This window comes from Zhihengliuella flava, assembly GCF_015751895.1.
GTDB lineage: Bacteria > Actinomycetota > Actinomycetes > Actinomycetales > Micrococcaceae > Zhihengliuella > Zhihengliuella flava.
In genome coordinates, this window is sequence record NZ_JADOTZ010000001.1 from 2,399,131 (window position 1) to 2,860,503 (window position 461,373).

The 461,373-nt window shown below is 65.7% G+C and carries 409 protein-coding genes, 7 tRNA genes, 1 other RNA gene and 1 riboswitch (2 of these 418 cut by a window edge); of the genes, 252 read left to right on the forward strand and 165 right to left on the reverse strand.

Going from position 1 to position 461,373, the window contains the following annotated elements:
- From IW252_RS11065 to IW252_RS11085, 5 genes are all read right to left on the reverse strand, one after another.
- A protein-coding gene (locus IW252_RS11065; protein WP_196836602.1) for an AAA family ATPase crosses the window boundary here: on the reverse strand, positions 1-480 show its start. It extends 717 nt beyond the left edge of the window; the window shows 480 of its 1,197 coding nt (coding positions 1-480); its start codon is at positions 478-480; the stop codon falls past the left edge of the window.
- Positions 477-1,247, reverse strand: a complete 771-nt coding sequence (cpaB, locus tag IW252_RS13740; protein ID WP_196836603.1) for a Flp pilus assembly protein CpaB — start codon at positions 1,245-1,247, stop codon at positions 477-479. Before cpaB ends, IW252_RS11065 begins: the two co-directional genes overlap by 4 nt.
- Before the next feature lie 65 nt (positions 1,248-1,312).
- The gene (locus tag IW252_RS11075) at positions 1,313-2,344 is read right to left on the reverse strand and encodes a TadE/TadG family type IV pilus assembly protein (RefSeq protein WP_196836604.1); all 1,032 of its coding nucleotides are present in this window, start codon (positions 2,342-2,344) and stop codon (positions 1,313-1,315) included.
- Positions 2,332-2,727 carry a TadE family protein gene (locus tag IW252_RS11080; RefSeq protein ID WP_196836605.1) on the reverse strand — a complete coding sequence of 132 codons (396 nt, stop codon included), beginning with the start codon at positions 2,725-2,727 and terminating at the stop codon, positions 2,332-2,334. Before IW252_RS11080 ends, IW252_RS11075 begins: the two co-directional genes overlap by 13 nt.
- Positions 2,728-2,808: 81 nt before the next feature.
- On the reverse strand, positions 2,809-3,018 hold the full coding sequence (locus tag IW252_RS11085) for a Flp family type IVb pilin (protein ID WP_196836606.1): 210 nt from the start codon (positions 3,016-3,018) through the stop codon (positions 2,809-2,811).
- A gap of 710 nt (positions 3,019-3,728) precedes the next feature.
- Here IW252_RS11085 and IW252_RS11090 point away from each other — a divergent pair.
- Positions 3,729-6,653, forward strand: a complete 2,925-nt coding sequence (locus tag IW252_RS11090; protein WP_196836607.1) for a LuxR C-terminal-related transcriptional regulator — start codon at positions 3,729-3,731, stop codon at positions 6,651-6,653.
- Between the two features lie 37 nt (positions 6,654-6,690).
- On the opposite strand, the gene IW252_RS11095 is transcribed toward IW252_RS11090, so the two are convergent.
- Positions 6,691-7,041, reverse strand: a complete 351-nt coding sequence (locus IW252_RS11095; protein WP_196836608.1) for a hypothetical protein — start codon at positions 7,039-7,041, stop codon at positions 6,691-6,693.
- 451 nt (positions 7,042-7,492) lie between these two features.
- Between IW252_RS11095 and rplM the strand changes: the two genes are divergently transcribed.
- Both rplM and rpsI read left to right on the forward strand, forming a co-directional pair.
- Positions 7,493-7,936, forward strand: coding sequence for a 50S ribosomal protein L13 (gene rplM / locus IW252_RS11100; RefSeq protein ID WP_196836609.1), 444 nt, complete (start codon positions 7,493-7,495; stop codon positions 7,934-7,936).
- Between the two features lie 40 nt (positions 7,937-7,976).
- Entirely contained in the window at positions 7,977-8,474 is a 498-nt protein-coding gene (gene rpsI, locus IW252_RS11105) for a 30S ribosomal protein S9 (protein WP_196836610.1), read from the forward strand.
- A 216-nt stretch (positions 8,475-8,690) separates the two neighbouring features.
- Here the strand turns inward: rpsI and IW252_RS11110 are convergent, their stop codons facing one another.
- Positions 8,691-11,657 (reverse strand): glycosyltransferase, encoded by a 2,967-nt coding sequence (locus tag IW252_RS11110; RefSeq protein ID WP_196836611.1) that lies wholly within the window; start codon positions 11,655-11,657, stop codon positions 8,691-8,693.
- A gap of 128 nt (positions 11,658-11,785) precedes the next feature.
- Here IW252_RS11110 and IW252_RS11115 point away from each other — a divergent pair, with 128 nt between their 5' ends.
- Entirely contained in the window at positions 11,786-13,609 is a 1,824-nt protein-coding gene (locus IW252_RS11115; RefSeq protein WP_196836612.1) for a polysaccharide pyruvyl transferase family protein, read from the forward strand.
- 101 nt (positions 13,610-13,710) lie between these two features.
- Complete coding sequence (glmM, locus tag IW252_RS11120; RefSeq protein WP_196836613.1) at positions 13,711-15,066, forward strand: phosphoglucosamine mutase; 1,356 nt, start codon at positions 13,711-13,713, stop codon at positions 15,064-15,066.
- A gap of 69 nt (positions 15,067-15,135) precedes the next feature.
- On the opposite strand, the gene IW252_RS11125 is transcribed toward glmM, so the two are convergent.
- The 3 genes from IW252_RS11125 to coaA form a co-directional block, all read right to left on the reverse strand.
- On the reverse strand, positions 15,136-16,023 hold the full coding sequence (locus IW252_RS11125; protein ID WP_196836614.1) for a nucleotidyltransferase family protein: 888 nt from the start codon (positions 16,021-16,023) through the stop codon (positions 15,136-15,138).
- Positions 16,024-16,143: 120 nt separating this feature from the next.
- Positions 16,144-16,542 (reverse strand): large conductance mechanosensitive channel protein MscL, encoded by a 399-nt coding sequence (mscL, locus tag IW252_RS11130; protein ID WP_196836615.1) that lies wholly within the window; start codon positions 16,540-16,542, stop codon positions 16,144-16,146.
- A gap of 48 nt (positions 16,543-16,590) precedes the next feature.
- Positions 16,591-17,559: a type I pantothenate kinase gene (coaA, locus tag IW252_RS11135; RefSeq protein WP_196836616.1), complete on the reverse strand. Its 969-nt coding sequence runs from the start codon at positions 17,557-17,559 to the stop codon at positions 16,591-16,593.
- Positions 17,560-17,642: 83 nt separating this feature from the next.
- On the opposite strand from coaA, the gene glmS reads away from it, so the two are divergent.
- Genes glmS through IW252_RS11150 form a run of 3 tightly spaced genes read left to right on the forward strand, consistent with a single transcriptional unit; the run spans position 17,643 to position 21,439 of the window.
- Positions 17,643-19,517 (forward strand): glutamine--fructose-6-phosphate transaminase (isomerizing), encoded by a 1,875-nt coding sequence (gene glmS / locus IW252_RS11140; protein WP_196836617.1) that lies wholly within the window; start codon positions 17,643-17,645, stop codon positions 19,515-19,517.
- A gap of 6 nt (positions 19,518-19,523) precedes the next feature.
- Entirely contained in the window at positions 19,524-19,880 is a 357-nt protein-coding gene (locus IW252_RS11145; RefSeq protein WP_196836618.1) for a holo-ACP synthase, read from the forward strand.
- Positions 19,877-21,439, forward strand: coding sequence for an NAD(P)H-hydrate dehydratase (locus tag IW252_RS11150; protein WP_196836619.1), 1,563 nt, complete (start codon positions 19,877-19,879; stop codon positions 21,437-21,439). The genes IW252_RS11145 and IW252_RS11150 overlap by 4 nt, the downstream gene beginning before the upstream one ends.
- On the opposite strand, the gene IW252_RS11155 is transcribed toward IW252_RS11150, so the two are convergent.
- Complete coding sequence (locus tag IW252_RS11155) at positions 21,436-22,818, reverse strand: sugar transferase (protein ID WP_231365994.1); 1,383 nt, start codon at positions 22,816-22,818, stop codon at positions 21,436-21,438. The genes IW252_RS11150 and IW252_RS11155 overlap by 4 nt on opposite strands.
- A gap of 354 nt (positions 22,819-23,172) precedes the next feature.
- On the opposite strand from IW252_RS11155, the gene IW252_RS11160 reads away from it, so the two are divergent.
- Genes IW252_RS11160 through IW252_RS11170 form a run of 3 tightly spaced genes read left to right on the forward strand, consistent with a single transcriptional unit; the run spans position 23,173 to position 25,920 of the window.
- Positions 23,173-24,201: a glycosyltransferase family 4 protein gene (locus IW252_RS11160; RefSeq protein WP_196836621.1), complete on the forward strand. Its 1,029-nt coding sequence runs from the start codon at positions 23,173-23,175 to the stop codon at positions 24,199-24,201.
- Positions 24,202-24,208: 7 nt separating this feature from the next.
- Positions 24,209-25,240, forward strand: coding sequence for a glycosyltransferase family 4 protein (locus IW252_RS11165; protein ID WP_196836622.1), 1,032 nt, complete (start codon positions 24,209-24,211; stop codon positions 25,238-25,240).
- Between the two features lie 38 nt (positions 25,241-25,278).
- A complete protein-coding gene (locus IW252_RS11170) occupies positions 25,279-25,920 on the forward strand; it encodes a sulfotransferase family 2 domain-containing protein (RefSeq protein ID WP_196836623.1) in 642 nt (213 codons plus the stop codon).
- Positions 25,921-25,977: 57 nt separating this feature from the next.
- Here the strand turns inward: IW252_RS11170 and IW252_RS11175 are convergent, their stop codons facing one another.
- Genes IW252_RS11175 through IW252_RS11185 form a run of 3 tightly spaced genes read right to left on the reverse strand, consistent with a single transcriptional unit; the run spans position 25,978 to position 29,245 of the window.
- Positions 25,978-27,264 carry a lipopolysaccharide biosynthesis protein gene (locus IW252_RS11175; RefSeq protein ID WP_196836624.1) on the reverse strand — a complete coding sequence of 429 codons (1,287 nt, stop codon included), beginning with the start codon at positions 27,262-27,264 and terminating at the stop codon, positions 25,978-25,980.
- A gap of 8 nt (positions 27,265-27,272) precedes the next feature.
- On the reverse strand, positions 27,273-28,178 hold the full coding sequence (locus IW252_RS11180) for a glycosyltransferase family 2 protein (RefSeq protein ID WP_196836625.1): 906 nt from the start codon (positions 28,176-28,178) through the stop codon (positions 27,273-27,275).
- Entirely contained in the window at positions 28,175-29,245 is a 1,071-nt protein-coding gene (locus IW252_RS11185) for a polysaccharide pyruvyl transferase family protein (protein WP_331271520.1), read from the reverse strand. Before IW252_RS11185 ends, IW252_RS11180 begins: the two co-directional genes overlap by 4 nt.
- Positions 29,246-29,384: 139 nt before the next feature.
- Here IW252_RS11185 and IW252_RS11190 point away from each other — a divergent pair, with 139 nt between their 5' ends.
- The 3 genes from IW252_RS11190 to tsaE all read left to right on the forward strand — a co-directional run bounded on the left by IW252_RS11190 (position 29,385) and on the right by tsaE (position 33,222).
- Positions 29,385-30,749, forward strand: coding sequence for an O-antigen ligase family protein (locus IW252_RS11190; protein ID WP_196836627.1), 1,365 nt, complete (start codon positions 29,385-29,387; stop codon positions 30,747-30,749).
- Positions 30,750-31,529: 780 nt separating this feature from the next.
- A complete protein-coding gene (alr, locus tag IW252_RS11195) occupies positions 31,530-32,702 on the forward strand; it encodes an alanine racemase (protein ID WP_196836628.1) in 1,173 nt (390 codons plus the stop codon).
- The gene (tsaE, locus tag IW252_RS11200) at positions 32,695-33,222 is read left to right on the forward strand and encodes a tRNA (adenosine(37)-N6)-threonylcarbamoyltransferase complex ATPase subunit type 1 TsaE (protein ID WP_196836629.1); all 528 of its coding nucleotides are present in this window, start codon (positions 32,695-32,697) and stop codon (positions 33,220-33,222) included. Before alr ends, tsaE begins: the two co-directional genes overlap by 8 nt.
- On the opposite strand, the gene IW252_RS11205 is transcribed toward tsaE, so the two are convergent.
- Positions 33,219-34,976: a sigma-70 family RNA polymerase sigma factor gene (locus IW252_RS11205; RefSeq protein ID WP_196836630.1), complete on the reverse strand. Its 1,758-nt coding sequence runs from the start codon at positions 34,974-34,976 to the stop codon at positions 33,219-33,221. The genes tsaE and IW252_RS11205 overlap by 4 nt on opposite strands.
- Before the next feature lie 228 nt (positions 34,977-35,204).
- Between IW252_RS11205 and IW252_RS13745 the strand changes: the two genes are divergently transcribed.
- The 9 genes from IW252_RS13745 to tsaD all read left to right on the forward strand — a co-directional run bounded on the left by IW252_RS13745 (position 35,205) and on the right by tsaD (position 44,738).
- Complete coding sequence (locus tag IW252_RS13745) at positions 35,205-37,676, forward strand: helix-turn-helix transcriptional regulator (RefSeq protein ID WP_331271521.1); 2,472 nt, start codon at positions 35,205-35,207, stop codon at positions 37,674-37,676.
- A gap of 159 nt (positions 37,677-37,835) precedes the next feature.
- The gene (locus tag IW252_RS11215; protein WP_196836631.1) at positions 37,836-38,894 is read left to right on the forward strand and encodes a response regulator transcription factor; all 1,059 of its coding nucleotides are present in this window, start codon (positions 37,836-37,838) and stop codon (positions 38,892-38,894) included.
- Between the two features lie 42 nt (positions 38,895-38,936).
- A complete protein-coding gene (gene tsaB, locus IW252_RS11220) occupies positions 38,937-39,653 on the forward strand; it encodes a tRNA (adenosine(37)-N6)-threonylcarbamoyltransferase complex dimerization subunit type 1 TsaB (RefSeq protein WP_196836632.1) in 717 nt (238 codons plus the stop codon).
- Positions 39,650-40,183, forward strand: a complete 534-nt coding sequence (gene rimI, locus IW252_RS11225) for a ribosomal protein S18-alanine N-acetyltransferase (RefSeq protein ID WP_196836633.1) — start codon at positions 39,650-39,652, stop codon at positions 40,181-40,183. The genes tsaB and rimI overlap by 4 nt, the downstream gene beginning before the upstream one ends.
- A 215-nt stretch (positions 40,184-40,398) precedes the next feature.
- Positions 40,399-41,010: a SipW-dependent-type signal peptide-containing protein gene (locus tag IW252_RS11230; protein ID WP_196836634.1), complete on the forward strand. Its 612-nt coding sequence runs from the start codon at positions 40,399-40,401 to the stop codon at positions 41,008-41,010.
- Positions 41,011-41,012: 2 nt separating this feature from the next.
- Positions 41,013-41,639, forward strand: a complete 627-nt coding sequence (locus IW252_RS11235) for a SipW-dependent-type signal peptide-containing protein (RefSeq protein WP_196836635.1) — start codon at positions 41,013-41,015, stop codon at positions 41,637-41,639.
- Between the two features lie 53 nt (positions 41,640-41,692).
- Positions 41,693-43,120, forward strand: a complete 1,428-nt coding sequence (locus tag IW252_RS11240; protein ID WP_196836636.1) for a S24/S26 family peptidase — start codon at positions 41,693-41,695, stop codon at positions 43,118-43,120.
- Entirely contained in the window at positions 43,113-43,643 is a 531-nt protein-coding gene (locus IW252_RS11245; protein WP_196836637.1) for a hypothetical protein, read from the forward strand. Before IW252_RS11240 ends, IW252_RS11245 begins: the two co-directional genes overlap by 8 nt.
- A gap of 21 nt (positions 43,644-43,664) precedes the next feature.
- A complete protein-coding gene (gene tsaD / locus IW252_RS11250; protein ID WP_196836638.1) occupies positions 43,665-44,738 on the forward strand; it encodes a tRNA (adenosine(37)-N6)-threonylcarbamoyltransferase complex transferase subunit TsaD in 1,074 nt (357 codons plus the stop codon).
- Positions 44,739-44,780: 42 nt separating this feature from the next.
- Here tsaD and IW252_RS11255 read toward each other — a convergent pair whose 3' ends face one another.
- The gene (locus tag IW252_RS11255) at positions 44,781-45,233 is read right to left on the reverse strand and encodes a membrane lipoprotein lipid attachment site-containing protein (RefSeq protein WP_196836639.1); all 453 of its coding nucleotides are present in this window, start codon (positions 45,231-45,233) and stop codon (positions 44,781-44,783) included.
- A gap of 167 nt (positions 45,234-45,400) precedes the next feature.
- On the reverse strand, positions 45,401-46,543 hold the full coding sequence (locus IW252_RS11260) for a glutamate--cysteine ligase (protein WP_196836640.1): 1,143 nt from the start codon (positions 46,541-46,543) through the stop codon (positions 45,401-45,403).
- 65 nt (positions 46,544-46,608) lie between these two features.
- Between IW252_RS11260 and IW252_RS11265 the strand changes: the two genes are divergently transcribed.
- The 3 genes from IW252_RS11265 to IW252_RS11275 all read left to right on the forward strand — a co-directional run bounded on the left by IW252_RS11265 (position 46,609) and on the right by IW252_RS11275 (position 50,423).
- Positions 46,609-48,321, forward strand: a complete 1,713-nt coding sequence (locus tag IW252_RS11265) for a glycoside hydrolase family 3 N-terminal domain-containing protein (RefSeq protein ID WP_331271522.1) — start codon at positions 46,609-46,611, stop codon at positions 48,319-48,321.
- A gap of 9 nt (positions 48,322-48,330) precedes the next feature.
- Positions 48,331-49,143 carry a shikimate 5-dehydrogenase gene (locus IW252_RS11270; protein WP_231365995.1) on the forward strand — a complete coding sequence of 271 codons (813 nt, stop codon included), beginning with the start codon at positions 48,331-48,333 and terminating at the stop codon, positions 49,141-49,143.
- Between the two features lie 332 nt (positions 49,144-49,475).
- Positions 49,476-50,423 (forward strand): hypothetical protein, encoded by a 948-nt coding sequence (locus IW252_RS11275; protein ID WP_196836641.1) that lies wholly within the window; start codon positions 49,476-49,478, stop codon positions 50,421-50,423.
- A gap of 45 nt (positions 50,424-50,468) precedes the next feature.
- On the opposite strand, the gene IW252_RS11280 is transcribed toward IW252_RS11275, so the two are convergent.
- Entirely contained in the window at positions 50,469-51,725 is a 1,257-nt protein-coding gene (locus tag IW252_RS11280) for a THUMP-like domain-containing protein (protein ID WP_196836642.1), read from the reverse strand.
- Between the two features lie 108 nt (positions 51,726-51,833).
- Between IW252_RS11280 and IW252_RS11285 the strand changes: the two genes are divergently transcribed.
- From IW252_RS11285 to mmsB, 13 genes are all read left to right on the forward strand, one after another.
- Positions 51,834-52,184, forward strand: a complete 351-nt coding sequence (locus tag IW252_RS11285; protein ID WP_196836643.1) for a DUF6507 family protein — start codon at positions 51,834-51,836, stop codon at positions 52,182-52,184.
- Positions 52,185-52,277: 93 nt separating this feature from the next.
- Positions 52,278-53,537, forward strand: coding sequence for a hypothetical protein (locus IW252_RS11290; protein ID WP_196836644.1), 1,260 nt, complete (start codon positions 52,278-52,280; stop codon positions 53,535-53,537).
- 36 nt (positions 53,538-53,573) lie between these two features.
- Entirely contained in the window at positions 53,574-54,044 is a 471-nt protein-coding gene (locus IW252_RS11295) for a hypothetical protein (RefSeq protein WP_196836645.1), read from the forward strand.
- Positions 54,028-55,371, forward strand: a complete 1,344-nt coding sequence (locus tag IW252_RS11300) for a hypothetical protein (RefSeq protein WP_196836646.1) — start codon at positions 54,028-54,030, stop codon at positions 55,369-55,371. Before IW252_RS11295 ends, IW252_RS11300 begins: the two co-directional genes overlap by 17 nt.
- A 164-nt stretch (positions 55,372-55,535) precedes the next feature.
- Complete coding sequence (groES, locus tag IW252_RS11305) at positions 55,536-55,832, forward strand: co-chaperone GroES (RefSeq protein WP_196836647.1); 297 nt, start codon at positions 55,536-55,538, stop codon at positions 55,830-55,832.
- Between the two features lie 68 nt (positions 55,833-55,900).
- Positions 55,901-57,493: a chaperonin GroEL gene (groL, locus tag IW252_RS11310; protein ID WP_196836648.1), complete on the forward strand. Its 1,593-nt coding sequence runs from the start codon at positions 55,901-55,903 to the stop codon at positions 57,491-57,493.
- A 115-nt stretch (positions 57,494-57,608) separates the two neighbouring features.
- Complete coding sequence (locus IW252_RS11315) at positions 57,609-58,622, forward strand: LacI family DNA-binding transcriptional regulator (protein WP_231365996.1); 1,014 nt, start codon at positions 57,609-57,611, stop codon at positions 58,620-58,622.
- 95 nt (positions 58,623-58,717) lie between these two features.
- Complete coding sequence (locus IW252_RS11320) at positions 58,718-60,376, forward strand: FGGY-family carbohydrate kinase (RefSeq protein WP_196836649.1); 1,659 nt, start codon at positions 58,718-58,720, stop codon at positions 60,374-60,376.
- A gap of 70 nt (positions 60,377-60,446) precedes the next feature.
- A complete protein-coding gene (locus tag IW252_RS11325; protein ID WP_196836650.1) occupies positions 60,447-61,163 on the forward strand; it encodes an L-ribulose-5-phosphate 4-epimerase in 717 nt (238 codons plus the stop codon).
- A 17-nt stretch (positions 61,164-61,180) separates the two neighbouring features.
- Positions 61,181-62,692 (forward strand): L-arabinose isomerase, encoded by a 1,512-nt coding sequence (gene araA, locus IW252_RS11330; RefSeq protein WP_196836651.1) that lies wholly within the window; start codon positions 61,181-61,183, stop codon positions 62,690-62,692.
- A 190-nt stretch (positions 62,693-62,882) separates the two neighbouring features.
- On the forward strand, positions 62,883-64,052 hold the full coding sequence (chvE, locus tag IW252_RS11335; RefSeq protein WP_196836652.1) for a multiple monosaccharide ABC transporter substrate-binding protein: 1,170 nt from the start codon (positions 62,883-62,885) through the stop codon (positions 64,050-64,052).
- A 122-nt stretch (positions 64,053-64,174) separates the two neighbouring features.
- On the forward strand, positions 64,175-65,710 hold the full coding sequence (gene mmsA / locus IW252_RS11340) for a multiple monosaccharide ABC transporter ATP-binding protein (RefSeq protein ID WP_196836653.1): 1,536 nt from the start codon (positions 64,175-64,177) through the stop codon (positions 65,708-65,710).
- Positions 65,710-66,891 carry a multiple monosaccharide ABC transporter permease gene (gene mmsB, locus IW252_RS11345; protein WP_196836654.1) on the forward strand — a complete coding sequence of 394 codons (1,182 nt, stop codon included), beginning with the start codon at positions 65,710-65,712 and terminating at the stop codon, positions 66,889-66,891. Before mmsA ends, mmsB begins: the two co-directional genes overlap by 1 nt.
- Before the next feature lie 140 nt (positions 66,892-67,031).
- Here mmsB and IW252_RS11350 read toward each other — a convergent pair whose 3' ends face one another.
- Positions 67,032-67,889, reverse strand: a complete 858-nt coding sequence (locus IW252_RS11350) for an NAD-dependent epimerase/dehydratase family protein (RefSeq protein WP_196836655.1) — start codon at positions 67,887-67,889, stop codon at positions 67,032-67,034.
- A 170-nt stretch (positions 67,890-68,059) separates the two neighbouring features.
- On the opposite strand from IW252_RS11350, the gene IW252_RS11355 reads away from it, so the two are divergent.
- From IW252_RS11355 to IW252_RS11395, 9 genes are all read left to right on the forward strand, one after another.
- Positions 68,060-70,126, forward strand: coding sequence for an acyltransferase family protein (locus tag IW252_RS11355; protein ID WP_231365997.1), 2,067 nt, complete (start codon positions 68,060-68,062; stop codon positions 70,124-70,126).
- Positions 70,127-70,217: 91 nt separating this feature from the next.
- Complete coding sequence (gene guaB / locus IW252_RS11360) at positions 70,218-71,723, forward strand: IMP dehydrogenase (protein ID WP_196836657.1); 1,506 nt, start codon at positions 70,218-70,220, stop codon at positions 71,721-71,723.
- A complete protein-coding gene (locus tag IW252_RS11365) occupies positions 71,724-72,965 on the forward strand; it encodes a DUF4872 domain-containing protein (RefSeq protein WP_196836658.1) in 1,242 nt (413 codons plus the stop codon).
- Positions 72,962-74,107 (forward strand): GuaB3 family IMP dehydrogenase-related protein, encoded by a 1,146-nt coding sequence (locus IW252_RS11370; protein ID WP_196836659.1) that lies wholly within the window; start codon positions 72,962-72,964, stop codon positions 74,105-74,107. The genes IW252_RS11365 and IW252_RS11370 overlap by 4 nt, the downstream gene beginning before the upstream one ends.
- Before the next feature lie 3 nt (positions 74,108-74,110).
- Positions 74,111-75,892 (forward strand): glycerol-3-phosphate dehydrogenase/oxidase, encoded by a 1,782-nt coding sequence (locus IW252_RS11375; protein WP_196836660.1) that lies wholly within the window; start codon positions 74,111-74,113, stop codon positions 75,890-75,892.
- A 42-nt stretch (positions 75,893-75,934) separates the two neighbouring features.
- Entirely contained in the window at positions 75,935-77,182 is a 1,248-nt protein-coding gene (locus IW252_RS13750) for an SURF1 family cytochrome oxidase biogenesis protein (RefSeq protein WP_331271523.1), read from the forward strand.
- A 50-nt stretch (positions 77,183-77,232) separates the two neighbouring features.
- Entirely contained in the window at positions 77,233-78,819 is a 1,587-nt protein-coding gene (gene guaA / locus IW252_RS11385; RefSeq protein WP_196836661.1) for a glutamine-hydrolyzing GMP synthase, read from the forward strand.
- Positions 78,820-79,258: 439 nt separating this feature from the next.
- The gene (locus tag IW252_RS11390) at positions 79,259-79,765 is read left to right on the forward strand and encodes a hypothetical protein (RefSeq protein ID WP_196836662.1); all 507 of its coding nucleotides are present in this window, start codon (positions 79,259-79,261) and stop codon (positions 79,763-79,765) included.
- Positions 79,766-79,957: 192 nt separating this feature from the next.
- Positions 79,958-83,812: a DNA helicase gene (locus tag IW252_RS11395; RefSeq protein ID WP_196836663.1), complete on the forward strand. Its 3,855-nt coding sequence runs from the start codon at positions 79,958-79,960 to the stop codon at positions 83,810-83,812.
- Here IW252_RS11395 and IW252_RS11400 read toward each other — a convergent pair whose 3' ends face one another.
- The 3 genes from IW252_RS11400 to IW252_RS11410 form a co-directional block, all read right to left on the reverse strand.
- Positions 83,813-84,622, reverse strand: a complete 810-nt coding sequence (locus IW252_RS11400) for an RcpC/CpaB family pilus assembly protein (protein ID WP_196836664.1) — start codon at positions 84,620-84,622, stop codon at positions 83,813-83,815. It abuts the gene before it with no gap.
- Positions 84,623-84,734: 112 nt separating this feature from the next.
- Positions 84,735-84,932: an FmdB family zinc ribbon protein gene (locus IW252_RS11405; protein ID WP_196836665.1), complete on the reverse strand. Its 198-nt coding sequence runs from the start codon at positions 84,930-84,932 to the stop codon at positions 84,735-84,737.
- Between the two features lie 48 nt (positions 84,933-84,980).
- A complete protein-coding gene (locus IW252_RS11410) occupies positions 84,981-85,556 on the reverse strand; it encodes a 5-formyltetrahydrofolate cyclo-ligase (RefSeq protein ID WP_196836666.1) in 576 nt (191 codons plus the stop codon).
- A gap of 103 nt (positions 85,557-85,659) precedes the next feature.
- On the opposite strand from IW252_RS11410, the gene IW252_RS11415 reads away from it, so the two are divergent.
- From IW252_RS11415 to IW252_RS11430, 4 genes are all read left to right on the forward strand, one after another.
- Positions 85,660-86,271 carry a GNAT family N-acetyltransferase gene (locus IW252_RS11415; protein ID WP_196836667.1) on the forward strand — a complete coding sequence of 204 codons (612 nt, stop codon included), beginning with the start codon at positions 85,660-85,662 and terminating at the stop codon, positions 86,269-86,271.
- Between the two features lie 120 nt (positions 86,272-86,391).
- Positions 86,392-87,111: a hypothetical protein gene (locus IW252_RS11420; protein ID WP_196836668.1), complete on the forward strand. Its 720-nt coding sequence runs from the start codon at positions 86,392-86,394 to the stop codon at positions 87,109-87,111.
- Positions 87,112-87,162: 51 nt separating this feature from the next.
- The gene (locus IW252_RS11425) at positions 87,163-88,440 is read left to right on the forward strand and encodes an aminoglycoside phosphotransferase family protein (RefSeq protein ID WP_196836669.1); all 1,278 of its coding nucleotides are present in this window, start codon (positions 87,163-87,165) and stop codon (positions 88,438-88,440) included.
- Positions 88,441-88,559: 119 nt separating this feature from the next.
- Positions 88,560-89,018, forward strand: coding sequence for a hypothetical protein (locus tag IW252_RS11430; protein ID WP_196836670.1), 459 nt, complete (start codon positions 88,560-88,562; stop codon positions 89,016-89,018).
- 74 nt (positions 89,019-89,092) lie between these two features.
- Here the strand turns inward: IW252_RS11430 and IW252_RS11435 are convergent, their stop codons facing one another.
- From IW252_RS11435 to IW252_RS11450, 4 genes are all read right to left on the reverse strand, one after another.
- Entirely contained in the window at positions 89,093-89,767 is a 675-nt protein-coding gene (locus tag IW252_RS11435; RefSeq protein WP_196836671.1) for a response regulator transcription factor, read from the reverse strand.
- Between the two features lie 25 nt (positions 89,768-89,792).
- Entirely contained in the window at positions 89,793-91,238 is a 1,446-nt protein-coding gene (locus tag IW252_RS11440) for a sensor histidine kinase (protein ID WP_331271524.1), read from the reverse strand.
- Positions 91,239-91,242: 4 nt separating this feature from the next.
- The gene (locus IW252_RS11445) at positions 91,243-93,186 is read right to left on the reverse strand and encodes a tetratricopeptide repeat protein (protein ID WP_196836672.1); all 1,944 of its coding nucleotides are present in this window, start codon (positions 93,184-93,186) and stop codon (positions 91,243-91,245) included.
- A gap of 69 nt (positions 93,187-93,255) precedes the next feature.
- Complete coding sequence (locus IW252_RS11450; RefSeq protein ID WP_196836673.1) at positions 93,256-93,741, reverse strand: Lrp/AsnC family transcriptional regulator; 486 nt, start codon at positions 93,739-93,741, stop codon at positions 93,256-93,258.
- Positions 93,742-93,875: 134 nt separating this feature from the next.
- On the opposite strand from IW252_RS11450, the gene IW252_RS11455 reads away from it, so the two are divergent.
- The 5 genes from IW252_RS11455 to IW252_RS11475 are packed head-to-tail and all read left to right on the forward strand — an operon-like array spanning position 93,876 to position 98,860.
- On the forward strand, positions 93,876-95,132 hold the full coding sequence (locus IW252_RS11455; RefSeq protein ID WP_196836674.1) for an MFS transporter: 1,257 nt from the start codon (positions 93,876-93,878) through the stop codon (positions 95,130-95,132).
- A gap of 47 nt (positions 95,133-95,179) precedes the next feature.
- A complete protein-coding gene (locus tag IW252_RS11460; RefSeq protein ID WP_196836675.1) occupies positions 95,180-95,641 on the forward strand; it encodes an NUDIX hydrolase in 462 nt (153 codons plus the stop codon).
- A 50-nt stretch (positions 95,642-95,691) separates the two neighbouring features.
- Positions 95,692-96,657, forward strand: a complete 966-nt coding sequence (locus IW252_RS11465) for an ABC transporter substrate-binding protein (protein WP_196836676.1) — start codon at positions 95,692-95,694, stop codon at positions 96,655-96,657.
- Between the two features lie 18 nt (positions 96,658-96,675).
- Entirely contained in the window at positions 96,676-97,926 is a 1,251-nt protein-coding gene (locus IW252_RS11470) for a pyridoxal phosphate-dependent aminotransferase (protein ID WP_196836677.1), read from the forward strand.
- Positions 97,927-97,963: 37 nt separating this feature from the next.
- Positions 97,964-98,860: a PPK2 family polyphosphate kinase gene (locus tag IW252_RS11475; protein WP_196836678.1), complete on the forward strand. Its 897-nt coding sequence runs from the start codon at positions 97,964-97,966 to the stop codon at positions 98,858-98,860.
- 1 nt (position 98,861) lies between these two features.
- On the opposite strand, the gene IW252_RS11480 is transcribed toward IW252_RS11475, so the two are convergent.
- Together IW252_RS11480 and xseA are read right to left on the reverse strand one after the other, a co-directional pair.
- Positions 98,862-99,116 carry an exodeoxyribonuclease VII small subunit gene (locus tag IW252_RS11480; RefSeq protein WP_196836679.1) on the reverse strand — a complete coding sequence of 85 codons (255 nt, stop codon included), beginning with the start codon at positions 99,114-99,116 and terminating at the stop codon, positions 98,862-98,864.
- A gap of 80 nt (positions 99,117-99,196) precedes the next feature.
- Positions 99,197-100,492 (reverse strand): exodeoxyribonuclease VII large subunit, encoded by a 1,296-nt coding sequence (gene xseA / locus IW252_RS11485; RefSeq protein ID WP_196836680.1) that lies wholly within the window; start codon positions 100,490-100,492, stop codon positions 99,197-99,199.
- A gap of 106 nt (positions 100,493-100,598) precedes the next feature.
- On the opposite strand from xseA, the gene IW252_RS11490 reads away from it, so the two are divergent.
- Entirely contained in the window at positions 100,599-101,699 is a 1,101-nt protein-coding gene (locus IW252_RS11490) for a 4-hydroxy-3-methylbut-2-enyl diphosphate reductase (RefSeq protein WP_196836681.1), read from the forward strand.
- 40 nt (positions 101,700-101,739) lie between these two features.
- On the opposite strand, the gene IW252_RS11495 is transcribed toward IW252_RS11490, so the two are convergent.
- Positions 101,740-102,933, reverse strand: a complete 1,194-nt coding sequence (locus IW252_RS11495; protein ID WP_196836682.1) for a DNA recombination protein RmuC — start codon at positions 102,931-102,933, stop codon at positions 101,740-101,742.
- A 99-nt stretch (positions 102,934-103,032) separates the two neighbouring features.
- Between IW252_RS11495 and ychF the strand changes: the two genes are divergently transcribed.
- The 3 genes from ychF to IW252_RS11510 all read left to right on the forward strand — a co-directional run bounded on the left by ychF (position 103,033) and on the right by IW252_RS11510 (position 105,671).
- Positions 103,033-104,118, forward strand: a complete 1,086-nt coding sequence (gene ychF, locus IW252_RS11500) for a redox-regulated ATPase YchF (RefSeq protein WP_196836683.1) — start codon at positions 103,033-103,035, stop codon at positions 104,116-104,118.
- A 101-nt stretch (positions 104,119-104,219) separates the two neighbouring features.
- On the forward strand, positions 104,220-105,041 hold the full coding sequence (locus IW252_RS11505) for a siderophore-interacting protein (protein ID WP_331271525.1): 822 nt from the start codon (positions 104,220-104,222) through the stop codon (positions 105,039-105,041).
- Between the two features lie 273 nt (positions 105,042-105,314).
- A complete protein-coding gene (locus tag IW252_RS11510) occupies positions 105,315-105,671 on the forward strand; it encodes a DUF1801 domain-containing protein (protein WP_196836684.1) in 357 nt (118 codons plus the stop codon).
- A 23-nt stretch (positions 105,672-105,694) separates the two neighbouring features.
- On the opposite strand, the gene IW252_RS11515 is transcribed toward IW252_RS11510, so the two are convergent.
- The 3 genes from IW252_RS11515 to IW252_RS11525 form a co-directional block, all read right to left on the reverse strand.
- A complete protein-coding gene (locus IW252_RS11515) occupies positions 105,695-106,051 on the reverse strand; it encodes an iron chaperone (protein WP_196836685.1) in 357 nt (118 codons plus the stop codon).
- Positions 106,052-106,127: 76 nt separating this feature from the next.
- Positions 106,128-106,748 (reverse strand): response regulator, encoded by a 621-nt coding sequence (locus IW252_RS11520; RefSeq protein ID WP_196836686.1) that lies wholly within the window; start codon positions 106,746-106,748, stop codon positions 106,128-106,130.
- The gene (locus tag IW252_RS11525) at positions 106,745-107,941 is read right to left on the reverse strand and encodes a sensor histidine kinase (RefSeq protein WP_196836687.1); all 1,197 of its coding nucleotides are present in this window, start codon (positions 107,939-107,941) and stop codon (positions 106,745-106,747) included. The genes IW252_RS11520 and IW252_RS11525 overlap by 4 nt, the downstream gene beginning before the upstream one ends.
- Before the next feature lie 151 nt (positions 107,942-108,092).
- Here IW252_RS11525 and IW252_RS11530 point away from each other — a divergent pair, with 151 nt between their 5' ends.
- From IW252_RS11530 to IW252_RS11545, 4 genes are all read left to right on the forward strand, one after another.
- Complete coding sequence (locus IW252_RS11530) at positions 108,093-109,178, forward strand: ABC transporter permease (protein WP_196836688.1); 1,086 nt, start codon at positions 108,093-108,095, stop codon at positions 109,176-109,178.
- On the forward strand, positions 109,175-109,876 hold the full coding sequence (locus tag IW252_RS11535) for an ABC transporter ATP-binding protein (RefSeq protein WP_196836689.1): 702 nt from the start codon (positions 109,175-109,177) through the stop codon (positions 109,874-109,876). The genes IW252_RS11530 and IW252_RS11535 overlap by 4 nt, the downstream gene beginning before the upstream one ends.
- Before the next feature lie 99 nt (positions 109,877-109,975).
- Positions 109,976-110,233 (forward strand): toxin-antitoxin system YwqK family antitoxin, encoded by a 258-nt coding sequence (locus IW252_RS11540; RefSeq protein WP_196836690.1) that lies wholly within the window; start codon positions 109,976-109,978, stop codon positions 110,231-110,233.
- 9 nt (positions 110,234-110,242) lie between these two features.
- Positions 110,243-110,842, forward strand: a complete 600-nt coding sequence (locus IW252_RS11545; RefSeq protein WP_196836691.1) for a class I SAM-dependent methyltransferase — start codon at positions 110,243-110,245, stop codon at positions 110,840-110,842.
- Between the two features lie 36 nt (positions 110,843-110,878).
- Here IW252_RS11545 and arfB read toward each other — a convergent pair whose 3' ends face one another.
- On the reverse strand, positions 110,879-111,319 hold the full coding sequence (gene arfB, locus IW252_RS11550) for an alternative ribosome rescue aminoacyl-tRNA hydrolase ArfB (RefSeq protein WP_196836692.1): 441 nt from the start codon (positions 111,317-111,319) through the stop codon (positions 110,879-110,881).
- Positions 111,320-111,429: 110 nt separating this feature from the next.
- Between arfB and IW252_RS11555 the strand changes: the two genes are divergently transcribed.
- Positions 111,430-112,182, forward strand: a complete 753-nt coding sequence (locus IW252_RS11555; protein WP_196836693.1) for a sulfite exporter TauE/SafE family protein — start codon at positions 111,430-111,432, stop codon at positions 112,180-112,182.
- 53 nt (positions 112,183-112,235) lie between these two features.
- A complete protein-coding gene (locus IW252_RS11560; protein ID WP_196836694.1) occupies positions 112,236-113,285 on the forward strand; it encodes a squalene cyclase in 1,050 nt (349 codons plus the stop codon).
- A gap of 61 nt (positions 113,286-113,346) precedes the next feature.
- On the opposite strand, the gene IW252_RS11565 is transcribed toward IW252_RS11560, so the two are convergent.
- Genes IW252_RS11565 through IW252_RS11575 form a run of 3 tightly spaced genes read right to left on the reverse strand, consistent with a single transcriptional unit; the run spans position 113,347 to position 118,109 of the window.
- Positions 113,347-115,695, reverse strand: coding sequence for an arylsulfatase (locus IW252_RS11565; RefSeq protein WP_196836695.1), 2,349 nt, complete (start codon positions 115,693-115,695; stop codon positions 113,347-113,349).
- A 54-nt stretch (positions 115,696-115,749) separates the two neighbouring features.
- Positions 115,750-116,421: a GAP family protein gene (locus IW252_RS11570; RefSeq protein ID WP_196836696.1), complete on the reverse strand. Its 672-nt coding sequence runs from the start codon at positions 116,419-116,421 to the stop codon at positions 115,750-115,752.
- A complete protein-coding gene (locus tag IW252_RS11575) occupies positions 116,421-118,109 on the reverse strand; it encodes a SulP family inorganic anion transporter (protein WP_196836697.1) in 1,689 nt (562 codons plus the stop codon). Before IW252_RS11575 ends, IW252_RS11570 begins: the two co-directional genes overlap by 1 nt.
- Before the next feature lie 139 nt (positions 118,110-118,248).
- On the opposite strand from IW252_RS11575, the gene IW252_RS11580 reads away from it, so the two are divergent.
- On the forward strand, positions 118,249-118,929 hold the full coding sequence (locus tag IW252_RS11580; RefSeq protein WP_196836698.1) for a mismatch-specific DNA-glycosylase: 681 nt from the start codon (positions 118,249-118,251) through the stop codon (positions 118,927-118,929).
- Between the two features lie 6 nt (positions 118,930-118,935).
- Here IW252_RS11580 and IW252_RS11585 read toward each other — a convergent pair whose 3' ends face one another.
- Positions 118,936-119,769, reverse strand: coding sequence for an alpha/beta fold hydrolase (locus IW252_RS11585; RefSeq protein WP_196836699.1), 834 nt, complete (start codon positions 119,767-119,769; stop codon positions 118,936-118,938).
- Between the two features lie 47 nt (positions 119,770-119,816).
- On the opposite strand from IW252_RS11585, the gene IW252_RS11590 reads away from it, so the two are divergent.
- Positions 119,817-121,115 carry a condensation domain-containing protein gene (locus IW252_RS11590; RefSeq protein ID WP_196836700.1) on the forward strand — a complete coding sequence of 433 codons (1,299 nt, stop codon included), beginning with the start codon at positions 119,817-119,819 and terminating at the stop codon, positions 121,113-121,115.
- Positions 121,116-121,152: 37 nt separating this feature from the next.
- A complete protein-coding gene (locus tag IW252_RS11595) occupies positions 121,153-122,064 on the forward strand; it encodes an NADP-dependent oxidoreductase (protein WP_331271526.1) in 912 nt (303 codons plus the stop codon).
- Positions 122,065-122,116: 52 nt separating this feature from the next.
- Here IW252_RS11595 and IW252_RS11600 read toward each other — a convergent pair whose 3' ends face one another.
- Positions 122,117-122,461, reverse strand: coding sequence for a VOC family protein (locus tag IW252_RS11600; RefSeq protein ID WP_196836701.1), 345 nt, complete (start codon positions 122,459-122,461; stop codon positions 122,117-122,119).
- A gap of 256 nt (positions 122,462-122,717) precedes the next feature.
- Here IW252_RS11600 and IW252_RS11605 point away from each other — a divergent pair, with 256 nt between their 5' ends.
- From IW252_RS11605 to IW252_RS11635, 7 genes are all read left to right on the forward strand, one after another.
- Entirely contained in the window at positions 122,718-123,893 is a 1,176-nt protein-coding gene (locus IW252_RS11605) for a mechanosensitive ion channel (RefSeq protein WP_196836702.1), read from the forward strand.
- 462 nt (positions 123,894-124,355) lie between these two features.
- Entirely contained in the window at positions 124,356-126,104 is a 1,749-nt protein-coding gene (locus IW252_RS11610; RefSeq protein ID WP_196836703.1) for an ABC transporter family substrate-binding protein, read from the forward strand.
- 110 nt (positions 126,105-126,214) lie between these two features.
- Positions 126,215-127,735, forward strand: coding sequence for an ABC transporter permease (locus tag IW252_RS11615; RefSeq protein ID WP_196836704.1), 1,521 nt, complete (start codon positions 126,215-126,217; stop codon positions 127,733-127,735).
- Positions 127,732-128,778 carry an ABC transporter permease gene (locus IW252_RS11620; protein ID WP_196836705.1) on the forward strand — a complete coding sequence of 349 codons (1,047 nt, stop codon included), beginning with the start codon at positions 127,732-127,734 and terminating at the stop codon, positions 128,776-128,778. The genes IW252_RS11615 and IW252_RS11620 overlap by 4 nt, the downstream gene beginning before the upstream one ends.
- A complete protein-coding gene (locus IW252_RS11625; RefSeq protein WP_196836706.1) occupies positions 128,775-130,472 on the forward strand; it encodes an ABC transporter ATP-binding protein in 1,698 nt (565 codons plus the stop codon). The genes IW252_RS11620 and IW252_RS11625 overlap by 4 nt, the downstream gene beginning before the upstream one ends.
- 167 nt (positions 130,473-130,639) lie before the next feature.
- Entirely contained in the window at positions 130,640-132,547 is a 1,908-nt protein-coding gene (gene typA / locus IW252_RS11630; protein WP_196836707.1) for a translational GTPase TypA, read from the forward strand.
- A 140-nt stretch (positions 132,548-132,687) separates the two neighbouring features.
- Positions 132,688-133,113: a hypothetical protein gene (locus IW252_RS11635; RefSeq protein ID WP_196836708.1), complete on the forward strand. Its 426-nt coding sequence runs from the start codon at positions 132,688-132,690 to the stop codon at positions 133,111-133,113.
- Here IW252_RS11635 and IW252_RS11640 read toward each other — a convergent pair.
- A complete protein-coding gene (locus tag IW252_RS11640) occupies positions 133,110-133,619 on the reverse strand; it encodes a helix-turn-helix domain-containing protein (RefSeq protein WP_196836709.1) in 510 nt (169 codons plus the stop codon). The two genes, IW252_RS11635 and IW252_RS11640, sit on opposite strands and share 4 nt — an antisense overlap.
- Positions 133,620-133,702: 83 nt before the next feature.
- Positions 133,703-133,942, reverse strand: coding sequence for a hypothetical protein (locus tag IW252_RS11645; protein ID WP_196836710.1), 240 nt, complete (start codon positions 133,940-133,942; stop codon positions 133,703-133,705).
- Positions 133,943-134,077: 135 nt separating this feature from the next.
- Between IW252_RS11645 and fdxA the strand changes: the two genes are divergently transcribed.
- The 4 genes from fdxA to IW252_RS11665 all read left to right on the forward strand — a co-directional run bounded on the left by fdxA (position 134,078) and on the right by IW252_RS11665 (position 137,722).
- Positions 134,078-134,401, forward strand: coding sequence for a ferredoxin (gene fdxA, locus IW252_RS11650; protein WP_196836711.1), 324 nt, complete (start codon positions 134,078-134,080; stop codon positions 134,399-134,401).
- A gap of 3 nt (positions 134,402-134,404) precedes the next feature.
- Positions 134,405-135,523 carry a succinyldiaminopimelate transaminase gene (gene dapC, locus IW252_RS11655; protein WP_196836712.1) on the forward strand — a complete coding sequence of 373 codons (1,119 nt, stop codon included), beginning with the start codon at positions 134,405-134,407 and terminating at the stop codon, positions 135,521-135,523.
- 120 nt (positions 135,524-135,643) lie between these two features.
- The gene (locus tag IW252_RS11660; protein WP_196836713.1) at positions 135,644-136,927 is read left to right on the forward strand and encodes a citrate synthase; all 1,284 of its coding nucleotides are present in this window, start codon (positions 135,644-135,646) and stop codon (positions 136,925-136,927) included.
- A gap of 141 nt (positions 136,928-137,068) precedes the next feature.
- Positions 137,069-137,722 (forward strand): hypothetical protein, encoded by a 654-nt coding sequence (locus IW252_RS11665; RefSeq protein WP_231365999.1) that lies wholly within the window; start codon positions 137,069-137,071, stop codon positions 137,720-137,722.
- A gap of 18 nt (positions 137,723-137,740) precedes the next feature.
- Here the strand turns inward: IW252_RS11665 and IW252_RS11670 are convergent, their stop codons facing one another.
- Entirely contained in the window at positions 137,741-138,589 is an 849-nt protein-coding gene (locus IW252_RS11670) for a hypothetical protein (protein WP_196837249.1), read from the reverse strand.
- A 68-nt stretch (positions 138,590-138,657) separates the two neighbouring features.
- On the reverse strand, positions 138,658-139,605 hold the full coding sequence (gene dapD / locus IW252_RS11675; protein ID WP_196836715.1) for a 2,3,4,5-tetrahydropyridine-2,6-dicarboxylate N-succinyltransferase: 948 nt from the start codon (positions 139,603-139,605) through the stop codon (positions 138,658-138,660).
- 41 nt (positions 139,606-139,646) lie between these two features.
- Here dapD and dapE point away from each other — a divergent pair, with 41 nt between their 5' ends.
- Positions 139,647-140,783 (forward strand): succinyl-diaminopimelate desuccinylase, encoded by a 1,137-nt coding sequence (dapE, locus tag IW252_RS11680; RefSeq protein ID WP_196836716.1) that lies wholly within the window; start codon positions 139,647-139,649, stop codon positions 140,781-140,783.
- A gap of 92 nt (positions 140,784-140,875) precedes the next feature.
- Here the strand turns inward: dapE and IW252_RS11685 are convergent, their stop codons facing one another.
- From IW252_RS11685 to IW252_RS11700, 4 genes are all read right to left on the reverse strand, one after another.
- The gene (locus tag IW252_RS11685) at positions 140,876-141,793 is read right to left on the reverse strand and encodes an amino acid ABC transporter permease (protein ID WP_196836717.1); all 918 of its coding nucleotides are present in this window, start codon (positions 141,791-141,793) and stop codon (positions 140,876-140,878) included.
- Positions 141,790-142,470 carry an amino acid ABC transporter permease gene (locus IW252_RS11690; protein ID WP_408065772.1) on the reverse strand — a complete coding sequence of 227 codons (681 nt, stop codon included), beginning with the start codon at positions 142,468-142,470 and terminating at the stop codon, positions 141,790-141,792. Before IW252_RS11690 ends, IW252_RS11685 begins: the two co-directional genes overlap by 4 nt.
- Positions 142,471-142,561: 91 nt before the next feature.
- Positions 142,562-143,404 carry a glutamate ABC transporter substrate-binding protein gene (locus IW252_RS11695; RefSeq protein WP_196836718.1) on the reverse strand — a complete coding sequence of 281 codons (843 nt, stop codon included), beginning with the start codon at positions 143,402-143,404 and terminating at the stop codon, positions 142,562-142,564.
- Positions 143,405-143,443: 39 nt separating this feature from the next.
- Positions 143,444-144,166 carry an amino acid ABC transporter ATP-binding protein gene (locus tag IW252_RS11700; RefSeq protein WP_408065788.1) on the reverse strand — a complete coding sequence of 241 codons (723 nt, stop codon included), beginning with the start codon at positions 144,164-144,166 and terminating at the stop codon, positions 143,444-143,446.
- A gap of 168 nt (positions 144,167-144,334) precedes the next feature.
- On the opposite strand from IW252_RS11700, the gene IW252_RS11705 reads away from it, so the two are divergent.
- The 3 genes from IW252_RS11705 (at position 144,335) to IW252_RS11715 (ending at position 145,766) form a co-directional block, all read left to right on the forward strand.
- On the forward strand, positions 144,335-145,111 hold the full coding sequence (locus IW252_RS11705; protein WP_196836719.1) for an LOG family protein: 777 nt from the start codon (positions 144,335-144,337) through the stop codon (positions 145,109-145,111).
- A gap of 4 nt (positions 145,112-145,115) precedes the next feature.
- Positions 145,116-145,418: a DivIVA domain-containing protein gene (locus IW252_RS11710; protein ID WP_196836720.1), complete on the forward strand. Its 303-nt coding sequence runs from the start codon at positions 145,116-145,118 to the stop codon at positions 145,416-145,418.
- 180 nt (positions 145,419-145,598) lie between these two features.
- The gene (locus IW252_RS11715; RefSeq protein WP_196836721.1) at positions 145,599-145,766 is read left to right on the forward strand and encodes a DUF3117 domain-containing protein; all 168 of its coding nucleotides are present in this window, start codon (positions 145,599-145,601) and stop codon (positions 145,764-145,766) included.
- Positions 145,767-145,839: 73 nt separating this feature from the next.
- Here IW252_RS11715 and IW252_RS11720 read toward each other — a convergent pair whose 3' ends face one another.
- Positions 145,840-146,472: an O-methyltransferase gene (locus IW252_RS11720; RefSeq protein ID WP_196836722.1), complete on the reverse strand. Its 633-nt coding sequence runs from the start codon at positions 146,470-146,472 to the stop codon at positions 145,840-145,842.
- A 160-nt stretch (positions 146,473-146,632) separates the two neighbouring features.
- Between IW252_RS11720 and sigE the strand changes: the two genes are divergently transcribed.
- The 3 genes from sigE to IW252_RS11735 are packed head-to-tail and all read left to right on the forward strand — an operon-like array spanning position 146,633 to position 148,640.
- Entirely contained in the window at positions 146,633-147,220 is a 588-nt protein-coding gene (sigE, locus tag IW252_RS11725) for an RNA polymerase sigma factor SigE (protein ID WP_196837252.1), read from the forward strand.
- Between the two features lie 9 nt (positions 147,221-147,229).
- Positions 147,230-148,183, forward strand: a complete 954-nt coding sequence (locus tag IW252_RS11730) for a zf-HC2 domain-containing protein (protein WP_196836723.1) — start codon at positions 147,230-147,232, stop codon at positions 148,181-148,183.
- A 46-nt stretch (positions 148,184-148,229) separates the two neighbouring features.
- Positions 148,230-148,640 carry a sec-independent translocase gene (locus IW252_RS11735; RefSeq protein ID WP_196836724.1) on the forward strand — a complete coding sequence of 137 codons (411 nt, stop codon included), beginning with the start codon at positions 148,230-148,232 and terminating at the stop codon, positions 148,638-148,640.
- 27 nt (positions 148,641-148,667) lie between these two features.
- On the opposite strand, the gene IW252_RS11740 is transcribed toward IW252_RS11735, so the two are convergent.
- The 3 genes from IW252_RS11740 to IW252_RS11750 are packed head-to-tail and all read right to left on the reverse strand — an operon-like array spanning position 148,668 to position 151,653.
- Positions 148,668-149,771 (reverse strand): Mrp/NBP35 family ATP-binding protein, encoded by a 1,104-nt coding sequence (locus IW252_RS11740; RefSeq protein ID WP_196836725.1) that lies wholly within the window; start codon positions 149,769-149,771, stop codon positions 148,668-148,670.
- Positions 149,768-150,373, reverse strand: coding sequence for a DUF1003 domain-containing protein (locus IW252_RS11745; protein WP_196836726.1), 606 nt, complete (start codon positions 150,371-150,373; stop codon positions 149,768-149,770). The genes IW252_RS11740 and IW252_RS11745 overlap by 4 nt, the downstream gene beginning before the upstream one ends.
- A gap of 2 nt (positions 150,374-150,375) precedes the next feature.
- A complete protein-coding gene (locus IW252_RS11750; protein WP_196836727.1) occupies positions 150,376-151,653 on the reverse strand; it encodes a magnesium transporter MgtE N-terminal domain-containing protein in 1,278 nt (425 codons plus the stop codon).
- A gap of 120 nt (positions 151,654-151,773) precedes the next feature.
- Here IW252_RS11750 and IW252_RS11755 point away from each other — a divergent pair, with 120 nt between their 5' ends.
- The gene (locus IW252_RS11755) at positions 151,774-152,646 is read left to right on the forward strand and encodes a general stress protein (RefSeq protein ID WP_196836728.1); all 873 of its coding nucleotides are present in this window, start codon (positions 151,774-151,776) and stop codon (positions 152,644-152,646) included.
- Positions 152,647-152,769: 123 nt separating this feature from the next.
- Here IW252_RS11755 and IW252_RS11760 read toward each other — a convergent pair whose 3' ends face one another.
- Positions 152,770-154,317: an aminopeptidase P family protein gene (locus IW252_RS11760; RefSeq protein ID WP_196836729.1), complete on the reverse strand. Its 1,548-nt coding sequence runs from the start codon at positions 154,315-154,317 to the stop codon at positions 152,770-152,772.
- Positions 154,318-154,374: 57 nt separating this feature from the next.
- On the opposite strand from IW252_RS11760, the gene IW252_RS11765 reads away from it, so the two are divergent.
- Positions 154,375-155,223 (forward strand): PHP domain-containing protein, encoded by an 849-nt coding sequence (locus IW252_RS11765; protein ID WP_196836730.1) that lies wholly within the window; start codon positions 154,375-154,377, stop codon positions 155,221-155,223.
- Here IW252_RS11765 and IW252_RS11770 read toward each other — a convergent pair.
- Both IW252_RS11770 and IW252_RS11775 read right to left on the reverse strand, forming a co-directional pair.
- The gene (locus IW252_RS11770) at positions 155,220-156,101 is read right to left on the reverse strand and encodes a DNA-methyltransferase (RefSeq protein ID WP_196836731.1); all 882 of its coding nucleotides are present in this window, start codon (positions 156,099-156,101) and stop codon (positions 155,220-155,222) included. The two genes, IW252_RS11765 and IW252_RS11770, sit on opposite strands and share 4 nt — an antisense overlap.
- Before the next feature lie 2 nt (positions 156,102-156,103).
- Complete coding sequence (locus IW252_RS11775; RefSeq protein ID WP_196836732.1) at positions 156,104-157,669, reverse strand: DEAD/DEAH box helicase; 1,566 nt, start codon at positions 157,667-157,669, stop codon at positions 156,104-156,106.
- Between the two features lie 279 nt (positions 157,670-157,948).
- On the opposite strand from IW252_RS11775, the gene IW252_RS11780 reads away from it, so the two are divergent.
- The gene (locus tag IW252_RS11780; protein WP_196836733.1) at positions 157,949-158,578 is read left to right on the forward strand and encodes a ferritin-like fold-containing protein; all 630 of its coding nucleotides are present in this window, start codon (positions 157,949-157,951) and stop codon (positions 158,576-158,578) included.
- A gap of 73 nt (positions 158,579-158,651) precedes the next feature.
- Here the strand turns inward: IW252_RS11780 and IW252_RS11785 are convergent, their stop codons facing one another.
- The gene (locus tag IW252_RS11785) at positions 158,652-158,873 is read right to left on the reverse strand and encodes a DUF3107 domain-containing protein (RefSeq protein ID WP_196836734.1); all 222 of its coding nucleotides are present in this window, start codon (positions 158,871-158,873) and stop codon (positions 158,652-158,654) included.
- Positions 158,874-158,888: 15 nt separating this feature from the next.
- Positions 158,889-159,518, reverse strand: a complete 630-nt coding sequence (locus tag IW252_RS11790; RefSeq protein WP_331271528.1) for a TetR/AcrR family transcriptional regulator — start codon at positions 159,516-159,518, stop codon at positions 158,889-158,891.
- A 92-nt stretch (positions 159,519-159,610) separates the two neighbouring features.
- On the opposite strand from IW252_RS11790, the gene moeB reads away from it, so the two are divergent.
- Positions 159,611-160,786, forward strand: coding sequence for a molybdopterin-synthase adenylyltransferase MoeB (moeB, locus tag IW252_RS11795; protein ID WP_196836735.1), 1,176 nt, complete (start codon positions 159,611-159,613; stop codon positions 160,784-160,786).
- Positions 160,787-160,810: 24 nt separating this feature from the next.
- Here the strand turns inward: moeB and IW252_RS11800 are convergent, their stop codons facing one another.
- Positions 160,811-162,163, reverse strand: a complete 1,353-nt coding sequence (locus IW252_RS11800) for a glutamyl-tRNA reductase (protein WP_196836736.1) — start codon at positions 162,161-162,163, stop codon at positions 160,811-160,813.
- Positions 162,164-162,313: 150 nt separating this feature from the next.
- Between IW252_RS11800 and hemE the strand changes: the two genes are divergently transcribed.
- Genes hemE through hemL form a run of 8 tightly spaced genes read left to right on the forward strand, consistent with a single transcriptional unit; the run spans position 162,314 to position 170,828 of the window.
- Complete coding sequence (hemE, locus tag IW252_RS11805) at positions 162,314-163,387, forward strand: uroporphyrinogen decarboxylase (RefSeq protein WP_196836737.1); 1,074 nt, start codon at positions 162,314-162,316, stop codon at positions 163,385-163,387.
- Positions 163,384-164,793 carry a protoporphyrinogen oxidase gene (gene hemG / locus IW252_RS11810; RefSeq protein ID WP_196836738.1) on the forward strand — a complete coding sequence of 470 codons (1,410 nt, stop codon included), beginning with the start codon at positions 163,384-163,386 and terminating at the stop codon, positions 164,791-164,793. The genes hemE and hemG overlap by 4 nt, the downstream gene beginning before the upstream one ends.
- A 38-nt stretch (positions 164,794-164,831) precedes the next feature.
- Positions 164,832-165,539 carry a hydrogen peroxide-dependent heme synthase gene (hemQ, locus tag IW252_RS11815; RefSeq protein ID WP_196836739.1) on the forward strand — a complete coding sequence of 236 codons (708 nt, stop codon included), beginning with the start codon at positions 164,832-164,834 and terminating at the stop codon, positions 165,537-165,539.
- Entirely contained in the window at positions 165,539-166,702 is a 1,164-nt protein-coding gene (locus tag IW252_RS11820) for a ferrochelatase (protein ID WP_196836740.1), read from the forward strand. The genes hemQ and IW252_RS11820 overlap by 1 nt, the downstream gene beginning before the upstream one ends.
- On the forward strand, positions 166,702-167,673 hold the full coding sequence (gene hemC / locus IW252_RS11825; RefSeq protein ID WP_196836741.1) for a hydroxymethylbilane synthase: 972 nt from the start codon (positions 166,702-166,704) through the stop codon (positions 167,671-167,673). Before IW252_RS11820 ends, hemC begins: the two co-directional genes overlap by 1 nt.
- The gene (locus tag IW252_RS11830) at positions 167,674-168,495 is read left to right on the forward strand and encodes a uroporphyrinogen-III synthase (RefSeq protein WP_196836742.1); all 822 of its coding nucleotides are present in this window, start codon (positions 167,674-167,676) and stop codon (positions 168,493-168,495) included.
- 38 nt (positions 168,496-168,533) lie between these two features.
- A complete protein-coding gene (gene hemB, locus IW252_RS11835) occupies positions 168,534-169,517 on the forward strand; it encodes a porphobilinogen synthase (RefSeq protein ID WP_196836743.1) in 984 nt (327 codons plus the stop codon).
- Entirely contained in the window at positions 169,518-170,828 is a 1,311-nt protein-coding gene (gene hemL, locus IW252_RS11840) for a glutamate-1-semialdehyde 2,1-aminomutase (RefSeq protein WP_196836744.1), read from the forward strand. It abuts the gene before it with no gap.
- A gap of 68 nt (positions 170,829-170,896) precedes the next feature.
- Here hemL and IW252_RS11845 read toward each other — a convergent pair whose 3' ends face one another.
- The 4 genes from IW252_RS11845 to IW252_RS11860 all read right to left on the reverse strand — a co-directional run bounded on the left by IW252_RS11845 (position 170,897) and on the right by IW252_RS11860 (position 174,385).
- Entirely contained in the window at positions 170,897-171,730 is an 834-nt protein-coding gene (locus IW252_RS11845; RefSeq protein WP_196836745.1) for a MetQ/NlpA family ABC transporter substrate-binding protein, read from the reverse strand.
- 111 nt (positions 171,731-171,841) lie between these two features.
- A complete protein-coding gene (locus tag IW252_RS11850) occupies positions 171,842-172,522 on the reverse strand; it encodes a methionine ABC transporter permease (RefSeq protein ID WP_196836746.1) in 681 nt (226 codons plus the stop codon).
- Between the two features lie 3 nt (positions 172,523-172,525).
- A complete protein-coding gene (locus IW252_RS11855; RefSeq protein WP_196836747.1) occupies positions 172,526-173,515 on the reverse strand; it encodes a methionine ABC transporter ATP-binding protein in 990 nt (329 codons plus the stop codon).
- A 171-nt stretch (positions 173,516-173,686) separates the two neighbouring features.
- Positions 173,687-174,385, reverse strand: a complete 699-nt coding sequence (locus IW252_RS11860; RefSeq protein WP_196836748.1) for a 3'-5' exonuclease — start codon at positions 174,383-174,385, stop codon at positions 173,687-173,689.
- Between the two features lie 72 nt (positions 174,386-174,457).
- Here IW252_RS11860 and IW252_RS11865 point away from each other — a divergent pair, with 72 nt between their 5' ends.
- Genes IW252_RS11865 through IW252_RS11875 form a run of 3 tightly spaced genes read left to right on the forward strand, consistent with a single transcriptional unit; the run spans position 174,458 to position 181,496 of the window.
- Positions 174,458-174,811 (forward strand): MGMT family protein, encoded by a 354-nt coding sequence (locus IW252_RS11865; protein WP_196836749.1) that lies wholly within the window; start codon positions 174,458-174,460, stop codon positions 174,809-174,811.
- A 56-nt stretch (positions 174,812-174,867) separates the two neighbouring features.
- Entirely contained in the window at positions 174,868-178,131 is a 3,264-nt protein-coding gene (locus tag IW252_RS11870) for an ATP-dependent helicase (protein ID WP_196837254.1), read from the forward strand.
- The gene (locus IW252_RS11875) at positions 178,128-181,496 is read left to right on the forward strand and encodes an ATP-dependent helicase (RefSeq protein ID WP_196836750.1); all 3,369 of its coding nucleotides are present in this window, start codon (positions 178,128-178,130) and stop codon (positions 181,494-181,496) included. The genes IW252_RS11870 and IW252_RS11875 overlap by 4 nt, the downstream gene beginning before the upstream one ends.
- Before the next feature lie 14 nt (positions 181,497-181,510).
- Here the strand turns inward: IW252_RS11875 and IW252_RS11880 are convergent, their stop codons facing one another.
- Positions 181,511-182,950, reverse strand: coding sequence for a phosphotransferase (locus tag IW252_RS11880; RefSeq protein WP_331271529.1), 1,440 nt, complete (start codon positions 182,948-182,950; stop codon positions 181,511-181,513).
- A 181-nt stretch (positions 182,951-183,131) separates the two neighbouring features.
- Here IW252_RS11880 and nudC point away from each other — a divergent pair, with 181 nt between their 5' ends.
- Positions 183,132-184,181: an NAD(+) diphosphatase gene (gene nudC, locus IW252_RS11885; RefSeq protein WP_231366001.1), complete on the forward strand. Its 1,050-nt coding sequence runs from the start codon at positions 183,132-183,134 to the stop codon at positions 184,179-184,181.
- Between the two features lie 46 nt (positions 184,182-184,227).
- Entirely contained in the window at positions 184,228-186,348 is a 2,121-nt protein-coding gene (locus IW252_RS11890) for an ATP-dependent DNA helicase UvrD2 (RefSeq protein ID WP_196836751.1), read from the forward strand.
- Between the two features lies 1 nt (position 186,349).
- Here IW252_RS11890 and IW252_RS11895 read toward each other — a convergent pair whose 3' ends face one another.
- A complete protein-coding gene (locus IW252_RS11895) occupies positions 186,350-187,384 on the reverse strand; it encodes a hypothetical protein (protein WP_196836752.1) in 1,035 nt (344 codons plus the stop codon).
- A 100-nt stretch (positions 187,385-187,484) separates the two neighbouring features.
- Between IW252_RS11895 and IW252_RS11900 the strand changes: the two genes are divergently transcribed.
- The gene (locus IW252_RS11900) at positions 187,485-188,036 is read left to right on the forward strand and encodes a M48 metallopeptidase family protein (protein WP_196836753.1); all 552 of its coding nucleotides are present in this window, start codon (positions 187,485-187,487) and stop codon (positions 188,034-188,036) included.
- Between the two features lie 3 nt (positions 188,037-188,039).
- Here the strand turns inward: IW252_RS11900 and IW252_RS11905 are convergent, their stop codons facing one another.
- Positions 188,040-189,464, reverse strand: coding sequence for a zinc-dependent metalloprotease (locus tag IW252_RS11905; protein ID WP_196836754.1), 1,425 nt, complete (start codon positions 189,462-189,464; stop codon positions 188,040-188,042).
- A gap of 170 nt (positions 189,465-189,634) precedes the next feature.
- On the opposite strand from IW252_RS11905, the gene IW252_RS13755 reads away from it, so the two are divergent.
- From IW252_RS13755 to IW252_RS11930, 5 genes are all read left to right on the forward strand, one after another.
- Positions 189,635-190,684: a YlbL family protein gene (locus IW252_RS13755; protein WP_196836755.1), complete on the forward strand. Its 1,050-nt coding sequence runs from the start codon at positions 189,635-189,637 to the stop codon at positions 190,682-190,684.
- A gap of 147 nt (positions 190,685-190,831) precedes the next feature.
- The gene (locus IW252_RS11915) at positions 190,832-193,876 is read left to right on the forward strand and encodes a UPF0182 family membrane protein (protein WP_196836756.1); all 3,045 of its coding nucleotides are present in this window, start codon (positions 190,832-190,834) and stop codon (positions 193,874-193,876) included.
- A 139-nt stretch (positions 193,877-194,015) separates the two neighbouring features.
- Positions 194,016-194,089: transfer RNA gene (locus IW252_RS11920), tRNA-Met, on the forward strand.
- A gap of 294 nt (positions 194,090-194,383) precedes the next feature.
- A complete protein-coding gene (locus IW252_RS11925; protein WP_331271554.1) occupies positions 194,384-195,256 on the forward strand; it encodes a cytochrome b/b6 domain-containing protein in 873 nt (290 codons plus the stop codon).
- Between the two features lie 80 nt (positions 195,257-195,336).
- A tRNA-Met gene (locus IW252_RS11930) sits at positions 195,337-195,410 on the forward strand.
- Positions 195,411-195,475: 65 nt separating this feature from the next.
- On the opposite strand, the gene IW252_RS11935 is transcribed toward IW252_RS11930, so the two are convergent.
- Together IW252_RS11935 and IW252_RS11940 are read right to left on the reverse strand one after the other, a co-directional pair.
- Positions 195,476-196,249 carry a PspA/IM30 family protein gene (locus IW252_RS11935; RefSeq protein ID WP_196836758.1) on the reverse strand — a complete coding sequence of 258 codons (774 nt, stop codon included), beginning with the start codon at positions 196,247-196,249 and terminating at the stop codon, positions 195,476-195,478.
- A gap of 47 nt (positions 196,250-196,296) precedes the next feature.
- Positions 196,297-198,369, reverse strand: a complete 2,073-nt coding sequence (locus IW252_RS11940) for a TPM domain-containing protein (protein WP_196836759.1) — start codon at positions 198,367-198,369, stop codon at positions 196,297-196,299.
- A gap of 274 nt (positions 198,370-198,643) precedes the next feature.
- Between IW252_RS11940 and IW252_RS11945 the strand changes: the two genes are divergently transcribed.
- The 4 genes from IW252_RS11945 to IW252_RS11960 all read left to right on the forward strand — a co-directional run bounded on the left by IW252_RS11945 (position 198,644) and on the right by IW252_RS11960 (position 202,857).
- Entirely contained in the window at positions 198,644-200,149 is a 1,506-nt protein-coding gene (locus IW252_RS11945; protein WP_196836760.1) for a S1C family serine protease, read from the forward strand.
- A 172-nt stretch (positions 200,150-200,321) separates the two neighbouring features.
- Positions 200,322-201,134 carry an electron transfer flavoprotein subunit beta/FixA family protein gene (locus tag IW252_RS11950; protein WP_196836761.1) on the forward strand — a complete coding sequence of 271 codons (813 nt, stop codon included), beginning with the start codon at positions 200,322-200,324 and terminating at the stop codon, positions 201,132-201,134.
- A gap of 18 nt (positions 201,135-201,152) precedes the next feature.
- The gene (locus IW252_RS11955; RefSeq protein ID WP_196836762.1) at positions 201,153-202,097 is read left to right on the forward strand and encodes an electron transfer flavoprotein subunit alpha/FixB family protein; all 945 of its coding nucleotides are present in this window, start codon (positions 201,153-201,155) and stop codon (positions 202,095-202,097) included.
- Between the two features lies 1 nt (position 202,098).
- Positions 202,099-202,857, forward strand: a complete 759-nt coding sequence (locus IW252_RS11960) for a PIG-L deacetylase family protein (RefSeq protein ID WP_331271530.1) — start codon at positions 202,099-202,101, stop codon at positions 202,855-202,857.
- Here IW252_RS11960 and IW252_RS11965 read toward each other — a convergent pair.
- From IW252_RS11965 to IW252_RS11975, 3 genes are all read right to left on the reverse strand, one after another.
- Complete coding sequence (locus tag IW252_RS11965) at positions 202,854-203,402, reverse strand: anti-sigma factor (protein ID WP_196836763.1); 549 nt, start codon at positions 203,400-203,402, stop codon at positions 202,854-202,856. The two genes, IW252_RS11960 and IW252_RS11965, sit on opposite strands and share 4 nt — an antisense overlap.
- 140 nt (positions 203,403-203,542) lie before the next feature.
- A complete protein-coding gene (locus tag IW252_RS11970; protein WP_196836764.1) occupies positions 203,543-204,016 on the reverse strand; it encodes a tRNA (cytidine(34)-2'-O)-methyltransferase in 474 nt (157 codons plus the stop codon).
- 55 nt (positions 204,017-204,071) lie between these two features.
- On the reverse strand, positions 204,072-205,004 hold the full coding sequence (locus IW252_RS11975; RefSeq protein ID WP_196836765.1) for a J domain-containing protein: 933 nt from the start codon (positions 205,002-205,004) through the stop codon (positions 204,072-204,074).
- Between the two features lie 45 nt (positions 205,005-205,049).
- Here IW252_RS11975 and IW252_RS11980 point away from each other — a divergent pair, with 45 nt between their 5' ends.
- The gene (locus IW252_RS11980) at positions 205,050-206,048 is read left to right on the forward strand and encodes a diacylglycerol/lipid kinase family protein (protein WP_196836766.1); all 999 of its coding nucleotides are present in this window, start codon (positions 205,050-205,052) and stop codon (positions 206,046-206,048) included.
- Positions 206,049-206,065: 17 nt separating this feature from the next.
- Here the strand turns inward: IW252_RS11980 and IW252_RS11985 are convergent, their stop codons facing one another.
- Both IW252_RS11985 and folP read right to left on the reverse strand, forming a co-directional pair.
- Positions 206,066-206,806 (reverse strand): pyrimidine reductase family protein, encoded by a 741-nt coding sequence (locus tag IW252_RS11985; protein ID WP_196836767.1) that lies wholly within the window; start codon positions 206,804-206,806, stop codon positions 206,066-206,068.
- The gene (gene folP / locus IW252_RS11990) at positions 206,799-207,758 is read right to left on the reverse strand and encodes a dihydropteroate synthase (RefSeq protein ID WP_196836768.1); all 960 of its coding nucleotides are present in this window, start codon (positions 207,756-207,758) and stop codon (positions 206,799-206,801) included. Before folP ends, IW252_RS11985 begins: the two co-directional genes overlap by 8 nt.
- A 30-nt stretch (positions 207,759-207,788) precedes the next feature.
- On the opposite strand from folP, the gene IW252_RS11995 reads away from it, so the two are divergent.
- The 3 genes from IW252_RS11995 to mnmA all read left to right on the forward strand — a co-directional run bounded on the left by IW252_RS11995 (position 207,789) and on the right by mnmA (position 211,027).
- Positions 207,789-208,580, forward strand: coding sequence for a hypothetical protein (locus tag IW252_RS11995; RefSeq protein ID WP_196836769.1), 792 nt, complete (start codon positions 207,789-207,791; stop codon positions 208,578-208,580).
- 66 nt (positions 208,581-208,646) lie between these two features.
- Positions 208,647-209,885 carry a cysteine desulfurase family protein gene (locus IW252_RS12000; protein WP_331271532.1) on the forward strand — a complete coding sequence of 413 codons (1,239 nt, stop codon included), beginning with the start codon at positions 208,647-208,649 and terminating at the stop codon, positions 209,883-209,885.
- A complete protein-coding gene (gene mnmA / locus IW252_RS12005; RefSeq protein ID WP_196836770.1) occupies positions 209,882-211,027 on the forward strand; it encodes a tRNA 2-thiouridine(34) synthase MnmA in 1,146 nt (381 codons plus the stop codon). The genes IW252_RS12000 and mnmA overlap by 4 nt, the downstream gene beginning before the upstream one ends.
- A 4-nt stretch (positions 211,028-211,031) precedes the next feature.
- On the opposite strand, the gene IW252_RS12010 is transcribed toward mnmA, so the two are convergent.
- A complete protein-coding gene (locus tag IW252_RS12010; protein ID WP_196836771.1) occupies positions 211,032-211,415 on the reverse strand; it encodes a hypothetical protein in 384 nt (127 codons plus the stop codon).
- Between the two features lie 75 nt (positions 211,416-211,490).
- Here IW252_RS12010 and IW252_RS12015 point away from each other — a divergent pair, with 75 nt between their 5' ends.
- From IW252_RS12015 to secA, 8 genes are all read left to right on the forward strand, one after another.
- The gene (locus IW252_RS12015; RefSeq protein WP_196836772.1) at positions 211,491-211,892 is read left to right on the forward strand and encodes a chorismate mutase; all 402 of its coding nucleotides are present in this window, start codon (positions 211,491-211,493) and stop codon (positions 211,890-211,892) included.
- Between the two features lie 5 nt (positions 211,893-211,897).
- Entirely contained in the window at positions 211,898-212,962 is a 1,065-nt protein-coding gene (locus tag IW252_RS12020; protein ID WP_231366002.1) for a uroporphyrinogen decarboxylase/cobalamine-independent methonine synthase family protein, read from the forward strand.
- Positions 212,963-213,058: 96 nt separating this feature from the next.
- A complete protein-coding gene (gene mtrA, locus IW252_RS12025; RefSeq protein ID WP_196836773.1) occupies positions 213,059-213,736 on the forward strand; it encodes an MtrAB system response regulator MtrA in 678 nt (225 codons plus the stop codon).
- Positions 213,737-213,780: 44 nt separating this feature from the next.
- A complete protein-coding gene (mtrB, locus tag IW252_RS12030) occupies positions 213,781-215,394 on the forward strand; it encodes an MtrAB system histidine kinase MtrB (RefSeq protein ID WP_331271533.1) in 1,614 nt (537 codons plus the stop codon).
- Positions 215,391-217,118 (forward strand): LpqB family beta-propeller domain-containing protein, encoded by a 1,728-nt coding sequence (locus tag IW252_RS12035; protein ID WP_196836775.1) that lies wholly within the window; start codon positions 215,391-215,393, stop codon positions 217,116-217,118. Before mtrB ends, IW252_RS12035 begins: the two co-directional genes overlap by 4 nt.
- A gap of 315 nt (positions 217,119-217,433) precedes the next feature.
- The gene (locus tag IW252_RS12040) at positions 217,434-218,201 is read left to right on the forward strand and encodes a ComF family protein (protein ID WP_196836776.1); all 768 of its coding nucleotides are present in this window, start codon (positions 217,434-217,436) and stop codon (positions 218,199-218,201) included.
- A 110-nt stretch (positions 218,202-218,311) separates the two neighbouring features.
- Positions 218,312-218,983: a ribosome hibernation-promoting factor, HPF/YfiA family gene (gene hpf, locus IW252_RS12045; RefSeq protein ID WP_196836777.1), complete on the forward strand. Its 672-nt coding sequence runs from the start codon at positions 218,312-218,314 to the stop codon at positions 218,981-218,983.
- A gap of 163 nt (positions 218,984-219,146) precedes the next feature.
- Positions 219,147-221,879: a preprotein translocase subunit SecA gene (gene secA, locus IW252_RS12050; protein ID WP_196836778.1), complete on the forward strand. Its 2,733-nt coding sequence runs from the start codon at positions 219,147-219,149 to the stop codon at positions 221,877-221,879.
- 65 nt (positions 221,880-221,944) lie between these two features.
- Here secA and IW252_RS12055 read toward each other — a convergent pair whose 3' ends face one another.
- Both IW252_RS12055 and IW252_RS12060 read right to left on the reverse strand, forming a co-directional pair.
- Positions 221,945-222,430 carry an Rv3235 family protein gene (locus IW252_RS12055; protein ID WP_196836779.1) on the reverse strand — a complete coding sequence of 162 codons (486 nt, stop codon included), beginning with the start codon at positions 222,428-222,430 and terminating at the stop codon, positions 221,945-221,947.
- A 218-nt stretch (positions 222,431-222,648) separates the two neighbouring features.
- On the reverse strand, positions 222,649-223,500 hold the full coding sequence (locus IW252_RS12060; RefSeq protein WP_196836780.1) for a LysM peptidoglycan-binding domain-containing protein: 852 nt from the start codon (positions 223,498-223,500) through the stop codon (positions 222,649-222,651).
- 143 nt (positions 223,501-223,643) lie between these two features.
- On the opposite strand from IW252_RS12060, the gene IW252_RS12065 reads away from it, so the two are divergent.
- From IW252_RS12065 to IW252_RS12085, 5 genes are all read left to right on the forward strand, one after another.
- Complete coding sequence (locus IW252_RS12065; protein WP_196836781.1) at positions 223,644-224,186, forward strand: hypothetical protein; 543 nt, start codon at positions 223,644-223,646, stop codon at positions 224,184-224,186.
- A 112-nt stretch (positions 224,187-224,298) separates the two neighbouring features.
- On the forward strand, positions 224,299-224,955 hold the full coding sequence (locus IW252_RS12070) for a hypothetical protein (protein ID WP_196836782.1): 657 nt from the start codon (positions 224,299-224,301) through the stop codon (positions 224,953-224,955).
- Positions 224,952-226,217, forward strand: a complete 1,266-nt coding sequence (locus IW252_RS12075; protein ID WP_196836783.1) for an AAA family ATPase — start codon at positions 224,952-224,954, stop codon at positions 226,215-226,217. Before IW252_RS12070 ends, IW252_RS12075 begins: the two co-directional genes overlap by 4 nt.
- A 70-nt stretch (positions 226,218-226,287) precedes the next feature.
- Positions 226,288-231,120 (forward strand): NAD-glutamate dehydrogenase, encoded by a 4,833-nt coding sequence (locus IW252_RS12080; protein ID WP_196837260.1) that lies wholly within the window; start codon positions 226,288-226,290, stop codon positions 231,118-231,120.
- Position 231,121: 1 nt separating this feature from the next.
- Positions 231,122-232,579 carry a sensor histidine kinase gene (locus tag IW252_RS12085; protein ID WP_196836784.1) on the forward strand — a complete coding sequence of 486 codons (1,458 nt, stop codon included), beginning with the start codon at positions 231,122-231,124 and terminating at the stop codon, positions 232,577-232,579.
- A 98-nt stretch (positions 232,580-232,677) separates the two neighbouring features.
- On the opposite strand, the gene IW252_RS12090 is transcribed toward IW252_RS12085, so the two are convergent.
- Positions 232,678-234,621, reverse strand: a complete 1,944-nt coding sequence (locus IW252_RS12090) for a LysM peptidoglycan-binding domain-containing protein (RefSeq protein ID WP_196836785.1) — start codon at positions 234,619-234,621, stop codon at positions 232,678-232,680.
- A 220-nt stretch (positions 234,622-234,841) separates the two neighbouring features.
- On the opposite strand from IW252_RS12090, the gene IW252_RS12095 reads away from it, so the two are divergent.
- Positions 234,842-235,195 carry an Rv2175c family DNA-binding protein gene (locus tag IW252_RS12095; protein WP_196837261.1) on the forward strand — a complete coding sequence of 118 codons (354 nt, stop codon included), beginning with the start codon at positions 234,842-234,844 and terminating at the stop codon, positions 235,193-235,195.
- A gap of 8 nt (positions 235,196-235,203) precedes the next feature.
- On the opposite strand, the gene IW252_RS12100 is transcribed toward IW252_RS12095, so the two are convergent.
- Positions 235,204-236,301, reverse strand: coding sequence for a polyprenyl synthetase family protein (locus IW252_RS12100; protein WP_196836786.1), 1,098 nt, complete (start codon positions 236,299-236,301; stop codon positions 235,204-235,206).
- Positions 236,302-236,381: 80 nt separating this feature from the next.
- Between IW252_RS12100 and dinB the strand changes: the two genes are divergently transcribed.
- The 25 genes from dinB (at position 236,382) to nrdR (ending at position 265,317) form a co-directional block, all read left to right on the forward strand.
- On the forward strand, positions 236,382-237,578 hold the full coding sequence (gene dinB / locus IW252_RS12105; protein WP_196836787.1) for a DNA polymerase IV: 1,197 nt from the start codon (positions 236,382-236,384) through the stop codon (positions 237,576-237,578).
- A 211-nt stretch (positions 237,579-237,789) separates the two neighbouring features.
- The gene (locus tag IW252_RS12110) at positions 237,790-238,155 is read left to right on the forward strand and encodes a DUF3040 domain-containing protein (RefSeq protein WP_196836788.1); all 366 of its coding nucleotides are present in this window, start codon (positions 237,790-237,792) and stop codon (positions 238,153-238,155) included.
- A gap of 488 nt (positions 238,156-238,643) precedes the next feature.
- Positions 238,644-239,075, forward strand: a complete 432-nt coding sequence (gene mraZ / locus IW252_RS12115) for a division/cell wall cluster transcriptional repressor MraZ (protein ID WP_196836789.1) — start codon at positions 238,644-238,646, stop codon at positions 239,073-239,075.
- Positions 239,076-239,284: 209 nt separating this feature from the next.
- A complete protein-coding gene (gene rsmH, locus IW252_RS12120; RefSeq protein ID WP_196836790.1) occupies positions 239,285-240,328 on the forward strand; it encodes a 16S rRNA (cytosine(1402)-N(4))-methyltransferase RsmH in 1,044 nt (347 codons plus the stop codon).
- 5 nt (positions 240,329-240,333) lie between these two features.
- Positions 240,334-241,062, forward strand: coding sequence for a hypothetical protein (locus IW252_RS12125; protein ID WP_196836791.1), 729 nt, complete (start codon positions 240,334-240,336; stop codon positions 241,060-241,062).
- A gap of 79 nt (positions 241,063-241,141) precedes the next feature.
- The gene (locus tag IW252_RS12130; protein ID WP_331271534.1) at positions 241,142-242,935 is read left to right on the forward strand and encodes a peptidoglycan D,D-transpeptidase FtsI family protein; all 1,794 of its coding nucleotides are present in this window, start codon (positions 241,142-241,144) and stop codon (positions 242,933-242,935) included.
- Positions 242,936-242,938: 3 nt separating this feature from the next.
- On the forward strand, positions 242,939-244,576 hold the full coding sequence (locus IW252_RS12135; RefSeq protein WP_196836793.1) for a UDP-N-acetylmuramoyl-L-alanyl-D-glutamate--2,6-diaminopimelate ligase: 1,638 nt from the start codon (positions 242,939-242,941) through the stop codon (positions 244,574-244,576).
- Between the two features lie 2 nt (positions 244,577-244,578).
- A complete protein-coding gene (locus IW252_RS12140; RefSeq protein ID WP_196836794.1) occupies positions 244,579-246,048 on the forward strand; it encodes a UDP-N-acetylmuramoyl-tripeptide--D-alanyl-D-alanine ligase in 1,470 nt (489 codons plus the stop codon).
- Complete coding sequence (gene mraY, locus IW252_RS12145) at positions 246,045-247,154, forward strand: phospho-N-acetylmuramoyl-pentapeptide-transferase (RefSeq protein WP_196836795.1); 1,110 nt, start codon at positions 246,045-246,047, stop codon at positions 247,152-247,154. The genes IW252_RS12140 and mraY overlap by 4 nt, the downstream gene beginning before the upstream one ends.
- A complete protein-coding gene (gene murD / locus IW252_RS12150; RefSeq protein WP_196836796.1) occupies positions 247,155-248,690 on the forward strand; it encodes a UDP-N-acetylmuramoyl-L-alanine--D-glutamate ligase in 1,536 nt (511 codons plus the stop codon).
- 25 nt (positions 248,691-248,715) lie between these two features.
- Positions 248,716-249,891 carry a putative lipid II flippase FtsW gene (ftsW, locus tag IW252_RS12155; RefSeq protein WP_196836797.1) on the forward strand — a complete coding sequence of 392 codons (1,176 nt, stop codon included), beginning with the start codon at positions 248,716-248,718 and terminating at the stop codon, positions 249,889-249,891.
- A complete protein-coding gene (murG, locus tag IW252_RS12160) occupies positions 249,888-250,991 on the forward strand; it encodes an undecaprenyldiphospho-muramoylpentapeptide beta-N-acetylglucosaminyltransferase (protein ID WP_196836798.1) in 1,104 nt (367 codons plus the stop codon). Before ftsW ends, murG begins: the two co-directional genes overlap by 4 nt.
- A 20-nt stretch (positions 250,992-251,011) precedes the next feature.
- Complete coding sequence (gene murC / locus IW252_RS12165; protein ID WP_408065773.1) at positions 251,012-252,445, forward strand: UDP-N-acetylmuramate--L-alanine ligase; 1,434 nt, start codon at positions 251,012-251,014, stop codon at positions 252,443-252,445.
- Entirely contained in the window at positions 252,426-253,184 is a 759-nt protein-coding gene (locus IW252_RS12170; RefSeq protein WP_196836800.1) for a cell division protein FtsQ/DivIB, read from the forward strand. The genes murC and IW252_RS12170 overlap by 20 nt, the downstream gene beginning before the upstream one ends.
- 197 nt (positions 253,185-253,381) lie before the next feature.
- Entirely contained in the window at positions 253,382-254,635 is a 1,254-nt protein-coding gene (gene ftsZ / locus IW252_RS12175; RefSeq protein ID WP_196836801.1) for a cell division protein FtsZ, read from the forward strand.
- A 136-nt stretch (positions 254,636-254,771) separates the two neighbouring features.
- Entirely contained in the window at positions 254,772-255,476 is a 705-nt protein-coding gene (locus IW252_RS12180) for a polyphenol oxidase family protein (RefSeq protein ID WP_331271535.1), read from the forward strand.
- A gap of 6 nt (positions 255,477-255,482) precedes the next feature.
- Positions 255,483-256,241: a YggS family pyridoxal phosphate-dependent enzyme gene (locus IW252_RS12185; protein ID WP_196836803.1), complete on the forward strand. Its 759-nt coding sequence runs from the start codon at positions 255,483-255,485 to the stop codon at positions 256,239-256,241.
- Between the two features lie 68 nt (positions 256,242-256,309).
- A complete protein-coding gene (locus IW252_RS12190; protein ID WP_196836804.1) occupies positions 256,310-256,840 on the forward strand; it encodes a cell division protein SepF in 531 nt (176 codons plus the stop codon).
- Between the two features lie 16 nt (positions 256,841-256,856).
- A complete protein-coding gene (locus tag IW252_RS12195; protein ID WP_196836805.1) occupies positions 256,857-257,147 on the forward strand; it encodes a YggT family protein in 291 nt (96 codons plus the stop codon).
- A gap of 169 nt (positions 257,148-257,316) precedes the next feature.
- Positions 257,317-258,051, forward strand: a complete 735-nt coding sequence (locus IW252_RS12200; protein ID WP_196836806.1) for a DivIVA domain-containing protein — start codon at positions 257,317-257,319, stop codon at positions 258,049-258,051.
- A 63-nt stretch (positions 258,052-258,114) separates the two neighbouring features.
- Positions 258,115-258,726, forward strand: a complete 612-nt coding sequence (gene lspA, locus IW252_RS12205; protein WP_408065774.1) for a signal peptidase II — start codon at positions 258,115-258,117, stop codon at positions 258,724-258,726.
- The gene (locus IW252_RS12210) at positions 258,727-259,659 is read left to right on the forward strand and encodes an RluA family pseudouridine synthase (RefSeq protein ID WP_196836807.1); all 933 of its coding nucleotides are present in this window, start codon (positions 258,727-258,729) and stop codon (positions 259,657-259,659) included.
- 10 nt (positions 259,660-259,669) lie between these two features.
- A complete protein-coding gene (gene dnaE / locus IW252_RS12215; protein WP_196836808.1) occupies positions 259,670-263,230 on the forward strand; it encodes a DNA polymerase III subunit alpha in 3,561 nt (1,186 codons plus the stop codon).
- A gap of 79 nt (positions 263,231-263,309) precedes the next feature.
- A complete protein-coding gene (hisD, locus tag IW252_RS12220; protein ID WP_196837263.1) occupies positions 263,310-264,683 on the forward strand; it encodes a histidinol dehydrogenase in 1,374 nt (457 codons plus the stop codon).
- Positions 264,684-264,828: 145 nt separating this feature from the next.
- Positions 264,829-265,317 carry a transcriptional regulator NrdR gene (gene nrdR, locus IW252_RS12225; RefSeq protein ID WP_196836809.1) on the forward strand — a complete coding sequence of 163 codons (489 nt, stop codon included), beginning with the start codon at positions 264,829-264,831 and terminating at the stop codon, positions 265,315-265,317.
- 120 nt (positions 265,318-265,437) lie between these two features.
- Here the strand turns inward: nrdR and ppgK are convergent, their stop codons facing one another.
- Together ppgK and map are read right to left on the reverse strand one after the other, a co-directional pair.
- Positions 265,438-266,238: a polyphosphate--glucose phosphotransferase gene (ppgK, locus tag IW252_RS12230; protein WP_196836810.1), complete on the reverse strand. Its 801-nt coding sequence runs from the start codon at positions 266,236-266,238 to the stop codon at positions 265,438-265,440.
- Between the two features lie 60 nt (positions 266,239-266,298).
- The gene (gene map / locus IW252_RS12235; protein ID WP_231366004.1) at positions 266,299-267,174 is read right to left on the reverse strand and encodes a type I methionyl aminopeptidase; all 876 of its coding nucleotides are present in this window, start codon (positions 267,172-267,174) and stop codon (positions 266,299-266,301) included.
- Between the two features lie 105 nt (positions 267,175-267,279).
- On the opposite strand from map, the gene IW252_RS12240 reads away from it, so the two are divergent.
- The gene (locus tag IW252_RS12240; RefSeq protein WP_196836811.1) at positions 267,280-267,456 is read left to right on the forward strand and encodes an SPOR domain-containing protein; all 177 of its coding nucleotides are present in this window, start codon (positions 267,280-267,282) and stop codon (positions 267,454-267,456) included.
- A gap of 37 nt (positions 267,457-267,493) precedes the next feature.
- Here the strand turns inward: IW252_RS12240 and panB are convergent, their stop codons facing one another.
- On the reverse strand, positions 267,494-268,330 hold the full coding sequence (gene panB / locus IW252_RS12245) for a 3-methyl-2-oxobutanoate hydroxymethyltransferase (RefSeq protein WP_196836812.1): 837 nt from the start codon (positions 268,328-268,330) through the stop codon (positions 267,494-267,496).
- 242 nt (positions 268,331-268,572) lie between these two features.
- On the opposite strand from panB, the gene glnA (IW252_RS12250) reads away from it, so the two are divergent.
- The 3 genes from glnA (IW252_RS12250) to IW252_RS12260 all read left to right on the forward strand — a co-directional run bounded on the left by glnA (IW252_RS12250) (position 268,573) and on the right by IW252_RS12260 (position 274,874).
- A complete protein-coding gene (gene glnA / locus IW252_RS12250) occupies positions 268,573-269,913 on the forward strand; it encodes a type I glutamate--ammonia ligase (protein ID WP_196836813.1) in 1,341 nt (446 codons plus the stop codon).
- Between the two features lie 5 nt (positions 269,914-269,918).
- Positions 269,919-272,921, forward strand: a complete 3,003-nt coding sequence (locus IW252_RS12255; RefSeq protein ID WP_196836814.1) for a bifunctional [glutamine synthetase] adenylyltransferase/[glutamine synthetase]-adenylyl-L-tyrosine phosphorylase — start codon at positions 269,919-269,921, stop codon at positions 272,919-272,921.
- A 201-nt stretch (positions 272,922-273,122) separates the two neighbouring features.
- Complete coding sequence (locus IW252_RS12260) at positions 273,123-274,874, forward strand: BCCT family transporter (protein ID WP_331271536.1); 1,752 nt, start codon at positions 273,123-273,125, stop codon at positions 274,872-274,874.
- A 263-nt stretch (positions 274,875-275,137) separates the two neighbouring features.
- On the opposite strand, the gene glnA (IW252_RS12265) is transcribed toward IW252_RS12260, so the two are convergent.
- A complete protein-coding gene (gene glnA, locus IW252_RS12265; RefSeq protein ID WP_196836816.1) occupies positions 275,138-276,562 on the reverse strand; it encodes a type I glutamate--ammonia ligase in 1,425 nt (474 codons plus the stop codon).
- A gap of 308 nt (positions 276,563-276,870) precedes the next feature.
- Between glnA (IW252_RS12265) and IW252_RS12270 the strand changes: the two genes are divergently transcribed.
- A complete protein-coding gene (locus IW252_RS12270; protein WP_331271537.1) occupies positions 276,871-277,203 on the forward strand; it encodes an RDD family protein in 333 nt (110 codons plus the stop codon).
- Between the two features lie 79 nt (positions 277,204-277,282).
- Here IW252_RS12270 and IW252_RS12275 read toward each other — a convergent pair whose 3' ends face one another.
- From IW252_RS12275 to lipB, 3 genes are read right to left on the reverse strand one after another with little or no spacing between them, the layout of a single operon-like run.
- Positions 277,283-278,041: a DUF4191 domain-containing protein gene (locus IW252_RS12275; RefSeq protein WP_196836817.1), complete on the reverse strand. Its 759-nt coding sequence runs from the start codon at positions 278,039-278,041 to the stop codon at positions 277,283-277,285.
- A 12-nt stretch (positions 278,042-278,053) separates the two neighbouring features.
- Entirely contained in the window at positions 278,054-278,989 is a 936-nt protein-coding gene (gene lipA, locus IW252_RS12280) for a lipoyl synthase (protein WP_196836818.1), read from the reverse strand.
- Positions 278,986-279,684: a lipoyl(octanoyl) transferase LipB gene (lipB, locus tag IW252_RS12285; RefSeq protein ID WP_196836819.1), complete on the reverse strand. Its 699-nt coding sequence runs from the start codon at positions 279,682-279,684 to the stop codon at positions 278,986-278,988. The genes lipA and lipB overlap by 4 nt, the downstream gene beginning before the upstream one ends.
- 102 nt (positions 279,685-279,786) lie before the next feature.
- Here lipB and IW252_RS12290 point away from each other — a divergent pair, with 102 nt between their 5' ends.
- Positions 279,787-281,385, forward strand: a complete 1,599-nt coding sequence (locus tag IW252_RS12290; protein WP_231366005.1) for a serine/threonine protein kinase — start codon at positions 279,787-279,789, stop codon at positions 281,383-281,385.
- A 95-nt stretch (positions 281,386-281,480) separates the two neighbouring features.
- Here the strand turns inward: IW252_RS12290 and IW252_RS12295 are convergent, their stop codons facing one another.
- From IW252_RS12295 to IW252_RS12310, 4 genes are all read right to left on the reverse strand, one after another.
- Positions 281,481-281,837: a hypothetical protein gene (locus tag IW252_RS12295; RefSeq protein ID WP_196836821.1), complete on the reverse strand. Its 357-nt coding sequence runs from the start codon at positions 281,835-281,837 to the stop codon at positions 281,481-281,483.
- Between the two features lie 123 nt (positions 281,838-281,960).
- Positions 281,961-283,739 carry a 2-oxoglutarate dehydrogenase, E2 component, dihydrolipoamide succinyltransferase gene (gene sucB / locus IW252_RS12300; RefSeq protein WP_196836822.1) on the reverse strand — a complete coding sequence of 593 codons (1,779 nt, stop codon included), beginning with the start codon at positions 283,737-283,739 and terminating at the stop codon, positions 281,961-281,963.
- 49 nt (positions 283,740-283,788) lie between these two features.
- Positions 283,789-285,168 (reverse strand): dihydrolipoyl dehydrogenase, encoded by a 1,380-nt coding sequence (gene lpdA / locus IW252_RS12305; protein ID WP_196836823.1) that lies wholly within the window; start codon positions 285,166-285,168, stop codon positions 283,789-283,791.
- Between the two features lie 297 nt (positions 285,169-285,465).
- A complete protein-coding gene (locus tag IW252_RS12310; protein WP_196836824.1) occupies positions 285,466-286,986 on the reverse strand; it encodes a leucyl aminopeptidase in 1,521 nt (506 codons plus the stop codon).
- A gap of 291 nt (positions 286,987-287,277) precedes the next feature.
- Between IW252_RS12310 and IW252_RS12315 the strand changes: the two genes are divergently transcribed.
- The 3 genes from IW252_RS12315 (at position 287,278) to IW252_RS12325 (ending at position 291,168) form a co-directional block, all read left to right on the forward strand.
- On the forward strand, positions 287,278-288,192 hold the full coding sequence (locus tag IW252_RS12315; protein WP_196836825.1) for a PAC2 family protein: 915 nt from the start codon (positions 287,278-287,280) through the stop codon (positions 288,190-288,192).
- Positions 288,193-288,336: 144 nt separating this feature from the next.
- Entirely contained in the window at positions 288,337-289,497 is a 1,161-nt protein-coding gene (locus tag IW252_RS12320; protein WP_196836826.1) for a DUF4192 family protein, read from the forward strand.
- A 333-nt stretch (positions 289,498-289,830) separates the two neighbouring features.
- Positions 289,831-291,168: an RNA polymerase sigma factor gene (locus IW252_RS12325; protein WP_196836827.1), complete on the forward strand. Its 1,338-nt coding sequence runs from the start codon at positions 289,831-289,833 to the stop codon at positions 291,166-291,168.
- A gap of 174 nt (positions 291,169-291,342) precedes the next feature.
- Here IW252_RS12325 and IW252_RS12330 read toward each other — a convergent pair whose 3' ends face one another.
- A complete protein-coding gene (locus IW252_RS12330; protein ID WP_196836828.1) occupies positions 291,343-291,567 on the reverse strand; it encodes a DUF7455 domain-containing protein in 225 nt (74 codons plus the stop codon).
- Positions 291,568-291,790: 223 nt separating this feature from the next.
- On the opposite strand from IW252_RS12330, the gene IW252_RS12335 reads away from it, so the two are divergent.
- Entirely contained in the window at positions 291,791-293,896 is a 2,106-nt protein-coding gene (locus IW252_RS12335; RefSeq protein ID WP_196836829.1) for a DNA gyrase/topoisomerase IV subunit B, read from the forward strand.
- 60 nt (positions 293,897-293,956) lie between these two features.
- Here the strand turns inward: IW252_RS12335 and IW252_RS12340 are convergent, their stop codons facing one another.
- On the reverse strand, positions 293,957-294,889 hold the full coding sequence (locus tag IW252_RS12340; RefSeq protein ID WP_196836830.1) for a M56 family metallopeptidase: 933 nt from the start codon (positions 294,887-294,889) through the stop codon (positions 293,957-293,959).
- Positions 294,890-294,904: 15 nt separating this feature from the next.
- Complete coding sequence (locus IW252_RS12345) at positions 294,905-295,312, reverse strand: BlaI/MecI/CopY family transcriptional regulator (protein ID WP_196836831.1); 408 nt, start codon at positions 295,310-295,312, stop codon at positions 294,905-294,907.
- Positions 295,313-295,480: 168 nt separating this feature from the next.
- Here IW252_RS12345 and IW252_RS12350 point away from each other — a divergent pair, with 168 nt between their 5' ends.
- From IW252_RS12350 to cydC, 3 genes are read left to right on the forward strand one after another with little or no spacing between them, the layout of a single operon-like run.
- Positions 295,481-297,055 (forward strand): cytochrome ubiquinol oxidase subunit I, encoded by a 1,575-nt coding sequence (locus IW252_RS12350; protein ID WP_196836832.1) that lies wholly within the window; start codon positions 295,481-295,483, stop codon positions 297,053-297,055.
- A 20-nt stretch (positions 297,056-297,075) separates the two neighbouring features.
- Positions 297,076-298,101, forward strand: coding sequence for a cytochrome d ubiquinol oxidase subunit II (gene cydB / locus IW252_RS12355; RefSeq protein ID WP_196836833.1), 1,026 nt, complete (start codon positions 297,076-297,078; stop codon positions 298,099-298,101).
- Entirely contained in the window at positions 298,098-301,427 is a 3,330-nt protein-coding gene (gene cydC / locus IW252_RS12360; protein WP_196836834.1) for a thiol reductant ABC exporter subunit CydC, read from the forward strand. The genes cydB and cydC overlap by 4 nt, the downstream gene beginning before the upstream one ends.
- Before the next feature lie 4 nt (positions 301,428-301,431).
- Here the strand turns inward: cydC and IW252_RS12365 are convergent, their stop codons facing one another.
- Complete coding sequence (locus IW252_RS12365) at positions 301,432-304,065, reverse strand: DNA gyrase/topoisomerase IV subunit A (protein ID WP_196836835.1); 2,634 nt, start codon at positions 304,063-304,065, stop codon at positions 301,432-301,434.
- 87 nt (positions 304,066-304,152) lie between these two features.
- On the opposite strand from IW252_RS12365, the gene IW252_RS12370 reads away from it, so the two are divergent.
- The 3 genes from IW252_RS12370 to IW252_RS12380 all read left to right on the forward strand — a co-directional run bounded on the left by IW252_RS12370 (position 304,153) and on the right by IW252_RS12380 (position 308,741).
- Positions 304,153-306,888, forward strand: a complete 2,736-nt coding sequence (locus IW252_RS12370; RefSeq protein WP_196836836.1) for a bifunctional acetate--CoA ligase family protein/GNAT family N-acetyltransferase — start codon at positions 304,153-304,155, stop codon at positions 306,886-306,888.
- A 66-nt stretch (positions 306,889-306,954) separates the two neighbouring features.
- Positions 306,955-307,596 carry a DUF5998 family protein gene (locus IW252_RS12375; protein ID WP_196836837.1) on the forward strand — a complete coding sequence of 214 codons (642 nt, stop codon included), beginning with the start codon at positions 306,955-306,957 and terminating at the stop codon, positions 307,594-307,596.
- On the forward strand, positions 307,593-308,741 hold the full coding sequence (locus IW252_RS12380; RefSeq protein ID WP_196836838.1) for an alkaline phosphatase family protein: 1,149 nt from the start codon (positions 307,593-307,595) through the stop codon (positions 308,739-308,741). Before IW252_RS12375 ends, IW252_RS12380 begins: the two co-directional genes overlap by 4 nt.
- Before the next feature lie 16 nt (positions 308,742-308,757).
- Here IW252_RS12380 and sepH read toward each other — a convergent pair whose 3' ends face one another.
- Positions 308,758-309,930, reverse strand: a complete 1,173-nt coding sequence (gene sepH, locus IW252_RS12385) for a septation protein SepH (RefSeq protein WP_196836839.1) — start codon at positions 309,928-309,930, stop codon at positions 308,758-308,760.
- A 293-nt stretch (positions 309,931-310,223) separates the two neighbouring features.
- On the opposite strand from sepH, the gene IW252_RS12390 reads away from it, so the two are divergent.
- Positions 310,224-310,523, forward strand: coding sequence for a DUF4193 domain-containing protein (locus IW252_RS12390; protein ID WP_196836840.1), 300 nt, complete (start codon positions 310,224-310,226; stop codon positions 310,521-310,523).
- Positions 310,524-310,616: 93 nt separating this feature from the next.
- Here IW252_RS12390 and IW252_RS12395 read toward each other — a convergent pair whose 3' ends face one another.
- On the reverse strand, positions 310,617-311,102 hold the full coding sequence (locus tag IW252_RS12395) for a DUF3093 domain-containing protein (protein ID WP_196836841.1): 486 nt from the start codon (positions 311,100-311,102) through the stop codon (positions 310,617-310,619).
- An 85-nt stretch (positions 311,103-311,187) separates the two neighbouring features.
- Between IW252_RS12395 and dut the strand changes: the two genes are divergently transcribed.
- The 4 genes from dut (at position 311,188) to IW252_RS12415 (ending at position 313,617) form a co-directional block, all read left to right on the forward strand.
- Positions 311,188-311,655: a dUTP diphosphatase gene (gene dut / locus IW252_RS12400; protein WP_196836842.1), complete on the forward strand. Its 468-nt coding sequence runs from the start codon at positions 311,188-311,190 to the stop codon at positions 311,653-311,655.
- Between the two features lie 90 nt (positions 311,656-311,745).
- Positions 311,746-312,459 carry a DUF3710 domain-containing protein gene (locus IW252_RS12405; protein ID WP_231366007.1) on the forward strand — a complete coding sequence of 238 codons (714 nt, stop codon included), beginning with the start codon at positions 311,746-311,748 and terminating at the stop codon, positions 312,457-312,459.
- A gap of 4 nt (positions 312,460-312,463) precedes the next feature.
- Positions 312,464-312,901, forward strand: a complete 438-nt coding sequence (locus IW252_RS12410; protein WP_196836843.1) for a hypothetical protein — start codon at positions 312,464-312,466, stop codon at positions 312,899-312,901.
- Positions 312,898-313,617 carry a DUF3159 domain-containing protein gene (locus IW252_RS12415; protein ID WP_196836844.1) on the forward strand — a complete coding sequence of 240 codons (720 nt, stop codon included), beginning with the start codon at positions 312,898-312,900 and terminating at the stop codon, positions 313,615-313,617. Before IW252_RS12410 ends, IW252_RS12415 begins: the two co-directional genes overlap by 4 nt.
- A 27-nt stretch (positions 313,618-313,644) precedes the next feature.
- Here the strand turns inward: IW252_RS12415 and IW252_RS12420 are convergent, their stop codons facing one another.
- Together IW252_RS12420 and IW252_RS12425 are read right to left on the reverse strand one after the other, a co-directional pair.
- A complete protein-coding gene (locus tag IW252_RS12420) occupies positions 313,645-314,307 on the reverse strand; it encodes a potassium channel family protein (RefSeq protein ID WP_196836845.1) in 663 nt (220 codons plus the stop codon).
- Positions 314,304-315,029 (reverse strand): potassium channel family protein, encoded by a 726-nt coding sequence (locus IW252_RS12425; RefSeq protein WP_196836846.1) that lies wholly within the window; start codon positions 315,027-315,029, stop codon positions 314,304-314,306. Before IW252_RS12425 ends, IW252_RS12420 begins: the two co-directional genes overlap by 4 nt.
- A gap of 150 nt (positions 315,030-315,179) precedes the next feature.
- Here IW252_RS12425 and IW252_RS12430 point away from each other — a divergent pair, with 150 nt between their 5' ends.
- The 6 genes from IW252_RS12430 (at position 315,180) to IW252_RS12455 (ending at position 325,031) form a co-directional block, all read left to right on the forward strand.
- The gene (locus IW252_RS12430; protein WP_196836847.1) at positions 315,180-317,231 is read left to right on the forward strand and encodes an APC family permease; all 2,052 of its coding nucleotides are present in this window, start codon (positions 315,180-315,182) and stop codon (positions 317,229-317,231) included.
- Positions 317,228-318,667, forward strand: coding sequence for a class I SAM-dependent RNA methyltransferase (locus IW252_RS13760; RefSeq protein ID WP_196836848.1), 1,440 nt, complete (start codon positions 317,228-317,230; stop codon positions 318,665-318,667). The genes IW252_RS12430 and IW252_RS13760 overlap by 4 nt, the downstream gene beginning before the upstream one ends.
- 141 nt (positions 318,668-318,808) lie before the next feature.
- The gene (gene acnA, locus IW252_RS12440) at positions 318,809-321,517 is read left to right on the forward strand and encodes an aconitate hydratase AcnA (RefSeq protein ID WP_196836849.1); all 2,709 of its coding nucleotides are present in this window, start codon (positions 318,809-318,811) and stop codon (positions 321,515-321,517) included.
- 206 nt (positions 321,518-321,723) lie between these two features.
- Entirely contained in the window at positions 321,724-323,754 is a 2,031-nt protein-coding gene (dxs, locus tag IW252_RS12445; protein WP_231366008.1) for a 1-deoxy-D-xylulose-5-phosphate synthase, read from the forward strand.
- A gap of 17 nt (positions 323,755-323,771) precedes the next feature.
- Positions 323,772-324,455 carry a DUF402 domain-containing protein gene (locus tag IW252_RS12450; protein WP_196836851.1) on the forward strand — a complete coding sequence of 228 codons (684 nt, stop codon included), beginning with the start codon at positions 323,772-323,774 and terminating at the stop codon, positions 324,453-324,455.
- A gap of 9 nt (positions 324,456-324,464) precedes the next feature.
- Positions 324,465-325,031 carry a hypothetical protein gene (locus tag IW252_RS12455; protein ID WP_196836852.1) on the forward strand — a complete coding sequence of 189 codons (567 nt, stop codon included), beginning with the start codon at positions 324,465-324,467 and terminating at the stop codon, positions 325,029-325,031.
- A gap of 109 nt (positions 325,032-325,140) precedes the next feature.
- Here IW252_RS12455 and argG read toward each other — a convergent pair whose 3' ends face one another.
- A complete protein-coding gene (argG, locus tag IW252_RS12460) occupies positions 325,141-326,568 on the reverse strand; it encodes an argininosuccinate synthase (protein ID WP_196836853.1) in 1,428 nt (475 codons plus the stop codon).
- Between the two features lie 174 nt (positions 326,569-326,742).
- Between argG and IW252_RS12465 the strand changes: the two genes are divergently transcribed.
- The 5 genes from IW252_RS12465 (at position 326,743) to IW252_RS12485 (ending at position 332,008) form a co-directional block, all read left to right on the forward strand.
- A complete protein-coding gene (locus IW252_RS12465) occupies positions 326,743-327,714 on the forward strand; it encodes an aldo/keto reductase (RefSeq protein ID WP_196836854.1) in 972 nt (323 codons plus the stop codon).
- On the forward strand, positions 327,711-328,787 hold the full coding sequence (locus IW252_RS12470) for a nucleoside hydrolase (RefSeq protein ID WP_196836855.1): 1,077 nt from the start codon (positions 327,711-327,713) through the stop codon (positions 328,785-328,787). Before IW252_RS12465 ends, IW252_RS12470 begins: the two co-directional genes overlap by 4 nt.
- Positions 328,788-328,868: 81 nt before the next feature.
- Entirely contained in the window at positions 328,869-329,684 is an 816-nt protein-coding gene (locus tag IW252_RS12475) for an ECF transporter S component (RefSeq protein ID WP_196836856.1), read from the forward strand.
- A 6-nt stretch (positions 329,685-329,690) separates the two neighbouring features.
- Positions 329,691-330,476, forward strand: a complete 786-nt coding sequence (locus IW252_RS12480; RefSeq protein ID WP_196836857.1) for an energy-coupling factor transporter transmembrane component T family protein — start codon at positions 329,691-329,693, stop codon at positions 330,474-330,476.
- Positions 330,473-332,008 carry an ABC transporter ATP-binding protein gene (locus IW252_RS12485; protein ID WP_196836858.1) on the forward strand — a complete coding sequence of 512 codons (1,536 nt, stop codon included), beginning with the start codon at positions 330,473-330,475 and terminating at the stop codon, positions 332,006-332,008. Before IW252_RS12480 ends, IW252_RS12485 begins: the two co-directional genes overlap by 4 nt.
- On the opposite strand, the gene IW252_RS12490 is transcribed toward IW252_RS12485, so the two are convergent.
- Genes IW252_RS12490 through IW252_RS12505 form a run of 4 tightly spaced genes read right to left on the reverse strand, consistent with a single transcriptional unit; the run spans position 332,005 to position 337,008 of the window.
- Positions 332,005-332,439, reverse strand: a complete 435-nt coding sequence (locus IW252_RS12490; protein WP_196836859.1) for a Rieske (2Fe-2S) protein — start codon at positions 332,437-332,439, stop codon at positions 332,005-332,007. The genes IW252_RS12485 and IW252_RS12490 overlap by 4 nt on opposite strands.
- 52 nt (positions 332,440-332,491) lie before the next feature.
- The gene (locus IW252_RS12495; RefSeq protein WP_196836860.1) at positions 332,492-334,624 is read right to left on the reverse strand and encodes a 3-hydroxyacyl-CoA dehydrogenase NAD-binding domain-containing protein; all 2,133 of its coding nucleotides are present in this window, start codon (positions 334,622-334,624) and stop codon (positions 332,492-332,494) included.
- A gap of 49 nt (positions 334,625-334,673) precedes the next feature.
- Positions 334,674-335,762, reverse strand: a complete 1,089-nt coding sequence (locus IW252_RS12500; protein ID WP_196836861.1) for an NAD(P)H-dependent flavin oxidoreductase — start codon at positions 335,760-335,762, stop codon at positions 334,674-334,676.
- Between the two features lie 16 nt (positions 335,763-335,778).
- The gene (locus IW252_RS12505; protein WP_196836862.1) at positions 335,779-337,008 is read right to left on the reverse strand and encodes an HRDC domain-containing protein; all 1,230 of its coding nucleotides are present in this window, start codon (positions 337,006-337,008) and stop codon (positions 335,779-335,781) included.
- A 124-nt stretch (positions 337,009-337,132) separates the two neighbouring features.
- On the opposite strand from IW252_RS12505, the gene IW252_RS13765 reads away from it, so the two are divergent.
- Positions 337,133-339,244: an acyltransferase family protein gene (locus IW252_RS13765; RefSeq protein ID WP_196836863.1), complete on the forward strand. Its 2,112-nt coding sequence runs from the start codon at positions 337,133-337,135 to the stop codon at positions 339,242-339,244.
- A gap of 4 nt (positions 339,245-339,248) precedes the next feature.
- Here the strand turns inward: IW252_RS13765 and IW252_RS12515 are convergent, their stop codons facing one another.
- The 3 genes from IW252_RS12515 to msrB form a co-directional block, all read right to left on the reverse strand.
- Positions 339,249-339,884, reverse strand: a complete 636-nt coding sequence (locus tag IW252_RS12515; protein ID WP_196837267.1) for a DUF3000 domain-containing protein — start codon at positions 339,882-339,884, stop codon at positions 339,249-339,251.
- Positions 339,885-339,963: 79 nt separating this feature from the next.
- The gene (locus IW252_RS12520; RefSeq protein ID WP_196836864.1) at positions 339,964-341,052 is read right to left on the reverse strand and encodes a threonine aldolase family protein; all 1,089 of its coding nucleotides are present in this window, start codon (positions 341,050-341,052) and stop codon (positions 339,964-339,966) included.
- A 20-nt stretch (positions 341,053-341,072) separates the two neighbouring features.
- Complete coding sequence (gene msrB / locus IW252_RS12525) at positions 341,073-341,468, reverse strand: peptide-methionine (R)-S-oxide reductase MsrB (RefSeq protein WP_408065789.1); 396 nt, start codon at positions 341,466-341,468, stop codon at positions 341,073-341,075.
- 128 nt (positions 341,469-341,596) lie between these two features.
- On the opposite strand from msrB, the gene IW252_RS12530 reads away from it, so the two are divergent.
- Positions 341,597-342,910, forward strand: coding sequence for an alpha/beta hydrolase family protein (locus IW252_RS12530; protein ID WP_196836866.1), 1,314 nt, complete (start codon positions 341,597-341,599; stop codon positions 342,908-342,910).
- Between the two features lie 17 nt (positions 342,911-342,927).
- On the opposite strand, the gene IW252_RS12535 is transcribed toward IW252_RS12530, so the two are convergent.
- From IW252_RS12535 to IW252_RS12545, 3 genes are read right to left on the reverse strand one after another with little or no spacing between them, the layout of a single operon-like run.
- Complete coding sequence (locus IW252_RS12535; RefSeq protein ID WP_196836867.1) at positions 342,928-343,437, reverse strand: aminoacyl-tRNA deacylase; 510 nt, start codon at positions 343,435-343,437, stop codon at positions 342,928-342,930.
- A 2-nt stretch (positions 343,438-343,439) separates the two neighbouring features.
- Complete coding sequence (locus tag IW252_RS12540) at positions 343,440-343,871, reverse strand: SufE family protein (RefSeq protein ID WP_196837268.1); 432 nt, start codon at positions 343,869-343,871, stop codon at positions 343,440-343,442.
- Between the two features lie 12 nt (positions 343,872-343,883).
- Positions 343,884-344,795 (reverse strand): sulfurtransferase, encoded by a 912-nt coding sequence (locus IW252_RS12545; RefSeq protein ID WP_196836868.1) that lies wholly within the window; start codon positions 344,793-344,795, stop codon positions 343,884-343,886.
- 206 nt (positions 344,796-345,001) lie between these two features.
- Here IW252_RS12545 and zapE point away from each other — a divergent pair, with 206 nt between their 5' ends.
- Positions 345,002-346,039, forward strand: coding sequence for a cell division protein ZapE (zapE, locus tag IW252_RS12550; protein WP_196837269.1), 1,038 nt, complete (start codon positions 345,002-345,004; stop codon positions 346,037-346,039).
- Between the two features lie 131 nt (positions 346,040-346,170).
- On the opposite strand, the gene IW252_RS12555 is transcribed toward zapE, so the two are convergent.
- The 4 genes from IW252_RS12555 to IW252_RS12570 form a co-directional block, all read right to left on the reverse strand.
- Positions 346,171-346,247: transfer RNA gene (locus IW252_RS12555), tRNA-Gly, on the reverse strand.
- 60 nt (positions 346,248-346,307) lie between these two features.
- Positions 346,308-346,379 (reverse strand) — tRNA-Val (locus tag IW252_RS12560).
- A gap of 26 nt (positions 346,380-346,405) precedes the next feature.
- Positions 346,406-346,476, reverse strand: a tRNA-Cys gene (locus tag IW252_RS12565).
- Positions 346,477-346,542: 66 nt separating this feature from the next.
- Positions 346,543-346,616 (reverse strand) — tRNA-Gly (locus IW252_RS12570).
- A gap of 241 nt (positions 346,617-346,857) precedes the next feature.
- Here IW252_RS12570 and IW252_RS12575 point away from each other — a divergent pair.
- From IW252_RS12575 to IW252_RS12640, 14 genes are all read left to right on the forward strand, one after another.
- A complete protein-coding gene (locus tag IW252_RS12575) occupies positions 346,858-347,718 on the forward strand; it encodes a PD-(D/E)XK nuclease family protein (RefSeq protein ID WP_196836869.1) in 861 nt (286 codons plus the stop codon).
- Positions 347,719-347,830: 112 nt separating this feature from the next.
- Positions 347,831-348,418, forward strand: coding sequence for a peptide deformylase (gene def, locus IW252_RS12580; protein ID WP_231366010.1), 588 nt, complete (start codon positions 347,831-347,833; stop codon positions 348,416-348,418).
- Positions 348,415-349,395 carry a methionyl-tRNA formyltransferase gene (locus IW252_RS12585; RefSeq protein WP_196836871.1) on the forward strand — a complete coding sequence of 327 codons (981 nt, stop codon included), beginning with the start codon at positions 348,415-348,417 and terminating at the stop codon, positions 349,393-349,395. Before def ends, IW252_RS12585 begins: the two co-directional genes overlap by 4 nt.
- Entirely contained in the window at positions 349,392-350,912 is a 1,521-nt protein-coding gene (locus IW252_RS12590; protein ID WP_196836872.1) for an RsmB/NOP family class I SAM-dependent RNA methyltransferase, read from the forward strand. Before IW252_RS12585 ends, IW252_RS12590 begins: the two co-directional genes overlap by 4 nt.
- 39 nt (positions 350,913-350,951) lie before the next feature.
- A complete protein-coding gene (gene rpe, locus IW252_RS12595) occupies positions 350,952-351,626 on the forward strand; it encodes a ribulose-phosphate 3-epimerase (RefSeq protein WP_196836873.1) in 675 nt (224 codons plus the stop codon).
- 16 nt (positions 351,627-351,642) lie between these two features.
- A riboswitch (FMN riboswitch) is annotated at positions 351,643-351,780 on the forward strand.
- A gap of 87 nt (positions 351,781-351,867) precedes the next feature.
- Positions 351,868-352,581 carry a nicotinamide riboside transporter PnuC gene (gene pnuC / locus IW252_RS12600; RefSeq protein WP_196836874.1) on the forward strand — a complete coding sequence of 238 codons (714 nt, stop codon included), beginning with the start codon at positions 351,868-351,870 and terminating at the stop codon, positions 352,579-352,581.
- Positions 352,578-353,717, forward strand: coding sequence for a bifunctional diaminohydroxyphosphoribosylaminopyrimidine deaminase/5-amino-6-(5-phosphoribosylamino)uracil reductase RibD (gene ribD / locus IW252_RS12605; protein WP_196836875.1), 1,140 nt, complete (start codon positions 352,578-352,580; stop codon positions 353,715-353,717). The genes pnuC and ribD overlap by 4 nt, the downstream gene beginning before the upstream one ends.
- 28 nt (positions 353,718-353,745) lie before the next feature.
- A complete protein-coding gene (locus IW252_RS12610; protein ID WP_196836876.1) occupies positions 353,746-354,375 on the forward strand; it encodes a riboflavin synthase in 630 nt (209 codons plus the stop codon).
- The gene (ribB, locus tag IW252_RS12615) at positions 354,372-355,667 is read left to right on the forward strand and encodes a 3,4-dihydroxy-2-butanone-4-phosphate synthase (protein WP_196836877.1); all 1,296 of its coding nucleotides are present in this window, start codon (positions 354,372-354,374) and stop codon (positions 355,665-355,667) included. Before IW252_RS12610 ends, ribB begins: the two co-directional genes overlap by 4 nt.
- A gap of 36 nt (positions 355,668-355,703) precedes the next feature.
- A complete protein-coding gene (gene ribH, locus IW252_RS12620) occupies positions 355,704-356,192 on the forward strand; it encodes a 6,7-dimethyl-8-ribityllumazine synthase (protein WP_196836878.1) in 489 nt (162 codons plus the stop codon).
- Positions 356,193-356,300: 108 nt separating this feature from the next.
- On the forward strand, positions 356,301-356,564 hold the full coding sequence (locus IW252_RS12625) for a phosphoribosyl-ATP diphosphatase (RefSeq protein WP_196836879.1): 264 nt from the start codon (positions 356,301-356,303) through the stop codon (positions 356,562-356,564).
- A gap of 75 nt (positions 356,565-356,639) precedes the next feature.
- Positions 356,640-357,488, forward strand: coding sequence for an ATP phosphoribosyltransferase (gene hisG, locus IW252_RS12630; protein ID WP_196836880.1), 849 nt, complete (start codon positions 356,640-356,642; stop codon positions 357,486-357,488).
- A gap of 12 nt (positions 357,489-357,500) precedes the next feature.
- Positions 357,501-358,271, forward strand: a complete 771-nt coding sequence (hisF, locus tag IW252_RS12635; protein ID WP_196836881.1) for an imidazole glycerol phosphate synthase subunit HisF — start codon at positions 357,501-357,503, stop codon at positions 358,269-358,271.
- Positions 358,272-358,293: 22 nt separating this feature from the next.
- Positions 358,294-359,040 (forward strand): GNAT family N-acetyltransferase, encoded by a 747-nt coding sequence (locus IW252_RS12640; RefSeq protein WP_196836882.1) that lies wholly within the window; start codon positions 358,294-358,296, stop codon positions 359,038-359,040.
- Between the two features lie 31 nt (positions 359,041-359,071).
- On the opposite strand, the gene IW252_RS12645 is transcribed toward IW252_RS12640, so the two are convergent.
- Complete coding sequence (locus tag IW252_RS12645) at positions 359,072-359,713, reverse strand: TIGR03085 family metal-binding protein (protein WP_196836883.1); 642 nt, start codon at positions 359,711-359,713, stop codon at positions 359,072-359,074.
- 169 nt (positions 359,714-359,882) lie between these two features.
- On the opposite strand from IW252_RS12645, the gene hisI reads away from it, so the two are divergent.
- The 11 genes from hisI (at position 359,883) to pyk (ending at position 374,846) form a co-directional block, all read left to right on the forward strand.
- The gene (gene hisI, locus IW252_RS12650) at positions 359,883-360,290 is read left to right on the forward strand and encodes a phosphoribosyl-AMP cyclohydrolase (RefSeq protein ID WP_196836884.1); all 408 of its coding nucleotides are present in this window, start codon (positions 359,883-359,885) and stop codon (positions 360,288-360,290) included.
- Complete coding sequence (locus IW252_RS12655; protein ID WP_196836885.1) at positions 360,290-361,855, forward strand: anthranilate synthase component I; 1,566 nt, start codon at positions 360,290-360,292, stop codon at positions 361,853-361,855. The genes hisI and IW252_RS12655 overlap by 1 nt, the downstream gene beginning before the upstream one ends.
- The gene (locus tag IW252_RS12660) at positions 361,855-362,442 is read left to right on the forward strand and encodes a Trp biosynthesis-associated membrane protein (protein ID WP_196836886.1); all 588 of its coding nucleotides are present in this window, start codon (positions 361,855-361,857) and stop codon (positions 362,440-362,442) included. Before IW252_RS12655 ends, IW252_RS12660 begins: the two co-directional genes overlap by 1 nt.
- A gap of 108 nt (positions 362,443-362,550) precedes the next feature.
- Positions 362,551-362,814: an HGxxPAAW family protein gene (locus tag IW252_RS12665; RefSeq protein ID WP_196836887.1), complete on the forward strand. Its 264-nt coding sequence runs from the start codon at positions 362,551-362,553 to the stop codon at positions 362,812-362,814.
- Positions 362,815-362,816: 2 nt separating this feature from the next.
- On the forward strand, positions 362,817-363,644 hold the full coding sequence (gene trpC, locus IW252_RS12670) for an indole-3-glycerol phosphate synthase TrpC (protein ID WP_196836888.1): 828 nt from the start codon (positions 362,817-362,819) through the stop codon (positions 363,642-363,644).
- Positions 363,645-363,697: 53 nt separating this feature from the next.
- Positions 363,698-364,990, forward strand: coding sequence for a tryptophan synthase subunit beta (gene trpB, locus IW252_RS12675; RefSeq protein WP_196836889.1), 1,293 nt, complete (start codon positions 363,698-363,700; stop codon positions 364,988-364,990).
- The gene (gene trpA, locus IW252_RS12680) at positions 364,987-365,808 is read left to right on the forward strand and encodes a tryptophan synthase subunit alpha (protein WP_196836890.1); all 822 of its coding nucleotides are present in this window, start codon (positions 364,987-364,989) and stop codon (positions 365,806-365,808) included. Before trpB ends, trpA begins: the two co-directional genes overlap by 4 nt.
- Complete coding sequence (gene lgt / locus IW252_RS12685; RefSeq protein ID WP_196836891.1) at positions 365,805-366,839, forward strand: prolipoprotein diacylglyceryl transferase; 1,035 nt, start codon at positions 365,805-365,807, stop codon at positions 366,837-366,839. Before trpA ends, lgt begins: the two co-directional genes overlap by 4 nt.
- 330 nt (positions 366,840-367,169) lie before the next feature.
- Positions 367,170-371,783: a glutamate synthase large subunit gene (gene gltB / locus IW252_RS12690; protein WP_196836892.1), complete on the forward strand. Its 4,614-nt coding sequence runs from the start codon at positions 367,170-367,172 to the stop codon at positions 371,781-371,783.
- The gene (locus IW252_RS12695; protein ID WP_196836893.1) at positions 371,776-373,233 is read left to right on the forward strand and encodes a glutamate synthase subunit beta; all 1,458 of its coding nucleotides are present in this window, start codon (positions 371,776-371,778) and stop codon (positions 373,231-373,233) included. Before gltB ends, IW252_RS12695 begins: the two co-directional genes overlap by 8 nt.
- A 68-nt stretch (positions 373,234-373,301) precedes the next feature.
- Positions 373,302-374,846 carry a pyruvate kinase gene (pyk, locus tag IW252_RS12700; RefSeq protein WP_196836894.1) on the forward strand — a complete coding sequence of 515 codons (1,545 nt, stop codon included), beginning with the start codon at positions 373,302-373,304 and terminating at the stop codon, positions 374,844-374,846.
- A 132-nt stretch (positions 374,847-374,978) separates the two neighbouring features.
- On the opposite strand, the gene IW252_RS12705 is transcribed toward pyk, so the two are convergent.
- On the reverse strand, positions 374,979-375,581 hold the full coding sequence (locus IW252_RS12705; protein ID WP_196836895.1) for an ANTAR domain-containing response regulator: 603 nt from the start codon (positions 375,579-375,581) through the stop codon (positions 374,979-374,981).
- Between the two features lie 132 nt (positions 375,582-375,713).
- On the opposite strand from IW252_RS12705, the gene IW252_RS12710 reads away from it, so the two are divergent.
- From IW252_RS12710 to rpsA, 5 genes are all read left to right on the forward strand, one after another.
- Positions 375,714-375,795: transfer RNA gene (locus IW252_RS12710), tRNA-Leu, on the forward strand.
- A gap of 145 nt (positions 375,796-375,940) precedes the next feature.
- Positions 375,941-376,504 carry a dihydrofolate reductase family protein gene (locus tag IW252_RS12715; RefSeq protein WP_196836896.1) on the forward strand — a complete coding sequence of 188 codons (564 nt, stop codon included), beginning with the start codon at positions 375,941-375,943 and terminating at the stop codon, positions 376,502-376,504.
- Between the two features lie 136 nt (positions 376,505-376,640).
- Positions 376,641-379,265 carry a DNA polymerase I gene (gene polA, locus IW252_RS12720; RefSeq protein ID WP_196837270.1) on the forward strand — a complete coding sequence of 875 codons (2,625 nt, stop codon included), beginning with the start codon at positions 376,641-376,643 and terminating at the stop codon, positions 379,263-379,265.
- A gap of 32 nt (positions 379,266-379,297) precedes the next feature.
- Complete coding sequence (locus IW252_RS12725) at positions 379,298-380,596, forward strand: GNAT family N-acetyltransferase (RefSeq protein ID WP_196836897.1); 1,299 nt, start codon at positions 379,298-379,300, stop codon at positions 380,594-380,596.
- 210 nt (positions 380,597-380,806) lie between these two features.
- Positions 380,807-382,279, forward strand: a complete 1,473-nt coding sequence (rpsA, locus tag IW252_RS12730; RefSeq protein WP_196836898.1) for a 30S ribosomal protein S1 — start codon at positions 380,807-380,809, stop codon at positions 382,277-382,279.
- Positions 382,280-382,464: 185 nt separating this feature from the next.
- Here rpsA and IW252_RS12735 read toward each other — a convergent pair whose 3' ends face one another.
- The 3 genes from IW252_RS12735 to IW252_RS12745 are packed head-to-tail and all read right to left on the reverse strand — an operon-like array spanning position 382,465 to position 385,072.
- Positions 382,465-383,199, reverse strand: coding sequence for an ABC transporter permease (locus IW252_RS12735; RefSeq protein ID WP_196836899.1), 735 nt, complete (start codon positions 383,197-383,199; stop codon positions 382,465-382,467).
- 2 nt (positions 383,200-383,201) lie between these two features.
- Entirely contained in the window at positions 383,202-384,386 is a 1,185-nt protein-coding gene (locus IW252_RS12740; protein WP_196836900.1) for a class I SAM-dependent methyltransferase, read from the reverse strand.
- The gene (locus IW252_RS12745; protein ID WP_196836901.1) at positions 384,383-385,072 is read right to left on the reverse strand and encodes an IMPACT family protein; all 690 of its coding nucleotides are present in this window, start codon (positions 385,070-385,072) and stop codon (positions 384,383-384,385) included. Before IW252_RS12745 ends, IW252_RS12740 begins: the two co-directional genes overlap by 4 nt.
- A 62-nt stretch (positions 385,073-385,134) precedes the next feature.
- Between IW252_RS12745 and coaE the strand changes: the two genes are divergently transcribed.
- The 4 genes from coaE to IW252_RS12765 all read left to right on the forward strand — a co-directional run bounded on the left by coaE (position 385,135) and on the right by IW252_RS12765 (position 389,612).
- Positions 385,135-385,761: a dephospho-CoA kinase gene (gene coaE / locus IW252_RS12750; protein ID WP_231366012.1), complete on the forward strand. Its 627-nt coding sequence runs from the start codon at positions 385,135-385,137 to the stop codon at positions 385,759-385,761.
- Between the two features lie 16 nt (positions 385,762-385,777).
- Positions 385,778-386,131 carry a hypothetical protein gene (locus IW252_RS12755; RefSeq protein WP_196836902.1) on the forward strand — a complete coding sequence of 118 codons (354 nt, stop codon included), beginning with the start codon at positions 385,778-385,780 and terminating at the stop codon, positions 386,129-386,131.
- A 75-nt stretch (positions 386,132-386,206) separates the two neighbouring features.
- A complete protein-coding gene (uvrB, locus tag IW252_RS12760; RefSeq protein WP_196836903.1) occupies positions 386,207-388,324 on the forward strand; it encodes an excinuclease ABC subunit UvrB in 2,118 nt (705 codons plus the stop codon).
- 253 nt (positions 388,325-388,577) lie between these two features.
- On the forward strand, positions 388,578-389,612 hold the full coding sequence (locus IW252_RS12765; protein WP_331271539.1) for a TerC family protein: 1,035 nt from the start codon (positions 388,578-388,580) through the stop codon (positions 389,610-389,612).
- Positions 389,613-389,731: 119 nt separating this feature from the next.
- Here IW252_RS12765 and IW252_RS12770 read toward each other — a convergent pair whose 3' ends face one another.
- The 5 genes from IW252_RS12770 to IW252_RS12790 form a co-directional block, all read right to left on the reverse strand.
- The gene (locus IW252_RS12770) at positions 389,732-391,060 is read right to left on the reverse strand and encodes an alpha/beta fold hydrolase (RefSeq protein ID WP_196836904.1); all 1,329 of its coding nucleotides are present in this window, start codon (positions 391,058-391,060) and stop codon (positions 389,732-389,734) included.
- Positions 391,060-391,608: a GNAT family N-acetyltransferase gene (locus IW252_RS12775; RefSeq protein WP_231366013.1), complete on the reverse strand. Its 549-nt coding sequence runs from the start codon at positions 391,606-391,608 to the stop codon at positions 391,060-391,062. The genes IW252_RS12770 and IW252_RS12775 overlap by 1 nt, the downstream gene beginning before the upstream one ends.
- Positions 391,609-391,688: 80 nt before the next feature.
- Positions 391,689-392,645 (reverse strand): COX15/CtaA family protein, encoded by a 957-nt coding sequence (locus IW252_RS12780; protein WP_231366014.1) that lies wholly within the window; start codon positions 392,643-392,645, stop codon positions 391,689-391,691.
- Positions 392,646-392,648: 3 nt separating this feature from the next.
- Positions 392,649-393,416, reverse strand: coding sequence for an ABC transporter permease (locus tag IW252_RS12785; protein ID WP_331271540.1), 768 nt, complete (start codon positions 393,414-393,416; stop codon positions 392,649-392,651).
- Positions 393,413-394,369 (reverse strand): ABC transporter ATP-binding protein, encoded by a 957-nt coding sequence (locus tag IW252_RS12790; RefSeq protein ID WP_408065775.1) that lies wholly within the window; start codon positions 394,367-394,369, stop codon positions 393,413-393,415. Before IW252_RS12790 ends, IW252_RS12785 begins: the two co-directional genes overlap by 4 nt.
- Positions 394,370-394,566: 197 nt before the next feature.
- Between IW252_RS12790 and IW252_RS12795 the strand changes: the two genes are divergently transcribed.
- The 5 genes from IW252_RS12795 to IW252_RS12815 all read left to right on the forward strand — a co-directional run bounded on the left by IW252_RS12795 (position 394,567) and on the right by IW252_RS12815 (position 399,213).
- A complete protein-coding gene (locus tag IW252_RS12795) occupies positions 394,567-395,313 on the forward strand; it encodes a helix-turn-helix transcriptional regulator (protein ID WP_196837277.1) in 747 nt (248 codons plus the stop codon).
- On the forward strand, positions 395,310-396,770 hold the full coding sequence (gene sufB / locus IW252_RS12800; protein WP_196836905.1) for a Fe-S cluster assembly protein SufB: 1,461 nt from the start codon (positions 395,310-395,312) through the stop codon (positions 396,768-396,770). The genes IW252_RS12795 and sufB overlap by 4 nt, the downstream gene beginning before the upstream one ends.
- 2 nt (positions 396,771-396,772) lie before the next feature.
- Positions 396,773-398,050 carry a Fe-S cluster assembly protein SufD gene (sufD, locus tag IW252_RS12805; RefSeq protein ID WP_196836906.1) on the forward strand — a complete coding sequence of 426 codons (1,278 nt, stop codon included), beginning with the start codon at positions 396,773-396,775 and terminating at the stop codon, positions 398,048-398,050.
- A gap of 69 nt (positions 398,051-398,119) precedes the next feature.
- Positions 398,120-398,875: a Fe-S cluster assembly ATPase SufC gene (sufC, locus tag IW252_RS12810; protein ID WP_196836907.1), complete on the forward strand. Its 756-nt coding sequence runs from the start codon at positions 398,120-398,122 to the stop codon at positions 398,873-398,875.
- Between the two features lie 2 nt (positions 398,876-398,877).
- Complete coding sequence (locus IW252_RS12815; protein WP_196836908.1) at positions 398,878-399,213, forward strand: metal-sulfur cluster assembly factor; 336 nt, start codon at positions 398,878-398,880, stop codon at positions 399,211-399,213.
- 70 nt (positions 399,214-399,283) lie between these two features.
- Here the strand turns inward: IW252_RS12815 and IW252_RS12820 are convergent, their stop codons facing one another.
- From IW252_RS12820 to IW252_RS12830, 3 genes are read right to left on the reverse strand one after another with little or no spacing between them, the layout of a single operon-like run.
- Positions 399,284-399,952 carry an energy-coupling factor transporter transmembrane component T family protein gene (locus tag IW252_RS12820; protein WP_196836909.1) on the reverse strand — a complete coding sequence of 223 codons (669 nt, stop codon included), beginning with the start codon at positions 399,950-399,952 and terminating at the stop codon, positions 399,284-399,286.
- Positions 399,949-400,671 (reverse strand): energy-coupling factor ABC transporter ATP-binding protein, encoded by a 723-nt coding sequence (locus IW252_RS12825; RefSeq protein WP_196836910.1) that lies wholly within the window; start codon positions 400,669-400,671, stop codon positions 399,949-399,951. Before IW252_RS12825 ends, IW252_RS12820 begins: the two co-directional genes overlap by 4 nt.
- Before the next feature lie 24 nt (positions 400,672-400,695).
- Positions 400,696-401,334 (reverse strand): biotin transporter BioY, encoded by a 639-nt coding sequence (locus IW252_RS12830; RefSeq protein ID WP_196836911.1) that lies wholly within the window; start codon positions 401,332-401,334, stop codon positions 400,696-400,698.
- A gap of 123 nt (positions 401,335-401,457) precedes the next feature.
- On the opposite strand from IW252_RS12830, the gene IW252_RS12835 reads away from it, so the two are divergent.
- Positions 401,458-403,059: an ABC-F family ATP-binding cassette domain-containing protein gene (locus tag IW252_RS12835; RefSeq protein ID WP_196836912.1), complete on the forward strand. Its 1,602-nt coding sequence runs from the start codon at positions 401,458-401,460 to the stop codon at positions 403,057-403,059.
- Positions 403,060-403,086: 27 nt separating this feature from the next.
- Here IW252_RS12835 and IW252_RS12840 read toward each other — a convergent pair whose 3' ends face one another.
- The 3 genes from IW252_RS12840 to IW252_RS12850 are packed head-to-tail and all read right to left on the reverse strand — an operon-like array spanning position 403,087 to position 404,649.
- Positions 403,087-403,983 carry an SURF1 family cytochrome oxidase biogenesis protein gene (locus IW252_RS12840; protein WP_196836913.1) on the reverse strand — a complete coding sequence of 299 codons (897 nt, stop codon included), beginning with the start codon at positions 403,981-403,983 and terminating at the stop codon, positions 403,087-403,089.
- A 4-nt stretch (positions 403,984-403,987) separates the two neighbouring features.
- A complete protein-coding gene (locus tag IW252_RS12845; protein ID WP_196836914.1) occupies positions 403,988-404,260 on the reverse strand; it encodes a hypothetical protein in 273 nt (90 codons plus the stop codon).
- Positions 404,257-404,649 (reverse strand): DUF3099 domain-containing protein, encoded by a 393-nt coding sequence (locus tag IW252_RS12850; protein WP_196836915.1) that lies wholly within the window; start codon positions 404,647-404,649, stop codon positions 404,257-404,259. Before IW252_RS12850 ends, IW252_RS12845 begins: the two co-directional genes overlap by 4 nt.
- 147 nt (positions 404,650-404,796) lie before the next feature.
- Here IW252_RS12850 and fabG point away from each other — a divergent pair, with 147 nt between their 5' ends.
- Together fabG and IW252_RS12860 are read left to right on the forward strand one after the other, a co-directional pair.
- On the forward strand, positions 404,797-405,522 hold the full coding sequence (gene fabG / locus IW252_RS12855; protein WP_196836916.1) for a beta-ketoacyl-ACP reductase: 726 nt from the start codon (positions 404,797-404,799) through the stop codon (positions 405,520-405,522).
- Between the two features lie 128 nt (positions 405,523-405,650).
- Positions 405,651-406,418 (forward strand): SDR family oxidoreductase, encoded by a 768-nt coding sequence (locus tag IW252_RS12860; RefSeq protein WP_196836917.1) that lies wholly within the window; start codon positions 405,651-405,653, stop codon positions 406,416-406,418.
- Positions 406,419-406,528: 110 nt separating this feature from the next.
- On the opposite strand, the gene IW252_RS12865 is transcribed toward IW252_RS12860, so the two are convergent.
- Positions 406,529-408,259 carry a VanW family protein gene (locus tag IW252_RS12865; RefSeq protein ID WP_196836918.1) on the reverse strand — a complete coding sequence of 577 codons (1,731 nt, stop codon included), beginning with the start codon at positions 408,257-408,259 and terminating at the stop codon, positions 406,529-406,531.
- Positions 408,260-408,377: 118 nt separating this feature from the next.
- Positions 408,378-409,364 (reverse strand): phosphoserine phosphatase SerB, encoded by a 987-nt coding sequence (gene serB / locus IW252_RS12870; protein ID WP_196836919.1) that lies wholly within the window; start codon positions 409,362-409,364, stop codon positions 408,378-408,380.
- Positions 409,365-409,473: 109 nt separating this feature from the next.
- Between serB and IW252_RS12875 the strand changes: the two genes are divergently transcribed.
- From IW252_RS12875 to IW252_RS12885, 3 genes are read left to right on the forward strand one after another with little or no spacing between them, the layout of a single operon-like run.
- Complete coding sequence (locus IW252_RS12875; protein ID WP_196836920.1) at positions 409,474-410,256, forward strand: ABC transporter ATP-binding protein; 783 nt, start codon at positions 409,474-409,476, stop codon at positions 410,254-410,256.
- A 6-nt stretch (positions 410,257-410,262) separates the two neighbouring features.
- Positions 410,263-411,075, forward strand: a complete 813-nt coding sequence (locus IW252_RS12880) for a sulfite exporter TauE/SafE family protein (RefSeq protein WP_196836921.1) — start codon at positions 410,263-410,265, stop codon at positions 411,073-411,075.
- Positions 411,072-411,899 carry a TrmH family RNA methyltransferase gene (locus IW252_RS12885; protein ID WP_196836922.1) on the forward strand — a complete coding sequence of 276 codons (828 nt, stop codon included), beginning with the start codon at positions 411,072-411,074 and terminating at the stop codon, positions 411,897-411,899. Before IW252_RS12880 ends, IW252_RS12885 begins: the two co-directional genes overlap by 4 nt.
- On the opposite strand, the gene IW252_RS12890 is transcribed toward IW252_RS12885, so the two are convergent.
- Complete coding sequence (locus tag IW252_RS12890) at positions 411,896-412,333, reverse strand: VOC family protein (protein WP_196836923.1); 438 nt, start codon at positions 412,331-412,333, stop codon at positions 411,896-411,898. The genes IW252_RS12885 and IW252_RS12890 overlap by 4 nt on opposite strands.
- A gap of 194 nt (positions 412,334-412,527) precedes the next feature.
- On the opposite strand from IW252_RS12890, the gene IW252_RS12895 reads away from it, so the two are divergent.
- Positions 412,528-412,785 carry a type B 50S ribosomal protein L31 gene (locus IW252_RS12895; protein WP_196836924.1) on the forward strand — a complete coding sequence of 86 codons (258 nt, stop codon included), beginning with the start codon at positions 412,528-412,530 and terminating at the stop codon, positions 412,783-412,785.
- A 102-nt stretch (positions 412,786-412,887) separates the two neighbouring features.
- The gene (locus tag IW252_RS12900) at positions 412,888-413,955 is read left to right on the forward strand and encodes a lipoyl protein ligase domain-containing protein (RefSeq protein ID WP_196836925.1); all 1,068 of its coding nucleotides are present in this window, start codon (positions 412,888-412,890) and stop codon (positions 413,953-413,955) included.
- Positions 413,956-414,048: 93 nt separating this feature from the next.
- Here the strand turns inward: IW252_RS12900 and pepN are convergent, their stop codons facing one another.
- Genes pepN through glgC form a run of 4 tightly spaced genes read right to left on the reverse strand, consistent with a single transcriptional unit; the run spans position 414,049 to position 420,558 of the window.
- Positions 414,049-416,673: an aminopeptidase N gene (gene pepN / locus IW252_RS12905; protein WP_196836926.1), complete on the reverse strand. Its 2,625-nt coding sequence runs from the start codon at positions 416,671-416,673 to the stop codon at positions 414,049-414,051.
- Between the two features lie 7 nt (positions 416,674-416,680).
- A complete protein-coding gene (locus IW252_RS12910; RefSeq protein ID WP_331271541.1) occupies positions 416,681-417,760 on the reverse strand; it encodes a YeiH family protein in 1,080 nt (359 codons plus the stop codon).
- Positions 417,757-419,256 carry an SDR family oxidoreductase gene (locus tag IW252_RS12915; RefSeq protein WP_196836927.1) on the reverse strand — a complete coding sequence of 500 codons (1,500 nt, stop codon included), beginning with the start codon at positions 419,254-419,256 and terminating at the stop codon, positions 417,757-417,759. The genes IW252_RS12910 and IW252_RS12915 overlap by 4 nt, the downstream gene beginning before the upstream one ends.
- A gap of 57 nt (positions 419,257-419,313) precedes the next feature.
- A complete protein-coding gene (gene glgC / locus IW252_RS12920) occupies positions 419,314-420,558 on the reverse strand; it encodes a glucose-1-phosphate adenylyltransferase (RefSeq protein WP_196836928.1) in 1,245 nt (414 codons plus the stop codon).
- Between the two features lie 104 nt (positions 420,559-420,662).
- On the opposite strand from glgC, the gene glgA reads away from it, so the two are divergent.
- Positions 420,663-421,874: a glycogen synthase gene (glgA, locus tag IW252_RS12925; protein ID WP_196836929.1), complete on the forward strand. Its 1,212-nt coding sequence runs from the start codon at positions 420,663-420,665 to the stop codon at positions 421,872-421,874.
- On the opposite strand, the gene IW252_RS12930 is transcribed toward glgA, so the two are convergent.
- Both IW252_RS12930 and IW252_RS12935 read right to left on the reverse strand, forming a co-directional pair.
- A complete protein-coding gene (locus tag IW252_RS12930) occupies positions 421,871-423,931 on the reverse strand; it encodes an acyl-CoA dehydrogenase family protein (protein ID WP_196836930.1) in 2,061 nt (686 codons plus the stop codon). The genes glgA and IW252_RS12930 overlap by 4 nt on opposite strands.
- The gene (locus IW252_RS12935) at positions 423,924-424,619 is read right to left on the reverse strand and encodes a TetR/AcrR family transcriptional regulator (RefSeq protein ID WP_196836931.1); all 696 of its coding nucleotides are present in this window, start codon (positions 424,617-424,619) and stop codon (positions 423,924-423,926) included. Before IW252_RS12935 ends, IW252_RS12930 begins: the two co-directional genes overlap by 8 nt.
- An 85-nt stretch (positions 424,620-424,704) precedes the next feature.
- On the opposite strand from IW252_RS12935, the gene IW252_RS12940 reads away from it, so the two are divergent.
- The 3 genes from IW252_RS12940 (at position 424,705) to IW252_RS12950 (ending at position 428,281) form a co-directional block, all read left to right on the forward strand.
- Positions 424,705-426,024 carry an acetyl-CoA C-acetyltransferase gene (locus tag IW252_RS12940; protein WP_196836932.1) on the forward strand — a complete coding sequence of 440 codons (1,320 nt, stop codon included), beginning with the start codon at positions 424,705-424,707 and terminating at the stop codon, positions 426,022-426,024.
- Complete coding sequence (locus IW252_RS12945) at positions 426,021-427,358, forward strand: 3-oxoacyl-ACP reductase (protein WP_196836933.1); 1,338 nt, start codon at positions 426,021-426,023, stop codon at positions 427,356-427,358. The genes IW252_RS12940 and IW252_RS12945 overlap by 4 nt, the downstream gene beginning before the upstream one ends.
- A 158-nt stretch (positions 427,359-427,516) precedes the next feature.
- Positions 427,517-428,281: a MaoC family dehydratase gene (locus IW252_RS12950; RefSeq protein WP_331271542.1), complete on the forward strand. Its 765-nt coding sequence runs from the start codon at positions 427,517-427,519 to the stop codon at positions 428,279-428,281.
- A gap of 68 nt (positions 428,282-428,349) precedes the next feature.
- Here the strand turns inward: IW252_RS12950 and IW252_RS12955 are convergent, their stop codons facing one another.
- Together IW252_RS12955 and wecB are read right to left on the reverse strand one after the other, a co-directional pair.
- Entirely contained in the window at positions 428,350-429,654 is a 1,305-nt protein-coding gene (locus tag IW252_RS12955) for a glycosyltransferase (RefSeq protein WP_196836934.1), read from the reverse strand.
- A 146-nt stretch (positions 429,655-429,800) separates the two neighbouring features.
- Positions 429,801-430,931: a non-hydrolyzing UDP-N-acetylglucosamine 2-epimerase gene (wecB, locus tag IW252_RS12960; protein ID WP_196837280.1), complete on the reverse strand. Its 1,131-nt coding sequence runs from the start codon at positions 430,929-430,931 to the stop codon at positions 429,801-429,803.
- A gap of 247 nt (positions 430,932-431,178) precedes the next feature.
- Here wecB and wecC point away from each other — a divergent pair, with 247 nt between their 5' ends.
- A complete protein-coding gene (wecC, locus tag IW252_RS12965) occupies positions 431,179-432,411 on the forward strand; it encodes a UDP-N-acetyl-D-mannosamine dehydrogenase (RefSeq protein WP_196836935.1) in 1,233 nt (410 codons plus the stop codon).
- Between the two features lie 105 nt (positions 432,412-432,516).
- Here wecC and IW252_RS12970 read toward each other — a convergent pair whose 3' ends face one another.
- Positions 432,517-433,350, reverse strand: a complete 834-nt coding sequence (locus tag IW252_RS12970) for a serine hydrolase domain-containing protein (RefSeq protein WP_196836936.1) — start codon at positions 433,348-433,350, stop codon at positions 432,517-432,519.
- Positions 433,347-434,162: a YaaA family protein gene (locus IW252_RS12975; protein ID WP_196836937.1), complete on the reverse strand. Its 816-nt coding sequence runs from the start codon at positions 434,160-434,162 to the stop codon at positions 433,347-433,349. Before IW252_RS12975 ends, IW252_RS12970 begins: the two co-directional genes overlap by 4 nt.
- A 93-nt stretch (positions 434,163-434,255) precedes the next feature.
- Here IW252_RS12975 and rnpB point away from each other — a divergent pair.
- An RNA gene (gene rnpB, locus IW252_RS12980) (RNase P RNA component class A) lies at positions 434,256-434,627 on the forward strand.
- 207 nt (positions 434,628-434,834) lie between these two features.
- Complete coding sequence (locus IW252_RS12985) at positions 434,835-435,152, forward strand: hypothetical protein (protein WP_196836938.1); 318 nt, start codon at positions 434,835-434,837, stop codon at positions 435,150-435,152.
- Here the strand turns inward: IW252_RS12985 and IW252_RS12990 are convergent.
- The gene (locus IW252_RS12990) at positions 435,149-435,451 is read right to left on the reverse strand and encodes a hypothetical protein (protein WP_196836939.1); all 303 of its coding nucleotides are present in this window, start codon (positions 435,449-435,451) and stop codon (positions 435,149-435,151) included. The genes IW252_RS12985 and IW252_RS12990 overlap by 4 nt on opposite strands.
- Positions 435,452-435,541: 90 nt before the next feature.
- On the opposite strand from IW252_RS12990, the gene IW252_RS12995 reads away from it, so the two are divergent.
- Positions 435,542-435,748, forward strand: coding sequence for a helix-turn-helix transcriptional regulator (locus IW252_RS12995; RefSeq protein ID WP_196836940.1), 207 nt, complete (start codon positions 435,542-435,544; stop codon positions 435,746-435,748).
- A 15-nt stretch (positions 435,749-435,763) separates the two neighbouring features.
- A complete protein-coding gene (locus IW252_RS13000; RefSeq protein ID WP_196836941.1) occupies positions 435,764-435,940 on the forward strand; it encodes a hypothetical protein in 177 nt (58 codons plus the stop codon).
- Between the two features lie 15 nt (positions 435,941-435,955).
- Here the strand turns inward: IW252_RS13000 and IW252_RS13005 are convergent, their stop codons facing one another.
- Positions 435,956-436,300 carry a hypothetical protein gene (locus tag IW252_RS13005; RefSeq protein ID WP_196836942.1) on the reverse strand — a complete coding sequence of 115 codons (345 nt, stop codon included), beginning with the start codon at positions 436,298-436,300 and terminating at the stop codon, positions 435,956-435,958.
- A gap of 194 nt (positions 436,301-436,494) precedes the next feature.
- Between IW252_RS13005 and IW252_RS13010 the strand changes: the two genes are divergently transcribed.
- Positions 436,495-437,397: a DUF3800 domain-containing protein gene (locus tag IW252_RS13010; protein WP_196836943.1), complete on the forward strand. Its 903-nt coding sequence runs from the start codon at positions 436,495-436,497 to the stop codon at positions 437,395-437,397.
- A gap of 315 nt (positions 437,398-437,712) precedes the next feature.
- Here IW252_RS13010 and IW252_RS13015 read toward each other — a convergent pair whose 3' ends face one another.
- The 9 genes from IW252_RS13015 to IW252_RS13055 all read right to left on the reverse strand — a co-directional run bounded on the left by IW252_RS13015 (position 437,713) and on the right by IW252_RS13055 (position 448,637).
- Entirely contained in the window at positions 437,713-438,012 is a 300-nt protein-coding gene (locus tag IW252_RS13015; protein WP_196836944.1) for a hypothetical protein, read from the reverse strand.
- A 2-nt stretch (positions 438,013-438,014) separates the two neighbouring features.
- Positions 438,015-438,779, reverse strand: coding sequence for a peptidoglycan recognition protein family protein (locus IW252_RS13020; RefSeq protein WP_196836945.1), 765 nt, complete (start codon positions 438,777-438,779; stop codon positions 438,015-438,017).
- Between the two features lie 112 nt (positions 438,780-438,891).
- Entirely contained in the window at positions 438,892-439,605 is a 714-nt protein-coding gene (locus tag IW252_RS13025; protein ID WP_196836946.1) for a collagen-like protein, read from the reverse strand.
- The gene (locus tag IW252_RS13030; protein WP_196836947.1) at positions 439,602-439,886 is read right to left on the reverse strand and encodes a hypothetical protein; all 285 of its coding nucleotides are present in this window, start codon (positions 439,884-439,886) and stop codon (positions 439,602-439,604) included. Before IW252_RS13030 ends, IW252_RS13025 begins: the two co-directional genes overlap by 4 nt.
- Positions 439,887-439,896: 10 nt before the next feature.
- Positions 439,897-440,241, reverse strand: a complete 345-nt coding sequence (locus IW252_RS13035) for a hypothetical protein (protein WP_196836948.1) — start codon at positions 440,239-440,241, stop codon at positions 439,897-439,899.
- Positions 440,242-440,319: 78 nt separating this feature from the next.
- A complete protein-coding gene (locus IW252_RS13040) occupies positions 440,320-443,649 on the reverse strand; it encodes a hypothetical protein (RefSeq protein WP_196836949.1) in 3,330 nt (1,109 codons plus the stop codon).
- The gene (locus IW252_RS13045) at positions 443,646-444,740 is read right to left on the reverse strand and encodes a hypothetical protein (protein ID WP_196836950.1); all 1,095 of its coding nucleotides are present in this window, start codon (positions 444,738-444,740) and stop codon (positions 443,646-443,648) included. Before IW252_RS13045 ends, IW252_RS13040 begins: the two co-directional genes overlap by 4 nt.
- Positions 444,741-444,756: 16 nt before the next feature.
- Positions 444,757-445,530, reverse strand: coding sequence for a phage tail family protein (locus tag IW252_RS13050; RefSeq protein WP_196836951.1), 774 nt, complete (start codon positions 445,528-445,530; stop codon positions 444,757-444,759).
- On the reverse strand, positions 445,530-448,637 hold the full coding sequence (locus tag IW252_RS13055) for a phage tail tape measure protein (protein WP_196836952.1): 3,108 nt from the start codon (positions 448,635-448,637) through the stop codon (positions 445,530-445,532). Before IW252_RS13055 ends, IW252_RS13050 begins: the two co-directional genes overlap by 1 nt.
- Positions 448,638-448,681: 44 nt before the next feature.
- Here IW252_RS13055 and IW252_RS13060 point away from each other — a divergent pair, with 44 nt between their 5' ends.
- Both IW252_RS13060 and IW252_RS13065 read left to right on the forward strand, forming a co-directional pair.
- On the forward strand, positions 448,682-448,888 hold the full coding sequence (locus IW252_RS13060; RefSeq protein ID WP_196836953.1) for a hypothetical protein: 207 nt from the start codon (positions 448,682-448,684) through the stop codon (positions 448,886-448,888).
- Between the two features lie 69 nt (positions 448,889-448,957).
- Positions 448,958-449,188, forward strand: a complete 231-nt coding sequence (locus tag IW252_RS13065) for a hypothetical protein (RefSeq protein WP_196836954.1) — start codon at positions 448,958-448,960, stop codon at positions 449,186-449,188.
- 311 nt (positions 449,189-449,499) lie between these two features.
- Here the strand turns inward: IW252_RS13065 and IW252_RS13070 are convergent, their stop codons facing one another.
- The 16 genes from IW252_RS13070 to IW252_RS13145 form a co-directional block, all read right to left on the reverse strand.
- On the reverse strand, positions 449,500-450,099 hold the full coding sequence (locus IW252_RS13070; protein WP_196836955.1) for a hypothetical protein: 600 nt from the start codon (positions 450,097-450,099) through the stop codon (positions 449,500-449,502).
- Positions 450,100-450,202: 103 nt separating this feature from the next.
- Positions 450,203-450,712, reverse strand: a complete 510-nt coding sequence (locus IW252_RS13075; RefSeq protein WP_196836956.1) for a phage tail tube protein — start codon at positions 450,710-450,712, stop codon at positions 450,203-450,205.
- Positions 450,709-450,924: a hypothetical protein gene (locus IW252_RS13080; RefSeq protein ID WP_196836957.1), complete on the reverse strand. Its 216-nt coding sequence runs from the start codon at positions 450,922-450,924 to the stop codon at positions 450,709-450,711. Before IW252_RS13080 ends, IW252_RS13075 begins: the two co-directional genes overlap by 4 nt.
- Positions 450,925-450,936: 12 nt before the next feature.
- Entirely contained in the window at positions 450,937-451,350 is a 414-nt protein-coding gene (locus tag IW252_RS13085; RefSeq protein ID WP_196836958.1) for a hypothetical protein, read from the reverse strand.
- Positions 451,343-451,705 carry an HK97-gp10 family putative phage morphogenesis protein gene (locus IW252_RS13090; RefSeq protein WP_196836959.1) on the reverse strand — a complete coding sequence of 121 codons (363 nt, stop codon included), beginning with the start codon at positions 451,703-451,705 and terminating at the stop codon, positions 451,343-451,345. The genes IW252_RS13085 and IW252_RS13090 overlap by 8 nt, the downstream gene beginning before the upstream one ends.
- Before the next feature lie 2 nt (positions 451,706-451,707).
- Positions 451,708-452,124: a DUF6093 family protein gene (locus IW252_RS13095; RefSeq protein WP_196836960.1), complete on the reverse strand. Its 417-nt coding sequence runs from the start codon at positions 452,122-452,124 to the stop codon at positions 451,708-451,710.
- Complete coding sequence (locus IW252_RS13100; RefSeq protein ID WP_196836961.1) at positions 452,121-452,474, reverse strand: hypothetical protein; 354 nt, start codon at positions 452,472-452,474, stop codon at positions 452,121-452,123. The genes IW252_RS13095 and IW252_RS13100 overlap by 4 nt, the downstream gene beginning before the upstream one ends.
- A 45-nt stretch (positions 452,475-452,519) precedes the next feature.
- A complete protein-coding gene (locus tag IW252_RS13105; protein ID WP_196836962.1) occupies positions 452,520-453,602 on the reverse strand; it encodes a phage major capsid protein in 1,083 nt (360 codons plus the stop codon).
- Positions 453,603-453,616: 14 nt separating this feature from the next.
- Positions 453,617-453,964 (reverse strand): DUF2190 family protein, encoded by a 348-nt coding sequence (locus IW252_RS13110; RefSeq protein ID WP_196836963.1) that lies wholly within the window; start codon positions 453,962-453,964, stop codon positions 453,617-453,619.
- Positions 453,965-453,967: 3 nt separating this feature from the next.
- Positions 453,968-455,161 carry a hypothetical protein gene (locus IW252_RS13115; RefSeq protein ID WP_196836964.1) on the reverse strand — a complete coding sequence of 398 codons (1,194 nt, stop codon included), beginning with the start codon at positions 455,159-455,161 and terminating at the stop codon, positions 453,968-453,970.
- A gap of 176 nt (positions 455,162-455,337) precedes the next feature.
- Entirely contained in the window at positions 455,338-456,384 is a 1,047-nt protein-coding gene (locus tag IW252_RS13120; protein ID WP_196836965.1) for a phage minor head protein, read from the reverse strand.
- Positions 456,385-456,403: 19 nt separating this feature from the next.
- A complete protein-coding gene (locus tag IW252_RS13125; protein WP_196836966.1) occupies positions 456,404-457,927 on the reverse strand; it encodes a hypothetical protein in 1,524 nt (507 codons plus the stop codon).
- A 16-nt stretch (positions 457,928-457,943) separates the two neighbouring features.
- On the reverse strand, positions 457,944-459,449 hold the full coding sequence (terL, locus tag IW252_RS13130; RefSeq protein WP_331271543.1) for a phage terminase large subunit: 1,506 nt from the start codon (positions 459,447-459,449) through the stop codon (positions 457,944-457,946).
- Between the two features lie 11 nt (positions 459,450-459,460).
- Positions 459,461-459,652 carry a hypothetical protein gene (locus IW252_RS13135; protein ID WP_196836967.1) on the reverse strand — a complete coding sequence of 64 codons (192 nt, stop codon included), beginning with the start codon at positions 459,650-459,652 and terminating at the stop codon, positions 459,461-459,463.
- A gap of 480 nt (positions 459,653-460,132) precedes the next feature.
- Positions 460,133-460,903, reverse strand: a complete 771-nt coding sequence (locus IW252_RS13140; RefSeq protein ID WP_196836968.1) for a hypothetical protein — start codon at positions 460,901-460,903, stop codon at positions 460,133-460,135.
- A protein-coding gene (locus IW252_RS13145) for an HGGxSTG domain-containing protein (RefSeq protein ID WP_196836969.1) crosses the window boundary here: on the reverse strand, positions 460,900-461,373 show its 3' portion. Its footprint extends 171 nt past the window's final position; only the last 474 of its 645 coding nucleotides appear in the window; its start codon lies beyond the right edge, outside the window — the gene reads right to left on this strand; its stop codon occupies positions 460,900-460,902. The genes IW252_RS13140 and IW252_RS13145 overlap by 4 nt, the downstream gene beginning before the upstream one ends.

Genomic DNA, 461,373 nt, shown 5'->3' on the forward strand with positions numbered 1-461,373 from the left:
AGTGGTCTTGCCAACACCTCCCTTCGGGGACATGACGAGGACGACGTCGCCGCGGCGCCCACCGCTCTCCGGTTCGGTGCGCTGCCGGCGGCGTTCCGCGAGGTGGCAGGATCGTTCGAGCGCCACCCGGAGCTGGTCGCTGTCCACGCCCGCGGGGAGCACCTCGCGGATACCGGCGCGCATGGCCGACCGCAGCACGTCCGGGTCCTGAGCCGCCTCCGTCACGAGGATCACGGCCACGTCCGGTGCGATGCCGGTCAGTTCCGTGGCCCGCAGCAGCGCCGCCTCGAGCGGGACGTCCGCTCCCAGCAGCACGGCGTCGGTCGGCTCCCCGATGCTTCGGCGCAGGATGTCGGCGGCCGGCGCGGCGAGTGCGGAGGCGCTCAGCCGGTAGCAGGTGCCCGGGAGAACGCCGTCGGCGGCGTGGATGACGCGAGGCTCTAAGGTGTTCGAATCCGAGATGATGAGGAAGCGGCTCATCGGAGCACCTCCTGCACGTCCCAGTCCTGGACCTCGGCTTCCGACGTGCTCTCGCTCTGCTTGGTCAGCCACGTCAGGCCGAAGTCCTGCGTGAAGATGATGCGGCCAGCCTGATCCGCGTCGACCGCGAAGGTCACGAACGCAGAGCCGCTCGGCAAGGCGGACACGCCGTCTGGGGCCACCGCGTCCGTTTGCTGCGGCGTCGCGATCTGCACGCCCGTCACCAAGACCTGCTCCATGAGCAGGCTCGTCCGATCCACCGTCGTCGTCCCGTCCGCTTGCGTGTCCGATTCCTCGGCGTCGGTGATGCGGAGTTCGTAATTGCCGTAGATCGCGACCCGGTCCCCGGCGCGGATCTTGCCGCCGACCACGCGGGCGGGGTCGAGGACCACGGTGACCTCCTGCAGGCCCGCGGGGACCGACACCGTGCCGGGTTCCAGCTGCTCCTCGGGGTCCACCAGCTTGGTCTCCAGCAATTGTTCGCCGGCTAGCAGGGGGTGGGCGAGCACCAGGCCCTGCTGACCATCGAGGCTGCTCAGGGCTCCCTCCGCCACGGCCGTCGCCGGCAGCGTGGAGGCTTCGAGGTACTCGCCGAGATCCTCGACGGCGGTCCCCTCCGGGGCATCGACGACGGCGACAAGCACCTCCTGCGGGTCCAAGCCGTCCTGGGCGCGGCGGTCCGCTGCGCCCACGTAGGCGAAGAGCAGTACTGCGCCCACGACGGCTAAGACGAAGGCGGCGATGCCGCCGATGATTCTGCCGTTCACTGGTCCCCCTCAATGTTGGCGCCCTGCGGACGCGATGCTGGTTGGTGAGTCCTGGTGAGATGCCGTTACTCGATGAGAGCGGGCGGAACGGTGACGCCGTAGTCAATCCCGCCGCCTCCGCCCAGCTCGTCCGGCTCGTAGATCTCCACGAATTTTCCGTAGACGCCGCGGCAGCTGCCCGTGCACCCGGCGGGGAGGGAGGCGTTGTTGGGGTATTGGTCCGGCGATCCACCGCCGGAGAACTTCCACGCCTCGATCTCGAAGGCGGCCACGCCGGTGATTTCCCATTCGACGTTGGAGCCGGTGAGGCCGTTCGAATCGGAAATAACGGGGAAGTACACCGTGGTGGCGCCCGCGGCGTCGATGGCGGTGATCCAGTCCTCCAGCGTCTCTTGGCAGATGGCCTTGACCCCGCCCGAGGCCGGCATGGAGTTACCGGTGTCGCCGGGGTACATCACGCCGTCGTCCACGTCGATGTGGACCTCGCAATTGCCGTCCGGGTCCAGCCAGCCCCAGTTGCCCGGGATGGCGTTGCCGTGGGGGTTGCAGGGGCTGGCGGCGTACGTCAGCCAGCCGGCCGTGTCGCTTCCCGAGGCGAGGAAATCCGCTAGGGCGCACTCTGAAAAGGCGAGCGGAAACGTGAAGTCCCCGATGGTGGGGCCACCCCAGGCCGCGACGGCCCGGGCGCGGACGCCCACGGTGTCCGTGCCGAAGAGTTGACCGAACCAGACGGCGGACCCATTGGCGTCGGGGCCGCCCGCCTCGCGGGCCTCGGTCACCACGGTGACCGTCTGGGCGGACAAGTCGATGGTGGTCAGCGCGGCGGCGGCGCCGTCGGCAGCATTCGCCGCCGAGAGGGAGGAGCCTAACGCGGAGTCGGTGGTGCAGTCCGGTGAGGCGGCGTCGGCCGCGCAGGCGTTCGCGACGCCGAGGGCCGCTGCGTCGGCCCCATTCTGTAGCTCCGCGCGGTCCCAAAAAAGCTTGCCGACGTCGACCGCGAGGGCCACAAAAAGGAGCAGGATGATCATGAGTCCCGCGACCAGGACGGAGGATCCTCCGCGCTCGCCGGCCCACTCACGGTGCGTTAGCCTTCGCATTGCATGGCCCCCTTGGCGCCGATCTGTGCGGGTAAGGGGAAGAGCCCCAGCAGGGCGTCGTTGGCGCCCGCAATGGTCACCGTGACGGTGGTGCCGGCCGGGCATCCCGCGGTGGAGGCTACGGCGGAGTCGATGGTCAGGGTGGGGGAGCCGGCGTTGGCGACCGACAGTAGGTCAAAGCCGGGCTCGTCGTGATGGAGCACGTGGGCCCTCGCGGCAGCGCGCGCGCCCTGCGTGGCGGAAATCTGTTGGTTGAAGTACCAGGCGTACTCCAGTACCCCAAAAATCAGCGTGAGGAGAATCGGGACGATCAAGGCGAACTCGACGGCCGAGGCGCCGGATTCGGCGCGTGGCCGGCCGGTTCGGTGCTGTTGCGAGCCCATGATGCTCCTCACGCTGAAATGGGTCGGTCCCGGGGCGGGGCCATGGTTGGCCCCGGCCCAAGGGCCTGCGGTGTCGTTGACCTACGGGACGAGCGCATCCAGTTCTGCTCCGATGCGGATCCAAAGTTCATTGAGCGCTCCGGTCATGACTCCGGCGCCGATCAGGACGACCAGCGAAATGATGCCGATGGTTAGGCCGTATTCGACGGCGGTGGCGCCCTTTTCGTCGCGGCGCAGGCGGGAGCCCAGCGTCTCGAGCGCGAGGTAGATGTTGGCGAGGAACGTGTTCATGGTGCTAACCCCTGTCAATCGGTGGCGTCACTGCCGCGGCGCCGGTGGTGCGGATTCTGGATGAGGGGAGTTGCGGAGCCTTCCCGTTGCTGGGTGGCGCGTGACCTGGCTGGCCGGCCCGCACGGTCCCCGACCGCTGCGTCTGATTTGGGACAGTAGGAGTGTTCCGCGGGGCTGTCTAGGGATACGAGGGCTTTGGAATTTCTCACCAACAGGTTGTTTTAAGTAATTTGCGCGGAGAGGTATTGGTCGTGGATTATTCACGACATACTTCGGGAAATCTTGAGAATGTCGGAAACGCGCTTCAGTTGAAGGTTTATGTACTGGACGACAGGGATGACGATGCGGCCAGGCATCTGGCGCTTGCGGTGCTTGCCTGCCACGAGATTCCCCGTAGTTTATCCCGTACCTGCAGGTCATGCGGCCCGGGTGCTGGAGGGGAGGATGCCCTGGGGTACGGGGAAATGGGGCTCAAGTACGGGGAGATACGTGACGTTCTCTCGGGGGTACGTGAAGCTTCAATAATCTATTGATGTCGCTTCTTTTTGGGTTCACCGTTGGTTTTAGTCGCCTTTCATAGGCGGTCGCCCCTCGCTAGTTCAATCCGGAGTTTTCCCTCCCCCCCCGATGCCTTCGGGTTGAGCTGGCGAGGGGATTTCTCTGCTCTCGAACCTGTTTTTTGTTGGGGTCGATCACTACACTCTTGTGGCATGGGGGAGAGCATCGGGGATGGCAGGTTGATTGGCCGGGACAGGGCCGTCGATCAGCTCAGCGCTGCCGTCGCCAGCGTCGCCCGCGGCGAGCATCGCTTTGTGGTGGTTGAAGGCCACGCGGGCGTCGGTAAATCCGCCGTCGTTTGGGCTGGACTCCATGCGGCTCAGCATTGGCCGCGCAAGTATGCCTCGCTGGTGCCCACCGACCTCCATGAACTCGGTTCTGCAGCATGCAAGCTCATCCCCGGGATGACCCCGGAACTGGCGGCGGACGTGCCCGTCGCCGTTGACTTTGCCTTGTCCGTCCTCGGCACGTTCGACGAGCCGACCGTCATCATCCTAGAAAACGGTCAGTGGATCGACGCGATCTCCACGGAGATCATGTCGGGGATCCTGCCCTATCTCAGCAACTACCCGGTGTTGTTTATCGGCACTACACGCCCCTCGCTCGAAGATCCGGCGAAACGGTTGATTCACGCAGCGCTCGCGCCCGCGACCACGTCCTACATCGGATTGGCGCCCTTGACCGTCGACGAGAGCCGGGATCTGCTGGCCACACACCTCGGCGTGCCGCTCTCCCCAGCGCTGGCACACCGATTGCACCGCATCACCGGGGGCCTGCCGCTGCTCGTGGAAGACGTCGCCCGCCTGCTGCAGGGAAACCGCCACGACGCGTCCGCTGTCGCGGAAGTTTTCGACGTCTTTGCTGCGCGTTCCTCACGACGCGTTCGCGACTTTGACGCAACGGTGGCCGATGCGCTGACCTATCTCACGCCTGTGGGCCGTCATGTGGTGGAAACGCTCGCCGTGAGCCCGGTCGTCCTCACTCCTGCCCAGCTACGCGCCGCCTGCGGGGTAGAACGCCTCGATCAACGGGAACTGATTGCTCTGCAAGAGGCGGACTTCATCCGCTGGGACGCGCCGCAACGTGGGTTTCGCATTGCCCTCGAACCGATCGCTCAGGCAGTGCGGCAATGGGGCATGGCCCAGGACGAAGCTGTTCAGGGTGTTCTCGCGGCCATCGCCCCGCATCCGGCGGCGGAAGTGATGCGGTTTCTCGAGGGGCCCGCGACCGCGGGCGGCGTCACGACGATTCCCAGCGCCGTAGCGGAGCAAGCGCTCTCGCTCTTGGAGCGCCGTGTGCTCGACCCGCTCATGGAACTTCTGCAGGATTTGGTGCGCACGCACCCGGATGACGCCGTGTTGTCTCTTGTTCTTGCTGTCTGTTGGGACGAGCCCAGGGAGAGCTTCCGTGGCACCATCCGCTATGCGATGCGGGCAACGCGCAGCCCGTTCTTGGCTTCAGTGGCTCGAGCGCTCGAGAGCTTCACGAATGCCCGCTACGAGGCCGCGATCTCCTATCTGTTGGCGGCCGGTGATTCTAAACCGGACCACCCGGCCGCGGCCTATGCGTACCTCCGCGCCGTCGACCGCATCGCACGCACTGATGCGGTGCGCGGAACGCTGCACTTAAGCCACGAGCTGCGCCGGCTGGCCTCAGCACAGCTGCGACGGCTGGAAGAGGAGCTGAGGGCCTCGGATCAGACGGACCTCGACGGATACGTGACTCAGCCTCGGCTCGGTGCGTTGCGGGCGAGCCTTCGGCTGTGGGAAGAATTGGCCGAGCTGGGCCCCGAGTTGGGCCACGTGCGTCCCGGCGAGTTCGCTGACCTGTCCCGTCGCCTCGTCAAACGGCTCGAAGCGGCCCCACACATCGAGGACGATGTGCTGGCCGTGAGGGTGTTTACGGCGGCGCGGGCCCGCGACTTTGGCGATCGGTCTTCCGTCGCCGCCATCCTCGCGCATCGGCCCGTGCTCGAGAACGGGACGGAAGAACTGGTGGCCGACGCCTACGGTCAGTTGGCGTTGACGTACTTCGACGCCGGGCAGTTTGACGGTGCCCAACGGTTCGCAGAGCTAGCCCGGGAACAAGCGTTCGGGACGGGGAACGCGGAACTGTTGCTGACGATGGTGGCCTTGGACGCCCTGGTTCCCGGGACACAGTACGGTGTGGCTGCGGTGAAGCGTACGTTGTCGACAGCGGAACGTGATCCAGAGGTGCGGTGGTACCCCTTCGTGAATTTGGCGACGGCGTACGTGCGGGCTTGGGCGGCCACGGCCGACGGCGATCACGAGGAAGTCGTGGCGTCCCTCCTGCCCGTGTCCGACAACGTCCTCGGCTGGCAGCCCCTAGGCATGGCCGCGCTGACGCTCTTGGCGCGCTCGCAGTACTACGCCGGCGGAACGAGTGTCGCCACGGATTCACTGGGGCTTCTCCACAACCATCGCGTCGCGGCAACCGAGGCCGTCACTGCGTTCGTCACCGCCTACCTGCGTGCCCTGTCTACTGCGACGGACGATCCGCAGGCTGCAGCGCGGCACTACTCGATGGCGCTCGGTGCCTCCGCAGAGATTCCCAACATTGTGACGGAACAACCAGACGGGCGTGGTGGTGGCCTGCGTATCTACCGCGCGTTGGCGGCCTATGACTTCGGGCGCCTCATCGTGGAATCGGGCACAGCCCTGCAGGCCTACGCCAGCGAGGCCCTGCGGGGGGTTCTCTGCGCGGACCAGCTGTGGATCAGCTGTCATGCGACAACGCTTCGGGCCGGAAACTCGGCGCTGATCGGGCGGCTTCGGGAGCTAGCAGTTCATTCCACGAGCCTGGACGAGCCGTCCGAATCGAACGGGGTGGTTGCCGATGCACCCCAAGGATCGTCGGCAGATCTCACGGTGCTGTCGCGTCGCGAACGAGAGATCGGGACTCTCATTGGGCGCGGACTGATGAATCGGGAAATTGCAGATCGGCTCGTCATTTCTGTCAGGACCGCCGAGTACCACGCGGCCAATATCGCGAAGAAGCTGCGGGTCGATTCCCGGGCCGAGGTGCGGCAGATTTTTTCCGGGGGGCGGCGCCGGTGAACCGGTCTGTCATGTCACGCGACGAGCGTCGCGTCGGTTAACGGGAGCTCGGTTCGCTGGCGTCGTTCTGAGGCGACGGCGCGTCGTTCTGGCGCCCAGAAGCGGCGGCCTCGCTCGGGGTCACGCGACGGGGTCTGGTGCCCGGCAGGGTTTCCCGGTACGCACGGGATGCGTGACCAGCGTCGAGATGCTCGGTGATCAGCCGGCGCGCCCAGTCGATGTCCTCGGACCCCGCGCGTGGCACGCTGAGATGAAATTCGCAGGACTCGCAATGCACCTCGTAACGGGCTGCGGCAGCCCGCGCGCGGCGAGTGCGGACGAGGGTCCAGGCCAAGACCGTGACGGCGGCAATCGCAGCTGATCCCAGCAGAATGTCGAGTAGTCCCATGCCCTCATAGTGTCGGTACGGGAGCTTTCGTGACGCCGTCGCAGTCAATGCCCGAAAGGTTTAACCTCAAAATTCACCCCTTGCCGCCGCACAGTGTGATCGGCCCCATATCACCTGCCGGCCACACGGCACATGATCGCTATGCCTGTGGCGCTGCGATCTGGCCCCGTGTGGCGGGGGTCTCGAGTTGGGCTGCGAGCCGCGGGCTGCTAAGATTGAGAGCTGTTGTGCATACCCGTGCCTGACATCCCGCATTTCACGTGACGGCCTCGTTGCAGGGCCCTGGTCGGTGAAGTGTGCAGGCGTTATATGGGAACCGGTTGGAATCAGTCCTCACCTGATGAACTGGTTGAGCGCTACTCGTAACACAGTGCGTGTGTCACCCGACGGATCTCACAGCCGTCGCGGCAGGCGTACTTGACCAGTAACCAAGGAAACGAAGGCAATTACCGTGCGTACGTACACCCCGAAGCCCGGCGACGCAGATCGTCAGTGGCACGTCATTGACGCCACTGATGTCGTTCTGGGCCGTCTCGCCAGCCAGACCGCAACTCTGCTGCGCGGCAAGCACAAGCCGACCTTTGCTCCTCACCAGGACATGGGCGACTTCGTGATCATCGTTAACGCCGAGAAGGTCGCCCTGACCGGCGCCAAGCTCGAGCAGAAGCGCGCATACCGTCACTCCGGCTACCCGGGTGGTCTCAAGTCCGAGACCTACGCTGAGCTGCTGGAGAAGAACCCGGTGCGCGCCGTGGAGAAGGCCATCAAGGGCATGCTCCCGAAGAACAAGCTCGCCGATCAGCAGATGGGCAAGCTCAAGGTTTACGCTGGCGCCGAGCACCCGCACGCCGCCCAGCAGCCCAAGGCATTCGAAATCACCCAGGTCGCACAGTAGCGCTGGGCCCCGAACAAGAGACTAGTTTTCAAGGAGAATCGTGGCTCAGAATACTGAAGAGCTGAACGTGAACGAGGACACCCCCTCGACTTACACCACCGAGTCTGCCCCGGCTGAGGAGACCGTCGCCACGGAGCGTCCGGCCCTCACCATCGGCGGCTCCGCCGTCGGCCGTCGCAAGCAGGCCATTGCTCGCGTGCGCCTGGTTCCCGGCTCCGGCCAGTGGACCATCAACGGCCGTTCGCTGGAGGACTACTTCCCGAACAAGCTGCACCAGCAGGACGTCAACGAGCCGTTCAAGCTCCTCGGCCTCGAGGGCGCCTACGACGTGCAGGCCAACATCACCGGCGGCGGCGACTCCGGTCAGGCCGGTGCCCTGCGCCTCGGCATCGCCCGCTCGCTGAATGAGATCGACCGCGAGAACAACCGTCCGGCCCTGAAGAAGGCTGGCTACCTGACTCGCGATGCTCGCGTGATCGAGCGCAAGAAGGCTGGCCTCAAGAAGGCACGCAAGGCCTCGCAGTTCTCGAAGCGCTAAACCCGCTTTCGGCCGCCACTTCTTTGGCGGCCATCGAAGGCCCGGCAGTGGATTCCGCTGCCGGGCCTTCGCGCGTTGATACGCCGTGGCACTACCTCATCATCTGAAGAGTGCCAGCAGCGGATGAGATCCTTCAGCTCCCGTGCGGCAAAAGCGTTCAGGCCCTGGGGCACGCGCTGTGCGTGCCCCAGGGCCTGAACGCTTTCGTGTTGTTTGCTAGCGCGCCCCGTGAAGCTGCTCGGTCGCCTCGCCTTCCTCGGAGTCTGAGGATTCCCCTTCCTCGAGGGGATCGCGCTCGACGTCCTCGGCGGAGGCCGCCGAAGACCCAGCGGCAGGAACGTGGCCCAGCAGGCTGGTCAGCGTGCCTGCGGCTGCCGCGCGGGCATGTAGCGACTCGACGAGCTCGTCCCACACCTCTTGCAGAACGACGTATTCCGGTCGCCACGGTTTGGCAGGGCCTGCCCAGTGAATCAGCCACGGATCCTCTACCACTTCTTGCTGCGGTACGGAGTTCCACCGGATATCTAGCACGGTGCGCTTCGGGCCGGTGTAGCAGTTCAGGATTTCTTGGTCATTCATGCCGAACTCGCCCGCCATGCCGACGTAGCGGTGGCAGAAGTCATCCTTCCGCATATGAGCCAAGTCCATGACCAAAATGCCGGCGTTGAACGTTGTGAAATCGTACGGCATCATCTCGTGCATACCGCGGCGTAGTCGAGCCGCTGTCGTCCGGTCCAACCGGTTGGCGGCCCGGTAAACGTTGCCGAACCCTGACTCAGCCCAGCTGGCGCGCGACGAGCGCGCGGCAATTGGGTTTTCCCCGAGGTCGGTATTGTACAGGTCCGCGATATCGGCCAACGTCACCGCGTCAATGTCGTGATAGACCACGCGGTCAAGGTCGGGTAGCAGTAGTGGCAACAGCAGGCGGTCCATCGTTGAGACGGTGATGTGCTGCAACATGCCAGCGATGTCGCCGTACTGCACCCGGTCGCAGGGTAAGAAGGTGAATCGAGCCTGCGGGAAGGTCTCGGCCAGCGCGGCGAAGTAATCCGGGCGCAGGTCCCGCGTGAGGACCCAGAAGTGCACGGGCTGGGAGGCGTTCTTCAGAATCGACTCGACGACTACGGGTACCTCGTAGCGGAGGTTCGCGTCCGTCGCTAGGGCGACGTGGACGTCGTCGGGTTGGGCCGGTTCGGTGGTGGAAATGCCGGAGGCGAAGTCAGCCCGGCCCTCCAGAATGGTTTGGCACGCCGAGGCAACATCAAACTGCGGTTTCGGCAGCTCGAACGGCTGGGACGCGTACTCGTTCGCGGCCGCGACATCATCAGCGGTGAGTTCGCGCCAATGGGTGTATACGGCGTCCCGGTCCGCTCCAGAAAGAATCAGCCGATAGACCGACTCGAGCTTCGCCCGCAGACCGTTCTGGATCGCTGCCAGATCCGGCGAGCCAGGGGTGAGGCCATGGAGTCCATCAAACCGAACATCGCCGTCCCGCCCCGGCGTGAATTCCACCGTGCAGCCGAGCGCGGTGGCCGGCAGATAGCAGTGCAGGCGGGAGGTGATGACTTTGCCGTAGTAGCGGTAGCGGTCCAACAGTTCGAGGGCCTCGCGGACATTTGGCCCAAGAGGTGAGCGCCCGACTTCGGGGGAGGCCTGCGTAATGACGTCGACCGTGCTGCCGGCGGGCACCAATGCGCGAATGTCGCTGGTGAGGTTCTTATCCACGACGGCGACCCGCTCAGGGTCCTGCACGCCGGAGGGATCCTCGAAGACCGCATCCACCGTGGTGGTGAGGCAGCCGGAGAAGAACGCCTCAACGCCGACACCGCGCAGCAGGTAGACCGTGGTCCAGTCGCGGCAGCCGATGGGGCCGTGCTTCTTGAGGTAGGCAATCGCCGCGTCCGTCAGCATCTCGCGTCGCTGGATATGGAAGGAGACAAAAATCGGGTTCACGTTCTCGGCGAACGGAAAATTGAACTCACCCTTGAACGGCGGGTGCATGTACCAGCCGAACGCCAGCATCCACGTGTTATCCGGGATGTGGTTGTGGCCGGTGTCGTCCCGGTCCAGGCGTACCAAGTTGGCCTTCGCCGGTGTCTCGAGCTCCGAGCGGAACTCACCACGAGTGCGACTCTGTAGCAGCTCCGCGGTGGACGTCAGGTCCTCGTGGCCGTGGAACTCCAGATTCGTGAAGCGGGTGAGGTGGGTCATGGACCCGATGGTTTGGATGTAATCGCCGATGTTGGCCGATTGACGCGTAAAGTCTGCGTGCTTGTAGTCGAGGACGCCGATGTTGACGGCGTCGTCGTGCCACGCGGGCTGGCCTGCCGCCTCACGATCAGTCATCTCGAACCAAGACTGCAGCCACGCATACTCGTCCAGAGCGCGCGCGGAGAGCGCTGGGGCGTCTGCGCGGTCGGCACGCAACTGGTCATACAGAGTCCGCGCAAACTCGTCCTGATGCTCGCGCAGGGCCAGCGCCACGGCCTCAAACCGGAGCTCGTCCGTGGCGAGCAACTGCGCTGCATGTTCTTGAGTGGAGGCGACCGCGGCGGCCGGATCCCGACGGAACTGCACATCCATCCACTCAGCCGGGACCAACCGTGCGGCCTCGTCCGGGGTCAACGCATCGAAATGATGCTCCGCCAGTTCAATCAGGCTCTGGTACATGGCGACCAGCCCCACGGCGGCGTGGCCGAGGCCTTCAGTGCCTTCGTACTTCAGCAGCGAGTGGCCGATCGAGCGGGCACGCACGTGCTGCTTGTTTGCGAGGAGCTTGCGCACCATGCGCATGATCGCCACGTCGAGGGGATTGCCGTGCTCCAGTTCCTGCCCCAGCACGGCCTGACCCCCCAAGGACTTAATCGCCTTGAGCGCATGACGGCGTGCTTGGGCTGGAGTCTGGGTCCGGCTCAGAGGCATCTGGACTTGCGTGAGGCCGGAGGAGACCGCTGAGCGGAACAAGCGAGCATCCGCGAGCTGCTGCTGCAAACGCTCGATCTGCCCCTCAAGGCGGCGCACCTCGGCATCGCTGGGACGGCCGCCCTGCTGCTCGCGGGCTTCTTGGGCACGGTCGACACCGGAGGTGATTTTGTTGAGAGTAGCTCGGGCGAGACGCTTCCCCTGCGTCATGGCGGTGGCGCGCAGGCGCGCCAGCGGCAAGTTTTCCTGCCGGTCGGTCATGTGATGACTTCCTGTTCGTGGGCAACATCAACTTCGCGGGATTCTCCGCACAAGCGTTTGGATACCACGGTACCGCTCACGGAGGCTGGCACGTCGGATATCCCTCGAGGAGCGGTAAATTGGAGGCCATGACCATTTCCCCTGAGCTGGATGCTGCTGAGGATCGCAGTGCGCTACCGACGCTGGTGAGTTTCTACGCGGGAGACCGCTATTACTACGACGCCGCGGAGTCCCTACGCGCCGACTGCGAGCGGCTCGGCATGCCCCACCACATCGAAGAATTGCCTGCTGAGAATCTCGATTGGGGCGCCATCACGCGCCTCAAGATCGACTTCTACCGACGCATGCACGCCCAGTTCGGTGCCATTCTGTGGGTCGACGTCGATACGCGCTTGGTGCGGTTGCCACGGGAGCTCGCCGGTGGCGGGCTAGACCTCGTGGGTTTCGGCGGACGCTATCAGTACATCCGCAACTATGATCCTTTTCACACGACGCGATTTTGGGTTCCATCCTTCCTCTACTTTGGCAACACGCCCGGCGCCACGGATTTCTTGAACCTGATGGGGGATATCGAGGCGGAAACCACCGAGACCGTTACCGACGACTACGTCTTGCACGAGGCGTGGCTTCGCCACGAGGACATGCTCAACGTCGGATTCCTCGCCCCCGACCTCGTGGCGCGTCCGGCCGAGCCAATCAACGAGAAGCACGTTTTCGTGCACGGAGACAGCGGAAACGTCTCTTCTTTCCGTGGCAAAGTGGCACAGCACCAGCGCTCGGTGGACAACCCCGTGGTCCGGGCCCGTGTGTTCTGCGCCGAAGCCGTGGACGCGATGAAGGCCGGCTCACGCGCGGATGCGGTCTGGCTGAGCCGCCGCGCGCTGGCCACCAAGCCGGACGATTCCCCCGCAGCGATTCAGCTGTCCCGTTACCTCAAGATCGTCAAGCAGCCGCAAGAGGCGCTCGAGGTCCTAGAAGACCAGCTGGCTGACTACCCGCAACTGGATGCGTCTCGGCTCGAGCTGGTGTCTCGCCTCGCCGAGCGGCGCCGTTACGCCGAAGCGCGCGAGCAGTGCCGGCGCCTGATGCAGAGCGAGGATCCGACTGTGGCGGCGCGGGCGAGGTCGACTGACGACGACGTGGCGCGTGAAGAGCGGGCCGCAGCGGCCGGGCTCTCCGCGGCTGATCGTCCACGCATGTGGTGGATGAAGACGCCTTATCCGGGCAATTTTGGGGATGTGCTGAGTCCGTGGATGGTCGAGTGGGTCACGGGCAAGCCGCCCGTCTTCGGCCAGCGTGGTGACAGCCTGCTCGCTATCGGATCGGTCATCAAATTCGCCACGGCAAAGTCGATGGTGTGGGGAGCTGGCACGCCCCGGCGCGGTGACCCGCTGTCCCCGGAGGCGCGTTACGTGGCCGTGCGCGGCCCCATCACCCGGGAGGAAATCCTCGCCAACGGCGGGGACTGTCCGGAAGTCTATGGAGACGCCGGGCTGCTGTTACCCCGTTACATCCCCGCGGCGGCTGAGAAAACGCACGAGGTCGGCTTCATCCGCCACGTCACGCAGGAGAATCTGGAACTGGAGCTGGAGGGCGTCCTCGACATTCGCCTCGCGGGCGTGGGGGAGGACTTCCTGCGCAGCGTCGTTGAGCAGATCACGTCGTGCCGACGCATCATCTCGACGTCGTTGCATGGGGTCATCGTCGCCAACGCCTATGGCATTCCGGCGCGCTGGGCAGTCATCGGGGACGCGTCGGAGGCCATTGCCGGCGACGGGACGAAGTTCGAGGACTACTTCCGTTCGGTGGGTCTGGAATTGCAGACACCGTTGGAGCTCAGTCGTGAGACGCGAATCACTCCGGAGCTAGCGGCGGATCTCCCACCACGCGTCGAGCTCGATTTTGACGCTGAGGCCCTGATCAACGCGCTACGGTCAGGGCTGGAGCAGTAGGAGCTGACGGCCACCCGGGCGGTGGTGGAAGTGCCTCCAGCACCGCCCGCGGGGCCCAGAGGTCAGTATTTTTCAGTTGTGGGCTCTAGGATAGGCAAATCATGAGCAGACTATTTGGTACGGACGGTGTCCGTGGAAAAGCGAACGGGCTGATCACTCCGCAGCTAGCGATGTCGCTGGCGCAGGCGGCCGCCGTCGTGCTCGGTTTCAATCAGGTCGAGGCCGGCAAGCGGCCGGTGGCGGTCATCGCCAAGGATTCGCGCATTAGCGGCGATTTCATTTCGGCGGCGATCGAGTCTGGCCTCGCTGCGGCGGGCGTCGATGTGTACGACGCCGGAACGCTGCCAACGCCAGCGGCCGCCTACCTCGTGGCGGATCTGGACGCTGACTTCGGCGTGATGGTTTCGGCCTCTCACAATCCTGCGCCGGACAACGGTATCAAGTTCCTGGCCCGAGGCGGTCAGAAGCTGGATGACGCGTTGGAAGACGCCATCGAAGCTCAGCTGGAGCTTGAGCCACCGCGCCCCTTCGGCGGGGAGGTCGGGCGGATCCGGCGCTTTGCCGACGCCGAGGACCGGTATGTGGTGCACCTGCTGAGTACCATGCCGAACCGGCTGGGCGGGCTTAAAGTGGTCCTCGACTGCGCCCACGGCGCGGCCAGCGGCTGCTCACCGGAGGTGTTTAAGGACGCCGGCGCGGACGTGGTCGTCATCGGGGCGGATCCGGATGGCGTGAATATCAATGCGGGCTATGGATCTACCCATCTGGAAAAGCTGCAGCGGGCTGTCGTTGAGCAAGGGGCGGACCTCGGGATCGCGCACGACGGCGACGCGGACCGTTGCCTAGCCGTCGATCACGAGGGATCGGTCGTCGATGGCGATCAGATCATGGCGATCATGGCCACCACCTTGAAGGAGCAGGGCAAACTCACCAAGAACACGCTGGTGGCCACGGTGATGAGTAATCTGGGCCTCAAGCTCGCGATGGAAGCCGCCGGCATCGACATCGCGGAAACCGCGGTCGGCGACCGCTACGTGCTGGAGGCCATGCGAGCCCAGGGCTACAACTTGGGCGGCGAGCAGTCGGGGCATGTGATCTTCGCGGACCATGCGACGACGGGCGACGGAGTCCTCACGGGCCTCCACATCGCGGCCCGGGTGGCCGCGACGGGCAAGTCGCTCAAGGAGCTTGCGGCCGTCATGGAGGTCTTGCCGCAGGTGCTGATCAACGTCAACGACGTCGACAAGGCGGCCGTGGCGTCCAACGCCGTGGTGTCCGCCGAAGTCGCGGCCGTGGAAGCTGAGCTGGGGGACAACGGGCGCGTCTTGCTCCGCCCATCCGGCACGGAGCCCGTGGTGCGCGTCATGGTTGAAGCCACGGAGAAGCCGACGGCGGAACAGATGGCGCGGCGATTGGCCACCGTGGTCCAAACCGAGCTGGCGCTCGCCGGCGCCTAGGCAAGACAGCACGCGCAGGAGGGCGGCTCGAATCGGGCCGCCCTCCTGCGCGTGTGTAGTGTTGCGGGGCTAGCGCTGCCGGCGCTGTTCCATCCATTGTCGGCCCGCGGACGGCAGGCGCATGGCAAAGCGCGCGATGCGGCGAAGACGGGCGAGGGCGAGTGTTCGGGCCGGGGCATCGAGCAGGCGAAGGTCAGTCGCCGCGAGCTGCTCGCGGCTGGGGAAGAGTCCCTGCAGGACGTACTTGGGACGCCGAGCCCAGGGCAGTGAGTGCAGGTGCAGCAAGCGAAAGACCCCGGGCTCGGTGACTTCTGTGCGACGCAACCATTCCAAGCTCGGTGCGGGGAACGTGCCGCGATCGGCGTTGGGGTATGCCTCGCGAGCGAAAGCCCGCAGGGGGCCGAGAGAGCCGGTTCGCTGAGCCAGGTCCCGAAGATCTTCCCAGTCGGGTCGCGGGGCCTCTGAAATGAGAAAACGCCGCTCGGAGATGTTGATGGGCTTGTTGTGTTCCCGCAGGGCGTGCAGCGCCTGAATGAGGTACGTTGCGGTGGGATCTAGGGCCCACACGGCTCGCGCACCCAGTGTCGTTGAGCGTCGACGCTCCCAGAGCGCCTCAAAGACGCTCGAATCCTGAGATTCGAGGCCGGGATAGGCGTAGTGCACGTCAATATCGCTGGGCCACTGGGGGTGGTACATGGTGACCGAGTGCAGTGGATGCTCGCCGTCGTGCGTGGTCGGCCGTCGCCGCCAGCCCCGTTGGGAGAGTGCCTCGACCATGACGGGCAGCGAGTCGCGTTCGACGAGCAGGTCAACATCACTCGACGGGCGTTGAGACCGGATTCCGAGCTCGGTCGCGGGAGGGCCCTTCAGGATGAGAGCGCGCACTGCGTGATCCTCTGCCACGCGTGAGACCAGCGCGGCGGCGAGGGGAACGGCCTCGTCCATCCTGAGGTCCACGCGTCCTCCAACTCTTTCGGCTCAAGTTTCCCTCAGACTACCCGTGACCGGCGCCGCTGGCATGCAAAAAGGCTGGTGGGGCCGTCATGTGGCCCCACCAGCCTGGTGGTCAAGGGGTGGTTACTTCGCGGTTTTGAGGGAATCGCGGATCTCGGTGAGGAGGGCGACTTGAGGATCGACGGCCTCCTCCTCGTCGTCGAGGCCGATGCCCAGCCGGCGGTTGCGAGCCTCGATCATCTTGTTCATCGGAATGACCACCACAAAATAGATGGCTGCGGCGATCAGCAGGAAGTTGACGATGGCCGTCAGGACGGCACCGATGGCGATCTCATTGCCATTGAGGGTGACGAGGAGGAACTCGTCGAAGTTCGGGGACCCGACGAGCGCGGAAATCAGTGGCATCAGCACGCGCTCCACGAGCGCGGTCACGACGGCGCCGAAGGCGCCTCCGAGGACCACTGCGACGGCAAGGTCAACGACGTTGCCCTTCATGATGAATTCTTTGAATCCGTGAATCATGGTTCACAGATTACAGCGGCATAGACCGAACTCACTAGAGATACTTGGTTAAATCTTGCGTAAGAGCATTCTCCTGATGGAATGGTCCGCATCCTTGCTTAGGACCAGCTGGGCCCGTCCGCGGGTGGGCAGCACGTTCTCTCGCAAGTTCGGCTCGTTGATGCGCCGCCAAATATCGAGGGCCGTGGCTCGGGCCTCTTCATCCGTCAACGTCGAGTAGCGGTGGAAGTAGGACGCCGGATCAGCGAACGCGCCGCTGCGCAGCTTCATGAATCGCTTGACGTACCACTCCTCAATATCCTGCGTCCGGGCGTCAACGTAGAGGGAAAAATCGAAGAAGTCACTGAGCGCAAGTCCCGCCGTTCCATTGGTTCGGATGCGAGCCGGTTGGAGGACATTGAGCCCCTCGACGATGAGCACATCCGGCTTGCGGACCACCACCTCTTCGTCGTCAAGGATGTTGTAGGTCAGGTGGGAGTACATCGGGGCGCGAACTTCTTCCGCACCTGACTTCACCGCGGCAACAAAACGCAGCAGCGCACGGCGATCGTAAGACTCCGGGAAGCCCTTCCGGTGCATGATGCCGCGGCGTTCCAGCTCCTCATTGGGGTAGAGGAAGCCGTCCGTGGTGACCAACTGTACGTCCGGGGTGTCCGGCCAACGGCGCAGCAGCTCACGCAGCACGCGCGCGGTGGTCGACTTGCCGACGGCAACGGAGCCGCCGACGCCGATGACGAACGGGGTGCGCTGCGTGGCCTCGCCGAGGAAGGTGCTGGTCACGCGATGAAGGTGACCAGCCCCCTGCACGTAGAGATAGAGCAGGCGGGAGAGCGGTAGGTAGACCTCGCGGATCTCGGCCAAGCTGAGTTGTTCCCCCAACCCGCTGAGCCGATCCAGATCGTCCATATTTAATGGCTGCTCGATGGAATGAGCCAGACGCGACCACGTCTCGCGTTCGAGTTCGATGAAGGGGGAGACGCCGTTGTCATTTGCCCGGGAATCAGTCACCCGCAACATTCTGCCAAAGGCTCACGCGCACACTAAACCGTGTCGCAGATGCCCTCCCCGTGGGGACAATGAGGGGCGGTACCCTTGAGGGCATGTGTGGAATCGTTGGTTATGTTGGCGGTGCGTCGAAGTCTTCTGGTGCTCATGGTGCTGTGGATGTGGTGTTGGAGGGGTTGCGCCGGTTGGAGTATCGGGGCTATGACTCGGCTGGTGTTGCGGTGTTGGGTGATGGTGGTCTTGAGTTTCGGAAGAAGTCGGGCAAGCTGACGAATCTGGTGGGGGCGATTGAGGCCTCCCCGTTGCCGGTGTCGTTGACGGGTATTGGTCATACGCGGTGGGCGACCCATGGTGGGCCGTCGGATGAGAACGCGCATCCGCATGTGGCTGATGAGGGCCGGTTGGCGTTGATTCATAACGGGATTATTGAGAATTTCGCGGAGATCAAGCAGGAGTTGCTGGCCGCGGGCCACGAGTTCGCCTCGGAGACGGATACTGAGGTTGCTGCGGTATTGCTCGCGGAGGTGTATCGGGGTGAGGCTGCCGGGGATTTAACGCGTTCGATGGAGTTGGTCTCGCAGAAGCTCGAGGGTGCGTTTACGTTGTTGGCGGTGCATGAGGAGCATCCTGGTGTGGTGGTTGCTGCGCGCCGGAATTCGCCGTTGGTGGTGGGTTTGGGTCAGGGGGAGAATTTCCTGGGCTCGGATGTGTCGGGCTTTATTGATTTCACGCGGCGTGCGGTGGAGTTGGGTCAGGATCAGATCGTGACGATTACTCCGGAGTCGCATCGGATCACTGATTTTGAGGGCAACCCTGCTGAGGGTAAGGAATTCACGGTGGATTGGGATGCTGCGGCCGCGGAGAAGGGTGGTTTTGCCTCGTTCATGGAGAAGGAGGTCCATGATCAGCCGGCGGCGGTGGCGGATACGTTGTTGGGTCGGTCGGATTCTGAGGGCCGGTTGACTCTGGACGAGCTGCGCATTGATCCGGGCCAGCTTAAGCGGGTCAATAAGATCATTGTGTTGGCGTGTGGGACGTCGGCGTATGCGGGGTCGGTGGCGAAGTACGCGATTGAGTCGTGGTGCCGGATCCCGGTGGAGGTGGAGCTCTCTCATGAGTTCCGGTATCGGGAGCCGATCGTGGATGCGGACACGTTGGTGGTGTCGATCTCGCAGTCGGGCGAGACGATGGATACGTTGATGGCGGTCCGGTATGCGAAGGAGCAGGGGGCGAAGACCCTGTCGATTTGTAATACGAATGGGTCCACGATTCCGCGCGAGTCGGACGCGGTGCTGTATACGCATGCGGGTCCGGAGATCGCGGTGGCTTCGACGAAGGCGTTTTTGGCGCAGATTGTTGCGACGTACATTCTTGGCCTGTACTTGGCGAGCCTGCGGGGGAACCTGTTTACCGGTCAGATCCGGGACATCATGGCGGATCTGAATAAGATTCCGGGCAAGATCACGGACATCCTGGACCGCGAGGACGAGATCAAGGAGTTGGCTCGTTCGATGAAGGACGAGGCGTCGGTGTTGTTCCTGGGCCGGCATGTGGGGTACCCGGTCGCGATGGAAGGGGCGTTGAAGCTCAAGGAGATCGCGTACATTCACGCTGAGGGTTTCGCGGCGGGCGAGTTGAAGCACGGACCGATCGCGTTGATCGATGACGGGCAGCCGGTGTTCGTCGTGGTCCCGTCCAAGCGGGGCCGGGACTCGTTGCACGCGAAGGTCGTTTCGAATATTCAGGAAGTCCGGGCCCGTGGGGCACGCACTCTGGTCATCGCGGAAGAGGGTGACGAGGCGGTGCGGGAGTACTCCGAGTTCGTGTTCTATGTCCCGGAGACCCCGACCCTGCTCATGCCGTTGCTGACCGTGGTCCCTCTACAGATCTTCGCTTGCGAACTCGCCTCCGCGAAGGGCTACGACGTGGACCAGCCCCGCAACCTCGCCAAATCCGTCACCGTCGAATAATCGCCCATGATCGTCGGAATTGGTGTGGACGTGGTGCAGGTGTCCCGCTTCAAGCAGCAGCTCGAGCGGACCCCTGCACTGCGCGAGCGGCTTTTTGTCCCCGCGGAACGGGACCTGCCTCTGAGATCATTGGCGGCTCGCTTCGCCGCGAAAGAAGCCATTGCGAAGGCGCTCGGCGCTCCGGCGGGCATGAACTGGCAGCACTGTCAGGTGGTGAAGGACGACGCGGGTGACCCCCATGTTCTCGTCGATGGAACGGTGGCCGACGTGGCGGCACGGAAAGGCGTCCAGAAGTGGCATCTCACCATGAGCCATGACGGGGACTTGGCCACCGCCATGGTGGTCGCGGAACGCTTGTCATGAGGCCGGTCTTTACCGGAGCTGAGGTGCGTTCCGCCGAACAGCCTCTCCTCGACGCGGGGCTCGGACCTGAGCTCATGCGACGAGCGGCTCACGGCTTGGCCCAGCACGTCATCGAGGTGTTGAAGGGGACGGTTTCCGCGGGCCAACTCGCCGAATCCCGCGATCGCCGGGGGCGACGACGGCCCCACGCTGCCCGCATCTACGGCGCCCGCGTTGCCGCGTACGTTGGAACGGGAAACAACGGCGGCGACGCACTCTACGCGCTCGCTACCTTGCGTCGGCGCGGCGTGCACTGCGTCGCCCTGCTGACCGGCGAGCGGTGCCACGCGGCTGGACTCGCCGCATTGCGATCCGCCGGTGGCCGCGCACTGTCGATCAGCGATCCGGAGGCACCGGCTGTCCTAGAGCGAGCCGACGTCGTCATCGATGCCATGCTCGGCACCGGATCGCGCGTGACGGACGAGCCTCGCCCCATCGAGTTGATCGCACCCGCGGAGCACGTTCACATCGTTGCGTGTGATCTGCCCTCCGGTGTTGACGCCGCCACGGGCCGCGCAGAACCCGGGGCCCTGAGGGCGGACAGCACGGTGACGTTCGGTGCTGTGAAGTGTGGACTCGTGATGGGAGAGGGGCGACAACTCGCCGGCGAGGTGCGGGTGGTCGACATCGGGTTGAGGCCCTATCTCCCGGAGGCCCGGGTGCAGCACGTGGAGGTTCACACAGCGGCTTGTTCCGACTCCGCCCCACCGTGGAACGCGCACAAGTATTCTCGTGGTGTCGTCGGACTCATCGCCGGATCCGAACAGTATCCCGGAGCCGCGGTCCTCACCGCGCGCAGTGCGGTCAACGCGGGCATCGGGATGCTCGTGGCGTGCCCGCCGGAGGGTGCCTCGACAGTACGCCAACTGCTTTTGGGTGCACTGCCGGAGGTAGTGGTCTCGGAACACGCCGACGACGGCGTCAGGGAACGCATCAGTGCCTGGGTGCTGGGGCCGGGCGTGGGTGAGGACCAACGCCTTCGGGACGCCGTCGTGCAGGTCCTAGATTCGGGGGCGCCGGCTGTGCTGGATGCCAGCGGACTGGCCTACACCGGGCCCGGCGCTGCGGCGGGCCCGCTGCTCCTGACGCCGCATGCTGGGGAGCTGACGGCGCTGCTCACGCGGTGCGGAGAGCACGTGACGGCGGCTGACGTGGCAAAGGATCCGTTGCGGTGGACTCGGCGCGCGGCGGAAGCCTACGGGGCCGTCGTGTTGCTCAAGGGGCCGGAGACGGTGATTGCTTCGCCCGCTGGGCACTGCCGCGTGGTGACGGGAGCTCCTTCCACGCTTGCTACGGCGGGGAGCGGCGATGTCCTCGCAGGCCTTGCGGGTGCGGAAATGGCTCGGGATCGGGAGCTAGTGAACGGCCCAGGCACCGCTACCGATGAACGGGTGGCCGGCCGTCTGATGGCCGCCGCGGTCACGGCGACGGTGCGTCACGCGCGCGCTGGCCTCGCACTGGGCGCCCATGGATTCGCTGCTTCCGGCCTCGCGGCCGCTCTTGGTGCACCCTCGGCTTAGTACGCGCCGGACTTACTGAAGACCGCCTTGGCCGTCTTGAGAATGATGATGAAGTCCTGGGTCAGGGACCAATTCTCCACGTAGTAGAGGTCTAAGCGCACCGATTCGTCCCAGGTCAGGTCCGAGCGACCACTCACCTGCCACAAGCCGGTGATACCTGGAGTGACCATGAGCCGGCGATGGACGAAATCCTCATACGTGTCGACTTCTTGGGGTAGCGGAGGGCGTGGGCCTACCAGACTCATTTCGCCTCGGAGGACGTTCCAGAGCTGCGGAAGCTCGTCGATGCTGCAGCGCCGGATGAAGGCGCCCAGCTTCGTAATGCGCGGATCCTGCTTCATCTTGAACAGGACGCCGTTGCCTTCTGATGCGGCGCGTAGTTCGGCCAATCGCTGCTCGGCGTCCACCACCATCGAACGGAACTTGTGCATGTAGAAGGGGCGCCCATCGATACCGATGCGCCGCTGGTGAAAGAACACGGGCCCCGGGTCATCAAACCGGATCAGCACGGCCAAGAGCAGCATGAAGGGCGCCAAAATGACCAAGCCGAGCGCCGCGAAGAAGACGTCGAAAGCGCGCTTGGCGAACCGCTTGATGCCTTTCAGCTCAGGAGCCGAGACGTGGATGAGCGGTAGACCAGCAATGGGTTGGGTGTGGATGCGAGGACCAGCCACGTCCGTGAGTGCTGGCGCCATGATCATCTGCACGCCGCGGGCCTGAAGTTCCCAACCGAGCCGGCGCACGAGGGCAGGTGCTAGGGACGAACCGCTGGAAATTGCGACGGTGTCGGCGTACGCCTCATCGATAGACGTCAGGATGTCACTCAGTGTGGAGCCGCGACTGACGTACTCGAGATCTACGGTGTGGCTTTCGTCGGCGTCGTGCTGTGGCAAGAACGCGCCGACCGGGCTGTACCCGGCGCCGGCATCATCACGCAGGCTACCGGCGAGGTGATTGACGGCCTCGGGGCCACCAATGAGGAGGACCCTTCGCGAAAGCTTGCCGTGATTACGGGCTGCACGGATGTACTTTCTCGCGCCCCAGCGGCCGAAGAGCAGGAGGAGCAGCCCGAGAGGTAGAGCAATGCCCACGTATCCGCGGGCCGTGTCCACACGGGCGGCATAGGACAATATGGCCAGTCCACCGAAGAGGTAGAGGGAAGCTGCGGCCACGCGTTTGTACTCTTCGAGGCCGGCGCCGAGGAACCGATCGTCCCGCGTGTTCCAACCAGTGAGAGCAAGCCACCAGAGGGCCCCGATGGCAATCCCCAGTGCGGCGTAGGAAATGTCAAAGGTGAACGGGAGGGACTCAGAAACTGACGCGTTTGTCGTCGCCCCGAATCTGACCAAGTGGGCAACCACAACTGCAGCCGTGATCATGACTGCGTCAATGACTGCAAGCTGGCGACGCAGTAGAGCACGCCATTGTACGGCAGGCAGTTGAGTTAAGGCCCCCCACTTTGCGCTGCCAGCTATCTCTCTAGAGAGTGACATTCCGTTACCACCACTCGTAGTGCGCATTCCGTTGCTGGTCATCCTATAGCGATAGCGTGGTGCATCACACTTGTTCAACATTCGAGCCCTAGGACCGGAGACGGGCGTAGGGCATGAGCTACGGCTGGTTTAGGTTCCCACTGCTATCGGCCGCTGATCAGCTCGGATGCGTGGCGCCGGTTATGGAAGTGTTGGTCCATAAGCCGTATAGGCTGTTGTCGACTAGTGGAGGGGGCAGGCTTGAAGATTCTGCATGTGACCGAATGCTATGCAGGTGGCGTGAGCCGGGCCATCAACTCTCTGAGTGAAGCCACGAAACAGCATTCGCACTCGATTATCAAGCACGGCGTTGATCGTCCTGAGCCTGAATTATTTGACCGTGTGGAGGATCTCGGTAAAGGTCATCTTCGCCGCTTTCGAGCGGTCTACAGGGCGTTTCGAAGTTTCAGTCCGGATCTCGTGATCGCTCACTCAAGTTGGGCTGGATTCTATGCGAGGAGCACTTTGCCTCCACGGACTGTGCTCTATGAGCCTCACTGTTATGTATTCGATGACCCGGGACGCACCTGGATTGCTCGGCAGACTTACCGTGCGGCTGAGAAGCTATTCGCTCCGCTTTCCCTCGGTACGCTGGTGCTCTCAGAACATGAGGACCGCCTGGCCAAAGAGCTTCATCGACGAGGCAAGCGGTTCGCCCTGCCGAATGCACCCACTCTGCCCGTGCTTGAAAGTGCAGAGCGCCGTAAGACAATGCTCTCTTCGGGATACCTCAATGTCGTCATGGTGGGACGGCTTGCCCCGCAAAAAGATCCGGATTTTTTTGCGTCGGTAGCCCAGTTGGTGCACGGAAGCGGCATTCGACTGACGTGGATTGGCGATGGAGACGCAGCGTATCGGCACAAGCTGGAGGGCGCGGGAGTAGAAGTTACTGGCTGGCTCGACGCCGCTGCGCTTCAGGAGCGGCTGAAGGCGGCTGATATTTACTTCCACTCGGCGTCGTACGAAGGGTTCCCCCTGAGTGTCCTGGACGCTTGGGCGGTTGGGCTGCCCGTCTTCAGCCGCGACATTCCATGTTTTGCCGGTACCGGCGTGAAAACGGTGCAATCCGAGGCCGACGCTGCTCAACTGCTGGTCGGCCTCCAGGGTAATCCCCGGCTTCTCGACGACGCGTACGCTGCCCGGGACGAGGGGATGCGACGCTTTAACTTGCCAGCACAGGCTGCAGCATTTCAGCGTATGCTGAGCGAGCTCGGGTTTAGAACTGACTAAGAACGCTATGAAAATTTATATGCCGAGCCGGATCATCGATCGCCATGTTGGCGGCAACACGACGTATGCACGGAGACTGGCCAGCGGCTTAGTTTCCCGTGGATATGACATCGCCCGCATACCAGCTGGACGTCATCCGGCGCTGACGATGGTTAGCGAATCAATGTTCGGCTTGTTGCCGAAAGCTGGAAGCTCTGTCCTGCACTATGTCGCGGACACTGGCCCTTTGCTCCGCCAGCGTATGCCAACCGTGGTAACTGTGCACGGGGTGGCGAGCAATCGAATCTCGGGGGTGAGGAATCCTCGGGCCGAGACGATCTGGCGCGCCCGCGTGGGCCGTGCGATTGCCTCGACGGACGAAGTTATCACTGTTTCCGAGTCCAGCGCCCAAGACATTGTTGACGTTTTCGGCGTTGAACGGGACCGCATCAATGTGATCCGCCATGGCATGGAAACTCATCTGTTCTCGACCCCGCAGCGGCTCTCGGATCAGATGACAGCTAAAATCCCACGTGAATTCGTGTTGTATCTGGGCAACATCGAACCGCGAAAGAACGTCGACAACCTCGTGGCTGCATTCTCCACGCCAGAAGTAAGTGCGCTGGGCGTTCCCCTGGTCATTGCTGGTAAACCTGCTTGGGACGCCGACGACACCATGAAAAAAATCGAGGCAGCGGCCAACATCATCTATCTCGGTTTCGTGTCGGACGAGGACCGGGTGGCACTGATGCAACAGGCACAAGTCTTCGCCTTCCCCAGTCGATACGAGGGCTTTGGGTTTCCCGTGCTGGAGGCACTGGCAGCCGGAAGCGTTGTGATTACTTCCCGAGCAGGATCGCTGGCTGAGGTCGCCGGTCCCTCGTTAGTCTTTGATTCTTTGGACGTCGACGGCGTCGCTCACGGCATCGTGCGCGCTCTCACCGATACGGTGTCTCGGCATCGTGTCGAAAGGGAAGGCTTGGCCTGGGCCGAATCGTTCTCTTGGGAAGCTAGCATTACCGCGCACGAGTCCGTCTACAATCGTGCAAACATTCGCTGAATAAGCACTGAACTGACGCTGCCGTTCAAGGAGACCACATGCCGATATTTCGTAAACGAGGCAAGGCTGTCCTCTTTGCGCACGTCCCTAAAACCGGCGGCACATCCGTCGAACGACTTTTTCGCAGCTCCGGATGGGAAATATCTCTACTGTTGGAGAAGAACCTCGATGACAAAAGGCACCTCAATTATTATCGGCGTTCGAGCCCCCAGCACATGCAGGCTTCCTTGTTGTCCGAGCGCTTTCGTCTCGAGGCCTTCGATGTCATATTCATGATGGTTCGTGATCCATTGGAGCGATTCCGGTCGGAAATCGCCATGCGCCTGCCTCGAATCACTGATCCAGCGGACCCAGCCTTCAATTCCTTCGGTGATCAGCTACTTCGCGACTACATCGCAGACCCTTACGCATGGGACAACCACCTGCGACCTCAGGTTGATTTCTATTTACCTGGTGCATCGATCTTTAAGCTCGAAGAAGGGATGGGCACTGCAGTTACTTCCTTGCGCGAAGACTTAGGCCTTGACCTTGGCAAGACGGCACCGCATAACAAAGTGCGACGTAGCGCCTTGAAGTCTTCCGACATTGTTCTCTCACCATCACTCGAGCGCCGAGTTGTACAACTTTACGCTCAGGATTACACCACCTTTGACTATGCGCGTCCCATCATCACAAGCTAACGAAAAATAGATACATCACGCACCATGGTGGGGCGCAACGTCGGCCTGTCCGTTGCTTCACTGCCGCTTGAGGAAGGCACGAAATCCTTGGGGGAAGTCTCGAGGACGCGGGACGGCGTCCCATGGCCGGATACCGAGGGTGAGAAGGGCTCCAGCGAACGTGGTGAGGTAGCCCAGTGTCGAAGCCACCGCTGCGCCGGTGGCCCCCGCAATGGCTGTGGCCGGATAGAGCGCGCCGATGCCGACTGCGAGGCCGGCTAGCTGTACGGCGGTCATGCTTTTGCCGCGCTCAGAAGCCACGAGCGCCATGGTGCACACGTGATTTCCCGACAGCGCTACGCCGCCAAGTAGTGCAATTGCTGCGAGAGGTACAGAACCTTTGAACTCCGCGCCAAATAACCACGGAATGCCCCATATCGAGGCAAGCGCTAGGGCGATAGCAAGGCTAAGAGCGACGGCGATAGCCAAGCGGACGGCTTGGGTGTACTTAGCCTTCGATTGCTCAAGAACAAATTCGCGAAAGACGGAGGTGCCTAGGGCGAGTCCGATCGTGACTGGCAGGCTGCCGATAGTTGCTGCCACTGAGTAGAGACCAGTGGCGCCTGCGCCGATCAGCGGGAGGACCAGAAATTGATCGAGCCGGGCGCTAGCGACCTGACCGGCCTGACTGCCCCACAGGGTTGCCCCTTCTCGGAGCAGCGAGAGCTTCTGTGTGGACTGTCCTGAGGGCGTTCGCACCCAGAAGCGCCCGAGAAGGAAGGCCGCGACGGTGCCCGCCGCGTACGCGAAGAGTACGGAAGCGACACTGAGAGCATCGAGGATCCATAGGGTGAGGACGACGGCGAAGTATGCCACTGTTTGGATAGATCCGATCCAGAGAATCCTGAAGTACCGCTTTTCAGCGACCATGACATTGTGGTCGATAGACCAGGAAAACGTGAGTCCGGAAAGAGACATGGCGATGACAAACGCAATTTTGGCGATGTGGTCTAGCTGAGTTAAGACGGTGAAGAGTGGCGCAAGAGCTAATAGTCCTCCGAGGGGCACTGTGCACCAGGTCAGAATGCGCGCAGACCTGACGGCGTCATGACGTTGTGTCTCGTCCACAACGCGACGACGCACTGCTAGTGGCACTCCCAATCCGATAATGACACCCGTAATAGTTACTGCTGCAAGCGCGGCGGCGGTCAGGCCGCGGCCAGTGGGGCCAATGGCTTGGGCAATGATCGGTGCAGTGAAGAGCGAAAGCGATTGTGAACCCAGACGTCCCACGCTGAGGCCGGCCGGGGTGTGAAAGAGGAGATTGATTCGGGTGAGTGCCCAGCGTAAACGTTGCATGGCCATGATTCTTCTCACCGCGCCATCATGGTGGGCGAGAAACGTTCCACGGATCGGCGCAGGCCCCACCGCCTGAGTTCAGCCAGGCGGGCTAGCCGCTCTGTTCTAGGACTAGCACTTTTGGTTAGTGCAGTCCCTGCCAGCGTGACTATGAGGCTTTCAGCACGTGCCAGCAATGATGCCAGGTATCCGCGATGGATGGAGACCAGCCGGAGGTGCGCATCGATGCGGGCTCGTTCAACTAGATGCGAGGCCTTAAGAGATGACGTGCCAGCCTCGTGTTCAATGACAGCCGTCGGTATGAGAGCCAAGCTCGCGCCTCGAGCCTTCGCACGAAGGGATAGATCAACGTCCTCGCCGTAGAGGAAGAAAGCATCATCGAAAGGGCCCAACTCCGTGAGGAGGCGCCGCGGGCCAAACAATCCAGCTCCGCACAAGCGATCAACAGAAACCAGTTGGCCGGCCGTGATCCATTCGGCAAGTTGGGCTCGCCACCTTTTCTTTTTCAATGCAAGTGCGATGGAGCTGAACCACACGTTATAGGCATGCACCTGCGGCACACCATTGTTCACGAGCAAAGCGCCCGTCAGAGCGTTCGCGGTGAAAGGGATCTTGGAATTGATCAGTTGGGTGAAGAAATCGATTCTTGTGCGTGAATCAGGATTCATCAGCAGGATGTAGTCCCCGCTGGCGGCTGCCACGCCCTGATTTACAGCCTGCCCAAACCCAAGGTTAGTGCCGTCGCCGATGACGCGAGCGTCAAAATTTTGCTCGCTGCTGTCAATCAAGCCGCCGTTGTTCACGATGAGGATTTCCGTTGTTACCTCGGCGGCTTGTGCGGCGGCGCGTACGGATTCGATCGACGTAGCGATGAGCTCATGAGGTGTGTTATAAGCGACATAGATAACCGAAATATTCATGTGCTTTGCTGCCTATTAGCGGACGAAATCGCACGGATTTCTTCGAGAATCTCATTGCGGGCGTTAGCAATATTCGATGCGGAATCAGCCAGGCGGGCGTCATATGCGTCGCGCGCTGCGGGATTGGTCAGTAGTTCTTGCAGTTGAGCGAAGACTTTGGAAGGTGGAAAGCTGTTGACCGAATGGACCCAATCACTCAAACCGAGATCGCTGAAGGCGCCAAAGCCTTTTCGTTCGTAAGCGAGGTGGATGACGTAGTGTCCAGCGGCGAGTGCCATGAGCGCTGCGTGCAACCGAACAGCCAAGACGACTCGAGGTGTGCCACCACGAGTCATGAGTTCCTTCCGACTCACGAGACGTCGGGGGCAGAGCGTGGCGGTTGCCGGTCGGTCGTCGTTTCCCCGTGTTGTGCTCTGGATGTAGGCGTCGTAGGTGCCGAGCATTCTAGCTACGCGGTGGATGTCGGCTTTCACGGAGCCATGAACGTCACGAATTGAGAGAACTGGCGTGGGGTCTACCAAGCCGTTAGTTGGGCGTGAAGCTGATGCGGTGGCAGCTGCTAAATCCGGGAATCTCCGGACGTTGATGCCGGCGAACTCATTGAGTGATCGATCATCCCGAACATAGACGCGAGAGACGTTCTTGAGCAAAGTGCGGAAGAGAGCTTGAACGCCAAAGCGGGCTGGCCCAATACTCTGCGGGAGGTAGAACGTTGGTGTGTTTGCGCGTGAGGCGGCCAAGAGTTGGGGGCCGTGAACAAGGAGTGTTTTCAGCGTCTCGACAAGAGTTCCGGCTCTCAGGTAGCCACCGCCGACCGCTATGACGACGTCGAATTTGTTGATGTTCTTCAGCGTGGCGAGTGTTCGGCGATCCCAGCCTCGGACCGTGGGGACCGTGGGCAGCAACGTTGCGTTGAGGTGCCTAAAAGTCTCTGGCTGAGAGGCAAGAATGGTAATGCGGCACTCCCCGAGAGAGTCGGCAATAATTTCAAGTGTCTCGGACACGAGAAGACCGTCTCCGGCATTATGGGCTGAGTATCCGTGCAGAACTAGTACTTCTGGCGCCACTAGGCGTTCCTCCCCATCATGCCGTCATCGACCATGTCCTACCATACCGGGCTGACCATAGACCCGCCCGGTACAGTGCTACTGGAATAGATGCCGCGTGACAACTGCACGACCACGACGAGGAGCGTGACAGATCAACATGGTGAATGCACAGCTAGCTGTGGGCGACACGCCGCGTCGCTCGTTGCTCGCACCGGGTTGGTGGTCGCTCCGCTGGTCGGAGCGGCTGGTTTTCTTGTGTCTCGTCTTTTTGCCGCTTCAAAAGGCACTGACGATTGAAGCTGGTTTCCCGCTTAAAATCAGCGAAATACTACTGTTTTTTGCCCTCATCTCTCTCTGGAGCGGTCATAGCAAGTCTGGATGGCAGAGTTCACCCCGTCTGAAAACCATGACTTTGGTATTAGGTCTACTAGTTTCCGTGGTCTGCGCATCCGTAATGTGGAATTTGCTTGTTCCGTTGCCAAATGATGACTTTCCTGGCTTTGACCGCTCACTTACGCTGGACATCCTTCTCTACGGATTTTATTCAGTAATGGTTGCAATTTTTTGGTTAGTCGTATCGCGGCAGTCCTCGCGGGTTGTTGGAGTAGGGGTATCGTGGGCGACACGATTGGCGGCACTATTCTGTGCGGTACAAATCATCCTCTATAATTTCTCGGACTTTGACACGATGAGACTTCTCAATATGGAGTTGGTCGTTGGTGGGGCGTACGGTGAGCCTTTTCCTCGGAATGGGTCTTTTCACGAGGGAAATTACTTGGGCGCGTTTGCCGCCGCGGTCCTTCTGATTCTTCTGCGCAGGAGGGACTGGTGGGGCGCCCTGCTCGGTCTAGGAATGCTGATTTACAGTCAGTCCACCGGGGCTATTGTTGCCGTCATGGTCGGAATTTTGATCGCGTTCATGATGAGGCCACGCGCACTATGGCAACTTGTGGCAACAGGCATTACATTGATCGGACTAGCTCTGGCGTATGTCGTCGATCCAGTGCGTGAATATTTGGCATTTCAGGTTTCGAAGCTAACGACTTTGGGTGAAGATTCAGTAGCCGTCGGTGAGGCAGGTCGGTCGATCGTGATTCGTGAAGGCAAGTGGGAAACCGCCCTAAAAATTGCGTCAGATTCGCCAGTACTTGGTGTCGGCCCAGGGCGTTATGGTGTTTGGTTCCATGAGAAGTATGACGCATCATTGTTTCCGTCAGACTATCAATTTTCCAATGGTCGGGCAATTGCGGAGAATGCTTACGGCCAAGTTGTGGCTGAGCTCGGATTTATCGGTCTCTTAATATTTCTTGCCTTTTTGATCTTGCATCTTTTGGCGGGTAGCCGTTTGGGATTCTGGGAAGTTGCTGTCGCAGGTACGACCATAGTGACTTTGTGGACTGCTCCATCGTGGACGACCTTGACTTATTGGATGGCTCTGGGGGTACTGGCGGCCTACTATGGAGCAGCCAAGCGGCGAGCCGCGCCCTTGCGGGATCCTTCATCCGTGGCGGTCACTTCATAAACCTAGTTTCCCTGCGGCGTGTCAAAGTTAATCGAGCCATCTGGCAGATGCTAACTGATTTGCAATCAGGGATTTTAATTTGCCGTATGTGGTTTATATTTTATTTAGCCTGATTCTGACCATTGGGTGAATGAGTGTCCGAACTTTTTGGCTGTAACTTATTGTTTTAGAATGCGCAGACATCAATGCGAGTATTTATTTTTCAGGCAACCTGAAGGGGCGCACTATAACTGGTTAGCCTCAGAGTTAAATTTGATTTAATTTTGGATGGACGTACGGGGTGTTCTGGGTGCAGATTGCAGACTTTGAGAGCAGATAATCTGAATTCAAATTCGAGTACGCATGGATTTTGAGCACACTCGTGCTGATCGACTTGCCAAGATGCCGTGTCCGATTTAGATGTTTACATCGCCCCTGAATCAGCCCATCGGTGTGTCGAAACGATGGATATTATAGGTTGCCATTAAACGAATGATTATGATGATTTCGTGAATTTGGTCAAGGGTAATTCAGCATTCCCAGAATTTTGATTCTTGCGTGTCGATGTGAAAGTTATTCATTTTCAGTGAGCGGGGCAGTCAGGCCGCAAAAATGGTTCAGATGACAATCAGACGATGCATAGTCGGGCCATCGGTTTCTTCATTGATGCCGAAGAACAATATTTTGATGTGTAATGTCGCGTCTTTCCGCGGCGGTAGGATAAGCCAGCAGCCTAACTCGACTCTGGCAGAACTTCGCCGAGAATGCAGGGTCGCGCTGCCAACCTGACACAATAGTGCCGTGAGTTCTGTTGAAGAGGCCCGGTGGGAGCGCCGCGCCGTGATTGATCTTGACGCGATCGGCCACAACGTGCGGCACGTCGCCGACTTGGTAGCCCCCGCGATGGTCATGGCCGTCGTCAAGGCCGACGGCTACGGGCACGGCGCGCTGCCCGTGGCCCGCACCGCCCTCGAATCCGGGGCCACTTGGCTGGGCGTCGCGCACGTGAGCGAGGCGCTCGCCCTCCGCGAGGCGGGAATTAGCGCACCAATGCTGGCTTGGCTGCACACGCCGGGCACCGACTTCGCCGCCGCCGTTGAGTCCCACGTGGACTTGGGTATTTCCGGCTGGGAATTGGAGCACGTGGCCGCAGCCGCCCGCGCAGCCGAACAACCCGCGCGCGTGCACCTCAAGATCGACACCGGCCTCGGCCGCAACGGGGCCACGCTCGAGGCGTGGCCCGACGTCCTCGCGGCCGCCTCCCAACTCCAGGAGGAGGGCCTTATCCGCGTGGTGGGAGTCTGGACCCACCTCGCCGTGGCGGACGAGCCCGACCGTCCGCAGACCGATCACCAGCTGGAGGCTTTCCGGGCCGCGATTTCGGCCGCTGAAGAAGCCGGTTTTGAGCTTGAGCTCAAGCACGCCGCCAACACGCCGGCCGCGCTGTCCCGCCCCGATGCTCACTTCGACATGGTGCGGCTGGGACTGGGCATGTACGGGCTCAGCCCGTTTCGCGATCAGGACCATGAAGCGCTCAGCTTGCGGCCAGCCATGACGCTGTCCGCGCGCGTCGCCAACGCCAAGGAGGTTCCCGCCGATCAGGGGGTCTCCTACGGTCTCACCTACCGGACGCACAGCGCGACGACGTTGGCCTTGATTCCTCTGGGCTACGCCGACGGCGTGCCGCGGGTGGCCGTTGACGGGCCTGTGCAGATTGCCGGCCAGCGCCACGTATCCTGCGGCCGCGTCGCCATGGACCAGTTCGTCGTGGACGTTGGCCAGGTGCCCGCTCGCGAGCTCGTGGGTACAGAGGCCGTCCTCTTTGGGGCTCATGGGCCGACAGCCACCGAGTGGGCGGACGCAGCAGGCACCATCAACTATGAAATGGTGACGCGGATAGGCAGCCGCGTACCGCGCGTGTACACCGGTGAGGCGGCCGAGACCGTGGCCGCGGGGGAGGAGCGCCATGGGTGAGGCACCCCAATGGACCATTGAAGTCGAGGCAGCCGACGCACCAGCGACGCAACGCTTAGCTGCCGCGATGGCCGTCCAGCTTAGGCGAGGGGACGTGATCCTGCTTTCCGGCGAGCTCGGGGCAGGCAAGACGACGTTGACGCAAGGCCTCGGCCGAGGGCTCGGCGTGCGGGGCGGCATCATTTCTCCGACGTTCGTCCTCTGCCGCATTCACCCGGCGTTGGCCGATGGGCCGGATCTGGTGCACGTAGACGCCTACCGGCTTGGCTCAAGCGAGGAAATCGACGACATCGACTTGGAGTCCACGCTGGCTAGCAGCGTCACGGTGATCGAGTGGGGACAGGGCAAGGCCGAACACCTCAGCGATTCCCGCCTCGAAATTCACCTCCAGCGAGCCACTGGCGAGGACGCTGGCGATGAGATTGTCACCGATTTTGAAGAACGGGACGACGCCGATCCGCGCGTCGTGCGCATCAGCGGTTACGGGCCGCGGTGGGCCACACCCCTGAGCTGGGACTAGGGCAGCACCAACTCGACGCGGATCATCCAACCCTCTGGCTCTGCTGCGTCCTCGCTCTGCCCCGGCGGGCCGACCGTCTCCGCGGCACACCCCGGGGTGGGCTTCGGATGGCACGGATCGTGCCCTGGGGGAGTCTTGCCCGAGTCCGGCTCCTCAGCAGGAGCAGGCGAAGGCTCGAGCGGCACCGGCTCGACGACTGATTCCGCGGAGGCCTCACCCTCGGTGTCTGGACTCTCCGGGCTGGTCGCCTCGCCCGTTTCTGGGGGAGCGGTGGAAACAGTCTCGGGGGTGGACGGCAGGCTGGGTTCAGGTTCCGGTTCCGGTTCGGGAGTCGGCTCCGGCAGCGGGCTCGGTTCAGGACTCGGTTGTGGTGCGGGCGTAACCTCTGGCTGCGGAGTCACCGTGATACCGGCAGAGTGGGGTGCGGCCGGCTCAGGTGTCGGTTCAACCGTTGGTTGGGGCGTGGGCGGCGCGGCCAGCGTCCCTTCCGCAGACGCAGCGGGCGGTGAGGCCTGGCTGCGAGGTGTCTCAGGAACGGGCGTGGGCGTCGCGGCCGGAGCCTCTGCCTGCGCTTGGCGAGCGGGCGCCTCAGTCTGAGTGGTCACCTCAGCTAGGGGCGGCGCGACTGGAGCCGGGTCAGCCGCTGGAAGAGAGGTCGCCGGCGTGGGCGCAGCCTCGGCGGAGGGCGCAGGCGTCGTCACGACGTCGGGTCCCGACACCGCCGTTGAGTTCTGAGGCCTCTCACTGGGGCTCGCCGAAAAGGCGCCAGCCTCAGCTGGGCCGGACAGCGCCGTCGGAGCGACGGCGTCGTCGGCGGTCGGGCTGATCCAGCCGGCGGCAAGTCCCGTCACACCGAGCACGATCCCCGTCGCGGCCACGGCCCCGGCCGTGGCGAGGCCGGCGGACTGCCACCACGGTTTGGGTATCGCGGCACCGACCGCCGCGGCCCCGGCTGCCGCCCCGGCAGGGGTCAGCCACACGAACAGACCGGCCGAGCCCACGCCCACAAACAGGGGGCCAATCACGGACCGCATGGCCGAACTCACGTCCTCGAGGTGTCCGAGGGCGCTAAAGCACGCCGGGCAATCCTCAAGGTGTTGGCTGAACGCCGCCTGCTTCCGGGGCGTCAACGTGCCGCGGACGTACTTGGCAAACTGATCGGCTTGGGCGCACTCCTCACGCGTGGTTTCACTCACGTGCGCCTGTAGGTAAGCCGCCCGCAGCCCCTCCCGAGCGCGGACAGCCAGGGCCGACACCGCGTTGGGCGACGCGGCGCCGATCAGGCTGGCCACATCCGCGGGCTTTTCGCCCTCCAACTCCACGTGCCACAGCACGAGCTGCCACTGTTGAGGCAGCGACCGGAACGCCCGGCCCAACAGTTGCGATTCAAAGCCGTCCATCACCGGGTCTGCGTGATCCGTTCCGGATTCGAAGAGCTCGATCGAGTCCGTCTTGAGCTCAGCTTGAGACTTCTTCATCGCGGCAAGCGCCGTCCGGGAGACCACCGTCAAGAGGTATGGGCGGAATGCCTCGGTGGGTCCCTTGCCGCGGCGCAGTGTGGTGAGCATGCTGGAAAAAGCGTCGGCAACGACGTCGTCTGCCTCCACCGTGCTGCCCGCGTTCAACCGCCATTTGGCGGTCCTCAGGGCGGCGTGCTGGTGCCGGGCGTAGAGCTCGCCAAACGCCTCGTCATCGCCGGCGCGCACGGCGGCGATCAGCTCGGCGTCTGAGCGCTCCTCCTCGGGGAACAGCATGCGTGTCTTCCTCTCTGCAGCGGCGTCCTGCCGGTGCACCCGTGTGCGAGCATCCGGGGCCACCCTAGGAGGGGATTTTCTGCTCAGGGTTTGCACAATGCGCCGCTATCAAACAGTATCTCCAGCGGCTGGGCTCAGCTTAATGATGCATGATATGAGCACGTGAGTGTTAAAGCTCCGCGCTCCCCACAGATCGACCCTCGTCTGACCCCGCCGACCGGAGGACCCGTGCCCGCCCATCCCCGCCTCCCCGACGAGCCGGCTCACTCCCGCCCGGCCGGTTCGGCGAGCGGGTTGTCCCCGGCCGCGCAACGTCGGCGGTCCTCGAGCCCGGTTTGGGCCCGCGTCAGCGCTTGTGTGCAGGACGCTCGCTTGCTCGCCGTCCGGGCGCCGGCGGGAACGGGCCGGCACCGCCTAATTGCCGCATGGGGGCGCAGTCATGCCGCCCAGGAGCGGGACTACCGTGTTGTTGAGGCGCACGAGGTGCGCGCGGCGCTGCCGTCCGGGCAGGCATACGACGCCGGTGCGGCCGTGACGGCGGCCCTCGCGGCCGCACGTGAACAAGCACCACTGGCCGCGCTCGCCGTGATACTGCCGCCCCAGCCGGCCGCGGCCGACGCAGCGCGCGCCGCTGGCGCCGTCGTTGTGGAAGCTGGGGACCTGCTGCTGAACCGGGCCGAGGCCGCCGCGTATTGCGGCGGAGAGTCAGCATGGTTCGAAGCAGCGTGGGCGCAGTTCGGTGGATGGCTCCATGCCTGGGATACGTTGCTCGACGCGAACGACAGGACACCTGACCAGCAGGAGCACGGCGGCGTGAACGTCAGCGCGGTCGCCGACGAACTGCACCCCGCTGTGACGGACGCGTGGCTCACGTGGATTCAGGCCCAGCCCGCCGCGTTGGAGCTGGCGCGGATTGGACAGTTTCCCGTTCTCACGCGGGCGGCCCTAGCCCATGTCTCCTCGGGCAGCCTGGCCCTCGGACTTGACCCGGCCCAACGGGTCGGACTCGCCCAGCGCGAGGCTGATGGTCCCCGGGAGGGGGCGACGGCGTCGTCGTGGTCTGTCCCCACCAGCCTCCGGAGAGTGTGCGCGGCGCACCTTTATTCGGTGGATCCGGGCCGCGCACGCGAGGCCGTACGCGAGACGGCGCGCGCCCTCAACGCCTCGGGGCGGATTGCCGATGCCGTGCGCCTCGCCCGGACCGCCGGCGAGTGGGAGACGTTGACCCCAATCCTCTTGGGCGGGTGGGCCAACCTGTTGGACGGGAATCGGGACTTGATTGTGGGTAGCTTCCAGGCCATCCCGCCCGAGGCCACGCGGCTGCACCCGGCCCTGCGCGCTGGCCAGGTCCTGCTGGATCCCAGTGAGATCAATACGGCCATGCCGGTGAGTAACGTGCCCGATCAGTCGGCCATCCTCGAGGACTTGCGTCACCAACACGCGCGGACGGGGCGGCGGCAGGGTGCGGAGGCGCTAACGACGGCGATCGCGCTGATGGTCTACGAACGGCGGCTGGGACTGTATGAGACCGCCGGGATGCGGGCCGCCGAGGTCCTTCAACTCAGTGCCGCTGCGCCGCCGGAGGTGGAGTCCGCCTTGCATTCGGTCGCTGGTTTCGAGGTGGGGCTCTCCTCCTTGATGGCCGGCCAAGTGCAACAGGCGTTCGCCGGATACGAGCTGGCACATCGGCGCGCCGCGGCCGGGGACTACACCACCGGTGCGCTGATCTCCTGCGCCGGCCTGGCGTTGTTGCACGTGTATCGCGGCGAGCTGGCTGCCGCGCAGGCCTCTGTGGGGGAGGGGCGCCAGCATTTGGCCCGCTACGGGCCGCATTCGCGCGGTGCGGAGACGCTCACGATCGTCTCCGCACTCATCGCCCTGGAGCAGTTTGATGAACCGACGGCGGAGGCCGAGCTCGCGACCCTACCCGCGTTCCCCGCGAATTCCGACCGGTGGCCCTTCCACCTGTTGGCCCTGGTCCGGCTGGCCTTGCTCCAGCAGCGCTACGGCGACGCCGATCGGATGTTGGAGCGCGCGGAAGCGGATCGCTCCTTCGCCGCTCATAGTCCCGTGGCGGCGCGCCTGATGAATATCCTCCGAGTGGAGAGCCAACTGAGTCGCGGGGACGTGCGGGCCGCGCTTTCCGAGGCCGAGCAACGGCTGGGCGACTCACTGGACGGGCTGATTTACCGGGCGTGGTGCTTGATTTTCGCGGGTCGGCGCGTCGAAGCGCGGGAGCTCGCGGCGCAAGCACTTAGTCTCGATCCGCCGGTCCGGGAGCGTCTGTTGGCCGATGCGCTGAGGACTACCACGCTGCCTGCGCCGGAAGGCGTGGACGAGTTTGTGCAGCGCTACGGGCACAGGCCGCGCCCGTTGATCGGATTGGTGCCGCTGTGGCAGTCGGAGGCCCATCGCGCCGCGGCCCGCGCCCGTGGCGTGTTCGACGCCGAAGAACTGCGGCGCCTTGACGGCATCGGGGCCCGCCGATTCGCCTCGACGGAGGAGATGCCACGTTTGACCCCTCGCGAGCGTGAGCTCTTGACAGGATTGTCCCGGGGATTGACGCGCAAGCAGATCGCCGAGGAGCTCTTCGTCTCGCCCAACACCATCAAGTCTCAGGCGTCCTCGCTCTACGGCAAGTTGGGTGCGTCCTCACGGGCCGAGGCGCTCGCAGCCGCGGAGCGGTGGAACCTCATCTAGACGCCACAGGACGACGGCGGCGCCAGCGGTGCGCCTCGGCGGTGGCTCAAGGAGAGTCGGGGACTTACTCAGGGGTAACGCAACGCGGAGTCAGGGCCGCCTCAAGAATTTTTCGCGATTCTGGCGTCACGATTCGCGGGCCCACCCATTAAAGAGGGCATGAGGCAGCAAGAACCGATGAACAATTCTCGGCCGGCCCGGGGCAGCACCGGGCCGCTCTCGAACGGCGCCACCGTTTTGGTGGCCCTACCTGAGCGGGGCCTGCAGGACGTGTTCGAATCCGTGGCGGCGGCCGACGGGTTCCCTACCGTGGTGGCAGGACCCGGGCGGCACGTCGTGGAAATGGCGGGCCGCGGCCGCCCGTCGCTGATCGTAATGTCCACGCACTATCGGGACCTTCCCGCGGTGGAAGTCATCCGGCGCCTGCGCGGCGTGAGCCGCGCCTATGTGGTGGTTCTGGACCGCGGGGCGGAGGAAGCCCAGCGCATTGATCTTCTCGATGCGGGCGCGGACCAAATCATTGACGCCACGCTGAGTCACCGGGAATTGGCTGTGCGATGGCGCGCCTTATTGCGCCGCGTGCGGCGTGCGCGGCAGGGCTCCCTCCAGCCGGCAACAGGTCCGTTGGCGGCGCAGCACGGCCCTGTGGTGCAGGACCGAGGCTCGGCCAACGCTGCGGGCCGTGAACCGCGGACTGACAATCCTCGAGCCGGCGTCGTGCCGCAGCGAGCGAGACGGGACGAGTCGACTGGACCCGCTCTGCCGCCCGCTCCTGGCCCCCGAGTGCTCGAATCCGACGGGCTGCGGGTCGACATCGGGCAGCACTTGGCTTGGCTCGACGGCGCCGAGGTGCACCTCACACGCACGGAGTTCCGCATTCTCGTCGCGCTGATGGGTGGCCGGAGCAGCGGGGGAGGGCGCCTGCTGAGCAAAGCCGAACTCGTTGGCGTGATTGGCGCCGGAACGGCGGACCGCTCCGCGCTGCGCTCCTTGGAAGTCCACGTCGGAAACCTACGCCGCAAGCTGGGTGAGCGGGTGCGGGAGCCCCGGTGGATCCGCACCGTGCGCAGCGTCGGCTATCACTGGCTGCCGGAGGTGTGGGACGCGGCCAGGCCCCGGGACGAGGTCCAACCCGCGGGGCAGAGGGAGTCGCCGCACGCAAGATCTACGTCAGTGGGAGCAGCACACCGCTCGGCCCGCCTGCGCATGGTGACGTGATGCGCAGCGGACGCGGAGACTCCGGCGCGTAAACTGGGGCTCATGCTGTTGCTCGCGATCGACACGTCCGCCCGTGCCACCGCCGCCCTCTTGCGCGTACACGAGGGGGATTCCACGGCCGCCGGCGTGCAAGTCTTGGACCGGTTCACAGCCGATCGCGTCAATGCCCACGCCGAGGTCCTTTCGCCAGCCATCGCTGGAATGCTTGCCGAGGCTAGCGTGAACGGTCGAGAAATCGACCACATCGTGGTCGGCGTCGGGCCCGGCCCATTCACCGGGCTGCGCGTGGGCATCGCCACCGCCAACGCCCTGGGATTTGCGTGGTCCGTACCGGTCGGCGGCGTGGTGAGTCTCGACGCGATCGCGTGGCAGGCCGTGCGGCAAGGCGAAGCGAATGGTCGATTTGTCACCGCCATCGATGCCCGACGTCGTGAACTCTACTGGGGGGTGTACGACGCCGAGGCGCGCTTGGTGGACGGCCCCCACGTCGGCGCCGCGGGCGCTGTGGCCGGGTACCCGGTCTACGGAGCAGGAGCGGGAATCTATCCGGAGGCGCTCGCCGAGGCTGGGGCAACTCCGGTGGCGGGGTGGGACGACGTCGTGCCCGATGCCGCCGCGCTGGGGGCCGCTGCGGCACGCACGCTCGCCGCTGGGGGTGAACTACTGGCCACCACCCCGCTCTATTTGCGGGAGTCTGATGCCAAGGTTCCCGCCGCTATGGTCCAGGGCCCAAGCACGCAGCCGCGGGGCGCCGCATGAGCCAACGGGCGGCGAGCGGCCAGCCGGGCGGGGGCTGGGCCCTGCGGGACATGGTGGCCGCGGACATTCCGGAGGTCTATGCCCTCGAGCTGTGGCTCTTTCCAGAGGACGCGTGGCCCCGGGACATGTTTGATGCGGAGCTGGCGCAAGCTGGACGGGGAGACGACGTGCGCCCGGCCGGGCCGGGCAAGCCAGCACCTCAGCCGCCGACGAGGCGCTACTGGGTGGCCGAGGTGGAGGGGCAGATTGTCGGATATGCCGGCATGATGTGCGTGCTTCCCATCGCGGATGTGCAGACCATCGCCGTGGATTCTCAGTTCGAGGGTCGCGGCCTGGGTACCGCATTTCTGCAGGCCATCATCGACGAGTCGCGCACGCGCGGGGCAGAGAACGTGATGCTTGAGGTCCGCGAAGACAACCAGCGCGCCCAGCAGTTATATGAGCGGCATGGTTTCCGCCAAATCCATGTGCGCCCGAATTATTACCCCGGGTCCGTGGCGGCTCATATTATGCAGCTGCCACTTTCCTAAGGCTTCGTCCAGCGTTTGGCGCGCGCTGTCGCAAACAGCGCCTCATTCGGCGCAAAGTGACGCACTTCACTACGAGCGCTAGTCACCTGCCCGGATTTGCATGACCCTCCGGGTTGGAGCCCCTAGGATCCTGAGTCATCGGGCCCGGTGGCGCGAAACGGAACGCGCACCCCGCCGCGGCCCTGTGCTGCTGAGCACGAACGGGAGGGGACCACGTGGGTAACTCGACATTCACAAAGGGCCGGGCGATTCTGGCCGGGGGTTTGGTATTGGGCGTCGGCGCCGCGGTCACGCTGGCGGCGTGGACGGATTCGGAGTTCGCCGAAGGCCTGTTCACGGCGGGCTCGTATAACCTCGAGGGCAGTGACGACGGCGTGACGTACGCCGACCAAGACACCGCGGACGGTGCGCTGAGCCTTTCCTTCAGCACCCTGTTCGATAACCTCACACCCGGGGACACCACCTACGCCTCCTACTGGCTGCGGCTGGACGCCGACACCACGACGGACGCGACGGTCACCCCGGCCGGCGTCACGGGAACAGATACCAACGAAAACAGCCCCAACGCAGGGGCCATCAGTTACACCATCACGCAGGTCTCCGGCGGCGATTGCGAGGCTGGAGAGGCCACCGGGACGGTGGTCGCCGAGGGGACCACCTTGAACGACCAGACGGGCGCCACGGCCATGGATCTCGTCTCCAACGGTGCCGGCACGGACGGGACCCCGGTCCAGCTGTGCTTCGCCGTGACCGCTGGCGCCGAAGGCTCCTTCCAGCAGGGTGGGGCGACGACGGCGGTGTGGCAGTTCGACTCGACGAGTAACTAGCCATGGGCCGCCACACCGGGCGGCGGGAGCACAACGGCCAGCCGCGGTACCGCTGGACCCGGGGTCCTTTCACCAAGGTGCGGGCCCTGCTCGCCGGGGGACTCGTGTTGGGTATCGGCGTGGCCGGAACCTTGGCCGCGTGGACGGATCCCGAGTACAGCAGGGGTGAATTCACGGCCTCGGTCTTCGGGATCGTGGGAAACACCGGTACCGGCTTCGCCGAGCACACCACGAATGCCTCCGCCGCGCAGATGACCTTCGGCGCTACGGCCATGTCTCCGGGCAGCTTGGCCTACGGGTACCTAGACGTGCGCACGACGACAGCCAGCACCGTCGGCGGCACGCTCACCTTGACGGGCTCCACACCCGCCGGCGCTGCCGCGATCACGGACTACCTGACGTACCGCGTCGCCGTCGTGCCGACGGGGACCACGTGTGCTTCCGCCACGTACAGCGGTACGGCCGTCAGCGCGGGCAGTGTCTTTGCGCCCGCGACGGCGACGGTGCCCTCCGCCGGGTCCACCATTCGGCGCTTCTGTTTCCAGGTCCAGCTGGCCACCACCACACCGAACACGGCGCAAGGTCAGAGCGGCACCATCACGTGGCAGGTAACCGGATCGTCCGACTAAGGCGACCCGCCACGCCGCAGACCACTCGGCATCGATCCGCGAGAGGAGGTTCAGTGCCCGCCCACACCGCCCCACCGCACACCTCCGCGACGCCGCGCCGACCGTCCGGCCGCCGGTCCCAGCGTCGCCAGGTCCTGCCGCGCCTGTTGGGACAGGTGGCCCTCAATCTCGCCGCAGTGGGCGGGCTGGTCTGTATCCTCCTGGCCGCGGCGGCTCTGCTGTTCGACGTGACGCTCATGCTCTTTAAGACCGGATCCATGGCTCCCACGATCCCGGCCGGCTCGGTCGCCGTTGTCCGTGCCGTCCCTGCGGGGGACGTCGCGGTCGGCGACGTCGTCACCGTGGACCGGCCGGGGCAACTGCCCGTCACGCACCGCATCACCTCCATCACCGCGGCACCAGCGGGTCACGACGCCACGCATGTGCTCACCATGCGAGGCGACGCCAATGCGACGGAGGACCCGTACCCCTACACCGTCTCCACGGTGCGTGAGGTCCTCTTTTCCGTCCCGCATGCAGCCAACGTGCTCATCTGGTTTGGTCACCCATACGTCCTCGGTGGCTTGACGCTCGGCGCCTCCGCCCTGGTGACGTGGGCCTTTTGGCCCCGAGGACGTCAGGACGACGGCGGGAGGCAGCGTGCCGGACGACGCCGCCGTGGACGCCGGGGTACGGCCGCCGCCGCGGTGCTGCTGGCCGCGAGTGCCGCCGTGACGGTGACGGCGCCAGCCCCGGCCAACGCGGCCGTCGCCCCGAACCGCAGTGAGGCACCGGCCACGGGGGACTTCCTCACATTGATCACGGAGGGCGACCGCGGGCGGATGGAAAACATGACCCCCGGTGCTCCGGTGTATTGGCAGGTGGGCGTCCAAGCAGAGGCGCCACATGCTGGGCGCTACTCCGCGGAAACGACGGTGCTCGGTGACGTCTCTGCGTTCCGCGTCACTGAGCGGACCTGCACTGAGCGGTGGGTGGTCGACTCCGGAGCGTGGCAGTGCGATGGCCGGGAGGTGGGCGCCACCGCCCCGGAGGCGCAGAACGAGCCGGGCGAGACGGCGGCGCTATCCGTCTGTGTGCCCTCGAGCGAGCAGCGGTGGTACCTCTACCACGTCACGCTGACCGAAAGGTCCCCCGGAGGGCCTCAACCCGCGGTCACGGTCAGGGTCGACGCCTTCGGGCTCGGCACCGGAACGGCCGTCACGCTCGGCGAAGAGGCGTGGCACGCTCAACCGGAGCGCGTGAGCGTCCGGGACTGTCGGGACATTGCCGACCCGGGCGGAGACCTTGCTGGCCCCGGCGGTGACCCTGCTGGAGGCGGCCAGGACGGTTCGGTGGCCAACGATTCCGGCGGTGGTGCCACGGGCGGGCTCGCCGGGACGGGATGGGGCGCAAGCAGGCTCTGGCTCGGTGCCGGTGCAGTGGCCGTTGGCCTGATGTTGGCGGCCGCTGCCCGCTGGCGTCGGAGGGGGAGTGATGCGTAAGCACGGGGTACGGGCTGTCGAACCGCGCCGTGCGCACACCGCACGGCGGGTGGGCGCCGTCGTCGTGCTGCTCGCCGCCCTCTCCGCAGCGGTGACTGGAGCCCACTTGCCCCACCCCACGGAGGCTGCGTGGGCGGATGCGGAGCATGCGCGCGGCACGCTGGCCGCGGGCGAGGTGTTGAGGCCGGTCAACATGACGTGCACCAAGCCGGCCTTAGCCTCCCAACTGCAATTCCGGTGGACTAACCCCACTGGCGGACTGACCCGGCAGCAGTACCGATGGGAGTTCTACAACCCGGGGGTCTTGGGGCTGGGACAGAGCCCCACCCGAACCGGCACGCTAAACGCTAGCGCTACCGGTGTGAACATCTCGATTAGCTTGGGCGACCTCTTGGACCTCGGCCAAGGCAATTTTCGCCTCTATGCTGTGGGGCCGGGCGGCTGGGAATCGGGCGTCAACCACACTTACAACGCCACCGCAGTCCTCGTTTCCTGCGGTTCAGCGAGCAATATCCCCCGGTAGCCGCGCGGTAAGCTGGACCCCATGTCTGACGCCCCCCTGATCCTCGGCATCGAATCCTCGTGCGACGAAACCGGAGTCGGCATCGTCCGCGGAAACGAGCTGCTCGCCAACACCGTCAGCAGCTCCATGGATCAGCACGTGCGCTTCGGCGGCGTCATCCCGGAGATCGCCGCGCGCGCCCACCTCGAGACGATGATCCCGACGCTGCGCCAGGCGCTCGACACGGCCGGGGTGGAGCTCGACGACATCGACGCGCTCGCCGTCACCAGCGGGCCGGGCCTGTCCGGCGCGCTCATGGTCGGCGTGGCCGCCGCCAAGGCGCTCGCCGTCGCCACCGGCAAGCCGTTGTACGCCATCAACCACCTCGTGGCGCACGTGGGCGTGGGGGTGCTCGACGGCGGCGAGCTGCCCAGCGACTTGGGCGCCCTGCTGGTCTCGGGCGGGCACACCGAAATCTTGAAGGTGCGGGAGCTGACCAGCGACGTCGAGTTGGTGGGGCAAACCATCGACGACGCCGCCGGCGAGGCGTACGACAAGGTGGCGCGACTGCTGGGCCTCGGCTACCCGGGCGGGCCGGCCATCGACCGGATCGCCCGCGAAGGCAACGGCAAGGCCATTCGATTCCCCCGAGGGCTGAGCCTGCCCAAGTTTGTGGGCACCGCGGAGGCGCCGGGCAAGCATCGCTACGATTTTTCGTTCTCCGGCCTGAAGACGGCGGTGGCCCGCAGCGTGGAGCAGTACCAAGCCAAGGGGCTGGATGTCCCGGTGGCGGACATCGCCGCGTCCTTCCAAGAGGCCGTGGTGGACGTGGTGACCAAAAAAGCCGTCATGGCGTGCACGGAGCACGGGCTCTCCACCTTGTTGCTGGGCGGGGGAGTGGCCGCGAACTCGCGACTGCGCGAGCTCCTCGCGGCCCGGTGCGCCTCCGCTGGCATCACCCTGCGCGTGCCGAAGCCGAGCCTCTGCACGGACAACGGCGCCATGATCGCCGCACTGGCCTCACGGGTGGTCTCCGCGGGGGTGGCCCCCACGGGCGTCGGCTTCGCCACCGACCCGGGCCAGCCGGTCACGCAGATCTCGCTGCCGGCCGCCTAGTCGGCTGGAATTCGGTGGTCACCGCGCCACTAGTTGGGCTGGTTATTCCTTTTCGAGAACAACCTTTGTTGTAGTTCCGAGCGCGGTGACTTCGTAGGTGATTTCACCATCTTCGTAGGTGAAGTCCTTGCTATCGGAGGTTGAGGCTAGAAGCGCATTGTCCGTTGCCTCGACATCGCGATCCGAGGTCCATGTGTATGGTTCATTGGCGTCGGAGGGGGTTTCAAAAGTTCCGACCCAGTAGACGGATGTAGTGTCTCCTCCGTCATAGACCCACTCGATAGTCAGGGTGCCATCTGCAATCTCTGCTTGCTGGAAAGATTCTTTACTCTTCGGATTGTTTTGAATCCACGCACCGGTGAGGTCGGGAGCAGTGGGAGGCTCCATAGCTTCTTGCGTGGTTGGCTCCTTTTGTCCGGCAGGCGCCGAGTTGCTTTCGGAACTGCAGCCGGCGAGGGCAAGAATTGCTAGGGCAGGAATGATGAGTTTCTTCATTGGTCAACTATGTGCAGTAAGCGCAGTTGGATCCAAGATGTCGCAATGATGTGACTACGTTTCATTTTCTGTGCTCTCGGCCAGCCGGTCACGCAGATCTCGCTGCCGGCCGCCTAGGTCAGAGTCTGCGGGGCCGCCGCGGTGAGCGTCGGCGTCGTGCCGGCGGATCAGGCCACGCGCATGCGGGCCACATTATCGGCGACGACGGCGCGCAGGTCGCCGTCGTTTGCTGCGGCAATCTGGCGCTGCCACTGATACCCCGCGCCACCGCGGAGAATGCGTTCGATGTCCGCCAGTTCGTCCGAGCAGCCGAGCTCGCGCGCCACCGGCTCGAGGCGATTGAGAATCTTGTACATCTCATCCGTGACGAGGGCCTCGTTGCCCTGCTGGTCCAAGATGATGATGGAGTCCAGGCCATAGCGGGCCGCGCGCCACTTATTCTCCACGCGTAACCACGGCGGCATGACCGGGATAGCCCACCCGTTGTCCAAACCGGTGGACATCTCATGCACCAAACACTGCGTCAGCGCGGCGATCGCGGAGATGTCTTGCAGCGAGCTCATGCCGTCACAAATGCGCATTTCCACGGTCCCAAACTTCGGCACCGGCCGCACGTCCCAGCGGATCTCAGAAATGTCATCAATCACGCCCGTGTGCAGCATGTCCCCGACGTAGTGCTCAAAGGCCTCCCAGGCCCCGAAGTGATAGGGCAGCCCGGCCGTGGGCAATTGCTGGAACATCAGCGCGCGCTGGGAGGCGTAACCGGTGTCCTCGCCGCCCCAGAAGGGACTCGATGCGGAGAGCGCCTGAAAATGCGGCTGGTAGTTCACGAGGCCGTCGACGATCGGTAGCGCCTTCTCCCGCCGGTCCACCCCGACGTGCACGTGCACCCCGTAGATCGCCATCTGCTGACCCCACCACTGGGTGCGGTCAATCATCTTCGCGTAGCGCTCCTTGTCCGTCACCGGCTGGAGCTTGGGCGGGGAGAAGGGGTGGCTGCCGGCCGAGTACAGGTCCACCCCCATCGGATCCGTCACGCGGCGGATCTCATTGAGGTTGTGGGACAGCTCGGCTTCGGCCTGGGCCACCGAGTCGCACACACCCGTGACGACTTCCACCGTGTTCAGCAACAGCTCCTGCTTCACGTGCGGGTGGTCTTCGTCCTCGCTGAGGCCGCCGTGGAGGGCATGCACGCCGGACAGCACCTCATTGGCCACGGAGCGCATGTCTCCGGTCTGCCGGTCCACGAGTGCCACTTCCCATTCGACGCCCAGCGTCGACTGTTTGGACGCGGCGAACTCGATCTCCATGCGGCGGGCTCCTTGGTGGTGGTGCGTGCTGACCACTCATTCTAGGGGTGCGGTAGCCTTGCGGCGTGAAAAAGCACCCTGCCGCCTTTCGTGTGACTCCCCGCCACCTGCGCCGTGTCCGCCTCCGCGCCGCCCTGGCGGCTGGCACGGCCCTCATGCTGGCCGGATGCGCCGTGGGGGCGCCGTCGTCGTCCACGTCGTCGTCGGGAAGCCCGACGCCGCAGGAATCGGCCACGGCTACCCCCGAACCGGCCGCGACGAGTTGGGGTCCGCTGGAGGAGGAGCGCACCGCGGCCGCCGAGGCCGTGGCTCAGATGACCGCGGAAGAAAAGGCTGGTCAGGTGCTGGTGCAGTACTACACCGGTCAGGACCCCGCCGCTGCCCTCGCCGCCGCTGAGGAGTTGCACCTCGGCGGAGTGATCATCATGGGGGACAACGTTCCCACCACCACGCTGGACGACGGCGGCGCCGGGGCGGATGTGGGGCAGCTCGAGGAGACGATCTCCGCATTCCGCGACACCATGGAAGCAGGTCGCGACTGGCCGGCGATCGTGGGGATCGATCAGGAGGGTGGGCGAGTGGCTCGCCTTGAGGCGCCCCTGACCGAGTGGCCGACTCCCATGGCCTTCGGCGCGGCCGACGACACGGAGCTGACGGCGAAGGCTCAGCGTGCGCTCGCGAGTGACCTCGCCGGACTCGGCTTCACGATGAACTTCTCCCCGGACGCGGATGTGACCATCGGCGCGGCGGATCCCGTCATTGGCGCCCGCTCCTACAGCTCCGATGCCGCGCGGGTGGCGGAGCACGCCCACGCGGCCGTGGGGGGCTCGCTGGCGGCGGGGGTCCTGCCGAGCCTCAAGCACTTCCCGGGGCACGGGTCCGTCACCACGGACTCGCATGTGGGCTTGCCGGTACAGTCGGCCACCCGTGAGGGGCTCATGGAGCGCGACTGGGCGCCCTTCCTGCAGCCCGAGGGCCAGGAGGCGGGGCCGGGCGCGGCCGCCCCGATGGTGATGGTGGGGCACATCGCCGTCGATGCGCTGGAACCCGGCGTGCCGTCGTCGTTATCCGCGGCCGCATACGGTGCGCTGCGTGAGGACGTGGGGTTTGAAGGCGTGGCCGTGACCGATGCACTGAACATGGGCGCACTGGCGGACACCGCGTCCAACCCGGCGGCGACCGCGCTGGCCGCCGGCGCGGACTTGTTGCTGATGCCGGTCGACGTCCGGTCCGCCCACGCCGCGATCCTGGCGGGACTCGAGGACGGAACCATCCCCGCGGAGCGTCTGGACGAGGCGGCCACGCGCGTGGTGGCGATGATGATGTATCAAGAGCGCCTGGCGGGGGAGTCCGGCGGTGACCGGGAGACGGGATCGAGCGACGACGTCGCGCTCGAGGCCGCCCGCGCCGCGGTCACCCAGGTGACCGGCGCGTGCGGGGCGCCGCTGGTGGGCGAGGCGATTCAGATCATCGGCGGCAATGAGCGCGACCGCGCCCGGCTGGCTGCCGCGGCGCAAGAGGCGGGTCTGAGCGTCGGGTCCGGCGACGTCGTCGTCCTGCTGGGCAATACGCTGCAGCCGGCCAGCGGGGACGTGGTGGTGACCCTCGATGCGCCGTGGGCGCTGGAGGGATCGGCTGCCAGCAGCGGCCTCGTGGCGTTGTTTGGCCGGAATCCGGCGTCCTTTACCGCGCTGGTCGACGTGCTCCGGGGCGAGGCCGAGGCCAGGGGTCACTTGCCGGTCGACGTGGGCCAATATCCGGCGGGTTCCGGTTGCTAAGGTGACGGCATGGCGATCTTGAACAAGGACATGACGCTCTGCATCTCGCTGTCGGAGCGGCCCAGCAATAACGGCACCCGCTTCCACAACCACCTCTACGAGCAACTGGAGTTGAACTGGATCTACAAGGCGTTCCGGCCCACGGATTTGCGGGACGCGATCGCTGGGGTGCGCGGGCTGGGGATTCGCGGGTGCGCCGTGTCGATGCCGCACAAGGAATCCGTCATTGAGCTGGTTGATCACCTGACAGAATCCGCGGCCGCCATCGCGTCCGTGAACACCATCGTCAACGACGACGGCGTGCTGACGGCCTACAACACCGATTTCCTCGCCGTGGCGCAGCTCGTCCAGGACCTTGACACCGCGCTGCCTGTGGCGGTGCGCGGCTCCGGCGGCATGGCCAAGGCGACCGTCGCCGCGCTGAAGAGCGTGGGGTTCGCGAACGTGACCGTCGTCGCGCGCAATGCTGAGCGGGGGAACGCGCTGGCGGACCAGTATGGGTTTGCGTACTCCGCTGAGGTGCCGGCGGGCTCTGGCCTGTTGATCAACGTGACGCCCGTCGGCATGGCCGGTGGGGATGGCGAGGGGCAGCTGTCTTTTACTCACGAGCAGATCGTGGCCGCGTCCGTGGTGTTTGACGTGGTGGCCATGCCCGCGGAAACGCCGCTGATCGAGGCGGGCCGCGCGGCCGGGAAGCGGGTCATCACCGGGGCTGAGGTCCAGACGATCCAGGCGCTCGAACAGTTTGTCCTGTACACGGGGATCCGGCCGAGCGAGGACCAGGTAGCGGCAGCGCAGGACTTCATGCGCGCCGAGGCGTAAGGGCAGCGTGCTGATTCAAGTCCGCGGAGGCGCTGCCGGCAGCCTGTCGCCCCGCGAGGGGGAGTCGGGGCGCTGGGGCCGGCGAAATGACTCCGTCGACCTTGTGGGTCGTGAGGAATTGCTGCTGGGTTCAGATGGGTCGTGAGAAATCGTCGACATCTGGCCCGAAGGGCGCCATTTCGTACGACCCATCGAAGCGGCACTGCATTTTCGTACGACCCAAGTGAGCGCGCCAGCACTTTGTGACGACCCATCCAGCATCGAATCGTCTGCCTCTGCCGTTCTGTGGATAACTCGCGGGGGTCGTGCCCGAAGTCCGGCATGCTGAGGGGATGCAGGAACACAACCGACACCCCGATGCCGCCTTGCCGCGGGTCTTTCACCTCGAGGACGCCCGCGCTGCCGGCGTTACGGTGGGTCAGCTGCGAGGAAGTCGGTTTGTTCGGCTCGGCCGCGGGATCTACCGGCAACGTGCCCTACCGTTCCACAGTCTCGAGGTCTATGCGGCCTTCTGCGCGGCCAATCCTGATGCGCATCTAAGCCATGTCAGCGCGGCCCACGCGTGGGGACTCTGGCTGCCGCCACGCATCACGGCCGGGTTCCCGGTGCATCTCAGCACCGCCGGACCCCAGCGGAACAGCCCGCGTCAGGTGAACGTGGTGGGGCACTGGTCGAGGATTCCGCCGGACTTCGTTCGGGAGGTGAATGGACTCCGCCTCTCGTCGCCGGCGTGGACGTGGACTCAGCTGGCGGGCTCTGGGCTGGGACTGCCGGACCTCGTGGCGGCGGGCGACGCGCTACTGCAGCGTTCTGATGGGGCGGAGCGGCCACCGAATGTTATCGGCGCGAATCCTCTGGCAACCCGTGACGAGGTCTTCGACGTGTTGGAGATGCGCAAGAGGTTTCCGGGAAAACGCCTAGCGTTGCAGGCTGTGTCCATGCTTCGGGAGGGCGTTGATTCCCGACCCGAGAGCATCGTCCGGCAGGACCTCGTCAAGCACAGATGGCCCGAGCCCGTGGTGAACTTCCATCTGCAAACCCGGTGCGGGGTGCGGGCCATCGATTTGGCGTACCCCGATCAGCGCATTGCAATCCAGTACGAGGGCAGGCACCACAACAGCTCCGAGCAGCTCTCCCGCGACATCCTCCGCGACGCCGAGCTCGAGGAAATCGATTGGCTCACGGTGCGCACCGATAAGACGTATTTCAGCGACCCCAATTGGGGTGGTTTCTATGACCGTTTACGCACGGCCTTCGCTCGCCGGAAAGGCACGGCATAGCCGGACGAGCTCAACTGACCGGTCCGATTGAGCGGCCCGATGGCATCAGCCCTGGACCGGGTCGACGTGGACCGCGACCCGCGTCTCGCCCAGCCGGGTCAGGATCAGCGTGGCCTTCCGTCGGGACTTTTTGCCGACACCGGCCAGCAGGATCCGCCGCAATTCCTCCGGCGTGACGTCCAGCCCGCGCTTTTTGATGTCCAAAACGCCGATGCCTTGCTCCTTCACCCAGCGCTTGAGGCCCTTGACGTTGTAGGGCATGACCTCCAGGACTTTGTAGGCCCGCGCGAACGGCGTCTCGTGTGCCACGTCCGCCGTGAAGTAGGCGATGTGCGGGTCCAGCAGCCTGCCGCCTACCTGTTCACGGGCCTTCGAGACGAGTCCGGCCCGGATCACCGCGCCGTCGGGCTCATACAGGTACTCGCGGATCTCGGAGGTGGCTGCCGGCTCGGCCGCGGCGTCGTCGGGCGAATCGCTGGTGAGCTCAGCGGCGCCGCCGCCTCCCAACACGAGGGCCGCGCGCGCCACGCCCGTCCGCTTGAGCGCGCCGAACCAGAGTGCAGCCTCGGTGACGGAGCCCTCGACGGAGACCCACTGAGCCTCGCAGCCGGCCGGAATGGATGCGTGCGGCAGGCTCGGCCCAAGTTTCACGCCGACCGGCAGCCCTCCGTCCGCGAGCCGTTCCACGAAGGACAGGGGAGGGGAGAAGGCCTCCGGGTCAAACACACGCGCCGTTCCGGAGCTGGAGGTGGTCCGTCGCGCCGGGTCGAGCCAGGCGGCGTCGTACTCGGTCAGGTCAAACTCCGTGGCGTCCGCGTTGACAACGCGCGCGTTGGGCCACGGCATGAGATTGACCGTGGCCGCCGCAGCGGTGGTCTCGTCGAGTTCGACGGCGGTGACGTCCACATCCAGCGCGGCCATCGCCATGGCATCCGCCCCCAGTCCGCACCCGAGATCCGCGACGCGCTGCAGCCCGGCGCGCACAAACCGTTGGGCGTGGAGCGCCGCCACGCTGACGCGCGTCGCTTGTTCGAGCCCGGCCCGGGTCAGGAGCATGTGCTCGGCGAAGGGGCCGAACTTGGTCTCGGCGAGGGCGCGCAGGCGCGCTTGGTGTACGACGGCGGTGACGACCTCGGGCGCGTGCCCGGCCTTGCGCAGCGCGAGGTTGGTCTGCAGGGTCGCTTCCTCCGTCGTCGCCGCATCCGCGGGCAGCGATTCGAGGAGACCGAAGCCCTCCGGTGTCAGGACGGGGGAGAGGTCTTCGACGTGCTGGTTGGCGTCGGCGCGGTCGGTGGTGGCCATGGGTTCCACAGTATCGGTCCGAACTTGGGGAGTTCTCCCCATGGCGCGTCTCAACCGGAGTTTGTAATCTCTAGCGGGTGGACGAAACTGCGAAAGGTGGTATTGGCCGTGGCGTTGGACGACTATGACATCTCCCCGGGTGCCTTGGGAGAGATCAAGACCAATGTCGAGACGGAGCATGACCACATCGCGACGAAGCGCAAGGACCTCTCCGATGAGGTGGACGAGTGCGTGACCTCCTGCAAAATGCCGCAGGTGGCTTCGGCGCTGACCGAGGCATGGAACGGGTTGCTGGCGATCCAGACAGAAGCCGCAGAGACGCGGATTACCAACGCGACGACGGCGCTAGGCGATGTGGTCAGGGCGTACCACAACGGGGATCAGGAAATGATGGACGACGCGACGACGGCCATTAACGCGGTACCTGACTTGGAGATTGATGACGGGAAGTCGGTGTAAGCCTTGAGCCTTAATACTGAATGTCTCCAAGACTGGCCGGACCAGGCCACGTTGCGTTCGAATGCGTCGACTGTGAAGACCAGAGGCGGGAACGTGCATGAAGCCGTCGGTGATTGCGCAACCGCATGGGCGCCCGTCGCCGACCAGTACCGCGAAGGTGAGGGCCGTGACAAGGTCGTTCAGGCGATGACCCTTCCGCTGGCCCACGGGGCCGCGGTGAGCGTTGCCAGTGAGCGCATTTGCGGTCATCTGGAGACGTTTTGCGACACGGTCGAGGACCTCAAGGAGCGACGCACAACCCTCCTAGGGCGAGTTTCGACCTTCAACAGCAACGAGAACTCTGGAGACGAATCGACGGAGAATCCGACGTCGGGGTACGGGTCCGAGCGTGAGATCCAAGGAAAAATTGATGCTCTTGGCGAAGACTTGATCGCGGCGGCGGATCGGTGTGCCAAGGACATCAACGAGGTCGACGTTACATCGCCCGGTTTTGTTGAAGCGATTACCTCCAAGGAAGGAGGCATCGCTTCTGGGCTGCTCGGCGCTGGCCTGACTCTGACGCAGTTCAAGGATGTTGAGTTCACGCGTATCACGGTGGTGAAGACAACATTCCAGCAGTGGAAACTCACCGCGATACAGGTGCCCACTCGAACCATCGTGACGCCGAACGGTCGCTACATCGCGACTGTGACATTGGTTCAGGCCCAAGTGCGGACCCTGACCACCGAGACAGTCACGGCGATGACGTGGACGCAGCGGCAGTTGCTCAACCTCAAGCCCGAGGTCAACGAGTTCCTCTACAAGCGCTCACAGGCGTACCGGGATCTCGTTGAGCGATTCCCCGAGCGGTGGCGGCCGATCACACCAGGAAACCGGCCATCTTGGTGGCGTGCGGATCAGAAGCTGGCGAGTACCGTCGACGATTTCATCGACAGCAAGGGGTGGACGAAGTTCGCCAAGGGTGCTGGGCCGGTGATGACGCTGATCACTGCTGGCATGACCTATGCCGATGAATACGCCGACGCGAAGGAAGAGCTGCTCCAAGAACACCCGGACTGGACGAGCGAGCAGATCCATAATCGGGCGCTCTACGAGGCGACGTTGAAGGGTACGACGAAGGTCGGCCTGGACATTGCGGCCGGCATGACAGGCGCAGCGATCGGCACTGCGATCGGCGGCCCACTGGGCACGGTGGTCGGCTTCGGCATCGGTATTGGTCTCTCCTATGTGCTGGACGCCACGGGGGTGAAGGACTGGGCAGCGGATACCGTGACAGATATCGCCGACGGCATCGGGGATGTGGCCGAAGATGTCGGTGATTTCGTGTCGGATACGTGGAGTTCTATTTTCTGATGAGCGTTGGAGCAGGCTCGAGGAGGACAAGCGCTAGTGGATGACTGGATCCAGATAACCATTCTCGGAGTGATGAGTGTCGTGCTGATCGCCTCCGGAATCCTCGCTTATCGAAACAAGTATGTTGCATGGCTGGCTTTGAAATCATTCTTCCCCGGTTGGCCAGGGCTTGCAGGACTGTATCTGGGCATCGCCTTCGCTAGTTTGCTGGTCCTCTCCGTCCTGATGGATGTCGCCACGAGGGGAAACCCGTTGCTCGGACTGGTGGTGCTCGTGCTCTTCGCCGTCTTCGTCACCAGCCTCCTCACGGGAATAGTTGGCATGTTCTGGCTGCCAAAATTTTTGCTGCCTAAATGGATCGAAGAGATGGCCGACGAGATTCGGCGGGGCGATGACCCGCTCAGCCGAGACTTGCGCCCGGGTGGAAAATTGCACGGCCGTTTGGGCGTTCCACGTGCGCAACAGCCGCCTCGATCCAAGGAGGAGCATGATGAGCGTTCAGAATGAACTTCCCACAGGGTGGTCGCGTCGAGATTTCGGCGCCCTGCACGTTGCCCTTCCCGAGGCGTGGGTAGCGGTCGAGGCGCGTGGCGCCACGGCAGCCTTTGCCCACCCAGAGGTGCCCGGCCTCGAATTTCGCCCCAACGTCGTTTTCCGGGAAACGAGCTACGCCAGTTCCCTCGCCGCGCTGTCCGCCTACTCGCTGGCGACGTCACGAGCCCTCTTCAACGAGTGTCACTTTATTTCGCACGACGAAGTGGACGTTGATGGGAGTGAAGCTCGGCGGCAGCGCTTTACCTACGCGGGCGGTGGGATGAGCCTCGTCGTCGAGCGGTTCCTTGTGGTGCGCGGCGGGTACGCCTTGGAGGTGACGACGACGTCGCCCATTCGGCTGGCTTACGAGGTGTTCGAAGGTAACGCCTTCATGCTGGGGACCCTCGCATGGGACCGGCAAGGAGGGCCGCATGGTCCCGGGCCTGCGGATGCTGATCCGCGAACGGGTGTGCGCGAGCCGACGTACGACGCTTGGCTGACAGAGCTGGCTGGTCACCCGGTTGAGGACCTCTCCAAGCTTCCCGCCGTGCAGGTGTTCGCTTCGGAGGGCCCCCTCGTGGATGAGGAGACCAGTGAATTTTTATTGCAGCAGCGCAGCAGGCACCGGCTGGGGCGCTTCGACCTGCTCAGCCATCGCAACGCCGTCGGGCAGCTCTCTGCGGCCGGTCTCATGGATACCGAAGGTCGTTTTGAGCCGACCCTTGAAATGATGTTTGACACCCTGCGCCAACCGGAGTTCGCTATTTCCGTCGATGGTCGGCATGGTGGCGTGAACACTCAGCTGCGCATCTTTGCGGGTGCCGGTCGGGCGTTCGTTCTGGCGGGGGCTCCCGCCTCGGAACTGGTGCATGGCGCTGGGGCAGGCGAGCGTACGCGCGAAGGATACGGGCGGCTCGACCTCATACAGACCGAAGCGATTCCCGGATTGATCGCGGCCTGGGCTGGAGTCGGACCGGCGTGGAGCGTTGCCGGCAACGTGACCGGGCTTGCTGCCGGGGAATTCATGCGCGGCTGCGATGGGTTGCTTTCCTCCCCTCCCGAAGCCGATGCGGCTTCACGTCGACTCTTTGAGCAGCCGTGGTTTGCCTGGAACTTCGAGATCGAAGGGACCGAATTCAAGCGCAGCTGGTTGAACGCGGGAAGTGCCGGACACTACGCGGTAGGCGCCTTGGAGAATGGCGGAACCGAGTTGTCTCCGGTCCCGTCAGCTCAGGTCTGGGACGTGCTGCTGCAGGAGATTGGGGCGGCGACCATCGCGCGCCCCGCATCCGAAAATTAGCAGTCCCCTTGCATGAGTGCCAGCGGTTCCATAAAGTGTGATTAGCACTCGGCACGGTCGGGTGCTAAAGCCTGAGGAACTACCAACTGGCACCGCGACGACGGTTGGTTACATCCCTTTTGGCCCCAGTAACCATTGGTAACTCACGCAAAGGAGAGAGCCGCATGTCGGTCTCCATCAAGCCTCTCGAGGATCGCATCGTTGTTCAGCAGCTGGAAGCTGAGCAGACCACCGCTTCCGGTCTGGTCATCCCGGACACCGCTAAGGAAAAGCCCCAGGAGGGCAAGGTCGTGGCCGTGGGCCCGGGCCGCTTCGATGACAAGGGCAACCGCGTTCCGGTCGACGTCAACGAAGGCGACGTCGTCATCTACTCCAAGTACGGCGGAACCGAGGTCAAGGTCGGTGGCGCAGAGTACCTCGTGCTGTCCGCCCGCGACGTCCTGGCTGTCGTCGAGAAGTAAGTCTTCTACGTCTTGAGGTCCCGGCTGGATTGGCCGGGGCCTGAAGCCGCTCTAAAGGAGTGAACAGTATGGCAAAGCAGCTATCGTTCAACGACGAAGCTCGCAAGGCGCTTGAAGCCGGCATCGACAAGCTGGCCGATACCGTCAAGGTCACGCTCGGCCCGCGCGGCCGCAACGTGGTCCTCGCCAAGGAATTTGGCGCACCGACCATCACCAACGATGGCGTCACGATCGCCCGCGAGATCGAGCTCGAGGACTCCTACGAGAACCTCGGTGCTCAGCTCGCCAAGGAAGTGGCGACCAAGACGAATGACATCGCCGGCGACGGCACCACCACCGCCACCGTGCTGGCACAGGCCCTCGTCAAGGAAGGCCTGCGCAACGTGGCCGCTGGTGCGGCTCCGGGCGACGTCAAGCGTGGCATCGAGACGGCAGTTGCCGCGGTGTCCGCTCGTTTGTCCGAGAACGCGCGCGCCGTTGAGGGTCAGGACGTGGCCAACGTGGCCGCCATCTCCGCCCAGAACGACGAAGTGGGCGAGCTGCTGGCGCAGGCCTTCGAGAAGGTGGGCACCGACGGTGTCATCACCATCGAAGAGTCCAACACCACGCAGACTGAGCTGGCGATCACCGAGGGCATGCAGTTCGACAAGGGCTACCTGTCCCCGCACATGGTCACGGACCCGGAGCGCCAGGAAGCCGTCCTCGAGGACGCTTACGTTCTGATCAACTCGGGCAAGATCTCCACCGTGCAGGACTTCCTGCCGGTGCTGGAGAAGGTGCTCGAGTCCAAGAAGCCGCTGTTGATCATTGCTGAAGACGTGGAGGGCGAAGCCCTGTCCACGCTGGTGGTCAACAAGCTGCGCGGCACGCTGAACGCCGTGGCGATCAAGGCCCCGGGCTTCGGCGATCGCCGCAAGGCCATGATGCAGGACATCGCGATCCTCACCGGCGCCCAGGTGGTCTCCCCAGACCTCGGCTTGAAGCTGGACCAGGTCGGCCTCGAGGTGCTCGGCACGGCTCGCCGTGTCACCGTCACCAAGGACGCCACCACGATTGTGGATGGCGCCGGGGACGACGCCGATGTGCAGGGCCGCGTCGACCAGATCAAGGCCGAGATCTCCCGCACCGACTCGGATTGGGACCGCGAGAAGCTGCAGGAGCGCCTCGCCAAGCTCTCCGGCGGCATCGGAGTGATTCGCGTGGGCGCCGCCACCGAGGTGGAGCTCAAGGAGCGCAAGCACCGTATCGAGGATGCCGTGTCCTCGACCCGCGCGGCGCTCGAGGACGGCATCGTGGCCGGCGGTGGCACCGCTCTGGTCAATGCGCTGTCCGTGCTGGACACCGACGAGTCCGTCACCGCGTTGACCGGTGACGCAGCAGCGGGCGTCGGCATCGTCCGCCGTGCGCTGGTGCAGCCGGTGCGCTGGATCGCCGAGAACGCTGGCTTCGACGGCTACGTCGTGGCAGCCCGCGTGGCGGATCTGGATCCGAACCATGGCTTCAACGCCAAGACTGGCGAGTACGAGGACCTGCTGGCAGCGGGTGTGATTGACCCCGTCAAGGTCACGCGCTCGGCGCTGCAGAACGCCGCGTCCATCGCGGCACTGGTGCTCACCACCGAAACCTTGGTGGCTGAGAAGCCGGAGGAGGAAGAGGACTAACTCCTCTTCGCGCCCCCACGACAACGCCCCGCTTGCGCACCCTGCGCTGGCGGGGCGTTGTAGTATCCGTAGCCATGAGCAATGACGCCCACCATCGCCGCCGGAGGTTGACGTGATGGACCGCCCGCCCTCCATGGCTGACGTTGCGGCACGCGCCGGCGTCTCGCACCAAACCGTCTCCCGCGTCCTGAACGACCACCCCAACGTGCGCCCCGAGACCCGTGACAGGGTCCTTGCCGCCATCGATGACCTCGGGTATCGGCGCAACCGCGCGGCCCGCGCCTTGGCGACGGCCCGTTCCTCCACCATTGGTATTCTCTCGGTCGGTGGCGCGTACTTTGGGCCGCAATCCACGGTCCTGGCCATCGAGGTCGCCGCACGGTCCGCCGGTTATTTTGTGTCCGTCAGCTCGCTCGATGGCTATGACTCGCGCTCGGCCGCGCTCGCGCTCGACCACCTGATGGATCAGGGGGTCGACGGCGTCGTCGTGGTGGCACCGCTGAACGACGTCACGCAGGTCATCACCGAGGCCGAGTGGCGCGTGCCCGTGGTCGTCATCGGTACGCCGGCCCACCTCGAATCGCCGGCGCCGGTGCGCTACGTCCATGTCGATCAGCGGCTGGGCGCCCAGCGCGCCACAGAGCACCTGATTGATCTGGGCCATCGCCGGATTGATCACGTCAGTGGTCCGCCGGGCTGGTTCGACGCGACCGAACGCGAGGTGGGCTGGCGCCTCACGCTCCGGGCCGCCGGCGTGGACGGGGACGTGGTCCCTGCGGGGGACTGGTCCGCGGCCCGCGGGTACGAGGTCGGTTGCACGATCGCCGCGCGGATTGCGGACGGTCGCGGGCCTAGCGCCGTCTTCGCCGCCAACGATTATCTGGCGATCGGCCTGCTCCGCGCCTTTTGGGAGCGCGGCCTGTGCGTGCCGGATGATGTCTCCGTGGTCGGGTTCGATGACCTGCAGAGCTCGGCCTACTACATCCCTGCCTTGACCACGGTGCGGCAGCCGTTTGCCGCCGTGGGGGCGGCCGCTGTCGACGCCCTGCTCGGAACGCCGACGGGCGATCAGAACGCTTTCGCTCCAGAGATCGTGGTGCGCAGCAGTACCGCACCCCCCGGGGGCTGAGTCACAGAACCCTGTGTTGCGCGTCACCGATTGTTAGCGCTAACATCTATGACGACCACCACAATCGGTGCCTCATCGCAGGAAAAGGACTCTCAATGGCTGAGCAGACGTCGCTGGACCCCCACGCGCTGGAGAGCGCCCGGACGGCTATCGCCGACGGCCGGGTCAGCTTAGGCATCGAGTTCGGCTCCACGAACATCAAGGCCTGCCTCATCGACGAGGAGTGCCGCCCACTGGCCACCGGCAGCCACGCGTGGGAAAACCAGTTGGTGGACGGGTACTGGACGTACGCACTGGAAGATGCCGTTTCCGGCATGCAGGCGGCCTTCGCCGATCTCCGGGTAGCCGTCACGTCCACCTACGGTGTGTCCCTCAGCGGCCTCGCCTCGCTCGGTGTTTCCGCGATGATGCACGGCTACTTGCCGTTTGCCGACGGCGAGCTCTTGGCCAACTTCCGCACGTGGCGCAATACCAACACCGGCGCCGCGGCGGCGGCCCTCACCGAGTCTTTTGGAGTCAACATTCCGCTGCGCTGGTCGATCGCGCACCTGCATCAAGCCATCCTCGACGGCGAGGAACACGTCCGTCAGGTCGACTTCCTCACCACCCTCGCCGGTTACATCCACTGGCGCCTGACCGGCCGTCAGGTGTTGGGAGTCGGCGACGCCTCCGGCATGTTCCCCGTCACCGGAGGCACCGCGTACGACGCCGGTATGGTCACCACCTTCGATCAGCTCACCCGGGCCGCGCGTGAGGCGGGTCAACCCGCCCCAGCCGCTTCCGTCGTCGACCTCCTCCCGGAGATCCTCACGGCCGGCGCGGACGCCGGCCGCCTCAGCGCCGAGGGTGCCGCCCTGCTGGACCCGACGGGCGAGCTGCAGGCTGGCGCCCTGGCGTGCCCGCCCGAAGGCGATGCTGGCACCGGGATGGTAGCCACCAACGCCGTGGCCCCACGCACGGGCAACGTTTCCGCGGGGACCAGCATTTTTGCCATGGTGGTGCTCGAGCAGGCACTCGGTGGAGTCCACCACGAGATCGATCTGGTCACCACGCCAGCGGGTGATCCGGTGGCCATGGTCCACTGCAACAACGGGGCAAGTGAACTGGGGGCGTGGGCCGGGATCTTCGGCGAGTTTGCGGACGCGCTGGGCGCCGGTTCCGGTACCGACGAGGTCTTCTCCGCGCTCTTCGCCGCCGCGCTGGACGCTGAGTCGGACGCCGGTGGCCTCTTGGCCTACAACTTCCTCTCCGGGGAACCCATTGCGGGGCTGGAGGCCGGCCGGCCGCTCTTCGCCCGGACCCCGGACTCCTCCTTCACGCTGGGCAATTTCATGCGGGCCCAGGTGTACGGCGTGTTCGGCACCCTGAGCCTCGGCCTGCGGGTTCTGGAGGCTGAGGGCGTCACGATCGAGACGATGTTGGCCCACGGCGGCCTGTTTAAAACGGCCGGCGCGGCCCAGCGCTTCCTCTCGGCCGCCGTCGACGCCCCGGTCGCGGTGGCCGCCACGGCGGCCACCGGTGGGTCGTGGGGCATGGCGGTGCTCGCCGCCTACCGGCTCCACGCGGCCGACGCCGCGGAGGCCGGGCGGGCCGTCAGCCGATTGGGGGACTACCTCTCGAACACGGTCTTTGCCGACGTGGAGCTCAGCGTCGCCACCGCCACGGAGGCCGAGCGGGAGGGATATCTGGCCTACCTCCAACGGTACGAGGCGGCGCTGCCGGTGGACGCCGCCGCTGCGGCCCACCTCACCTGAGCCCCCGCACCCTGCCCATGCTTCATCGACGAATGTTGCGTTCACCCTTTCAGCCAACCAAGGACAACTCATGAGCCATGACCCGCTGGCGGCCTACCCCGACTCGATGCGCGAGGAGATCGCTCGCGTGCGTCGCGTCGTTGCCGACCTGCACGCCGAACTGCCCCGCTATGAGCTCGTGGTGTGGACCGCCGGGAATGTCTCCCAGCGCGTGCGCCACCCCGAGGTGGCCGATGGCAGCGCCGACGTGCTGGTCATCAAGCCCTCCGGCGTCTCCTACGAAGATCTCACCCCGGAGGCGATGGTGGTCTGCACCCTCGACGGTGAACTGATCGAGGGTACCCGGGCTCCGTCGTCGGACACCGCGGCCCACGCCTATACCTACCAACACATGCCCGAGGTCGGCGGGGTGGTGCACACGCACTCCACCTATGCCACCGCCTGGGCGGCGCGGGGCGAGGAGATCCCGTGCGTGTTGACCATGATGGCGGACGAATTTGGCGGCCCCATTCCGGTGGGACCGTTCGCGATCATTGGGGACGACTCGATCGGCCGAGGCATCGTGGAGACCCTGTCCACGTCCCGCAGCCCGGCCGTGCTGATGCAGAACCACGGCCCCTTCACGATCGGCCGGGACGCGCGCGCCGCGGTCAAGGCCGCCGTGATGTGTGAGGAAGTCGCCCGCACGGTGCACGTCTGTCGCCAACTCGGCGATCCGCTGCCCATTGGGCAGCGACACATTGATTCGCTGTATGACCGCTACCAAAACGTGTACGGCCAGAAGTAAGGCCGCGAAAGGACAACATGACTAAGCCCTATGCCGACCAGGAAGTCTGGTTCTTCACCGGCAGCCAAGACCTCTACGGCCCCGAAACGCTGGAGCAGGTGGCCGAGCAGTCGCGCCAGGTGGCGGAGGCCCTGAACGCCTCGGCCGACGTGCCCGTGCGGGTGGTCTGGAAGCCGGTGCTGAAGGACAAAGCCTCGATCCGCCGCGCGATGTTGGACGCGAACTCGGACGACGCCGTCTTGGGTGTCATCACCTGGATGCACACTTTTAGCCCCGCGAAGATGTGGATCGCCGGACTGGATGCGCTGCGCAAGCCGCTGCTGCACCTGCACACGCAAGCCAATGTTGAGTTGCCGTGGGAGTCCATCGACATGGACTTCATGAACCTGAACCAGGCGGCCCACGGTGACCGGGAATACGCCTACCTCGCCACCCGTCTGGGGGCCGCCCGCACCACCGTGGTGGGTCACGTCTCCAATCCGGCCGTCACGCGCCGTTTGGGGACCTGGGTCCGCGGTGCGGCCGGCTTTCACGCCGTGCAGAACCTCACGCTCGTCCGGTTCGGTGACAACATGCGCGGCGTTGCCGTCACCGAGGGGGACAAGACGGAGGCGGAGATCCGCTTCGGCGTCACCGTGAACACGTGGGCGGTCAATGACCTCGTGGATGCTCTCGAGCGCGTGGCTGAGGCGGACGTTGACGCCCTCGTTGCCGAATATGAATCGTTGTACGACGTCGCGGCGGAGTTGCGTTCGACGGGTGAGCGGCACGAGTCCTTGCGCTACGCAGCCCGCCAGGAGCTGGCCATGCAGGCATTCCTCGACGACGCCGGCGCCAAGGCGTTCACAACCAACTTCGAGGACCTCGGTGGGCTGCGGCAGCTGCCGGGCCTTGCGGTGCAGCGCCTCATGGCTAAGGGCTACGGCTTCGGCGCCGAGGGGGACTGGAAGACGGCCGTTCTGGTCCGCGCCGCCAAGGTGATGGGCCAGGGCCTAGCCGGCGGCGCGTCCCTCATGGAGGACTACACCTATGACCTCACCCCCGGCCAGGAGCTGATTCTCGGCGCACACATGCTGGAAATTTGCCCCTCGCTGACCACCTCGACTCCGCGGGTGGAGATCCATCCGCTCGGCATCGGGGACCGCGAGGATCCCGTCCGCATGGTGTTCGACGCGGACGCGACCGAGGGCGCCGTCGTCGTGTCCCTGGCCGACATGCGCGAGCGGTTCCGGCTGACGGCCAACGTCGTCGACGTCGTCGCACCCCCGCAGCAGCTGCCGCACCTGCCGGTGGCCCGGGCCGTGTGGCGGCCGCGCCCGGACTTCGCCACCTCGGCCGAGACGTGGCTGACCGCCGGCGGCGCGCATCACACGGTGATGTCCACCGCGGTGGGGATCGAGGCGTTTGAGGTGTTCGCGGAGATCGCCCGCACGGAATTGCTGGTGATCGACGAGGACACGACGCGCCGCCGCTTCGCCGACCAAGTGCGCTCCAACCAGGCGTACTACCGACTGGCGCAAGGACTGTAGTGCCGCCGGTGCCTCCGCGCGTTGCGGCGCGCGGAGGCGCCACCGGGGAGCGCGCGCTGTGATGGGAGCGCTCCCGCTCAACCGACATAACGTTTCCGAACCGTGATCTTCTGTGTGTGTTCCAGAGCACTTGTGATCGCTAACATCGTGTGAGTTCGTTCACTCGCACCCCATTGAAGGAGAAAGAAAGATGACGAAGAAGTCGTGGATTAACCGGGCGGCAGCGTCCTTCGCTGGCCTCACCATGGTCGGCGCCCTCGCGGCGTGTGGTGGCGGCGGCGCCGGCAGTGCGCCGGCCGGCGACGGCGGCGAGGAAATGTCCGCTGAGGACATGACCGTCGGTGTGGCCATGCCGACCGAGACCTCCGAGCGGTGGATCGCCGACGGCGCCGCCGTGGAGTCCCAGCTGGAGGAAGCGGGCTTCGACGTGGAGCTGCAGTTCGCCAACGACGACATTCCCACCCAGCAGCAGCAGATCGACCAGATGATCACCAAGGGCGCCGACATCCTCATCGTCGCGTCCATCGACGGCACGGCGTTGTCGACCCAGCTGCAGGCCGCAGCCGATCAGGACATCCCGATCATCGCCTACGACCGCCTCATCAACGGCACGCAGAACGTGGATCACTACGTCACGTTCGACAACTACCAGGTCGGCGTCCAGCAGGGCACCTCCTTGCTGCGTGGGCTCGGCGTGCTCGACGAGAACGGTGAGGAGACCGGCGAGGAAGGCCCCTTCAAGGTGGAACTGTTCGCTGGGTCGCCGGATGACAACAACACCGCGTACTTCTGGCAGGGCGCCATTGACACCCTGCAGCCGTACCTGGATTCGGGCGTGCTTGAGGTGCCGTCCGGTCAAACCGAGATGGATCAGGTCACCACCTTGCGCTGGTCCCAGGAAACGGCTCAGAAGCGCATGGAGGATCTGCTCACCGCTCACTACGGTGGCGGCTCGGAGCAGCTCGACGGCGTGCTCTCGCCGTATGACGGCATCTCCCGCGGCATCATCACCGCCTTGCAGAACGCCGGCTACGGCCGCAGCATTGAGGATGGGCTGCCGGTGACGTCCGGTCAGGACGCGGAGATCGCCTCGGTGAAGCTGATCAACGACGGCGTCCAGTTCGCCACGATCTTCAAGGACACCCGCAAGCTCGCCACGCAGGCCGTGGAAGCGGCCAAGTCCTTCGCCGCGGGCGAGGAGCCGGAGGCCAACGACACCGAGACGTACGACAACGGCGAGAAGGTCGTCCCCTCCTTCCTGCTCGAGTCGGACATCGTGGTGGCGGAGAACATCGAATCCCTGCTGATCGATTCCGGGTACTGGACCGCCGAAGAGGTTGAAGCCGGCCAGGCCGAGTAATACCGGCGCCGCACCCGCCGTGCGGTTGCGGCAGCACGCGTGAACCCGGGGGTTGGGCCCGACGGCTCGGCCCCCGGGGGCGCGCACTCGCAGCAGGTCACTCATCAACACAAGGGATGCTCATGGACAGCACGATCCTGCAGATGCAGGACATCACCAAGACCTTCCCCGGCGTCAAAGCCCTCTCCACTGTGAACCTCTCCGTCACCCGCGGCGAGATCCACGCGATTTGCGGAGAGAACGGCGCCGGCAAATCGACCCTCATGAAGGTCCTCTCAGGCGTATACCCGCACGGTTCGTACGAGGGACAGATCATCTACGAGGGCGAGGAGATGAAGTTCTCCTCCATCAAGGACTCCGAACACCGCGGAATCGTCATCATTCACCAGGAGCTCGCGCTGGTGCCCCACCTCTCCGTGGCCGAGAACATTTTCTTGGGCAACGAAGAACAGAAGGCGGGTTTCATCGAGTGGAACCACACCAACACCGAGGCCGCCAAGCTCATGAAGCGGGTGGGCCTCAACGAGCTGCCGGTGTCCCTCGTCGGCCAGCTCGGTGTGGGCAAACAGCAGCTCATTGAAATCGCCAAGGCGCTGAGCAAGGACGTCAAACTGCTCATCCTCGACGAGCCGACGGCCGCGTTGAACGACTCCGACTCTGAGCACCTCCTCGACCTGCTGCGCGAGCTGCGCAACGAGGGGATCACGTCCATCATCATTTCCCACAAGCTCGGGGAGATCGAGGACATTGCCGACACCACGACGATCATTCGGGACGGGCAGACGGTCGAGACGCTCGACATGGCTGACCCGGCCTCCAATCAGGACCGGATCATTCGCGGCATGGTGGGTCGCGACCTCTCCCAACGTTATCCGGAGCGCGAGCCCAAGATCGGCAACGTCGTGTTTGAGGTGCGCAATTGGACCGTGCATCACCCGACCCAGACGGATCGTGTCATCGTCGACGACGCCTCGCTCACCGTCCGGGCTGGCGAAATCGTCGGCATTGCCGGGCTCATGGGCGCTGGCCGGACCGAGCTGGCCATGAGCGTCTTCGGCCACTCGTATGGCCGGGGCATCTCCGGTGAGGTCTTCATGGACGGAAAAAAGGTGGATACCTCCTCCGTCGGCAAGGCCATCAAGGCCGGGTTGGCCTACGTGTCCGAGGATCGTAAGACCTTCGGCCTGAACCTCATCGAGGACATCCGGGTCAATACGACGGCGGCCGGGCTGGACAAGGTCTCCACCAACGGATTCGTCAACGGCAATGAGGAGATCCGCATTGCCGAGGGCTACCGGAAGTCGATGAACATCAAGGCGCCCACCGTGATGGCCAAGACGGGCAACCTGTCGGGCGGCAACCAGCAGAAGGTGGTCCTCGGCAAGTGGCTGCACACGGAGCCGGAGCTGCTGATCCTTGACGAGCCGACGCGCGGAATCGACGTCGGCGCGAAGTTTGAGATCTACCAGATCATCAACCGGCTCGCCGACGCCGGCAAAGCGGTCCTCGTCATTTCCTCGGAGCTACCTGAGCTCCTAGGTATCTGCGACCGCATGTACACACTCGCTTACGGCCGCATGACCGGCCAGCTCGATCGCGCTGAGGCAACTCAGGAGAATCTGATGGAGCTCATGACCATGGAGAAGGAGGCCGTCTGATGAGCGTCGCATCCGAGCTCAAGGACCTCTTCACAAAGAACCTGCGCACCAGCGGTATTTACATCGCTTTTGTGCTGATCATCGCGTTGTTCGCCGTACTGACCGACGGGCTATTGCTCAGCCCGATCAACGTGACCAACATCGTCCTGCAGTATTCCTACGTCCTGATCCTGGCGCTGGGCATGATCATGGTGATTGTCGCCGGCCACATTGATCTCTCGGTGGGCTCCCTCGTGGCGTTCACTGGCGCTGTGTCCGCGGTGTTGGTCATCAAACAGGGCATGCCGTGGTGGGTGGGCCTGTTGGCAGCCGTCGTCGTCGGCATCCTGTCCGGGGTCTGGCATGGGTTCTGGGTGGCGATCGTCGGCATTCCGGCCTTCATTGTGACCCTCGCCGGCATGCTGCTTTTCCGCGGCCTGACGTACCTCACCCTGGAAAACGTGTCCCTCTCGCCGTTTCCCCGCGAGTACCAGCAGGTGGCCGGCGGCTTCCTCAATGGCCTGCTCGGCGGGTATGGGTACGACCTCTTCACGGTGATCATCGGCGTCGTCGCGGTGGCCGGCTTCGCCTGGAGCCAGATCCGCGGCCGGATGGCCAAGGTGAAGTACGGCCAGCAGGTCGAGGGCCTGCCGATGCTCATCATCAAGATCGCCGTCGTCGGCGTCGTCGTCATGTGGTTCTTCTGGCAGCTGGCCACAAGTCGCGGCATGCCGATCGTCTTGATCATCCTCGGCGGCCTGATCATCACCTACCACATCGTCACAACCCGCACGGTGTTCGGCCGCCACATCTATGCCATCGGCGGCAACCTGTCCGCGGCGCGCCTGTCCGGCGTCAACGTCAAGAAGGTCAACTTCTGGATCTTCATCAACATGGGCCTGCTGGCAGGCATCGCTGGGGCTGTGTTCTCCTCGCGCTCGAACGGCGCTCAGCCCGGCGCCGGCAACATGTTTGAGCTGGACGCCATCGCGGCCTGCTTCATCGGTGGCGCCTCGACCACAGGCGGCGTCGGCCGCGTCACCGGCGCGATCGTTGGCGGTTTGGTCATGGCCGTCATGTCCAACGGTATGCAGCTGATGGGCGTGGATCAGTCGACGCAGCAGATCATCAAGGGCCTCGTGCTGCTGCTGGCCGTCGCCTTCGATATCTACAACAAGCGCCGCGCGGGCGCCGTCCGCTAAACGCGGCCCGTCGAGTACGACGCCGGCGCTCACCTCGCGAGGTGAGCGCCGGCGTCGTTTGGTGGGAACGATGGAAGGCCGCGCGCCGTGGAACTGGACGACGCAGCGCTGGCTGTCGCCGCCGGGCGGAAGCGAGCGCCCTACCGGTGGTCCCGCCACGAGTGCTGGGGGTCGTACCCCAGCAGGCGGCGCGCCTTGTCGATGGAGAGCAGGGTGTCATGCACACCGAGGTCGGCAGGGCTGATGCCGCCACGCAACGGGGCCTTCGGGAAGACCTCCGCCACCAACTCGGCGTTGGGGCGCGTGGTCACCGTGTCTGCGGCGGCGATGATGAAGGCGTCGAAGCCGGGCGGCGCGGCCTCCAGCGCGCACTGGATGGCGTGGGCGCCATCGCGCGCGTCGATGTAGCCCCAGAGGTTCCACTTACGCTCGCGCGGGTCCGCGTCGAACGGGAACTCGGCGTAGTCCTCCGGAACCTTGACGTTGGAGAAGCGCAGGGCCGTGATGGACAGCTCGGGGTGCCAACGCACCAGCTCATCGGCGAGGCGCTCCTCGAGGACCTTGGTCAGCGAGTACACGGACTCCGGGCGAGGCCTGTACTCCTCGTCAACCGGGATATAGGGCGGGTCGACGTCGAAGGGCAGGCCCAAGACGGTCTCCGAGGAGGCGTAAACAATCTTGGAGATGCCCAGCCGCTGGGCGGCCCAGAAGACGTTGAACGTGGTGAGCATGTTGTTATGGAATGTCGCGACGTCGGGGGCCACCCCGGGTGCCGGGATCGCCGCCAGGTGCACCAGCGCGTCCACGCCATCGTGGGTGTCGTTCACCGCGGTGAGTGCGTCGATCACCTGCCCGTAGTCGGTCGTTTCGACGCGGACGAAGTCGGGGGAGCGCTCTCCCACGCGGTCCAAACCGATGACGCGGTGGCCAGCGGCGCGCAGCTCGCGGGCCACGACGCGGCCCAGTTTTCCTGAAGCTCCAGTCAGTGCAATCTGCATCCGCCCAGTCTAGGAGTTGCTCCCGCCGCTGAGGAGGGCCTTCATCTGAAATGAGGGCGCCGCTGCTAAACTGGAAGATCGAGCCGCGGCCCATCCGTCGCGACTCCATGACCTTTGTCCCCGGCAGGAAGGCCCACGCGATGGCGGCAACGCACACGGCGCCACGGCATATGAGCGCGTCTCATTCCGTGGAAAAGCCGGCGTTCCGCCCCGAGATCCAAGGCCTGCGGGCCTTCGCCGTGCTGATGGTGGTCTTCTACCACGTGTGGTTGGGGCGGGTCTCCGGCGGCGTCGACGTCTTCCTCCTCGTGTCCGCATTCCTGCTGACGGTCTCCTTCCTCTACAAAGTGGAATCGGGCAGGCCGCTGGCGCTGGTTCACTACTGGTTGAACCGGCTGCGGGGCCTGCTGCCGGCGGCGATTGTGGTGTTGTTGGCCGTGGTCGGAGCCACCGTGTCTCTACTGCCGCGCACGCGCTGGGAGGAAGTGGCCGAACAGACGGTTTCTTCCCTCTTCTACTTCCAGAATTGGCAGCTGGCCTCTGACTCGGTGGACTACTACGCGGCGAATCAGGCGGCCGCGAGCCCCCTGCAGCACTTCTGGTCGCTGTCTATTCAGGGACAAGTCTTTGTTCTGTGGCCGCTGATCATCGCGGCCGCTGCCGCGATCTGGCACCTCATCCGCCAAAGCCGGCCTGACCTCGGCTTCCGGCCGGTCCTGGCGGTCACCTTCGGCCTCGTCTTCGCGGCCTCCTTCGTGTACTCCGTGTACATCACGGCAACCCGCCAAGCGTGGGCGTACTTCGACACGGGCGCGCGGCTGTGGGAGTTCGCCCTCGGTTCGCTGCTGGTCCTGGCGCTGCCGTACGTCGAAAAAGCCCCGGTGGCCCTGCGCGTGGTGATGGGCTGGGTGGGCATGATCGCCATGCTCTCCTGCGGCCTGGTGCTGACCGTGCAGGGTTCCTTTCCCGGGTACGTCGCTTTGTGGCCGACCCTCGCCGCGGCTCTGATCATTGGCGCCGGGCAGACCGGTAGCCGCTACGGCGTGGACCGCCTCCTCTCCTCTCAGCCGCTGGCCTCGCTGGGATCGATTTCCTACGCCCTCTACCTGTGGCACTGGCCGATCCTGGTGATTTATCTCATCCACAGCGGTCACGACGCCGCCGGCTGGCTCTCCGGCACCGCCATCATCGCCGTGTCCCTTCTGCTGGCGTGGGCCACGACGCGCATGGTGGAGACCCCGTTCCACAGCTGGCGCTGGCCCACCCAGCGCCGCCGCCGCCTGTCCATCGTCGTGGCCGCCCTGATGGCCGCCGTGCTGTTGCCGCTGAATGGCTGGCAGGAAAAAGTGGAGGCATTTGAGGAAGCCGCGGCGGCCCAGTCCCCGCAGGACAACCCGGGCGCCGCCGCCCTGGCGGACGGGTATGTCCCGAGCATCGATCCCGCCGCGGCGACCCTGCCCCTGTCGACGACGTTGGATCAGGAGTGGGCCTCGGTCGGGGGCACCTGCGACGACGAGCGCCGGCCCGCCGATGAGGCGATCCGTTTCTGCCGCCAGTACGGGGATCCGGCGACGGCGGAGAAGACGATCGTCTTGCTGGGGGATTCTCACGCCCAGCACTGGAGCACGGCGTTGCATCCGGCAGCCGAGCAGAACAACTGGGCGTGGATCCTGATCCACGAGCCCGCCTGCCGGTACGGCACGCCGGGGCCAGAGCGCACGGAAAGCTGCAATAACTTCCTGACCGCGGCGCAGTCGTACGTCCTTGAGCAGCAGCCCGACGCGGTCTTCACCGTGGCCTCCAAGACCGCCACACATCCCACGGATGAACTGACGCCGGGGGACCAGGAGCGCGTGGCCGACGGCTACGTGGAGGCCGTCACGCCGTTCACTGACGCCGGGATTCAGGTGGTCGGGTTGCGGGATACCCCGCGCTATTCCTACTCCGTGCCGGAGTGTGTGGATGTGCGCGGAGGCGAGGAATGTTCGCTGGATCAGGACTACGTGCTCGCGCCGGAGAACCCGCTCGATGAACTACAGACGCAGGTCGAGGCCGGCGAACTCCCGTCTGAGCTGAGTTTCTTCGACATGACGGACCAGTTCTGCGTGGATGGCCGGTGCCGCGCCGTGATCGGCAATGTCATCACGATTCGGGACGAAGACCACGTCACGCGCACCTACGCACAGACCTTGGCGCCGGTGTTCGAGCGCCGGCTGCGGGACGCGCTGGGCTGGTAACAACGTGGGATGAGCCACTCGGAATGCGGACGGGGCGGCGCGCGTTCTAGGATGTAAGCACCCTGATCTGGTTCGCGAAAGGCTCCCATCCGTGTCTGAGTTCAATCCCTTTGCCCTCGAAGGCCTCACCTACGACGACGTTCTGCTGCTGCCGGGCCCCACGGACGTGATTCCTTCGGACGCGGATACCTCGACGCGCCTGTCCAAGCGCATCCGGCTTAACGTCCCGCTGCTGTCCGCCGCGATGGACACCGTCACCGAGGCCCCCATGGCGATCGCGCTCGCGCGCCAGGGCGGAATCGGCATCATTCACCGCAACCTGTCCATTGAGGACCAGGCGAAGCAGGTGGATCAGGTCAAGCGCTCCGAGTCCGGGATGATCACCGACCCCGTCACCATCACCCCCGGTGCCACGCTATTGGAGTTGGACAACCTCTGCGCTCACTACCGCGTTTCCGGCCTGCCCGTCGTGGATGAGGACCGCAAGCTGCTGGGCATCATCACCAATCGGGACATTCGGTTTGTTCCGCGCGCGGAATTCGCCACCACCAAGGTCTACGAGAAGATGACGGCCATGCCGCTCATCACCGCTCCGGTCGGCGTGAAGCCGGACACCGTCCAAGAATTGCTCGGTCAGCACCGCATCGAGAAGCTGCCGCTCGTCGACGATCAGGGCGTATTGCAGGGGCTGATCACGGTCAAGGACTTCGACAAGGCGGAGCAGTACCCGCAGGCCACCAAGGATGACGAGGGCCGACTGCGCGTGGGCGCCGCCGTCGGCTTCTTTGGCGAGGGCTATGACCGCGCCATGACGATGGTGGAGGCCGGCGTGGATGTGCTGGTGGTGGACACCGCCAACGGGCACAGTCAGGGTGTGCTGGACATGATCGCGCGCCTGAAGAAGGACCCGGCGGCCGCGCACGTCGACGTCATCGGCGGCCAGGCGGCCACGCGCGAGGGCGCGCAGGCGCTGGTCGACGCCGGCGCCGACGCCATCAAGGTCGGCGTGGGTCCCGGATCCATTTGCACCACCCGCATCGTCGCTGGCGTCGGCGTCCCGCAGGTCACGGCGATCTACGAGTCGGCCAAGGCCGCCATTCCGGCGGGCGTGCCGATCATCGCCGACGGCGGCCTGCAGCACTCGGGGGACATCGGCAAGGCCCTCGTGGCCGGCGCTGATTCCGTCATGCTGGGCTCCCTGCTGGCCGGCACCGCAGAGTCCCCCGGGGACTTGGTGTTCATGAACGGCAAGCAGTTCAAGACGTACCGCGGCATGGGTTCCATGGGGGCCATGCAGACCCGCGGCAAGAACACGTCCTACTCCAAGGACCGCTACTTCCAGGCCGACGTGCCCAGCGACGAAAAGCTGATTCCCGAGGGGATCGAGGGGCAGGTGCCCTACCGCGGCCCGCTCTCGGCCGTGGCCCATCAGCTGGTGGGTGGCTTGCGCCAGACCATGTTCTACGTCGGCGGACACACGGTGGAGGAGCTCAAGGCCAAGGGCAAGTTCGTGCGCGTCACGGCGGCTGGGCTCAAGGAGTCCCACCCGCATGACATCATGATGACCGTCGAAGCCCCGAACTACCGGTCCCGCTAAATGTCCACGCCCGCGCCGAAGCTGTCCGCTAAGCAGGTCCAGAAGCTCGCGCGCGCCCGCATGGGGCGCACGGGGGAGACCTACACGCAGGCCCGCAAGGCGGTCCTCGCCGGTCAGGCGGAACCCAGCGCGGCGCCAGTGGAGGCGGAGCACGACGACGCCGCCCAGCTGCCGGAGTACCCGGCGCCCGAGTCGGTCGTGCAGTACGACGCGGCGTTGTGGCAACGAGTGCTCACCCAGGCGGGCGTGCTAGACCCGGCGACGGGCCAGCCGTTCACGCAAGCCATGCTGGCCGGTCTCGCGGGCGGGATCGGGTTCATGGTGTTCACCTTCGATTACGAGTCCGGCGCGACGGCGACCGTCGTCACCCGTGCGCACCCGGAACCGTACGTCGAGACGCTGATCGAGCGGTTGCCGGTTCCGGTGCGGCAGGCCCACACCACCAGCGCCAAGGCCGCCGCCGCGCGGCTCGACGAGGGGCTCGAGGCCGGCCGCGCCGTCGTCGTGCGGGTGACGGAAACGCTGTTGCCGTGGGTGAAGTCCACGGCGCCGGACACGGAGGCGGAGTCCGTCGACCTCGCGGTCCTGGGGGAGGAGGAGAAGTTCCTCATCGATGACGGCTCCGGTGCGCTGCGTGAATTGCGCCGGGGGCAGCTGGCCGCCGCGCGTGGGCGGCGCAAGAAGGACCGGCACTGGCAAGCGTGGGTCCCGGAAGCCCTGACCCCCGAACCGGGGGCAGTCAATGCGGCGATCGCGGAGGCTGTTCGCGCCACCTCCGGGCGCTTACTGGGCACCAGCGAGCTGACCGGGATCCCGGATCACTTCGCCAAGAACTTCGGCGTCGCGGGGTTGCGCACGTGGGCCGAGCGCTTGGTGGGCACCGGAAAGCGGGACTGGCCCGCCCTGTTCGCGGACCCGGAGGCCTACGCGTCCGCGCTGAACATGGTCAACGGGTTTTTCGCGGCTGGCCGGCACAGCGGCCAGGGTGGATTCCGCGGCCTGTACGCCGACTTTTTGGCCGAGGCCGCCCCGCGAGAGGGGCTCGCCCCGCTGGCAGACGCCGTCGACGCGTATCGAGACCTCGCTGACCAGTGGGAGGGGCTGATCGCCCTGCTGGCTGCGGAGTACGACGACGCCGCCAGCCACCGCGCGCAACTGGCCGAGTCGGTGTCGGCCTTGGCCGACGCCGAGCAGGCAGCAGCCGAGATCCTGGCAGGGGCCGCTGATAGGCTGGAGCCGTGATGAACGAGATTGAGATTGGCCGCGGCAAGCGCGGTACCCGCGCGTACTCGCTGGATGATGTGGCGATTGTCCCGAACCGCCGCACCCGTGACCCGCAGGACGTGTCCGTGTCGTGGCAGATCGACGCCTTCACGTTCGATGCACCCATTATCGGCGCCCCGATGGACTCGGTGATGAGCCCGGCCACAGCGATCGCCCTGGGCCAGCTGGGTGGGCTCGGCGTCCTCAATCTCGAGGGCCTATGGACCCGGTATGAGGACCCGCACACTGTTCTCGCAGAAATTACTGCGCTGGAAACCGAACAGCGCCACGGCAGCAACCCGGCGGTGACCCGCCGCCTGCAAGAGCTGTACGCGGCGCCCATCCAGCCGGAGCTCATCACGGCTCGGATTGAGGAAATCCGCGCCTCCGGTGTGGTGGTAGCCGCCTCGCTGACGCCGCAGCGCACCCAAGAGTTTTACCGCACGGTGGTCGACGCCGGTGTGGACATCTTCGTCATTCGCGGCACCACGGTCTCGGCGGAGCACGTGTCCCAGAACCACGAGCCGCTGAACCTCAAGCAGTTCATCTACGAACTCGATGTGCCGGTCATCGTGGGCGGGGCTGCCGGCTACACCCCGGCACTGCACCTCATGCGCACGGGCGCCGCCGGCGTGCTGGTTGGCTTCGGCGGCGGCGCCACAGGCACGACCCGCCGGGCGCTGGGCATCCATGCCCCGCTGGCCACCGCGCTCTCCGACGTCGCCGCGGCCCGCCGCGATTACATCGAAGAGTCCGGCGGTCGGTACGTGAACATCATCGCCGACGGCGGCCTGGGGCACAGCGGAAACATCGTCAAAGCCATCGCCATGGGCGCGGACGCGGTCATGTTGGGCACGCCGTTGGCTCGCGCCGAGGAGGCCCCGGGGGCCGGGTGGCACTGGGGCCTCGAGGCCACGCACGATCAGAGCCCGCGCGGCGATCGCGTCAAGGTGGGCACGGTCGGCTCGCTGGAACAGATTCTGTACGGTCCCTCCCATCACACGGACGGGACGTCCAATATTGTGGGCGCACTGCGCCGGTCCATGGCGACCACGGGATACTCCGACCTCAAGGAGTTCCAGCGCGTCGACGTCGTCGTTTCCCCCTACCAGGCGGGCTGAATCATGGCACGGGCTCGGACGCAACAGGCACCGTCATCGGCCGGTGGGGCTCCCACCAGCCAGGGGCGGCTGGGCCCGGCCGAGCGTGCCGAGGCCATTGAGGTCCTCAAGGGGACGAACGAGCCCGGTGCGGAACTCGATGTGCTGATTGTCGGTGGCGGCGTGGTCGGCGCCGGCAGCGCGCTCGATGCCGTGACGCGCGGGTTGAGCGTCGGGATCGTGGAAGCGCGCGACTGGGCGTCTGGCACCTCGTCGCGGTCCTCCAAGCTCATCCACGGTGGTCTGCGCTATCTGGAGATGCTGGACTTCTCGCTGGTCCATGAGGCACTCCAAGAGCGTGGGCTCTTGTTGGAACGCATCGCTCCGCACCTCGTCCGCCCGGTGCCGTTCTTGTACCCGCTGACCAAGAAGTTCGTCGAGCGGCCGTATGTCGGCGCCGGCATCGCGCTGTACGACGCCATGTCCATGGCCGCTGGTCGGCTACGCAGCGTTCCGTTGCATAAGCACTTCTCCAAGCGTGGCACCCTCCGCGCGGCCCCCAGTTTGCGGGAGGACGCGTTCGTGGGGTCGATCCGCTACTACGACGCGAAGGTGGATGACGCGCGCCTCCTCGTCGACGTCGTCCGCACGGCCGCCAAGTACGGGGCACAGGCCGCGAACCGGGTCAAGGTCGTCGACTTCCTGCGGGAGGGCGAGCGCGTCGTCGGAGCACGCCTGCAGGATCAGGAGACGGGCGAGGAATTCGAGGCCCGCGCGCGGCAGGTCATCAACGCCACCGGCGTGTGGACGGATGAAACTCAAGACTTGGTCACCGACCGCGGCCAGCTGAAAGTCCGTGCGTCCAAGGGCATCCACTTGGTGGTACCGCGGGACCGTTTCCAGTCCACGGTCGGCTTGATCCTGCGGACCGAGAAGTCGGTCCTCTTTGTGATCCCCTGGGGTCGACACTGGATTATCGGCACCACGGATACCGACTGGAAGCTGGATAAGGCACACCCTGCGGCCTCCAGCAAGGACATTGACTACGTGCTGGAACACGTCAACCGGGTGCTCAAGCGGCCGCTGACCCGCGAAGACGTCGAAGGCGTGTACGCGGGACTGCGGCCCCTGCTCGCGGGGGAGAACGATTCCACGGCGAAGCTCTCCCGCGAACACGTCGTGGCGCACCCGGTGCCGGGCCTCGTCGTCGTTGCCGGCGGAAAGTACACCACGTACCGGGTTATGGCCCGCGACGCCGTCGACGAGGCCGTGCGGAGTATTGATACGGCCGCGCCGGCGTCCTGCACGGAGACCATCCCGTTGCTCGGGGCGGAGGGATACCGGGCGGCGTGGAACAGCCGTCACCGGTTGGCGCGCTGGGCGGGCGTGCACGTGGCGCGCGTGGAGCACTTGCTGTCCCGCTACGGGTCGATGACGCGGGATGTGCTGGAAACGATTCGTGCCAACCCCGAGCTGGCCGAGCCGCTGCCCGGGGCGGACGATTACCTGGCCGCCGAGGTCGTGTATGCGGCCACGCACGAGGGCGCCCGCCATATTCACGACGTCCTGACCCGGCGCACGCGCATTTCGATCGAGGCGTGGGATCGAGGCGTCTCCGCGGCGGAGGTTGCCGCCCGCCTGATGGCGCCCATCCTCGGGTGGTCCGAGCCGCAGATCGAACGTGAGGTCAAGCACTATCTGGCCCGGGTCGAGGCGGAGCGGGCGAGCCAAGAACAGCCAGACGACGTGTCTGCTGACGCCGCGCGCATGAACGTGGACGACATCGTGCCGGTCCGCGAGGACTGAGCCAACTCGCTCTTCTACAAAGCATCGAAGTAGGCTAGACAGGTGCTCAAAACTGCCCTCAAGCCCAAATGGCTGCTCGCCCTGTTGTTGGCGATGGCGCTCTCCGGCATCTTCGTTGGATTGAGCGTCTGGCAGTTTGGGCGCGCCGAAACTGCCCCTCCGCCGCCGGCCTCCGTCACGGAGAACCCGGTGGAGCTGACCACCCACTTTGGGCCCTACCGTCCGCTCATGGCCGCAGACGCGGACCAGATTGTCACGGCAACGGGTCACTTCATGCCGGACAGCCAGGTCCTGGTCTCCGGCCGGCTCGATAGCGACGAGTCGGATCGGGTCGGCTACTGGTCGGTGGCCGCGTTCGTCCTCGATGAGCCCCTGCCGGCCGGCGAAAGCGCGCCGGAGGGTTCCGCGGCCGCTACGGGCGGCGACGTCGTCATCCCCGTCGTGCGGGGGTGGACCGAGGAGCCCCGGGCGCCGGCCGAACCGAGCGAGGAGACGGTCACCGTCACGGGTCGCCTGCTGCCTACCGAAACCCCGCAGGCGGACGATGCCAGCGACGGCGTGCTGGAATCGCTGTCCGTGGCGCAGCTCATCAACCTCTGGGACGTCGATTCCTACAGCGCCTTCATCGTCGCGTTCGAGGCCACGGGGGCGGATGGCGCCGACGCCATGGCGGCGGACCTTGAGCAGGTGTGGGTGGACCCGCAGCCAGCTGAGCCGCAGACCAACTGGCTCAACATCTTCTACGGCCTCGAGTGGGCCGTCTTCGCGGGGTTCGCGTTCTTCCTGTGGACCCGGCTGGTCTCCGACGACTACAAGCGGACTCAGAAAGGCAAGAGAGTGACCAAACCACAGGGGCGTCGCCTCGGCGGGACGCACGCGCAGATTCAGAATGCGGCGACCTGGTTCAAGATTGCGGCCTACATCACCGGCGTGTTCCTCCTGCTGCTCGTGGTGGAAATGACGGCCAAGTATGGCTTCGGAGTGGAACTCGTGGCTGGCGGAACGCTGTATGACGGCACCAGCAACGCCCTCGGCTTCCTGCCCGTGGACGGGTACGACGGCGGCTTCAACATCACGCTCGCCATTCAGATCGCGCATGGCTGGATGTATGTCCTCTACCTTTTGTGTGACTTCCGACTCTGGATGCTGATGCGCTGGAAGTTCCCGCGCTTGCTCTTTATCGCGCTCGGCGGCGTCGTACCGTTCCTGTCCTTCTACGTGGAGTCCAAGATTCACCGCGAGGTGCAGCGTGAAATTGAGGATGCTCCGGCCGCCGAGAAGCGGTATTGACCCGAGCTGGCCGTCGTGAGGCCAGTGCTAAGTCGACTAGAGTGGAACCCGTGACTATCTCTCCCGCCTCCCAAGAACACCAGACGGTTCTGGTCGTCGATTACGGGGCCCAGTACGCGCAGCTGATCGCCCGGCGCGTACGCGAGGCCCGCGTGTACTCGGAGATCGTGCCGCACACCATGTCCACCGAGGAGATCCTGGCCAAGAAGCCAGCGGCGATCATCCTTTCCGGTGGCCCGTCGAGCGTCTACGCCGACGGGGCGCCGAGTGTCGGCGCGGACCTCTTCCAAGCTGGCGTGCCCGTCCTCGGCATTTGCTACGGCTTCCAGGCCATGTCCAATGCCCTCGGGGGCGACGTCGCCCGGACTGGGCTGCGCGAATACGGCTCCACCGCCGTGAAGGCAACGGGTGAGGCCCGTTCAATTCTGGCGGGCACGCCCGAGGACCAGAGCGTGTGGATGAGCCACGGAGACTCCGTGCACGGTGCGCCGGAAGGCTTTGAAGTGCTCGCCACCTCCGAGGGCGCCCCGGTGGCGGCCATCGCTGACGAGGAGCGTCGCTTGTACGGGGTGCAGTGGCATCCGGAGGTCAAGCACTCGACTCATGGCCAGACGGTGCTGGAGAACTTCCTCTTCAAGGGCGCGCGCCTGACCCCGGACTGGACCACGGGCAACATCGTCGAAGAGCAGGTGGAGCGCATTCGTGAGCAGATTGGCTCCGGGCGCGCCATTTGCGGCCTGTCCGGCGGTGTTGACTCTGCGGTGGCGGCGGCTCTGGTGCAGCGTGCCATCGGCGACCAGCTGACGTGTGTGTTCGTCAACCACGGCCTGCTGCGCGAAGGCGAGGCCGAGCAGGTAGAGAAGGACTTCGTCGCCGCCACCGGCGCTAAGCTCTACATTGCCGACGAGCAGGAACGGTTCCTGAGCGCGCTCTCCGGCGTCACGGACCCGGAAGAGAAGCGCAAGATCATTGGCCGCGAATTCATTCGGGCCTTCGAAGCCGCTGAGGCCGCCATCGTCAGCGAGTCCGCAGCGGAAGGCGAGCCAGTGCGATTCCTCGTGCAGGGCACCCTGTACCCGGACGTCGTCGAATCCGGTGGCGGCGAAGGCGCGGCCAACATTAAGAGCCATCACAATGTGGGCGGCCTGCCGGAGGACCTTCAGTTCGAGCTCGTCGAGCCTCTGCGCACGCTGTTCAAGGATGAGGTGCGCTCTGTGGGCTCTCAGCTGGGCTTGCCGGACGAGATCGTCCAGCGCCAGCCGTTCCCTGGTCCCGGGCTCGGCATCCGGATCATCGGCGAGGTGACCGAGGACCGCTTGGAGCTGTTGCGGAAGGCTGACGCCATTGCGCGCGCGGAGCTCACGGCATCCGGGCTGGATCAGGAGGTGTGGCAGATGCCGGTGGTCCTCCTGGCCGATGTCCGCTCGGTGGGCGTTCAGGGAGACGGCCGCACGTACGGCCACCCGATCGTGCTGCGCCCCGTCTCCAGCGAGGACGCGATGACGGCGGACTGGTCGCGCCTGCCATACGATTTGCTGGCTCGCATCTCCAACCGCATCACGAACGAGGTTGACGGGGTCAATCGCGTTGCGCTTGACGTGACGAGCAAGCCCCCGGGAACGATCGAGTGGGAGTAATCCCGCGTGAAGCCCCGCCACGGAATCCGTGGCGGGGCTTCTTGTTGATCGGGGGCCTGTGGATAACTCGTGCAGCGGATGGACTAACCAGCGAGGCGCGGTGGTGGCGCTGGGGCCGCAAGCAGCGAGGAGCTGTGGTGAAGAAGTTCGCGTGGGCGGCAGTCGTGGTGGGGGTAGCGCTCGGGCGGGGGGGCAGCGAGTGTGGAGGTACGACGCCGGAGCCGGCGGAGTCTTCGCCAGCCACCTCCTCGGCGCTGACCACGAGTGCGGACGCCTCGCCAACGCCACAACCGGCCACTAGCACGTCGACTGTTGTGGCGGTGCCAACTCGCGATGTTCCGGTGAAGGGGAGCGGCTCGATCAGGTCCGATTGCACACTCGGGAAGAGCCGGAAGGTGTCTTGACGGCCAGCACTCAGTGTTGAGGTGACGCCGAGGCTGTGCCCACGAGCCCGGGCGACGGGGCCGCACCTCCGAGTGACGTCATCACGGTGACCAACGAGGAGTTCAGGTCGCTTCCCCTACCTGCATCCGAGCTGAAGATGCAGCAGCCAGTGGAAGACCATCCGTACTACGCCATGTCGTTGGTGGGGGAGCGGACCCATCAGTGGGCGGAGAGCTCGGAGCACGGAGTCGAAACGACGGTGCTGGGAACAGCAGTGAAAGTGCGGGCGACGCCGCTTGAGTATTGGTGGGACGACGGCCATGGGGTCGCCAGAACGGCAGCCGGCCCCGGGGCGCGCCGTCCGGAGCAGGCCGACCCGGAGACCGACCCGGCAGCCGCTGACGTGGTGTACGAGGGCACGGGTCATCTTGAGGTTCAGCTGACCACCGTGTGGAAGATCGAGTCCCGACTCGTGGCCGAGGGGTGTGACACGAACTCAACAGGGTGGGCCTGTGGTGATGACGTGTGGCAGACCACCCCGCCTTGGTTGGCTTCTGAATGAGGGGCGTCGTCTCCTCAGCGGAACGAATGGCGTCCCGCAACGCTCGCACGGCGCCGTGGCGCGGAACCTCGGGCTTCTGAATCGGGCGTCGTCGTGTTTCGCTGGCCTTAACCCGCGGCCCTCTGGCGTAGTTTAGAAGGGCCGCCGGTCTCTCATGATGGCGGTGACGCAAGCGATGGAAGGCGGAATCCGTTGGCAGGGACTGAAGAGAGTGGGCCGAACGTGGCCGACTGGCTCGAGACGCTCGGGCCCGGCGCTGGAACCGACACGCTCCTGCGATTTGCGGGATCCGCCTCCAACAGCATCGACATCACCCATGCCCACCCGTCCGGACTCGCTCAGTTCATGGCCGGGCGCCGCACGCGTCTCTCCATGCTCCTGCGCGACCCCGAAGCGTTCGCCCCCGGTTTCCGCACGGCTCGAGCCCTGCGGGGCAAGATTCAAGAGCTCTCCGACGAACGCGGAATCGACGTGGGCTACCTCGCCGCAGGCGTCGTTTCGTGGCGGGCTATCGTTGACGGACGATCCGAGCAGTTCAGTGCACCCGTCATGCTGGTGCGCATCGGCCTCGCCGCACGCGATCGGGACGACTTCGACATCCAGATTTCTGGACGAGCCCAAGTCAACCCGGCATTGATTCGCTACTTCTCGGATCAGCAGGGCATCCGTATCGACGTCGACGCGCTCTATGCCGCCGCGTACATGACCGCTCGGTTCGATCCGCGTCAGGCCATGGACGAATTGCGGCGCCAGCTCTCCGAGGCGGCCGGCGTCGTCGTCGAACATCGCCTGTTGGCTTCAACATTCGCGGATGTCGCCGATCCGGCCAATCCGGAAACCATCAACACCGAACACCCAGTGATTTCTCGCCTCATGGCGCAGCACGACGACGGGTCCGCTCCGGAACCTGTCTCCGAGCCAGACATCGAGGTCGTCAGCAGCGACGAACGCAACCCGGCCGACGAACTGTTGGTCCTCGACGCCGACGCGAGCCAGCAAGAGGTGCTCGACGTGGTGGAAGCGGGCGAATCCGTCGCCGTCTCCGCGCCACCAGGAACGGGCCAAACCCAGACGGTGCTTAATGCCGCCGCGATCTTGGCGGGGCAGGGGAAGCGCGTCCTCGTGGTTGCTGAGCGCCGGCAAACCGCGGCCGAGTTCGTTGAGCGCCTCGAGGAGCTGGAGCTCGGTAGCCTCGCCCTGCGTATCGCCCCCGAGGTCGACGCCGAGGCCCTGCGCCGGCAGTTGACCAAGGCCATTCTGCGCAATGAGCGGGCAGAACAGCCAGATCTCGGCGGCCTGCACCAGACCCTGACGCGCCATCGGCACGCGCTCTTGGACCACGTCCGATCGTTGCACAACGTGCGTGAGCGCTGGGGGTGCTCGCCGTACCAGGCGATGCAGGAGTTGGCTCGCCTGACTTCCATGCTGCCGCCGCCCTCCACCACGGTTCGCCTGAAGCGTTCCGTTCTCGATTCGATCGTCACGCGTCACGAGACCAGTGCCAAGCTACGCCGTGCCGCTGAAATCGGGGCGTTCACCCACCGCGTCGGTAACAGCCCGTGGTTCGGCGCGCGCTTGCGCAATAGCCGAGAATCCGAAGAAGCACTCAAGCTGGCTCGGGACCTCGACGGGGATCTGGCGCCGCTGCACGAGCGGATGAAGCAGGTCGCCGAACATTCACACATCAAGCTCGGCAATACCTTCGCCGAGTGGGGGGAGCAGCTGGAGCTCCTCGTGGCCGTGCGTGAGAGCCTCGACAAGTTCGAATCAGATATTTTTGATCGCGCCGTCGATGACCTCATCGCGGCTACGGCCCCGTCGTCTTGGCGCCGCGAGCGCGGCATCGAGCTTGGTTCGGTTACCCGCAGCCGCCTGCGCCGGGTGGCCAAGGAGTATATTCGCCCCGGCGTTCACATCTCGGACCTGCACACATCGCTGCAGGAGGTGCAGCAGCAGCGCGAGGCGTGGAAGAGCTACGCCACGAGCCAGCGCCATCCCGCCGTGCCGAGCGGGCTGCTGGAGCTCAACACGGAGTACAACGCCACCTACAAGCGCCTCCAGGCGCTGGACCGGGTGCACGGGTACGGCAAGGATCGTTCGCTGATCCAACGTCCGGTCGACGACGTCGTCGCACATGTCAACGCTTTGGTGCAGGATCGCGAGGCGCTCGAAACCCTTCCGGAGCGGACGCTGCTCGTGGAGCAGCTCAGCGAGTCCGGCCTGACCGAACTGATGGACGACCTGCGTGAGCGAGAGGTGGCACCGACGGAGGTCGGTCACGAGCTCGAACTGGCCTGGTGGCAGTCGGTGCTCGAGGCCATGATCAGCGGTGACGACTACTTGGCGATGTCCGACGGGAACCAGTTGCGCCAGCTGGAGGCCGAGTACCGACTCGCCGACAACGCCCACATTGCCTCGGGCGCGTCCCGGCTGAAGTGGCAATTGGCCCAACGGTGGAAGGCCGCCCTCGGCGATCATCGGGCCGGCAGCCGAGAGTTGAAGTCCTTGCTCAAGGAAGGCTCCCCGTCCGTCGCTGCGCTGGCCGAATACGGCGCCCCGCTGATTAACTCCCTCGTGCCGATCTGGGTCGGTTCACCCCTGATGATCCCGTCCGTTGTTCCGGACTCCGCACGGTTCGACGCCGTGCTAATGCTCGACGCGGATGCCTTGTCATTGCGCAGTGCGGTCGGTGCGATCAGCCGTGCTGATCAAGTCATCGCGTTCGGCGACGACCAGGTGGGGTCGCCCCGGTCCTTTAGCGTCTCCGTGGACCCGACCGCGTCGCTCCGTGCGCCGCAGCGGCCCGTCAACACGTTCACCTCCCTCGCCGAGATCCTGCCGGTCCGCAGGCTCAAAACCGTGTATCGCGGCGTCGACGAGTCCCTCACCGAGCTCCTTAGTGCCGCCTACTACGACGACGAGCTGTCGGGTTTGCCCGTGGCACGCTCGTTGAGCGGTGCCCGCCCGGGCCTCAGCGTTGAGTATGTCCACGACGGCACTGGCCTGCCGAATGCCGGTGCCGAGGCCGTGGAGACGACTGTCGGTGAAGTGCGCCTAGTCGTTGACCTCGTGTTTTCCCACATCCGTCGTCGGCCGCACCTGTCCCTCGCCGTGATTGCCTCGAACCAGCGGCACGCAACCCGGATCGCCGAGGCCATCCAGGTGCAACTTCCCAACTACCCGTGGGCGAGGGACTTTTTCGCTCGCGGCACGGAACGGTTCCAGGTCTCGACGATTGAGCGCTCGACGGCGATCGTACGGGACGCGGTCCTCTTCGCCGTGGGTTATGGGCGCACCCCGCACGGGCGCGCCGTGCACGACTTTGGTGCCCTGTCCGGCCCCGATGGGGATCAGCTGGTCGCGGCGGGGCTGACCCGCGCCCGCCAACTGCTGACGATCGTCACCGCCGTCAAGCCGGAAGATCTGGACGCGGATCGTCTCTCGTCGGGGACGACCGTGCTGATGGATGTCATCGGCCGCGCCATGCAGCCCGAAGTTGTCGGTGGCGCGGACGAGGGGCCGCACGAGGATCCGCTCGTGGCGGACCTGCGCAATCGCCTCGTCTCCCGAGGGGCAACGGTACGCCAGCGCTACCGGGACGAGCTGGACTTGGCCATCCAGGCCCCGGACACAGCTGAGGACGCTGGCACCATCCCGCCTTTGGCCGTGGTGTCTGACGGGACCGAATCCTACCGCCGACTCACGGTCCGCCAGCGCTCGCGGCTGCGGCCGCAATTGCTGGAACAACTGGGCTGGCGCTATGTTCCGCTGTGGACCATCGACGTCTTTAGCGACCCGGCCCGCATCGCTGACGCCCTCGCCGAGTACCTGAACCTCACCATGCCGGAAGGAAGTATTGTGCCGGACCCAGAGTCCTCCGCCGCGAAACCGAGTGGTCGCCGCGCTCAGAAGCCGGCCCTCTTCACGGACCCCGTCCTGCCGCAGACCGCGAGCGAGGACGACCCGCGCGCGTGGGGTGACGGCGCGGACCGGCCCGATGATCGTGAGGCGTGGCTCAAGGAGCAGCGGCCTCCGCACTGGGGGTAATTAGCTCGCCGAGGCCCCGGGGGCGGCGACCAGCAACACATGCAGTGTGCCACGCCCGGCCGCGGCCGTGAGCGCCTCGGCTTCGGCCGACGTCGCCGCGACGACGACGGTCTCCTGCGGACCTGCCGTGGAGGTCAAGGCGCCACCGGCCGACTCCGCGCTCGGTACCCACAACACGGTGAGCCCGGTGGCCACGCGCGAGGAGGCCACCGGTTGCTCGTAGCCGTTGCCCTCTGTGAGAACCACGTCGACGTGCTGGCCGGGGCTGAGCAACTCCACCGTCTGCGTATCGACGGGCTGCACAGGCACAGCAACGGTGCCGGGCTCGGTGCCGGCGAGAAGATGCTCGCCCACCAGAAGGCCCTGATGGAGCGGGGTCCCGGCGGGAGCAGCAATGGCCAATTGTCCGGTCAGAGGGTCAGCTCCGCCGCCGTCCCGGGCAGCGGCCCGCACGGCCGGCGGTAGCGCGTGCGCCAAGACCTCCGCAACGTCGAGGTCCTGGGCGCCGAGCACGTGGCCTGCGGGCAAATCCCGGGCCGCTACCGTGATGCGCAGCGTGTCTGCGCGCTCCGGCGCGACGGCGTTCAGCGCGCACGCCACCGCGACCGCTGCGAGCGCGGCGGCTAGGGGTCGCCGATACTTCGCTGCAACGTCCCGCCACGTGCGTCGATACCTGACGGACCCGGACCGGCTACGGCTCGACCGGAGGCGCGGCTGCCGAGGGGTCGGCGGTCCGCCGTCGCGCCGTTCCTGCCGCTGGTCACCGCCGCCGGCGCGCGGATCTGTTGCTGGTGTTCGTCTCTGGCCCATGCCAGCAGTCAAAACCCTCCCACCGCGTAAAAAAACCGCCCACAGCGCGGCTGTGGGCGGAAGGTCGAGTCGCTGATCCTTGTGGACAGCGAGTCAACGGGCAGCGGAGGAGCTACGAGTTTGACGACTCGGCAGCGCGCGAATCGGTCCGGTAGAAACCTGAGCCTTTGAAGGTAATGCCGCCGACGTTGAAGTTCTTGCGCAGTGGACCTTCGCAGGACGTGCAGGTGGTCAGCGAGTCATCGCTAAAGGACTGAAAAATCTCAAACTCATCCCCGCAGCTCTTGCAGGCGTAGGCGTAGGTCGGCATAGGCTTCCTTCTAGCACTCGGATAGTCTGAGTGCCAATTCTAGCATCGTCACAACCAGGTCAGCCCGCTCATGGTGGCGACGGCGTCGACGGGCTGATCGGTCAGTTCGCGCGGTAGCGAGCCGGCCGGCAGGAGTTCGTGTTCGTAGACCACCGCGATGAGCTGAGCTGCGCTGCCCTGGCGCCGTACCTCGGCAATCAGCCGGTCGTAATATCCCCCACCCTGACCCAGTCGGGTTCCGCTGCGGTCCACGCTGGTGGCCGGCAGGAGGATCACGTCAGCGGCCGCTGCGGCGATGGCCTCGGCCACGGGACCCACGGGCTCGTTGACCGGCGCCAAGGCGGACGGCCGCAGCTCGATGTCTGGGTGCCACGTCACCCACCCCAACTGAAAGTTGGGGCGGCACACGGGCAGGATGACTTGTGTGCCGGCTGCATGCGCGCGTTCCAGAGCGGCGGACGGGTCCGGTTCCGTTCCCGTCGCGGAATAGCCGGCGACGACGCGAGCCCCGGTGAGAGTCGTATCAAGGGCCGTGCACAGTTCGGCCGACTCGCGATGACGCTCCGCCGCGTCCATGGCGCGCCGGCGGCGCCTGACCTCGGCCCGCAAGCGTGACTTCACCATGAACGTCATCGTAGCCAGCACCGGCGTGTGCTCGCTATGAGGTGCCGTTCGGGCTCACCTGCGAAGAGCGCGGGGCGGGGCTGGCCCACTATGCTGGGGTGTCATGTCCCGACTTGCCCCGTGGTGGCCCGCCACTGTTGACCATGGCGACCTCGTCCTGCGGCCCTTGCGGGCATCGGATCAACACGAATGGACGGCGGTGCGTCACCGCAACGCCGACTGGCTCCGGCACTGGGAAGCCACACAGCCTGGCGGAGGGCGTATGCCGTCTTTCCGGGAAATGGTGCGATCCCTGAACCGTCAGGCGAAGGCCGGGACGTGCCTGCCGTGGGCCATTACCGTGGCGGATCCCCGTGCGCCCCACCCGGCGCTGGCCGGCCAGGTCACCGTCTCGACCATCATGTGGGGCTCGGCGATGAGCGCTTCGATTGGGTACTGGATCGATCAGGCCCGGGCCGGGCAGGGGATTGTCCCGCAGGCCGTCGCACTGGCGGGGGACTTCTGTTTTTCGACGTTGGGACTGCACCGGCTAGAGATCAACATTCGGCCGGAAAACGGCCCCAGCCTGCGCGTCGTCGAGAAGCTGGGTTTTCGCGACGAGGGCGTCCGCGAGCGGTTCCTTCACATTAATGGGCAGTGGGCGGACCACCGGACGTTCGCTTTGACGCGTGACGAGGTTACTGATGGGCTGCTGACAAGGTTGAACGGGGCCTAGAGGGCCGTAAACCACAACGGTGTGAGTTTCCTTGCGGACACACCGGGAATAATCCGCCCCCCACAGCGCGCCGCGGCGTAACGTCAAGCGTGTAGTTAAACCGCAGCCCTAAGGACTCCAATGAACTCGACTGAATCGCCTGAGCAGCAGGGTCAGACGCGTGATGAGCCGAGCCGTCTGCGGATTCGCTACCCACGCTTGGCGCTCGCCGTTGCCGGCCTCGTTGGCCTGCTGACCCTCGTCGTCACCGGTGTGTTGGCACCCTTCGGCGTCGTCTCCGGCCTGTGGCCGCTGATCGCCGCACTAGCGTTCGTCGGTTCCGTCGTCGCACTGCGCGCGCTCGCCATTGGCGACCGTCGCCGCCGCGTCATCGAGCGCATTAACCGCACCTACGCCGAGGCCGTCGCGGCCACAGCAGTGCGCGAGCAGGCACATCACGGCAGCAGTGAGGTCTTCGACGCGCAGCCCGGCTCCGGCGAATCAGAGCGTGCCCTGTCCGTTGAGGAGCTGCGCGCCGAGGCCCGGCGCGTGGCCGCGGCACAAGCCGCGACGAAGCCGGTCTCCAGCACGCACGCATTAGACACGTCCCGCCAGTGGCAACCCGTCGCCGTGCCGAAGCCCACCTACGTGGACGCGGCCAAGGCCGAACGCCCCCAGCCTGAGCCCCTGCCAGTTCCTCAGTCCAAAAAGCCGGAGCGCGTGAAGAGTATTTTGGCTGACACCCGTTCGGGCGAGTCTCATTCGGCGCTCTCCGCGCCGAGCGCCGAGCCCGCACCAGCACGAGAATCTGCCCAACGCATCAATCTCGACGACGTGCTCCAGCGTCGTCGCGGCGCCTAGGAAGAGCGCCTGACGCGGCGCTAGCCAACCGGGCAGAATCAGGGTGCGTTGATGGGTAGCGAGGCGACAGCACATCAGGCACCGGCCGACGGCGGCGAATCGCCGTGGCCAGAAGAGAGCCAGCTGACCTTTCTGACAGCGCACGCCAGCCGATTGGTCGCCTCGGGAATCGGGCTGGATCCGAGCTACTACGACTCCTTGCAGCCCACGCAAGTGCAGCTCCAACACCGCCCTGGCGCCGGCGTGAGCGCGCTGTACAGCCTGCGTGACGGGAGCGGGTTCGTGGGCCTGACGACTGAACGCCTGCCGGAATCCGACGCCTACACGCAGCTACGCATTCCCGGCTGGGAACTCGCACCGGTGGGGTACGCCCCGCTGACGGTGACCGTGTGGCGTCACCCGGACGACCCCCGGCTGCCGGGGCTGGCCACCGCCGCGGTCCCGGAGCGTGCCGAGAGTGCGCTGGGCCAAGGGGATGTCCTGACCCGCTTGGAAACCGTTGCCTACCGCCCGTTGCGCCGCGCCGTGCTGCGGGCCACGTTCAGTACCCGGCCGCCCGCCGTCGTCGAGCGAGTCGTCTACCTCAAGGTGATGCGGCCCGATCAGGCGGACGCGCTCGTGGAGCGCAGTCGCCTTCTGGCCGAGGCCGGCCTGCCCGTGCCGCCCGTGCTGGCGCATCATCACGACGGCGTGGCGGCGTTTGCCGAAGTCCCCGGCTCATCGCTTTCCCGGCTGATTATGGACGACGGCGCGGCGAGCTTGGACCCGCGGGACCTTATCAGGTTGTTGGACCGGCTGCCGTCCGCCGTCGTGGACCTGCCGGTGCGCGCCGCGTGGGCTGACCGCGCCGATCGTTACGCGGAAGCGGCACGGGCCGCTCTGCCGGACTATTCGCGACGCATCACCGAGCTCGAGGAGGGGGTGCGGACGTGCCTCGCGGAGGCCGATCGCGGACCGGTGGTGCCGACCCACGGCGACTTCTATGAAGCGAACCTGATGATGGAGGGGACCCGCATCGTGGGCCTGCTCGACGTCGACAACGTGGGGCCGGGACGGCGGGCCGATGATTACGCGTGCCTACTCGGTCACGTCGCGGTGCTGCCGACCGTGGACGAGCGGTACCAGCTCATCGACACGGCGTTGGAGCACTTTGGCGCGGCCTTCACACGTGACGAGGACCCGCGGGCCGTGTGGGGGAGCGCCGCCGGTGTGGCGCTATCCCTCATCGCGGGGGCGCGGGCCCCCGGACTCGAGGAGGACGTCTGGGCCCCGGCCGCCGTGGGCCGCTTAGAAGCGGCCGAGGCGCTGCTGGCTCGCGCCAAGCGTTAGGACGCGGCCGGCAAGAAAGATGTCCAGATGAGAGTTCTCTCATCTTCATCTCCTGTTGCTCTCATGCCCGGGAGCCACCATGGTGGGGACGGGGAATCGGCAGCGCTGGAGGTAGTGACGTGAAGACCAAAATCTGGGGTATGGCGGCGGCGATGGGCCTCATCGTGGCCGGCGGCGGCGCCGTCGTGGCGACGGAGATGATCGGGGCCGACGACGATCTGGGCCAGGGCGTGATCACCGAAGACGCGGCCGCGAGCGCGGGGGCCTCACGCGAGGCGCCAGCCACAGGCCAAGCCGTAGATCCGGCCGGATCTGCGTCGAGCGCGAGCGATGCCGCGGCAACGCGGACTCCGCAGGAGCCCGCCAGCACCTCCTCGAACGTTCCGTCGGCCGGAGCTACCCACAGCCCGACATCGACGCCGGCGCCCACACCGACTCCGGACCCCGCCCCGCAGCCCACGACGACGACGGTTCAGCCAGCCCCACCGCAGGCCCCGGCGGACGACGATGACTGGGATGACCTCGACGACGACGATGACGAGGTTGACGATGACGACGACGATGCTGACGACGACTAAGGCGGGGCAGGAGCCTCGTCCGACCGACGTCAACGCCGCAGGTCCCGCGGCCCGCTACACGAGCCGATAACCCGCTACACGAGCCGGTAACCCGCCCCGCGGACGGTCTCGATGCGTTGGGAACCGAGCTTGTTGCGGAGGTAGCGGACGTAGACGTCCACCACATTAGAGCCCGGGTCGAAGTCGTACCCCCAGACCCGGGAGAGCAGCTGTTCACGGGTGAGCACCTGGCCGGGGTTGCGCAGAAACGCTTCGGCGAGGGCGAATTCGCGTGCGGAAAGATCCACGGACCGCCCATCGACTTCCGCCTGACGGGTGCGCAGGTCGAGGGTGAATCCGTCGCTGCTGAGCCGATGATCCGGCTCCGCCGCCGGGCTGGCCCCGTTCGCGGCTGGGCGCAGACGCAAACGGATGCGGGCGATCAGCTCTTCGAAGCGAAACGGCTTGCCTAGATAGTCGTCGGCCCCACCGCTGAGTCCGGTGAGCGTGTCGTCGAGCCCCGTGCGGGCTGTGAGCATGATGACGGGGACGTCGTTGTGACCGTCGCGAAGCTCCTTGAGGACCTCGAAACCATCGATGTCCGGGAGGCCGACATCCAGCAGGATCAGCTCGAAGTCACCCGTCATGGCGAGGCTGAGGCCCTCGCGGCCCGTTGCGGCGATCGCTGGCTGGAACCCGGCGGAGCGCAGGCCCTTCGAGACGAAGGCGCTAATCCGCGGTTCGTCTTCAATGATCAGAATCTGGCTCACGCCGGCTTCTCCTTTAAGTCCCTCATCACACGGGTATTTCTAGCGTAAAGACGGAGCCTACGGATGGCGTGGAGGCCACCGTGATGTGTCCCGAATGCGCCTCGCAAATCGCGCGAACAATCGTCAGCCCCAGCCCCGATCCGGCGGCTCGGCTACCGTTGGCGCCACGGGCAAAGCGCTCAAAGATCTCCTGCGCGTCCTCGGGGGCGATTCCGATGCCGGTATCCCGGACCCAGAGCCGTAGTATGCGTGCGGCCGGAGCGCCCGCGGGGCCCGTGGCGATCTCGGCACCGATGGTGATGGGGGCGCCCGGCTCGGAGAACTTCACGGCGTTCTGACACAGCTGCAGCAGGGCCTGCGTGATGCGGTGCGGGTCCACGTTGACGGTCGCCGTGGCGCGGCCCTCGAGTCGCCAGTCGAACTCACCGAGTCCCGTGGCCTTCTCGTGCACGTCGCGCAAGAGCGCGCAGACGTCCGTGGGGCGGGGCTGGACGAAGTCGTCCCGATCCGCTGAGGCGAGCGTCGAGAGGTCATCGATGAGGATGGACATGCGGGAGAGCTCGTCCAAGGCGAGCGCTTGGGTTTGGCGGACGTCCTGTGGATCGGAGGCATCTTGCAGCTCAAGGTGCCCCTGCACGATCGCCACCGGCGTCCGCAGCTCATGTCCGACGTCGCGCAGCAGCTGCCGCTGGGAGGCGAGGGCCTCCTGCAGCCGGTCCAGCATGTTGTTGAACGTCTCGGACAACTCGGCGAGGTCGTCGTTACCTTCGACGACGAGCCGCTCGTCGAGATCGTCAGCGCCGATCCGGGCCGCCGTCCGTCGCAGGGCGCGCAGCGGCCGCAGCAGCGTTTGCAGGACGCCGAAGGAGAGAATGGCGCTCACCGCGAGCGCTATGGCCCCAGCGGCGACCCAGATCCACACGTTGCGGTGCAGACCAGCCAATTCCCGGTTCAGATCGAACGCCAAGACCAGCTGTGCCGGCTCGGTATCGTCGCTGAGCTGGACGGGGACGAGGGCGGCCCGGTACGACGCCGTCGAGGTGTCAAGCGTAGTTAGCTCCACGCGGTCGGTGGCCGGGCGGTCGATCAGCTGGCGGATCAGCTCCTGGTCCGCCTCCAACCGGAGGGGAACGGGCTCGGGCGCGGTCCACCGCACCTCGCCGCGCTGCAGGACGATCACGCCCTCGTTTTCCTCCGGCGAGGAGCGCTGAATGGCGAGGTAGGTCAGTTCCGCCGCGGTCGTGAAGTCCTCGCCAGTCTCCGGATCAATCCCGGTCTCGGCCAGGGCGCGAAATTCGGTCACCTCCCGCCGCAACGAGTCATCGATTTGTGCGGCCAGATCACCCCGTTGGACCACGTAATTGGTGGTTCCCGCGATAGCCAAGGTCAACCCGGAGAGCGCGATCAGGGCCACCATGATGCGGGTGCGCACAGAGAGCGCGCGGACGCGGGAGAGCCACCGCACGTTCACGGCCCTACCCGTCCTTCCCGTCGGGTCCGGTCTGGTCACGTGGACCGCTGCCGGAATCCCCGTCCTCCGGGTCGTCCCCGTCGGCGGGCACCTCGTCCCCGTCGGCGGGCGCCTCGTCCTCGACGGCGGGCGCCTCCTCCTCGTCGACGGGCGGCCCGGGATCGTCCACCGAGCGGGGCGTTCCGAGGGCCGCCTCTTCGGCGGCGAGGGCGTCGCGCGCCGAGTCCTCGGCCTCGGTGAGGGCAGTGTCCACGACCTCTTGGGCTTTACTCCGCGCTTCCTCCGCCTGCAGCGAGAGTCCCTGCTGGTCCAAGACCTCGGCGAGGCCGCGCTGTGCGGCATTGACGTGAGCCACCGATTCCGCGTGATCGGCGGAGATCATGCGGTACAGGGCCGCGGCCTCGTCGAGGCGGCCGGATTCCGTCAGCACATGTGCGGCGAAGAGTTCCGCGTTGCCGGCGGCATCGGCGTCGTCCACCCCGCGAAAGCGGTCCGCCGCGTCGAGCGCCTCGGCGACGGCGCCGCGTCCGTCCCCGAGAGCCCAGGCGCTGCGCGCGTGCGTGTCCCGGAAATCGGCCGCGTGCCACGCGGCACCGTGCTCGTCGGCCAGCCGGATCGCCTCGTCCAAGGCGCTCAGGCCGTCGGGATCACCCGCCTCACAGAGCGAATGCCCCAACGCGTGCAGGGCCGTGGGCAGAGCCGCCGGGTCGGAGTCAGCCTGCCGCGCCAAATCCACCGCACGTTCGTAGCCAGCCCGGGCCTCGGCGGGCTCATCTTGTTGGCCGAGCAGCGTGGCGAGCGCGAGGAGTGTCCGCGCCGCTTCGCCAGCGAGCCCGGACTGCTCGAACACCATGATCGCCTCACGCCACAGCCGTGCGGCCTCATCAAACCGTTCCTGATGGCGCACGCTATGCCCCCACGAGACCAGCGCTCGCGCCCGTTCGGTCGCGTGGCCAGTAGCGCCGAGTTGCTCCGCGAGCGTGCTCAGCAGCTCCTCCGCAAGCACGTATTCGGCGGCGTCCAGCAATTGGTGACCGAGCGCCAGCCGGAGCGCCCACGTTTGGTCAAATTCACCGCGTTCGGCCTGCTCGATCGCCACCTTCCACGCCAGAATCGCGGCCTCATGATCCGCCGCCGATGCCGCGAGCTGAGCGACGGCGGCGGCCGCCGAGACGGCGCCCTTGCGGATGCCAGCCGAGGCGTACAGCTCCAGGGCCTCGAGCGCGCACCCTTCGGCCTCGATGGCATGGCCGCGCTCGCCGTTGACCGTTGCCTTGACCATCCAGACGGCCGCGCCCATCGCCCGGTTGAGGTTCAGCTCGAGGAGGCGTTCGGCCACTCCGAGTGCGGTTTCAGCCTCTTCCATCCCGGCGTAGGCGTGTGCGAGATACAACAACGCTCCGCCCTCCGACTCCGCGCGTCCCGCCGCTTGATACGCGTTAGCACACCACTGCAGGGCCTCCAGCGCGGCAGCGGAACCTTGGGTGTGTTGGGCTACCGCGAGGGCCAGCTTGATGTCCGCCAGCACGTCATCGGGGGCGCCCGCGCCCTCGTGCGTGAGCAGGGCCGCCTCCAGCAGCGGCATTTCCTCCTCCGTCGCTTCGCGAAATAGCAGCGACCCGAGGTCTTCTTCCATGTCCGCTTGGTGCGTCCATCCCTCGGCGCGCAGCAGCGCCTGCCGGGCGTGCGCGGCGAGCCGGGCGCCGTCGTCGTCCCCGGAGAGGTGACGGATGGAGGCCGTCACGCCCCACAGGGACAGCCGCGTGGTGAGCGCCGCGTCGGGAAATTCAAGGCCGCGCATGGCCGCTCGCAGCGCGCCGGAGTGGTCCTCCGCGTACGCGCGCTCGTACGCCAGATCGAGGCACTCGGTGGCGCTGGCCGGATCGCCCAGCGGGTGGGCGGGTGCGCTGTGGAGGATACGGCCGAGTCGGTCCGTTAGAGCTGACACGAATCCTCCTTTGCTGTGCGCGGGTCACCGGGACGGTACGACGCCGTCGCGCTACGTCGTCCCTCGAGCTTACGCATCCGTGAGCGTTCGTTGTACTAGCGGTCCCGCGCGGAAGGGGATGTGTTCACTCAGGGCCAAGGAGGTCTCCGTGCGCAAGACGCCGCGGAGCTTGAGGATGCCTCGCAAGACCTGTTGCAGGTTATGCGTGTCCCGCGCGGCGACGCGGCACCAGACATCGCCGCGGCCGGAGGTCTCGAAGACCTCGAGGACGTGCGGTGACGTACCGAGGGACTGGACCACCGAGTCCAGCTCGCGATGGTCCACCTCCATGGTGATGAAGGCCAGGACGTCGTACCCGATGGCCGCTAGGTCGACGTCGCGACCGCCGTCGCGCACCGCCCCCGAGCGCAGCAAACGCCGCATGCGGGACTGCACCGTGTTGCGCGCGAGCGACAGGGACACGGCGAGGTCGCTGATCTGTGCGCGCGGGTCCTCGATCATCGCCGCGAGCAGGCGCAGGTCTGTGGCATCTAACACGCCGACTGAACTTGGCATTTTGCTTCCTTTCGGCTCTGCTTGCGCATCAATTTTGAACTTTACGCTCAATCTGCGCCACTGTCACAAAGCAGAAACATCAACTGGCCGCATCATGGCTGGGTAGTGGTCAACGCGGGCGAAAGGAAGTGGGCATGACAGTCATCGGCGAATTGCGGATGCGGGCGGCCAGCGACCTTTCGCTCCGCGGGGGCTGGGACGCCTCGCTGCGCACGCGGGTGGTGCTCACCGGCGCCGTCATGGCCTTGCTGTTCATCGGCGTCAACATCGCCACGCCCCTCTACCCGCTGTTGCAGGAGAAGCTCGCCCTCGGCCCCTTCGGCGTGACCGTTGCGTTCACCGCCTACGTCATGTCCTTGATCGTCGGGTTGGTCTGCTACGGCCACTGGTCCGATCACATCGGGCGCCGCGCCGCCTTGGTCATCGCCGTCGTCGTTGGCCTGATCGGCGGCCTCATCTTCGCCTTTGCCCCGGGCCTCTGGGCGTTGGTTCTGGGACGCGCGCTGCAAGGCGCCGCCGTCGCCGCCGCCACCGGAGCCTCCAGCGCGGCGCTACGCGAGCTCCTGCCGCGCCACCAGGACTGGGCCGGCCGCTTCACCCTCCTTCTCAACGCCGGTGGCGTGGCCGCCGGACCGATCATCGGTGGCGCGCTCAGTCTGCTGCCGAACCCCACCGTGACGCCGTTTGTGATCCACAGCGCCGCGTTGATCGCCGTGTTACTGCCGCTGTGGCTCCTGCGCGCCCGCCCGGCGTTGGACCCCGCGCCCGGACGGGCACGCCAAGCACTGCGCCCGCGGCGCCTGCACTTGGCGCGCGAGGCGGCCGGCCAATTCTGGATCGCCGCGCTGACGGGTCTGCTGAGCTTCGCCGTGTTCGGCCTCGTTTTGTCACTGGCACCTGGCTACTACGCCGATCTGTTTGGGATTGATTCCCGGGTGCTCCTTGGCACACTCGCGGCGCTCGCCCTCATGGCGTCCGCGGTGAGCCAGCTACTGGGCCGGGCCACGCCAGCCACGGTGGCCCCCGCGCTGATTGCTATGGGCCTCGGGGTCGGGGTCCTGGCCCTCGGGGCACACCTGACGTCCCTGCACCTCGTGATCGCCGGCAGTCTGCTGGCCGGTGCCGCGCAGGGGCTGGCGTTCCGCGGTGCCTTCAATGACGCTGCATCCGCGATTCCCACGGAGCAGCACGCTCAGGTCATCAGCCTGATCTATGTCGTGACGTATGCGGGTAGCGCCATCCCTGTGCTCGGACTCGGCGCCTTCGCCAACCAGTTTGGGCTGGACCTCGCCTTCATCGTCTTCGCGGGCGCGGTGCTGGTGTGTTGCACCGTGTTGGCCGCGTATGCGTGGCTGCGCCGCCGTCGGGCCGCATCGTCTCCTGCGCCCTAGTCACCGCCCTGCGGGAGGGCCGTGTGGTGCCGGATAGACTGGCCGTTATGACCGAACCGACCCGCGCCTTCGATACCCGGCTGGCCGCCTACTGCGTGGTGGTCCGCGACGGGCAGATTCTCCTCGCCCTGTGGGATGCGCGCGATATTAGTGCCGACCTCCGCCCACGCTGGACGTTGCCTGGCGGGGGCATCGAGCTCCGCGAACGCATCGAGGACGGAGCCGTGCGTGAGGTCGCTGAAGAAACCGGCTATACCGTGCGGCTTGGGCGGCTGCTGGGTGTGGACTCCGGAGTCGTGGAAGTGGGGCACCGCCTGCGCGGTGAACCGCGCCCGCTGCAAACCGTGGCTGTTCTCTACCAGGCCGAGGTCACGGGCGGGCGGCTCACCCACGAGGTCGGAGGCTCCACCTCCCAAGCAGCGTGGTTTCCGCTGGAAGGTGTGGCCGAACTCGATCGGGTCTCCCGCGTCGATGCGGCGCTCGAGCTGTACCGTAAAGCCGCCGGGTGAAGACCGCAGACAGGATGGCGCTGCCCGTGAAGACAATGAAGGAGCCTTTGGTGAATTTTCCCCGACCGCGCCGGGCGCTGAGCGCGGTAGCGCTGACGGCCGTCCTGGTCGCGACTGCCGCGTGCGGAACCGGGACGACGCCGTCGAACTCGCCCGAGCCCGACGGCTCCTCCGGGAGCGGAACGGCGGGGGCGTCCGAAAGCGTCGCTGATCCGCTCATCGTCGCCGTGCCGAACGGGACGCTTGACGCGTCGATCGTTGCCGAGCTGTACATCGGCGCGCTGACGCGTGCTGGTGTTCCCGTCGAGGCCCGCCGCGACGTGACCGACTGGGAGCAATACGGCGACGCCGTGCGGGAGGGGCGGATCGACGTCGTCCCGGGATACACGGGGGAATTGCTCTACGCCTTCGATGCGACGACGACGGCGCGCGAGTCAGGGGAGGTCTCGGCCGAGCTGCGCGAAGCCCTGCCGGAGTCGCTGGCGGTGCTAGACACCGGGCCTGCCAGCCGGCAGCCACTTCTGGCCATGACGCAGGCGGGCAGCGCGGAGTATGAGGTCACCGCCCTGTCTGACCTCGGCGAGGTTTGCGAGGACTTGGGTTTCGGCGGCCCGCAGCCCCTCCTGACCCGCGCGGACGGCATCCCCGAGCTGCGGGAGGATTATGACTGCGATCCGTCTTCTTTTACGCAGCTCGAGACCAGCCAAGCGAGCTTGGAGGCGTTGATCAACGACCGCGTGCAGGTCGCTGAGTTGGTCAATACGGATCCCAGCCTGGAGGCCCATGGCTTGGTGGTGTTGGAGGGCTCTCGTCAGCACTTCATGGCGGATGACATCGTGCCCGTGGTGCACCAAGAGTCCGTGGGTGAGGAGGCCCGCGAGGTCCTGAATCGGGTGACGGCGGAGCTGACGGTCGAGGACCTGATTCAGCTCAATATCCAGCGCGGTGGCGACGCCCCCGTGAGCGCATCGGCCGCGGCGGAAACGTGGTTAACGGAACACGGGTTCGAGCAGTAGCTGTGACAAGCTAGGTTCATGTCAGCTCGGAACGGTTCCTCCAACGAAACTCAGCGGTATACGCAGTCCTCCAAACTTCGCGATGTCTTGTATGACATCCGTGGCCCGGTGTTGGAGCACGCCCAGCGCATGGAGGCCGAAGGGCACCGGATCCTGAAGCTCAACATTGGTAACCCGGCACCGTTCGGCTTCGAGGCGCCGGACGAGATTCTGGTGGACATGATCCGGAATCTGCCGAACGCGCAGGGGTATTCGGATTCACGCGGCATCCTCTCCGCCCGCACCGCGGTGTCCCAGTACTACCAAACCCGCGGTATCCGCACGATCAGCGTGGATGACATCTACCTCGGTAACGGGGTGTCCGAGCTCATCACGCTCAGCCTGACCGCGTTGCTGGAAAACGGGGATGAGGTCCTCATACCGGCGCCGGACTACCCGCTCTGGACTGCGTCGGTCTCCCTGGCCGGGGGGCGCCCCGTGCACTACCTCACCGTGGAGGAGGAGGGGTGGATGCCGGATCTGGAGGACATGGCCTCCAAGATCACGGACAAGACCAAGGGCATTGTCCTGATCAATCCCAACAACCCCACCGGTGCGGTCTATCCGAAGCACGTCATCGAGGACATTCTGGAATTGGCCCGGCGGCACGGCCTCATCGTCTTCTCAGACGAGATCTACGAGAAGATCCTGTACGACGACGCGGTGCACTACAACACAGCGGCCCTGTCCGACGACGTGCTGACCCTGACGTTCTCCGGGCTGTCCAAGGCCTACCGCGTGTGCGGTTTCCGCGCCGGCTGGATGGCCATTTCCGGGCCCAAGCACCACGCGCAGGATTTCATTGAGGGCATCAACCTGCTGACGAATATGCGCCTCTGCGCCAACGTGCCCGGGCAGAACGCCATTCAGACGGCGCTGGGCGGTTACCAGTCCATCAATGACCTGATTCTTCCGGGCGGGCGCCTCTTGGAGCAGCGCAATCTGGCCTACAAGTTGCTCAATGACATCCCCGGGGTGTCCGTGCAGCAGGCGCAGGGAGCCATGTACCTCTTCCCGAAGCTTGATCCCGAGGTATACCCGATCAAGAATGACGAGAAGTTCGCGCTAGATCTGCTGAAGCAGCAGAAGCTACTCGTCACGCACGGTACGGGGTTCAACTGGGTGGCGCCCGATCACTTCCGTCTGGTCACGCTGCCCAACGTGCGGGATTTGGAGAACGCCATCTACCGGATCGCAGATTTCCTGGAGTATTTGCGCGAACGCGGCTAAGCACCTCGGCCGGGGTGTCCCAAGGAAGGGATGGAAGATGCACGACGTCTACGCAGCGGTTAATCCGGTGGAGCCGGCCGCCGGGATTCCTGCCTTTGAGACCAGCCCCACGACGACGCTGCGCGCGCGCATCCCCCTCCGGCTGGCGGAGATCGACCCGCGGGGCACCGCTGGCTATGCCGGGTCCAAGGCGGAGAGCAAGGAGACGCTAGCCGGTATGGATCCCGTGCTATCTGACTGGCAGGAGCGGCTCTTTGCGGCCTCCCGGCACGGGTCCGCGCAGCGGGTTTTGCTGATCATTCAGGGAATGGACACGGCCGGCAAGGGCGGCATCGTCCGTCATGTCATCGGTTCGGTGGATCCGCAAGGCGTGCATCACGCGGCCTTTAAAGCGCCGACGGCGGAGGAACTGGCCCACGACTTCCTCTGGCGGATCGAGCGGGAGGTTCCGCAAGAGGGCATGTTGGGGGTCTTTGACCGGTCCCACTACGAGGACGTGCTCATTGCTCGCGTCCGTGGCCTCGCGGATCATGATGAGGTGCAACGTCGGTTCGCCGCCATTCGCGATTTCGAGGCCCGCCTCGCCGAGGCGGGGACCGCCATCGTCAAGGTCATGCTCCATATTTCCCGCGAGGAGCAGGCTGAGCGATTGGCTGCCCGACTGGACCGTCCGGAGAAGCATTGGAAGTTCGACCCGTCGGATATTGACGAACGGGCGATGTGGGAGGACTACCAGCTGGCGTACCAGGCGGCCATTGAGGCGACGGATGCCGATCACGCACCGTGGTTCGTTGTTCCGGCGGACCGTAAGTGGTTTGCCCGCATTTCAGTCCAGGCGCTGCTCATTGACGCGCTCCAGGGACTCAATCCCCAGTGGCCGGCCGCGACGTTCGACGTCGAGGCGGAGAAGGCCCGGTTGGCGGCGTCGCGCTAGCCTACGCTTCGTCCTCAGTGTGGGCCCGTGCCGCTTCGAGTCGTTTGCGTGCGCCGTCGAGCCACGCTTCGCAACGCGCCGCGAGGGCTTCTCCGCGTTCCCAGAGGGCCAGTGACTGCTCGAGGCTGGCACCACCGGCCTCGAGTTGGGAGACGACGGCGATGAGCTCTTCGCGGGCCTGCTCATAGTTCAGCTCAGCGACGTCAGTGTTCGCGGTGGATTCGTGGGGCGTGTCAATGTTCGGATCCGTGGTCATGATGTCTCCCAAAAGTGGTGGATTGATGGACAGGGTGTGCTGGATGGAGTCGGACGAGGGCGGAGCTGGCTGTGCTGTGCTTAGCGCGGGTTGGAGTTGCTGGCGTGTGTGCCGGTCACGGAGGCATCTAGGCTGCCGCGAGCCAGCCGAATGAGCAGCTGGTCTCCGGCGGCCAGGTCGCTGGCATCCCTGGCGACCGGCGCCGAGGCCTCGCGGGCGCCGTCCGCGGACACCTGCACGATCGCGTAGCCGCGATCCAAGGTGTGCTGGGGCGAGAGGGTGCGGACCCGGGCGCGCAAATGGGAGATCTCGGCGTCGGCGCGGTTGACTGCGGCCTGTGCCGCCGCGTCAGAGCGGACGGCGAGGCGTTCGATGTCTTCTGCGCGCTCGCGGATCATGCTGTCGGGGGCGGCGAGAACGGGCCGGCTGCGGAGGGCGGCGATGCGTTCGCTTTCGCGGGCCACGAGTTGTTCGACGGAGCGGTCTAGCCGGCGGCGGGCCTGCTCGATGCCGAGGCGCTCTTCGGCGACGTCTGGCACGATTCGCTTGGCCGCGTCGGTGGGCGTTGAGGCCCGCAGATCGGCCACGTCGTCGAGGATGGGCCGGTCCGCCTCGTGCCCGATGGCGCTGACCACCGGGGTGGACGCTGCGGCGACGGCTCGGACGAGTTCCTCCGAGCTGAAGGGCAGGAGGTCTTCCAGCGCCCCGCCGCCGCGAGCGATGACGATGACGTCAACTCGCGGGTCGGCGTCGAGCTCGGCCAGCGCCGCCATGACCTCGGCGACGGCATTGACGCCTTGAACGGCGGTATTGCGGACCTCGAACTCAACGCCTGGCCACCGGAGGGTGGCGTTGCGCAGGACGTCTTTTTCCGCATCCGAGTCTCGCCCAGTGATGAGCCCAATGCGCTCGGGGAGGAGAGGCAAAGCGCGCTTCAGCTCCGGGTCGAACAGCCCCTCCTCGCCGAGGGCTTGGCGCAGGCGTTCGAGCCGGGCGAGGAGGTCGCCGAGGCCCACGGGCCGGACGTCGGAGGCGTTCATGGAGAGGCGGCCGGTTTTCAGCCACAGATTCGGTTTCACCCGAGCGACGACGCGGGAGCCGACCTCCGGCTTGGCCTCCAGCCGGCTGAGCGTGGAGCGCCAGACCGTCACGGACAGGGAGTTCTCCACGTCGACGTCGCGCATCGTCAGGTAGGCATGCCCGTTGCGAACATTGGCCTCCAGCAGCTGGCCCTCGATCCAGGTCTCCGGGGCGCGCTCGATGTGTTGCTTGAGGATCTGAGCAAAGTGCTTGAGCGGCCAGGGGTTCTCCGGGCTGGTCTCCCCGGCGGTTGCGGCCATGGCCTGTGGTGCCTCGGTGGGTGCGGGCTGCTCCATCTGGTTCCTCTCGAGCGGCATCTTGCACTATTCCTATCAGTTTCACCCCGCAGAAAGTGATCTGGGCGGCAGAAGTGTGCACAGCGAAACGCGTAGCATGGTGCCTATGCCTACCAGCACTACCGCGCCCGCCCCCGTATCCGTGCCGATGCCGCAGGTCCCTCGCCAGCGACGTTCGCCCGAAGAGGTGGCCGCCGCAGCGCCCGTCGACGGGCCGAAGCGTGTCCTGCTGGCCGCCCCTCGTGGGTACTGCGCCGGCGTGGACCGCGCGGTGATCGCCGTGGAGAAAGCCCTGGAGCACTACGGTGCCCCCGTCTATGTCCGCAAAGAAATCGTGCACAACCGGCACGTGGTCTCCGAGCTGGAGGCGCGGGGCGCCATCTTCGTGGAGGAAACCGACGAGGTCCCGGAAGAAGAGCTGGTGGTTTTCTCGGCGCACGGCGTGAGCCCGGCCGTGGTGCAGTCTGCTGCAGATCGCAACTTGCGCACTATTGACGCGACCTGCCCGCTGGTGACCAAGGTTCACCGCGAGGCCGTGCGCTTTGCCAAGCAGAAGAACCAGATCCTCCTGATCGGCCACGAGGGGCACGAGGAGGTCGAGGGCACGTACGGTGAGGCGCCGGAATCCACCACGATTGTGAACAACCCGGAGGAAGCACGCACGGTTCAGGTTGAGGACCCGGACAAGCTCATTTGGCTCTCCCAGACCACGTTGTCCGTTGACGAGACCATGGAGATCGTCAACATCCTCCGTGAGCGTTTCCCCAACTTGCAGGACCCGCCGAGCGATGACATTTGCTACGCCACGAGCAACCGGCAGGTGGCGATTAAGAAGATCGCTCCGGAGGCAGATTTGGTGATCGTGGTGGGGTCAGCGAACTCCTCCAACTCGGTCCGCCTCGTTGAAGTGGCCCTGGAGTACGGTGCCAAGGACGCGCACCGCGTGGACTTCGCTAACGAGGTCGACGAATCGTGGTTTGAGGGCGTCGCCACCGTCGGCGTCACGTCAGGGGCCTCGGTGCCGGACGTCTTGGTTCAGGATGTGCTGCGGCTGCTGGCCGACTACGGCTTTGCCGATCAGGAGGAAGTGGTCACCGCGGAAGAGGACATCTTGTTTTCTCTCCCGAAGGAGCTGCGCGCCAAGCTCAAGGAATCGGGGGATACCTCGGTGGGCCTCGGCGGCCGCGGTCAGGGGCCCAGCCGCTAAGCGGCGCCCCCGCTTGAAGCCGCCGCCCGCGGTGGTGCCGTTAGTTTTCTGTGCTCCTCGTGGGGAGGAGTTCCGCCGCGCTGAGCACCCGCGGGGTGGACTCCACCGTCCGGGGCGTCGCCTCGGCGGCGTTGGACGTCAGGCCGGGATCTAGCTCTTGCAAGCGGCGCGTGGACGGCAGCACGCGGGTTTCTAGGGTGCCGACGAACGAGTTGTAGCGCTCGACCGAGCTCTTCAGGGACTTTCCGAGGTCATCGATGTGGCTGCCGAGGGTGCCGAGCCGCTTGTAGAGCTGCCGCGATTCATCGAACAACGCCTTGGCATTCTCCGTGAGTAGCTCCTGCCGCCAGGCATAGGCCAAGCCCTTGAGGATAGAGAGCAGGGTACTGGGCGCGGCTAGGGCGACGTTGCGCGAGAAGGCGTCGTCGAGGAGGCCAGGGTCCGCTTCCAGGGCCGCAGCCAAGAACGATTCGGCCGGCAAGAAGCAGATCACGAGCTCTGGGCTGCCCGGAATGTTTTCCCAGTACTCCTTGGCGGCCAGATCATCGACGTGTTTGCGCAGTGCCTTGGCGTGTGCCCGCATGAGGTTGCCCCGGTGGGATGGGTCTTCGTCTTGCGCGGTGAGGTACGCGTTGAGCGGGACCTTCGCGTCCACCGCCACAGACTTACCGCCCGGAAGGTTGACCACCAAATCCGGGCGCTGACGGGTTCCTGCGGTCCGGTGCGTGGTTCCGGAGACCTGCTCGGCAAAGTCGACGTGCCGCAGCATGCCGGCCGCTTCCACGACGCGGCGCAACTGGACCTCGCCCCACGTGCCACGTGTGGCGCTGTTGCTCAGAGCGCTGGCGAGGGACGACGTCGTCTTTAACAGGGCCGCGTCCTGCTCCGCTGCGGTGGCGAGCTGCTGACTCAGCTGGCCAAACTGCTCCACTCGATCCCGTTCGAGAACGCCCACTTGTTGCTGGACCTGCCGGAGCCGGTCCGCCAGTGGAGCTAGCAGGTGCATCACCGAGCGTTCCTCCCCGGAACGCTCGCGCTCATCCACCAGGCGGTCCTGCAGTGCGTCCCGCTCCGCAGTGACGGCCGCCAAACTGGATTCGGCGTCATGCAGGCGCGCGACGGCGTCGTTCCCGGCCTGGCCGCTACCGGCGGCGAAGCGCCAGCAGAGGTAGGCGCCAGCGGCCGCCCCGACCACGAAGGCGAGCAGTGTCATCACAACGGTGAGTGCATCCATGTGGCCAGTCTGACTGATGCGCCCCACAAAATAGGACGAGACGTGCGGTCCCGGAGCCCGAACTGCGCGGCGAGGCAGTGACGGGTAGACTCGACTCCCGTGGCTCTTACTATCGGAATCGTCGGACTGCCCAACGTTGGCAAGTCCACCATGTTCAATGCACTGACCCGCGCCGAGATCCTGGCGGCGAACTATCCGTTCGCAACGATCGAACCGAATGTGGGCGTCGTGCCCCTGCCGGACTCCCGCCTGAAGGTCCTAGCGGATATCTTCAGCTCGGAGAAAGTCCTGCCCGCCACCGTGTCCTTCGTGGACATCGCCGGCATCGTCAAGGGCGCGTCCGAGGGCGAGGGGCTGGGCAACAAGTTCCTGGCCAATATCCGTGAGGCGGACGCGATCTGCCAAGTCACCCGCGTTTTCAACGATCCGGACGTGGTGCACGTCGACGGCAAGGTGGACCCGGCGTCGGACATTGAGACGATCGCGACCGAGCTGATCTTGGCGGACCTGCAGACCATCGAGAACCAGCTGCCGCGCCTGGAGAAGGAACTGCGGGCCAAGAAGATCGAGGCGTCGTTCATCGACGAGGTCAAGGCCGCGCAGAAGGTGCTGGAGGAGGGCAAGACCCTCTTTGCTGGCGCAGGCGAGGCCAAGCTGGACCTCGAGGCGCTGAAGCCGCTGCAGCTGATGACCACCAAGCCGTTCATCTACGTGTTCAACATGGACGAGGAGGGCCTGGCGAACGACGAGCTGAAGCAGGAGCTGACCAACATGGTGGCCCCGGCGGAGGCCGTGTTCCTCGACGCCCAGTTTGAGGCCGATCTGGTGGAGCTGGACGAGGATGAGGCGGCCGAAATGCTGCATGAAGCCGGTTACGCCGAGTCGGGCCTGGAGAAGCTGGCCCGCGTGGGCTACTCAACGCTGGGGCTGCAGTCCTACCTGACGGCCGGCCCGAAGGAGACCCGCGCGTGGACGATTCGTCAGGGGGCGACGGCGCCCGAGGCCGCCGGCGTGATCCACACGGACTTCCAGCGTGGCTTCATCAAGGCCGAGGTCATTAACTTTGACGACCTGGTGGAGCTGGGTTCCGTTGCTGCGGCCAAGTCTGCGGGTAAAGCCCGCATGGAAGGCAAGGACTACGTCATGCGCGACGGCGACGTGGTCGAGTTCCGCTTCAACGTCTAGGTTCCGCTCCCTGCGCGTCCTGACTTGCTGCTCGCGTTCGGCGTTGACGGAACCGTGGTCGCGCCATCATCGACCATCGCAGTAAGGGTAGGCTTACCTGAGTGAGCCGTAAGAAGAATACTCCGCCCGACCGGCGCTTGATGGTGGCACAGGTGATCCGACGTGTGCGCATCAGCCCCAGTTTCGTCAGACTAACGCTAGGCGGCCTCGAAGGATTGGAAGTTCGTGGCACTGACCATTGGTGCCGCCTCTTCTTCTCGAGGCAGGGGCAGGATGTCCTCGAATTACCCACTCGGACGACTGAATTGGGCTGGTACTTGCAGTACCTAGCGACGCCTCGAGCCCGACGGCCATGGGTGCGCGCCTACACGGTGCGTGCCGCGAGGCCGGAGTCGGGCGAAGTCGATATCGACTTCGTCATTCACGGTGACCGTGACGGAACGATGGGTCCCGCGGCCCAGTTCGCGCTTGATGCAGTTCCTGGGGACAGGGTGGGATTCCTCGATCAAGGCGCTGCTTTCGCTGCTGATCACCCTCATGACTGGACCTTGTTGGTGGGCGACGAAACGGCACTGCCCGCCATCGCAGGAATTTGCCGCTCGCTGCCCGCCGCTTCCCGAGGTATTGCCCTGATCGAGGTTCCAACGGCTGACGACAGGCAGGAAATCGAGGCTCCACTTGGCATGGACCTGGTGTGGCTTCCTCGTGATCAATCGTCAGAGGTTCATGACAGGCCGGGGGCGTTGGCTCTCCGTACGTTGATGGAGACGCCGATGCAGGACGGTGCCGTGCATGCTCACCTCATTGGAGAGTCCCGGCTAGCCACCGGAGCGCGCCGCTTCCTCGTCGAGGTACAGGGTGTTCCGAAGCGCAATATCGACTTTGCGGGTTATTGGCGATCGGGGCGCGCGGCGACCAGTTGATCGTGATGTTCGCATCAGTGCAGGCCTGACCCGGAACAACAAGGATGCCCCGAATTCGCTGGAAGCACGCCCCATGGTAGGAGGCGTCATCTGGTCATTCTCGGTTATCCTCAATGTGGTGGCTGTGGCCACCGCGAGCACTTCCACGTGAAGAACGCGTGAATCATTGCGGAGAGGCCTGAATAGCTCAGGACATGTCTGGATGGGGTGCGGTGCACAATGCGCCGACTGCACGATGCCGATGCGCACTATCGGCACAGGAAAGGACATGACATGGCGTTGAAAGATGAGAAGAATCTCGCGCAGGTACTGGACAAGATGGCAAAGATGGACGAGCCGCGGCGGTCCATCATCCAGCACGTTCACCGCATCATTATGGCGGCGGCACCAACCCTCAAACCCAGGATCTGGTACGGCATGCCTGCCTATGCGGCCTCCGCCAGTACCCCCGCCCTCGTGACGCTCCGCAATGACGATCGTATGAACCTGGCTCTTACCGAGAAAGCCCCGTTTGCCTCGGCGGGCGGGGCAGACGGCGCCCTCATGCCCGCCGCCTGGTTTTTTGAGTCCATAGATGAGGACACGGAGCGGCGCATCGCGGAGATTGTTCGCTCTGTCCTAGACAGCTGAAGTGGTCGCGGCAGGTCAGGACGTCACCCGTCGAGGTGCTCGCGTGACGTCCTGACCAGCCGCTCCACCAGTTGGTCCGCCGGCATCTTGTGCGCCGGGAAGGTGACTCCGGTCTTGCTCGGTTTGAGGCCCGCAGCGCGGAGCTCCTCGGCGTGTGTAGCGATGGCGGGGCCCAGAACGTACAGCCCGAGCTGCTTGCTGAACGCTGCGTAGCTCGCGACGACGCGGCCTTGCACGCTGAAACCGGGCATGTTGTAGGCCGTCATTTCTTCGGCGTCGGGAAGTGCCTGAGCGAGGACCCCGCGTAGGTGTTGAAGCGCTGGCCGGAACGGCTCCGGTGCCGCGGCAATGTAGGAATCGTGATCAGCGTGTGGAGTCATGTGTCAGTGCCTTTCTGGTCATGGGGTGTCGTGCAATTGCGCCTGCGTGGCTCACGGACTCTTTCCAGCGGTACCTCTACCGAATCATCCCTTGCGCGCGAGCGACGGCGACCGCAGCCGTGCGGGAGGAAACACCCAACTTGGTGAAGATGTGCACGAGGTGGGACTTCACGGTGGCCTCGCTAATGTGTAGGCGGGCGGCTAGTTGGTGATTCGCCGCACCGTCTGCAACGAGTGCCAAAACCTCGTGCTCCCGGCGTGTCAGCTCCGGCCGCCCGTCGCGCAGGCGCGCGATCAATCGTCCCGCGATGGCCGGAGCAAGGGCCGTCTCGCCCGCGGCTGCTGCCCGGATCGCCGCGATAAGTTCCGCTGGTGGGGAGTCCTTGAGGAGGTATCCGCTCGCTCCGGCCTCGACGGCGCCCAGAATGTCGCCGTCCGTGTCGTAGTTGGTCAGCACCAATACGGCTGGCGGTGTGGGCAGTCCGCGAATCCGGTGGGTGGCGTCAGCGCCCGTGTCAGCGACACCAAACTGGAGGTCCATCAGGACGACGTCAGGCGTAAGCTGTGCCGCGAGGACGAAGGCGTCGGACGGAGTTGAGGCCTCACCGACGATCTCGAGGCCGGGTTCCTCGGCGAGCATCGCACGCAAACCGGTGCGGACCACCGGGTGGTCGTCGGCTACGAGTAACCGAATCAATCGTCCTCCTCACTCAGCTGCGTCAGCGGCAAGCGCACGGTGACCCTAGTGCCCTTCCCGAGCTCTGAGGCAATGACCAAATGACCATCCAATTGCTCCACGCGCTCTCGCATGGCGTGTAGCCCGAACGAACCGGCTCCATGCGGATCGGCTCCTGCCGCGTCCACGTCGAACCCGCGTCCGTCATCGACGACGCTGAGGTAGAGATCGGTCCCTTGGGTGAGCTCGACGACGATGCGTTGTGCGGCCGCGTGGCGGACGGCATTGGAGAGTGCTCCTTGCGCGATGCGCAGGAGAGCTGTTTGAAAGGTCATGGGCAGTACGACGTCGTCCTTCGCCCTCACCTCAATGTTCACGCGGGTGCGGTCCGCTTGCTCACGCCCTAGCCTGCGGAGCGCGGCGGCGAGCCCGTCTTCGAGCCGCTCTGGGGTGAGCTCCCGGATGATCTGTCGGGTTTCCGCCAAGCTGTCCGCAGCAGTGCCCCGGGCTAGGCCGAGGTACTCGGTCGCGGTGCCGGATGTGTGACGCTCCGCAGCGTGCAGAAGCATCTGAATCGAGGAGAGTCCCTGGGCGACCGTGTCATGGATCTCGCGCGCCAAACGCGCCCTTTCCGCGAGGGCGCCCTGTTGGCGTTCCGTTTCGGCAAGCTGCTGTTGGGTCTGGATGAGCTCAGCCAGTAGGCGCTCCCGCTCGTCAACCTCGCGGGTGAGCGTACGGTAGGCCAGCCCGATGAGTAGAGCGACGCCGGCAGCTACGAGGGGACCAATGACCCCGCCAACGCTGAACCCCACGTGCAGCCCGAGCGCCACGATCGTATACGTCGTCGTCAGCACGATCGCTACGCCGCCGCCCCAGCCGGGAACGACATGGAGATACAGGAAGAACAGCGGGAAGACGAGAAAAGCCCCCTCCGGGGTCAGCCACGTTAGGAGAGCCCACAGCACCGTGAGTGCGGCAACCCATCCGATCGCAGGTGGGCGGCGGACGACCTGCGCGCCCCGCCGCCGGTGGCCAGCCCACACACCGAGGAGGTACACGGTGACGAATGTGACGCCGACGACGAGCGACCACACGGCTGCGGGCGACGCAACAGCAAACGACCGTGCTACGGCAAATCCCGCGAGCCCTAGGAGCAAGGCATGCAAGCCCACGCGGAGCCCCGTGAAAATCGGGGAGAGAGTTGTGTGCGGCATGACCCCTTCAGCTTAGGCGAGGCCCGCATCCGGGCCATCAACCAAAAGTTGGATCCCGAATCCCACGGTTTGGGCGATGTGCCGCCGGCCCGGCTGCAGCGAAAGTTGTGGGGAAGCTCCGGCATGGTGCTAGAGCGGAAAGGATGGCAAAATGTTCGTCGCATGGAGAGAGCTGCGGTTTGCCCGTGGCCGGTTCGTGCTCATCGGGGCGGTCGTTGCTCTCCTGACCCTTCTCGTTGGATTCCTCGCGGGGCTCGCTGGCGGCCTCGCGGCACAAAACGTCTCGTCCGTACTTCAGCTGCCCGGGGACCGGTTGGTGCTGCAGCAAGGTGAGGACGGTGACGTTGCTTTTTCGACGTCGTCGCTTGATGCGGACACGATTCGGCAGTGGGATGAGGCGCAGGGGGTCCACACGGTCATCCCGGTCGGCGTCACTCAATCTCGAGTCACCGCCGGCGACGATGAGACAGCAGTCGCCCTGTACGGATTCGGGAGGACACAAGAGAACCCAGGGAAGAATTCCCTCCTCGAGATGTCGCCTGACGTCGACGGCCAGGTAGGGCTGTCCGCGGGCATCGCTGACGACCTAGGCGTCGGCGTCGGTGACCGCCTGTCGATCACGGGGCAGGAGTTCACCGTCGCCTCTATCGGTGCGGACCTGTGGTACAGCCACACCCCGGTCGCGGTATTAACGGCGAGAGACTGGAGCGAAGCTAGCCAGCGTGTCGGTGGCACCGGAGAGGCGACTCTTCTCTCTGTGACAGGGGAGACCGACTGGGCCGCCGTCGGCGCGGCCACCGGCACCGTTGCCGAGACCCCGCTCGCTAGTCTGAGCGGACTCGAATCGTTCCAGTCGGAGATCGGGTCCCTTGGCTTGATGGTGGTTATGCTGTTCGGCATTTCTGCGCTCGTCGTCGGAGCGTTCTTCACGGTGTGGACCATGCAGCGTACGGCAGATATTGCCGTCTTGAAGGCGCTCGGTGCGACGACGGGTTCGCTGATCCGCGACAGCTTGGGCCAGGCCTGCATAGTTTTGGGGGCGGGTATTGCGGTAGGCCTCGCCGCTGTCGTGGCCTTGGGAGCGCTGTCCGAACAAGCCTTACCGTTTGTGCTCAGTCCTGTGACCACCCTCGTCCCAGCAGTCGTGATGGCTGTGCTGGGCCTCGCCGGAGCCTCTTTTGCCTTGCGCTCCGTGACGCACTCTGACCCCCTTACCGCTCTGGGAAGTAATCGATGATTGAACTACAGAATGTCACCCTCACGTTCCCCGACGGGGACCGGCGCAAGACCGCCGTCGACGACGTGACGCTCCGAGCTGAAGCCGGCCGAGTCACTGGCCTCACGGGGCCCAGCGGCTCAGGAAAATCGAGCATTCTCGCGGTCGCCGCAACGTTGATCCGGCCGGATGCTGGTCAGGTTCTCCTCGGTCAGGGGTCAGGCCAAGTCGACGCAGCGCAGCTCTCCGGTCGTGAGGCGGCTCGGCTTCGCCGCCAGCGCGTCGGCATTGTTTTCCAGCAGTCCAACCTCCTTCCCGCGCTCACCTCTCGCGAACAACTCCACGTGATGGGGCGGCTCGGCGGGTCATGGGGCCAACGTCAGCGCCGCGAGCTGGAGGCCCGGGCCGATGAGCTGCTCGACGCCGTCGGGCTGGCCGCGCACGTCCACCAACGCCCCCACCAGCTCTCCGGAGGGCAGCGCCAGCGAGTCGCCATTGCCCGGGCGCTGGTCCACCAACCGGAGATACTCCTGATTGACGAGCCCACCAGCGCACTGGACCAAGAGCGTGGGGCCGAGATCATGGAGTTGATTGCCGGGCTGACCCGAGACCGGCTCACGGCGACGCTGTTGGTGACGCATGACTTGGTGCATCGTGAGGCGTTGGACGACCTGATCACCGTGGTCGATGGGCAGATCGCAGCACCGACCCGTGCATGAGGATCGACCTAGCTCGTCGCACTGGCCTGAAGACGCCGGACGCGAAGCGATAGCCTGTGCACGAGGCAATGGAATCGCCCCGCATGAAGAAGGAATCGCATGGTGCACAAGAAGCCGGACGAAGTCATCGATGGCTACCTGATCAAGTATCACGCCGACGGAAAGTCGCGCTGGTCGAAGGGCAAGGTGGAGAACGAGCAACCCGTCGGCTATTGGGAGTGGTACCGCAAGGACGGCACGCTCAAGCGTTCCGGGCACTTTGAAGCCGGTGAGCCGGTCGGTGAGTGGATCACCTATGACCCTCAGGGCGCCCCCTACAAGGTGACCGATCGTGGGGCCGGTTCCTCCGGGAGCTAGGCTGGCCACATGGCAGAACCAACCCGGTGGGCAACCGAAACCACAGACGGCCACTCGCAGTGGTACATCGAACGCTTCCGGTCGATGGCGGCCGACGGCGCCGATCTGGTGGGCGAGGCCCGGCTCATCGATGCGATGGTTCCGCGCGCCGCACGGATCCTTGACGCCGGGTGCGGCCCCGGCCGGCACGCCGGATACTTGCACGCATGTGGACACGACGTCGTCGGAATCGACGCCGACCCGGAGTTGATTGCGGCGGCCCGCGAGGACCATGCGGGCCCAGAGTACGCCGTCCTTGACCTGGTCGAGCTGGAGCTTGCCGCGCTCGGCCGGGAGGAGCCGTTTGACGCCGTGCTGATGGCTGGCAATGTGATGGTCTTTTTGGCGCCCGGGACTGAAGTCGAAGTCCTGCGCCGGGTGGCCGCGTGCCTGAGCGCGGCAGGGTTCGTGGCCGTCGGATTCCACACGGATCGGCACCTCGCGCTCGCCGACTTTGACGCCTACGCGGAAGAAGCCGGGCTGCGCCTGGAACACCGGTTCTCCACGTGGGAGCTAGGGCCTTGGTACGACGACGCCGACTTCGCGGTGTCGATCCTCCGCCACGCGTGAGGAGATCGCGATGGCGCAGGCCGAGCCTCCGCGCCGTTAGTCGAAACGGGGATTTTGCCGGCTGCGCTTGATGTCCGCGCGGCGGCGCTTGGCCTCCAGCCGGCACAGCCGGGAGCCGCGCGTGGGTCGGGTCGGCCGGCGGGGGAGTTCAGGCACGACGGCGTCGCGGAGCACCTCGGCGAGTCGTTGCCGCGCAGCGGCCCGGTTGCGCCATTGCGATCGGTGCTCGGACGCCTCGATCGTCAGGACGGTTCCCGCCAGGCGGCCCGCGAGCCGCTCCAGCACGCGCTCGCGTTGGGTGGCGTCAAGCGCCGTCGTCGTGCCGAGGTCCAGGCTCAACTGGACTCGTGAATCCGTGGTGTTGACGCCCTGCCCGCCGGGTCCCGAGGACCGGGTGAACTGCTCGGCGAGCTCCGCCGCGGGCACGCGGAGGCCGTGCGGCGCGCCTCGGCCCGGGGGTACGCGCAGATCATCCATAGTTCCAGTGTGCGCCACGGGGACTGCGTACGACGCATTGTTGAGGCCCACCCGGCGCCGATCGGCACCGGGCGCTAGAGTATTCCGGGGATCGAGCGGGAAGGGACCTGATGGAACTCGGCGTTGCCGCATGGGCCTTTCTCGGTGCCGGTGCCCTGTTGGTGGGATTGGCCAAGACGGCCCTGCCAGGGGCCGGAACCTTGTGCGTGGCGATCTTCGCCGCCGTCCTGCCAGCGCGGGAATCCACCGGTGCGCTGTTGGTGCTCCTGCTCGTCGGCGATCTGTTCGCCGTGTGGATGTACCGTCACGACGTGGACTGGCGCACGTTGCGCCGGTTGGTCCCCGGCGTGCTGATCGGGATGGCGTTCGGCGCGCTGTTCCTCTACGCCTCCACAGACGAAGCGGTCCGGCGGGTGATCGGCCTGATCCTGCTGGGCTTGCTGGCGCTCTCCATCTGGCGGCGTCGGGCCCCGCGCCGCACGCCTGCCGCGGACGGAGCGGCCGCCGAGCCCAGCGGCCTCACGCGGTACGGCTACGGAACGTTGGGCGGATTCACCACCATGGTGGCCAATGCGGGAGGGCCCGTGATGAGCCTGTACCTACTCTCGATGCGCCTGAACGTCACCACCTTCTTGGGGACGGCCGCCTACTTTTTCTTTGCGCTGAACCTGGCCAAGCTCCCGTTCCAGATCGGCTTTGGCCTGTTGGACGCGCACTTGGCCGCCACCTCGGCGGCGCTCATCCCGCTCGTGATTGTCGGTGCCTTCGCCGGGCGCCTCATCGCGCAGCGCATCCCGCAGAAGGCCTTCGAGGTGGTGGTCCTGGTGCTGACAGGGGTCGGCGCCATCAACCTCCTGATCTAGTCGGTACCGGCGGACCCTAGCGCGCCGGACCAACACTGCGTACTCTCCAAGGCATGGAGACTCCGCACGGGGCCGCTCGCCCGGCTGATGCCAGTGAGGCGGCCGTCATCGATTGGCTGCTGGATTCGGACCCGTCACTGCGCTGGCAGGTAGAACGTGATCTGACGGAAAAGCCCGAGGAGGTCTGGCGGCAGACGCGTGCCCGCACGGCGACGGAGGGATTCGGCCGGCGCCTGTTGGAGCAACAAGACGCGGACGGCCAGTGGTCTGGTGGCGCCTACTTTCCTGCGCAGGGCACCGCCGGCTACCCCAGTGCGGACGATGCTCCGCGTGATCGGGAGGGCCAGCCGTGGACCGCGACCACGTGGTCCCTCAACGCCCTGCGATCGTGGGGTGTGCCGCCTGCTGCACTGGGCCACACGGCGGAGCGGCTCGAAGCCAACGCCCGCTGGGAGTATGAGGACCTGCCCTACTGGGCTGGGGAAGTGGACGTGTGCATTAATGCCTTCACTCTTCTCAACGGTCTCTGGCTCGGCCGGACGAAGCAGGCCAACGCCGACTGGTTCGTGGATCACCAGATGGCCGAGGGCGGCTGGAACTGCGAATGGGTCGAAGGTTCGAGCCGGGCGTCGGTTCATTCCACCCTCAACGCGCTCGAGGCCCTGCTCGAGTTCGAGCGCGTCACCGGCGGCAGCCCCGACGTCCGCGCCGCCCGCCACGCCGGCGAGGAGTACTTGCTGCGGCGTCACTTGCTGCGCCGGCTCAGGACGGGCGAGCCGCTGACCGCGACCACGACGACCTTTTGCCACCCTCACCGTCACGCCTACTCAGCCCTGCGCGCCCTGGACTACTTCCGGGAGGCCACGGTCTACGACGGCGGCGCCGAGGATCCTCGCCTTGCCGAAGCGATCGACGTCGTCCGCCAAGCCCGGCAACCCGACGGAACCTGGCTCCAGGGCCGCCGGCTCGGCGGCAAAGTGTGGTTCGAGGAGGACGCTCCCGTCGGCGAGCCCTCGCGTGGCGTGACCCTGAGGGCGCTGCGCGTGCTCCGCTGGTGGGAGGGGGAAACCCGCGCCGGGCAGGCGCGCGCCGACGCGTTCTAGACACGGACGAAGGGTGCCCGGTCACTGCACCGGGCACCCCTCGTGTTCGCGTGCGCCAGGGTTACTGGCGCCGGAAGCGTGCCTTCAGCACCAGGTTCGGATCGGGGACCGCATCCTCGCCGGTGTTGAGGACCACCTGCTCGATGCTCCCGTTGAACTCGCCCCGGTGGACGCCGTAGTCATCAACCACTGGGTCCAGACTGTCCAGCCCCACATCGAGGCCTTCATCGAAGGAGAAGAGCGCCGGAATGGTGCGCTCGACGCGCCCGGAACCGATGGCCTCGTCGTCACAGAACAACGTGACTGTCCCGCCCTTGCCTGCGCCTCCGCCGTCGTACGCAAACTCCATGCGCACTGTGTGTGCTCCGGGGCTGAGCTCCTGCTCAGCGCGCACGCGGTAGATGTTGAGGCCCACAAAGTTATGCGCGTAGGTCAGCAACCCGTCGGCGAAGTAGAGGGCCCATCCGCCGAATCCGCCGCCTTGGGCAATGAGGGCCCCGCGCGCCGGGCCGTCGGACGGCGTTTCGATGGTGGCGGTGACAGAGAAGGAACGGTTCTTGACGTTGAGCACGGTGTTTTCATTCAACCGCGTCATCCCCGGGCGCAGAGTCTGCGTCGTGCGGTCGCCCATCAGGTCGGGACGCCCGGCAATGGCCGGGTCGAAGCGTTCGCGCTCGCGATCATCGATCGGCAGGACGTTGTACTTGGCGGCCTCGATGAGGAATCGGTCCTGCAACTCCCGCAGCTTGTCCGGCATCTGCGCGGCCAGATCGTTGGACTGCGTCCAGTCGTCCGGCCCGTACAGCTCCCACACGTCGTCCGTCAGGGCCGGCACGAAGTCGTCCGGGTCCGGCCAGGGGAGGAGGTGTTGCGTCACGGCGGTCCACCCCTCGTGGTACACCCCTCGGTTGCCGGCCATCTCGAAGTACTGCGTGACGTGACGCTCGGCTGCGTCCCCATCCTGCATCGCGTACTTGAAGCTCGTGCCCTCCATGGGCCGCTGCCGCACGCCGTTGACGCTGAGCGGTTCCGGGATGCCCGCGTATTCGAGGATGGTCGGCGCGACGTCGATCAGGTGGGCGAACTGGTGGCGGTTCTCATGCGCCGGCACTTCGCCGGGGTACCTCACGATCATGCCGGTCCGGGTGCCGCCCCAGTGGGAGGCCACGATCTTGGACCACTGGTACGGGGTGTTCATGGCCTGGGCCCAGCCCGACGGCACGTGGTTGAAGGACTTGGGGCCGCCGACCTCGTCGAGGCGCGGCAGGATATCCTCCGTGGTCATGAGCACGTTGTTCTGATAGGCCATCTCGTTGATGGTGCCGTACGCGCCGGATTCCGCTGAGGCGCCGTTGTCACCCATGATGTAGACGACCATGGTGTTCTTTAGCTGACCCCGCGCCTCGAGGGTGTCCAGCAGGCGGCCCACCTGATCGTCCATGTGCTTGGCCATCGCGGCGTAGGCCTCGAAGAGGCGGGCACCGACTTCTTGGTCCGTCGTGGAGAGGTCTTTCCAAGCTGGAATCTTGTCATTCGGCGCGGTCAGCTCGGCATCGGCGGGGATCACGCCGAGTTCCTTCTGGCGGGCGAAGGTCTGCGCGCGCTGCTCGTCGTACCCGTAGTCGAACTTGCCCCGCATCTCATCGAGATAGCTCTGCGGTGCGTGGTGCGGGGCGTGGGTGGCACCGAAGGAGAGGTAGGTGAACCATGGCTTGTCCGGCGTCAGCGCCTGCAGGTTGTCGATCCACTTGATGGTCTGATCGACCAGGTCCTCGGACAGGTGGTAGCCCTCTTCGTAGCTGCTGGGAGGCTCGATGGGATTGGTCCCGTCGATCAGCGCGGGCGAGTACTGGTGCGTGTCGCCGCCGATGAAGCCGTAGAACTTTTCAAACCCTTCGCCTGTGGGCCAGCGATCGAAGGGCCCCGAGGGGCTGGTTTCCCACGGCGGGGTCTGATGATGCTTGCCAAACATGGCGGTCGAGTAGCCGTTCATGCGCAGGACCTGGGCCAGCGGAGCGCAGTCATCCGGGCGGACGCCCGTGTAGCCGGGGAAGGAGGTGGCCACCTCCGCCAAGGCGCCCATCTCGGCGGAGTGGTGATTGCGGCCCGTCATCAGGGCCTGCCGAGAGGGCGAGCAGAGCGCCGTCGTATGGAATCGGGTCATCCGGACGCCCTCCGCGGCCATACGCTCAGCCGTTGGCATCTGGCACGGCCCGCCGAAGGCGCTACTGGCCCCAAAGCCCATGTCATCCACCAGGATCAGGAGGACATTCGGGGCGCCTTCCGGCGGTCGCAGGGCCGCAGCTGGGCGCGGGGCGGTTGCCTGCCGGGCGTCGACCGGGGTGTCGGCCTGAAGGCGATTTTTTTGGATCGGCAGGTGGAGCCGACCCATGGTCTCGGTGGTGGACATGGTGTACCTCTTTCCGGGTGTCGACACTGTGATCATTTCACTAGGTGGGTTGAGTCAGAAGTGATGCAGGGCCTTGCCGATCATCTGGGCGCCGATCATCAGCAGCAACACCGCCATGATGATGGCGTTGTAGCGCTGAAGTTCATCCCGCAGGCGGGCCAGAGGCTGCCGCAGGCGCTCCTCCCAGATCAGGTTTGCGAGGACGGGGACCCACACGCTGATGCCGCCGATCACGGCGACGAAGGCCAGCAGGGCCAGCGCTTGGCCCCAACTCGCGGCGCCGGAGCCGATCGAGAGGCCAGCATTGGCATTGAGGATCAAGTTTTTGGGATTGACTGAGGCCAAGAGAGCGCCCAGACCAAAGATGGCGGCCGGGGAGAGCCCCTCCATGCTCGCCATCCACTGCGGTGCGGCGGGTTGCGCGTCACCGCGCGGCCGAGCCCGCCATTGTGTGATGGCGAAAAACAGGGCGGCGCCACCGAGTAGTAACTGCAGCGAGCCGAGCAGGGGCTTGCTGGCCTCGGGATCCGGCTCCGGCAGCGAGCCGCCGGCCACGGCGAAGAGCCCAGCGAGCACGATGATCCCCGCCAGCCAGCCGATCAAAAAGAGCACGCTCTTGACACGCGCCCGCGGCATGAGCAGGAGCAGGACGATGGCCACGATGGGAATCGGGCTAATGGCGAGTCCAATCGCCGTGGGCAGCAGATCGCCGAGGAGTTCACTCATCAGTTGTCCTGTCCTCTCGATGCGGCGTCGGCGCTGAGCTCCGAGACCGCGGCGCGGTTGGTTGCGAACATTCGTTCATCCTCCAGCAGATCGTGTTGGCGCATACGGTGCTGCATTTGCGGCCGGAAACGGCTGAAGGACAGCTCGACGCCGTGCTCGGCCAGCCACGCCTTGAACGTCAAGAGCTGTTCGGCGGCCGTGACATCGACGTCCGTCACGGCCTCCATATCCAGCACCAGGTGCCGGATGGGATGCTCCGGTTCCGCGGTGATCCGCTGTTGGATCGATTCGACGACCGTGACGATGTTGGCGAAGATCAGGGGCGCGGCGACGCGCACGACGAGGACTCCGGGGGCGCTGACCGTGGCCTTGCTCGTGCGGTCCAGCAGAGAGGCCTCCGCCGCGCCGTCGGCCTGCACGACGTCGATGGCGGGCTGAGCGGCTCGACGCGCCAAGTTGATCAGGGCGAGGACGAAGGCCACCAAGATCCCGGGGATGGCGCCGACGATCAGGGTGACCGCGAAGCAGACGACGCCGATCGAAAATTCGGCGCGATCCGTGCGCGCGAGCTCGCGGAACTCGCCAATCGCCAAGAGGCGCACCACGGCCACCGCGACGATCGCGCCGATGGCCGGCGACGGAATGTGCGCCAAGACGCCCGTGCCGAACACCAAGAGCAAGAGGGTGCCTGCCGCGAGGATGAGCGAGGGCAGCTGCGTCCTCGCCCCAATCTGGTCCACCGCGGCTGTGCGGCTCGTCGACGCGCCGATCGTGAAACTGCCTTGGAACCCGGCGGCCACGTTGGATAGGCCGAAGGCCATCAGGTCCTTGTTGGGGCGATTGGGATAGCCGCGCCGGTTGGCGTAGGAGCGGGACACCAGCAGGCCTTCCGACGCGCCGACGACGGCGAGTGCGAGCGCGGAGGGAACGATGGCCAGCCATTGCTGCCAGCTCAGGGCGGGCCACGTGAGCGCCGGTAGGCCCGCCTCCACCGGCCCGAGGATGGCCACCTGATCCGCACTGACGCCCGTGACGCTGACGACGATCGAGGAGATGATGAGCGTGATCAAGGCCCACGGGATGAGCGGGTTGAGGCGGCGCCCGGCAACGAGGACTGCCACGCAGCCAGCGGCCAGAACCACGGACCACGGTTTGATGTCCGTCCATCCGGTGACGAGCGTGGCCACTTTACTCACGAATTCGTGCCCATGACTGCCGGTGATGCCCAGCATCTTAATGACTTGGCTGACCAGGATGTCGAAGGCCAGGCCCGCGACGAACCCAATGAGGATGGGCTTGGAGAGGAAGTCTGCAATAAACCCCAGCCGGAACACAGACATGAGGATCATGAGTACGCCGCAGATCATGGCCTGGGCGAGCGCCATGTCGGCATAGGTTCCCGATCCGGCGACGGCTAATCCGCCGAGTGAGGATGCGACGAGCGCGCTGGCCGCGGCGTCGGGCGAGGCGACGAGTTGCCGCGAGCCGACGGTCAGCACGTAGATGATCGTGGGAATAACCAGGGCGTACAGCCCGGCCGACGGATCGAGGCCGGCGATCTGCGAGTATCCGATGTTGAGCGGGACGGCAATGGCGAGCAGGGTGACGCCTGCGGCGATTTCACGCGGAGCGTTCTTCTTGGTGAGCCCAGCCAACGGCCGTGCGTCGACATCGTGCAAAGTCACCATGTGTCTGAACTTAGTCGGTTGGCGGGTCCACAACAAGGGGGAAATTTCGCGTTGACCACGGAAAAGTCATGTGAGCGTCCAGACCGCGCACGCCTGCTGAGGTGCCATCGCGGGGCCGTGTCCCGCTATGCTTCGTGCTATGCACGTCACGCCTCCAGCGCGCCCGCGGCGGCCGTCGCCGCTGGGCGGACGTAAACCCACCCGCGACGACTTGGCCCCGTTCGCCACCGATGATCCCGACGTGCTGGATGACATCCTGCCCGCGGACTCCTCGGCGCTGCGGCTTTTAATCGTCGGCATCAATCCGGGGCTGTGGACCGCAGCCGTGAACGCGCCGTTTGCGCGGCCGGGTAATCGGTTCTGGCCGTCGCTGCATCGAGCCGGGCTGACCAGCCACGTGGTGGACGCCTCGCGTGGTCTCCGCGAGGAGGATCAGGACGAGTTGCTCCGCCGGGGCATCGGACTGACCAACCTGGTGGGTCGGGCCACGGCCCGGGCCGATGAACTCACACGCGATGAGCTTCGCGCGGCGGGGGAGCGGCTCGTCGCCCGCGTGCACGAGTTACGGCCTCGGGCTGTGGCCATCGCCGGGATTACGGCCTTCCGCAGTGCCTTCAAGGTGCCCCAGGCGCAGCTCGGGCGGCAAGATCCGGCCACCCTCGGGACGGATGTGGGCCGGCACCAGTGGCCGGATGGCACGGCGCTCTGGGTGGTTCCCCAGCCCAGCGGGCTTAATGCGCACGAGACGATCGACTCGCTCGCGGCCAAGTGGCAGCAGGTGTGGCAGGAGGCCGGCTCGCCCGACGAGCCGGCGCGGTAGCACTGCCTAGGAGCCCTCGGCGAGGCGGGAGCGCCCGTGGGCGGCGACGTCGTTCCGCAACATGGCGGGCCAGCCGCGGACGTCGGCGGGCGTGCGCGCCACGTGGAGCACGGCGTGCGGCAGCAGCTGGGCCAGAGCCTCCGCGGTGGACACGGGGTGGGCCGGGTCGCCGATCCACGCCAGAATCGTCACGGGGCAGTGGATCTGCGCGATGTCCGCGGCTGCGGGCAGATCGCTCACGGCGGCGCCACGGAACACGGACGGCAGAAGGCCCTCCGGGACATCGGGCTCAGTGGCCGGGGAGCCCACCGTGGCTGGTGGACGTGCGACGGCGGCGCTGGCGGCCACGAAGGTCCCCACCCCACGCTTCTCAATGAGCGTGGCCGCCGTGCGGTAGTCCTGAGACTTGGCGGTGCGGGTCGCCCAGGCCGTCGGCGGGACCAAGAGGGTTAGCCCGGCGAAGCGCTGCGGGTCCCTCACCGCGGCGTGCAGAAGCGTGGCGGCACCCATCGAGGGCCCGACCCCGTGGACGCGCTCGCCGGGAAAGTAGGCGTCCAACAGCTGGAGGAGATCGTCGGCCAACTGCGGCCAGGCGTAGTCCTGAGGAACTTTTCGACCCGTCGAGGTGCCGTGGCCGCGGGCGTCGTAGCGCAACAGACGGGTCCCGCTCAGCCCCCGCCCCAGATCCAAGTCCAGCAAGCTATCGACGCGCCTCGACGACGTGAGGCCGTGTAATTGCACGACGGGGTGACCGCCCTCGTCACTCAGCGAGCACGCCAGCTGTGCGGTTGCCGTTGCCGGGGAACCCACGGGGAACGCTGGCTGCTCGATGGCCGTCATGGGGCTACTCCTCTCGCCGGTGCTGGAATGACGGTTAAGCTACCAGCATGCGGCTCACCCACCTTGCCCAGATGCGCTTGCCGTTCGGTCGGCTGGTCGGATACCGCCCCGCCGTTTCGGGACTCGGCAGGGACTTGCCCGTGTCTTTCGACCAGCGACGTCACGTTGAGGCCGGCGACCGCCCTGGGTCGTGGATGGCGTTGTCCCTCACCCTGCCCGGCCGGGCGGCTCGGGCCGACGTCGAGCGTGCGTGGCTGGCCGTCGTCGGCCGGCACGGCACGCTGCGTTCGGTGTTTACGGAGCACGACGACGGTGCGCGCCTGCGGGCCGTAGACGTGGCACCGGGGGAGTGGGTGGAACACGAGATCGCGTCTGGAGAGGCGGTGAGCGACGCCGTGCGGGGTGTCTTCGACGCCCAGTGCAGACCCTACGCGGCGCCGTCCCATTACCTGTGTTTGCTCGAGACCGCGGCGAGCACCACGGTGCTGATCGGGACGGATCACGCGCACGTGGACATGTGGTCGCTGGTGGTGATCGGTCGGGACTTCGTGGCCGCCCACGCTGAGGCGGCGCGCACGCCGTCGGACGCTGCAGTGCACCTGGCTACGGCACCGCCCTTTGCCGAGCACACCGCAGCGTTGCGCGAGCGCGGCAGCGCTTCGGAGCGCATCCACGCTCGGTGGAGAGAAATTCTGGACGCTGGCGGCTCGGTGATGCCCGTCTTCCCCCTTGAGCTGGACGCGCCAGCACCCCGGCCGGAGCGCGTGGAGGTCCGTGAGGTGCTGGACGTGGCCGCGAATGAAGCGTTGGCTGCGGCGGCCGCCCGCGAGGGAGTCTCTGCGCTGGCGCTCGCGGTGTCCGTGATGACGCGGGTCACGGCCCGGATCGCCGAACGGCCCTTGCGCGCGGTATTTCCCGTGCATAGCCGGTATGACCACACCTGGCACGAGTCGGTGGGGTGGTTTATCACCAACTCGGTGCTCGAGTCCGCCGACGCATCGCCGCGGGCCTGTGCCGCCGCCGTGAAGGAGGCCGTGCAGCTCGGGTCCCACCCGTTGGAGGACGTGCTCACGCCCTGGGGCGGGATGCCGCAGGCGCCGGGCATGTTTGCGATTTCCTGGCTTGACCTGCGCCGGCTGCCCGTCTCGTTCGCCTCCCACCACTACGACGCCCACTACGTCGGCGCACCCGTGACCACGGATGGCGTCATGCTGTGGTTTATCTCCGATCAGACGGGGCTCCACTTACGTTGCCGCTACCCGGACACGCTCCTGGCCCGCGAGCACGTGGGTGGTTGGCTCGACGCCGTGGTGGAGGGATTGGTGGAGGCGGCCAGCCGGGAATGAGCCGGCGGTGCGCGTGGTTGCCCCAGATATGCGAGCCATGACCTATAGCGAATACACGGACACCACGACCCTCGAACTCACGGAACAGCCCACCCCCAAGGTGGGCCCGGGCAGCGTCCTGATCAGCGTGCAGCGCGCGGCCGTTAACCCCGTGGACTGGAAACTGATGACGGGCGGCTTGGACGCCATGCTCGAGGCCCACTTCCCGGTCATCCCGGGCTGGGACGTCGCGGGCATCGTGGAGGCAACCGGGCCTGACACCCCGGAATTTTCTGTGGGGGACCGCGTCGCGGCCTACGGGCGCAAGGACGTCGTTTCCGGCGGCTCCTATGCCGAATACATGTCGCTCCCGGCCACGTCAGTGGCGCGAATCCCCGACGGGGTGGGATTCGACGACGCGGCCGGGCTGCCGCTGGCCGGCCTCACCGCCTTGCGGTCCCTCGAGACCCTGGAACTGACGGATGAGGATACCTTGCTGATTCACGCGGCCTCGGGCGGGGTCGGGTTCCTCGCGGCCCAACTGGCCCGCGAGGTCGGGGCCACCGTCCTCGGGACGGCCTCCGAGGCCAACCACGGCAAGCTGCGCCAGATCGGCGTCGTGCCTTTGACCTACGGCGAGGGCCTGGAGGAGCGAGTGCGCGAGGCCGCGCCGGCTGGCGTGACCGCCGTTGCCGATTTCGTCGGTGGCGTCCGGGAACAGACGCTCGCTGTTCTCGCTGCGGACGGCCGGCACGTGTCCATCGCTGACCCGACGGTGGAAGAGCAGGGCGGCCAGTGGGTGTGGGTGCGCCCTGATGGCGCCCGCCTGCAAGAGCTCCTCGGGAAGGTGGCCGCCGGTGACCTCCGGGTAGAGATTGACAGCGCCTACCCGCTGGCTGAGGCCGCGGACGCGATGCGGGCTAATCAGGCCGGATCGCGAGGAAAAGTCCTCATCGACACCACGCGCTAAGCGTTCAATCATGGGGTGAGCCTCGCGGTGGTCGCACAGGCCGCCGCGAGGCTCACTCGTGGGTACCCACGTTGATGACGCGACCGGAGGGATCGCGGTAAAAGAAGCGATACACGCCCCACGGCTCGTGCGTCAGCGGATGCACGATCTCCAAGCCAGCGGCGCGCACCGCGTCGTGCGTAGCCTCCACATCGTCGACGAAGACGGAGACCTCCGGGTTGACGGGCGCCGACGCATCCCGGGTCATGAGGCCCAGTTGATGCCCGCGCTCGTCGCCGATGAACGCCACCCAGCCATGGTTCATGAGCACCGTGAGCCCGAGCGCGCGGCAGTGTGCCTCCAGCGCCTCGGCCAGATCATCGACGGTCAGCAGAGGGACGATCCGTTGGATACTCATGCGGACAGTGCACCAGAGGCGCGGTGGAACGGCAAGGCTTTTCCGGGCGCTGGGCCGTACCTAAAGAATGCTTGATCCAACAAGCAAAATGATCGCATTCCCTGGCTTGTCCGTGAGGCGCCAAGCTCAAGATGCTTCCATTCTCTGCGATTGGTGCGCTCATAACCCTTGTGGCGATGAACGGATCTTCTTAGGCTCGCATCACGAGACGCGTTTCGGCGCTTGGCTGATGCGCTTCAGATGGGAGGAGAAAGTCATGGAATCCAACTTCTTCGCAGACATCGATTGGGGGTCGATGTTGCTGAAGGTGGTCTTCGCGATCATCATCCTGATTGTCACGTGGATCATCGCCAAGGCCGTTAAATGGGCCATTGGTAAGGCGGTCGCCAAAGTCCCAGCCTTGCAAAAGGAGGGCAACGACGGCGCGCAGATCGGTGATTCGATCGGCACCATTGCCTCGCTGCTCGTCTGGCTTTTTGGCCTCGTGGCCATTTTGCAGCTGTTCAATCTTGAACGGGTCCTGACGCCCGTGCAGGGATTGTTGGACGGAATTCTTGGATTCTTGCCCAACCTGGTGGGCGCAGGATTCATCTTCTTTATCGGCTTCGTGATTGCCAAGATTGTTCGGCAGTTGGTGCAGACTGCGCTGAATACCGTCGACTTGACCAAGATCACCAGTAAATTCCGGTCTCAAGACGCCGAGCCACGCGATCCGGCGGAGATTAATGCCAAAGTCTCCTCGGTGATCGGCAACCTGCTGTTCGGTGTCATCATCATTGTGGTCGCCATTGCCGCCCTGCAGGTTCTGGGGATCGAGTCCATTTCCCAGCCGGCCGAGCAGATGCTGTCGATGTTCTTGGCGGCGATCCCGTCCATCATTGCGGCGGCGGTCCTGCTGGCTCTGGGCTTCGTGATCGCCTCCTTCTTGGGCAGCCTCTTGGAGGAGTTGCTGCGGGGTGTGGGTACTGACCGGACACTCGGTAGTCTCGGCGTTGTCCCAGCTGGTGCTAGCGCCTCCTCCGTGATCACGAAGATTGTTCAAGTGGCCATCATGATTTTCTTCGCCATCATGGCGGCGCAGCTGTTGGGCTTTGAGGTCATCACCCGCATCCTCAATGAAGTGCTGGAGCTCGGTGGCAACGTGCTCTTCGGTGGTGCGATCATCGCGGCCGGCTTCCTGATCGCCAGCATCGTTGGCAAGTTCGTCACCCACGATCTGGCCTCGAAGGTCCTGCGCTACTCGGCGATTGCGCTATTTATTGCCATGGGCCTGCGCTACATGGGGCTGGCGGATTCCATTATCAACCTGGCCTTCGGGGCCGTGGTGATTGGCGGCGCGCTAGCCGCCGCCTTGGCCTTCGGGCTCGGCGGTCGTGAGGCCGCGGCACGGACGCTGAACAAGGCGGAACGCAAGGCCGAGCGGGAGCTCTAACGCTTCTGTACGACGCGTCGCTGACAACAACGGCGCATCACGACGGGCGGCTGGCCCCGGTGACCGTTCATCGGGACCAGCCGCCCCTTCACTGCCTCGAGACGTGAGGCGACGCCACGCCGGGACTGATTGAAAACTTCTTGTTACACGCTTGAGTAACCCCGAGAACGTGGGGGAGTACTGATTGGGACACCCCAACCTGAAAGACTTCCTTGATTTTCCGCGGCTCAGCCGGGGTCCGGCTGCTCATCCGGCAAAGATGTGACCTAGGCCATGAAAAGTTGCGAGTCGATAACGTTCGGCTCGGGGCCAGAAAATTCATATTCAAGAAACGTTTCACGGACTAGTCTGCCTACTGTGAGGCACGCCACCCGCATCGGGGGTGTTGCTCGGCGGAACGCTGAAGGGAGCGTTCCGTATCGACCACACATGTGGAAGCACATGTCGAAACAAGGAGGCGGAATGCGTCTGAAGCGTATTTCCAAGGCAGTGGCCGCCGGCGCGGCACTCGGGCTGATGCTGAGCGCGTGTGCGCCAGCGGATGAGGGCGGCGAGGCCGGCCAGGGCGGCGGAGAGACCGCGCAGGTCGAGTCGATCGCGACGACCGTTGGTCCGAACGAGTTCATTAGCTACAACGGCTTTACCCCCGAGACGTACAGCACCTACAACTCGGCGATCGTCGATCGCCTCAAGGTCGGCTTCTCGTACTTCGATGGCGAGGGCGTCCTCCAGCCGAACACCGACCTCGGTTCGTACGAGATGGTGAGCGAAGACCCGATGGTCATCGAATACACCATTAATGACAACGCCGCGTGGTCCGATGGCACACCGATCACGGTGGCCGACGTCGTCATGGCCTGGGGCGTTCAGAACGCCGAGATGACCAACGCCGACGGCGATCCGCTGTTCAACTCGGTGTCGCAGGACATGGGCACGGATGTCCCCGAGGGGCCGCAGGGCGAGCCAGATGGCAAGACCTTCACGGTGGAATTCGCTGCCCCGAACCCGGACTGGCAGCTGCTGACCTGGCTGCTGGACCCGGCGCACGTGGTGGCCGAGCAGGCCGGGATCAGCACCGAGGATTTGGTCACGGCCATCCGCGAGGGCGATGCCGAGGCGCTGGCCCCGGTGGCTGAGTTCTGGAACACCGGCTGGAACACGAACCCGGGCGAGCTGCCGGAGGAATCCATGGTTCCGGTCTCCGGACCGTACAAGCTCAAGTCGTGGGAGCCCGGCCAGTCCGTCACGCTTGAGGCCAACGAGGAGTACTACGGCGAGGCGATGGCCCCGCAGAACGACGAGCTGGTCTTCCGCTTCGTCGCTCCGGACGCCATGGTCCAGGCCCTTGAGAACGGTGACGTGAACGTCATCGAACCGCAGGCCACCGTCGATACGCTCGATCAGCTCGAGGGCATTGGTGACGCGGTCAACGTGCACCAGTACGACACCCTGATCTGGGAGCACCTGGACTTCAACTTCGGTGAGGGTTCGGTGTTTGCAGACAACCTCGAACTGCGTGAAGCGTTCGCTATGTGCGTTCCGCGTCAGCAGATCGTCGAGAACCTGATTCAGCCGCTGAACCCCGAAGCCCAGGTCATGAACCTGCGCGAGTACTTCCCGTTCCAGGACGAGTACTCCGAGGTGGAGGAATACGCCTACGACGGCCGCTATGATGAGGCGGATGTCGAGGGTGCGAAGGAGATCCTCGAGGCGAACGACGCCGTGGGCACCGAAGTGCGGATCGGCTACTCCGCTCCGAACCCCCGCCGTACCGACGAGGTCGCCATGATCAAGTCCTCCTGTGACGAGGCCGGCTTTGTGATCGAGGACGCCGGCAACGCCGACTTCTTCGAGCCGGGCGGCACGCAGGAGCGCGGCGACTACGAGGTCGCGCTGTTCGCTTGGGCTGGCTCCGGCCAGATCGTCTCCGGCGAGAACATCTACGCCACGGATAACCCGCAGAACTACGGCCAGTACTCGAATGAAGAAGTGGACGCGCTCTGGGAGGAAGTCCGCACCTCGGTCGATCCTGAGGTCCACATGGAAGCCAAGAAGGATATCGAAAAGATCCTCTGGGATGACCTCTTCGGCATCCCGCTGTTCGCCCACCCGGGCGTCGGTGCTTCGAGCGCCTCCATCGAGAATGTTCAGGGCACGCCGACGCAGAACGGCATTGTCTGGAACGCCTACGAATGGAACCGCGCCGAGTAATCGGTAGCTGAGGCGATACACAGCCACGTGTGGGGCCCGGCGCATCCGCGCCGGGCCCCACACGGTGCCTGCGCTCAGTCCCCGCGGCGACCTCTAAGGATTGACTTCCCGTGCTTAAATTTATTCTCCGGCGATTCGGCGCCTCGATCGGGGTCCTCTTTGCGGCATCCGTGCTGCTATACGTCCTCGTCATTAACTCCGGGGACCCGCTGAAGGACCTTCGCGAGTCCAATGCCGAAAACCGCGACCTCCTGATCGAGCGACGCGTTGAATACATGAACCTCGACATGCCGTGGTACCAGCGCTATTTAGACTGGTTGATCGGCGTCGGCAAGTGCTTCAAACTCGAATGCGACCTCGGAACCAACCGATCCGGCGTCGAGGTGAACTCACTGCTGGCACTCGCGGCCAGCTCGACGCTGCGCCTGGTGCTTTTGGCGACCGTGATCGCTCTGGTCCTCGGTATTCTGATCGGTGTCCTGACGGCAGTGCGCCAGTACTCCGGGCTGGATTACGGCGTCACGTTCATGACGTTCCTCTTCTTCTCGCTGCCGATCTTCTGGGCCGCCGTGCTGCTCAAGGAGTACCTGGCCATCGGCTATAACGACTGGATCAGAGATCCGTCGTTTACACCCGTTCAATTGATCGTCACGGGGCTAATCGTCGGCTTCCTCATGCAGGTCTTCCTCGCCGGATCCACGCGACGGCGCATCATCACCTTCGCGGCCACGGCCATTTTCGTCGCCGTCGCGCTGCCCACGCTCACGGCTCTCGATTTCTACCGCAATCCGCAGCTGGGCTACATCGGCGTCGCGGTGTTGACGTTCGTCTTCGCCCTGGGGGCGACGGCCGCCGCCGCCGGCCTCAAGGACCAGCGCGTTCTTCGCCCGGCCCTCATCACGGCCGCGTTGGCGAGCGTGCTGCAGATCGTCCTCGTCAACGTCTTCATCTACTACATCAACTGGTGGATCATCATTGCCGGCGGCATCCTCGCCGTCGTGATTCCTTATTTCATCGGGCGGGCCATGGGAGGACGGCGTGCCTCGTTGGCCGCGGGTGTGGCCGCGGCGACGGGATTCGTTGGCGCCGGACTCACCGTCGTCGATCACCTGTTCCGCAATTGGGACAACTTCTTGGCGATGAAGCCGCGACCCATCTCGACGATTGGCTCGCAAACGCCCAACTTTGGCGGCAATTTCTGGGAAACCGTGCTGGACCAGGGCACGCAGCTCTTGCTGCCAACGCTGGTCCTGACGCTCGTGTCGCTGGCGAGCTATAGCCGCTACACGCGCTCGTCGATGTTGGAAGTCAATGAGCAGGACTACATCCGCACCGCACGTTCCAAGGGCCTGGCCGAGCGCACGGTGATTTTCCGCCACGCGTTCCGCAACGCGCTCATCCCGATCGCCACCATCGCCGCGTTCGACTTCGCTGGCCTCATCGGCGGCGCCGTCATCACGGAGAGCGTGTTCGGTTGGAAAGGCATGGGCGAGCTCTTCCGCACGGGTCTGGACCAAGTCGACCCGGCGCCCGTCATGGCGTTCTTCCTGGTCACCGGTACGGCGGCGATTCTTTTCAACCTGCTGGCGGATATCTTCTACGCAATTCTTGACCCGAGGATCAGGGTATGAGCACCAACATGAATGAGAACAAGACTCCCACCGCCGACGAGTTCTCGCTGGCGGAAGCGGAGGACGCGGCGCTGGCGGCGAAGTCTGGCGACTCGCTCTCGCAGGGCCAATTGGTCCGCCGGCGTTTCTTCAACCACAAGGGCGCCATGATCTCCATCGTGGTCCTGGTCTTCATTACCGTCATGGCGTTCACCTCGATCGGGTTTGCGGGCATTCCCGGCTGGTGGGGGAAGAGCTACCTTGATGCCGGAACGGTGGTCAACGGCGGCAAGCCCACGTTGAGCCTCGTCCCCACGTGGCTCGGGGGCGAAGGCATTCGGTGGGGTGAGCACCCCTTCGGCCAGGAAAACACGGGCAAGGACTACTTCGCCCTCGTGATGCAGGGAACGCAAAAGTCGCTCATCATCGCCTTCGTGGTGGGACTCGTCACTACGGTCATCGGCGCGGTCATTGGCGCCGTCGCCGGGTACTTCCGTGGGTGGGTCGACTCGCTGCTGATGCGTCTGACCGACCTCGTGATCGTCATCCCGCTTCTCGTGTTGGCTGCCGTGCTGGGTCAGATCGCCGGCAACACCAGCGGGTCCATCATGCTGCTGGCGGTCATTTTGGGCCTCGTAACGTGGACGGGACTGGCCCGCCTGGTGCGCGGCGAGATTTTGTCGCTGCGTGAACGCGAATTCGTGGCCGCCGCCCAGTCCATGGGCGCGACCTCAGGCCGCATTATCTTCAAGCACCTGCTGCCCAACACCATCGGCGTGATCGTGGTCAACGCGACGTTCGCGATTGCCGCGGCCATCCTGTTGGAGACATCCCTGAGCTATCTGGGGTTCGGCGTGCAGCCGCCGGAGTCCTCGCTGGGCCTGCTGATCAGTCAGTTCCAGAACGCGTTCACCAACCGGCCGTGGCTGTTCTGGTGGCCGGGCATGATCATCTTGGTGATCGCCCTGTCGGTGAACTTCATCGGTGACGGCCTGCGGGACGCGTTTGATCCGCGCCAGACGCACAAGCGCAGCAAGAAGAAGAAAGCGAAGGACAACGCATGAACGCCAGCACCACGACGGCCGCGCCCGTCCTGAGCTTCCGCGACCTCAAGGTCAGCTTTGACACCGAATTCGGCAGCGTGGACGCGGTCAAGGGCCTCAGCCTCGACGTTCATGCCGGTGAGGTCGTCGCCCTGGTCGGCGAATCCGGTTCGGGTAAGTCGGTGACGTCGACGGCGGCGATGGGCCTGCTTCCCGCCAATGCGCACATCACCGGTAGCGCCAGCGTTGTGGGCCACGACGTCGTCTCCATGGCCCCGGAAGCGGTGCGTAAGCTCCGCGCCACCGAGGTGGCCATGGTGTTTCAGGAACCGATGACCGCCTTGAACCCGGTCCTGACGGTCGAGAAGCAGATGACCGAGGCGCTGGAACTGCACGGCATGGCCTACGGGGCGGAGGCGAAAAAGCGGGCGATCGAACTCCTGGAGCTCGTGGGCCTGCCGGATCCGGCGCGCCGCATCAAGCAATACCCGCACCAGTTCTCGGGTGGCCAGCGCCAGCGCATCGTCATCGCAATGGCGATTTCCTGCGACCCCAAAGTGATCATCGCGGATGAGCCCACGACGGCGCTCGACGTCACGGTGCAGGCGGAGATCCTCGACCTGCTGCGCCGGCTGAAGGACGAGCTGGGGACGGGAATCCTGCTCATTACGCACAGCATGGGCGTGGTGGCGGACCTCGCCGACCGCGTCGCGGTGATGTACCGGGGCAACCTCGTTGAGACGGGAGCGGCGGGGGAGGTGCTGACCCAGCCCGAGCATCCGTACACCAAGAAGTTGCTCGACGCCGTCCCGAAGCTCTCCGAGGTTCGGGAGGAAGAATCCGTTCAGGCCGAGCAGGACGATGCGACGGCCACGGGCCGACGGTTGGTGCTTGAGGCCCGTGACTTGGTGCTCGAGTACGACATGCGGGGCAAGAAATTCCGCGCCGTTGAGGGTGTTTCTTTCGATTTGGCCTCCAACGAGATCCTCGGCATCGTCGGTGAGTCGGGGTCCGGTAAGTCCACCGTGGCCAAGGCGGTGCTGGGCCTGTTGCCCGTCGCCGACGGGACGCTGGCGGTGCGCGGCACGGACCTCGCCCAGCTGAGCCCGCGGAAGGCGCGCGAGGTCCGCAAGAAGATCGGCGTCGTGTTCCAGGACCCCGCTGCGTCACTGAACCCCCGGTTCCCCATCGGCGACTGCATCATCGAGCCGATGATCATTCACAAGGTGGGCAACCGTAAGGAGCGTCAGGCGCGCGCCGCAGAGCTGCTGGATGCCGTGCGCATGCCGCGCAGCGTCCTGAACCGGTACCCGCACGAGCTGTCGGGAGGTCAGCGCCAGCGCATTTCTATCGCCCGCGCGCTGACGCTCAAGCCGGAACTGCTCATCGCGGATGAGCCGACGTCGGCGCTCGATGTCTCGGTGCAGGCCTCGGTGCTCGCCATGATCGGGGAGTTGCAGGAGGAGTACGAGTTCGCCTGCCTCTTCGTCAGCCACGACCTTGCCGTGGTCGACATGCTCGCCAGCCACGTCGTCGTCATGCAGAATGGCAAGACCGTGGAGCAGGGCCCCACCCGGCGCGTGCTGCATCACCCGCAGCAGGACTACACCAAGCGGCTCATTGCCGCCGCTCCGGTACCCATCCCGGATGAGCAGCGTGACCGGCGCGAAGCACGCCGGCAGCTGCTCAAAGAACAGGGGTTCACCCTAGATTAAGCGGCGTCGCGCAGCGGCCGGGGACCCACAGGTCCCCGGCCGCTGCCGCGTGAAATCGCGGCAAATTTCCGCGCTCGATGCGGAGAGAATCGACTTCAGCCCCTATCATGGACATGTCTGGGCCTCACGCGCGCCCGCTCCCTCTACTTGAAGCGAGTCATTTACGCATGTCTGAAACCATCACCCGACGCGAAGACCTGCGCAACGTCGCGATCGTTGCGCACGTTGACCACGGCAAGACCACCCTCGTTGACGCGATGCTGGCGCAGACGGGCGCCTTCTCCTCTCACGGCGAGACGGAAGACCGCGTGATGGACTCCGGCGAGCTGGAGCGCGAGAAGGGCATCACGATCCTCGCCAAGAACACCACCGTGTTCTACCAGGGCGCGGCGTCCGACGGCGAAGAGATCCTGATCAACGTCATCGACACCCCCGGCCACGCCGACTTCGGCGGTGAAGTTGAGCGCGGGCTGTCCATGGTTGACGGCGTCGTTCTGCTGGTGGACGCCTCCGAGGGCCCGCTGCCACAGACCCGCTTCGTGCTGCGCAAGGCGCTCGCCGCGAAGCTTCCCGTCATCCTCGTGGTCAACAAGACGGATCGTCCAGACGCCCGCATCGACGGCGTCGTGTCCGACACGATGGACCTCTTGCTCGGCCTGGCGTCCGACTTGGCGGAGGAAGTTCCGGACCTCGACTTGGACTCTGTCCTCGACTTGCCGGTGGTCTACGCCTCCGGCAAGGCTGGCCGCGCCTCCACGACGCAGCCGGGCGACGGCGACCTGCCGGACAGCGAGGACCTGGAGCCGCTGTTCGAGACCATCATGAAGCACGTCCCGGCCCCGGCCTATGACGAGTCCGAGGTCCTGCAGGCTCACGTCACCAACCTCGACGCTTCGCCGTTCCTCGGCCGCCTAGCCCTGCTGCGGATCTTCAATGGCACCCTGAAGAAGGGGCAGCAGGTGGCCTGGTACCGCCAAGACGGCCAGCTGAAGTCGGTCAAGATCACGGAGCTGCTGGCCACGAAGGGCCTCACCCGCGTCCCGGCGGAAACCGCCGGTCCCGGCGAGATCGTCGCCGTCGCCGGCATCGAGGACATCATGATTGGCGAGACGCTCACCGACATCGACAACCCGAAGCCCTTGCCGCTGATTACCGTCGATGAGCCCGCGATCTCGATGACCATTGGTATCAACACCTCCCCGATGGCCGGCAAGGTCAAGGGTGCCAAGGTGACGGCCCGCCAGGTCAAGGACCGCCTCGACAAGGAGCTCATCGGCAACGTCTCCCTCAAGGTTCTGCCGACCGAGCGCCCGGACGCTTGGGAGGTTCAGGGGCGCGGCGAGTTGGCGCTAGCCATCTTGGTGGAGCAGATGCGCCGTGAGGGCTTCGAACTGACGGTGGGCAAGCCGCAGGTGGTCACCAAGGAGATCGACGGCAAGGTCCACGAGCCGATGGAGCACATGACCATCGACGTGCCCGAGGAGTTCCTTGGCGCGGTCACGCAGCTCATGGCTGGCCGTAAGGGGCGCATGGAGGGCATGACCAACCACGGCACCGGCTGGGTCCGCATGGAATTCATCGTCCCGGCTCGCGGCCTGATTGGCTTCCGCACCAAGTTCCTCACCGAGACCCGTGGCGCCGGCATCGCCAGCTCCTACTCCGAGGGCTACGAGCCGTGGGCCGGGGCCATCGAGTACCGCACCAACGGATCGATGGTCGCGGACCGCGCCGGAGTCGTGACTCCGTTCGCGATGATCAACCTGCAGGAGCGCGGCACGTTCTTCGTCAAGCCCACCTCTGAGGTGTATGAGGGCATGGTCGTCGGCGAGAACTCGCGCGCCGATGACATGGACGTGAACATCACCAAGGAAAAGAAGCTGACCAACATGCGCTCGGCTGCTGCGGACACGTTCGAGAACCTGACTCCGCCGCGCATCTTGACCCTCGAGGAATCCCTCGAGTTCGCCCGCGAGGACGAGTGTGTCGAGGTCACGCCGGAGGCCATCCGCATCCGCAAGGTGATCCTCAACGCTAACGATCGTGTGAAGGCCGCCCGCGCCCGGGCCCGCGCCTAAGGTCCACTCGGCGACGGCTCCGGTGCCACCCGACGGGGTGGCACCGGAGCCGTTGGTGTCTCGGTGCCCACCCCGTGCCGGGGGCGCTCCACCAACGCGTAGACTCGAGGCGAAGTGACCTCGTTTTGACGGAAGGACGCATGAGCGAACAGCAGGCCACCGCCCGCGCCGCGCGGCAGGCAACGACCATCGGTGGGATCGCCGCGCTGGTCGCGGGGCTCCTCACGGCCGTCTTGGGGACGTTGCTGCACGCCCAGATCCTCTACGTGGGGCAGACCCCGGTGATCTGGGGAGCCGTCGCCGCGCTGGTCTTAGCTGCAGCCTTCTTCACGCTCGCGGCCGTCTATTCGGAGCGGATCTGGGCGGCAGCGCTAGCCGGCACCGTGGCGTACGGGACGGTGGCGCTCATGTCCTTCGACACCACGAATTGGCTGATTGTGGCCTGGGCTCAGCGGCAGGTCATGTTTGGGCCCGCGCTAGCCGGTGCGGTCTGGACGTTCGGCCTGGTGGCCTCGACCGTCGTCGCGCTGTTCCTCGCGGCCGCGGTGCTGAGGCGTCGGCGCTAACCTGCGGTCTGGTCCAAGTGGTGGGCCAGGAACAGTGAGGTGGCCACGCCGTCGTCGTCCGCCGGGCGGAGCGCATACTCGGAGAGCAGGTCCTTGATCTTTCCGATCAGTTCCTTCTGATCCGCCTCGTTGAGTTTCAGGCCGATCCGCATGACCTGAATCTCGTCGGGGGCGAGCCCGTCGATTTCCTGCAGGAACGTGTCGACCAAAATGGGGGCCGCGTCCGGGATCTTGGTTCCCCAAGACATCCGCGTGGCACGGTAGGGGACCTCCTTGGCGCCGCGGTTGCCCCGGCGCGCCTCTTCGGCCTCAACAAACCCGTTGGCCAACAGCGTGCGGACGTGATGCAGGCTGGTGGCGGGATTGATCTCTAAGAGGTCTGCGATCTCCTTGTTGGTGCGCGCCTTGTGCAGGCACAGCCTCAGAATGCGCAGGCGCAAGGGTGAGCTCAGGGCGCGGGCGCGGGCCTGAACCTGATCATCGGTGGCGGGGTTCGCAGATGACATGCCGTCCAGCATACGTGAAAATTCGCCAGTGATTGGCAAAATCAAACCAGATGTTCGGCCAGCGTGACCGATGGGTTGAGCGGCTACTTCCGGCGAACCGGTGGTGGCGGCACGCGCTTGGCGTGCGTGACGTCCGCCACGGCGATGCGCGCGGTGCCGTGCCGGGTGTCGATGACGACGACGTCGCCGTCGTCCTGCCGCTCCAGCGCCGTGAAGGTGCCGAGGGCGTCGGAGAAGCGCGGGCCGGGACCATTTTCGGCGTGGCGGTAGCGCACCACAATGCGCTCGCCGGGGCTCAGGTCGGAAAACGCGCGGAGAGTCACATGGAGTAGCCTACCGTCACACCGGGTAGGCGGCTTTCCTGGCCCGCTCAAGGTACTAAGCTGGAAGCCAGCCGTTTTCGGGCCAGTCCCTTCGTGGGCGCCCGTCATCACCACCGAAAGAGAAGCGGGGTTTACGTGACCTACATCATCGCCCAGCCGTGCGTGGACGTTAAGGACAAGGCCTGCATTGACGAATGTCCGGTCGACTGCATCTACGAGGGCGAGCGCTCGCTCTACATCCACCCGGACGAGTGCGTCGATTGTGGTGCGTGCGAGCCCGTCTGTCCGGTGGAGGCCATCTACTACGAGGACGACGTCCCCGAGGAGTGGTCGGACTACTACAAGGCCAACGTCGAGTTCTTTGATGAGATCGGTTCCCCGGGCGGTGCAGCCAAGCTGGGCAACACGGGGAAGGATCACCCGTTTGTCTCCGCCCTACCTCCGCAGAACGAGGCCTGAGCCGTGCTGACGCTGCCCGACTACCCGTGGGAATCGTTGCGCCCTTACCGCGAACGGGCCGCTCAGCACCCTGACGGGACGGTTGACCTCTCTATTGGCACGCCCGTCGACCCGACGCCGCAGCTGATTCAGGACGCCCTCCGCCACGCCGCGGACGCTCCGGGGTACCCGACGACGCATGGCACGCCGGGGCTACGCGAGGCCATCGCCGCATGGTTTGCGCGCCGTCGCCAGGTCACCGGGCTGAGCCCGGAGCACGTAATGCCCACCGTCGGCTCGAAGGAGCTCGTGGCGTGGCTGCCGCTGCTGTTGGGGTTGGGCGAGGGCGACGTCGTCGTGCGTCCCACGATCGCCTACCCGACCTATGACATCGGCGCGCGATTGGTCGGGGCCACGGCCGTGGCCGCTGACACCCTCACCGAGCTGGACGACGACGTTGCCGCGCGCGTGAAATTTGTCTGGGTTAATTCGCCGGGCAACCCGACGGGCGTGGTGCGCACGGCCGAGGCGTTGGCCGAACTCGTTGCCCAGGCCCGGTCCATCGGCGCCGTCGTCGCCTCCGATGAGTGCTACGCCGAGCTCGGCTGGGGCGACTTTGAATCGGGCGTTCCGTCCGTCCTCGAGGAGTCCGTCAGCGGGGGAGACTACACGGACCTGCTCGCGGTGTATTCCATGTCGAAGCAGTCCAATGTGGCCGGTTACCGCGCCGCCTTCGTCGGGGGCGCGCCGAACCTCCTGCCGAACCTGATCAATAACCGGAAGCATGCCGGCATGATTGTTCCCTTCCCCGTGCAGGAAGCCATGCGCGTGGGTTTGGCCGACGATGCGCACGTGCAGCGGCAGAAGGACCTCTACCGCGGGCGCCGGGAGAGGCTGATTCCGGCGTTGCAAGGCTTCGGGCTGCGGATCGAGGGCTCGCAGGCCGGCTTGTACCTGTGGTGCACGGCCGGCGAAGACACGTGGCGGACGGTGGGCCGGTTGGCTGATCTGGGCATCGTGGTGGGACCCGGAAGCTTCTACGGCGAGGCGGGTGAGGGGTACGTGCGCGTCGCCCTCACGGCCCCCGACGAGCGCGTCGATGCTGCCGTTCAGCGCCTGGCTGCGGCGGCCGAGGAGTTGTAAACCTACAATCGACGATTAGATATGTTGTGCGTCATGCCGGTACCGTGTTTCCTGATTACTTGCTGACGCTGAACCTGCGTCGACGCTCGATCCACCTTCACTCCGAACCAAGGAGAGGTTATGACGGAACAGAATTCTGCGCGCCTAGCATTCGACGGCGCCGACCTTGAGCTGCCGGTCGTTCCGGCCGTCGAAGGCAACGCCGGCTTCGACATCGCCCCGCTGCTGAAGTCCACGGGCAACGTGACCTATGATCCGGGCTTCATGAATACGGCAGCCACGAAGTCGGAGATTACGTACATCGATGGCGGCGCCGGAATTCTCCGCTACCGCGGGTACCCCATTGAGCAGTTGGCCCAGAACTCCAGCTTCCTCGAGACCAGCTACTTGCTGATTTACGGTGAGCTGCCGAGCGCCACCGAGCTGGAAGAGTTTGATCAGAAGATCCGCCGCCACACCCTGCTCCATGAGGAGCTCAAGGGTTTCTTCGATGGCTTCCCGCGGGACGCCCACCCGATGCCGGTGCTCTCCTCCGCTGTGTCGGCCCTGTCCACGTGGTACCAGGATTCGCTGGATCCGTTTGATCAGGAGCAGGTGGAGCTGTCCACCATTCGCCTGCTGGCCAAGATGCCGGTCATCGCCGCCTACGCCTACAAGAAGTCGATCGGCCAGGCGCTGTTGTACCCGGACAACTCGCACAACCTCGTCGAAAACTTCATGCGCCTGACGTTCGGCACCGCCGCCGAGCCGTTCGACATGGACCCGGAGCTCGTCAAGGCCCTGGACCTTCTGCTCATCCTGCACGCTGATCACGAGCAGAACTGCTCCACTTCGACGGTCCGCCTCGTCGGATCATCGAACGCGAACATGTTTGCGTCCGTCTCCGCCGGTATCAACGCCCTGTTTGGTCCGGCCCACGGCGGCGCCAACGAGGCCGTGCTGAAGATGCTGCGCCATATTCAGGCCGAGGGCATCGAGCCCGAGGAGTACATGGAGAAGGTCAAGCGCAAGGAAGACGGCGTCCGCCTCATGGGCTTCGGTCACCGCGTGTACAAGAATTACGATCCGCGGGCCAAGCTGGTCAAGGAGACGGCACACGAGATCCTCGGCAAGCTCGGCGGCAACGACGAGCTGCTCGACATCGCGATGCGCCTCGAGGAAAAGGCCCTCGCCGATGACTACTTCATCGAGCGCAAGCTGTACCCGAACGTCGACTTCTACACGGGCTTGATCTACAAGGCCATGGGCTTCCCGGAGCAGATGTTTACGGTCCTCTTCGCGATCGGGCGCCTGCCGGGCTGGATCGCCCAGTGGCGCGAGATGATGGCGGACCCGAAGCTCAAGATCGGCCGTCCGCGCCAGCTGTACGTGGGTCACCCGGAGCGCAACTACCCGGGCGTCTAACCCCGCCACCCTGCAACGGCGCGGTGCCTCCTGCCCCTCGGGGCGCCAGGCACCGCGCCGTCGTTGTTCCCAGACGAATGCTGGCCTGCGCTGCGCCTCGGGTTTACCTTAAAGGGAACGGGCAGGAGAGCGAGGCGAGCCGTGTTTGAAAAGTCCGGTGCCGGGTGGCGCGTGTCGGCGCGTACGCACCTGAGCATGTTGATCGCCCTCTACCTGCGTGACTTGGCCGGCGTGGTCGGCACCCCGGTGCCGCTCGACGACGGCGCGGGCCCGGTGCTCTGCGCGGTCCAGCCAGCCGTCAAGCCCCGGGCAGCCACGGAACTGAGCCACTCCGAGCTGGCGGAGTTGAGCCAGGAGTGGCATCAGTGGTGGCGCCGCATGGTCCTCCGGTACGACGTCGACGGCTCTCCGGAGGCGGCGGACCTTCCGGAGGCGGCGCTCTTGGGTCAACCGGATTTTGACGCATTCAGGGCGTCTCCGGCCCTGCAGAAGCTCCTGCGCGCGCACTACGGGGCGGCCCATGATTGGGCTAACGAGCGGCGCCGGCAGTACAACACCGTAGCGCGTGAGCACGCGGCCGCCGGCCGGAGGCGCGTGGTGGAGACTCTGGTACAGGAGCGATCGCTGGAGGGCGCCGCCGGGCAGGACCTCGAGATCAATCTGGTGGAGCTGCCGCTGGCGGAGCGGCGGGCGTGGCTGACCGGCCGCCGCACGGTCCTGCTGAGCCAGGATCTCGCGGCGGACCAGACCTTGCTGCGCAGCTACCTCGAGCCCATGATTCGGCTGATCGGCTAGGCGTGGGGCCGTGAGCGGTTAGGCCTCCGGCAGCGCCGTGATGATGACGTGGCCATCCGTCGTCGTGCCTTGGACCCACGCGTTCTCCGCGCGGTTCCAAATGAGTCCTCCAAAGGCGACGGACTCGATATCGAGGCTGTGCGCGCTGGCCACAGCCCACTGCGCGATGGACCAGCCGGTCCGCTGCGTCACGTCGTTGCTGGAGACCAGCCCGGGGGAGAGATGCGTCGGGACGGCTAGGCGCCGCCCCGTGAGCTGAGCCGCCTCCGCGAGGAGGGGACTGTGCTGCGCGGAGAGTTCGGCCCTGATGCGGTCTGGATCGCCGGCTTGCTCTCCGGCGCGCAAGGTGCAGTTGAGGGACGCGGGGGAGTAACCCGTCAGGGCGGAGGCGAAAGCCCGGCCCATCGGCTCATGTTGGGCGTAGGCGTCGGGAAACGCGCTACGCTGAACCTTTTGCGCCGCCTCGGTCACTTCTAGGGCGGTGAAATCGAACGTTTCCAGCTCTTGGTAAAACCGGTTGGCCGCGTAGAGGGGGTCCATGACCTGCTCCTGCGTTCCCCACCCTTGGGAGGGGCGCTGCTGGAAGAGACCGCGCGAGTCCGGCCCGGCCTCATCGCCGTAGTCAATATTGCGGAGCTTCGACTCCTGCATGGCCGTGGCCAGACCAATGGTCGCGGCCCGCGCCGGAAGGCCCCGCCGGACCGAGACGGCGCTGATGAGTGCGGCGTTGGCCGCCTGATCCGGGGCTAGGTGCACGGCGTCCCCGCCGGCCACCGCGGTGCAGCGCTCACGGACGAACATTTGGCTACTCTCCGCGTAACGCCAGAGGCCAACGACGCCCGCGGCGACGACGGCGACGCTCAGCATGAGGGTGAGCGCCGCCCGCAGCCGGCGCCGCCGTCGTTCCTTCACTTTCCGTTTCAGCGGGCGCGCCCTTAGTTGGCGTGCAAGGCCGAGTTGAGTTCCACCGTCTGCCCCTCGCGCGGCAGGGCCTCGACGGCGCCAGTGCTGGAGTTGCGGCGGAACAGGAGGTTCGGTACGCCAGAGAGTTCGGCGGCCTTGACCGTCTGGCCGCTGACGGAGACGCGGGTACCCGCCGTGACGTACAGGCCGGCCTCGACCACCGAGTCGTCCCCCACGGAAATGCCGACGCCGGAATTGGCACCCAGCAGCACGCGCTCACCGATGACGATCTTTTCTTTGCCGCCGCCGGACAGCGTGCCCATGATGGAGGCTCCGCCTCCGACGTCGGAGCCGTTGCCGACCACCACGGACGCTGAAATGCGGCCCTCCACCATGGAGTTGCCGAGCGTGCCGGCATTGAAATTCACAAAGCCCTCATGCATCACGGTGGTGCCCTCGGCGAGGTGGGCGCCGAGGCGCACGCGGCCCGCGTCGCCAATACGCACGCCAGTCGGGATGACGTAGTCCACCATGCGCGGGAACTTGTCCACGCCGTAGACGGTCACCTGACCGCGGGAGCGTAGCTTGAGGCGGGTGGTCTCAAAATCGGCGACCGAGCACGGGCCGAAATTGGTCCACACCACGTTGGTCAGCAGTCCGAAGACGCCGTCGAGGTTGATGCTGTTGGGGGCAGCCAAACGCGTGGAGAGCACATGCAGGCGCAGCCATGCGTCCGCGGTGGAGGTCGGCGCGGCGTCGAGGTTCGTCTCCACGGAGACCACCTCCTGGCGCGTTCCGCGGGCGGCATCATCCGTCGCGGCGGTGGTGAGGTCAGCGGTGAGGTCCTGAGCGTCGGCTAGCGCGCCGAGCGACGGCGCCGGGAACCACACATCGAGGACCGAATCATCGGCGGCGATCGTGGCGAGGCCGTAACCAGCGGCAGTGCGGACGTCGGACGGAGAAGGCGTTGCTGAAGTCATGGAACCATCGTAGCCGCGCGCCCCGGCGGTAGGCTTTTCGCGTGACTTACGATAACCAGCCTCACCAGGCCGTCGTCCCACCGGCGGTCATCGACCCGCACGCCGACGTGGCCCTGCTGACCCAAGCCCTCATCGACATCGAATCCGTGTCGGGAAATGAGCGGCGGATCGCCGATGCCGTGGAGACCGCGCTGCGTGCCATGGACCACCTGAGTGTTCACCGCGACGGCGATTCGATCGTGGCCCGCACCGGGCTGGGTCGCAGCGAGCGCGTGATCCTCGCCGGGCATCTTGATACCGTCCCGCTGCCGACCACGCCCGGTTCGCGCGGCACCGTCCCCTCGGTGTGGGAACTGAACGACGACGGCGCGGAGGTGCTCTACGGCCGGGGCGCCACGGACATGAAGGGCGGCGTCGCCGTGCAGATCGCCCTCGCCGCGGCCCTGACCGATCCGAACCGGGACATCACGTATGTTTTCTACGACCATGAAGAGGTCGAGGGATCCAAGTCCGGCCTCGGGCGCTTGTACCGCAACTGTCCCGAGTTGCTCGAGGGGGACTTCGCGATCCTGCTCGAGCCGACGAACGGCACGGTGGAGGGCGGATGTAACGGAACGATTCGATTCCGGGTCACGACCGAAGGCCGAGCCGCGCATTCGGCCCGCGCCTGGATGGGGGAGAACGCAATCCACGGTATGGCCGAGGTGCTGACGAAGCTCGCCGTCCACCGACCCGTGACGACCTCGGTAGATGGGTTGGATTTCCGCGAGTCACTTAATGCGGTGCGCATTTCCGGCGGTATCGCCGGCAACGTCATTCCGGATCGGTGCGAGGTGGAGATCAATTATCGGTTCGCCCCGGACCGGACGCCGGACGAGGCGGAGGCCTACGTCGCGGCCCTCCTGCCGGGGTTCACCCTCGAACGCACCGACGCCGCCGCCGGAGCCCGACCGGGCCTGAACCATCCGGCCGCCGCCGCCTTCGTGGCCACGGTCGGTCAGCCGCCCAAGCCGAAATACGGCTGGACGGACGTGGCGCGCTTCTCCGCGGCGGGCGTCCCGGCCGTGAACTTCGGTCCCGGGGATCCGCTGTTGGCGCACTCCGATGACGAGCACGTGCCCGCTCAGGCCATCCGCGATTGCTGGAGCGCCCTGCACCGGTGGCTGAGCGCGGCGTAGACCCGGCCGCACGGTCGCGGCAAGCATGGAAACGGCTGAGGCCGGTCACGACGAACGTGACCGGCCTCAGCCGTCCTGCGGGTGCCGGGGAGCTACTGCTTGCCTGATCCCGGTCCCTGATCCGCATCGATCGTGGCGGTGGTCCCCACGGGAGCCGCCTCGGCCGCGTCCTCATCGTCCTCCGTGGCCGCTGCGTTGCCTCGGCGGCGGGCAACGCGGGTTTGCACCGTTTGGGCCAAGGACGTCAGGGCGAAGTTGATGAGGATGAAGATGACGGCTGCGACGACGAGGGCCTGGAAGACATTCGCATTGGCCGTTCCCACCAGCTTGGCGTTGAACAAGAGTTCGTTGTAATTGATGATCTGGCCCAGAGCTGAGTCCTTGAGGATCACCACGAACTGGCTGAGCAGCGCGGGCATCATGGCCACCAACGCCTGCGGGACCTCGATGATGCGCAGCGATTGTCCTCGCGTCAGGCCAATCGCTGTGCCCGCTTCACGCTGGCCCTTCGGCAGGCCGTGCACCCCGGAGCGGACCAGCTCGGCCACCACGGAGCCGTTGTACAGGGTCAGTGAGACGACGACGGCAACAAACGGCGCGTCGTCAGGCGAGACCACGCCCATCCGGCCGAGGAAGATCCAGAAGAAGATCATCATGAGCAGCACCGGTACGGCGCGGAAGAATTCCACCACCACGGAGCTAATCCCGTTGATGAGCTTGTTCTGCGCGAGCCGGCCCATGCCGAAGATCATGCCGAAAACCAGCGAGGTGACGACGGCGATCGCCGCCGACTTCAGGGTGTTCATGAGTCCCGGAAGCAGGTAGTTCTGCCACGTACTGGAGTCGGTGAACGGCAGCCACTTGGCCGGGGCTAACTGCCCGAAGTCGTTGAGGACCATCAGGACCCACCCCATGAGGGCGACGAACGCGATGATGCCAATGATGTTCAGGATGAGGATCCTGCGCCGGGCCTTGGGGCCCGGCTCGTCAAAAAGTACCGAGGAGCTCATCGTGCCACCGCCAGCTTCTTAGACAGGTATGTACTCAACAGTCCGATCGGAATGACCACGATCACGAAGAACGCCGCGACGGTCAGGAAGACCAGAATGCCGACGTCGGGCCGGAACTCGATCATGGTCTTCATGGTGCCCGAAATTTCGGCCACGGAGCCGGCCGTGGCCACGGTCGAGTTCTTGATGAGCGCGATCAGGGTATTGCCCATCGGCGCGATGGCGCCGCGGAGCGCCTGCGGCAGGATCACGTGGCGCGCGGCCGGCAGGAAGCTGAGTCCAATGGCGCGTGCGGCCTCCGCCTGGCCCAGCGGGACGGTATTGACGCCGGAGCGAATCGCCTCGCAAAAGAAGGCCGCGTGATAGATCGTCAAGCCGATGATCGCAATGCGAAAGAAATTCAGGTTGAAGTCGCTCGCGAGCTGAACCTGAAAGACCCCGAAGAGCACCAGCACGCCGAAGGTCATGATGATGGTCAGGGGAGTGTTGCGGAAAATGTTGACGTACGCGGTGCCGAACCAGCGCAGGCTGGGGATCGGGGAAATGCGCATCAGCGCCAAGAAACCGCCGAGCGTGACCGAGGCGATGGCTGCCCAGAACGTGAGCTGGATGTTGGTCCAGAACGTCGAGAGCATCTGCGGCCCGTAGGTCTCCCAGAGGGAAAGATAGGCGTCCACGGCCTAACTCCTTTACAGGTGGTGCGGAAAGGGAGGAACCGGCGGCCGGCGCGTGCCGAGCCGCCGGTTCCAACCGTCAGAAGCTCAGGGCCTACGCGCAGGCGTCGGGCTCCGGCGGGTTCTTCTCGTCGTTCGGCGTGTAGCCGGTGCCCTCCGTGTTGGCGCTGATGGCCTCTTCCCACGCACCGTCGTCGTACATCTTCTGGATGGCGGCGTTGATGTCCTCGCACATGTCCGAGTCCTGGCTCAGGCCGACGCCGTAGCGCTCGTCCGAGAAGGGGTTGCCGACCACCTTGAACTTGCCCTGGTTGGCCTCGGTGGCGGCCAAACCGGCCAGGATGATGTCGTCGGTGGTGACGGCGTCAATGCCGCCAGTCTCCAGCAGGCCCAGGCAGTCGGCATAGCCGCTCTGCTCGACCAGGTTGATTCCCGGGTGCAGTTCCTTGACCTTGGTCGCCGAGGTCGAGCCGGTGACCGAGCAGAGGTTCTTGCCCTCCAGGTCCTCCGGGCCCGCGATCTCCGACTCGTCCTCACGGACCAGCAGGTCCTGCCCGGCGTGGAAGTACGGGCCAGCGAAGGCCACGCGCTCCTTGCGCTCGTCGGTGATGGAGTAGGTCGCGAAGATCATGTCGACGCCGTTGGTTTCGAGCAACGTCTCGCGGTTGGCGGACGGGGCCGAAACCCATTCGATCTGGTCTTCGGAGTAGCCGAGCTCGTTGGCGACGTACTTGGCGACGTCGACGTCGAAGCCGGTGTACGTGTCGCCTTCCTGGAAGCCCAGGCCCGGCTGATCGAACTTGATGCCGATGCGGACGCTCTCGCCGCCCTCGGAGCCTTCGCCCCCCGTGCCGCCTTCGTCCGAGCCGCCACAGGCGGACAGGGTCAGAGCGGCGACCGCGGCCATCGAGGCCATCGCAATGCGGTTCTTACGCATGTTTTCTCCTTGTCAATGGTGCCCCCGGCGGGGCCGGGTTTACTGGTGAGTGATGAGCTTGCCCAGGAAGTCCTTGGCGCGAGCGGATTGCGGGTTGGTAAAGAACTCTTCGGGCTTGGCCTGTTCCACGATTTGGCCGTCCGCCATGAAGACCACACGGTGGGCGGCTTTTCGGGCAAAGCCCATCTCGTGGGTGACGACGATCATCGTCATGCCTTCCTCGGCCAGCTCGACCATGGTGTCCAAGACCTCTTGGATCATTTCCGGGTCCAGCGCCGACGTCGGCTCATCGAAGAGCATGACCTTCGGCTTCATGGCCAGTGCTCGCGCGATCGCCACGCGCTGCTGCTGACCGCCGGAGAGCTGGGCCGGAAGCTTATCCTTTTGATTCGCGACACCGACGCGCTTGAGCAGGGTCATGGCCTGCGCATCCGCCTCCGCGCGCTTGACCGCCTTGACCTTGATCGGTCCCAGCGTGACGTTCTCAAGAATGGTCTTGTGGGCGAACAAGTTAAAGGACTGGAACACCATGCCCACATCGGCACGCAATTGGGCGAGCGCCTTGCCTTCCGCTGGGAGCTTCTGGCCGTCGATGTAGATTGCCCCATCGTCGATCGTTTCCAATCGATTGATGGTGCGGCACAGCGTGGACTTGCCGGAGCCCGAAGGCCCCAACACCACGACGACTTCGCCGCGCGCTACCTCCAAGTTGATGTCCTGGAGAACGTGAAGCGGGCCGTAGTGCTTATTCACGTTTTCCATCCGGACAATTGGACCCGATGAGGTCGCGGCGCCAGAGAGTGATTCGTTCATGTCCATGACCTTACTTGATGTTGCCCCCGCCACAAGGGCTGATGATTCAGAACACGCAGAAATTTACTGGTTTGCAATGCAGGGCGATCAGTGCCGCGCGGGGCATAGGGTGGGCGTATGGGAAACCACCACATCTCCGCGAAGAACTTCGATGATCTACCGGACCCTGCACGCCGCAGGGGGTCCGTCACGTTGCGGCGCAAGCAGGCGGAGATTCGACAGGCCGACCAGTTCCTTTTCGAGGCGCCGCGGGACTCCTCCTTTGTGCACTCGGATCCGTGGCGGGTCTTGAGGATTCAGAGCGAATTTGTGGAGGGCTTCGGTACGTTGGCCGAGCTCGGACCGACCATCTCCGTCTTTGGCTCGGCGCGCACGCACCGCGGATCGGTGGAGTACGCCCAGGCCGAGGCGATCGGTCGGCTCCTCGTCGACGCAGGCTACGCGGTGATGACCGGCGGCGGGCCGGGGACCATGGAGGCCGCCAACAAGGGAGCCGTCGAAGCCGGTGGGACCTCCGTCGGTCTCGGCATTGAGCTCCCCTTTGAAACCGGCCTGAATGAATGGGTAGATCTCGGCATCAATTTTCGGTACTTCTTTGCCCGCAAAACCATGTTCATGAAGTATTCCCAAGGTTTCATCGTCCTGCCGGGTGGATTCGGAACCTTGGACGAGCTTTTTGAGGCCCTTACGCTCGTCCAGACGGAGAAGGTGACGCACTTTCCGATTGTTTTATTCGGTTCCGCGTTCTGGGGTCCCTTGGTCGATTGGATGCGCCAGACGCTCGTCGAGCGCGGCACCGTCTCCGGGTCCGATCTTGACCTCTTCCACCTGACTGACGACCCGGACGACGCCGTCGCGTTCGCGACGACCTACCGGCCCGACGCTGCGGAGTAATCGCATGGAATATGTTCTGCTTCTACTGGCCCTGGGGGTGTTGGGCGTGACGGCCCTCGCTGTGATCGGGCGCCGCACCTCCGGGCCCCGGGGGCTGGGCCCGGCCACGACGTCGCTGCCTCCCGTGGTGCTGCCGGAATCCCCGCGGGAGGCGGACATTTCCGCGGTCCGATTCTCTGTGGCCCTGCGCGGATACCGCTGCGACCAAGTGGATGAGACACTGGATCATTTGGCGCAGGAGATCGAGCGATTGAATCACGAGCTCGAGGCCGCACGACGTCAGCCCCACGGGACAACCAAGCAGTGAACTGGGCCGAAACGAGCCACGCGTGTCGGGTTGTGATTAGCGCCACGGGCGTTTGTTAGGGATAATGAGAAAGGCAGGCTGAAAGTCGATTGCCCACATCAGACGGGGCCTTTCGGCGACGGCCGCACCGCGTGGCGGGGCCGCAGGGGTTCCGTCTGTCGAGGAAGGAAATCAGCACCAATGGCTGCTATGAAACCGCGTACGGGCGACGGACCCATGGAAGTAACGCAGGAGGGCCGGAGCCTGATCATGCGGGTGCCGATCGATGGCGGCGGCCGCCTGGTGGTCGAGCTCAACGCTGACGAGGCGGCAGAGCTCAAGGCGTGCCTGGTTGACGTGACCGCCTAGCTTTGATTCGAGCGTGGCCGGGCGGGATTCCGCCCGGCCACGCTGCGTGTGTGGGCGCGGCGCGCGGCGGAGCCTACCGTTTGACGGCGAGGAACAGCCCGGGGCCGGTGGGAACCAATGCGGAGACGACGTCGTCGTGTTCCCGGAGGAGGCGCCCCGCCTGCCGCGCCGCCACGGTCGAGGGCTGGCGCACGGCCGGCAGTGGCACCCTGTCCGCGTCGAGGGCGTCGTGGAGCACCAGCATCCCACCTCCGCGCAGCAGTCGGATGGCGTGCTCGACGTAGTCCACGACCGACGCCTGATCTGCATCAATCAAGACAAAGTCGTAGGCGCCGCTGGTCAAACGTGGCAGCACGTCGCGGGCCCGTCCGGCGATGGTGCGGGTGCGGGAGGCCGGGATCCCCGCCTCGGCGTAAGCCTGGCGGGCGGCGGACAGGTGATCGACGTCGATATCGATGCTGGTGAAGACGGTCTGCGCGGAGAATCCCCGCAACAGGCTGACGCCGGAAACGCCGACTCCAGCTCCGATCTCCACGGCGGTCCGCGCCGAAGAATGGGCCGCCAACACCGTCAAGAGGGCCGCTGTCCCCGTGCCGACCGGGGTGACGCCGAGCTCGTACCCGCGCTCGCGGGCACGCGCGAGCACCTCATCCTCCTGGGGCAGGGCCTCGGCGTAGGACCAGCTGCTGTGCTTGTCGGTGCTCATGCTGCTCGGGGGATTCCTTCGGTTGGACGGCTGCGGGGGCCTCACTAGTCTAGCGGGAGTTCACTCAGCGGCTTGAGGCGTGCTATACAGCGATTTCACAGTCTGGACTGCCATCATGGATGACGTGAAACGAGCTACCGTACACCCTGAAACCGCGCCCATGGACCTGACGTCCGTGGACCCCGTGGACTCGGTGCCAAGCTGGGAAGCCATCGTGGAGGAACACTCCACCAAGGTCTACCGGCTGGCGTACCGCCTGACCGGCAACGCGCCGGACGCGGAGGACCTGACGCAGGAAACGTTTGTGCGCGTATTCCGTTCCCTCGATACCTTCAAGCCGGGGACCCTCGGCGGGTGGCTTCACCGCATCACCACCAACTTGTTCTTGGACCAAGCTCGGCGCAAGTCCCGCATTCGTTTCGATGCGCTGGCTGACGACGCCGAGTCGCGACTGCCGGGACGGGAGCCCGGGCCTGAGCGGACCTTCGAGCACAACAATCTGGACATTGACATTCAGGAAGCCCTCGAGACCCTGCCTGCCGACTTCCGCGCCGCCGTCGTCCTGTGTGACCTGGAGGGGCTCTCCTACGAGGAAGTCTCCGCGGCCCTCGGGGTGAAGCTCGGCACCGTCCGTTCACGGATTCACCGTGGCCGCGCCATGCTGCGCGAACGGCTGGCCCACCGGAACCCGGCTCGCGTGAAGACTCCCACCATGTCCCTGCCCCGCATCAAGCGGGCGGTGTCCTAGGGGCCGCTCATGCATTCGATGCGCCGCTGGATTGACGACTACGTCGTCGGTGAGCTGCCGGCCAAACGGGCCGAGCGTTTCGAGTCGCACGTTGCTCGGTGCGCGGATTGCCGCGTCCAGTTGGACGACCGGCGCCGCCGGGTGCGCCGCAATGCTCGCTACACGTCCTCGCTGCCCGTCGTGGTGAACGACGGCGCCGTGAGCCACTCGTCGTATGTTGTGGCGGTGGGGGCCCAGCGGGGATCAACCTATCCCGCCGGCCAGCTGGGGCTCGACGATTCGGGGTCCCGGCGTCATCTGCTGCCCCTCGCGGGACTCGTGGGAGTGTTTGCCTTGCTCATCGCGCTGGTGTGTACGGCATGGTACGCCGGCGGGACCACAACGACGAGCCGCGCCGCGTCCGCGGTGACCGCGCAGTGGGACGAGGATGGCCGCAAGCTCTCGGCGCAAGACGTGACGGATCTGCGCCGAGCCGGATGGAATCTCCCGGGCCTCGCCGCCCTGGGGTACACGATGAAAGACGCGGTGGGTGCCGTCATTGACGGGTTGCCCCGCGTGACCGTGTCCTACAACGGTCCTGCTGGCACGATTCTGGTCAGTGAGGCGCGGAAGACGCAGGAAACGCTGGCGGCCAGTGCGCTCTTGGGCGCCGGCGTAGACCTCGGGACGGGAAGTGAAGAGACGAACGACGCCGCCGAGGCCGAGGAAGGCATCGCGCTGGCGCCCGTCGGCATCATGGCGGCCGGCGTCGAGTCTGACGTGGAGACGTCTCGGATCGATACGCAGAACGCCGCTTATGCGCTGACCTACCCGTCGGACGACGGCGGCCAAGAGGCCGTCATCAATCGGATCGTCCTGACGGAGAATTCGCAGCTGAAACATGCCTCGGGTACGGAGGATTCGCTGCTCTCGCGCATCGGCCGGGGCCTGGGCCGCATGGGGTTGCTGGAAGTGTCCGAATAACGTGTTCGACTACGAATCACGCGCCGGAACCGGGTAGTCTCGAAGCGTGTTTGGCATAAATGGCAGCGAGTTCATCATCCTCGCGCTTCTGGCTGTCCTCATTCTGGGCCCGGACAAGCTCCCGGGGTATGCACAGCAGTTGGCCCAACTGGTCAAGAACGTGCGCCGAATGGCCAACGGTGCCAAAGAACAGCTCCGCGAGGAAGTCGGCGACGAGATCACGGAGATTGAATGGCGCAAACTGGACCCGCGCCAATACGATCCGCGCCGCATCATCAAGGAAGCCCTTCTCGACGACTTCGAGGACGCGGCCCGGGCCGCCAAGGAATCGCCCTCCGTGCCGACGGCCCGTAAGTCGATTCCGTCCTCCACGCCGGCTGTGACGCCCACGCTGCCAGCAGCGGCGCAGCGGCTCGAAGCCGGCGAACGCGCGCCCTTCGACCTCGACGCCACCTAACCGGGCGGCGACGCCCTACGTGGTGGTTTAGGTCGGATTGACGCCGAGGTTCAGGCCGGCCAAACCGCGCGGTCGATGCGTCAGCTGCCGGGCAATGCGCGTGATCTCCTGTGCCGCAGCCGAGCTCTCCTCGGCGAGCACAAGAGGCTGGCCTGCGTCCCCGCCCGCGCGGAGCCGAGGCTCGAGGGGAATCGAGCCGAGGAGTGGCACGTCCGTTTCGAGGCGAGTGCTGAGTCGTTGCGTCAAGAGCTCGCCACCGCCGGAACCGAACGGCTCCATGCGCGTGCCATCCGGTAGCTCGAGCCACGACATATTCTCGACGACCCCGACGACGCTCTGGCCCGTCGTCGTGGCGATGGCTCCGGCCCGCTCCGCCACCTCTGCGGCAGCCGATTGCGGCGTTGTCACCACCAACAACTCGGAACCGGGAAGCAGCTGGGAGACGGAGATAGCGATGTCTCCCGTTCCCGGAGGCAGATCCAAGAGCAGCACATCCAGATCGCCGAAGTGCACGTCCGTCAGGAACTGCTCGAGGGCTCGGTGCAGCATGGGCCCGCGCCACACGACGGGCTGATTCGACTCGACGAACATCCCGATCGAGATGACCTTCACGCCGTACGCCACCGGCGGCAGGATCATCTCATCCACCCGCGTCGGCGCCTGCGTGATACCCATCAATCCCGGGACGGAAAACCCGTGGACGTCGGCGTCGATGATGCCGACCCGCAGCCCCTGAGCCGCCATCGAACAGGCAAGATTCGCCGTGAGGCTGGACTTACCGACGCCGCCCTTGCCACTGGCGATCCCGATCACGCGGGTGAGCGAGTTCGGCTCCATGAAGGGCACCGTCCGCTGCTTCAGGCTGTCCTTGAGCTCCTGGCGCTGCTGCGGTGTCATCACGTCCAGGCTGACCTCGGCGGAATGCACACCGTCGACCGTCCGGGCGGCCTCGGCGACGTCGGCCTCAATCGTGCCCCGCAGGGGGCATCCCGCAATGGTGAGCAGCACGCTGACGTGGGCCACGCCGTCGTCATCCACGCGGGCCGATTCAACCATCCCGAGGTCCGTGATCGGGCGGCGCAGCTCGGGGTCCTGGACCCGGGCCAGAGCGTCCCAGAGCGGGTCGCTCATGGGCGCTCCGCCCGCTCGTCAGTCACCGTGGGGATCTGGGTCGTGGCCTCGGAGAGGGACATTTTCTTCTTCTTCGCGCCCGTGCGGCGCAGGCGAATCTCCTCACCCTCGTGCGATTCGATCATCTCCTCCAGCACGCTCCGGAGCTCGGAGCGGACGAAGTCGCGAGTGGCGACGTCCCGCAGCGCGATGCGCAGGGACGCCAGCTCGCGGGTCAGGTATTCGGTGTCGTGCAGATTCCGTTCGGCCCGCTTCCGGTCTTCCGTGAGGGAGACCTTGTCCCGGTCGTCTTGGCGGTTTTGGGCGAGCAGCAGCAAGGGTGCGGCGTAGGACGCTTGCAGGGACAGCATGAGCGTGAGTGCCGTAAACCCTAGGGCTGCCGAATCGAACCGCCACGCCTCCGGCGCCACCGTATTCCATACCACCCAGAGCCCACAGAAGATGGTCATGTAGAGCAGGAACTGCGGCGTGCCCATGAATCGGGCGAAGCCCTCGGTGGCGCGGCCGAAGGCGTCTGGGTCGGGGCGCGTTCGCGGGAACAACCTGGCGCGCGCAGCCATCGGGGTGTCGAGGGCGCGGGAGAGTCGTGATTTTTCGGCCATACTCACACCGCCTGTGCTTCGTCGTCGTCTTGGGTCCGCCAGTCATCCGGCAGGAGGTGGTCGAGCACGTCATCGACGGTGACGGCACCCACCAACCGGTCCTGGGAATTGACCACCGGAGCGCTGGTGAGATTGTACGTGGCCAAGGTGCGGGCCACCTCGGACGCCGGGGACATATCGTTGAGCGGTTCAAGGTCCGTGTCGATGATGGTGCCCAGCGATTCCGGGGGAGGAGTGCGCAGGAGCGCCTGCAGGTGCACGACGCCGAGGTACCGGCCCGTCGGGGTCTCGAGTGGCGGACGGCACACGTAAACGGCGCTGGCCGTCGCCGGGCTGAGCTCTTCCTGGCGCACATAGGCGAGGGCTTCAGCAACCGTCGCCTCGGGCGGCAGGATCACCGGCACCGGCGTCATGAGGGAGCCGGCCGTGTTCTCCTCGTACTCCAACAGGCGCCGGACGTCGTCGGCGTCGTCGGGCTCCATCAGCTGCAGCAGGGCCTCCTGCTGCTCGTCGGTCAGCTCGTTGAGCAAGTCAGCGGCGTCGTCCGGGTCCATTTCCTCGAGGACGACGGCGGCGCGGTCCATGTCCAGCGCGGACAGGATCTGGACCTGCTCCTCGTCCGGCAGCTCTTGGAGCACCATGGCTAGGCGATCGTCCTGCAACTCAGTCGCGACTTCGAGGCGGCGTTTGCCGGGCATCTCGTGGAGGGCCTCGGCGAAGTCAGCGGGCTTCATTTCCTCGTGAGCGGCCACAAACTGCGTGGCGGCCTGCGGCTCGGTCTCTTCCGGGTGCGTGATCTCGTTCCAGTCAACGACGAGGCGCTCACCGCGGCTGAGGCGGCGCAGGGCGCGAAAGCTGCCCGCGGCGTCGCCACGGCGGACAAAGTAGGACGTGACTAACCAGTCCCCGTTGCGCTCTTGCCGCATGCCAATGTCCTCCACGACGCCGGCGCCGCTACCGTCCGCGAAGACCACGCGCCGATCAAAAAGCTCGCCGACGACGAGGCGCTCCGCGCCGCGTTGCTGGAAGCGGCGCAGGTTGACCAGGCCGGAACAGATAATTTGCCCTGCCTCGATGGCCTGAACGCGCGTGACAGGAACGAAGACGCGGCGCTTTCCGGGCACCTCGACCAAGAGGCCCACCACTTGCGCGGCCTTCGCCTTGCCTCGATCGAGGACGACGACGTCGCGCAACCGGCCGAGGCGGTCACCGAGCGGGTCGAAGACATCAAGGCCGAGCAGGCGGGAGACAAAGACCTTGGAGGAGAGGTTGCTGCTCATGCTCACTAGGCTACTGGTTCGCCCAGACCGCGCCGTGGTGCCATGACGTCACCTTTCACCCGCAGCGATACTCGGGCGCGCTTTCCTGCGATCTACAGCCAAGCAGTGCATCATGGGAACATGACCACTCCGTTCGGTGCACCCACGTCCGTTCAAGACCTCATGACCCTGCCGCGCGGCGAGGTCCTCGGCCGCTACGAGTCCTACCTCGACGCCCAAAAGGTCGTGGACTACTTGGCGGACAACGACTTCCCCGTCTCCAACGTCAGCATTGTCGGTTGTGACCTGAAGACCGTCGAGCGGGTCACCATGAAGCTCAGCTACCCGCGCGTCGCCCTGCGCGGCGCCGCCCAGGGCGTCATGTTTGGCCTGTTCGTCGGCCTCTTGCTGAGCCTCTTCAACGAGGGCAACCCGCTGGGACAGATCTTCTCCTCAGTGGGTCTCGGCGTCGCGATTTGGATGATCGTGGCCGTCATCGGCTACGCGATGCGTCGCGGCAAGCGGGACTTCGAGTCATCAAATCAGATCATGGCCGGTTACTACGACGTCGTCGTTGGGTTTGAGCACATCCACGCGGCCCGCCAGCTGGCGTCGTCGTTGCCCATGAGCAGCGGCCAAGCGGGAAGCGTCACGCCGGCGTGGGCGCCCCCGCGGGATGCGTCCTCGACTGGTTCGTCCGCGTCCGCACCGTCCGCCGGCTCGGCCACGCCCGCGAGCCCGTCGTCCTCGGATCAGCCGGCCGCCGACTCCGCCCCAGCGGGGGTCGAGTCACGCCGCAGCGGCTACGCCGATCTGCCCGACGGCCGTCCGCAGTTTGGTGTCCGGGTGGAGCCGACGCCGGCCCAGGAGCCGACCGAGCCTCAGGCCGAACCCGAGGCGGAGCAGACCTCCGGGGAGCCCGCAGCAGAACAGCCACAGGCAGAGTCCGGCACGGACAGCGCGTCAACGCAGGACACGTCGGAGGACACCGACTCGCCACGGCGGGAGTCGTAAACCGGAGACCGCGGTCTGCGGTACCCGCCACTGGCGGTAGCACGCACACACCAACGCACCGGCGCCCGGCACCATCATCTGGTGCCGGGCGCCGGTGCGTTCGGAGCTGGGTGGCCTCGGGCGTTAGCTCGCCTGAGCAGCCGCCATCCACGCCTCGATCTCATCCGGGGTGCGCGGCAGATCCGCGGAAAGGTTCACGCAGCCGTCCTCGGTAACCAGCACGTCGTCCTCAAGGCGCACGCCGATGCCGCGGTACTCCTCGGGCACCGCCAGATCCTCTTCCTTGAAGTACAGTCCGGGCTCGATGGTGAAGACCATGCCCGGCTCCAACACGCCGTCCAAGTACATGTCCCGCTTGGCCTGCGCGCAGTCGTGCACATCGAGCCCCAAGTGGTGGCTCGTGCCGTGCGGCATCCAGCGCCGGTGCTGCTGGCCCTCTGGGGAGAGCGCTTCCTCGAGGGACACGGGGAGCAGGCCCCACTCGTCGAGTCGCTGGGCGAGGACCGTGATGGCGGCCTCGTGCAACTCGCGGAACTTGCGGCCCGGCTTGGCCACCTCGAAGGCGGCGTCCTGCGCGTCGAGAATGGCCTGGTAGATCTTCCGCTGAATGTCCGTGTACTTGCCGTTCACCGGCATCGTGCGCGTGATGTCGGCGGTGTACAGCGAGTCGGCTTCCACGCCGGCGTCGACCAAGATGAGGTCGCCGGAGTTCACCTGACCGGAATTGCGCATCCAGTGCAGCACCGTGGCGTTGTTGCCGGAGGCCGCGATCGTGTCATAGCCGAGGTCATTGCCTTCCTCGCGGGCACGGGCGAAGAACGCGCCCTCCACGACGCGCTCACCGCGCTTGTGCTCGACGGCCCGCGGCAGGGCCTGGGCGACCTGATGGAACCCGTTCATCGTCGCCTCGACCGCAGCGCGCATCTGCTCGATCTCCCACTCGTCCTTGACCAAGCGGATTTCGGACAGCGCCTCAGCGAGCTCGGCATCGAGGCGGTCGGACTCCTCGAGATCCACTGCCGTGTTGATGCGCGAGGTGTCCACCAGGGCATCGCAGTTCAGGTCGACGTCCCGCAGGAGCCGCAGGCGCAAGCCGCCGAGTGCCGTATTGCCGGCGCCCTCGGTGATGGCGTCTTCCAGCTGCTCGTCCATATGGGCGGTGGGGATGTTCAGGCGGGCCTGCAGTTCAGCAAGGGTCGGCCGTTTGCCGATCCAGAATTCGCCACTGCGGGCGTTGGAGTAGAACTCCTCGGTGTCCCGCCCTGCCATGGGGCGGAAGTACAGGCTCACGTGGTGGTTGCCACCGTCGTCGCCGGCGCCTTCAGCGACGGGGTTAAACACGAGCACGGCATCGGGCTCGTGGTCCAACCCCAGCCCCGTCAGGTGGGCGAAGCCCGAGTGCGGGCGGAACCGGTAGTCCGTGTCGTTCGAGCGGACCTTCAGGGGGCCAGCCGGGATTACTAGTCGCTCGCCGGGGAAGCGCTGGGAGAGCTTCAGGCGGCGCTGGGCCGCATAGGGGGCGACGGCGTCCTGCGGCGGCAGGGTGGTGTCTGCCGGTGCCCACTGGCTGGCCATAAACTCTTTGAAGGCGTCCGAGGACGGGCGTTGCGAACGGTTGTTCACACGGTCCTCGATGGGCTGCGATTGGGAGGTGTTGTTCTCTTCAGTCATCACTGACCCAGTGTCTCAAACAGTTCGTGAGGGCACCAATAGTCGTAAGGTGGGGGCATGCGGATCGACCTTCACACCCACTCGTGCGTCTCCGACGGAACCGAATCGCCGGGCGAAGTGGTGCGGGCCGCCGCAGCAGCAGGGCTCGACGTCGTCGCCTTGACCGATCACGATCAGACGGCTGGCTGGGCGGAGGCCGCCGCGGCCGCGGCGTCTGCCGGAATCGGGTTCATTCCCGGCATGGAAATCTCCTGCCGCAGCTCCGACGGGATCAGCGTGCACCTGCTGTGCTACCTGCATGACCCGGCGGACGCGGAGCTGGTCGCTGAACTCGACGCGGCCAGGTCCTCGCGCCAGACCCGAGCCCGGCGCATGGTGGAGATCTTGGCCGAGGACTTCCCGCTCACGTGGGACATGGTGCAAGAGCAGACGCACGACGGCGCCACGATCGGGCGCCCACACATCGCGGACGCGCTGGTCGCGGCCGGCGTCGTCGTCGATCGCTCGCACGCCTTTGCGACGATCCTCACGCCCCGCTCCCGGTACTACGTCGGACACTATGCGGTCGACGCCGCCCGAGCCGTGCGGTTGGTGCGGCAGGCCGGTGGCGTGCCCGTGTTCGCGCACCCCGTCGCCTCCGCGCGGGGGCGCGTGGTGGGCCAGCCGGTGTTTACCGAATTGATTGAGGCCGGTTTGCTGGGGGTGGAGATCGCTCACCGGGATAATCCGGAGGACGGGCGGCGCTTCCTCCGGCAACTCGCCGCCGAGCACGACCTCATCGTGACCGGCTCGAGTGATTATCACGGCGCCGGCAAGCCCAACCGGCTCGGTGAACATCTCACCGAGCCGGCCCAGCTGGAACGCCTCCTCGCCGCCGGATCCGGCAGCGCCGCCGTCGGGCTTTAGGGCTTCTTCACTCCGGGCACGACCTCCGCCGCGTCACCCAGGCGCTGGCGCATGACCTTGATCGCCTCCGGATTGGTGTCGACGCAGACAAACCGCCGCCCGAGCTGATGCGCCGCCGCCCCGGTGGAACCCGAGCCAGCAAAGAAGTCGAGGACCCAGTCGCCGGGGCGCGAGCTCGCGGAAATGATCCGCCGCAGCACACCGAGGGGCTTCTGGGTGGGATAACCCGTCTTCTCTTTGCCGGTGGGGGAGACGATGGTGTGCCACCAGACGTCCGTGGGCAGCTTGCCCAGCGCAGCTTTCTCCGCCGTGACGAGGCCGGGGGCCATATACGGCTCCCGATCCACCGCCGAGGAGTCGAAGTGATACCGGTCGGGATCCTTCACGTAGACCAGAATCGTGTCGTGCTTCGCCGGCCAACGGCTCTTGGACCGCCCCCCAAAGTCGTACGCCCAGATGATCTCGTTCAGGAAGCACTCGCGGCCGAAAATCGCATCCAGCATGACTTTCGCGTAGTGCACCTCCCGATAGTCGAGGTGCACGTAGAGCGTGCCGTCCTCGGCGAGGAGACGCCACGCTTCGCGGAGCCGCGGCTCAAGGAAGCCCCAGTAGTCGTCGAAGGCATCGTCGTAGCTGCGCAGGGCACCGCGCAGGGTTGAGTAGGCGACGCCTTTGAACCCCACGCGGTCGCCCTCGCCCTCGGCAGCCCGCACGCTGGTGGTGGTCTGCCGGGACTGCTTCCGACCCGTGTTGAACGGCGGGTCCACGTAGATCAGCGTGAAAGCTCCGTCCGGCAGGCGCGGCAGGACCTCGGCGTTATCGGCCCGGACCACGAGGTTAGGGCCGTGGAGCGAGAACTCCGCCTTTCTGCGGCTCACGCCTACTGGTCGTCGCGCTTGTTCACGACTTCGCCGTTGCGGCGGCGCGTCCGGGGGCGACGGCGGCGGGGCCGGTCCGTCTTCTCCGCTTCATCGGCGCGGGTGCCTCGGCCCTCGCCCGTCGCCTCTTTGTTCGGGCGGTCGGCCCGTCCGTGACTGTGGCCATGCCGGCGCTCGCCGTCCTGAGAGCGGCCGCGGCCCCGGCCGCCCCGCCCCTGGCCTCCGCGGGAGGGCTTCTTGCCGCCGGTCTCGCCGAGGTCCTCCGCCTTTTCCGCCGAGAGGCCGGCCGCCGTCCGCTTGTCCCGCGGCAGGCGCCCCTTGGTCCCCTCGGCAATGTTCAGGTCCGTGTAGAGGTGGGGGGAGGAGGAGTAGGTTTCCACGGGATCGGCCTGATCGAGGCCGAGGGCTTTGTTGATCAGGCCCCAACGCGGCACGTCTTCCCAATCGACGAGGGTGACGGCGGTGCCCTTGTTGCCGGCGCGGCCCGTGCGCCCCACGCGGTGCAGGTAGGTCTTCTCGTCCTCCGGGCACTGCAGATTAATGACGTGGGTGACATCGTCGACGTCGATGCCTCGGGCGGCGACGTCGGTCGCCACGAGCACGTCAACCTTGTTATTGCGGAACGCACGCAGGGCCTGCTCTCGGGCCCCCTGCCCCAAGTCTCCGTGCAGGGCCCCGGCGGCGAAACCACGGTCGGTCAGTTCCTCGGACAACCGAGCGGCGGCGCGCTTGGTGCGCGCAAAGATGATGCTGCGCCCGCGCCCTTCGGCCTGCAGAATGCGGGCGACCACCTCGTCCTTGTCCATGGGGTGGGCGCGGTAGACGACCTGACGGATGTCCTTCTTGGTCACGCCCTCATCGGAGGGATCGTGCGCGCGGATGTGCGTTGGCTGGGACATGAAACGGCGGGCCATGGCGATCACGGGGCCGGGCATGGTGGCGGAGAACAACATGGTTTGGCGCACCTCGGGAACGGCCGCGAGGATGCGCTCGACGTCGGGCAGGAAGCCGAGGTCCAGCATCTCGTCGGCCTCATCCAAGACGACGATCCGGATGTTCTTCAGGTTCAGGTGCTTTTGCTTGTAGAGGTCCAGCAGGCGTCCCGGGGTGCCGACGACGATCTCGACGCCGCCCTGCAGCTGCTCGATTTGCGGCTCGTAGGCGCGGCCACCGTAGATCGTGGCGATGCGTGCCGAGGACCGCTTCGCCGCCACGGTCAGGTCCTCGGCCACCTGGACGGCGAGCTCGCGCGTCGGGGCGACGATCAGTGCCTGCGGGGCACCCGGCGTCGCCAGGTCCTCGAACCCGGCGTCACCGGGGGCGACGACGCGCTGCAGGGCCGGGATGCCGAACCCGAGGGTCTTTCCCGTGCCCGTCTTGGCCTGGCCGATGATGTCGTGACCGCCGAGGGCGATCGGCAGCGTCATGGCCTGGATCGGGAAGGGGTGCAAAATGTTCTTGTCGGCCAACGAGGCGACAATGTCGCCTCGGACGGTGAAGTCGGCGAACGTCTGGCTCGCGGCGACTGCTTCGGCCGGTGTGTTCTCAATATCGGTGGTCAATGCCATCCCATTTCATTCAGGCGTTCGCGCTGTATCGTGGCGAACGCGTCCAGCGGAGCCGATCGCGGGCTTTCGTGCTTCGCGCCGTGGAGGACGTGGAGCCGGCGCGGTGCCGGCCGGGGCGCGAGGATCAGGCAGGTTCGCTGGGAAACGCTGCGAAGGGTCTTTATAAACTCTGACGATCGGGCATCCTTGCCTACGCCCGTCAGTCTAACGGGTGATGGGCCTGCCACGGGTAGTCCCGGCGGCGGAATGTCGTCGCCGGGCGGCGATAGGGTAAGGGGCATGACCCACACCGATTCCGCGCTGCGCGATGCGCTCTTTGGGCTCATGGCCTACCGAGAGCTGACGACCTTCGAACGCCTCTCCTCGGATGCCCGCTTCTCGCCGCGCTTGGCGGATCGGGCCGAGTTGGCGCGCTTGGCCGTCGCCGAGTTCGAGCATTTCGAGGTGGTGTGTGCTGAGTTGGTGGCCGCCGGACGAGATCCGCAGGAGGCCATGCTGCCGTTCGTCGAGGTCATCGATGAGCTGCACGAGCGCACGCGGCCGGGGGACTGGCACGAATCGTTGATGAAGGCCTACGTCCTCGACTCCGTGGTGGCGGATGTCTACCGCGCCTTGGGGGCCCGCATCGGCGATCAGGCGGACCGCGTGGCCCAGCGAATTCAGGAGCTCGACGCGCAGGCGACCTGGTTGACGGAGCGCCTCCGCGCGGATCTGGACAATGAACGCTTGCGCTCGCGCCTCGCGCTCTGGGGGCGCCGGCTCATGGGAGAGGCGTTGACACGATCACGCTCGCTGCTGGCCACCACGGTGTTCGGCACGCTGCTCTCCCCACAGGAGGAGAAGGAGCTTTTCGCCCAGTTGGTCAGGCATCACGCCCAGCGCATGAGCGCACTGGGCCTCACGGCCTAGTCAGGCCAGCGTTGGGGCTCGCTGCTCCAGCGGCGGGCGGGCGAGCCCCAACGGTTGACGGGCTGCGCCGACGCTACTGAGCGAAGCCGACGGGCCGCGCGGTCTCGGAGCCCACCTCGACGAACCCGATGGTGTTGGTCGGGATGATCACCTGACGTCCCTTGGCATCGGTCAGCGTGAGCAGACCGCCGGCGGACAGTGCGTCGGAGACCGTCTTGGCGACAGCCTCCGGGGCCTCGTTCGAGTCGATGACGACCTCGCGGGCAACATTCTGAATTCCGATGCGTACGTCCATGGTTCCTAACCTACTTCAGGATTCTTTCGGGAAGCGGCTAATTCCGCGCCAAGCTAAACGCGCCACCAGATCGCTCGCGACGGTCTGATCGACACAGTCTGAGACTTCGAGCCACGAGCGCGCCGATACCTGAGCCATGCCGGACAGGGTCCGCCCCAGCAGGAGGGCTTCGGCCTGCGCTAAACTCGTGTCTCCGGAAATCGCGGAGGCAATCTCATCCGCAATGGCGGCATTGAACCGCTCGAACCGATCGCTCACGTCCGGATCGTTGAGCAAGTCAGACTCGAAGATCAGGCGGTAGGCCTGATGATCGGCCGCGACGAACTCAAAGTAGGTGCGGATCGCGGCGGTGACGCGCTCCTTGTTGTCATCGGTGGATCGCAGGGCGGTGAGCATCGCCGTCGTCAGCTCATCAAGGTGGTGATCGAGCAAGGCGAGGTAGAGCTCCCGCTTGCCCGGGAAGTGTTGATACAGCACCGGCTTGGACACGTGCGCCGCCTCGGCAATTTCATCCATGGCGGCGCCGTGATAGCCGTGCGTGACAAACACCCCGTGCGCGGCTTGGAGCAATTGCGCACGGCGTTGTTCACGGGGCAAGCGGCCGCTGCGCTTGTCCTGGTCCGCTGGGGCGGAGACCTGATCCACGGCTTATTCCTCCTGACGGTGGCGCATCTGGCACCACAGTCTACGCGTCACGGAGGGTGTCAGGGCGTCAGCTGCCGCACTACAGTGAAGGCATGGACACGCCGTCGTACCGATTCGAGCCCCTTGTTGAGCCGGCCGCGGAGCTCACCCATGACGAGCTGCGCCGGTACTCGCGCCACATCATCATTTCCGAGATGGGGTTGACGGGCCAGCGGCGCCTCAAGGCCGCGCGCGTGCTCGTGATCGGCGCCGGCGGGTTGGGCTCGCCCGCCTTGATGTATTTGGCCGCCGCAGGCATTGGGACCTTGGGCGTGGTGGACGACGACGTCGTGGACGATTCCAATCTCCAGCGCCAGATCATCCACGGCACGTCCCGGATCGGCATGCTGAAAACTGAGTCCGCCGCCCAGTCCATCCGGGAGATCAACCCGAGCACCAACGTCGTCCTCCACAACACCCGGCTGAGCCGCGAGAACGTTCTCGAGATTTTTAGCGGGTACGACCTGATTCTGGACGGCACGGACAATTTTGCGACCCGCTATCTGGTCAATGATGCCGCCGCGATCCTCGGCAAGCCGTACGTATGGGGATCCATCCTGCGCTTCGACGGGCAGGTGAGTGTTTTTTGGAACGGCCACGGGCCCACCTATCGGGACCTTTACCCCGAGGCTCCGCCCGCTGGAACCGTTCCTTCCTGCGCGGAGGGCGGCGTCTTCGGCGTGCTGTGCGCACAAATCGGCTCCGTCATGGTGGCGGAGGCCATCAAGCTCATCACGGGGGTGGGGCAGCCGCTGATCGGGCGCGTGCAGATCCTCGATTCGCTGGCCATGACGTGGCGCGAGATTCGCCTCAAGCCGGACCCTGAATTGGTACAGCCCACCGAACTCTTAGCGGACTACCCGGCGTTTTGCGGCCTGCAGCCGCCCGCCGAGGAGGACGTGCCCGCCGTGGCGGCCCGCGAGCTCGCCGAGCTCCTTGCGGCGCGTGAGCAGGGCCGCGCGCAGTTCCGGCTGATTGACGTGAGGGAGCCAGGGGAGGCGGAGATCGTCGCCATCGACGGCGCCGAGTTGGCCCCGCGCGGGCAGATCCTTGGCGGCGATATTTCGTGGCCGCGCCAGACACCGCTCATCCTGCATTGCAAGTCCGGTGGACGCTCGGCCGAGGTGCTGCGCTACCTCAAGGGGCAGGGCTACACGGACGTGAAGCACCTCGACGGCGGCGTGCTGGCGTGGGTGCGGGACATCGAACCTGACCGGGCGAGCTACTAGCGAGGCGCGCCGGGCGCCGGCAGTTCACGCGGTGCGTTGGTGTGAACCCGTGGTGAGCCCGGGCACGAGGGGCGCCGCGGCGGTTGTCGCGGGTCGGGGACCGCCCTGGCCGGCCACCTGTGCGGCGATATCCTCGCCGGTGATGCCGAAGAGCGAGGCGAGGGCCGACTCCACCTCATCGGCGCGTCCGGCGGCGGCTAGCTCGCGGGCGCGCACGGTCGGCTCGTGGAGCAACTGCTTCATCATGCGGCGCATGGCGAACTCCACTTCCTTGGCGGCGGCCGTGCAGCCGTGCTGCTTGCGCACGCGCTCCACCTCCGTCTCGAGGACCTTCTGGGTGTGCTTGCGCAGGGCGACGATCGCGGCATCGGCGGAACGTTCGCGCTGGCCCGAGGCAAAGTCCTGTGCGGCCGTCTGCACAATCTCCCGAGCCTGCTCGAGGGCCGCGGCCTGCTCAGCCGGGGCAGCCATGCGGACGGATTCCAGCGTGATGACATCCACGTGCTCGAGGTCCTCGAGCGAGGAATCGAAGTCCCGGGTCAGGGCCAAATCGATGGCGACCAGTTCCCGGTTACCTCGGCCGGCCTCGGCCAGATCAGCCGCCGTGAGCTTGTGATCCCCACCGGAACAGCCGATGACGACGTCGGCGTCGGCGAGTGCCTCGCGCAGCGTCTCCTCGGTGAGGGCCGTGCCACCCCGCGTGGCGACGAAGGCCGGAGCGCGGCCCGAATTGGAGTAGACGGCCACGTTTTCGGCGTGGCGCTGCTGCAGCAAGGACATGGTGGCACCCGCGTAAGCCCCCGTGCCGAAGACGACGACGTTCTTGGTGCGCCAGTCGGCGTCGCGCAGGTCCTCCGCCAGATCCAGAGCCACGGACACAATGGACAGCCCCCGGCCGCCGAGCGCGGTTTGTGAGCCGACGTCCTTGGCGGTGCGGGACGCCGTTTGGAAGAGGCGGACCAGCGGGCCCGTCGTCGTCCCGGCCTCTTGAGCCTCGATGAGGGCCCGCCGCACCTGTCCAGCGATCTCTCGCTCGCCGATGACTGCCGAATCCAGGCCTGCGCCGACATTAAAAAGGTGGTTCACGGCCTCGTCGCCGGTGAGTGTGGTGAGCGCCATGGAGACCGTATGTTCGTCCAGCCCGGACAGTTCGGCGATCTCGGTGATGATGGCCGCGCGGGCTGCCTCGACGTCGTCCTCAGACCGGGCCTCGGCGTAAATCTCGTAGCGATTGCACGTGGCCAGAACCACCGCACCCGTCATCGGGCCGGCGGAATCGAGAACGCCTGAAGCGACCTCGGAGGCGCCAGCGCTCAAGCGCGCCACGGTTTCGAGGTCGACGTCAGAATGGGAAGCCACGAGCGATACAAAAACCACAGTGTTCCCATGGTATCGCTGGTGGCCGCTAAGGTTCCCCTAAGAACCGGGGTGTGCAGCGCCCTGTGACGGCGTGTTGTTGGCCACGATGGTGGCCCGAAGGGCTCCTCAAATTAGCGCAATGCACGCCCGATTGGCAGAATTGCCACCATGACCTTGAGCGCTAGCCACCCGCTGATGGATGGCCGTACTGCTGATTCCCCGTTGATCTCCGCGTACCGCGGTCAGACGCCGTCGCGCCGCCCCGTGTGGTTCATGCGTCAGGCGGGGCGCTCCCTGCCGGAGTACCGCCGGGTGCGCGAGGGGATCGGCATGCTCGAGTCCTGCCTTCAGCCCGAGCTGGCGGCTGAGATCACGCTGCAGCCCGTGCGGCGCCACGACGTCGATGCCGCGATCTTCTTTTCCGACATCGTCATTCCGCTGAAGCTGGCCGGGGTGGGCGTCGACATTGTCTCCGGAGTCGGGCCCGTGCTGGACCGCCCCGTCCGGACCGCCGCCGACGTCGCGGCGTTGCCCACGCTGGAGGATGCGGCGCTCGACCCCATCCGCGAGGCCGTCGCCCGGACGGTGGACGAGCTGGGGCACACCCCGCTCATCGGCTTCGCGGGTGCGCCCTTCACCTTGGCCGCCTACATGGTCGAGGGCCGCCCGTCCCGGGATCACTTGGGCCCGCGGACCATGATGCACGCCGCACCCGAGACTTGGGCCGCCCTGGCGAACTGGGCCGCTGAGGTTTCCGGCCAGTTCCTCCGCGCGCAGGTGGAAGCCGGCGCGTCCGCCGCCCAGCTCTTCGATTCATGGGCCGGCAGCCTCGGCCGCGCCGACTACGAACGTCACGTCGCCCCGGCCTCCGCTCGCGCCCTCGACGCGGTGCGGGATACCGGAGTGCCGTTGGTGCACTTTGGCACCGGGACCTCGGAGATCCTGCAGCCCATGCGCGACGTCGGCGTCGACGTCGTAGGCGTCGACTACCGGCTGCCGCTGGACGAGGCCAATCGCCGCTTGGGCGGTACCGTGCCGCTGCAGGGCAACATCGACCCAGCGCTGCTGGATGCACCGTGGGAGGTTCTCGAGGCCCACGTGCGTGAGGTCATCGCGGCGGGTGAGGCTGCGCCCGGCCACGTGTTGAATCTGGGACACGGCGTCCCGCCAACGACTGATCCTGAGGTGTTGACCCGACTGGTGAGCCTCATTCACTCGATAGATGTGACTGGAGGACAGTGAAACGAACCCCAGCTCAGCCAGCCGCCGCGGTCATTGGCGGCGGAATGTCCGGCCTCGTCGCTGCGCGCGAACTGGCGACGGCAGGCTTCGCCGTGACCGTTCTCGAGGCGTCCCAGCGCCTCGGCGGGAGTGTTCACGCCCATGAAGTCGCCGGTCTGTCCCTGGACGCGGGGGCGGAGTCCTTCGCGACCCGCACGACGGCCGTCGCGGACCTGCTGGAGGAGTTGGGGCTGGCCGACGACATCGAGTACCCGGCCGCCGGAGATGCGTGGCTGCAGACCCCCAACGCCGTCCGCAAACTCCCGAGCACGGGCGTTCTGGGCATTCCCGCGGATCCTCTGGCCCCAGACGTCAAGGCCGTGATCGGACAAACGGCCGCCCTCCGGGCCGCGGCGGACCTCGCCGCACCGGTCAGCAAGCACCTGACCGACGGGGCCATGAGCCTCGGGGAGCTGGTGCGCAACCGGATGGGGCACGCCGTGCTCGACTCGCTGGTGACGCCGGTGGTTTCCGGGGTGCATTCGGCCGATCCGGATGCCCTCGACGTCGATGCCGTCGCTCCGGGGCTGCGCGCCGCCGTCGTCAAGCACGGGTCGCTGGCCCGCGCAGTGGGGTCGATGCGCCAAGCCGCCCCGGCCGGGTCGGCCGTGGGCTCCCTGACGGGAGGCATGCACCGGCTGACCGCCGCGCTCGTCGAGGAGCTGACCGACCGCGGCGTGGACGTGCGCACCGGAGCGCGCGTCAGCCGGCTGGCGGCCCGCGAGGACGAATACACCGTGGTGTGGTCCGAGACGGAGGAAGCGCTGGCCGTCTCCCGCGTGGTGATTGCGACGGACGGGCCGTCCGCCGTCGACCTCGCCGCGCAGCTGGATCCGGATCTGGCGGTCTACCGTCCCGAGCCCGGCGCGGGCGTTTCCCTCGTGACGCTCGTTCTTGACTATCCGGAGCTGGACGTCGCCCCACGGGGCAACGGCGTCCTGGTCGCCCCGGAAACTGAGGGGATTGGGGCCAAGGCTCTGACCCATGCGACAGCGAAATGGCAGTGGCTGGCTGCGGAGGCAGGGCCCGGAACGCAGGTGTTGCGATTGTCCTACGGGCGCCTCTCCGAGCGTCACGCCCGGCTGGCCGATGCCGACGACGAGACGCTGTACCACGCAGCCGTGTCCGATGCGTCCGCACTACTTGATGTCGACGTGACGGAACAGGACGTCCTCGGGTGGGACGTGATCCGCCACCGGGGTGCCTTGCCGTTTGCAACGACGGGCCACCGTCAGCGCGTTGACGCGTTCCGCGCGGCGCTGGCCAAGCACCGCAGGCTGGACGCCGTGGGTGGCTGGCTGTCCGGCACGGGTCTGGCCGCCGTCGTGGCCGATGCCCGGGCAAGAACCCGCATTACGGCCCGCTAGATCGTTAGACCTAGAACTCCTTCTACGAAAGAGGCACCATGAACGAGAATCGTTCAAACAGCCCCGTGCTCGCCGATCGCGAGCGCGAGGGAGACACCATGCACTTCACCCTGTGGACGGTCTTCAAGCGCGAGTCGGGCCTGGACCGGTCCGAGGGCGTGGCCGCGTTCGAGGCGCTCGTGGCCGATCTGGCGGCCCGCGGCATCACGCTGCGCGGAGCTTACGACGTCTCCTCGATGCGCGCCGACGCGGACGTGATGATCTGGCTGCACGGAACCCAGGCGGAAGATCTGCAGGATGCGGTGCGCCAAATTCGCCGTTCCGACCTCTTCGCCGAGACCTCGATCGTGTGGTCCGGGATGGGCGTGCATCGCGAGGCCGAGTTTGCCAAGACGCATTCGCCGGCTTTCGCCCGCGGCGTCGACTCCAAGGAGTGGATGACCGTGTACCCGTTCGTCCGCTCCTATGACTGGTACCTGTTGGACCCCCAGGAGCGTGGCACGATGCTGCGCGATCACGGCATTCTGGGCCGCGACTTCCCGGAGATCAACGCCAACACCGTGGCGGCCTTTGCCCTCGGCGACTACGAGTGGATGATCTGCCTCGAGGCACCCCAGCTCATCGACCTCGTGGATATGATGCGTCACCTGCGGTACACCGACGCCCGCAACCACGTACGGGAAGAAATCCCGTTCTACACTGGCCGCATGATTGATGCTGCCCAGATCGCGGAGGTGCTGCGCTAATGAGCCGCGCAGAGAACCAGAGCACGCCAGGCTTGGGATACGACGCCGTCTTGCTGGCATCCTTCGGTGGCCCCGAGGGACAGGAAGACGTCATTCCCTTCCTGCGCAACGTCACGGCTGGCCGCGGGATCCCCGATGAGCGCCTGGAGGAAGTGGCCACGCACTACCGGGCCAACGGTGGCGTGAGCCCCATTAACGAACAGAACCGGGACTTGTTGGCCGCGCTGGAGGCGGAGATCGCCGGCCGCGAGTGGAGCCTGCCGCTGTATTGGGGCAACCGGAATTGGGATCCATACATCCCCGATGCACTCCAGCAAATGTACGACGACGGGCACCGCCGCGTGCTCATGCTGGTCACGAGCGCGTATGCCGGGTATTCCAGCTGCTGTCAGTACCGCGAAGATATCGACAAGGGGTTGGAAGCCACTGGCCTCGGCGAGCAGCTCGAGATCGTCAAGATCCCGCAGTTCTTCCACGACCGCGCTTTTATCACTCCCTTCCAAGAGGCTCTGGCCACCGGCATCACGGACGTTCGCGCCCAGCTAGCCGCTCAGGGGGAGTCCGAGGCGCAGCCAAAAATCGTGTTCGTCACGCACTCCATCCCGACGGCCATCGCTGAAGCCCAGGGTCCGGAGCACGTCAAGGAGGAGTTCGGCACCGACGCCTACTCGGCACAGCACCTGGCCGTGGCGCGCACGCTCATGGAAACGGTTCCGGAGGCAGCCGGCTTGGAGCACTCGCTCGTGTTCCAGTCCCGCTCCGGCGCGCCGAGCACACCGTGGCTCGAACCGGATATTAATGACGCCATCGAGGAGTACGCCGAGCAGGGGACTCGCGGCGTGGTGGTCATGCCGATCGGGTTTGTCTCCGATCACATGGAGGTTAAGTGGGACCTTGACACCGAGGCCAAGGAGACGGCCGGCGAGTTGGGGCTCGCGTTCCACCGCGCCCCTACGCCCGGCATCCACGCGGCCTTCGTGTCCGGACTGGTCGACATCGTCGCGCGGCAGCTGGAAGGCGCGGCGCCCCAGCAGCAGGCCAACCAGAAGGTCCCGGGCACGTGGGATGACATCTGCTGCGTGACCGGCTGCCGGCCGCGGCTGACGGCCCGCTCGGCCGCTCCGCGCCGTGAAGAGAGCAGGACGGGGCCGTCCGGAGCCTGATGACGACCTTCACGATCGGAACGCGCGGCTCCGCGTTGGCGACCACCCAGACCGGGACGGTGGCTGACGCGCTGGCGGAACTGTCCGGGCTAACGGCGCACACGACGCTGGTCAAGACCGAGGGAGACGTGACCTCCGGCTCGCTCGCCCAGCTGGGTGGTACCGGCGTCTTCGCCGCAGCCCTGCGGGTGGCCCTCATGGAGGGCCGGTGTGACCTCGCGGTGCATTCCCTCAAGGATTTGCCGACGCAGCAGCCCGCAGGGCTGAGCATTGCCGCCACGCCGCCGCGCGTGGACGTTCGCGATGCACTGTGCGCCCGCGATGGCCTGACCCTGGAGGAACTGCCGGCTGGCTCGACCATTGGCACCGGCTCGCCGCGTCGCTCGGCCCAGCTGAAGTATGCGCGCCCCGACCTGCAGATCGTCGACATCCGAGGCAACGTCGGCACCCGGCTCGGGCGGGTCAAAGGCTCGCCGGAACAGGCCGACGACGGCGGCGTCGGCCGGGACGCCCAAGGAGACTTGGACGCCGTCGTCCTCGCCGCTGCCGGCCTCGAGCGGCTGGGGTTGCAGGCCCACATCACGCAGTATCTGGACCCCACCGTGATGCTTCCGGCGCCCGGACAGGGCAGCTTGGCGGTCGAATGCCGGAGCGAGGCCCTTGCCGAGGACACTGCGCTGAACCGAGCGCTCGCCGAGCTGGACGACGACGCCACACGGCTCGCCGTGACCGCCGAACGCGGGCTGCTGGCCCGGCTGGAGGCCGGCTGCGCGGCCCCGATTGGTGCCCTCGCCACTCTCGAGGCCGATGTCCTGGCGCTCGATGCCGTCGTGTGCGCTCCGGACGGGTCCGACGTGATCCGGCGCCGGGCAACGACCACCGAGGTGACCGATGCCGGGGCCGCAGCGCTGGGCGTGGCTCTTGCCGAGCAGCTGCTGCGCGAGGGCGCTGCGGAACTGGCGGGACTCTAGGTGGAACGACTAGCCGGGCGGACCGCGTTGGTCCTGCGGTCGCCGGAGCGAGCTTCCAGCACCGTGGAGCAGCTCGCGGCCCGCGGGGCGAATGCGGTGGTGTGTCCGGTGATCGACTTTGAGCTGCCGTCCGACACGGCCGCGCTCGACGCGGGGGTGCAGCGGCTCGCCAGCGGTGGCTATGACTGGTTGATCCTGACGTCGCTCACCACCCTGCGGGCGCTTGAGCAACGCGCGGTGACGCTCGGGCTCGACCTCACGCGCGCGTCGAAAACCCGGGTTGCCGCCGTCGCGGAGGCGTCCGCCGTGGCCGCGCAGGCCGCGGGACTGGCGGTTGACTTCGTGCCGCAGGAGAAGACGGGCGCAGGGCTGGTCGCTGAATTACCCGCCGCTGCCGGGGAGCGGGTCTTGGTGGCTCAAGCGGATATCGCCGCGCGCACGGTGGAGGCCGGTCTGGCCGAGCGGGGACTAAGCGTCGACGTCGTCACGGCCTACCGCACGGTGGACGCCCCTGCAGACCCCACCCGGCGCCTTGAGGTCCCTGTCCTCGGCGACCACGGGGCGCCCGCCGCCGCGGCGCCGCTCGTAGCGCCAGAGCACCTCGCCGAGCGGATCAGCGAGATCGACGCGGTGCTGTTTACGAGCCCGAGCATCGTCCGCCGCTTCGCCCAGCTCGCCGGGACCGACTTTCCGGGGCCAGCGATCGCCATCGGCGGGACTACGGCGGCGGAGCTGACCCGCCTCGGGTTTCAGCGCGTCCACACGGCTCAGGCGCCCACGCCCGCGGCCATGGTGGACGCATGGGCTGCCTCCTTAGACTGACCACGCGAGACCCCGAAGGATCGAGACCAGGAGTAACGATGAGCTTTCCTGCCCAGCGGCCCCGCCGCTTGCGCACCAGCCCGGCCATGCGCCGTCTGACCGCCGAGACCTCCTTGGAGGCGCGGCACCTCATCCTGCCCGCCTTCGTGCGCGAGGGCCTGAGCGAGCCTAACCCGATCACGTCGATGCCCGGCGTTGTCCAGCACACCCGCGACACGCTGAAGGCGGCCGCGGCTGAGGCGGCGGAGCTCGGCCTCGGCGGGATTATGCTCTTCGGGATTCCGGAGCAGCGCGACGCCGTGGGCAGCGCGGGTATGGATCCGCAGGGCGTGCTCAACCAAGCGATTAGCGATGTCCGGGCCGAGGTCGGCGATGACCTCATCGTCATGAGCGATGTCTGCTTGGACGAGTTCACCGATCACGGGCACTGCGGAGTGCTGGATGATGCCGGGCGCGTGGACAATGATGCGACGCTGGAGATATACGCGGAGATGGCCGTTCAGCAGGCGGCCGCGGGGGCGCACGTGCTGGGGCCGTCCGGGATGATGGACGGCCAAGTGGCCGTGATTCGGCAGGCGCTTGACGCCGCGGGATGGACCGACACCGTTGTGTTGGCGTATGCAGCGAAGTACGCTTCGGCGTTCTACGGTCCCTTCCGGGAGGCGGTCGACTCGCAGCTGAAGGGCGATCGGCGCACCTACCAGATGGACGCCGCTAACCGCCGTGAGGCCGTGCGCGAGGTCGAGTTGGACTTGGCTGAAGGGGCGGACATGGTGATGGTTAAGCCCGCCATGAGCTACCTCGACATTCTCTCCGACGTGGCGGCTCTCTCCGATGTGCCGGTCTCCGCGTACCAGATCTCCGGCGAGTACGCGATGATCGAGGCGGCCGCCGCGAATGGCTGGATCGACCGCCGTGCTGCCATCACCGAGTCGGTGCTTGGGATCCGCCGCGCCGGGGCTGACACCGTGCTGACATACGCCGCGACCGAGCTCGCGGGCTGGCTCACAGAAGGGAAATAAATGACCACCTCCGAGGAACTCTTCAACCGCGCCAAGAACCTCATGCCTGGCGGCGTGAACTCGCCCGTGCGTGCCTTCGGGTCCGTGGGCGGCACGCCCCGCTTCATGGTCTCCGCGGAGGGGCCGTACTTGCACGACGCCGACGGACGCGACTACGTGGACCTCGTCGGCTCGTGGGGCCCCATGCTGTTGGGGCACAAGCACCCGGCCGTTCAGGATGCGGTCCACGCCGCCGTCGACAAGGGGCTGTCCTTCGGAACGTCCACGCCGGATGAATCTGCGCTGGCCGAGCTGGTCATGCAGCGGTTCGGTGGGGTGGACCGGTTGCGGATGGTCTCCACGGGCACCGAGGCCACGATGACGGCGGTCCGGCTGGCGCGTGGCTACACCGGCCGGGATCTGATCGTGAAGTTCGCCGGTTGCTACCACGGCCACCTCGATAGCCTGCTGGCCTCGGCCGGCTCCGGCGTCGCAACCCTCGCGTTGCCGGGGTCTGCGGGCGTCACCGCGGCCACCGCCGGGGAAACTCTCGTGGTGCCCTATAACGACCCCGAGGCCGTGACCGAGGTCTTCTCGGAATACGGTGACCGGATCGCCGCGATCATCACCGAGTCGGCTCCCGCGAACATGGGCGTGGTGACTCCGGGGGAGGGGTTCAATAAGTTCCTGCTGGACACAGCTCACGCGCACGGCGCGTTGCTGATCGTCGACGAGGTGTTGACGGGTTTCCGCGCCTCAGACGCTGGGTACTGGGGGCTTTCGGGCCGCGTCGAGGACTGGACGCCCGACCTCTATACGTTCGGCAAGGTCATCGGCGGCGGACTGCCCACCGCGGGCCTCGGCGGCCGGGCGGAGGTCATGGACTACTTGGCTCCGACGGGGCCGGTGTATCAGGCGGGCACGCTCTCCGGGAATCCCATTGCCATGGCCGCCGGCGTGGCCACCCTGACGCACGCCACAGCGGAGGTGTACGCGCACATTGACGCGCTGAGCCTTGAGCTGCAGGAGGCGGTTTCCGCGGCATTGAACGCCGAGGGGGTCGACCACTCGATCCAAACCGCGGGCAACCTCTTCTCGGTGGCCTTTGGCACGAGCCAGCACGGTGTGAAGAACTATGCGGACGCTCAGGCCCAAGACGCGTACCGCTATGCGCCGTTCTTCCATTCCATGCTGGAGTCCGGCGTCTACTTGGCGCCCAGCGTCTTCGAGGCCTGGTTCCTCTCTGCAGCACACGACGACGTCGCCATGGAGCGCGTGTACGAGGCGCTGCCGGCGGCCGCCCGCGCGGCGGCGTCGGCACAGCCCGCGTAACGCGGCTCGTCACGCAGGACACACGAAGGGTCCGTTCCCCGTAGGGAACGGACCCTTCGTCGCATCAATTACTCGGTCGGGCTGACATCGCCGTTCGGCCACGTCTCCGTGATGTACTCGCGCACCTCGTCCGAGTGCAGCAGCTCGTCGAGCGTGGCGATCGCCTCGGTCTGCTCGCCCGCGCGCCAGGCCAGGAAGTTGGCATACGGGTTCTCGCCGGAGACGTCCTCCACGAGGAGGGCGTCGGAGGTCTTCATGCCGGCCTGCAGCAGGAAGTTGCCGTTGAGGATGGCCAGATCGACCTTCGGATCTCCCGCGATCTGAACGAGGACCTCCGGCTGGTTCTCCTCGAACTGCAGACCCTTCGGGTTCTGAGAGTCGGTCAGGGAGAGCACCGTGGTCTCGTCGTCGATGTTCTCGAGCAGCCCGGCCTCTTCGAGGAGCTTCAATCCGCGCAGCTGGTTGGCCGGATCGTTGGTGATGGCCACGACGCCGCCGTCCGGGATGTCCTCGACGCTGGCGTGCTGGGAGAACGCGGCGTAGGGCTCGATGTGGACGCCGGTGCCGTGCTCGAATTCGTACCCCTTGGTGGCGACCTGGTCTTCGAGCCACGGCAGGTGCTGGTAGTAGTTGGCGTCGATACTGCCCTCATCCAGCGCAATGTTCGGGGTCTGGTAGTCGTCGAACTCTTCGATTTCCAGATCGATCCCGGCGTCGGCGGCGAGGTTCTCGTCGACGAATTCGAGGATTTGCGCGTGGGGAACCGGGCTGGCACCGACGGTGACGATGGTGGCCCCATTCTCATTGGTGTTTTCCTCCGCGCTGGGGGTGTCTCCACCGCAAGCCGTCAGCGCGAAGAGGGCAACCGCACCGGTTGCCGCGAGCGAGAGCTTCTGACGCATATGTCTGCGTTTCCTTTTCATTCCGGCCCGCCGGCTAGCGGGCAGTGTGGTGCAGCCAGCGGCTACCAGCTGCACACCGCCACGAGGTTCCCGTGGCGGACGTCTGAGTGATCAACGATGATCGACGCGGCGCGTCGTCCAGTCGCCCAGCGCCTGGACCAGTTGAACGATGACGACGATGACGACCAGGGTGGCCACCATGACCTGGCTATCGAACCGTTGGAAGCCATAGTTGTAGGCGAGGCGACCGAGGCCGCCGCCACCGATGATGCCAGCCATCGCGGAATAACCGATCAACATGACGACCGTCGTCGTAATGCCGGCCATGATGCCCGGCAGGGCTTCTGGCAGCAGGATCTTGCGGACCACCTGGAAACGCGTGGATCCCATGACCAGTGCCGCGTCGATCTTGCCCGAGTGGATGTCCCGCAAGGAGGTTTCCACGAGGCGCGCGAAGAACGGCACCGTACCGATGGTCAGGGAAACGCAGGCCGCGTAGGGGCCGATGCCGGTGCCGACGATCCACTGGGTGAACGGGATGAGCGCCAGCATCAGGATGGCGTAGGGGATGGACCGGGTGATGTTGACGATGATGCCGGCGAGGACCACGTTGAGCCACCGGACGGGGGCTAATCCGCCGGGGGCGCTCGTGAAGAGCACGACACCGAGGGGTAGTCCGATGGCGACGGTGGCGAGCGAACCGATCACCATCATGATGAGGGTTTCGACGACGGCTTCGGGGAGGGCCTCGGTGATCCCCGGATTGTCGAGGAGGGAGGTCAGCCAGTCCATGGGTTAGGCCTCCTTCGTGGTGGTCGAGACGCCGGCGGACGTCAAGTACTCGGTGATGGCAGGAATGTCCGTTCCTTCGGGAAGTTGAATCCGCAGGTGGGCGAACTGGGAGCCGCCCAGATCTTCGATCGACCCGGCGAGGACGTTGACGTCGAGGTTGAAGCGCCGGGACAGGGCGGAGATCACGGGCTCCACGGCGTGCTGGCCCGAGTACAGCAGCTCCATCACCGTGCCCGGCGGCAGGTCATGCGGCAGCTCGTTCGGCAGCGGCAGCAGCGCGTGGGACAGCCGCCCCTGCTGGTCGCTGACGACGTCGGCCAGGTCGCCGTGCTCGATGATGCGTCCGGCCTCCAGCAGGGACACCGAGTCGCAGGCCTGCTTCACGACGCCCATCTCGTGGGTAATGATCAGCACGGTCAGGCCGAGCCGGTCGCGGACGTCCTTGATGAGTTCGAGGATCTCGTCCGTCGTCTTGGGATCCAGCGCGCTGGTCGGCTCATCGCAGAGCAGCACGTCCGGATCGGCCGCGAGGGCGCGGGCGATGCCCACGCGCTGCTTCTGACCGCCGGAAAGCTGCGCGGGGTAGGCGCCGGCGAATTCCTTGAGCCCGACGATGCCGAGGAGCCGATCCACCTTCTCCTTGACTTCTGCACGCGGGGTGCCCATGAGCTCGAGCGGGTAGGCGACGTTGGCCGCGGTGGTCCGCGAATCGAACAGGTTGGCGTGTTGGAAGACCATGCCGATGCGCCGGCGAGCCGTCAACAGGTCGCGGTCGCTAATGTCCGCCATTTCGCGGCCGTCGATCGCCACGGAGCCGGAGGTGGGGCGGTCCAGCAGCGTCAGGCAGCGCACCAGCGTGGACTTACCGGCACCGGAATGGCCAATAATTCCGTGGATGCGCCCCTTGGCAACGCTGAGTGACACGCCGTCGAGCGCGACGACGTCGCGCCCCTTCTGGCGGTAGACCTTGCGCAGGTCGGTAATGGTGATCAACTGGCTCCTCGCGGGCAGGGGGAAGTCAAGGCGGTGCGCTCTATTGAATCATCCTCAGAACGCCGCAGCCGGGGTGGGGCGTAACGAACCGACACGTGTGCAGGCCATTGTGGCCCCGAATGTGGTAGAAGACACGCTGGGGCGGCGCGTGGGCGACCAGCGGGCGCCCACCTAGCCGGAGAACGCGGGATTAACAGGCCACGTTCCGTCCACGACAGCCTCCGGATTCTTCCGGCGAAGAAACTCCTGGAAGTTGGCGGCCCAAGCCTGCTGCCAATTCACCTGCGCCGCGTGCAGCTCGAACGGGTCGGTTCGTACCTCGGCGTAACGGCTGGCAATCGCATCCGCCACGCCAACCGTAGCGGCGGCGTCGGCCAGCGAGGTATGCGCGTCGACGAGCGGTACCTGATAAAACTCGGACATCGCGGTCAGGGTTCGCTTGCCGCGCCGGTAGCGGTCCACGTGCCGGTCCAACACCAGCGGGTCGATGACCGGGGCCGGCGTCAGCGGCTCCACGCCGTAGCGGGCGGCCTCACGGTTCAGGACCGTGAAGTCGTAGCTGGCGTTGAACGCCATGACCGGCATCGTCGCGAACAAGTCCTTGAGGTGGCCGGCGATCTCCGCCACGGCGCTTGCGGCGTCCTGCCCCTCGGCGCGCGCCTTCGCCGTCGTAACCCCATGCACGGCGGCCGCGGCCTCGGGAATCTCCACGCCCGGATCCACCAGCCATTCGCGGTGGTGGATGATCTCGCTACGCCCGTTGACCACGATCACGGAAGCCGTCACGATCCGCGCAGTTTCCGGATCCGTCCCGGTCGTTTCCAGATCAAACGCGGCGCGGGGCAACTCATTCCAAGTCGTGGCAGTCATGGGGTTAACCGTACCTGCGGCTCCCCACAGGAAAGGAACGCGGGCCCGGCCTGCGGCACTAGGCTGTCTCGAATGGGGTACGAATTCACGCAGGCGGTGTACGACGTCGTCACACTGGTCCCGGCAGGAACCGCGGTGACCTACGGAGACGTCGCAGAACTGTTAGGCGCGGGCGGACCACGCCAAGTGGGCGCGGCGATGTCCACGGCCCCCGCAGGATTGCCGTGGTGGCGAGTGGTTCGCGCCGATGGAACGTTGCGGGAAGATCTTGCGGAGCGGGCGGCGGGGCGGTGGCGAGCGGAAGGCCTTCCCTGCCGGGGAGGTGACCCGGAACGACTTCGATTTCCCGAGGCCCGATGGCAACCGAGCGAGGCCGACTTTGAGGCCCTCGACGCGATCGCTGCGCGGCTCATACCCAAAGTGTGACCGGTCAGCGATTGAATGGGTGTAGATCCGCAACGGGAGGGAAGGACGTGGCAGAGGTGACAGGTACCGCTCCGGCAGCGGCAGGGCACGCGCAGGCCACCGAACTGTCAGGCGCGGTGCCACTCAGCGCCGTGCAACAGGAACTTGCCGCACTGCGCCGTGGGCACGGCCCCGTGCTCGTGGTGGGCGCCCCGGGGACGGGGAAGACGACGGCGCTCCTGGCTGCCGTGCTGGAACGCCTCCGTGAAGATTTGGCCCCTGAGCAATTGTTGATCCTCACCTCTGCTCGCGCGCAGGCCGGACGGCTACGTGATCGCCTCTCCGACCTCGTGGACGTGACCTTTTCTGAGCCGGCCGTGCGGACCTGGTCCTCCTATGCCTTTGACCTCGTTCGCCGTGCGCGCCTTGGCGGCTATCTGCCGGATCTGGAGCGGGCTCCTCGATTGCTGTCCGGGCCAGAACAGGACGCCCTGCTGGGCCAAATTCTGCACGGCCACGCGGAGGGACTCGCGCCAGAGCCGGGATGGCCGGAGGTCCTTGGTGAGGCCATCGGGACTCGAGGATTTCGGGACCAACTGCGCGAGCTGTTCGACCGCCTCTCCGAACACGGTCTGGAACCGGCCGACGTGGAGGAACTCGGCCAGCGGCACCTGAGGCCCGAGTGGGAGGCCGCCGCACGGGTTTACCAGGAGTACCGCGATCTGCTCGACTTGGGGCACGCCGAAGCGTTCGACCCAGCAGGGCTCATCAGTGCGGCCGCCCAGTTGCTCGAGACGCATCCTGACCTGTTAGCCGCCGAGCGAGACCGGCTACGACTCGTCGCTGTCGATGATCTGCAGGAAGCCAACCCCGCTCAGTATCGCCTGCTGTCACTCCTGACCAAGGATCGCGACGTCCTGGCGTGTGCGGCTCCAGATTCCGTGGTGCAGGGCTTCCGCGGGGCGCGGCCCGACTTCCTTGGCCGGCTCGAGCAGTACCTCGGTGACCTGCAGACGGTCGAACTCACGGAGTCCTTTCGTCTGCCGGCGGCTATCGCCGAGGCATGGGGGCGCGTGGCACGTCGCATCCCGGTGTCGGCCGGCGGCCGTGGTCGCGCCCTCAAACCAGTGCGCGGCGAGCCGTCGACAGCTCACGCCGATACCCCCGACGCCACGTCCGCTCACGTTCCGGGCCACGTCGCGGCCCACGTCGTGGACAGCCCCGTGCACGAGCTGCGGTACGTCGCCCACCGCATTCTCGAAGAACACCTGATGGCCTCCCGCCCACTGAGTGACATCGCCGTCATCGTGCGCCACGGCGGACTTGTCCGCTCCGTTGCCCGGCACCTCACGCAGCAAGGCATTGCGGTGGATGTTCCGCCAGCTGAGGTTCCGCTCCGCGACGAACCGGCGGTGCGCCCCCTCATCACCCTGTTTCAGGTCGTCCTCGCGGCGGAGCCCGTCGACGACGCGACGATCGTTGAACAGCTCCTGACCTCGCGCTACGGGCAAGCGACCGCCATCGACGTGCGTCGACTGCGCCAACAGTTGCGGCGGGCAGAACACGCGGCCGGCCACGCCGCCGATCACGAGCCCCGGAAAAGCCGCACCAGTTCGCAGCTGCTCTGCGCGCTACTTGCCGGTGATCCGGACGTCACCAGCTGGCTCGACGGTTGTGGACGAGAGGCCGCCGGTGCCCGGCGCATCGTCCGGATGCTCGCGGCCCTGCGCGAGCACCTGGCCGCGGGGGAAGCCAACGCAGAAACCGCCCTGTGGGCTCTCTGGCAGGCTTCTGGGCTCGAAAACACGTGGCGGGACGCCGCGCTCGCCGGCGGCAGCGCCGGTCACCGCGCCGATCTCGACCTCGATGCGCTGCTCGCGCTGTTCCAAGCGGCCGAACGCTTCATCGACCAACTGCCGGGCTCCACCGTGCAGCAATTCGTCGACCACGTGGCCTCGCAAGAGTTGCCCATGGATACGCTGGCCGGCCGCGGTGCCTCCACGGACACCGTCTCCGTGCTCACCCCGGCCGCCGCCGTCGGTCAGGAATGGGGACTCGTCTTGATTCCGGGGCTGCAGGAGGGCTTGTGGCCCAACACCAAACTCCGTGGCGAACTCCTCAAAACCGCCACCCTCACGGCGATCGTGGAAGACGGCGCCGAAGCAGCCCAGCAGCGCGACGCGGCCGCGCGCGTGCGGGCCGTCCGCGCCGACGAATTCCGTAGCTTCGCGGCCGCCGCGTCACGCGCCCGCGACGAACTGGTGTGCATCGGCGTCCAGTCGGACGACGCGCAGCCCTCGGCGCTGCTGGACTACCTCGACCCCATCGAGGGTGAACGCCCCATCACGCCAGTGCCGCGGCCGCGCACCCTCGACGCACTCGTCGCCCACCTCCGCCAGACGGCCGAGCAAGACGCCGCGGAGCCTGCACCCGAGGTGCTTCCAGACGCCGGGCTCGTACTCGCCGAGCTCGCCCGTGCCGGCGTCCGTGGGGCCCACCCGGATACGTGGTGGGGACTCGTCCCTCCCACAAGCACCGGCCCCGTCGTCCCACCCGAGCACCCCGTCACCGTCTCGCCGTCGCGCGTTCAAGCCGTGCTCGAATCACCGCTCAACTGGTTTGTTCAGGCCGCCGGGGGAGAACCGGCCATGGACTTCGCGCGAAGCCTCGGCACCCTCGTCCACGCGATCGCCGAGGATCTGCCCGACGCGACCGGCAACCAGTACAAAGAAGAACTCGACCGGCGGTGGGCCCAACTGGATCTGCCCGCCGGCTGGGAGACCCAGAAGGACCGCGATCGTGCCGAGGAGATGCTGCGCAAGTTAGCGCTCTACGGGCTGGAGATGCGCAAGAACGGGCGCCGCCTCGTGGGTCAAGAAGTGAAATTCAGCGTTGAGGTGGGCGACGGGAAACGCGCAGCCGTGATCTCCGGGCTCATCGACCGTGTTGAGGCTGGCGACGATGGTCGGCCCTACGTCGTCGACCTCAAAACCGGCAAAAGCAAGCCGACCGCGAAGGAAGTCGCCCGCCATCCGCAGCTTGGCACCTACCAGGCCGCGATCCTCGCGGGCGCGCTCGGCGACTCCCTCGATCTCGCGGTACAGCCCGCCGGCGCGGCCCTCGTGCAGCTCGGAGACGGGACCAAGGGACTCAAACCGCAAGAACAGGACGCCGTGGCGGAGGAGGACTGGGCCACGCCCATGGTCCTCGAAGCCGCCGGGCTGATGGGAGCAGCCGACTTTCTCGCTCGGCACGACCCGAGCAAGGGGCGCTCCGTGCCCTGCCGGCTCCCCAGCCTGTGCCCACTCTGCGACGAAGGACGGCAGGTGACCCAGCCATGACCGGCAAAATCATTGAGACCGCACGGTACAGCCCGGAAGATCTCGCCGACATCCTCGGCCAGTTCACGCCCACACCGCAGCAGTCGGCGATCATCTCCTCGCCGCTCGAACCGCTGCTGGTCATCGCCGGCGCCGGGTCCGGGAAAACCGCCACCATGGCCGACCGGGTGGTGTGGCTCGTCGCCAACGGGCTCGTTCGGCCAGATCAAATCCTGGGCGTGACGTTCACCCGAAAGGCCGCCGGCGAGCTGTCCCACCGCATCCGAGCCCAGCTGCTCACGCTCGAAGACCGTGGCCTCATGGAGGAAGGACTCGAAGAGCTCGGGGAGCCCACCGTCTCCACCTACCACTCCTATGCCAACTCGCTCGTGGCCGACCACGGGCTCCGCATCGGCATCGAGCCCGATTCCGAGCTGCTCGGCAGCGCCCAAACGTGGCAGCTGGCCGACCGGGTGGTGCAGGATTACGACGGCGACGCCGCGGAACTCGACGGCGCCCGATCCACCCTGACCGACGCCGTCGTGCAGTTCGCCTCAGCCTGCGCTGAACACCTGTGCACACCGTCCGAGGCGATCGACTACCTCACTAACCTGCGGGATGGGCTCGACGCCCTGCCCTACATCGCCGGGACCGAGAAGGAGAAAACGCAGGCCGCGCAGAAGCTCCTCACGCGCCTCTCAACGCGCCGGGCCGTCGCCCGACTGGCCGAGCGCTACGCCGAAGCGAAGCGGGAGCGGTCCGTCCTGGACTACGGCGATCTGGTGGCGTTGGCCGCCCGGATCGCCCGCGACGTCCCCGCCGCCCGAGAGGAAGAACGCGACCGGTTCAAGGTGGTCCTCCTGGACGAATTCCAAGACACCTCCCACGCACAGATGGTCCTCTTCTCCTCCCTCTTTGGGGACGGACATGCCGTCACCGCCGTCGGCGACCCCAACCAGTCCATCTATGGATTCCGTGGGGCCTCGGCCGGCCAGCTGTTCAGGTTCCCCACAGTGTTTCCGCGCGTCGACGGGTCCACCGGCGAGCGGGCTCCCGCCGAGGTTTCTCATCTGACCACCGCGTGGCGGAACTCCGTTCACATCCTCCAAGCCGCCAACGCCGTCGCCGAGGATCTCATTCAACACACAGGGAACGAGTCCGTCAGCGTGCGCCAACTCGAGCCCAGCCCGGTTGCCGGCCCCGGGCGCGTAGAGCTCGCCCGGCTCGAATCCAGCGATGCCGAAACGCACTGGCTCGCCGACCGACTCCTCGAGGTGCGCCGTGCGATCCGCGAGGAGCATCGCAATGGCGCCGGCCCGCAACCCAGCTCAGCCGTCCTCTTCCGCACCAAGACGCAGATCGCGGCGATGGCCGCCGCGCTCGACGAGCGGGACGTACCGTACGAAATCGTCGGTCTCTCCGGGCTCCTCGCCATGCCGGAAGTCGTGGACCTCGTGGCGATGCTCCGCGTCCTCGTCGACCCGAACCGCTCCGATGCGCTCCTGCGCCTCATCGCCGGAGCCCGGTGGAGGCTCGGCCCCGCCGACCTCCTCGCCTTCGCCGAGTGGTCGCGCGTGCTCGAGCGCCAGCGGGCCCGCCAAGTGGCGGGGGAGGAGGACGACGGCGTCGCGGCCGCTACGCCCGAACTCACCGACGCCGCCAGCCTCATCGAGGCGCTCGACACTCTCCCGCCAACCGGGTGGACCGGTCAGGGCGGACGGGCTCTCTCCGTGGGCGCCCGGGAACGCCTCGTCCAGTTGCGGGACGAGGTGCGCTACCTGCGCACCTTCGTCGACGACGACCTCTTGACGCTGATCCACGAAGTCGAACGCGTTAGCGGCCTCGAGCTCGAACTCGCCGCCAAACCGGGGGCCACGACTCACAGCGCCCGCCGACACCTTGACGCGTTCGCCGACGCCGCGGCGACCTACGCATCAACCTCCGGGGCGACGGGCCTGATCGGATTCCTCGCTTGGCTGGACGCGGCCCTCGAGCAAGAAGGCGGGCTGGAAATCCCGGCCGCCGACGCCAACCCCGAGGCCGTTCAGTTGCTGACGATTCACGCCTCCAAGGGGTTGGAATGGGACGTCGTCGCCGTCGCCGGATTGAATGACGGCACGTTCCCTACGAGCCAGCAGGACCGGTGGACCTCCGGCGCATCGGCGCTACCCTGGCCCCTGCGTGGGGACCGGCACGATCTGCCGCACTGGGACACCGACCAGCCCGACCTGAAATCCGCGCTCGACGCGGAAAAGGAATTTGCCGACGAGGTCAGGGCTCACGGTGAACTCGAAGAACGCCGGCTCGCCTACGTGGCGCTCACGCGCGCCCGGTATCACCTCATCTGCTCCAGCTCGGTGTGGACCGGCACCCGGAGCAAACCCGTCGCCATCTCACCCTTCCTCCACGACCTTCTGCCGCTGGCCGAGAATCCCTCCGAGTCCGCGCGGATTGTTACGTGGTGCGCGGACGAAGAAGCGCCCGAGGCAAATCCGCACCGTGAAGAGCCGACCGAGGCCCTGTGGCCCTTCGACCCGCTCGAAGGCCCGCACATACTGCGCGGCGACCACGACGATGCCGAACCCAGCGGCAGCCGCCGCCCGGCCCTTGAGGCGAGTGCCGCCGTCGTCCGGGACGCCCTGACCGCCGCACGAAGCGGCGACCCGGCCGAACCGCGTACCGAGGCCGGGCGGGCCTGGCTCGATGAGGCACGGCTCCTCGTCGCGAAGCGGCGTGCCAACGAGGCCCCCAAACGGTACGAACCCCCGCACCACGTGCGCGCCTCCGTGTTCGTCGACCTCGCGACGGACCGGGACGCCGTACTCGCGCAGATGCGCCGCCCCGTTCCGCGCCGCCCCGGCGTCGCTGCGCGCAAGGGAACCGCCTTCCACGCATGGGTCGAAGAACGCTTCGGCGCCACCGGCATGCTGGACCTCGACGACCTCGTGGGCGCGGCCGACGCACATCTGGACGATGCGTACGGGCTCGAAGAGATGAAAGCGGCCTTTCTCGCGTCCGAATGGGCCGACCGGCAGCCGGACTTCGTCGAGATCCCCTTCGAGACGAATGTGGGCCCCGTCAGCGTGCGCGGGCGCATCGACGCCGTCTTCCAAGAGAACGACGGGCGCTACACGCTGGTCGACTGGAAAACCGGGCGCGTCCCCACCGGGCGAGATGCGGAAGCCAAAGCCGTCCAGTTGGCCGTCTATCGGCTGGGCTTTGCGCGGTTGCACGGGCTTGACGTCGCCGACGTTGACGCCGCGTTTTTCTACGTGGGCTATGGCAAGACGCTGCGCCCCCAGCGGCTCGCTACTGAGGCCGAACTCCAAGCGCTCATTGTCAACGCCCTCGCGGAGGAGAACCCCACCTCCCACCACGCAGGCTGAGGGGGCTTGGACGATTAGCGCTCGTCGGCGTCCCGTTTTGAGGGGAGCTGAATCACGGGGATGGCCGAGGTCGCGTCCTCGTCCTGACCTGCCGCCGGGGCGGACTCTTTCCCAACGGGGGCCGAATCCTCGTCAGTGATCTCCTCGGCAGCGACGTCGCTGCCCTCTTCTGCGGCGTCGTTGCCCTCGGCGGCGCCGTCGGAGGGCGTCGCGATGGTGCCTGCGCCGGCGTCCGTGTCGCGTGGGCTGGGCGCGGCCGGAGCGTCGGGATCCTGCTCCGGGCCATTGAGCGGCTCATCTTCCTCGCGGGCTGGGGGTGCCTCCACCTCGTGTCCCGGTTCAGATTCCGGTCCGCGGTGGTGCTCGGCTTCGTCGTCAACCGGTTCGAGCTCGACGACGGCGCTGGTCACGGTGTCCGGTGCGGCAGAGGATTCGCCCACCGCATCGGCGGTGGATCCGTCCCCTTCCGCTTCGGCAGCAGAGCCGGCAGACGGGCCCGAACCCACGCGAGGAGGCTCCACGACGCTGATGGGCTGGCCCCCGTAGTCCGCAATATCTTGATCGAGGTCCGCGAGCATAGCCACGGCCTCGTCGATCCGTTCAGCGTCCTCGGTGGACATCGCCTTCACGAGCCACTGAGCCAGCGCAAACTCCGCCGAGAGGGCCGCTCGCCGCATGATGTGCGGATCCGCCTTCTCGCCGCGGGCCTCAGCGTAGGCCTCGTAGACGGCGTCGCTAAATGACTGTTCATGCGCTGCGGCCAGCCAAGCCAGATCATCGGCCGGATCGCCCACGTGCAGATCGGTCCACCCCGTCACAGCGGAGACATGGCCCTGAGAAATCAGTAAGTGATCCTCGTGGAAATCTCCATGCACCACGGTGGGGTTGAACCGCCACAGGCTAACGTCCTCCAAGGCGTGCTCCCAGCGGCGGAGCAAGCGAGCCGGAATCTGGCCGGTCGTCGCGGCCTGATCGAGGGCATTCAACCGGCGCTGGCGGAACTGTTCAGCAGAATAGGACGGCAGGTCCGCGCGCTCGACCAATTCATCGTCGAGCCCGTGGATTTCGGCGATGGCGCGGCCGACGTGCGCCGCTGTTGTTCCGCCCTCACCCACGAGTTCATCGAGGCTGAGGCTCCGACCGTCCAAATGGTTGTAGACGAATGTCCGCAAGGACCCCTGACGCACCGTGCCGGCCACGGACGGAATGTGAAACCCGAGGGCAGCGCGTACGCCCGGCGTGAAGGCCCGCAGCGCCGCAAGCTCCGTCTCAAGGCGCATGCTCGCCTCATCGTGACGGGGTGCGCGCACCCGCCACTGGTGATGCTGCGCATCCCGCACCAGCGCCGAATCGAAGTCGTCGACGTCGTCAGCGAGGGGGCCCACGCCCACGGGGGAGAGGCCCGGGACGGCGGCCGTGGCGATGGCAGCAAGTTCCATGGGAGAGCGTTTCACCCCTCCACCGTATGCGGGCACGCGCGTACGGCGCCGGAAGCCGGCGGCGAGTCGTTAACCACAGCGTCACCTGTGTATCGGCTGGAATCCGGCCCTCGACGCCGTCGTTGGCTATTGCGGAATGCTCCACAGGGCGCCGACGAGGCGCTCGTCGCCGGCCCATGATGAGTACGGTAAGAGCATGGAGTCCACTGCCACGCCACCACGCCACCGCCCGGCCAGCGGCCAGTCACAACCGCGACCCGACGCACCGCCCTACCGCGTTGACCGATTGAGCGAGGAACGCGCCCGCGAGGGCTGGATGGAGGAGGTGCTCGCCGACGACCGGACGCTGTACCTGCCACTGCGCCCCGGCCAGGGCGCCCTCGGAGTGGAATCCCTCGCGACCGATCGGGCGCTGCAGATGGTGGAGCGTTCCGTGCTGCCAGCGGGCGAGCCAACCCTGCACGTCTACTTGGGTCGGGTGGAGGACTTGTCCACCTCACCTGCGGCGGGGCGGCACGTGGTCGCCATTGTTCATCCGGGCGCTGTGTGGGGCCAGTGGAAGGACGCGGGGCACGACGGCGGGGCACGGTGGGCTGGTCTGCGGGCCCTGGCGCCGGTGCTGGAAGCAGCCGAAGCGGAACTTCTCACGCAGGCCACCGCCATCGCAGCCTGGCACGCGGGCCACACCCACTGTCCACGGTGCGGCGCACCCACGACCGTCGTCCAGAGCGGGTGGGTGCGGCTCTGTCCGCAGGATTCGTCCCAGCACTTCCCGCGGACTGACCCAGCCATCATTGTGTCGGTGATCGATGACCAGGACCGAATCCTCCTCGGCGCCAATGCGCGGTGGGGTGGCCAGCGCTATTCGACCTTGGCTGGCTTCGTCGAGCCCGGGGAGACGCTGGAGGCAGCGGTCATCCGCGAGGTCGGCGAGGAAGCCGGCATCGTGGTGAGCGAGCCAGCGTACGTATCATCTCAATCGTGGCCCTTCCCTGCGTCCATCATGCTGGCCTTCACTGCGCGGGCGACGCAGACCAGCGTTCGCCCCGACGGGGAAGAAATCATCGCCCTGCGCTGGTTCACCCGTGCGGAGCTCGCCGCAGCCGTGCGTGCCGGCGACGTGACGCCTCCGACTCCGCTGTCCGTCGCGCGGCACTTGATCGAAAACTGGTACGGTAGTTCGTTGCCCGAGCCGCAGGCGTCCCCCGCGACGGACGGCGCCGGACCGCCCGTCGCCGGCCGATGATCGCACCGCCAAGGGGCGCCCAGTCACAGCTGGAGAAGAACAACCCGTGAGTACCGCTGAAGAGAGAATTCTCGCTGGACTCGACGCGGAACAACGTCGAGTCGCCACGACCTTGCACGGGCCCTTGTGCGTGCTCGCTGGCGCCGGGACCGGCAAGACGCGCGCCATCACGCACCGCATTGCCTATGGCGTGCACACCGGTGCCTATCAGGCGAACCAAGTGTTGGCGGTGACTTTTACCGCGCGGGCGGCTGCGGAGATGCGCACGCGGCTGCGTGAACTCGAGGCACCCGGGGTCCAGGCGCGCACCTTTCACGCCGCGGCGTTGCGCCAGCTCCAATACTTCTGGCCCCAAGCGATCGGCGGTCAACTGCCTAACATCATCGATCACAAAGCGCAGCTGGTTGCCGAGGCGGCGCGCCGGCTTCGACTGACCACGGACCGGGCCAGTATTCGCGATGTGGCTGCCGAGATTGAGTGGGCCAAGGTCTCCATGCATACGCCCGAAAGCTACGTCTCCGCTGCCGCGGGCCGGGCCGACGCGGCAGGATTCGACCGTACGACGATGGCGCGCCTTTTCCAGTCCTACGAGGACGTCAAGACGGACCGGCATTTGATCGACTTCGAAGACGTTTTGTTGTTGATGGTGGGCATCCTCGACGCTGAGCCCAAAATTGCCGCGCAAGTGCGCCAGCAGTACCGCCACTTCGTCGTCGATGAGTATCAAGACGTCTCGCCACTGCAGCAGCGCCTGCTCGGGCTGTGGCTGGGCGACCGTGACGAGCTGTGCGTCGTCGGCGATGCGAGCCAGACGATCTACTCATTCACCGGGGCGACTCCGGCACACCTGCTGACGTTCAACCAAAAGTACGAGCACGCTCCGGTCGTAAAACTGGTGCGGGACTACCGTTCCACGCCGCAGGTGGTCACGCTGGCCAACCGATTACTGGCCTCCCGACGCATCGAGCCCGGCGTCACGGACCGCACGGTCGCTTGGCCGGAGCCCCTCGAGCTCGTGGCGCAGCGGGACGACGGGCCGGAGCCGCGGTTCGGCGAGTTCCCGGATGACGAGGCCGAGGCGGCTCATCTGGCCCGGCAGATCGGCCAGCTCATCGAATCCGGGGTGGAACCGGCGCAGATCGCGATCCTCTACCGGACCAACGGGCAGTCGGAGACGTACGAGCAGGCGCTGACTGCGGCGGGCATCGGGTATCAGCTGCGCGGTGGCGAACGCTTCTTTCAGCGCCGTGAAGTCCGCGACGGCATCCTCCAATTGCGCGCCGCATCCCGCATCGACGCGGAAGGATCCGTGACGCAGCAGGTCAAGGATGTGCTCGCCTCCCTGGGCTACAGCGAGACCGCACCGAGCGCCTCCGGCGCCGTGCGCGAACGCTGGGAATCCCTGCAGGCTCTGGTGGCGCTCGCCGGCGAGCTGGAACGCAAGCGTTCGGGTGGGGAAGAGAGTTTTACCCTGCTCGAGTTCGTGGCTGAGTTGGACGAGCGGGCTGCCGCCCAGCACGCTCCGACCGTCCAGGGCGTCACGCTGGCGTCGCTGCATTCGGCGAAGGGGCTGGAATGGGACGCCGTATTTCTTGCGGGAATGAGCGAAGGGCTCATGCCGATTTCCTTCGCCGAGGATCAGGCCGACTATGACGAAGAACGGCGCCTGCTCTACGTCGGCGTCACGCGTGCCCGCAAGCACCTCAGCCTGTCGTGGTCCCTTTCACGTACCCCCGGAGGCCGCGCCAGCCGCCGGGCCTCCCGCTTCCTCGCGGCGTTGCGGCCCGCGGTGGCGGCTGCTTCGGCCGATGGGGCGGGGGCTCGCGCGGCCCGCCGCCGCCGAGCCGCCGGGCCTCCCACGTGCCGCTCCTGCGGCAGCCTGTTGAGCTCAGCGGCCGAACGCAAAGTCGGCCGCTGCGGCGACTGCCCGCCCAAGTATGATGAGTCCGTCTTTGACAGCCTGCGCCAGTGGCGACTGGAAACTGCCCAGCAGGCTTCTGTCCCGGCCTTTGTCATCTTCACGGACGCCACCCTCGTGGCGATTGCGGAGGCGAATCCACAGGATCCCGCGGAATTGTCCAAGGTTTCCGGCGTGGGGCGGACCAAACTGGAGCGCTATGGCCAGCAAGTCCTCGACATTTTAACCGCGGGCGCTCCGCCCGCGTAACTTAGGGGTCTTGGGCGCACGTGCAGGCCGAGCTGGCCGGCGCTGGCGACGTCACCGGCTCCAAGCGCGTGGCCCCCGTCGCGAGGTCGAGCACCAGCTCATGGCCGAGCGTTGCGGGTGCGTTGATGCGGTCGACGACCATCAGGGCATGCGTCGCGGCGAGGGCCGAGATGCTCGCGGCCAGCGTGATTTCGCCCGGGTGCTCCGCGGGATCGCCGGCCGGCCGTGTACCCAACGCACAGGCCAAACAGGGCGTCGCCCCGGGGATGACTAGGGGGCCAAGAACGGCTTCCGCGTCGCCAAAGCGGATCGGCAATTGAGTTTGCGCGACGCTGACGTCCTCGTCGAAAGGCCACCTGGGAAAGGCCACCGTGAGGTCCGCTTCCGTCTCATCCGCCCCGGAAAACACCCGGGTGTGCGGGTGGCTCGTCTCGAATCGATGCAGGAGCGCCGCCTGCCGCGAACGGCCCAGATCACTAACCCGCAGGTAGCCAGCGGCCAAGTCGGCCGCAGATGTTGGGGTCGAGTCGTCGAAGAGGAGGGTGCCCACCCCGGCGGTTGCGAGGAGGTGGGCCACGTGCTGGCCGGCGCGGCCTAGGTGGGTCACGCGAACGACGGCGTCGCGGCGCCGCTGGACCGTGGGGCCGGCATGCACGCCATAGGCGAGCGACCAATCCGCCACATCGGCGGCCAGAACATCCGCCGCGACGCCCGGTAGTCGATAATCGCCGTCCGTCACCAACAGTGGGCCCATGAGCGCGTCGAGCTCAAGGCATCGATCGGTCTCCGGCAGCGGAGCACCGGTGGTCGGATATCCCACTTGCGTGTCAACGGCGGCCAGCCGGGCGATGTACTCGCGATCTGCGTCATCGATTCCGGTGAGCCAAAAGCCGCGATCTCCGCGGCCGAGGCACAGAGCATCTGGTGTGGGCGAGGTGAGACGCAGACCGGGATTGATGCGTCGGCGGGAGCCTGAGAACGCGAGGGGGCACGCGCCCGTCTCGACGGAGGGTGGCAGTGCTGTGACGTTGTTCATAGTGGCATCGTGCCACGCGGGGGCCTGGGGCTGCAGAGGTTATCCACAGGCCGTCGACGCCACGGCCCGCGTGCGCGCATTGATGGGGGAGAATTGAGGCATGGCCCAAAGGACAGTGCGTGAATACCAGCATCAGGACGGCACCACTGTGCGGATCGTGGTGTCGACCCGGCGAACTAAAACCGTCGGCGGAAAATGGGACGGTGACGCCGTGGTGATCACCGTCCCGGCGTGGATGGACCGGTCCGGCCAAGACCGCCACGCCCAGTCGCTCGTGACCAAGATGACGGCCCGTCGGCATCGCCAGCGGGCCCGGTCAGACAAAGATCTGCTGGAGCGAGCGCGGGCCCTCGACGAGCAGTACCTCGAGGGCCGTGCCCAGCCCGAAGCCGTTCGGTGGGTCACCAACCAAAACACGAGGTGGGCCTCAGCAACGCGCGGAGACCAGTCCATCCGGTTATCGCATCGGCTGCAGCGGATGCCGGACTGGGTTCAAGACTCCGTGTTGGTGCACGAACTCGCGCACCTCATTGCCACGGACGGCCACGGACCCATTTTTACCTCGTGGGCGAATCGCTATCCGCGGATGGCTGAGGCGGACGCATACCTCGAGGGCGTTGCGTTTGCGTGGCAGAACCCGCAGGATGCCTGAGGTTCAGGCCTTCGGGTCCTCCGGCGCTGAGCCGTCGGAATCGCCGGTGTCTGGTTCGTCAAAACCGCCAGAGAGCAGCTTGTCCAGAGCCTCGTCGATTTCACTGTCCGCGGCTTCCGCGAGGCGGCGGCGCTCTGTAAAGCCCGCTGGATCGTCCAGATCCTCCGAGGTCGGCATCAGGTCAGGGTGGGACCAGATGTCATCGCGGCCCGCAACGCCTCGTTCTTCGCGCATCGCGGCCCAGAACGCGGACGCGTCGCGGAGCCGGCGGGGGCGCAGTTCGAGGCCGACGAGCGAGGCAAAGGCCTGTTCGGCCGGGCCTCCGGTCGCGCGCCGGCGGCGCAGCATCTCGCGCAGGGCGCCGGCAGCTGGCAAGTTGGCCGACGCTTCTGCGACGACCTGATCGACCCATCCCTCGATGAGGGCGAGCGCCGTCTCGAGTTTTTCGAGAGCGCTGCGCTGAGCGTCTGAATGTTGCGGCGTGAAGAGTCCCTCGATGGCCTGGCTCTGGAATGACTCGGGGTTCATCGGATCGATATCCCGGAGGGACTCTTCGATCTTTGACATGTCGATATGGATGCCGCGTGCATACGATTCGATCGCGCTCACTACGTGGCCGCGCAGCCACGGTGCCCGCGCGAAGAGGCGAATATGAGCCGCTTCGCGCAGCACCATGAACAGTAGTACTTCTTGTTCTGGCGCCTCGAGATCTTCTCCGAAGGCGCTGACGTTGGCCGGGACTAATACGGGGCTGTTACCCGCCAGCGGAAGCCCGATGTCCGTGCCGCCGAAAACGTCCTTGGCGAGCCCGCCAACGGCCGTTCCCAATTGCATGCCGAACATGGCACCGCCGAGATTCTGGAACATTCCTTGGGCCCCGGCGAGCATTGACTTCATTTCCTCAGGCGCCTGGTCTGTCATGGCCCGGGTCATCGCCTCGGACATCGACTGGGCGACGTCGCTGGTGAGCACCTTCCACGTGTCCATCGTCTTGGTCACCCACTGGGCGCGCGAGATCGCGGTGAAGTCGGTTCCGGCCGAATCGAACGCGGTGGCCTGATCCAGCCACATCTCGGCCAGCCGTCCGGCATCGGCAACAGCCTGTTGGCGAGGGCCCGTCACGGTGGGATCATCACCGGCGGCGGCCTGGCGCGCGGAATCAATCGCGAGTGACCAGTTCACGGGGCCCGACTCGCCGCTGGCCATCGCGCCCATCAACTGCTGCATCTGGCGAAACATGTTCTGCATGGCCTGCGGGTTGTTCTGGAGGTCGCCGAGCTGTTTCTGGACATCCTCCGGTAAATCCTGCGGGTTCATGCCGCCCGGAAGGTTTCCGCCGAAGAGGTTGGAGAACATCTCAGCGAATGGATCCTTGCCGTTGTCGTCGTCGGATCCGTCCGGGCGATTGTTCTCGTGATTGTCAGCCATGATTCAACGGTACTCCGTTGCCGCCGCCGCGTCCCGGGCTGGGGCCACCGGTTCGCTGACGGCAAATCCGCGGCGTGGTGACGAAGGTGGCCGGCAGCCACAGCGGGAACGAGTAGCCTAGAGTTTCCGGCAGAGCCGGAGATTCCCCGACCGCCCACTGAGGACTTTGAGTGACCGACCACCAGAACCGGCAGCGCCGCACGCTGATTGGGGCGACCGCCGTCGTCGTGGCGTTGTCTTTAACCGCCATGGCCCTGCCCGTTCCCTATGTGGTGGAATCGCCGGGCCCCACCCTTAACACGGTGGGCGACGTTGACGGCGAGCCCGTCCTGTCCGTTAATGGCGCTGAGTCCTACCGGCCGGAATCTGGCCAGTTGGACCTCACCACGGTTTACGTCAGCGGGGGCGGCGACCGCACGCTGACCTTTTTCGATGCGCTCGGCGCCTGGGCGGATCCACACCGGGATGTCTTTCCCGCCGAGAGCGTTTACCCGCGCGGAGTGACGGGGGAGGAAATCTCCGAGCAGAACACGGCACAGATGGACCAGTCCCAGGAGACGTCCGTCGCGGCAGCCCTGACGTTCTTGGACATGGAGTACGACGCGACCATCCGTGTGGTCGGCTTTGCCACCGAAACCAACGCCGATGTCTTGGAGGAGGACGACGTCGTCACCGAGCTGGACGGGGAGCGTATGCGTACCGTGGGGCAGCTCCAAGATGGGCTTCAGGCCGAGGGCGAGCATCGGCTGACCGTGGTGCGCGGCGGGGAACCGGTCGAGGTACCGGTTGAAACGGAGACCGGAGAGGACGGGACCAGCCGGGTGGGGATCTACCTGCGTACTGATTTTGAGTTTCCCCTCGACGTCACCTTTGGGCTGGAAGACATCGGCGGCCCCAGCGCCGGGATGATGTTTTCGCTGGGCATCATTGATCTGCTCACGCCGGGGGATCTGACCGGCGGGAAGCACATTGCCGGCACGGGAGCGGTCACCGCCGAGGGCGAGATCGAACCCATCGGCGGCATCGCCCAGAAGCTCGTCGGCGCCAGCGACGCGGGGGCTGAGGTGTTTCTCGCGCCCCAGGACAACTGCGGCGACGTCGTCGGACGCATCCCGGACGGGATGACCGTTCTCAGCGTCAGCACCCTTGAGGACGCCTACGACGCCGTCTCGGCGGCGGCCGCGAACGAGGACTTGGCTGCCCTGTCCTCGTGCGGCTAGCGACGCCGTCGGTTCAGGCCCCGGCATGAGGTTCGCCACGTGAGGTGTGATCAGGCAGAATGGACTCTAACTACGTTCACTGCGGCACGGTGACTCGCATGTCGAATCGCACCTCGTGTCGCTTCCATAGCTACGCGCGAGGTTCGAATGACATTTGGCACTGACTTCCCGTTCGGCGGGCGTCCGCCCGGCGACGGCGACTCGAACGGTGGACGGGAGGAACCGCGGCAGCCGCAGCGTCGATCGCCCCTCGTGGCGACGATTGTTGTCCTCGGCATCCTGATTGCCGTTTTCGTTTTTATCTCCAACACCTACGCAGAGGTTCTCTGGTTCAACCAGCTGGGGTACTCCGAGGTGTTCTGGACTGAGCGCATCTCCCAAGTGGTCCTCTGGGTGGTCGCGTTCCTCGTGATGGGCTTCGCGGTCTGGGGCAGCCTCGCTCTGGCCTACCGCTCCCGGCCGATTTACGCCTCGGCCGCGCAGCAGCAAGACATCCTGAGTAAGTATCAGACGCAGCTGGAACCCATCCGCCGCCTCCTGATGATTGGCATTCCGGGCATCTTGGCCGCGTTCTCGGCCACAGCGATTGCTGGTCAGTGGGAGACCGTGCTGCTCTTCCTCAATCAGGAAGAGTTCGGGCAGGTCGACCCCGAGTTCGGCAAGGATTTGTCCTTCTTCCTTAACACGCTGCCGTTCTTGGGCCTTGTCGTCGGATTCCTGATCTCGGTGGTTCTCATCGCGGGTATTGCTGGCGTGTTGATGCACTACCTCTACGGGGGCATTCGCATCGAGGAACGCGGTGGTATCACCGTCTCGAAGGCCGCACGCATTCACATTTGCGTCACGGCAGCCCTCTTCGTGTTGCTGCAGGCTGGCAACTACTGGTTGGACCGCTACTCGACCTTGCTGAACCAGGATGGCCGCGTCGCCGGCGCCCTGTACACGGACGTCAATGCGGTCATCCCCACCAAGACGATCCTCGCGATCGCGGCCATCATCGTCGTGGTGCTCTTCATCCTCGGCGCCATCTTGGGACGCTGGAAGCTGCCGATTATCGGTACCGCCATGCTGATCGTGACCGCGTTGGTGGCCGGCGGCGTCTACCCGTTCGTGGTGCAGCAGTACCAGGTGCTGCCCTCGGAGAAGACGCGCGAGCAGCAGTACATCGCCCGCAACATCGAGATGACCCGCATGGCCTACGGGCTTGACGCCGTCGAGGCGGAGAACTACGACGCCACGACGGAGACGGCCAAGAACGCTCTGGCCAAGGACAGCGCGACGACGGCGAATATCCGCTTGCTGGATCCCAACCTGGTCTCCGACGCGTTCGCGCAGCTGCAGCAGTTCCGCCCGTACTACAGCTTTGCCGATACCCTCAACGTGGACCGCTACGAGATCGACGGCGAGGTTCAGGACACGGTGATCGCGGTGCGCGAGGTCAGCGTTGATCCCACTGACTCGTGGGTCAACCAGCACATCACCTACACACACGGCTACGGCGTCGTCGCCGCCTACGGGGCCAAGGTAGCCGCCGGCGGCCGCCCGGACTTCTCTCTCGGCGGTATCCCGACCCGAGGCGACTTGGCCAGCGATGATGACTACGAGCCGCGGATCTACTTCGGCGAGCAGTCCCCGGAATACTCCGTGGTGGGTGGCCCCGAGGGATGGGCGCCGCGCGAGCTCGACCGTCCGCAGGATGAATCCGGTGGCGAGGGCGACGCGAAGACGACGTTCTCCGGCGACGGCGGCCCGAGCGTCGGCAACCTGTTCAACCGGTTGGTGTACGCGCTGAAGTTCGGCTCGACCGACCTGCTGCTCTCGAGTGATGTCAATGAGGAATCACAGATCCTCTACGATCGCACCCCGAAGGAGCGCGTCCAGAAGGTGGCGCCGTACCTGACGGTTGATTCGAACGCATATCCCGCGATTGTCGACGGGCGCGTGAAGTGGATCGTTGACGCCTACACCACGAGCAACAATTTCCCGTACTCGCAGTCGCAACAGTTTGAGACTGCGGTGACGGATTCGCTGACTGGTGGCCAGCGCAACCTGACGACCTCGGGCGAGGTCAACTACATCCGCAACTCGGTCAAGGCGACCGTTGACGCCTACGACGGCTCGGTGGACCTCTACGCGTGGGAACCGGACGAGCCGCTGCTGAAGGCGTGGCAGAACGTCTTCGACCAGTCGATCAAGCCGTTGAGCGAGATGTCGGGCGAGCTGATGAGCCACGTCCGCTACCCCGAGGACATGTTCAAGATGCAGCGCCAACTCTTGGGCCTGTATCACGTCACGGACGCGGATGATTTCTACGAGTCGAACGATGCGTGGTCCGTCCCGAACGATCCGACGGTTGAGGGTGGCACGGTGGCCCAGCCGCCGTACTACCTCTCGCTGAAGATGCCGAGCCAGGAGAAGGAAACCTTCTCCCTGACCTCCACGTTCATCCCACGCGCCTCGGCGGGTGGCCAGCAGCGAAACGTGCTCTATGGCTTCCTGTCCGCCGAAGCCGACGCCGGCAATAAGGCGGGAGAAAAGGCCGAGGGCTACGGCACGCTGCGGCTGTTGGAGCTGCCACGCAGCACCGTCGTTCCGGGGCCGGGTCAGGCGCAGCAGAACTTCGACTCCAACACCGCCGTCTCGCAGGAGCTTAACCTGCTGCGTCAGGGCGCGTCGGAGGTCATCAACGGCAACCTGTTGTCGCTGCCCGTCGGTGGCGGTATTCTCCACGTCCAGCCCGTCTACGTCCGCTCCACGGGCGAGACCTCCTACCCGACGCTGCGGAAGGTCCTCGTGTCCTTCGGCGAGAAGGTGGGCTTCGCGGACACCTTGAACGAGGCGCTCGATCAGCTCTTCGAGGGATCCTCTGGTGCGCAGACGGGTGAGGACCCCGATGCCGCTCCGGACGAGACCGAGGACGGCGGATCGCAGGAGGGCTCGGTCGAGGAGCAGCTCCGTGCGGCACTGGATGCGGCGAACACCGCGATCCAGACCGGACAAGCGGCGCTGGCTGAGGGTGACTTTGCGGCCTACGGCGAGGCGCAGGAGGAACTCCAAGCGGCGCTCGAGGAGGCGATCGCGGCCGAGGCCGTGATCGCCGGCGAGGATCCGGTGGATACGCCTACCGACGCCGAGGCACCCACGGAGGGCGAGGCGACGGAGGAGCCGGCCGACTCAGGTACGTCCAACTAAGCGTCGCAGCTGCTCGCCCGCGCGGGGCACGATCCACCGTGGATCGTGCCCCGTCGCGTTGCGTGACGCACTTCATGGCCCGGGGGAGCCCCGTCGATTTGCTTCGGGCCGCGTGACATGGCAAAGTTAAATCTTGCGCCGCGGGGTGGAGCAGTTCGGTAGCTCGCCGGGCTCATAACCCGGAGGTCAGAGGTTCAAATCCTCTCCCCGCAACGAAAACAAGGCCCCGACCTGAGGAATCAGGTCGGGGCCTTGTGCATTGCCGCCGTCGCGCACGCTCGAGAGAACGCCGGTCACGTCAGTTCACAAGTGCCCCGACCTGCGGTAAGTTAATGCTCACTAACTTGAGTGTGACATGGACATCACGCCATGTGTCGCCGGGTCTCCGGCGGCCTCTCGGACGGCGCGCACCCTTGTATTCTGAGGTGGCGTTATTCGGCGAAAGGGAAACTTGTGAGCGCGACACCAACGAAGGCACGTCCGGGCGGAGTTTGGGCGAAGTTCGGCATAGCGGCGGGCATCGCCGTCGTCTTGCTGATCCTCCTCATGCTGGGCGCACGGTGGCTCATGACCCTCGATTCGGTGCAGCAATTCGTCCAGACGTATCCGGGCCACTCGACGCTCCCAGACGATGCGCCCGAAGGGTTGCCTGCCTGGCTTGGCTGGCAGCACTTCTTGAATATGTTCTTCCTTTTCCTCATCATCAAGACCGGCTGGCAGGTCAGAAATCAGCAGCGGCCGCCAGCGCACTGGACGCGGAATAACAAGGGCTTGATCAGGACCAAAGGCGCGCCACAGCGCATCAGCATTAATTTGTGGTTTCACCTTGTCCTTGATGCTTTGTGGGTCCTGAACGGTCTGGTTTTTATCGTGTTGATCTTTGCCACCGGGCATTGGGTCCGCATTGTGCCGACCAGCTGGGACGTTTTCCCCAACGCGCTGTCCGCTGGACTGCAGTACCTGGCGCTGGATTGGCCCGTCGAAGACGGCTGGGTCAACTACAACGGCCTGCAACTGCTCGCGTACTTCGTCACCGTCTTCATCGCCGCCCCCTTGGCGATCCTCACGGGGGTCCGGATGTCCGGGGCGTGGCCCAAAAAAGCAGGGATCAACAAGTTCTATCCCATCGAGCTGGCCCGGGCGGTCCATTTTCCCACGATGGTGTACTTCGTGATCTTCGTGATCACGCACGTGGCCCTCGTTCTCGCTACCGGTGCGCGCGCGAACCTGAACCACATGTATGCGGCGAGCAATGACGGCGGGTGGACTGGCGTGTGGTTCTTTATTGGGGCCGTGGTGTTGAGCGCGGCGGCGGTGGTCTTCACTCGCCCCGTGGTCATTGCTCCCTTGGCCAATCTGATGGGCCGCGTCAGTCGGTAGGCGCGGTTCATCCGCACGTCACCGTCCGTTGACCATGATTTGGTGATTCCGACGGGGAGCTGTAAAGTGGTATCTCGCGCCGCGGGGTGGAGCAGTTCGGTAGCTCGCCGGGCTCATAACCCGGAGGTCAGAGGTTCAAATCCTCTCCCCGCAACGAAAACAAGGCCCCGACCTGAGGAATCAGGTCGGGGCCTTGTGCGTTTTCAGGACGAGTGCGTCCTAGGCGCCGTGGTAGGTGGCGCCCTCCGATTCGGCGGAGGCCTGACCCAGCTCGGCCGGGGTCCGGCCCTGCTTGAGGGCCGCCAGCCGCGCCTCGACCTCGAGGTCCTCGCCCAAATCTTCGAGCTCCTCGAATTGCGCGTCGAGGCTGGAGGCCGCCAACTCGTTGGCACCGAGCACGCGGGCCTCCTCGCGGCGAATCTTTTCCTCGAAACGGGAGACCTCGGAACTCGGGTCCATGATGTTGACGCTCTTCAGCGCGTCGTGCACTTGGTTCTGGGCCTCGGCCGCCTTGGCACGCGCCACCAGCTCGTCGCGCTTGGCGACGAGCTGCTGACGCTTGGTCTTCATTTGCTCCAGCCCGCCCTTGAGCTTCTCGACGACCTGCTCCTGGGACGCGATCGTTGGCTCAACGCTGCGCACCTCGGACTCGGCGTGCATCTGTCGCTGGATGGCCACCTTCGCAAGATTGTCGTACTTCGCGGCCGCCGCGCCGTTGCCTGCAGAGCGCTCCTGATCGGCCTTCCGGGAGGCGGCCAAGGCCTTGTTGCCCCATTCGGTGGCCGTGCGGACGTCTTCCTCGCGGTCCTGCTGCATCAGCCGGAGATTGCCAATGGTTTGAGCGACGGCCGTCTCGGCCTCAGAAATGTTGTTCGTATAGTCGCGCAACATCTGATCCAACATTTTCTGCGGATCCTCAGCCTGATCGAGCAGAGCGTTGATGTTGGCCTTGGCCAGCTGAGTGATACGGCCGATGATGGACTGCTTTTCCATGGTCGCTACCTTTCGTGGTTGGTCTGATGAATCGTTGTTGAGTGAACTTAGAAGTTTCCGCCGCCGCCACCGAAGCCGCCGCCGCTGAAGCCGCCTCCGCCACCGGAGAAGCCGCCGAAGCCACCGCCGCCAAAGAGGTCGCCGCCGCCGTGATCGTTGTCCAAGATGGAATTGATAATGATTCCGCCCAAGATGGCGCCGCCGAGCCCGCCGCCAAAGCTGGAACCTCCGCGGCGACGCCGGTACCCGCCACCGAAAAGATCAGGCATGTCGTGGCCGAACCCGTCAACATCCTCTGTGGCAGCCTGTGAGGCCTGCTCGGCAAGGTGCAGTGCTTGGTTCGCATGATTCAGGGCCGTCGCGGGATCCTGCGTGGACAGGCGGACGGCCTCATCCACGTGGCGTTCGGCTTCCGCCAAGCGCGTGCGGGCGGTGGAGCGGACACCGCCGCGGCGGGCCTTGATGAAGTGCTCCGTGCTCTGGATCTTGATCTGGGCCGAATGCAGGGCCGATCGGAGCTGTTCGGCCGCGCGCCGTTGGCGGTCGTGCTCACCGTGCAGCTGCGCCATGGGTGCATCCAACTGCGCCCGTGCCTCCTCGACGTCGCGCAGTAAGGCCTCGGGGTTGGTCCGTGGCTCGGTGCGTTTGCGCTCGACGCTAGTCAGGACGTGTTCGACGGCGGCCGCGGGGCCAGCGAGTTCGGGGATCCGCGACGCCTGCATGGCAGCGTGCGCCGCAGCGACGTCTCGCCGAGCGTCGTCCACCGCCGCCTCGAGCTCTCTGGTGGTGGACTGGAACAGATCAGGCGCCTGCAGCACGTCATCAATCAATAGGCGGGCTTGGCTCAGCGCCTCCTCGGTCCGGCGCACGAGCATGGCCAAGCTGCCGGCCTCAGTGCCCTCGCCCTCGGCGAGACTGGCCGTGACGAATTCCAAGCGCTCTGAGGCTTGATCAATGTTGTCGCTCAGGTGGGCCAGCGCCGTGTCCGTGTAGCGGTTCCGCAACTCAGCCATGGTGTTTTCTGCCTGATCGAGTCGTTCCTCCAGTTGGGGTACCTCGAGGCGCAGCTGCTTGATGGAATCCGGGGCCTCGGTTTCCAAGCGACGCAGCGCGTCGAAGTCCGTGTGATGGGCCTCGAGAGTTTCGTTGACCGAATCACAGAGTCGAATGATTTGGCCGAGCCACTGACGCTGTTGCTGCTCCGAGTCCGGAATGTGGTCATCCAACTGCTGCTGGTATCCAAAGGACTCGCGCAAATGTCCCCGGGCCGTCGCGACGTCCTCTTGGAAGGTTGCGACGGCGGCTTCCCCGTATTGCAGACGGGCGAACTCGATCTCCTGCTCACTGGATTTGATGGCGTCATCGGCTGCCACGAGCAGGCTTCCCGCGCGTCGTCGCAATTCATCGAGGGACAGGGAAGCCAGCGGGTCGGGCGCGCTGTGCTGTGACGGAGTGGGGGAGGGAAACGCGCTCGTCGCTCCGGAGGGAACCTCCTGCTGGCGTGGTGCCTTCCGTCGCCGTTGCGCGACGACGACGGCTACTACGAGCGCTGCGCCGACCAAAATCACGACGAACCATCCGGAGTTCAAGCCTCCGTTCTCTGATTCGCCCTGTGGGGCGGAGGCGGCGCTGCCGGCCGTCGGATCGGCCAGGCCGTCGGCTGCAGCGATCGCCGCAGCCGCGACGTCCTCTCCGGTCAGCGGATTGCTCGACAACTCGGGAACCACGTGGCTGCTCCACACCGACTCGGCCCGGGCGGCGAGGTCGGTACCTTCGCGGGCCGCAAGCTGGCCTTGGCGCTCGGTCGCCGCGATCGCCAACAAGGCATCAGAGCTGCCAAAGTTTTTGGACTCTGCCACCTCTTGCGTCCAAGCCTCGCGGTCATCGGGATTCTCAAAGGCGTCGACGACGACGACGAAGAGGGTGATGCCCGCATCTTGGCGGAGGTCCGCCAGGGCCGTCTCCACTTCCTCGGCCTGACCGTCAAGGAGTCCGGTGGTGTCCACGATGTACTCGCCCGCTGGGATGTCCACCGGGTCGGCGGCTCGCGCCGGTGAGGCCATCACGGTGAAGAGGAGGACGACGGCGGCCCACGCGGCCACGGCGGCTGCCCACGGCACTCGAGCGGTTCTGGCAGATCCGGCTGGCCGGAGGAGCATGGGTCACCCTTCGTCAATGTGGTGCGTCTGGTGGAAATTCTAGGCGGGGAAGGGGCGGGGGACTAGGCTTGAACGCGGCAATGACACGGGATGCGCTCAGAGCGTAAGTATCCACGGGTGCGCTAACTCCTTCGGCTCGCTCACAGGAAACACATAGGGCAAGCTGGAACGGAACACAGGGCCCACCGTCATAGTTGATGGCAGAACAGACGGATGAAAGGACATCGAAGACGTCATGAGCCAGTACCCGAATGAGGAACCGCGCCGCGATCAGGGATCGACGGGCGGCGCCGAGCCGCATGGCTCGACGTCAGAAGGCGCTGAGCGTCCCGCGTCTGAAGAGACCGGCTCGGCCACCGAACCGCTCCCTGTGCACCCTCCGCGCTATGGCGGCTACGGGTCCCAGCAGTCCACGCCTGGCGGATCCGGCGCGCCCACCGCGCAGGCGCCGTCGTACACCGGGACGTACCAGTACGGGCAGACTGGTGACGGCCATTCGTTCTACGGGCCCTCCGTCCCGCCCCAGCGCAAGAAATCGCGTCGTTTCGGTGCTCCCACTCTCGTGCTCGGCATGGTGCTCGCGGCCGCGGTTGGCGCGGGTTCCGCGGTTGGTGCGGACTACCTCATGGGCCAGTCCTCACCCGCGGCAGTGACCAGTCAGAGCGGTGGGCAGCAGACGGTGATCAACAACCCGGAGAATGTCACCGCCGTCAGCGCGGCCGCGGCGAAGGCTTCGCCGAGTGTGGTGACCATTGAGGCCTCGACCAACAGTTCAGGCGGCTCCGGGTCCGGCATCATCTTGGACGACGAAGGCCATATTCTGACCAACACTCACGTGGTGACTCTGGGCGGAGAGACGGCGAATCCCAACCTTTCCGTGCGCACGGCGGACGGGCAGGTGCACCAGGCACAGATCGTCGGGACCGACCCGCTCTCTGATCTCGCGGTGATCAAAATCGAGGCCGAGGGGCTCACGCCGGCTGAGCTGGGCAGCTCTGCGGAGCTCAATGTGGGCGATACCGCCGTGGCGATTGGCGCTCCCTTGGGCCTGAGCGGAACGGTGACTGACGGCATCGTCTCCACGCTCAACCGGACTATTAGCATCCAGTCCTCCGCCGTGCCCGAGGCGCCGGCTGAGGGTGAGACGAATGAGGACAGCTCCGACCAGTTCAATTTCCAGTTCCCGGGGCAAGAGCAGCAGAGCTCGTCGGCCGGTTCCATCCACATCAATGTCATGCAAACCGACGCGGCGATCAACCATGGCAACTCCGGCGGCGCCCTCGTCGATGTCAACGGCCAGATCATCGGCGTCAACGTCGCCATTGCCTCCGGCGGCAGTGGAGCGACCAGCAGCGGTGATTCCGGAAGCATCGGCGTCGGGTTTGCCATCCCCATCGACTACGCGCAGAGGATTGCCCAGGATTTGATCGAGAACGGAGAGGCGAGCCACGGCCTGCTCGGAGTCTCCGTGACGGCCCAACCGGCCAGCACCTCGGGCTCATCGTCCTTTAGCGTGGGGGCCGTCGTCCGTGAGGTCGTTGACGGCTCCGCGGCCGCCGAAGCGGGCCTCACCGAAGGCGACGTCATCACCGGCGTCGATGACCGCCTCGTGGACGATAGCCTCTCGCTGACCGCCGTCGTGCGTGAGTACGCCGCCGGTGAGACGGCCACGGTGCACTATGTGCGCAACGGGCAAGAACGGACCGCGGACGTAACACTGGGTCAGATGGAAGGTAACTAGGGGTCATCGGTCTGAGACAAGTTATCGACCATTAACTTCTGCGGCGGGTTCGGGCTAGCATGGTGCCTGACCCCGCCGCAGCCGTCTGTGGCTGTCGGCGGCGATGTCCCCATAGCCACGGCTCGCGGATGAACCCACCGGGGAATCCGCGCGTCTTGAGTGAAAGGCAGCAATGAGCGACGCACCGGCGCAGCTAAAAGTCTTGGTCCTCGTCAAGCACGTACCAGACGCGCAGTTTGACCGACACCTCGCGGGGGAAAGCCCGCGATTGGACCGGCAGGAGTCCATTCTTTCGGAGCTGGATGAGTACGCCGTCGAGGCGGCCCTGCAGCTCATCGAGGCACACGGAGGCGCCAAGGCTGGGCACGAGGTCACGGTCCTGACCATGGGCCCGGATGCCGCGTCGAACGCGGTCAAGAAGTCGCTGCAGATGGGGGCCACCCAGGGGCTACACCTCAACGATGCGGCGCTGGCCGGGTCTGACGCCGCAGCGACCTCGCTGGCGCTGGCCGCCGCGATCCGGGCCACGGGGGATTACCACCTCATCTTGACCGGAATGTCCTCCACGGACGGCGAGACCTCATTGGTGCCCTCTCAGCTTGCTGAGCGCCTTGGCCTGCCGCAATTGACCTTGGTCTCCTCCCTGGAGGTGGACGGCGCAGAGGTACGGGCCCAGCGCGACGCCGATGGCCAGACGCAGCACCTGCGGGCTAGCCTGCCGGCTCTCGTCTCCGTGACGGACCAATTCGACGAGCCGCGCTACCCGAACTTCAAGGGCATCATGGGCGCCAAGAAGAAGAAAACGACGGCGCTAACGGTCGCCGACATCGGCCTCACGCCGGATCAGGTCGGCACCGCAGGCTCTCTCGCCGTGGCCGTGTCCGCGGAAGAGCGGCCAGCGAGGCAGGGCGGCACCGTCATCACCGATCAGGGCGACGCCGGCGTGAAGCTGGCCGATTTCCTCGCCGATCAGAAGCTCCTCTAAGAGACCAGGGAGAAGACCATGAGCACCACACTCGTCTATGTCGATGCCCGTTCGCTGTCTGCCGATGGATTGGGCAAGGCCGAACACGAACTGCTGACCGTTGCCGGTCAACGCGAGGGCGACGTCGTCGTCGCGCTGTCGGCCCCGCACGACGCCGCCGCGGATTTGGGCCGCTATGGTGCCACGACCGTGGTGGTCCCCTCCGCGGACACCGCCGCTGCACCGGCGGCCGGTCCGGCCGCTTTCGTCGCTGCTGTGGCGCGCGACGCCGCAGCAGATGTCGTCCTGCTCACCAACAGCCTCGAGTCGAAGGAAATTGCCGCACGGTTGGGCGTCAAGCTCACGGCCGGGGTGATCACTGACGTTGTGGCCGTCGAGGGCGATGTCTTCACCAAGTCCGTGTTGGCCGGGGCCTACACCACGCGTTCGACGACCGGGCCCCACCTCGCCATCGTCACGCTCAAGGCCAATAGCGTCGAGCCCGGTGCCACCGGGGAGCGGTCCGCCGAGGTGCGGACCCTCGAAGCGCCGGATCCGGGCCCCGCCGCGATCATCGAGCGTACCGAAGTGAAGCCGGCATCGGGCCGCCCCGGGCTGACGGACGCGCGCGTTGTCGTCTCCGGCGGCCGCGGGCTCGACGGGAATTTCGGCCCGATCGAAGACTTGGCGGACGCTCTCGGGGCAGCCGTGGGCGCGTCCCGCGCCGCAACCGACGCGGGGTGGATTGACCATTCCTACCAAGTGGGGCAGACGGGGCAGACGGTCTCCCCTCAGCTCTACATCGCCGCGGGCATCTCCGGCGCTGTTCAGCACAAGGCAGGCATGCAGACCGCGCAAACCATCGTCGCCATCAATAATGACCCGGATGCGCCGATCTTTGAGATCGCGGATCTCGGGATCGTCGGTGATCTGACCGAGGTGCTGCCGCAGGCCACCGAGGAGATTAAGAAGCGAAAGGGCTGAGGTGAGATCACCCGCACCGCCGGCGCCCGAGGAACTCCGGAGGGTGCTGTGCTTCGGCGCGCACCCCGACGATTTGGATTTTGGTGCCGCGGGTACCGTGGCGGCATGGCGCCGTGCCGGAGTTGACGTGCAGTACTGCCTCATGACGGACGGCGACGCCGGCGGATTCGACCCGGAGCACCGTGCCGAGATGGTTGCGCGGCGCCGTCAGGAGCAGCTCGACGCGGCGCGGCTATTAGGCGTCGAGCAGGTGCACTTCTTGGGCTTCAAGGACGGCTACCTCGAGCCGAGCCACGAGGTCATGGAGCGCGTGGTGGCGGTGATCCGGCAGGTGCGTCCCGACGTCGTGATGGCCATGCATCCGGAGCGCGACTGGACCCGCCTGCAGCGATCTCACCCCGATCATCTGGCCTGTGGTGAGGCCGTGACCCGCGCGGTCTATCCGGCCGTGGAAAACCCGTACGCCTATCCGCACCTAGCGGAGGCTGGACTCGAGGCGTTCAAGCTGCGCTGGTTGTGGCTCTACGCCGGTCCCGCTGAGCGGGAGAACCACTGGGTGGACGTGACCGAGCACCTCGATCTCAAGGTGCGCGCGTTGCGGCAGCACCTGACTCAGCACCCGGACGTGGGCCGCATGGAGGATTACGTCCGGACCCAGTTGGCGGCCAAAGGCGCCGCCGGGGGGCTCGCCGACGGTCGACTGGCGGAGGCCTTCCACGTGGTTGAGGTCAACGCGGCCGACACCATTGCGGGCTTCTAGCCCCGCGGGAGTTCGACCGAGAGGATGGGTTCGCTGGTCGGGACGTCCGAGTCCTCGCTGATCGGTTCCAGCGTGATGTCAACGCTGATGATGTCCGTTGCCCCGGTGAAGCCGACCGAACCGTCCGTCGTCTCGGGCTCGATGGCCTCAAGGGGGCTGTGGGAACCGGTGGAGGCGTCGACCACCCAGGCGCGGTAGGCCGTGCCGCCTTGTGGAGCGGGCAGGCCAGCGACTTCCAGCGCGCCCGCGTTGAGCTCGCTGGAGACGGAGACTTGCGCGGTACCGCCCTCATAGTCAACGGAGGTCGAGACGGCGTCGTCGGCGGAGGCCACCTCTGCCACGACGTCGCGGGGCATCAGGGTGACCACGGTCGCGACGGCGCCGATCACCAGCACGGCCACGGCGATGGCCACGAGAGCCAGCCGCTTCATGGGGGCCGGACGGCGGCGACGGCGTGAGGTCGACACTTCCTCGACAAGGTCGAGTCCGAGGTCCTCGTCGTGGTCATGGTCCTGACCCGCGTGGCGCCCGGGGTGTGTGGTCATGCTTCTGGTCCGTTCCGTCGACATTCACAGGCTAGCGTTATCATCCTGTGATCTTCCACTGTAGGGCAGAAAACTGTGAAGTTGCCCTAGGCGGCTTGTGCCGACGGTGTGTCTGGCCGGAAACCTGGCTGGATGATCCCTTAGCCGCGTGGGCCGGATCCGGCGAACCCGTGCTGGCGCCAGGCCTCGAAGAGGGCAATGGAGGCCGTGTTGGCCAAGTTCATTGAACGCCGTCCAGGGACCATGGGCAGCTTGACGCGGTCCGTGACCCGCGGATCCTGTTTGACGTCCTCCGGCAGGCCCACGGATTCAGGTCCGAACATCAAGACATCTCCGGGCTCATAGGAGATGTCCGTATAGGGGGTCTCTCCCTCGGCGGTAAAGGCAAACAGCCGAGCCGGAGCCAGCGCGGTCAGGGCCGCATCAAGGGTGGCATGGACGGTGACGTGCGCCAGATCGTGGTAGTCCAACCCCGCCCGCTTGAGCTTGGAATCCTCGAAATCGAAGCCGAGAGGTTCGACGAGGTGTAGCTCGGCACCGGTGACCGCGGCGAGGCGAATGGCGTTACCGGTATTGCCGGGAATTTCTGGGGTATAGAAGAGGATCCGAAACACGCCTGCTATCTTATCCGCCTCGGGACTCCGGAGGATGCCCGCGTCGCTGGCGCGGCTAGGCCATCGAGTCGAGCAGCCTCGCCAAAACCGACTGATTCACGGTGGCTGGGTCCGGTCCGGTGCCCAAGAAGAGCTTGAGCTCACGGACGAGGTTGGCGGCATTGACCACGTGTGCTGCGGCGGACGTGGACGAGGGCTCGGAACCGCGCGCGTAGTCAATCACGGGTTCGTGCAGACTGCCGCCGGGAGCGAGTAGGACCGTGAATCCGGTGACGTTGAGTTCGGGCATGAATTCGTTCTGGAACCCGCGCACGGCCGCTGCCGCACTCTGGTGCTTGGTTGGCCGCCCGTCGCGAAAGAGCCGAAGACCATCCCAGCGATACATCCCGGCGGGTACGAGCGCCGAGTCAATCAGCGCGAGGCGATGGCCGGCGAGCACGCCGTGCGCCACGACGTCCCGTTCCCCCGGAACCCGTAGCCCATTGATGAGGCGTGCCGCGGGCAAGACGGAGAGCACTTGACGCTGCACGAGAGCGATGGTGTCGGATTCGCGGTCGAGACGGGCGGCCGAGGAAAACAACCCGCGCCGGCGTGGCGCCCCATGAACGCGTTGTTGGGCCACGCTGCTGGCCAGCGGCGCAGCCGGATCGTCCAGCGGCGGAACAAAGACGACGGGCCCAGCCGCCGGGTGGGGGGCTCCTGCGGACGGTGCCGAGGGTTGGGGGCGGCCCGGAGCCGGCCGCGCTCGCGCGGAGCGGCTTCCCTCTGCCGCGGTTCGACCGGCCGTCGTGGCGTCGTCGTAGGCGCGGCGCGCCTCGGCATCCGCGAGCGTTTCGTAGGCGAGCGAGACCAGCCGGAACTCATCCGCAGTGCCGCCGTGGTCCGGGTGCGTTTTTCTCGCCGCGCGGCGGTAGGCCGACTTGATCTCCTCCGCGGTGGCGGTGCGTGAGACGCCAAGAACGTCATAGTGCGTGCGCTGCGCGGCCACGGCCCCCTCCTTGGCTGGGAATCATCTTGGGATAGTTTTGCATACGTGAATCAGGCAGACACCGCCGAGCAGCGAGGATCCGCGCTGGGAGAACACGTGCTGTTGGTGGTGAATCCACGAGGTCGGGCACGAGCCCGCGGCGCGCTCGACGCCGCCCGGCTCGCCTTGAGGCGGGCGGGGTATCGGCCCGAGCTCATGTTCGCCTCGAGGGTGCGGGCCGCGACCGGTGCCCTCACTGCGCGCCTGAACGAGCCGGGCCTGGCTGCCGTGGTAGCTGTGGGCGGTGACGGCACGGTTCACCACGTCGTGAACGCGCTGATGGTCTCCGGACGCGACGTGCCGCTCGGGCTGCTTCCGGTGGGCACGGGGAACGATTTTGCGCGCGTCATGGGATTGAGCGCGGCTCGGCCAGCCGAAGCCGTCGCACGGCTCGTCGGCGCCCTCCCTGATGTCTGCTCGACGAAGACGATGCCTCGGCGCCCCGGCCGCCGCGTCGACGTCGGCCGCGTCGACTCAGCCGCCGGGCCGTCGTACTTCGTCGGCGTCTTCTCAGCGGGATTCGACGCCGTCGTGAACCGGCGCGCGGACCGCCTGCGCTGGGTGCCGGCGGGCCAGCGTTACAACGTGGCCGTCCTCGTCGAACTCGTTCGCTTTGTGCCCCGGCGGTACCGCATGACGCTCGACGGGCGCCCGTCCCGGCCCCGTCGTTACCTGCTCGCCGCGTGTGCCAACGGTCAATACATCGGTTCCGGCATGCGCATCGCTCCGCAGGCTGACGTGGCCGATGGACGTTTTGACGTCCTCACGGTGGACCAGCTGGCTGCCCATCGTTGGGGGATGGTGGCCCGGTTCCTTACCGTGTTTCCGCGCGTCTTCGCCGGGACGCACCTCACGGTTCCGGGAGTCAGGATCCAGCGGGCGCGCACCGTCCGCCTTGAATTGGCTTCGGGAGCCCCGATCCTGGCTCACGCGGACGGCGAGCCCGTGGCAGCGTTGCCGGCGACGGTCACCGTGGTGCCACAGGCGTTACGCCTGCTGCTGTAGTCGGATTCGTCGGCAGCTCACGGGCGGGGTAGCGCGCCCTCGTGCGAGGCGCGCCGATACTCGAGCAGCAGTTCGTCACCGTCGACCAACACCTGGTGCAGAGCCAGCCGTCGCAGACTGGAATCCCGTGAGGTGGCAATGCGGGAGGCCTGCCCGCCGGTGAGCCAAGGGGCCAAGGTGAGGCAGAATGAATCCACTGCGTCGGCGTCGATGAACGTCCCGAGCACGTGGGGGCCTCCTTCGGCGTGGATCCGCTGCCAAGAGCGGTCCGCGCACGCGGCCAAGATGCCGGCGGGCGTGATCGTCTCGCCCACGGCCACGATGTCGGCTTGCTCGGCCAGACGTTCAGCCCGCTCCGAGGAGGCCGCAGCCGTCGTCGTCAGAAGGACGGGACGGACCGGTGCGTGCACGAAGAAGTCCGAGTCCGCCTCGATCTGGAGCTCACCCGAGATCACGGCGATCCCCGGGTGCGCGGGCAGCCCCCGATCGGCTCGCCACTGACGAGCCGCGGCGTCGACTAAGTCTCCCTCGTAGCCCTCAGCCCGAAGAGTCCCGGCCCCGATGAGCACCACATCGGCGTGCCAGCGCAGCAACGCAAAGAGGCGGCTGTCCGCCTCGCCTCCAAGGGCGGCCGAGACCCCGTCCACCGTGGCCGCCCCATCGAGGGAGGAGACGAAGTTGAAACGAACGAAGGGACCGCTCGGGGGAGCATAGGCGGCGAGGAGGTCGGCATCGGTCAGTGCGTGTTGGTTAGGCATCCGTGGTGTCCCTTGGCTGGTGGGCGGGTTCGTTGATCTCGCCCATGTTGTGTTTCAAATACGCCGGCTCGCGCCACCCCTGGGCGGCCTCAATGAGCCGCATGGCGTGGACCGAATCGGTCACGCTGTGCATGCGCACAATCCGGGCGCCACCCAGCGCGCACATAGTCGCCGCCGCGAGTGAGCCGGACGTGCGGTCCGGTTTCGGCAGATCGAGCGTCTCGCCAATGAAATCCTTATTGGATACGGCAGCTAGCGCTGGGTAGCCGAGCTCAGCGATTTCACTGAAACGGCGCGTGATCTCGAGAGTATGAAGGGTGTTCTTGTTGAGGTCGTGTCCCGGGTCAATGATGATCTTCTCGGGCGCGATGCCCGCGTGCAGCGCTACGTCGATGCGTTGCCGGAGAAAGTCCACGATCTCCGTGACGACGTCGGAATAGGCCGGGCGCGCGTACACCGTCCGGGGCTTGGCCAGCGAATGGGTCAAGACCAGATGCACTCCCGCGTCCGCGACGACGCGGGCGAGCTCCGGGTAGGCGAGACCCGTGGTGTCATTGATGACATCGGCTCCGGCTTCGATGGCTCGTTCGGCCACCGCCGGCAGGAAAGTATCCGCCGAGATGATGGTCGGCGACGCCGACCGGACCTGCTGGATCACCGGAACGATCCGGTCCGCTTCCTCGTGCGCGTCGAGTGGGGGGCCGGGGGCGAACGGGACGCCGCCGATGTCCACCCAATCGGCGCCGTCGTCCACGGCCGTCAGCGCCGCGGCGACGGCGGAGTCCAGCGCAAACGTGCGGCCGGCATCGTAGAAGCTATCCGGCGTGCGGTTCACGATGGCCATTACGGCAATCCGCCGCGAGAAGTCGAGCTCGACGTGCCCGAAGTGGTGCAAGGGGTGAAGCAATGGCGGTTCGAACACGGCGGCGACTCCTTGGGTTGACCACCCCATTCTTATCAGGAGAGCACCTAGTCTGGAGGTATGACGATGAACTTCGCCGGAGCGCATGCCGCCGCGTGGGTGGCCGCGGCCGCTCAACAGGCTCGGCCCACCCCTACGCCGGAAGCCCAGCTTCCCGCCGCCTTCGAGTCGTACGCGCGCCTGTTTCACCCGGCCGTGGACTTTGACGGCCAGCCGGTGCGCTGGGCGGAGATTGCCCGTACGCGCGGAGCCACGTTCCACGCGGGGGCACAATTTGATGCGCTCGCCGGCATCGACGAGAACGGGTTTGCGCTCGCCGATGACGCCTGGGAAGGAGACCCTCCCCGCGCGGATGGGCTCCCCTTGAGTGACCTGTCCGCGCTGACCGACGTGCTGGAGGAGCAGACGGAATCGGCGGAGCTCTACTTCGCCTTGTGGACGGGATATGCCTTCGCCGGCGGAGAGAACGACGGCGCCCGGATGATCCTGAGCCCGGCCGAGCGGGCCGACGTCTTGACCTTGGGCGAGGGCGGATACCAGCAGTATTGGGTGTTCTCGGGCACATTCGCCGACCTGCGCAACCCGGTGTGGGCGGAGTCGGAGCGGACCGCCGAACGGCGCGCGCCGGATTTGGTGTGGCCGGCCGACCGCAGCTGGTTTGTCTCGACCGAATTATTCGAGGATTCCACGATTCTCGGCGGCAGTGCCGAGCTAATCGCGGCGGTCGTCGCGGCGAGCGCTGGGGAGCGGGGCGCCGTCGAGGCCCTTCGGCTCGAGGCAGGGACTCGACTAGATCGCGATGAGGTCAATCCACGGGACGCCCACACCGCGGGAGGCGAAGCCGCTGAGTGAGTGGCCGGGCTCGGCGCTACACTTGAAGCGCCCCTGAACCAGCCTGTATGAGGTGCCTGCAACCCCGTGACTGCCACCGAGCCCGTCTACTTAGACCACGCTGCCACCACGCCGATGTCGCGCGTGGCCTTGGCCGCGATGACGGAGCAGCTGGAGCGCACCGGCAATCCCTCCTCGTTGCACGGGGCGGGGCGCCGAGCACACCGAGTGGTGGAAAACGCTCGCGAAGACCTCGCGGCGGCCGTGGGGTGTCATCCCACGGAGGTCATTTTCACGTCGGGAGGAACTGAGGCCGACAACCTCGCGCTCAAAGGCCTCTATTGGGCGCGCACCGCGGCTGAGCCGCAGCGCAACGTCATCTACGTCTCCTCCATCGAGCATCACGCCGTGACGGACACCGCGGAGTGGTTGCAATCACATGAGGGTGCACAGGTGCGGTGGATCCCCGTTAATGCGCTCGGTCAGGTCGACTGTGCGTGGCTGGAAGCCGAGCTCGCGGCCGCGCCGGAGCGGGTCGCCTGCATTGCGGTGATGTGGGCCAACAATGAAGTCGGTACCGTGCAGCCGGTGGCTCGCATCGCCGAGCTCGCCGCGCGCTATGACATTCCCGTGCACACCGACGCCGTACAGGCGGTGACCGCTGTGGACGTCGATTTCGCTGCCTCTGGTGTGGCCACGCTCGCCGTGAGTGGCCACAAAATCGGTGGTCCGGTGGGTATTGGCGCCTTGCTGGTCCGGCGCGATGTCAGCCTGACGGCCGTGATCCACGGTGGCGGTCACGAGCGGTCCATGCGCTCGGGAACGCTCAACGCCGCCGCGGCGGCCGGATTCGCCGCGGCCGCGCGCGACGGCGTCGCTCGCCTTGCCGACGAGTCCGCCCGCTTGGCGGGGCTGCGGGACCGGCTGATCGCCGGCGTGCGGGCCGCCGCGCCCGATGCGCGGCTCTCCGGCCCGGAGGACGCGGGCCACAGCGGGGAGCGGCTGCCGGCCAACGCGCATTTCACCTTTCCGGGGTGTGAAGGTGATTCGCTGCTGTTCGTCTTGGACATGCTGGGTGTGCAATCCTCGACGGGCAGCGCGTGCACAGCGGGCGTTCCGCGGCCGAGCCACGTGTTGCTCGCCATGGGGTACAGCGAGGACCAGGCCCGCGGGGCGCAGCGGTTCAGCCTGGGGCATACAACGACGCCGCAAGACGTTGACACCCTCGTGGACGCCATCGCGGAAGCCTACGCGCGGGCTAAAAAGGCCGGGATGGCCAGCACGGAAAGCAGTATTCGAACAGCAGGAACGGGATTCTCATCATGAAGGTCTTGGCAGCGATGAGCGGCGGAGTGGACTCCGCCGTGGCCGCGGCACGCGCCGTCGACGCAGGGCACGACGTCGTGGGGGTGCACTTGGCGCTGTCCCGCATGCCCGGGACGCTGCGGACGGGCAGTCGGGGCTGCTGCACGATTGAGGACTCGAACGACGCGTGGCGCGCGGCCGATCAACTCGGCATTCCCTACTATGTCTGGGACTTTTCCGAACGGTTCAAGGAAGACGTGGTCGACGACTTCATCGCCGAGTACGCAGCCGGGCGCACGCCCAACCCGTGTATGCGGTGCAACGAGCGAATCAAGTTCGCGGCGCTACTGGAGAAGGCGTTGGCGCTGGGGTTCGACGCCGTGTGCACGGGGCACTACGCCAAGGTCATTGAACATCCCGATGGTTCGCGCGAGCTCCATCGGGCCGCGGACTGGGCCAAGGATCAGTCTTACGTTCTGGGCGTGCTCACGCACGAGCAGCTGAAGCACTCACTGTTCCCACTGGCGGATACCCCCTCCAAGGCCGAAGTGCGGGCGGAGGCGCAGGCCCGCGGATTCACCGTGGCCAATAAGCCCGACAGTCACGACATCTGCTTCATTCCCGACGGCGACACCCGCGGCTGGCTCGAGGAGCGCATCGAGATGAGCGAGGGCGAGATCGTGGACCACGAGGGCCAGTCTCTGGGGACGCATCCCGGCGCCAACGCGTTCACGGTAGGTCAGCGCCGCGGCCTGAAGATTGGCCGTCCGGCCGCCGATGGCAAGCCGCGGTTCGTCCTCGAGGTCCGGCCGAAGGAAAACAAGGTGGTCGTCGGTCCCCAGGACCTCCTCGAGGTGGACCGTCTGCGGGGGATCAAGATCAGTTGGGCGGGCCTGCCAATCAAGGAGGCGGAGACGGGGGAGCGCTTCAACTGCATGGTGCAAGTCCGCGCCCACGCGGATCCCGTGCCCGCCACCGCCGTCCTGACGCAGGACGTGGAGGACGACGACGTCGCCACCGAGTTGGTCGTTGACCTGGAGGGGCCGCTTAAGGGCGTGGCGCCGGGTCAGACGATGGTGCTCTATCAGGGCACGCGAGTGCTCGGTCAAGCGACCATCAACTCAGCGCGCAGCCTCAAGTGGGATCCGGCTGCCGTGTCCTAGGAGGCTACGGAGCCGATGACCCGGGGCGGCTCGGTTCATCCACGACGCCGGTGAGGCGCGTGCCGACCCCTGGATACTCGCAGCGCACGTGCAACGGAGCAACGGCGGGGAGCAGTCGGTCGCCGTGGTCCGCGCAATACAAGTAGTCGAAGTCAGGCCACCACTTTTTGGGCCTGACGGCCTCGGTGAAACCGCAGACCGTGCAGGTCAGGTGCAGCCACACGGGACGTTTTCCCGTCCGATTGGCCTGCGATTGGGCAAGCCACGCCGGAGGGTTGGCCCGCAGGTCGTCGACGTCGGCCTCCTGCATCCGGGCGGGGAGACCGTGGCGCTTGGCCATCTCGAGGGGGATATCTAGGGCGATGGCGGCATCTCGGCGGGTCAACATAGGCTGCCAGCATATGCGCGCAACACTGTGGAACCGAACCGGGCGTGGAGTGGAGGCCCACCTAGACTGGTGGGTATGAGCGACACGCAGCCGACGCCGAACGCCCAGCGCCACAGCGGCGACTACGACCCGCACGCCAGTTCGCTGCGGGGCGAGGTCGATCCCGGCGTGATGGAGGAACTGCTCGCGGTCCGTGGCAGCATCGACAATATTGATGCAACCCTCGTGTATTTGTTAGCCGAGCGATTCAAGGCCACCCAGCGGGTGGGGCACCTTAAAGCGGAGCATGCCCTTCCTCCGGGAGACCCGGGCCGGGAAGCGGCACAGATTGCTCGCCTCCGGCGGCTGGCCGAGGATGCACAGCTAGACCCTGCCTTTGCGGAGAAGTTTCTGAATTTCATCATTTCCGAGGTCATCCGGCACCACCAAGCCATCTCCGCCTCGCGGGCCGGCGATGGCGCGGATCCGTTAACCTGATCGGCATGCCTGATCATTCTTCGGCCCCCACACGCGAGTCAACACTGTCGGCATCCGTTCGCGTGAGCGCTCATGGCGACATGCCCGGAACGGATCCCGTGGAGGCGACGCGCGTGATCCGCGGCGAGCTGGGGGCGCCGCATGTGCCGCACCTCGTCGAACTGCCCGCCCGGGGAGTCGGTGCCGACCCCGTGGGGCGCACCGTCGCGGTCCTGTCCGAACTCTCCGCGGACGTGCGAACCTATGGCTGGCAGTTGGTCGATGCGCCGGGCCACGAGGGTCGCCGCGCCGAATCGCTGCTGCGCGGAGATATCAACGTTCTCGCCGATGCACTGGGCGCTGAGGACGCACCCACCCGCGAGCTCAAAACACGCTTGCGCGGCCCGCTCTCGCTAGCGCGAGACCTCTTTCTGCGCACGGGCGAGCGTGCCTTGTCAGATCACGGTGCCCGGCGGGATGTGGCGGAGTCGCTGGCGGCCGGGCTGACAGACCACCTCGGGGCCCTGCGCGGGGCCGGTGCCACGCGGGTTACAGTGCATCTCGATGAGCCGGGCCTGACGGACATCCTGGAGGGTGCGGTACCTACCGCCAGCGGCTACCGCACCCTGCGGTCCATCGGCCGGCAGGAAATGTTGCGGGCGTGGCGGACCGTGATCCAGGCCGCGCGGGAGGCGGGAGCGGACGACGTCGTATTGTCCACGGACGCCGCCCCGCGCTCACTGGCCGCCGTGGCAGAGGCCATGACCGGGGCTGAGTGCACGGGAATTGCTCTGCCCATCAGCCCGTTGGATATGCCCGCGTGGGAGCAATTGGCCGAACTGGTTGAAGGCGGTACCTCGCTCTGGCTGGGGCTGATTGATCCGCGGCGTGAGCCGCCCGGAGTCCTCCGGTGCGTGGAGGCGGTGCGCGGCCCGTGGCGGAGCGTGGGACTGACCGACGCGTCCCTCGGGCGCCTGAGACTCCTGCCAACGGATGGGTTCGACGACGTTGCACCGCACCACGTCCGGGCGGTCCTGACCCGATTGCAGCAGACGGCGGAGGCGCTCAATCAGATCATGGCGGACGCCTAGCGCGCCGCGAGATGCTGCTGGGCGCGCGAGGCGCTAGGCTGAGGAGCAGGTGTACGCGGTGGCAGCCGTGTCTGTGGGGAGCGACGAAGGGAAGCCATGAAGGCCCGAATTTTGGTGGTTGACGATGACGACGCGCTGGCTGAGATGATCGGCATCGTCCTCCGCAACGACGACTTCGAGCCCGTGTTTTGCAACGACGGCGCGAAGGCGCTCGATACCTTTCATGAGGTCCAGCCTGACCTCGTGCTCCTCGACCTCATGCTCCCCGGCATCGATGGGATCGAAGTGTGCCGGCAAGTCCGCGCCGAGAGTGACGTGCCGATTGTCATGCTCACCGCCAAGTCGGACACGGCCGACGTCGTCCGTGGGTTGGAATCCGGGGCCGATGACTACGTGCCCAAGCCGTTCAAGCCGGCGGAATTGATCGCGCGAGTCAAGGCGCGGCTGCGGCCAGGGGAGAAGCACGACCCGGAGACGTTGCGAATCGGTGATATTTCCGTGGACGTGGCCGGACACACGGTCACCCGCGCCGGAGAGCCCATCTCCCTCACGCCGCTCGAATTCGAACTCTTGGTGGCGTTGGCACGCAAGCCCTGGCAGGTCTTCAGCCGCGAGCAGTTGTTGGAACAGGTGTGGGGATATCGCCATGCGGCGGATACGCGTCTGGTCAACGTGCACGTCCAGCGCCTGCGTTCAAAGATTGAGCGGGACCCGGAAAAGCCGGAAGTCATCATGACCGTACGCGGCGTCGGATACAAGGCGGGGACCAACTGACCCAGATGTTCCGGCCCATCGTCCGATGGGGCAGACGGCTCCTCGTGCGCCCGCGCATCGTGTGGCGTCTAGCCGGTCTGCTGTGGCGGAGATCGCTGCAGCTGCGTGTGGTGACGATGACGCTGTCATTGTCCGTCCTCGCGCTCGGGGCCACGGGACTGTTCTTGTCCCACCAGATTGCCTCCGGACTTTTTGACGACCGCTTCCGGCAGGTCGAATCGGAGGCCGTCAGTGGCCTCAACTACGTCAAGGCCACGTTCGAATCTCTGCAGGCAAGCGACTCCGATCAGGTCAAGACCGATGTGATGGATACCCTGCAGCAAGCCGAGGGCGACGGCGTGAACGTCCAACGTTCTTTCGTGCTCTCCCCGCTCCCGGGTGACACGGACTTGTATGTGCCTGCGACCACCAGCCCGGGCCTGACCACCAGTGTGGTCCCAGTGGACCTCGAACGCGTGGTCAGCGAGCAGTCCGGGGTCTACTGGGAGTCCATGTCCTTTACCAAGGACAACGTCGACGTCGCCGGCCTGGCCTTCGGCACCCGCGTCTCCCTGCCGCCGGGCCGTGACTACGGGCTCTACCTCATCTACGACTTGTCCAGTGTGGAGGAGACCCTCGGCTTCTTCCACCGCACCGTGGCGCTGGCCGGCGGATTGCTCCTGATCGTCATCGGCATCATCGCGTGGTACACGACGCGGCTCGTCGTCCGGCCGGTCTCCACCGCGGCCAACGCCTCCGAACGATTGGCCTCCGGGCATTTGGAAGAGCGCATGGAAGTGGCCGGCGAAGACGAACTGGCCCGCCTGGGCGAGTCGTTCAACCACATGGCGGGCAACTTGCAGGACCAGATTGTTCAGCTGGCCACGCTGTCCCAGATGCAGCAGCGGTTCGTCTCCGACGTCTCCCACGAGCTGCGCACACCGTTGACCACCGTGGCGATGGCGGCTGAGGTACTGCACGACGCGCGCAAGGACTTTGACCCGGTGAACCAACGGTCGGCCGAGTTGTTGTACAACGAGGTGGGGCGCTTTCAGAACCTGCTCAACGATTTGCTCGAAATCTCCCGGTTCGATGCGGGCGCGGCCGTACTGGATACGGACGAATTCGACCTCATGCCCGTCGTCAAGCGCGTCATCCAGACCGCCGAGCCGCACGCTCAGCAGGCGGGAGCGGAACTCCACGTGCACCACAACGGCCCCTGCCTCGTTGAAATGGATCCCCGGCGCATCGAGCGCGTCGTGCGCAACTTGGTCATGAACGCCATCGAGCATTCAGAGGGCCGGCGCATTGATCTGTACGTGGCGAGCAACGAATCGGCTGTGGCCTTGGCCGTTCGGGACCACGGGCTCGGCATGTCGGCGGAGCAGGCCGAGCGAGTCTTTGACCGCTTTTGGCGCGCAGACCCTGCGCGTGCGCGCACCACGGGCGGCAGCGGCTTGGGCTTGTCCATCGCCACCGAGGACACGCGATTGCACGGGGGCCGGCTCGATGCGTGGGGCCAGCCGGGTGAGGGCGCCTGCTTCCGCTTGACGTTGCCCAAGCGAGTGGGTGGTTCCATCGCCGTCGTGCCCTTGGCGTTGCCGCCCGTCGAACCGTCACCCCGCGAACTCGAAGCCGGCCACGGAACGGCGCCGGAGCAGGGAAGGAGCACCTCGTGACGAGTTCTGTACGCCGATGGCGCCCGCTGCTGGCCCTTGTCGCGGCTCTGGCGCTCCTGCTGACTGGATGTGGGACGATCCCCGTTTCCGGCCCGGTGGGGACCAGCGCACCGGATAACTCGCGTCCCGACGAGATCGACTACGCGTTTTCGCCCCCTGGCCCGGAGCAGGACGCTGAGCCGGAGGACATCATCTCCGGCTTCATCACGGCGGGGCTTGGTCCCGCGGATGATTACAGCACGGCGCGGTCCTTCCTCGGCCCGCAGCTGTCGAGGAGCTGGCAGCCGGGCTCGCGGACGCTGATCTATGAGGACCAGCCCAACATTGCGGCGAACACCGGCGAAGGCGCCTTTGGCGTCGAGGTCGCTGTGGTGGCGGAGATCGACAACTTCGGCCGCATGACACGCTACGAACGCCCGCGGATCGAGACGTTGGACATGGTGCTGCGTCAGGTCGATGGGCAGTGGCGAATCGCCGAGTCGCCGGACGGTACCCTGCTCGAGCGGAGCAGCTTTGAGGCCGTCTTCTCGGCGTACCCGCTGTACTTTTATGACCCGACCTACCGCTATGCCGTGCCGGATTACCGGTGGTTCGCCGCTCGGCAGTCCCTCGCCGCGGCGCTGGTCTCCGCCCTGCTCGACGGGCCGTCGTCGTACTTGGAGAACGCCGCCGTGAGCGCGTTTCCGTCGGACAGCGCCTTGGCACGCAATTCGGTGCCTGTCTCGGCGGGCACTGCGGAGGTCGATTTCGCGGAGAACCTCTTTGAGGGCGTTCCCGACTTGCAGCGTCAGCGGATGGAACAGCAACTGCAGATCACGCTCCAAGGGGTGACGGACATCGGCAGCGTGGTGATGACGGTGAACCAGGCGCCCGTCGTCGTCGGTACCGACGCGAGCGAATTCCGCACCGTCGAGACCCAGCCGTCGGTGGCCGACACGCAGATCGCCGTCTCGGATGGTCAGTTGGTGTTTTACCAAGGAGACGGCGTGTTGACGATTGGCAACATGCAGGACATCAGCGAGTACGGGCCGCAGGATCCGGCGATGTCTCCGGCGGGGCAGGAGTACGGGAATCAGTACTCGTTCCTCGACAGCAGCCGCACCCAGATGGTCATGGTGGTCAATGGCGAGGCCCAGGTGGTCGTGACCGGCGAGGAACTGATTCGGCCGAGCATCGACGTCCACGGGTGGCACTGGATGGTTGACTCGGCCACCGGACAGGTCAACGTCGTGCGCACCCCGCCGGAAGGGACCGTGCAAGACCATCAGCGTCGGACGATCGCTGCGGACTGGTTGGGGGACCGGACGGTCACCTCGTTCAAGGTTTCACTCGACGGCACGCGCGCCGTCGTCGTCACCCAGCAGGGCAGCGAATCGGAGGTCTTCATCGTGGGCCTCGTGCGGGATTCAACGGGTGTCCCGCGTGGGTTCACGGAGCCCATCGAATTGGAAACGACCGTCGAGGCCACGCGGGCCGTGTGGGATTCGGAGAACGCGGTGATCGTTTACGCGCCCGCGGCGGATGCCTCGGTGAGTCCGGAACGGATTGGGCTGGACGGAACACGTGAACAGTTCACGCCGCTGCTGGGCATGACCAACCTCTCCAGCGCTCCAGGAGACCAGATCATCATGTACGGCCAGACACCGGAGGGCGTCTACTCCCGCGTCTCCAGCGTGTGGAAAAAGCAGGAGGGCACGGCCAGCGATTTGGCCTACCCGGGGTAACGCACTCGCCGTCCACACGGGGGGCGAGGACCCTGTTCGTCCACCACGTCGTGTTCTGGACACTCACCGTTCGGCCTCCACTGGCATCGTGGTCCCCGGATCAGGAGGGCCAGCATGGGGTACGGGATACGACGGCGGTCTGCTGGGTGGGCTGTGCGGTTCGACGCAGCGCTTACCTCGCCCGCAGTGGCGCTGATCGCGGGGTGGGCCCGCGAATTTATGGGCCTCCTGCTGCCCACTGACTGCGTCCACTGCGGCGCAGCCGATGCGGTCCTTTGCGGTCCTTGCCGTTCACGTGTGCGTCGGGCGACGGTCTTGCCGGAGCGAGTTGAAGCGGCGGCAGAATCTCTGCCCCTGGATGAGTTTTTTGCGCCGCTGCCCGTCGTTGCAGCAGGACAGTACGGCCAAGAGCTGAGTTCATGCCTGTTGGCGTTCAAAGATCGCGGACGGCTGGGGCTTCGGAACGTTCTGGCTCCGGCACTGGCTCGGTCAATTCACCGGCTGACCGCGGAATTGAGCGTGCAACTGTCATGGCACGGTGTCGGCGATCACGGGCCGCGGCGGACGCTGTATCTGGTTCCGGTTCCCGGCCGCCTCTCGGCACGCTTGCGCCGCGGATACTTCCCCGTCGGAGTGCTCTTGGCCTCGCTAGAACATCGGGGACTACTGCCCGCCTCGTGCCGCGTCGCCTCACTGGTCGGGGTGAGGGAGGGATGGACGGCAACGATCCCTGAGGGGCCTTTGCGCTCGGCCATCGAAGGGGCCCTCGACGGTGGCGTCTCCGCACAGCGCCGGGGCCAGAAAGTTCAGGGCCGGCGATCGAGGACGGCGGTGCGCGGCACGATGCGTTGGGTTGGCATCGGCAGCGAGGGAGGGGACGATCTCGAGGGGCAACCCTGCCTGCTGATCGACGACGTCCTCACCACGGGTGCCACACTCAGCGAGGTGTATCGCGTGGTGACGGAGGCGGGAATGACGGTGTTGGGAGCCGCCGTGGTCGCCGCGACGCACAGCCCGCGGGCGACGTCCGCCGAGAGTGAAACAGAAATCTCTGTCGAAAACCTTGATTCTGGGCCGGGGTGAATTACGGTGAAGTATGGGCACCTCATCGACGAGGGTAAGCACCCATCTTCAGCGGTTAGGGAGGGATCCCGAACCCGTTGTCGTGTCACCCGAAGAAGCAGGAGGACACCATGGAGATGACGTTCACCGGACGCAACATCAGCGTTTCCGACCGATTCCGTGAGTACGTTTCGGAAAAGGTTGGCAAGGTGGAGCAGCTGGCCTCAAAGGTTCAGCGGCTGGACATCAAGGTGACAAAGGAGCCGCACTCGAAGCGCCCCGAGACTCAGCTAACGGTTGAGCTCTCCGTCGTTTCACGAGGCCCCGCCATCCGCGCCGAGTCCAAGGCAGGCGACAAGTTCGCCGCTTTCGATCAGGCGTTCTCAAAACTGCTTGAGCGTTTACGCCGAGCGCGAGACAAGCAGAAAGTGCATCACGGCCGGCACACGCCCACCGCGGTCTTCGAGGCGACCGGAGGCCTCGAGCCCGTCGACACCGACGTTCCTCTCCACGTCACGGCGGCCCAGGAAGCCGCTGAATCGAACGGGCAGGTGGATCAGGACAACCCGGTCGAGATCCGGCGCAAGGTCTTCCCAGCCACACGAATGAGCGTTGATGACGCCGTGGACCGCATGGAACTGGTGGGACACCCGTTCTACCTATTCGTTGACGACGCAACCGGGCAAACGTCAGTGGTGTATCGCCGAAGGGGATGGGCCTACGGCATCATCACCTTGGATGAATCCTGCGATGACGAAGAGACGGTGGAAACGCGTCACTACCGCGAGGCAGCGGCCGTCTAACCACTTTCCCTGAGCGCCGGGTGGGGCACCTGAAACGGGTGCCCCACCCGGCGTCGTGTGGTCTGGGCGTACCACGCGCGTTGCACATGACACGGCGCTGGCCTTCGACTCACGTAGACTGACCTAGCCAGATTTCCTGTGCCGAAGAATATGGAGCTACCACGTGGCGTCACTGCTAGAACGCGTTCTGCGTACCGGCGACAAGAAGACGATGAAAACTCTCCGCCGATACGTCAGTGCAATCAACGCACTCGAGGACGAATTTATGGCGATGTCCGATGAGGATCTGCGAGGAGAGTCGGACCGTCTCAAGGAACGGTACTCGGACGGGGAGTCGCTGGATGCGCTCTTGCCGGAAGCGTTCGCGGCAGTCCGTGAAGCATCACGACGCACGCTCGGAATGCGTCACTTCGACGTCCAGCTCATGGGTGGCGCCGCGCTTCATTTGGGCAACATCGCCGAGATGCGCACTGGTGAGGGTAAAACCTTGGTGGCAACCCTGCCGGCCTACCTCAATGCTCTGACGGGCGACGGCGTCCACGTGATTACCACGAACGACTTCCTCGCCGAGTATCAGTCGGATCTGATGGGGCGCGTTTTCCGTTTCCTCGGCCTGACGACCGGCTGCATCCTGTCCAAGCAGGATCCGCCGACCCGGCGCGAGCAGTACAACGCAGATATCACTTACGGCACGAACAACGAATTTGGCTTCGACTTCCTGCGCGACAACATGGCCTGGTCCAAGGAAGAGCTGGTTCAGCGCGGACATCACTTTGTCATCGTCGATGAGGTGGACTCCATCTTGATTGATGAAGCACGAACGCCGTTGATCATTTCTGGTCAGGCCCAAGGCGACATCAACCGGTGGTTTACGGAGTTTGCGCGCATCGTGCGCCGCCTCGAGCCCGAAGTTGACTATGAGGTCGACGTCAAGAAGCGCACGGTGGGTGTGTTGGAGCCGGGCATTGAGAAGGTCGAGGATCACCTCGGAATCCACAATCTGTACGAGACGACCAACACCCCACTGATCAGCTTCCTGAATAACGCCATCAAGGCTCGCGAGCTCTTCACGAAAGACAAGGACTACGTCGTCATGAACGGCGAGATCCTCATCGTGGACGAGCACACGGGCCGCACGCTGGCGGGGCGGCGCTACAACGAGGGCATGCACCAGGCCATCGAGGCCAAGGAAGGGGTGCAAATCAAGGCGGAGAACCAGACGATGGCGACCGTCACGCTCCAGAATTACTTCCGCCTGTACAAGAAGCTCTCCGGTATGACGGGTACGGCGACCACCGAGGCAGCCGAGTTCATGAGCACCTACAAACTTGGCGTTGTCGAGATCCCCACCAACCGCCCGGCGCAGCGCAAAGACCAGTCGGACCTGATCTACAAGAACGAGGTCGCGAAGTTCGACGCGGTGGTGGAAGACCTCGTTGAGCGCCACGCCGCGGGGCAACCCGTCTTGGTGGGCACCACGAGCGTTGAGAAGAGCGAGTACCTCTCCCGCAAGCTGGCGAAGGCTGGGGTGCGCCACGAGGTGCTCAATGCCAAGCAGCACGCGCGTGAGGCATCCATCATCGCTCAGGCTGGCCGAAAGGGTGCCGTCACGGTGGCCACCAACATGGCAGGCCGCGGTACGGACATCATGCTCGGTGGAAACGCCGAGTTCTTGGCGGTAGAAGAAATGAACCGTCGCGGTCTCGATGCCGAGGAACAACCTGAGGAATACGAGAAGGTCTGGTCCGAGGTCTTCGACCAGGCCAAAGCCAAGGTCGAAGCTGAGGCGGAGGAGGTCCGTGAGCTGGGCGGCCTCTACGTTCTGGGTACGGAGCGCCACGAGTCACGGCGCATTGATAACCAGCTCCGTGGTCGTTCGGGACGCCAGGGCGATCCTGGGGAGTCTCGGTTCTATCTGTCGATGACGGATGACCTGATGCGGCGGTTTAATGCCGCGGCGGCCCAGCGCATCATGAGTAACCCGAACCTGCCGGACGACATGGCGCTCGAGTCGCGAATTGTGTCTAAGGCCATCGAGACGGCGCAGGCGCAGGTCGAATCGACGAATGCCGAACAGCGCAAGAATGTCTTGAAGTACGACGACGTGCTGAATCGACAGCGTGAAGCGATCTACGGAGATCGTCGTCGCATTCTCGAAGGTGATGACCTCCACGAGAGAGTTCAGCACTTCCTCGAAGACGTGGTGAAGGCCATGGTGGATGAAGCGACCAGCGAGCGGAACCCAGATGACTGGAATCTGGAGCAGCTCTGGGTCAACCTCAAGCAGCTTTATCCGATGTCCATCACTCTTGACGACGTCGCGGAAGAGGCCGGTGGGCGCGGTAACCTGACGTCCGACTTCCTCTACGAGGAGCTGGCCTCCGACGCGCGGTTGCAGTACGAGGCCCGTGAGGAAGCGATCGGGTCCGAGAACATGCGTGAGCTGGAGCGCCGCGTGGTGCTCAGTGTTATCGGTCGCAAGTGGCAGGAGCACTTGTATGAGATGGACTACCTGAAGGAGGGCATTGGCCTGCGCGCCATGGCCCAGCGCGACCCGCTGGTGGAGTATCAGCGTGAGGGGTACGTCCTTTTCCAGACCATGATGGAGGCCATCCGCGAGGAGAGCATTGGCATGCTCTTCAACGTCAAGGTTGAAACGCAGCAGAAGGAGACTGTGGGACTTCCGGGAGTGAAGGACGCCCGCTCCGTGACGCAGACTCCAAGCCTCAAGACGCCAGGCCTCGGGGCCCCGGCGAAGCCTGCGACGCTGCAATACACGGCTCCTAGCGAATCAGGGCAAGCCGCTACTCGCGTCGAGCGGGAGAAATCGGCGGAGTCGAAGCCGTCGAATCGAGCCGAACGCCGCAAGTCGGGCAAGGGCAAGAAAAACAGCTAAACCATTCCGCTGAATGGAACGCCGGCGAGCCCGGCAGGAGCTCGGCTAGATCTGCGGACGTGGATCTAGCCGAGCTCCAGTGCACTGACCTTCCATTGGCCGCGGCGCCGCTCGAGCCGCAACGCCGCTGCTCGGTGGCGATCGTGGCATTGCACCGCCACCGAGGCCTCGAAGATGTCATTGGTGATCCGGCAGATGCGTGAACGCCGGACTGTGATGGTGCGGTTCATCCGCTGTGTGGCGACTTCTCGCATCGCCAACTCGCTCCGTTCCCGGAGCCGCTCAAGCACGGGACCGTCCAGCCAGCGGCGCATTTGCGTTGCGGTCCGACCACCCGTGAGTACCTCGAAGGCGCTCTGGGCCACCACGCGAGCTAGGCGGGAAAGCTCCTGGTGCTCGCGGAGGGTCTCTCCGTCCGGGGTAGCTGAGGGCCTCGTGGTCTTGGTGGCGTCTCGCAGCGGCGCGGCCGCGGTGGGGGCGTCCTCGGGTTGGGGCGTCCCCCACGCGGATGGAGTGGGTGGTGCCGGGAGGAGGTCCGCGAATCGACGCACAGTTGACGGATCCCGTGGCGGTCGACCTGTGAGTTCGGTGAGGGGTACAAGGCGCAGTTTCTTGGGCGTCCGTGAGACGTCGAGAAGGTCGGGAACGTCCGGTCGTGTCGCCCGGGGCGCGTGTGTAGCCGGATCGTGTGTGGCCGACAATTTGTTGGTGAGAGCGGACATTATTTTTCTCCTGTCGTGAGCTGGGAAGCGTGACATGAAGGTGCGGTCTAGGGGATGGCGGCTGCAGTCTGTTTGCTGGGGTACTGAAGCGTGGTTCCTGCGATGAGGAGGTTGGGGTCCGGCCCGATGGTGTCGCGATTGGCGTGGTACCAGTGGGGCCACGCCTCGGCGACCTCGGCGGCCGAGGCGGAGGAGCCCAGTGCTCGGGCCGTGATCGTCCACAAGGAGTCTCCTGGCTGGACCACGATTTCTTCCGCCGACGTGCGAGCGGTGCCTCCTAGGAGCCTGTCGATCTGTTGCGCAGGGCGCGCTGGTTGCCAAGCGGGCGATGGCGGTGAAGTGCGCAATTGTTCAGGTGCTGACTCCGGAGGCTCGGTGGTGGCGGTAGAGGTCCACCCAGGTGAGATGGTCGCGGCTGCGACTGGGGTGCCGTCAGGTGGAAGGGGGTCTGCGTGCGCCACCGGGGCCGTCACGAGTGAGAGCCCTACGGCGGTGAGCGCCAGTCGCTGAATGAATTGAGGGGCCACAGCGGTGAGCCCGCGGCCGGTCCGCTGCCCGGTGAGGCGGAGTAGCAGCGCGCCGAGAAAGGCGGCCACGACGGCGAGGAGCCAGCAGCTGGCGAGGACGAGTCCCAAGGCGGCGGCGGCGAGAGCCACCACGGTTGCGACATCGTCCACCGAGCGGGGCTCGAGCCACATGGCTCCCGCAGGAACGGCCTGTTGCCACAAGTGGAGGCCGCCCGCGGCGATACCCAGCGCTAGCGCGCACGTGGACGCGGCTACTGCGCAGTCGCGGCCCCGCGGATGGGAGGGGTGGGCCCGGGACCGGCGCGAGCTGCTGGTGCCTCTGGCCGTCGGTGGGGCGGGCCGAAATCTCTGTTCTTCCTTACGGCTATGCATGATGACTTTTTACCTCGAAATGTTCAGTTTCGTGTGGTTTGGTGATTATGAGCAACATGCTTGCATTTATTTGGTGTTCTGTCCAGAGATTGCTGTGACAAGCGGCATTCTCGCGTGGTGGCCCAGCCATCTAGGGTGGTTTCATGCGGTGGGAGAACTTATTCGGTGACCTTGAGGCCCAGCTCAATAGCGAGCAGACGCGGCTGCGGCAGCTCGAAGTGCAGGAGTTGGTCAACTATGAGCGCTCCCAGACCCACCTAGCGGGGCGACTCGATGCGGCTACTGGGCATCGTCTAGACGTCGTGATCCTCGGTGGTGAGCGATTTTCCGGCGTGCTCGCCTCTTCGGGCCAGGGATGGCTGACACTCGCCGCTGGCCCAGTGGAGTATTTCCTGCTGACGGCCGCTATTCGTTCGGTGACGGGGATTGGGGCCCGCGCTACTGACGAGGGCCGCGCCCGAGTCGGCCTCAAGCTGGCCCTGCGCGCTATCGCGCGAGATCGGAGCCCAGTGCGTGTCTTTACCGTTGATGGGGCGCCAGCAGCGACCGGGACACTCGACTTCGTCGGAACGGACTTCGTGCAGTTGGCTGCCCATGACGTGGGAGACGTTCTGGGCGCGAGGGGCGCTGGCCAGCGCCTGCTGCTTCCGCTCGGATCCCTTGCTGCCATCCAGCGGGTTACCTGAGCGGGCTTATCCACAGATTAACGTCTTGGCCTACCGTGATTTCTTCCGCTCGATAGAGTGATAGTCGGTGCCTCGTCCCGTCGGGGCCCCGAGATCAAGCGAAGGGTGGAACGTGAATACCGAGACCGCAGCGAATTCCAACGATGCGCGGCGACTTCAGCGCCCTGGGTGGAGGGACCCACGGCTTCTCATCGGCCTGTTGCTCATCATCGTCTCGGTTGTCGCCGTCGTCGCGCTCGTTTCGGCCATGGATCGCACCATTTCGGTCTATGCGGCGAAGACCGAGCTCACCGTCGGGGACCCTGTGACAGCAGAGCAACTCGACGTCGTGTCGGTCCGCATTGATGGGCTCGAGGGCCATTATTTGCCTGCCGACGAAGAGCTGGATCCCGCTGCGCGCGCGGCGGCTTTTGTTCCGGCGGGCGAACTCGTCCCGCGGCGCGCCCTCGAAGGGATCGAAGCCCAGGGGCGCAAGCCGGTAGCAGTTCCGATTGCCGGAACGGTTGCCGATGCCATCACTGCGGGGGCCTACGTCGATGTCTGGGCCGCGCAGCCACACGATTCCGGCAGCGGATACGGTGAACCCACCAAGATCCTGTCCGGACTCGAGGTGGCAGCTGTTGAACCAGTGGAGACGGGGTTCGGCGGGACGTCGGGGACGACCTTGGAGCTGTTGGTCACCGATGAGGACCTCCCTGCCCTCCTCGGGGCACTCGCCGCTGATGCCAAGATGACGGTGATCTACGCTCCGGCGGGAGCTAACCAATGAGCGCATCCGTCGTGGTGTGGGCCGACACCATCGGCATGAGCGACGGTATCGAAGCGTTGCGCTCCTCGGTCACCATCGCCCGTCAATGTGACGATCTCCTAGAGACCATCGCACTCGTCGAATCAGGCTTGGCCGATGCCGCAGTCTTGGCCGGGCCCTCGCCGGATGTGGACGCGCACGTCATTGATGGCTTGCGAGAGCGCGGAGCCGCCGTGCTCGTGCTCGTGGACGATGCCGCCGAGCGCCGGAGGCTCGAGGAACTTGGTGCCGTGTGCGAGTCGGCGATGTCGACGCCGCAGGCCATTGCTGACCTTCTCGAGTTGACCCTCGCTGCGTTACCGCGGCACCAACCAACCGCGGTGCCCGCGGTCGACCATCCGACGCATCCACCAGAACCGTCAGCCACGCGAGGGCAAGTGGTGGCTGTTTGGGGTCCGGTGGGCTCCCCAGGACGCACCACGGTCGCCGTCAATTACGCGGTCGAGTCAGCGCTCGCCGGGGCGCGCGTGGCACTTCTTGACGCTGACACGTACGGGGCCAGCGTTTCGGCCTATCTAGGTCTGATGGAGGAATCGGCAGGTATGGCCCAACTGTGCCGCCTCTCTGACCAAGGCGTCTTGGATCGGTCAGGCTACGAGCGTGCTTGTCCGCTGCTGCACGTCTCCGGGGTGCGGCTACGAGTTGCGACGGGACTGCCGCGGCCGCACCGTTGGCCGGAATTGCGTAAAGCCTCGCTCGAACGAGTGCTTGACTACCTGCGGACGGTGGTGGATCTCGTGGTGATTGACGTGGCAGCACCGCTGGAACTGGACGAAGAACTGTCTTTCGACACGGCGGCGCCGCAACGTAATGCCGCGAGCGCCGTCGTCGTCGAACAGGCGGACGAGGTCATCGCGGTGGGACAAGCCGACGCGATCGGCGTGCCTCGTCTCATCAAGGCGCTAGAGCAATTGGAGGAGGTGTCTCCCGGATCCGTTCCCCGGGTGGTTTTCAATAAGGTGCGGCGTGAGAGCGTGGGGACGCATCCTGAGCGCCAATTGCGGCAGACGTGGGACAGATTCGGTCCGGCCGCACCTATTCGGGGTTACTTGCCGTGGGAACCAGAGACGACCGCGGAGGCGTTGCTGGCCGGTACGGCCTTAGCCGAGTGTGCTCCCAACAGCTCACTCCGGATCGCGATCGCCCAACTGGCGGGTCATGATGTGGTGCCTCGTAGATCTCTCTTTGCACCGCGCCGTGGAGCTAGGGTGACCGGGAGCTAAACCGGCGATAGTGTGGGGCTTACCATGCCGCGATGGTGCGGCAGAAAACCTTTACATGGAGGCCTTCATTATGTCGACGGGGTCCAGCATGGCCGAACGGTTCATCGCTGACACGCTTACATCCTCGTTCATCGAGTCCTACTACGGACACCTTGCCGAGGAAGACGCCGCAAGTTACGACGAGGCCGATCTGCATCGGCGCGTTGAGCACCACCTTGAACTCGGATACCAGCGGCAAGAGGCCCAATCCCTCGTGACAACCCGCACTGAAGAAGGGCGCACGGTGATCTATGTGGTCACCGACGACAAGCCGTTCCTGGTTGATTCGGTCGTCTCTGAAGTTGTCCGGCAACAGCACGCGATCACCCTCGTGACACATCCCACGTTCATCGTTCAGCGCAAGGAAGCGACGGGCGAGCTGACGAAGGTGGATCCGATCGCGACCTCGGCACCAATCTCCAGTGGGGACACGGCCACCCTTCCGAGCATGAGCCATTTTCTGCGCGATGCAGACGCCAACACCAAGATCGAGTCGTGGATCGCCGTCCAACTGGGGTCCGAGAAGAACGACGACGCGACCGAAGCCCTCGTCGAAGGCATCGGAGCCGCGCTCGAGGACGTGCGGGTCTCCGTTGACGACTGGCAGTTGATGCGGAACAAAGTTCAGGAAATTGTGGCCGAGTTGGAGGCGCAGCGCAGCCGGATCAATGTGGACGGCCTTGGCGAGGCCGCGGAGCTACTGCGTTGGCTGGACAACGGACACTTCACCTTCCTGGGGTATCGCGAATATTCGCTGACGCAGTCCGAGGGGCAGGACGCCCTCGAAATTTCTGTCGACAGCAGCCTCGGGCTGATGCGTCGAAACATCCCAACGTCGCGCATCCAACAGCTCAACGCCTTGAGTCGCGAGCATGCGAGGGAGCGCTCGCCACTCGTGATCACGAAAGCCAACCGCCGCTCCCGAGTCGACCGGAGCGTCTACCTCGACTACATCGGCGTCAAATCATTTGATGACCAAGGCAATGTCACGGGGGAGCGTCGCTTCATCGGGCTTTTCTCGTCGAACGCCTACATCCGATCCGTGCGTGAAATTCCCGTGGTACGGCGCAAGGTCGAAGAGGTACGTACCCGCGCGGGGTTCTCGGAAACGTCCCACTCCGGCAAAGACCTCGTGACGATCCTCGAGTCGTATCCTCGCGACGAGTTGTTCCAGATCGGAACAGACGATCTCTACGAGACCGTCATGGGCATCCTCCGGCTGCAAGAGCGGCGCGTGACCCGCGTTTTCCTCCGGCCCGATACGTACGGCCGGTTTATGTCGGCGCTGGTATTCGTGCCCCGTGATCGGTACACGACGAACGTTCGACGCCGCATTGAGGCGGAGCTGAAGGACACCTTCCATTCGGAATCCCTCGACTTCGAGGTGCACATGAGCGAGTCCTCGCTCGTGCGTGTCTTCTTCCGGATCCGTCTGACGGGTGGCGGCGAGGTCCCATCAGTCGACCGGCGTGAGCTCGAAGGCAGGTTGGTCCGGGCCGTTCGCTCATGGCCAGAGGCCGTAGCCCAAGTGATCGGTGAGCAGCAACCGGACACGGCCAAGGAACTGACCGCGCTCTGGGCAGACGCTTTCCCGCCTGATTATCGGGTGGCTTTTGAAGTCGAAGACGCGCTGGATGACATCGCTGAATTCACTCTTCTCGAATCCGCGAATCACGAGGGACCCGTCGTACGGATCCGTCCGGCGGTGGATGACGAATTGGAGCGTGGTCTGAGCGCGCGCCTTAAAATCTACGTCGATTCAACAATGTCCCTCAGTACCATCCTTCCGGTGCTCACGAATCAGGGACTGGAAGTCATTGACGAGACCCCCTATGTGATTCGTCGAGGTGACGGTGTAGAACTTCACCTGTATGTCTTCGGCCTGCGCTTTCCGGAGGGCCGTGAAACAGAGAACGCGTATGAACTGCTCGCCGAGGCTTACCGCGCCGTGGCCCTCGGGGACGCGGAGAGCGACACCTTTGACCGGCTGATCCTGGCCCAGGGGATGACCTGGCGTCAGGTGACGATCCTGCGCGCCTATGCCAAGTACCTACGCCAACTCGGGAACTCGAATTCCTACGAGTTCATGGGCGACACCTTGCTGGCCAACCCCGTCGTGGCCCAAGCACTCGTGGATCTCTTTGAGGCCACGTTTGCTCCAGACCTGGGTGATTCCTCGCGTGATGCCGCCGTCGGAGAGGCGCGAGAGACGCTCGGCAGCGGTCTTGACCAAGTCGCCACCTTGGACGCGGACCGTCTACTGCGGCGCTTCGAAAACGTGATCTCCGCGACCCTGCGCACGAATTACTTTGCCAAGGGTGTGGATGCCTTGGCCTTCAAGCTCAGTCCAGGTGAGATCGACGGGGCGCCCTACCCGCGTCCGCAGTTCGAGATCTGGGTCTACTCGCCCCGCGTCGAGGGTGTCCACTTGCGCTTCGGCGCTGTTGCTCGTGGCGGTCTTCGCTGGTCGGACCGCAGGGAAGACTTCCGGACCGAGGTGTTGGGCCTCGTCAAGGCTCAGGTCACCAAGAACGCTGTGATTGTCCCCGATGGCGCCAAGGGTGGGTTCTACGCCAAGCAGCTTCCGGACCCGGCCGTCGATCGCGGCGCTTGGTTCGAGGCCGGTCAGTCTGCCTACCGAATTTTCATTCGGTCGCTGCTGTCGGTCACGGATAACTTGGACATCGCAGAGGACGGATCGCAGACGGTGATCCCACCTGACAACGTGGTGCGGCTCGACGGCGATGACACCTACCTGGTGGTCGCTGCGGACAAGGGGACCGCGACCTTCTCCGACACCGCAAACCAGATTTCTGAAGAGATGGGCCACTGGCTCGGCGATGCCTTCGCTTCGGGTGGATCGGTGGGTTATGACCACAAGGCCATGGGTATTACCGCCCGTGGAGCCTGGGAATCGGTGAAGAGCCACTTCAAACAGCTGGATCACGACACCCAGAGCCAAGATTTTACTGTGGTCGGCGTGGGTGACATGAGTGGAGATGTCTTTGGCAATGGCATGCTGCTGTCGCGACATATTCGCCTCGTGGCCGCTTTCGACCACCGCCATATCTTCCTCGATCCAAGTCCCGACGCTGCGGCGTCGTACGCCGAACGCCAGCGCCTCTTTGACCTGCCACGGTCGAGTTGGGCTGATTATGACGAATCCCTCCTCAGCGAGGGAGGCGGCATCTACCCGAGGCATTCGAAGACCATTCCCATTTCGGCTGAGGTGTGTCAGGCGCTCGGGCTTGAGCCCGGCACGAAGACGCTGACTCCTCCTGAGTTGCTGCGCGCCATCCTGCAAGCGCCCGTGGACCTGTTCTATAACGGTGGCATTGGCACGTACATCAAGTCCGAGGCGGAGACGCACGCCGACGTGGGGGATCGTGCCAACGATGCCATCCGCATTAACGGCTCAGAGGTCCGGGCGCGCGTGATCGGCGAAGGCGGCAATCTGGGCCTCACCCAACTCGGACGAGTCGAAGCCGCCCTCAAGGGGGTCCTGCTCAATACCGATGCCATCGATAATTCGGCGGGTGTTGATTGTTCGGATCACGAGGTCAATATTAAGATCCTCGTCGATCGGCTCGTGGCACGCGGTCGTCTGGACGCAGCTGACCGCGCGGACTTCCTCGAGTCGATGACCGAGGAAGTCGGTCAACTGGTGTTGCAGACGAACATCGAGCAGAACATCATGCTGATCAACGATCAGCAGCGTCTGGGATCCTGGAACTCGAGCTTTGAGCGCCTCATGGACTGGCTCGAGCAGCACGCCGGACTGGATCGCGAGATTGAGTTCCTTCCGTCGCAAGCGGAGCTCGAGCAGCGCCGCTCCGAGGGCCAATTCCTGACCGCGCCGGAGCTGTCCGTCTTGGCGGCATATGCCAAGATTCAGCTCACTGCTGCGTTGACCAAGGCCCGGATCGCTGATGACTCGTACTTCGATCAGACCTTAGTGGAATACTTCCCCACCAAGCTGCGGGAGCGTTTCGGCGAGGACATTCAGACCCACCCCCTCAAGCAGGAAATTGTGGCGATGGTGGTCGCCAACAACATTGTCAATGAAGGCGGAATTACCTACGCGTTCCGGGTGATGGAGGAGACTGGGGCGACGGAACTCGATGTGGCCCGCGCGTTCGTGGCGCTCCAAGAGATCTACGAGTTCCACCGGATTCTTGACGACGTGCACCAGCTGCCTGTGTCGTTCTCGACCGAGCAATGGAGCCAGTTCCAACTCGATACGCGGCGCATGCTGGATCGCACGACGCGCTGGTTCTTGGCCCACGTGTCTGACCAGCCCATCGCCGAATCGATCGATACGCTCCGTCCGGCGGTCCAGCACTTGTCCGGCAAGATGCAGTCGTTGCTGGGTGAGAACGACGCCGGACGGGTCGCGACTCGTTACGAAGACGCTCGTCAGTGGGAGGTTGGGGCCAACCTCGCCAAGCGCTGGTCGGAGCAGTTCGAGACCTTCCCGCTGCTGGACATCGCTCAGACCGCTCAGGAAACCGGGCTGGACGCGGACGAACTCGCGCAGGTTTACTACACGGTCTACGAGCGCTTCCAGATTGACGAGCTGCTTGAACGCATCACGAGCCTGCCACGCGATGACCGTTGGCAGTCGTTGGCCCGCGCGGGTCTCCGCGACGACGTCTATACGACCGCCTTGGACATCGCCGAATCGGCGCTGCAGGGGAGCGAGGCCGGAACCCCGGAGGAGAAGGTGGACGCATGGGAGGCCCGCCAGGAACACAGCCTCAAGCGAGTCCGCCAAGTGTTCGATGAGGTCAACCGTCAAGAACGGGACGATATGGCATCGCTCTCGGTAGCCTTGCGACTGTTGCGTTCTATCGTGCGGAGGTAAATTGGCGATCATTACGGAGGCCATCCGGCCCTATGCCGACTTTGGGCCCGGGGATGAGGACTGGCTGCATCTCCTCGTGGGGGATTGGCAGCTGGTCTCTGATCTCGCCTTTGCGGATTTGGTGCTCTGGCACCCGGGGCCGGATGGCTCGTACATTGCGCTAGCGCATGTTCGCCCCTCAACGAGCCACACGGTGTTCCATACCGACTTCGTCGGTGAGCGCATCCGTAAGGACCTCAAGTCCTTGGTGGACCGAGCATGGCGTACTGGTGAGCTTCAAGAAGCCACCGGGGACGGATCGATGCATATCGAGGCCGTGCCGCTGCGCCGGTCCGGGCGTACCTTAGCCGTCGTGACGAGCCATATTGATCTCGGCGGTTCGCGGCTACCATCGCGTTTGGAGATCACGTACCGCCAGTGTGCGCGCGACATCCTCGCCATGTGCCACCAGGGCATCTGGCCCGACTTTGCTTCGCCGACCGGGTCCCGCCGAGGCGCGCCGCGCGTCGGCGACGGGATGATCCGGCTGGATGCCGATGGTGTCGTTGAGTACGCGAGCCCTAATGGCGTTTCTGCGTTTCGGCGGCTCGGTGGGAGCGACAGTCTCGAGGGCCGCTCTTTGCCCGAACTGGCGTCGTCCCTGTTGCGCGTCCGGCGGATGTCCGACGAGGCGCTACCGCTGGTACTTTCGGGCAAGATGCCTTGGCGCACAGAGATGACCGCGCATGGTGTCACTCTGTCACTGCGAGCGATTCCATTGCGGGATGGAGCTACTCGGTACGGAGCGGTGCTGCTGTGCCGTGACGTCACCGAACTGCGGCGCCGCGAGATGGAACTCGTGACCAAGGACGCCACCATTCGGGAGATTCATCACCGGGTGAAGAATAATCTGCAGACGGTGGCTGCCCTCCTGCGGATGCAGTCGCGGCGGATGAAATCTGAGGAGGGCAAGGCCGGCCTCGATCAAGCGATGCGCCGTGTGGCGACGATCGCGCTGGTCCATGAAACCCTGTCTCAAGGGCTGACGCAAAACGTTGAGTTCGACGAGCTCATTGACCGTCAGTTCAGGCTGGCGGCCGAAGTCGCCTCTCCCGGTCAAGTGGTCCATACGGAGCGCACGGGGACCTTCGGCGCGTTGCTCAGCGAGATCGCGACGCCGTTGTCTCTGGTGATCAATGAATTGGTGGCCAATGCCGTTGAGCACGGCCTCGGGGAGCGGGATGGGACGGTCAGCCTGGACGCGGATCGCGTTCGGGACGACTCTGGTCGAGAAATGCTGCAGGTCAGTATCACCGACGACGGCGTGGGCATCACCGAGGAGCCCGGCGAGAGTGGCTTGGGGCTGCAAATTGTGAGGACCCTGGTGACGAGCGAGTTGGGGGGCGAAATCCGGTGGGAACCACGCCAGAGTTCGGGCACCCGCGTGATTGTGACGCTCCCCGTGGACCCGACGGCGTAGCTCGCCTCACCGCGACGTCGGTGCACGAACGGCGATGGGCCGGCCCCCAAGGGGCCGGCCCATCGCCGTTTTTGTGCTTTTCAGTGAGTTCCGTCGGTTTAGCGGAAGCTGCGCTGATGAGCCAGGACGGACTGAACGTAGTGCTTGGTGTCGCTGTACATACCGTTGCGGCGCACGGACCCTTGACCCTGGTAGTAGGAGGCGATGCCTTCCTCGACGTTCTTCGACGTCTTCTGCAGCGCCGCGATGATGGCCACGCCGGCCGTCACGTTGTCCCGCGGGTCGAGCAGATTGAGCTGACGGCCGACGAGCTGGGAGGCCCATTCGCCGGAGGACGGGATGACCTGCATGGCGCCAATAGCATTGGCGGGGGAGACGGCGTCGGCGTTAAAGCCAGATTCCTGATACGCGTGGGCTAGCGCCAGCGAGGGGTCCACGCCAAACTGACGAGCCGTCGCCGAAATCAAGCTGCGCATCTCCGATTGACTGGGTAGATTCCGCGACAGCAGGATGCGCTTGTTCTCGTTCGCGCTGCGAACGGTATCTTCCGGGTACGTGTAGTGCAGGAACGTGGACGGGACGAGCTGATCGCCGGCCGCCGAGACCGTGCCACCTCCCGGGATGGTCACCTTCTGACCCGGGTGGATCACGGACGTCTTCGAGAGCTGGTTGGCCTGGAGCAACTTGCTCAGGCTGACGCTGTGCTGTCCCGCGATGCCGGAGAGGGTGTCGCCGGACTTCACGGTGTAGCTCGAGGTCGTCTTCGTGGACGTGCTGGTTGAGGACGTCGACGCCGTGGATGTGGAGGTACTGCTGCCGGACAGGCGGAGCTTTTGTCCCGGGTAGATGATGGCCGAGGAGGAGAGGCTGTTGAGCTTCAGGAGTGTGGAGAGGCCCATGTCGTTGCGGGCCGCGATGCCGGAGAGGGTGTCGCCGGACTTCACGGTGTAGCTCGAGGTCGTCTTCGTGGACGTGCTGGTTGAGGACGTCGACGCCGTGGATGTGGAGGTACTGCTGCCGGACAGGCGGAGCTTTTGTCCCGGGTAGATGATGGCCGAGGAGGAGAGGCTGTTGAGCTTCAGGAGTGTGGAGAGGCCCATGTCGTTGCGGGCCGCGATGCCGGAGAGGGTGTCGCCGGACTTCACGGTGTAGCTCGAGGTCGTCTTCGTGGACGTGCTGGTTGAGGACGTCGACGCCGTGGATGTGGAGGTACTGCTGCCGGACAGGCGGAGCTTTTGTCCCGGGTAGATGATGGCCGAGGAGGAGAGGCTGTTGAGCTTCAGGAGTGTGGAGAGGCCCATGTCGTTGCGGGCCGCGATGCCGGAGAGGGTGTCGCCGGACTTCACGGTGTAGCTCGACGTCGTCTTCGTGGACGTGCTGGTTGAGGACGTCGACGCCGAGGAGCTCGTGGAGCTCGACCCGGAAACGGTCACTTCCTGGCCCGGGTAGATGATGGCCGACGACTTCAACTTCGGATTCAGCTTCAACAGCGTCGAGAGCGAGGTGCTGTACTTTGCGGCAATGCCATACAGGGTGTCTCCGTGCACCACGGTGTGCTTGGTGGCCTTCGAGCTGCTCTGGCCGCTCGAGCGAGAGTCGCTGGAGGAATCGCCCGGAAGCGAGATCTTCTGGCCCGGGTAGATGATCGAGGACGAGGAGAGATCATTGGCCTTCAGCAAGGCGCTGAGGGAGACGCCGGCCCGGGCAGCGATGTGTGAGAGCGTGTCGCCAGACGAGACGGTCACGGAGCTGCTGGTTGGCGCGGCCGGGACGACGGCGGCAATCCGCGAGGGCAGGTGAGCAGCCACAAGGTGCGCGGCAATCTTGTTTTGGGCGGCCGTGATGTTCGACGGCGTCGCGGCCTTGGGCGCCAGCAAGTGGGCGGCGCTGGATTCGGCGGCCTCCGCGGGAGCCGCTGTGCCGAGGCCTGTCAGCATGACGGCAGGCAATGTGGCAGCGGCGACGCCGGAGACGGCGAAGCGGGTCCTCGACGCTTGGAGCGTCTGGATCGGGCGGGCGCTTGCGGCGCGGGCTTGTGACATGGGAATCCTCTGTCCTAGTCGGTCGCCGACACAGAAGAATCTTCCCCGTGATACTTCTGTGACCTGTGTTGCGAATGTGACAGTTGTGAATCTACACCACGAACCACACGGCGTGAAACCGTTACCAAGGAGAAATCTTTCGGTGGTCGTGTCTGAATTTGTCCGCGCCGGCGAGGTGGTCAAGAGCAGCATTGCGGCCGCAATGTGGCACGCTGGTGGGGTGAGCACACTCGAAGAATTGGTGGGCGACTGGCTGCTGTTGCCGGATGTCGCCGAAGAACTTGGTCTAGATATCCGCAAAGTCCACGGCTTGATCCGTGATGGAGCGTTGGTTGAACACCGCGTGGGTGAACGCGCCCTGCGCGCTGTACCCGCAGCCTTTATTCACGAGGGGGCACCCTTAGACAGCCTGAAGGGGACCGTGACCGTGCTGCGCGATGCTGGTTTTGCTGATGCCGAGCTGATCGAATGGCTCTTTACCTCAGACGACTCGCTGCCCGGTACCCCGGTCGAAGCGCTGCGTCAAGGGCGCAAAACCGAGGTGCGACGCCGCGCGCAGGTTGCCGGTTTCTAGCCGCCGCGTTAGGTGGTGCGGCGAATGGCTGCGAGGCCTAGATCCCGCAGAGCCTCACGGATCTCGGGGCACACGTCGAGGGTGACGAGCGCTGAGAATCCCTGATCCGAGAGCGTGTTGATCGTCGCTTCCGTCGCGGCGAGGGCGCCAGAGTCGCGCAGGATGCTGCACATGCGGCTGATTTCATCTGCGGTGAGGTCAGCCGCGCCCAGTCGTCCATCGATGAAGCGCGCGGCCTCCGGTGTGGCCATCACCAGCGCATGGGCAATGAGCTCGGTGCGCTTGCCTTCCCGCAGGTCATCGCCCGAAGGCTTGCCCGTCGTTTCGGGGTCACCAAAGACCCCGAGGACGTCGTCACGGAGCTGAAAGGCCTCACCCAGTGGTAGGGCGAAGCGGGAGTACTGCGCCAACAATGGCTCCGATGCGCCCGCTAGGGTGCCGCCGAGGAGCATGGGATTTTCCGTGGAGTACTTGGCGCTCTTGTAGCGGACGATCGTCCGCGCTCGGTCGACGGCGGAGTCCATCCCGTAGGTTGGGCCCGCAGACTCTTCGAGGACGTCGAGGAACTGGCCGGCCATGACCTGGGCGCGCATGGCGTCAAAGACAGCACGAGCCGCGGGCGGCGTCGTCGTGGTTCCAAAGAGTTGCTCGCTGAAAGAGAGGCTCAGGTCGCCAGCGAGCACCGAAGCGGCCTCGCCGAATCGGGCAGCATCTCGTGACCAGCCTGCCTCGCGATGAATGGCTTCGAAGCGGCGATGGACGCTGGGGGCCCCGCGCCGGGTATCGGAATGGTCGATGAGATCATCATGAATGAGCGCGGCGGCTTGAAAAAGCTCGAGCGATGCCCCGACGCGGACGATGGACTCCGCTGCGGGGTCGCCTCCGGCTGCGAGGAAACCGAGGAAGGCGAAGCGGGGACGAAGGCGTTTACCCTGCCGGGAGAGGTCGGAAATGCTGGCCACGAGCTCTTCGGCGTGTGGTGAGATGCGGGCCACGACGGTGCGTTGTTCAGCCAGGAAGTCTGCTATCAGAGCGTTGACACGTTCGGTATATGCCGCCACCTGGTGGGCCACTGATCCGACGGGAGCCGGTGAATCTGAGGTCATGAGTCCGATTCTGTGAGGTACTTCGTGGAACCGATGCGCGCGGGTGCCCACGGGCATCTCCACTCTATAGGGTGGCCACTATGAACCCCACCCGCCGCGAGCGTGCCATCTTGCACGTCGACATGGACGCGTTCTTCGTGTCCGTGGAGCTGCTACAACGGCCTGATCTGGCCCATCGGCAGGTCATCGTCGGCCGGCCAGGGGAGCGGTCCGTGGTCCTGTCGGCGTCGTACGATTGCCGTGCGCTCGGCGTCAGATCGGCCATGCCAATGACGACGGCGGTGCGGCTAGCCCCGCGCGCTGTGGTGATCGAGCCTAGCCAAGGAAAGTACCGCGAGGTTTCGGCTCGCATTATGGGGATCTTCCGGGAGATCACTCCGCTGGTCCAACCGCTGTCCGTCGACGAGGCGTTTCTCGACGTGACGGGCAGCATGCGCCGGCTGGGGGCACCTGGCGTGATTGGAGAGCATATTCGGGACCGCATCCGGTCGGAACTCTCCCTGCCGGCAAGCGTCGGTGCCGCCAAGAATATGTTCGTGGCCAAGATCGCCTCCCAACGGGCTAAACCGGACGGATTGCTCGTCATCCGCCCCGAACAGACCGTGGAGTTTCTGCACACGTTGCCGGTGTCCGCGCTCTGGGGCGTGGGACGCCGGACGGCCGAGGTCCTCGCGAATGCCGGGATCCACAGCGTGCGCGACATCGCCCAGAGTCCTCTTCCCATGCTTCAACGCATGCTGGGCGCGCAGGGCAAGCATCTGTACTCCTTGGCGTGGGGCCGGGACGAACGGGAAGTCGTCACGGAGCGCAATGAAAAGAGCATTGGCTCGGAGGAGACGTTTGCGCAGGACGAGCGGGACCCATCCGCACTGCGAGTGGAGTTGCTGCGGTTGAGCCACGGCGTTGCGGCGCGACTGCGCGCGTCAGGCAAGCTGGCGTCGTCCGTCTCGCTCAAGGTGCGGTACGCCGACTTCACGACGGTGAGTCGCAGCCGACGCTTACAGCATCCTTCAGCGTCCGCCGTAACCCTCGCTGATGCGGCGACGTCGCTCTTCGATGCCCTCTGGCGGCCGGGCGACGCCATTCGCCTCATCGGCGTGCGGACCGAGCAACTGGTGAGCAGTGAGTCGGTGCAATTTAGCTTTGATCGAGCCGACGCAAACTGGGACCGGGCCGAGGCCGCGATGGATCGGATTCGGGATAAATTTCAGGGAGCCGGGCTGTCACCGGCCTCCCTGCTACCGCGCGAGTCCACGGAGCGCGAGGACGGAACGTGACTGCGGCTACCGTCTGCGCCGACAGCCCAGTATCCTTAATGAACAAGCGCCTAGTAAACGCTTATTCGATAGTCCAGGTGCTCGGGCTGAGGGGCCGGAACAACAGGACCCGAATAGGCGTTAAACGGGGTACAAGTGTCTACGTCGGTGGAACGGATCAGGGTCTCGGGATCGTGGGACGCGCCAGCGACTGAAAGAAACGGGGAAGGACATGCCGCTTTCCGACCACGAACAGCGGTTGCTCGAGCAACTGGAACAGCAGCTGCACGAGGACCAGCGCTTCGCGTCGACCATGAAGTCCGGAGGCGGATATTCGACGCGCAACATGGTGATTGGCGTGCTCATTGGCATCGCCGGGATCGTCGCGGTACTGATCGGCATCTCCGCCAACGTGTTGGTGGTCGGTGTGCTCGGATTCGCCGTGATGTGCGTCGGCGTGTACGTCGCCCTGTCGAAGCGCGGCGGTGCCAGCATGAAGGCTAGCAATGGCTCCCCACGGGCTGCGAAGTCCAACAGCTCGTTCATGGCAGATCTCGAAGCGAAGTGGGACGAGCGCCGACGCGATCAAGGGTTCTAAACTCCGCTGCCTCCTGGTCAATCCCCCGTCGTTTGGGGTCTCGCGTCCGGCGTCGGGTCTCCCGCGGTGAGCCTACGTCTGGCTTCACTCCTGTGAACGAACACCTCTGATCGCACGCTGACGCGCGGCGTTGACGTGATCTAATCCTGCCCTCACACGGCCGCTCCACTTCCCTCCACGCGCCCACCGGATGGGCCTCCACCTGCCGCCACACCCGCCCTGACCGGCGGGTTTTGTCGTTTAACGGCCCCCTGATGCCTCGGGAGGCTTGAGACAGTCTTGATCCTGTGTGCGAGCTGCCAATTCTTCCTCCACTTTGAACCATTCCCGTAGATCGCCGTGATTCCGGGGTTTTGGTGGCATTCAGGTCAGCAAATATTCCCGGGATGTCGTTGACAGTGGTAGAAGGTGGAGTAAAGTGGGGCGCAGAAGAGGATAGTGGAGGAGTAAATCCACCGGAGGGCCTCACAGTCGGGAAGGCGGTGCGCATGTTCCTCGGGACATACACGCCGCGTCTTGACGACAAGGGTCGGCTGATCCTGCCCGCCAAGTACAGGGAAGAGCTCGGCAACGGGCTCGTCCTGACGCGGGGGCAGGAGCGGTGTATTTACGTCTTCAGTCAGCGGGAGTTTGAACGGGTCCACGAGCAGATGCGGCAGGCGCCGTTGTCTTCTCGCCAAGCCCGCGATTACATCCGTGTTTTCCTCTCCGGCGCCTCTGATGAGGTGCCGGACAAGCAAGGGCGGGTCACGATTCCGTCCTCGCTACGCAGCTACGCCGGCCTAGACCGTGAGGTCACCGTCATCGGCGCTGGTACCAGAGCTGAGATTTGGGACAGCGCGGCGTGGAACACCTACCTCGAGGAAAAGGAGAGTGCGTTCTCCGAGACCGATGAGGAGGTTCTTCCGGGAATCTTCTAGGCCATCAGGGTCTCAGGGGAGGACACGGAACCGACCTTGGGCCAGATCTCTTACCGCCCGGATCACCTGACTCACCTTCCCCGGAGTCAGGCGACACCGGAGCGGTGGGGGATCTGACCACAGGTCGTTTAGCGCAACAACCGCCCGCGAACGGTACGGCGGGGGCACCGCCCCCGATTAGCCATCACGACGTGTAGAGAGGGGCCGCCATGACGGCAGAAGACGACGCCCGCGGCGCGGGTGCTCAGCATCCCGTTGTTGCGGCCGAGTCTGCCGCCGTCGCCAAGCCCACCCACGAGCGCCACGTGCCGGTGCTCTTGGACCGTTGCGTGGGCCTCCTCGAGCCAGCTGTCCTCGCGGCTCGGGCCGCCGGTCGAGCGCCTGTACTGGTTGACTGCACGCTGGGCATGGGCGGCCACTCAGAGGCGATCTTGACGCGATTTCCCGACGCTCGCCTCATTGGTTTGGACCGCGACGAACAAGCGCTAGCTCTCGCCGGAGAGCGGCTCAAAGACCTGGCGGACCGGACGGATTTGGTCCACGCCGTGTACGACGAGATCTATGACGTCGTGCAGGAGTTGGATCTCCCAGGGGTCGACGGCGTGCTGTTTGACCTCGGAGTGTCGTCGCTGCAGTTGGACGAGCGCGACCGCGGCTTCGCGTATTCCTACGATGCGCCGCTCGACATGCGCATGGACCCGTCGCGAGGCCCGACCGCTGCAGATCTGGTCAATTCCGCGACGCACGGAGAGCTGGCCCGGATCATTCGCACGTGGGGAGAGGAGCGATTCGCCTCACGCATCGCGTCCGCGATCCTGACTGCCCGTGAGGTCAAACCCATTACCTCGACCTCTGGCCTGGTTGACGTGATCAGATCTGCCGTTCCGGCAGCGGCGGCCCGCACGGGCGGACACCCCGCCAAGCGAACGTTTCAGGCGCTGCGCATCGCGGTCAACGAGGAATTGGACGTGCTTGAACGAGCCATTCCGGCGGCCATGAAGGCCGTTCACGTTGGTGGCCGTGTGGTGGTGATGAGTTACCACTCGCTCGAAGACAAGATCACCAAGCGATTTTTTCAGGCCGGCTCGCGGTCATCAGCCCCGGCCGGTTTCCCCGTCGAGCTCGACGAGCACAAGGCTCGGTTTAAGACACTGACCAAGGGCACCGAAAAGCCCACCGCTGACGAAATCGAAGAGAACCCCCGGGCAGCATCCGCCAAGCTGCGCGCGGTTGAACGGATCATGAAGGACTGATGGAAATGCGTGCACCAGCCACCATCCGCCGCCAGCAGCGTGAGTCCGCAGCTGTGTATGGCGGGAGTATCGACGGGGCGACGGCACGCGTTGTCGAGCCTTCGCTGCAGCCAGCGGTCGAGCAGTCTCAGCGTCGCCGAACCGTCCTCTCGATAGTTCCCGCGGTCACGCGTAATCGACGCCTGCCGTTCCTTCTGATGTGCGTTGCGTTTCTCATCGCCGCGCTCACATCGGTACTGCTGCTCAACATTCAGGTCTCGAGCGGTCAGTACGAGTTGGTCAAGCTGCGTTCCGCGCAGACGTCCTTGGTCCAGGAAAACGAGGCATTGACTCAAGAGGTGCAATACCTGGAGGCGCCACAGAATATCGCCTCAAAGGCGGCTGAACTGGGCATGGTGCCGGCTGGCAACGTCGCGGCCATCGACCTCTCGACCGGAGAAGTTTCAGGTGTCGCTACGGCGGCCGGTTCCGAGGACACAGTAACGTCGCTGTTGAGCGGACCGGAGCGTCCGTTCACGGAACCGGCCCCGGTGTCTTCCGTCGGTTCGGGCACTGACAATCCACCGGCTTCGGGTGCGGAGTCATCGTCCCCGGCATCCGAGTCGGCCGGAGCTGAGAAGCCAGCCGAAGAACCGCAAACACCTGCACAGGGCAGCAAGCCAACGTTTAGCTCGGAGGAGCTGAACGGCGGAACGATTCCGGCACCTCAGGTATCGGACGCACACGACGGATAGGCGAGCAGATCGCCGCGAGAGCACACGGGGAGAAATAGGTATGGCGCCCACGCGGAAACCTCGGCTACGTGAACGCGGCGTGACTCGGCTCCGGGCTGGCCTCGCGGTGTGTCTGGTGCTGTTGCTGCTGCTGTCAGGACGGTTGTTCTTCCTCCAGGGGCTAGATCCAGAAGCGGTGGCTCAGGAAGCCACTAGCAACCGTACGCGTACTGTGCAGATTGACCCCGCCCGCGGGGACATTCTTGATGCGCATGGTCGGACCCTCGCGACGTCGGTGATTCGCTACGACCTCGTCGTCGATCAGAAGTGGTATGAGGAGGAATTCACCCGGCGTAATCAGGAGACGGGGGAGCGTGAAGACGTGACAATTCACTCCGTCATCGGCGAGCTGGAGCCGCTCCTCGGCGTCGACGCTGAGACGCTCCGCGCCTCGCTCATCCCGACCGATCCGGAAGACCCAGTGCGCTACTCGGTGGTCGCGAAAAGCGTGACGCCCGAGGTCAAGGAGCGCGTGTTGGAACTTGGCATCCCGGGCATGACCACCAAGCAGCGCAGTGACCGTCAATACCCGAACGCGTCTCTCGCGGGAACGCTGCTCGGTTTTCTCAGCGCCGCGTCGCTGAACGAGGCCGAGCAGGAGACCGGAGCCGAGGGGATTGAACTCACTCAGGAAGAGCACTTGGCCGGTACTCCCGGTGAACGCACGTTCGAAGTCGGTGCCGACGGGATTCGCATTCCCATGGCGACGTATTCGGAGACACCTGCCGTCGACGGACAGGACGTCAAGCTCACCATCGATAGCGATATTCAGTGGGCGGCACAGAACGCCGTGATGCAAAAGCAAGAGCAATACAATCCGGACTTCGTCGCGGCCATCGTCATGGAAATTGAGACGGGCAATCTCATTGCCGTGGCTGATTCCACGTCCGTCGACCCGAATGACCCGGCCGCTACCGAGGGTGAGTTCCGCCGATCCAAGGCCTTACTTCACGCGTTTGAACCGGGGTCCACGGGCAAGCTGGCCACGTTCGCCGCGGCCCTCGATGCGGGCAAGGTGACACCCACAGAGGCGTTCGAGGTGCCGAATGCCTACACCGTACAAAATGAGACGATCAACGACTCGCTAGAGCATGCGACGTACGACATGACGGCAGCAGGAATCTTCGCCCGGTCCTACAACACCGGCACGGTGATGATCGGTAATCGCCTGAGCAATGAAGAACGCTACGACTTTTTCCAGAAGTTCGGCGTCGGCCAGTATCTGCCGATCGGGTTGCCGGTGAGCCAAGGTATTTTTGCCGACCCGGCCGTGTGGGATCGTCGGCAGCAATTCACCACCATGTTTGGTCAGGCCTACACCCAAACCCTCCTCCACACGGCCATGCAGTTCGGGTCGATCGCCAATGATGGCCTCAAGGTGCAGCCGCGGCTCGTCGACGCCTACATCGACCCGGATGGCACCGAGCATGAAGCCGAATCCCCAGCACCGGAGCGCGTGGTTTCTCAGGAGACGTCGGACATCCTGCTCGGCATGATGGAAACGGTGGTGACCAACGGTACGGCTCAGGGGGCCGCCATCGACGGCTATCGGGTCGGCGGCAAGACGGGCACTGGCCAGGCGGCCGGGCCCAACGGCGGCTACGACGGCTACACCAGTTCCTTCACGGGCGTCGCCCCCTTGGATGATCCGAAGTACGTGGTGGCTGTCACGATGCATCGGCCCCAGGGCAACTGGAGGGACTGGAGCGTCACGGATACCTTTAAAACCATCATGGAGCAGACTCTGAACACCTACGACGTCCCGCCGTCGAACAGCGCACCGGACCCGTACAAGGTCTTTATCGGCGATCGCCAAGACTACGGCTGGGAGTAGGGAATGCCCACCGACCTCTCTACCGCCGAGCGCGCCTTTCGCCCGGTTCATCCGCCGCGGGTGCGCCTGAGCGACATCGCCCGCGCCGTGCCCGCTCTGTCCGTGACGGACGACGCCGTCGTCAGTGGTGTGTGCCTCGATTCCCGAGCTGTGCAAGCGGGGGACCTCTACATCGGGCTCCCCGGCGCCCGAGCGCACGGGGCCACCTTTTCCGACGCGGCGGCCGCCGCCGGCGCGGCCGCGATCCTCACGGATGACGAGGGCCTTGCAGCAGCCGCGGCGACCGGCTTGCCCGTGGTGAGCACGACGTCGGTGCGCGCGGTGATCGGTGACGTGTCCGCGTGTGTCTTCGGAACCCAGTCCGATGCGCCCGCCCTCTTCGGGGTGACCGGCACGAACGGCAAGACCACCACGACCTATTTTCTCCGCTCGCTCCTGAATGCTCTGGGGCGGAGCACAGGACTGATCGGAACGATTGAGATCGTCGCGGGGCAGACCCCCATTCCGTCAGTTCTCACGACCCCCGAAGCGACGCAACTCCATGCGCTGCTCGCGCGAATGCGGGACGGCGGCATCGACGCCACGGCGATGGAGGTGTCCTCTCATGCCTTGGACTACGGGCGGGTCGCGGGCCTGCGCTACGCCGTGGCAGGTTTCACCCAACTCACTCAGGATCATTTGGATCTGCACGGCACGATGGAGGAGTACTTCGCCTCCAAAGCGCGCCTCTTTGAGCCGGAGACGAGCCGCGCCGCGGTCGTCACCGTGGACGACGCGTGGGGGCGGCTCCTGGCCGCGCGGCGTCGAGAGACCGGCTCCCACGTTCTGACGCTCGCCACCCGAGACGACGGCGCGGAGGCCGACTGGACGGTGACGGACGTGGCTGCTCACGGATTAGGCCACGAGTTCACGTTGCGGAACGCTACAGGCGACGCCGTGAGCGCCCGGGTGGGGCTGCCAGGGGACTTCAACGTCTCTAACGCGGCGCTGGCCCTGACGATGATCTTGGCCTCTGGGATCGGTGTGGCCGCTCTCCAGCAGGCTCTCGACGAGCAGGATCCGCTCTCCGTTGCGGTGCCGGGACGGATGCAGGTGATCTCCCACCGGCCGGCCGCCGTGGTGGACTTTGCTCACAACGCTGATGCGCTCCAACGTGCTATTGCTGCGGTGCGTCCAGCGTCCGGCCGAGTCATCACCGTGTTCGGGGCTACGGGGGACCGGGACGCCACGAAGCGGCCCGTGATGGGGGCGGTCGCCGCCGAGTGCAGCGACGTCGTGATCATCACCGATGACGATCCGCATAGCGAGGATCCAGCGGCCATCCGCTCGGACGTCCTCGCCGGGGCGCGCCAGGCCGTAACGGACCAGTCCCTGACCACAGCCGTGATCGAGGCGTCCCCGCGGGCCGCTGCCATCCGTCACGCGGTTCAGCTCGCCACCGAAGAGGACACCATCCTCGTGGCTGGGCGTGGGCATGAGACGGTGCAGGACGTCGCCGGCGTCGATCATGCGCTCGACGATCGTACGGAGCTCAGCGCAGCGCTGGTCGCCGCGGGATTCACACCGATCGCCTCCAACGAGACCAGCACCACCGCCTCAGAAGCCGACGGCCAGCGTGGTGAGGGAGTAAAGTCCTCATAGCCATGATTGAACTCAACACAGCCCAGATCGCCGAGATCACCGGCGGCCGCCTCAGCGCTACCGCGGACCCAGCCGCTCGGATCATGGGCGTCGATACCGACTCGCGTCAGATGCAGCCCGGATGGCTCTTTGTGGCCAAGCCCGGTGAAGTCTCTGACGGACACCATTTCATTGACCAAGCGTTCGCAGCTGGCGCGCGCCTGGCGCTGACCGAGCGCGTCACGCTGGATGCGAGTGGCAACGAGCACCCGGCTGTCATCGTCGAAGACGCCGTGGACGCCATGGGCCTCATCGCGGCCCATCAGGTGGCCTATCTCAAGGCCCGCGGCGCGCGCGTTGTCGGCATTACCGGCTCGGCGGGCAAAACCACCACCAAAGACCTTCTCGCGGCCGTTCTCTCGACCGACGGTGAAACGCTCTCACCCGTTGGCTCCTACAACGGCGAAGTCGGCGTTCCCCTGACGGTCTTCCGTGCGGAGGAGACGACGCGCAATCTCGTCATTGAGATGGGCGCGACAGGGATCGGCCACATTACCTATCTCACGGACATGGTCGTCCCTGACGTGGGCGTCGTCCTCTGCGTGGGCACGGCACACGCCGGCGAATTCGGCGGTGTGGACAACATTGAGCAGGCCAAAGGTGAATTGGTCGAGGCCCTCAGCGCTGACGGCACCGCCGTCGTGAACCTTGACGACGCGCGCGTCGCCCGGATGCGTCAGCGAACTCAAGCGCGCATCGTCGGATTCGGCATTGACCCGGCGCCACAAGAGCACGAGGTCCTCGGAGCGAGCGATGTTTCGGTGGGCGCGAATGGATGCCCAGAGTTTGACCTGACGTTCCCCGATGGGTCCCGTCACCACGTTCAGTCAGGGTTGATGGGGCGCCACCACGTGTACAACGTCTTGGCCGCTGCGGCCGCCGGTTATGCTCTCGGGGTGGCGCCAGCGACGATTGTCGAGCAACTTGACGGCCGTGGGCCAGCGAGCCGCTGGCGCATGGAGCGGACGGAGCGGCCCGACGGCGTCACCGTCATCAATGACGCCTACAACGCGAATCCGGAATCCATGCGCGCTGCTCTGCAGACGCTCGCCGAGCTGGGACTGCCCGACGGCGACGGCGCCGCTCGCCGTACGTGGGCGGTGCTGGGCCCCATGCTGGAACTTGGCGACGAATCCCTCCTCGAGCACGACCTTCTGGGCCGCCAGGCGGTGCGGTTGAACATCAAGAAGCTCGTGGTCATCGGTGCTGAGGCCAAGCCCGCGTACAACTCGGCAGTCCTGGAGGGTAGCTGGGGGGACGAGGCGTACTACGTCGAGACCTGCGACGAAGCTGCGGCTTTGCTGCAGCGTGAAATCGCCAGCGGGGATATCGTATTGTTCAAGTCGTCCAACTCGGCAGGCTTGCGGCACTTGGGCGATCAGGTAGCGCAGGCACATCCGAACGCCGCCCTTGTCGAGGAGAGCTCAGAATGATTGCACTACTTTTGGGCGCTTCGATTGCGCTGCTTCTCTCCTTCATTGGCACGCCCGTCTTGATCCGCCTGTTGGTCCGGCGCCAGTACGGCCAGTTTGTCCGCGATGACGGGCCGACGTCCCACCACACCAAGCGGGGGACCCCCACCATGGGCGGTGCCATGATTGTGCTGTCCGTCGTCGTGGCGTACTTCCTGACCCATGGGATCCGCATGCTCACGGCAGAGCATGCCACCGGGCCGACGGCGTCTGGCTTGCTGCTGCTCTTCCTCATGGTGGGTATGGGCCTCGTGGGCTTCCTCGACGACTTTACGAAGATCTCCAAGCAACGCAGTCTGGGGCTCACGGCGTGGCAGAAGGTCTTCGGCCAAGCAGTCGTGGGCATCGCCTTTGCGTTGCTGGCATTGCAGTTCCCGGACGATAAGGGACTGACTCCGGCCTCGCTGAACATCTCCTTTATCCGCGATATCCCGTGGCTGGACCTTGCCTTCTTCGGCCCGGTCATCGGCGCCATCCTGTTTGTGATCTGGGCGAACCTCATCGCCACCGCCACGACGAACGGCGTCAATGTCACCGATGGGCTCGACGGACTGGCCACCGGCGCTTCGATCATGGTGTTTGGGGCTTACACGCTCATGGGAATCTGGCAATACAATCAGGCCTGTGGCTCTTCCCGGTCGATCGGTTCCGTGTGTTACGAGGTGCGGGATCCCATGGATCTCGCCCTGCTCGGAGCCATTCTGTGCGGTGCGCTGATTGGCTTCCTGTGGTGGAACACCTCGCCAGCCCATATTTTCATGGGCGACACGGGCTCGCTGGCCATTGGCGGCGCCCTGGCGGCCTTCGCCATCCTTTCCCGCACTGAGTTGCTGCTCCTGGTGCTGGCGGGCCTCTTCGTCATCATCACGCTGTCCGTCATCATTCAGGTGGGGTACTTCAAGATCTCTGGTGGTCAGCGCGTGTTCCTGATGGCTCCGCTGCAGCATCACTTCGAGCTGAAGGGATGGGCCGAGGTCACCGTCGTGGTCCGCTTCTGGATCGTGGCCGGGCTCTTCGTGGCGGCCGGTCTGGGAATCTTCTATGCCGAATGGGTGGTGGGGCTCTAAATGACGTCGCTCGACGAACTGACCAGTTGGGATGCGGACTTTACCGGGCTTCGCGTGGTCGTCGCCGGCCTCGGAGCCAGCGGCTTCTCCGCCGCCGACACGCTGATTGAACTCGGCGCGCGCGTCGTCGTCGTGGACGGGCGTGATTCGGAAGAGAACGCCCAGCGCGGGGACACGCTGAAGATCGTCGGCGCCGCCGACGTCCTCTTGGGCGCTGAGCACCAGGACCGGTTGCCGAAGATCGACGGCGAAGAGGCGGACCTCGTGGTCGTCTCGCCTGGCTGGAACCCCCGCCAGCCGCTCATCGCAGAAGCCGAGGCTGCCTCGATTCCGGTCTGGGGCGACGTCGAACTCGCGTGGCGTGTGCGTCAGCGGGAGGGCCGGCCGACGGCCGAGTGGCTGGTGCTGACCGGAACCAATGGCAAGACGACCACCGTGTCGATGGCCGAATCCATGTTGCAGGCCGCCGGGCTGCGCGCTCTCGCCGTCGGCAACGTCGGCACCCCTATTCTGGACGCGATCCGCGATCCGCAGGGCTATGACGTGCTCGTCGTTGAACTCTCCAGTTTTCAGCTGCACTACACGCACACGATGTCCCCGCTCGCGTCCGTGGTGCTCAACCTCGCCGAGGATCACGTGGATTGGCACGGTTCTTTCGAGGCCTATCGGGAGGCGAAGGCGCGGATCTACGAACGCACGCGCGTCGCAGCGATCTTCAATGCACAGGCGCCGGAGACCATCCGGATGGTGGAGAACGCCGACGTGATCGAGGGCTGCCGGGCGATCGGATTCACCACGGACGTGCCAGCTCGCAGCATGGTGGGCCTCGCCGAGGGCCTCTTGGTCGATCGGGCCTACCTCGAGGACCGGGCCAATTCAGCGATCGAGCTCGCGACTTTGGAGGACGTCGGCGAATTGGCCGCGCGGCACAACGTGGCCAACGCCCTGGCGGCGGCGGCCCTCGTGCGCGCTTATGGCGTGCCGCCGGAGTCCATCCGGGACGGATTGCGGTCCTACCAACCGGGCGATCATCGGATCCAGGCCGTCGCGCGGCGCGACGACATCCTGTGGATCAACGATTCGAAGGCCACCAACCCTCATGCCGCCGCCGCATCCCTCTCGTCGTTCCGGTCTGTCGTCTGGATCGCCGGCGGGCTGTCTAAGGGTGTTGACTACCACGATTTGATTGCGGACAACGCGGATCGCTTGCGCGCCGTCGTGACCATCGGCCTAGACACCGCGGATCTTGAGGCGGCACTGAGAGAACACGCTCCGAATGTGCCCGTCTTGCCCACCGGGGTGAGAGACACTGGAGAAGGCCAGCAGGATGCCTCACCGGGCGCCGTGATGCGGCGCGCGGTGGAACGCGCGGCGGAGGTCGCGCAAGCCGGGGACACGGTCTTGATGGCGCCCGCGGCGGCATCGATGGACCAATTCGCGTCCTACGCGCAGCGTGGAAATGCCTTTATTGAGGCGGTCAGTGAATTGATGGAAGACCCCGGACGGGGTGGTGAAGCGGAGTCGGAGGGCAGCTGACGTGACGACCCGGCGGGCAGGCGCGATGACGCGATTTTGGCGTCTGCTCGAAGGCAGCGACGGCGCCCGCAACGGGGGCTACTACCTGATCTTGGGTAGCACGTTGGCCATGACAGCCATCGGGTTGCTGATGGTGCTCTCTTCATCGTCGGTTTCCGCCATTTCGCACGAGTCCAATTCCTACGGACTGTTTCTACGGCAGGGAGTTTTCGCTGTCGTCGGCGTGATCGGCATGCTGGTCCTCGCCCGGATCCCCGCCAGCGGGTATCGCAAGCTGGCCTGGCCGATCCTCGGCGTCGCCATCTTGGGCTTGCTCTTGGTCCTGACTCCGCTGGGCGTGACGGTCAACGGCAACCGGAACTGGATCGAGATCGCCGGCTTCCGGGGTCAGCCGTCGGAGGCCGCCAAACTGGCCTTGGCCATCTGGGGCGCCCACGTGCTGGCGACCAAGCGCCACCTGATCAGCGACTGGAAGCACGCACTGGTTCCCGTCGTGATTCCCGGCGCAGCGATCATCTGTCTCTTTGTGCTGTTAGGGCACGACGTCGGCACGCTGCTCGTCATTGTGCTCGTGGTGGTCGCCATTCTGTTCTTGGCCGGGGCGCCCCTGCGCCTCTTCATCGTCGGCGGAGTGCTCGGTCTGGTCGGCATGGTGGCCGTATTCACCATGTCGGACAACCGCATGCAGCGCCTGAACGCGTGGCTGCAGGTGGATTGTGACGTCAACCCGACGTGCTATCAGCCGATGCACGGTTTCTACGCGTTGGCCTCCGGAGGCTGGTGGGGGGTCGGCCTTGGGCAGTCCCGTCAAAAATGGAACTACCTCCCCGAAGGTCAGACCGACTACATCTTGGCCATCATTGGCGAAGAGCTGGGGTTCATCGGCACACTGGTGATCGTGGTGCTCTTCGCTGTCTTGGCCATCGCGATGTACCGGGTGGCCGTCCGCAGCCAAGATCCGTTCATCCGCGTGGCGACCGGCGGCATCATGGCCTGGATCATCGGGCAGGCCTTTATCAACATGGGCATGGTGACCGGTCTCTTGCCCGTGATCGGTATTCCGTTGCCCTTTATCTCCTATGGTGGATCGGCCCTCGTCATCTCCTTGGCGGCCATCGGTGTTGTCCTCTCTTTCGCCCGGCAATCTGCAGCCGAGGCGGCTTCCCTTCCACCTCAACGAAAGAACAGTCCGTCGTCATGAACGCCCTTTCCGTGGTCCTTGCTGGCGGTGGCACCGCTGGTCACATCTCCCCGCTCCTCGCGATTGCCCGCGCACTTGAGGCGGCAGACCCAGCGACCCGCATCACCGCCGTCGGAACCGCCTCTGGCATGGAAACTCGCCTCGTGCCGGAGGCCGGGTATCGCTTAGAGACGATCGAGCGCGTGCCGATGCCGCGCCGGCCATCGCCTGCCCTGCTGAAGCTGCCCGCGCGGTTCGCCAAGGCGGTTCGACGCGCCGGCGCGATTCTTGACGACGCCGAGGCCGACGTCGTCGTGGGGGTGGGCGGCTACGTCTGCACCCCGGTGTACGTCGCGGCCAAGCGGCGGAAAATTCCCGTGGTCATTCACGAGGCGAATGCACGGGCGGGCTTGGCCAACAAGGTCGGCGCTCGATTTGCCGCCCGCGTGGCCACGGCCTTTGCGGGGACTTCTCTGCCGGGGGCACACGTCATCGGCATGCCGATGCGCGCCGAGGTCGCCCAGCTGGATCGCCGCGCGGCACAACACGAGGCCCGGATTAGCCTCGGTTTGGATCCGCAGAAGAGGACGCTAGTGGTCACGGGTGGATCATCCGGGGCCGTGTCCATGAATCATGCCGTCGCGGGCGCTGTGGAATCCATCGCCGCCGCTGCCGATCGACTGCAGGTGCTGCACGTGACGGGCCGCGATAAGCGGGTGCTCGACGCCGAGGGGGCTCTGTTGTCTGCACCCGGCTACGTGCAGGTGGAGTACGTCGATGGGATGGAGCGTGCCTATGCCGCGGCGGATCTCATGGCGTGCCGCTCCGGGGCGGGCACGGTGTGCGAGCTGGCCGCCGTCGGGCTGCCGTCGGTCCTCGTGCCGTTACCCATCGGCAACGGCGAACAACGACATAACGGTGCGCCGTTGGTGGCCGCTGGTGGTGCGGTCATGGTGGACAATGATCAGTTCACAGCCGACTACGTGCGAACCGAAGTGCTGCCCTTGGTGGCTGACGCGGACCGGTTGGATCACATGGGCCGGGCGGCTGCTCAGCATGGGCGCCGAGACGCGGCCGAAGTCATGGCGCAGCTGGTTTTCGAGGCCGCCGCCGGAGCATGAAAAAGGTAGGGGAGAACATCGTGACTAACGGAGCCCAGCAGCCGCTACAGGACTTGGGCCGCGTCCACTTTTTAGGACTCGGCGGCGTCGGCGTTTCAGCGGTGGCGCGGCTCATGCAGGCCCGAGGGCAGCAGATTTCGGGCACCGATGCCAAGGATTTGCCGGTGCTTCGCGAGCTCGCGGCTGCGGGCGCCCGGGTGCACGTGGGCTACGCCGCCGAGAATCTGGGCGACGTGGACACGGTGGTGACGTCCTCGATCATCAAGCCGGGTAACCCAGAATATGATGCGGCTGTGTCGCGGGGACTGCGGCTCCTGCACCGCTCCGAGGCCCTTGCCGAAACGATGCGTGGGCATCGGGTGGTGACGGTCGCTGGTACCCATGGCAAGACCACCACGACCTCGCTCATCGCCGTGATGCTTCGGGAAGCGGGTGTGTCTCCGTCGTTTGCCATTGGGGCCAACGTCGGTGGGCTCGGCGTGAATGCGGAGCTCGGCACCGGCGGCATTTTCGTGGCCGAAGCGGACGAGTCGGATGGTTCGTTCTTGAACTATTCCCCGGACATTGCCGTCGTGACCAATGTCGAGGCCGATCATTTGGATCACTACGGGACGGCGGAGGCGGTGCATCAGGCCTTTACGGACTTCGCGTCGTTGCTGCCGGATGGCGGCCTGCTCATCGCCTGCGCGGACGACGACGGGGCCGCCGCCTTGGCGGCGCGGGTGCGGTCCGAAGCCCAGCGAGTCCGGGTGGTGACCTACGGATTCTCCGCTGGGGCCGACTGGCGGCTCCGGCATCCTCAGGCCGATGGCTTGAGGTACCGGGCCACACTTGAGCGGACGTCGGAGGAGGACTCCGCGCTGGCCGCTGGTCCCTTCACCCTTGACCTCGCCGTGCCCGGAGACCACAATCTCCTCAACGCCGCCGCTGCCTTCGCCGTGGGACATGAGGTGGGCCTGACGCCGGTGCAGGCCCTGGCCGGGCTCGCAGCGTTCCGGGGGGCCGCGCGCCGCTTTGAGTACCGCGGTGAGGCGAACGGGGTGCGTGTTTATGACGACTACGCGCATCATCCCACCGAAGTGAGCGCTGCCTTGCGTGCGGGACGTGCGGTGGCTGGCGAGCGCCGCCTCCACGTTCTGTTCCAGCCGCACCTCTTTACCCGCACGCAAGCTTTTCACGCCGAGTTCGCCAGCGCCCTGTCATTAGCCGATTCCGCGTGGATCCTCGATATCTACCCCGCTCGTGAGGAACCCCTGGAGTCGGTCACCAGCGCACTCATCACTGATGCGCTCACCACCGCGGGTGGGCCCGTGTCCGCCGCGGAGGCGGCTGCGACGCTGGCCTCCACCGCGCGCAGCGGCGATGTGATCATGACCATTGGGGCGGGCGACGTTACGTCCTACGGGGGTGCCATCCTCGAGGAGCTCGGTGGGCGTGCCGACACGGGGTCCTAACGTGGCCGAGGGCACCAACGTCGTCGAGCTCCCAGCCGCGCCGGAGAACCCGTGGAAAAAGCGCTTGTTGCTCTGGGTGGGCGGGGCCTTGGCTTTTGTGCTGGTCCTGATCGGCGTGTTGTTGTACTCGCCGTTACTGGCGATCAAAAACGTTGAAGTGACGGGGAATTCCCTTGCGACGACCGCGTCGATTCAGGAGGACCTTGCCTCGTTGCAGGGACTGCCGCTTCCGCGAGTCGCCCCTGGGAACGTTCGCGACCTCCTCGCAGAGCAGCCGGCCATCGAGGATGTCATTATTCAGGCCGAAGCACCGGACACCCTGCGAGTTGAAGTCATCGAGTATCCGCCGGTGGCCGTGACACGGTCTGGGCAGGCGCACTGGCTGGTAGCTGCCGATGGGCGCAAGCTGCGGCAAATTGTGGACCGCGCCGCGTATGAGCTTCCGCTGATCTCTGAAGTCTCAGCGGATGCCAAGCCGGAACTTTTTGAAACCATCACGCGGGTGCTCTCCGTGCTCCCGGAGCCGGTGCTCGCGCAGCTAGAATTCGCGACAGCCGAGACGATCGATTCAGTCGAACTCGAATTAGTCTCGGGTGAGCGCGTCCGCTGGGGGAGCGATGAGCGCAGCGCGGAGAAGGCGAGCGTCTTGACCGCCTTGCTTGGCGCAGAGCAGCCCGAGGGGCAGCCCGCCGTCGAGGTCTACGACGTGTCGAGTCCGGAACGGCCAGTAACTCGTTGAGGCGGATTAGAACGACACGCGGCCCGGGTCATTGCACAAGAGCGTGGCGAACCATAGCGTCTACATAGCAGCAGGTTGACATAACTATAACCCTCAACTAGAGGGTTAGGGTTGAAGGTCGAACGCTACGCACCGCGGCCACGGCCAACCGGGGCGTAGGTACAGCACAAGCACACACCGAGCAAGGGAAACAGGACGTGGCAGCTCCCCAGAATTACCTCGCCGTCATCAAGGTCGTCGGCATCGGCGGTGGCGGCGTCAACGCCGTGAACCGCATGATCGAAGTCGGTCTTCGTGGCGTCGAATTCATTGCGATCAATACCGACGCGCAGGCGCTGCTTATGAGTGATGCGGACGTCAAGCTCGACGTCGGACGCGAGCTCACGCGTGGCTTGGGCGCCGGCGCAAACCCAGAGGTCGGCCGACAGGCGGCGGAGGATCACGCCGAGGAGATCGAAGAGGTCTTGCGGGGCGCGGACATGGTCTTTGTCACCGCTGGCGAGGGCGGCGGCACGGGTACCGGAGGTGCCCCGGTTGTGGCCCGCATCGCGCGGTCACTCGGAGCCCTGACCATTGGCGTCGTGACCCGGCCGTTCACCTTCGAGGGGCGCCGCCGGGCAAATTCCGCAGAGGCGGGGATCGATGCCCTGCGGGACGAAGTCGACACCCTCATCGTCATCCCGAACGATCGTCTCCTGTCGATCAGCGACCGCAACGTGTCCGTCCTCGACGCCTTCCGTTCTGCGGATCAAGTTCTGCTTTCGGGTGTGCAGGGCATTACGGATCTGATCACGACCCCGGGGCTGATTAACCTCGACTTTGCCGACGTGAAGTCGGTCATGCAGGGGGCCGGTTCCGCGTTGATGGGCATCGGTTCCGCGCGGGGCGACGACCGCGCCGTCAAGGCAGCCGAATTGGCGATTGCATCCCCGCTGCTTGAGGCATCGATCGACGGCGCGCACGGAGTGCTGCTCTCCATTCAGGGCGGATCCGACTTGGGGCTCTTCGAGATCAACGAGGCCGCTCGCTTGGTCCAGGAAGTGGCCCACCCCGAGGCCAACATCATTTTCGGTGCCGTCATCGACGACGCATTGGGTGACGAGGCGCGAGTGACCGTCATTGCTGCCGGATTTGATCAGGTGGACGTGACGAACGCACCGGCCCAGCCGCAAAACAACAACGCACAGGTCGCTGCGGCCGCGGCGTCCACCCTCGCCGCCGGCGAGACTGCCTCCGGAGCCAGCGCACCGACCAGTGGAACCAACGTTCCGGGCACGATGCCCCTGGATGCGCCCTCCGGTGTCGCCAGTCCGTCGGCATCCCAGCCGTCCGCGGCGTCTGCCGCCGAACCAGGCGCGGAGCGCCAGTATGAGGAACTGCCCACCGTGGTGGATCAGGACCTCAGTTCCGCGGAGAATGACGACTTGGATGTTCCGGATTTTCTGAAGTAAGTCGGCCGTGTCGACAACCGGCCGGCGAGGCGCCTTGCGTGCGTCTTGCCGGCCGGTTGTTCGCTGTTAAAAGGGAAGGATCATCGGGCGAATGTTGCGTTGGAGCGCGCCGTTGGGTGACCAAGAGACTGTCCACGTGGCCTTCACCACAGTGGCGGAAGGCAATTTAGCGGCCCACGTCGGGGACGACCCGGCAGCCGTTGCCGCGCGCCGCGCGCGGCTAGCCCGTGAGCTGGGGCTGCCCGCAGCGGCACACTTCATGTCGCAAACCCACTCCACCGCCGTCGGCCGCATCGCCGGGGGAGAGGGCGCGGCAGAGTCTCAGCTAGAGGTCGACGCCTTGGTATCCCGCAGGGCGGACGCGCCGCTGGCCGTCCTGACTGCCGACTGCCTCCCTATCGTTTTCGCTGCGTACGGCGAGCGGGGTAGCGCCATCGCCGTTGCTCACGCCGGACGGCGCGGCCTGCTCGAGGGAATTCTGGCCAACGCTCTCGACGAGCTCCGTGAGGAGGCAGGCCCCGAGGCGACGGTCACCGCGTGGGTGGGGCCCGCCATCTGTGGGCGCTGCTACGAGGTGCCGGCTGACCTGCAGCGCGATGCCGAGGCCCTGATTCCAGGAGTCGCGTCGACGACGTCGTGGGGCACTCCCGCGCTCGATCTGCCCTCCGCGGCTGCCCGCTTCTTGACGCGTGAGGGGGTCGACGTCGTTCGCTCGGAGATCTGTACTTTCGAGGACGCGCGCTATTACTCGTATCGTCGTGACCGCGACGCTGGACGATTGGCAGGCGTCGTCTGGCGTGAACCAGGGCAGACCAGCACAGCATCCAACGACGGGGAGTGACAGAAAATGAACGATGGTGACGTGGCGCGCCGGGCGGATCTCGCTGAGCGGCTGAGCCGGGTTCAGGGTCGCATCGCGCAAGCGTCCCGAACTGCCGGCCGCACAGAAACGCCGCAATTGATTGTCGTCACGAAATTCTTCCCCGCCGCCGACGTGCGGCACCTCGCCGCGCTCGGCGTGCGCGAGGTCGGCGAGAACCGGGACCAAGAGGCGGCAGCGAAGGCCGCAGATACCGCCGACTTGGGCCTGACGTGGCACTTCATTGGCCAATTGCAGACCAATAAAGCCAAATCGGTGGCGCGCTATGCCGCCGCCGTCCATTCCGTCGATCGTGCGCAGCTGGTCTCCGCGCTGGGCAAGGCCGTGCGCGCCGAACGTGAGCGCGCCGTGGCCGCGTCAGAAACGCCTCGAGAGGCCATGACGGCGCTGGTGCAGGTCGACTTGCGTTCGGTGGCACAGCGGGAGGCGGCCGGCGGGGGGCGCGGTGGCGCGCTGCCGGAGGACGTCATGACGCTGGCGGCGGCCGTCGAGGGCGAAGAGGGCCTGACGCTGGGGGGTCTCATGGCCGTGGCTCCCTTGGAAGCGGACCCCGCCGAGGCCTTCGCCGCGTTGCGCGACGTGGCTGATGAGCTGCAGCGACAGTACCCGCACGCGCAGATGATTTCAGCCGGCATGAGTCAGGACCTCGAGGCCGCCGTGAGTGCGGGCGCGACACACCTGCGGATCGGCTCAGATGTGCTCGGGCCGCGGCCCGCCGTGCGGTAGCGTCGCCTTAAGCGGATGAGCCAGCGAATGTGAGGCGCTGGGCCGCGCACGAACATAAGGAGAAGACCATGGCTGGCGCATTGCGCAAGACGATGATCTACCTGGGGCTCGCTGACGGCGACGAGCATTACGCCGACGAGCAGGGCGTCGATGCGGTCGAACGCGACGACGTGCGCCGCTCGGAATCTCAGCAGGCCCAGGAATCACGGCCCGTCAAACCCGTTGCGGAATCCTCGGAGCGGGAGTCGGAGCAGGAATACCGGGCACCGGTCACGCCCATCAAACGGGCGGCATCATCTAGGGACGAGGATTTCGAATTGCGGCAGATCACGACCGTTCACCCCCGCTCGTATAACGATGCCAAGATCATTGGCGAGAGCTTCCGCGACGGGGTTCCGGTCATCATGAACGTCACCGACATGGGCGAGGCTGAGGCGAAGCGACTGGTCGATTTCTCGGCTGGCCTGGTGTTCGGCCTGCGCGGCACGATCGAGCGCGTGACCAATAAGGTCTTCCTCCTCTCGCCGTCGACGGTTGAGGTGCTCGGCGAGGACAAGAAGGCGTCCGAGGAACAGGCCGCTTTCTTCAACCAGAGCTAAGGCGGACTCGGGCTTCGTGGAACTCATCCTCGCGCCGATCTATATTCTCCTGACGATCTTCCAATTCGTCTTGATGATTCGGATCGTCTTCGACGTCGTGCAAATGTTCGCCCGCACGTGGCGGCCGAGTGGAATTTCGCTCGTCGTCGCCTCGTTCGTCTACCGCTTAACCGACCCGCCCATGCGCTGGTTGCGGAGCAAGGTTAAGCCGCTCGATCTCGGCGGGGTCCAACTGGATCTCGCATTTCTGATTCTGTTCTTCGCGGTAGTGATCGCCAAGGTGATCGTTTCCTCGATGGCCAGCTAGTGCAAAGAAGCTCATAAAATCTGGGTTTGTGTTTAGCTGACCGTGCAAGACCGTTATAGTCTTGTAAACAACGTGGCTCCGGGAGAGAAACTCCTTGAGGCACCGACTGTGACAAGCCTGCCCGGCCGGACGCTGCGGCCGGGAGAGACCCAAGTATTGAGGTGACCAGATGGCGCTCACGCCAGAAGACGTTGTCAACAAGCGCTTCCAGCCAACCAAGTTCCGTGAAGGCTACGATCAGGACGAAGTTGATGACTTCCTCGACGAGATCGTCGTCGAACTGCGTCGCCTGAACCAAGAGAACGACGAGCTGCGCCGTCGGGTGGCTGAGTTCGAGTCCGGCGACGGTGCCGAGACCGCTGCGGTACCGGCCCCAGTGGCCGCCGCTCCGGCCGAGAAGCCAGCCGCCACGGAGAAGAAGGCCAAGGACGAGGCCGCCAAGAAGGACGCAGCCGCGGAGAAGGCCCAGGAGAAGGTCGAAGCCCCGGCCGAACCGAAGGCTGAGAAGTCCGCTGCGCCGCAAGCTCAGGAGTCTGTGGCCGCGGCCGCCCCGGCTGCAGAGCCCGCCGCGGCAGGCGGAGCATCCGCGGAGTCCGCCGCCGGCGTGTTGGCCATGGCACAGCGCCTGCACGACGAATACGTCGCTGAAGGCAACCAGAAGCGGGACAAGATCATCGCTGAGGCACAGACTCAGGCGAAGACGCTCGTCGAGGCTGCCGAAGAGAAGAGCCGCCAAACGCTCAACGCTCTCGAAGTCCAGAAGACCGAGCTGGAGCAGAAGGTCGACTCGCTGCGCACCTTTGAGCGGGACTACCGCGGCCGTCTCAAGGCCTACATTGAGGGCCAGTTGCGTGAACTCGACGCCAAGGGCTCGTCCGCCCCGGACGGCGCGGACAACGCCTGATCTGGCACAGTGAAACGATCGGCGGCCGGAACTTCCGGCCGCCGATCGTTCGTTTAAGTAAGCATGCGAACCGGAAAGAAGGTCCTGGTGGAGTCAGCGTCACCTCAGCAGGCGGCGGTCTCGTCCCGACCGCGCCGCCTCGGCGTCATGATCGCCATGTTTGTCGTGGCTGTGGGGCTGGATCAGCTGACCAAATGGATCGTTGAGAGCCGGATGGAGCTCGGCGAATCGATCCCCGTCATCGACCCGGTGCTGTCGTGGCATTACATTCTCAACCCGGGCGCGGCCTTCTCCATCGGCACGGGATACACCTGGATTTTCACGATTTTTCAGGCCGCCGTCGTCATCTTTATCGCCGTGATTGCCGTGCGGGTGCGTTACTTACCGTGGGCCATCGCCCTCGGTGGTGTCGCCGGCGGGGCCGCAGGTAATCTCATTGACCGACTCTTCCGTGAACCATCGTTTGGCATGGGCCACGTCGTCGACTTCATTGCCTTGCCGAATTTTGCGGTTTTCAACATCGCCGATTCGTTCGTGGTGTGCTCCATGATTGGTGCCTGTCTGCTGATCTTCCGTGGCATCGCGCTGGACGGAACCCGAGCGGACGCCGACGCCGACGCCGACGCCGACGCCGACGCCGACGGTGCGGCGGAAACGGGGACGAAGGGTGAGTAAGTGCCTCAGCTGAGCGTTCAGGAGTACGACGCAGGCTCCCGGCTAGATGGTTTTGTCGCCGATACGCTCGGGATCTCGCGCACCCAAGCGGCGACCCTGTGCCGTGAAGGACACGTCAGGGTCGCTGGACGGCCAGCGGCCAAGTCTCGCAAGCTGGTCCCCGGCGAGGTCGTCGACGTGAGCATCCCCGAACGCCCGGATCCACTCGAAGTTAAGGTAGAAGCCGTGGAAGCGCTCTCGATCATTGCCGCCACAGAGGACTATGTGGTGATCAACAAGCCCGTTGGCGTCGCCGCCCATCCCTCGCCGGGTTGGGTTGGGCCGACGGTCGTGGGGGCTCTGGCCGCCGAGGGATACCGCATCACGACGTCGGGGGCCGCCGAGCGGCAGGGTATTGTGCACCGGCTCGACGTCGGCACGTCGGGACTCATGGTGGTTGCCACCTCCGAGCGCGCCTACACAGCGCTCAAACAGGCCTTTCGCGACCGGACACCGTCCAAGGTGTACCACGCCGTGGTACAGGGCCTGCCGGATCCGCTCAAGGGCACCATCGACGCTCCCATTGGCCGGCACCCCGGCCACGACTGGAAGTTTGCGGTCATTGAGGACGGGCGTCCGTCCATCACGCACTATGAGGTGCTGGAGGCTTTTGGCCGGGCCAGCCTCGTTGAGGTGCACCTCGAGACGGGGCGAACGCATCAGATTCGCGTCCACTTTTCGGCGCTGAATCACCCCTGTGCCGGGGATCAGACGTACGGCGCGGACCCGCGGCTCGCCGCCGCTCTGGGCCTGACGCGCCAATGGTTGCACGCGCATCGGCTCGGATTCCCGCATCCGGTCACGGGCGAATGGGTGGAGTATGAGGCGCCGTATCCGGTGGATCTGCACCAGTCATTGGAGTTGCTGCGCGACGGGTTGAGTCCGGCGTCCTAAACTGGTGGGGATGGCTACTCAAGACGGTTTCGTCCACCTCCACACGCACACCGAGTACTCGATGCTCGACGGGGCAGCCCGCCTTCCCGAACTCTTTGCGGAAACCGAGCGACTCGGCATGAACGCGATCGCGACCACGGATCACGGCTACCTCTTCGGAGCCTTCGATTTCTGGAACAAGGCCACCAATGCCGGCATCAAGCCCATCATCGGCGTCGAAGCCTATGTCACGCCCGGTACCGAGCGGCACGATAAAACACGCGTGAAGTGGCGGACCGAGGAATCCCAGCGCGGCGACGATGTCTCCGGCGGCGGCTTGTACTCCCACATGACGTTGCTGAGCTACAACAACACGGGAATGCGCAACCTGTTCAAGGGGTCCTCGCTGGCCTCTTTGGATTCTCCGCTGGGGAAGTATCCGCGGTGGGACCGTGAGCTGCTGAACAATCATGCGGAAGGATTGATTGCCACCACGGGGTGTCCCTCCGGCGAGGTACAAGTCAGGCTGCGCCTCGGCCAATACGAGCAGGCGAAGCAGGCCGCTGGTGAGTTTCGCGAGATCTTCGGTGCCGAGAACTACTTCTGTGAGTTGATGGATCACGGGCTCGAGATCGAGAAGCGTGTCACCAAGGATCTCCTGCGACTCGCCAAGGAACTCAACATCCCCTTAGTTGCCACGAATGATTTGCACTACACCCACGAGCACGACGCCAAGGCACACGAGGCCCTGCTGGCGATTAACTCCGGATCGACCCTGAACGAGCCGACGTACGACCAGGGTGGTTCGCGCTTTGCTTTCTCTGGCAGTGGCTATTACGTCAAGAGCCCGCGGGAGATGCGGGAGATCTTCGCGGAACTGCCCGAGGCGTGCGACAACACGCTGCTCATCGCCGAACGCGCCGATGTCTCCTTCGACATGGACGCCAACTACATGCCCAAGTTCCCCTGCCCGGAGGGGGAGGACGAAACGAGTTGGCTCATCAAGGAGGTGGACAAGGGACTGCACTACCGGTATCCGGACGGGATCCCGGACGATGTGCGCAAGCAGGCGGACTATGAGCTCGACATCATCATCAAGATGGGCTTCCCTGGCTACTTCCTCGTGGTGGCCGACTTCATTAACTGGTCCAAGGACAACGGCATCCGCGTGGGGCCGGGGCGTGGCTCGGGTGCCGGCTCGATGGTCGCCTACGCCATGCGCATCACGGACCTCGATCCGCTGCGCCACGGCCTGATCTTCGAGCGCTTCCTCAACCCGGACCGCGTCTCCATGCCCGACTTCGACGTCGACTTCGATGACCGGCGCCGCCCGGAGGTCATCAAGTACGTGACGGAGAAGTACGGCGATGAGCGTGTCGCCATGATCGTCACGTATGGCTCCATCAAGACGAAGCAAGCACTGAAGGACTCCTCCCGCGTGCTCGGCTATCCCTTCAGCATGGGCGAGCAACTCACCAAGGCCTTGCCGCCAGCGGTGATGGCCAAGGACATCCCGCTCAAGGACATCGAGAATCCGGACGCACCGCGTTACGGGGAAGCCGCGGACTTCCGCGAGCTGATCGGCACTGACCCCGAAGCGGCCCGCGTTTTCGAGACCGCCAAGGGACTCGAGGGCCTCAAGCGGCAGTGGGGTGTTCACGCCGCCGGCGTCATCATGAGCTCGGACCCGGTGATCGACGTCATCCCCATCATGCGCCGGATTCAGGATGGTCAGGTGATCACGCAGTTTGATTACCCCACGTGTGAGGGCCTGGGCCTGATCAAGATGGACTTTTTGGGCCTGCGCAATCTCACCATCATCTCCGACGCCGTGGAAAACATTCGCGCTAACAAGGGCGAGGACTTGGACCTCGAAACGCTCGATGTGGGTGACCGGGCGGCCTACGACCTGCTCGCTCGCGGCGACACGCTCGGGGTCTTCCAGCTCGACGGCGGTCCCATGAGGGCCCTGCTGCGCCTGATGCGGCCGGACAACTTCGAAGACATCTCCGCCGTCATCGCGCTGTACCGGCCCGGCCCCATGGGCGCAAATTCGCACAATAATTACGCACTGCGCAAGAACGGCCTTCAGGACGTTACGCCTATCCATCCTGAACTCGAAGAGCCGCTGCAGGAGATTCTGGATACCACCTATGGCCTGATCGTGTATCAGGAGCAGGTCATGGCGATCGCTCAGAAGGTCGCCGGATACTCGCTTGGCCAAGCCGACATTCTCCGCCGCGCCATGGGTAAGAAGAAGAAGGCTGAACTCGACAAGCAGTACGAGGCTTTCCATCAGGGCATGGTGGACAACGGCTTCTCCGAGGCGGCCATCAAGGCGCTGTGGGACATCCTGCTGCCCTTCTCCGACTATGCCTTCAATAAGGCACACTCCGCCGCGTACGGGCTCGTCTCTTATTGGACGGCCTACTTAAAGGCACACCATCCGGCTGAGTACATGGCCGCCCTCTTGACCTCCGTCGGTGATGACAAGGACAAGCTGGCCATGTACCTCAACGAGTGCCGTCGGATGGGCATCACCGTTCTGCCTCCCGACGTCTCCGAATCTGCACTGAACTTCACGCCAGTTGGCCGCGATATCCGCTTTGGGATGGGCGCCATCCGCAACGTGGGAACGAACGTCGTCAATGCCATGGTGGCGGCCCGCGAGGAGAAAGGGCGCTACGAGTCGTTCAGCGATTTCCTGCAGAAGGTTCCGGCCGTGGTCTGCAACAAGCGCACGATCGAATCCCTCATCAAAGCTGGTGCTTTCGATGAGATGGGGCACACCCGCCGGTCGCTGGCCATGATTCACGAGGAGGCCGTCGATTCGGTCGTCGTCCTCAAGCGCAACGAGGCAGCCAACCAATTCGACCTGTTCAGCGGGCTCGACGGCGCCGATGCCGGGTCCTCGTTGACCGTTGAAATTCCGGACCTTCCCGAGTGGGAAAAGAAAGACAAGCTGTCCTTTGAACGGGACATGCTAGGGCTCTACGTCTCCGATCACCCGCTTCAGGGACTCGGCGGCGTCCTGGAACAGCACGCCGACATGCCCATTAACAGCCTGCTCGGCGAGGACGGTCCGCACGACGGTCAGGTGGTCAAGATCGCCGGAATGATCACGTCGCTGCAGCGCCGCATCGCCAAGACCAGCGGCAATCCGTATGCCCGCTGCGAGGTTGAGGACATGTCGGGTTCCATCGAGGTGATGTTCTTCGGGCAGGCCTACGGCCCCATTGCGTCGGTTTTGGCTGAGGATCTCATCGTCGTCATCAAGGGACGTTTTCAGCGCCGAGACGACGGCGCCATCAGTATTTCGGCTCAGGAAATGACGATCCCGGAGATCAGTGAGGACGGACTGGCCGGACCCGTGGTGATCTCGATGCACAGCCACAAGGCCACCGAAGAGGTCGTCCAGCAGCTAGGGCAGGTTTTGCAAACGCACCCGGGGCAGACCGAGGTGCGGGTCAAGCTCGCTGGAACGCGGACGCAGCAGGTCATGCGGTTGGGTCCGGACTTCCGCGTCAACCCCAATCCCGCCCTGTTCGGTGACCTCAAGGTGCTGCTGGGGCCAGCCTGTCTGGACGCCTGACCACTCGGGTGCCTTGCGCGTCACATGTGTCTCTCGCGAGGCGGTCTTCGCGGCGTCGGGGACGTAAACTGGCCACGTGATGGACAACGCGACGCCTGCCCCGCTGACCGATGGCGCCCCCGTGCGCACGCTTGACCTGCGCCGCACGGCGACGGGCCGGCACCTCAGCCGTGCCGAGCTGAAAGCCGCGATGCCCCGCCCGGAACAGGACACCTCGACGGCGTCGGCCGCCGTCGAAGACATCATTCGGAGGGTGCGGACCGAGGGGTTTGCCGCGCTCGCCGATCTGGCGCACCGGTTCGACGGCGTCGCGCAAGTCACCACGCGGGTGGCTGCCGATGAGCTCCAGCGAGCCGCCGACGAACTCGACCCCGCCGTGCGGACGGCGCTCGAAGAGTCGATCGCCCGCGCGAAGACCTTCGCCGAGGCACAGCGCCCAGCCGATGCGACGTCGACTTTTGGCGAGGGTGCGACGGTCACCCAGCGCTGGGTGCCCGTGCGGCGCGTGGGGTTGTATGTCCCCGGTGGACTCGCGGTATATCCGAGTTCGGTGGTGATGAACGCGGTGCCCGCCCTCGCGGCGGGTGTGCAGTCGCTGGCGCTGGCCTCGCCACCCCAACGCGAATTTGGCGGCTTGCCGCACCCGACGATCCTGGCCGCTGCCCACCTCTTGGGAATCGAGGAGGTGCACGCCATCGGCGGCGCCCAAGCTGTGGCTGCGTTCGCCTATGGGACTCAGGCTTCCGGAGAGGCCGCATCGATCGAACCGGTAGACGTCGTGACGGGGCCGGGCAACGTGTACGTGGCCACGGCCAAGCGTTTGGTCAAAGGAGTCGTGGGGATCGACGCGGAGGCCGGTCCCACAGAAATCGCGATTCTGGCCGATGAGTGGGCGGACGCCGACTTTGTGGCAGCCGACATGATTAGCCAGGCTGAACACGATCCTCACGCCGCCGCCGTCCTCGTGACAGCCTCTGAGGACTTAGCGGACCGGGTGAGCACGGCCTTGACCGAACAGATCCGGACCACCAAGCATCACGAGCGCGTCGTTACGGCCCTGGCCGGCGCCCAATCGGCGATCGTCCTCGTAGACGACCTCGACGCCGGGATCGCCGTGTGCGACGTCTATGCGGCCGAGCATCTGGAGATCCAGACGCGTCAAGCCTCGTCGGTGGCCGCGCGGGTGACTGCCGCGGGCGCCATTTTTGTTGGCCCCTACAGCCCCGTCAGCTTGGGGGACTACAGCGCTGGTTCTAATCACGTCCTGCCGACGAGCGGAACGGCGGCCCATGCCTCCGGTTTGAACGTCGCCACGTTCATGAAAGCCATTCAGGTTGTGGACTACTCGCGGGATGCCCTGGGCGGCGTGGCCCGGAACGTTGTGGCCCTAGCGCGGGCCGAAGATCTTCCAGCTCACGGAGACGCGATCCTCGTCCGCGGCGTGGGGCAGTAGCGCGACCTGTAGGTGAATCACACTGATGTGATTAGACTGGTGGGAAGGAACGCCATCGCGCTGCACGGCGCGGTTCCTGCCACAGAGATCACTCGGGGAAAGAGACAACCAGAGCTGCCTCGGCAGTCGGAGAAGGGAAGCGACGATGCATTGTCCGTATTGCCGCCACACCGACTCGCGCGTGGTCGACTCCCGTGTGGCCGATGACGGCTCATCGATTCGTCGACGCCGCCAATGTGGGGAGTGTGGGCGCCGTTTCACCACGGTGGAAACGGCCAGCCTGTCAGTGATCAAGAGGTCCGGCGTCGCCGAACCCTTCAGCCGCTCCAAAGTGATCAGCGGCGTGCGGAAGGCCTGCCAGGGGCGCCCCGTGACCGATGACGATCTCGCCGTACTCGCGCAAGAAGTTGAAGAAGCGGTCCGCCTCTCGGGTACCGCTGAGATCGACGCCCATCACGTGGGCCTCGCGATCCTAGGGCCGCTGCAACAGCTGGATCAGGTCGCGTTCTTGAGGTTCGCAAGCGTGTATCAAGGCTTCGAATCGCTCGAAGACTTCGAAGCGGCGATTGAGAAGTTGCGGCGTGAGGAGCCGGCGCGTTCAGAGGGCAGGCAACGCCCGCTGACCGCCCAATAGCAGGGTCCGGTCGCCCGGAAAGTTCCGTCAGCCCGCAGTACCACGGGTCATGACGGTGATGGGATCCGGTGGTGGCCTCGGAGGGGAAGCCGAGGCCACCACCGGTTGTGCTTTCCATGGCTACGCCAAGAGTTTGAAGTGCAGTGCCGCCTGAAGGGCGGCGCCCACGATCCCCGCGTTGTTCTTCAGCTTGGCCACTTCGATGGGCGTGCGCAGATTCAGGAGCGGCAGGTAGTCCTCGGCGCGCTTGGAGATGCCGCCCCCGACGATAAAGAGTTTGGGGGAGAAGAGGAACTCGACGTGCTCAAAGTACCGTTGCAGTCGCTGCGCGTATTCATCCCACGGCAGGTCCTCACGCTCGCGGGCTGAGGCTGAGGCGCGTGTCTCCGCGTCGTGCCCGTCGAGTTCGAGGTGCCCCAACTCAAAATTGGGGATGAGGGAGCCGTTGTAGAGCATCGCGGAGCCAATGCCCGTGCCAAGCGTGATGGCCAGGACGGAGCCGTCGACGCCTTGGCCGGCTCCATACCGGGCCTCGGCCAGCCCCGCGGCGTCGGCGTCGTTAATGACATGGATTTCCCGGTTAAGGCGCGCGCTGAAAATGCCGTCCACGTCGGCATCGATCCACGACTTGTCCACGTTGGCGGCGGAACGCGCCACACCGTCGTCGATGATCGCCGGGAAGGCCGCACCGATCGGCGTGGTGGGGTCCGGAGCGTCCTGACGCAGCATGAGCTCGTCGACGATTTCGGCGAGGACATCGGCCACGGCTTCGGGCGTGGCCGGCTTCGGGGTGGGAATCCGGAATCGGTCGCCGAGCAACGTGCCTTGGGCCAGGTCGACAATCCCGCCCTTCATGCCGGTGCCGCCGATGTCGATACCGATCGCGGTACGCGGCTGATCCTTCGTGGTGTCCTTGGCCATCTGCTTCCTCTGGGGTTATATTCCGCGGGTGCGGGGATCCTCTAGCGTGCGAGCGCCAGCTTATGCGGTGGTGGTGAGCACCTCGGCGCCCGATTCGGTCACCACCATGGTGTGCTCAAATTGCGCGGTGCGCTTCCGGTCCTTGGTGACGGCCGTCCAGCCGTCATCCCACATCTCCCATTCGTGCGTGCCAAGCGTCAGCATCGGCTCGATCGTGAACACCATGCCCGGTTCGATCAGCTGATCGTAGGCTGGAGCCGCGTCGTAATGGGGGATGATCAGGCCCGTATGGAACGCCTTGCCGACGCCATGACCCGTGAAGTCACGGACAACGCCGTAGCCGAACCGCTTCGCATAAGCGGAGATGGTGCGGCCGATGACATTGAACTGACGCCCGGGGGCGACGGCTCGGATGGCGCGGCGCAACGACTCTTCGGTGCGCTCCACCAGCAGGCGCGATTCCTCGTCGACGTCGCCGACGAGGAACGTGCGGTTGGTATCCCCGTGGACCCCGCCCACGAAGGCGGTGATGTCTACGTTGACGATGTCTCCGTCTTCGAGGCGGGTCGTGTCGGGAATGCCATGGCAGATGACTTCATTTATGGACGTGCAGGTGCTCTTCGGGAAGCCCCGGTACCCGAGTGTGGAGGGGTAGGCATCGTGATCGAGGAGGTATTCGTGCCCCACCTGATCGAGGGCGTCCGTCGTGACGCCGGGGGCGACGGCGTCCCGAACTGCGTCCAAGGCGCCAGCAGCAATACGGGACGCGTGACGAATTTTCTCGACGGTCTCGGCATCGTAAACGTCCGAACCCTCGTAGGGTGTCGGGGCCGGTTTGCCAACGTATTCGGGGCGTTGGATCGACGCCGGAACGGTGCGCAAAGGGGTCGGTGTGCCGGGGGTCAAATGTCCGGTGGGAGCAGTGGAAATGGCCATGCGTCCGATCCTATCCGTGTGGCTCACGCGCGGGCGAGTATCGTGGCGGTCAAGAGGTGACGCGAGCACCATCGCAACGCGAGAAACACAAAGAAAGGACACCTGATGAGCAAGCCCACCGGTGACTTCTGGTACAACGTCGTGACCCACGAGGTCGAGCAGGGAGCCCAGTCTGACTGGACCCAGCTGATCGGCCCCTACGAGACGCGCGCGGAAGCCGAGAAAGCTCTCGAGAAGGTCCGCGAACGCAACGAGGCGTGGGACGACGCCGACGCCGACTAACGGCGGCGCCAGTGATGCATGTTACACGAACCTGTCGCTAGAACGAGTGCTCGTCGCTGGGAAATGACGCCGACGCAACATCCTCGCGATAGGCGGTGACGGCGTCGTGCACCACGGAGCGCAGGTCCGCATACTGCTTCACAAAGCGTGGTAGGCGCCCGGAGCGTAAGCCCAGCATGTCCTGCCACACCAAGACCTGGCCCGTCGTGGCAGGACCGGCGCCGATGCCGATGGTGGGGATCGTCAGGGCCTCGTCGACCCGACGTGCGGCCTTGGCAGGAACCATTTCCATCAGCACACAGAATGCGCCAGCGGATTCAAGGGCGCGGGCGTCCTCGATGAGAGCAGCCGCGGCCTCGTCGTTGCGGCCTTGGACGCGGTAGCCGCCGAGGGCGTGCTCACTTTGTGGCGTGAAGCCGATATGGCCGATGACCGGGACTCCTGCCCGGGTCAGCGCGCGGACGTGATCCGCGTAAAACGCGCCGCCCTCCAGCTTGACGGCGTGGACGCCGGCTTCCTTCATCAAGCGCACGCCGCTGGTGACCGCCTGCTCAACCGAAGCCTCGTACGAACCAAAGGGGAGGTCAACGACCACAAGGGCCCGCCGGGCGCCCGCCGTGACGGACCGAGCAAACACGATCATCTCGTCCATGGTGATCGGCAGCGTCGTCGACTGGCCCATCATGTTGTTGGCGGCCGAATCGCCCACGAGGAGCGTCTCCACCCCGGTGGCGTCGAAGATCTCCGCCATCAGTGCGTCGTAAGCCGTCAGCATGGTGAACTTACGGCCGTCGGCTTTGGCTTGCGCCAAGTGATGCGTGCGGATGCGCGCCGGTGCGGGCGCGCTGTACGGTGCGCTCTGCTCGGATGTCATGAGTCAAGCCTAGATCACGACGTCGGGGCGCGCTCTGGGCATCCACCGCGTCACGGCGCGCTGGGCAGCGTGAAATAAGGCTGTCACACGTGCACGGCATACTAGGCGCTGACGAGTACAGTAAAACCGGTAGTCCCGTTCGGCGCCGACGCCGCGGGCAGCGGGCGCAAGCGCGCCCGCCCGGTGATGTTCTGCGCCAGCTGCCGCTGGGGCGGGCATCGTTGACGTGGAAGGAGGCCCCAGTGGACCGCCAGCAGGAATTCGTGCTGAGGACAATCGAAGAGCGCGATGTCCGGTTTGTCCGATTGTGGTTCACCGACGTGGTCGGGTCCCTGAAATCTGTGGCCTTGGCTCCCGCGGAGGTTGAGGGGGCCTTCGAGGAAGGGCTCGGCTTTGACGGTTCCTCCATCGAGGGGCTGTCCCGGATCTACGAGTCGGACATGCTGCTGCAGCCGGACCCCTCCACGTTCCAGATCCTTCCGTGGCGCGGCCAAGTGGAGCCGACGAGCCGCATGTTCTGCGACATCCTGACTCCCGACGGTACGCCTTCACCCGCTGATTCTCGTCAGGTTTTGAAACGGCAGCTGGCCGCTGCCGCGGACATGGGCTTCACGTGTTACACACACCCTGAGGTCGAGTTCTATCTGCTGGAGTCGGAGGACCTCGACTCCTCCGGTCATCCGGTTCCGGTGGACCAGGGCGGCTACTTCGATCACGTGACCGGCGGCGTCGCCCAAGACTTCCGCCGCAAGGCCGTCACCATGCTCGAAGCCGTGGGCATCTCCGTCGAATTTAGCCACCACGAGAACGGGCCTGGCCAGAACGAGATCGACCTGCGCTACGCGGATGCCCTGCAGACGGCGGACAACATCATGACGTTCCGCACCGTCATCAAGGAGGTGGCCCTCCAGCAGGGGATTTACGCGACTTTCATGCCGAAGCCCTTCTCCGAGCACGCCGGGTCCGGCATGCACACGCACTTCTCCCTCTTCGAGGGAGACACAAACGCCTTCTTCGAGGCGGGGCATGAGTACCAGCTCTCGCAGACAGCTCGGCAGTTCATCGCCGGCATCCTGCACCATGCGCCGGAATTCACGGCGATCACCAATCAGTTCGTGAACTCCTATAAGCGCCTCTGGGGCGGAGGCGAGGCCCCCAGCCACCTCTCCTGGGGCCACAACAACCGCTCGGCGCTGGTGCGCGTGCCGTTGTACAAGCCCAACAAGGGCCAGTCGGCGCGCATTGAGTACCGCGGGATCGACTCTGCCGCCAACCCCTATCTCGCCTATTCGGTGCTCCTCGGGGCCGGGCTTAAGGGCATTCAGGAAGGATACGAGCTTCCTGAGGCGGCCGAGGACGACGTCTGGAGCCTCTCCAACGCGGAACGCCGGGCCCTCGGACATAATCCGCTGCCGGGAAGCTTGCACGACGCGATTAGGGTCATGGAGGATTCCGAGCTCGTCGCCGGCATCCTCGGTGAGCAAGTCTTCGACTCGTTCTTGCGCAATAAGCGGGACGAGTGGTCGGCCTACCGGCAGAACGTCTCTCCTTTTGAGATCAACCGGTACCTCGGCATCCTCTGAGCCTCGTGTTTTCGACTCGCGACTTCATTACCGCCGGGTTCGATGATGTGGAGCGTGCGCGCCGGTTCCTCGCGGCCGACGAACTCACGAGCTGCGCGCCCGAGCACCTCATCGAGGGCCTCTCGCAGGCCGCCGATCCGGATCAGGCCCTGCTGAGCCTGGTTCGGTTGGCCGAACGCGTTCCGCGGGTCTTAGAGCTTGTTCAACAGCCGGGGCCGCGCTTGCGCTTGTTCCGCCTGTTAGGGGCGTCGGAGGCGCTGGCCGAATTTCTGTTGCGTCACCCGGAAGCCCTGACGGTCGTCTCCGAGGAACAGGACGTGCAGTGTTCCCTTTCGCAGCTGCGCCAACGCGCGCTGGCCGCCGTCGGAGCCACGGGACCGGACGGACGCTGGATAGCCACTGTTGCTGGCCCCGAGGGCGTTCTGGCCCTCCGAAGGGCCTATCGGATGGAGCTGACACGCATCGCGCTGCGCGATCTCTGCGCGCGCGACCCGCTGGAGGAGATGCCTGCGGTTTCAGCTGAACTCGCTGATATCGCCTCGGCCGCGTTGGACGCAGCGCTCGCCGTAGCCCGTCAAGATCTCGCGGAGCACTTCGATCCTGAGGATATCGCCCGGGTCCGTTTGACCGTGATCGGTATGGGCAAGTGTGGTGCGCGTGAGCTGAACTACATCTCAGACGTCGACGTGATCTACGTCCACGAGGCGGACGGACTGGAGGAGTCCGTCGCCTCGCACATTGCGGGCGCCTTGGCCAGCGCCCTGGCCAAGAACATCAACGCCACGTCCAGCGAGCCCGGATTGTGGGAAGTGGACGCGAACCTGCGCCCGGAGGGCAAAGACGGCGCCCTGTCCCGCACCTTAGATTCTCACCTGGCGTACTATCAGCGCTGGGCGCAAAGCTGGGAGTTTCAGGCACTGCTCAAGGCCCGGCCGATCGCGGGAGACGCTGAGCTCGGCCGGGCGTATGAAGAGGCCGTGGCGCCGATGATCTGGAGTAGTTCCGAACGCGACGGCTTCGTCGAATCGGTTCAAAGCATGCGCCGACGGGTCACGGACAATATTCCCGCCGGGGAGGTGCCGCGCCAGATCAAGCTGGGCCCAGGGGGTTTGCGCGACGTTGAGTTTACGGTTCAGTTGTTGCAGCTGGTGCATGGACGCGTGGACCACTCGTTGCGGGTGCGGGACACGACGACGGCGATCGCGCGCTTGAGCGACGCGGGGTACATCGGCCGGATCGACGCGATGGACTTCGATCAGGCCTATCGATACCTCCGGGTGCTGGAACACCGCATCCAGTTGGTGCACTTGCGTCGAACCCATCTCATGCCCGCCAAGGAAGCCGCACAGCGCGCCCTGGCACGGGCCGCCCAACCGCCGGGCGCGGTGAAGAAGCACACCGCGCAGCTGCTGCACGAGCGATGGCAACACTGCAAACGCCAAGTGAAGTCCCTGCACGAGCGCATCTTCTATCGTCCCCTGCTCGCCACCGCCGCCAATCTCAGCACTGAGGAGGTGCGGCTGACTCCGGAGGCGGCGCAGGCGCGCCTAGCCGCGCTTGGCTATCTCGACCCGCAAGGGGCCATGCGCCATATTGAGGCGCTCACCGCCGGTGTGAGCCGCAGGGCTTCGCTCCAACGGCAGCTCCTTCCCGTTTTGCTCGGCTGGATAGCTGAGGGGGTCAGCCCGGATGCGGGCCTGCTCGGATTCCGCCGCATTAGCGAGCGCCTGGGGGAGAGCCCGTGGTACTTGGGCCTGTTGCGCGACTCCAACGCTGCGGCGGAACGGCTCTGCCGGGTCTTGTCCTCGTCACGGCTCTTGACGGATTGGCTTGAGGTCTCGCCGGAGTCCGTGGCTTGGCTGGGAAACGACGACGAGCTGCGTCCCATGTCCGCCGAGCAGCTACGGCGCGAAAACACCGCGAAGCTGCGCCGGCACGGCAATTCAGAGGCTGGCATGCGCTTGGTGCGCATCAACCGGCGGCGTGAGATGCTCCGCACGGCCCTGGCCGAAGGGGCCGGGCTCATCGGCGTGGATGAGGTGGGGCGTTCGTTGGCCGCCGCCGACGCCGCATGCGTTCAGGCAGCGCTGACCGTGGCAGAGCAAGAGGAGATCGGCCGTGGCGAGCTCCTGACTGACGTCGTCGTGATCGCCATGGGGCGCCAAGGCGGCGAGGAAATCAGCTACGGATCCGACGCGGACGTGATCTACGTGCATCGAGCGAGGGTGGGCACCGACGCCCAGGCTGCGCAAGAGCAGGCCACTCGCATCGTGACGCGGATCAGTCAACTCTTGACGTCGCCCCTGAAGCCCGCGGTCCAAGCCGAAATCAAACTGACCGTTGACGCCGCGCTGCGCCCGGAAGGCCGCCAGGGTGCGCTCGTCCGCTCCCTCGAGTCGTACCGGGAGTACTACGCAAAGTGGGCCCTCGCCTGGGAGCGGCAGGCTTTGCTGCGCGCGCGCCCGATGGCTGGCGAGGCTGCGCTCACTGCCGAGTTCATGACCGTCGTCGACGAAGTTCGCTATGAGCGCGGACTCGCGGACGACGAACGGCGCGAAATCCGGCGGATTAAGGCGCGCGTCGAAGCGGAACGGCTCCCGCGCGGGGCGGACCCTGCGCTACACGTGAAGCTGGGGCGCGGCGGGCTCAGCGACGTAGAGTGGCTGGTCCAACTGCTGCAGTTGGAGCACAGCGCGACCCATGCGGAGATCCGCACGCCGTCGACGCGGCACGCTTTGGCCGCCCTAGGCGAGTCCGGGCTGTTGGCACACGACGACGTCGTCCTGTTGGATTCTGCGTGGACGCTGGCCACGCGGATCCGCAGCGCAACTCTGGTGGCGACTGGTCGGCCAGCCGACGTCCTGCCGCGAAGTTGGGGAGATCTTGAGGCGGTCGCCCGCTGGTGCGGTTACGAGCAGGGCAGTGGTGCCCGGCTCGAAAGCGACTATCGCCGGGCAACGCGGCAAGCCCGGCACGTCTTTGAGCGGGAGTTCTACGGGTTTGACTGAGCGGTTCGGACTGTCAGGCGCCTGTGTGATTAATCGCGAATTTGTGCACGGGCGGCCATCAGTTGGGTAGGGTGGGCATGTTCTGACCTCGGTCACCTACATGTGGAAGGAAATGCGTTCTCCTTCGTCTGCGAGGGGGAGCGCGGATTACTCATGAGTTCACCCGATACCACTAGAGATTTATTACATAAACTAAATGATGTGACGAAGCGCAAGCCGCGCCCGCACAAGGAGAAGGGGATCGACAAGGTCATCTTCGGTGTCTCCGGAGTGCTGGCTGTGGCCTTTGTTGTGTGGGGCTTCGTAAGCCCCTCCGGCCTGAGTTCCGTTGCCGACACCCTCTTGGGCGGCACGATCAGCAACTTCGGTTGGCTGTTCGTCGTGGCCGCCTCGTTCTTCCTGATCTTTGTCATCGTGGTTGCCGCCAGCAAGTTTGGCGCCATTCCGCTGGGCAAGGACAACGAGGGCCCAGAGTTCCGCACCTCATCCTGGATCGCGATGATGTTCGCCTCCGGTATGGGCATCGGCTTGGTGTTCTATGGTGTTGCAGAGCCGCTGTGGTACTACATGGCGCCGCCTCCCGCGACAGTCGACGCGCAGACCGCTGATGCCATGCTCACCGCGATGGGCACCACCATGTTCCACTGGGGCCTGTACCCGTGGGCCATGTACGCCATCGTCGGCCTCGGCTTGGCCTACGGCACGTTCCGCCTCGGCCGCAGCCAGCTCTTTTCCTCGATGTTCGTCCCGCTCTTCGGCCAAAAGTCCGTTAACGGCGCGGGCGGTAAGGTCATCAACATTCTGGCGATCCTGGCGACGCTGTTCGGCTCCGCCTGCTCGCTGGGCCTCGGTGCCATCCAGATTGGCGGCGGTATCCAGTCCGTGGGTCTCGTCGAGTCGGTCGGTACCTCGCTGCTGGTGATCATCATCGTGGTGCTGGCGATCGGCTTTGTGGCCTCGGCCGCGTCCGGCGTCGCCAAGGGCATTCAGATGCTCTCCAACACCAACATGGTCCTGGCGATCCTGTTGGCCGTTTTGATCTTCATTGGCGGCCCCACCCTGTTCATGCTCAACGTGCTGCCGAACGCCATCGGAGCATTCATTGCAGACCTGCCCCACATGGCGTCGCGTACCGCTGCCTCCGGCGGCGAAGCGCTCGAATCGTGGATGTCGTCCTGGACGATCTTCTACTGGGCTTGGTGGGTTTCGTGGACGCCGTTCGTCGGTTTGTTCATCGCCCGGATTTCCCGCGGCCGCACCATTCGCCAGTTCGTCACCGGCGTGTTGGTCGTTCCCACGGTGATCTCGCTGATCTGGTTCTCCGTCTTGGGTGGCGGCGCGATCGGCATTCAGCAACGCGCCGAGCAGTCAGGTGGTGCGATTGAGCCGATCGTCAACATGGTCGACGGCGCTCCGGACTTGAACTTCGATACCGCCCTGTTCGACTTCTTGGTGCACCTGAGCGTCCCGGATTGGATGTCCGTGGCCATGATGGTGGTGGCCGTGGTCCTGATCGGGATCTTCTTCATCACCAGTGCCGACTCCGCGTCGATCGTCATGGGCACGTTGTCGGAAAACGGCGTCATCGAGCCGAGCCGCCGCGTCGTCATCTTCTGGGGTGTCGCTGTGGCCGCTGTCGCCGCTGCCATGCTGTTGGCCGGCGGAGACGATCCGGCCGCCGCGCTGAACGGCCTGAAGAACATCACAATTGTGGCGGCACTACCGTTCCTGTTCGTGATGCTGCTGCTGTGTGTCTCGCTGTGGAAGGACCTTTCCCGCGATCCCATGGTTCTGCAGGGCCAGTTGGCCAACGCCATCCTGACCGATACGGTGGCCACCGCCGTCGACAAGTACGACGGCGAGCCGTTCGAGATCCATACGCTCGAGGCCAACACCAGTGAGCAGGAGGCCGTAGCGGCCGACGAGGCTGCGAATGCAGCGCGTGATAAGTAGGACGGAAGTCCCCGGCTGATTGTCAGCCAACGCGATTCGGGTGGCCCGTTCTCCGCAGTCTTGCGGAGAACGGGCCACCCGTTTCATTGAACCCCCGTGTTGCTCTTGGCGGGAGCGCTCACCCCGCCCGCAGACACCGCCGGGGGGGCTACCTGCGTGCCGCCCTGCGCGCGCAACAGCGGCGTGCAGAGAGACAACTGAGCCCGTCGCGACCGCTCTGGTCACGACGGGCTCAGTGGATTCGGCTGAGAGCTCGCTAGCGATTAGACGCTGTAGTACAGCTCGAACTCGTAAGGATTGGGGCGAGCAGCCAGCGGCTTGACCTCGACCTCGGTCTTGTAGTCGATCCACGCCTGGATGAGGTCCTCCGTGAAGACGTCACCGGCCAGCAGGAACTCGTGGTCTTCGGCCAGAGCCTCGAGGGCTTCTTCCAGCGACCCGGGTGCCACCTGAATGCCAGCGGCCTCTTCCGCCGGGAGCTCGTAGAGATCCTTGTCGATCGGCGCAGCGGGCTCGATGCGGTTTTTGATGCCATCCAAGCCGGCCATCAGCTGGGCCGCGAACGCCAGGTAAGGATTCGAGGAGGGATCCGGCGCGCGGAACTCGATACGCTTGGCCTTCGGGTTGGATCCCGTGATCGGGATGCGGATGCCGGCCGAACGGTTGCCCTGCGAGTACACCATGTTGACCGGGGCCTCGAAGCCCTTGACGAGGCGCTTGTAGGAGTTCACGGTGGGGTTCGTGAAGGCGAGGACCGCTGAGGCGTGCTTCAGGAGGCCACCGATGTACCAGCGGGCCAGATCCGAGAGGCTGGCGTAGCCCTTCTCGTCGTAAAACAGCGGCTCACCATCGGACCACAGGGACTGGTGGCAGTGCATGCCGGACCCGTTGTCGTTATAGATCGGCTTCGGCATGAAGGTGGCCGACTTGCCAAAGGCATCCGCCACGTTCTTGACGATGTACTTGAACTTCAAGATGTCATCAGCGGCGTGGGTCAGCGTGTTGAACTTGTAGTTGATTTCCGCCTGACCGGCGCTTCCCACCTCGTGGTGGCTGCGCTCGACTTCCAGGCCTGCCTGGTCCAGCTCGACGCAGATGGCATCGCGAATATCGGCCTGCTTGTCGGTGGGGGAGACCGGGAAATAGCCGCCCTTGACGGGGGTCTTGTGACCCAGGTTGCCGCCTTCGTCAGCGCGGCCGGAATTCCAAGCTGCTTCGATGGAGTCAACCTTGTAGAAGGAGCCCTGCGGAGCGCACTCGTACTGGACGTTCTCGAAGATGAAGAACTCGGCTTCTGGAGCGAAGAACGCAGTATCGGCGATGCCGGTGGAGGCGAGGTAGGCCTCGGCGCGCTCGGCGACGCCGCGCGGGTCGCGGTGGTACGGCTCGCCCGTGCGGGGGTTGATGATCGAGAAATTCATGGCCAGCGTCTTCTCGACGCGGAATGGATCGACGAAGGCAGTGCTCACGTCAGGGATCAGCTGCATGTCCGACTCGGCAATGCCCTGAAAACCGCGGATCGAGGAACCATCGAACAGCTGGCCGTTGACGAAGAAATCGGCGTCGACCGTCTTGGCTGGCACGTTGAAGTGCTGCTGGACACCGGGCAGGTCGGTGAATCGGATGTCGACGAACTTCACGTCTTCGTCGGCAATGTACTTGAGGACTTCGTCCGGATTCTTGAACATCTAGAACTGCTCCTTGTGTGCCTGGGCGCGGGCACGGGGCTCCGCGTCTCGAGGAATCGGCCCCGAAATTAGTAGCAACCTTAACTATTCGCCGTTACTCGTTGGTGTCCCAATTGTTTCCGTGGTGTTACACCGTGGGGAGTTGCCGCGCTGCACCTTAAGGGGCGGCTTATGGTGGACGGCGACGCGGTAGCATTTAAACCGTGGAAAGACGCGATATTGGATCATGGCTCGAGGGGCCGCCGCAGCTGCACGCTGGTGGGTGGCCGGGCAAGCGACTGGGGCGTCCAGAATATGGACCCGGCAGCGTGGCAAGGATTGGGCCACGGGTCGTCGCGCTCTTCATCGACTGGGGGCTAGCCATGCTCGTCTCCTTCCTCTTTTTTAACGCCGATGCCGTGGCTAATCTCGCCATCTTTGCCGCCATGACCTTGGTTTTCGTCTCGGTGACCGGCCACACCGTGGGGCACCGAGTGATGGGCATGCAGGTGCAGCGCCTTGATGGAACAGCCGTCAAGCCTGTGGACGGTGTGGTGCGCACGCTGCTGGTGTGCCTCGTGATCCCGGCTCTCCTCTCCGACGCGGACCAGCGGGGATTGCAGGACAGGGTCCGGCAGACGATTTTGGTGCGTACGCGCTAGGGGCACCACCCCGACGAACGCATCGAGGGCCTCCACGGAAATCCGTGGAGGCCCTCGACACAAATGGGAAGGGTGCGACCTACCGGCCGCGCAAGGAGCGGCGGTCCGGGCGGGCGCGCATCGGGTCAATGCCCTTCGGGACCGGAAGCTTGCCCGTGCCGAGCGCGCTCAGGCGGCGGTCGACCTGGTGAACAGCGGCTTTATCCAGCTTCTTCGGCAGCTTCTTCATGGTCTTGGCGACGTCGCCGAGCTTCGTCTGGCCATCGGCCGACCCAGCATTGATCACGTGAATGGGTACGTTCGGCAATACGCGAGACATGCGGCGCCGCTCGCCCTCCACCAGGGGCTTGACTCGGCCCGAAGGCCCCTCGGTCACCAACACGACGCCCGGCTTGCCGATCGCCATGAAGACTAGGTCCTGCGTCCGCGGGCTCACCGCAACGGGCTCTTCTTTGACGTTCCAGCCGCGCTTGAGCGTGCTCATGGCGGCCCCAGCGGCGCCTTGTCGACCCTCGATTTGGGCGAAGGCGGCCGTCTCAGCCTTCCGCGAGAGAACGATGGTCGCCAAGAGGAGGCCGATCGGAATGGAGATCAGCAGCAGGGTGACCCAGTTATTGATGAGCAGGCCGATGACGAGGCCAACGGCCACGACGCCCAGGAAGACCAGAGCCATCCACCACACGACGCTCGGGTCGTGCCGGCGGGTCATCTTGAACACCTGAGCAATCTGCTTCAGGCGTCCGGGCTCCTTGTTCGCTTTCTCGGGCTTCGGCTTGCGTTTGAACAGGCCGCGCTTCTGCGGCTCATCTGCGGATGCGCTGTTGGAGGTGTTGGCCATAATGGCTCAATTCTACGCGATCGCGCGGCCCTTCTTCTCCATGGCTTCCCGCCACAAGGTGCCTGCGCGGTAGGACGAACGCACCAACGGGCCGCTCATGACGCCTAGGAAGCCCATCTCTTCGGCTTCCTGCTTAATTTCGACAAACTCTTGAGGCTTCACCCAGCGGTCCACGGGGAGGTGGCGCTCCGTGGGGCGCAAATATTGGGTGACCGTGATCAGGTCGCACCCGGCGTCGTAGTGGTCCTGCAAGGCCTGAGTGATCTCTTGCCGCGTCTCGCCCATGCCGAGGATGAGATTCGACTTCGTGATCATGCCGCGCCGGCGACCGTGAGCGAGTACGTCGAGCGAGCGCTCGTACCGGAACGCGGGGCGGATCCGCTTAAAGATGCGCGGAACGGTCTCCACGTTGTGGGCGAAAACCTCTGGGGCCGAGTCACAGATTTCATCGAGGTACTCGGGCTTGCCGGAGAAGTCTGGAATCAGCAGCTCCACGCCCGTGTCTGGGTTCATTTTGTGAATCTGCCGCACCGTTTGGGCGTAGAGCCACGTGCCCTCGTCCTCTAAGTCGTCGCGAGCCACGCCTGTCACCGTCGCGTACCGCAGCTCCATCTTCTTCACGCTGGTGGCAACTTTGAAGGGTTCGGCTCGGTCCACCGGCTGGGGCTTGCCGGTATCGATCTGGCAGAAGTCGCACCGACGCGTACACGCTGAACCGCCAATCAGGAAGGTCGCCTCCCGATCTTCCCAACATTCGAAAATGTTGGGGCAGCCCGCCTCCTGACAGACCGTGTGTAGGCCTTCTGATTTGACGAGGTTCTTCAGCTCCACGTACTCCGGGCCGATATTGACCTTCGCTTTGATCCAATCCGGCTTTCTCTCGACGGGGGTGGACGCATTGCGCTGTTCAATCCGCAGGAGGCGGCGGCCTTCTGGTGCCAAAGTCATGCAAGTACTCCCTGATGTGAGGATGTGGCGGTGTGGTTCTCCGCCGTCGTGCCGATGGCTGCTGGTAGCAGCCGTTCGAATTCCTTCTTGACGTGGCTGACGACGTCGGCCGGGGTGATGTGTTGGTGGGCTTCAGCGCTGATCGTCGTCACCGAAGCGTCCGTGATTCCGCAGGGGATGATGTTGCCGTAGGCGCTGAGGTCGTTCGAGCAATTCAGCGCAAAGCCATGCATCGTCACGCCGTGCAGCACGCGGATCCCGATGGCGGCGATCTTTCGATCCTGCGCGCCGCGATCGCCGCGGACCCAGACCCCAGCGCGGCCGTCGACGCGTGTGGCGTCGATGCCATAGTGCGCGACGACGTTGATCAGTACCTCCTCAAGGCGCCAGACGTAGTCCTTGACGGCCGAGCGATCCGCCAAGGGAACGATGGGATACGCCACCAACTGACCGGGACCATGCCAGGTGAGTTTGCCGCCGCGGTCGACGTCGACCACGTCCGTGCCATCTCGGGGGAGATCTTGCGGTTCGGTGCGCTTGCCAGCCGTATACACGGCAGCATGTTCGAGGAGAAGCACCTCCGGTGCGGCCTCTTCCGCGACCACTCGCTGGTGCAGATCGCGTTGAAGATCCCAGCATTCGCGGTAGTCAACGAAGGAAGGCGCCAAGCCCAAGGTGCGAAACGTCAGAGCCATGGTGGTCAGCGTACGCCGCGTCGCGAGTCGATGCTACTCGTGGTCGCGCGTCGCCTGTGGATAACTCCTGCAGCACGTCATAAAACCGGCTACAAAAGACTTATGAACGAAAGAGGCTCGCAGCAATGCCAAGAATCGGCACGATTTGACGCCGTCTTACACGGGGGCGTCGAAGTCGTGAGTCACCCGAGAGCCCTCGGCGCCGGAGGCTCGGGGCGCGTATACCTCGTTGATCGCGCCGACGGTCGTGAGGCGGCGCTGAAGGTTCTTGCGGAGGACTCCGGACAGCCACGTCGGCACGAAGGTGACCTGATGTCAGGTCTCGAGCACGACCACTTGGTGTCTCAGCTCGGTTGGGGGCGCTGCGACCAGGGCCAAGGGCTCTTGATGGAGTATTTACCGGGTGGCACCGCGGAAGCTCTGGTGCGGCACTCGGACCGGCTCTCTCCAGGCGAGGTGCTCACGGTCGTGGCCCCTATCGCGTCGGCGGTGGCATACCTCCACGGGCAGGGGGTGAGTCACGGCGACATTTCGCCGGGCAATATCCTGTTCACTGCGGATGGGCGGCCCCAGCTGGTTGATCTCGGATTGGCCGCACTTCCGGGCCGGCGCGGCCAGCGCGCCGGTACCGAGGGATTCATGGCGCCCGAGCTCCACGATGAATCTGCGGTGGATGATCCGCGCCGGCGGCAAGGTGCGGACGTGTACTCGCTGGCTGGTGTGACTTGGTTCCTGCTGACCGGTCATCCGGCCGAGCCCACCTTTCACCGTCCCCCTCTACCGGGCCTGCGCCAAGATGTCCCCGCTGCCGCCGTCGACCTCATCGAGCGAGGTTTGGCAGAAGACCCAGACGAGCGGCCGAGCGCGGCTGAGTTCTGGCGCGACATCTTTGCGCTCGGAAACCCCGAACCCCTGGACCTTCGGGCGTCCGCGGACGCCCGGGGGCTGGCACGGCTCGTGACGTCCGCCGTGACGCCAGCGCACCGCCGCGCCAAGCGACGCCGGGGTTCCACTCGGTTCGCTCGTTGGCGCCCACAGCGAGGGATCCGCCGTGGAGTGAGTCCGCGTGTGAGGCTCGAGGCCCGGCGCGCACGGGGCGTCGGTGAGCACGCGCCGCACTGGAAGCGTCGCGGGATCCTCCTCGGCGGCGCGCTGGTCGCGATCGTCGCTGGTGCGCTGTACTGGGGGTTCGAATCAGCGAGTGAGCGCGCAGGGCAACCGGCCGCGGGAACGAGCCGGGCCATGGGCAACCCGCACGGACGGGAACCGTCCGCGGCTCAGCTGCCAGGAGGCGACGAAGCGGCTGCTACTCGAGCGCGGACGGAAGCGGTGCTCAATGACCTCGCCATGCAGCGCGCCGAAGCATTAGTGAATCGAAATTCGGATGCCCTGGACGAGGTATACATCGATGACGCCGCAGCTCGGCCGGACATCGAGGTGATCGAGGCGCTGGAATTGCGCGGCGAGGTCTATCAGGGCCTGCAATTGTCCATGGAAGTGGACTCTGTGGCGTCCGCAAACGCCGCGACGCAGGTCGTCGAGGCCGTCGGTCGCCTGTCCGCGTATCGAGTGATGACTGAGGACGGTGAGGTAGTGGAGGACGTGTCGGGGACGACGAGGCAAGACCTCACGGTCACCTTAGTGCGCACTGACGGTGCGGGCTGGAAAATCTCGAGTCTGACGGCGGAGGATCCAGCCTAGGACCCAACATGGCCGGTCGCCTCACATGACGGTGGCTGCCTTCCTCGAGCGTCATCTCGAACAAGGCGGCCACCGGACCGAGGCCGTGCGGTGTTTTACCAGAAAATCGCGAGCGCCACGTTGATGAGGGAGAAGCCACCGACCGTGTGAGCGATGCCCTTCGAGACGTCTTCGCCCTTCGCCATCTTCTTGCGGCCGATGATCGCGGCCACGAGGACGGCGATCAGGAGCACGAGCTTGACGCCAATTTTGGCGTGATTCACCGGATCATCCGCCGTCGCGTTCATCTCCGCGAGGCCTGTCAGCGCGAGTCCGCTGACCAGCTGCACCCAAGCACCGATGAACTGCCAGCGCCCAACCGTGGGCGTCTTGAAGGCTGCCAGCCATCCACCGACCAGGGCCGCGGCACCCAAAATATGGAAGAAGAGAAGAAGCGAATGAAGGAAATCCATGCGCCCTATTCTACGGGTTTTCGACGACGTGTCGAAAAGTGCGCCAATGGTCACCAATGCACAACAGCCCGGGGCGAGGACACGTAGTGGTGTCCTCGCCCCGGGCTGTTTGGAGAGCGTAGCTTAGAGGCCGAGCTCCCCTTCGAAGGCGCCGCCTTCCAGCCGCGCCTTGAGGGTCTGCAGGAAGCGGCCTGCGTCGGCCCCGTCGACCAGTCGGTGATCATAGGTCAGCGACAGGTACATCATGTGGCGGATGGCGATCGTGTCATCGCCTTCGTCGTTGGTGACAACGACGGGGCGCTTGACGATGGCACCCGTGCCGAGAATGGCGACCTGCGGCTGGTTGATGATGGGCGTGTCGAAGAGCGCGCCCACCGAGCCGATGTTCGTGATCGAGAACGTGCCGCCCGATAACTCATCTGGACCGATCTTGCCGTCGCGCGTGCGGGCTGCAACGTCGGCGATCTTGCCGGCGAGGCCCGCCATGTTCAAATCACCAGCATCCTGAATGACGGGAACCAGCAGGCCCTTCTCGGTGTCCACCGCGATGGCCAGGTGCTCGGAACCGTGGTAGGTGATCTCCTGCTTCTGCTCGTCGTATTCAGCGTTGAGCTTCGGGTGCTGCTTCAGCGCCTCGGTCACCGCCTTGGCGATGAACGGCAGGAAGGTCAAGTTGGTGCCGTTGACGGCCTTAAAGTTGGCCTTGGCGCTCGAGCGCAGCTTGGCTACGCGCGTCATATCGACTTCCTGAACCTGCGTCAGCTGCGTCGAGACATCCAGCGATTCGCGCATGCGGCTGGCGATGACCTGACGGATACGCGGAGCCTTAACCGTCGTCCCGCGCAGCGAAGAAGCCTCAGCCGCCGGGGCGGCCGACTTCGGTGCCGCTGCAGCCGCCGGAGTGGACGCCGCGGAGGACTTCTTCGCCGAAATGGCTTCCTCAACGTCTTGCTTGCGGATGCGCCCACCGACGCCGGTGCCCTTAACCGTGCTCAGATCGATGTCATTCTGATTGGCCAGCTTGCGGACCAGCGGCGTCACGTAACCGTCGGCGCTGGGGGTCTCGGCCGACGGGGAGTTCTCCTGCTTCGCCGCCGGCTTGTCCTCGCGCTGCGGCGCTTCGGCCGGCTTCTCCTCCGACGTGTCAGCGGCGGAGTCCTGCGACGGCTTCTGCTCCGCCTCGGACTTGTCTTCCTTCGGCGCTTCGTTCTGAGGAGCTTCTTCCTTCGGCGCCTCCTGCTTCGGCGCCTCGTCCGTGGACGATGCACCGGAGCCGATCAAGGCCAACACGGAACCGACCTCGGCGGTCTCGTCCTCACCGACCTTGATCTCCAGCAGCGTGCCCGCGGCCGGGGAGGGGACCTCGGTGTCGACCTTGTCCGTGGAGACCTCGAGCAGAGGTTCATCGACGGCAACGTCGTCGCCGACTTCCTTCAGCCACCGCGTGACCGTACCTTCGGTGACGGATTCGCCGAGCGCCGGGAGGGTGATTTCGGTGGCGTCGCCGCTCGCGGACGACGAGTCCTCCTTCGGTGACTCCGTCGCCTTCTCCGAATCCGATTCCGGAGCCTCATCGGCCTCGGGCTCTTCAGCAGGAGTCTCCTCCGCAGCGGATTCTTCTTCGGCGGTTTCCTCGGCGGAGCCCTCATCGTTGCTGCCGGACGAGCCATCGCCGATGCGCACGAGCGGGGAGCCAACTTCCGCCTCTTCATCTTCGCCAACAAAGATTTCCTCGATGACGCCAGCCACCGGGGAAGGTACCTCGGTGTCGACCTTGTCAGTCGAGACCTCGACAAGCGGCTCGTCGACCTCGACGCGATCGCCGACAGCCTTCAGCCAGCGAGTCACGGTTCCCTCGGTGACGCTTTCACCGAGAGCGGGCAGATTTACGGTTTCAGACATGTTGTCCCCGTCCTCCTATGGGCGTGAATCTTGTGATCGTGGTGGTGGCTCAGCCGTGCAGCGGCTTGCCGGCCAAGGCCAGGGCGGCTTCGCCGAGGGCCTCGTTCTGCGTGGGGTGAGCGTGGAGCAGCGGAGCCAAATCCTCGGGGTAGGCTTCCCAATTCACGATCAGCTGCGATTCGCCAATCTGCTCGCCGATGCGCCCGCCGATGCCGTGAACACCAACGATGGGGCCGTCCTTCTGGCGGACGAGCTTGATGATTCCGCCCGTGCCGAGGATCGACGACTTGCCGTTGCCGGCCAGGTTGTATTCCTGCGTCTCGATGTTGTCAGCACCAAACTTCTCGGCGGCCTTGGGCTCGGAGTAGCCCACCGACATGATTTCTGGCTCGCAGTACGTGACCTTCGGGATGTTGATGTCCTCAACGACGACGGGGTTCAAGCCAGCGATTTCTTCCGCCACGAAGATGCCCTGCTGGAATCCACGGTGAGCGAGCTGAACGCCGGGGACAATGTCACCGATCGCGTAAATGTTGCCGACGCCCGTGTGGAGTCGCTCATTGGCCAAGACGAAACCGCGATCCATCGGAATGCCCTGATCTTCGTAGCCGAGTCCTTCGGTGACGGGGCCGCGGCCCACGGCCACCAGGACGACGTCGGCCTCAAACGTCTTGCCGTCGGCGAGCGTGACCTTTGCGGCGTCGTCGTTCTGTTCCACCTTCTCGAAGAAGGTACCGGTGTTGAACTTGATGCCGCGCTTCTTGAAGGAGCGCTCGAGGTTCTTGATGATCGCCGGATCTTCGTTCGGCACCAAGTTGGGCAAACCCTCAACGATGGTGACGTCCACGCCGAAGGACTTCCAGACAGAGGCGAACTCCACACCGATCACGCCGCCGCCGAGGACGATGGCGGACTCGGGGAGGGAGTCCATGTTCAGTGCCTCGGTGGAGGTCATGATGCGTCCGCCGATCTCGATGCCCATGGTCTTCGAGGTCGAGCCGGAGGCGAGAATGATGTTCTTGCCCTTGTACTGGGTGCCATCCACGTCGATGGTGTCCTGACCCACGAGGCGGCCGTAACCCTCAATGACGGTGACTTTCTTCATCTTCAGCAGCCCGGACAGGCCCTTGAACTTGCCCGCGATGATGCCGTCCTTGTATTCGCGGACCTTAGCCAAGTCGATGGACTCGAGCGACGTATTGATGCCGTACTTTGCGCCCTCGCGAGCGTGGTCCGCCAGCTCCGCGGAGTGCAGGTAAGCCTTCGTCGGAATGCAGCCGGTGTGCAGGCACGTGCCGCCCACCTTGGCCTTCTCGATCAGACCGACAGTCAGGCCGAGCTGGACGGCGCGCAATGCTGCCGCATAGCCGCCGCTGCCGCCACCGAGGATCAGTACGTCAAACTCTTGCGTTGTTGCCGTTTCGGCCACGTGAACGCTCCCTCGCGATTGAGTTAGGGCTCCCGAGTCAACGGGAGGTGCTGTGGAGACGCCGGCCACGCTGTTCTCGTGCCGGCTCATTGTGGTGTTCTTTCAAGAAGTACCTTAGCCCCTATCGCCCGTGCTAGGCATCTGGCTAAGACACAGGAGAGAGTTCTCACGCACGGTTATTGCCCGCTGCGTCACTGACTCACCCCTAGAGGGCGGGGCACGCTATTCGTGGTACCCCGCCCTGAGAGTGCTGCGCGATCCTCACCCGCGAGTGCGCCGAGGACGTCGAAGCGGACGCTAGCTGGCGAGCGACTCCGCGTAGGTGACGAGCGTGCGCACCATCGTGCCGGTGCCGTTCTTGGGCGTGTAACCAAAGGCGGCAGAGTCGTTGAAGGATGGGCCCGCAATGTCGATGTGGGCCCACGGGATTTTCTCTCCGTCAACCTCGCCGACGAACTCGTGGAGGAAGACTGCTGCCGTCATCATGCCGCCGAAACGTTCCCCGATGTTGGCCAGATCTGCCACCTCCGAGCTGATGGAGGGCCGCAGTTCTTCTGGCAGCGGCATGGGCCACGCGGTCTCGCCCGCGGCGTCTGCTGCCTCTTTCAGAGCATCGCGGATCGCGGCGTCGCCCATGAGGCCCGTGGTCCGGCGGCCGAGGGCCACCATTTGCGCGCCCGTCAGGGTCGCGATGTCGAGGATCACGTCCGGCTTGTCGTTGCTGGCGGCGGCCAAGCCATCACCCATCACGAGGCGACCCTCAGCATCCGTGTTGAGGATTTCCACGGTCTTGCCATTGAACATGGTCACGACGTCGCCCGGCCGGGTGGCGGAGCCCGACGGCATGTTTTCGGCCAGACACAGCCACACCGTCATCTTCAGGGGTAGGCCGAGCTCGGAGACGGCCAGAATGGTCTGTAGCGCCGTGGCTGCGCCAGCCATATCCGACTTCATGTGGTGCATGTTGGCGGCTGGCTTAAGGGAAATGCCGCCGGTGTCAAAAGTGATGCCCTTGCCGATGATGGCCAAGTGTTGCTTGGGCTTCGACGGCGAATACTCGACCTTGACCAGGCGCGGCGGGCGCTCCGACCCGCGGCCGACGCCCATGATGCCGCCGTAGCCGTCCTTTTCCAGACGCTTCTCGTCCAGCACCGTTACCTTCAAGCGCTGGGACTTGCCGGCGTCGTACGCGGCCTGCGCGAACGTCTCTGGATAGAGGAGGTTGGAGGAGGTGTTGACGAGGTCGCGGACGCCGCGGACGGCGCGGCCGACGACCGCGGCGCGCTTGAGGGCTGCCGGCAGATCCTCTTCGACTGCGGCGGCCGTTGCCACGATCGCCTCAGTGAGGACCGTCTCTGGCTCGGCCTCGGAGCGCAGGTTGTCGAAGCGGTAGGCCCCGAGGGCAATGCCTTCCGCCACAGCCGCTGCCGACTGCGTGGTGGCGGCAGGCAGGGCGAACAGGACCTTCTCGAGTCCCGTGACCTGACGGGCCACAGCGCCAGCGGCTCGGCGCAACGTCTCCTCGGGCACGATGTCATCGGTCCCGACGGTGCCTAGCCCCGTGGCGATGACGACGTCGGCACGAGTGCCTTCCGGGGCCGGGAGGCGGACGATGTCGTCGGCCTTTCCGGTGGCGCCAGCCAGCTCGAGGGAGCGCTCAAGCGCGGCGGTGTCCTGGCGGGACAGGACAGAGGCGACGATCCGGGGCGACTCCTTGGAGGAGCCAGCGGCGGCGAGGCCAACCACGAGGGCATCGGCAGCGACTCGCTTGATGTCGGTGGAAACGGCCGTGAGTTTCAGGTCGCTGTTGTTGATCACGAAAACTGAAATCCTTAATGCCCGGTAGTCATTCTCAGTCCGAGCGCTCATCCAAAGCCGCGGGTAGGCGGCGTTGGAACGAATACATGGGTCTTGAGCATCGTAACGGACGCCACAGGAGCAGACCCCTCTGCTTCGGTAAAATAGGTGGGCTGTTTCGTCCAACGGCGAACAACAGCTGGTGATGAGCCCGCGCCGCAGAATGCGTGGCCGCGGCGGGAACAATCGAGGGTTTCACCCGGTTGAACACCATGAGACGTTGGCCAACAAGCCAAGGGGAAAGGGGACAACGTGCTGGATCCGATGTCGCTGATTCGTCTAGACGACGAGCGGATTGATGACGTCGACCTGCAGGGGCGTGATCTCCTGATCGCTCTCGATGGACAAGCCGACGCGGGCCGCGTGGTCAAACAGGTGCGGGAGTCCCTGTTGGAACACTCGGAAGCGACGAGAATTGCTGCCTTCGATGCGGACCAGCTCATTGATTACCGCAGTCGCCGCCCGCACATTACCTTCGCTGGGGATCACTTCACGGCCTACCAGCGGCCCCGCATCGAGCTGTATGCCCTGCGGGACGGGTTGGGGACGCCGTTTTTGATGTTGACCGGTCCGGAGCCTGATCTGCAGTGGGATCGCTTCACGTCAGCCGTGGGTCACTTGGCGGCGGCACTCAACGTGTGCCTCGCGGTCTCCTTCGGTGGTGTCCCGATGCCCGTGCCGCATACCCGGCAGCTCGGGGTGACTGTTTACGGTAATCGCCCCGACCTGGCTGAGGGAGTGACGACGTGGAACCCGAGCGCGGAAATCCCGGCGTCTGTGAACTATTTGATTGAGCTGGAGCTCATGCAACAGGGGCGCGACGTGGTGGGATACACCCTCCACGTGCCGCACTACTTGGGAGACGCCGAGTATCCGCAAGTGGCGGTGGCAGCGCTTGAACATTGCGGCGCGGCCATGGGGTTGGGTCTGCCGACCGACGAGCTGCGGGAAGCCGCGCGTCGTGTCGAGGAGCAAATCCACCATCAAGTGGAGGGCTCTGAGGAGATCCAGAAAATGGTGGCGAGCTTTGAACAGCGCTTTGATGAGGTCGCCCCCAAGGAACGCCGTTCGCTTCTGCTCGGCGCTGGCGAGGAGGTCCCGGACGGCGAGGACATTGCCGAGGCCGTCGAAGCTTACTTGTCTGACCAGGCGAGCGACGAACACTAGGAACGCATCACCCTTCGTGCACACGCCGAGCGCTGCGCGGAGTTATCAACAGTTCTCCTGACGGAACTCCACGTCCGGGAGGCGCGTGGCCAGAGTGAGGGTATGACACCTCATCCAACGCCCTCCCGTTCTTGGAAACCGTCCGTGAGCTTGCGTGAATCTCGGGATGTTCTTGCGGCTGCGCCGCATCTGCTCGGATTTACACCGCAGAACTCCTTGGTCCTGTTGTTGGTCTCCGGCGCGGCCCTCGTGGCGACCTTGCGCGTGGATGTGCCGGAGCTTGCAGCCCGCCACGATCTCACCGGAGACGAAGTCTCCACCGTGATCGCCCGTGCCCAGCGATATGTTGAACCGGTCGCCGACGTGGATCGGATCTTCGTGATTGCCTATGGCGCTCCAGCGCCGGGGGAGCGCATGGCGTATGCCGAGCTCATCGAGGATCTGAGTGTCACCTTGGCTTTAGACAGCGTGGAGGTTGCCGAGGCGTGGTACGTCGGTGCGGGACGGTGGCGCCACTACGTCTGCCCCAAGCGGGACTGTTGCCCCGTGACTGGCCGACCCGTCGCGGAGCTCGCGACCGCGGAGGCCAACGTCGAGTTCACGGTGAGGGGGAGCGCTCCCGCGAACGGTCTGTGGGACGGCTCCACTCATACCGACTGGCCGGACAGGTCACGCGTGCGGTGCATCGCCGACGAGTTCGCGCGCGGACAGCGCTCACGCTTGACCATCAAGACCCTGTTGCGTCGCTGGAATGGCCTGCTCGAGACTCAGTCCACGGAGGCGCTGGATGAACTTCGTCGGGATCCGGAGTTCACCGGCTCCATCGTGGGATCGCTGCGGCGACTGCAGGCCCGGAACTTCATCCTGGCCCTCGGTGGGGACGCGTTGGCCCTAGAACAGGTGCCCCTTGAACGAGGGGACCTCGGCTACCGGCCCGCGAGCGACGAATCCGTAGCGATTGACCATGAGCCCATGGTGTCGCGCACATTGTCCTTTGTCACGGGCACCTTGCATTGCCAGCCGAACTGGCCGCGTCTCGATCGGTTGTGGGAGGTCGCCTTCGGGCTGCTCCCGGCCACTGAGGGTGAAGATCGCTCGGCCCTTTTGGTTCTCATGGCCTGGATGGAATGGGCACGAGGACGCAGTAGTGCCGCGGCCGCTCTGCTGGCTTCCAGCGGTGGCCGGGACATCGGAGATCAGCTGGCCGAAATGGTGCACACGAAGGTGAGAGACGGCGTGCTGGCCAACTGGACGCATGATCCTGGCCGTGCATGGCGCGTGGGGCCTGCCTCGGAAGCTGCTTAACCGAAGAAACGGCCACGCTCCGGACTGTGCGGGGAAAAGTGTGGTGAAAATCGTGGCGTGCGGGGGACTGTGAACGCGGGCGCGAGAGAATCGTGAGAGACTAGTGCCGAGACCCCGTTGGGTCCGAGTTTCCGGATCGTGGCTCTCCTCACGGAGAGTCACGGAATCTCGCAATCTTTCGTGATAGCGGGAACACCGGAGCGGCTGCAAGCGTTCTTGACTGTGAAGACCCTGCTGCCGGGTGTTGCTCTGTGCAACCAACCGGACTTGACAGGGTCATAGTGGCGTTACCCACCGGGAGACTCCACGAATCACACGTGAGGAAGGTAATTCGTGCCAGCAACCGAGACCAGTTCTCAGAAGGCCCCGCAGCGGGCCAAGCAGCCACCGGCACCTGCCGCCGAGGCGGAGACTCCGGAGGAGGAGTTGACGCCGCAGCAGAAGGCCGCGCGCACCCGTGCTAGGAAGAAGGCCGCCGCAGAGGCGGCCGGCGGAGATTCAGCCGCGAAGTCGGCCCCGGCTAGCAAGGCTGCAGCCAAGAAGGCTCCCAAGCCGCCCGCCGACGAGGTTGACCAAGCGCCCGTGGAGCCAGAAACCGAGAAGCTTGAAAGCGAGAAAATCGCTGAGGCCGAGGAACCGACGAGCCCTCAGGGCGAAGTCAAAGGCAAGCCCGGCAAGGCTGAAGAGGAGAATCGCGGCTTCGTCCTCAGTACCTCGGACGATGACGATGCTCCGCAGCAGCAGGTGCTGGTCGCCGGCGCCACGGCGGACCCCGTCAAGGACTACCTCAAGCAGATCGGCAAGGTGGCTCTCCTCAACGCCGAGCAAGAGGTTGACTTAGCGCTGCGCATCGAGGCTGGCCTCTTCGCCAGCCACAAGTTGGCCCAAGAAGGCGAGACCATGGACAAGCGGCTTCGCTGGGACATGGAGCAGGTGGTCCACGACGGCAAGATCGCCAAGAATCACCTGCTGGAGGCTAACCTTCGCTTGGTCGTCTCCTTGGCCAAGCGCTACACCGGCCGCGGCATGCTCTTCCTGGACCTCATTCAGGAAGGTAACTTGGGCCTGATTCGCGCGGTCGAGAAGTTCGACTACACCAAGGGATTCAAGTTCTCCACCTACGCCACGTGGTGGATCCGTCAGGCGATTACCCGAGCCATGGCCGATCAGGCTAGGACCATTCGCATCCCGGTGCACATGGTGGAAGTGATCAACAAGCTGGCTCGCGTCCAGCGGCAGATGCTGCAGGACTTGGGCCGTGAGCCGACTCCGGAAGAGCTCGCCAAGGAGCTCGATATGACGCCGGAGAAGGTCGTCGAGGTTCAGAAGTATGGGCGTGAGCCGATTTCTCTGCACACCCCGCTGGGCGAGGACGGGGACTCGGAGTTCGGTGACCTCATCGAGGACTCGGAGGCCGTTGTTCCGGCCGATGCGGTGAGCTTCACGCTCCTGCAAGAGCAGCTTCACTCCGTTCTCGACACGTTGTCTGAACGGGAAGCCGGTGTCGTCGCGATGCGATTTGGGTTGACCGACGGTCAGCCCAAGACTTTAGACGAGATTGGCAAGGTCTACGGAGTCACCCGCGAGCGCATCCGCCAGATCGAGTCGAAGACGATGTCGAAGCTTCGCCATCCGTCTCGCTCGCAGGTGCTGCGCGACTACCTAGACTGAGCTCGGACAGAACCTTCAGCGGCCGATGGCCCGCCCCACGGGGCGGGCCATCCGTCGTTAAGGAGACGTCCAACCAGTGGAGAATGCTGGTTGGACCCACAAGCGACGAGGCCGGCCCCTTGCGCTGGGGCCGGCCTCGTGGCGGTGATCTTTACCGTGGTAACTGGCGACGGATTAGTCGTCGTCGAACGTGGGCTTCTCGTGGAGCTTGCTCGTCTCGTCTTGCCACTGCGTCGTCTGCGGGCGAAGCTTCGTCTCGACTTCTCGAGCATGATGTGCGCAGAAGAGGAGTTCTCCGCCCGAGGTCGCCAGAGTCGCGCGAACGTAGGCCTGAGCCCCGCAGCGGTCGCAACGGTCCAATGCGGTTAATCCGCGAGTTGCCACTGAAGTTGCAGTCATGACGACCTCCTCGTTTCTTTCGTGTACTCCATACAACCAGCAATCGAGGCGAAACCATCGCAATTTGGCCCTTCTTTCGCTCACCGCGTACCAGCGGTACGGGCTCAAACCGCGTGAAGTTGGGCCGCGCGGCGAGCCACGGTGCCGCGGAGCTGGGCCGTGAGTAGAGTTGAGATGATTGTTTCTGACCGCGTTCTTCGCCTACCCAAGGAGTTGCACCCGCGTGGCACCCAGTTCCGAGTACAGCGCACGTCACCTGTCCGTGCTCGAAGGCCTCGAGGCCGTTCGCAAGCGCCCGGGCATGTACATCGGCTCGACGGATTCGCGCGGTCTCATGCACTGTCTGTGGGAAATCATCGACAACTCCGTTGATGAGGCTCTGGCCGGGTACGGGCAGAATATCGAGATCATCCTGCACCCTGATGGCTCCGTCGAGATCCGGGACGATGGACGTGGCGTGCCCGTCGACGTCGAACCGCGAACGGGACTGACGGGCGTCGAGGTGGTCTTCACCAAACTCCACGCGGGCGGCAAATTTGGCGGCGGTTCCTACGCGGCCTCCGGTGGTCTGCACGGCGTGGGAGCCAGCGTCGTCAATGCGCTCTCATCGCGACTCGACGTCGAGGTCGATCGCGGCGGCAAGACGTACCGGATGCAGTTCCGCCGCGGTGAGCCGGGGCGTTTCTCCGATAGTGGCAAGCCGAAGCCCACGGCCAGCTTCAGCCCATTCGTCGAAAATTCAGAGCTCGACGTCGTCGGCAAGGCCAAGCGCGGCGTGACAGGCACACGCATTCGTTACTGGGCCGACGAGCAGATTTTCCTCAAGACCGCCAAGTTCTCCTACGAGGAGCTTCAGAATCGTGCTCGCCAGACGTCGTTTCTGGTGCCCGGATTAAGGATCGAACTGCGCGACGAGCGCCGCCTCGCCGGGACCCCTGGTGCAGAAGGGCCCGTCAGCGAGGTCTTCCACCACGATGGCGGACTGGCCGAGTTTGTGGAGTATCTGGCACCCGACGCCGCCGTGACCGACACCTGGCGCATTCACGGCACGGGAACCTTTACCGAGTCCGTGCCGGTCCTGGACGAGGCCGGGCACAGCAAAATTACGGACGTCGAGCGTGCTTGCGAGGTCGATCTGGCGTTGCGTTGGGGAGTTGGCTACGACACCACGGCGCGCACGTTCGTCAATATCATCGCCACACCCAAAGGCGGCACCCACCTGACGGGCTTTGAGCAGGCCTTGCTCAAGACGTTCCGGCAGCACATCACGGCCAATGCCCGCCGGCTGAAGGCCGGCAATGACAAGGTGGAGAAAGACGATGTCACCGCGGGACTCACCGCGGTCCTGACGGTGCGGCTCGCCGAACCCCAGTTTGAGGGGCAGACCAAAGAGGTGCTGGGCACCGCGGCTGTTCGTCAGATCGTCTCCAAGGTCGTCGAGAAGGAGCTGAAGGCCAAGCTCACCTCCAAGGCCCGCAACGACAAGCAGCAGGCGGCCCAGCTGTTGGAGAAGGTCGTCAACGAGATGAAGTCGCGCATCTCGGCTCGCGTCCACAAGGAAACGCAGCGCCGAAAAACGGCCCTCGAGGGGTCCTCGCTGCCGACCAAGTTGGCCGACTGCCGGAGCAATGACGTCGAAACCTCCGAGCTCTTCATCGTCGAGGGCGATTCGGCGCTGGGTACGGCCAAATTGGCCCGTAGCTCCGACTTCCAGGCGCTGTTGCCCATTCGCGGCAAAATTCTCAATGTGCAGAAGGCTTCGGTTGGGGACATGCTCTCCAACGCGGAATGCGCGGCGCTCATTCAAGTCATCGGCGCCGGCTCCTCGCGGAGCTTCGACCTTTCGGCGGCTCGATACGGCAAGGTGATTCTGATGACCGACGCTGACGTGGATGGCGCCCACATCCGGACGCTACTGTTGACGTTGTTCTTCCGGTACATGCGGCCGATGGTCGAAGCCGGCCGCGTCTATGCCGCCGTTCCGCCCTTGCATCGGGTGGAGGTGGTCACGCCGGGCTCCCAGCCGAACGAGATGATTTACACCTATTCCGAGGCAGAGCTCTACCGGGTGTTGGATCGCCTGGAGTCAGACGGACGGCGCTACAAGGAGCCGATCCAGCGTTACAAGGGCCTCGGTGAGATGGATGCCGAGCAGCTGGCCGAGACGACGATGGATCCACGCCACCGGATGCTGCGGCGGGTCAACATTGAGCAGGCTGAAGAGGCCGAGCGGATCTTCGAGCTGCTCATGGGCAGTGACGTTGCTCCGCGCAAGGAATTCATCATTAGCGGTTCTGAGCGCCTCGACCGCGAGCAAATCGACGTCTAGGAGCTCGTGGCAGCCGGTCCTCACGGCGATGAGCACTCGCCGGTGCGAGCTCTGGTGACGCTAGTACAGCAGTGCGGGCGCGACGAGCAGGACGGTGGGGGCCACCACGAGCAGGACGGAAACGGTGACGACGGTCAGCCACGCCCAACGGCTCAGCGGGGCCTCCGGAGTGATGAGGCGCTTGAGTCGCTGGGCGGAGAGATCTTCCTCGGGGAGACCTGAGGCAGAACCGGGCGCCGGAGCTTGGCCAGTGGCCGCTGTGACGAGGGCGCGCAGCAGAGCCTCACGCGAGGACTGCCGCAGGGCGACGTCGTCCGCCAGCATCTCGATGAGCTCATGGACTGCTGCGCGAGCTAACTTGGAGGTTGGCAGCCACGGCAGGGCCTGATGCCACGATTCGAAGGCCAACACCAGCAGATCGTGCCGCTGGTCCAAGTGAGAACGCTCGTGGGCGAGCACCGCCTCGAGCCCGTCGCGATCCAGAGCGTCCAGCAGCCCCTGTGATACGACCGTGAGCGAGCTGGTCACGCCGGGAAGGCAGTACGCGACCGGTCCCTCGTGTTGGACCACAACGGTGCGCGGATCGACTGCGGCGGGGCTGGAGAGCAGGTGGAGCAGCCTGCGGTGTCGCCGGCGATGGGCGTGCACGCGCACGGTGGTCAGGAGCAGCGTAAAGACGAGGTGCACGCCGAGGAGGAAGGCCGCGCTGAGGGCGAAGACGTGGACGATGCCCAGATGGTCCGTGGACAGGTCACCGGTAAAGATCTGGACCAGCCCGCCGAGACCCTGAAGTAGGTTGTCTCCCAGCGGCTCAAGGCCCCACACGAGCATCGCACCAATGATGGACAGGCCGCCAGCTAAGGCGATGGCCTGCCACAAAATGAGCGTCGCGAACGGCGAGCGGCTCGTAAACGTGGCGCGCGAGAGCCACAGCGGAACGGGCCATGCGAGGGCGATGGCCAGTGCCGCGAGAAGATACGAGGCCAGCAGCACGGCGGGGGCGCCTGGCTACGCGCTCTGTTCTGGTTGTTCGGTAGCTGACCGGCCAGGCGCGGGCGACTCGAGAAGCCGGCGCAGAGTGGCCGCCTCATCACCCGAAATTCCGCCGATGAACCGGGCCAAGACGGCCTCCCGGTCCATCACATTCCCGAGGGCCTCGTTCATGAGGTCAACCGTGTGTTCTTCGCGGGACATGACGGCGCGGTATCGGTGCGGCCGGGTATCACGCTCGCGGGCCACGAGATTCTTCTTCTCGAGCCGAGCGAGAACCGTCAGGACGGTCGTCACGGCGAGTTCACGTCCGTCGGCCGTGTCGGCCTGAGCGAGCGCATCACGCAACGTATTTGCCGTGGCTGCCTCGGGGTGGTCCCACAGAAGGTCCATGACGGAGCGCTCAAGGTCGCCGAGTGAGGCCACTACGTCTTCCTGCTTTCGTGATTCGGGTGCTACTAGATCGTGCGCTACAAATTTACCCCGAAACGCGCCAGATTTCTACGCGAAGTAGAATCGAGAGTATTCTACGAGTTGTAGAAGTTGCCGGGGTGCTCGCCCCGGCCCCCATGCACGTTGTAGGGGAGGACCCCGATGGACCCACTTGAGATCGCACGGTGGCAGTTTGGCATCACCACCGTTTACCACTTCCTCATGGTCCCCTTGACGATTGGTTTGGGCGTCCTGGTGGCCGCACTCCAGACCGCATGGGTCGTCACGGGGCGCGAGCACTATCTTCGGATGACGAAGTTTTGGGGCAAGCTGTTCCTGATCAACTTCATCATGGGCGTTGCCACCGGACTCGTGCAGGAGTTCCAGTTCGGAATGGCCTGGAGTGAGTACAGCCGATTTGTCGGCGACGTGTTCGGGGCCCCGTTGGCGATGGAAGCGCTGCTCGCCTTCTTCGTCGAGTCGATCTTTCTGGGACTGTGGATTTTCGGCTGGAAGCGCCTGCCAAAACTGGCGCATTTGGCCTGCATCTGGGCCGCCTCGTTGGCCACTATCGTCTCCGCCTACTTCATCTTGGTGGCCAATTCGTGGATGCAACATCCAGTCGGCACCGAAATGATCGACGGGCGGGCGGTGATGACGGACGCGTGGGCGGTCTTTACCAACAACACCGCCCTCGTGACCTTCCCCCACACGATCTTTGGCGCGTTTGCGGTGGCGGGTGCGTTCCTGCTCGGTATCGCGTGGTTCCACCTCTACCGCCGCCGCGCCGCGGGCATCGACACCGTGGATGAGGCTGGCCGCGTCGTCGTTGGTGCGTCCACGGTGCACGGCAAGAACAGAGACGAGACGGACTACCGGGTGTGGTTTTCCTCGCTGCGCCTCGGCGCCGTCGTGGCGCTCGTGTCCTTCCTCGGCGTGGCCTTTAGTGGTCACGCACAGGCCCAGCTCATGTTCGAACAACAGCCGATGAAGATGGCTGCGGCCGAGGCCGCCTGCCATGACGGCACCGGGTTCTCGGTGCTGTCCGTCGGAGACCTCAGCGGCGACGGCGCCACGACGTGCGACGACATCGTAGGGGTCTACGAGATTCCGGGCCTGCTCTCCTTCCTAGCTAACGAGGACTTCACTACCGAGGTCAAAGGCGTCAACACGCTGCTACCGGAGTACCAGGAGAAGTACGGAACGCACCTTCCCGACGACTCGATCTACGGGGACCGTGCGGGGGAGGAAATCAATTACCTGCCGCTCATGGAGGTGACCTACTGGGGCTTCCGCATCATGATCACCCTCGGCGGTCTCTCCGCGGCCGCGGCCGCCGTCGCGCTGTGGATGACCCGGCGCGGGACCGTGCCGCGGAGCAAGTGGCTCTCGCGGCTGGCCGTCTTCGGGATCTTGGCCCCCTTTGGTGCCAATAGCGCTGGCTGGATTTTCACCGAGATGGGGCGCCAACCGTTCGTGGTGGCTCCCAACCCCACGTTCGACGGCGTGGACCAAGTCTTCATGTTCACCGCGGCCGCCGTCTCGCCGGGGGTGAGCGCGGGGGAGATGCTCTTCTCGCTCATCGCGCTGACCAGCGTCTATGCGGTCCTCCTGGTGGTCGAAGTGGTGCTGCTCTGCCGCTTCATTCGCGGTGGCGTCGCCTCCGCCATGCCCGAATTACTCGAGGACGAACGCCCCGAGAGTACGGACGACGACGTCTTGGCGTTCGCCTACTAGTCACCGGTCGAGGAGTCATCATGGAATTTCTTCCCACGTTGTGGTTCATTCTCATCGCTGTCCTCTGGGCCGGGTACCTCTTCCTGGAGGGGTTCGACCTCGGCGTCGGCATGTTGCTCGGCGGATTCGCCCGTTCGGAACGGCAGCGCCGCGTCCTCATCAACACGGTCGGTCCGGTCTGGGACGGCAACGAGGTCTGGCTCGTGACGGCCGTGGGCGCGACGTTCGCGGCCTTCCCGCACTGGTATGCCTCCCTGTTGGCGGCTCTCTACGTTCCTCTCGCCGTGGTGTTGCTGGCGTTGATCTTCCGGGCGGTGGCCTTCGAGTACCGCGGCAAGGCAGAGCGCGAACTCACCCGCCGGCTGTGGACGATCGCCCTCTGCGGCGGCAGCTGGGTCACCGCATTCGGCATCGGGGTCATGTTGGCCGCCACAACCACGGGTCTGCCCTTGAACGCCAACGGGGACCGGGTGGGCGGTCCATTCGCCTGGCTCACCGGAGACACGGCGCTCGGTGGCTTGGCGGTCGTGGGATTTAGCCTGGCACAAGGCCTTGCCTTTGTGGCGCTGAAGACCGATGGTGACGTGCGGCAACGCGCCTCCCGGTGGCTGGCACGCGGCCTGCCCGCGCTCGTGCTGCCGCTGGTGTGGTGGGCCCTCGCCCTCGTCGTTCCCGGACAGCAGCCGGCGGCGCTCGCGGCGCTGGCCGCGGGGCTCATCGCAGCGGCCCTGGCCTGGGCGTGCGCTGCTCAGCGCTGGGAGGGGCGGGCCTTTCTCGCCCTCGGACTCTTTCTCTTGGCTTGCATCGGCGCGATCTTCACCGCGGCCTACCCGGTCGTGCTGCCCTCCACCGTCAATGCGGCGTTCGACCTGACGGTCACCAACGCCTCTTCTTCGCCCTACACCCTGCAGATCATGAGCGTGATCGCCGCCTTCGGTCTTCCACTGGTACTGGCGTATCAAGCGTGGACGTACTGGGTGTTCCGGCGCAGGATCACGGAACACAGCATTCCGGCCGCCCACACCGTCACCCCACTCGAATCATGAAACCGCTCGAACCGCTCTTGACCGCAGGGGTGCGGGGCACGCGGACGTACCTGACGCTCCTGGCCGTGTGCGGGCTCGTCAAGGCCGTCGGAGTGATCATGGTGGCCGAGGCGCTGGCGGTCGCCATCGCTCAGCTGGCGGCCAATGCACCCCTCGACGCGCACCGGTTGCTCGTTGTGGGTGGTGCCGGTGCCGCCGCCCGCGGCCTGGCCTCGGCCGGGATGTCACTGGTCTCGCGCCGGCTCGGGGCGGGCACCAAGGAGGTGTTGCGGACCCGGCTGCTTCGGCGATCGTTCGCTTCAACTCGTGCAGACGACGGCGAGGTCGCCACCCTAGCGACCCGCGGCCTCGACGGGCTCGATGCGTACGTGAGCACCTACCTGCCCGCGCTCATGACGGCCGCCGTCGTCCCGATCGTGGTGTGGGTACGCATCGCCGCCGCTGACTGGGTGTCAGCGCTGATCGTGGCCCTCACTGTCCCACTCGTGCCCCTGTTTATGGTGCTGATCGGGCTGCACACTCAGGATCGCATCAACGCCGCGGCTGACTCGGCAGCCCGGCTGACGGGCTCCCTGACGGAGTTGGCCCAGGGGCTGCCCGCGTTGCTGGGAGTCCGCCGGGCACAGCGCGGCGGCCACGCCCTGGCCGCGGCGACCGAACGCTCCCGTGAAGCCACGATGAGGACCTTGCGCACCGCATTGATGTCTTCCCTGGCCCTCGAACTCATCGCCACCATTTCTGTTGCCGTCGTGGCCGTGTTCGTCGGCATTCGGCTCGTGCACGGAGACATGGCACTAGCGGCCGGCCTCTTGGCCTTGATCCTGGCTCCCGAGTGTTACCTGCCGTTGCGGGATGTCGGCTCCGCGTTCCACGCCTCGGAGGACGGTGCCGAGGCCTTCCGGCGCGTGCGAGCGCGCACGACGGGCGAGGCCGCGCCGGCAGGATCCGGAGACCGGGGCGACGCCGTGAGGCAACCCACCGGTGCGGGGGAGCGGAAACGTCGCCGCGGTGAGGTTCTCCTGGCGGTGGACCACCTGACGGTCGAGGCCGACGGGCGGACGATCGCCGGGCCGCTGACGCTCCGCTTGGGGCCGTCTCAGGTGCGCGTCCTCGACGGCGCCTCCGGGACGGGCAAGACGAGCCTGCTGACCGAGTTGGTCCGGACGAGTCCCGAACCGGTGGTCTGGATACCGCAACACCCGGTGACCACGGAGTCCACGGTCACCGCGGAGCTGGAGCTGTATGCGGGGAACGCTGTGCCGCCCGCCGCGGTCGCCTCCGCACTGTCCGCCGTCGGCCTTGACGTGCGTCCCACGACGGACCCGGCCAGCCTGAGCCCGGGGGAGCTCCGCCGACTGGCCGTCGCTCGCGCGCTCGTGCGCATCCGGCTCGGCGCGCCGGTCGGCGTCGTGCTTGCCGACGAGCCCACCGCGCACCTCGACGCCGACGCTGCCGCGGCGGTGCGCACCTGTCTCGAGGAGATCATCTCCACCCGCGCCGCCGTGATTGCCACCCACGACCCGCTGCTGGCTCAGCGCCTGCGCGGGGCGAACCGAGGGGCCGGATCGGGGGAGAGCGCGGGCGAGTCTGCCCCGGGGCCAGACCGAGGCCGCGAGGAGAAGCGCTCGCGTGCGCCTCAGACAGCGATCCGGGCCCGCGGGTCCGTCCAGAAGGTGGCAGCGACGCTCCCGACGCGGCGGCTCGCCGTGGCCCTCCTCGTGGGGGCCGTAGCAGGCCTGTTCGCCGTGGCGCTCACTGGAGTCTCCGGGTGGCTCATCGTCTCCGCGAGCTATCAACCGCCGATGCTGCACCTGATGGTCGCGATTGTCGGGGTCCGTTTCTTCGGACTCGGGCGGTCCTGCCTGCGCTACCTAGAGCAGTTGCTGGTCCATGACGCCCTCCTACGCTGGTCTGCGACGATTCGATGGCGCCTCTGGGATGCTCTGGTGACGCAGCCGCGGTGGTGGAAACAGATGACGCGCGGGTCCGGGGCGCTGGCGTTGCTTGTCACGCGGGTCGACGAGGTTCGGGATCAGTTGCCGCGCGTCGTGGCCCCTTTCGCGGTGGCCGTCGCCGTGGTGCTGGGCGTCTGCGTGGCGCTGGCCGTGTGGGCACCGAGCGCCGTGCCCGTCGGACTCACCGTGGCGTTCGTGGGTCTCGTGCTCGTCCCGATGTTCGTGGTGTGGGCCGACTCTGGGGCCGCGGCGGCCGAGGCGGAGCACCGTGCCTGGTTGGCGAGCCGCGTGCCCGCGCTCCTGCGCGCCGCACCCCAGCTGCGGGGGAACGGGGCCGCCCATCGGGCGCTCGCCGAGTTCGAGCGCCACGATGTGCAGGCTTCCCGCCGGCTCATCAAGACCGCCCGCGGCGTCGCCCTAGCCACCGCGGTGGCGGCGGCCGTGTCCTCGCTGGGAGCCGTCGCCGTCCTGCTGCTCGCTCCAATCGGCGTTGACGCGCGGCATGCTGCCATGTCGGCTTTGCTGGTGCTAGCGCTCGCCGAGCCCCTGACGTCGGCCGCTCTGGCCGCCCAGCGCGTACGCCCGTTGGCGAAGAGCCTGCAATCCGTCGGAGACGTCCTGCCGGACCCTCGCACGGACGCGCGGGTGAGCCGAACAGCGGCGAGCGACGCCGGGCCCACTGGATCCGTCGAGGGTCTGCGCGTCCGCTCCCTGACGGCGGGCTGGGAACCGGGCCGTCCCGTGCTGTCGAACCTGTCCCTCCAAGTGCATCGAGGCGAGGTGGCCGCGCTCACCGGGCCGTCCGGCGCGGGCAAGTCCACCGCCCTAGCAGTCCTGATGGGCGCGCTGGCGCCTGAACAGGGGTATTTGGAGGTCAGGCGCGGGGACCGCTGGGAGCCCTTTGCGGCGACCGATGCTGACCGCGTGGCGTGGTGTCCGCAGGAGGCCTACCTCTTCGACTCGACGGTGGCCCGCAATCTCGGCCTCGGCCGGGACGCGCAGACGGATCCGGTGACCGAGCGGGAAATGCTCGCTGCGCTCGACGCCGTCGGACTGGGGCCCTGGCTGGCCGCCCAGCCGCTGGGACTCCAGGCGCGCATCGGGGCCGGGGGACACACCCTGTCCGGCGGTGAACGGCAGCGGCTGGCCGTCGCGCGCGCCCTGCTGACTCGGGCCGACGTCGTCCTCCTCGACGAACCGACGGCCCACCTCGGCGCGGACGAGGCCGTCTCCGTCATGCGTGACGTGCGGTCCGCTTTGGCACGCCGGGCCGTGGTGCTGGTGACCCACGACCCGGCGCTGGTGGATTCGCGCGAGACCCACGTGCGGCTCGAGGCAGGCGCCGTGGATCCCGTCGCAGCCTCACCGTGAGGGGTTAGTCCTCGCTGCGCAGCACGCCAGCGTCATCGAACGGGATGGAGTCCTGTTCCGGCGCCGCGAGCGGCGGTCGCTGCGTACCGGACGTCCCGGTGGCCGCCTCGCCAACTGCTGGGGTCTCGTCCGACGACGACGGCGTCGCCTCGGACAGCGAGCCCGCCAGCAGGTCGACGCGCTGCGCCAGCGGAACGCCGGAGCCGTCTCGGCGGCCGTGCTCGGTCGGCAGGGCGCGGGCCACTCCCGCAGCCGACGAGGCGCGGGCGGGGCCGTGACCGGCGAAAGCCAGCGACAGCCGATCTTCACCCTTCAAGAAGCGGTGAGCCCGCACGCCCGCCGTTGCACGGCCCTTGGCCGGGTAGTCGGCGAATGGGGTGACCTTGGCCGTGCCTGCCTCAGTCCCCGGCAGCACGTCCGAGCCGGTGGCGATCGTGACGACGACGGCCTCAGGGTCGTCGTCGTGGGCTACCCCGAAGAAGATGGCTGCATCATCTGCGGCCAGCTTGATGCCGGCGATGCCCCGTCCCAAACGCCCTTGCGGCCGAACGGTGGACGCCGCGAAGCGCAGAAGCTGTGCCCCGCGCGTGACGAAGACCAGCGCGTCCTCGTCACGCGCGGGGGCGGCGCCGATGACCTCATCGCCGTCTTTCAGCGTGACGGCCTCAAACTCATCGCGATTCAGCGGGTATTCAGGGCTAACCCGCTTGACGACGCCGCCAGCCGTGCCGAGGGCGAAGACCTCGGTCATTGGGACGAGAGCCACCACCGCCTCCCCCTTGTTCAGGGACACGAAGTCCTTGACGGGCACGCCCTGGGTCAGCTGCGGGAAGCCGGCGGTTCGCTCGAGGACCGGCAGGTCAACCGCCTGAAGGCGGATGAGGCGGCCCGCGGAGGTCACCGCACCCACCTCGCCCCGAGCCGTCGCGGGGATGAGCGAGCGCAGCCCGTCGTGCTTAACTCGCGCGCCGCCGCCGGCGAGGGGGGTGCGGTCCGCGGTGCGGGCAATCTGCCCGGAGGCGGACAACACGGCGAAGCACGGGTCATTGGAAATTTCCAGCGGCAGCGACGAACCGGCCCCCTTGGTGGGCTTTGCCTCCGCGGCGCTGGGCATCGCAGTGCCCTTGAGCGGCTTGCCATCCTCCTTGGTCAGCAGCGTTGTCCGGCGTTCGGTTGCGAACTGCTCGGCCATCGCGGCCAACTCCTCAGACACCGTCGCGCGGAGCTTGGATTCCGAGGCCAAGATGGCTTCCAATTCCTCGATGGCCTGCTTAAGCTCGTCCCGTTCCGCCTCCAGCTCGATCTGCGAATACTTGGTCAACTGGCGCAGCCGCAGCTCCAAGATGTGGTTGGCCTGGACATCCGTCAGGTCGTAGATCGTCATCAGGCGGTCCCGCGCGGCGGCCGTCTGCTCGGAAGAGCGGATGATCTGGATGACCTCGTCGATATCGAGGATGGCCACTAAGAGGCCCTCAACCAAGTGCAGGCGGTCCTGCTTCTTTTTGAGCCGAAACGCGGTGCGACGACGGACCACATCGATGCGGTGGTCCACGTAGACCTGGAGCAGTTCGCGCAGGCCCATCGTGCGCGGTTGGCCCTCCACGAGGGCCACGTTGTTGATGCCGAACGAGTCCTCCATCGGCGTGTACTTGTACAGCTGGGCGAGGACGGCGTTGGGATTGAACCCGTTCTTCAACTCGATCACGAGCCGCATCCCGTTCTTGCGGTCCGTGAGGTCGACGACATCGGAGATGCCGGTCAGTTTCTTGGCGGTGACGGCGTCCTTGATTTTTTCGATGACCTTCTCGGGGCCGACCATGTACGGCAGTTCGGTCACCACCAGCCCTTTCTTGCGGGCTGAAATCTGCTCGAGGGAGACCTTAGCGCGGGTCTTGAACGAGCCGCGGCCCTTGGCGTAGGCATCCCGAATGCCCGACAGGCCGACGATCGTGCCACCGCCGGGAAGGTCCGGGCCCGGAACCCACGCCATCAGGGCCTCGAGGGTCGCGTCGGGATGGTCAATGAGGTGGCGGGCCGCTGCGATGACCTCGCCCAAATTGTGTGGGGCCATGTTGGTGGCCATGCCCACAGCGATGCCTGTGGTGCCGTTGACAAGCAGGTTGGGGAACGCCGCCGGCAAGACATCCGGCTGCTGCAACTGGTTGTCGTAGTTGGGGACGAAGTCGACGACGTCCTCGTCCAGGCTGGCGGTCATGGCCAACGCGGCCGGGGTCAGCCGGGCTTCCGTGTACCGCGCCGCGGCCGGACCGTCGTCGAGGGAACCGAAGTTGCCGTGCCCGTCGACGAGCGGTACCCGCATCGCAAACGGCTGCGCGAGGCGCACCATCGCGTCGTAGATGGCTCCGTCGCCGTGCGGATGAAGCTTGCCCATCACCTCACCCGTGACGCGAGCACTCTTCACGTGGCCCTTGTCCGGGCGCAATCCCATCTGGGTCATCATGTAGAGAATGCGGCGTTGAACGGGCTTGAGGCCGTCCCGGGCATCCGGCAGCGCGCGTGAGTAGATGACCGAGTAGGCGTACTCGAGGAACGAATCCTCCATCTCCCGGCTCACATCGATATCGACGATGTTCTCCGTGAAGTCCTCGTCCAGGATGGACTTGCTTCGACGCGCCATAGGTTGGATGGCCACCTTTCCGTTCTCTCATCGGCATCCCGCGGCGGTAGACGCGAAATTCCCGGGTTCAGGCCGTAGGCTAACCCTATGGCGGATCGAGGCAAAACCGGCGAATATCCGGCCCACTGGGAAGCAGATGTCGTGCTGCGGGACGGGACGACCGCGCACTTGCGGCCCATCGCTCCCACCGACGCGGACGCCCTGCAGCGCATGCACTCGGCCCAATCACAGACCTCCATCTACCTGCGCTTCTTCACCTACAAGTCCCACTTGACCCGGAAAGAGCTTGAACGGTTCACGCAGGTCGACCATCGCAACCGCGTCGCGTTCGTCGTGGTGCGGCGGGAGCAGATCATCGGCGTCGGCCGGTATGACCGCCTGGATCATCCCACCGAGGCCGAGGTCGCCTTCAACGTCGCGGACAACACGCAGGGTCAAGGGGTTGGCTCCATCCTGCTGGAGCATCTCGCGGCAGCCGCGCGGGAGAACGGGATTGAGCGCTTCAGCGCCGAGGTCCTCCCGGAGAACCGGAAGATGCTCGCTGTTTTTGCGGAGGCCGGCTATGAGGTGGCCCGCAAATTTGACGACGGCGTCGTCGCGCTTGAATTTCCCCTCGACCCCACGGACGCATCGCGCGCGGTCATGGAAGCTCGCGAACACCGGGCGGAAGCCCTCAGCCTCGGCGGGCTCCTGGCCCCTCAGTCGGTCGCCGTCGTCGGCGCGAGTCGAGAGTGGGGGTCGGTGGGCTACTCCTTGCTGGAGAACATCATCGAATCTGGTTTTACGGGCGCGGTCTACGGGATCAACCGGGACGCATTCGAGTTGGCGGGAATGGTCTCCTACAACCGACTCACGGACGTGCCCGATCGCGTGGACCTTGCGGTGATCGCCGTGCCGCGGGAGGAACTGGACTCGGTGATTGTTGACTGCGCGCAGAGCGGCGTCAAAGGCGTCGTCGTCGTCACCGACGGGTTCGAGGGTGGAGGGGACGATGCCGCCGCCCTGCAACGCCACCTCGTTAAGCTCGCCCGTGGCAACGGGATGCGCTTGGTGGGGCCAGCCTCGCTCGGCCTCGTGAACACTGCGGCCGAGGTCCGGCTCAACGCCTCCGTGGCGCCCGCGATGCCCAAAGCCGGTTCGTTGGGACTGTTCAGCCAATCGGCGGCCATGGGCATCATTCTCTACACGACGGCCACCCGCCGCGGAGTCGGCGTCTCGTCGATCGTCTCCGCCGGTCACCGCGCCGATGTGTCGGGCAATGACGCGATGCAGTTCTGGGAGGACGACGAGTCCACCTCGGCGGTGGGGCTGTACCTCGAGAGTTTCGGCAACCCTCGCAAGTTCTCTCGCATCGCGCGGCGGCTCGCGCGGCGCAAGCCTGTCATCGTCGCCAAGAGCGACTATATGGGCGTGCGCTTGCCGCCAGGGCACTCCGTGCGCACGACGCAAGCACCGCTCGGGGCCGTCGACGAAATGCTCCGTCAGTCCGGGGTGATTCGGGTCGCGACCAACGAGCAACTGCTCGACGTCGCCCAAATTGTCGCCAGTCAGCCGCTGCCCGCCGGCCCGCGCGTCGGAATCCTCTCCAATTCCTCGGCGCTGGCCGACGTCGTCGCTGACACCGCCACCCAGCATGGAATGACACCAGCGCACGTGGTGGGGCAGCTCGACCTCGAGGATGGGCAATCCCGTGCGCTGCCGCGGCTGCAACGTGCGCTCGCCGAGGTCATGGGGGACGACGACGTCGACTCGGCGCTCGTGGTGTTGTTGCCCGTCCGTGGGATCGCCCTCTCCACCCTCGCGCGGGCGATCTACGATGCGGCGCGGCACGCGCAGAAGCCCGTCGTGGTCGCGTTCGCTGGGCAGCTCGACTCGGCGTTCCCGGCCGAGGGCGTCTTGGAGGAAGGCGAAGGGGCTGCGGCGGCTGACTCATCGGCCGGCACCTTGGCTGGCCTGCAACCCGCCGTTCCGTACTTTGCCAGCCCGGGCCAAGCAGCTGAGGCACTGGGGCGGATCGTTCACTACGTCGCGTGGCGGGAGCGAGACTTCGGCCAGCCCCTCGAGCTACAGGACGTGGACACCGCCCGTGCCGAGCGTTTGATTGACGGCCACCTGAGCCGTGTGAATGACACGGAGCTCGTGCGCCTGAGCGCCGCGGAGGCGGCGGAATTGTTGGGCTGCTACGGGCTGGAGGTCCTCGAATCCGTGCCGTTCACCACGGAGGAGGAGGCCCTCGCGACCGCCGAACGCATCGGCTACCCGCTGGCCCTGAAAACGACGGACCAACACCTGCGGCATCGCCTCGACCTGGGCGGAGTGCGCCTGAACATCTACGATGCGGACAGCTTGCGCGGGAACATCGCCCACATGCGGGAGATCTTGGCTCCTTTCGGCGCGGTGGGCTTGGAACTGCAGGCGATGGCCCCGTCCGGGCAGGGGTGCGTGGTGCGAGCGCTCGAGGACCCGCTGCTCGGCCCGTTGGTCTCCTATGGGCTCGCCGGAGATGCGGTCAACCTTCTCGACGATTGGGCCCACGCGATCCCGCCGCTGTCCAGCACGGACCTTGACGAGTTTGTCCGGACCCCCAGCGCCTCCCGGAAGTTGTTTGGATATCAGGGAGTGCCGGCCCTCGACGTCGAGGCGCTCAAGGATGTGCTGCACCGGGTGGCGACGTTGAAGGACCAGCACCCGGAAATCGCGCTCGTGGAATTCAACCCGCTCTTGGTCTCGGAGGCCGGTACGACGATCCTCTCGGCCGACGTTCACATCGGCAATGCGGCGGAACGGACCGACAGCGCGCGGCGCTCGATGCCGAACTTCTAACCCCAGCCGCCAGCCGTCGGGGACGGCGGTGGGGTCCGGCGGGTCCGCGTCGATAGACTGGGAGGCATGTTCTCTCGTACCCCGTCTGCGGCGCACTCTGACGACCCCCTTTCAGCACTACGGCAGAGCCTGACCATGGCCGCGTTCTACCCGCAGCTCGTCGAGGACGTCGTCGTCGATGCCCTCGATGCGGAGACCCCGGTGGACCACTTCGTCCATCTGGAGACGCACTTCGACCGGGACGAGGTCCACCGTCACATCACCGCCCTCGTCGTGACCGAGGACGTGCTCGTCATCGCTCACGTGGACGACCAGCAGCTGGACGAATCGGGTGCCCACGTGGTGGCCCAAGCGTCGACGGAGTCGATCCCTGTGGCCCGCATCGGATCCGTGCTGCTGAGCTCGATGCACCACCAGCCGCAGTCCTACTCCAGCGGTGATCCGGTGAAGGAAATGACGCTGGCGATTGCCTGGTCCGGCGGCCAGCGCCTCGATCTGGTGCCGGCCGGTTGCGCGGACCCGGAGTGCGATGCGGACCACGGCTATACGGGAACCGTGGCACGGGAAGACTTGGTGTTGCGCATTAGCGCGGAAGCCGATGGGCCGCACGCAGTGCAGAACGCTCGGCGGTTTGCGCGGAACCTGCGCAAAATCAACACGGCGGCCGCTCTGGGGCGCCCGGTGCGCGGCCAGCAGGATCGCGCGTGAGCGAGCACGACCTCCCGCCCGTACCACGCTACGCCAGCGCCCACGTCTCCCAGGTGCTGCCCAGCGCAGCCGCGGTCCTCGGCGTGCCGGGGGTAGAGAACGTGTTGGGCCTGCCGGCCGCGCGCCGCGTGTGCGTCGTGATGGTGGACGGGCTGGGATCCTCCCTCTTGAAGTCCCGAGGTGCACACGCCCCCTTCCTGCGCCGGGCCATGCAACAGAACAACCAAACGCTTGACGCGGCCTTTCCCACGACGACGGCCAGCTCGCTGGCGAGCTTTGGCACCGGCCTGGCGCCCGGCGAGCACGGCCTGGTGGGGTACGACGTCGTCGATCCCGCCTCGCGGCGCGTCGTGAATCAGCTCGGCAACTGGCCGGGCTGGCTGGATCCACGTGTGTGGCAGCCGAAGCCGACGGTGCTGCAACGGGCCGCGGACGTCGTCAGCACCACCACGGTCAGCCTGCCGGCGTTCGCCGATTCGCAGCTGACGGCGGCTGCGCTGCGCGGCGGATCCTTCGTCGGCGCCAAGACTCTTCAGGCCCGCGTCCAAGCGGCGCAGCAAGCGCTGGCGGGCAGCGAGCGGTCCTTGGTGTATCTCTACATCAACGAACTCGATAAGGCCGGGCATCGGCACGGCGCCGCGTCCGTGGAGTGGGGCGAACAGCTCGAGGAGCTTGATTTTGCCCTGCGCAGCCTCGTGGCGCGGCTTCCCGCCTCAACTCTGGTTTTGGTCACTGCGGATCATGGGATGGTGGACGTTCCCGCCTCCCGCCGCATTGACTATTCGCAGCGAAGCCACCTCATCGACGGCGTGGAGCTGACGGCGGGGGAGCCGCGGGCAGTTCAGCTCCATCTGGCCGCGGGAGTCGAGCCCGAGGAGGTTGCGCGTCGGTGGCGCGCCGAGTTTGGTGCCGGGGTGTGGGTCATGACGCGGGAGACGATGATCCAGCAGGGCTACTTTGGGCCGCGGATCCGTGAGGACGTCACCGAGCGCATCGGCGACGTCCTCATCATGGGCCGCGAACCCGAGCTGGCCCTGTACGACGGGCGCCGAGTGGCACCCCACGCGTTCGAGATGGTGGGGCAGCACGGATCGTTGACGCGCGCAGAGCGGCAGGTCCCGTTGATCGAGGTCGCCCGGACCTGAAACGCCCCGTGACCGGTCAGTCGGACTTCTTGCCGAAGACGATCTCGTCCCAGCTGGGGACCGACGAGCGCTTGGGTTTCTGCTTCTTGGGCGCGGTGTCCTCGCCCTGCTCGTCCCCGTCGCCGGCGGGCGAGGCGTCGTCGGCTGGTTCGCCATAGCGGACCGCTCGCAGGTTCGGGACGACCGTAATATCGCTGGTGTCGGTGCTCACACCGTCGTGCAGTCGCGGCAGGGCTTCGTTCGCTGATTCGTCCTCGGAGTCGTCGGCAAACTCAAAGCGGTGATGTCCGGCGTACTCTTCGTCGCGCGGGTGCGCGGCGGGGATGCCCTTGGCGAGCATTTCTGCCAGCTGGTCGTCGCCGTCCTCGTCGTCACCGAGGCGCTGCCCACGGCGAGACCGCAGTAGGTCGAGGAATTCGTCCTGAGCGCGTGACTCGTCGGTTTCACGTCCCGGGGCGTCCTCGGCGGCGCTCGGTGCGGTAGCGGCTGATTCCACGTCGGCGTCGGCCTCGACGTCGAACGGCCGATCCTTCACTGCCGTTAAGCGGCGCGCGGTCAGTGGCGAGTCCAGCGGCTCCAGCTCGGACAGGACCTGGCTCCACCGGTTGGTGTTCTGCAGCAGTTTGCGGCTGGGATGGAACGTCCAGCGTGCCGGTGGCTCGTCGCCGATGGATGCCGCGTGGGAATTCTCGGGAAGAGTGAAAGCGGCGCTCACGTCCCACGAGCCGTCGGACCGGCGCGCGGCATCCCATTCCACGGTGTCCGTGCCCACACCGAAGCTCGCGAGCCGGACCCGCACCATATCGCCGAGGGTGGCGGGTTCGTCGCCAAAGGCGGACCGGTACGCGTCGTGACCTTGCGGTGCGGACACCTCGATGCCTTGGGCCTGCTGGGCCACAAAATCGCGCTCGGCGTACACCGGTCCGGCATAGCGCATGATGGAGGCATGCTCTAGGCCCGTCTCTTCGGCGAGCTGTTCGGCCGAGGCGCCGGCGCGGATCCGGGCCTGGATTTCGCGCGGGGACAGCGGCTGCGCGTCCTCAGCAGCAGTGGACGCACGCGTCGAGGGCCGGGCGACGGCGGCGCGCAGCGCCTCGTCGAGCGGCAGTCGGAACGTTGCGCCCTCGGGGGACGAGACCAGCAGGTGCTCGCCGTCCTCATGGACGCCCACCAGACGGAGTTGCTCCATTCCAATCCTCCACACACCGTTGACTACTGCCTCAAACTCTGCCACCGAACACCGCAGAAAACGATGATTTTCGGTGGTGTGGCGTTGCCCGAAATGTGGTTGGTTCCGCTTCCACCCGGCCGCTATCCGGCTCGTCGCTGAAGATGCTGCGTTCGGGGATTGGCTTTTTTGTCCTCGATGGTGAACAATCTGTGCGTCACGGGCATGCGAAGCCCCTTTCGTGCCCTCTGCGAGCGGCCAACCGCCTGCAGACACAGAGTAAGCAGCTAACACCGGAGCGTGATTCACAGACTATGGCGACCGACTACGACGCGCCGCGTAAGAACGACGAGGAGATCAACGAAGACTCCATCGAAGAGCTCAAGGGCCGGCGCTCCGACAAGCAGTCCTCTGTCGTGGACGAGGACGAGGCGGAGACCGCGGATAGTTACGAACTTCCGGGCGCCGACCTGTCCGGCGAAGAACTCCAGGTCCGGGTCCTGCCGGCTCAGGCCGACGAGTTCACGTGTGCTTCCTGCTTCCTGGTGCGCCACCGCTCCCAGGTCGCCAAGGAAAAGGGCGGACTCTTTTATTGCAAGGATTGCGAAGGCTAACTCTGGTCGCCCGCGCACCGTGAAACTGACGACGGCGCCGCTCACCTCCTGTGGTGAGCGGCGCCGTCGTCTCTACCGGACGGGCCCGGTGGTTTAGCTGCCGGAGGAGTCGAGCGCGGCGAGGAGTTCGTCAGGGCGCCGCGTGCTCGTGATCCAGTAGGGGGTGGCGTCCTCGGGATCGGTGACCTGGAGGGTCACCACCGGGTCGATCCACCCGCGGAAACACATGTAGGCGGTCCCGTTGAGGTCGCGACCGCGTGCGGCGTGGGCGTCCTCGCCGCGGAACGCGGCCACGTCGCCGATGAACCGCCGTTCGATCCGTGCCCGGCCCACCCGGACCCACTGCTCGTCCACTTCGATGCGGCCGGACGTCATCGTGTGATTGATGAGGACCACGACCAGCAGGGCAGCCACCACGATGCCTGCAGTCAGGCCGGCGCCGACGCTGATGGGGGCGAACATGACGTAGGCGGCGCCGCCGGTTCCGAGCAGCACAATCCAGATCCACCAAGCAGGCCAGAGGTACTCGCGGAAGGTCGGGTGAGTGGGCGAAGGGGATGAAGCGGACGAATCAGGCATGTCACCAGTCTAGATTCACGCGGGCGTGGAAAGTGACTAGAGTGATGTGGGCAGCCGCACCCCAGCCCGTAGGAGAGTCTCCCCCATGAGCGCCGAAGCCACCCTCGACGTCGAGCTGACCTTGCTCGACGACGGCATCGAGCCGCCGTCGTATGCCCACCCGGGCGACGCCGGAGCCGACTTGCGCGCGCGCGTCGACGTGACGCTCGCGCCGGGGGAGCGCGCATTGGTGCCGACGGCCGTGGCGCTGGCCCTGCCCTTCGGGTATGTGGGCCTGATCCACCCCCGTTCAGGGTTGGCCACCAAGCACGGGCTGACGGTGGTGAATGCGCCGGGCACGGTCGACGCCGGGTACCGCGGGGAGATTGCGGTGACCCTACTCAACACGGACCGCGAGGCAACGATCGAGCTGCGCCGTGGCGACCGGATCGCCCAGCTGGTGATCCAGAAGGTGGAGACGGCTCGCTTTGTGCCCGTCGATCGGCTGGCCGACTCAGCCCGGGGCTCCGGGGGATTCGGATCCACGGGCGGGTTCGGGGCGCAGCCCCACTAGCGCTACCGTTAGCCAGAGCCCCCTGACGTGCTGTGTGCGCGCCGTGCGGGCGTTAAGAACGCGAAGAGCCGGCGCGCCGGCGCGAGGAGCATGATGATTTTCAAGCGCAAGAAGCGCACGGATGAGGCCCCAGTGGAACCGGGGGTGGCGGCTGAACAGGCGACCGAGCAGGATGCGGCACGCGGGCCCTTCGACGCTGCCGAGGCACCCGAGAACGATGCGTACATTGACCTTGGATCGCTGCGCGTGCTGCCCGTCGAGGGCATGCAGATGCGCCTAGAGATCGAGGACAAGACGAAGCGAGTGATCGCCGTCGCGCTGGAGATGGACGGGTCTCGGATTCAGCTTCAGGTCTTTGCCGCACCCAAGTCCGAGGGGCTTTGGCCGCGCATCCAGGAGCAGATTGCCGCCGGGATCGACAAGCAGGGCGGCAAAGTTGACACCATCACGGGCCGTTTCGGTGACGAACTCGTCGCGCGCGTGCCCGCCAAACGCCCCGACGGCACGCAGGGTGTCATGGTCGCCCGCTTCCTCGGCTTTGACGGCCCCCGATGGTTCCTGCGCGGAGTCATCGGCGGCCCGGCCGCGCTCGACCGGGAGAAGGCGCGTGTTCTGGAAGAGCGCATGGAATTGGCCATCGTGGATCGGGGCGAGTCGCCCATGCCTCCGTCCGAGCTGCTGCCGCTGAAGGTCCCGGAGGGGGCGACCCCGCGGACGGCCGAGCAACAGCAGGGCTCCGACGCCGACCGCAACGCCGCGCCGAAGCCCCCCGAACGCGGCCCGGAAATCACCGAGATCGGCTAGCCCCGTGGCAGATCTGCGCAACATCGCGGACGTCTCCACCGGTGCCGGCCAGCCACTCGCCGGGGTCGAACAGTGCACGAGCATCGCGGACATTCCGGAGCGTGGGCGTGTCGTGACGGGTGGGTTCGTGGAGTACGTCCGGTATGCGGCCGCCACCGATGCCCCGGAATTCGTGGCCAGCATCATCGATGCGCCTGCCGGCCCGGGTGGGCGGCGCGCACCGGCTCCACGCATGCTGGTGGTATGGCACGGTCAACGCCGGGTACCGGGCGTCGAGCAGGGGGTGTGGATCCGCGTGATTGGGGCGTTGTCCCGGCAGAAGCGGGTCCCGGTGATGTATGACCCCAACTACGAAATTCTGGCCTCGCGGCGGGAATTGACGGACCGGCTCACCACCAAGCGCCAGGTTGACGCGCACGTGAAAGGAAAAAGTCCCTCATGAGTGGTTCCGAGGAACCCCAACAGCACTCGCGCGAGGACGTGGCTCGCCAAGTGGCTGCCAGCGCGGGCGTGCGTCGCAGCGCGGATGGTCAAGTTGATGTGCTCGGTACGATTGGCGGCTGGCGGGGCCTCGTGGAGGCCATCGTGCCGGGGCTGGTCTTCATCGTGGCGTTTACCGTCACCATGCAGCTCAATGCGGCCCTCATCGGCGCCCTCGGCGTCGCCGCGGTGTTCACGGTCATTCGCCTCGTTCAGCGACAGCCGCTCACGCAGGCGCTCACCGGCCTCGGTGGGGTAGTCATTTGCGCTCTCTTTTCCCGGACCACCGGGGAAGCCCGGGGGTTCTACGTGCCGGGATTTTTCACGAACATTGCCTACGGTGCCGCGCTGATGGTCTCCATCTTCGTGAAGTGGCCCCTCATGGGCTTGGTTTTCGGATTCATCCGCGGTGAGGGCCTACAGTGGCGGAGCCAGCGCCCGCGCCAGCGAGCCTACGCCATCGCCACGTGGTGCATTGTGGCCGTCTTCGCGGCGCGCCTCGCGGTCCAGCTGCCGTTGTATTTTGCGGCAGCGAACGACGCCGGAGCCTTGGCCGCCCTCGGCTCGGCGCGCCTGATCATGGGCGTCCCGTTGTACGCCATGGGACTGTGGGTCGCGTGGATGCTGTCCCGGCCGCAGGGCTCGGACCAGAAGACGGCGCAGGCCTCCGGCGAGTGAGGCCGCCCCACCGGTGGTGGGGCGGGGTCAGTCCGCGGCGCGCAATGCCCCGCGCAGGTCGTCTTCGGCGGAGATCGCGGTAATGAAGAACACCTCGTCCCCTCCCTCGATGACGTCGTCCGGGCTCGGCACGATCGGAACATCGTCGCGCAGCAGGGCGACCACGACGGTGTCTTCCGGCCACTGAATGGACCCGAGGGTCTGACCGATCAGTTTCGAGTCGGATGGCACCGTGAACTCGACCATCGACGTTTCACCCGTGCGCAGCGTCAGCAGCCGAACCAGGTCACCGATCTCGACGGCCTCCTCCACCAGTGCAGTCATGAGCCGCGGCGTGTTCACGGCGACGTCGACGCCCCACGAATCGTCGAACATCCAGTCGTTCTTCGGGTTGTTGACGCGGCCGACGGTGCGGCGGATCCCGAACTCGCTCTTGGCGAGCAGGGAGACCACGAGGTTGACCTTGTCATCACCGGTGGCCGAGACGACGACGTCAGCCGAGTCAAGCTCGGCATCCTGCAACACGCTGAGCTCGCAGGCGTCCCCGATGAGCCACTCGGCCTCCGAGAGGTCGCTGCGGCCGAGCGACTCAGGCTTGGCGTCGATGAGCAGGACGCTGTGGCCGTGTCCCAAGAGCTCCTTAGCGATGGACGAGCCGACGCTGCCCGCACCCACGATGACGACTTTCACTTCTCCTCCTCGTGGCCGGCCTCGGCCTCCGCGATGGCCCGGCGCGCGGCACCCGGCAGGCGGGACGGGGCGGCCGAGAGCGTGCGTTCGATCTCGCGCGTTGAATCAACGGGCATCATGGCGTGCAGGATGTCGCCCTCTTGCAGGCGCGTTTTGGGTGTGGGAATCATGCCCTGGCCAAACCGGGTCAGGTAGGCCACGCGTACCTGGGCGGCCGTCTCGATGTCGGTAATGAGCTTGCCGTACCAGTCCCGGTGCACGCTCACTTCGCCCAACAGCAACCGCCCGGAGGCCTCGCGGAAGTCTCCTTGAACACCGGTTTCCGGCAGGATGCGGCGCAGCACCTGATCGGCGCTCCAGCGAACCGCGGCGACCGTGGGGATCCCGAGGCGCTGATAGATCTCCGCGCGCCCCGGATCATAGATGCGGGCCACCACGTGGGGGACGCCGTATGTTTCGCGAGCGACGCGCGTGGCGAGGATATTCGAGTTGTCCCCGCTTGAGACGGCGGCAAAGGCGTATGCGTCTTCGATCCCGGCGCGTTCAAGGGTCTCCCGGTCAAACCCGACCCCCGTGACGCGCCGGCCGCCGTAGCGGCGGCCGAGCCGCCGGAACGCGCGCTCGTCTTGGTCGATGATTGCCACGGTGTGCCCGGCTTCGTCGAGGGTATGGGCGAGCGTCACCCCGACGCGTCCGGCCCCCATGATGACGAAATGCGGCATGTTTGCCCTTTCGCTTGCTGCCCGCTGGGCGGATTTGACCTCCGCCGATCCAGAATTGCCTCTAGTTTGTCATGGCTGCCCGGCTCATGGCGCGGCCACGCGCGGGGCTGGGGAATGACAGACCCTGCGCGAACGGCTAACTTTGACGAAGTGTTGACGTTTCTCGAAGCGCTCAAGCGCGTCCTGGTCGGGCGGCCGTTTGAGACGGAAAGCCTGAAGCAGCAGCCGTTGAAGCGGTTCTCTGGCCTCGGCAAGCTGAGCTCAAATGCGCTGTCGTCTGTCGCCTATGCGCCCGATGAGATTTTGTTGACGCTGGCGATCGCTGGCCTGAGCGCCATTCACTTTTCGCCCTACATCGGCATCGCCGTCATGGTGGTCATGTTTGTGATCATCGCGTCCTACCGCCAGTCCATTCGCGCCTATCCGCGTGGCGGCGGGGACTACATCATCGCCAGCACCAATCTCGGCCCGCGAGCCGGCACGACGGCGGCCGCTGCCCTGCTCATCGACTTCGTCCTCACGGTGGCCGTTTCGATGTCGGCGGCGGCACACTACCTCGTGGCGGCCCTCCCGGCCCTGCAAGGCCACCGGGGTGAGATCGCCGCGTGGGGCGTCGCCTTGCTGGCCTTCGTGAGCTTGCGCGGTTTCGGTCGTTCCCGGTGGACTCAAGTGCTACCGACGTACCTGTTCATTGCCGGCATCCTGACCATGCTGATTGTCGGCTCGCTCTTGGCCGCCACGGGGCAGCTGGGGTTGGCCCCCAGCGCCTCCTTCACCGTGGCACCCGAGGCGCAATTTGAGGAGGGGCTGACGGGCTTCTTTGGAGCCTTGCTCCTGCTGCGGGCCTTCTCCACTGGATCTGCGGCGCTGACCGGCATCGAAGCGCCGTCGAGCTCGGTTCACGAGATGGCCCGGCCCCGCGCCAAGACGGCCGCCTCCGTCCTCGTCTGGCTCGGGATCCTCGCGGCGGTCCTGACGCTGGGCACGCTGTTTCTGGCTGAGACAACGGGCGTTCGCCTGGTCGAATACCCGCACGAGGCGCTGCGGCTCGACGGCGGCCCGATCCCGGAGGACTACTTCCAGATTCCCGTGCTGGGACAGCTCGCGATGGCCGTCTTTGGCCCCGCAAGCTTGGGCTACGCGTTGATTCTGGTCCTGACGATCTGGGTGCTGTGGACGGCGGGTTCGACCGCCTTTAAGTCTTTCCCCTTTCTCGCCTCGCTGCTGGCCACGGACGGCTACCTGCCGCGCCAGCTGCGCACGCGAGGTGACCGTCTTGGCTATAGCAATGGCATCCTGGCCCTCGCCATCGCCGCCATTGTCCTCGTCCTCCTGTTCGACGCCCACCTGCCGGGCCTGATTCAGATGTATGTGGTCGGCGTCTTCGTGGCGTTCACGCTGAGTCAGGCGGGGATGCTCAAGCACTGGAAGCGCAAGTATGTGCAGACTCCGAGCCGACCGGCGCGGGCTAAGATCGTGCGTTCGCGGTTGCTGAACCTCGTGGGCTTCGTGCTCACCGCGGCCGTCCTCGTGGTCGTCTTGGTGACCAAGTTTGTCCACGGAGCGTGGCTGGCCCTCGTCGCGATCGTCTTGCTCTACCTGATCATGTATTCCCTCCATCGACACTACGAGGCGGTGGATCGGGAACTGGCCGTGGATCCGGAGACCAAGACGAAGGCCCTGCCGGCCCGGGTGCACGCGATCATTCTGGTCTCCTCGGTCCGCAAGCCGGTCCTGCGGGCGCTGGCCTTCGCGCGGGCCAGCCGGCCCTCCAAGCTGGATGCGATCGTCGTCGATACGGACGAGGAACGCACCGCCCAGGCCGTGCAGAAGTGGCAGGACCTCGGCATTCCCGTTCCCTTGACCGTCTTGGCCTCGCCGTACCGCGAGGTGGCGCCGCCCCTACTGGACTACATCAAGGGCATCAAGCGTGATGCTCCGCGTGACCTCGTGGTCGTGTACGTCCCCGAGTACGTGGTGGGACGCTGGTGGGAGCAGCTGGTGCACAATCAAACGGCCCTGCGGATCAAGGCGCGCCTCCACTTTGAGCCTGGGGTGGTGGTGGCCTCCGTGCCGTGGCAGCTGTCCGAGAGCACGCATAGCCGCGCCATCTTCGAGGACGATTTCGGCGCCAGCGACGCAGCGGGCCCCGCAGCCGACCCGCCTCAACACACCGAATCGACGGACGGAAAAGCTTCGTGACCAGCACCCTTGACGCCCCCGTAGTAGAGCTCACGGTCGGCCCCGTCGCGCACGGCGGGCACTTCGTCGCCCGTCACGAGGGGCGAGTGATCTTCGTCCGGCATGGCCTGCCGGGGGAGCGGGTGCGGGTCCGCGTCACGGAGCACGACGACGGCGCCCGATTCTGGCGTGGTGACGTGGCCGAGGTGCTCGAGGCCAGTGCGGACCGCCGCGAGCACGTCTGGGACCAAGCGGACGCCTTAGCCGCGGCGCGAGCGGGCGTGGAACCCCTCGGCGGTGCCGAGTTCGGGCACATCGATCTGGCCGCTCAGCGGCAGTTGAAATCCGACGTCGTCTGCGAACAGCTGCAACGCTTGGGTCAGATCGACGCGCTCGAGCGCGGATTTGCCGGCGTGGAGGCAGCACCGGGGGAGAACTCGCGGGGGATCGAATGGCGGACCCGCATGGCCTTTGCCGTGACGGAGCAGGGCAAGCTGGCGATGCACCCGCACCGTTCGGAAGCACTGGTGCCGCTGACCAATATGCCGCTTGCGAGCGCCGAGATCCAACGCCTGCAGCCGTGGGCAGCGAACTTCTCTGGGTTCGAGCGCGTGGAAATCGCCGCCCCGGCGGGGTCGGGCGAGGCGCTGATCCTCCTCGTGCCGCGGCCCGGCCTCCGCGGCCCGGCCGAGCAGGCAGCGGCCCGAGCCGTCGCTGAACAGTTCTCGCAGCAGGCCTCCCTCGGCCTCCTGACCCAGGAAACCGGCGCAGCGGCCGACGGTAGCGGTTCCTTGCAGCGCGTAGCGGGGCGCACGTGGCTCACCGAGCGGGTGAGCCTGCCTGACGGCGGCGTGCACGCCTACCGCGTCACGGGCGAGGGGTTTTGGCAGATTCACCGGGCCGCACCCGCAGCACTGACCGAGGCCGTCCTGAACTACCTTGATCCGCAGCCGGGAGAGCGGATCGCCGATCTCTACGCGGGCGCCGGGCTCTTCACGGTGCCGGTGGCCGAGGCTGTCGGAGAACGGGGCCTCGTGCTGTCGATCGAGGGGGCGCCCGGCACCAGCCGGGACGCCAGGCGCAACGTCCACTCCTACCCGCAAGCGATCATCGCGCAGGGGCGGGTGGAGAAAACCCTGCGCACGGAGACCACGCGGTGGGGGCATGCGGGGTCCGCGGAGGGGCAGCAGCGGCGCGGCCGGCAGGCGGGCCAGACGGGGCGACTTGACGCCGTCGTGCTGGATCCGCCACGCGCGGGAGCAGGCCGCGCTGGCGTCGACCAAATCGCGCGCACGCAGGCACGCCGGATCGCCTATGTCTCCTGTGATCCCGCCTCATTCGCCCGTGATGCCGCGGATTTCGAGCGCAGGGGCTATCGGCTCGAGGCGGTGCGGGCGCTCGACCTCTACCCGAACACTCACCACGTGGAGACGATCGGGCGGTTCGTGCGGGTGTAACTGGGGCAGCTTGCCGGCGCGATTGTGGATAGGATGGCAGAAGCTCTGCCGCGATCCATCCGTCTTGTGTTGGTTAGGGTTTCCTAACTGGCGCCAGATAGTGCGTGCAATAAAGATGAAAATCTGGCGAGAGGAGTCCCAGTGAGCAATGTGGACAGTTTTGGAGCCAAGGGCGTTCTTGACGTCAGTGGCAAGGAATATGAGATTTACCGGCTGAATGCCGTCGAGGGCGCCGAAAGCCTTCCCTACAGCCTGAAGGTTCTGCTGGAGAACCTGCTGCGCACCGAAGATGGTGCCAACATCACGGCGGACCACGTCCGCGCGTTGGGTGGTTGGGATCAGGACGCCCAGCCCAACACCGAAATCCAGTTCACCCCGGCCCGCGTCATCATGCAGGACTTCACGGGCGTGCCCTGCGTGGTGGACCTCGCCACCATGCGTGAGGCCGTCAAGGAACTCGGCGGCGACGCCTCCCGCGTGAACCCGCTGGCGCCGGCCGAGATGGTCATTGACCACTCGGTGCAGATCGACGCCTTCGGCAATGCCGGTGCGCTCGAGCGCAATATGGAGATTGAGTACGAGCGCAACGGCGAGCGTTACCAGTTCCTGCGCTGGGGCCAGACCGCGTTCGACGACTTCAAGGTCGTGCCCCCGGGCACGGGCATCGTGCACCAGGTCAACATCGAGTACCTGGCGCGCACCGTGATGACCCGCGAGGTCGACGGCGTGCTGCGCGCCTACCCGGACACCTGCGTTGGCACCGACTCCCACACCACCATGGTCAACGGCCTGGGCGTGCTGGGCTGGGGCGTGGGCGGCATCGAGGCCGAGGCAGCGATGCTGGGCCAGCCGGTCTCCATGCTCATCCCGCGCGTGGTGGGCTTCAAGCTGGCTGGTTCCATCCCGGCCGGTGCGACCGCGACGGACGTGGTGCTCACCATCACCGAGATGCTCCGCGATCACGGTGTCGTGGGCAAGTTCGTCGAGTTCTACGGTGAGGGTGTGGCCGAGGTGCCGTTGGCCAACCGCGCCACGATCGGCAACATGTCCCCGGAGTTCGGCTCCACGGCCGCGATGTTCCCGATCGACGACGTCACGCTCGACTACCTGCGCCTGACCGGCCGCTCCGAGGAGAACATTGCTCTCGTCGAGGCGTACGCCAAGGAGCAGGGCATGTGGCATGACCCGTCCCGTGAGCTACGTTTCTCCGAGTACCTCGAGTTGGACCTGTCCACCGTGGTGCCGTCCATCGCTGGACCGAAGCGACCGCAGGACCGTATCGAGCTGACCAGCGCCAAGGACCAGTTCCGCAAGGACATCCTCAACTACACCGCCGAGGGCGCTGCGGACGAGCTCAACGTTGGCCGTCCGTCCACCTCGGTGGACGTCACGATGGAGGATGGGCGCGAGTTCGCGATCGATCACGGATTGGTCTCGATCGCTTCGATCACGTCCTGCACCAACACCTCCAACCCGTCGGTCATGCTGGCCGCGGCCTTGCTGGCCCGGAACGCCGTGGAGAAGGGCCTGACGTCGAAGCCGTGGGTCAAGACCTCGGTGGCTCCGGGCTCGAAGGTCGTCACCGACTACTACGAGAAGTCCGGCCTGACCCCGTTCCTCGAGAAGCTGGGCTTCTTCATCGTCGGCTACGGCTGCACCACCTGCATCGGCAACTCCGGCCCGCTCGAGCCGGAGATTTCCAAGGCGATCCAGGACAACGACCTGGCCGCGACCTCGGTGCTTTCCGGTAACCGAAACTTCGAGGGCCGCATTAACCCGGACGTGAAGATGAACTACCTGGCGTCGCCGCCGCTGGTCATCGCCTACGCGCTGGCCGGCTCGATGGACTTCGACTTCGAAGCCGACGCACTGGGCCAGGATGCTGACGGCAACGACGTCTTCCTGCGCGACATCTGGCCGAAGCCGACGGAGGTCGAGGAGACCATCGCCGCGTCGATCGACGAGGGCATGTTCGCCAAGGGGTACGACGGCGTCTTCGACGGCGACGACCGCTGGAAGCAGCTGGATACCCCGGCCGGCGACACCTTCGCGTGGGCCGAGGATTCCACCTACGTGCGCAAGCCCCCGTACTTCGAGGGCATGCAGGCCACCCCGGAGCCCGTCTCCGACATCTCCGGTGCTCGCGTGCTGCTGAAGCTCGGCGACTCGGTCACCACGGACCACATCTCGCCGGCCGGTTCCTTCAAGTCGGACACCCCGGCGGGGCGTTACCTGCTGGAGAACGGCGTGGACCGCAAGGACTTCAACTCCTACGGCTCCCGCCGCGGCAACCATGAGGTCATGATCCGCGGTACGTTCGCGAACATCCGCATCAAGAACCAGCTGCTGGACGGCGTCGAGGGCGGCTTTACCCGTGACTTCACGGTCGACGGAGCACCCCAGGCCTACGTCTACGACGCCGCGCAGAACTACAAGGCTGCCGGCACCCCGCTGGTCGTCTTGGGCGGCAAGGAGTACGGCTCCGGCTCGTCGCGCGACTGGGCTGCCAAGGGCACCGCGCTGCTCGGCGTGAAGGCCGTCATCACCGAGTCCTTCGAGCGCATCCACCGCTCGAACCTCATTGGTATGGGCGTGCTGCCGCTGCAGTTCCCGGCCGGTGAGTCCGCGGATTCGTTGGGCCTGGACGGCACGGAGTCGTTCGACATCGCTGGCATCACCGAGCTCAACGAGGGCACGACCCCCAAGACGCTCGCGGTGACCGCCACGAAGGAAGACGGGTCGACCATCGACTTCGACGCCGTGGTGCGCATCGACACCCCGGGCGAGGCCGATTACTACCGCAACGGCGGCATTCTGCAGTACGTGCTGCGGCAGATCTCCGCTAACTAATCGGCGGCGCGTGCGCCGCAACGAAGAGACGCCAGGGCGGGCCAGAGGAATTCTGGCCCGCCCTGGCGCGTCTCGGGGCTGGCGCGTCTCGGCGTCGGGCCAGCACGAGTGCGTGGTGCGCAGGAGTAGGGGGCGCGCAGGAGCAGAGGCGCGGGATGGCCTGTGCCGCTCAGGCGGCTAGGATTGGACGATGAAGACCGCGGCGAATGCCGCGGAACGTGCCGAGGGGGAGAGGAATCCGAGTGTCACTGCTGGAGTCCATTGGTGAACCACGCGATCTGCGCGCTCTCGATGAGGAGCAGATGCGGGACCTCGCTGCCGAGATCCGCCGCTTCCTCGTGGCTAACGTCGCCCGCACGGGCGGGCACCTCGGCCCCAATCTCGGCGTGGTGGAGCTGACCCTGGGCTTGCACCGCGTCTTCGATTCGCCGCGGGATTCGCTCGTTTTCGACACGGGCCACCAGTCCTATGTGCACAAGCTGGTGACCGGGCGGCAAAACTTTGACACGCTCCGCCAGGAAAGCGGCCTAGCGGGCTACCCGGACCGCGCCGAGTCGAAGCACGACATCGTCGAGTCTTCCCACGCGTCTAGCTCCCTCTCGTGGGCCGACGGAATTTCCCGCGCGCGGGTCCTCACCGGTGAAGGGGACCGCTACGTGGTCGCCGTCGTCGGTGACGGTGCCCTGACCGGCGGCATGGCATGGGAAGCCGTGAACAACATCGCCGCGGACAAGGACCGAAAAGTCGTGATTGTGGTCAACGACAACGGCCGCTCCTACGCACCGACCATCGGCGGACTCGCCAACCACCTGGGTCAGCTGCGCCAGAAGACCATCGACAAGGTGCGGACGCTCCCGGTGTACGAGGACACCCTCGACGCCGTGAAGCACCGCCTCCAGAACGGCGGGACGGTCGGCCGTTTTGCCTATAAATCGCTCCACGCGGCAAAGAAGGGCATTAAGGACTGGTGGGCTCCGCAGGGCCTGTTCGAGGACCTAGGGCTCAAGTACATCGGCCCCATCGATGGCCATGATCAGGCCGTCGTCGAGGAGGCCCTCGCCCAGGCGAAGGCTTACGAGGGTCCCGTCATTGTCCACGCCCTGACCGAGAAGGGGCGCGGCTACGCTCCCGCCCGCGCTCACGAGGCGGACCAGTTTCACGCCGTGGGCGTCATTGACCCGACGACGGGTGAACCGCTCGCCGCCGGTGGTGCCGCCTCGTGGACCAGCGTTTTCGGCGAAGAGATTGCCGCGATCGCGGACGAGCGCGCGGACATCGTCGGCATTACCGGCGCCATGCTTATCCCCGTCGGCCTGAAAACCATGGCGGAGCGCCATCCGGACCGCGTCATCGACGTGGGGATCGCAGAACAGCACGCCCTGACCAGCGCTGCGGGGCTCGCCTTTGGCGGATTGCACCCGGTGGTCGCGATCTACGCGACCTTCTTGAACCGGGCGTACGACCAACTGTTGATGGATGTTGCTCTGCACCGGGCCGGTGTCACGGTGGTCCTTGACCGGGCGGGCGTGACGGGGCCGGACGGCCCCAGCCACCACGGCATGTGGGATTTGTCCCTGCTCCAGTCGGTCCCCGGCATCCACATTGCGGCGCCGCGGGATGCCGAGACGCTCCGCGAGGAGTTGCGAGAGGCCGTGGCCGTGGACGATGCGCCGACGGTGGTCCGCTTCTCCAAGGGAACGGTGGGGGAGCCGATTCAGGCCCTCGAGCGTTTGGCGGACGGCGTGGATGTCCTGGCGCGGCGCGGCACGGCGAAGCCGGACGCGCGCGAGGGCCGTGACGAGCGGGACGTCCTCTTGGTCGGCGTCGGGACGATGGCCGCCACCGCGCTGGAGGTCTCCGAACGGCTCGAGGCCCAAGGGATCAGCTCGACCGTGGTGGACCCGCGCTGGGCGCTTCCCGTGCCCGGTTCCATCGTCTCGATGGCGGCTCGGCACCGCTTAGTGGTGTCCATTGAGGACGGTGTCCGTGCCGGGGGCGTCGGTGCGAGGATCCGGCAGGAGATGCGAGCCGCGGGCGTGGACACGGCCCTGAACGAGGTCGGCCTGCCGGTCGAGTTCCTCGCCCACGGCAGCCGCGCGCAGGTGCTCGAGCGCGCGGGTGTCACGGCCCGGCAGATCGCCCAAGACACGCTGGCCCAAGTGCTCGGCACTAAAGTCCCGTTCGCCCGTCCGCTGGCGGGTCAGGAACTGCCTACCGGCCAGCTGCCGCAGCTCTGATGCGCCGCGCCGTGTCCATGCCGACGCCCTTTCCGGCCGATGTGCGCGCCGCGCCCGAGGGCATCCATCCCGGTGACCTCGTGGTCGCTCGCGCGTGGAAGTTCGACGCGGGCCCGCACTGGGTCGTTCCGGGAACGTACCTCGGCGCGGATCGCACCGGGCACTGGATTTTCCAGCCGGGCGGGGCCTTCGTCGCCCGTCCGGGAGCGGCGTTCTTTGCCGAGTCGGACGCGGTGTGCCTGATCCCGCACCGAGGAGCCGGCGCTGACGTTGAGACGGACCAGTGGGTGGCCACCTTTTACGACGCGAGCCATCCGGGGGACTTCAGGGTCTACATCGACGTCTCCACGCACATCGGCTGGCGTCCGCTGGCCCCGCACGGTTGGGAGGTCCACTCGGTCGACATGGATCTCGACGTCGTGCGCTCGACGACGCGCGGGGTCTATCTCGACGACGAGGACGAGTTTGAGCAGCACCGCATCGACTATGGGTACCCCGCCGAGCTGACAGCACTATTGCGTGCCGGAGCGGAGGAACTGGTCGCCGCCGTGAGCGAGGGGCGCGGCGTTTTCGCTGCCGTAGAGGACGGCACTTCCCGCACCGCGCTGGACTGGCTGAACGCGGCGCGGCGGGCTGCGTCGTCGTCCGCGAAGCCAGAAGATGACGGGCGGCGCCCAGCCGCCTCAGCACCCACCACTTAAGGAGACACCATGGCGATCAGCCGGCTCTTCCGCCGCGCGGCGGACGGCAGCCTCGATTTTCGCGAGGCGTGGTACGAGGAGTACGACGACGATGCGGGCACGGGACAGTTCGTGATCAATCACGGCGCCGTGGGCAACCTGTCCACCACCCAGGACGTTAAGGACGTGGATCAGGAAACCGGCGCCGGGCTGCTCGCTGCGTTCGAGGCCCAGTGCGCCGAGGATGGTTACGCGGACCTGCCGGAGACCGAACAGTTTTGGGCGATCGCCCAGTGGCCCGTCAAGACGGAGGGCGCCTACGCGGAGCGCCTGAAGGAGACGGCCTTGACCGTGCTGACGGGGCACTTGGCGTGGCGCGGGCTCGGCACGCTCGAGGACGCCACCTACGGCACAGGGACGCTCAACCTGCACGTGCTCACGCCGGACCCCAAGAAGGTGGTCACCGCCATCAAGACGGCTGTCCGGGAAAACAATCTGGACTTGTCCAAACTGCGCATCGCCGTGGCCCCGTTTGGGCAGAAGGACGCGCTCAAGCAGAAGCACCCGACGCCGCCGAAACCGTTCACGCTGGACTAGTCGCCGGCCGCTGGCCAGGTCCTTCCCGAGCCTGCGCCGAAGGGGCCCGATTCACCCTGTGAATCGGGCCCCTTCGGGCGTCGACGAGGCAGTCCGCCCCGCGCCGGACTTAGTCCGTTCCGGTGTCAAACGAGGCGCGCTCCAGAGCCTCATCCGCGGCGACGTCGTCCGCCGTGACCTGGGTGCCGCCGGTAATGGCCTCGGCGCCGCCAGCCTCCATGTCGCCAATCAGCTCGCCCGTGGCGCCGCCGACCAGGCCGGACGTGGTGTACTGCTCCAAGCGGGTGCGGGAATCGGCGATATCCAGGTTGCGCATGGTGAGTTGGCCAATGCGGTCGATGGGACCGAACGCCGCGTCCCCAACGCGCTCCATCGAGAGCTTCTCCGGGTGGTAGCTCAGCGCCGGGCCTTCCGTGTTGAGGATGGTGTAGTCGTCGCCGCGGCGCAGGCGCAGGGTGACGGTGCCGGTGACCGCGGAGCCGACCCAGCGCTGGATCGATTCGCGCAGCATGAGGGACTGCGGGTCCAGCCAGCGGCCCTCATACATCAGGCGTCCCAAGCGGCGGCCCTGCTCGTGGTAGGTGGCGACCGTGTCCTCGTTGTGGATGGCGTTGAGCAGGCGCTCGTAGGCGATGTGCAGCAGCGCCATGCCCGGTGCCTCGTAGATACCGCGGGACTTTGCCTCGATGATGCGGTTCTCGATCTGGTCGGTCATGCCGAGGCCGTGACGCCCGCCAATGGTGTTGGCCTCGAGGACCAGTGCGACGGCGTCGGTGAACTCGGTGCCGTTGATGGCCACCGGGCGGCCGGACTCGAACCGGATGGAGACGTCTTCGGCGGGGATCTGGACCGACTCGTCCCAGAACTTCACGCCCATGATGGGTTCCACGGTCTCAAGGGAGGTATCCAAGAATTCCAGCGTCTTGGCCTCGTGGGTCGCGCCCCAAATGTTGGCGTCGGTGGAGTAGGCCTTCTCAGCGGAGTCACGGTACGGGAAGCCGTGCTCCGTCATCCACTCGCTCATCTCTTGGCGGCCGCCGAGCTCGTGGACGAACTGCGGGTCCAGCCACGGCTTGTAGATCCGCAGGTTGGGGTGGGCCATCAGGCCGTAGCGGTAAAACCGCTCGATGTCGTTGCCCTTGTAGGTGGAGCCGTCGCCCCAGACGTCGACGCCGTCCTCGCGCATCGCGCGCACCAGCAGGGTGCCGGTGACGGCTCGGCCCAGCGGGGTGGTGTTGAAGTACGGTTTGCCGCCAGTGCGAATGTGGAATGCACCGCAGGCGAGGGCCACGAGGCCCTCCTCGACGAGCAACGGCTTGCAGTCGACCATGCGCGACTTCTCGGCACCGTACTCCAGCGCGCGGCTGGGAATCGAGGCGATATTCGACTCGTCATACTGGCCAAGATCGCCCGTGTACGTGTACGGGACGGCGCCCTTGTCGCGCATCCAGGCCACAGCGACGGAGGTATCGAGGCCACCGGAGAAGGCGATGCCGACGTTTTCGCCGACCGGGAGGGAGGTGAGGACTTTAGACATGCTCTCGATCCTAAAGCGTTGACGCGCCAAAAACAATTTTTATGCGCGACTGTGAATGACTATGCATAAACGGTGGGGTGCGAGTGGCACGCACGGGACAATACGGCGCGGCGGCAGCGGCAGCGATAGGCTGACGACGACGTCGTACGACCCAGAGAAATCGAGGAAAAACTCATGGAACATCGTCGTTTGGGACGCTCCGGACTGGCCGTCTCCGTCGTCGGGTTGGGCTGCAACAACCTCGGGCGCAGCGGCGCGGCAACGTCCACGCAGGAAGGGACCGACGCCGTCGTCCACGCCGCGCTGGACGCCGGCGTGACGCTGTTCGACACGGCCGATAGCTACGGCGCCGAGCCGGGCCTCTCCGAGCGGCGCCTGGGTGCAGCGCTCGGCTCGCGGCGCGAGGAGGTGGTGGTCGCCACCAAGTTTGGGATGGACGTGGCCGGCGCCAACGGGGCCGATGGGGGTGCCCGGGGCTCGCGACGGTACGTCACCCAAGCCATCGACGCCTCGCTGCGACGCCTCGGGACGGACTACATCGACCTCTACCAGTTTCATACCCCGGACGCGCAGACGCCCATCGAGGAAACGCTCGACGCTCTCGATGACGCGGTGCGCGCTGGCAAGGTGCGCTACATCGGTCATTCCAATCGGGCCGGTTGGCAGATCGCTGAGGCCGAGTTCACGGCTCGGATGCGCGGGACCAGCCGCTTTATTTCCAGCCAATCGCACTACAACCTCCTCGACCGCCGCGCGGAGCTCGAGGTGCTGCCGGCGGCCGAGGCCTTCGGGCTCGGCGTGCTGCCCTACTTTCCGCTGGCCTCCGGACTGCTCACGGGCAAGTACTCGGGCGGGCAAGCGCCGGCGGGCAGCCGGCTCGAAAACCGTCAGGACAAGCTCGCCTCCACGGACTGGGACCAGATCGAGCGGTTCGCCTCCTTCGCCGCAGCGCGCGGAATCAGCCCCACCGTGGTCGCCTTCTCGTGGCTGGCCTCGCGGCCGGCCGTGACCAGTGTGATTGCGGGCGCGACGACGCCGGAGCAGGTCACGCACAACGCCGCAGCTCTGACGTGGACACCGACCGCCGAGGACCTCGCTGAGCTGGAGGAGATCTTCCCTGCGCCTGAGAAGATCGCGCCGTTTTGACCGGACCTCACGCCCCGCTCAGCCTGCTGATCGACAACGACACGGGGATTGATGACGCGCTGGCGCTGGCCTACCTCGCCGCGTGCGATCACGTGGACATCGTGGCCGTCACCGCGACGCCGGGCAACGTCGACGCTGACCAAGTCGCGGCCAATAATCGGGCGCTGCTGCGGCTCTGTGGGCGCGAGGACGTGCCGGTGCGCATCGGAGCCCGCGCCCCGCTGGTTGCGGATCTGGTGACGACGCCGGAGACGCATGGGCCGCAGGGAGTCGGCTATGCCGAGCTTCCCGCCGCCGCGTTCCCGGGCGGACCAGGCAGCGTGGTGGGGGACGACGCCGTCGCCCACTGGGTCGAGGCCGCCCGGGCCCGGCCCGGCGAGCTGACCGCGCTCCTGACCGCGCCGCTCACCAATTTCGCGCTGGCCCTGCGCGCAGAACCCCGCCTGCCGTGGCTGCTGAAGTCCGTGGTCATCATGGGTGGCGCCTTCTACTACCCGGGCAATACGACCCCGACGGCCGAGTGGAATACGCACGTGGATCCTCACGCCTTCAAGGAGGTCTTCGCCGCCTACGAGGAGGCAGCTCAGGCGGGGCTGCCGGACGAGCAGCTGCCGATCCTGTGCTCTCTCGAGGCGACGGAGCGGTATGAGCTGCGGCCAGACCTCGTCGGCCGCCTGGCGTCGTCGTCCGGTGCCGAGCCAGAACGGGTCCACGAGGACGACGCCGCCGGCGCGCGCAGTACCTCCTCCAACCCGTTGATCCGCTACTTGTCCGACGCCCTCCGGTTCTACTTCGAGTTTCACCGGGCGTACGACCAAGGTTTCATCGCTCACGTGCACGACTACTTCGCCGCCGGAGTCGCCGCGGGGACACTGGAGTACCGCACGCGTGCGGCGACCGTCGACGTCGAAACCGAGGCACCGTTGCTCTACGGCACCACGGTGGCCGACTTTCGCGGATTGTGGCAGCGCCCCGCCAACGCCCGCGTCGTGACATGGAATGACCCCGAGGCGGGCTTCGCAGAACTTGTGGAGCGAGTGGGCCACTTCGCGCGGCGGTATCGGAACGGCTAGAATCGGTCCTCGGCTCGAGGTGACATAGGGCCGCCCCGGCGTGCGGCTACCGCACGCCTTCCGCCGACCGTGAGGTTCCCTATGTCCGAAACCCTGATCCTGCCGCGCGCCGCGGCGTCGCACCGCCATCGCGGGCGCCTGCTGACTGCGGCGGGAATTCTGATCCTCGCCGCGACGTACAGCGCGCTCGTGCTGACCCAGCCGGCCACCCTGATCGATGGCCTGGGCAATGGCGTCGCGCTGGCCGCCTTCGCCGCATACCTGCTCGGCGCCGTCTGTCTCTTGATGGCTGCGTTGCCCCAGCTGCCCCGCGCGGCTCTGACCCTCATTCCCGTGGCTCTGGCCCTCAACATCGTGCTCGGGCAATTCGTGGGATCGACGCTCGTGCCGCTCTACCTCGACTCGGTGGGGACCGTCTTGGTGGGATTCCTGGCCGGACGGCGTGCTGGTGCCGCCACGGGGGTGCTCGGCACACTCGTCTGGTCCCTGTTTAACCCCACCGTCCTACCCTTCGCCGCGGGCGCCGCCGTCGTCGGCTTCCTCGCGGGAACCGCCGCGCGCTATGGCGCGGTACGCCGGGTATACCTCGCCCCGATCGCCGGCGCGCTGACCGGCGTCCTCGCGGCCCTCATCTCCGCGCCTGTTGCCGCGTTCGTCTTTGGCGGCACCGCGGGTGTGGGTACCGGTGCTCTGGTCTCGGCTTTCCGGGCCATGGGCGACTCACTGCTCGGATCGATTACCAAGCAGGCTTTGCTCTCCGATCCCGGGGACAAGGCGATCGTGTTCCTTGCGGTCGCCCTCCTGCTGTACGCCGTGCCGCGTCGCGTGAGCCACGCGTTCGGCTTCGTCCGTCAGTACCGGGTGCTTGGGCATGGACCACAGCGAGGGGAGCGCTAGGAAGACATGCGCGTAGGAGCCCTGCACCCGTTCACGGTCTTGACGGTCGCCGCTGCCGTCATCACGACGACGGTGGCACTCGGCCAGCCCTGGGTCAGTGCCGCCGTGATCGTGGCGTGCGGCGTGCTGGCCGGGCGCGCCGGACGGTTGCGCCCGCTCGCTCTCGCGGCCGGCGCCGTCGTCCTGCCCGCCTGGGGCTCGCAACTCCTGATCCATGGCGTGGCCACCCCGGGACCCCACGTGCTGGTCGACATCGGGCCCCTCCACGTGAACGCGGAAGGGCTCACGGTGGCCGGGCAGCTGGGCTTGCGCCTCGCCGTGGTCGTGGTGGTCGGGGTGACAGCCGCGCTGTTCATCGACCGGCACGATCTCATCGCCGCCGTGGATTCCTCGCCCGCGCCGCCCCAGCTCGGCTACCTCGCGGCAGCGACCTTGTCCGCGGTTCCGGCCTTCAGGGCCCGGGCACGGGCCATCGATGAGGCCCAAGCACTGCGCGGCGTTGTTCCGCGACGCGGTCCCGCCGGGTGGTGGGACCGGCTCCGGGCACGGGCCGTTCCCTTGGCGAGCGCCTCGGTGCAGGACGCGGTGGCGCGGGCACCGCACTTGGCCGCCCGGGGCTTTCCACCGCGGCAAAGGATCACTCGGCTGCGCCGGGTACGGGACTCGGTGGCCCAGCGTCGGGCCCGGGTGATCGCCCTGACGGTCGCCGCGTTCGGCCCCGCGCTCATCTTAGGCGGCCCGAGCGTCCTCACGCTCCTCTCCGGGGCCGGCGTGCTCGGTGGCGCGCCGTGAAACCCCTCTTCGCCGCTCACATCGAGTCCTTTTCCTATGCCGAGGCGCCGCGGCCAGCGCTCTGCGGACTCGAGGTGACCCTGGCGCCCGGATCGGTCACGGCGCTCGTCGGCCCCGCCGGGAGCGGGAAATCCACCGCGGGAGCCGTGCTCGCTGGCCACTTGCCGCGGGACGTCCGCGACTCTGCGGAACGAGGGACAGCGCCGGGCCTCACGCCGGACGCCGATCGGCTTGTGGCCGATTTTCGCCTCGGTGATCAGCGCGTGGCCTTCACTGGCGCCGGGGCGCCTCGGATCGACGTCGCCGCCTGGTCACGCCGCGTGGCGATGCTGCCCCAAGATGCGCGCCACTATCTGTCCGGGGTCCGGGAGACGGTTCGCGAGGAACTGGCGTTCACGCTCGAAAATGCCGGAACATCCCGCGCGGAGATGATCCGCACCGTGCAGTGCACGGCCGCAGAGCTCGGCCTCGAGCACCTGCTCGGCAAGCGGATCGATCGCCTGTCCGGCGGTCAGGAGCGGCTCGTGGCCATCGGGGCGCTCGCCGTGCAGCGGCCCGACGTGCTCGTGTTGGACGAACCGCTCGCTGGTCTCGATCAGCGTGGCCAACACGCCGTGGCAGTTATGGCGCAGCGCCTGCGAGCGGCGGGCTGCGCCATCGTGATCCTCAGTAACGCCGTAGACCGCATGGTCGCCGAGGTGGACTCTGCCATGGTGCTCGACGAAGGCCGCGTGGCCGCGCGCTGGGGCGCCCTCGACGGGCCCGGCGCGCTGGCGCGCGCGGCGTCAGCCGCGGGCGTGGTGGTGGAGGCCGACCTGCAGCAGCCGCGGGTCAGCGCTCGTGCGTCATCGACTACCACCGCGGCGCAAACTGCCGGGTCTACAGACCCGGCGCTGGTGTTGGAGGGGCTCAGCGTGCGCTACCCGTCGGCCAGCATGCCGGCGGTGACCGGGTTTGACCTGACGGTGGACCGCGGAGAAGCGGTGGCGCTCCTCGGCCCCAACGGCGCCGGCAAAACGAGCGTGCTCAAGACGATTGCTGGCCTGATCATCCCCGAGCGCGGCACCGTCCGGGCGGCCGACGTCGGCCTGTTGCTTCAACATCCGGTCGATCAGCTCTTCGAACGGACTGTGGAACGTGAGGTGAGCTTCGGGTACCGAGGACGGCACCGCCAGAGAGCCGTGCAGGCAGTCTTAGAGCGGCTCGGGCTCGGCGACGTCGTGGCCGAGCATCCCGCGGAACTGCCCGCGTCGCGGCAGCGGCTCGTCGCGCTGGCGTGCGTCGTGCTGCGCGAGCCGGACGTGCTGCTGCTGGACGAGCCCACCGTGGCCCTCGACGCGCACGGCCGCGATGCTCTCGTGCGGGAGATGTATCGGGTGCTGTTGCGGGGTGGGGCGGTGCTCATGAGCACGCATGACTCCGGGTTTGCCGCGACCCACGCACACCGCGTTGTGGAACTGGGGGCGCGTGCCGAACACACCCGCGATGGTCACCGTGGAATGCGTGCGCCGGAACGCCCGGGGCCAGCCTAGACGTAGAGGAGGACGTCCTCCCCGTCGATGGCAGCGGCGAACTTTTCCAAGGGCTGATCGGCTGGGCCAGCCACGGGGGCGCCGGCTTCATGCGAGAACTCGGAGTTGTGGCACGGGCATTGGAAGACCTCGTCATTGCCGATCATGACTTGGCATCCTCCGTGCGTGCAGAGGGCCCGATAGGCCAGCACGTCCGCTTCGCTCGGGCGGAACAGCAGGTAGTTGCGCCCCTCGACCTCGACGGAAAGTTTGGTGCCGCGGGCCAGCTCGGTGGTGCTGGCGACCACGACGCCGTCTCCCGACGGGCTAGGAGCGGCCGTCGAAGGAGACTGGGTCGCGCTGGGCGAGGAAGAGCAAGCGGCAAGTGCCGCCCCCGCGCCGACGGCGGGAGCGGCAGCCAGAACACGGCGGCGTTTCAGCGGAGCAGTCATGGCCACAGCCTATCTTTTCGCCGTCCCGAGCGTGCGCTGCGCCTCCTGTGAATCAGGAGTGAAAGGGGCGGCCGTTCACGCGTTCCGAGGCACCCACCTGATCAAGGTACGGAGTGATGCCGCCGAGGTGCATGGGCCACCCGGCCCCGAGGATCATGCACAAGTCGACGTCCCGGGGGCTGGACACTACGCCCTCGGACAGCAGGAGACCGATCTCCTCGGCCAGTGCGTCCTGCGTGCGCCGCAGCAGCTCTTCGGAGGTCGAGGGCGAGTCGCCGAAGGTCAACAGATCCGTCGTCGAGTCGGGGATCCGGCGCGTCCCGTCTTCCTGCTCTTCCCAGAGGGTGCCGATGTTGTTTTCGATGAGCCGCTGCAGATTCTCCGAGACCCGGAAGCGATCGCCGAAGGCGGCATGGAGCGATTCCATGACGTGTTGGGCGACCGGCAGCCCCACCATGGCGAGGAGGGTAAACGGAGTCATCGGCAGGCCCATGGGCCGCAGCGCGCCGTCCGCGACGGCCGGGTCCGTGCCGTCGTCGTACGCGTTCTGGATTTCTCCCATCAGGCGCAACAGGATGCGATTGACGACGAACGCTGCAGCATCCTGGACGAGGACAGCGGTTTTACGGAGGTGCTTTGCCAAGGCGAAGGCGCTCGCGACGGCGGAATCATTCGTGTGTCGGGTGGCGACAATCTCCACCAGCGGCATCACAGCAACAGGATTGAAGAAGTGGAAGCCCACGAGCCGCTCAGGGTGTTGCAGCGAGTCAGCCATGGCAGTCACGGACAGCGAGGAGGTGTTGGTGGCTAAGAGGCAATCGGGGGAGACGACCGCCTCGACCTCCGCGAAGACCTTTTGCTTGACCTCAAGTTCCTCGAAGACCGCCTCGATCACCAGATCGGCGTCGGCGAAGTCCGCCTTGTCAGTGGTGCCCGTGACGAGCCCCTTGAGGGCCTCAGCATCCTCTGCCGCCAGCCGTCCCTTGGCCACGCGCTTGTCCAGCTCGCCGTGAATGTAAGCCAGCCCCTTCTCGACGCGTGCAGCGTCCAAATCCGTGATGGTCACCGGCACGCGCAGCTGGGTCGCGAAAAGGAGGGCAAACTGGCCAGCCATGAGCCCCGCACCGACGACGCCGATGCGTCGCAGATCTCGAGGCTCGGCCTCCGGCACGCCGGCGGGACGCTTGGACCGCTTCTGCACCAACTCGAGGAACGCATAGACCGTGTTGTGGAACTCGTGGGTTGCCATGAGCTCGATGAGCGCGTCGACTTCGAGCTGGACGGCATCGGCTTGGCTCAGGTGCTGGCCAGCCTTCATCACCTCCAGCACCTTGAGCGGGGCCGGCGCTGCGTTGGACATCTTGGCCTCGATGAAGTGTGCTGCACGGGCCAAGGCGGCATCCCAGCGGGCGGCGCCGTCGTCAGTGGTCGGGTCGACGACGTGGGGTCGCGGTACGTCGGCACCGTCGACGACCGAGGCGGCCCAGGCGATGGATTCTTCCAGAAAATCCGCGTCAGCGAACTCGGCGTCGGCAATGCCCAGCTCCCTGGCTTGGGGACCGGTCAGGGATCGGTTGTTGCTCAAGGGGTTCTCGATCATCACCTTGAGCCCCGACTCCGGTCCGATCAACCGGGGGAGCCGGTACGTGCCGCCCCAGCCGGGGACCAGACCAATGAAGGCCTCCGGCAAGCCGATGCCACGGGCGCCAGTGGCCACGGTGCGGTAGTTCGCCGCGAGGGCGACCTCGAGGCCGCCGCCCAGTGCGACCCCGTTGATGAACGCGAAGGTGGGAACGCCGGCGTCGTCCAGCACGGAGTAGGCTGCGTGGCCGAGCTCGGCCATCTGGCCGCCGAGCGCGCTGTCACGAAGGCCGGCGACGGAGGAGAGGTCGGCACCGGCGACGAAGAAACCGGGCTTTCCGGTCACCGCGATCGCGTGAATTTCTCCCGCTGCAGCGCGCCGGCGCTGCTCGACGAGGGTGCGCCCGAACTCAATGAGGGTGGTGGGGCCGAGCGTGGTGGGTCGCTGGGAGCCAGCCTCATTGTCGAGGGTGATGAGCGCCACGGTGCGTTTTCCAGCCAGCGCATGATCGCTCACGCGCGCATGGGTCACCACCTCGTCGGGGACCTCTGAAGCCAGCGGCTCGAAGCGGGTGAAGTCGTCCTGCGGGGGTGCCTGTGTCATCAGCGGGATCCTTTCGACGTACGGCCTCGTGTGTGACCTGCACCATAGGTTACTCGCCAGTAATAAAGGGTGCAATCTCCGTCACATCGCCGCCCAGCCATGCCGTCATGGCGGCCGCCGGGGCAGGGAGCGCGGCGCGGTAGTTAACGCCCGCCCACAGGTGAAGCCGCTGCGCATCGCCCCGCGCCGCCGCGGCCGCCCGGAGGGGGCGCGTGAGGTGGTGCACCGCGGGGTAGACCGGAGGCGCACTCGCCGCGAGCTCGCGTGCGAGGAGATTGGACACCGCTCGAGCGGCGCGCCCCGTGAACGCGCGGGTGACGACCGTTTCGGCGGAGCCCGTCGCCAGCGCCGCGCGATGCGTCGGGTGTGTTCCCGCCTCCGGGGCGCGAAGGTAGGCGGTTCCTGCTTGAACCGAGTCGGCGCCGGCCTTCAGTAGCTCCTGCACGCGCTGCGGTGAATCGACCCCGCCTGACGCCGTGAGGTGAATTCTGCCCCGTTCTTGGCCCAACTCCGCCGTGATGGCGGCGAGGAGCGTGGAAAGATTGCGCGAGTCCGGGGCGGTTTTCACGTCGTGAGTGCCGCGATGTCCGCCGGCTTCGGGCCCCTGCACGCACAGCCCGCTGACACCCAGGTCGACGGCGGCGCGCGCCTCGGCTTCGTTGGTCACCGTTACGACGGTGGCGATGCCGCGTTCGTGGAGCAGAGCAAGTTGGGCCGGCTGCGGCAGTCCGAAGGTCAAGGACACCACCGCCGGGGGCGCTTCGAGGCGGGACAGGGCCTCGATCTTCGCTACGTAGTGGTCCTCGTCGTCCCATGGCAGCTCCTCCGCGTCCGGCAGGTCCGCGTCGAGGGCAGCGGCGTGAGGCGCCAAGCAGCGACGATAGGAGTCCACGGCGGCGCGTTGCGCCGCCGCCTCGGCTGAGGTCGCGGGGGCGCCGGGCACGAACAGATTGACGCCGAATGGTTCGTTGGTGAGTTCCTGCGTCTCGGCGATGGCCGTCAGGAGCGCAGCCGGGCTCAGGTAGCCGCCGGCGAGGAATCCGAGCCCTCCCGCTCCGGAGACGGCGGCCACCAATTGGGGCGTGGACGGTCCGCCCGCCATGGGGGCCTGAATCACAGGTAGGTAGCGGTCCAGCATGCGTGGCCTCCAGGAATTACGTGTCGAGCGGGTCCGGGTCGAGGAACGCGACCGTGATGATCGGTCCGGCCAGTCGGACCTGCCATTCGCGCGCCCCGAGGTCCCGCAGCGCCTGTGCGACGCTTTCCGGATCGATGGGGGTGGGTGGACGCCACGCGATGCGGCGCAGGAAGTCGGGGGTGAGGAGGTTCTCCAGCGGAAGATTGAGCTCTTCGGCTGCCCGGGCCAGACGCGGCTTGGCGGTGTTGAGGCGCCGGGCGGCGTCGGGGTTCTTATCCGCCCACACGCGCGGCGGGGGCGGCGAATTCGATGGCAAGTGTAGCGGCGGTAGGTCCTGACTGCGGCGGGCCGCGTTGAGGGCCCGCATCCATCGAGGGGCCTCCTTGGCTGCCGCACGGCCGTGAAAGCCCGGGGTGTTGAGCAGCGCCGGCACCGTGGTGGGCATGGCCTTCGCAGCGGCGACGATCGATTTATCGCCGATGATCTTTCCGGGTGCCGTGTCGCGATTTTCAGCCAAGGCCTCGCGCTCGTGCCACAGCTCGCGGACGGCGGCGAGCTGCCGCCGGTCCCGCAGGGTGTGCAGTCCGGAGGTTCGCCGCCACGGGTCCTGCCGCGGGGGCGCCGGCGGGGCCGTACGGATCGCCTCAAATTCTTCGAGCGCGTACTCGAGTTTGCCGGACTCCTCGAGCAATTCGGCAAGCTCCTCGCGCAGGTCGGCTAGCACTTCGACGTCGAGCGCGGCGTAGTTCAACCACGACTCGGGTAGGGGCCGCTTGGACCAGTCCGCAGCCGAGTGCTCCTTGGCGAGTCTGAGGCCGAGCAATTGTTCGACGACGGCGCCGAGGCCCACGCGGGGCAGCCCGGCTAGGCGGGCTGCCAGCTCCGTATCGAAGAGCGCGTCCGGGTGCATGCCCGCCTCCGCGAGGCAGGGCAGGTCCTGCGATGCGGCGTGGAGGATCCACTCGACCCCGCGCAGCGCCTCATCCAGCGGGGCTAGGGAGTCGAAGGCTTCCGGGTCGATCAGCCACGTGCCCGCTCCCTCGCGGCGAATTTGGACGAGGAAGGCGCGTTGTCCGTAGCGGAACCCGGACGCGCGTTCGGCGTCTACACCGGCGGGGCCTTGGCCGGACGCGAGAGCTTCTGCAGCTCTGCGTAGTCCGGAAGCGGTGTCGATCACGAAGGGCACGCCATCGCGGGGCGCGCTCAGTAGCGTCGGCTCGGGAGTTTCGGCACTGGTATCCGTCATGGTTTGCCCAGTCTATGTCGCTCCTCAATCGCATGCCGTGCGGACCGGGTGCAGCGCGCAAAAAGCTTGAGGCGCTAGGATCAGCTTTTTGACAGAGCTATGCCTTGAGTAAGGAGACCGGTCCGTGGGACAACATCCCGCCGGGGGGACCAGCATCAGCACGCCTTTTCAGCCGGAAATCCAAGGGCTTCGTACGGTCGCCGTAGCCCTCGTGGTGCTGTACCACTTCTGGCCCATGCACCTGCCGGGTGGGTTCGTCGGCGTCGACGTCTTCTTCGTGATCTCCGGCTACTTGATTACGGGGCACCTCTTCCGGGAGGCGGTCCGGGACGGCCGCGTCCGCTTGGGCCGATTCTGGGGGCGCCGCATTCGGCGGCTGCTGCCGTTGAGCTTCGTGGTCCTGCTCGTCACCTCGATAGCGGTGCTCGCTTATTTGCCCTCACCAGCTTGGCAACAGACGTTCCGTCACGTGATCGGCTCGGCGTTCTACGTCGAAAACTGGCTGTTGGCAGCCGATGCCGTCGACTATTCGGCGATGCAGGAATCCGCGACGGCGGTGCAACACTTTTGGTCCCTCTCCGTCGAAGAGCAGTTCTACGTGGTGTGGCCGTTGCTGCTGATGCCCGTGGTGTGGCTGGTGTTCCGCTCGGGACATGGTCAGCCGGAGCGTCTGCGCCGCGCCATGCTCATGGTCTTGGGTATCCTCGCGTCGGCGTCCCTGCTATTTTCCGTGTTCTTCACGGCCTACGATCCCGCACAGGCGTACTTTGCGACCCCCACCCGGGTGTGGGAGTTCGCCGCTGGCGCCCTCGTGGCCCTTGTGTGGCAGGGCAAGCAGTACACCGGCGGCTTAGCAAACGTGGCCGGCTGGGCCGGCGTCGGCGCGATCGTCGCCACGGCGATCGTCTACTCGGATGCGACGGCGTTCCCCGGCTACGCAGCGCTCCTGCCGGTGCTCGGCACGGCCGCCGTCCTGCTCTGCGGTGGCCTGCGTCCCGGTCTCGGTGTCTACTGGTGGCTCTCGCGGCGCCCGGCCACCTTCGGCGGAGACATCTCCTATGCGGTGTATCTCTGGCACTGGCCCGTGGTGGTCATTTCCCCGTTCGTCGCAGCGGCAGCTGAGACGTGGCAAGTTAAGCTGCTGCTGATCGCGGGCATCGTGGCGCTCTCTTGGCTGTCCAAGCTCGCCGTTGAGGACCCCTGCCGGCGTGCCCGGTGGATCGCTCCGCTTCCGCGGACGTACCTTGTCGCCGCCACGGGCATGGCCGCTGTAGCGGCCGTCGCCCTAGCCGCTCCGGGCGTGGTCACCACCCTGAAGTACGGAGAGTCGGTGTCCACTGCCAGCGAGTGTTACGGCTACCGAAGCCTGGTGGCCCCCGGGACGTGCACACCGATTGAGGGCGACGCGGCGCCTAACCCTTCGGTTGAAGTGATCGCTGCACAACGGGAAGACCGGACCTACGAGGACTGCCAAGCCGGGATGGGACAAGCCGAGGTGACCGCGTGTCACCTGGGGGTCGAGCCCAGAGCCGCTGAGCAGACGTGGGCTCTCGTCGGCGATTCGCATGCCACGGCCTGGCTCCCGGCGCTCGACGCGATAGCCCGCGAACGGAAGATTGCCCTCGAGGTCTACACGCGCGGCGGATGCACCCCGAATGTGGCTGAGCGCGTTACGCAGACTACCGGCAGGGATCTGCGCGTTGTTCGGACCTGTGATTCCTCGAATCGCGAGGTCAGCGAGCGTATCGCCCAGTCCTCCCGCATTGATGCCGTCCTCGTAGCCGCCAGCCAGATCGACCGCGAGTGGGTCAATGCTGACGGGCAAGATTTTGCGAACCCGAGCGTTGAGGGCATGACGTCGATGTGGCACCGCTGGATGGACAGTGGCAAGGACGTCATGGTCTTCGGTGAGGTCCCCCGACTTGAACAGGACGAAACAGACGTGCCAACGTGCGTGGCTGAACACCGGGACAACGTGGTTGCTTGTTCCGTGGCAGTACAGGACGCCTTCCCGTGGAACGACAATCTGCGTCGGGCCTCAGAATCCGTGACGGACGAACGCTTCCATTTCTTGGAGACGAAGGACTTGTTCTGCCGCGAGGACACGTGTCATGCGGTGATTGGTGGCGTGGTGACCTACTACGACGGCAGTCACGTCTCAGAGACTTACGCGCGCGAACTCGCACCGGAGATCGCTCGGCGGTTCGAGGCGTTTGGCGTGCTGTCTCAGGGCTAGGGCCCTACGTCAGGCGGCGCCGGGGGATCGGCGTGACCCCCGGCGGGAGGGGCGGCAGGCCCGCGAAGGCGCACACCATGTCCGTCCACGCCTCGAGGTGCGCGGTGACATCGGGGGATTGCGGTGTCCACGAGGCGCGCAGCTCGATGTCGATCGTGCCCGGGCGCTCGGCCAGGGAGCCAAAGCTCTCTGAGAGCACGCGCGTTGCGGTGCCTCCGGCGTTGGTAAACTGCGCGTGGTGTTCGGCCAGTGCATCGGAGAGCCACGTCCACGCCACCGTGCCGAGCATCTCGTCGTTGCCCATTTGTGCGTCCAACTCGGCACGAATGTACGTCACCACACGAAAGGTGCCGTCCCACACGGGGGAACCGGCCGGGTCGTGCAACAAAATGAACCGGCCAGTGGCGAGCTCGGCCGCCTCCTCACTGGGGGCATGCACAAACGTGGCGGCTGGCCCGTGCACGGGCCGTCGGGTGTGCTGTGGCTTGTCCACGACGTCGGCCGCCAGCGCGACCGCGTAGGGCGCGAGCCGGGCCGGGGCCGGAATCTCCGACAGGGTGACCTCAGGACGCGGCGCCGCCCGGCGCAGCCCGTCCAAGGCCCGGACGAAGGGCGGAGGGGCTTGTGCCAAATCTGAGATGTGTGCCACGGACACGATCCTAGGAGCGCCGCGCCGTCGGCCGCGTCAGGCTCGCCGAGCAGGCGTGAGCCGGCCCGCGCTAGCCGACCGCGCGCTGGATCGCGGCGAGGAACGCGTCGACGTCCTCCTCCGTGGTGTCGAAGGAGCACATCCAGCGCACCTCTCCGGTCTTCTCGTCCCAGTCGTAGAACAAGTATTCCTGACGGGCCGCCGCGGCGGCTGCGGGATCGAGCTTCGCGAACACGGCGTTCACGTGCGTGGGCTGCGTCGCTTCTACCCCCTCGAGGGCGTCCACGCCGGCACGCAATCGAGCCGCCATCGCGTTAGCGTGCCGTGCGGATCGCAGCCACAGGTCCGTGCCGTAAAGGGCCGTGAGCTGGGCAGAGATGAAGCGCATTTTGGAGCCCAACTGCATGTTCATCTTGCGGAGGTACTTGAGGGAATCGATGATCTCCGTGGCGCCGGGATCTGTGACCACCACGGCTTCACCGAGCATCATGCCGTTCTTGGTCCCGCCCCAGGAGACGATGTCGACTCCGACATCCCGGGTGAACGCGCGTAGCGGCAGGTCAAGAGCTGCCGCGGCATTGGAGAGGCGGGCGCCGTCCATGTGGACTTTGAGCCCCTTGGCATGGGCGTGGTCAACAATCGCCGTGAGTTCATCGACGGTGTAGAGGGTGCCTAGTTCGGTGGATTGCGTCAGGGAGACCGCCGCGGGCTGCGCCCGGTGTTCGAAGCCGAACCCCCACGCCTCGCGCTCGATGAGTTCTGGGGTGAGTTTCCCGTCCGGTGTAGGGACGGGAAGCAGTTTCATGCCGCCGACGCGTTCCGGGGCGCCGTTCTCATCCACATTAATGTGTGCGCCCTCGGCGCAGATCACCGCACCCCAGCGGGGGAGCAGCGCCTGCAGCGCGGTCACGTTGGCGCCCGTACCGTTGAAGACGGGGAATCCGACGGCGCCGCCACCAAAGTGGTGCTCGACGACGTCGCCGAAGGCGCGCGTGTACTCATCGGCGCCGTAGGCGCTCTGGTGCCCGCCATTGGCTGCGGCGAGGGCGGCCAGAATGTCCGGGTGGACGCCCGAGTAGTTGTCAGAGGCGAAGGTGCGGCGCTGCGTGTCGTGAAGCGGCGCTGGCTGGTCTGCAGGGACGGGTTCGTTAGTGCTCACTGCGCCAGACTACCGACTGATCAGGCCTGAGTGGCACGCAGACGCAGGGAGACGGAGTTGATGCAGTACCGCTGGTCCGTGGGAGTGTCGAACCCTTCGCCGGAAAACACGTGTCCCAAGTGCGAGTCGCAGGCTGCACAGCGGACCTCGACGCGGACCATGCCCAGAGACTCGTCGCGGATGTAACGCACGCGGTCCTCGGCCAGCGGGGCGAAGAACGACGGCCACCCACAGTGGGCATCGAACTTCTCGCCGCTGGTGAAGAGTTCCGCACCGCACGCGCGGCAGGCGTAGACGCCCTCGGTCTTCGTGTCCCAGTATTCGCCCGTAAACGGGCGCTCGGTGCCAGCACGGCGGAGCACCTGGAACTCGTCCTCCGTCAGCTCGCGGCGCCATTCGGCGTCGGACTTCGTCACGGTCGGTTGGCTGTTCTGCTGCGATTCGTCACTCACACTGGCTAGAACGTGCCACGGCGCGCAGACATTCCCCGCCGCCACGGCACGGAGTGCTTGGAGGGCCCGGGGTGCCTTGGCATGATGGTCGTATGTCGCCGCAGTTTTCGCCTCATCCGTCGACCCCTCGCCACCAGTGGGCTGCCTCCGTGCAGTGGGGTCTGTTGGGAGCGACGGCGGGCGCCGTCGTGGGATCTCTGGTTGCCGGGGCCGTCTCAACGTTGGCGAGCTACTTCGCGCGGCAGATCGTGACGCCAGCCCGGGAGCGGGCCGAAGACATCGAGATCCTCGCCCTCGTCCCGTCCATGGAACCAACCCACGGGTATGACGGTGCGGCGGCCGGGAAGCACTCGGGAGCCGTGGGGTGGGACATCATCCTGCCGGCCCGCCCGGAGACGACGGCGCCGGGCACCTATTCGTTGCTCTTTCACGCTGGCCGGGGGCACGCCCGTCTGGGTGAGATTGTGACGTACGCGCCCGCGGATGGCACAGTGACCCGCCGCGTCGAGCGCGTGTACGAGGGGAATCTGCAGGATGCCGTCCGCGGCCGCTGGTCGGGGATTGTTTATCCCACACCGCGCGCGATCGGGTGCCCGTACGAAGACGTCGAGGTCCCGGTTCGTGGCGGGGTCTCCCAGTCGTGGCTGGTGCCGGGCACGCACCAGTCTCAGACGTGGGCCATCATGGTGCACGGCCGCGGTGCCCAGCGCACCGAGGGGCTGCGCGCGCTGCCGGTGACGCAACAGCTCGGCCTGACCTCGCTCCTCCTGTCGTATCGCAATGATGGCTTGGCGCCAGCAGCCGAGGATCAGCGCTATGGGCTCGGGAGCACGGAATGGGAGGACGTTGAATCCGCCATCGACTACGCGCTGGAGCACGGCGCTCGGGAGATTGTCTTGTTTGGCTGGTCGATGGGCGGAGCGATCTGCCTGCAAACGGTGGTGAAGTCACGGCATGGGGCCGTCATCAGTGCCCTCGTCTTGGACGGTCCCGTGGTCAACTGGATCGATGTGTTGGCCCATCAGGCCCGTATTAACCGGATTCCCGAGTCCGTCGGCCGCCTCGGTCAGTGGCTCATCGCCCACAAGGCCGGGCGGCTCGTCACGGGACTGGCCGCGCCAGTGAATTTGAAGCAGCTCAATTGGTTGGATCGCGCCGACCACCTGCGGACCCCCACCCTGATTGTGCACAGCGAAGACGACGATTTTGTTCCCGTCGGCCCCTCGGCGGCGATCGCGGAGCTGAACCCGGAGGTCATTACCTTCGAACGCTTCTCTCGCGCCCGGCACACCCTTGAGTGGAACGTTGACCCGCAGCGGTGGGAGGACACGGTCCGGACCTGGCTCGGCGCGCGCCTCGACGCTCCGGCACCGGGGCGCCCAGCTCGAAACCCCGCGACGGCCTGAGCCCGCGCACAGTGCCGCTAGGTGAGCGGGGCGATGCGTGCCCCCGTCGCGGCGAGGAGGCCGCTCAGTTCCAGCTCAAGCTCGAAGCCCCGGCGCCCGCCAGAGACAAAGAGCGTGGTCTCCACGGAGAGCGCCGACGCGTCGATCGTGACGGCCAGTTCACGCCGTGGGCCCACGGGGGATATGGCTCCCAGAACGTAGCCGGTCAACCGCTCTGCCGTGGCGGGCGCCGCCAGGTGAACCCGCTTAGCGCCCCACGCAAGAGCCGCCCGTTTGAGATCCAGCTGTTCGCACACGGGCACGACGGCGACGCCATGGCGAACGCTCGTGGCCGGACCGGCCTCCTCGCAGCGGATCACGAGGGTTTTGAAGACACGCTCTGCCGCGACCCCGAGTTTTTCGGCCGCTTCGAGGCCGAACGAATCCGCCGAAGCATCGTGGGTGTAGGTGTGCACCTGAAAGGCCACCCCCGCCGCGGCCAAGACGGCGGTGGCGGGGGTGGCCTTCTGACGCGGTGCACGGGCCATGACTAGGCGGCCAGCGCCTCGTTGATTTTGCGTTTGATCCGCCCCAGCATGGCTGTCATCCCGCGCATGCGGAGGGGAGTAATGGCGCGGGTCAGGCCCAACGCGTCGGGCATGTCGTCCGGGACCGCCAGGATGTCGGCAGCCGGTTTCCCGTTCAGCCCCTCGTGCAAGACCGAGGCGAATCCGCGAGTGGTTGGCGCCTCGGCCGGGGCGGAGAAGTACAAACGGACCGTCTGGTCTGCATCGTCGGCGACCTCGAGCGTCAAGAACAGTGGAGACTGACACTCGACGACCTGTTCGAGCAGTTCCGGGTGGTCAGCCAACCGTTCCGGAAGGTCGGGCAGGGAGTCGGAGAACTCCAACAGCAGTTCCAGCCGTTCTTGCTCGGAGAGCGCTTGGAAATCATCGACGATCTCGGCGAGATCGCTGGGCATCGTTCCCGACATTTAGGCGCCTGCCTGTGCCGGAGCGTCCCCGGGCTCGGTGCCCTTGACAATGGGCACGCGCACGGCGTTGCCCCACTCGGTCCACGAGCCGTCGTAGTTCTTGACGTGCTCGAAGCCTAGGAGGTGCGTCAGGACAAACCACGTATGGCTGGACCGCTCGCCGATGCGGCAGTAAGCCACGACGTCGTCGCCTTCCCGCAGGCCTGCGCCCGCCAAGTAGACCTCTTCCAACTCGGCGCGGGACTTGAACGTGCTGTCCTCGGCGGCCGCCTTGGCCCACGGGACCGAGGCGGCGGAGGGGATATGGCCGCCGCGTAGGGCGCCCTCCTCTGGATAGGCCGGCATATGCGTGCGTTCCCCCGAGTATTCCTCGGGAGAGCGGACATCGATCAGAGGCCCGCGCCCTAGGTGGGCCAGCACGTCCTCCTTGTACGCCCGAATCTTCGTATCATCCCTCTCAACCACGGGGTAGTCCACGGAACGCGGCTGCGGCTTCTCCCGCGTCAGCTCGCGCCCTTCGGCGATCCACTTGTCCCGGCCGCCGTCGAGCAGGCGAACATCGTCGTGCCCAAACAAGCTGAAGACCCACAGCGCGTAGGCCGCCCACCAGTTGGACTTGTCCCCGTAGATCACCACGGTGTCCTCCCGGCGAATGCCTTTGGCGCGCATCAGGTGGGCGAAGCCGGCACCGTCGACGTAGTCACGCGTGACGTCGTCGTTAAGCTCGGTGTGCCAATCGATCTTGACCGCACCGGGAATGTGCCCGGAATCATAAAGCAGAATATCCTCGTCCGATTCCACGACCACGAGGCCTTCGTCGCCGAGATGCTCGGCCAACCATGAAGTGGTCACGAGTCGTTCTGGGTGGGCGTAGGCGGAAAACTTCTGATTCGCATCGGCTGCAACGGGCATAGTGCACCTCGGTTCGGATGTTGACGGCAATGACTAGTGACCAGCCTACTGCCGCGGACCAACTCCATGCTCGCCGCCGTCGTCTTCCGTCCATCAGTCTTGCGGCAGCCGATGCTCCGCAACGCACGTGCGCCGGCGGCGCGCCCCCGCGTAAGGTTGCTCTGGCGGCAGAGACGCCGACGCGACTACCGAAGGACCAGCACCACGTGCCCACGATCGAACACCTGACCGAACGCACCCCGCATGTCTCCCCGGATGACTTGCTTGACGGCTTTCAGCCGTCCTACCGATTCGGGGACGTCTCCTTTGACTCCTACATTCCCGACCCCAACCAGCCCTCTCAGGCGGCGGCGGTCGGGGAGCTGCGTCAATTCGCGGAGTCAATGAACGCCTCCAGCGGCGGGTTCCTCGCCAGGCTCTTTGGCAAGTCAAAGCCGGTCAAGACGGGCCTGTATCTTGACGGCGGCTTTGGAGTCGGCAAGACTCACCTGCTGGCTTCCCTCTGGCACGCGGCCCCGGGCCCCAAGGCGTTTGGCACGTTCGTTGAATACACGAATCTGGTGGGCGCTTTGTCCTTCCGCAAGACGGTGGAGGTGCTTAAGGGATATCGATTGGTCTGCATTGACGAATTTGAACTCGACGATCCGGGAGACACGGTGCTCATGTCCCGCCTCATGCGGGAATTGTCCGACGCCGGGGTCCGGCTGGTGGCCACGTCGAACACCCTGCCGGGTGCCTTGGGGGAGGGGCGCTTTGCCGCGGCCGACTTTAAGCGCGAGATTCAGGTGCTCTCGGACCAGTTCGACGTCGTCCGGGTGGACGGCGAGGATTACCGCCACCGTGGATTGCCGGACGCTCCCGCCACGCTCGCGGACTCCGAGGTGGAGGATTTTGCTCGGCAAAGGTTCTCGGAGAAGACCATCGCCGTGGATGACTTTGCCGCGCTGACTGAGCACCTCCAGCGCGTGCATCCGAGCCGGTACCGCCAGCTGATCGACGGGATTGATGTGCTGGTGCTGCGGGGAGTCTCCACCATTACTGAGCAGTCCCTGGCGCTGCGCTTCGTGGTGCTGGCAGATCGTTTGTATGACCGGGACGTGCCAATCGTTGCCTCGGGCGTGTCCTTTAGCGACCTCTTTACGCCGGAGATGATGTCCGGGGGGTACATGAAGAAATACTTCCGAGCCGTCTCTCGCTTGACCGCTCTGGCCCGGAACGGGCAGCTGAACGAATCCGCGACCTAGCGCGCGGAAGCGCAGGCGTGTCCCGCAGTGTGACGGTGCGGGGCACGCCGGGATGCCTGAGCTGCCGCTGTCGCTGTAGCGCAGATCGAGCGCACAAAAAGGGCCCCATCTACTGATGGGGCCCTTTTCGATGGAGCGGACAACGAGATTCGAACTCGCGACCTCCACCATGGCAAGGTGGCGCTCTAGCCAGCTGAGCTATGTCCGCAGATCTCAGAAGTCATCAGTGCTGATGCCTCTGGATTCTCGAATCCCGAGGATTCTCGAGTGGGCGATACTGGGTTCGAACCAGTGACCTCTTCCGTGTCAGGGAAGCGCGCTACCGCTGCGCCAATCGCCCTTGTCAGGGTGCAATCGCTGTAAGCGAGGTGGGGACGGGATTCGAACCCGCGTAAACGGCTTTGCAGGCCGCTGCCTCGCCTCTCGGCCACCCCACCATGTCCAGAACCCCTTCCGGAGAAGGCGGCCTTGGAGCGGTCGTGAAGACCTTACAGTGTCATGCGAGCGGACAACGAGATTCGAACTCGCGACCTCCACCATGGCAAGGTGGCGCTCTAGCCAGCTGAGCTATGTCCGCATGTCAAGATCGCGATCGATTCGGTGAGGTGTTTCTCGCCGTCCCGGCCGCGTTCCAACGAGTAAAAACTCTATACGAGCACTTTGGCGGGGCGCAAATCGAGGGCGCCCTGACCGGGCCTTTTCGCCTCCATGGGAGTTCGACGACGGGCCGTTTAGCCGCGGAATGGCGGGGAAAGGGGGCTTCTGAAAAAAATTTCGCGGCCGCCGACGGAACGGCGCGTTCGTGCCAGAATCGATCCATGACCACCCCCGCTTTGGCCCAGCAGACCGATCTGGGCAGGATGTACGCCCGCCGTATCGGCGGCACGCTCGAGGTGCCCTCGATCACCACCGTCATCGGCGTGGCCAGCCCGGATCTCACGGGGTGGGCCGGGCACATGGCGGCGACCGCCGTCGTCGGCGACCGTCGTCTGGCACATGCGGTCGGAGACCCACGGAGCCTCAAACAGATCGCCCGGGACGCCGCGGGCGCGGCGGAACGGTACCGGGACGACGCCGCCGCGCGCGGGGACCGCGTCCACGACTACGCCGAACAGGTGGCCTTGGCGGCGCTGGGACAAACGCACCACGTCGACGCCGCGCGGGCCGCCCTCGCGACGCACGGGGAGAGCGCCTTCGCGGAGCGATTCGACGAGTGGTGGCGCGCGTACGGCGTCGAGCCTGTGGCCGCGGAAGTGACGGTGTGGAACCACGAGGTGGGGTACGCCGGAACGTTAGACCTGGTGGCGCGGGTCGGCGGTCGGCTCTGCCTCATCGACTTCAAGACCAAGTCCCTGACCCGAGACGGCCGCGCTAAGCCGCTGGATGAGAAGGTCATCATGCAGTTGGTTGCCGGCTATAAGGCGGAAGAAATGTGCACGGACGCGGCCTCCGGAACCTGGGTGCCGTGGCCCTACGGTGACGAGCCGCCCCTGCTGCTGGCTGTCGCCATCGCCGAAACGGAGGCTGTGGCCCTCCAGGCACACCCGGCCTCGTTGCCCGTGCACTGGCGACGCTTCTGGGCCCTCAAGCAGGCCTGGAGTGCTGAGCAGCAGCTGGCCGCTACCGGGCCTGGGCTGCGGCCGGTCCCGCCGCCCAGCGTCGCGCCGAGCACCGTCTAGACTGGACTCTCGCCCGGCACCGTTGAAGAACCGAAGCACGTTGGCACCAGTCGTCCCGCCGGGCGGCGTGTTCGTCACGACAGGCGCGGTGCCCATGCGGGAGGAGCGGAACATGTCCGTACGGCAGATCCGGATCGTGGGAGATCCCGTTCTGAGGTCCCCGGCCGAGGACGTCACCGACTTCGGGCCTGAGCTGGCTCGGCTCGTCGAAGACATGATGGAGACCATGCGGGATGTCTCAGGCGCCGGGCTGGCCGCACCGCAGGTCGGCGTGGGGCTGCGCGTGTTTACCTACGAGGTCGACGGCGCGAGCGGGCACGTCGTGAATCCCGTGTTGGAAGTCTCCGATGCCGAACAAGAGCCGGGTTCCGAAGGCTGCCTGTCCGTCCCGGGACTGGGCTTTACCACCCCGCGCCGCGCGTGGGCTCGAGTGAGCGGATACACCGCTGCGGGCGAGCCGGTCACGGTGGAAGGCACCGGAATGCTCGCTCGCTGTTTCCAGCACGAGTGCGACCATCTCGACGGCACGCTGTACATCGACCGCTTGGCGGGCCAATCGCGCAAGGCGGCCATGCGCCAGATCCGCGCCGCCGAGTTCTCCACGGCCGCCGCTTCGACGCAGGCTGAGCGAGCGGGACGCGTCGGTAGCGCTTTCTCCGCGCAGACCTTCGGTGGCGCGCCGTTGGGGGGTGCCAAGTGAGGGTGCTGTTTGCCGGCACTCCGGCCGTCGCGGTGCCGTCACTGCGCCGTTTGGTAGCGGATGGGTACGACGTCGTTGCGGCGCTCACGCGTGACGACGCCCCACAGGGGCGTAAGAAGGTTCTCACTCCCTCTCCGGTGGCCGTGGTGGCGGAGGAACTGGGGGTGCCGATCATCAAGGCGAACCGCATCACAGAGGCGGCCCATCGCGCGATCGAGGAGGCAGGGGCCGAGGTCGCCGCCGTGGTGGCCTACGGCGGGATCATTCCCGAGCGGACGCTGGCGGTGCCTGAACACGGCTGGATCAACCTTCACTTTTCCTTGCTTCCGCGCTGGCGTGGGGCTGCGCCGGTGCAGCACGCGTTGATGGCGGGCGACGATGTCACGGGGGCGGTGACCTTCCGCCTCGAGGCGGGGCTGGACACCGGTCCCGTCTACGGGCAGATGACACGCGACGTCGACCCGGCCATGACCAGCGGCGAACTCTTGGCCGACCTCGCCGAGTCCGGTTCGGTCTTGTTGTCGCAGACCCTCGCGGGTGTCGACGCCGGCCAGCTGGTCCCCGTCCGGCAGGAGGGGGACATCACGCTGGCGCCCAAGCTGCTGGACGATGATGCGCGCATCGAGTGGACGCAACCGGCCTTGGCCATCCGGCGCCGCATCAACGCAGTAACTCCAGAGCCCGGACCGTGGACCACGCTGAACGGGTCCCGTTTCAAATTGGGCCCGTTGCGCCGGGATGCGTGGAATGATCCCGCCACCCGGGACAGCGCCCGGGCCTTAGCCGAGGAGCACCCCGCCTTGGCGCACCTCGCGCCGGGCGAGCTCTTCGTCGCGCCCGGCAAAAGGCCGCGCGTGTTCGTTGGCACCGGCTCCCACCCCGTGGAGCTCGAAACCGTTCAACCCGCCGGTAAGAAAATGATGCCGGCCTCCGATTGGGCGCGCGGTGGCGCGGCTCAGGAAGCGAGCCTCGTATGACGCCGCAGCAGCCGCAACCGCGCGGAAGCCGCCGCAATGACAAGGGCCGCCAGCGCAATCGCGGGGGCACACGCCACTACAGCGAGTCCGCGCCAGCGGCCCGCAAACGCACGGCGGACCCGGCGCGGCGGGTGGCCTTCGAGGTGCTGCGCGCCGTGGCAGAAGACGACGCGTACGCCAATCTGGTTCTTCCCACCCGACTGCGCAGGGCACGATTGGGCGCGCGGGACGCCGCTTTCGCGACCGAGTTGGCCTACGGGGCACTCCGCGGCCAGGGGACGTACGACGCCGTCCTGTCCCGCTGCGTCGACCGCCCCTTGAGCCGACTCGACGCGGCAGTGCTCGACGCGCTGCGGCTCGGCGCGCATCAACTCCTCGCGATGCGGGTGCCCCACCACGCCGCGCTCGACGAGACGGTCGCCCTGACCCGAGCCGAGATCGGCGCCGGAGCATCGGGCCTGGTCAACGCCGTGCTCCGCAAGGTGGCGGCCCATAGCCTGAGCGAGTGGGTTGCCACGCTCACGGCGGACCTCCAGGATGAGACGGCCGCTGCCGCCATCGAACATAGCCACCCTGAATGGGTGGTGCGTGCCCTCCGCCAGAGCCTCGCCGCGCACGGGCGCGATGTCGCTGAGATCGGTTCGCTGCTCGCGGCGGACAACGCCGCTCCTCGGGTCAATCTCGTTGCGCTACCGGGGCTGGGTGACCTCGCAGCGCTCTGTGCAGCGGGTGCAGAGGTGTCGTCGCTCGCCCCGGACGCGGCCACCTACGACGGGGGCGACCCCGGGCGGCTGCCGGGACTCGCCGAGGGGCGCGTCCGCGTTCAAGACGCCGGCTCTCAGCTGGTGGCCCGTGCGCTCGCCGGCGCACCGCTGGCCGGCCCGGATGAGCGCTGGTTGGATCTGTGCGCGGGTCCGGGCGGTAAGGCGGCGCTCCTCGCGGCACTTGCGTCTCAACGCGGGGCACACCTCGAGGCAAACGAGGTGGCCGAGCACCGCGCCCGCCTTGTGAGCCAGGCGCTTGCCGGAGTCGATCCACACGCCTTCAGCGTGGTCACCGGCGACGGTCGGCGTTACGCAGGCAGCGCTGGTGGCTACGACCGGATCATGCTCGACGCCCCCTGCTCCGGGCTGGGGGCGCTGCGCCGCCGTCCTGAGTCCCGGTGGCGTAAGAGCCCCGGGGACATCGCGGAATTGACCCAATTGCAGAGCGAGCTGTTCGACGCGGCCGTCGCCGCGCTGCGTCCCGGGGGAGTGCTGGCCTATGTCACGTGCTCACCGCACCCGGCGGAGACGACCGCCGTCGTTCTCGACGCCCTAGCACGTCATCCGCGGCTCCGGGCCCTGGACGCCGAGGCAGCGCTCGACGCCGTGGCCCTGACACCAACGAACGCCGGGGCCCAGGTGCCGGACAAGCGTGGCGCACCGCTCGAGGGGGCCCGCACCGCGCAACTATGGCCTCACCAGCACGGAACCGACGCCATGTTCATGGCTCTGTTGACACTCGAGGCTGAATAGCCCGGGACCCATTCTGCCGACCAACTGCAAGGGATATCGATGACCACCTGCCGCATTCATCCCAGCATTCTGTCCGCTGACTTCGCTAATCTCGAGAGTGAATTGCAGCGGATTGAGACTGCCGACGCCGTCCACGTCGACGTCATGGACAATCACTTCGTGCCCAACCTGACGCTCGGTCTACCGATCGTGCAGCGACTCCAGCAGGTCTCGCCGCTGCCGCTCGATGTGCACTTGATGATCGAGGACGTCGATCGCTGGGGACCGGGTTTTGCGGAGGCGGGGGCGGACTCGGTGACTTTCCACGCCGAGGCCTCCAACGCGCCGGTCAAACTGGCCCGTGATCTGCGAGCGGCCGGGGCCAAGTCGGCCATGGCCCTGCGGCCGGCCACCCCCATCGAGCCATACCTTGACATGTTGCCGGAGCTGGACATGGTCCTCATCATGACCGTCGAGCCAGGGTTTGGCGGGCAGGCCTTCTTGGACCTCACCCTGCCCAAGATCCGCCGCACCCGAGCCGCGATTGCCGGGACCGGATTGCCCATTGCGCTTCAGGTCGACGGCGGGATTTCGGCGGACACCATCACTCGCGCCGCGGAGGCGGGGGCCGATGTTTTTGTCGCCGGTAGTGCCGTCTACGGCCATGAGAGGCCGAGTGAAGCGATTGACACACTGCGCAACGCGGTCACCACCGTGCGCAGTTCTGTGGTCTAATTTCTGCACAAGCAATTTACGTGCTCCGGGGTCGGTGAAAGTCCGAACCGGCGGTGACAGTCCGCGACCCGCGATCCTCGCATACCGAGGTGACCGGTTGAGCCGGTGAAATTCCGGCACCGACAGTTAAAGTCTGGATGGGAGAAGCACGTACAGCCGCGCTATCTGGCGACGGGAGACCGTCGAAAGCCTGCGCGCACTGTCGTACCCCCGGAGCCGCCGCAGCTTCGAAGGAGGAACGATGGATGCAGCGCGGTGGCTCATTGACCTGTTTAACGCGACGATCCCGATCGGTGGCGGGCTCTTAGTCCGCGAAGTCGTCGGTAATCTCTTTGGCCTCGCAAGCGCCCTCGGTGGAATGCGCCGCCGCGTGTGGGCTTGGCCCGTGGGAATCCTCGGAAACCTGTTGCTCCTCACGGTGTTCCTCGGGAGCCTATTCGGCGATGCTTCAGCATCGACGCTGTGGGGGCAGGCCGGCCGGCAAATCATGTTCATTGCCGTGGCGATCTATGGCTGGCAGCGCTGGCGCAACGCGTCCGAGCCCGCCGCACAACACGCCGTGACGCCACGGTGGGCCACGGGGCGTCAACGGGTGGGACTCGTCGCAGGCATGCTGCTGGGCACCGTCGCCCTCACGCCGCTCTTCACGGCCCTCGGTTCCTATGAACCCGTCTGGGCCGACGCCTGGACCTTCGTCGGGTCCCTCCTAGCGACGTACGGCATGGCCCGCGGCTGGGTCGAGTTTTGGCTGATCTGGGTCGCCGTCGACGTCGTCGGCGTCCCGCTGCTCTTCTCCGCCGGGTACTACGCCACGGCCCTGATGTATTTGTTCTACGGGATCTTCACTGGGGTGGGCTTCTTCGTCTGGTGGAAAGCGGAGCGGCAGGCGCGGGGGGCGCGTGACGCGATCCCGGCCACCGCTGAGCAGCCCTCGCGCACGCGGGAGCCAGCATGAGTCGCAGCGGAGATCAGCCCGTGGGTGCTCTGCCCTTCGATGTGGAGGACGTCGGTGCCCGGGCCCTCGCGGCGGCCCGGCTCGGCGTTCGTGGGGCCAACCCGCTCGTCGGTGCCGTGATCGTCGACGCCGCCGGCCGGCGCATCGCCGTCGGACACCACCGCGGGGCCGGGACGCCGCACGCCGAAGCCGACGCTCTGGCCAACCTGCGCGCCGACGTCGAATCTGGTCGCCTCGACATCACGGACGCGAACCCACCGGGCGCGTGGACGATGGTCGTCACGCTCGAGCCGTGCCACCACACGGGGCGAACCGGCCCCTGTTCCCACGCCATTCGAGACGCCGGAATCGGCACCGTCGTCTACGCCGTCGCGGACTCGACCGACACCGCCTCGGGCGGGGCGGCCTGGCTGGCGGCGCAGGGGCATCGCGTGATCGCCGGATCCGCGCTGGCGCCGGAGTGGTCGCGGGCCGCTGCCCAGCTGAACCACCGCTGGTTTTCCGCCCGCGCCGCGGGGCGCCCGTTCACGACCTTGCACTTGGCCCAAACTCTCGACGGGAGGATCGCTGCGGCGGACGGGACCAGCCAATGGATCACGTCCACCGCCTCCCGGCATCACAGCCACCGGGTACGCGCCCGGGCTGAGGCGATCATCGTCGGTTCCGGCACCGTCGCGGCCGACAACCCGCGGCTGACGGCTCGCCTGCCGGACGGATCGGCCGCGCCGCGGACGCCGCTGCGGGTGGTCATGGGGCACCGTGACGTGCCGGAGGGAGCGGCTTTGGTGGGCGACGGCCACTACCGGCACGTGCGCTCCCGCGACCCGCGCGCGGTCTTGGCCGAGCTCGCCTCGGTGGGGATTGATCACGCCATGATCGAGGGCGGGGCGTCCATCGCTACCGCTTTTCTGCGCGAAGACCTGGTGGATGAGATCTGGCTGTATCAAGCCCCCCTCGTCCTGGGCTCCGGCCGCGGGGCGGTGGGCGATTTGGGGATCGACACCCTGAGCGCCGCGCGGCGCTTCGAGTACGACGACGTCGGCGACGGCGCGCTGGCCCGGTGCGGGGACGACGTCGTCCTTCACCTCACGCCGCGCGCCGCCGACCACGACACTGACACACTGATGCGGCGCTAGCGCCGACTCCGGTAGGAAAGAAGAGAACATGTTTACGGGAATTGTCACCGGTAAGGGACGCGTGGAAGCGATCGCCGAGCAACCGGGTGCGGGCACGACCCGCTTGCGTATCAGCGCACCGGGCCACGTGGATGATCTTGAGCTCGGCGGCTCGCTGGCCGTCAACGGCGTGTGCCTCTCCGCCACGTCGATCGAGGGGGAGGTGGTCGGCCTCGATGTGATCGGTGAGACGCTGCGTCTGACGACGACCGGATCCCTTCAGGTGGGGGACGAGGTCAACCTGGAGCGCTGCCTGCCGGCGCACGGGCGACTCGACGGGCACATCGTTCAGGGACACGTCGACGGCGTCGGTGAGCTTCTGGAACGCGCTGCGGAAGGACAGTGGGAGCGGCTGCGCTTCGGTGTCCCGACGCCGCTGGCCCGCTACATCGCCACCAAGGGATCGATCGCGATCGACGGCGTCTCGCTCACCGTGACGGGCGTTTCCGCTCCGGATGCCGCCCAGCAGTGGTTTGAGGTGGGGCTCATTCCGATGACCTTGCGGGAGACGGTGTTGGGACACCGGCGCGTGGGGGAAGCGGTGAATCTTGAGGTGGACGTCATCGCGAAGTATGCCGAGCGGCTCACCAGCTTCCTCGACCACGGGGGACAATCATGAGCGCCGGAACCGCGGAGGCCATCGTGTTTGACTCGATCGATGACGCCTTGGCCGCTATGGCGGCCGGCCGGCCCGTCGTCGTGGTGGACGACGAGGACCGAGAGAACGAGGGTGACATCATCTTCGCTGCCCAGTTCGCCACCCCCGAACTGCTCGGTTGGACCGTCCGGTACACCTCCGGGGTGATCTGCACGCCCCTCCTCGGGGCTCGGGCCGACGCGCTCGGGCTGCCGCCCATGGTCGAGCACAACGAGGACGCCAAGGGCACGGCATATACCGTATCCGTCGACGCGGCCTCCGGCGTGAGCACGGGGATCAGCGCAGCGGACCGGGCGAAAACCTGCCGCGTGCTCGCGGACCCCCACACCACCGCGGGCGAACTGACCCGCCCCGGGCATGTGTTTCCGCTCCGTGCGGAGGACGACGGCGTGCTCGCGCGTCGGGGGCACACGGAGGCGGCCGTGGACCTGTGCCGCTTGGCCGGTCTTGAGCCGGCGGGGGTCATCGCCGAAGTGGTTCACGACGACGGATCGATGATGCGGCTGGCCGCCCTACGTTCGTTCGCCACCGAGTGGGGAGCGCCCCTGATCAGTATCGAAGACCTGGCGGCGTACCGGCGGGAGCGCAGCGGTCGTGTGCCGGGCGGCGAGGAGGAGCCGGCGCCGGGGCGGGCCGGTGATCCCGAGCGCTCGGTCACCGGTGGGCCTCTCGTGCACGTGCCGACCCCGCACGGGGAGTTCGCGGTGCAAGTCTGGACGGACCACGCGACCGGCGACGAGCACCTCACGCTCACGCACCCGGGCGCCGGCACGTCAGCGGGGGTGCCGCTCGTTCGGTTGCACTCCGAGTGCCTGACGGGCGACGTGTTCGGTTCGTACCGTTGCGATTGCGGCGAACAGCTAGACACGGCGCTGGCGCGGGTGGCTGCGGAGGGCGGAACCGTGGTGTACCTGCGCGGGCACGAGGGGCGCGGCATCGGCCTAGCGAATAAGGTGCGGGCCTACGCGCTGCAAGATGCCGGCGCCGATACCGTGGAGGCCAACGAGCAATTGGGCCTGCCCGTCGACGCACGCAACTATGACGCGGCCGTGGGCATCCTGTGCCAGCTGGATCTGCAGCGGATCCGCCTGCTGACCAACAATCCGGTCAAGACGTCGTGGCTCCACGAAGCCGGCATCGTCGTCACCGAGACCGTCAGAGCGCTCATCCCGGCGCGCCCGGAAAATACGCGCTACCTCCACACTAAGCGCGATCGCATGAGTCACACCCTCGACGAGGGCACTTTCCAGTAGTCGCCCCACGCGGGCCCGTCAGAAAAGAGGAACACCATGGCAGGACACGGAGCACCGACCACCGGCGCAGCAGAACTCGTGGGCGCCGCCGGCCTGCGCGTAGCCATCATTGCCGCCGAGTGGCACCAGCAGGTCATGGAGGGGCTCGTGGCTGGCGCGCAGCGAGCCGCGGCTGATGCCCGGGCCGAGGCGACGCTCGTCCGCGTCCCGGGGACGTTCGAATTGCCCGTCGCCGCGGCCCGTCTCGCCGCCTCGTACGACGCCGTCGTCGCCTTGGGCGTCGTCATCCGCGGGGGCACGCCCCACTTCGACTACGTGTGCCAGGGGGCCACCGCAGGACTGACGGACGTTTCCGTCCGTACCGGGATCCCCGTTGGCTTCGGCGTCCTGACGTGCGACACCGAGGAGCAGGCCGTGGACCGCGCGGGTTTGGAGGGTTCGGCCGAGGACAAGGGGTACGAGGCCACGGCGGCCGCGCTACAAACCGCCGTGGTGCTCGGCTCCGCCGCACGCGGAGTCGCGTGATGCCGGCTATCGTGCCTCGGGTGGGTCGAACGGGCGGTTCGCGCGGTGTTTGTCACATAGCCCGGCCGCGTGTCAGCGCGGCCGGGGCGAAGCGCTAGGGTGGAGGGCGTGAAAACCTTCGACACCCTCTTCGCCGAACTGGCCGAGAAAGCGGAACAGCGCCCTGAGGGCTCCCGTACCGTCGCCGAGCTTGATTCGGGTGTCCACGGCATCGGAAAAAAGATCGTGGAAGAAGCCGCCGAGGTCTGGATGGCGGCCGAGTATGAGACGGACGCGGAAGCCGCCGAGGAAATCTCGCAGCTGCTTTACCACCTTCAGGTCCTCATGCTCGCTAAGGGACTCACGCTGCAGGACGTTTACAAGCATCTGTAGCCGTCGGCCGCACCGCGGTCGGCGGCGAGCGACGACTAGTCCAGCAGCCACCGAGAACCAAAGGAAGACCACAAGATGTTGCGAGTAGCAGTCCCGAACAAGGGTGCCCTGTCCGATGCCGCCACCTCCATGCTGAAGGAGGCCGGGTACCTGCAGCGCCGCGATCGGCGCGAATTGGCCATCGTTGACGCGGAGAATGACATTGAGTTCTTTTATCTGCGTCCGCGGGATATCGCCGTGTACGTGGGGCGCGGCATCCTCGATGTCGGCATCACGGGCCGGGATCTCTTTCTCGACGCCGAGGTGGGCACGGACGCCGAGGAAATTCTGCCCCTCGGCCTCGGCGCCTCGACGTTCCGCTTTGCCGGCCCGGCCGGAGACTTTTCCAGCGAAACCGAATTGAACGGCAAGCGCGTCGCCACCAGCTACGACGGCCTGTTGCGCGGTTACCTGAACCGGCGCGGCATCGACGCCGAGGTCGTACGCCTCGACGGTGCCGTGGAGTCCTCGGTCCGCTTGGGCGTCGCCGACGCCATCGCCGACGTGGTGGAGACCGGCAACACCCTCAAAGCAGCAGGCATGGATACGTTCGGTGAGCCGATCTTGGCCTCTGAGGCCGTGCTCATCGGCCGTGCCGGTGAGGTGCCGCAGGGCGTGGAGGTGCTCAAGCGGCGCCTGAACAGCGTCCTGGTGGCCAGCCGGTACGTCATGCTCGACTACGACGTCCCCAAGGATCTGGCCGAGCGGGCGTGTGCGATCACTCCGGGGCTTGAGTCGCCTACGGTATCGCCCCTGGCTGATTCCGGTTGGATGGCCGTGCGGTCGATGGTCCTGAAGAGCCAAACCAACGCGATGATGGACGAACTGTACGATTTGGGCGCGCGCGCCATTCTGGTCAGCCAGATCCACGCCTGCCGTATCTGAGAAGGAACCGACATGAGCGTTGCGATCCGTGTGATCCCGTGCCTCGACGTTGACGCTGGCCGAGTGGTCAAGGGTGTGAACTTCGAGGGCCTGCGTGACGCAGGCGACCCCGTCGAGCTCGCCAAGCGCTACAACGCCGCGGGCGCCGACGAACTGACGTTTCTTGATGTCACGGCCTCGTCCTCCAACCGGGACACGACCTTCGATGTGGTCTCTCAAACGGCTGAGGAAGTGTTTATCCCGCTCACCGTGGGCGGCGGCGTGCGCACTCCCGAAGACATCGACAAGCTGCTGCGCGCGGGTGCCGACAAGGCCTCGATCAATACGGCAGCCGTTGCCCGTCCCGAGGTGATTAGCGAGATTACAGATCGCTTCGGCTCCCAGGTGCTGGTGTTGTCCCTCGACGCCCGCCGCAGCACGCACCCGGGCCTCGAGTCCGGGTATGAGGTCACGACGCACGGCGGGCGCCAGAGAACGGGCCGTGATGCCGTGGCGTGGGCCCGCGAGGCCGCCGAGCGTGGGGTCGGGGAGATTCTGCTGAATTCGATCGATGCCGACGGAACGAAGAACGGGTTTGACCTCGAGATGATTCGTGCCGTGCGTGCCGCGGTCAAGGTGCCGCTCATTGCCTCCGGCGGCGCGGGGGAGCCCGCTCACTTTCCCCCCGCCATCGAGGCAGGCGCGGACGCCGTGCTGGCGGCCTCAATCTTCCATTTCGGCCCCGTTCACATGATTGCGGAGGTCAAGCAGGCCATTCGGGAGGCCGGTTTCCCTGTTCGCTGACCCGCACTTTCTGAATCGGCTGATGGACGCGGGCTGGCCCGCGGTGGAACGCGGGGAGATCGCCGGCTGGAGGCTGCGGTTCTCCGGTGGCGTCACCCAGCGGGCCAACTCGGTGCTGCCCTTGCAAGCGCCCGCCGATGTCCACGCGGCGATCACCGAGGTGGAGGAACGTCACTCCGCGCGTTGGATCAGGCCCGCATTCCAGCTCAACGAGGCCGCCCAGCCGAGCGACCTTGACCACATTCTCGCCGAACGCGGCTACGGCGTCGGGTCGCCGACTCTGGTGCAGATCCTTCACGGCAGCGATGTCCCCGCCGCACCGACGGCTACCGTGCCCGACGTCGTGGTGGCCGCGGCGCCAGACGAGGAGTGGCTGGACCTGTTTTGGGCTCAGGAAGGTCCCCCGGCGAGCGAGGATCAGCGCGTCTCCCGGCTGATTCTGACGGGGGTTCCGGCCCTGTACTTTTCCTTGCGCGTGGCAGGGCGGACCGAGTCCATTGCCCGGCTGGCTCTCGTCGACACCGACGACGACGGCGAGTCGGCCACGTTCGGTGGAATCTACTGTGTCCTGACCCGCCCCGAAGCACGGCGCCGCGGCTACTCGCGGCGGATCATGACGGCTGTTCTCGCTGAGGCAGCCCACCGGCGCCTCGCGGGATTGTGGCTCCAGGTCCGCGAGTCCAACGTCGGGGCCATTCAGCTCTACCATGAGCTCGGCTTTACCACGGCGTCGTCGTACTACTACCGCTCCCTAGCCGTCGAGGCATAAGGCGCGGGCGGCCCTCCGGCGCCGAGTGCGGCTAGTGGGAGGAGTGCGCTGCTGTGAGCTGGGCGATCGCCGCGTCGCTGCCCTCGAAGGTCACGAGAGCGTGGTCCCGCCGCCCAAAGGCGTACATCACTAGCTCCGGGGCCTCACCGGTGATCGCGACGGAATCGGCGCCCTTGCGTGCCACATGGCGGGTGCCGTCCGGCCGCACGAGGATGACGCCGACCCCCGCCTGACGGAACAGCAGATGTGACGCGCGCGTCAGGGCGGACCAGAGGCGCTCCGAGTAGGCTAGGTCCAAGACGCGCGGGGCCCACGTGTCATGCGCGCGACGGACGTCTTCCGTGTGGACAAAGAATTCGGTGAGATTGGCCGCGCGTTCCACGGGACCGATGGCCAGCGGCGAGAGTTTACTGGGGCCCTCGGCGAAGCGCTTCACGAGGCGCGCATATCCGGGCAAGGAACGGGCCTCGTCCGCCAACTTCGTCAGCTGGCGCTGCATGGGGCGTTCGAGGGGTCCGCCAGCGATCCCCGCGGCGAGAACGTGGTGTTCGCGCAACACCAGATGTGCGGCTAGGTGCCGGCATTCCCATCCGTCGCACAGCGTTTCAGCCGAGGGGCCAGCGGCCATCAAAGTCTCGGCAAGCATTTCGCGTGACGGGGGAACGAATCTCATCACTCTGAAGCTAACACGTTCGCCGCGAATCTGGGCGCTCTCGGCGGTCGTTTCAGTAACGATTTGAACGACGTTGAGCTCGAGGCGGCTTCGCCGTGGGGGCGCCGGGCGCCGGGCGCCAGGTCACGGGGTCTCGGCCCCGACGCGGCGGCAGCTAGACTGTGGGGCGATGTCGAGTCCAGAAAATACCCCCACCGCTGCCGAGCCGGGCAGCAGCCTCCTTGATCCAGCCGTGGCCGAGCGTCTGAAAAAAGACGCCGACGGGCTGGTGGCCGCCATCATCCAGCAGCATGACTCCGGCGAGGTACTCATGCTGGGCTGGATGGACGAGGAGGCCCTCCGGCGGACCCTCACCACGGGCCGCGTCACGTTTTGGTCCCGCTCCCGCGGCGAATATTGGCGCAAGGGGGACACCTCGGGTCACCGGCAGTGGGTGCGCTCGGTCAGCACAGATTGCGACGGCGACGCCCTGCTCGTGCAGGTCGACCAGGTGGGTGCAGCCTGCCATACGGGAACGCGCACGTGCTTTACGGGACGTGAGCTGCGCGCCGTCGTCGGGCACGAGGGGGAACAGTAGTGGCCACGCAACGCTTGGGGGTGCTCAGCCCCACCCGTGAGGAGTTCCGGGAGCTCGCTCGTGGGCGCCGGGTGATCCCCGTGACGCTGAAGGTCCTGGCCGATAGTCTGACCCCCATTTCGATTTATGAACGCCTCGCTGCAGGGCGCGCGGGGACCTTCCTCATGGAATCCGCCGCGGCTGGCGGCGTGTGGAGTCGGCACTCCTTTATCGGCGTGGATTCCCCGGCAACGCTGACGGCGCGCGACGGGCAAGCCTGCTGGCGCGGCGAGGTGCCGGTGGGTCTGCCCACCGAGGGGCTCGCCGTTGATGTCCTGCGCGAGACCGTCGCGGCCTTGCGCACGGAACCGCTGGAGGGCATGCCGCCCCTGACGAGCGGGATGGTCGGATTCGTGGGTTGGGATTGCGTCAGGCACTGGGAAAAGCTCCCGAATCCACCGGTCGATGACCTGCACCTGCCGGAGCTGGCCATGAACCTGGTCGGCGATATGGCCGTGCACGACAACACCGATTCCACCGTGACCCTGATTGCCAACGCCATCAATCACGACGGCGCCGACAGCGGGGTCGACGAGGCGTACGGTGCTGCCGTGCATCGCGTGGAGCGCATGTTGGAGGCCCTCAACACGCCAACGCCCACGCGTACGGCGACGTTCACGGGGGCGGACGTCGACGCGGACCAGCTCATGCGTACTGTGACCCACAGCTGGGCCGAAGGCGACTATCGCGCCGCCATTGAGCGGGGCCAGGAAGCCATTGTGGACGGCGAAGTCTTCCAAGTCGTCGTCTCGCGTCGCTTCGAACTCGCCACGGATGCTGACCCGCTCGACGTCTACCGTGTGCTGCGCACGACCAACCCCAGCCCGTACATGTACCTCTACACGATGGCGGACGACGACGGGGGGACCTACTCCATTGTCGGTTCGTCTCCCGAGGCGCTGGTGACGGTTGATGATCGGGACGTCGTCACGCACCCCATCGCGGGATCGCGCCCGCGCGGGGCGACGCAGGAAGAGGACGCGCTGCACGAGAAGGACTTGCTTGCGGACGAGAAGGAGCGGGCCGAGCACCTCATGCTCGTTGACCTGTCGCGCAACGACCTGTCCAAGGTGTGCCACGCAGGGACGGTGGACGTCACCCAGTTCATGGAAGTGGAGCGATTCAGTCACATCATGCACCTAGTGAGCAACGTCGTCGGCCGGCTCCGCGAGGACGCTACGGCGTATGACGTGCTGGCGGCTACGTTCCCGGCGGGCACCCTCTCGGGCGCCCCCAAGCCGCGCGCACTGCAACTACTCGATGAGCTCGAGCCGCACCGCCGCGGGGTTTATGGCGGCGTGGTGGGCTACTTGGACTTCGCCGGAGACATGGACATGGCGATCGCTATTCGCTCTGCGCTGATCAAGGACGGCGTCGCTTACGTGCAGGCCGGCGGCGGAATTGTCAACGATTCTCAGATTGACGCGGAGGCGCTGGAAACCGTGAATAAGTCCGCCGCGCCGTTGCGCGCCGTGTGGGCCGCCGGAAGCATGACGGCGTACGAGCACGGAAAGATCGATTCCTAATGTCACGTCGAACCGCCGTTTTCGCCGCCCTGGCCGGCGCTCTCGTGGCCCTGCTAGCGGTGACTCGCACCTGGATCGAGGTTGTCCCCGGGCCGCAGGCCATCATTCAGGCGCCCGTCGTCGTCCCCGGCGCAGACGCCGCCACCAGCGTTTCTGCGCTGGCCGTTGTCGCACTCGCTGCCAGCGTCAGCCTGTCGATCGCCGGGCGGATCACTCGATACATCATCGGGGCACTCATCCTGCTGGCTGGAGTCGGCATCGCCGGTGCCTCGTGGGGCGTGATGGCCAGCCCGGAATCCGCCGCGGCCACGCTGGTGGGTGAGGCCGCGGGCACGGCACAGATCGATGCGGACTACGTCGTCGCGGTCTGGCCGTGGGTTGCCATGGCGGCCGGAGTTTGGGTGGCCTTGGCCGGTCTTGCGGTGCTGGTCGCCTCCCGGCGGTGGCGAGTCTCTCGGCGATATACGACGGCGTCGGCCACCGCAGGCAGTGCGTCGGCGGAGCCCTCGAGCGAGGCGACCGAGCAGCCCCTGGACGAGATCGACGGATGGGATCAGCTCAGCCGCGGCGACGACCCCACCCGCTGACGCCGCGCACGGTCACCGAGGACGCACTTGGGCCCGATCAGTGGCAGAATGGCAGTAGTTCTACAACCGGGCGAAAAGCCCACCACCTTCACAAGGAGTACAGCGATTATGGCGAACGCCGCTGATCAGTCCAGTCACGCCGTCGACCCCATGCACTCGGAGCAGCCGGGCCACGGCAACAGCGTTGCTGCGTGGTCCATGGTGGGCGTTATGCTCCTCGGTTTTGCCGTGGGCTGCGTTGGCTTCACGATCGCGAACATGCCCGTCCTCGCCGCCGGTGTCGTCATCATCGTTGCCGGCCTGATCCTTGGCTGGATCCTGAAGAAGGCCGGGTTCGGCGTTGGCGGCGCTAAGTCCAAGCCTTCCCACTGATCGTGAGCGTTCTTGACGACATCATCGGGGGAGTCCGCGAAGACCTCGCGGCGCGTCGGGTAGCCGTCCCAGATGCGGACATTCAGGCCGCCGCGCGAGCCGCTGCCCCGGCACGCAACGCGTGGGCCGCGCTCGGCGGCGTGACCGGTGACGTGCAGCGGGATACTCGCTTGCACGTCATCTCGGAGGTCAAGCGGAAGAGCCCCTCGAAGGGTGCCCTCGCGGAGATTCCCGCCCCGGCCGAGCTGGCGCGCCGGTACGCGGACGGGGGAGCCTCGGTCATTTCCGTGCTCACCGAACAGCGCCGATTCGGCGGCTCGCTGGAAGACTTCGACGCCGTGCGTTCCGCCGTCGACGTCCCCTTGCTGCGCAAGGACTTCATGGTCGAGGATTACCAAATCTTCGAGGCCCGCGCGCACGGAGCCGACCTCATCCTGCTCATTGTGGCCGCGTTGAGCGACGAGGACCTGCGTCGCATGCTCGCCGTGGCCCGCGAGTTGGGGATGGAAGCCCTCGTTGAGGCCCACACTGAAGAAGAGATCGACCGCGCCGTGGCGATCGGAGCCACCATCATCGGCGTCAACGTGCGTAACCTAAAAACCTTGGACGTCGACCGTGGGACGTTTGCCCGGCTGGCCAGCCGCATTCCCTCCGACGTCGTCATCGTGGCCGAGTCTGGCGTGCGTTCAGTAGAGGACGTCGTCGACTTTGCTACTCAAGGCGCCGACGCCATTCTCGTCGGTGAGGCCCTCGTGAAAGACGCCATGCCACGCGACACCGTCGCCGCGTTTGTCAGCGCGGGCAGCGCCGCCAAGCCCGCTCGCCGTTAGCGACGAGCGCAGAACCAGCCCATCGACCCCGTCTTCGGAAGGCAGGCAGAACCGTGAGCGATTCCGCGCACCAGCAACCAACAGGTGGGCCCGCCGAGGCCTTTCTGAGTCATGACCACAGCTTGCGCGATGCGCCGGGCCCGTACTTCGGGGAGTTCGGCGGGCGGTGGATGCCTGAATCACTGATCGCCGCGCTCGACGAGCTGACGGAGACCTTCGAACAGGCCAAGCGGGACCCCCAGTTCACGGCGGAGGTCATCGAGCTTAATCGCAGTTACTCTGGCCGTCCCTCCCTGTTGACGGAGGCCCAGCGCTTTAGCGAGCACGCCGGCGGGGCGCGGATTTTCCTCAAACGTGAGGACCTGAACCACACCGGCAGCCACAAGATCAACAATGTCCTCGGGCAGGCCCTCCTCGCAAAGCGCATGGGCAAGACCCGCATCATCGCCGAGACGGGCGCTGGCCAACACGGGGTCGCCTCAGCGACCGCGGCCGCATTGTTGGGTCTCGAATGCGTGGTCTATATGGGTGCGGAGGATACGCGTCGTCAGGCGCTCAACGTGGCCCGGATGCGGCTGCTGGGGGCGGAGGTCGTTCCCGTCGAGGCTGGCTCTCAAACGCTGAAGGACGCGATCAACGAGGCCCTGCGAGACTGGGTCACCAATGTCGAAACCACGCACTACCTCCTGGGGACGGCGGCCGGTGCGCACCCCTTCCCGGCGCTCGTGCGCTACTTCCACCAAGTCATTGGCGACGAGGCGCGGGAGCAGATTCTGGAGCAAGTGGGTCGACTGCCGGATGCTGTGTGCGCGTGCATCGGCGGCGGGTCCAATGCCATTGGTATTTTTCACGGGTTCCTCGACGACCGCGAGGTGGAGTTGTACGGGTTCGAAGCCGGCGGCGACGGCGTGGACACTCCCCGGCATGCCGCGACCATCACCCTGGGGCGGCCGGGCGTGCTGCACGGGGCGAAAAGCTACCTCATGCAGGACGAAGACGGCCAAACCATCGAGTCCCATTCGATTTCCGCAGGATTGGATTACCCCGGGGTGGGCCCCGAACATTCGTATCTGCACAGCATCGGCCGGGCAACCTACGAGCCGATTACGGACGCCGAGGCGATGGACGCTTTCAAGCTCCTATGCCGCACCGAGGGCATCATCCCCGCGATCGAGTCTTCCCACGCCTTGGCCGGCGCCCTCAAGGTGGGTCGCCGCAAGGTAGAAGCCGGTGCCGATCCGCGCGACGTCGTCATTATCGCGAACCTTTCCGGTCGCGGCGACAAGGACGTCGGCACCGCCGCTGAATGGTTCAACTACCTCGACGCCGAAGGACAGGGCGCATGACGACGACTTCGACCGGGGCCAGCCCGATCACCAGCAAGACGGCTGCGGCGATTGACGCCGCGCGAGCCGAGGGGCGCAAGGCCTTGATCTGCTATCTTCCTGCCGGGTATCCCGACGTGCAGTCGACGATCGACGCCGCCGTGGCGATGGCGGAGAACGGTGCCGACGTCATCGAGCTGGGCATCCCGTATTCAGACCCGGTGATGGACGGGCACGTCATTCAGGCCGCGACGGTCGAGGCCCTGGCGAACGGCTTCAAGGTCAGCCAGATTTTCGACGTCGTCCGCGGCATCACCGAGCGCTGCTCAGCGGCCGTTCTGGTCATGACGTACTGGAACCCTGTACTGCGCCTCGGCGTGACGGAATTCTCACGCCGCCTCGCTGAGGCTGGCGGTGCCGGACTCATCACCCCGGATCTCATTCCCGATGAGGCCTCCGAATGGATATCTGCTTCCGACGAATACGGCTTAGACCGCGTCTTCCTCGTCGCCCCAAGTTCGACGCCGCAACGCATGGCCGAGGCTGTCGCCGCGAGCCGGGGCTTTGTCTACTGCGTGTCCATCATGGGCGTCACCGGCGCCCGCACGTCCGTGGCGACGACGGCGCGTGGCGTGGTCGAGGCCGCCCATGCCGCCGGTGCCGAGCGCGCGTGTGTGGGGCTGGGCGTATCTCAGCGGCAGCACGTTGAGGAGATCGGAAGCTACGCCGATGGCGTCATCGTAGGGACGGCCCTCGTGGCCGCACTGCGTGACGGCGGCGTCGCAGCGGTCGGCGAGCTGACCGCGCGCTTGAGCGGCCGGACGGAGGCGGCAGCATGAACCTCGCATCGATCCCGAGTCCTCCCGCGGAGTTTTCGAGTTTCAGCCTCGGCCCGCTGACCATTCACGCGTACGCGCTCTGCATCTTGGCTGGCATTGTCGTGGCGATGTGGCTGACCAACCGTCGCTGGCGCGCCAAGGGCGGGCCCGAGGGCGTGGTCTGGGATATTTGCATTTGGGCGATCCCCTTCGGGATCATCGGCGGGCGCCTGTACCACATTTTTTCCTCACCCGACGCCTACTTCGGGCCAGGGTTCGACGGAACCGGCGACCTGTCTCTTACGTGGCAAATTTGGCGTGGAGGACTGGGAATTTGGGGCGCGGTGGCCCTCGGCCTCGTCGGCGCCTGGATTGCCTGCCGGCGCTACGGAGTGAAGCTCTCCGCGTTCGCGGACGCCGCCGCCCCCGGCGTCCTGTTAGCGCAGGCGATTGGACGTCTGGGCAACTGGTTTAATCAGGAACTCTTCGGCGGCCCTACCACCTTGCCGTGGGGCCTCGAGGTCGATGCCACCAGCCCCAATTTTCCGGCTGGATTGCCGGCGGACACGCTGTTCCATCCCACCTTTCTCTATGAGATGATCTGGAACCTCCTCGGCGTCGTCGTGCTCTTGGCACTGGACCGGCGCTTTAAGTTCCGCCGCGGGGCCATGATGTGGCTCTACATCTTCGTCTACACCTTGGGCCGCGTCTGGATCGAGATGCTCCGCATCGATGATGCCGAAATGATCACCATCTTCGGCCTGACCCAGCGCCTCAACGTGTGGACCAGCGTCCTGTTGTTGCTGGTGGCCGCCGCGGCCTTCATCGTGACTGTCATCACGTCCCGTGGTGCGGTCGAGGACGGCGTGTATCTTCCGGGTCGCCGCCCTGCGGACGAGGGTGAGGAAGGGTCGGCGGACGCCGCCGAATCCGCCGTGACTAGCGATGATTCGGCCTCAACCGCCTCGAAGGGACGGCGCTCTGCTCACGCTGAGACGGAGAGCGCCCCGCATGATCGCGCAAAACGTGATGGGACTGAAACCGGCGCGTAAAAATCGGGCACCGTCTGGGGAGGTGCCCCGCGCCGGTGCTAATCTCGCCATACTCATGTGTAGCGATCACGAAAGACAACACCTCGTGATCTACGCCGTTTAGCCGGCACGCGAGACCACAGTGATTTCGCGATGGTCTGGTCCCACAAGGACGTGGTTCTCCTCAACCCTTAGGAGACGTGATACCAAGTTTGGTCCTGGACCACTCTGGAATCGGAATCTGGTGGCCCACGGGGCCGCTCCTCGATCCACCCGGGCCAACGCCGTCCCCTTTTCGCACCTAGCGCCTCTGGTTCGTGGTGCGCGCTCTCGTACCGGAGAAAGGACAGTATGACTCTGACAGGAACCCCTCACGTGGGCCTCGAGCACGAGGCCGAGGTTGCCGTGTCGCCTTTCACGCGATTTGCGCAGATTCCCGAAGCCCGCGGCGCCTACACGCCAGAGGCCGAGAAGGATGCCTGCGGCCTCGCCGTCATCGCGTCGATGCGCGGCGAGCCGAGCCACGACATCGTTGACCACGCTCTGACCGCGCTGCGCAACCTTGAGCACCGCGGTGCCGTCGGTGCCGACGAGGGCACCGGCGATGGTGCCGGTCTGCTGACGCAGGTTCCAGACGAGTTTTTTCGTTCCGTGGTCGATTTTGAGTTGCCTGCTGCCGGTGGTTACGCCGTCGGCACGGCGTTCCTGCCCGACGTGCCCGAGGAGGAGGCGGCGGCCCGCTCTGGGCTCGAGGAGCTCGCTGCACTCGAGCACCTGACGGTCCTCGGCTGGCGCGAAGTGCCGATTGAGGATTCCATCATTGGCGAGGCGGCCCGGGCCTGCATGCCCAAGTTCATGCAGTTGTTCGTGGCGCCGGTCGCCGAACTGGCGGAGGAAGGCCTGAATTCCCTGGACGCCCGCGCCTTCCGGTTGCGCAAGCGTGCCCAAAATAAGCATGGCGTCTACTTCCCCTCTTTCTCCTCGAAGACCATCGTGTACAAGGGCATGCTCACGACGGCCCAGCTGGAGCCCTTCTTCCCGGATCTGTCCGACGAGCGCTTCAAGACCAAGCTCGGCATTGTCCACTCGCGCTTCTCCACGAACACGTTTCCGTCCTGGCCGCTGGCCCAGCCGTTCCGCACCATTGCCCACAACGGTGAGATCAATACGGTCAAGGGCAACCGCAACTGGATGCGCGCTCGCCAGTCGCAGCTCGCCGGTGACGTGCTGGGAGAGGTCCCCGAGGAACTCTTCCCGATCTGCACACCGGGCGCATCAGATTCGGCGTCGTTCGATGAGGTCGCTGAGCTGCTCATGCTCTCCGGCCGCCCCATCACCCACGCCGTGATGATGATGGTTCCGGAGGCCTGGGAGAACCACGAGACGATGGACCCGGCACGCCGCGCCTTTTACGAGTACCACTCCATGCTCATGGAGCCATGGGACGGCCCCGCCGCCGTCTCTTTCACCGACGGCAAGCAGGTGGGCGCTGTCTTGGACCGCAACGGCCTGCGCCCAGCCCGCTACTGGGTCACCGACGACGGGCTCGTGGTGCTGGCCTCCGAGGTCGGTGTCGTGGAACTCGATCAGCAGTCCATCGTGTCCAAGGGCCGGGTCTCGCCCGGCAAGATGTTCTTGGTTGACACCGAAGAAGGCCGCATCATCTCCGATGAGGAGATCAAGAACCAGGTGGCTCAGGCCGAGCCGTGGGGAGAATGGGTCACCCAAAACCTCGTCAACCTGGCAGACCTCCCTGAGCGCGAACACGTCGTGCACAACACCGCCTCGATTCAGCTGCGCCAGAAGACCTTTGGCTACACCGAAGAAGAGCTGCGGATCCTGCTGAACCCCATGGCGAAGAACGGGGCCGAGCCGCTGGGTGCGATGGGCTCCGACACCCCAATCGCCGTGCTGGCCAAGCGCCCGCGCCTATTGTTCGACTACTTCTCGCAGTCTTTCGCACAGGTCACCAACCCGCCGCTGGACGCCATCCGCGAGGAACTCGTCACCAGCATGAAGTCCTCGATCGGCCCGGACGGCAACCTGCTCTCGCTGGAACAGGTGCGCGAGCCCCAAATTGCCCTCGACTTTCCGGTGATCACCAACGATGAGCTGGCGAAGATTGCCAACATCCGAGGCGAGGATGGAGCCAAGTCTGCCCTCAAGGTCCGCGGCCTCTATCGCCCAGCGGGCGGTGCCGAGGAGCTCAAGGCGCGCCTGCAGGAGATTTGTGAGAAGGTCTCTGCGGCGATCAACCGCGGCGTGAAGTACGTGGTGCTCTCCGACCGCGACTCGAACGCTCAGTGGGCGCCCATCCCGTCGCTGCTGCTGACGAGTGCCGTCCACCACCACTTGCTCAAGAGCGCTAACCGCACGCGGGCCTCACTGATTGTCGAGGCGGGAGACGTGCGCGAGGTGCACCATATTGCGGTGCTCATCGGCTACGGCGCCTCCGCGATCAACCCCTACTTGGCGCTCGAAACCGTCGAGGAGATGGCTAGCCACGGTGAACTGGGTGAGGTGGCCCCTGAGGCGGCGCATTCGAACCTGATCAAGGCGCTCGGCAAGGGCGTGTTGAAGATCATGTCCAAGATGGGTATCTCCACGGTCTCCTCCTACTGCGGTGCGCAGACGTTCGAGGCTTTGGGCCTGTCCCAGCAGTTCGTGGACGCTTACTTCACCGGAACGCACTCGCAGATGAGCGGTGTGGGTCTGGAGGTGATTGCCGCGGAGGCGGCCCAGCGTCACGCTGCCGCGTACCCCAACGACGGCAATCAGGAACCGCACCGGCGACTCGACGTCGGTGGCGAGTACCAGTGGCGCCGCGAGGGTCCGCCGCACCTGTTCAATCCGGAGACGGTGTTCCGGCTCCAGCACGCCACGCGCGAGCGCCGGTACGACATCTTCAAGTCCTACACCCGCGGGGTGGACGATCAGGCTCGCGAGCTGATGACCCTCCGCGGTCTGCTGGACTTCGATTTCACCGAGCGGACGCCGGTGCCGCTTGACGAGGTGGAGCCGATCTCCGCGATCGTCAAGCGATTCTCCACGGGAGCTATGAGCTACGGTTCCATCTCCAAGGAGGCCCACGAGACGCTGGCCATCGCGATGAACCGGCTGGGCGGCAAGTCCAACACCGGTGAGGGCGGCGAGGACGTCGATCGGTTGTTCGACCCCGAGCGTCGCAGTGCGGTCAAGCAGATCGCCTCCGGGCGGTTCGGCGTCACCAGCCAGTACCTGACCAACGCCGACGACATTCAGATCAAGATGGCTCAGGGGGCCAAGCCCGGCGAGGGCGGTCAGCTCATGGGGCAGAAGGTGTACCCGTGGGTCGCACGCACGCGCCACTCGACCCCGGGCGTCCCGCTCGTGTCGCCGCCGCCGCACCACGATATTTACTCGATCGAGGATTTGGCGCAGCTGATCTACGATGCGAAGCGTTCCAACCCGTCCGCTCGCGTGCACGTCAAGCTCGTCTCCGAGGTCGGCGTGGGCACGGTGGCGGCCGGCGTGACCAAGGCCAAGGCCGACGTCGTGCTGATCTCCGGCCACGACGGCGGTACCGGCGCCTCACCGCTGAACTCCCTCAAGCACGCCGGTGCTCCGTGGGAGCTCGGATTGGCCGAGGCGCATCAGACGCTGCGCCTGAACAACTTGCGTGATCGAGTCGTGGTGCAGGTTGATGGTCAGCTCAAGACGGGGCGCGACGTCGTCATCGCAGCCCTGCTGGGTGCGGAGGAGTATGGCTTTGCCACCGCGCCGCTGGTGGTCTCCGGCTGCATCATGATGCGCGTCTGCCACCTCGATACCTGCCCCGTGGGCGTGGCCACCCAGAATCCGGAGCTGCGCAAGCGGTACACCGGTCAGGCGGATCACGTGGTGAACTTCTTCGAGTTCCTGGCCGAAGAGGTCCGCGAGATTCTGGCTGAACTCGGCTTCCGCAGCCTCGACGAGGCCATCGGGCACGCTGAGCTGCTGCAGAAGCACCAGGCCATCGAGCATTGGAAGACGGAGGGCCTAGATCTCAGCCCGATCTTCGAGACCTACGAGGACCTGACGTCGCCGGTGCGGAACATGCAGGGGCAGAACCACGAGCTCGACAAGCACTTCGACAACCAGCTCATCGAGCTCAGCGCGGACGCCTTGGACAACAAGCAGCCCGTGCGCATCAGTCTCGACGTCATCAACACGGATCGCTCCGTGGGCACCATGCTTGGCCATACGGTCACGAAGACCTTCGGTACTGAAGAGCTCGCGACGGACACCATTGATGTCACGCTGACCGGCCACGCGGGGCAGTCGCTCGGTGCGTTCATGCCGGCGGGAATCACCCTGCGTTTGTTGGGCGACTCCAACGACTACGTCGGCAAGGGTCTCTCCGGCGGCCGGATCATCGTGCGCCCGGATCGTGAGGCGGGCTTCGTCGCGGAGAATAACGTCATTGCGGGCAACGTGATCGGCTACGGCGCCACGAGCGGCGAAATCCTGTTGCGTGGTGCGGTGGGCGAGCGATTCCTCGTGCGCAACTCGGGTGTCACGGCCGTCGTCGAGGGCATTGGTGACCACGGGTGTGAGTACATGACTGGCGGCGTCGCGCTGATTCTTGGCCCGACGGGCCGAAACTTCGGTGCCGGCATGTCCGGTGGCGTGGCCTACGTGCTCGACCTTGATCCGCACAAGATCAATAAGGATGCGGCCGCGAATCAAGACTTGATTCTGCGCTCTGTGCCCACCGAGGAGGCGGAAACCGTCCGCAACCTGCTGGTGCGTCATGCCGAGGAAACGGGTTCCACGTTGGCGGCCAAGCTGCTCGTCGACTTCCAAGACACCCTTGCTCGGATCACCCAGATCATGCCGCGGACGTTTGAGGCGGTACTCGAAACTCGCGCCACCGCGGTGGCGGAAGGACTTGACCCGGACGGCGACGTCGTCTGGAATCGGATTTTGGAGGCTACCCGTGGCTGATCCCCGTGGATTTCTGAAGGTACGCGAACGCCAGACCCAACCCCGCCGGCCCGTTCCGGTGCGCATCATGGACTGGAAAGAGGTCTACGAGCGCCAGCAAGCTGGCACGCTCCACGACCAGGCCTCCCGCTGTATGGACTGCGGAATTCCGTTCTGCCACCAAGGCTGCCCGCTCGGTAATCTCATTCCGGAGTGGAACGATCTGGTCTACCGCGGCGACATGGCGGAGGCGTCCGAGCGCCTGCACGCCACCAACAACTTCCCGGAATTCACGGGTAAGTTGTGCCCCGCTCCCTGCGAGTCCTCCTGTGTGCTGGGGATCAACCAGCCCGCTGTGACCATCAAGCAGATGGAAGCTGAAATCGCCGAGCAGGCCTTCGAGGACGACAACGTCGAGCCGATGCTTCCACAGCGCCACACGGACCAGACGGTCGCCGTCGTCGGTTCGGGCCCGGCGGGTCTCGCCGTCGCGCAGCAGCTCACGCGAGCGGGTCACACCGTGGCGGTGTACGAGCGCGACGACGCCGTGGGTGGTCTCCTGCGGTATGGCATTCCGGACTTCAAGATGGAAAAGTCGGTGCTGGAACGCCGGCTGGACCAGATGCGTGCTGAGGGGACTCGGTTCCGCACCAACGTGGAGGTCGGCAAAGACATCTCGTGGGAACAGCTGCGCCGCCGGTACGACGCCGTCGTGGTGACCACCGGGTCCACGGTGCCCCGCGATTTGCCCATCCCGGGCCGAGAGCTTGACGGTGTGCACTTCGCCATGGAGTACCTGACGGAGTCCAATCGCGTCGTCGCAGGTGCGCAGGTTCCAGATCAGATCCATGCCAAGGATAAGCACGTGGTCATCCTCGGCGGCGGCGACACGGGCGCCGACTGCATCGGGACGGCGCACCGGCACCAGGCGGCGTCCGTCACGACGCTGGCGATCGGCAATCAGCCGCCGGAGGACCGGCCGGGGCATCAGCCGTGGCCGATGATGCCGACCCTCTTTGAGGTGCAATCGGCACACGAGGAGGGTGGCGAACGCACCTACCTTGCGTCTACGGTAGAGTTTGTCGGCGAGGGTGGTCGTGTGACTGGAGTCACCGTCGCCGAAACTGAGTTTGTCGATGGTAAACGCCTCCCTAAGGCGGGTACCGAGCGTACGATCAAAGCCGATCTCGTGCTCTTGGCGCTGGGCTTTACTGGGCCCGAGCCAGCCGGCTTGCAGCAGCAAGCGGGCATCGAGTTTGATGACCGGGGCAACGTCGCCCGTGACGGTTACTACATGACCAACACGCCTGGCGTGTTCGCAGCCGGTGATGCTGGCCGCGGGCAGTCGCTGATCGTGTGGGCCATCGCTGAAGGGCGCGCCTGTGCTGCAGCGGTGGACAAGTACCTGATGGGCGAGACCCGACTGCCTGCCCCCGTGGCACCGACGGATCGCGCCATTTCAATGCTCTGATCGGGCTTTCCGCGCCACCGCGGACGGTTCCGGTCGCGAACGACTGAGAAGAGGCGGTTAGTCGACGTATGCGACGCGCAAAAATTGTGGCAACTTTTGGTCCCGCAATCAGCACCTACGACAAGGTGGTGCAGATCCTGCAAGCGGGTATGGATGTCGCCCGACTCAACATGAGTCACGGGGACCACTCCACGCACGCTGAAAACCTCGCTAACGTGCGCCAGGCCGCTGCGGAGCTGAGCCGCCCGGTGGGCATCTTCGCTGACTTGCAGGGGCCCAAGATCCGCCTCGGCCGGTTCAGCGATGGCCCCCATCACCTCGCCGTGGGCGATGTCTTCACGATCACCGTGGAGGACATCGAGGGCACCCGCGAGATCTGCTCGACCACCTTCAAGGGCCTACCGGGTGACGTGAAGGTGGGCGATCGCCTGCTCGTCAACGATGGGCGCGTGGTGCTGCGCGCCACCGAGGTCGACGACGTCAAGGTCGTGACCGAGGTGCTCGTCGGCGGCGAAGTGTCGAACAACAAGGGAATCAATCTTCCCGGTGTGGCCGTGAACGTCCCCGCCCTCAGTGACAAAGACGAGGAAGACCTGCGCTGGGCGATTCGTGCCGGCGTTGACATGGTGGCCCTGTCCTTCGTGCGCAACGCAGCGGATATCGACCGGGTGCACTCGATCATGGACGAGGAAGGCCGGCGCCTGCCGGTCATCGCCAAAATCGAGAAGCCGCAGGCAGTCGATAGCCTCGAGGAAATCATCGACGCCTTCGATGCGATCATGGTGGCCCGTGGCGACTTGGGTGTGGAGCTTCCCATCGAGGAAGTCCCGCTCGTGCAAAAGCGCGCCATCGAGCTGGCTCGACGCTGGGCCAAGCCGGTCATTGTGGCGACCCAGGTCCTCGAGTCCATGATCGAGAGCCCGATGCCGACCCGTGCCGAGGCCTCGGACTGTGCCAACGCTGTGCTCGATGGCGCAGATGCCGTCATGCTCTCGGGTGAGACGAGCGTCGGTGCGTACCCCATCGCGGCCGTCGAGACCATGTCCCGCATCATCGCGAATACTGAGGAGCACGGCCTGCGCCGCATCCCGCCACTGGGCACTCGCCCGCGCACCCGCGGAGGCGCCATCACCCGTGCCGCCGTTGAGGTCGCTGATCAGCTCGATGCCAAGTTCATCGTGGCCTTCACTCAGTCGGGCGATTCGGCGCGCCGCCTCTCGCGTCTGCGCCCCAAGCAGCCGATCTTGGCTTTTACGCCGCTGAACCACACCTTCAGCATCATGTCCCTGTACTGGGGGATCCAGCCGCGCCTCGTCGAGTACGCGGATCACACGGACAAGATGACCGCGCAGGTGGATAAGGCGCTCCAGCAGGATGGCATCGCCGAGGTCGGCGACCTGGTCTGCATTGCGGCCGGTTCGCCTCCCGGAACCGCGGGCTCGACCAACTCGTTGCGTGTACACCGCGTCGGCGACGTCGCGGATGCGGGGGAGTTGCTTGATGGCCACGAGCCGCCGCAGCGCGAAAAGGTCGGCCCCTGGCGCACGCGTGAAGAGGCTTTGGACGACCTCGTCTCCTACATGCGGGGAGAATCCGAGGCACGCGGCAAATAGCGCCGCCGAGGGATCACTGCACCTGCCTCCGGTGGGCGGGCTCACGATGAGTCCGCCCACCGGTCCGTTTAACGCGCAAGGCCCACCGGAGCGCTCCGGTGGGCCTTGCTGTGCGTGGACGAGCAGGGAAGGCTACTTGACCTGCGCCAGGATCGTTTCGGCGACCTCGCGCATGCTCAGGCGGCGATCCATCGAGGTTTTCTGGATCCAGCGGAAGGCCTCGGGCTCCGTCAGGCCCATCTTGGTGGTGAGCACACTCTTGGCGCGCTCGACGAGCTTACGCGTTTCAAATTGCTCTTGGAGGCTGCCCACTTCCTTCTCCAGCGCGATGATCTCGTCGTGGCGGGCCGCGGCGAGCTCAATCGCGGGGATGAGCTCGGAGGGGGTAAACGGCTTGACGACGTAGGCCATCGCGCCGGCTTCACGCGCGCGCTCGACGAGCTCCTTCTGGCTGAAGGCCGTGAGCAGTACGACGGGGGCGATCCGCTCCTTAACGATGGCCTCAGCGGCCGTGATGCCGTCCATGACCGGCATCTTGACGTCCATCAAAATCAAGTCCGGGCGGTGTTCACGGGCCAGTTCGATGGCCTTTTCGCCATTGTCGGCTTCCGCAACGACGTCGTATCCCTCGCCACGCAGGATCTCGACGATGTCCAGACGAATAAGAGTCTCGTCCTCGGCGACGACGACCCGGCGCGCGGGTACCGCCGACTCTTCGGTTGGCGTTTCAGACATAGTGGTCCTCCTGAATGCCCCTGCGGGCTCGACGTTCACGGCGTTGATTCTGCAGACAAGCCTATCGGCATGTACAGTAGATTTCCGCACCAACGCGTGGGAAGCTTCCACAGCTTGACAGCGCATTGCCGTGCCCGAATGGCGGAATTGGCAGACGCACCGCACTCAAAATGCGGCGGGTAAAACCGTGTGGGTTCGAGTCCCACTTCGGGCACTACAGCCTGCTTCTCTTGCAACGCAAGGGAAGCAGGCTTTTTTGTGGGCGGGCGAAGCTGCCCCGCTCGGGTACGCACGTCGTCCTCGCCGAGCCCGCCCCGTCCCTCGTTCCACCAGAGGCCATCGTGTTCTAGGCTGAGGTGATGACCCGCTTTCGCTACTACGTTGCTGCTTCTGTTGATGGGTATATCGCTGATGAGCAGGAATCGCTGGACTGGCTGACCGCGTTTGATTCGACCGAGGGGATCGAAGAGGCCATCGGTGCGTTCATGGACCAAGTAGGAGCCGTCGTCATGGGGGCGGACACGTACACGTGGTTAGTGCGCCACAGCCCCCACGAGTGGCCGTATGGCCATCTGCCCGCTTGGGTCTTCACGCACCGCGAGCTGCCCGGCGTGCCGGAGGCTGACATCACCTTCGTGCGCGGCGAGCCCGCCGAATGGGTTCCGGACATTCGCGAGGCCGCCGGCGAGCGGGACGTGTGGGTCCTCGGCGGTGGTTCGCTGGCTGGTCAGTTAGTGGAGGCCGGATGCCTCGATGAGCTGATTCTCACGACCGTGCCGGTGGTGCTCGGTGGCGGGCGCCGCTTGTTCGCCACGCGCGGTGAGGTTCGGTTGATGCTCACCCAGCGGAGGTCCTTCGCGGACGGCGTCGTCGAGGACACGTACGACGTCGTCGCCCCGCCCGCCGCGGACCCGGGGGAGTGAGCCGCGCTGACCGCGGGCGTGCCCACCTGTGAGGCGCTTCGCGTAGGCTGGGTGGGTGAGCAGCGCAGCAGAAAAGTCCCCAGCCAATGCCAACAACGATGAGCCGCAGCGGCTCCTCGTGATCGACGGTCACTCGATGGCCTTCCGAGCGTTCTATGCCCTGCCGGCGGAGAATTTCGCGACGGACACCGGCCAGCACACCAACGCGGTGTACGGCTTCGTGTCCATGCTGATCCGCATGATCGCTGACCATGACCCGACACACGTTGCCGTCGCGTTCGATCTCGATACGCCCACGTTCCGCTCGGAAGAGTATGAGGACTACAAGGCCGGCCGGAGTAAAACTCCCGAGGAGTTCCACGGCCAGATTGACCTGATCCAGAAGGTCATGGAGGCCATGAACATTCCGCACCTCAGCCTGGATGGGTATGAGGCGGATGACATCATCGCCACGCTGGCCGCCCGCGGGCAGGAGGCGGGCGCCGAGGTGCTGGTGGTCTCGGGGGATCGGGATGCCTTCCAGCTCATTAATGAAACGACCCGAGTGCTCTACCCCAAGAAGGGCGTTTCCGATATCCCGCCGATGGATGCGGAGGCCGTGGAGGCCAAGTACTTCGTGCGGCCGGAGCGCTACTCGGATCTGGCCGCGCTGGTGGGTGAGACCGCGGACAACCTCCCCGGCGTCCCCGGGGTGGGGCCGAAGACGGCGGCCAAGTGGCTCAACCTCTACGGCGACTTGGCGGGCATTCTCGAGAACATTGATGCCATCAAGGGCAAAGTGGGCGATTCCTTGCGGGCTCACGTCGAGGACGTCAAACGCAATCGGCGCCTTAACCGATTGCTGACGGATCTGGACTTGCCGGTCACGTTCGAGGCGCTGGTGCTGTCCCACCCGCATCGGGACGCTGTTGAGGAGCTCTTCGATGCCTTGCAGTTCAACACGCTGCGTAAGCGCCTCTTCGATCTGTTCGGGGAAGAGGAACAGCCCGTCGAGGAAGAGCCCATGCCCCCGCTGGAACTGCTCGAGACCGAGGAGGCGCTGAGAACGTGGTTCGCCGAGCGGGCCGGGCAGACCTTCGGTCTGCATCTGGCGACAGTGCCCGTGACTGGTGCCCCGGACGACGTCGTCGGCGTCGGGTTCGCCGCCGAAGGCGCCACCGCCTATGTCAACGTCGAACAGGCAGATCAACATCTGGAGGAGGCCCTCGCCACGGTGCTGGCGGATGCCGGTAGCGCCAAGGCGGTGCACGATTTCAAGCGGGCTTTCAAGCTGTTGAAGGAGCGTGGCTTAGGCCTCGCCGGGGTGGTCGATGACACGATGATCTCCGCGTATCTGATCCAGCCGGACCGCCGGAGTCACGAGCTCGGGGACATTGCGCAGTACCACCTGCGACTGACCCTCGAGGCCGAGGGAGAGAGCGGCCAATTGGAACTGGGGCTGGACGAGCAGGATGCGGCTCAGCCTGCTGTGCGTGCAGCATACGTGGTGCGCTTGCTCTCGCACCATCTGGCCGGTCAGGTGCTGGAGCGGGGGGCCTCGCGGCTCTTGGCCGAGATGGAATTACCGCTGGCCGTGATCTTGGCGCGCATGGAGAATACCGGCATCGCGATCGACACGGAACGGCTCGACGAGCTGATCGGCGACTTTTCGAAGACCATCGACGCCGCCACCCAGGAGGCGTATGACGCCATTGGGCACGAGGTGAATCTCAGCTCGCCGAAGCAGTTGCAGGGCGTCCTCTTCGATGAGCTGGAGCTACCGAAGACGAAGAAGATCAAGACGGGCTACACCACAGACGCCGATTCCCTGCAGGAGCTGCTCGTCAAGACGCAGCACCCGTTCCTCGTGGCGCTCATGGCCTATCGTGATGCGACCAAGCTGCGCCAGACGGTCGAGGGTCTGCGAAAGACCGTGGCCGACGACGGCCGGATCCATACCACCTACGCGCAGACGGTCGCCGCCACCGGGCGACTGTCCTCTCTCAACCCCAATCTGCAGAACATCCCGATCCGCAGCGAGGAGGGCCGGCGAATTCGCGATGTGTTTGTGGTGGGCGAGGGCTACGAGACCCTGCTCACGGCCGACTATTCCCAGATCGAGATGCGCATCATGGCCCACCTCTCCGGGGATGAGGGCCTGATTCAGGCCTACCGTGACGGTGAGGACCTGCACCGGTTTGTTGGCTCCCATGTGTTTGACGTCGCGCCCGAGGACGTCACGTCCGAGATGCGGTCCAAGGTGAAGGCCATGTCGTACGGCCTGGCGTACGGGCTTAGCTCCTTTGGCCTGTCCAAGCAGCTGAAGATCTCCGTTGACGAGGCGCGCGGGTTGATGAAGGACTACTTCTCTCGTTTCGGCGCCGTGCGCGATTACCTGCGTGGCGTGGTGACTCAAGCGCGGCAAGACGGCTTCACGTCGACGATCGAGGGCCGCCGTCGTTACCTGCCGGACCTGACGAGCGACAACCGCCAACTGCGCGAGATGGCCGAACGCGCTGCTCTGAATGCGCCCATCCAAGGCTCGGCTGCCGACATCATCAAGCGCGCCATGCTCGGCGTTGATGCTGGCCTTCAGGAAGCCGGGCTCTCCACCCGCATGCTGTTGCAGGTCCACGACGAGCTGGTGTTCGAAGTTGCTGAGGGCGAGCTGGACCAGGTGGAGGCGCTGGTGCGGGAACGGATGGCCCACGCCGCCGAGCTGGCCGTCCCCCTCGATGTTCAGGTCGGCATCGGGCGCAGCTGGCACGATGCCGAACACTAATCAACGACGAGTCTCAGCTCCGAGGAGGAACTGTGCGCAGTGAACTGTTTCGGGTGAGCGGCCACCACGGCGACCGGGATCCCCAGGCCGAGGCGTGGGTCCGCGCCGTCGATCGCGGCTTTTATGACAAGGACCGGGACGCCGCCGCGCTGCAGCGCTTCATCGATGCACTCCGTGCCCGCGACACCCTGTTGACGGCGGTGTACGACGACGGGGCCACCGCGCCGTCGCTCGCCGCCGTCTGGCCGGTCGCGACGTTTGCGGAATTCGCGGGGGAGATGACCGTGCGCCCCGGGGCGCAGCTGTCCGCGCATCAGATTTCCGATGTCACGGTGCGTGCCACGCACCGCCGGCGCGGGCTCCTGCGTTCCATGATGGAAGCCTCCCTCGCGCGTGCCGTGGCGGCCGAGCGGCCGGTGGCGGTCCTGACCGCCTCCGAAGCGAGCATCTATGGCCGGTTTGGGTTTGCTCCGTCCGCGTACCAGGTTCCGCTGCGGCTCAAGGTCGAGCATGGACTGGCGCTGAGGCCCGAGGCCAAGGCCTTCGCCGCTGCCGCCGACTGGCGCGTTGAGGAGTTGCTTCCGCGGGACATGGAGCCCATCCACGACCACGTGTTTGCGGCGTTCCATCAGCAATCGACCGGCTCGGTCTCGCGTGCGTGGGATGACCTGCAACGGGTCACGGGACGCTGGGCGCCCGACGGATACGGGGCCGCGGAGGATTTGCGCGCGTACGCCTGTTTCGACGCCGATGGCACTCCGGTGGCCTTTGCGACGGCCCGCTTCGGCGGCTGGGACAAGGACCCCAAGGAACTGCAGATTCTCGACTTCGTGGCTGCCGATCCTGCCGCTGAACTGGCGTTGTGGGAGCATCTCGGGGCGCATGACCTCGTGGAGGTTCTGACGTTTAGCCGCGCTCGCGTCGACGATCCACTGCGTTGGGCCCTCGCTAACCCGCGGGATCTCACCACCAAGTCCGTCGAGGATTCCGTGTGGATTCGCGTACTGGACGTCCCACAAGTGCTGGCCGCCGTGGACTGGGCGGCTGACGGTTCTGTCGTTCTGGCGGTCGAGGATGCGCTCGGCTACGCCGACGGTCGCTGGGCCCTGACGGTTCAGGGTGGCACTGCGCGCGTCGTGGAGGACGATGCCGCAGACGCCGGTCCCGAGGTCGCCATGAGCGTCGACACCTTGGGCGCGTTGGCCACGGGTGCGATGCAACCCTGGCAAGCCGCGGCGGTGGGGCGTGTGCAGGCCGATCCCGAGGCCTTGCTCGCGGTCAATGCCCTCTTCGGTGACCGCCGTGCTCCCATGAACCACACGTTCTTCTAAGCGGGGGAGCGGACAGCATCAGCCGAGCGGGGTGGCCGCGATCGGCTTTGACCGTGGCACGCCGCGGAGCTAAACTAGACGGGCATGTCTTCTGTCGCGCGCTCACGCGTGCCCGAGTGAGGACCGCACCCATACAAGATCCACCTCGGAGTATGCCGGGACTTCCGGCTACCCGACTGACCAAACTATCCACATCGGAGCCCCTACTACATGACCATCACCTCCAACGAGAAGACCGGTACCCCGCAGGTCGCTGTCAACGACATCGGTACCGCTGAAGACTTCCTCGCCGCCGTCGACGCCACCATCAAGTACTTCAACGATGGCGACCTCGTCGAGGGCACCGTCGTCAAGGTTGATCGCGACGAAGTCCTGCTCGACATCGGTTACAAGACCGAGGGTGTCATTCCTTCCCGCGAGCTTTCCATCAAGCACGACGTCGATCCGGGCGAAGTTGTCGCCACCGGTGACACCGTCGAGGCCCTCGTCCTCACCAAGGAGGACAAGGAAGGCCGCTTGATCCTGTCCAAGAAGCGCGCTCAGTACGAGCGCGCCTGGGGCGACATCGAGAAGATCAAGGAAGAGGACGGCGTCGTCACCGGCACCGTCATCGAGGTGGTCAAGGGCGGCCTGATTCTGGATATCGGCCTGCGCGGCTTCCTGCCGGCATCGCTTGTCGAGATGCGCCGCGTGCGCGATCTGGCCCCGTACATCGGCCAGGAGATCGAGGCCAAGATCATCGAGCTGGACAAGAACCGCAACAACGTGGTGCTGTCCCGCCGTGCGTGGCTCGAGCAGACCCAGTCCGAGGTGCGTTCCTCCTTCCTCAACAAGCTCGAGAAGGGCCAGGTCCGCCCGGGCGTCGTCTCCTCGATCGTCAACTTCGGTGCGTTCGTGGACCTCGGCGGCGTCGACGGCCTCGTGCACGTTTCCGAGCTGTCCTGGAAGCACATTGACCACCCGAACGAGGTTGTCGAGGTCGGCCAGGAAGTCACCGTCGAGGTTCTCGAGGTGGACCTGGACCGCGAGCGCGTCTCCCTGTCGCTCAAGGCTACGCAGGAAGATCCGTGGCAGACCTTCGCCCGCACCCACGCCCTTGGCCAGGTTGTGCCGGGCAAGGTCACCAAGCTGGTTCCGTTCGGCGCGTTTGTCCGCGTCGAGGACGGCATCGAAGGCCTAGTGCACATCTCCGAGCTGGCTGTCCGCCACGTCGAGCTGGCCGAGCAGGTCGTTTCCGTGGGTGACGAGCTGTTCGTCAAGGTCATCGACATCGACCTCGAGCGCCGCCGCATCTCGCTGTCCCTGAAGCAGGCCAACGAGGGCGTCGACCCAGAGGGCACCGAGTTCGACCCGGCGCTCTACGGCATGGCTGCCGAGTACGACGAGCAGGGCAACTACAAGTACCCGGAGGGCTTCGACCCGGAGACCAACGAGTGGCTCGAGGGCTACGACGAGCAGCGCGCCGCCTGGGAGGCCCAGTACGCCGCCGCTCAGGAGCGCTGGGAGGCCCACAAGAAGCAGGTTGCTCAGCACCTCAACGACGACCAGGCTGCCGCCTCCGAGGCGCCCGCCGAGGCTCCGTCCGCTTCGAGCTACTCCTCGGATGCACCGGTTGCCGACGCCGGCACCTTGGCCTCCGACGAGGCCCTCGCCGCACTGCGCGAGAAGCTGACCGGCAACTAAGTTCTCCCGCTGCCTGAGCACACCTGAACTGAACAGAAGATCCCCGCGACCAACCTGGTCGCGGGGATCTTCTGCGTTCGTCGTGTGAAGTTGCGCCGCATCGTGCGCCCAGCGTGATGTGCGGTGGCGTATTGAGCCCCGTCGGCGCCTGTTGGACGGTGCGCGTTCATCCGAAAACGAGGGAACTAGGCCCGCCGCGTGCAGGACCACCAGAGGACCGAGCTGATCGCGACCGCCTGAGTGGCCATCAGCGAGATCAGGACCATGACCTGAATCAATCCCGCGTCCAGAGGCGACGCCCCGCCGAGAATGAGCCCCACAAACGCCCCCGGGAGCGTGATGGTGCCCGCGGTCTTGGCTTGGTCTACGCCGGGCAGCATCGCTTCCGGGGCCACCGGGCGGAGCACCAAATTCCGCGCTGACGCCGGGGTCATCCCGACGGCGAGCGCCGCTTCCACTTCGCCGCGGCGCTGATCGAGCTCGGCGACAAAGCGCCGGCCGGAGAGATTCGCGGCCGCCATGGACCCTCCGATGAGCTGTCCGACGACGGCGATCAACGCGAGCGGCTCCACCGGCAGCACGCCCGCGACGAGGAGCAGTCCGACGGGAGGCAGGACGCCGAGGACGAGGGGCAGCGCGGCGCCAAACCACGAACAGCCGGGCACCCGGCGTCGGACGGTGACGGTAGCCACGCCCAGCATCAGTAGGAGAAATGCACCGGCCCAGACCGCTGAGCGGCCCAACTGCGAAATGAGGAGGGCCACCAGCATCAGCTGGGCTAGGGCCCGGGCACCGGCGAGCAGCGTCTCCCGCACCGCTAAGCCCAGCACCACGCGGGACACCGTAGCGGCCACCGCGAGGAGTGCGGCCAGGGCCAGCCAGAACGTTGGCCCCAACTGGAGGAGCGTCGACGATCCCACGCTCAGCTCCGGGTGGAAACGGTGACCGTGAACTTGGTGTTGCGTGCCACTTGTCGCGTGGGACCAACGAACTGCTCGAGACGACCGCGGTACCGCAGGTGTGAGTTCCACACGCACCACAGTTCTCCGCCAGGGGCGAGCACCCGGCCAGCGGCGCGGAAGAGCTTCAGCGCAATCCCTACGTGCACGGTGTTGCCCACGTGGAAGGGTGGGTTGAGCACGATGAGGTCGGCGCTGCCGTCCGGTTGGGCTGAGAGGGCATCGTCCTGGACGACGACGGCGCGATCACTGACGTTATTGGCCCGCAAGGTAGCGCGGGTGGAAAGTACGGCGGCGGCGGACTGATCCGAGGCCACCACCCTCAGGCCGGGGTGGGTCAGTGCAAGGTAGGCGGCGATGGTGCCGTTGCCGCTGCCGAGGTCTACAGCGCGCTCCGCGCCACGAACCGCAGCCAAGGACGGCAGCAGGAAGCGTGTTCCGGGGTCGAGCTTCGCGCCGCCGAAGGTGCCGCCCGTGGCGCGTAGTTGCAGCGGTCGAGCGAGTCCCACCTCGTAACTGGCCGCGGCGAGTGCTGGGGCGGTCACTGGACGAGGTCCGCGGGCCGCGATCACGCGTGCCTTCCGTCGGGCCAGCGAGACGTCCACCGTGGTGAAGGCCTCCGCGAGGACATCGTTCATCCCGCGGTTCATGTGCTTGATCCGACCGCCGGCCAGGACGGTGACGTCCGGTGCGGCGTGGCGGGCGATGAGGCGGGCCCAATCCCGCAGTTCTTCTAGCGAGCGCGGCAGGTGCATGAGGACTAGGCGGACGCCCGTCAGGAACGTTGCGGCGAAGTCGTCGAGGCTGTCCGCCTTCTCGCTGGCCGGCGAGAGTAAGTCGAAGCTTGCGCCCAGCTGCGCACGCTCAGCGTTGGCCGTGATCGCCCGCTCGGAGGCAAGCCGGTCCGTGTGGACGCGGTGACCGGTCAGGCCCTGCTGGGCCAGCGCGAGGGTCAGTGCGCCGTACTGGTCCCCGATCACCGCCACGCTGCCGCCCTCGGCGGGCAGAACACCGCGTTCGACGGCGAGGTCGAGGAGGAGTTCGTCGGCCGTGTCGTGGGCCTGCAGGTTCTCGGCCTCAGGATCGGGCCAACGTCGCAACTGCGCCCAGAGTTCGGTGCGTTGCGCCGAGGTCTGCGCCGCGCTCATAGATCCACCCACTCGGTGCCGGTCTGCGTTGCCTCGGCCGCGCCGGCGGAGTGCGTCGCCAGTTGGGTGATCAAGGCCTCGGCTGCTGCCGGTTCGTCCGGCACGGCGACCCGAACAACGGGGCGAATCAAGCCTGACGCGGTGGGGGAGTAGTCCGTGCCGAGCACGCGGTGCTGTTGCGTGCGCAGGTCGTTCTCGAGGCGGGGTGCCACGTCGAGGTCAGTGGCGACGTCGTACAGCCGCATGCGCTGACGCCGGACGAACGTCGCCGCGTCGAGCGCTGTCGAGACGGACTCGGAGTACGCTCGCACCAGCCCGCCGGCGCCCAGCAGGACGCCGCCGAAATACCGGACGACGACGGCGACGACGTCGGACAGGTCCGCGTCCGTGCCGTGACTGACGCGGCGGGAGAGCGCCTCCAGCATCGGCGCCCCAGCTGTGCCGGAGGGCTCCCCGTCGTCATTGCTACGCTGCACTCCGCGGTCGGCGCCCACGATGAACGCGCTGCAGTGGTGGCGGGCGTCGTGGTAGGTGGCGCGGAGCTCGGCGATCAACTCGCGTGCCTGCTCCTCGGTGTCGACGCGGCGCAGGTACGTGATGAAGCGCGAGCGCTTGATCTCGAGCTCGTGCACCACATCGCCGCCGATGGTGGTGTAGGCGGTGGCCCGGGTCTCGCTCGCGTGCATTGCTCTAGCCTACCGTCCGCCCGCAGATGCCAGCGGGCGCGGGGCTCGGTACGCTGGGCCGTATGAGCGAATCCAGTGATCACGTGCTCGATGTGGGTCTGACCGGCGGCATTGCCTCCGGCAAGTCCACGGTAGCCAGCGAGTTCAGGGCTCTGGGCGCGACCGTCATCGATGCCGACCAATTGGCCCGTGACGTCGTGGCCCCGGGCACGGAAGGGCTCGCGGACGTCGTTGCGGCCTTCGGCGAGCAGGTGCTGACCGCCGACGGCTCCTTGGACCGCCCGGCGGTGGGCGCCGTGGTGTTTGACGACGCGGCGGCCCGGGACACGTTGAATGGCATTATTCACCCGCGCGTGCGCGCGGAAGCCGCACGACGGCGCCAAGCGGCCATCGACGCAGCCGCTGGGGAACGCGTCGTCGTCGTACAGGACATCCCGTTGTTGACCGAGACCCAACAGGCGGACCGCTTTGATCACGTGGTGGTGGTTCAGGCCCCACAGGTTGTCCGCGTGGCGCGCATGGTGAAGCACCGTGGCATGACCGAGGAGGCTGCGCTCGCTCGAATCGGCGCTCAGGCCACGGATGCTGAACGTGCCGCTATTGCGGATGTGCTGATTCTCAATGACGGCGACCTCGATTCTCTCCGCACGAGGGTGCGCCAGGCGTGGTCCGAGCTCACGGGCGCCTGAGAGCGAGTCCCGATAAATGAGACACACACGCGAGCCCGGAGCGCCGGCCGGGCCGGAGCCGCCACCGTTCCGCTTCGGAGCGGGGATGCGGTGGGTGCGGAGGCTCTTTCTGCTCTCCGGCCTTCTCACTGCGGTATGGCTAGTGGTCTGGCTCGGCTTCGGAGGGCGGGCGGACTTCGTCGCGGGCGAGCCGTATGAGGCGAGCGTGATGCTGGGAGCATGGATCGGACTCTCCGCCGTCGCCATCGCCCTCGTGGCCGGGGTCTTGTTGGCCCAGCAACTCGTCATGGCGATATTGACTCGATTGGACGAAGGACCGCTTTTCTCGGGGTTCTTGGGACGCGGGGGTCAGCGCCGACGACGACGGTGAGGGGCGATTCAGCCTTCGAAGAAAAGTTCGAATCACGGCGTGTCGCCTCGGCCGGTGCAGGGGTAGCCTAGGGGCATGAGTCTCGCCCAGGACATCCAGCGCGTCGTCGCCCCGTTTGAAGTCGTCAGCGAATATCAGCCCGCCGGCGATCAGCCGCAGGCCATCAACGAGCTCTCCGAGCGGCTCAACGCCGGCGAGAAGGACGTGGTCCTGCTCGGTGCCACCGGTACCGGCAAATCCGCCACCACCGCGTGGCTCGTGGAAAAACTCCAGCGTCCAACACTGGTCTTGGTGCAGAACAAGACGCTGGCCGCGCAGTTGGCCAACGAGTTCCGCGAGCTGCTGCCCCACAACGCCGTCGAGTACTTCGTTTCCTACTACGATTACTACCAGCCGGAAGCCTACGTGCCGCAGACGGACACCTTCATCGAGAAGGATTCCTCCATCAACGAGGAAGTGGAGCGGTTGCGGCATTCGGCGACGAATGCACTGCTCACGCGGCGTGATGTCATCGTTGTTGCCACGGTCTCCTGCATCTACGGGTTGGGAACGCCGGAAGAGTACGTCGCCGGCATGGTGACGCTGCGGCAGGGCATGGAACTGAATCGTGATGACATGCTGCGCCAGTTCGTCAACATGCAGTACGCCCGCAACGACGTCGACTTCCAACGGGGCACTTTCCGGGTGCGCGGGGACACCGTGGAGATCATTCCGGTCTACGAAGAACTCGCTATTCGCATCGAATTCTTCGGCGATGAGATCGAGAATATCTACACCCTGCACCCGTTGACCGGGGAGATCGTGCGGGAAGAGCAGGAGATGTATGTCTTCCCGGCGAGCCACTATGTGGCTGGACCGGAACGAATGAATCGAGCGATCACCGCCATCGAGGACGAACTCGCCGAACGGTTGGCCGAGCTGGAGTCACAGAACAAGTTGGTGGAGGCCCAGCGCCTGCGGATGCGCACTACCTACGACTTGGAGATGATGCAGCAGATGGGCTTCTGCAATGGCATCGAGAATTATTCTCGCCACATTGATGGACGTGACTCCGGGTCCGCCCCACATTGCTTGCTGGATTACTTCCCGGACGATTTTCTGCTCGTGGTTGATGAGTCGCACGTCACCATTCCGCAGATCGGGGCGATGTACGAAGGGGATATGTCCCGCAAGCGCACCCTCGTCGAGCACGGTTTCCGTTTGCCCTCAGCGATGGACAACCGCCCCCTGAAGTGGGATGAGTTCCTCGAACGGATCGGACAGACCGTCTACTTGTCCGCGACGCCGGGCAACTATGAGCTCAGCCAGTCCTCTGGCGTCGTGGAACAAATCATCCGTCCCACGGGTTTGGTTGACCCCGAGATCACGGTCAAGCCGACCAAGGGGCAGATTGACGACTTGCTCTCCGAAATCCGCGACCGGACCGAGCGCGACGAGCGCGTGCTGGTCACCACGTTGACGAAGCGTATGGCGGAGGACCTTACCGGATACCTGACGGAGCACGGCGTCAAGGTGGAGTACCTCCATTCGGATGTGGATACCCTCAAGCGCGTCGAGTTGCTGCGCGAGCTTCGGCTCGGCACGTTCGATGTGTTGGTGGGGATCAATCTCCTGCGCGAGGGCCTCGACCTACCCGAGGTCTCTCTGGTCGCCATTCTTGACGCTGACAAGGAAGGCTTCTTGCGTTCAACGACGTCCCTGATCCAGACCATCGGTCGTGCCGCGCGTAACGTCAACGGCCAGGTCCACATGTATGCGGATCGGGTGACCGATTCGATGCGGCGTGCTCTGGACGAGACAGAACGGCGCCGCGAGATTCAGGTCCAACACAACAAGGCCACGGGCGTGGACCCGCAGCCGCTGCGGAAAAAGATCGCCGACATCACCGATCAGCTCGCGCGCGAGGACGCCGACACGCGCGAACTGCTGCAAGAGTTCGACTACGGCAAGGGCAAGCGCGGCATTAACGCGACGAAGACGGACCACCAGCGCTCGGCCGCAACTCAGGCGCCCGGCACGCCGAAGCTGGCCGCAGCTCCCGCGGAGGACTTGGGGGAGCTGATCGCCCAGCTCACCGAACAGATGCACGCGGCCGCCGGTGACCTGCAGTTTGAGCTCGCCGCGCGCTTGCGGGACGAACTGAGCGACCTGAAGAAAGAATTGCGGCAAATGAAGGACGCTGGCCACGCCTGAGCGGCGGTTTTCTCGCCCGGCAGATGCCGTGCGGTAGAATCGAGCGCACGTAGGGGAGTATCCCGAACACTGCGAACGTCAACACGCTAGCGAGCCGATGGAGGCAAGGGGCCGAGATCTTCGGTTACCGCTAGCCGTGCGCAGTGGCCGAACCCGTCAGCTGAGACTGGCACACGGGCGGCGGAGAGACTTGCGGCGCCCAGTTGTACCCCCGCAGCAGCCGCCCGAGCGGCTGCCCTACGAAAGGTAGTGTGTGTCAGAACACCTGAGCCTCGGCTTTCAGATCGGCTCGCTCACGATCCTCGGCCTCATTCTGCTCTTTGACCTCTTGTATGTGGTCAAACGGCCTCACGAACCCTCGATGAAAGAAGCCGGCCTGTGGGTCGGTTTCTACGTCACTCTGGCACTCGTCTTTGCTGGACTGATGTTCTGGCAGGCTGGACCCGACTACGGCAAAGAGTTCATCGCCGGCTGGGTCACCGAATACAGCCTCAGCGTGGACAACTTGTTTGTCTTCATCATCATCATGGCGCGCTTCTCGGTACCGAGGAAGTACCAACAGGAAGTGCTGATGTTTGGCATCATCATCGCCCTCATCCTGCGCGGCATCTTCATCCTCATCGGCGCCACGGTGATCGAGCACTTCACCTGGGTCTTTTACATCTTTGGCATCTTCCTTCTCTGGACCGCCTGGCACCAGCTCAAGGACGACGGTGAGGATGAAGAAGAAGGCGCCAATAACGGTCTCATCGCCCGCATGACGCGCAAAATGCCCTTCAGCGATGAGTACGACGGCAACAAACTCCGCACCGTCGTCGATGGCCGGAAGGTCTTCACGCCGATGGTGATGGTGTTTATTACCATCGGTATGACGGACTTGATGTTCGCCATCGATTCCATCCCGGCGATCTTCGGCTTGACCCAAAGCGCCTTCATCGTTTTCACGGCCAACATCTTCGCCCTGATGGGGCTGCGCCAGCTGTACTTCCTGCTCGGCGGGCTCATGGATCGCCTGATTTACCTGAAGCACGGCCTGTCCTTCATCCTGGCGTTTATCGGCGTGAAGCTGATCTTCCACGCGCTCAGCCACAATGAGCTGTCCTTCATCAACGGCGGCCAGCACATTGAGTGGGTGCCTGAGATTACGACGGAGCTATCGCTGGCCGTGATTCTCTCCACCATCGTCATCGCCACGGTGGCGTCGCTGATGTCCAAGAAGGGGCGGCAGGCGGCCATGGACGCACGCCTGAAGGCGGACATGGAGAAGACTCACCAGAACGAAGGCTAGAGGCGGTACCGCCTGATGCGAGTCGGCGGGACCGGGACACCATGGCGTCGGCCCCGGACGTGGAGACCTTCCGCGTCCGGGGCCGACGTCGTGTGGCGTGAGTGCGTCGCGGCGATGGCCTAGGCGCCGGCCGCCGGCTGGGTCATGGTCAACAGGCGCGCAAAAATCGCCGCACCATCATCGGCGATCCCGTCGTGGTGGAAGGCATCCGTTTCCCAGACTTTGAGGCCACGAACCCGCCCGGCCGTTTCCAGGCTGAGGTCGCGGTCCACGTAGACGTCGTCCGTGTAGACGGCGGCGGCGACTGGCACCGTGTTGGTCGCCAAGACGTCGAGATCGTAGAGGTCCTCCCAATCGTTCACCGCGTTGAGGGCCTCCGCGACGCCGCGCAGCGGTGCCAGCGCGGGGTCATACTCAAAGAACCAGTCGAACACCATTTCGCCGGTGAGCAGCGGCTGCTCGGCATCCGGGAGGAAGTCCGGGAACTCCTCGGCCACGCGCTGGGCCGCCCACGCGGTCTCCACGCGGCCGTCGTCGCTCACGCCGAGGGTGGATTGACCGTAGATCGACTCATGCATCAGGGCGTACAGCGGGTTCGCCGCGCGGGAGGCTTGCTGGTGGAGGGCGTCGAGGAACGCGTCGGACAGGCGCGGTCCGTCCACCGTCTCAACGAAGGCCTGTTCCAGCGTATGGTGCAACGCGTGGACGCGCGTGTTTCCACCGAAGTGATTGCCGAGCATTTGCACCACACCGCGCGTGACGGGGCGCCCATCGGGCAGCTGCTCGGAGACCTGATCCACGTGGGCAAACACGCGGTCAAGAGTCACCCGGTCCTCGGGGTACCAGCCGAAATACTCGGCGGCGCGTGCCGCCATGCGCGGGTAGGTGTGCCGATAGATACGCTCAGCGTGGCCGGTGAGCGCGGCCAGCCCTCCGGTGACGAGGCAGCGCTCGAGCCCCTCTGGCGCCAACGAGAGGTAGGTCAGCGTGATGAACCCGCCGTAGCTCTGGCCCAGGGTGCTCCACCGTTCGAGGCCGAGCGCGCGGCGCAGTGCTTCGGCGTCGTGCACGATCGAGTCGGCGCGGAAGTGGCGCAGGTAGGCGACCTGGGCGTCCACGTCCCCGCGTAGCGGCAGGCTCTGCCGGTTGATCGGAGAGCTGAGCCCCGTCCCGCGCTGATCCATGAGGATGACGCGGAAGGATTTGGCGGCCTCGCCGATCCACCCTGAGAGGCTCGTGACGCGCGGGCCGGCACCGCCGGGACCGCCCTGCAGGTACAGCAGGTAGGGCAATTGCTCTGCGTCAGGAACCTCGGTCGAGACGAGCTCGCGGGCAAAGAGGGTGATCTGCTCGCCCTCGGGATGGGCGTAGTCCACCGGCACGTCGAGATAATGCTCGGTCGCTCGGAGGCCGCGGTAGGTATGCGTGGCGGCAATGCGGTGGCCCATCAGGATTCCTCACTCGTGGTCGAGGCGGCGCGCGCGGCGGATGGCGCTGTGGCGGCTACCGCTGCCAAGGCGTCGCCGTCCAGCCGGCGTGTGGTCCAATCCGTCAGTGCGCTAGCCCCCAGCGCGTCGTAAAAGCCAAGTGCAGGCTCGTTCCAGTTGAGGACTTGCCATTCCAAGCGGGCATAATCGCGATCGACCGCGATGGCGGCCAGCGTCGACAGCAGATTTCGCCCGTGCCCGCCGCCGCGAGCCTCCTCACGCACATACAGATCCTCAAGATGGATCCCGTGGACGCCCTCCCACGTCGAGTACGTGAGGTACCAGATGGCCATGCCGACGATGTGTGGTTCGCCCGCGCCCGTATGGTCCTCCGCAACGTGCGCAAAGACTGTGGGGTGAGGGCCGAAGAGGTGTTCGTGCAGCAGCGCGCCGGTATTCTTCACGGCATCCGGCTCCCGCTCATACTCGGCGAGGTCGGTGATCATCGCCAGCAGGACGGGGACGTCGCGCGGCTCGGCGGCTCGAATGTGAGATGCAGTGTCAGGCATGCTCTCTTTCCTATGCGATTCGGTGGGCTGGAGCAAGCGGGCGCGGCGATGAGGAGAACCGGCTGAGGCCACCCGCGCGCCTAGAGGGGAAACCGGCCCGTGGAACGGTCCCACACGTTAACGGCGGTCGAGACCAGCAGGGCAGAGCCCAACATGTGCAACAACACCAGCCCGATGGGCAGGCCAGTGAAGTGCTGCCAGTACCCCAATCCGGCTTGGGCCAGCAGGACGGCAAGGAGCAGGACGAGTCCGGTGCGCAGTCGCCGCGTCGCGGCGTCGGGTTGAGCGCGCGCGAAGATCAGCACGGTGAGAACCACGGTCGCTGCCAGCAACACGTACACCGGCGCCGTATGCAGCCGGGTAACGATCTCAGCGTCGAAGGGGTGACGAGGACTGGAGGCATCGCCAGCATGCGGTCCCGTACCGGTGACCACCGTGCCCAGAACGACGGCGGCCGCCGCGGAGACGAGCATGATCCACGCAGCGGGCCGGGACCCAAGGGGCACTCTGGGTGGGGCGACGGTGTCATCCTGCCGCAGGTACATCGCCGTCCGGTTAACGAGCAGCGTCGCAAAGCCGACGACGGTCGCGGACACGATGAAGTGGAGGCTTACGATCCATGGATTGAGGTCCGTCCACACGGTGATCCCACCGATGAGTGCCTGCGCGGGGATCACGCAGAACAGGCCGATGGCGAGCCGGAAAATCACCGGATGAGTTCGGCGCATGTTCCACACGGCAACAATCATCGCGACGGCGATCGCGCTGAGGACAAAGGTCAACGTCCTATTGCCGAACTCAATGACCCCGTGGATGCCCATTTCCGGGGTCGGCGTCATGGAGCCGGGCACGCAGTGGGGCCACTCGGAACAGCCGAGGCCAGACTCGGTGAGCCGGACGGCGCCACCGGTGACGATGATGCCAATCTGTGAAATGAGGGAGGCAATCGCCAGCGCATGGACGCCGCGGCCAACGCGGGTCGGGAGCCGGCGGGTCCACGAGGAGGTCTGGGTCATGATGTTTTCAGTGCCTTTCATGGATTAAGTCCACTTGAACCAGCGGGAGGCCGCCACGGAGGCGAGCACGGCCCATAGGGCGAGGAGCGCGACGTCCCCGACGGCAAAGCCGCCGTCGAGTAGGGCCGTGCGCATGGCGTCACCGAGTGCGGCCGAGGGCAGGGCCGCGACAATGCTCGCCAGGGCGCCAGGCAGCTGACTGCCGGGGATGAGGATGCCGCCCCCGGCTGCGAGCAGGACCCACGCGAGATTAGTGATGGCCAGTGTGGCCTCCGGCCGCACGGTTCCCGCAATGAGCAGCCCGAGCGAGGTGAACGCTCCCGAGCCGAGCACGAGCAGCCCTAGCGCGATGAGGCAACCCACCGGGTCCGGTCGCCACCCGAGGGCCACGGCGGTACCGCCGACGACGACGAGCTGTACTCCAAGGACCGCCAGAACGGCCAGCGCCTTGCCGAAGATCAGCCCCGCGCGTCCCAAGGGCGTGGTGGAGAGAAAGGTCAGCACGCCGTAGCGGCGGTCAAACCCCGTGGCGATACCCTGACCCGTGAACGCCGTCGACATCACGCAGAGCGCCAGAACGCCCGGCGCCGCGGCGTCGATCCGCGAAGGGCCGATCCCATCGAGGAGGTCAACCAAGGTCAGGGCCACGAGGGCCAGCAGCGGCAGGACGACGGCGAGGACGAGTTGTTCGCCGTTGCGGAGCATGAGGGCCGTTTCGTAGCGGCCCTGATGAATGACGCGGGCCAGCAGGGACGCGGCATTCGGGCCAGAGTGCGGCAAGTAGAGGCTCACGCCCCCTCCTCCTTCGTGGTTGCAAGGTCAAGAAAGACGTCTTCGAGCGTGCGGGCCTGCAGAGTGAGCGAGGACGGGAGCACCTCCTGATGGGCCAGCCACGCGGTGGCCGCGGCGAGGTCCGCAGCGGTATGCAGGCCGGTGATGCGGTAGTGGTCTCCGTCGCGGCGCGTAAGGGTCAACCCGGTCGAGGAGTGCAGCGAATCGGCGTTAAGCGGGGCATTGGTGGTTAGATCCACGATGCGTGATTCGCTCGCGGCGCTGGCCGTGAGCTCCGCAACTGTTCCTTCGGCGACATTGCGGCCGGAATCGATGATGTACACGTAATCGGAGAGGCGCTGAGCGTCATCCATGAGGTGCGTCGTCAAGATGATGGCCAAGCCGGCTTCGCGGAGCTCGCCGATGAGCTCGAACACCGTGTGACGGGACTGGGGATCGAGGCCAGCGCTGGGTTCGTCGAGAAAAATGACCTCGGGGCGGCCCACCAGCGCTGCGGCGAGCGCTACTCGCTGCTTTTGCCCGCCGGAGAGTCGCCGAATTGAGGTGGCGGCGAAGTCCTCGATAGCCAGCCGTCGCACCAGCTCGCCGACGTTGGCCGGGTTGCGGTACATTCTGGCGAGATGTCTGAGGAGTGACACAGGTCGAACCGACGGTGGTAGGCCGCCGTCCTGCAGCATGACGCCGACGCGGGAGCGTAGTGCGGCGTTGGCGGACGATGGGTCCTCACCGAGGAGTGTGACGGAGCCGCCGTCAGGCTTCAACAGTCCTTGGGCACAAGCGAGCGTGGTGGACTTGCCGGCACCGTTGGTCCCGAGAAGCGTGGTCACTGAGCCGAAGTCGGCCCTGAGGCTCACGCCATGCAGGACGCGGAGCATGCGGCCATCGAGCGCCGGGACGGGACCGAAGTCTTTCCGGAGCTCGTCAACAATCAAAGCAGTGGATGACGCAGGCACCCGAGCATTCTACGTGACGTAGAGAAGGTGGCCTGCAGTCCGCGAGGCGGAGACGGTGGAGGGCCGGCTGCCACCTGTGAGCAACGACATGCTCGGTGGTCTCTGAGCTAAGGTTCGCCTTGCTAGCCGAGAGCGCCTCAATAAGTCATGATTGTGTTGTGTATTCATCCCAGTCGACGACTCCGGACAACGGCTCCATGACGCCCACGTCCCGGGCACCAGAGACCGAGGAACGCACCCGAGATCGCGTGTTGCAGGCCGTCCTCAAGCAGGGGCCGGTGAGCGCCGCCGAGCTCGGGGAGTCCCTCGGCTTCACCCCTGCCGCGGTGCGCCGACACTTGGACACGCTGAGTAAGCAAGGGCTTGTCGAGGTCAAGCTGGTCGCCAATCAGGCGGGTGGCGCCGGTCGCCCTGCTCGTCGCTACGTCCTCAGCCAGCGCGGTCAAACAAAACTCGGCAACGACTACCTCGATATCGCCACCGAAGCCCTGACGGACCTAGCCCATGTGGCGGGCGAGGACGCGGTCCGGCAATTCGCCGCGCGCCGCTTCGCCGCCATGGAGAAGAAGTATCAGCCGATCGTCGACGCCGCCGGTGACGACGTGGCGGCGCGGGCTGACGCTCTGGCTGGGGCGCTGGCTGACGACGGATTCGTCGGCTATACCCGCGATATCGGCGCGAACCTTCCCGAGGCGCTTCAGGGCATTCAGCTCTGCCAAGGGCATTGTCCCATTCAGGGATTAGCGGGCGAGTTTGATGCGTTCTGTGATGAGGAGACCAAAATTTTTGCGCGGCTGCTCGGCGTGGATGTGCGCCGATTGTCCACGCTCGCCAGTGGCGGCCACGTGTGCACCACTCACGTCCCCGTCGGGCGACATAAGACCCCGCAACGTGCGGAAAAGAGAACTCGAATCAAGATCAACAAGCAGGAGAGGCCGCGATGACGGATCAGATTGCACAGGAGACCGCCGATCCCGGCGTGATCACCGAGATCCTGGAGAAGAATCCGGAGCTCCACGGGATTGGTAACTACGAGTACGGTTGGGCCGACAAGAACGACGCCGGTGCCAACGCCAAGCGCGGCCTAGACGAAGCGGTCGTGCGGGATATCTCGGCCAAGAAGGGCGAGCCCGAGTGGATGCTCGAGATGCGCCTGAAGGGCCTCAAGTACTTCGAGCGCAAGCCGATGCCGACGTGGGGTGCCGACCTGTCCGGCATCGACTTCGACAACATCAAGTACTTCGTTCGTTCGACGGAGAAGCAGGCCACCACGTGGGACGACCTGCCCGAGGACATCAAGAACACCTACGACAAGCTGGGCATCCCGGAGGCGGAAAAGCAGCGCTTGGTTGCCGGTGTGGCCGCGCAGTACGAGTCCGAGGTGGTCTACCACCAGCTGCGTGAGGACCTTGAGAAGCAGGGCGTGATCTTCCTCGACACGGATACGGGCCTGAAGGAGTACCCGGAGATTTTCCAGGAGTACTTTGGCTCCGTCATTCCGGTCGGAGACAACAAGTTCGGTTCGCTGAACACGGCCGTGTGGTCCGGTGGGTCCTTCGTTTACGTTCCCAAGGGCGTTCACGTGGAGATCCCGCTGCAGGCCTACTTCCGGATCAACACCGAAAACATGGGTCAGTTCGAGCGCACCCTCATCATCGCCGACGAGGACTCCTACGTGCACTACATCGAGGGCTGCACGGCGCCGATCTACCAGTCGGATTCCCTGCACTCGGCCGTGGTGGAGATCGTGGTGAAGAAGGGCGCTCGCGTTCGCTACACGACCATCCAGAACTGGTCCAACAACGTGTATAACCTGGTCACCAAGCGCGCGATCTGCGAAGAGGGCGCCACCATGGAGTGGGTCGACGGCAACATCGGCTCGAAGGTCACCATGAAGTACCCGGCCGTCTACCTCGTCGGCGAGCATGCGAAGGGCGAGACCCTCTCGATCGCCTTCGCCGGTGAGGGCCAGCATCAGGACACCGGCTCCAAGATGGTGCACATTGCCCCGAACACGTCCTCGTCGATTGTCGCCAAATCGGTGGCCCGCAACGGCGGACGCTCCGCTTACCGTGGCCTCGTCCAGGTGCGCGAGGGCGCGAAGGGCGTGAAGAACTCGGTGGTCTGTGACGCCCTGCTCGTCGACACGATCAGCCGCTCCGATACCTACCCGTACATCGATGTCCGTGAGGACGACGTGACGATGGGGCACGAGGCGACGGTCTCCCGCGTCTCGGAGGAGCAGCTGTTCTACCTCATGTCGCGTGGCCTCGAGGAAGACGAGGCCATGGCCATGATCGTCCGCGGCTTCGTCGAGCCCATCGCCCGCGAGCTGCCGATGGAATACGCGCTCGAGCTCAACCGCCTCATTGAACTTCAGATGGAAGGATCCGTCGGTTAATCATGACTGATACCGCAACTACACTCTCCGGCGAGAAGGCGCGCATCGGCGCGCCGTCGATCGCAGGATTCACCGAGGAAGGCGAGAACCTCTCCCCGCTGAACGAGTCGAGCTCCCCGATTGGCGGCGACGCGTCGACGGCGCACAGCCACGGCCCGGCCGCTGAGGTGCCGGCGGCGTCGCGCGGTGAACGCCCGACGAGCTACAACCTCGAGGACTTCCCGAAGCTCAACGGCCGTGAAGAAGACTGGCGCTTCACCCCGCTGAAGCGCTTGGGCGGACTGCACAAAGGTGCGCCGACCGGCGCGGCTCCGGCCGTGGCGCTCTCCGGCACGGCGAACGCCACCCTCGAGACCGTGAGCATGGACGACGCCCGCGTGGGCAGTGCCGGTATCCCGGATGACCGCGTTTCCGCCAACGCGTGGAACGCCGCCGCCGAGGCCTCAGTGCTGACGATCGGCGCGGGCGCCGAAGACGTCGAGGCGACGCTGACCATCACGGGCGAGCACCGCGAGGCCGCCGCCCAGCACGTGGTGATCGTGGCCGAGGCCAACTCGAGCGCCGTCGTCGTCCTGGATCACGTTGGCTCCGCTGTGGTTGCTCAGAACGTCGAGATCGACGTGCGTGAGGGTGCCAAGCTGACACTCGTCTCGCTGCAGGCGTGGGAAGACGACTCGATCCACCTGTCCACCCAGCAGGCCGTGGTGGCCAAGGACGCCTACTACAAGCACGTGGCCGTCTCCTTTGGTGGCGATGTGGTGCGCCTGACCCCATCCGCCAAGTTCTCGGCGCCGGGCGCCGAGGCTGAGATGTACGGCCTCTACTACGCGGACGCCGGTCAGCACTTGGAGCACCGGCTCCTCGTGGACCACAACCAGCCCCGCTGCACCTCCAACGTGCTCTACAAGGGCGCGCTGCAGGGCGAGGGCGCGCACACGGTGTGGGTGGGCGACGTGCTGATCCGCAAGAACGCCGAGGGAACCGACTCCTACGAGGCCAACCGCAACCTCGTCCTCACGGACGGCACGCGCGCGGACTCGGTGCCGAACCTCGAAATCGAGACCGGCCAGATCGAGGGTGCTGGCCACGCCAGCACCACGGGCCGCTTCGACGACGAGCACCTGTTCTACCTGATGGCTCGCGGCATCGACGAGAAGACCGCGCGCCGACTCGTGGTCCGCGGCTTCCTCAACGAGATCATCCAAAAGATCGGCGTGACCGACCTCGAAGAGCGCCTCAACGAGACGGTCGAAGCCGAACTGGCTGCCACCGACAACTAGGCCCACGCAGGCCACCCGAATCCAACGAACCCGCCGCGTGTGCGGCTTATCAGGAGAGATACGGACACAATGTCTACTCTGGAAATCAAGGACCTGCACGTCTCGATCGACACCGAATCGGGGCCGAAGGAGATCCTCAAGGGCGTGACCCTGACCATCAAGACCGGCGAGACGCACGCCATTATGGGCCCGAACGGCTCCGGCAAGTCGACCCTGGCCTCCACGATCGCCGGCCACCCGCGCTACAACGTCACCTCCGGCGAGATCCTGCTGGACGGCGAGGACGTGCTGGAGATGGGCGTCGACGAGCGCGCCCGCGCCGGCCTGTTCCTGGCCATGCAGTACCCGGTTGAGGTCCCTGGCGTGACCATGACCAACTTCCTGCGCACGGCCAAGACGGCCATCGACGGCGAGGCGCCGAGCCTGCGGCACTGGACCAAGGACGTCAAGGCGGCCATGGAGAACCTGAAGATCGACGCCGACTTTGCGAACCGCAACGTGAACGAGGGCTTCTCCGGCGGCGAGAAGAAGCGCGTGGAGATTCTTCAGCTGGAGCTGTTCAAGCCGAAGTTCGCCGTGCTCGACGAGACCGATTCGGGCCTCGACGTCGACGCGTTGAAGGTCGTCTCGGAGGGCGTCAACCGAGCCAGCGAAGAGAATGAGATGGGCACCCTGCTCATCACGCACTACACGCGCATTCTTCGCTACATCAAGCCGGACTACGTGCACGTGTTCGTCGACGGCCGCGTCGCCGAACAGGGCGGCCCGGAGCTGGCTGACCAGCTCGAGGAAGAGGGCTACGATCGCTTCCTGGTGAAGGCCTAACCATGAGCGAGGCAACCCAGGGCAGCACGCAGACGCCCCTCGAAGATGTCGAGGAGGCGCTGAAGGACGTGATTGACCCCGAGCTGGGGGTCAACGTGGTGGACCTTGGCCTGTTGTATGGGCTGAAGTACGACGACGAGGGCACGCTCCTCATCGACATGACCCTGACGACGGCGGCCTGCCCGCTGACAGATGTCTTGGAGGAGCAGGTGGCCTCCGCGCTGGACAGCGTCGTGGACGAGCACCGTCTGAACTGGGTCTGGATGCCGCCGTGGGGTCCGGAGCGGATTACCGACGACGGCCGAGACCAGATGCGAGCCCTCGGCTTCAACATCTGAGTCCTCACCCACACAAACGGCGGGCCGGAGCATGGTGCTCCGGCCCGCCGTTTGTGCGTCGCGGCACTGCTTATCCTGGCTGGTCCTCGGAATCGTGATCTGTGAGGCCGCGGGCGGCGAGCGCGTCCCCAGTGCGGTGCGCGTAGTCGATCGCGGAGACGACGACGGGCCCGGCCAGCGCCAACGGATTGCGGCCCAACCCGCGTGCCTTCGCTGCGTCGGAAACGTCGGCGGCGGATTGGGCGATCGCCGGGACGCTGCGCAGCATAACGTTGACCGTCAGCGACGCTGTTTCCGGGCTGCCGCCGATGTAGCGTAGGGGACCGAAGGCCCACGTTAGCCCGTCAAGCAGGACGGACGACGGCGTGGTGAGCAAGAGTAGCCGGGCCGCCTGAAGCGCCGCGAACATTCCCCCCAACACGGCGAAGGCTCGCAAGGCGCCGCCGAGCGGATCGGCGCCACCGCTGGAGGCCAGCCACCACTGGTGGGCGCCCAGAATGGCGAACATCCACCACAGCATGCGCAGTGGCGCCGCCCAGGCGCGGAGCACGAGTCGTCCGGCCAGGGCGAAGAGCAGCACGGTGACTCCAGTGAGGACTGCAGCCACCGCAGGCTCGCGCCAGACGAGGGCCAGAATGCCCACCATCAATACGACGAGGTACTTGGCCCACAGCGGTGCGCGATGAATCACGGACTGTCCGGGCAGGGCCAGACCCAGGGTGGAAAAGCGCGCGCTCACGACGCGGCTCCCAGCGCGAGCGCGCGGTAGGCCTCAAGGCCCGCACCCGCGTCGCCGTCGTAGACCACCGCCCCGGAATCGACCACCAGGACGCGGTCCGCCCGCGCCGCGAAGTCGAGGTCATGCGTTGCATAAATGACCTGCTGCTCCAGCGTGTCGAGCGTTCGCTCGAGCAGGGCCTGATTGCGCAAATCCAGCAAGGTGGTGGGCTCGTCGGCCACGAGCAGGCGCTGTCCCGCGGCGAGGACCGAGGCGAGGGCGACGAGCTGCCGTTCGCCACCGGAGAGGTCAAAGACGCTGCGCTCGGCGAGATGGGAGATGCCGAGGGCGGACAAGGTGGCGAGGGCGCGGCTTCGCCGCTCCTGCCGGTCCTTGACGGTCGCCTTCAGGGATAGCTCGACGTCCTCGACCACCACCGGCATGACTAGTTGGGCCGCAGGATCGGTAAAGAGAAAACCGGTCAGGCGACGCACACGCTTTGGCTCCGCGGTCGTGCTGTATCCGCCGACTCGCACCTCACCCGCGGTCGGGCGTACGAGCCCGTTGATGAGTTTGAGCAGGGTGGACTTACCGGAGCCGTTCGCGCCGACGACGGCAATGCGCGGTTCCGTCAGGGACAAGGTGGTCGGTGCCAGCAGGGTGCGTCTGGCGGCCTCGCCCCCAGCGTGGTCTTCGACGCTGACAGTGGCGGCGTCGAACTCAACACCGATCTCGGTCATACCTCTAGTAACCCACACCCTGGACTACGCGTGGAAATCGCGGCGAGCCAGGCGTGGAAAGGCCTTGAAGGCTGTCGCCGCAATGGCCGCAGCGAGGAAGCACTTGAGGAGGTCTCCCGGCCAGTACGGCAGGTCGTACAGTGCAGCCTGCGCCAACGGCAGATCCATGACCAGGCTCATGCCGAGGATGCCCAAGGGGTGGGTCGCGATGACCGAGCCGGCAAAGGCGGCGACGAAGAGCCACAGCAGGCGGAAACGGCGCGTTCGGCGCAGGACCAGCGTGGCGAGAGCACCCGTAATCAGCGCGTTGAGCGGGAAAGCGATCAGGTATCCCGCGGTCGGGCCAGCGAGCACGGCGAGGCCGCCGGAGAACTTGGCGAAGATCGGCACCCCAGCGAGGCCCACCACCACGTACAGCAACGCCGCTGTGCTGCCCCGCAGCCCGCCGAGGATCAATCCGCAGAGGGCGACGCCCAAGGTTTGGAGGGTAATCGGTACGCCGAGTGGGCCCACGGGGATGGCGGGGATGAGCGCCAGCACGGCGATCACGGCAGCGAAGACGGCGATGAGCGCGACGTCGCGTGCCCCCCAGCGAGACTCACGCTGCGGCGCGCTGACAGCGGAACCGGAGACCGGCGTCGTCGGATCGGTGTGATGTGTCACGAAAGCTCCTCTGCGGGGCCACAAGGACCCGAATTGAACGGTGTTCAATGATGGTACACGAGCGAGACTCGCTAGACTGGACCGTCTGTCATTTCCGCGTCCCCGTCGAAAGGAAACCCGCCGGTGATCTCCGTAGCCGACCTCGAATTGCGAGCCGGCGCCCGGCTCCTCATGGACGAGGTGTCCTTCCGCATTGATAATGGCGACAAGATTGGCCTCGTGGGCCGCAACGGCGCCGGCAAAACCACCATGACTCGGGTGCTCGCGGGGGAGGGGGAGCCGGCCGCTGGCACGGTGACCCGCAACGGCAAGATCGGGTACCTCCCGCAGGATCCGAGGACCCCGAACATGGACCAACTGGCGCGGGACCGCATTCTCTCGGCGCGCGGGCTCGACGCCGTCGTCGGCAAGCTGCGGAAGGCGCAGGAGGACATGGCCAGTGAGGACGATGCCGTCCGCGAGAAGGCCATGCGCCGCTACGATCGGCTCGAAGCCGAATTCGTGGCCGGAGGTGGCTACGCCGCCGAGTCCGAGGCCGCGGCGATCTCGAATAATCTGGCGCTGCCCGAGCGCATTCTCAATCAGCCGCTGAAGACGCTCTCCGGCGGACAGCGCCGCCGCGTTGAGCTGGCCCGCATTCTGTACTCGGACGCGGACACCTTGCTGTTGGACGAGCCCACCAACCACCTCGACGCCGATTCCATCACCTGGCTGCGTGAGTTCCTGAAGAATCATCAGGGCGGGCTGCTGGTGATCTCTCACGACACGGACTTGTTGGAGGCCACCGTCAACAAGGTGCTCTACCTCGACGCGATGCGGGCCACGGTGGACGTCTACAACATGGGCTGGAAGCGCTATCAGGACCAGCGCGTGGCTGATGAGGAGCGCCGCCGCAAGGAGCGCGCCACCGCGGAGAAAAAGGCCGCCCAGCTCAAGGATCGGGCCGCCAGGTTTGGGGCCAAGGCCTCCAAAGCCTCCGCCGCCCAGCAGATGGCGGCCCGCGCCGACAAGCTGTTGGCCGGACTCGAGGAGGTGCGTCAGACGGACCGGGTCGCCGCGCTGCGCTTCCCCACCCCTGCACCGTGCGGCAAAACCCCGCTCATGGCGCAGGGCCTGAGCAAGTCTTACGGCTCGCTAGAGATCTTCACCGATGTTTCCCTGGCCATCGATCGCGGTTCCAAGGTGGTCATCCTCGGGCTCAATGGTGCTGGCAAGACGACGCTGCTGCGGATGCTCGCGGGCGTCACCCAACCAGACACCGGGGAGCTGGAGCCAGGCCATGGGCTCAAGATCGGCTACTACGCGCAGGAACACGAGACGCTGGATCACGAGGCGTCCGTGCTGCAGAACATGCGCAACGCCGCGCCGAGCCACTTGGGCGATGCGGAGGTGCGCGGCATCCTCGGCTCGTTTTTGTTCACCGGTGACGACGTGGACAAGCCGGCCGGCGTGCTCTCCGGTGGAGAAAAGACGCGCCTGGCGCTGGCGACGATCGTCGCCTCCAGCGCCAACGTGTTGCTACTCGACGAGCCAACGAACAACTTGGATCCCGCCTCCCGCGCAGAAATCCTCGGAGCGCTGGCTAGCTTTGAAGGCGCCGTGGTCATGGTGAGCCACGATGAGGGCGCCGTCGAGGCGCTCAATCCCGAGCGCGTGGTGTTGCTCCCAGATGGCGACGAAGATTTGTTCAGCGACGAGTACTTGGAGCTCGTGACCCTCGCGTAGCGTCGCGGCCTAGCGTGACCGGGGCAGCTAGCCTCGGCTGCGCTGGTCCTCGAGGGCGTCCAGATAGGCGTCTTCCATCTCCTCGTCCGTGGGGGCGCCATCCCGGCGGGAGGGCGTCTTGCGGCGTGGCGCCCGGTAGGCGGAGTGCTTGACCTCCAGTCCGGCGGCTTCGGCCTCCGCGCGTTCCTCACGATCCTCGCGGTTGATCCGAGCCTGCTGGCGTGCGGCCCAGACGAGGGCGACGAACCCGAGGACGCCGAACGCGAACCACTGCAGGGAGTAGGAGAGGTGATTGCCCTCGTCGAGGACCGGGCGCTCCAGTGCCGCTGGCGTCTCGGCAGCGGCGGGGGACTCAGCGGCCAACGCGCCGTAGGCGCCCGTGGCGACGTCGTATCCCAAGAGTTCCTGAATGTGCGGCAAGTCGATGGACGCGACTTGGCCTTCCGGGGCGCCGCGGTCCAGCGTTGGTTCGCCGGCGCGTAGCCGCGCGGTGACCTCCACGGTCCCCGCTGGCGGGGCTGGGACGGTGTCCGGCCGGCCGGCGTGCTCGTTGCCGATGGGCAACCAGCCTCGATCGATGAGCACGACGTCGCCGCTGTCCGTGCGGAACGGGACCAGGACCTCGTACCCCGGGCGGCCGTTCAGCGGCCGATTGCGGGCAATCAGAGTGTCCTCGGTCAAGTACTCGCCGCGCATCAGGACGGGCGTCCATTCCTGCTGCTCCGGCAGCTGCTCGAAGAAGCCCTCCGCAGCGGAAAAAGCCAGCGGCTCGGCGTCGTAATTGTTCTCGACGATCTGATTGGCGGCCTTGGCCTCATCGAGTCGGTTCATTTGCCAATTGCCGAGTGCGGCGCAGGCCAGCGCGAACACACAGACCAGAGCGAGCCAGCCGAACCAGCGAGTGCTCATCAAAAAGCGGTACACGGGCCTAGGACTCCTTGGGGCCAGATTCCGGGCGGGGGCCTGGGGTAGCGGCGGGGTCAAACGGGACGCTGTCCTTGAACAACCCACGTTGGGTCAGGTAATCCTGCAACCACGCCACGTGGTCCGGGCAGGCGAGCCACTGTTTCCGCCGCTCGGGGGTATGAATGCGCGGGTTGTTCCACAGCAGGGTCCACGCGGCGGCTGCGCGGCATCCTTTGCGGGAACAGGTGGGCTGCTCCGGCCCGTCGGTACCCGCGAGCTGATCGAAAATACTCATGGCTGCTCTCTGCGCTCCTGGCGTGTCTTCGCGTCCGCCGCGGCCGGCGGGTCTTCGTAGAATTCACCCTCCAGCGTGACGGGTCCCTCTTCGGCCGGTTCTGGAGCTGTCAGGGCGTCCTGCGGTGCGTGATCAATGACGCTCGACGCGCCGGATTCGCGGAGGTGGTCACGGCCAGCTCCGTTAGCGACGACGACGGCTACCCAGGGCAGCAGGACCGCGCCGGCGAGGCACACCCAGACGAACCAAGAATCGAGGAAGAAGAAGGCCGCGATGAAGCACACCACACGGATGGCCATCGTCAGCGTGTATTTGAACATGCGCGAGTGCACGTCGACGCTGTGGGACTCGTCGGCCTCCGTGATCTTGTGTGTCTCTGGTTCGCGCATCAGCTCTTTCCTGCAGTTGCTCCGTGACCCATTGTCTCACTGCCGGGTGCGTGGACCAGAATCGGGCGGCGGCCGATAGGATGGCCGCCGAGCAACCATCGACGCGGCCAGCGGAGGTCACCGGGGCCGCACCACAGGAGGATTGACATGTCTGACACGACGGCGCCCGAGCCGCGCTCCGTTCTGATCACCGGCGGCAACCGAGGCATTGGGCTGGCGATCGCCCGCGCCTTCGAGGCGAACGGGGACAAGGTGGCCATCACCTATCGCAGCGGTGACGTCCCCGAGGGCTTGCTGGGCGTGCGCGCCGATGTCACCGACGCGGCGTCGATCGATGCCGCCTTCAGCGAGGTGGAGGCGGAGCACGGGCCCGTTGAGGTCCTCGTGGCCAACGCTGGCGTGACCAAGGACACGCTGCTCATGCGCATGAGCGAGGACGATTTCACCTCGGTACTCGACACGAACTTGGCCGGAGCATTCCGCGTGACCAAGCGCGCCAGCAAGGGGATGCTGAAACTCCGGCGCGGACGGATTGTCCTCATTTCTTCCGTGGTGGGGCTGTACGGGTCTCCGGGGCAGGTGAACTACGCGGCATCTAAGGCCGGGCTGGTGGGCATGGCTCGGTCCATCACGCGCGAGCTCGGTGGCCGCGGAATCACCGCCAACGTCGTGGCACCCGGCTTCATCAAAACGGAGATGACGGCCGCGCTGCCGGAGGACACCCAGAAGAACTACCTGTCCTCCATTCCGGCGAATCGCTTTGCCGAGCCGGACGAAGTGGCCAACGTGGTCCGGTGGGTCTCTTCGCCGGAGGCCGCCTACATCTCGGGCGCGGTCATCCCGGTCGACGGTGGGCTCGGAATGGGCCACTAGCCACCGGACGAACTTGGAGGGTTCCTACAAGCGTCGCGGGCGCCCGGCACTGGCAAAATAGGTCCGGGCGCCCTGCGTGCGTAGGGCTATTTGACGCTTTCCCACAGAAAAAGGAATGAGGAGCCACCATGAGCGAACCAGTTGTTGCGGATCTCAGCGGTCAGACGGCGATCGTCACGGGATCGTCCCGCGGAATCGGCGCGGAGACGGCCAAACTGCTGGCCGCCGCTGGCGCCAACGTCGTGGTCAACTACCGGCAAAAGGCCCCCCGCGCTAACAAAGTGGTCGCGGCGATCGAGGAAGCTGGCGGACGGGCCATTGCCGTGGGCGCGGACCTGACCGCGGATGGCGGGGCGCAGTCGCTGGTCGATGCCGCCGTCGAGCAGTTTGGGAGCGTGGATATTCTGGTCCTCAACGCCTCCGGAGGGATGGAGTCCGGCCTCGGCGAGGACTACGCGCTGCGCCTGAACCGTGACGCCCAGGTCAACATGCTGGAGGCGGCCACGGCCGCGATGCAGCCGGGCGGTCGTGTGGTCTTCGTGACCAGCCATCAGGCGCACTTCATCAAGACGGTGCCCACCATGGACGCCTACGTTCCGGTGGCTCAGTCCAAGCGCGCGGGCGAGGACGCCCTCCGTGAACGCCTCCCGCAGCTTGCTGAGCGGGGCCTGACCTTCGTCGTCGTCTCCGGGGACATGATCGAAGGCACCATCACCGCCACGCTGCTGGATCGATCCACGCCGGGGGCCATCGAGGCCCGCCGCGAGGCCGCTGGCAAGCTCTACTCCGTCGAGGAGTTTGCCGCCGAGGTCTCTGCCATGGTTACTGCCGACGTCGAACACGGCCACACCGAGTACGTCGGTGGCGCGGAGGACTTCCTGGCCGCCGGCCAGTAATCCGTAACGCCCGTCCGGGCAGACCGGCTTCCAGTCACGAGGGGCCGCCAGCGAGTCGATCGCTGGCGGCCCCTCGCCGTTGCTGCACCGATGATGACGAGCGAGACCGGTTAGGAGTCGTCGTCGGCGTTGTCGTCCTCGTCCTCGCTCGGTGGCGGCCCGCAGACGACCTCGTGCCACGGGGCATAGGTCCACGTCAGGGTCTCGCGCGGCAGCGATTCATCAGCGGAAACGCGAGTCCGCGTGTTGGTGACGGTGAAACCACGCTGTCCGCCGGACTCGGAGACGCATTCGTCGGCCTCGTTGTACTTGGTCTCCGGTTCGGTGAAGTTGTAGTGCTCGCTGGTCGAGGTGGTTACGTCCCAGTACTTGGTGCCCCACAGCCGCGTGTACACGCGGTCGTCGCCGACCCAGGCCTGAATCATCACGGCCGTGTCCGTGTTGTTCTTCCACTTCATGTCGATCTGCCCCTCCCAGAGGGTGGACTCGCGTCCAGCGGGGTAGCGCTCGAACCAGCGGGAGTGCGGCCGGTGCTCGACGTCGTCGTAGCCGGCCAACCAGCCCACGTTGAACATCTGCGTCGAGATTTGGGACAGCCCCCCGCCGAGGGCGGTGGTGGAGAACCCCTCCTCGACGACGCCCGATTCGAAGTAGCCGTTCTCCTTCGTGATCGGGCCCAAGACCTCGATGAGGGAGAACGTCTCTCCGGGCTCGACGATCACGCCGTTGAGCTTGCGCTGGCCGGCCTCGAGATTCTGCGTGCGCACCGAATCGTACTGTGGGTAGGGCGTGGAGAACGTCAGAATCTCCTCGTCAATGCCCCAGGCCTCGGCGTCCTCGGTGGTGAAGTCCGGCTCGGTGACCTCGGCCTCGACGACGGCGGAGCGCTCCTCCGTGGTCGACGCGGCGACGATCTTTTCACTGAGGCCCTCAGGATTCACGCGCAAGCCCGTGGTGGACTTGATGATGGTGGGCCGGCTGTCCTCGAGAACCACCTGCGCGTTCTTCGCTTCGAGGCCCAGTTCAGGGTTGTCCTGGCCGACTGATTCGACGATTTTTTCCTCATCCAGTTCCAACCGCACCTGCCCGTTGTCGGCAACGAACGTGGCGCTGTTGGCCAACAGCTGTGGAGAGAGCTCCGCGGATTGTTCCTCGGCCCGGATGGTGATGGGATCCGCGACGAGCGGCTCGGCCAGGTCAGTCACGGCGCGTTCAAACTCGGCGGCGGAGACCTCGGGCGGCGTTTCGGTGGTGGGCAAGTCGATGGGTGCGGCCGCGTCGAACCAACGCTCAACGACGGTTCCGAACGCGGCGTCCTGAGCCACCTGGGCACCGGCCATCGGCTCTGTGATCACCGGTTCAATCTCGTTGAAGCCCAACGCACCCTCCGTGGGGGCCACGTCGAGCGTTTCGGCGGCTGTGGTCAGCGCCGCTCGCAACGCGTCGTCGTCCACGGCTTGTTCCGGCGCGATCTCCGATCCGCCGACCACGTGCTGCCAGAGCACCAGTGGATCCAGCGTGAATTCGGTGTAGGGGTGGATGGTCGCGGGTAAGTCCAGTTCCAGCCCCGCCTGCGCCGGGTCGATCGTCACGGTCTCCGCGTTGGCCGTCAGCTCAACGTCGCGTTCGGCTAAGGGCCCGAGCTCCGATTCCAAGCGGTCCACGGCGGCCTGAGACGCCAAACCGCCGACGTCGACCCCGTGCACGGTGGTCCCGTGCGGCACCTGCCCACTGAGCGCGACGGCGGCTAGGGCGTAGCCGCCCGCCAGCACGACGGCCGTGGAACCGCCGATGAGCCATCCTTTGGCGGCGCGGCTCAGAGTCTTGCGTTGTGACGTCACGTGCGTTCAGTGCTTTCCGTTGCTGGTGTGTGACGCGCCGGAGAGGGCGCACCAAGCTCCAAGACTAACGGCAGCGGGTGTCATCTGAGCCCCGCGCCGGGGCGCAGGCCACGGGTTGTTATCGGATTGTGCTAGAGGCGACGTCGACGCCGGCGTACACGCCCAGCAGGTCCAAGCGGGGCAGGTCGATGCGGGCGTCGGCGGCGACGGCGAGGGCCGGTTTGGCGCAGTAGGCCACACCCAGCCCTGCGGCGGACACCATGTCGAGGTCATTCGCTCCGTCGCCGGCCGCGATCGTCGCGGAGAGCTCCAGCCCGTGCTCGGCCGCCCAAGCACGCAGGTGCCGTTCCTTGGCTTCGCGGTCCACGACGTCACCGACGACCCGCCCGGTGAGGCGTCCTTCGATGACCTCCAATTCGTTGGCCAGCGCGTGGTCCAGGTGAAGCTCCTCCGCCCAGGGCGCCAGGATCTGTTGGAACCCGCCGGAGACGACGGCAACGATATGACCCGCTGCTTTGAAGGCCCGCACCAGCTCACGCGCGCCGGGGGAGAAAGCCACACGCTGGCGCACCTCGTCGATCACCGCCGCGTCGAGGCCCGCGAGGGCTTTCACGCGTGCGTGCAGCGATTCGGCGAAGTCGAGCTCTCCGCGCATGGCGGCCTCGGTCACCTCGGCGACCTCCGCTTCGCGCCCCGCGTGTGCTGCCAAGAGCTCGATGACTTCCTGCTGAATCAGCGTCGAGTCCACGTCCATGATGAGGAGCTTGGTGTCGGCGCGAGTCAGGGCCGCGGGGACGACGGCGACCGTCTCACCCGACCGTCCGGCCCCTCCATCGTCCTGCGGCGTCGGGACCCCCGAGTCGGCCAGCGCGGCGTCAACGGCGGCGCGTAGCGCCGGCACCTCGGCACCGGTGATGGCGAGGCGCTCCCCGGCGAATCGGGGCGCGGGAGCGTGCGTGGCGTCGTCGGACACGTCCGGGCACTGAACCGCGCTCACCTCGACGACGGTACCCACCGCCGAGAGCGCCGCCTGAAGGGCTGCCGAAGTGAGAGCCGCGGGGGAATCGGCGGGGTGGACGTGGACGACGTGAGCGGTGATCTCCATGCCGCCATTTTCCGTGGGGCAGGCAGCGTGGGGCAAAAGGCGAACCGATCATGACGGGCCCCGCACGTCGGGTGGGCGAAAAGCGCGCCGCTGGCCTAGTGTTTTCACCATGAGTGACGTGTTGGATTTTGCCGCTGTTTCCGTGCGCCGGGGCGGCAAGACGCTGTTGGACGGGATCGACTGGACGATTAAGGAAGGCGAGCGCTGGGTGGTGCTCGGCCCCAACGGCGCCGGCAAGACGACGCTGATGCAGATCGCGGGGACGCGTATGCACCCCAGCTCGGGAACGGCCACCATCTTGGGTGAGAAGCTGGGTCGGGTGGACGTCTTTGAGCTGCGCCCGCTGATCGGCCTGTCCTCGGCCGCACTCGCCGCGCAGATCCCGGAGCAGGAAACCGTCCTGAACGTCGTGGTCACCGCCGCCTACGGCGCCACCGGCCGCTGGCGCGAGGAATACGAGAAGCTCGACGAGCGCCGCGCCTTCCACTTGCTGCACGAATGGGGCATGTCCACGCTGATCAACCGCCCTTTTGGCTCCCTGAGCGAGGGGGAGCGCAAGCGGGTTCAGATTGCCCGGGCGCTCATGACGGACCCCGAACTGCTCATCCTTGACGAGCCGGCCGCCGGGCTGGACCTCGGCGGGCGCGAAGACCTCGTCTCCCGACTCGCCACTCTGGCCGCCGACGAGGCCGCGCCGGCCATGGTGCTCGTGACCCACCACCTCGAGGAGATCCCGCCCGGCTTCACGCACGTGCTGATGCTGCGCGAGGGCGGCGTGGTGGCCGCAGGGGAGCTCGGCGCCACCCTGACCGAGGAAAACTTGGCCGCGACGTTCGACGCCGATCTGAAGCTGATCGACAACGGCGGCCGCTACACCGCCCTCGCCCGCTAACAGGGCATGGAGGCCCTGCTGAACTACTGGCAGGAGGCACTGATCCTCCTGTCTGGCCTGTGGGCTGGCACGATCAACACGATCGTCGGCTCCGGATCACTGGTCACCTTCCCCGTGCTGGTGGCCCTCGGCACCGCGCCGGTCAACGCGATCGTCTCCAACGCGATGGGCTTGGTGGCCGGCGGCTTCTCCGGTGCGTGGGGGTACCGCCGCGAAGCCCGCAGCGTCTCGAAGACCCTGCTGAAACTCCTGCCCGTCTCCCTCGTGGGCGGGCTCGTGGGCGCCTACCTGCTGCTGCACCTTCCCGAGTCGGTGTTCGACGTCGTTGCCCCCGTGCTGATCGTCGTTGCCATTGCGCTCGTGCTCTTTCAGCCCAAGCTCTCGGCGTGGGCCAAGCGGCGTTCCGGGACCGAGCACGTCCACCCTGAGCTGGCCGACCGCCAACGGCTCCCGATCGTTTTGTACGTGTTGGTTTTCCTGACCGGCGTCTACGGCGGCTATTTCACGGCCGCGCAGGGCGTGCTGCTTATGGGCATCCTCGGTGTGTTCTTCCACGGCACGCTGCAGCAGTCCAACGCCATCAAGGTGATCCTGTCCCTCGGCGTGAATCTCATCGCTGCGATCTCCTACCTCTTGTTCGCCTTCGAGCGGATCGACTGGATCATCGTCGCCCTCATCGCGGTCGGTTCGCTCATCGGCGGGTTTGTCGGTGCCAAGATCGGCCGGCGGCTCTCGCCGGCGTGGTTGCGCGGCGTCATCGTCGTGCTGGGCGTGCTCGCGCTCGTGAACATGATCGGTCGCCTGGTGACCGGGGCATGATCGTCGACCTCACTCCGGCCGAGGGTGAGGCGTACGATCCGGCGTCGGATCCGCGCGTCGCCGACTACCTGGCCATGTCCGACGCGGCGCTGCGGCAGGCCGCCGACCCGGCCGCTGGCCGCTACATCGCCGAATCCACCACCGTGGTGCGCCGCGCCGTTGCCGCTGGGCACGCTCCGCGCAGCTTCTTCTTCGCCCGCAAGCACCTCCCGGCGCTCGCCGACCTGTTGGAGCAGTTCCCGGACGTCCCGGCGTATGTGGGCGAGCCCGAGCTGCTCGAGCGAATCGCCGGTTTCCACCTGCATCGCGGCGCCCTCGCCGCGATGCAGCGCCCGGCCCCGCTCGACCTCGAGGCCGTCCTGCGGGACGCCCGCCGCGTGGCGATCCTTGAGGACGTTGCTGACCACACCAACGTCGGCGCGATCTTCCGCTCGGCCTCGGCCCTCGGCGTCGATGCCGTGCTCATCACGCCGCGGTGCGCGGATCCGCTCTACCGCCGGGCGATCCGCGTCTCGATGGGGACGGTGTTCCAGATCCCGTGGGTGCGGTTGGGCCCGTGGCACGAGGCCGTGGCGCACCTGCGCGCGGCCGGGTTCACCCTGGCCGCGCTTGAGGTGACGGACGCGGCCCAGTCGGTCGACGTCGTCGCGGCGGAGAACCACGAGCGGCTGGCCCTCATCCTAGGCACGGAGGGCGCTGGCGTCTCCGAGCGGGCGCTGGCGGACTCCGATGTGCAGGTGGTCATTCCGATGGCGGCCGGTGTCGATTCGCTCAATGTGGCGGCGGCCTCGGCGGTTGCGTTCTGGGAGCTCCGCTCCCGCTAGCTACCGTGCAGGACTTGGGCGAGCATGACGAGGATGCCGCTCGGCCCGCGCAGGTACGTCAGCTTGTAGACCCCCTGATAGTTGGCCACCCCGCGCAGGGGATAGCAGCCGTGCCGCGCCGCGACCTCGAGCGCCGCGTCGAGGTCATCGACGGAGAACGCGACGCGGTGCATGCCCATCTCGTTCGGACGCGTCGGTTCGGTCTCGATCGCCTCCGGGTGAAGAAATTCGATAGGCTCCACGCGGCCGGCGCCATCGGGTGTGCTGAGCACGGCGATCTTTGCGTGGTTGCCGTCCAGACCCACGGCCGTCTCCGCCCACTCACCGCTCACCGTATCTCGGCCGGCGACCTCGAGTCCCAGATCGGTAAAGAAGGCGATGGCCTCTTCTAGATCCCGTACGGTGATCCCGACGTTTTCGAGTGTGATGCCCATGGTCGGAAGGGTACTCCTGTCCGTGCAGGCTGGCGAGGGGTCGTGCGGCACCTGATCACCGTCGGCTCGGCGGCGATTGTTTGTCCTCGTGCAGCGGCGTGCGATAGGATAGTGCGTCGGTCCACCTGTGTGGTCACCACCGATACAGAACCAGCCACTGGCAAAATCCAGGGGCACAGAGCAAAGGTTTATTCATGAAGGCAAACACGCACCCCGAGTACGCACCGGTCGTTTTCCGCGACCTGGCTTCCGGCGAGAAGTACCTGACCCGTTCCACCATCAGCTCGGCGAAGACCATCGAGTGGGAGGACGGCAACACCTACCCGGTCATCGACGTTGAGATCTCCGCCGCCTCGCACCCGTTCTACACGGGCAAGCAGCGCATCATGGACTCCGCGGGCCGCGTGGAGCGCTTCAACGCTCGCTTCAAGAACTTCGGCGGCAAGAAGTAAGTCTTCCCTGCCTGAGCCGTGGGCCCACTCCGTCATGCACGGGGTGGGCCCACGGTCGTTTAACGGACTCGGCGTCCCGGCCAGACTTCTAGGATGGAGACCATGAGCTCAACAGAACATCATCACGGCGAATACAAGGTGGCCGGCGGCAAGCTCGTGGTCGCCGATCTCGACGTGGCCGACGGGACCATCGCCCGGGCCAATCTCAACGGCGACTTCTTCCTCGAGCCCGATGAGGCCCTCGAGGACCTCAACGCCGCCCTCACGGGTCTGCCCGCCGACGCCTCCCACGCCACACTGCGCGACGCCGTCGTGCACGGTCTGCGCGAGGGGGCCGCCATGATCGGCTTCGACGCCGCCGCCGTGGCCACGGCGGCACGCCGTGCCTTGGGGCACGCCACCACGTGGGCCGATCACGAGTGGGAGATTCTCCCTCCCGTGGACCTGCCCATCGCCACCAATGTGGCGCTCGACGAAGTGATCACGCGCGACGTCGCGGCCGGGCGCCGCAAGCCGACCCTGCGGCTGTGGGATTGGTCTGAACGGGCCGTCGTCATTGGCAGTTTTCAGTCATTGGCCAATGAAGTGGACCCCGCTGGCGCGGCCGCGCACGACGTGACCGTGATGCGACGCATTTCCGGCGGCGGGGCCATGTTCATGGAGGCCGGCAATTGCATCACCTACTCGCTGTCCGCGCCGGCCTCCCTCGTGGATGGGGTGAGCTTCGCCGATTCCTACCCCTTCCTCGACGCGTGGGTCATGGAGGCCTTGGCCGATGTGGGCATCGAGGCCCATTACAAGCCGCTGAATGACATCGCGACCGCGCACGGCAAGATCGGGGGCGCCGCGCAGAAGCGGCTGGCTAACGGGGGGCTGCTGCACCACGTGACGATGAGCTATGACATTGACGCGGACAAGATGATGCAGGTGCTGCGCATCGGCCGGGAGAAAATCTCCGACAAGGGGATTGCCAGCGCCACAAAGCGCGTCGATCCGCTCAAGCGCCAGGCAGGCCGCAGCCGCGCCGAGATCTTCGACGTCATGATGGGCGTGTTCGAGCGCCGCTACGGAGCCCAGCGGGCCGCGCTGGATCCGGAAACGCTCGCTCGGGCGGAGGAGCTCGCGCGCACCAAGTTCACCGCCGACGAGTGGGTCCAGCGCGTCCCCTAGGTGCGGGGGAGGTGCCTCGGCCCCGGCGCTGCGCCAGCGGCCCCGGCGCTGCGCCAGCGTTCCGGGGCCGAGCCGCGTGTGCGGGGTGGTGCGCTAAAGTGCTGCGCTTTGTGCCCGCAGGGTCCGTTCCAGGGTGTCGGTCTGTTCCAAGACGACGCGCCGCAGTGCGGCGGGAGCCGTCTCGTGCCCGGCGAGCCAGGCCCGGGCTGCCTGCAGCGCCGGATTCGCGTCAACGCCCTCGGCGGTGATGTCCTGCGCCGCCGGGAAGAGGCCCTGTACGGTGCGCGTGGCGAGCCCGATGCTGAGCCGCGCCCACAGGTCCTCGAGCGCACCCCAGTACTCGGCGGAGAAGCCGTCCAGCAGCTCGTGCGAGCCCAACTGGAAGCCCGCCGCCGTGGCGCTCAAGGCGTCATTCGAAAGAACGTTCGATTCATGATCGCGCCCCGCCATGACCGCGCGGAAGGCGCGCCCCTTGACCTCGGGTTCCGGGCGGGCGGCGGAAGCCAAAGCATGTCCCACGGTGGCCACGGCACTCGGGGCGGAGCCCAGCGCCGCATCAATTTCGGCTTGATCGGCCCGGCCGCGAGCCGCTCGGGCCTGGACTAGGGCCCAGCGCAACTGTTCGTCCACGTCGAGTCCAGCGAACGACGTCGTGCCCGCCAAGAGCCCGTCCACGGTGGAGTCCACGGCGGCTGAGACGTGTTCTGAACGACCCAGCCGCGCGACGGCCCGCGCGTAGGCGACCTGATGATCCGAGCCGGCCTCGGCGTCCCGAAGCTGTCCCAGCACGGTGTCGGAAAGGGCCTCCAGCGCCGCCGGACGGGCGCTGGGTGGGGCATACCGGTTCAGAGCGGTTTCTGCCTGCTCCAAGACCAGCTGCACGACACCGACTTCGGCGATCTGCCCCACCATGCCCGCCACCGCGCGGCTGAACCGCTCGGCCGGCAGTGCTGCGTCCCGCACCATGTTCCACAGGGCGGCCCACGCAGTGGCCTGAGCCAACGGTTCGGTCAGCTCGGTCAGCCTCTCGAGCAGCACGGCGAGCGACTCCTCGTCGAAGCGCACCTTGGCGTACGTCAGGTCCTCATCATTCGGCAGGACGACGGCGGGGCGCGGCTGACCCACCAGGGGCTCGAGCGGCGCGCGGGCCCCCGTGAGCTCGACCTCGTGGCTACCCGTGCGCTGCAGCCGGCCGTCGATCACCTCAAAGGTGCCGACGCGGACGACATGCGGGCGCAACACCGGCTCGCCCGTCACGGGATCGGTCGCCTCCTGCACGAGGTGCGCGGACCTCACCGTTCCGTCCTCGTCCGTGTCCAGATCGACTCCGAGGACGGGTACGCCGGCTGTCTTCAGCCAGGCCTCTGCCCACGCGCCCATGTCCCGCCCTGAGGCTTCGCTGAGGACCGCGAGAAAGTCCGCCAGGGTGGTGTTGCCGAACGCGTGGCGCTCAAAGTAGGCCCGTGCGGCGGTAAAGAAGGCATCCTCGCCCACAAACGCGGCGAGCTGTTTGAGGACCGAAGCGCCCTTGGCGTACGTGATGCCGTCGAAATTCTGCTTGGCCGCATCGACGTCAGGAATGTCCGCGACGATCGGATGGGTGGTGGGCAACTGGTCCTGTACGTAGGCCCACGCCTTACGCCGGTTCGCGAACGTGACCCACGGTTGGCCCAGGTCCGTGGCGCGCTCGACGGCGAGCGTGCCCATGTAGTCGGCGAAGGACTCCTTGAGCCACAGGTCGTCCCACCACGCCATGGTGACCAAGTCGCCGAACCACATGTGCGCCATCTCGTGGAGCAGCGTATTGGCGCGACCCTCGTGCTGGGCCGCGGTGGCGCGCGAGGTGAACACGTAGCTTTCCGTAAACGTCACGAGGCCCGGATTCTCCATGGCGCCCAAGTTGTACTCGGGGACGAACGCCTGATCGTACTTCCCCCACGGGTACGGGTAGGCGAACAGGCGGTGGAACAGGTCGAGCCCAGCCTTGGTGACGTCGAAGATCCGGTCCGCGTCGAAGTCATCGGCCAGCGACGCGCGGCAGGAAGCGCCGAGCTCGATCGTCAAGGTGCCGCCGTCGGCGGTGGTCCCCGTCCACTCGTCTGTCACGTAGTGGTACGGGCCAGCCAGAAGGGCCGTGATGTAGGTCGACAGTCGTGGGGTGCGCGCAAAGTGCCACGTGGCGGTGCCATTGCCGTGGTGGTCCATGCGTTGCGACGCGCCGTTGGAGGCAACGTGCCAGGTGGCTGGCGCCGTGACGGAGACGTCGTAGGTGGCCTTAAGATCCGGCTGCTCGAAATTGGCGAACACGCGGCGGGCGTCGGCCGGCTCGTACTGCGTGTAGAGATAGGTGTTCGAATCAGCCGGATCCACGAAGCGGTGCAGGCCCTCGCCACTGCGGGAGTAGAGCCCGTGGCCGGCGACCACGACCGTGTTCTCCTCCGCGAGATGTGGCAGCGTGATGCGGTGCTCGCCGACCACCTCATCGACGGGGAGCTCGGCTCCGTTGAGCGTGACGGAGTCAACGCCACCGTGGAGAAAGTCGAGGAAGGTGCTGGCGCCCGGGGTGGCGGAGAAGGTGATCGTCGTCGTCGATCCAAAGGTCGAGACGCTGGGGTCTGCCGCTGAGGAGACATCGATTTCCAGCCGGTACGCCACATCGGAGACGGTGGCAGTTCGCTGGGCAGTTTCGGTTCGGGTCAGGTTCTTCGTCGATTCCACATGGCCATTAGACCATGAAAGAACCGTTTGACAAGATCGCTGCCACGCCGAGGCCCAGCAACGCGATCCAGGCCCACGCCACGAGGGCCGCGCCCGTCGAACGGGACGCCGAAGCAAACAACGCGCGCAGGTCGATGGCGAAGCCGAGGCCGAACAGCGCCGCCCCGAGCAGGGCCTCCTGCGCCAGGTGGGCCAGCGCGAGGGCCTCTGGAGCCACCAGCCCCGTGGCGCGCGCCGCGACCATGAGGGCGAACCCGATGACGAACAGCGGGACCAAGGGCGCCCGGCGTCCCGGCTGACGTGCGCCGTCAGTCCCGTGGCGCGCGGCGCGGCGCCGCGCGGTCCAGGCCCCCACGGTGGTGACCGGAGCCAGCGTCAGGACCCTGACGAGCTTGACGACGACGGCGGCCGCGAGCGCGGCGGCGCCGGCGGTCTGCGCCGTGGCGACCACTTGGCCGACGTCGTGCACCGCCGCGCCCGCCCAATACCCGAACGTCAGCGGCCCGAGCCCCAGCCATCCGGCCAGCAGCGGCAGGACGGCGATGGACAGGGTGCCGCACAACGTGACGAGAGCGATCGGCGTCGAGGCATCGCGCGTGGTACCGCGGGCTTGGCTCATCGCCCCGATCGCGCTGGCTCCGCAGATCGAGAAGCCAGCGGCCAAGAGAACGGGCTCGTCCCCCGGGAGCCGGAAAAGGCGAGCCGCCGCCCAAGTCCCCACAAACGCGGCTCCAACCGCCGCCGCAACCACCGCGACGCCGTCGAACCCGAGCGCCGCAAGGTCAGCTGGAACCAACGCGAGGCCCAGTAGGACGATGCCCGCCCGCATGAGGGTGCGTCCGGCGAAAGAGAGCCCGGGCCGTAGGGCGGATTCGGCGCGCCGCAACGGGTGCCCCGCCCGCACTGGTGCGCGCAAGACGTTGCCCGCTAGCGCCCCCAGCGCGACGCAGAGGGTCATCACGGGGAGCGCAGGCAGGCCGAGGTGGGCGAGGACGGAGAGACCGACGGCGGCGCCCGCAGCCACTAGCCCCGGCACCACGGCCCGCACGCGGCGCCCCCACGAGGCGCGGCCCGGAGAATCGCTCACCACGCGGACCGCTCGTAGTCCTTGAGGAAGCACCCGTAGAGGTCGGTGCCCGCCTCCCCGGCGACGATGGGGTGGTAGACGCGGGCCGCACCATCAATGAGGTCGAGCGGCGCATGCCACCCCGATTCCGCATGGCGCAGCTTGTCCTCATGCGGGCGCTCGTCCGTGATCCAACCGGTGTCCACGGCCGTCATGAGGATGCCGTCCGCCTCAAACATCTCTTCCGCGCTGGTGCGCGTCAGCATGTTGATCGCAGCCTTGGACATGTTGGTGTGCGGGTGGCCGGGTCCCTTGTAGCGGCGCGAGAACTGTCCCTCCATGGCGGAGACGTTCACGATGTACTTTCGTCGCGCGCTCGACGCCGCCAGGGCCGGGCGCAGTCGGCTCGCCAACAAGAAGGGCGCCGTCATATTGCACAGCTGCACTTCCAACATCTCCAGAGGGTCCACGTCACCGAGTAGCTGCGTCCAGCTGTTCTCTGGCACGTGGTCGGGGAGCAGGCCCCCGGCGTCGATGGCGGTGCCTGCTCGATACCGTTCCAAGGAGGCCGAGCCCGCGGTCATGGCCTGCCGAGCGAGGTCCGTCGGATCCATGGCCGCCGCGTGCTCTAGGCCGGACCCTCGGAGATCGAACGCCGCGGCGAGGGCCCGAGGGTGCGCCCCAGGAGTCTGCGTCGCCCCGCGCACCGTCGGTCCACCGGGGCCCATGAGCTCTCGTGGCAGGGGAGTGGATTCACCGTCGATGAGGTGGCGGTAAGCCCCCGGGGAGCGGCGCACTGTTTGCGCTGCATTATTGATCAGGATGTCCAACGGTCCGTCCGCCGCCACCGAATCGGCCAGCGAAATCACCTGAGCGGGGTCGCGCAAATCGATCCCCACGACGGTCAGCCGGTCAAGCCAGTCGGCACTGTCCTCGACCGCCGCGAAACGGCGCGCAGCATCGTGGGGGAAGCGCGTGGTGATGGTCGTCTGTGCCCCATCACGCAGTAGGCGCAACGCAATATGCATGCCGATCTTCGCGCGCCCACCCGTCAGCAGCGCCCGCCGACCCGTCAGGTCGGTACGCGCCTCACGCCATCCCCGACCCTTCTCTGCACATTCCAGACACAGGGCGTGGTAGAACGCATCTGCCACCGTGTAGGACCGCTTGCACACATAGCAGTCACGGGCCCGGGTGTATGTGCCGGCACTGGGTCCCGAGGCACTCGACGCCAAATCCAAGCCCTCGGTTTCATCGTCGAGCCGAGACGCCGATCCCGTCGCCGTTCGCTCCGTTACCGCGCGGTCTGCCTCGGCGACAGCGCGCCGCGCCTGCGCTCGCCGGTATCGCTTGACATCCTTGAACATTCGACCCGTCGCCCGGCGCACGGCGGTAAAGCGTGCGTCATGCTCCTCTAAGGTGTGAACGGACTCGAGGACCTTTAAGCACGCGGCGAGCTCCTCGTCAGAAAAAGGGGCGGAGGCTGAGGGCGCTTGGGCGGAGTCGGCAGAGCTCATCACGGCACCCCACTTTACCGTCCCGCCCGTGCGAACGAGGCGGGGGAGCCGTCGCTGCTAGTCGACGGGGACGGTCTGTCCTTTGCTGAGTACCGTGAGTCCGGACGGCGTGATGAGGAATCCGCGCGAGGCATCCAATGCGGAGTCAACACCGATTTCCGCCCCCGGAGGAACGACTACGTTCTTATCGAGAATGGCACGCTTGACGACCGCCCCCTCGCCGACGGTGACGTTGTTGAGCAGCACGGAGTCTTCGACGTGGGCGTGGTTGTTCACCGAGACATCCCCCGAAAGGACGGAATGTTCGACGCGGCCACCGGAAATGACGACTCCCGCGGAAAGGAGTGAGTCGTGGGCTTGGCCCTGCGTACCGTCCGCGCCGCGGACCAGCTTGGCGGGCGGGGATGAATTTTGCCGCGTGAAGATGGGCCATTCGTGATTGTAGAGATTGAAATCTGGGACGGGCGCCAAGAGATCCATGTGGGCCTCGTAGTACGAGTCAAGGGTCCCCACGTCACGCCAGTAGCGTTCGACGTCAGGCTCTTGGCCCGGCACGGGATTTTTCGAGAAGTCGTACACCACGCAGTCGTTCGTCGAAACAAACTCGGGAATGATGTCCGCTCCCATGTCATGGGCAGTGTCAGTGCGTTGGCTGTCCCGATTCAGCGCGTCAATGAGTGCGTCCTTGGTGAAAATGTAATTCCCCATGGAAGCCAAGAAGCGGTCGGGATCGTCGGCGAGCCCGGCCGTAGTCTCTGGCTTCTCCACGAAGCCCGCGATCTTGTGGGGATCTTGGTCGTTGAGCTCAATGACGCCGAATTGAGAGGCGAGAGAGAGGGGCTGGCGAACAGCGGCGACCGAGGCCGAGGCACCCGAGGCGATGTGAGCCTCGAGCATGGCCGAGAAGTCCATGCGGTAGACGTGGTCAGCGCCGACCACGAGCACGTAGTCCGGATCCGCGTCGTGAATCAGGTTCATCGACTGATAAATCGCATTGGCGGACCCTAGGAACCATTGTTTTCCTAGCCGCTGCTGGGCCGGAACGGAGGCCACGTAATTGCCCAGATGTGTTGACATCCGCCAGGTTTCCGAAATATGACGGTCGAGCGAATGCGACTTGTATTGCGTCAGAACAACAATCTGCCGATATCCCGAATTAACCACGTTAGACAAGGCGAAATCGACTAACCGATAGCCCCCAGCAAATGGCACCGCAGGCTTGGCCCGATCCTCCGTCAGAGGCATCAGTCGCTTGCCTTCTCCGCCGGCCAGAACAACGGCCAGCACCTTACATTTGGGCATCGGCACTCCCTCTCGTGGCGTCGAGGTCCGTCAGCCGTGACTCATCGACGTAGTACGTATAGAAAACACTATGTGATGTCCGTCCTACCGGCTACGTTTAAAGGGTGCGAGTAGAGATTGTTACCAAGGAATTCCCTCCAACAATTTATGGTGGCGCCGGCGTCCACGTGGCGGAGTTGACGCGTGTGTTGGCGTCCCGTGTCGACGTCCGGGTCCGCGCCTTCGGTGATCCGCGACCTGAGGACTTTCACGGGGCGCGCGTTAGCAGCTACGGCGTGCCACCGGAGCTGAGCGGCGCTAACGCCGCGGTGCAAACACTCGGCACCGACCTGACGATGCTCAGCGATCTCGCCGGGGCCGACGTCGTCCATTCCCACACGTGGTATGCCAACATGGCCGGCCACCTCGGGGGCCTGCTGCATGCCCTGCCGCACGTGGTGAGCGCCCACTCGCTTGAGCCGTTACGTCCGTGGAAGGCCGAGCAATTGGGTGGTGGGTACGCCCTGAGTTCGTGGGCCGAGGCCACAGCGTACGACGGCGCAGCCGCCATTATTGCCGTATCCGCCGGCATGCGGGATGACATTCTTCGCTCCTACCCGGACGTTGACCCGGGCAAAGTGCACGTGGTGCATAACGGCGTCGACGTCGAGGTGTGGCAGCCGCAGGAAGGCACGGGCGCGTTGCTCCAACACGGCATCGACCCCGACGCGCGCACGGTGACCTTCGTGGGGCGCGTGACGCGGCAGAAAGGTCTGCCCTATCTGCTGCGCGCTGCCGCCTTCCTCCCCGAGGACGTGCAATTGGTGCTCTGTGCGGGGGCGGCAGACACGGCAGAGCTGGCCGCGGAGGTCGACGCGCTCATCGCGGGGCTCCGGAAGAGCCGCGGCAATGTGGTGGTCATTGATCAGATGTTGCCCCGGCAGCAGGTCATGGAAATCCTCTCTCACTCCACCGTTTTTGCGTGCCCCTCGATCTACGAACCCCTCGGCATCGTCAACCTCGAGGCGATGGCCTGCTCCACCGCCGTGGTGGCCACGGCCACGGGAGGCATCCCGGAAGTGGTGAGCGACGGTGAGACGGGATATCTGGTGCCCATTGACCAAGCCACCGACGGGCGGGGGATCCCGCTCGACCAGGACCAGTTCGTGGGCGATTTTGCCGATGCCCTGCTGCGGGTCCTCGACGACCCGGCCCACGCGCAAGAGTTGGGCGCAGCCGGGCGGCGGCGCGCGGCCGAGCACTTCTCGTGGGAAGCGATCGCTGATCGCACCCTCGAGGTGTACCGGGCCGCGCAGGCCGCCTACAGCGCCCGCTAGCGAGACGCGCCGGCCGCCGCCTTCATCCGTGCGCGCAGGACTTTCTCATCGATGGGCGCATGGGCGGAGGCGCGAAGCAAGCGGTAGTACTCCATGGCTTCCTGCTGACGCTCGGCCTCGATGCCCGTGGCGATCTCGGCGCGCAGGTGATCTTTCGTATAGCCGAACGCATTGACCAGGTCCTGGGCGTGCTCACGCAGACGGTCCAACAGCCGGTTGATGTAGGGACCCAGGGTGCGCGCGCGCTGGCCCGACAGCAAGCCGTTCATGAGGTACCAGCCCAGGTTTTCCTCGATGAGCGTCAAACCGAAGACGTCCCGGAGCCAGGCGAGAACCGATCGGGTCCCCGGGTCATCGAGAGCTTCAACCTGGCGGTTAAAGGCCTCCCATTGGAGGAGTTCCGCGTGGGCGCGCGCGGCCGCAATCACCTCATCTTGGTGGGCGTTGAAGACGGCCGCGGCCTGATCCTGAGGCAGTCGGGCGGCTCCGCGCAGTTCACCGGCGACGTCGGCGACCATAGTGCGCACGCGCTCCACCAGCAGGTTTCGCTGAGTTTGCGGGTCCTTGAGGAAGTTGGCGCTGCGCTTCTCGCTGCCGGCATCGGTCCACGTCTGGGCGAGCTGGCGCAAGCCGGACTGGTTCAGGGCGACGCCCTCGGCCCGACGCACGACGTACCGTGTCAGTGCACCGGCGTCGAGCTTGCGGAACTCGTCCGCGTAGTCGGCGAGGAGGCGCTTGGCCACTAACTGCAGCAGAACATTGTTGTCCCCCTCGAAGGTGACGTAAACGTCCAAGTCAGCACGCAGCGACGTGAAGCGATTCTTGGTGATGAACCCGGCGCCGCCACACGCTTCGCGGCATTCCTGCAGGATGTCCAGCGCGTTCCACGTCGAGAGCGGTTTCAGCGCGGCCGCGAGCGTCTCGAGATCCTGCCGAGCGTCGTCGTTCGACTCGCCGGAGAAGACCTCGTCAAACTTCTCCAACAGCTCCTCGTGCGCAAAACTCATGGCATAGGTCTTGGCGATCCGCGGAATGAGCCGGCGCTGGTGGCGTTGGTAGTCCAGCAGAACCTCTTCGGTCGTGTCGGAGGAGGCATTAAATTGGCGGCGCTCGTTGGCGTACGTCACCGCGATCTGCAGGGCGACCTTGGAGGCGGCGGTGGCCGCTCCATCGAGGGAGACCCGGCCCTGAACCAGCGTGCCAAGCATCGTGAAGAATCGGCGGCCGGGGCTTTCGATGGGGGAGCTGTATGTGCCGTCGGCGGCCACATCGCCGTAGCGATTGAGGAGGTTGCTGCGCGGGATCCGCACGTGATCAAAGTGCAGTCGACCGTTGTCGATGCCGTTAAGCCCGCCCTTGAGCCCATCATCTTCGCCGCCCACGCCGGGCAGGAAGCCCTTCTCATCGCGGATCGGAACGTAAAACGCGTGCACGCCGTGATTGACGCCACCCGTCATGAGCTGCGCGAAGACGACGGCCGCAATCCCGTGCACGCCGGCGTTGCCGAGGTAGTCCTTCCATGCGGCGCGGAACGGCGTATGAATGACGAATTCCTCGGTCTGAGGATCGTAGGACGCCGTCGTGGCGATCGATGCGACGTCCGACCCGTGACCGATTTCGGTCATGGCAAAAGCTCCGGGAGTCTTCAGGCTCATGATGTCGGGCAGCCAGGCATCGTGGTGTTGCTGCGTGCCGAGGTGGAGTACAGCGGCGCCGAACAGCCCCCACTGGACCCCGGCCTTAATTTGCAACGATGGATCGGCCACCACGAGCTCTTCGAAGCCGGCGATGTTGCCGCCGTGTTGGTCCTCGCCGCCGAGGTGCCGCGGGAAGGCCCGGTGCACGGCCTTTTGCTCGACGAGGAAGCCGAGCTGGTCCAGCACCCGCTCCCGATGCTGGTCCATGGATTGGCCCTCGCGTTTCCACACGCGTTCGTCGGCCGCGAGCTCGCGGGCTGTTCGCCGGACGTCAGCCCAGCGCCCGAGGAGGTGTTCTCCGAGAGCCGCGACGTCGACGCGCGGTGAGGCGGTCGCAGAGGTGGGGAGTTCTTCACTCATGGGTCGAGCCTTTCGTCTCAGTGTGGCGTATGCCGTGCACAAGCCAGCCAGTAATGGTGTTGGTGAGGTCTTCGCGCGCCACTTTGGTGGGGCCGTCAGGTAGTCGCAGCCAGGCCTCACCGGCGGCACGAACCATGCCGATGGACGCTTGGGGCCACAGCATGTCGGCTCGTCGGCTCTCAGCCCGGTCCGGATGTGCCCGCGCCTGGTAGTCCGTCAGGGAGTCGGCCATCATGACGGTGATGTCCCGGAAGAACGCGTCGAGTGGTTCGTCGTCGTCTTCCTGAACAGCCTGCAAGGGGTCGTGGTCGATCGCCGTGACAAAGAAGTAGACGTTGGGGGACCGCTCGGCCATCGTCAGATAGGCCGCCACCATGCCCCGCAAGCCTTCTTCTTCGTTCCGAGCCAATCGGGCGGGTTCGAGGACGTGCTCACGCATGTGTTCGACGACGATCCGTCCCATGGCACGGCGCAATCCAGACTTATCGCCGAAGTAGCGGTAAAACACCGACTTGCTGGTTCCCGCGGCGGCCGCGACATCGTCCATGGACGCGCTGGGACCCAGCCGGTGGATGGCTTTACGGGCGTGCCGAAGCAGCTCGAGCCTCCGAGCCTCGCGGTGCGCGTCCCAGCGTGCCGAGCGGCCATCGGTCTCCGGGGAGCCTGAAGTGCTAGTGTCCAAGTTCACGATACCGAGCGTATCAGGTAAGCTCGGTCACAGTGATGCGGGGCACATGAGAAAACCGCTTCAAGGAACACTTTCAGGAGGAACCATGGCTGAATCCACGACGTCCGGCTCCGCCGCGTCCGGCGGCGTCCGTCCCGCCGTCGTCATCGGCGGTAACCGGATCCCGTTCGCTCGTTCCCACGGGGCCTATGCTGCTGCCTCAAATCAGGACATGCTCACGGCCGCCCTCGACGGGCTGGTGGCACGATTTGGCCTGCAGGGAGAGCGCATCGGGGCCGTCTCCGCAGGTGCGGTGCTCAAGCACAGTCGCGACTTCAATCTGGTCCGGGAGTCTGTGCTCGGCACAGCACTCGATCCGGCGACGCCCGCCTACGACGTCCAGATGGCCTGTGCCACCGGGATGGAATCGATTGGATCGCTGGCGAACAAGATCAAGTTGGGGCAAATCGATTCGGCGATCGGTGGCGGCGTCGATACGACGTCGGACGCACCCATTGCGGTCAGTGAGGGCTTGCGCCGCACTTTGCTGAAGCTCAGCCGCGCTCGGACGACGAAGCAGCGCCTGGCGGCGCTGTCCGGCTTCCGCCCCAAAGATCTCGCCCCAGAGGCGCCCGGGACCGGTGAGCCGCGCACGGGGCTGTCCATGGGTGAGCATCAGGCTCTGACGACCGCGGCATGGGGGATTTCGCGGCAAGAGCAGGACGAGTTGGCGCTCCGGAGCCACCAGAATCTTGCTGCCGCGTACGAGCGCAATTTCTTTGACGATCTCATCACGGGCTACCGCGGATTGAGCCGGGACAACAACATGCGGCCGGACACCACGGCCGAGAAACTCGCGGGCCTCAAACCGGCTTTCGGCCGAGATTTGGGGGACCGGGCCACGATGACGGCGGGCAACTCCACCCCGTTGACTGATGGGGCGTCCTCCGTTTTGCTCGGCTCGGAAGAATTCGCCGAAACTCACGGTCTGCCCATGTTGGCCAACTTCGTGGACTTCGAATCCGCGTCGGTGGACTTCGTCCGGGGTGCGGAGGGTCTGCTCATGGCGCCCGCGTATGCGGCCCCGCGCCTGCTGGCCCGCCACGGGCTGTCTCTTCAGGACTTCGACTTCTATGAGATTCACGAGGCCTTTGCCGGCACGGTGCTCTCGACCCTCGCTGCGTGGGAGGACGAGGACTTCTGCCGCAACAAGTTGGGCCTCGACGCTCCGCTGGGAGCTATTGATCGCACGAAGCTCAACGTGGCCGGATCCTCTCTGGCGGCCGGCCACCCGTTCGCGGCAACCGGTGGCCGCATCGTGGCTACGCTGGCCAAGCTTCTCGCCGAGAAGGGTTCGGGGCGCGGCCTCATTTCGGTGTGCGCCGCCGGTGGCCAAGGCGTTGTCGCCATTCTGGAGGCACGATGACCAATCAGTACCAGACACTTGTCAACCAAGGGTTAGGCCGTCGTTTGGCCCGGCAGCTGGGCCTACCTCGACCGCCTCACCTGCGCCGGTATCGTCAGGGCCAACCCCTCGTCCCAGGGCCCGTGGTGGTGCTCGGCTCGGGCACGTCAGCGCAGCCATTGGCGGATGTATTGCTCGCGTGGGGGCTCGACGTCGTCCGTCATCTGTCGCCAGGACGCACGGCAGGTGCCGCCGTCGTGGCCTTGGATGACGTCGCCCACCCCAGCGACCTGTCCGAGGTCGCGCTGGAGCTCGGCGCCGTCGTGAAGTCGCTTGCCCCGGGCGGTCGCGTCGTCTCGTTCTCCCGCCCCGTCGTGGATGGGCTCGAGCCGGAGGTGGCCGCCGCTCGCCACGCGGTCGACGGGATGATGCGGTCTTTGGGCCGCGAGTTGCGCGGTGGGGCAACATCCAACGGGGTGCTCCTGCGGGATGGGCTCGATGTCGAGGCGCCCTCGGCGCAGGCAGCACTGCGCTTCCTGCTCTCCGGACGGAGCGCGTATGTCGATGGCCAATTTATCGAGATCAGTGATCAGCGCGGAGAATTGCCGGACGACTGGGACCAGCCCCTCGCCGGGAAGGTCGCCGTCGTCACCGGAGCAGCGCGGGGGATCGGCGCCGCCATCGCCCGCACTCTATCGCGGGATGGTGCGCAGGTCGTTTGCGTCGACGTCCCCGCGGCTGGCAGCGCCTTGGCCACCGTGGCGAATGACGTGCAGGGGACCGCGCTGCAGCTCGATGTGACGCGTCCTGATGCCGGACACCTGATCATCCAACACGCCCGTCAGCGCCACGGTGGGCTAGACATCGTCGTGCACAACGCGGGCATCACCCGGGACAAACTGCTCGCCAACATGGATGCCGCGCGCTGGAACTCCGTTCTGGCGGTGAACCTAGAATCCCAGCTCCGCATGAACGACGCCTTCCTCACGGCTGGCCTGCAGAACCTTCGGGTCGTCTCCCTCGCCTCGACGAGCGGCATTGCCGGCAACCGTGGCCAGACGAACTACGCCGCCTCCAAGGGCGGTGTCATGGGTATGGTCGCCGCGTCACGCCGGGACTTCGCCGAGCTCGGTGGCGGCATCAATGCGGTCGCACCCGGTTTCATCGAGACCGAGATGACCGCAAAAGTGCCGTTAGCGACGCGCGCTGTGGCCCGAATGATCATGCCGTCGCTGATGCAAGGCGGACTGCCCGAGGACGTCGCGGAAGCGATCGGGTTCCTTGCTTCGGGATCCGCCGGCGGGATCAACGGCGGCACGCTCCGCGTGTGCGGCCAGAGCCTGATTGGGCGGTGAGCGGCGTGTCATTAACGAACCGTCACGTCGTCAACCTGACGCAGGAGCCAACCCTCGGGCGGGTGTACGCTGCGGCGGGTAGAAAGGCCCTCCGCGCACCCCGCGGGGCGACGAATCGAGTGGGGCGCCTACCTGAGACGGCACATCGCGTGGCACACGTGGACGTCGATCGTGACCAACTCACGCGGTATCAACGGCTGATGGGAGACACGGTCCGGGACGAATTGCCGTCGGTGTTCGTGCACGGACTGGCCTTTCCGGTCGCGATGAGCGTGATGGTCCGCGCCGATTTTCCCTTGCCGCTCCTCGGCATGGTCCACTTGCGCAATCACGTGGAACATCGGCGCGTGATCGATCCGGCGGAATCGCTGTCCATCACTGCGTGGGCCGAAGGCCTCGACGCCCACTACGCGGGGCTGACCGTTGACGTCGTGGCCGAGGTGAGCGCCGGTGACGAGGTCGTGTGGCGGGGAGTGTCGACCTACCTGGCCAAGGGACATCAGCTTGACGGGGTGGTTCGGCCCGATCGCCCGGAGCGCCCCGACTGGCAGCCGCCAGCGAAGACGGGTCTGTGGCGCCTCGGGACGGATACCGGGCGCCAATACGCTCGCGTCCTCGGTGACTGGAACCCAATTCACCTCACCGCGGCCTCGGCCAAAATGCTGGGACTCAAGCGGCACATCGTGCACGGTATGTATGCGGCCGGCCGGGCGCTCACCGTGGCGGTGCCGCGAGTCGTCTCGGATGGAGGCGGGTATGACTGGGACATTGACTTCGTGGCGCCCGTCTTCCTGCCGGGGACCGTGCAGTTCTCGGCAGCCACCGCCTCACCAGAAGCGAGCACGGGCGACACTGTCGAGTTCGCGGGCTGGAAGCGTGGCGCTGACCGCCCACACTTTGTCGGCTCCGTCACCCCGCGCTGAGGCGTGGCGCGAGCGCTCACCTGTGCCGGTCACGGCGAGGCTCAGGTGAGCGGGCGGCGTCGGACGAGTTACGCGGTGCACGGCTCCAGTTTTGGCACCCGATAGAGCCGCGCGAGTTCGCGCGCCGAGGCCGCCCAGTCGAACCGATGGGCGTGCAGCGCGGCCTGCTTGCCCCAGAGCTGAAGACGGGACCGATCCCGGGCCACCTCGACAAGCCAGCGTGCCCACTGCACGGCCGATTGCCCGGTCAGCAGCTGGCCGGTGGCGCCGTCGTCGACCACGTGTTTGAGGCCACCGACCCGATTCGCGAGCACGGGCGTCCCGCAGGCCTGGGCTTCCGCGGCGACCAGACCGAAGGACTCGCTGAAGGAGGGCACGGCCACCAGATCGGCTCCGCGAAACCAAGCCGCAAGTTCCGTCGCAGGAACAGGGGGGATCAGTTCGGCCCGCACGGGCCCGGTGGGGCCCGGAAGCAAGCGGTCCATCCGCAGTGTGTGAGCACCGGATGGGTGTCCGATCAAGGCCACTTCAAAGCGCTCCTGCGGCGCCATCCGCGCGGCCACAGAGAGGGCCTCCAGGAGTAATTGCGGCCCCTTGAGCGGCTGCAGACGCCCGGCGAAAACGATCCGTAGTGGGGGCTGCGGTGCGGAGTGCCGGCCCGCATGCACCTTCCATCTCTCGTGGCTTGGTAGCCAGCGGGAGGGGCCGTGGGGGGTGAACACGGTGCGGTCAACTCCCGGGGGCACCACCGCTACCCGCCCGGAGGGCGCGTGGTACAGCTCGTGGAGCTCAGCACATTCCGTGGAGGTATTCGCGGTGAGAACGTCAGCTTCGGCAGCGAGTCGATCCTCGGCGCGGACCCGGACGGCCGGCTCACGCGCGCTGGGATCATCGCGCATCTTCACGCGAGCCAACGTATGCATGGTGTGAATCAGCGGGGCGCCTAAATCGCGCCGCACCTCGAGGCCCGCGAGGCCGGAAATCCAGTAGTGGCTATGGATCGCGTCTGGGGTGGGACGTCCACGGTAAAAATCGCGGATCTGTTGCGATATTTCCGGAACGAAGCGGTACAGGTCATCCTTCGTTGCTGAGTCCGGTCCAGCGGGCAGGTGGTGCACGATGACGTGCGGCTGGGCTACTCCGGGTGTCGCCGTCACGCTGCGGGCCGGTTGTGACGCCGGGACGCGGGTAAAGACGTCGACGGCCATCCCGAGCTCGCGCAACTGCCGGCATAGGTGAGCGACGTAGACGTTCATTCCACCCGCGTCGCCGGCGCCGGGCTGCTCCAGCGGAGAGGTGTGCAGGCTGAGGACAGCAACGCGGTGTATCCCGTGCGGGCTCCGCGTCGCCGCAGACTCAGTGAGCGGCATCATCTCAGTTCTTCTCCCATGACTTGGGCAGGCAGAGCAGGTTTCCGGCTCCACGCCCCACAATATTTTCTCACGCCCAGCGAGCCTCGCATGAGAAACAAGCCCTACGCCTTGTCCTCACATCGACAAGGCGCAGGGCTTGTTGCGTGCTATTGGGTGAATTCGTCGATGCGCTGACCGATGCCCAGCAACTCCGCGATGGCCGCCACCGTCCGCTCGGCAGCTCGTCCGTCGCCGTAGGGATTGACGGCGTTGGCCATCGCCGCGTAGTGCTCTGCGTGATGCAGGAGTTCTTCTACCTCGGTGTAGATGCGCTCTTCATCGGTGCCGATGAGGCGAACAGTTCCGGCGGTCACGGCCTCGGGGCGTTCCGTGTTCTCACGCATGACCAAAACCGGCTTGCCGAGGCTCGGGGCTTCCTCCTGAACGCCGCCGGAATCGGTCAGGACAACATGTGCGACCGACAGCATGCGCGTGAACTCGCCGTAGGCCAACGGCTCGGTGACGACGACGTTCTCGAGGCCCTCCAGCGCGGGGAGGACGGCCTCACGCACCACCGGGTTCTTGTGGGCCGGCAACACGATGGTCAGGTCTGGCTCCGCGCGCGCGATGCGCGCCAACGCGCGGCCGACGCCCTCCATGGCGCCGCCCTGGTTCTCGCGGCGGTGAGTCGTCACGAGAAGAACCTTCCGCCCCGAGGTGGCCAGCTCCTCCAGTGCCGGATCGGAGAATGGGACCTGCTTGTCCACGGTCGTCAGCAGTGCATCAATCACCGTATTGCCCGTGACCACGATGTCCTCCGCAGGAGTGTTCTCCGTCAGGAGGTTGCTCTTGCTTACCGAGGTCGGCGCGAGATGAAGGCTGGTGATCTGCGAGGTCATCTTGCGGTTCGCCTCTTCCGGGAAGGGAGAGAAGAGGTTGAAGCTGCGAAGACCTGCTTCCGCATGTACCACGGGGATGCCGTGGTAGAACGCTGCGATGGCCCCGGCGGTCGACGTCGTCGTATCTCCTTGGACGATGACGGCCGCTGGTTTGTTCTGGCGGAACAAGGCGTCCAAGCCGTCGATGGTGCGCGTCATGACCGAATTGAGTGTCTGGTTCGGTTGCATGATGTTGAGGTCTTCATCCGGCGTGATGCCGAACAACTCATTGACCTGGTCCAGCATCTCGCGGTGCTGTCCCGTCACCACCACGGTGGAGTCAAACAGTTCGGAGGCCTCGAGCGCCTTGACGATGGGAGCCATCTTGATGGCCTCGGGGCGAGTGCCGTAAATCGGCATAATGACTGGTCGCACTTCTGCGTCCCCCTTATGGGTGAATCGGGGATTTAACGTCGTGAATCGACGACAACTCTACCAATGGGCGCGGCAGCTATGCTCCGGCGATCGCTGCTGCTCCGGTGTTAGGATCTTGAACGCGATGCGTGCGCGGACGCCTCGCGCGCGCCAGCCGCCGGCTAACGGACGTCGTCAGCTGGCGTCGTTACGCATCATCCACCGCAACACAGGAACTAGTGAGGAAGCCTCCATGGCTGATATCAAGACCGTCGCGGTCATCGGATTGGGCTACATCGGCCTGCCGACCGCCGCGATCCTGGCCACCAACGGCGTGAACGTCGTCGGCGTCGATGTCAATCCCCGAACGGTCGACGCTGTCAACCGCGGTGAGGTGCCGTTCGTCGAGCCGGATCTGGGCGGTCACGTCTCCCAGGCCGTGACGGCCGGGACCCTGAAGGCTTCCGCGGAAACGCCCGCCGCTGACGCGTACATTGTCGCCGTGCCGACGCCCTTTAATGAGGACAAGACGGCGGACCTGTCCTACATCGAGGCAGCCGGCGAGAAGATCGCCCCGCAGCTCACCGGGGATGAGCTCATCATTCTCGAGTCGACGTCCCCTCCCGGCGCCACGCAGCACTTGGCCGACCACATCTTGGCCGCGCGCCCAGACCTGACGCTCGATAACCTGCGCGTCGCGCACTGCCCGGAGCGGGTGCTTCCGGGACGGGTCATGGTCGAGCTCGTGACCAATGACCGCATTGTGGGCGGCATCACGCCAGAGGCCGCCGAAGCGGCGCGGGATCTTTATGAAAAGTTCTGTGAGGGCGAAATCCTGCTCACGGACGCGAAGACGGCGGAGATGGCTAAGCTCGTGGAGAATTCGTTCCGCGACGTCAACATTGCGTTCGCCAACGAGTTGTCGGTGATCTGCGACAAGCTCGGTATCAACGTGTGGGAGCTCATCGAACTGGCGAACCACCACCCGCGCGTGAACATTCTGCAGCCGGGCCCCGGCGTGGGCGGTCACTGCATCGCGGTGGACCCGTGGTTTATCGTCTCGTCGGCGCCGGAAGAGTCAAAGCTGATTCATCAGGCGCGCCTGACGAACGACAACAAGCCGAGTTGGGTCATCGAGCAGGTTGAGAAGGCCGTGGCGACCGTCGACGGCACCGCCAAAGTGGCCGTCCTCGGTCTTGCCTTCAAGGCCAACATCGATGATCTGCGCGAGTCTCCCTCGATCGGCATCGCACAGCGCTTGGGCGCTGAGTTCGGTGAGGCCCAGTTCCTCATCGCCGAGCCGCACATCGAGGAGATGCCGAAGCAGCTCTCCGGCCTCGCGAACGCCCAGCTGGTCGCCACCGATGCGGCGATCGCGGAGGCAGATATTGTGTTGCTGCTCGTCGACCACACGCAGTTCAAGTCCATCGATCGCGGAGCCCTTGAGGGCAAGACCGTGATTGATACTCGCGGCATGTGGCGCTAAACGCGCACTGCTCGTTGCTCCCTTGATGAGGGGCCGGTCCGGCACTAGCCGGGCCGGCCCCTCGTTTTTGATGTTCGGGGTCTCGCGGTGACGAGCGCAATCTTGTCAGGAAGGGAGCGCTTCCAAGACGGCCGTTGAGAGCGGGGGCCATGCGTCGATGGCCCATTGACCAAAGTCCCGATCCGCTAGGGCAATGCATGCCACCTGGGCGGCAGGGTCGACCCAGAGGAACGTCCCGGACTGGCCGAAGTGACCGAACGTGTCCGGCGAATTCCGGGGCGAGGTCCAGTGCGGTTCCTTGTCGACCTTAATCTCAAAGCCCAGGCCCCACGCGTTGTTGTGTTGGCGGCCGTATCCGGGGAGTACGCCGGGGAGGTTCGCGAAGTGGACGCTCGTGGCCTCGGCGAGGCTCGAAGCGGCGGCCAGACGGGGGGATAGGAGTTCAGCGGCAAACTTTTCCAGGTCATCGACGGTGGAGATGGCTCCAGCGGCCGGTGATCCCTCCAACGTGGTTGACGACATGCCGAGGGGCTGTAATACAGCCTGGTCTAGGTAGTCGCTAAAGGTGATGCCGGTGGCGGACTCGAGGGTTTCGCCCAACACTTCGAACCCGGCGTTGGAGTAGATACGCCGCGTCCGCGGGGCGGCCTTGACGTCCCGGCTCGCGAAGTCGTAACCCGCCGTATGGGCCAGTAGATCGTGCACGGTCGCGCCGTCTGGGCCTGCCGGCTGCTCCAACTCGAGGGCACCTTCTTCGAGCGCTAGTAGGGCGGCGTAAGCGCACAGCGGCTTGGTAACGGACGCCAGGCGATACCGGCGTGTCGTCGCCCCTGCGGATCCGAGCCGTACGCCGTCGTGCCCCACTACTGCGGCGGCGGCGTGCTCAACGGGCCAGTGGGCGATGCCTTCGAGGGCGGCGGAGACGGACTGGTCGCTCATAGGGTTCCTTCCGTGCTACGGGCGAATGAATGGTCAGCGGGAAGCACGATGGTCAGTTGGTGCGGTTTCCGCGCGGTACCCGGGGTCAGTTCAGCCTCCCAAGTCTCTTGCGCGGCCGCAAGGAGTTCGCCGGGTGTGCTGGGTGCGGCGCCCCTTCGGCTGAGCAGACGACGAATCAACTCTCCGCGGGTGTGCTTGGCGAAGTGTGAGACGACCTTGCGTTGGCCCTTGCGGATTTGCACGACGCCGACCGTGACAGCGTTGGCGGCGGGTGGAGCCCAGGCGGCGGCGTAGGTGCTCGAACGGCAGTCGATGACGAGTTCGTCGCCAGCATGTGCGTCCAGCAGCGGCTTCAGTCGAGGCTTCCACCACGTGGCGAGCCGTCCCACCGGGTCAGCGGCAGGGGTAGGAAGTTTTACCGACATCGAGAGGCGGTAGGCAGGGATCGAATCGGCAAACCCGACCGCCCCCCAGAGCGCGCTGATGATCACGATCGATTCATCCGCACGACGCTGAGCGCCGGGGGAGAGCGAGTCATAGCCGAGGGCCTCGTAGAGCACGCCCGTATATATCGTGTGCGCGGGCGCCGCGGGCTCATTTTCCAGCCGACGGTTGCGTTCCAGTTCGTGAGCGAGCGATTCGCCGACGCCGAGGACGCTGTGTGCATCTGCGGCGCTCGAGGCTTCGGCCAGCGCACGCATCATGGTGCCGCGCGCGTCGGCGAGCTCCGGAAAGGAGAGCTCGGTCGCGTGGAAAGGGTTTGGCGTTGTCGCGGATTGCTTGCCTTCGGAAGGTGGAAGAAGAATGAGCACGCCCAGTATCGTATCGGGGCGTGCGTGCCGATGCGGCCGCGGCGCCCAGTAGTCCTCAGGGACGTCGGCGCAGAGTTACACTGGAGGCTTGGACGGGATAACTGGACGATCGCGCGCCGTGCATACGGCTCGAGGAACGTCCGGGCTCCAGAGGACAGGGTGGTGGGTAACGCCCACTCGGGGAAACCCGCAGGCTAGTGCCACAGAAAAGAGACCGCTCGCCGCGTGCGGTGAGTCAGGGTGAAACGGTGGTGTAAGAGACCACCAGCGGCCTAGGCGACTGGGTCGGCTCGGTAAACCCCACCCGGAGCAAGGCCAGACAGGCTGTGTATGAGGCGGTCCGCTCAGCAGCCGGGTAGGCCGCTCGAGCGCACCGGCAACGGTGCGCCTAGATGGATGATCGTCACCTGCCAGTTCGGGTAACCGCGGCAGGCACAGAACCCGGCGTACAGGTTATCCCGTCCAAATAATCTTGCGAGATGCCCGCCGTTCCCTTGATTTCAGGGGGATCGGCGGGCTTTTTGCTGTTAGGCGAGTGCTGCCGTTTGTGGTCGAGTATGGGGGTCTGTGGCGGTTCGACCGCCACAAAACCGCCATGCTCTGGGGTGCACTCCCGCGGAGCAAGCGCCGCGAACCGGGCTTTCGGATAGGGTCACAACCATGGAGGGAAACATGAAGAAACTACTCGCACCAGCGGCCGCATTGATCCTGCTGACGGGATGCGCATCACCCACCAGTGAAGACGCAACCATGGACGCGTGTGACACATTTGCTTACTACCTCGAGGACGCCGAGAGCCCCGAGCAGATGGACCGGGCGACGACCGTGGAGCAGATCGGGGTAGAGCTCGAGGGCAAGCCGGCCCCGGATGCGCGGATCACGGACGCGGTGGATGTGATGGAGCGGACCGTGGATGGTTCCGAGAGTGCGTGGGTGATGGGCGCGGACATGATGGCGGCCGCGTGCATGGACCTCGGCTGGGAGAGCTAACCGCGCCTCGGCCAGTCACACCGGTCGGGTTCCCACAGCACGTCTTGTGAGTCGTACCCGCTGCGGAGCGTCGCGCATTCGGGAAGCATGCCGGGGACTCGCTCGAGCAGGTCACGGTCCACCCAAGAGCTGTGGTTGTCGTAGGGGTCAGCTTTCGTGCCGGGGAAGTCCACGAGGACGTCCGGGCCTTTCCATCGGGCGGCGCGCCCGTACCGGATGCCGTCAGGTGTTAGTGCGCGGACGAATGGCTGGGCCTCGGGTGGCCAGGACCGGATACCGGCGTCGTCAGGTTCGAACATGGGTTCGATTCTAGGGTGCCATGTGGATGCCCGCATAGCTTGCGGCATGCAATCTGTGCAGGTCTACTTGAGGTTAGAAAGGAGGCGAACATGACCATCCGCTACCTGAGCCTCAACGGGCTCGCCCAACGCATCGGGGTATCGCCGCACACCGCGAAGAAGTACGCTGACGAGGGACGACTCCCAGAGCCGGACGCACTCATCGGCGACGGTGACCGCCCTACCAAAGGGTGGCTGCCCGAAACCGTGGACACATGGCAGGGCGCACGCCCCGGGCGCGGACGCAAGCGAACGTGAGGACACGGCATAGGAATGAACGAGAAGCAGAAGAGCATCTTCGCCGGCCTGCCAGTGCTTGTGCTTCTCGCGGCCTATGCCGTGTTCTTCGCAGATCCAGGCGCCGCCCTGACCATCGCACTATGGTGGGTCTTAACAGCCGCCGTCGCTGCGACCGTCGCCGCGTACGTGCTCGCAGGCCGCAACTGGTGACCTACCCGGAAGCGGCTAAGCTGGCCCACCGGGCGTGCTGCGGCGAACCGCATCAATTATCTGGCGGATCCTTGACGGCGTGACGCCGTAGTAGGCGCCGAGGTGGCGCACCGGGACGCCAGCTAAGGCCAGCACGGCGATTCGTTCGTCCCTGCTGACCTGATCGGGCACATGGACGGCTCGGAGTTCGGCGCCGAGTTCGCGCCAGCAATCCTCGGAGCACACCGGCTCTTTCGGCACGCAGTCTTCGTCAAGGATCGTCGCCGAGCACATCACGCACCGAACCTGCACGGTCTGCCGGAGCGCCCTGGCGCGTTCAAATGGGGCCGCCGGCCGCTGATTGAGGATCCCAAAATCCATGACCCGAGCATACCTAGGGCTGGCTGGGAAGCCGATGGGTGGCCCCGGGCGCCGCGGCGCATGAGCGCTTAACGAAGAAATGCGCCCCACCTCGTGTTGAGGTGGGGCGTTCTCTTGTCTGTGTTCATGCGCGGTCCTAAGGGATTGCCATATGGTTAAAGCTCCGCATGAACGTTTCTTAGGAGTTGGGGATTTTGGGGAATGCCGATGATTCGGTTCTCGATGACTGGTTCAAGGCAAACAGGATCGATCTATCGGACGTCCCGTCTTTCCTGCCGAACCCAGAGATGGGGAAGCTAGACCGCGTTGAAGTCTTCGTTGACGAGACGGGCGACCGAAACTTCAAGAAGAACCGCCAGTCGGACTGGTTCGCCATGACTGCCGTTATGGTTCCGGCTGAACACATGAACCATGTAAAGACCATCATTCGGGGTCTACGTGACTACCTGGGGAACGGTGGCAAGCCGGTTGGACATATTCATTGGGTCCAGCATTGCAAGCGTAAGAAGTATGACCGACGCGTCGTCGTTCGCGACCTAGCGACGGGATTCAGGCGTGTACGCGTCATCCACGTGATCATCCACAAGCCCTCCATCGCTGCGTCCGCCCATATGCGCAATGACACACGCGGCGTTTACTACACCGCGACGAAGTACCTGCTGGAACGAATCGGTAGGGCCGCTCTTCATTGGGATGGAGGCGCCCGTAGCGCGCGAGTCACTTTCGCGACGATCAAGGGAGTTGACCCCGAGGAGACGAAAGCCTATCTGAACCACTGTGCCAACGAGTCGCGGCTCTTGGCGTCAGATGACATCCAGCACGATAGGAACGCGCAATACTTCGATCACCTCAAGTGGCCGGCAGCGTGGCGACCGATGGGCACATATGAAGGACTGGAACTCGCTGACATCTACTCAGGCTTCCTCAGCGCCGCCCTCAGGGATGGGGACTCTACCTTCATGTGCCGGTATTCGGATCGTGTCGCATGCGATGAAAAGGGGCGTCGATCCGGCTTTGGTGTCAAGGTCTTTCCTGAGCAGGGCTGGCAAGCCGTACACCATACGGATTGGTGGCACGAGTTCTCTTCAATGCGCTAAGGCCCCTAGGAGAGGCATGTGGGGCGTTGCTCGTCGTTGAAGACGAGTGACACGTTTCCGCGTCCGGCAACCCATCTATGCCCCTTCTACGGGCCTTAGTGGTTCAATTATCACACCAGTACAGTCGATACGCAAGTATTAAACCTAACTATCACTACTCAAATGTAACTGCATAACGCACAAGAGCGCCCCCACCATTTTCGTTCCTTGACGAAAATGGTGGGGGCGCTTCTACGTGGGCCAGACCCCCGGGGTGACCGGTACTCCGTGGGTCCGGCGGTGCCGCAGTCGTGACCCAGCCACCGCGCTGGGGAATTAGTGTCGGTCGCTCGACGCGTACTCATCATCGGTCGGCGGCAGCACGTTAGTCTCCTTGCCGGCGGCGAGGAACGGCAGGTAGCGGCGCAGGAAGGTCTCGACGCCGGGGAGTGCGAGGACGCGGGTTATCGCACCGGCTACGGCGAGGACGCCCGCGGCGGCGCCGGTAGCGACCTCCGGGGACTGCATCGTGATGGCCGTGAAGATGGCTGGCGCGAGGGCTGCGAGTGCGACGACGGCGGCGAAGATGGTGCGTACTACTGCACGCCACGGGTGCTGCTGCTGGGTTGTCTCCATGATCAGGACTCCTTTTCAAGTTCAAGCTTCTCGATCCGCGTAAGGATCTGACGCTGCAGAGTGAGAATCTGCTCTAGCGCGCCAATGAAATTGGTCTGTCCGGCCCGGCCAGCAGTCGATACGAAATCGACCTGCTGGGACTGGATCGAATTCTGTAGTGAGTCGATGCCCTGCTTGAGCTCGGTGTACTGGGACACGGTCAGGTCCTCCTCTGGGTCTAGGTTTCCTACGGGTCGTAGCCCGTCGATGACAGACTGCGTCTGCGCGCGGAGTTGGTTGGGTGTGTATCCGTTGATATCGATCTTGCGAGGGCCGGCGTACTCGGAGTGCCCGCAGACCATGCCGGCGTCCGTGGAGCCGATGGCATCCAACAGTGCGGCGCAGAGGATCGGGTACGCCTCGCGCTGGGCGTCGGTCCAGTCCGCATTGTCGGCGGCTTCTGCCTCGATGCCGAGGAATCTTGAGTTGCCGGAGTATCCGCGCCAGGCCCCCTTGCCGGCGTGGTTGGCGCGGCCTGCTGCGACGATGACGCATACGCCGCGTCGGTCCAAGTAGACGTTGCAGAGCGGTCCGGGGAGGCTTGGCCGGCCCTCGGTGACGATGCGCAGTGAGGGGCGCTTGTCGGTGCCGCGTGGGCCTGCCGTCCAGTGCCCGACGACGCCCACGGGGTCGAAGGACGTACTGCCGCGGGTAGACCAGCCGGGAACGTATTCGACCGTGAGTCCCCACGATTTCAGGACGCGAAAGAGAGTGGTGACGCGTGGCATCAGTCGCCCTCCTCGTCCCCGCTGCCCACGGTCAGCGGTTCATCGTCGGTTGCGTAATCGGACATATGCCCGTCCCGCAATCGGTCCCAGTCGAGATCATCAGGTTCTGTGCTCATGGTTGCTGCCCTTGTCCTTGGTTCGGGTTGGTGGCGAGGCGGCAGGGGCCGTCGCTCGTCTGCTCGGTCCCGTCTGTGTAGGTGACTGCCCAGTAGGACTCGTTGCCGGTGCCGACGCATTGGACGGACTCGATGCCGATTCCGGCAGGGCCGGGTGCCCCGTCGGCGCCATCAGTGCCGGGTGCGCCCGGCGGGCCGGATGGTCCCGCGGGTCCCGGGGCACCGGTTGGCCCGGCAGGGCCTTGTGGGCCTGTCGCCCCGTCGGCCCCGTCTTCACCATCCGCTCCCGCGGGGCCAGGACTCCCATCGGCACCGGCCGGGCCAGTGGCACCGTCTTCACCGTCGGCGCCGTCTTGCCCGTCCTCACCGGGAGGGCCACGCACGCCATTGATCCCGGCCTCACCCTGCGGGCCAGGTATCCCTTGCGGGCCTTGCGGCCCGGGCGGACCCGCCACCGGTTCGGTCGGATTCTGCTGCACCTCGCTGGCCCGCTTACACAGGTCGCGGTCATCCACGAGCAGGCTGCTGCCATCCGCGCACGCGACCTGCACCTGCTGGGCGAGACTCTGCGCGTTCGACTCGGCCACGGTCGCCCGCTTCTGCGCGAGCAACCCGAGGGCAAAGGAAGCCCCCAGCAACAGGACGATTGCGGCGACGAGGGCCACACCGAGGGTGTTTCGCTTATGCCGAAGCTTGTCTTCGCGAGTCACTCGCCCACCCCCTCAAAAGGATCAGCGTGTGATCCCGGATATTTGAGAGCCAAATACGCTTCCCGGTACTTGTCGCGCTCGGCTTCGACTTCCGCGAGCTTGGCTTTGAGCCGGTCCTTGTCGCTGCCTAGACGCACGATGACCCCTTCTTTCTCGTCGCGTAGGTCGCGCGAGGCTTTGAGCCACCAGAAGCCGAGAGCCGCAATGGCACCAAGCCCGAGGCCCGCGAAGCCAAGTTGTCCGAGCAGCGTGGATATAGCGGTCTCTGCTGCTTGCTCCACACGCTGACTCCTAGATGCTGGTGGCTGGTGTGCCGTAGAGGCGTTCTGCGACGGCGGTCCACCGGTCCGCGACGACGTATTCGATGTCGGAGTCGGTGACGGCGGTGGAGTCAATGGCGCTAGTGGCTTCGTCCCAGACGATGGCTGTTTGGATGGAGGGGTTCAGGACCATTTCCGTGACGAAGTTGGTGATCGTCTGGGACGGGTTGTCGCGCACGGCGTTGGCAAGCTGCTCTGCGGCGCTGCCTTCGGTAGGGCTGTTGGTCGTGATGTAGGCCAGTTGAGCGCCGGCGACTCGCTGCTGCAGCAGGGTGTCGTCGAGTGCTGCCCGGATTTTTAAGAGCTTGGTGTCCACTGGGTCCTCCTTGTGGCGGGTATGGCGAAGGGGCGGCAGCCTTGCGAGTCTGCCGCCCCTTCGGGTGGTGGTGCCTGGTTAGGCGTCGGTCATGTAGGTGACCCGGATTTTGGGCCGCAATGACCCAGTGCCGCGTGCGTACCCGTAATAGGTGGACGACGTGGACCCGGTGTACAGGGCGAGGCCTCTGAAGTTCCCCGACAGCATGGCGCTGATGTCAGAGCTGTTGGTGATGGTGACCCACTTGCCCTCGCCGCGTTTCCACGAGACTTCCTTCAGCAGGGACGACGCCGGGAAGCTAGACAGCGAGGTGGACCCGTGCCGGTACAGCCGTGCCGTACCACCGGCGCCGGAGTACCAGTGGTCGAAGTAGAGGTAGACCTCTAGCTTCACGATGGACGAGGCGTCTGCCATTGCGGTTGCGATGGTCTCGCCCTTGTCACCGGCACCGAAGATCGCATGGCTCTTCTTGGTCCCGCCGCCCGGGTCGTAGGAGGTGTACCCCTGATAGAGGTAGTTCCCGCCGGCTGTGTACTGACTATCGTTGCCTTGCCATGACCGGAATCCAGTGGCCGCCCAGGTCTGGGTGACTTGGCGGTCAGCCGATGTCGGTGGCGGCTCGGAAGAGCCCGCGGAGGTGGTGCCTACGAAGTCGGCGCGCCCGGAGACGCCAGTGAGTGGGTGTTCAGCCACCGTGAGAGTGAACGGGGCCGCGTTGGTCGGATTGATCAACACGTTGTCCGCGCCACCGAACGCCGAGTAGTACACGATGACTGAGACGGTGCGCTCACTGTCGTTGCGGAACACCCACCGCAGGTCCGTGGAAGGCAGTTGGCTCGACGCGCTTGGGCGGGCCCCGGTGATGGCTTCGGCTCTAATGGGTGCCGAGGTGTCAGCGAGGGTGCCGGTTGTGGTGGCAGCGAGCCGGAACCTTGCCCGGGAGTTCGTTCCTGCACTGGTCGCCCGGAGCCCGTTTGCTTGGATTTCGTAGACGTACCCGGGCCGGGCCGTGTATTCCAACCGCATTACTGACTGGTTGTGGTTCGACGAGGTCGATGGGTTCGCCCCGGTGTTGTTCGTCCTGTCTAGCCGGGCGATGATTCCGCGGGCACGGGAGTCGATCAGTTCGTAGATGTCCTCGCCGTTGACTGTCACCTCGCCTGCTGCGACGGAGGCCGCCGCTATGCCGCCGGCGTCATCGATCACCACGTCGCCGCCGTCATTCTGGGTATTGCGGATCCCGAGGCGCTGCGTGCCGCTTCCTAGCAAAGCGATCAGCGACTCGTAGGAGCCGTCAGCGAGCTGGTCAATGATCGCGATCCCATCACCGTTGACGATGGTCTCGCGTGTCCCATCCTGCTTATAGAAACGGGCCGACGACCCCTCGAGCGCGGTCAACCACGCGGCGTCAGCCCAAATGCTGAGTGCGTCTACCGCTCGGGCCTTCACCGCGCCGGGCGTCACGATAGCCCCGTCAGTCATGCGGACCATCGACCCGCCAGCATGGACTACTGCTTCGTTGGCGTCGCCGGAGAACTCGATCACGGGGGCGACGTGCGTCACCGGGTTGGTGTCCGAGTCGGGGATGACGTGTTCGTAGTAGAGCCAGATGTTCGAGCCGCCGCCTCGCCACGCGGGGGCGTCTTCTCCGGTCGCGTCGACCGAGCGGGCGTCGCTGTTGCTGCTGTGGAGCATGCCTTCGCTGCCGTCGGCGTAGCGGCAGGCGAGGTTGATCTTCGCAGTGCCGTTGCCCGTGTTCACGCGGACTGCGGTGCGCCACGGCTCGCCCGGGTTAGTCGGTGCCATGAACCTGCGGGTTCGCAGCCCTTCGCCGTCCGGCCCGTCATCGAGTGAGTACCAGAACCGCTTGAGGCTGGTGGTGTCCTGGTTCGCGGAGCCGAACCTGTTCTGCCCTGCATTATTCGTGCCCCAAGAGCCTTGCACGTGCGCTACGCCCGAGCGCCCGTTGTGGCCGTCGCCGAGGCGGTCTCGCGTGGTCTGGTCCGAGAAGGTGGGGTCAATGATCTGGTTCGGCCCCGCTGCCACCAGAAGCTGCTCGGCGTAGAGCTTCATGAAGCGGCCCGTGCGGGCGGCGATCTCCTCGGCTACGACGTCGGCAAGCGTGGACTGGCCGACGACCGTCAGGGACCCGAGGTCTACGCTCGAAATCATCTGGTGCTCGAGCGTCCCCTTCACCCAGCTCGACCCGTCCCACGTCCACTGCCCGACAATCTTCGTCCAGCTAGTGCTGTCGAATTGCCACCAAATGTCCCCGGGGGTGCTGCCGCTGCCGCTCGGCGCGCTCGTGTCACGGTGAATCTTGTTCTTACCGTTGGCGCTGGACAGCGCGAGGTCAGCCGTGTCCTGTGCGCTGCCTGCTGCCGTCTGCGCGTCCTGTGCGGCCTGCTGGGCTGCTGCTGCCGCGTCGAGGGCCTCCTTCGCCTCGGTAATGTCGTAGACCTCGAAGCGGTCGATCTGAAAGCGCCCTGCTCCCGCGATTACGCGAACGCCGAAGCGGCCCCACGTTACGTCCGGGCCGACGGTAATGTCCGCGGAAAGAGGCCGAACCGTGTCCGCGGTAAAAGTGTTTCCTGCCCAGCCGTCGTGGACGCTTCCGTTCGTCGAGCCTTGGCTGCCTTGCGCGGAGATGAAGTTGACTGCTGCTGTGGCGTCGTTATCTCCCGCGATGGTGCGGCGTGCTGCGACGCGGACCCGGTACGTGTGGCCAGGTTCAAGCGTCTGAAAGGTGTTCCACGCGTGCGGATTCGCGCCCGCTGCGGCTTCTCCGGGCATGACCGCCAAAAAGCTGCCGTCGATGAAGGTGGCCGCTTGACGGTAGCTCCCGTTGGTTAGAGCCCAGCCCGGCGCTAACGCGGGGTCGCTCGGGTCGCCCTGCTCGAATCCGGGGTTCACGGCGAGGTTGCGGCCGCGCTCAATGAGAGCGGTCACCTGACCCTCGGCGTAGGACTGCGCGGCGTCTGCTGCCGTCTGCGCGTCCGAAGCCGCCGTGGCTGCCGCGTTGGCGGTCGAGTTCGCGGTGTTGGCGAGTCCGAACGCTTCAGTGATGTCGGACTGGGCTTGCGTTAGCTCGGTGTTGATCTGTTCGTCCGCCTGTGTGAGCCGGTTGTCGACTTCGGTGATCCGGTCCGACTGGTCGCCCAACTGCCCGGCCTGCGCTGCCAGCTCGTTGGCGTGGTCGTCGAGGACTGCGCCCTGGGCGGCGTCTTTCTCCACGAGCTCTGGGACGGTCACGTGGATCTCTGTGCCCGGGTTTTCCGGGTCGTCCATCGACACGGACCCGTGCTGCAGGTTCGAGGCGTGGGAGATGTCGCGGCGGAGCTTGGCCTGATCGGAGAGGATTTCTACGAGCGGGTCACGCTTGCGGCGCAGATAAGGGCGGTTGCTCACTCGGCCTCCTCAAGTAGTCTCACGTCGAGCTGCACCGAGCTCGACGCTTGCGAAAAGCTGTAGCCGGCCAGGCGCATCATCAGCTCCCGGCCGGCTAGCCACGGGTCCTCCGGGGCCACGACACGGATTGTCATGCCGGGCACGAGATCGGCTAGGCCGGGTGTGCCGTCGATACGGATGGACATGTCTGCGGTCTCCACCGGGCGCGAGTTCTCGCGGACCGTGCGGGCGCCCCACCCCTGTAGGTGCCAGAGCTGGTTCGTCCGCTTGCCTGTGTAGATCCGCTCAACCGTCAGGTACTCCTGCGACCCGCCGGCCGCGGCGGAGGCTGACAGGGTGGCGCGGCCTTCACCCTCACCAAAGACGTGAGCGCGGGTGACGATGTCGGTGGCGTCCTCGGTCAGCTCGAAATCCACGCCCGCGGCCCCGCCGTCGAGGTTGATATCGACCTGTTTCGAGGCGTTGAGGTCGCGGGCGGACCCCATGACCCACGTGAACGCGTTCCCCGCCCAGGCGGGTGTGAAGTCGCAGTCGGGTCCACCGTCGAGGGTGATGATCTGCTCGAGGCCTTCCGCGACAGTCATCGCGTTGTACCCGTAGAACCGGGCTTCGCGCGTGCCCGACACAGATGCCGGGTACTCCATCGGCAAGTTATCCAACGCCTCGCCGTTGTTCTGGGTCAACCGGACAATCCGGTCAGCCAGCGTCGGCAATCCGGCGGGCCCGAACCGGTAGTAGGAGTGGGACGGGTACGTGGAGTTCGGGCCGATCAGGGTCCGACCCTCAAACACGCTCCACACGTCCCGCAGGGTCAGCTGCAGCACACCGGATCCCCACTTGTACTTCCGTGTCCAGATGATGCCGGAGAACACGGGCACGTTGTTCCAGCACGCCACGACCGTGCGGACCGTCGGCTTGAGCAGGTAGTCCCACTCGGCCTTCGTGAGCTGCCAGTCATCGTCCGTGAGCGGGATCGTCACCTGGCCGCCCTCACCACCATTCAACGACCGGGCACCAGTGAACCCGGTACCCGGCAAGCGACCCAGACGCTGCCCCGTGTGCGTGACCACAGCCTCAAAACTCCATGCCACGGCGGCCTCCTAAAATTCAGATGTAGGTGTCGCGGACCAGCACCCGGTACTGGCCCACCCCGCCGTCAGTCGCCGGGATCACATTCGCAGCACGCGAGACACCCGGCATGACCTTCGCCAGATTCGTGTACCCGGTCTGCCCGAAGACCACGGCCCCGTCCTTCCGGAGCAGGCCCGACCCGAAGTCCACCTCGAAAAGCTCACCAGCATTCACCGTCTCAAGAGACCGGAACGAGTCGGCGCCCGTGCCCCATGCGGTGAAGCCGGACGTCATGCTGCCCTTGACCTCGATCACCGGTGCCGCCGGATAATTCCCCTCATGCGAGACCTGGACCGACACCGGGCTAGTCCGCGACGCCGTCGTCCACGCTGTAGTGCGCAGCACCCCATACTTGCGCGGGTCAGGGGCCTTGAGGCTCAGCTCCCACTTCGCGTACGTATCGGTGTGGTCCTCCCAATCGAGGCCGCCATCACGGTCCGCCATCGCGGACTGAGTCGGCCCATGACCCGCCACCGTCAGCTCTGCCGGCCCCGAATGCAGCAGCCCAGACAGGAGCATGTTCGCCTCGTGCAGCCCCGCATGGGTTACCGCGTACACGCTCCCGATCAGGGTCACGTAGCGCGGTCCGTACGTGACCAGCGCCGGGAAATCGCCGTCGCCACCGACACGGACTGTCGAGTCCGACCGTGGCGCGGGAGACTTGAACCAGCCGTCAGCATCCCGCACCACGACCCGCGTCCCATCAGAGAGCGTCACCGGGAACTGAGTGGTGCCCAGAGTTATATCCATCAGCGCAGGCCTTCCAGCTTTTTCTCGAGTGTCGTCTCTAGGACACGGTTGACGTTCTCGTCCCGTACACCCTGAATCACGATTGCGCCCTGCTGGAAAGTCACCGAACGACCGGCCATCACTGGGGCAGCAGTGGTCGAATCCATCAGTCGACCACCGTCTGCGAATCCGGGTAGCTTCGGGAAAGTCCCGTTGTTGATCATTGCTAGCTCGCGGTTGTACTTGTCCGACGAGGCCCGGTTGATCACCCATTCGCGGTCGTCCACCCAGGCTGTGGGGTGCCCGTCGTGGCCAATCCCGAGGATCTGGTCAGTACCCAGCCCGGTCTCGGGGAGCCTTCCGCCGTCTGAGTATCGGCGAAGAGTGCGGCCTCCCGTGGAGTGCCGAGCTTGGCCGTAGTTCAAGCGTTCGGCGGAACGAGTCCCAGTGCTGGTGTAGTTGGTGTGGATAGTCTGGGTGACCCTCGAGGTGCGGTCTCGAGCTACTGCGTTTAGCGCAGCCTCAGCCGCAGATGTGATCGCCTGCGCGTCGATCTTCGCGGTCCGCTTCTTGCCCGCGGTCGCGTCAATCTTTGCGCCGGTCTCATCCGTTCCGGTCTCCGATACCTGAATTCGGCCATCGGGCAGCTCGGTCACGATGTAGCCAAGATCCCGTAAGGCCTTGACGGTCACCGGCGAGTTGTCGGTGATGGTGATCTTCTTGTCAGGCGTCGATTGAATCCACGTATGCAGGTCACTGATTTTCGAGATCTCACCATCAGCGTTTGACTCGTACTCCGTGAACACGTCCGCGGGAATGAGGCCCATCTGATCAGCCAAAGCGCCGGCGGCGTCCTCTTCCATGCCTGCCGCGATAGCGGCATTGATGAAAGCGTCGCGACCCTTCTGTACCTCTGCGGCCATCTCGCCCGATGTCGCTCCCGCTTCGTACATCGCGGTCCGCACACTGTCAGTCGCCGACGCAATACCATCCAGCGCGGCCTGGTTAGCTGAGCCCTTTTCGGTATTGATGTCGAGAGTGGCGCCATTCTCCTTGATGGACTCCGTAGCTGAGCGGATCGAGTCCGCGAGCTCACGGTGAGCCGCACGCTCTGTCAGAACAATCGCGCCGGTCTTGGTTAGTCCCTCAAAGTAGGCGTCGAGCTCATCGGCGGCATCACCCGCAGCATCACCGACCTCACCGATAGCGCCCTCGAGATCCTCGGACCCCTCAGCCGCAGTGGCCGAGTCGGCCTCGATGTGCCTCAATGCGTCCGCGTATTGAGGAAAGAGCTTGGAAGCGTCTTCGGCGCTTACACCCGACTCTTCCAGGCGTCCGGCCAGAGTCTCCATGGCCGATTTGGCTGCATCGATATTCCCCGAGCTGACCATCGTTGCCAGCTCAGCGTCAACTGCCTTGAACGCTTCTTCAGCTAGAGCAACGCTGCCTTTCACCCCGGTGATGGCTGTAATGCCACCCTGCGCCCATCGCTCCATCTTGTCGATGGTGCCGTCGCCAAAGAGAGCCCGCACTGATGCATCGAACCCCGACACCGACTCTTCGGCATGCCCGATACCTTCGTAGCCTTGGAAAGCTGCTTCCAACGCCCCTTCGGCATTTGCGCCCTCCGTAGCGATGCGCGCCAACGCGTCAGCGATGTGCCCTGTGCCCTCGGGGATGTCTTTGGTGTACTGGGACTCAGCTAATTTGGCCAAGCCCGTCGCCACGCCTCCGATTACGGTGACCGCCCCTCCCGCAGCAGCAATGCGGCGAAGCGCGCGGCCAGATCGTGACGCAGCTGGCGCAAACGTGTCCAGTGCGTCCTTGGCGTTCTTTACCTTCGGGGCAAGATTCAAAAAGAGCCCCAGTGCGCCAGCGCTCACGCCGGCGATTCCACCAAGCGCGGTGACACCGATTTGGACAGGCTCGGGCAGCTCACTAAACCAGCGGACTAGATCCGCCGCGCCATCGGCCAGCTCTGCAACGACCGGGAGGATGGCTCCGCCTGCGGTAATCGCTGCGTCTTTGATGTTGTTCCACGCGATGCGGATCCGGGACTCTGTGGTCTCGTAACGCTTCTGCGCTTCCTCCACGAGAGCAGTGTTCTTTTCCCACGCGTCCGCGCCCATTTCGAGGGAGCGGGTAAGCAGGTCGCCCGAGTTAGCGAGGGCCAGCATGACCTGCGTTTCTTCGGTCCCGCGGATGCCCATGTCCTTGAGCGTCGCCGTGACATTCCCGCCGGCCTCGTTGACGTTGTTGATACCGCCCGCGACGAGCTGCAGAGCCTCCATCGGGGAGGTGCGGAACTTCTCTGCGAACTCGTCCGCAGAGAGTCCTGCCGTCTGGGCGAACGTCGAAAGGGATTCGCCACCCTCGTCCACGGCCGTGCGCATTTTCAGCAGGACGCGAGTCGCGACACCGCCACCTAGCTCGGCGCGGACACCCATCGACGCCAGCGTGTTTGAGAGAGCCAGGACGTCGGACTCGGTGGCCCCAATTGTCGCGCCAGCACCGGCAATCCTCTGAGCCATATTGAGAATGTCTGCCTCAGTGGATGCACCGTTGTTGCCAAGCTCAACAAGCGTGGCACCGAACCGCTCAACACCCTTTGAGCCCTCACGCTCCATCGTGCCCATCACGTTGCTGATCTGCGCGATGGACGTGGCCGCCTCCTCGGCGGTGAGGTTGGTCGACTCGCCAAGGTTGATCATCGTTTCGGTGAACCCGACAACATTCTCGCGGGCCACTCCGAGCTGGCCGGCAGCCTCAGCGACGGCGGCAATCTCTGTGTGCGTGGATGGCAGCGTTCTGGCGAGTTCGCGCAACCCATCTTCGATTTCCGCCATCTGCCCGGGCGTGCCATCCACAGTTTTCATGACGCCAGCCCAGGCGGACTCCCAGTCCATGGCTGCTTTGGTAGACAGGCCCAGCCCTGCGACTGACGCGGTGCCGATGGCCAGCAGTGGGGTCTCGAGGTCGCGAAGGGCCTGGACTCGCTTGGCGGTGGTGTCGCCGGAGTTCTTAGCCGCTTTCTCGAGTTCCTCGGTGGACTTGGCTGCCGCCGACATTGCGGACTTGTACCGGTCCACCTGCGCTTCGAGGATGACTTTTACGCGACGCTCAGCCAAGGTCAGGCCTCCAATATGCTGTGAACTTGTGGAAGAATCCGGGCATGACTACCGGGGAAACTCAGAAGAAAAGGCCAGGCAGCGCACTCATTGGTGCGGGCATCGTTTTTGGCTTTGTGGGGCTGTTGATCGCGATTTACGCCACCGTTCAAAACGGTGCGTTTCCCGTGCCGTGGATACTCATAGTTGGGCTTCTTCTGGCTGGCATTGGCTTTGCGGTGCGCTTGTTAGCTGCGGTCGAACGGCGATAGCAACCTCGATGCATGTCATGGCGGCAAAGTGGCATCCACATCGCCGTGAACTTGTGGAAGAATCCGGGCATGACTACCGGGGAAACTCAGAACGAAATGGCCGTGCGCCCAGGGCGCAAAATGATGATCTGGGGCTTCACGGCGATGCTCGTCGGAATTATCGGATGGATCACGGTCCTGTCCGGAATGGGCCGCGCAGGATGGTTCATGCTCCTCGTCCTGCTGCTCACGGCAGGCGGATTGATCGTGGGCGTTATCGGGCTCTTCCGCCGTCTATTCGCTGCTCTTGAGCGTCGGTAGCGGCTTTGATGCTGGCCTGTCGTAGGTCGTGTAGACCTTTTGGCCAGGCACTGGCTCTGACCCCGGCGATGGCTTAGCGGCACGCTGACTAGCAGCACACGCATGGCACTGCGTTGTTTGTCCCGTGTACCAGCCGTCGTTGTCCTCGTGATGCGCCAGAATGACCGGGTTCCCGCACGCACAGAGCCCCGCCTTATAGCGGGTGTGCGCCAGCGTCAGTAGTAGATCCTTCGACCCCCAGAAACCATCGAGGCCCCCAAGCCATTCGCTCGGGGGCCTCTTGAAGGCTTCTGCGGTTTCGAGGACGTTGATTAGGCCTCGGTACCGTGACTGTTGGTGCCAGAGGCAGTGAGCAAAAAATCCGCGTCCACCTCAGGGATCGCGTTTTGTGCGATGCGCTGCGCCTTGGTGAGTTCGAGCAGTTGAACCTCACCTACTTTTTCCTTGAGCTTCTTCACTTGGGCAACCGTCCAGCGGACCGGTCGGCGGTCACCATCACCCTTCTTCACGCCCACGATTGACTCGGACAGGATCAGCCACCCGAACTCGAGGCCATCCTGCTCCTTGGGGATCTCGCCAGATTCGACTCGCGCGTTGTGCGCGTCGAGGAGGCTCTTACGGTGTTCGCCGGGGATCGCGGACACGTACACCGTGAGCCGGGAGTTCCCGAACGTGTTGAGGAGGTCGGTGTACCGGGCCTCGAGTTTGCTGCGCTCCGACTTCTCGCCGGCGGTCTGCTCGCCAGTGTTGCCCGCGTCCTGCAGCTCTTCGATGCGGCGCTTGAGCTCGGATAGCTCGGAGATCACGTCGGCGCGCTTGTAGACGTCCACGGATTCCTCGGGGAGAGCGGCGTCGATGAGCCAGTCGTCGAGGTCGAAAGTTTCGGGGTCGAGGTTCTGATTCTCAGTCATGATGTCAGGCTCCAAATCTGTGCGTGTCAGGCTCAAGGGGTGGGGTGGTGCCGTGCGGGCGCGGAGCCTGACCAACGCGCCCGCACGGGGTACTGGGGGAGGTTTAGACGCCGGAGGCGACGGCGACGCCCTCGATCATCGTCTGCGGCAGGAACGTGACACGCCGCTTGATGTTGCCGGTCTGATCCACACGGGCCGGCGCATCCGAGACGACCTCGCCACCGAGATAGATCTCGTCCGTGGCTTCCCACGCCTCGGTGGAGTCCTTGTCGGACTCGCGCAGGTAGACCCACGTGGTGGTGCCCTTGACCTTGACGGCCTGATAGCCAGCGTCCAGCTCAGCGTCCGGCCCACCAGCAGTGTCGAACTCGCGCAGGAACGTCAACGCGAGATCGTAATTCGAGGCGCCAAGAGCCTGCGAGTTGCCCTTCTGACAGGCAGCCTTCTCGTTGAACGTGTCACTGGCTGCGTTGGTCCAGTTCGCGTCAGAGTCGAGGACCTGGCACGACGCGTCGATACCAGCCTCAAGCTCCGTCACGGTCGGGTTCTTCGGGTCCGCCGGGGCGGTGGTGAGGATGGTGAACTTCTTCTTACCGTCTGCTGCGACCTTCACTTAGCCGCCTCCTTTGCATTCTGGGTGGTGCGCTTGGCCGGTTCCTCGGCCTTCACGGTGGTGTCCTCGGCAGGCTCGGAGAGAGCCTTGCCCCGTCCGGTGAGCCTCCAGTCACCGAGGGCCTTGTTGCCGATGTAGTGGGCTGGGACAATCCGCTTTTCGCCCTTGGCGTTGGCGGCTTCCACGAACCCTTCGGGGATGTTGTGAGACATGGTGTGTGCTCCTTAGTTGGTGGTTATCCGCCACGGGACGGGCAGCATGAAACGGGCGGGAGTTGCGGTCGGATCGAGGACAGGCACGTTCTGTTGGAAGCCATCCGGGTTCGGTTTGATCCGTCCTGTACCCGCCGGCAGGTTGGTCAGAGCCGCGCGAACGTCCCTCGCGACTGCACGGCAGGCTTCCGGGGATGAGGCGACACACGTGGTCTGGAAGTCCCAGAGCAGTGAACTGGTGCCCTGTAACCCGCATGCCGCCTGCTGGTCTGCGGGTTCCCCGTCGCCAGCCCAGAGGACGACGTAGGGGAGGATGTACCCGCCAGCCTCCGGGACCTTAGCGGGCACATACCCGTCGTAGAACTTGAAATCATCGGAGGTAAGCGCGGCCTTTACGGTCGCAGCGAGGGCGGTGGCGTCAGCCATTCATGACCTCCGCCCCGAGCGCTTCCATGGCGGCTTCGAACGCTGGCGTGTGCTGGTCGGCGGCGGGGCCGAGATATGGTTGCGCGGCCATCCGGGACGTACCCAACTCGACGTAGATCCCGTACTCCACGGTCGGGCCAACCTCGGCCGCCAGAGTCCCCGCCTGACCCACGGTGCGCAGGTCACTGGTCGTGATGCTGCCCTTGAGCCTGCCGGTGTCCACTGGCGCCTTGGTGCGCGCGGACCGCTGAATGTCCTTCGCGGTCTTCCGCACCACGAGTTGTGCCCGTGGCCCAACGCGGGCCTGTGCGCCGCGCAGGTCAGCCGTGAGCCGTGCTAGCTCGCTGGTATCCATGCTCACGACGCCTCCCGGTTCTGGGTGAGGTTGTCCACGCAGATCAGATCCCACTCCCACACCTCGGAGCCGTACATCTGCTGGGCGACCGTGTACCGGCGACCCGCCACGATCACGGTGTCTCCTGTCTCACCCGTGTGGATGTCCAGCCCGGGGGTGTAGGGAATCGTGACCAAGTACTGGCGCGTATTCACTGGCTGCTCAGCGGCGACCGGGGCAGCCTCACGCTTGAGCTCCTGCAGCCGACACTTGCCAGCCCACACTTGGGTTTCTCCCGTCCACCCATCCGGGAGCGGATACGGGGGAGGGCCAGCAGCCCGGACAATCACACAGTCAGCGGTCATCGTGGACTCAGCCACCGGCCGGTGATGCTCCGACCACCCGTCCGGGATGACCTTGTAACCAGCAATCGGGGTCATAGCCGCCACTCCTCGGCTTCGTGCCGGCCGGCATCGTTGAGCTGGACCACACCAAAGAACGAGCCCACGATGGCGGCCTCGTCTTCGCGGAGCTGCTGTGCCTGCTTCCGCAACGCTTCGGCCACTGCTGGCCCGTCGGTGCTGAGATCCTGGGTGCGGATCTTCTTCGCTAGCAACACCTCAGTAGTGGCAATCGCCATCAACGCGTCAGCGGCCGCGAGCCGGGTCGACCCATCGTTCAGGTCCAAGTACCCGTTGATCATGTCGTCCGTCAGGACCGGGTTAGCGTCGTCCAGATCAGCGATCAGCAGGCGGACCTGCCCCACCGGGGTCGAGTAGTTAGCAGCCACGATGGCCTCCTATCCGACCCCAGCGGGGCCATGGTGGGGTACGCGTCAGACGGTTCCGTTGGAGGCGTACACGCCCTCAGTGAAGCCCGGGTCGATGCCGTACACGTCGCGGCCGCGGTACCAGATCGTGTCGTCCTTGAACGAGCCCTGATCCGGGGAGATGTCGCCACCGCCGACCCGGCGCCCGGCATCGTCCTTGAGACGGATGTCCACGTTCTCCTCACCGGAGAGCAGGGTGCGGATCACGGACGGCAGGTCCGAACCGTTACCCTGAACCAGCGCCCAGCCCGTGCCAGCGTTCGCTCCGAGGCGGTCGGCGACGCTCTTGGACTCGAGCGGGACGAAAGCGCCACGGAACGGGTTCGGGGTGCGAGTCTTCGTCACCTTGTTCCCGTTGGTCTGCTCGACCTCGATCTCCTGCGCGTTGAGCAGGTAGTTCACCTGGTAGCGCAGGCCCGGGCCGTGAATGAGCACAAGATCCGTGGTCGAGACGAGTTCGCCGCGGTGGTTTGTCCGCTGGCCGATGGTACGGATCGCGGCCTGCAGCGACTCAGAAGTCAGGGCGGGGGTGTCGATGGTGCCGAAGTAGGTCGTGGACCAGCCGTCACCGGCCTCCGTGGTGAGCAGCTTCGCGGTCTTGATGTTCTGGCCCTTCACGGAACCGTTGCCGAGCCAGATCGGGAAGTTTGCCAGCGCCGAGAAGTTGCGGTTGCGGCGTAGTTCCCACGTCAGACCAAAGTTGCGTCCGTTCTTGCGGGCCTTGTGGGTGAGGGACGTTTCGGAGAGCGTGCCGCCCTTGTACTCCTCGCCCTCGGCGACTTCCTCGAATGCGTCGTTGTTCCACAGGTCAACAAGCTTGTGCTCGTTGAAGTCGTCAACGGTCACGTCGCTGAGGATCGGCTCGAACTCCTTGACCGCGGCCTTCTGTGCGGCGACGGCCTGCTTAGAGAACGCGGCGCCGAGCAGCTCGGGGAAGTCGCTCGTGGTGAATGCTTCGAGGAGCCGGTACTGGGCGGCATGGTCCGCGCCGGACTTACCGGCAGCAAAGAGCTTCGCGGCCTCGGCGATGCGCTCCTCACGGGTGGAGGCGCGACGGAAACCCTCTTGGGCCATCTCATGGATAGTCATGTTGTGGTGCCTCCTTAGGCGAGTGCGGCCGTAGCCGTGATCATGCCGAACGGGGCGACTTCGGCAATGCCGGAGCCGGTACCCTTGGCCGTGTTTGCGACGCCGAACGGGAAGTTTCCGGACGCGGTGGCGGTCAGGCCGTTCGAGCCGTTGATGTAGACGATCTGGCCCTCAGCCAGGGCCCCGGAAACGGTGAGCTCGTAGGAGCCGTTGAGCCAGATGGTGACCTTGTCTCCGGTGTCGGCGGTGGTCTGGGCGACGCCGACGTACTGGCCGATCTTTACGGGGGATCCGGACTCAGTGTTGGCGAGAGCGGTGAGGGCGATGTGGTCGTTGTGCGTGTAGCGCTGGTTGAGAGCCATGGTTTAGCGGCCTCCTTCGAGAATTGCGACGATGTCGTCGTCGCTGACGTTCTTGGACTCGGTGGCGGTGTTGGGCTGGTCGTTGACCTGTCCGGCACCTTGGGCGGCTGCGATCTCCGCTGCGGCCTCGCGGGCTGCCTCGGTGACCTGCTCGTCCGTGTACTCGTTCGTGATCGACTCGGCGACCAGAGCAGACACGGTGCGGGTAGCAGTGATGCCGTCGAACTCTGCTTCGACGAGCTTGGCTACACGGGCACGGTTGGCTTCCGCCGCGTGCTTCGCGCTCTCTTCCTTGAGCGTCTTGTTCTCTGCCTCCAGCGCGGACGCCCGGCTGGATGCCTCGCGGAGCTCGTTCAGCTCCGATTCCTCAATCTGGGTGGTAGCCACGGTGGCTTCCTCCTTTGGGTTGTCCCCAGCCGGATTGCTAGGGAGGTTTTCGGTTGCCTCGGACCCGGTGACGGGGAGGTAAGTAACTTGGCGGCGGACCTCGACGGGTTCACCGGTGAGGGTGATGTTCACGCCGTCGAGGGTGTACGACTGCCGGTAGAAGCGCGCAATTTCGGCGGTGCGCGGCTCAACCTCGTAGTAGACGTACTCTTCGTCGTGGTCGAGGACGTACGCCCACGCGTCGGGGTGCTTCGCGACGATGGTTGCCTGCAGGTAGGAGCGCACGTCGCGGGCGGTGACCTCAGTGAGGATCGACCGGGACTCGATCACCCGTGCGGCCTCGAGTACTTCGGTGATCTCGCCGCCACGCCCGGCCACGGTCACGAGGTCGACCCGGTTGAAGGGGGACGCTAAAAGTTGGGTCACAGTCCGTTCCGAGTCGATTTCGGCGGCCGAGCTGATCGATGCGCCGATGAACTCGTGGAACTCTTCTACGAAATCCCGCCACGCTGACCCGATGATCGCCTCAGCGACTAGGGCTCCGCCCTCACCAACCCGAGCATCCTCGTCAAGGACGCCGACGAGGTTTCGAAGGTCACCGCCAGGGTGGTCCATGCTCGTGGTGGGGGAGTCGTGATTGATGTGCATCTGCGTGCCGCGCGGGAAGACGCGGTCCTTGGCGGCTTGTGCAAGCGTTTCTGCCGAGTAGTTGCCGGATGACCCCTCGCCCGGGGTGATGATGGTGACGAGGACGCGGCCCGGCCCCACTCGAGTGGGCGCCGCCGTGGCCTCAATGATGCGTGCTGGCATACTCTTGCTCCTATGGGGTTAGACGACCGGAATGACGACCCGCGCAAGCAGGGGGAGTGCCCGGGCCATTCATGGAAGGTCCACGGCGTGTACCTGCGTTCCACGGGTGGCAGCATGTCCGTGATCTGTAAGTGGTGCGGGACGATCCAGTACGAGCCGTCGCTGTCTGATGGGACTTAGCCGGGCTTTTTGATGAGGTCGGCCACGCTGGTGGCTGTCATGCTGTCGCGCCACCCGTCCGCGCTGTGCCGGGTCGTAAGGTCGGCCCACGTGACTTTCCCGCTGTTGAGGAGGTCGAGCCGTGTCGGGCCCATCACCCTTAGCTGGGAGCTGTCGTCGAGGTTGTCGAACCACGCGTGGGCGTCCGGCAGGTCATCCTCCGGCTCGTCGATGTTGAATCCGAGGTCGCGCCATGACTTCGTTTTGTCGATGCGTGCGCACCGACCGTTCGGGTGATCGATCGGCCCGAACTCGTCCACGGGGTGGAATGTCCTGTGATTCGCGAGACAGGACGGACACGTCCGGGTGTCAAGTGTCGCGGACCAATACCAGCCTTCGAGTAGGTCCTTGTTGTGCTGTGCGGCTGCCTGATCGCCGTTCCGGTGCGCGTCTAGCATTTCCGTGCGGGCAATCCTTGTTGCCCGGACCAAGCCACCGTTGAAAGCGCCCTCGGTCCGGCGGATGATCCGCCGTGCCGTGGTCCTCGGGTTGTCGCCGACGGTGATGCCGCGGATTAGTTCGCGCTTCATCGCCACCTCTACGTCGGGAGCCAGCGGCATCGTGGACGAATGGATTTGCTGTGTCGTCCGTTCCACAATTGCTGCGATGGCTTCGGGGGAGAGCCGGTCGAAACCGACCTGCACCGCAACCTGACCGGGTGGGAGCTGTGACTGGACAGCATTCATGTGCCCATCCACAGCATCAAGCACCGCGGTTTCGACGTCGTTCACGATGAGCGCGTCTGCGTTGTCGGTGAGAGCGTCGAGGGTGCCCCTAGCTTGCCGGAGCGCCGCCGATAGGCGCCGGTTCTTCGCCAGCGTGGTAGCGGTGACCCGTTCCTTGCCGGTGAGGATGTCCACCAGTGTCTCGGAGAATTCCGGTTCCAGCTCGTCCCACGCATCTACCCATGCTCTTGTGAGCGCGGCGACCTGCTGGTCTGTCATGCGTGAGACACGGTCACGGGCATCACGGACGGCGGCGAGAGTATCCGGTGTAATCGCCACTCCCGCCACCTCCGTTCGTTTAGAGCACCTCGGCTGGGTCGCCGCCCTGCCGCAGCAGGTTCGCTGCTGCGTTGCCGGCAGCCGCTCCCACCTGTGTGGATGGTGGAATGAAATTGCCGTCATTGTCAGTGACTTCGTCGATCAGGTCGGCGACATCCTTCAGCTTCAGTGCGTCAGCGACTAGGCGCAGCTTCGTCAGCGGTGGCAGCAAGTCCAGCTCGTCAGCCGTGGATACGGCGCCCATGAGAGTGGCCACGTCGACCTGCTCAAGGTCCGGGAACGATGCGTCCACGGTCGGACGCTCCCCGCCGGCGAACTCGACCGACAGGCGGTCGCCGTCACGGATCATCCGCCCGCGCAATGGCCCGCGAGGTGCGATGGCCGCCTGCTCGAGTGCATACCCCACGCTGGCCTTATAGAACTCGGCGTGTACGGCTTGCCGGGCCTGCATTTCGAGGCGCATCGGCTGATCCAGGGTCTCGGCGACGGCGCGGGCACCTGTGGTGCCGGGGTCGGCGGTCAGGATCGTGACCGTGACACCTACCGCGGACGCGACCAGTGCGGCCAGTGGTCGACCCGACTCGGCGTCCAGAGTGGCGCCGGACTTCGATGGGGCTTCGAGCTCGCCTGAACCGGTGTACCCGAACCCGCCTGCCTGTCCATCAGCCGCATCCTTAGCGACGGCGCGCATGTGCTGGGCTTTCCCGTTCTTGTCTTTCAGGATCCACGCGATGCGGGCGAGGGCCTTCATCAACAGGGCCCAGTCCTCAAGGAACTCCTTGTAAGCACGGGCCCACGGGATAGCCGCGAACCCGTCACCGATGCCCCACGAGGCACCTTCGCCGACTGGGTTCACGGCAAGGTGGTAGACCGGTGCGTCCCAGCGGACTTCGTGCCCGTCGATGCGGCGGACCCGCGACTGAGGCTGGTACGACAGCGCCGGGTAGTAGGCCGTGCGCTCTGTACCGTCCGCCGTCCACGTGCGCTTATAAAAGCGCGGCGTATACCGGTCGCCCGGATCCGTCACAATCTCCCGCACCTCAGGGAACGGGATCGGACGCACCTGCACCCTGCCCGTGAGTGGATTCGTGTAGTGGGCGACGAAGACGTTGCCGTCGTCGAAGAGGTTCCCCTCGATCCGGTTCCGGGCCTGCGGCCCGAACACGGCGTCCCGGTTGGACTCGTCGTCCATGAACCCCGACACGATCTCGGCGAGGTCGACACCGTCAATCTCACGGACGGACACTTCCACGCCTTGGCCAAAGATGTACCCTTGCCGGATCAGCTTCGCCCGCTTCATCAGGGGGTTAACTACCGACATGATGCGGCACAGCTCCGCGTTCGAACCGAGTGTTTCCCGAGACGCCAATGCCGCATAGTTTTCCGCGATCCGCTGCCATCCCACGTCCTCGGCCTGCAGCGACGCGAGCCGCTCGCTGAGGCGCTCAACCTCCCACGAAAGTGACTCGACCTCGCTCGTAGTGGAGGCACTCTCCGTCACTGCAGGAGACTCGAGGCCGAACAAATCCTGGATCCAGCCCATGGGTGGCACCTCCTGCCTAGTACGGGCTGATGCTCCAGCCACGGGAATCGAATTCTTCGTAGACATCCGACTCCACCACCTGGTCACCACCGTTGAGTAGTGGCATGAGGAGGAGCCGGTTCACAGCCTGTGACAGGCCGTCAATCGTGTCGTCGTGGGAGCCGTTCGGGAAGTTTTTCGCTTCCTCGATCAGTTCGCCCACGTTCGGGAGAAGGTCAGCGGTTGGGAGTACAACGTTCTGTGAGTACACGAGCGGGGACACAGCCGACGCACGCGCAGTCTTCGAGCCTTCGGGTTCGATGGGGATCAGCCCGACGAGCTGCCCCTGCAGAGCGTTGATCACTGCAGGGCCGTTGGCCTTGTCTTCCACGAACTTCGCGACCGCTTGCGGCCACTTCGCTGACATTGCCCGCATGGCCGACAATGAGGCGTTGAAGTTCATTCGCTCGCGAACCTGATCGAGTAGGTACGCTTTCGTGCCGATCCGGAGCCACACCTGACCGACGACGTAGTCGGACGACTGCTTGTCTTTGAACGTGAAGTCCCACGACTGCACCAGCTCGTGGTCGTCCCGGCCGATGCCGGGTACGGTGCGGTGCCCGTCCGGGTGTTCGATCCAGAGCGGTTGATCGTAGCGCGCCCAGTCTTCTTCGGGCGGGAAGATGCCACCCTCGTCGGGTGACGGGCGGCCCTGATAGAGAGACGCCCAGGTGCGGGGCCCTGCGGTGGCTTTACGGTTCTCCCATTGGCGTTGCGTGCGCTTCCGGGCGGACTCCATGAACTCGCCCGGTGCCCGGCCTAGTGGGTCCGTCTCATCCTTCTCGGGACGGTGGTCGGCTTGGGCGGGGATGTTGAGGACGACCCACCCCGCGGCTTTGTCCTGTTCGATGAGCCGTCCGGCGAGGTCGTCTTGGTGCCACCGGGTGAGGATGACGATCACTGGGGCGCCGGGTGCGAGGCGAGCTGACGCGGCGTCTGTCCACCAGTCCCACACGTTGTCCCGGTAGACCTCGGAATCTGCTTCCTTGCGGTCCTTGATCGGGTCGTCGATGATCATCATGTCGGCGGGGCGGCCGGTGACGCCGGCGCCGATGCCGACGGAGAGGACGCCGCCGTCGTGGCCGTCGAGTGTCCATTCGTGCACGCTGCCGTTGTCTGGGGCGATCCGCAAGCCGATGTCCGTGTTGGATTGGATGCGGTTGCGGATTTGGCGGCCGTTCCGGTTCGCGAGGTTCTGTGCGTAGGACGCGGTGACGATGCGGAGGTCTGGGTTTTGTGTGAGTGCCCAGATCGGGAAGTCGTTGGCTACCCGGACCGATTTTCCCTCCTGTGGGGGCATCGTGATGATGAGCCTTGAGTCTGGGGTGTTGAACGCTTTGATGAGCGCGGCGTCTATGAGGTCGAGGGCCGGGGTTTGGACTGTTTTCGGGTTCGTCGCTTGCGCCAGTCCGCCGGGTGTCGACCACTTCGGCTTTGGTGGCTCGAACTTTTGTGCCGCGATCTCCCACATGCTGAGAGTCACGGTGGATCACCTCAGACGGTTACTGGGTTGTATTCGGCCTCGTATGCGAGTGCGGGTTTCTTCTGCATGGCTTTGGTGAATTCGTGTTCGTGGTGCCGGCAGAGGTAGACGGGGAGCATGACGGTGAGGATCGTGATGCGGGTGTGGGCCCAGGCGGTGCAGTTGGCGTCGCATTTGGTGCCTGTGGGGACGATCTTTGTCATGGCCCCTCCTGTGGTGGTGTGTGCGCGCTCTGCCCACTCGCGTCCATTGGTTGGCTGGGGGCGCGCATCGTTGGAGTGGCCGGGATCGAACCGGCCGTTTGCCCCTCGTCAGGGGTTCACTTGTCCTACCAAGGGACTCCATTGTGTTCTTGCGCAGGTGCGGCTCTAGTCTTCTATGCCCGTCGTGGCCGTCCTTAGGCCGCAGTGGTCCTGCTCCTGCCGGGACAGTGCGGGTGCGGTGCCTTTGACGCAAGAAAATTAGGGGGTGCGTGCCCGGCGGCGGGTCTTGGCGGTATCCCTTGGGTGGCGGGGTCGCTCGCCGCTCCATTGTCAGTAGGGTGCCGGGCACGCACGAAGCCCCCACCAGTTGGGGATGGTGGGGGCTTCTGACCGACACGTGTTCGATCTTGATTTCATCGTATGGACAGGCACCTGCGGTGTCAAGTTTTGATAACCATGACGGTGAGTTGCGATCACCATTTACTTCATGAGTTTGATGAGGTCGGCGGGGGAGACTCCCTCCACGTTGGTGTTGGGGTCGCGGCGGGGCGTGAGCTTGCCGCGTTGCACCCACTTGTGGGCGGTGTTGTATTTGACCTTGTACCCGGCTAGTTGGAGGGCCCTAACGACTTGGGGGAGCGGGGCGATGACGTGGTGGGCGTCCACGATCCGTTGGGTGCGCCGCTCTACTGCGTCGTAGGCCTGGGAGCACATGTCGCACCGGGCGTAGGTTGCGCCCTCGTAGTGCTTTACGGTGCCAGGGCACGGCTGGATGCGGCCGTCGGAGTAGATGGGCCGACCGCATTCGCCGAGGGTGACGCGTTCGGTGGGGCGGTCGGAGGCGCGGAGGATGTCACGCTCGGCTGCCCTGAGCTCGTAGAGCAGGTCGCCCGCCCAGTCATGCTGGATGATGGTGACCAGTCGTCGGGTGAGCCATTCCGCGGCGGGGATCGTGTCTACAGGCGCGGTTTCGTGGGACGTTTCGGCGAGTGCACGCGCCCACCCGACGAGTGTGACCCGGTACGTTTCGAGGTGTTCCCGGATGACGTCGCTCCCGGGTGAGCATGAGCCGGCCTTCCCACCACCGCCACCTTCACTGGACACGCCTACGGCCATACCTAGGCGGGTTGCGTCTGCCGTTGCGATGGTCGACGGGACACGGAACAGGTGGCCACGCAACCGGCCCGTGCAGGGCTGGCACAAGTACTGGCTGGCTTCGGCCCCGCACTCGGTGTTCGTGCACTGGGTCATGGCATGTTCCCTTCGAGGGCGCGGAGTTCGGTGGGGACAATCGTTTGGGTGAGTTCCCACTGTTCGGGGGTGAGGTTGAGGCCGTCGAGGATGCGCTTGAGGACTCCGGCGACAAGTTCGCCCTGCTGTTCAGCGAGCCGGACGCGTCGTTCTTCGATTCCGGCTTTAAGGGCGATGGCGGAGAACTTGACCAGGCGTTCGCGTTCGCGTTCGTAGAGCTCGTACCAGACGGACGGTTTCGCTTCGGAGGTCATCTCGTCGATGGGGCCCTCTTTGCCGATGCCGGCCTTGTGCTGGGTCTCGCCCCAGACGAGTTCGCGGGGCGTGAGTTCTTCGACTTTGCCGCGCAACCATTCAACGTGGGCGTGGGTGATCTGGATTTCCCGCAGCAAGGCTTGTCCGGGGTCTACGTCGGGGTACTTGTCTTGGATGCCGAGGGTGCGCACTTGTTTCGCGAGGTCCTGTTCCGC

Coding starts and splice junctions, on each gene's coding strand:
- mscL (WP_196836615.1), bottom strand. CDS start 16,542: ATGATTCACGGATTCAAAGAATTCATCATGAAGGGCAACGTCGTTGAC.
- IW252_RS11515 (WP_196836685.1), bottom strand. CDS start 106,051: ATGACTCCACACGCTGATCACGATTCCTACATTGCCGCGGCACCGGAG.
- IW252_RS13000 (WP_196836941.1), top strand. CDS start 435,764: ATGAACGAGAAGCAGAAGAGCATCTTCGCCGGCCTGCCAGTGCTTGTG.
- IW252_RS11760 (WP_196836729.1), bottom strand. CDS start 154,317: ATGACTGAAGAGAACAACACCTCCCAATCGCAGCCCATCGAGGACCGT.
- IW252_RS11600 (WP_196836701.1), bottom strand. CDS start 122,461: ATGAGTATCCAACGGATCGTCCCTCTGCTGACCGTCGATGATCTGGCC.
- IW252_RS11820 (WP_196836740.1), top strand. CDS start 165,539: ATGAGCCGCGCAGAGAACCAGAGCACGCCAGGCTTGGGATACGACGCC.
- IW252_RS12660 (WP_196836886.1), top strand. CDS start 361,855: ATGTCACGTCGAACCGCCGTTTTCGCCGCCCTGGCCGGCGCTCTCGTG.
- IW252_RS12540 (WP_196837268.1), bottom strand. CDS start 343,871: ATGCCCAGCGATCTCGCCGAGATCGTCGATGATTTCCAAGCGCTCTCC.
- IW252_RS13005 (WP_196836942.1), bottom strand. CDS start 436,300: ATGGATTTTGGGATCCTCAATCAGCGGCCGGCGGCCCCATTTGAACGC.
- IW252_RS11260 (WP_196836640.1), bottom strand. CDS start 46,543: ATGGAGATCGAGTTCGCCGCGTCCAAACAGTCGACGCTGGGCGTCGAA.
- IW252_RS11750 (WP_196836727.1), bottom strand. CDS start 151,653: ATGAGCAGCAACCTCTCCTCCAAGGTCTTTGTCTCCCGCCTGCTCGGC.
- IW252_RS12330 (WP_196836828.1), bottom strand. CDS start 291,567: ATGACTGCAACTTCAGTGGCAACTCGCGGATTAACCGCATTGGACCGT.
- IW252_RS12490 (WP_196836859.1), bottom strand. CDS start 332,439: ATGACTGCTCCGCTGAAACGCCGCCGTGTTCTGGCTGCCGCTCCCGCC.
- trpA (WP_196836890.1), top strand. CDS start 364,987: ATGACGACGACTTCGACCGGGGCCAGCCCGATCACCAGCAAGACGGCT.
- rimI (WP_196836633.1), top strand. CDS start 39,650: ATGAGCCAACGGGCGGCGAGCGGCCAGCCGGGCGGGGGCTGGGCCCTG.
- IW252_RS11270 (WP_231365995.1), top strand. CDS start 48,331: ATGGCGATCTTGAACAAGGACATGACGCTCTGCATCTCGCTGTCGGAG.
- sigE (WP_196837252.1), top strand. CDS start 146,633: ATGGACCTGACGTCCGTGGACCCCGTGGACTCGGTGCCAAGCTGGGAA.
- hisF (WP_196836881.1), top strand. CDS start 357,501: ATGAGCGTTGCGATCCGTGTGATCCCGTGCCTCGACGTTGACGCTGGC.
- hisD (WP_196837263.1), top strand. CDS start 263,310: ATGGACAACGCGACGCCTGCCCCGCTGACCGATGGCGCCCCCGTGCGC.
- IW252_RS11935 (WP_196836758.1), bottom strand. CDS start 196,249: ATGGAAAAGCAGTCCATCATCGGCCGTATCACTCAGCTGGCCAAGGCC.
- IW252_RS12705 (WP_196836895.1), bottom strand. CDS start 375,581: ATGTCTGAAACGCCAACCGAAGAGTCGGCGGTACCCGCGCGCCGGGTC.
- IW252_RS12185 (WP_196836803.1), top strand. CDS start 255,483: ATGAACGATGGTGACGTGGCGCGCCGGGCGGATCTCGCTGAGCGGCTG.
- IW252_RS12020 (WP_231366002.1), top strand. CDS start 211,898: ATGCCTGATCATTCTTCGGCCCCCACACGCGAGTCAACACTGTCGGCA.
- IW252_RS11165 (WP_196836622.1), top strand. CDS start 24,209: ATGAAAATTTATATGCCGAGCCGGATCATCGATCGCCATGTTGGCGGC.
- IW252_RS12450 (WP_196836851.1), top strand. CDS start 323,772: ATGCCGACGCCCTTTCCGGCCGATGTGCGCGCCGCGCCCGAGGGCATC.
- IW252_RS11860 (WP_196836748.1), bottom strand. CDS start 174,385: ATGACTGCCACGACTTGGAATGAGTTGCCCCGCGCCGCGTTTGATCTG.
- typA (WP_196836707.1), top strand. CDS start 130,640: ATGTCTGAAACCATCACCCGACGCGAAGACCTGCGCAACGTCGCGATC.
- cydC (WP_196836834.1), top strand. CDS start 298,098: ATGAAACCGCTCGAACCGCTCTTGACCGCAGGGGTGCGGGGCACGCGG.
- IW252_RS11685 (WP_196836717.1), bottom strand. CDS start 141,793: ATGAGCTCCTCGGTACTTTTTGACGAGCCGGGCCCCAAGGCCCGGCGC.
- IW252_RS12860 (WP_196836917.1), top strand. CDS start 405,651: ATGAGCGAACCAGTTGTTGCGGATCTCAGCGGTCAGACGGCGATCGTC.
- IW252_RS11080 (WP_196836605.1), bottom strand. CDS start 2,727: ATGGGCTCGCAACAGCACCGAACCGGCCGGCCACGCGCCGAATCCGGC.
- IW252_RS12985 (WP_196836938.1), top strand. CDS start 434,835: ATGAAGAAACTACTCGCACCAGCGGCCGCATTGATCCTGCTGACGGGA.
- IW252_RS12900 (WP_196836925.1), top strand. CDS start 412,888: ATGAGCTCAACAGAACATCATCACGGCGAATACAAGGTGGCCGGCGGC.
- IW252_RS11535 (WP_196836689.1), top strand. CDS start 109,175: ATGATTGAACTACAGAATGTCACCCTCACGTTCCCCGACGGGGACCGG.
- murG (WP_196836798.1), top strand. CDS start 249,888: ATGAACGCCCTTTCCGTGGTCCTTGCTGGCGGTGGCACCGCTGGTCAC.
- IW252_RS12110 (WP_196836788.1), top strand. CDS start 237,790: ATGCCGCTTTCCGACCACGAACAGCGGTTGCTCGAGCAACTGGAACAG.
- IW252_RS12875 (WP_196836920.1), top strand. CDS start 409,474: ATGAGTGACGTGTTGGATTTTGCCGCTGTTTCCGTGCGCCGGGGCGGC.
- IW252_RS12405 (WP_231366007.1), top strand. CDS start 311,746: ATGATGATTTTCAAGCGCAAGAAGCGCACGGATGAGGCCCCAGTGGAA.
- arfB (WP_196836692.1), bottom strand. CDS start 111,319: ATGGATGATCTGCGCGTACCCCCGGGCCGAGGCGCGCCGCACGGCCTC.
- ppgK (WP_196836810.1), bottom strand. CDS start 266,238: ATGGCCAAGGACACCACGAAGGATCAGCCGCGTACCGCGATCGGTATC.
- wecB (WP_196837280.1), bottom strand. CDS start 430,931: ATGCCGATTTACGGCACTCGCCCCGAGGCCATCAAGATGGCTCCCATC.
- IW252_RS12885 (WP_196836922.1), top strand. CDS start 411,072: ATGATCGTCGACCTCACTCCGGCCGAGGGTGAGGCGTACGATCCGGCG.
- IW252_RS11585 (WP_196836699.1), bottom strand. CDS start 119,769: ATGACGGCCATCGAGCAGCCAGCGTTCCCCGTGGGTTCCCCGGCAACG.
- IW252_RS11555 (WP_196836693.1), top strand. CDS start 111,430: ATGGAACTCGGCGTTGCCGCATGGGCCTTTCTCGGTGCCGGTGCCCTG.
- glmM (WP_196836613.1), top strand. CDS start 13,711: ATGAGCAGACTATTTGGTACGGACGGTGTCCGTGGAAAAGCGAACGGG.
- IW252_RS11280 (WP_196836642.1), bottom strand. CDS start 51,725: ATGGCCACCACCGACCGCGCCGACGCCAACCAGCACGTCGAAGACCTC.
- IW252_RS11110 (WP_196836611.1), bottom strand. CDS start 11,657: ATGACCGACCGGCAGGAAAACTTGCCGCTGGCGCGCCTGCGCGCCACC.
- IW252_RS12640 (WP_196836882.1), top strand. CDS start 358,294: ATGGACGCGGGCTGGCCCGCGGTGGAACGCGGGGAGATCGCCGGCTGG.
- IW252_RS12075 (WP_196836783.1), top strand. CDS start 224,952: ATGAGCGCATCCGTCGTGGTGTGGGCCGACACCATCGGCATGAGCGAC.
- IW252_RS13080 (WP_196836957.1), bottom strand. CDS start 450,924: ATGTCTCACAACATCCCCGAAGGGTTCGTGGAAGCCGCCAACGCCAAG.
- IW252_RS13095 (WP_196836960.1), bottom strand. CDS start 452,124: ATGACCCCGATTGCTGGTTACAAGGTCATCCCGGACGGGTGGTCGGAG.
- rpe (WP_196836873.1), top strand. CDS start 350,952: ATGACCACCTGCCGCATTCATCCCAGCATTCTGTCCGCTGACTTCGCT.
- IW252_RS11375 (WP_196836660.1), top strand. CDS start 74,111: ATGGCACGGGCTCGGACGCAACAGGCACCGTCATCGGCCGGTGGGGCT.
- IW252_RS11355 (WP_231365997.1), top strand. CDS start 68,060: ATGAGCGCGTCTCATTCCGTGGAAAAGCCGGCGTTCCGCCCCGAGATC.
- IW252_RS13065 (WP_196836954.1), top strand. CDS start 448,958: ATGACTACCGGGGAAACTCAGAACGAAATGGCCGTGCGCCCAGGGCGC.
- IW252_RS12080 (WP_196837260.1), top strand. CDS start 226,288: ATGTCGACGGGGTCCAGCATGGCCGAACGGTTCATCGCTGACACGCTT.
- nudC (WP_231366001.1), top strand. CDS start 183,132: ATGGAGTCCACTGCCACGCCACCACGCCACCGCCCGGCCAGCGGCCAG.
- IW252_RS12390 (WP_196836840.1), top strand. CDS start 310,224: ATGGCGACCGACTACGACGCGCCGCGTAAGAACGACGAGGAGATCAAC.
- IW252_RS11865 (WP_196836749.1), top strand. CDS start 174,458: ATGGGGTACGAATTCACGCAGGCGGTGTACGACGTCGTCACACTGGTC.
- IW252_RS11700 (WP_408065788.1), bottom strand. CDS start 144,166: ATGGAAAACGTGAATAAGCACTACGGCCCGCTTCACGTTCTCCAGGAC.
- IW252_RS11450 (WP_196836673.1), bottom strand. CDS start 93,741: ATGCCAAGTTCAGTCGGCGTGTTAGATGCCACAGACCTGCGCCTGCTC.
- lipA (WP_196836818.1), bottom strand. CDS start 278,989: ATGACTTTGGCACCAGAAGGCCGCCGCCTCCTGCGGATTGAACAGCGC.
- IW252_RS11610 (WP_196836703.1), top strand. CDS start 124,356: ATGCGTCTGAAGCGTATTTCCAAGGCAGTGGCCGCCGGCGCGGCACTC.
- IW252_RS12930 (WP_196836930.1), bottom strand. CDS start 423,931: ATGAGTGAAGAACTCCCCACCTCTGCGACCGCCTCACCGCGCGTCGAC.
- IW252_RS12370 (WP_196836836.1), top strand. CDS start 304,153: ATGGCGGATCGAGGCAAAACCGGCGAATATCCGGCCCACTGGGAAGCA.
- IW252_RS12465 (WP_196836854.1), top strand. CDS start 326,743: ATGGAACATCGTCGTTTGGGACGCTCCGGACTGGCCGTCTCCGTCGTC.
- IW252_RS12415 (WP_196836844.1), top strand. CDS start 312,898: ATGAGTGGTTCCGAGGAACCCCAACAGCACTCGCGCGAGGACGTGGCT.
- IW252_RS11965 (WP_196836763.1), bottom strand. CDS start 203,402: ATGACCACACACCCCGGGCGCCACGCGGGTCAGGACCATGACCACGAC.
- IW252_RS12780 (WP_231366014.1), bottom strand. CDS start 392,645: ATGAAAGGCACTGAAAACATCATGACCCAGACCTCCTCGTGGACCCGC.
- IW252_RS12740 (WP_196836900.1), bottom strand. CDS start 384,386: ATGAGCGCGGCGCAGACCTCGGCGCAACGCACCGAACTCTGGGCGCAG.
- IW252_RS11660 (WP_196836713.1), top strand. CDS start 135,644: ATGACGGAACAGAATTCTGCGCGCCTAGCATTCGACGGCGCCGACCTT.
- IW252_RS12590 (WP_196836872.1), top strand. CDS start 349,392: ATGACGCCGCAGCAGCCGCAACCGCGCGGAAGCCGCCGCAATGACAAG.
- IW252_RS12425 (WP_196836846.1), bottom strand. CDS start 315,029: ATGCCGCATTTCGTCATCATGGGGGCCGGACGCGTCGGGGTGACGCTC.
- groL (WP_196836648.1), top strand. CDS start 55,901: ATGGCAAAGCAGCTATCGTTCAACGACGAAGCTCGCAAGGCGCTTGAA.
- IW252_RS11115 (WP_196836612.1), top strand. CDS start 11,786: ATGACCATTTCCCCTGAGCTGGATGCTGCTGAGGATCGCAGTGCGCTA.
- IW252_RS11850 (WP_196836746.1), bottom strand. CDS start 172,522: ATGGACTGGCTGACCTCCCTCCTCGACAATCCGGGGATCACCGAGGCC.
- IW252_RS12990 (WP_196836939.1), bottom strand. CDS start 435,451: ATGTTCGAACCTGACGACGCCGGTATCCGGTCCTGGCCACCCGAGGCC.
- dxs (WP_231366008.1), top strand. CDS start 321,724: ATGCCGCGGAACGTGCCGAGGGGGAGAGGAATCCGAGTGTCACTGCTG.
- IW252_RS11765 (WP_196836730.1), top strand. CDS start 154,375: ATGCGGATCGACCTTCACACCCACTCGTGCGTCTCCGACGGAACCGAA.
- glnA (WP_196836816.1), bottom strand. CDS start 276,562: ATGTTCAAGAATCCGGACGAAGTCCTCAAGTACATTGCCGACGAAGAC.
- IW252_RS13125 (WP_196836966.1), bottom strand. CDS start 457,927: ATGGGCTGGATCCAGGATTTGTTCGGCCTCGAGTCTCCTGCAGTGACG.
- argG (WP_196836853.1), bottom strand. CDS start 326,568: ATGTCTAAAGTCCTCACCTCCCTCCCGGTCGGCGAAAACGTCGGCATC.
- mtrA (WP_196836773.1), top strand. CDS start 213,059: ATGAAGGCCCGAATTTTGGTGGTTGACGATGACGACGCGCTGGCTGAG.
- IW252_RS12815 (WP_196836908.1), top strand. CDS start 398,878: ATGAGCGAGGCAACCCAGGGCAGCACGCAGACGCCCCTCGAAGATGTC.
- IW252_RS12850 (WP_196836915.1), bottom strand. CDS start 404,649: ATGCGCGAACCAGAGACACACAAGATCACGGAGGCCGACGAGTCCCAC.
- IW252_RS12065 (WP_196836781.1), top strand. CDS start 223,644: ATGCGGTGGGAGAACTTATTCGGTGACCTTGAGGCCCAGCTCAATAGC.
- dapD (WP_196836715.1), bottom strand. CDS start 139,605: ATGACTTCAGCAACGCCTTCTCCGTCCGACGTCCGCACTGCCGCTGGT.
- IW252_RS11245 (WP_196836637.1), top strand. CDS start 43,113: ATGCGTAAGCACGGGGTACGGGCTGTCGAACCGCGCCGTGCGCACACC.
- gltB (WP_196836892.1), top strand. CDS start 367,170: ATGACTCTGACAGGAACCCCTCACGTGGGCCTCGAGCACGAGGCCGAG.
- IW252_RS12090 (WP_196836785.1), bottom strand. CDS start 234,621: ATGTCACAAGCCCGCGCCGCAAGCGCCCGCCCGATCCAGACGCTCCAA.
- IW252_RS11090 (WP_196836607.1), top strand. CDS start 3,729: ATGGGGGAGAGCATCGGGGATGGCAGGTTGATTGGCCGGGACAGGGCC.
- lipB (WP_196836819.1), bottom strand. CDS start 279,684: ATGGCTCTGACGTTTCGCACCTTGGGCTTGGCGCCTTCCTTCGTTGAC.
- IW252_RS11215 (WP_196836631.1), top strand. CDS start 37,836: ATGAGGCAGCAAGAACCGATGAACAATTCTCGGCCGGCCCGGGGCAGC.
- IW252_RS11325 (WP_196836650.1), top strand. CDS start 60,447: ATGAGCCATGACCCGCTGGCGGCCTACCCCGACTCGATGCGCGAGGAG.
- IW252_RS12945 (WP_196836933.1), top strand. CDS start 426,021: ATGACCAATCAGTACCAGACACTTGTCAACCAAGGGTTAGGCCGTCGT.
- IW252_RS11180 (WP_196836625.1), bottom strand. CDS start 28,178: ATGAATATTTCGGTTATCTATGTCGCTTATAACACACCTCATGAGCTC.
- IW252_RS11945 (WP_196836760.1), top strand. CDS start 198,644: ATGAGCCAGTACCCGAATGAGGAACCGCGCCGCGATCAGGGATCGACG.
- IW252_RS11605 (WP_196836702.1), top strand. CDS start 122,718: ATGGAATCCAACTTCTTCGCAGACATCGATTGGGGGTCGATGTTGCTG.
- IW252_RS11635 (WP_196836708.1), top strand. CDS start 132,688: ATGAGCGAACAGCAGGCCACCGCCCGCGCCGCGCGGCAGGCAACGACC.
- IW252_RS11775 (WP_196836732.1), bottom strand. CDS start 157,669: ATGGCATTGACCACCGATATTGAGAACACACCGGCCGAAGCAGTCGCC.
- IW252_RS11085 (WP_196836606.1), bottom strand. CDS start 3,018: ATGAACACGTTCCTCGCCAACATCTACCTCGCGCTCGAGACGCTGGGC.
- IW252_RS11275 (WP_196836641.1), top strand. CDS start 49,476: ATGCAGGAACACAACCGACACCCCGATGCCGCCTTGCCGCGGGTCTTT.
- IW252_RS12970 (WP_196836936.1), bottom strand. CDS start 433,350: ATGAGCGACCAGTCCGTCTCCGCCGCCCTCGAAGGCATCGCCCACTGG.
- IW252_RS11315 (WP_231365996.1), top strand. CDS start 57,609: ATGGACCGCCCGCCCTCCATGGCTGACGTTGCGGCACGCGCCGGCGTC.
- IW252_RS11175 (WP_196836624.1), bottom strand. CDS start 27,264: ATGGCCATGCAACGTTTACGCTGGGCACTCACCCGAATCAATCTCCTC.
- IW252_RS11780 (WP_196836733.1), top strand. CDS start 157,949: ATGACCCACACCGATTCCGCGCTGCGCGATGCGCTCTTTGGGCTCATG.
- lspA (WP_408065774.1), top strand. CDS start 258,115: ATGCGAACCGGAAAGAAGGTCCTGGTGGAGTCAGCGTCACCTCAGCAG.
- cydB (WP_196836833.1), top strand. CDS start 297,076: ATGGAATTTCTTCCCACGTTGTGGTTCATTCTCATCGCTGTCCTCTGG.
- hemC (WP_196836741.1), top strand. CDS start 166,702: ATGACGACCTTCACGATCGGAACGCGCGGCTCCGCGTTGGCGACCACC.
- IW252_RS11320 (WP_196836649.1), top strand. CDS start 58,718: ATGGCTGAGCAGACGTCGCTGGACCCCCACGCGCTGGAGAGCGCCCGG.
- IW252_RS11410 (WP_196836666.1), bottom strand. CDS start 85,556: ATGGTGAAGTCACGCTTGCGGGCCGAGGTCAGGCGCCGCCGGCGCGCC.
- IW252_RS12135 (WP_196836793.1), top strand. CDS start 242,939: ATGCCCACCGACCTCTCTACCGCCGAGCGCGCCTTTCGCCCGGTTCAT.
- IW252_RS11625 (WP_196836706.1), top strand. CDS start 128,775: ATGAACGCCAGCACCACGACGGCCGCGCCCGTCCTGAGCTTCCGCGAC.
- IW252_RS13135 (WP_196836967.1), bottom strand. CDS start 459,652: ATGACAAAGATCGTCCCCACAGGCACCAAATGCGACGCCAACTGCACC.
- IW252_RS12480 (WP_196836857.1), top strand. CDS start 329,691: ATGCGCGTAGGAGCCCTGCACCCGTTCACGGTCTTGACGGTCGCCGCT.
- IW252_RS11525 (WP_196836687.1), bottom strand. CDS start 107,941: ATGCCGCACACAACTCTCTCCCCGATTTTCACGGGGCTCCGCGTGGGC.
- IW252_RS11705 (WP_196836719.1), top strand. CDS start 144,335: ATGGGAAACCACCACATCTCCGCGAAGAACTTCGATGATCTACCGGAC.
- IW252_RS12755 (WP_196836902.1), top strand. CDS start 385,778: ATGAGACACACACGCGAGCCCGGAGCGCCGGCCGGGCCGGAGCCGCCA.
- IW252_RS12530 (WP_196836866.1), top strand. CDS start 341,597: ATGTCGCCGCAGTTTTCGCCTCATCCGTCGACCCCTCGCCACCAGTGG.
- IW252_RS11915 (WP_196836756.1), top strand. CDS start 190,832: ATGACATTTGGCACTGACTTCCCGTTCGGCGGGCGTCCGCCCGGCGAC.
- hisI (WP_196836884.1), top strand. CDS start 359,883: ATGTCGAGTCCAGAAAATACCCCCACCGCTGCCGAGCCGGGCAGCAGC.
- IW252_RS11710 (WP_196836720.1), top strand. CDS start 145,116: ATGGAATATGTTCTGCTTCTACTGGCCCTGGGGGTGTTGGGCGTGACG.
- nrdR (WP_196836809.1), top strand. CDS start 264,829: ATGCATTGTCCGTATTGCCGCCACACCGACTCGCGCGTGGTCGACTCC.
- mnmA (WP_196836770.1), top strand. CDS start 209,882: ATGAAGGTCTTGGCAGCGATGAGCGGCGGAGTGGACTCCGCCGTGGCC.
- IW252_RS12495 (WP_196836860.1), bottom strand. CDS start 334,624: ATGACACAGGCACCCCCGCAGGACGACTTCACCCGCTTCGAGCCGCTG.
- IW252_RS12775 (WP_231366013.1), bottom strand. CDS start 391,608: ATGCCTGACACTGCATCTCACATTCGAGCCGCCGAGCCGCGCGACGTC.
- hemE (WP_196836737.1), top strand. CDS start 162,314: ATGACCTTGAGCGCTAGCCACCCGCTGATGGATGGCCGTACTGCTGAT.
- IW252_RS11875 (WP_196836750.1), top strand. CDS start 178,128: ATGACCGGCAAAATCATTGAGACCGCACGGTACAGCCCGGAAGATCTC.
- IW252_RS11695 (WP_196836718.1), bottom strand. CDS start 143,404: ATGCGTAAGAACCGCATTGCGATGGCCTCGATGGCCGCGGTCGCCGCT.
- IW252_RS11670 (WP_196837249.1), bottom strand. CDS start 138,589: ATGCTGAGCGTCGCCGTCGTCGCCGCGGGCGTCGTTGGCCTCTGGCGT.
- IW252_RS11155 (WP_231365994.1), bottom strand. CDS start 22,818: ATGATCACGGCTGCAGTTGTGGTTGCCCACTTGGTCAGATTCGGGGCG.
- IW252_RS12275 (WP_196836817.1), bottom strand. CDS start 278,041: ATGGCCAACACCTCCAACAGCGCATCCGCAGATGAGCCGCAGAAGCGC.
- IW252_RS12190 (WP_196836804.1), top strand. CDS start 256,310: ATGGCTGGCGCATTGCGCAAGACGATGATCTACCTGGGGCTCGCTGAC.
- IW252_RS12475 (WP_196836856.1), top strand. CDS start 328,869: ATGTCCGAAACCCTGATCCTGCCGCGCGCCGCGGCGTCGCACCGCCAT.
- IW252_RS13090 (WP_196836959.1), bottom strand. CDS start 451,705: ATGGATACCAGCGAGCTAGCACGGCTCACGGCTGACCTGCGCGGCGCA.
- IW252_RS11740 (WP_196836725.1), bottom strand. CDS start 149,771: ATGAGCGACCCGCTCTGGGACGCTCTGGCCCGGGTCCAGGACCCCGAG.
- IW252_RS11405 (WP_196836665.1), bottom strand. CDS start 84,932: ATGCCGACCTACGCCTACGCCTGCAAGAGCTGCGGGGATGAGTTTGAG.
- IW252_RS11495 (WP_196836682.1), bottom strand. CDS start 102,933: ATGGATGCACTCACCGTTGTGATGACACTGCTCGCCTTCGTGGTCGGG.
- glgC (WP_196836928.1), bottom strand. CDS start 420,558: ATGCCCAAATGTAAGGTGCTGGCCGTTGTTCTGGCCGGCGGAGAAGGC.
- IW252_RS11900 (WP_196836753.1), top strand. CDS start 187,485: ATGGCCCAAAGGACAGTGCGTGAATACCAGCATCAGGACGGCACCACT.
- hemL (WP_196836744.1), top strand. CDS start 169,518: ATGACCACCTCCGAGGAACTCTTCAACCGCGCCAAGAACCTCATGCCT.
- ribH (WP_196836878.1), top strand. CDS start 355,704: ATGGCAGGACACGGAGCACCGACCACCGGCGCAGCAGAACTCGTGGGC.
- IW252_RS11530 (WP_196836688.1), top strand. CDS start 108,093: ATGTTCGTCGCATGGAGAGAGCTGCGGTTTGCCCGTGGCCGGTTCGTG.
- IW252_RS11720 (WP_196836722.1), bottom strand. CDS start 146,472: ATGAGCACCGACAAGCACAGCAGCTGGTCCTACGCCGAGGCCCTGCCC.
- IW252_RS12140 (WP_196836794.1), top strand. CDS start 244,579: ATGATTGAACTCAACACAGCCCAGATCGCCGAGATCACCGGCGGCCGC.
- IW252_RS11300 (WP_196836646.1), top strand. CDS start 54,028: ATGAGCGTTCAGAATGAACTTCCCACAGGGTGGTCGCGTCGAGATTTC.
- ftsW (WP_196836797.1), top strand. CDS start 248,716: ATGACGCGATTTTGGCGTCTGCTCGAAGGCAGCGACGGCGCCCGCAAC.
- IW252_RS12715 (WP_196836896.1), top strand. CDS start 375,941: ATGACCCGCTTTCGCTACTACGTTGCTGCTTCTGTTGATGGGTATATC.
- IW252_RS11575 (WP_196836697.1), bottom strand. CDS start 118,109: ATGGTGACTTTGCACGATGTCGACGCACGGCCGTTGGCTGGGCTCACC.
- IW252_RS12505 (WP_196836862.1), bottom strand. CDS start 337,008: ATGACGGATACCAGTGCCGAAACTCCCGAGCCGACGCTACTGAGCGCG.
- IW252_RS13105 (WP_196836962.1), bottom strand. CDS start 453,602: ATGACTATCCATGAGATGGCCCAAGAGGGTTTCCGTCGCGCCTCCACC.
- IW252_RS11190 (WP_196836627.1), top strand. CDS start 29,385: ATGGTGAATGCACAGCTAGCTGTGGGCGACACGCCGCGTCGCTCGTTG.
- sucB (WP_196836822.1), bottom strand. CDS start 283,739: ATGTCTGAAACCGTAAATCTGCCCGCTCTCGGTGAAAGCGTCACCGAG.
- IW252_RS12010 (WP_196836771.1), bottom strand. CDS start 211,415: ATGTTGACCCGCCGAGATGCCGCCATCGCCCTAGATATCCCCCTCGAG.
- IW252_RS11460 (WP_196836675.1), top strand. CDS start 95,180: ATGACCGAACCGACCCGCGCCTTCGATACCCGGCTGGCCGCCTACTGC.
- IW252_RS11950 (WP_196836761.1), top strand. CDS start 200,322: ATGAGCGACGCACCGGCGCAGCTAAAAGTCTTGGTCCTCGTCAAGCAC.
- IW252_RS11730 (WP_196836723.1), top strand. CDS start 147,230: ATGCATTCGATGCGCCGCTGGATTGACGACTACGTCGTCGGTGAGCTG.
- xseA (WP_196836680.1), bottom strand. CDS start 100,492: ATGGAGCAGCCCGCACCCACCGAGGCACCACAGGCCATGGCCGCAACC.
- map (WP_231366004.1), bottom strand. CDS start 267,174: ATGGCCATTTCCACTGCTCCCACCGGACATTTGACCCCCGGCACACCG.
- IW252_RS11580 (WP_196836698.1), top strand. CDS start 118,249: ATGCACGTCACGCCTCCAGCGCGCCCGCGGCGGCCGTCGCCGCTGGGC.
- IW252_RS12500 (WP_196836861.1), bottom strand. CDS start 335,762: ATGCTGGACCGCTACCTACCTGTGATTCAGGCCCCCATGGCGGGCGGA.
- IW252_RS11095 (WP_196836608.1), bottom strand. CDS start 7,041: ATGGGACTACTCGACATTCTGCTGGGATCAGCTGCGATTGCCGCCGTC.
- IW252_RS12575 (WP_196836869.1), top strand. CDS start 346,858: ATGACCACCCCCGCTTTGGCCCAGCAGACCGATCTGGGCAGGATGTAC.
- panB (WP_196836812.1), bottom strand. CDS start 268,330: ATGACATCCGAGCAGAGCGCACCGTACAGCGCGCCCGCACCGGCGCGC.
- coaA (WP_196836616.1), bottom strand. CDS start 17,559: ATGTTGCGGGTGACTGATTCCCGGGCAAATGACAACGGCGTCTCCCCC.
- IW252_RS11510 (WP_196836684.1), top strand. CDS start 105,315: ATGGCGTTGAAAGATGAGAAGAATCTCGCGCAGGTACTGGACAAGATG.
- mraY (WP_196836795.1), top strand. CDS start 246,045: ATGATTGCACTACTTTTGGGCGCTTCGATTGCGCTGCTTCTCTCCTTC.
- IW252_RS12770 (WP_196836904.1), bottom strand. CDS start 391,060: ATGGGCCACCGCATTGCCGCCACGCATACCTACCGCGGCCTCCGAGCG.
- IW252_RS12645 (WP_196836883.1), bottom strand. CDS start 359,713: ATGAGATTCGTTCCCCCGTCACGCGAAATGCTTGCCGAGACTTTGATG.
- mmsB (WP_196836654.1), top strand. CDS start 65,710: ATGAGCGTCGCATCCGAGCTCAAGGACCTCTTCACAAAGAACCTGCGC.
- IW252_RS11205 (WP_196836630.1), bottom strand. CDS start 34,976: ATGCTGTTCCCCGAGGAGGAGCGCTCAGACGCCGAGCTGATCGCCGCC.
- IW252_RS11420 (WP_196836668.1), top strand. CDS start 86,392: ATGAACTCGACTGAATCGCCTGAGCAGCAGGGTCAGACGCGTGATGAG.
- IW252_RS12060 (WP_196836780.1), bottom strand. CDS start 223,500: ATGCATAGCCGTAAGGAAGAACAGAGATTTCGGCCCGCCCCACCGACG.
- IW252_RS11475 (WP_196836678.1), top strand. CDS start 97,964: ATGCACGACGTCTACGCAGCGGTTAATCCGGTGGAGCCGGCCGCCGGG.
- IW252_RS12955 (WP_196836934.1), bottom strand. CDS start 429,654: ATGATGCCGCTCACTGAGTCTGCGGCGACGCGGAGCCCGCACGGGATA.
- hpf (WP_196836777.1), top strand. CDS start 218,312: ATGGAGATGACGTTCACCGGACGCAACATCAGCGTTTCCGACCGATTC.
- folP (WP_196836768.1), bottom strand. CDS start 207,758: ATGGGGTGGTCAACCCAAGGAGTCGCCGCCGTGTTCGAACCGCCATTG.
- IW252_RS11480 (WP_196836679.1), bottom strand. CDS start 99,116: ATGACCACGGATCCGAACATTGACACGCCCCACGAATCCACCGCGAAC.
- IW252_RS13015 (WP_196836944.1), bottom strand. CDS start 438,012: ATGGAGACAACCCAGCAGCAGCACCCGTGGCGTGCAGTAGTACGCACC.
- IW252_RS11560 (WP_196836694.1), top strand. CDS start 112,236: ATGGAGACTCCGCACGGGGCCGCTCGCCCGGCTGATGCCAGTGAGGCG.
- IW252_RS12610 (WP_196836876.1), top strand. CDS start 353,746: ATGTTTACGGGAATTGTCACCGGTAAGGGACGCGTGGAAGCGATCGCC.
- IW252_RS12795 (WP_196837277.1), top strand. CDS start 394,567: ATGACGCCCACGTCCCGGGCACCAGAGACCGAGGAACGCACCCGAGAT.
- IW252_RS13060 (WP_196836953.1), top strand. CDS start 448,682: ATGACTACCGGGGAAACTCAGAAGAAAAGGCCAGGCAGCGCACTCATT.
- IW252_RS11415 (WP_196836667.1), top strand. CDS start 85,660: ATGTCCCGACTTGCCCCGTGGTGGCCCGCCACTGTTGACCATGGCGAC.
- IW252_RS12535 (WP_196836867.1), bottom strand. CDS start 343,437: ATGGCCCGTGCACCGCGTCAGAAGGCCACCCCCGCCACCGCCGTCTTG.
- sepH (WP_196836839.1), bottom strand. CDS start 309,930: ATGGAGCAACTCCGTCTGGTGGGCGTCCATGAGGACGGCGAGCACCTG.
- IW252_RS11255 (WP_196836639.1), bottom strand. CDS start 45,233: ATGAAGAAACTCATCATTCCTGCCCTAGCAATTCTTGCCCTCGCCGGC.
- hemB (WP_196836743.1), top strand. CDS start 168,534: ATGAGCTTTCCTGCCCAGCGGCCCCGCCGCTTGCGCACCAGCCCGGCC.
- IW252_RS11350 (WP_196836655.1), bottom strand. CDS start 67,889: ATGCAGATTGCACTGACTGGAGCTTCAGGAAAACTGGGCCGCGTCGTG.
- groES (WP_196836647.1), top strand. CDS start 55,536: ATGTCGGTCTCCATCAAGCCTCTCGAGGATCGCATCGTTGTTCAGCAG.
- murD (WP_196836796.1), top strand. CDS start 247,155: ATGACGTCGCTCGACGAACTGACCAGTTGGGATGCGGACTTTACCGGG.
- IW252_RS11565 (WP_196836695.1), bottom strand. CDS start 115,695: ATGTCCACCACCGAGACCATGGGTCGGCTCCACCTGCCGATCCAAAAA.
- IW252_RS11620 (WP_196836705.1), top strand. CDS start 127,732: ATGAGCACCAACATGAATGAGAACAAGACTCCCACCGCCGACGAGTTC.
- IW252_RS13140 (WP_196836968.1), bottom strand. CDS start 460,903: ATGACCCAGTGCACGAACACCGAGTGCGGGGCCGAAGCCAGCCAGTAC.
- rpsA (WP_196836898.1), top strand. CDS start 380,807: ATGACCATCACCTCCAACGAGAAGACCGGTACCCCGCAGGTCGCTGTC.
- IW252_RS12940 (WP_196836932.1), top strand. CDS start 424,705: ATGGCTGAATCCACGACGTCCGGCTCCGCCGCGTCCGGCGGCGTCCGT.
- mmsA (WP_196836653.1), top strand. CDS start 64,175: ATGGACAGCACGATCCTGCAGATGCAGGACATCACCAAGACCTTCCCC.
- IW252_RS11235 (WP_196836635.1), top strand. CDS start 41,013: ATGGGCCGCCACACCGGGCGGCGGGAGCACAACGGCCAGCCGCGGTAC.
- hemQ (WP_196836739.1), top strand. CDS start 164,832: ATGAACGAGAATCGTTCAAACAGCCCCGTGCTCGCCGATCGCGAGCGC.
- IW252_RS13115 (WP_196836964.1), bottom strand. CDS start 455,161: ATGCCAGCACGCATCATTGAGGCCACGGCGGCGCCCACTCGAGTGGGG.
- coaE (WP_231366012.1), top strand. CDS start 385,135: ATGAGCGAATCCAGTGATCACGTGCTCGATGTGGGTCTGACCGGCGGC.
- serB (WP_196836919.1), bottom strand. CDS start 409,364: ATGGAGATCACCGCTCACGTCGTCCACGTCCACCCCGCCGATTCCCCC.
- IW252_RS11490 (WP_196836681.1), top strand. CDS start 100,599: ATGCCTACCAGCACTACCGCGCCCGCCCCCGTATCCGTGCCGATGCCG.
- uvrB (WP_196836903.1), top strand. CDS start 386,207: ATGAGTCTCGCCCAGGACATCCAGCGCGTCGTCGCCCCGTTTGAAGTC.
- IW252_RS12295 (WP_196836821.1), bottom strand. CDS start 281,837: ATGGATTTCCTTCATTCGCTTCTTCTCTTCTTCCATATTTTGGGTGCC.
- IW252_RS11540 (WP_196836690.1), top strand. CDS start 109,976: ATGGTGCACAAGAAGCCGGACGAAGTCATCGATGGCTACCTGATCAAG.
- IW252_RS11570 (WP_196836696.1), bottom strand. CDS start 116,421: ATGAGTGAACTCCTCGGCGATCTGCTGCCCACGGCGATTGGACTCGCC.
- IW252_RS11455 (WP_196836674.1), top strand. CDS start 93,876: ATGACAGTCATCGGCGAATTGCGGATGCGGGCGGCCAGCGACCTTTCG.
- IW252_RS11595 (WP_331271526.1), top strand. CDS start 121,153: ATGACCTATAGCGAATACACGGACACCACGACCCTCGAACTCACGGAA.
- IW252_RS12375 (WP_196836837.1), top strand. CDS start 306,955: ATGTTCTCTCGTACCCCGTCTGCGGCGCACTCTGACGACCCCCTTTCA.
- IW252_RS12395 (WP_196836841.1), bottom strand. CDS start 311,102: ATGCCTGATTCGTCCGCTTCATCCCCTTCGCCCACTCACCCGACCTTC.
- IW252_RS12015 (WP_196836772.1), top strand. CDS start 211,491: ATGAGCGACACGCAGCCGACGCCGAACGCCCAGCGCCACAGCGGCGAC.
- mraZ (WP_196836789.1), top strand. CDS start 238,644: ATGTTCCTCGGGACATACACGCCGCGTCTTGACGACAAGGGTCGGCTG.
- IW252_RS11145 (WP_196836618.1), top strand. CDS start 19,524: ATGATCGTCGGAATTGGTGTGGACGTGGTGCAGGTGTCCCGCTTCAAG.
- IW252_RS12845 (WP_196836914.1), bottom strand. CDS start 404,260: ATGAGTATTTTCGATCAGCTCGCGGGTACCGACGGGCCGGAGCAGCCC.
- sufB (WP_196836905.1), top strand. CDS start 395,310: ATGACGGATCAGATTGCACAGGAGACCGCCGATCCCGGCGTGATCACC.
- IW252_RS11075 (WP_196836604.1), bottom strand. CDS start 2,344: ATGCGAAGGCTAACGCACCGTGAGTGGGCCGGCGAGCGCGGAGGATCC.
- IW252_RS11995 (WP_196836769.1), top strand. CDS start 207,789: ATGACGATGAACTTCGCCGGAGCGCATGCCGCCGCGTGGGTGGCCGCG.
- IW252_RS11150 (WP_196836619.1), top strand. CDS start 19,877: ATGAGGCCGGTCTTTACCGGAGCTGAGGTGCGTTCCGCCGAACAGCCT.
- ribB (WP_196836877.1), top strand. CDS start 354,372: ATGAGCGCCGGAACCGCGGAGGCCATCGTGTTTGACTCGATCGATGAC.
- IW252_RS11745 (WP_196836726.1), bottom strand. CDS start 150,373: ATGGCCGAAAAATCACGACTCTCCCGCGCCCTCGACACCCCGATGGCT.
- IW252_RS12825 (WP_196836910.1), bottom strand. CDS start 400,671: ATGACCGAGATCGGTGTTGAGTTCGACGCCGCCACTGTCAGCGTCGAA.
- IW252_RS12455 (WP_196836852.1), top strand. CDS start 324,465: ATGGCGATCAGCCGGCTCTTCCGCCGCGCGGCGGACGGCAGCCTCGAT.
- polA (WP_196837270.1), top strand. CDS start 376,641: ATGGCCTTCCGAGCGTTCTATGCCCTGCCGGCGGAGAATTTCGCGACG.
- tsaB (WP_196836632.1), top strand. CDS start 38,937: ATGCTGTTGCTCGCGATCGACACGTCCGCCCGTGCCACCGCCGCCCTC.
- lgt (WP_196836891.1), top strand. CDS start 365,805: ATGAACCTCGCATCGATCCCGAGTCCTCCCGCGGAGTTTTCGAGTTTC.
- IW252_RS11365 (WP_196836658.1), top strand. CDS start 71,724: ATGTCCACGCCCGCGCCGAAGCTGTCCGCTAAGCAGGTCCAGAAGCTC.
- ribD (WP_196836875.1), top strand. CDS start 352,578: ATGAGTCGCAGCGGAGATCAGCCCGTGGGTGCTCTGCCCTTCGATGTG.
- IW252_RS11170 (WP_196836623.1), top strand. CDS start 25,279: ATGCCGATATTTCGTAAACGAGGCAAGGCTGTCCTCTTTGCGCACGTC.
- IW252_RS11985 (WP_196836767.1), bottom strand. CDS start 206,806: ATGCCTAACCAACACGCACTGACCGATGCCGACCTCCTCGCCGCCTAT.
- IW252_RS12745 (WP_196836901.1), bottom strand. CDS start 385,072: ATGCACGCGAGCGAGACCCGGGCCACCGCCTACACCACCATCGGCGGC.
- sufD (WP_196836906.1), top strand. CDS start 396,773: ATGACTGATACCGCAACTACACTCTCCGGCGAGAAGGCGCGCATCGGC.
- IW252_RS12545 (WP_196836868.1), bottom strand. CDS start 344,795: ATGCCCGTTGCAGCCGATGCGAATCAGAAGTTTTCCGCCTACGCCCAC.
- IW252_RS13050 (WP_196836951.1), bottom strand. CDS start 445,530: ATGGATATAACTCTGGGCACCACTCAGTTCCCGGTGACGCTCTCTGAT.
- IW252_RS12995 (WP_196836940.1), top strand. CDS start 435,542: ATGACCATCCGCTACCTGAGCCTCAACGGGCTCGCCCAACGCATCGGG.
- hisG (WP_196836880.1), top strand. CDS start 356,640: ATGTTGCGAGTAGCAGTCCCGAACAAGGGTGCCCTGTCCGATGCCGCC.
- IW252_RS12125 (WP_196836791.1), top strand. CDS start 240,334: ATGCGTGCACCAGCCACCATCCGCCGCCAGCAGCGTGAGTCCGCAGCT.
- IW252_RS12100 (WP_196836786.1), bottom strand. CDS start 236,301: ATGACCTCAGATTCACCGGCTCCCGTCGGATCAGTGGCCCACCAGGTG.
- IW252_RS13070 (WP_196836955.1), bottom strand. CDS start 450,099: ATGACTGAGAATCAGAACCTCGACCCCGAAACTTTCGACCTCGACGAC.
- chvE (WP_196836652.1), top strand. CDS start 62,883: ATGACGAAGAAGTCGTGGATTAACCGGGCGGCAGCGTCCTTCGCTGGC.
- IW252_RS11590 (WP_196836700.1), top strand. CDS start 119,817: ATGCGGCTCACCCACCTTGCCCAGATGCGCTTGCCGTTCGGTCGGCTG.
- IW252_RS11845 (WP_196836745.1), bottom strand. CDS start 171,730: ATGCGTCAGAAGCTCTCGCTCGCGGCAACCGGTGCGGTTGCCCTCTTC.
- IW252_RS11785 (WP_196836734.1), bottom strand. CDS start 158,873: ATGGACGTACGCATCGGAATTCAGAATGTTGCCCGCGAGGTCGTCATC.
- wecC (WP_196836935.1), top strand. CDS start 431,179: ATGGCTGATATCAAGACCGTCGCGGTCATCGGATTGGGCTACATCGGC.
- fabG (WP_196836916.1), top strand. CDS start 404,797: ATGTCTGACACGACGGCGCCCGAGCCGCGCTCCGTTCTGATCACCGGC.
- dinB (WP_196836787.1), top strand. CDS start 236,382: ATGAACCCCACCCGCCGCGAGCGTGCCATCTTGCACGTCGACATGGAC.
- IW252_RS12895 (WP_196836924.1), top strand. CDS start 412,528: ATGAAGGCAAACACGCACCCCGAGTACGCACCGGTCGTTTTCCGCGAC.
- IW252_RS12350 (WP_196836832.1), top strand. CDS start 295,481: ATGGACCCACTTGAGATCGCACGGTGGCAGTTTGGCATCACCACCGTT.
- moeB (WP_196836735.1), top strand. CDS start 159,611: ATGGACACGCCGTCGTACCGATTCGAGCCCCTTGTTGAGCCGGCCGCG.
- pnuC (WP_196836874.1), top strand. CDS start 351,868: ATGGATGCAGCGCGGTGGCTCATTGACCTGTTTAACGCGACGATCCCG.
- glmS (WP_196836617.1), top strand. CDS start 17,643: ATGTGTGGAATCGTTGGTTATGTTGGCGGTGCGTCGAAGTCTTCTGGT.
- araA (WP_196836651.1), top strand. CDS start 61,181: ATGACTAAGCCCTATGCCGACCAGGAAGTCTGGTTCTTCACCGGCAGC.
- tsaE (WP_196836629.1), top strand. CDS start 32,695: ATGGGTGAGGCACCCCAATGGACCATTGAAGTCGAGGCAGCCGACGCA.
- IW252_RS12915 (WP_196836927.1), bottom strand. CDS start 419,256: ATGAGCTCTGCCGACTCCGCCCAAGCGCCCTCAGCCTCCGCCCCTTTT.
- IW252_RS11715 (WP_196836721.1), top strand. CDS start 145,599: ATGGCTGCTATGAAACCGCGTACGGGCGACGGACCCATGGAAGTAACG.
- IW252_RS12890 (WP_196836923.1), bottom strand. CDS start 412,333: ATGGGCATCACACTCGAAAACGTCGGGATCACCGTACGGGATCTAGAA.
- IW252_RS13020 (WP_196836945.1), bottom strand. CDS start 438,779: ATGCCACGCGTCACCACTCTCTTTCGCGTCCTGAAATCGTGGGGACTC.
- IW252_RS12240 (WP_196836811.1), top strand. CDS start 267,280: ATGAGCAAGCCCACCGGTGACTTCTGGTACAACGTCGTGACCCACGAG.
- pyk (WP_196836894.1), top strand. CDS start 373,302: ATGCGACGCGCAAAAATTGTGGCAACTTTTGGTCCCGCAATCAGCACC.
- IW252_RS11425 (WP_196836669.1), top strand. CDS start 87,163: ATGGGTAGCGAGGCGACAGCACATCAGGCACCGGCCGACGGCGGCGAA.
- IW252_RS11955 (WP_196836762.1), top strand. CDS start 201,153: ATGAGCACCACACTCGTCTATGTCGATGCCCGTTCGCTGTCTGCCGAT.
- IW252_RS11905 (WP_196836754.1), bottom strand. CDS start 189,464: ATGGCTGACAATCACGAGAACAATCGCCCGGACGGATCCGACGACGAC.
- IW252_RS11545 (WP_196836691.1), top strand. CDS start 110,243: ATGGCAGAACCAACCCGGTGGGCAACCGAAACCACAGACGGCCACTCG.
- IW252_RS12200 (WP_196836806.1), top strand. CDS start 257,317: ATGGCGCTCACGCCAGAAGACGTTGTCAACAAGCGCTTCCAGCCAACC.
- IW252_RS13085 (WP_196836958.1), bottom strand. CDS start 451,350: ATGGCTGACGCCACCGCCCTCGCTGCGACCGTAAAGGCCGCGCTTACC.
- def (WP_231366010.1), top strand. CDS start 347,831: ATGTCCGTACGGCAGATCCGGATCGTGGGAGATCCCGTTCTGAGGTCC.
- IW252_RS11400 (WP_196836664.1), bottom strand. CDS start 84,622: ATGGGCCAGAGACGAACACCAGCAACAGATCCGCGCGCCGGCGGCGGT.
- IW252_RS13110 (WP_196836963.1), bottom strand. CDS start 453,964: ATGGCTCTCAACCAGCGCTACACGCACAACGACCACATCGCCCTCACC.
- rsmH (WP_196836790.1), top strand. CDS start 239,285: ATGACGGCAGAAGACGACGCCCGCGGCGCGGGTGCTCAGCATCCCGTT.
- IW252_RS12290 (WP_231366005.1), top strand. CDS start 279,787: ATGAACGAAAGAGGCTCGCAGCAATGCCAAGAATCGGCACGATTTGAC.
- tsaD (WP_196836638.1), top strand. CDS start 43,665: ATGTCTGACGCCCCCCTGATCCTCGGCATCGAATCCTCGTGCGACGAA.
- IW252_RS11895 (WP_196836752.1), bottom strand. CDS start 187,384: ATGAACAACGTCACAGCACTGCCACCCTCCGTCGAGACGGGCGCGTGC.
- IW252_RS11640 (WP_196836709.1), bottom strand. CDS start 133,619: ATGTCATCTGCGAACCCCGCCACCGATGATCAGGTTCAGGCCCGCGCC.
- IW252_RS12365 (WP_196836835.1), bottom strand. CDS start 304,065: ATGGCGCGTCGAAGCAAGTCCATCCTGGACGAGGACTTCACGGAGAAC.
- sufC (WP_196836907.1), top strand. CDS start 398,120: ATGTCTACTCTGGAAATCAAGGACCTGCACGTCTCGATCGACACCGAA.
- dut (WP_196836842.1), top strand. CDS start 311,188: ATGAGCGCCGAAGCCACCCTCGACGTCGAGCTGACCTTGCTCGACGAC.
- dnaE (WP_196836808.1), top strand. CDS start 259,670: ATGGCTACTCAAGACGGTTTCGTCCACCTCCACACGCACACCGAGTAC.
- IW252_RS12880 (WP_196836921.1), top strand. CDS start 410,263: ATGGAGGCCCTGCTGAACTACTGGCAGGAGGCACTGATCCTCCTGTCT.
- IW252_RS11470 (WP_196836677.1), top strand. CDS start 96,676: ATGTCAGCTCGGAACGGTTCCTCCAACGAAACTCAGCGGTATACGCAG.
- IW252_RS12665 (WP_196836887.1), top strand. CDS start 362,551: ATGGCGAACGCCGCTGATCAGTCCAGTCACGCCGTCGACCCCATGCAC.
- IW252_RS11755 (WP_196836728.1), top strand. CDS start 151,774: ATGACCACTCCGTTCGGTGCACCCACGTCCGTTCAAGACCTCATGACC.